General features: G+C 72.7%; 374 protein-coding genes, 20 pseudogenes and 1 riboswitch (1 of these 395 only partly in view). Of the genes and pseudogenes, 175 read left to right on the top strand and 219 right to left on the bottom strand.

All coding sequences use genetic code 11. The features are described from left to right. The 3 genes in view from K7G59_RS01980 to K7G59_RS01970 are tightly spaced (at most 47 nt apart) and all read left to right on the top strand, a layout consistent with a single transcriptional unit that may run on beyond the window. Positions 1-444, top strand: the end of a protein-coding gene (locus K7G59_RS01980) for a DUF6777 domain-containing protein (RefSeq protein ID WP_225830016.1). 978 nt of this gene lie to the left of the window's left edge; only the last 444 of its 1,422 coding nucleotides appear in the window; its start codon lies beyond the left edge, outside the window; the stop codon is at positions 442-444. Between the two features lie 19 nt (positions 445-463). Further along, complete coding sequence (locus K7G59_RS01975; RefSeq protein WP_225830015.1) at positions 464-2,542, top strand: SpoIIE family protein phosphatase; 2,079 nt, start codon at positions 464-466, stop codon at positions 2,540-2,542. A 47-nt stretch (positions 2,543-2,589) separates the two neighbouring features. Then, positions 2,590-3,453, top strand: coding sequence for an Fpg/Nei family DNA glycosylase (locus tag K7G59_RS01970; RefSeq protein ID WP_225830014.1), 864 nt, complete (start codon positions 2,590-2,592; stop codon positions 3,451-3,453). 27 nt (positions 3,454-3,480) lie between these two features. Here the strand turns inward: K7G59_RS01970 and K7G59_RS01965 are convergent, their stop codons facing one another. The 4 genes from K7G59_RS01965 to K7G59_RS01950 form a co-directional block, all read right to left on the bottom strand. Further along, positions 3,481-4,059 (bottom strand): hypothetical protein, encoded by a 579-nt coding sequence (locus tag K7G59_RS01965; RefSeq protein ID WP_225830013.1) that lies wholly within the window; start codon positions 4,057-4,059, stop codon positions 3,481-3,483. 84 nt (positions 4,060-4,143) lie between these two features. Further along, positions 4,144-4,812 (bottom strand): zf-HC2 domain-containing protein, encoded by a 669-nt coding sequence (locus K7G59_RS01960; RefSeq protein WP_225830012.1) that lies wholly within the window; start codon positions 4,810-4,812, stop codon positions 4,144-4,146. A gap of 391 nt (positions 4,813-5,203) precedes the next feature. Continuing rightward, positions 5,204-5,719: a hypothetical protein gene (locus K7G59_RS01955; RefSeq protein WP_225830011.1), complete on the bottom strand. Its 516-nt coding sequence runs from the start codon at positions 5,717-5,719 to the stop codon at positions 5,204-5,206. A gap of 142 nt (positions 5,720-5,861) precedes the next feature. Next, positions 5,862-6,410, bottom strand: coding sequence for a sigma-70 family RNA polymerase sigma factor (locus K7G59_RS01950; RefSeq protein WP_225830010.1), 549 nt, complete (start codon positions 6,408-6,410; stop codon positions 5,862-5,864). A 216-nt stretch (positions 6,411-6,626) separates the two neighbouring features. Here K7G59_RS01950 and K7G59_RS01945 point away from each other — a divergent pair, with 216 nt between their 5' ends. Then, positions 6,627-7,778: a CapA family protein gene (locus K7G59_RS01945; RefSeq protein WP_225830009.1), complete on the top strand. Its 1,152-nt coding sequence runs from the start codon at positions 6,627-6,629 to the stop codon at positions 7,776-7,778. Between the two features lie 24 nt (positions 7,779-7,802). Here K7G59_RS01945 and K7G59_RS01940 read toward each other — a convergent pair whose 3' ends face one another. Beyond that, the gene (locus tag K7G59_RS01940; protein WP_225830008.1) at positions 7,803-9,227 is read right to left on the bottom strand and encodes an amino acid permease; all 1,425 of its coding nucleotides are present in this window, start codon (positions 9,225-9,227) and stop codon (positions 7,803-7,805) included. 564 nt (positions 9,228-9,791) lie between these two features. Between K7G59_RS01940 and K7G59_RS34585 the strand changes: the two genes are divergently transcribed. Then, positions 9,792-9,914 (top strand): hypothetical protein, encoded by a 123-nt coding sequence (locus K7G59_RS34585; protein WP_263975752.1) that lies wholly within the window; start codon positions 9,792-9,794, stop codon positions 9,912-9,914. 37 nt (positions 9,915-9,951) lie between these two features. Here K7G59_RS34585 and K7G59_RS01935 read toward each other — a convergent pair whose 3' ends face one another. Further along, positions 9,952-10,422 carry a universal stress protein gene (locus K7G59_RS01935; protein WP_225830007.1) on the bottom strand — a complete coding sequence of 157 codons (471 nt, stop codon included), beginning with the start codon at positions 10,420-10,422 and terminating at the stop codon, positions 9,952-9,954. A gap of 485 nt (positions 10,423-10,907) precedes the next feature. Between K7G59_RS01935 and lysX the strand changes: the two genes are divergently transcribed. Together lysX and K7G59_RS01925 are read left to right on the top strand one after the other, a co-directional pair. Continuing rightward, a complete protein-coding gene (lysX, locus tag K7G59_RS01930; RefSeq protein ID WP_225830006.1) occupies positions 10,908-14,186 on the top strand; it encodes a bifunctional lysylphosphatidylglycerol synthetase/lysine--tRNA ligase LysX in 3,279 nt (1,092 codons plus the stop codon). A gap of 102 nt (positions 14,187-14,288) precedes the next feature. Continuing rightward, a complete protein-coding gene (locus K7G59_RS01925; RefSeq protein ID WP_225830005.1) occupies positions 14,289-15,125 on the top strand; it encodes a polysaccharide deacetylase family protein in 837 nt (278 codons plus the stop codon). Positions 15,126-15,163: 38 nt separating this feature from the next. Here K7G59_RS01925 and K7G59_RS01920 read toward each other — a convergent pair whose 3' ends face one another. After that, positions 15,164-15,835 carry a class F sortase gene (locus K7G59_RS01920; protein ID WP_225830004.1) on the bottom strand — a complete coding sequence of 224 codons (672 nt, stop codon included), beginning with the start codon at positions 15,833-15,835 and terminating at the stop codon, positions 15,164-15,166. Positions 15,836-16,643: 808 nt separating this feature from the next. Between K7G59_RS01920 and K7G59_RS01915 the strand changes: the two are divergent. Further along, positions 16,644-17,030 (top strand): annotated as a pseudogene (locus K7G59_RS01915) (hypothetical protein); the annotation flags it as partial. 100 nt (positions 17,031-17,130) lie between these two features. Here the strand turns inward: K7G59_RS01915 and K7G59_RS01910 are convergent. Both K7G59_RS01910 and K7G59_RS34580 read right to left on the bottom strand, forming a co-directional pair. Next, positions 17,131-17,895, bottom strand: coding sequence for a DUF4239 domain-containing protein (locus tag K7G59_RS01910; RefSeq protein WP_225830003.1), 765 nt, complete (start codon positions 17,893-17,895; stop codon positions 17,131-17,133). Between the two features lie 25 nt (positions 17,896-17,920). Continuing rightward, positions 17,921-18,049, bottom strand: a complete 129-nt coding sequence (locus K7G59_RS34580; RefSeq protein ID WP_263975751.1) for a hypothetical protein — start codon at positions 18,047-18,049, stop codon at positions 17,921-17,923. A gap of 672 nt (positions 18,050-18,721) precedes the next feature. On the opposite strand from K7G59_RS34580, the gene K7G59_RS01905 reads away from it, so the two are divergent. From K7G59_RS01905 to K7G59_RS01895, 3 genes are all read left to right on the top strand, one after another. After that, a complete protein-coding gene (locus tag K7G59_RS01905; RefSeq protein WP_225830002.1) occupies positions 18,722-19,666 on the top strand; it encodes an SCO0930 family lipoprotein in 945 nt (314 codons plus the stop codon). A 264-nt stretch (positions 19,667-19,930) separates the two neighbouring features. Next, the gene (locus tag K7G59_RS01900; RefSeq protein ID WP_225830001.1) at positions 19,931-20,743 is read left to right on the top strand and encodes an SAM-dependent methyltransferase; all 813 of its coding nucleotides are present in this window, start codon (positions 19,931-19,933) and stop codon (positions 20,741-20,743) included. Further along, entirely contained in the window at positions 20,740-22,884 is a 2,145-nt protein-coding gene (locus K7G59_RS01895) for an EAL domain-containing protein (RefSeq protein ID WP_225830000.1), read from the top strand. The genes K7G59_RS01900 and K7G59_RS01895 overlap by 4 nt, the downstream gene beginning before the upstream one ends. Before the next feature lie 182 nt (positions 22,885-23,066). On the opposite strand, the gene K7G59_RS01890 is transcribed toward K7G59_RS01895, so the two are convergent. Beyond that, on the bottom strand, positions 23,067-23,951 hold the full coding sequence (locus K7G59_RS01890) for a LysR family transcriptional regulator (protein ID WP_225829999.1): 885 nt from the start codon (positions 23,949-23,951) through the stop codon (positions 23,067-23,069). Positions 23,952-24,070: 119 nt separating this feature from the next. Between K7G59_RS01890 and K7G59_RS01885 the strand changes: the two genes are divergently transcribed. The 7 genes from K7G59_RS01885 (at position 24,071) to K7G59_RS01855 (ending at position 30,907) form a co-directional block, all read left to right on the top strand. Then, on the top strand, positions 24,071-24,739 hold the full coding sequence (locus K7G59_RS01885; protein ID WP_225830248.1) for a succinate dehydrogenase: 669 nt from the start codon (positions 24,071-24,073) through the stop codon (positions 24,737-24,739). A 2-nt stretch (positions 24,740-24,741) separates the two neighbouring features. Next, a complete protein-coding gene (locus K7G59_RS01880; RefSeq protein ID WP_225829998.1) occupies positions 24,742-26,691 on the top strand; it encodes a fumarate reductase/succinate dehydrogenase flavoprotein subunit in 1,950 nt (649 codons plus the stop codon). Then, entirely contained in the window at positions 26,688-27,437 is a 750-nt protein-coding gene (locus K7G59_RS01875) for a succinate dehydrogenase/fumarate reductase iron-sulfur subunit (RefSeq protein ID WP_225829997.1), read from the top strand. Before K7G59_RS01880 ends, K7G59_RS01875 begins: the two co-directional genes overlap by 4 nt. Before the next feature lie 694 nt (positions 27,438-28,131). After that, positions 28,132-28,902 carry a GNAT family N-acetyltransferase gene (locus K7G59_RS01870; protein WP_225829996.1) on the top strand — a complete coding sequence of 257 codons (771 nt, stop codon included), beginning with the start codon at positions 28,132-28,134 and terminating at the stop codon, positions 28,900-28,902. Next, positions 28,902-29,762, top strand: coding sequence for a 1-acyl-sn-glycerol-3-phosphate acyltransferase (locus K7G59_RS01865; protein WP_225829995.1), 861 nt, complete (start codon positions 28,902-28,904; stop codon positions 29,760-29,762). Before K7G59_RS01870 ends, K7G59_RS01865 begins: the two co-directional genes overlap by 1 nt. A gap of 37 nt (positions 29,763-29,799) precedes the next feature. Next, the gene (locus K7G59_RS01860) at positions 29,800-30,360 is read left to right on the top strand and encodes a hypothetical protein (protein WP_225829994.1); all 561 of its coding nucleotides are present in this window, start codon (positions 29,800-29,802) and stop codon (positions 30,358-30,360) included. A gap of 31 nt (positions 30,361-30,391) precedes the next feature. Beyond that, a complete protein-coding gene (locus K7G59_RS01855; protein WP_225829993.1) occupies positions 30,392-30,907 on the top strand; it encodes a hypothetical protein in 516 nt (171 codons plus the stop codon). Positions 30,908-30,980: 73 nt separating this feature from the next. On the opposite strand, the gene K7G59_RS01850 is transcribed toward K7G59_RS01855, so the two are convergent. The 3 genes from K7G59_RS01850 to K7G59_RS01840 all read right to left on the bottom strand — a co-directional run bounded on the left by K7G59_RS01850 (position 30,981) and on the right by K7G59_RS01840 (position 34,635). Beyond that, the gene (locus tag K7G59_RS01850; protein ID WP_225829992.1) at positions 30,981-33,329 is read right to left on the bottom strand and encodes an excinuclease ABC subunit UvrA; all 2,349 of its coding nucleotides are present in this window, start codon (positions 33,327-33,329) and stop codon (positions 30,981-30,983) included. A gap of 28 nt (positions 33,330-33,357) precedes the next feature. Beyond that, positions 33,358-33,552 (bottom strand): antitoxin, encoded by a 195-nt coding sequence (locus K7G59_RS01845; RefSeq protein ID WP_225829991.1) that lies wholly within the window; start codon positions 33,550-33,552, stop codon positions 33,358-33,360. Between the two features lie 78 nt (positions 33,553-33,630). After that, positions 33,631-34,635 (bottom strand): LLM class flavin-dependent oxidoreductase, encoded by a 1,005-nt coding sequence (locus K7G59_RS01840; RefSeq protein ID WP_225829990.1) that lies wholly within the window; start codon positions 34,633-34,635, stop codon positions 33,631-33,633. Positions 34,636-34,719: 84 nt separating this feature from the next. Here K7G59_RS01840 and K7G59_RS01835 point away from each other — a divergent pair, with 84 nt between their 5' ends. Further along, the gene (locus K7G59_RS01835; protein ID WP_225829989.1) at positions 34,720-35,211 is read left to right on the top strand and encodes a hypothetical protein; all 492 of its coding nucleotides are present in this window, start codon (positions 34,720-34,722) and stop codon (positions 35,209-35,211) included. Between the two features lie 125 nt (positions 35,212-35,336). On the opposite strand, the gene K7G59_RS01830 is transcribed toward K7G59_RS01835, so the two are convergent. Beyond that, positions 35,337-35,552: a dodecin gene (locus tag K7G59_RS01830; protein WP_225829988.1), complete on the bottom strand. Its 216-nt coding sequence runs from the start codon at positions 35,550-35,552 to the stop codon at positions 35,337-35,339. Positions 35,553-35,800: 248 nt separating this feature from the next. Between K7G59_RS01830 and K7G59_RS01825 the strand changes: the two genes are divergently transcribed. Beyond that, positions 35,801-37,060: an extracellular solute-binding protein gene (locus K7G59_RS01825; RefSeq protein WP_225829987.1), complete on the top strand. Its 1,260-nt coding sequence runs from the start codon at positions 35,801-35,803 to the stop codon at positions 37,058-37,060. Positions 37,061-37,109: 49 nt separating this feature from the next. On the opposite strand, the gene egtD is transcribed toward K7G59_RS01825, so the two are convergent. From egtD to K7G59_RS01785, 8 genes are all read right to left on the bottom strand, one after another. Further along, complete coding sequence (egtD, locus tag K7G59_RS01820) at positions 37,110-38,072, bottom strand: L-histidine N(alpha)-methyltransferase (protein WP_225829986.1); 963 nt, start codon at positions 38,070-38,072, stop codon at positions 37,110-37,112. After that, the gene (egtC, locus tag K7G59_RS01815; protein ID WP_225829985.1) at positions 38,069-38,884 is read right to left on the bottom strand and encodes an ergothioneine biosynthesis protein EgtC; all 816 of its coding nucleotides are present in this window, start codon (positions 38,882-38,884) and stop codon (positions 38,069-38,071) included. The genes egtD and egtC overlap by 4 nt, the downstream gene beginning before the upstream one ends. Continuing rightward, the gene (egtB, locus tag K7G59_RS01810; RefSeq protein ID WP_225829984.1) at positions 38,884-40,236 is read right to left on the bottom strand and encodes an ergothioneine biosynthesis protein EgtB; all 1,353 of its coding nucleotides are present in this window, start codon (positions 40,234-40,236) and stop codon (positions 38,884-38,886) included. Before egtB ends, egtC begins: the two co-directional genes overlap by 1 nt. Beyond that, positions 40,233-41,546: an ergothioneine biosynthesis glutamate--cysteine ligase EgtA gene (gene egtA / locus K7G59_RS01805; RefSeq protein WP_225829983.1), complete on the bottom strand. Its 1,314-nt coding sequence runs from the start codon at positions 41,544-41,546 to the stop codon at positions 40,233-40,235. Before egtA ends, egtB begins: the two co-directional genes overlap by 4 nt. A gap of 497 nt (positions 41,547-42,043) precedes the next feature. Continuing rightward, complete coding sequence (locus tag K7G59_RS01800; RefSeq protein ID WP_225829982.1) at positions 42,044-42,490, bottom strand: type II toxin-antitoxin system PemK/MazF family toxin; 447 nt, start codon at positions 42,488-42,490, stop codon at positions 42,044-42,046. Between the two features lie 100 nt (positions 42,491-42,590). Continuing rightward, entirely contained in the window at positions 42,591-44,072 is a 1,482-nt protein-coding gene (locus K7G59_RS01795; protein WP_225829981.1) for a flotillin family protein, read from the bottom strand. 131 nt (positions 44,073-44,203) lie between these two features. Further along, positions 44,204-44,422: a hypothetical protein gene (locus K7G59_RS01790; protein WP_225829980.1), complete on the bottom strand. Its 219-nt coding sequence runs from the start codon at positions 44,420-44,422 to the stop codon at positions 44,204-44,206. A 55-nt stretch (positions 44,423-44,477) separates the two neighbouring features. Continuing rightward, positions 44,478-46,028 carry a chloride channel protein gene (locus tag K7G59_RS01785; protein ID WP_225829979.1) on the bottom strand — a complete coding sequence of 517 codons (1,551 nt, stop codon included), beginning with the start codon at positions 46,026-46,028 and terminating at the stop codon, positions 44,478-44,480. A gap of 271 nt (positions 46,029-46,299) precedes the next feature. Here K7G59_RS01785 and fxsA point away from each other — a divergent pair, with 271 nt between their 5' ends. From fxsA to K7G59_RS01770, 3 genes are read left to right on the top strand one after another with little or no spacing between them, the layout of a single operon-like run. Further along, complete coding sequence (gene fxsA, locus K7G59_RS01780) at positions 46,300-46,512, top strand: FxSxx-COOH cyclophane-containing RiPP peptide (protein ID WP_225829978.1); 213 nt, start codon at positions 46,300-46,302, stop codon at positions 46,510-46,512. Between the two features lie 23 nt (positions 46,513-46,535). Further along, on the top strand, positions 46,536-47,738 hold the full coding sequence (locus tag K7G59_RS01775; RefSeq protein ID WP_225829977.1) for an FxsB family cyclophane-forming radical SAM/SPASM peptide maturase: 1,203 nt from the start codon (positions 46,536-46,538) through the stop codon (positions 47,736-47,738). After that, a complete protein-coding gene (locus K7G59_RS01770) occupies positions 47,735-48,949 on the top strand; it encodes an HEXXH motif-containing putative peptide modification protein (protein ID WP_225829976.1) in 1,215 nt (404 codons plus the stop codon). Before K7G59_RS01775 ends, K7G59_RS01770 begins: the two co-directional genes overlap by 4 nt. Here the strand turns inward: K7G59_RS01770 and fxsT are convergent, their stop codons facing one another. From fxsT to K7G59_RS01745, 5 genes are all read right to left on the bottom strand, one after another. Then, positions 48,950-53,395 carry an FxSxx-COOH system tetratricopeptide repeat protein gene (fxsT, locus tag K7G59_RS01765; RefSeq protein WP_225829975.1) on the bottom strand — a complete coding sequence of 1,482 codons (4,446 nt, stop codon included), beginning with the start codon at positions 53,393-53,395 and terminating at the stop codon, positions 48,950-48,952. Further along, the gene (locus K7G59_RS01760; RefSeq protein ID WP_225829974.1) at positions 53,392-54,468 is read right to left on the bottom strand and encodes a MoxR family ATPase; all 1,077 of its coding nucleotides are present in this window, start codon (positions 54,466-54,468) and stop codon (positions 53,392-53,394) included. The genes fxsT and K7G59_RS01760 overlap by 4 nt, the downstream gene beginning before the upstream one ends. Then, positions 54,465-55,970 carry a hypothetical protein gene (locus K7G59_RS01755; protein ID WP_225829973.1) on the bottom strand — a complete coding sequence of 502 codons (1,506 nt, stop codon included), beginning with the start codon at positions 55,968-55,970 and terminating at the stop codon, positions 54,465-54,467. The genes K7G59_RS01760 and K7G59_RS01755 overlap by 4 nt, the downstream gene beginning before the upstream one ends. After that, on the bottom strand, positions 55,967-56,863 hold the full coding sequence (locus K7G59_RS01750; RefSeq protein ID WP_225829972.1) for a trypsin-like peptidase domain-containing protein: 897 nt from the start codon (positions 56,861-56,863) through the stop codon (positions 55,967-55,969). Before K7G59_RS01750 ends, K7G59_RS01755 begins: the two co-directional genes overlap by 4 nt. A gap of 333 nt (positions 56,864-57,196) precedes the next feature. Then, positions 57,197-57,763, bottom strand: a complete 567-nt coding sequence (locus tag K7G59_RS01745) for an NAD(P)H-dependent oxidoreductase (RefSeq protein WP_225829971.1) — start codon at positions 57,761-57,763, stop codon at positions 57,197-57,199. Positions 57,764-57,860: 97 nt separating this feature from the next. On the opposite strand from K7G59_RS01745, the gene K7G59_RS01740 reads away from it, so the two are divergent. Then, positions 57,861-58,541 carry a TetR/AcrR family transcriptional regulator gene (locus tag K7G59_RS01740; protein WP_225830247.1) on the top strand — a complete coding sequence of 227 codons (681 nt, stop codon included), beginning with the start codon at positions 57,861-57,863 and terminating at the stop codon, positions 58,539-58,541. A gap of 149 nt (positions 58,542-58,690) precedes the next feature. Then, positions 58,691-59,692, top strand: coding sequence for a LacI family DNA-binding transcriptional regulator (locus tag K7G59_RS01735; RefSeq protein ID WP_225829970.1), 1,002 nt, complete (start codon positions 58,691-58,693; stop codon positions 59,690-59,692). A 47-nt stretch (positions 59,693-59,739) separates the two neighbouring features. Here K7G59_RS01735 and trxA read toward each other — a convergent pair whose 3' ends face one another. Beyond that, positions 59,740-60,108, bottom strand: coding sequence for a thioredoxin (trxA, locus tag K7G59_RS01730; protein WP_225829969.1), 369 nt, complete (start codon positions 60,106-60,108; stop codon positions 59,740-59,742). A 117-nt stretch (positions 60,109-60,225) separates the two neighbouring features. Here trxA and K7G59_RS01725 point away from each other — a divergent pair, with 117 nt between their 5' ends. Beyond that, entirely contained in the window at positions 60,226-61,719 is a 1,494-nt protein-coding gene (locus K7G59_RS01725; RefSeq protein ID WP_225829968.1) for an NAD(P)/FAD-dependent oxidoreductase, read from the top strand. A 21-nt stretch (positions 61,720-61,740) separates the two neighbouring features. Here the strand turns inward: K7G59_RS01725 and K7G59_RS01720 are convergent, their stop codons facing one another. From K7G59_RS01720 to K7G59_RS01710, 3 genes are all read right to left on the bottom strand, one after another. Next, complete coding sequence (locus K7G59_RS01720) at positions 61,741-62,385, bottom strand: peptide deformylase (RefSeq protein WP_225829967.1); 645 nt, start codon at positions 62,383-62,385, stop codon at positions 61,741-61,743. A 79-nt stretch (positions 62,386-62,464) separates the two neighbouring features. Further along, entirely contained in the window at positions 62,465-62,824 is a 360-nt protein-coding gene (locus tag K7G59_RS01715; protein WP_225829966.1) for a tetratricopeptide repeat protein, read from the bottom strand. A 105-nt stretch (positions 62,825-62,929) separates the two neighbouring features. Next, a complete protein-coding gene (locus K7G59_RS01710; RefSeq protein WP_225829965.1) occupies positions 62,930-63,625 on the bottom strand; it encodes a type 1 glutamine amidotransferase domain-containing protein in 696 nt (231 codons plus the stop codon). A 201-nt stretch (positions 63,626-63,826) separates the two neighbouring features. Here K7G59_RS01710 and K7G59_RS01705 point away from each other — a divergent pair, with 201 nt between their 5' ends. Next, a complete protein-coding gene (locus tag K7G59_RS01705) occupies positions 63,827-64,765 on the top strand; it encodes a LysR family transcriptional regulator (protein ID WP_225829964.1) in 939 nt (312 codons plus the stop codon). A gap of 7 nt (positions 64,766-64,772) precedes the next feature. On the opposite strand, the gene K7G59_RS01700 is transcribed toward K7G59_RS01705, so the two are convergent. The 4 genes from K7G59_RS01700 to K7G59_RS01685 all read right to left on the bottom strand — a co-directional run bounded on the left by K7G59_RS01700 (position 64,773) and on the right by K7G59_RS01685 (position 71,966). Beyond that, positions 64,773-65,066, bottom strand: coding sequence for a hypothetical protein (locus K7G59_RS01700; protein WP_225829963.1), 294 nt, complete (start codon positions 65,064-65,066; stop codon positions 64,773-64,775). 88 nt (positions 65,067-65,154) lie between these two features. Beyond that, positions 65,155-66,552 carry a hypothetical protein gene (locus K7G59_RS01695; protein WP_225829962.1) on the bottom strand — a complete coding sequence of 466 codons (1,398 nt, stop codon included), beginning with the start codon at positions 66,550-66,552 and terminating at the stop codon, positions 65,155-65,157. Further along, positions 66,549-67,340: an alpha/beta fold hydrolase gene (locus K7G59_RS01690; RefSeq protein WP_225829961.1), complete on the bottom strand. Its 792-nt coding sequence runs from the start codon at positions 67,338-67,340 to the stop codon at positions 66,549-66,551. Before K7G59_RS01690 ends, K7G59_RS01695 begins: the two co-directional genes overlap by 4 nt. 210 nt (positions 67,341-67,550) lie before the next feature. Further along, the gene (locus K7G59_RS01685; protein WP_225829960.1) at positions 67,551-71,966 is read right to left on the bottom strand and encodes a cation-translocating P-type ATPase; all 4,416 of its coding nucleotides are present in this window, start codon (positions 71,964-71,966) and stop codon (positions 67,551-67,553) included. Between the two features lie 158 nt (positions 71,967-72,124). Here K7G59_RS01685 and K7G59_RS01680 point away from each other — a divergent pair, with 158 nt between their 5' ends. Further along, on the top strand, positions 72,125-72,451 hold the full coding sequence (locus tag K7G59_RS01680; protein ID WP_225829959.1) for a hypothetical protein: 327 nt from the start codon (positions 72,125-72,127) through the stop codon (positions 72,449-72,451). Positions 72,452-72,516: 65 nt separating this feature from the next. Here K7G59_RS01680 and K7G59_RS01675 read toward each other — a convergent pair whose 3' ends face one another. The 6 genes from K7G59_RS01675 to K7G59_RS01650 form a co-directional block, all read right to left on the bottom strand. After that, positions 72,517-72,654: a hypothetical protein gene (locus K7G59_RS01675; RefSeq protein WP_225829958.1), complete on the bottom strand. Its 138-nt coding sequence runs from the start codon at positions 72,652-72,654 to the stop codon at positions 72,517-72,519. A gap of 137 nt (positions 72,655-72,791) precedes the next feature. Continuing rightward, on the bottom strand, positions 72,792-73,019 hold the full coding sequence (locus tag K7G59_RS01670; protein ID WP_225829957.1) for a hypothetical protein: 228 nt from the start codon (positions 73,017-73,019) through the stop codon (positions 72,792-72,794). 61 nt (positions 73,020-73,080) lie between these two features. After that, the gene (locus tag K7G59_RS01665; RefSeq protein ID WP_225829956.1) at positions 73,081-73,755 is read right to left on the bottom strand and encodes an endonuclease; all 675 of its coding nucleotides are present in this window, start codon (positions 73,753-73,755) and stop codon (positions 73,081-73,083) included. Between the two features lie 195 nt (positions 73,756-73,950). Continuing rightward, complete coding sequence (locus tag K7G59_RS01660; protein ID WP_225829955.1) at positions 73,951-74,730, bottom strand: Fpg/Nei family DNA glycosylase; 780 nt, start codon at positions 74,728-74,730, stop codon at positions 73,951-73,953. 69 nt (positions 74,731-74,799) lie between these two features. Continuing rightward, a complete protein-coding gene (locus K7G59_RS01655) occupies positions 74,800-75,612 on the bottom strand; it encodes a hypothetical protein (RefSeq protein WP_225829954.1) in 813 nt (270 codons plus the stop codon). Between the two features lie 156 nt (positions 75,613-75,768). Beyond that, the gene (locus K7G59_RS01650; RefSeq protein ID WP_225829953.1) at positions 75,769-76,347 is read right to left on the bottom strand and encodes a rhodanese-like domain-containing protein; all 579 of its coding nucleotides are present in this window, start codon (positions 76,345-76,347) and stop codon (positions 75,769-75,771) included. An 80-nt stretch (positions 76,348-76,427) separates the two neighbouring features. Here K7G59_RS01650 and K7G59_RS01645 point away from each other — a divergent pair, with 80 nt between their 5' ends. Together K7G59_RS01645 and K7G59_RS01640 are read left to right on the top strand one after the other, a co-directional pair. Next, entirely contained in the window at positions 76,428-76,715 is a 288-nt protein-coding gene (locus tag K7G59_RS01645) for a metal-sensitive transcriptional regulator (protein ID WP_225829952.1), read from the top strand. Positions 76,716-77,144: 429 nt separating this feature from the next. Continuing rightward, entirely contained in the window at positions 77,145-77,549 is a 405-nt protein-coding gene (locus tag K7G59_RS01640; RefSeq protein ID WP_225830246.1) for a DUF302 domain-containing protein, read from the top strand. A 9-nt stretch (positions 77,550-77,558) separates the two neighbouring features. On the opposite strand, the gene K7G59_RS01635 is transcribed toward K7G59_RS01640, so the two are convergent. Then, positions 77,559-79,961, bottom strand: coding sequence for a glycoside hydrolase family 65 protein (locus K7G59_RS01635; protein WP_225829951.1), 2,403 nt, complete (start codon positions 79,959-79,961; stop codon positions 77,559-77,561). 198 nt (positions 79,962-80,159) lie between these two features. Then, positions 80,160-80,390 (bottom strand): hypothetical protein, encoded by a 231-nt coding sequence (locus K7G59_RS01630; RefSeq protein WP_225829950.1) that lies wholly within the window; start codon positions 80,388-80,390, stop codon positions 80,160-80,162. A gap of 341 nt (positions 80,391-80,731) precedes the next feature. Between K7G59_RS01630 and K7G59_RS01625 the strand changes: the two genes are divergently transcribed. Continuing rightward, positions 80,732-81,358: a CBS domain-containing protein gene (locus K7G59_RS01625; RefSeq protein WP_225830245.1), complete on the top strand. Its 627-nt coding sequence runs from the start codon at positions 80,732-80,734 to the stop codon at positions 81,356-81,358. Here K7G59_RS01625 and K7G59_RS01620 read toward each other — a convergent pair. From K7G59_RS01620 to acsA, 7 genes are all read right to left on the bottom strand, one after another. Next, positions 81,339-82,259, bottom strand: coding sequence for a pyridoxamine 5'-phosphate oxidase family protein (locus K7G59_RS01620; protein WP_225829949.1), 921 nt, complete (start codon positions 82,257-82,259; stop codon positions 81,339-81,341). The genes K7G59_RS01625 and K7G59_RS01620 overlap by 20 nt on opposite strands. 352 nt (positions 82,260-82,611) lie before the next feature. After that, on the bottom strand, positions 82,612-83,430 hold the full coding sequence (locus K7G59_RS01615; RefSeq protein ID WP_225829948.1) for a universal stress protein: 819 nt from the start codon (positions 83,428-83,430) through the stop codon (positions 82,612-82,614). 128 nt (positions 83,431-83,558) lie between these two features. Beyond that, positions 83,559-83,834 carry an acyl carrier protein gene (locus tag K7G59_RS01610; protein ID WP_225829947.1) on the bottom strand — a complete coding sequence of 92 codons (276 nt, stop codon included), beginning with the start codon at positions 83,832-83,834 and terminating at the stop codon, positions 83,559-83,561. A 5-nt stretch (positions 83,835-83,839) separates the two neighbouring features. Then, entirely contained in the window at positions 83,840-85,315 is a 1,476-nt protein-coding gene (locus K7G59_RS01605) for a 2-oxo acid dehydrogenase subunit E2 (protein ID WP_225829946.1), read from the bottom strand. A gap of 1 nt (position 85,316) precedes the next feature. Further along, positions 85,317-86,360 carry an alpha-ketoacid dehydrogenase subunit beta gene (locus tag K7G59_RS01600; RefSeq protein WP_225829945.1) on the bottom strand — a complete coding sequence of 348 codons (1,044 nt, stop codon included), beginning with the start codon at positions 86,358-86,360 and terminating at the stop codon, positions 85,317-85,319. Beyond that, positions 86,357-87,391 (bottom strand): pyruvate dehydrogenase (acetyl-transferring) E1 component subunit alpha, encoded by a 1,035-nt coding sequence (pdhA, locus tag K7G59_RS01595; protein ID WP_225829944.1) that lies wholly within the window; start codon positions 87,389-87,391, stop codon positions 86,357-86,359. Before pdhA ends, K7G59_RS01600 begins: the two co-directional genes overlap by 4 nt. Further along, entirely contained in the window at positions 87,388-89,220 is a 1,833-nt protein-coding gene (gene acsA / locus K7G59_RS01590) for an acetate--CoA ligase (protein WP_225829943.1), read from the bottom strand. Before acsA ends, pdhA begins: the two co-directional genes overlap by 4 nt. Positions 89,221-89,859: 639 nt before the next feature. Between acsA and K7G59_RS01585 the strand changes: the two genes are divergently transcribed. Beyond that, positions 89,860-90,735, top strand: a complete 876-nt coding sequence (locus K7G59_RS01585; protein WP_225829942.1) for a universal stress protein — start codon at positions 89,860-89,862, stop codon at positions 90,733-90,735. 21 nt (positions 90,736-90,756) lie between these two features. On the opposite strand, the gene K7G59_RS01580 is transcribed toward K7G59_RS01585, so the two are convergent. Next, positions 90,757-90,972: a hypothetical protein gene (locus tag K7G59_RS01580; protein WP_225829941.1), complete on the bottom strand. Its 216-nt coding sequence runs from the start codon at positions 90,970-90,972 to the stop codon at positions 90,757-90,759. A 613-nt stretch (positions 90,973-91,585) separates the two neighbouring features. On the opposite strand from K7G59_RS01580, the gene K7G59_RS01575 reads away from it, so the two are divergent. After that, on the top strand, positions 91,586-92,029 hold the full coding sequence (locus K7G59_RS01575; RefSeq protein ID WP_225829940.1) for a universal stress protein: 444 nt from the start codon (positions 91,586-91,588) through the stop codon (positions 92,027-92,029). Here the strand turns inward: K7G59_RS01575 and K7G59_RS34900 are convergent, their stop codons facing one another. The 16 genes from K7G59_RS34900 to K7G59_RS01495 all read right to left on the bottom strand — a co-directional run bounded on the left by K7G59_RS34900 (position 92,030) and on the right by K7G59_RS01495 (position 108,517). Then, complete coding sequence (locus K7G59_RS34900; protein WP_225829939.1) at positions 92,030-92,686, bottom strand: NAD-binding protein; 657 nt, start codon at positions 92,684-92,686, stop codon at positions 92,030-92,032. It lies immediately after the preceding gene. Then, on the bottom strand, positions 92,683-93,342 hold the full coding sequence (locus K7G59_RS01565) for a TrkA family potassium uptake protein (RefSeq protein ID WP_225829938.1): 660 nt from the start codon (positions 93,340-93,342) through the stop codon (positions 92,683-92,685). The genes K7G59_RS34900 and K7G59_RS01565 overlap by 4 nt, the downstream gene beginning before the upstream one ends. Beyond that, positions 93,339-96,287, bottom strand: coding sequence for a cation-transporting P-type ATPase (locus K7G59_RS01560; RefSeq protein ID WP_225829937.1), 2,949 nt, complete (start codon positions 96,285-96,287; stop codon positions 93,339-93,341). The genes K7G59_RS01565 and K7G59_RS01560 overlap by 4 nt, the downstream gene beginning before the upstream one ends. Then, on the bottom strand, positions 96,277-96,735 hold the full coding sequence (locus tag K7G59_RS01555) for a CBS domain-containing protein (RefSeq protein WP_225829936.1): 459 nt from the start codon (positions 96,733-96,735) through the stop codon (positions 96,277-96,279). Before K7G59_RS01555 ends, K7G59_RS01560 begins: the two co-directional genes overlap by 11 nt. A 20-nt stretch (positions 96,736-96,755) precedes the next feature. After that, positions 96,756-97,745, bottom strand: coding sequence for a nitroreductase (locus K7G59_RS01550; RefSeq protein ID WP_225829935.1), 990 nt, complete (start codon positions 97,743-97,745; stop codon positions 96,756-96,758). 48 nt (positions 97,746-97,793) lie between these two features. Next, entirely contained in the window at positions 97,794-98,675 is an 882-nt protein-coding gene (locus K7G59_RS01545; protein WP_225829934.1) for a universal stress protein, read from the bottom strand. 246 nt (positions 98,676-98,921) lie between these two features. Next, positions 98,922-100,307 (bottom strand): nicotinate phosphoribosyltransferase, encoded by a 1,386-nt coding sequence (locus K7G59_RS01540; protein WP_225829933.1) that lies wholly within the window; start codon positions 100,305-100,307, stop codon positions 98,922-98,924. A gap of 188 nt (positions 100,308-100,495) precedes the next feature. After that, positions 100,496-101,116 carry a V-type ATP synthase subunit D gene (locus K7G59_RS01535; RefSeq protein ID WP_225829932.1) on the bottom strand — a complete coding sequence of 207 codons (621 nt, stop codon included), beginning with the start codon at positions 101,114-101,116 and terminating at the stop codon, positions 100,496-100,498. Further along, positions 101,113-102,507, bottom strand: a complete 1,395-nt coding sequence (locus K7G59_RS01530; RefSeq protein WP_225829931.1) for a V-type ATP synthase subunit B — start codon at positions 102,505-102,507, stop codon at positions 101,113-101,115. Before K7G59_RS01530 ends, K7G59_RS01535 begins: the two co-directional genes overlap by 4 nt. Beyond that, the gene (locus K7G59_RS01525) at positions 102,504-104,201 is read right to left on the bottom strand and encodes a V-type ATP synthase subunit A (protein ID WP_225829930.1); all 1,698 of its coding nucleotides are present in this window, start codon (positions 104,199-104,201) and stop codon (positions 102,504-102,506) included. The genes K7G59_RS01530 and K7G59_RS01525 overlap by 4 nt, the downstream gene beginning before the upstream one ends. 386 nt (positions 104,202-104,587) lie before the next feature. Beyond that, entirely contained in the window at positions 104,588-105,097 is a 510-nt protein-coding gene (locus tag K7G59_RS01520) for a hypothetical protein (protein ID WP_225829929.1), read from the bottom strand. Continuing rightward, entirely contained in the window at positions 105,097-105,321 is a 225-nt protein-coding gene (locus tag K7G59_RS01515) for a V-type ATP synthase subunit F (RefSeq protein WP_225830244.1), read from the bottom strand. The genes K7G59_RS01520 and K7G59_RS01515 overlap by 1 nt, the downstream gene beginning before the upstream one ends. A 2-nt stretch (positions 105,322-105,323) precedes the next feature. Beyond that, positions 105,324-105,737: an ATP synthase subunit C gene (locus tag K7G59_RS01510; protein WP_225829928.1), complete on the bottom strand. Its 414-nt coding sequence runs from the start codon at positions 105,735-105,737 to the stop codon at positions 105,324-105,326. Then, complete coding sequence (locus K7G59_RS01505; RefSeq protein WP_225829927.1) at positions 105,722-107,164, bottom strand: V-type ATPase 116kDa subunit family protein; 1,443 nt, start codon at positions 107,162-107,164, stop codon at positions 105,722-105,724. The genes K7G59_RS01510 and K7G59_RS01505 overlap by 16 nt, the downstream gene beginning before the upstream one ends. Continuing rightward, positions 107,151-108,080 (bottom strand): hypothetical protein, encoded by a 930-nt coding sequence (locus tag K7G59_RS01500; protein WP_225829926.1) that lies wholly within the window; start codon positions 108,078-108,080, stop codon positions 107,151-107,153. The genes K7G59_RS01505 and K7G59_RS01500 overlap by 14 nt, the downstream gene beginning before the upstream one ends. Next, positions 108,077-108,517, bottom strand: a complete 441-nt coding sequence (locus tag K7G59_RS01495) for a hypothetical protein (protein WP_225829925.1) — start codon at positions 108,515-108,517, stop codon at positions 108,077-108,079. Before K7G59_RS01495 ends, K7G59_RS01500 begins: the two co-directional genes overlap by 4 nt. A 168-nt stretch (positions 108,518-108,685) precedes the next feature. Here K7G59_RS01495 and K7G59_RS01490 point away from each other — a divergent pair, with 168 nt between their 5' ends. Further along, positions 108,686-109,561: a CBS domain-containing protein gene (locus K7G59_RS01490; protein WP_225829924.1), complete on the top strand. Its 876-nt coding sequence runs from the start codon at positions 108,686-108,688 to the stop codon at positions 109,559-109,561. 85 nt (positions 109,562-109,646) lie between these two features. Here K7G59_RS01490 and K7G59_RS01485 read toward each other — a convergent pair whose 3' ends face one another. Both K7G59_RS01485 and K7G59_RS01480 read right to left on the bottom strand, forming a co-directional pair. Then, positions 109,647-110,327 carry a response regulator transcription factor gene (locus tag K7G59_RS01485; RefSeq protein WP_225829923.1) on the bottom strand — a complete coding sequence of 227 codons (681 nt, stop codon included), beginning with the start codon at positions 110,325-110,327 and terminating at the stop codon, positions 109,647-109,649. Positions 110,328-110,437: 110 nt separating this feature from the next. Further along, positions 110,438-111,106 (bottom strand): CBS domain-containing protein, encoded by a 669-nt coding sequence (locus K7G59_RS01480; RefSeq protein WP_225829922.1) that lies wholly within the window; start codon positions 111,104-111,106, stop codon positions 110,438-110,440. 228 nt (positions 111,107-111,334) lie between these two features. Between K7G59_RS01480 and K7G59_RS01475 the strand changes: the two genes are divergently transcribed. After that, positions 111,335-112,237: a universal stress protein gene (locus K7G59_RS01475; RefSeq protein ID WP_225829921.1), complete on the top strand. Its 903-nt coding sequence runs from the start codon at positions 111,335-111,337 to the stop codon at positions 112,235-112,237. Between the two features lie 48 nt (positions 112,238-112,285). After that, complete coding sequence (locus K7G59_RS01470) at positions 112,286-113,158, top strand: universal stress protein (RefSeq protein ID WP_225829920.1); 873 nt, start codon at positions 112,286-112,288, stop codon at positions 113,156-113,158. Positions 113,159-113,339: 181 nt separating this feature from the next. Here K7G59_RS01470 and K7G59_RS01465 read toward each other — a convergent pair whose 3' ends face one another. Beyond that, positions 113,340-113,789, bottom strand: a complete 450-nt coding sequence (locus K7G59_RS01465) for an OsmC family protein (protein WP_225829919.1) — start codon at positions 113,787-113,789, stop codon at positions 113,340-113,342. Further along, positions 113,789-114,940, bottom strand: coding sequence for a site-2 protease family protein (locus K7G59_RS01460; RefSeq protein ID WP_225829918.1), 1,152 nt, complete (start codon positions 114,938-114,940; stop codon positions 113,789-113,791). The genes K7G59_RS01465 and K7G59_RS01460 overlap by 1 nt, the downstream gene beginning before the upstream one ends. A gap of 282 nt (positions 114,941-115,222) precedes the next feature. On the opposite strand from K7G59_RS01460, the gene K7G59_RS01455 reads away from it, so the two are divergent. Both K7G59_RS01455 and K7G59_RS01450 read left to right on the top strand, forming a co-directional pair. After that, a complete protein-coding gene (locus K7G59_RS01455) occupies positions 115,223-116,290 on the top strand; it encodes a zinc-dependent alcohol dehydrogenase family protein (RefSeq protein WP_225829917.1) in 1,068 nt (355 codons plus the stop codon). A 19-nt stretch (positions 116,291-116,309) separates the two neighbouring features. Further along, positions 116,310-116,984 (top strand): pyridoxamine 5'-phosphate oxidase family protein, encoded by a 675-nt coding sequence (locus K7G59_RS01450; RefSeq protein ID WP_225830243.1) that lies wholly within the window; start codon positions 116,310-116,312, stop codon positions 116,982-116,984. Between the two features lie 103 nt (positions 116,985-117,087). Here K7G59_RS01450 and K7G59_RS01445 read toward each other — a convergent pair whose 3' ends face one another. Together K7G59_RS01445 and ppdK are read right to left on the bottom strand one after the other, a co-directional pair. Then, positions 117,088-117,576, bottom strand: a complete 489-nt coding sequence (locus K7G59_RS01445) for a pyridoxamine 5'-phosphate oxidase family protein (protein WP_225829916.1) — start codon at positions 117,574-117,576, stop codon at positions 117,088-117,090. 160 nt (positions 117,577-117,736) lie between these two features. Next, positions 117,737-120,424 carry a pyruvate, phosphate dikinase gene (gene ppdK, locus K7G59_RS01440; protein ID WP_225829915.1) on the bottom strand — a complete coding sequence of 896 codons (2,688 nt, stop codon included), beginning with the start codon at positions 120,422-120,424 and terminating at the stop codon, positions 117,737-117,739. A 272-nt stretch (positions 120,425-120,696) separates the two neighbouring features. Between ppdK and K7G59_RS01435 the strand changes: the two genes are divergently transcribed. The 3 genes from K7G59_RS01435 (at position 120,697) to K7G59_RS01425 (ending at position 123,998) form a co-directional block, all read left to right on the top strand. Further along, positions 120,697-122,442: a GAF domain-containing sensor histidine kinase gene (locus tag K7G59_RS01435; RefSeq protein WP_225830242.1), complete on the top strand. Its 1,746-nt coding sequence runs from the start codon at positions 120,697-120,699 to the stop codon at positions 122,440-122,442. A 136-nt stretch (positions 122,443-122,578) separates the two neighbouring features. Beyond that, a complete protein-coding gene (locus K7G59_RS01430; protein WP_225829914.1) occupies positions 122,579-123,289 on the top strand; it encodes a CBS domain-containing protein in 711 nt (236 codons plus the stop codon). A gap of 112 nt (positions 123,290-123,401) precedes the next feature. Continuing rightward, positions 123,402-123,998 carry a hypothetical protein gene (locus K7G59_RS01425; RefSeq protein ID WP_225829913.1) on the top strand — a complete coding sequence of 199 codons (597 nt, stop codon included), beginning with the start codon at positions 123,402-123,404 and terminating at the stop codon, positions 123,996-123,998. A gap of 41 nt (positions 123,999-124,039) precedes the next feature. Here the strand turns inward: K7G59_RS01425 and K7G59_RS01420 are convergent, their stop codons facing one another. Both K7G59_RS01420 and K7G59_RS01415 read right to left on the bottom strand, forming a co-directional pair. Then, entirely contained in the window at positions 124,040-124,705 is a 666-nt protein-coding gene (locus K7G59_RS01420) for a CBS domain-containing protein (protein ID WP_225829912.1), read from the bottom strand. 41 nt (positions 124,706-124,746) lie between these two features. Then, positions 124,747-125,205 carry a Crp/Fnr family transcriptional regulator gene (locus tag K7G59_RS01415; RefSeq protein WP_225829911.1) on the bottom strand — a complete coding sequence of 153 codons (459 nt, stop codon included), beginning with the start codon at positions 125,203-125,205 and terminating at the stop codon, positions 124,747-124,749. Positions 125,206-125,362: 157 nt separating this feature from the next. On the opposite strand from K7G59_RS01415, the gene K7G59_RS01410 reads away from it, so the two are divergent. Further along, on the top strand, positions 125,363-125,878 hold the full coding sequence (locus K7G59_RS01410; RefSeq protein WP_225829910.1) for a hydrogenase maturation protease: 516 nt from the start codon (positions 125,363-125,365) through the stop codon (positions 125,876-125,878). A gap of 258 nt (positions 125,879-126,136) precedes the next feature. Here K7G59_RS01410 and K7G59_RS01405 read toward each other — a convergent pair whose 3' ends face one another. The 5 genes from K7G59_RS01405 to K7G59_RS01385 all read right to left on the bottom strand — a co-directional run bounded on the left by K7G59_RS01405 (position 126,137) and on the right by K7G59_RS01385 (position 132,953). Next, positions 126,137-126,655, bottom strand: a complete 519-nt coding sequence (locus K7G59_RS01405) for a DUF2231 domain-containing protein (RefSeq protein ID WP_225829909.1) — start codon at positions 126,653-126,655, stop codon at positions 126,137-126,139. Between the two features lie 91 nt (positions 126,656-126,746). After that, positions 126,747-127,475, bottom strand: coding sequence for a CBS domain-containing protein (locus K7G59_RS01400; protein WP_225829908.1), 729 nt, complete (start codon positions 127,473-127,475; stop codon positions 126,747-126,749). Between the two features lie 28 nt (positions 127,476-127,503). Next, on the bottom strand, positions 127,504-130,191 hold the full coding sequence (locus K7G59_RS01395; protein WP_225829907.1) for a GNAT family N-acetyltransferase: 2,688 nt from the start codon (positions 130,189-130,191) through the stop codon (positions 127,504-127,506). Positions 130,192-130,333: 142 nt separating this feature from the next. Continuing rightward, complete coding sequence (locus K7G59_RS01390) at positions 130,334-132,634, bottom strand: heavy metal translocating P-type ATPase (RefSeq protein WP_225829906.1); 2,301 nt, start codon at positions 132,632-132,634, stop codon at positions 130,334-130,336. A 61-nt stretch (positions 132,635-132,695) separates the two neighbouring features. Further along, entirely contained in the window at positions 132,696-132,953 is a 258-nt protein-coding gene (locus tag K7G59_RS01385; protein WP_225830241.1) for an SHOCT domain-containing protein, read from the bottom strand. A gap of 246 nt (positions 132,954-133,199) precedes the next feature. Here K7G59_RS01385 and K7G59_RS01380 point away from each other — a divergent pair, with 246 nt between their 5' ends. The 3 genes from K7G59_RS01380 to K7G59_RS01370 all read left to right on the top strand — a co-directional run bounded on the left by K7G59_RS01380 (position 133,200) and on the right by K7G59_RS01370 (position 136,333). Next, on the top strand, positions 133,200-134,627 hold the full coding sequence (locus K7G59_RS01380; RefSeq protein WP_225829905.1) for a rhodanese-like domain-containing protein: 1,428 nt from the start codon (positions 133,200-133,202) through the stop codon (positions 134,625-134,627). After that, complete coding sequence (locus K7G59_RS01375; protein WP_225829904.1) at positions 134,624-135,889, top strand: MFS transporter; 1,266 nt, start codon at positions 134,624-134,626, stop codon at positions 135,887-135,889. Before K7G59_RS01380 ends, K7G59_RS01375 begins: the two co-directional genes overlap by 4 nt. A gap of 153 nt (positions 135,890-136,042) precedes the next feature. Next, complete coding sequence (locus tag K7G59_RS01370) at positions 136,043-136,333, top strand: SHOCT domain-containing protein (RefSeq protein WP_225829903.1); 291 nt, start codon at positions 136,043-136,045, stop codon at positions 136,331-136,333. 80 nt (positions 136,334-136,413) lie between these two features. Here the strand turns inward: K7G59_RS01370 and K7G59_RS01365 are convergent, their stop codons facing one another. From K7G59_RS01365 to K7G59_RS01335, 7 genes are all read right to left on the bottom strand, one after another. After that, positions 136,414-136,815 carry a hypothetical protein gene (locus K7G59_RS01365; RefSeq protein ID WP_225829902.1) on the bottom strand — a complete coding sequence of 134 codons (402 nt, stop codon included), beginning with the start codon at positions 136,813-136,815 and terminating at the stop codon, positions 136,414-136,416. A 96-nt stretch (positions 136,816-136,911) separates the two neighbouring features. Beyond that, positions 136,912-137,679, bottom strand: coding sequence for an STAS/SEC14 domain-containing protein (locus K7G59_RS01360; protein ID WP_225829901.1), 768 nt, complete (start codon positions 137,677-137,679; stop codon positions 136,912-136,914). A gap of 117 nt (positions 137,680-137,796) precedes the next feature. Then, on the bottom strand, positions 137,797-139,287 hold the full coding sequence (locus tag K7G59_RS01355; protein WP_225829900.1) for an ATP-binding protein: 1,491 nt from the start codon (positions 139,285-139,287) through the stop codon (positions 137,797-137,799). Between the two features lie 78 nt (positions 139,288-139,365). Beyond that, a complete protein-coding gene (locus K7G59_RS01350; RefSeq protein ID WP_225829899.1) occupies positions 139,366-140,208 on the bottom strand; it encodes a universal stress protein in 843 nt (280 codons plus the stop codon). Between the two features lie 66 nt (positions 140,209-140,274). Beyond that, positions 140,275-140,694: a CBS domain-containing protein gene (locus K7G59_RS01345; RefSeq protein ID WP_225829898.1), complete on the bottom strand. Its 420-nt coding sequence runs from the start codon at positions 140,692-140,694 to the stop codon at positions 140,275-140,277. A 179-nt stretch (positions 140,695-140,873) separates the two neighbouring features. After that, positions 140,874-141,149 (bottom strand): DUF1876 domain-containing protein, encoded by a 276-nt coding sequence (locus K7G59_RS01340; protein WP_225829897.1) that lies wholly within the window; start codon positions 141,147-141,149, stop codon positions 140,874-140,876. A 268-nt stretch (positions 141,150-141,417) separates the two neighbouring features. Next, entirely contained in the window at positions 141,418-141,840 is a 423-nt protein-coding gene (locus tag K7G59_RS01335; RefSeq protein WP_225829896.1) for an avidin/streptavidin family protein, read from the bottom strand. Between the two features lie 149 nt (positions 141,841-141,989). Here K7G59_RS01335 and K7G59_RS01330 point away from each other — a divergent pair, with 149 nt between their 5' ends. Beyond that, positions 141,990-142,634 carry a protein-L-isoaspartate(D-aspartate) O-methyltransferase gene (locus K7G59_RS01330; protein ID WP_225829895.1) on the top strand — a complete coding sequence of 215 codons (645 nt, stop codon included), beginning with the start codon at positions 141,990-141,992 and terminating at the stop codon, positions 142,632-142,634. On the opposite strand, the gene K7G59_RS01325 is transcribed toward K7G59_RS01330, so the two are convergent. After that, the gene (locus K7G59_RS01325) at positions 142,582-142,983 is read right to left on the bottom strand and encodes an STAS domain-containing protein (protein ID WP_225829894.1); all 402 of its coding nucleotides are present in this window, start codon (positions 142,981-142,983) and stop codon (positions 142,582-142,584) included. The genes K7G59_RS01330 and K7G59_RS01325 overlap by 53 nt on opposite strands. 420 nt (positions 142,984-143,403) lie before the next feature. Between K7G59_RS01325 and K7G59_RS01320 the strand changes: the two genes are divergently transcribed. Next, the gene (locus K7G59_RS01320) at positions 143,404-144,609 is read left to right on the top strand and encodes a globin domain-containing protein (RefSeq protein WP_225829893.1); all 1,206 of its coding nucleotides are present in this window, start codon (positions 143,404-143,406) and stop codon (positions 144,607-144,609) included. Between the two features lie 119 nt (positions 144,610-144,728). Here the strand turns inward: K7G59_RS01320 and narI (K7G59_RS01315) are convergent, their stop codons facing one another. From narI (K7G59_RS01315) to K7G59_RS01280, 10 genes and pseudogenes are all read right to left on the bottom strand, one after another. After that, positions 144,729-145,505 (bottom strand): respiratory nitrate reductase subunit gamma, encoded by a 777-nt coding sequence (gene narI, locus K7G59_RS01315; RefSeq protein ID WP_225829892.1) that lies wholly within the window; start codon positions 145,503-145,505, stop codon positions 144,729-144,731. Further along, entirely contained in the window at positions 145,502-146,272 is a 771-nt protein-coding gene (gene narJ, locus K7G59_RS01310) for a nitrate reductase molybdenum cofactor assembly chaperone (RefSeq protein ID WP_225829891.1), read from the bottom strand. Before narJ (K7G59_RS01310) ends, narI (K7G59_RS01315) begins: the two co-directional genes overlap by 4 nt. Positions 146,273-146,460: 188 nt before the next feature. Further along, positions 146,461-146,700, bottom strand: a pseudogene (locus K7G59_RS35215) (hypothetical protein); the annotation flags it as partial. Between the two features lie 168 nt (positions 146,701-146,868). After that, positions 146,869-147,291: a pyridoxamine 5'-phosphate oxidase family protein gene (locus tag K7G59_RS01305; RefSeq protein WP_225829890.1), complete on the bottom strand. Its 423-nt coding sequence runs from the start codon at positions 147,289-147,291 to the stop codon at positions 146,869-146,871. Positions 147,292-147,677: 386 nt separating this feature from the next. Continuing rightward, entirely contained in the window at positions 147,678-149,387 is a 1,710-nt protein-coding gene (locus K7G59_RS01300) for a GAF domain-containing sensor histidine kinase (RefSeq protein WP_225830240.1), read from the bottom strand. Between the two features lie 197 nt (positions 149,388-149,584). Next, positions 149,585-150,760, bottom strand: a pseudogene (locus K7G59_RS01295) (SpoIIE family protein phosphatase); the annotation flags it as partial. 45 nt (positions 150,761-150,805) lie between these two features. Then, positions 150,806-151,096: pseudogene (locus K7G59_RS35210) on the bottom strand (PAS domain-containing protein); the annotation flags it as partial. 114 nt (positions 151,097-151,210) lie between these two features. Beyond that, positions 151,211-151,633 (bottom strand): CBS domain-containing protein, encoded by a 423-nt coding sequence (locus K7G59_RS01290; RefSeq protein ID WP_225829889.1) that lies wholly within the window; start codon positions 151,631-151,633, stop codon positions 151,211-151,213. A gap of 177 nt (positions 151,634-151,810) precedes the next feature. Beyond that, positions 151,811-152,611 (bottom strand): VOC family protein, encoded by an 801-nt coding sequence (locus tag K7G59_RS01285; RefSeq protein ID WP_225830238.1) that lies wholly within the window; start codon positions 152,609-152,611, stop codon positions 151,811-151,813. Positions 152,612-152,682: 71 nt separating this feature from the next. After that, positions 152,683-153,063, bottom strand: a complete 381-nt coding sequence (locus tag K7G59_RS01280) for a DUF2267 domain-containing protein (protein ID WP_225829888.1) — start codon at positions 153,061-153,063, stop codon at positions 152,683-152,685. 333 nt (positions 153,064-153,396) lie between these two features. Between K7G59_RS01280 and K7G59_RS01275 the strand changes: the two genes are divergently transcribed. Beyond that, positions 153,397-154,809, top strand: a complete 1,413-nt coding sequence (locus K7G59_RS01275) for an RtcB family protein (protein ID WP_225829887.1) — start codon at positions 153,397-153,399, stop codon at positions 154,807-154,809. A 51-nt stretch (positions 154,810-154,860) separates the two neighbouring features. On the opposite strand, the gene K7G59_RS01270 is transcribed toward K7G59_RS01275, so the two are convergent. The 6 genes from K7G59_RS01270 to polX form a co-directional block, all read right to left on the bottom strand. Next, a complete protein-coding gene (locus tag K7G59_RS01270) occupies positions 154,861-155,319 on the bottom strand; it encodes an archease (protein WP_225829886.1) in 459 nt (152 codons plus the stop codon). 77 nt (positions 155,320-155,396) lie between these two features. Next, positions 155,397-156,728: an erythromycin esterase family protein gene (locus K7G59_RS01265; RefSeq protein WP_225829885.1), complete on the bottom strand. Its 1,332-nt coding sequence runs from the start codon at positions 156,726-156,728 to the stop codon at positions 155,397-155,399. A 209-nt stretch (positions 156,729-156,937) separates the two neighbouring features. Beyond that, positions 156,938-158,923 carry an ATP-dependent zinc metalloprotease FtsH gene (gene ftsH / locus K7G59_RS01260; RefSeq protein WP_263975798.1) on the bottom strand — a complete coding sequence of 662 codons (1,986 nt, stop codon included), beginning with the start codon at positions 158,921-158,923 and terminating at the stop codon, positions 156,938-156,940. A 147-nt stretch (positions 158,924-159,070) separates the two neighbouring features. After that, positions 159,071-159,733 carry a CBS domain-containing protein gene (locus tag K7G59_RS01255; protein WP_225829883.1) on the bottom strand — a complete coding sequence of 221 codons (663 nt, stop codon included), beginning with the start codon at positions 159,731-159,733 and terminating at the stop codon, positions 159,071-159,073. Positions 159,734-159,901: 168 nt separating this feature from the next. Beyond that, positions 159,902-160,333, bottom strand: coding sequence for a DUF2267 domain-containing protein (locus K7G59_RS01250; RefSeq protein WP_225829882.1), 432 nt, complete (start codon positions 160,331-160,333; stop codon positions 159,902-159,904). Positions 160,334-161,121: 788 nt separating this feature from the next. Then, positions 161,122-162,849 (bottom strand): DNA polymerase/3'-5' exonuclease PolX, encoded by a 1,728-nt coding sequence (gene polX, locus K7G59_RS01245; protein ID WP_225829881.1) that lies wholly within the window; start codon positions 162,847-162,849, stop codon positions 161,122-161,124. Positions 162,850-163,081: 232 nt separating this feature from the next. On the opposite strand from polX, the gene K7G59_RS01240 reads away from it, so the two are divergent. The 12 genes from K7G59_RS01240 to K7G59_RS01185 all read left to right on the top strand — a co-directional run bounded on the left by K7G59_RS01240 (position 163,082) and on the right by K7G59_RS01185 (position 175,582). After that, positions 163,082-163,696, top strand: a complete 615-nt coding sequence (locus tag K7G59_RS01240) for a CBS domain-containing protein (RefSeq protein ID WP_225829880.1) — start codon at positions 163,082-163,084, stop codon at positions 163,694-163,696. 160 nt (positions 163,697-163,856) lie between these two features. Beyond that, the gene (locus K7G59_RS01235) at positions 163,857-165,032 is read left to right on the top strand and encodes a 4Fe-4S dicluster domain-containing protein (RefSeq protein WP_225829879.1); all 1,176 of its coding nucleotides are present in this window, start codon (positions 163,857-163,859) and stop codon (positions 165,030-165,032) included. After that, complete coding sequence (locus K7G59_RS01230; protein ID WP_225829878.1) at positions 165,029-165,487, top strand: Crp/Fnr family transcriptional regulator; 459 nt, start codon at positions 165,029-165,031, stop codon at positions 165,485-165,487. Before K7G59_RS01235 ends, K7G59_RS01230 begins: the two co-directional genes overlap by 4 nt. Then, the gene (locus K7G59_RS01225; RefSeq protein ID WP_225829877.1) at positions 165,484-166,302 is read left to right on the top strand and encodes an FAD/NAD(P)-binding protein; all 819 of its coding nucleotides are present in this window, start codon (positions 165,484-165,486) and stop codon (positions 166,300-166,302) included. The genes K7G59_RS01230 and K7G59_RS01225 overlap by 4 nt, the downstream gene beginning before the upstream one ends. After that, a complete protein-coding gene (locus K7G59_RS01220) occupies positions 166,303-167,154 on the top strand; it encodes an oxidoreductase (protein ID WP_225829876.1) in 852 nt (283 codons plus the stop codon). Positions 167,155-167,179: 25 nt separating this feature from the next. Then, positions 167,180-168,538 carry a Ni/Fe hydrogenase subunit alpha gene (locus tag K7G59_RS01215; RefSeq protein WP_225829875.1) on the top strand — a complete coding sequence of 453 codons (1,359 nt, stop codon included), beginning with the start codon at positions 167,180-167,182 and terminating at the stop codon, positions 168,536-168,538. After that, positions 168,535-169,008, top strand: a complete 474-nt coding sequence (locus K7G59_RS01210; RefSeq protein ID WP_225829874.1) for a hydrogenase maturation protease — start codon at positions 168,535-168,537, stop codon at positions 169,006-169,008. Before K7G59_RS01215 ends, K7G59_RS01210 begins: the two co-directional genes overlap by 4 nt. A 267-nt stretch (positions 169,009-169,275) precedes the next feature. Continuing rightward, on the top strand, positions 169,276-169,950 hold the full coding sequence (locus K7G59_RS01205; RefSeq protein WP_225829873.1) for a CBS domain-containing protein: 675 nt from the start codon (positions 169,276-169,278) through the stop codon (positions 169,948-169,950). 188 nt (positions 169,951-170,138) lie between these two features. Continuing rightward, positions 170,139-170,315 (top strand): hypothetical protein, encoded by a 177-nt coding sequence (locus K7G59_RS01200; protein ID WP_225829872.1) that lies wholly within the window; start codon positions 170,139-170,141, stop codon positions 170,313-170,315. A 127-nt stretch (positions 170,316-170,442) separates the two neighbouring features. Next, positions 170,443-172,047 (top strand): SDR family oxidoreductase, encoded by a 1,605-nt coding sequence (locus K7G59_RS01195; protein WP_225829871.1) that lies wholly within the window; start codon positions 170,443-170,445, stop codon positions 172,045-172,047. Between the two features lie 435 nt (positions 172,048-172,482). Continuing rightward, positions 172,483-173,994: a lysyl oxidase family protein gene (locus tag K7G59_RS01190; protein ID WP_225829870.1), complete on the top strand. Its 1,512-nt coding sequence runs from the start codon at positions 172,483-172,485 to the stop codon at positions 173,992-173,994. Between the two features lie 346 nt (positions 173,995-174,340). Then, a complete protein-coding gene (locus tag K7G59_RS01185) occupies positions 174,341-175,582 on the top strand; it encodes a cytochrome P450 (protein ID WP_225829869.1) in 1,242 nt (413 codons plus the stop codon). Positions 175,583-176,034: 452 nt separating this feature from the next. On the opposite strand, the gene K7G59_RS01180 is transcribed toward K7G59_RS01185, so the two are convergent. Together K7G59_RS01180 and K7G59_RS01175 are read right to left on the bottom strand one after the other, a co-directional pair. After that, on the bottom strand, positions 176,035-176,448 hold the full coding sequence (locus tag K7G59_RS01180; RefSeq protein WP_225829868.1) for a carboxypeptidase-like regulatory domain-containing protein: 414 nt from the start codon (positions 176,446-176,448) through the stop codon (positions 176,035-176,037). 112 nt (positions 176,449-176,560) lie between these two features. Beyond that, entirely contained in the window at positions 176,561-178,162 is a 1,602-nt protein-coding gene (locus tag K7G59_RS01175; protein WP_225829867.1) for a hypothetical protein, read from the bottom strand. 607 nt (positions 178,163-178,769) lie between these two features. Between K7G59_RS01175 and K7G59_RS01170 the strand changes: the two genes are divergently transcribed. Beyond that, on the top strand, positions 178,770-178,991 hold the full coding sequence (locus K7G59_RS01170) for a hypothetical protein (RefSeq protein WP_225829866.1): 222 nt from the start codon (positions 178,770-178,772) through the stop codon (positions 178,989-178,991). 15 nt (positions 178,992-179,006) lie between these two features. Here K7G59_RS01170 and K7G59_RS01165 read toward each other — a convergent pair whose 3' ends face one another. Beyond that, the gene (locus K7G59_RS01165) at positions 179,007-179,780 is read right to left on the bottom strand and encodes a thioesterase II family protein (protein ID WP_225829865.1); all 774 of its coding nucleotides are present in this window, start codon (positions 179,778-179,780) and stop codon (positions 179,007-179,009) included. Between the two features lie 372 nt (positions 179,781-180,152). On the opposite strand from K7G59_RS01165, the pseudogene K7G59_RS34895 reads away from it, so the two are divergent. Then, positions 180,153-181,598, top strand: a pseudogene (locus tag K7G59_RS34895) (class I adenylate-forming enzyme family protein); the annotation flags it as partial. A 116-nt stretch (positions 181,599-181,714) separates the two neighbouring features. Here the strand turns inward: K7G59_RS34895 and K7G59_RS34890 are convergent. Next, the gene (locus K7G59_RS34890) at positions 181,715-182,002 is read right to left on the bottom strand and encodes a hypothetical protein (protein WP_225829864.1); all 288 of its coding nucleotides are present in this window, start codon (positions 182,000-182,002) and stop codon (positions 181,715-181,717) included. Here K7G59_RS34890 and K7G59_RS35205 point away from each other — a divergent pair. The 3 genes and pseudogenes from K7G59_RS35205 to K7G59_RS01135 form a co-directional block, all read left to right on the top strand. After that, a pseudogene (locus K7G59_RS35205) lies at positions 181,887-183,755 on the top strand (beta-ketoacyl synthase N-terminal-like domain-containing protein); the annotation flags it as partial. The gene K7G59_RS34890 and the pseudogene K7G59_RS35205 overlap by 116 nt on opposite strands. A 70-nt stretch (positions 183,756-183,825) precedes the next feature. Further along, positions 183,826-196,344: a type I polyketide synthase gene (locus tag K7G59_RS01145; protein ID WP_308294975.1), complete on the top strand. Its 12,519-nt coding sequence runs from the start codon at positions 183,826-183,828 to the stop codon at positions 196,342-196,344. A 76-nt stretch (positions 196,345-196,420) separates the two neighbouring features. Beyond that, positions 196,421-197,470, top strand: a complete 1,050-nt coding sequence (locus tag K7G59_RS01135) for a 3-dehydroquinate synthase (protein ID WP_225829862.1) — start codon at positions 196,421-196,423, stop codon at positions 197,468-197,470. A gap of 102 nt (positions 197,471-197,572) precedes the next feature. On the opposite strand, the gene K7G59_RS01130 is transcribed toward K7G59_RS01135, so the two are convergent. Continuing rightward, a complete protein-coding gene (locus tag K7G59_RS01130) occupies positions 197,573-198,196 on the bottom strand; it encodes an NAD(P)H-dependent oxidoreductase (RefSeq protein ID WP_225829861.1) in 624 nt (207 codons plus the stop codon). A gap of 358 nt (positions 198,197-198,554) precedes the next feature. Between K7G59_RS01130 and K7G59_RS01125 the strand changes: the two genes are divergently transcribed. Beyond that, on the top strand, positions 198,555-199,406 hold the full coding sequence (locus K7G59_RS01125; protein WP_225829860.1) for an acetamidase/formamidase family protein: 852 nt from the start codon (positions 198,555-198,557) through the stop codon (positions 199,404-199,406). 51 nt (positions 199,407-199,457) lie between these two features. On the opposite strand, the gene K7G59_RS01120 is transcribed toward K7G59_RS01125, so the two are convergent. Further along, positions 199,458-200,480 carry an NADPH:quinone reductase gene (locus tag K7G59_RS01120; protein ID WP_225829859.1) on the bottom strand — a complete coding sequence of 341 codons (1,023 nt, stop codon included), beginning with the start codon at positions 200,478-200,480 and terminating at the stop codon, positions 199,458-199,460. A gap of 188 nt (positions 200,481-200,668) precedes the next feature. Between K7G59_RS01120 and K7G59_RS01115 the strand changes: the two genes are divergently transcribed. Continuing rightward, complete coding sequence (locus tag K7G59_RS01115) at positions 200,669-201,862, top strand: cytochrome P450 (protein ID WP_225829858.1); 1,194 nt, start codon at positions 200,669-200,671, stop codon at positions 201,860-201,862. 231 nt (positions 201,863-202,093) lie between these two features. Here the strand turns inward: K7G59_RS01115 and K7G59_RS01110 are convergent, their stop codons facing one another. After that, positions 202,094-203,701, bottom strand: a complete 1,608-nt coding sequence (locus K7G59_RS01110) for a bifunctional 3-(3-hydroxy-phenyl)propionate/3-hydroxycinnamic acid hydroxylase (RefSeq protein ID WP_225829857.1) — start codon at positions 203,699-203,701, stop codon at positions 202,094-202,096. Positions 203,702-204,218: 517 nt separating this feature from the next. Between K7G59_RS01110 and K7G59_RS01105 the strand changes: the two genes are divergently transcribed. Continuing rightward, on the top strand, positions 204,219-205,553 hold the full coding sequence (locus tag K7G59_RS01105; RefSeq protein ID WP_225829856.1) for a helix-turn-helix transcriptional regulator: 1,335 nt from the start codon (positions 204,219-204,221) through the stop codon (positions 205,551-205,553). Between the two features lie 29 nt (positions 205,554-205,582). Here the strand turns inward: K7G59_RS01105 and K7G59_RS01100 are convergent, their stop codons facing one another. The 4 genes from K7G59_RS01100 to K7G59_RS01085 are packed head-to-tail and all read right to left on the bottom strand — an operon-like array spanning position 205,583 to position 209,467. Beyond that, positions 205,583-206,539, bottom strand: a complete 957-nt coding sequence (locus tag K7G59_RS01100) for an ROK family protein (RefSeq protein ID WP_225829855.1) — start codon at positions 206,537-206,539, stop codon at positions 205,583-205,585. An 11-nt stretch (positions 206,540-206,550) separates the two neighbouring features. Then, the gene (locus tag K7G59_RS01095) at positions 206,551-207,216 is read right to left on the bottom strand and encodes an HAD-IA family hydrolase (RefSeq protein ID WP_225829854.1); all 666 of its coding nucleotides are present in this window, start codon (positions 207,214-207,216) and stop codon (positions 206,551-206,553) included. After that, on the bottom strand, positions 207,213-208,310 hold the full coding sequence (locus K7G59_RS01090; RefSeq protein WP_225829853.1) for a Gfo/Idh/MocA family protein: 1,098 nt from the start codon (positions 208,308-208,310) through the stop codon (positions 207,213-207,215). Before K7G59_RS01090 ends, K7G59_RS01095 begins: the two co-directional genes overlap by 4 nt. Then, positions 208,307-209,467: a DegT/DnrJ/EryC1/StrS family aminotransferase gene (locus K7G59_RS01085; RefSeq protein ID WP_225829852.1), complete on the bottom strand. Its 1,161-nt coding sequence runs from the start codon at positions 209,465-209,467 to the stop codon at positions 208,307-208,309. The genes K7G59_RS01090 and K7G59_RS01085 overlap by 4 nt, the downstream gene beginning before the upstream one ends. A 420-nt stretch (positions 209,468-209,887) precedes the next feature. Between K7G59_RS01085 and K7G59_RS01080 the strand changes: the two genes are divergently transcribed. Together K7G59_RS01080 and K7G59_RS01075 are read left to right on the top strand one after the other, a co-directional pair. Next, the gene (locus tag K7G59_RS01080) at positions 209,888-211,117 is read left to right on the top strand and encodes a cytochrome P450 (RefSeq protein ID WP_225829851.1); all 1,230 of its coding nucleotides are present in this window, start codon (positions 209,888-209,890) and stop codon (positions 211,115-211,117) included. A gap of 6 nt (positions 211,118-211,123) precedes the next feature. Further along, positions 211,124-212,359 (top strand): CaiB/BaiF CoA-transferase family protein, encoded by a 1,236-nt coding sequence (locus tag K7G59_RS01075; RefSeq protein WP_225829850.1) that lies wholly within the window; start codon positions 211,124-211,126, stop codon positions 212,357-212,359. Positions 212,360-212,503: 144 nt separating this feature from the next. Here K7G59_RS01075 and K7G59_RS01070 read toward each other — a convergent pair whose 3' ends face one another. Both K7G59_RS01070 and K7G59_RS01065 read right to left on the bottom strand, forming a co-directional pair. Continuing rightward, positions 212,504-213,328: a shikimate dehydrogenase gene (locus K7G59_RS01070; protein WP_225829849.1), complete on the bottom strand. Its 825-nt coding sequence runs from the start codon at positions 213,326-213,328 to the stop codon at positions 212,504-212,506. 62 nt (positions 213,329-213,390) lie between these two features. Continuing rightward, positions 213,391-214,638: a helix-turn-helix transcriptional regulator gene (locus K7G59_RS01065; RefSeq protein WP_225829848.1), complete on the bottom strand. Its 1,248-nt coding sequence runs from the start codon at positions 214,636-214,638 to the stop codon at positions 213,391-213,393. Between the two features lie 499 nt (positions 214,639-215,137). Here K7G59_RS01065 and K7G59_RS01060 point away from each other — a divergent pair, with 499 nt between their 5' ends. The 13 genes from K7G59_RS01060 to K7G59_RS00990 all read left to right on the top strand — a co-directional run bounded on the left by K7G59_RS01060 (position 215,138) and on the right by K7G59_RS00990 (position 245,041). Then, a complete protein-coding gene (locus K7G59_RS01060) occupies positions 215,138-215,590 on the top strand; it encodes a type II 3-dehydroquinate dehydratase (RefSeq protein WP_225830236.1) in 453 nt (150 codons plus the stop codon). Positions 215,591-215,758: 168 nt separating this feature from the next. Then, positions 215,759-216,997, top strand: coding sequence for a 3-deoxy-7-phosphoheptulonate synthase class II (locus K7G59_RS01055; protein ID WP_225829847.1), 1,239 nt, complete (start codon positions 215,759-215,761; stop codon positions 216,995-216,997). A gap of 12 nt (positions 216,998-217,009) precedes the next feature. Further along, entirely contained in the window at positions 217,010-218,032 is a 1,023-nt protein-coding gene (locus K7G59_RS01050) for an LLM class flavin-dependent oxidoreductase (RefSeq protein ID WP_225829846.1), read from the top strand. A 103-nt stretch (positions 218,033-218,135) separates the two neighbouring features. Continuing rightward, entirely contained in the window at positions 218,136-218,810 is a 675-nt protein-coding gene (locus tag K7G59_RS01045; RefSeq protein WP_225829845.1) for an SDR family NAD(P)-dependent oxidoreductase, read from the top strand. A gap of 210 nt (positions 218,811-219,020) precedes the next feature. Further along, positions 219,021-220,580 (top strand): class I adenylate-forming enzyme family protein, encoded by a 1,560-nt coding sequence (locus K7G59_RS01040; RefSeq protein ID WP_225829844.1) that lies wholly within the window; start codon positions 219,021-219,023, stop codon positions 220,578-220,580. 1 nt (position 220,581) lies between these two features. Further along, positions 220,582-223,506, top strand: a complete 2,925-nt coding sequence (locus K7G59_RS01035) for a non-ribosomal peptide synthetase (RefSeq protein ID WP_225829843.1) — start codon at positions 220,582-220,584, stop codon at positions 223,504-223,506. Then, positions 223,503-224,744: a cytochrome P450 gene (locus K7G59_RS01030; RefSeq protein ID WP_225829842.1), complete on the top strand. Its 1,242-nt coding sequence runs from the start codon at positions 223,503-223,505 to the stop codon at positions 224,742-224,744. The genes K7G59_RS01035 and K7G59_RS01030 overlap by 4 nt, the downstream gene beginning before the upstream one ends. Then, entirely contained in the window at positions 224,741-224,992 is a 252-nt protein-coding gene (locus K7G59_RS01025) for an MbtH family protein (RefSeq protein ID WP_225829841.1), read from the top strand. The genes K7G59_RS01030 and K7G59_RS01025 overlap by 4 nt, the downstream gene beginning before the upstream one ends. Next, complete coding sequence (locus tag K7G59_RS01020; RefSeq protein WP_225829840.1) at positions 224,989-225,699, top strand: O-methyltransferase; 711 nt, start codon at positions 224,989-224,991, stop codon at positions 225,697-225,699. The genes K7G59_RS01025 and K7G59_RS01020 overlap by 4 nt, the downstream gene beginning before the upstream one ends. 50 nt (positions 225,700-225,749) lie before the next feature. Continuing rightward, positions 225,750-227,015: a cytochrome P450 gene (locus tag K7G59_RS01015; protein ID WP_225829839.1), complete on the top strand. Its 1,266-nt coding sequence runs from the start codon at positions 225,750-225,752 to the stop codon at positions 227,013-227,015. 124 nt (positions 227,016-227,139) lie between these two features. After that, complete coding sequence (locus K7G59_RS34560; protein WP_263975748.1) at positions 227,140-242,805, top strand: type I polyketide synthase; 15,666 nt, start codon at positions 227,140-227,142, stop codon at positions 242,803-242,805. A gap of 60 nt (positions 242,806-242,865) precedes the next feature. After that, positions 242,866-243,684 (top strand): arylamine N-acetyltransferase, encoded by an 819-nt coding sequence (locus K7G59_RS00995; protein WP_225829838.1) that lies wholly within the window; start codon positions 242,866-242,868, stop codon positions 243,682-243,684. A gap of 70 nt (positions 243,685-243,754) precedes the next feature. Next, positions 243,755-245,041, top strand: a complete 1,287-nt coding sequence (locus K7G59_RS00990) for a condensation domain-containing protein (RefSeq protein WP_225829837.1) — start codon at positions 243,755-243,757, stop codon at positions 245,039-245,041. A 207-nt stretch (positions 245,042-245,248) separates the two neighbouring features. Here the strand turns inward: K7G59_RS00990 and K7G59_RS00985 are convergent, their stop codons facing one another. After that, the gene (locus tag K7G59_RS00985; RefSeq protein ID WP_225829836.1) at positions 245,249-246,040 is read right to left on the bottom strand and encodes a putative protein N(5)-glutamine methyltransferase; all 792 of its coding nucleotides are present in this window, start codon (positions 246,038-246,040) and stop codon (positions 245,249-245,251) included. 294 nt (positions 246,041-246,334) lie between these two features. Here K7G59_RS00985 and K7G59_RS00980 point away from each other — a divergent pair, with 294 nt between their 5' ends. The 4 genes from K7G59_RS00980 (at position 246,335) to K7G59_RS00965 (ending at position 251,009) form a co-directional block, all read left to right on the top strand. Next, a complete protein-coding gene (locus K7G59_RS00980) occupies positions 246,335-247,981 on the top strand; it encodes an acyl-CoA carboxylase subunit beta (RefSeq protein ID WP_225829835.1) in 1,647 nt (548 codons plus the stop codon). A 66-nt stretch (positions 247,982-248,047) separates the two neighbouring features. Then, complete coding sequence (locus tag K7G59_RS00975) at positions 248,048-249,214, top strand: acyl-CoA dehydrogenase family protein (protein WP_225829834.1); 1,167 nt, start codon at positions 248,048-248,050, stop codon at positions 249,212-249,214. Between the two features lie 154 nt (positions 249,215-249,368). After that, complete coding sequence (locus K7G59_RS00970) at positions 249,369-250,337, top strand: zinc-binding dehydrogenase (protein WP_225829833.1); 969 nt, start codon at positions 249,369-249,371, stop codon at positions 250,335-250,337. Between the two features lie 147 nt (positions 250,338-250,484). Next, on the top strand, positions 250,485-251,009 hold the full coding sequence (locus K7G59_RS00965; protein ID WP_225829832.1) for a DUF4232 domain-containing protein: 525 nt from the start codon (positions 250,485-250,487) through the stop codon (positions 251,007-251,009). Between the two features lie 265 nt (positions 251,010-251,274). Here K7G59_RS00965 and K7G59_RS00955 read toward each other — a convergent pair whose 3' ends face one another. After that, positions 251,275-252,495 (bottom strand): metallophosphoesterase, encoded by a 1,221-nt coding sequence (locus tag K7G59_RS00955; protein ID WP_225829831.1) that lies wholly within the window; start codon positions 252,493-252,495, stop codon positions 251,275-251,277. A 634-nt stretch (positions 252,496-253,129) separates the two neighbouring features. On the opposite strand from K7G59_RS00955, the gene K7G59_RS00950 reads away from it, so the two are divergent. Then, positions 253,130-254,524: a hypothetical protein gene (locus K7G59_RS00950; protein WP_225829830.1), complete on the top strand. Its 1,395-nt coding sequence runs from the start codon at positions 253,130-253,132 to the stop codon at positions 254,522-254,524. 329 nt (positions 254,525-254,853) lie between these two features. Here K7G59_RS00950 and K7G59_RS00945 read toward each other — a convergent pair whose 3' ends face one another. Together K7G59_RS00945 and K7G59_RS00940 are read right to left on the bottom strand one after the other, a co-directional pair. Further along, positions 254,854-255,348, bottom strand: coding sequence for a hypothetical protein (locus K7G59_RS00945; protein WP_374114184.1), 495 nt, complete (start codon positions 255,346-255,348; stop codon positions 254,854-254,856). Positions 255,349-255,515: 167 nt separating this feature from the next. Beyond that, on the bottom strand, positions 255,516-255,920 hold the full coding sequence (locus K7G59_RS00940) for a MerR family transcriptional regulator (RefSeq protein ID WP_225829828.1): 405 nt from the start codon (positions 255,918-255,920) through the stop codon (positions 255,516-255,518). Between the two features lie 91 nt (positions 255,921-256,011). Between K7G59_RS00940 and K7G59_RS00935 the strand changes: the two genes are divergently transcribed. Both K7G59_RS00935 and K7G59_RS00930 read left to right on the top strand, forming a co-directional pair. Continuing rightward, positions 256,012-256,491: a hypothetical protein gene (locus K7G59_RS00935; RefSeq protein WP_225829827.1), complete on the top strand. Its 480-nt coding sequence runs from the start codon at positions 256,012-256,014 to the stop codon at positions 256,489-256,491. Positions 256,492-256,682: 191 nt separating this feature from the next. Then, a complete protein-coding gene (locus K7G59_RS00930) occupies positions 256,683-257,144 on the top strand; it encodes a hypothetical protein (protein WP_225829826.1) in 462 nt (153 codons plus the stop codon). A 65-nt stretch (positions 257,145-257,209) separates the two neighbouring features. On the opposite strand, the gene K7G59_RS00925 is transcribed toward K7G59_RS00930, so the two are convergent. Next, the gene (locus K7G59_RS00925) at positions 257,210-257,575 is read right to left on the bottom strand and encodes a hypothetical protein (protein ID WP_225829825.1); all 366 of its coding nucleotides are present in this window, start codon (positions 257,573-257,575) and stop codon (positions 257,210-257,212) included. Positions 257,576-257,825: 250 nt separating this feature from the next. Next, a complete protein-coding gene (locus K7G59_RS00920; RefSeq protein ID WP_225829824.1) occupies positions 257,826-258,425 on the bottom strand; it encodes a hypothetical protein in 600 nt (199 codons plus the stop codon). A gap of 362 nt (positions 258,426-258,787) precedes the next feature. Between K7G59_RS00920 and K7G59_RS00915 the strand changes: the two genes are divergently transcribed. Continuing rightward, a complete protein-coding gene (locus K7G59_RS00915) occupies positions 258,788-259,228 on the top strand; it encodes a pyridoxamine 5'-phosphate oxidase family protein (protein WP_225829823.1) in 441 nt (146 codons plus the stop codon). A 113-nt stretch (positions 259,229-259,341) separates the two neighbouring features. Here K7G59_RS00915 and K7G59_RS00910 read toward each other — a convergent pair whose 3' ends face one another. From K7G59_RS00910 to K7G59_RS00900, 3 genes are all read right to left on the bottom strand, one after another. Then, on the bottom strand, positions 259,342-259,806 hold the full coding sequence (locus K7G59_RS00910) for a pyridoxamine 5'-phosphate oxidase family protein (RefSeq protein WP_225829822.1): 465 nt from the start codon (positions 259,804-259,806) through the stop codon (positions 259,342-259,344). 323 nt (positions 259,807-260,129) lie between these two features. Continuing rightward, positions 260,130-260,822, bottom strand: coding sequence for a CBS domain-containing protein (locus K7G59_RS00905; protein ID WP_225829821.1), 693 nt, complete (start codon positions 260,820-260,822; stop codon positions 260,130-260,132). A gap of 202 nt (positions 260,823-261,024) precedes the next feature. Beyond that, on the bottom strand, positions 261,025-261,423 hold the full coding sequence (locus tag K7G59_RS00900) for a hypothetical protein (protein WP_225829820.1): 399 nt from the start codon (positions 261,421-261,423) through the stop codon (positions 261,025-261,027). Positions 261,424-261,715: 292 nt separating this feature from the next. On the opposite strand from K7G59_RS00900, the gene K7G59_RS00895 reads away from it, so the two are divergent. Continuing rightward, entirely contained in the window at positions 261,716-262,387 is a 672-nt protein-coding gene (locus K7G59_RS00895) for a response regulator transcription factor (protein WP_225829819.1), read from the top strand. 200 nt (positions 262,388-262,587) lie between these two features. Here the strand turns inward: K7G59_RS00895 and K7G59_RS00890 are convergent, their stop codons facing one another. Together K7G59_RS00890 and K7G59_RS00885 are read right to left on the bottom strand one after the other, a co-directional pair. Beyond that, on the bottom strand, positions 262,588-263,298 hold the full coding sequence (locus K7G59_RS00890; RefSeq protein WP_225829818.1) for a CBS domain-containing protein: 711 nt from the start codon (positions 263,296-263,298) through the stop codon (positions 262,588-262,590). Between the two features lie 27 nt (positions 263,299-263,325). Further along, positions 263,326-263,790 carry a Crp/Fnr family transcriptional regulator gene (locus K7G59_RS00885; protein WP_225829817.1) on the bottom strand — a complete coding sequence of 155 codons (465 nt, stop codon included), beginning with the start codon at positions 263,788-263,790 and terminating at the stop codon, positions 263,326-263,328. Positions 263,791-264,318: 528 nt separating this feature from the next. Here K7G59_RS00885 and K7G59_RS00880 point away from each other — a divergent pair. The 9 genes from K7G59_RS00880 (at position 264,319) to K7G59_RS00840 (ending at position 272,354) form a co-directional block, all read left to right on the top strand. Then, a complete protein-coding gene (locus K7G59_RS00880; protein ID WP_225829816.1) occupies positions 264,319-265,809 on the top strand; it encodes an APC family permease in 1,491 nt (496 codons plus the stop codon). A gap of 34 nt (positions 265,810-265,843) precedes the next feature. After that, positions 265,844-267,049, top strand: a complete 1,206-nt coding sequence (locus K7G59_RS00875; RefSeq protein ID WP_225829815.1) for an arginine deiminase — start codon at positions 265,844-265,846, stop codon at positions 267,047-267,049. A gap of 34 nt (positions 267,050-267,083) precedes the next feature. Beyond that, complete coding sequence (gene argF, locus K7G59_RS00870) at positions 267,084-268,085, top strand: ornithine carbamoyltransferase (RefSeq protein ID WP_225829814.1); 1,002 nt, start codon at positions 267,084-267,086, stop codon at positions 268,083-268,085. Between the two features lie 4 nt (positions 268,086-268,089). Next, entirely contained in the window at positions 268,090-269,013 is a 924-nt protein-coding gene (locus K7G59_RS00865; RefSeq protein ID WP_225829813.1) for a carbamate kinase, read from the top strand. A gap of 360 nt (positions 269,014-269,373) precedes the next feature. Beyond that, positions 269,374-270,006: a hypothetical protein gene (locus K7G59_RS00860; RefSeq protein WP_225829812.1), complete on the top strand. Its 633-nt coding sequence runs from the start codon at positions 269,374-269,376 to the stop codon at positions 270,004-270,006. Positions 270,007-270,076: 70 nt separating this feature from the next. After that, positions 270,077-270,214 carry a hypothetical protein gene (locus K7G59_RS00855; protein ID WP_225830270.1) on the top strand — a complete coding sequence of 46 codons (138 nt, stop codon included), beginning with the start codon at positions 270,077-270,079 and terminating at the stop codon, positions 270,212-270,214. Next, on the top strand, positions 270,211-270,414 hold the full coding sequence (locus tag K7G59_RS00850; protein WP_374114183.1) for a universal stress protein: 204 nt from the start codon (positions 270,211-270,213) through the stop codon (positions 270,412-270,414). Before K7G59_RS00855 ends, K7G59_RS00850 begins: the two co-directional genes overlap by 4 nt. A 39-nt stretch (positions 270,415-270,453) precedes the next feature. Next, positions 270,454-271,476, top strand: coding sequence for a zinc-dependent alcohol dehydrogenase (locus K7G59_RS00845; RefSeq protein WP_225829811.1), 1,023 nt, complete (start codon positions 270,454-270,456; stop codon positions 271,474-271,476). A gap of 5 nt (positions 271,477-271,481) precedes the next feature. Then, the gene (locus tag K7G59_RS00840) at positions 271,482-272,354 is read left to right on the top strand and encodes a universal stress protein (protein ID WP_225829810.1); all 873 of its coding nucleotides are present in this window, start codon (positions 271,482-271,484) and stop codon (positions 272,352-272,354) included. 14 nt (positions 272,355-272,368) lie between these two features. Here K7G59_RS00840 and K7G59_RS00835 read toward each other — a convergent pair. Then, a pseudogene (locus K7G59_RS00835) lies at positions 272,369-272,809 on the bottom strand (polyphosphate kinase 2 family protein); the annotation flags it as partial. An 87-nt stretch (positions 272,810-272,896) separates the two neighbouring features. On the opposite strand from K7G59_RS00835, the gene K7G59_RS00830 reads away from it, so the two are divergent. Beyond that, positions 272,897-273,799: a universal stress protein gene (locus tag K7G59_RS00830; protein WP_225829809.1), complete on the top strand. Its 903-nt coding sequence runs from the start codon at positions 272,897-272,899 to the stop codon at positions 273,797-273,799. Between the two features lie 285 nt (positions 273,800-274,084). Then, entirely contained in the window at positions 274,085-275,122 is a 1,038-nt protein-coding gene (locus K7G59_RS00825; protein ID WP_225829808.1) for a 2-hydroxyacid dehydrogenase, read from the top strand. Positions 275,123-275,229: 107 nt separating this feature from the next. Here K7G59_RS00825 and K7G59_RS00820 read toward each other — a convergent pair whose 3' ends face one another. Both K7G59_RS00820 and K7G59_RS00815 read right to left on the bottom strand, forming a co-directional pair. After that, complete coding sequence (locus K7G59_RS00820; RefSeq protein ID WP_225829807.1) at positions 275,230-275,580, bottom strand: cupin domain-containing protein; 351 nt, start codon at positions 275,578-275,580, stop codon at positions 275,230-275,232. An 11-nt stretch (positions 275,581-275,591) separates the two neighbouring features. After that, positions 275,592-276,440, bottom strand: a complete 849-nt coding sequence (locus tag K7G59_RS00815) for a class I SAM-dependent methyltransferase (protein ID WP_225829806.1) — start codon at positions 276,438-276,440, stop codon at positions 275,592-275,594. A 233-nt stretch (positions 276,441-276,673) separates the two neighbouring features. Between K7G59_RS00815 and K7G59_RS00810 the strand changes: the two genes are divergently transcribed. Further along, positions 276,674-277,588, top strand: coding sequence for a universal stress protein (locus tag K7G59_RS00810; protein ID WP_225829805.1), 915 nt, complete (start codon positions 276,674-276,676; stop codon positions 277,586-277,588). Between the two features lie 50 nt (positions 277,589-277,638). Here K7G59_RS00810 and K7G59_RS00805 read toward each other — a convergent pair. From K7G59_RS00805 to K7G59_RS00780, 6 genes and pseudogenes are all read right to left on the bottom strand, one after another. Then, positions 277,639-277,821 (bottom strand): annotated as a pseudogene (locus tag K7G59_RS00805) (vitamin K epoxide reductase family protein); the annotation flags it as partial. A gap of 21 nt (positions 277,822-277,842) precedes the next feature. After that, positions 277,843-277,989 (bottom strand): hypothetical protein, encoded by a 147-nt coding sequence (locus tag K7G59_RS00800; protein ID WP_225829804.1) that lies wholly within the window; start codon positions 277,987-277,989, stop codon positions 277,843-277,845. Then, positions 277,986-278,753 carry a respiratory nitrate reductase subunit gamma gene (gene narI / locus K7G59_RS00795; protein ID WP_225829803.1) on the bottom strand — a complete coding sequence of 256 codons (768 nt, stop codon included), beginning with the start codon at positions 278,751-278,753 and terminating at the stop codon, positions 277,986-277,988. Before narI (K7G59_RS00795) ends, K7G59_RS00800 begins: the two co-directional genes overlap by 4 nt. Then, complete coding sequence (gene narJ, locus K7G59_RS00790) at positions 278,750-279,523, bottom strand: nitrate reductase molybdenum cofactor assembly chaperone (protein WP_225829802.1); 774 nt, start codon at positions 279,521-279,523, stop codon at positions 278,750-278,752. The genes narI (K7G59_RS00795) and narJ (K7G59_RS00790) overlap by 4 nt, the downstream gene beginning before the upstream one ends. Beyond that, complete coding sequence (gene narH, locus K7G59_RS00785; protein WP_225829801.1) at positions 279,520-281,043, bottom strand: nitrate reductase subunit beta; 1,524 nt, start codon at positions 281,041-281,043, stop codon at positions 279,520-279,522. The genes narJ (K7G59_RS00790) and narH overlap by 4 nt, the downstream gene beginning before the upstream one ends. 1 nt (position 281,044) lies before the next feature. Beyond that, positions 281,045-284,743, bottom strand: coding sequence for a nitrate reductase subunit alpha (locus K7G59_RS00780; protein ID WP_225829800.1), 3,699 nt, complete (start codon positions 284,741-284,743; stop codon positions 281,045-281,047). Between the two features lie 764 nt (positions 284,744-285,507). Between K7G59_RS00780 and K7G59_RS00775 the strand changes: the two genes are divergently transcribed. The 4 genes from K7G59_RS00775 (at position 285,508) to K7G59_RS00760 (ending at position 290,996) form a co-directional block, all read left to right on the top strand. After that, positions 285,508-286,785, top strand: coding sequence for a TIGR04053 family radical SAM/SPASM domain-containing protein (locus tag K7G59_RS00775; RefSeq protein WP_225829799.1), 1,278 nt, complete (start codon positions 285,508-285,510; stop codon positions 286,783-286,785). Beyond that, the gene (locus K7G59_RS34875) at positions 286,782-289,385 is read left to right on the top strand and encodes a multicopper oxidase domain-containing protein (RefSeq protein WP_225829798.1); all 2,604 of its coding nucleotides are present in this window, start codon (positions 286,782-286,784) and stop codon (positions 289,383-289,385) included. The genes K7G59_RS00775 and K7G59_RS34875 overlap by 4 nt, the downstream gene beginning before the upstream one ends. Further along, positions 289,385-289,831, top strand: coding sequence for a hypothetical protein (locus K7G59_RS00765; RefSeq protein WP_225829797.1), 447 nt, complete (start codon positions 289,385-289,387; stop codon positions 289,829-289,831). The genes K7G59_RS34875 and K7G59_RS00765 overlap by 1 nt, the downstream gene beginning before the upstream one ends. A 130-nt stretch (positions 289,832-289,961) precedes the next feature. After that, positions 289,962-290,996, top strand: a complete 1,035-nt coding sequence (locus tag K7G59_RS00760) for a hypothetical protein (protein WP_225829796.1) — start codon at positions 289,962-289,964, stop codon at positions 290,994-290,996. Between the two features lie 42 nt (positions 290,997-291,038). Here K7G59_RS00760 and K7G59_RS00755 read toward each other — a convergent pair. Next, positions 291,039-291,486, bottom strand: a pseudogene (locus K7G59_RS00755) (pyridoxamine 5'-phosphate oxidase family protein). Positions 291,487-291,788: 302 nt separating this feature from the next. On the opposite strand from K7G59_RS00755, the gene K7G59_RS00750 reads away from it, so the two are divergent. The 8 genes and pseudogenes from K7G59_RS00750 (at position 291,789) to K7G59_RS35200 (ending at position 299,631) form a co-directional block, all read left to right on the top strand. Then, positions 291,789-293,036 (top strand): NarK/NasA family nitrate transporter, encoded by a 1,248-nt coding sequence (locus K7G59_RS00750; protein WP_225829795.1) that lies wholly within the window; start codon positions 291,789-291,791, stop codon positions 293,034-293,036. A gap of 22 nt (positions 293,037-293,058) precedes the next feature. Further along, positions 293,059-293,532: a hemerythrin domain-containing protein gene (locus tag K7G59_RS00745; RefSeq protein WP_225829794.1), complete on the top strand. Its 474-nt coding sequence runs from the start codon at positions 293,059-293,061 to the stop codon at positions 293,530-293,532. A 207-nt stretch (positions 293,533-293,739) separates the two neighbouring features. Continuing rightward, positions 293,740-294,909 (top strand): annotated as a pseudogene (locus tag K7G59_RS00740) (molybdopterin-dependent oxidoreductase); the annotation flags it as partial. Between the two features lie 38 nt (positions 294,910-294,947). Beyond that, a complete protein-coding gene (locus K7G59_RS00735; RefSeq protein WP_225830233.1) occupies positions 294,948-295,307 on the top strand; it encodes a molecular chaperone TorD family protein in 360 nt (119 codons plus the stop codon). Next, a complete protein-coding gene (gene narI, locus K7G59_RS00730; RefSeq protein ID WP_225829793.1) occupies positions 295,304-296,071 on the top strand; it encodes a respiratory nitrate reductase subunit gamma in 768 nt (255 codons plus the stop codon). The genes K7G59_RS00735 and narI (K7G59_RS00730) overlap by 4 nt, the downstream gene beginning before the upstream one ends. A 163-nt stretch (positions 296,072-296,234) precedes the next feature. Beyond that, positions 296,235-298,619, top strand: a complete 2,385-nt coding sequence (locus tag K7G59_RS00725; RefSeq protein WP_225829792.1) for a phosphoketolase — start codon at positions 296,235-296,237, stop codon at positions 298,617-298,619. Between the two features lie 77 nt (positions 298,620-298,696). After that, a complete protein-coding gene (locus tag K7G59_RS00720) occupies positions 298,697-299,107 on the top strand; it encodes a DUF1003 domain-containing protein (RefSeq protein WP_225829791.1) in 411 nt (136 codons plus the stop codon). 242 nt (positions 299,108-299,349) lie between these two features. Next, positions 299,350-299,631, top strand: coding sequence for an STAS domain-containing protein (locus tag K7G59_RS35200; RefSeq protein ID WP_374114182.1), 282 nt, complete (start codon positions 299,350-299,352; stop codon positions 299,629-299,631). A 103-nt stretch (positions 299,632-299,734) separates the two neighbouring features. Here K7G59_RS35200 and K7G59_RS00715 read toward each other — a convergent pair whose 3' ends face one another. Continuing rightward, positions 299,735-301,474, bottom strand: coding sequence for a GAF domain-containing sensor histidine kinase (locus tag K7G59_RS00715; protein WP_225829790.1), 1,740 nt, complete (start codon positions 301,472-301,474; stop codon positions 299,735-299,737). Between the two features lie 300 nt (positions 301,475-301,774). Then, a complete protein-coding gene (locus K7G59_RS00710) occupies positions 301,775-302,740 on the bottom strand; it encodes a pirin family protein (protein WP_225829789.1) in 966 nt (321 codons plus the stop codon). A 253-nt stretch (positions 302,741-302,993) separates the two neighbouring features. Between K7G59_RS00710 and K7G59_RS00705 the strand changes: the two genes are divergently transcribed. Then, on the top strand, positions 302,994-303,353 hold the full coding sequence (locus K7G59_RS00705; protein ID WP_225829788.1) for a cupin domain-containing protein: 360 nt from the start codon (positions 302,994-302,996) through the stop codon (positions 303,351-303,353). 22 nt (positions 303,354-303,375) lie between these two features. Here the strand turns inward: K7G59_RS00705 and K7G59_RS00700 are convergent, their stop codons facing one another. The 3 genes and pseudogenes from K7G59_RS00700 to K7G59_RS00685 form a co-directional block, all read right to left on the bottom strand. Further along, complete coding sequence (locus K7G59_RS00700) at positions 303,376-304,728, bottom strand: VWA domain-containing protein (protein ID WP_225829787.1); 1,353 nt, start codon at positions 304,726-304,728, stop codon at positions 303,376-303,378. After that, positions 304,725-305,600 (bottom strand): MoxR family ATPase, encoded by an 876-nt coding sequence (locus tag K7G59_RS00695; RefSeq protein ID WP_225829786.1) that lies wholly within the window; start codon positions 305,598-305,600, stop codon positions 304,725-304,727. The genes K7G59_RS00700 and K7G59_RS00695 overlap by 4 nt, the downstream gene beginning before the upstream one ends. A 983-nt stretch (positions 305,601-306,583) precedes the next feature. Further along, positions 306,584-306,736 (bottom strand): annotated as a pseudogene (locus K7G59_RS00685) ((4Fe-4S)-binding protein); the annotation flags it as partial. 141 nt (positions 306,737-306,877) lie between these two features. Between K7G59_RS00685 and K7G59_RS00680 the strand changes: the two are divergent. Together K7G59_RS00680 and K7G59_RS00675 are read left to right on the top strand one after the other, a co-directional pair. Continuing rightward, on the top strand, positions 306,878-308,179 hold the full coding sequence (locus K7G59_RS00680) for an alpha/beta fold hydrolase (RefSeq protein ID WP_225829785.1): 1,302 nt from the start codon (positions 306,878-306,880) through the stop codon (positions 308,177-308,179). Positions 308,180-308,274: 95 nt separating this feature from the next. Continuing rightward, positions 308,275-309,018, top strand: a complete 744-nt coding sequence (locus K7G59_RS00675) for a PIG-L deacetylase family protein (RefSeq protein ID WP_225829784.1) — start codon at positions 308,275-308,277, stop codon at positions 309,016-309,018. On the opposite strand, the gene K7G59_RS00670 is transcribed toward K7G59_RS00675, so the two are convergent. After that, entirely contained in the window at positions 309,008-310,501 is a 1,494-nt protein-coding gene (locus K7G59_RS00670) for a cytochrome P450 (RefSeq protein WP_225829783.1), read from the bottom strand. The genes K7G59_RS00675 and K7G59_RS00670 overlap by 11 nt on opposite strands. 119 nt (positions 310,502-310,620) lie before the next feature. Here K7G59_RS00670 and K7G59_RS00665 point away from each other — a divergent pair, with 119 nt between their 5' ends. Together K7G59_RS00665 and K7G59_RS00660 are read left to right on the top strand one after the other, a co-directional pair. Continuing rightward, a complete protein-coding gene (locus K7G59_RS00665) occupies positions 310,621-311,226 on the top strand; it encodes a TetR/AcrR family transcriptional regulator (protein WP_225829782.1) in 606 nt (201 codons plus the stop codon). Between the two features lie 103 nt (positions 311,227-311,329). After that, positions 311,330-312,055 carry a DUF2470 domain-containing protein gene (locus K7G59_RS00660; RefSeq protein ID WP_225830232.1) on the top strand — a complete coding sequence of 242 codons (726 nt, stop codon included), beginning with the start codon at positions 311,330-311,332 and terminating at the stop codon, positions 312,053-312,055. On the opposite strand, the gene K7G59_RS00655 is transcribed toward K7G59_RS00660, so the two are convergent. The 3 genes from K7G59_RS00655 to K7G59_RS00645 form a co-directional block, all read right to left on the bottom strand. Next, positions 312,023-313,237: a lactonase family protein gene (locus K7G59_RS00655; protein ID WP_225829781.1), complete on the bottom strand. Its 1,215-nt coding sequence runs from the start codon at positions 313,235-313,237 to the stop codon at positions 312,023-312,025. The genes K7G59_RS00660 and K7G59_RS00655 overlap by 33 nt on opposite strands. A gap of 52 nt (positions 313,238-313,289) precedes the next feature. Further along, a complete protein-coding gene (locus K7G59_RS00650) occupies positions 313,290-314,543 on the bottom strand; it encodes an aromatic acid exporter family protein (RefSeq protein WP_225829780.1) in 1,254 nt (417 codons plus the stop codon). Positions 314,544-314,604: 61 nt separating this feature from the next. Next, positions 314,605-315,099 carry an FBP domain-containing protein gene (locus K7G59_RS00645; protein WP_225829779.1) on the bottom strand — a complete coding sequence of 165 codons (495 nt, stop codon included), beginning with the start codon at positions 315,097-315,099 and terminating at the stop codon, positions 314,605-314,607. Positions 315,100-315,405: 306 nt separating this feature from the next. Between K7G59_RS00645 and K7G59_RS00640 the strand changes: the two genes are divergently transcribed. Further along, positions 315,406-316,299 (top strand): alpha/beta fold hydrolase, encoded by an 894-nt coding sequence (locus tag K7G59_RS00640; protein ID WP_225829778.1) that lies wholly within the window; start codon positions 315,406-315,408, stop codon positions 316,297-316,299. A 60-nt stretch (positions 316,300-316,359) separates the two neighbouring features. Here K7G59_RS00640 and K7G59_RS00635 read toward each other — a convergent pair whose 3' ends face one another. After that, a complete protein-coding gene (locus tag K7G59_RS00635; RefSeq protein ID WP_225830231.1) occupies positions 316,360-318,741 on the bottom strand; it encodes an excinuclease ABC subunit UvrA in 2,382 nt (793 codons plus the stop codon). A gap of 581 nt (positions 318,742-319,322) precedes the next feature. Continuing rightward, the gene (locus tag K7G59_RS00630; protein ID WP_225829777.1) at positions 319,323-320,363 is read right to left on the bottom strand and encodes a PHP domain-containing protein; all 1,041 of its coding nucleotides are present in this window, start codon (positions 320,361-320,363) and stop codon (positions 319,323-319,325) included. Positions 320,364-320,486: 123 nt separating this feature from the next. Between K7G59_RS00630 and K7G59_RS00625 the strand changes: the two genes are divergently transcribed. The 3 genes and pseudogenes from K7G59_RS00625 to K7G59_RS00615 form a co-directional block, all read left to right on the top strand. Continuing rightward, the gene (locus K7G59_RS00625; RefSeq protein WP_225829776.1) at positions 320,487-320,732 is read left to right on the top strand and encodes a hypothetical protein; all 246 of its coding nucleotides are present in this window, start codon (positions 320,487-320,489) and stop codon (positions 320,730-320,732) included. Between the two features lie 141 nt (positions 320,733-320,873). Then, the gene (locus tag K7G59_RS00620) at positions 320,874-321,827 is read left to right on the top strand and encodes a ribose-phosphate pyrophosphokinase (RefSeq protein ID WP_225829775.1); all 954 of its coding nucleotides are present in this window, start codon (positions 320,874-320,876) and stop codon (positions 321,825-321,827) included. A gap of 9 nt (positions 321,828-321,836) precedes the next feature. Next, positions 321,837-322,064 (top strand): annotated as a pseudogene (locus K7G59_RS00615) (transposase); the annotation flags it as partial. Between the two features lie 114 nt (positions 322,065-322,178). Here the strand turns inward: K7G59_RS00615 and K7G59_RS00610 are convergent. The 4 genes from K7G59_RS00610 to K7G59_RS00595 all read right to left on the bottom strand — a co-directional run bounded on the left by K7G59_RS00610 (position 322,179) and on the right by K7G59_RS00595 (position 326,022). Beyond that, positions 322,179-323,951, bottom strand: a complete 1,773-nt coding sequence (locus K7G59_RS00610; protein ID WP_225829774.1) for a hypothetical protein — start codon at positions 323,949-323,951, stop codon at positions 322,179-322,181. Between the two features lie 458 nt (positions 323,952-324,409). Continuing rightward, on the bottom strand, positions 324,410-324,790 hold the full coding sequence (locus K7G59_RS00605) for an anti-sigma factor antagonist (protein WP_225829773.1): 381 nt from the start codon (positions 324,788-324,790) through the stop codon (positions 324,410-324,412). 239 nt (positions 324,791-325,029) lie between these two features. Beyond that, on the bottom strand, positions 325,030-325,329 hold the full coding sequence (locus K7G59_RS00600; protein ID WP_225829772.1) for a DUF4235 domain-containing protein: 300 nt from the start codon (positions 325,327-325,329) through the stop codon (positions 325,030-325,032). 243 nt (positions 325,330-325,572) lie between these two features. Next, positions 325,573-326,022 (bottom strand): nitroreductase family deazaflavin-dependent oxidoreductase, encoded by a 450-nt coding sequence (locus K7G59_RS00595; protein WP_225829771.1) that lies wholly within the window; start codon positions 326,020-326,022, stop codon positions 325,573-325,575. Positions 326,023-326,267: 245 nt separating this feature from the next. Here K7G59_RS00595 and K7G59_RS00590 point away from each other — a divergent pair. Beyond that, positions 326,268-326,699 (top strand): annotated as a pseudogene (locus K7G59_RS00590) (nuclear transport factor 2 family protein). 132 nt (positions 326,700-326,831) lie between these two features. On the opposite strand, the gene K7G59_RS00585 reads toward K7G59_RS00590, so the two are convergent. Then, a complete protein-coding gene (locus tag K7G59_RS00585; RefSeq protein WP_225829770.1) occupies positions 326,832-327,713 on the bottom strand; it encodes an endo alpha-1,4 polygalactosaminidase in 882 nt (293 codons plus the stop codon). A 311-nt stretch (positions 327,714-328,024) separates the two neighbouring features. On the opposite strand from K7G59_RS00585, the pseudogene K7G59_RS00580 reads away from it, so the two are divergent. Continuing rightward, a pseudogene (locus K7G59_RS00580) lies at positions 328,025-328,373 on the top strand (aldo/keto reductase); the annotation flags it as partial. A gap of 43 nt (positions 328,374-328,416) precedes the next feature. Here the strand turns inward: K7G59_RS00580 and K7G59_RS00575 are convergent. Beyond that, the gene (locus K7G59_RS00575) at positions 328,417-329,118 is read right to left on the bottom strand and encodes a DUF4232 domain-containing protein (RefSeq protein WP_225829769.1); all 702 of its coding nucleotides are present in this window, start codon (positions 329,116-329,118) and stop codon (positions 328,417-328,419) included. Positions 329,119-329,274: 156 nt separating this feature from the next. After that, a complete protein-coding gene (locus K7G59_RS00570) occupies positions 329,275-330,666 on the bottom strand; it encodes a serine/threonine-protein kinase (RefSeq protein WP_225829768.1) in 1,392 nt (463 codons plus the stop codon). Positions 330,667-330,712: 46 nt separating this feature from the next. Between K7G59_RS00570 and K7G59_RS00565 the strand changes: the two genes are divergently transcribed. Next, positions 330,713-331,261: an RNA polymerase sigma factor gene (locus K7G59_RS00565; RefSeq protein WP_225829767.1), complete on the top strand. Its 549-nt coding sequence runs from the start codon at positions 330,713-330,715 to the stop codon at positions 331,259-331,261. A 143-nt stretch (positions 331,262-331,404) separates the two neighbouring features. Here the strand turns inward: K7G59_RS00565 and K7G59_RS00560 are convergent, their stop codons facing one another. The 3 genes from K7G59_RS00560 to K7G59_RS00550 all read right to left on the bottom strand — a co-directional run bounded on the left by K7G59_RS00560 (position 331,405) and on the right by K7G59_RS00550 (position 335,339). Further along, positions 331,405-333,819, bottom strand: coding sequence for a SpoIIE family protein phosphatase (locus tag K7G59_RS00560; RefSeq protein WP_225830230.1), 2,415 nt, complete (start codon positions 333,817-333,819; stop codon positions 331,405-331,407). Positions 333,820-334,080: 261 nt separating this feature from the next. Beyond that, on the bottom strand, positions 334,081-334,803 hold the full coding sequence (locus tag K7G59_RS00555) for a 2OG-Fe(II) oxygenase (RefSeq protein ID WP_225829766.1): 723 nt from the start codon (positions 334,801-334,803) through the stop codon (positions 334,081-334,083). A gap of 14 nt (positions 334,804-334,817) precedes the next feature. After that, positions 334,818-335,339, bottom strand: a complete 522-nt coding sequence (locus K7G59_RS00550) for a methylated-DNA--[protein]-cysteine S-methyltransferase (protein ID WP_225829765.1) — start codon at positions 335,337-335,339, stop codon at positions 334,818-334,820. Between the two features lie 149 nt (positions 335,340-335,488). On the opposite strand from K7G59_RS00550, the gene K7G59_RS00545 reads away from it, so the two are divergent. The 3 genes from K7G59_RS00545 (at position 335,489) to K7G59_RS00535 (ending at position 338,294) form a co-directional block, all read left to right on the top strand. Then, on the top strand, positions 335,489-335,728 hold the full coding sequence (locus K7G59_RS00545; protein ID WP_225829764.1) for a hypothetical protein: 240 nt from the start codon (positions 335,489-335,491) through the stop codon (positions 335,726-335,728). 3 nt (positions 335,729-335,731) lie between these two features. Continuing rightward, complete coding sequence (locus K7G59_RS00540; protein WP_225829763.1) at positions 335,732-336,109, top strand: toxin Doc; 378 nt, start codon at positions 335,732-335,734, stop codon at positions 336,107-336,109. Positions 336,110-336,530: 421 nt separating this feature from the next. Further along, positions 336,531-338,294 (top strand): RICIN domain-containing protein, encoded by a 1,764-nt coding sequence (locus K7G59_RS00535; RefSeq protein ID WP_225829762.1) that lies wholly within the window; start codon positions 336,531-336,533, stop codon positions 338,292-338,294. A gap of 98 nt (positions 338,295-338,392) precedes the next feature. On the opposite strand, the gene K7G59_RS00530 is transcribed toward K7G59_RS00535, so the two are convergent. Further along, on the bottom strand, positions 338,393-339,562 hold the full coding sequence (locus K7G59_RS00530; RefSeq protein WP_225829761.1) for an alpha-hydroxy-acid oxidizing protein: 1,170 nt from the start codon (positions 339,560-339,562) through the stop codon (positions 338,393-338,395). A gap of 462 nt (positions 339,563-340,024) precedes the next feature. Between K7G59_RS00530 and K7G59_RS00525 the strand changes: the two genes are divergently transcribed. Next, positions 340,025-340,459 (top strand): subtilase-type protease inhibitor, encoded by a 435-nt coding sequence (locus tag K7G59_RS00525; RefSeq protein ID WP_225829760.1) that lies wholly within the window; start codon positions 340,025-340,027, stop codon positions 340,457-340,459. A gap of 477 nt (positions 340,460-340,936) precedes the next feature. Here the strand turns inward: K7G59_RS00525 and K7G59_RS00520 are convergent, their stop codons facing one another. Beyond that, complete coding sequence (locus K7G59_RS00520) at positions 340,937-342,439, bottom strand: MFS transporter (protein WP_225830229.1); 1,503 nt, start codon at positions 342,437-342,439, stop codon at positions 340,937-340,939. 218 nt (positions 342,440-342,657) lie between these two features. On the opposite strand from K7G59_RS00520, the gene K7G59_RS00515 reads away from it, so the two are divergent. Continuing rightward, positions 342,658-345,528, top strand: coding sequence for a substrate-binding domain-containing protein (locus tag K7G59_RS00515; RefSeq protein ID WP_225829759.1), 2,871 nt, complete (start codon positions 342,658-342,660; stop codon positions 345,526-345,528). Positions 345,529-345,913: 385 nt separating this feature from the next. Then, positions 345,914-346,138 (top strand): hypothetical protein, encoded by a 225-nt coding sequence (locus K7G59_RS00510; protein ID WP_225829758.1) that lies wholly within the window; start codon positions 345,914-345,916, stop codon positions 346,136-346,138. A 298-nt stretch (positions 346,139-346,436) separates the two neighbouring features. Here K7G59_RS00510 and K7G59_RS00505 read toward each other — a convergent pair whose 3' ends face one another. Continuing rightward, positions 346,437-347,312 (bottom strand): Crp/Fnr family transcriptional regulator, encoded by an 876-nt coding sequence (locus tag K7G59_RS00505; protein WP_225829757.1) that lies wholly within the window; start codon positions 347,310-347,312, stop codon positions 346,437-346,439. Continuing rightward, positions 347,312-347,596: a hypothetical protein gene (locus tag K7G59_RS00500; protein WP_225829756.1), complete on the bottom strand. Its 285-nt coding sequence runs from the start codon at positions 347,594-347,596 to the stop codon at positions 347,312-347,314. Before K7G59_RS00500 ends, K7G59_RS00505 begins: the two co-directional genes overlap by 1 nt. Positions 347,597-348,744: 1,148 nt before the next feature. Here K7G59_RS00500 and K7G59_RS00495 point away from each other — a divergent pair. The 3 genes from K7G59_RS00495 (at position 348,745) to K7G59_RS00485 (ending at position 353,067) form a co-directional block, all read left to right on the top strand. After that, the gene (locus K7G59_RS00495) at positions 348,745-351,201 is read left to right on the top strand and encodes a SpoIIE family protein phosphatase (RefSeq protein ID WP_225829755.1); all 2,457 of its coding nucleotides are present in this window, start codon (positions 348,745-348,747) and stop codon (positions 351,199-351,201) included. A 100-nt stretch (positions 351,202-351,301) separates the two neighbouring features. Next, complete coding sequence (locus K7G59_RS00490; RefSeq protein ID WP_225829754.1) at positions 351,302-351,577, top strand: hypothetical protein; 276 nt, start codon at positions 351,302-351,304, stop codon at positions 351,575-351,577. After that, the gene (locus tag K7G59_RS00485) at positions 351,574-353,067 is read left to right on the top strand and encodes a ubiquinol-cytochrome c reductase cytochrome b subunit (protein ID WP_225829753.1); all 1,494 of its coding nucleotides are present in this window, start codon (positions 351,574-351,576) and stop codon (positions 353,065-353,067) included. Before K7G59_RS00490 ends, K7G59_RS00485 begins: the two co-directional genes overlap by 4 nt. Here K7G59_RS00485 and K7G59_RS00480 read toward each other — a convergent pair. Beyond that, positions 353,003-353,386 (bottom strand): cytochrome c oxidase subunit 4, encoded by a 384-nt coding sequence (locus tag K7G59_RS00480; protein WP_225829752.1) that lies wholly within the window; start codon positions 353,384-353,386, stop codon positions 353,003-353,005. The two genes, K7G59_RS00485 and K7G59_RS00480, sit on opposite strands and share 65 nt — an antisense overlap. Next, positions 353,383-355,047, bottom strand: a complete 1,665-nt coding sequence (gene ctaD / locus K7G59_RS00475) for a cytochrome c oxidase subunit I (RefSeq protein ID WP_225830228.1) — start codon at positions 355,045-355,047, stop codon at positions 353,383-353,385. The genes K7G59_RS00480 and ctaD overlap by 4 nt, the downstream gene beginning before the upstream one ends. 170 nt (positions 355,048-355,217) lie before the next feature. Between ctaD and rfbB the strand changes: the two genes are divergently transcribed. Further along, the gene (gene rfbB, locus K7G59_RS00470) at positions 355,218-356,189 is read left to right on the top strand and encodes a dTDP-glucose 4,6-dehydratase (protein WP_225829751.1); all 972 of its coding nucleotides are present in this window, start codon (positions 355,218-355,220) and stop codon (positions 356,187-356,189) included. Positions 356,190-356,347: 158 nt separating this feature from the next. On the opposite strand, the gene K7G59_RS34870 is transcribed toward rfbB, so the two are convergent. Next, on the bottom strand, positions 356,348-356,632 hold the full coding sequence (locus K7G59_RS34870; protein ID WP_308294974.1) for a hypothetical protein: 285 nt from the start codon (positions 356,630-356,632) through the stop codon (positions 356,348-356,350). A 326-nt stretch (positions 356,633-356,958) separates the two neighbouring features. Here K7G59_RS34870 and K7G59_RS00460 point away from each other — a divergent pair, with 326 nt between their 5' ends. Together K7G59_RS00460 and K7G59_RS00455 are read left to right on the top strand one after the other, a co-directional pair. Beyond that, positions 356,959-357,471 (top strand): metallophosphoesterase, encoded by a 513-nt coding sequence (locus K7G59_RS00460; protein ID WP_225829750.1) that lies wholly within the window; start codon positions 356,959-356,961, stop codon positions 357,469-357,471. A gap of 42 nt (positions 357,472-357,513) precedes the next feature. Next, positions 357,514-358,110, top strand: coding sequence for a GNAT family N-acetyltransferase (locus K7G59_RS00455; RefSeq protein WP_225829749.1), 597 nt, complete (start codon positions 357,514-357,516; stop codon positions 358,108-358,110). A 94-nt stretch (positions 358,111-358,204) separates the two neighbouring features. On the opposite strand, the gene K7G59_RS00450 is transcribed toward K7G59_RS00455, so the two are convergent. Together K7G59_RS00450 and K7G59_RS00445 are read right to left on the bottom strand one after the other, a co-directional pair. Further along, positions 358,205-359,311, bottom strand: coding sequence for an XdhC family protein (locus tag K7G59_RS00450; protein ID WP_225829748.1), 1,107 nt, complete (start codon positions 359,309-359,311; stop codon positions 358,205-358,207). A 178-nt stretch (positions 359,312-359,489) separates the two neighbouring features. After that, the gene (locus K7G59_RS00445) at positions 359,490-360,749 is read right to left on the bottom strand and encodes a YncE family protein (protein WP_225829747.1); all 1,260 of its coding nucleotides are present in this window, start codon (positions 360,747-360,749) and stop codon (positions 359,490-359,492) included. A 140-nt stretch (positions 360,750-360,889) separates the two neighbouring features. Here K7G59_RS00445 and K7G59_RS00440 point away from each other — a divergent pair, with 140 nt between their 5' ends. Then, complete coding sequence (locus K7G59_RS00440) at positions 360,890-361,552, top strand: TetR/AcrR family transcriptional regulator (RefSeq protein ID WP_225829746.1); 663 nt, start codon at positions 360,890-360,892, stop codon at positions 361,550-361,552. A gap of 453 nt (positions 361,553-362,005) precedes the next feature. Here K7G59_RS00440 and K7G59_RS00435 read toward each other — a convergent pair whose 3' ends face one another. The 4 genes from K7G59_RS00435 to K7G59_RS00420 all read right to left on the bottom strand — a co-directional run bounded on the left by K7G59_RS00435 (position 362,006) and on the right by K7G59_RS00420 (position 367,015). Further along, a complete protein-coding gene (locus tag K7G59_RS00435; RefSeq protein ID WP_225829745.1) occupies positions 362,006-362,782 on the bottom strand; it encodes an NAD(P)-dependent oxidoreductase in 777 nt (258 codons plus the stop codon). 115 nt (positions 362,783-362,897) lie between these two features. After that, a complete protein-coding gene (locus K7G59_RS00430; protein ID WP_225829744.1) occupies positions 362,898-364,100 on the bottom strand; it encodes a TetR/AcrR family transcriptional regulator in 1,203 nt (400 codons plus the stop codon). A gap of 374 nt (positions 364,101-364,474) precedes the next feature. Continuing rightward, complete coding sequence (locus tag K7G59_RS00425; RefSeq protein WP_225829743.1) at positions 364,475-365,623, bottom strand: acyl-CoA dehydrogenase family protein; 1,149 nt, start codon at positions 365,621-365,623, stop codon at positions 364,475-364,477. A 207-nt stretch (positions 365,624-365,830) separates the two neighbouring features. Continuing rightward, entirely contained in the window at positions 365,831-367,015 is a 1,185-nt protein-coding gene (locus tag K7G59_RS00420) for a lipid-transfer protein (RefSeq protein ID WP_225829742.1), read from the bottom strand. A gap of 512 nt (positions 367,016-367,527) precedes the next feature. Here K7G59_RS00420 and K7G59_RS00415 point away from each other — a divergent pair. Both K7G59_RS00415 and K7G59_RS00410 read left to right on the top strand, forming a co-directional pair. Continuing rightward, the gene (locus K7G59_RS00415; RefSeq protein ID WP_225829741.1) at positions 367,528-369,162 is read left to right on the top strand and encodes a serine/threonine-protein kinase; all 1,635 of its coding nucleotides are present in this window, start codon (positions 367,528-367,530) and stop codon (positions 369,160-369,162) included. A 71-nt stretch (positions 369,163-369,233) separates the two neighbouring features. Then, a pseudogene (locus K7G59_RS00410) lies at positions 369,234-369,676 on the top strand (zinc-binding dehydrogenase); the annotation flags it as partial. Between the two features lie 38 nt (positions 369,677-369,714). Here the strand turns inward: K7G59_RS00410 and K7G59_RS00405 are convergent. Both K7G59_RS00405 and K7G59_RS00400 read right to left on the bottom strand, forming a co-directional pair. Beyond that, positions 369,715-370,563, bottom strand: a complete 849-nt coding sequence (locus tag K7G59_RS00405; RefSeq protein WP_225829740.1) for a bifunctional 5,10-methylenetetrahydrofolate dehydrogenase/5,10-methenyltetrahydrofolate cyclohydrolase — start codon at positions 370,561-370,563, stop codon at positions 369,715-369,717. 25 nt (positions 370,564-370,588) lie between these two features. Next, a riboswitch (ZMP/ZTP riboswitch) is annotated at positions 370,589-370,669 on the bottom strand. A 126-nt stretch (positions 370,670-370,795) separates the two neighbouring features. After that, positions 370,796-371,158 (bottom strand): nuclear transport factor 2 family protein, encoded by a 363-nt coding sequence (locus tag K7G59_RS00400; RefSeq protein ID WP_225829739.1) that lies wholly within the window; start codon positions 371,156-371,158, stop codon positions 370,796-370,798. Between the two features lie 300 nt (positions 371,159-371,458). Between K7G59_RS00400 and K7G59_RS00395 the strand changes: the two genes are divergently transcribed. The 4 genes from K7G59_RS00395 to K7G59_RS00380 all read left to right on the top strand — a co-directional run bounded on the left by K7G59_RS00395 (position 371,459) and on the right by K7G59_RS00380 (position 374,723). After that, positions 371,459-372,544, top strand: coding sequence for an S-(hydroxymethyl)mycothiol dehydrogenase (locus tag K7G59_RS00395; protein ID WP_225829738.1), 1,086 nt, complete (start codon positions 371,459-371,461; stop codon positions 372,542-372,544). Beyond that, a complete protein-coding gene (locus tag K7G59_RS00390; RefSeq protein WP_225829737.1) occupies positions 372,544-373,173 on the top strand; it encodes an MBL fold metallo-hydrolase in 630 nt (209 codons plus the stop codon). The genes K7G59_RS00395 and K7G59_RS00390 overlap by 1 nt, the downstream gene beginning before the upstream one ends. A 553-nt stretch (positions 373,174-373,726) precedes the next feature. After that, positions 373,727-374,422, top strand: coding sequence for a L,D-transpeptidase (locus K7G59_RS00385; RefSeq protein ID WP_225829736.1), 696 nt, complete (start codon positions 373,727-373,729; stop codon positions 374,420-374,422). 115 nt (positions 374,423-374,537) lie between these two features. Then, the gene (locus K7G59_RS00380) at positions 374,538-374,723 is read left to right on the top strand and encodes a hypothetical protein (RefSeq protein ID WP_225829735.1); all 186 of its coding nucleotides are present in this window, start codon (positions 374,538-374,540) and stop codon (positions 374,721-374,723) included. A gap of 80 nt (positions 374,724-374,803) precedes the next feature. On the opposite strand, the gene K7G59_RS00375 is transcribed toward K7G59_RS00380, so the two are convergent. Together K7G59_RS00375 and K7G59_RS00370 are read right to left on the bottom strand one after the other, a co-directional pair. Then, positions 374,804-376,159, bottom strand: a complete 1,356-nt coding sequence (locus tag K7G59_RS00375; protein WP_225829734.1) for a S1 family peptidase — start codon at positions 376,157-376,159, stop codon at positions 374,804-374,806. 143 nt (positions 376,160-376,302) lie between these two features. Next, entirely contained in the window at positions 376,303-377,133 is an 831-nt protein-coding gene (locus K7G59_RS00370; RefSeq protein WP_225829733.1) for an SAM-dependent methyltransferase, read from the bottom strand. Positions 377,134-377,314: 181 nt separating this feature from the next. Between K7G59_RS00370 and K7G59_RS00365 the strand changes: the two genes are divergently transcribed. Continuing rightward, positions 377,315-377,701 carry a PPOX class F420-dependent oxidoreductase gene (locus tag K7G59_RS00365; RefSeq protein WP_225829732.1) on the top strand — a complete coding sequence of 129 codons (387 nt, stop codon included), beginning with the start codon at positions 377,315-377,317 and terminating at the stop codon, positions 377,699-377,701. A gap of 281 nt (positions 377,702-377,982) precedes the next feature. Here the strand turns inward: K7G59_RS00365 and K7G59_RS00360 are convergent, their stop codons facing one another. After that, entirely contained in the window at positions 377,983-378,402 is a 420-nt protein-coding gene (locus K7G59_RS00360) for a Zn-ribbon domain-containing OB-fold protein (protein WP_225830227.1), read from the bottom strand. A gap of 213 nt (positions 378,403-378,615) precedes the next feature. Continuing rightward, entirely contained in the window at positions 378,616-379,401 is a 786-nt protein-coding gene (locus K7G59_RS00355) for a TetR family transcriptional regulator (protein WP_225829731.1), read from the bottom strand. Between the two features lie 176 nt (positions 379,402-379,577). On the opposite strand from K7G59_RS00355, the gene K7G59_RS00350 reads away from it, so the two are divergent. Next, entirely contained in the window at positions 379,578-380,423 is an 846-nt protein-coding gene (locus K7G59_RS00350; RefSeq protein ID WP_225829730.1) for a hypothetical protein, read from the top strand. Between the two features lie 13 nt (positions 380,424-380,436). On the opposite strand, the gene K7G59_RS00345 is transcribed toward K7G59_RS00350, so the two are convergent. The 4 genes from K7G59_RS00345 to K7G59_RS00330 all read right to left on the bottom strand — a co-directional run bounded on the left by K7G59_RS00345 (position 380,437) and on the right by K7G59_RS00330 (position 384,840). Then, positions 380,437-380,829, bottom strand: coding sequence for a hypothetical protein (locus tag K7G59_RS00345; protein WP_225829729.1), 393 nt, complete (start codon positions 380,827-380,829; stop codon positions 380,437-380,439). Between the two features lie 416 nt (positions 380,830-381,245). Beyond that, positions 381,246-382,163: a MurR/RpiR family transcriptional regulator gene (locus tag K7G59_RS00340; RefSeq protein ID WP_225829728.1), complete on the bottom strand. Its 918-nt coding sequence runs from the start codon at positions 382,161-382,163 to the stop codon at positions 381,246-381,248. Between the two features lie 81 nt (positions 382,164-382,244). Beyond that, positions 382,245-383,963: a phospholipid carrier-dependent glycosyltransferase gene (locus K7G59_RS00335; protein WP_225829727.1), complete on the bottom strand. Its 1,719-nt coding sequence runs from the start codon at positions 383,961-383,963 to the stop codon at positions 382,245-382,247. Between the two features lie 214 nt (positions 383,964-384,177). Beyond that, complete coding sequence (locus tag K7G59_RS00330; RefSeq protein WP_225829726.1) at positions 384,178-384,840, bottom strand: nucleoside/nucleotide kinase family protein; 663 nt, start codon at positions 384,838-384,840, stop codon at positions 384,178-384,180. A 105-nt stretch (positions 384,841-384,945) separates the two neighbouring features. Here K7G59_RS00330 and K7G59_RS00325 point away from each other — a divergent pair, with 105 nt between their 5' ends. After that, the gene (locus tag K7G59_RS00325) at positions 384,946-385,680 is read left to right on the top strand and encodes an HAD family phosphatase (protein ID WP_225829725.1); all 735 of its coding nucleotides are present in this window, start codon (positions 384,946-384,948) and stop codon (positions 385,678-385,680) included. Between the two features lie 61 nt (positions 385,681-385,741). On the opposite strand, the gene K7G59_RS00320 is transcribed toward K7G59_RS00325, so the two are convergent. After that, on the bottom strand, positions 385,742-386,635 hold the full coding sequence (locus K7G59_RS00320) for a M56 family metallopeptidase (RefSeq protein WP_225829724.1): 894 nt from the start codon (positions 386,633-386,635) through the stop codon (positions 385,742-385,744). After that, complete coding sequence (locus K7G59_RS00315; RefSeq protein ID WP_225829723.1) at positions 386,632-387,015, bottom strand: BlaI/MecI/CopY family transcriptional regulator; 384 nt, start codon at positions 387,013-387,015, stop codon at positions 386,632-386,634. Before K7G59_RS00315 ends, K7G59_RS00320 begins: the two co-directional genes overlap by 4 nt. Positions 387,016-387,192: 177 nt before the next feature. Between K7G59_RS00315 and K7G59_RS00310 the strand changes: the two genes are divergently transcribed. The 3 genes from K7G59_RS00310 (at position 387,193) to prcB (ending at position 390,657) form a co-directional block, all read left to right on the top strand. Continuing rightward, a complete protein-coding gene (locus K7G59_RS00310) occupies positions 387,193-388,680 on the top strand; it encodes a hypothetical protein (protein WP_225829722.1) in 1,488 nt (495 codons plus the stop codon). Positions 388,681-388,765: 85 nt separating this feature from the next. Further along, a complete protein-coding gene (locus K7G59_RS00305; protein WP_225829721.1) occupies positions 388,766-389,713 on the top strand; it encodes a lysylphosphatidylglycerol synthase domain-containing protein in 948 nt (315 codons plus the stop codon). Positions 389,714-389,802: 89 nt separating this feature from the next. Next, positions 389,803-390,657 carry a proteasome subunit beta gene (gene prcB, locus K7G59_RS00300; protein ID WP_225829720.1) on the top strand — a complete coding sequence of 285 codons (855 nt, stop codon included), beginning with the start codon at positions 389,803-389,805 and terminating at the stop codon, positions 390,655-390,657. Positions 390,658-390,739: 82 nt separating this feature from the next. Here prcB and K7G59_RS00295 read toward each other — a convergent pair whose 3' ends face one another. The 4 genes from K7G59_RS00295 to K7G59_RS00280 form a co-directional block, all read right to left on the bottom strand. Beyond that, a complete protein-coding gene (locus tag K7G59_RS00295) occupies positions 390,740-391,528 on the bottom strand; it encodes a phosphatase PAP2 family protein (protein ID WP_225829719.1) in 789 nt (262 codons plus the stop codon). Next, positions 391,525-391,914 carry a hypothetical protein gene (locus K7G59_RS00290; RefSeq protein WP_225829718.1) on the bottom strand — a complete coding sequence of 130 codons (390 nt, stop codon included), beginning with the start codon at positions 391,912-391,914 and terminating at the stop codon, positions 391,525-391,527. Before K7G59_RS00290 ends, K7G59_RS00295 begins: the two co-directional genes overlap by 4 nt. Further along, positions 391,914-392,573 (bottom strand): DedA family protein, encoded by a 660-nt coding sequence (locus tag K7G59_RS00285; protein WP_225829717.1) that lies wholly within the window; start codon positions 392,571-392,573, stop codon positions 391,914-391,916. The genes K7G59_RS00290 and K7G59_RS00285 overlap by 1 nt, the downstream gene beginning before the upstream one ends. Positions 392,574-392,868: 295 nt before the next feature. Further along, positions 392,869-393,075 (bottom strand): hypothetical protein, encoded by a 207-nt coding sequence (locus K7G59_RS00280; protein WP_225829716.1) that lies wholly within the window; start codon positions 393,073-393,075, stop codon positions 392,869-392,871. A gap of 199 nt (positions 393,076-393,274) precedes the next feature. Between K7G59_RS00280 and K7G59_RS00275 the strand changes: the two genes are divergently transcribed. Next, positions 393,275-395,116 (top strand): glycoside hydrolase family 15 protein, encoded by a 1,842-nt coding sequence (locus tag K7G59_RS00275; protein ID WP_225829715.1) that lies wholly within the window; start codon positions 393,275-393,277, stop codon positions 395,114-395,116. 84 nt (positions 395,117-395,200) lie between these two features. Next, complete coding sequence (locus K7G59_RS00270) at positions 395,201-395,431, top strand: hypothetical protein (protein ID WP_225829714.1); 231 nt, start codon at positions 395,201-395,203, stop codon at positions 395,429-395,431. Between the two features lie 354 nt (positions 395,432-395,785). Here the strand turns inward: K7G59_RS00270 and K7G59_RS00265 are convergent, their stop codons facing one another. Further along, positions 395,786-398,536, bottom strand: coding sequence for a SpoIIE family protein phosphatase (locus tag K7G59_RS00265; RefSeq protein ID WP_225829713.1), 2,751 nt, complete (start codon positions 398,534-398,536; stop codon positions 395,786-395,788). Between the two features lie 27 nt (positions 398,537-398,563). Continuing rightward, positions 398,564-401,104, bottom strand: a complete 2,541-nt coding sequence (locus K7G59_RS00260) for a SpoIIE family protein phosphatase (RefSeq protein ID WP_225829712.1) — start codon at positions 401,102-401,104, stop codon at positions 398,564-398,566. Positions 401,105-401,893: 789 nt separating this feature from the next. Between K7G59_RS00260 and K7G59_RS00255 the strand changes: the two genes are divergently transcribed. Next, positions 401,894-402,088, top strand: coding sequence for a hypothetical protein (locus K7G59_RS00255; RefSeq protein WP_225829711.1), 195 nt, complete (start codon positions 401,894-401,896; stop codon positions 402,086-402,088). A 305-nt stretch (positions 402,089-402,393) separates the two neighbouring features. On the opposite strand, the gene K7G59_RS00250 is transcribed toward K7G59_RS00255, so the two are convergent. The 5 genes from K7G59_RS00250 to K7G59_RS00230 form a co-directional block, all read right to left on the bottom strand. Then, positions 402,394-402,687, bottom strand: coding sequence for a DUF1232 domain-containing protein (locus tag K7G59_RS00250; RefSeq protein ID WP_225829710.1), 294 nt, complete (start codon positions 402,685-402,687; stop codon positions 402,394-402,396). 24 nt (positions 402,688-402,711) lie between these two features. After that, positions 402,712-403,902, bottom strand: a complete 1,191-nt coding sequence (locus K7G59_RS00245) for a hypothetical protein (RefSeq protein ID WP_225829709.1) — start codon at positions 403,900-403,902, stop codon at positions 402,712-402,714. 372 nt (positions 403,903-404,274) lie between these two features. Next, positions 404,275-405,639 carry an FAD-dependent oxidoreductase gene (locus tag K7G59_RS00240; RefSeq protein ID WP_225829708.1) on the bottom strand — a complete coding sequence of 455 codons (1,365 nt, stop codon included), beginning with the start codon at positions 405,637-405,639 and terminating at the stop codon, positions 404,275-404,277. 678 nt (positions 405,640-406,317) lie between these two features. Then, complete coding sequence (locus K7G59_RS00235) at positions 406,318-406,995, bottom strand: lipoprotein (RefSeq protein WP_225829707.1); 678 nt, start codon at positions 406,993-406,995, stop codon at positions 406,318-406,320. Positions 406,996-407,093: 98 nt separating this feature from the next. Then, entirely contained in the window at positions 407,094-407,735 is a 642-nt protein-coding gene (locus K7G59_RS00230) for a class I SAM-dependent methyltransferase (protein WP_225829706.1), read from the bottom strand. Between the two features lie 175 nt (positions 407,736-407,910). Here K7G59_RS00230 and K7G59_RS00225 point away from each other — a divergent pair, with 175 nt between their 5' ends. From K7G59_RS00225 to K7G59_RS00215, 3 genes are all read left to right on the top strand, one after another. Then, entirely contained in the window at positions 407,911-408,369 is a 459-nt protein-coding gene (locus K7G59_RS00225) for an NAD(P)H-dependent oxidoreductase (protein WP_225829705.1), read from the top strand. 383 nt (positions 408,370-408,752) lie between these two features. Then, positions 408,753-410,918: an acetoacetate decarboxylase family protein gene (locus K7G59_RS00220; RefSeq protein ID WP_225829704.1), complete on the top strand. Its 2,166-nt coding sequence runs from the start codon at positions 408,753-408,755 to the stop codon at positions 410,916-410,918. Between the two features lie 36 nt (positions 410,919-410,954). Further along, the gene (locus K7G59_RS00215) at positions 410,955-411,215 is read left to right on the top strand and encodes a hypothetical protein (protein WP_225829703.1); all 261 of its coding nucleotides are present in this window, start codon (positions 410,955-410,957) and stop codon (positions 411,213-411,215) included. Between the two features lie 48 nt (positions 411,216-411,263). Here the strand turns inward: K7G59_RS00215 and K7G59_RS00210 are convergent, their stop codons facing one another. The 4 genes from K7G59_RS00210 to K7G59_RS00195 all read right to left on the bottom strand — a co-directional run bounded on the left by K7G59_RS00210 (position 411,264) and on the right by K7G59_RS00195 (position 417,377). Continuing rightward, positions 411,264-413,660, bottom strand: a complete 2,397-nt coding sequence (locus K7G59_RS00210; protein ID WP_225829702.1) for a DEAD/DEAH box helicase — start codon at positions 413,658-413,660, stop codon at positions 411,264-411,266. A 295-nt stretch (positions 413,661-413,955) separates the two neighbouring features. Beyond that, the gene (locus K7G59_RS00205; protein ID WP_374114173.1) at positions 413,956-415,026 is read right to left on the bottom strand and encodes a glycerophosphodiester phosphodiesterase family protein; all 1,071 of its coding nucleotides are present in this window, start codon (positions 415,024-415,026) and stop codon (positions 413,956-413,958) included. A gap of 118 nt (positions 415,027-415,144) precedes the next feature. After that, positions 415,145-416,308, bottom strand: coding sequence for a PP2C family protein-serine/threonine phosphatase (locus K7G59_RS00200; protein WP_225829701.1), 1,164 nt, complete (start codon positions 416,306-416,308; stop codon positions 415,145-415,147). Positions 416,309-416,387: 79 nt separating this feature from the next. Next, positions 416,388-417,377, bottom strand: coding sequence for an aldo/keto reductase (locus K7G59_RS00195; RefSeq protein WP_225829700.1), 990 nt, complete (start codon positions 417,375-417,377; stop codon positions 416,388-416,390). A 688-nt stretch (positions 417,378-418,065) separates the two neighbouring features. Here K7G59_RS00195 and K7G59_RS00190 point away from each other — a divergent pair. Together K7G59_RS00190 and K7G59_RS00185 are read left to right on the top strand one after the other, a co-directional pair. Continuing rightward, a complete protein-coding gene (locus K7G59_RS00190) occupies positions 418,066-418,893 on the top strand; it encodes a hypothetical protein (RefSeq protein ID WP_225829699.1) in 828 nt (275 codons plus the stop codon). A 233-nt stretch (positions 418,894-419,126) separates the two neighbouring features. Continuing rightward, positions 419,127-422,501 (top strand): pyruvate carboxylase, encoded by a 3,375-nt coding sequence (locus tag K7G59_RS00185; protein ID WP_225830225.1) that lies wholly within the window; start codon positions 419,127-419,129, stop codon positions 422,499-422,501. 46 nt (positions 422,502-422,547) lie between these two features. Here the strand turns inward: K7G59_RS00185 and K7G59_RS00180 are convergent, their stop codons facing one another. The 5 genes from K7G59_RS00180 to K7G59_RS00155 form a co-directional block, all read right to left on the bottom strand. Continuing rightward, complete coding sequence (locus K7G59_RS00180; RefSeq protein WP_225829698.1) at positions 422,548-423,525, bottom strand: hypothetical protein; 978 nt, start codon at positions 423,523-423,525, stop codon at positions 422,548-422,550. 164 nt (positions 423,526-423,689) lie between these two features. Further along, positions 423,690-424,145 (bottom strand): hypothetical protein, encoded by a 456-nt coding sequence (locus K7G59_RS00175; RefSeq protein ID WP_225829697.1) that lies wholly within the window; start codon positions 424,143-424,145, stop codon positions 423,690-423,692. A 505-nt stretch (positions 424,146-424,650) separates the two neighbouring features. Further along, on the bottom strand, positions 424,651-426,834 hold the full coding sequence (locus tag K7G59_RS00165; protein ID WP_374114181.1) for a TIM-barrel domain-containing protein: 2,184 nt from the start codon (positions 426,832-426,834) through the stop codon (positions 424,651-424,653). A gap of 597 nt (positions 426,835-427,431) precedes the next feature. After that, entirely contained in the window at positions 427,432-427,599 is a 168-nt protein-coding gene (locus K7G59_RS00160) for a hypothetical protein (protein WP_225829696.1), read from the bottom strand. A gap of 71 nt (positions 427,600-427,670) precedes the next feature. Further along, on the bottom strand, positions 427,671-428,219 hold the full coding sequence (locus tag K7G59_RS00155; protein WP_225829695.1) for a hypothetical protein: 549 nt from the start codon (positions 428,217-428,219) through the stop codon (positions 427,671-427,673). A 172-nt stretch (positions 428,220-428,391) separates the two neighbouring features. Here K7G59_RS00155 and K7G59_RS00150 point away from each other — a divergent pair, with 172 nt between their 5' ends. Together K7G59_RS00150 and K7G59_RS00145 are read left to right on the top strand one after the other, a co-directional pair. Continuing rightward, complete coding sequence (locus K7G59_RS00150; protein WP_308294973.1) at positions 428,392-430,317, top strand: RICIN domain-containing protein; 1,926 nt, start codon at positions 428,392-428,394, stop codon at positions 430,315-430,317. An 88-nt stretch (positions 430,318-430,405) separates the two neighbouring features. Further along, positions 430,406-431,221 (top strand): inositol monophosphatase family protein, encoded by an 816-nt coding sequence (locus K7G59_RS00145; protein ID WP_225829694.1) that lies wholly within the window; start codon positions 430,406-430,408, stop codon positions 431,219-431,221. A 237-nt stretch (positions 431,222-431,458) separates the two neighbouring features. Here K7G59_RS00145 and K7G59_RS00140 read toward each other — a convergent pair whose 3' ends face one another. Continuing rightward, a complete protein-coding gene (locus tag K7G59_RS00140; RefSeq protein WP_225829693.1) occupies positions 431,459-432,601 on the bottom strand; it encodes an acyltransferase in 1,143 nt (380 codons plus the stop codon). A gap of 489 nt (positions 432,602-433,090) precedes the next feature. Here K7G59_RS00140 and K7G59_RS00135 point away from each other — a divergent pair, with 489 nt between their 5' ends. Both K7G59_RS00135 and katG read left to right on the top strand, forming a co-directional pair. Next, the gene (locus K7G59_RS00135; RefSeq protein WP_225829692.1) at positions 433,091-433,528 is read left to right on the top strand and encodes a Fur family transcriptional regulator; all 438 of its coding nucleotides are present in this window, start codon (positions 433,091-433,093) and stop codon (positions 433,526-433,528) included. 33 nt (positions 433,529-433,561) lie between these two features. Next, positions 433,562-435,793: a catalase/peroxidase HPI gene (katG, locus tag K7G59_RS00130; RefSeq protein ID WP_225829691.1), complete on the top strand. Its 2,232-nt coding sequence runs from the start codon at positions 433,562-433,564 to the stop codon at positions 435,791-435,793. A 450-nt stretch (positions 435,794-436,243) separates the two neighbouring features. On the opposite strand, the pseudogene K7G59_RS00125 reads toward katG, so the two are convergent. Then, a pseudogene (locus K7G59_RS00125) lies at positions 436,244-436,426 on the bottom strand (hypothetical protein); the annotation flags it as partial. Here K7G59_RS00125 and K7G59_RS35195 point away from each other — a divergent pair. Next, a pseudogene (locus K7G59_RS35195) lies at positions 436,427-436,549 on the top strand (heme-binding protein); the annotation flags it as partial. Between the two features lie 267 nt (positions 436,550-436,816). Next, positions 436,817-436,999, top strand: a complete 183-nt coding sequence (locus K7G59_RS00115; protein ID WP_225829690.1) for a hypothetical protein — start codon at positions 436,817-436,819, stop codon at positions 436,997-436,999. Positions 437,000-437,015: 16 nt separating this feature from the next. On the opposite strand, the pseudogene K7G59_RS00110 reads toward K7G59_RS00115, so the two are convergent. Continuing rightward, positions 437,016-438,584 (bottom strand): annotated as a pseudogene (locus tag K7G59_RS00110) (N,N-dimethylformamidase beta subunit family domain-containing protein). Between the two features lie 569 nt (positions 438,585-439,153). Here K7G59_RS00110 and K7G59_RS00100 point away from each other — a divergent pair. Next, positions 439,154-439,384 (top strand): annotated as a pseudogene (locus K7G59_RS00100) (FG-GAP repeat domain-containing protein); the annotation flags it as partial. Between the two features lie 237 nt (positions 439,385-439,621). Here the strand turns inward: K7G59_RS00100 and K7G59_RS00095 are convergent. The 4 genes from K7G59_RS00095 to K7G59_RS00080 form a co-directional block, all read right to left on the bottom strand. Further along, a complete protein-coding gene (locus K7G59_RS00095; protein WP_225829689.1) occupies positions 439,622-441,427 on the bottom strand; it encodes a phospholipase C in 1,806 nt (601 codons plus the stop codon). 213 nt (positions 441,428-441,640) lie between these two features. Next, on the bottom strand, positions 441,641-442,870 hold the full coding sequence (efeB, locus tag K7G59_RS00090) for an iron uptake transporter deferrochelatase/peroxidase subunit (protein WP_225829688.1): 1,230 nt from the start codon (positions 442,868-442,870) through the stop codon (positions 441,641-441,643). Continuing rightward, a complete protein-coding gene (locus K7G59_RS00085) occupies positions 442,867-444,060 on the bottom strand; it encodes an EfeM/EfeO family lipoprotein (RefSeq protein WP_225829687.1) in 1,194 nt (397 codons plus the stop codon). The genes efeB and K7G59_RS00085 overlap by 4 nt, the downstream gene beginning before the upstream one ends. 177 nt (positions 444,061-444,237) lie before the next feature. Continuing rightward, positions 444,238-445,125, bottom strand: coding sequence for an SDR family oxidoreductase (locus K7G59_RS00080; protein WP_225829686.1), 888 nt, complete (start codon positions 445,123-445,125; stop codon positions 444,238-444,240). Positions 445,126-445,196: 71 nt separating this feature from the next. Between K7G59_RS00080 and K7G59_RS00075 the strand changes: the two genes are divergently transcribed. Next, entirely contained in the window at positions 445,197-446,153 is a 957-nt protein-coding gene (locus K7G59_RS00075; RefSeq protein WP_225829685.1) for a LysR family transcriptional regulator, read from the top strand. A gap of 65 nt (positions 446,154-446,218) precedes the next feature. Next, positions 446,219-447,082: an alpha/beta hydrolase gene (locus K7G59_RS00070; RefSeq protein ID WP_225829684.1), complete on the top strand. Its 864-nt coding sequence runs from the start codon at positions 446,219-446,221 to the stop codon at positions 447,080-447,082. Here the strand turns inward: K7G59_RS00070 and K7G59_RS00065 are convergent. The 5 genes from K7G59_RS00065 to K7G59_RS00045 form a co-directional block, all read right to left on the bottom strand. Next, a complete protein-coding gene (locus K7G59_RS00065; RefSeq protein WP_225829683.1) occupies positions 447,055-447,819 on the bottom strand; it encodes a polysaccharide deacetylase family protein in 765 nt (254 codons plus the stop codon). The two genes, K7G59_RS00070 and K7G59_RS00065, sit on opposite strands and share 28 nt — an antisense overlap. Before the next feature lie 487 nt (positions 447,820-448,306). Further along, entirely contained in the window at positions 448,307-450,091 is a 1,785-nt protein-coding gene (locus tag K7G59_RS00060; RefSeq protein WP_225829682.1) for a thiamine pyrophosphate-requiring protein, read from the bottom strand. Between the two features lie 19 nt (positions 450,092-450,110). Then, positions 450,111-453,128, bottom strand: a complete 3,018-nt coding sequence (locus K7G59_RS00055; RefSeq protein ID WP_225829681.1) for an FAD-binding and (Fe-S)-binding domain-containing protein — start codon at positions 453,126-453,128, stop codon at positions 450,111-450,113. Between the two features lie 94 nt (positions 453,129-453,222). Then, positions 453,223-454,248 (bottom strand): cation diffusion facilitator family transporter, encoded by a 1,026-nt coding sequence (locus tag K7G59_RS00050; protein ID WP_225829680.1) that lies wholly within the window; start codon positions 454,246-454,248, stop codon positions 453,223-453,225. A 26-nt stretch (positions 454,249-454,274) separates the two neighbouring features. Next, positions 454,275-455,243: an LLM class F420-dependent oxidoreductase gene (locus tag K7G59_RS00045; RefSeq protein WP_225829679.1), complete on the bottom strand. Its 969-nt coding sequence runs from the start codon at positions 455,241-455,243 to the stop codon at positions 454,275-454,277. Between the two features lie 172 nt (positions 455,244-455,415). Here K7G59_RS00045 and K7G59_RS00040 point away from each other — a divergent pair, with 172 nt between their 5' ends. The 4 genes from K7G59_RS00040 to K7G59_RS00025 all read left to right on the top strand — a co-directional run bounded on the left by K7G59_RS00040 (position 455,416) and on the right by K7G59_RS00025 (position 457,996). Further along, complete coding sequence (locus tag K7G59_RS00040; protein ID WP_225829678.1) at positions 455,416-455,847, top strand: CBS domain-containing protein; 432 nt, start codon at positions 455,416-455,418, stop codon at positions 455,845-455,847. Between the two features lie 48 nt (positions 455,848-455,895). Next, positions 455,896-456,444: a type 1 glutamine amidotransferase domain-containing protein gene (locus tag K7G59_RS00035; protein WP_225829677.1), complete on the top strand. Its 549-nt coding sequence runs from the start codon at positions 455,896-455,898 to the stop codon at positions 456,442-456,444. Between the two features lie 25 nt (positions 456,445-456,469). Then, positions 456,470-456,889 (top strand): CBS domain-containing protein, encoded by a 420-nt coding sequence (locus K7G59_RS00030; protein WP_225829676.1) that lies wholly within the window; start codon positions 456,470-456,472, stop codon positions 456,887-456,889. A gap of 75 nt (positions 456,890-456,964) precedes the next feature. Then, complete coding sequence (locus K7G59_RS00025; protein ID WP_374114172.1) at positions 456,965-457,996, top strand: NAD-dependent epimerase/dehydratase family protein; 1,032 nt, start codon at positions 456,965-456,967, stop codon at positions 457,994-457,996. A 15-nt stretch (positions 457,997-458,011) separates the two neighbouring features. Here K7G59_RS00025 and K7G59_RS00020 read toward each other — a convergent pair whose 3' ends face one another. After that, positions 458,012-458,167, bottom strand: a complete 156-nt coding sequence (locus K7G59_RS00020) for a DUF6131 family protein (RefSeq protein ID WP_225829674.1) — start codon at positions 458,165-458,167, stop codon at positions 458,012-458,014. A 113-nt stretch (positions 458,168-458,280) separates the two neighbouring features. On the opposite strand from K7G59_RS00020, the gene K7G59_RS00015 reads away from it, so the two are divergent. Then, complete coding sequence (locus K7G59_RS00015) at positions 458,281-458,670, top strand: RidA family protein (RefSeq protein ID WP_225829673.1); 390 nt, start codon at positions 458,281-458,283, stop codon at positions 458,668-458,670. Positions 458,671-458,710: 40 nt separating this feature from the next. On the opposite strand, the gene K7G59_RS00010 is transcribed toward K7G59_RS00015, so the two are convergent. Both K7G59_RS00010 and K7G59_RS00005 read right to left on the bottom strand, forming a co-directional pair. Continuing rightward, the gene (locus K7G59_RS00010; RefSeq protein WP_225829672.1) at positions 458,711-459,970 is read right to left on the bottom strand and encodes an MFS transporter; all 1,260 of its coding nucleotides are present in this window, start codon (positions 459,968-459,970) and stop codon (positions 458,711-458,713) included. After that, positions 459,967-461,073: pseudogene (locus K7G59_RS00005) on the bottom strand (PLP-dependent cysteine synthase family protein); the annotation flags it as partial. The pseudogene K7G59_RS00005 and the gene K7G59_RS00010, both read right to left, overlap by 4 nt. Positions 461,074-461,373: the final 300 nt, after the last annotated feature.

Below are 461,373 nucleotides of genomic sequence, written 5' to 3'. Positions count from 1 at the left end.
CTCCCGAGCGCCGACGCGTCGCCCGCCGTCGCCACGGCCACGCCCGCCACCGCCACGCCCGCCACCGCCACGCCCGGCGACCGTACCGGCCCTGACGGCAGCCCCACCGGCCCGAGCGGTGCCGCCACGGGCCCGGCGGACCCGGGCGCCTCGCCCCCCGGTACGACCGCTCCGCGCGATCCGCCGTCGTACGTCGCCCCCTCCACGGACGGCTCCGTCCCGGACACCCCGGGCGAGATCGGCCCGCCGAGCGTCCCCGGCACCCCCGGCCTGCCGGACGACGACGGCGTGCTGGCCGACGACACGCCCGCCGTCCGTACGCCGGCCGTCCGTACGTCCGCCGGAGCCGGCTCGTCCGGAAACGTCACCGGCAGCATCTTCGACAGCCCGACCGACGTCCTCGGCGCGGCTGAGCGCGGCCCGACAAGTCGAACAATCATGTAAACCCTGGCATGGTGGCCCCATGGCTGATCGGGGAGCGAGCGCCCTGTCACTCCCGGAGGACTGGCCAGCCCACCCGGAGCCGATCCTGGCGCTCAACCGCATGGGCAGCTTCGACTGGGACCTGGACGCCGGTCTGTTCCACATGGACGCCCAGGCCTTCGAGGTGTTCGACCTGCTTCCCGAGGAGTACGACGGGCGCCCCGAGTCCCTGTCCGTCCGGGTGCCGCAGCCGGAGGGGGCCCGGCTCGACGCGGTCGTCTCCCGGGCCATCAAGGACGGCAGCGAGACCTACGGCGCCTACTTCCGCATCCGCTGCCGCGACGGCACCTCCCGCTGGACCCACACCCAGGGCTGCATACGGCGCGACGAGACCGGCCGGCCGCGCCGGGTGATCGGCATCGTCCGGGACGCCACGCAGGAACTCGCGGACAGCGCGGCGCGCAGCCTGCGGGCCGCCCAGGACGAGGCGTTCCGCCAGCAGACCAACGTCGTCCAGGTCGTCTCGGCCGCGCTCGCGCACGCCCGCAGCGTCCGCGACGTCATCGACGTCCTCAAGAACACCCACGGCATCCGGCACCTCGGCGCTGCCAGCCTGGTCATGGGGCTGGTGGAGGCCGGCCGCATCCGGCTCGTCGCCGAGGGGCCCGCCGGCAGCTTCGTGCCCGGCACCCGGATCACCCGGGTCGACGAGCCGTACCCGATGAGCGAGGTCGTGAGCACGCTCAGCCCGCGCTTCATCGAGTCGCCCGAGGAGTTCGCCGAGAACTACCCGATCCTCTGGCCGCACCTCACCGACCTGCAGATCACCTCGGCCGCCTATCTGCCGCTGATCGCCCAGGGCCGCCCGATCGGCGCCATGGGCCTGCTCTACAGCGACCGGCGCGGCTTCTCCGACGAGGAGCGGGCCGTCCTGGTCGCGCTCGGCAGCAGCATCGCGCAGAGCCTGCAACGGGCCATGCTCTACGAGCAGGACAAAGACCTCGCCCAGGGCCTGCAGCAGGCGATGCTGCCCCGCACCATCCCCAGCGTGCGCGGCGCCGACGTCGCCGTGCGCTACCGTTCCGCGTCCCTCGGCCGGGACATCGGCGGTGACTGGTACGACGTCATCCCGCTGCCCGGCGGCAGGTTGGGCGCGGTCGTCGGAGACGTCCAGGGACACGACACGCACGCGGCGGCCGTGATGGGCCAGCTGCGGATCGTGCTGCGGGCCTACGCCGCCGAGGGACACACCCCGGCCACCGTCATGGCCCGCGCCTCCGTCTTCCTGCGCGAACTCGACACCGACCGTTTCGCCACCTGCCTGTATGCGCAGGCCGACCTGTCCACCGGTGTCGTCCAGTTTGTCCGCGCCGGGCACATCGACCCACTGGTACGGCGCGCCGACGGCACGTGCAGCCGTGTCGCCGTGGAGGGCGGGCTGCCGCTCGGCCTGTCCGCCGAGTTCGGTCGGCTGGAGTACCCCGTCACCACCCTCGAACTCGACCCCGGTCACACGCTGCTGCTGTGCACCGACGGCCTCGTGGAGCAGCCCGGCGCCGACCTGGACGACGGCATGCGGGCCCTCGCCCGCCGCGTCGCCGACGGGCCCGCCGAGGCGCGGCCCCTCGCCGACCGGCTGATCGAACTGGCCGAGGAGCGGGGCGGCGACGACGACGTGGCCGTGCTCGTGCTGCGCCGCCGTGCCTCCGAGGCCCCGCGGGCCCGTGGCCGGCTCCGGCAGTACGTGGCACCCGGCGACGCGGATGCCCTGGTCCACGCACGGCACGCGATCCGCACGACGGTGCGCGCCTGGGGCGCCAAGGACCGGGCCGACGAGATCGAGCTGGTCGCCGACGAGCTGATGACCAACGCCCTCCTGCACACCGAGGGCGCGGCGATCGTCACCCTGCGGGCCCTGGACGGCCCCGGCCGCCGGCTGAGGATCGAGGTCGAGGACTCCTCCAGCGCCCTGCCGCGCCGCCGCGAGGCCGGGGAGAGCGGGGTCTCCGGGCGCGGACTGCTCCTCGTGGACCGGCTCACCGACGTGTGGGGTGTCGAGGCGCGCGGCGGCGGAAAGGCCGTGTGGTGCGAGTTCGTGGTGCCCGGGGGCGGCGGCTGACCCGCGGTCCGCAGGGTGTTGTCGGTGCCGGATGGCACGCTGGAGGTATGCCGGAACTTCCCGAGGTGGAAGCGCTGAAGGACTTCCTCGCCGAGCACCTGGCTGGCCGCCGGGTGGTGCGCGTGCTGCCGGTCGCCGTCAGCGTGCTGAAGACGTACGACCCACCGGTCACGGCCTTCGAGGGCGGCGAGGTCACCGCCGTGCGGCGGCACGGCAAGTTACTGGACATCGCCGCGGACAGCGGGCTGCACCTGGTGGTCCATCTGGCCCGCGCGGGGTGGCTCCAGTGGCGGGACCGGTTGCCGGACGGCCCGCCCCGGCCCGGCAAGGGTCCCCTGGCCCTGCGTGCGGCGCTGGAGACCGGCGAGGGCTTCGACCTGACCGAGGCGGGCACCCAGAAACGCCTCGCCGTGTACATCGTCCACGACCCGCGGGACGTCCCGGGCGTCGCCCGCCTCGGCCCCGACCCGCTCGCCGCGGACTTCGACGAGGACCGCCTGACCGCTCTGCTCAAGGACGAGCGGCGGCAGTTGAAGGGCGCCCTGCGCGACCAGAGTCTGATCGCGGGCGTCGGCAACGCCTACAGCGACGAGATCCTGCATGCGGCGAGGATGTCCCCCTTCAGGCTCGCCGCGTCGTTGACCCCGCAGGAGGCCCACCGGCTCTACGAGGCGCTGCGCGGCACGCTCGACGAGGCGGTCGAGCGCTCCCGGGGGCTGGCCGCCGGACGGCTGAAGGCGGAGAAGAAGAGCGGGCTGAGAGTCCACGGCCGCACCGGTGAACCCTGCCCGGTGTGCGGCGACACGATCCGTGAGGTCTCCTTCAGCGACTCCTCGCTCCAGTACTGCCCCACCTGCCAGACCGGCGGCAGGCCCCTTGCGGACCGCCGGCTGTCCCGGCTGCTGAAGTGAGGGCGCCGGCTGACGCGAGAGGGCGCGTCAGCGCTGGCTGTTGCGGAACCCGATGACCACCGCGCCCCACCAGCACACCTGGGACACCACAGCGGTGGCGGCGCCCCACAGGAGCACCCGTGGGGCGACCGGTGCGCCGCGCCGGGCCGCCATGCGCCGGGTGAGGAGCCCGGCCTGCAGGCCGTTGAGAGTCAGCGCGAGCACCAGGGCGAGCTTGGTCCGGGTGAGCGGGGAGCCGAGGTCCGGGTGGAGCAGCGCCCCGCTGGCCACGAGCCCCGCCAGCCCTGCCCAGATCGGGATGTGCAGCCGGTTGGTGCTGGTCAGTGCGTCCGGCAGGGTGCACCGGCCGGTGAGCCAGAGCAGGGCGTGGTAGTCGACGGCGAGGACGGCCCCGAAGCCGAGGGCCAGCGAGGCGAGGTGGACGAAGAGCGCGGCGGTGTGCAGCGCGGCGTCCGCCCGCAGGTGCAGGGAGATCCAGGCACAGGCCGACAGGCTCAGGCAAGCGGCCAGGGCGGCGCCTCCGACGGTCCACCAGGTGTCGTACAGGCCCAGCCGGGGCAGGGGGTCGGCCTGCGGGGACACGGGTGGCTCGGGACGTGCGGACACGGGACGACTCCTAGACGGTCTCACAGGTGAAAGCGAGGTAAGCCTTACCTAATAAGATCACCTGGTCAAATCTCCCTGCCCTTGTCATGTCATCAGCGTCACGAGCCGCTGTCCTTCCGTGGTGCGCACCTCGTAGCGAGCGATCTGGTCCGGGTGCAGCGCGGCGGAGGCGAGCGTGACGAGGGGGTGGGCGCCGGCGCCGGTGTTGGTCCAGCTGGTGACGACCTGCTGCGAGCCGTCACGGCCCACAGCGACGAGCCGGCAGACGTGGGAGCCGGAGGCGTCCCTGATCTCCAGCCGCAGCAGGCTGCCCGACTCCTCGTCCGAGGAGGTGACCCGTGCCCACACCCCCGTACCCGGGTCCGTCGCCGCGGTGACGCGTGCCCTGCCGTACCCGTCGCCGCCCCGGTCGTCGTGGCCGGCGATCTCCACCAGCCCCGGAGCGCCCGTCGCCAGCACCATCGAGGCGGCCAGTCCGTACAGGGCGCGGCGGCGCCGTATCCGCCGCCGGTGCGCCAGCTCGCCGAGCAGTCGGTCCAGCAGCCGGGGTCCGGGCTGCGCCATCGGATGCACAAAGCGCGGCGTGGCTCGGCGGTAGAGCCGCAACTGCCGGGTGGTGGGGCCGAATGCGGTCACGTGTGCCGCACACCGGGGGCACTCCACGAGATGGTTCTCGAAGCGGAAGGCCTCCGCCTCGTCCAGCACGCCGAGCGCGTAAGCGCCGACGTCGCGATGCCTTTCAAGGGACCACATGACGAATCCTCGTGCCGATGGTGCGGGTGGGGTCACTCCGTGCTCCCACCCGTACGCAGCCGACAGCCGGATCACTCAAGCCGTGCACAGAACCGCGGCCGAGGCACAGCCAGAGGACCAGAGCGGCCGGCCCCGCGGATCGGTCCGCATGCCAGGCACCGAGAAAACCCGAGACCGCTCGGTCAGCACCGGGACGGCCCGGACACTGTCGAGACCGCTCGGACAGCACCGAGACCGCTCGGACAGCACCGGGACGGCCCGGACACCATCGAGACCGCTCGGGACAGCACCGGGGCGGGAGACCGCTCGGACAGCACCGAGACCGCTCGGACAGCACCGAGACCGCTCGGACACCGTCCCCGAGGGACGGCCCGGACAGCACCGAGACGGCTCAGAAAAGGTGGATGGCCAGGTGCCCGAGCGGCAGTCCGAGCCGCCAGGCCGGCGTCCACACCTTCGGGCCGTCGTCCTCGCCGATCAGCGCGCCGCCGCCCGGCACCGCGTCCAGGTCCGGCGCGAGCAGCTCGGTCTCCTGCAGCCAGCGCCACGCCTCGGACGCCAGCGCCAGATCGGGCGAGGAGACACCGCACTCGGCTGCCTCGGCCGTCAGCTCGGCCATGCGGGCGTGCACCCAGTCCTGCCACGGCTGGTCGTACGCCGTCAGCGACGCCCAGTTCTCCAGCTGGGAGATCACCCGGATGCCCGACAGTTCGCCGTCGGTGTCGGACAAGAAGACGGTGAGCGCCAGCGCGTCCCGGCCGGCCCGGAACTCGAAGGACGCCGGCGGCATCAGGTCGCCGGTGCGCAGCAGCTCGTCGGCGATGTACTCGGCGTACAACCAGGCCATGGGGACGGTCAGTTCACCGTCGTCGGTGCCGTCCGTGCTCTCGTATCCTCTGTGCGGCATCCCTTCCTGCCTTCCTCCGGTGCGTGCGCGTCGTCCGAGCCCCCGGATCCCGCCCCCTGTCCGGAACACGGATGAGGACAGCCCATTGCCGAACGGGGTTCACAGCAAGGCGGTTTACCGAGGTTTGACCCGGCCGTCGGTTTCACCGCAGGTCGGTCGCGTAACCCGGAAGGACCCGGCGCAGCGCGCGCAGCCCGTAGTACGCGCGGGACTTCACGGTACCGGGTGGAATGCCGAGGGCTCTGGCCGCTTCCGCCACACTGGCCCCGCGGAAATACACGAGTACGAGGACGTCACGGTGCTCCGGCGTGAGTGTCTTCACAGCCTCCCGGACGTCGAGCGTCAGGGCCGCCCGCTCGGCGTGGTCGGCGGTCACCCGCGCGTTCTCGGGCACCCCGTCGCCGATCTCGTGGGGCCGCGCCTGCCGGGCCCGCCGGGCGTCGATCGCGAGGCGCCGGCCGACGGTCAGCAGCCAGGGCCGTACGGAGTCGAAGTCGGCGGCGCGCAGCGCCTCGGGATGCTGCCAGGCGCGCACGAGGGTCTCCTGCACGAGATCCTCGGCGCGCTGCCGGTCCCCGTCGCTGAGCCTGAGCAGCAGTGCGAAGAGGGGGCCGCCGTGCTCGCGCTGGAGCGCGGCCAGTTCGTGCTCGGCGGTCGTCGCCGCGCGGGTGAGTGAGGTTCCGGCCGTCATGGCCGTATGGCAGCGCGGCGCGCGAACGGCGGACAGGGGGTGCGCACGGCTCTGCGACGGACGGTCGATCCCGTCGGTGAACGGTCGGACGAGCGGTCCGCCACGGCGCCGGACGGGTTAATGAGAGCACTCGGCCCGTTTGCGCCGGCAGCCGGATTCGTACCCATATCCCTGTCATGGCTCTGTCTGTAAATACGACATTCCCGGGGTGAGCTGATGATCGGACGCAGACACCAGGTGGCGCTGGCCCTGACCGCCGTGCTCGCCGCCGCGGCCGCCTGCCAGAACCACCAGCGGCAGGAGTCGGACCGGCCCGGCCGCCCGGCGCCCGCCGCCGCCCGCGGCTTCACCCTCGTCGCCTCCGGTGACGTACTGCCGCACACTTCCGTCATCGACCGGGCGGCGTTCGACGCCGGCGGCCACGGACACGACTTCCGGCCGATGCTCTCCGGCATCCGCCCCCTCGTCACACGCGCCGATCTGGCGCTGTGTCACATGGGCACCGTCTCCGGCGCCGCCGGTGACTACGCCGGCTCGCCCGTCTTCAAGTCCCCGCCGCAGATCGCCGAGGGCCTCGCCGCCACCGGCTACGACAGCTGCTCCACCGCCTCCAGTCACGCCCTGGACGACGGCGCCGCCGGCATCCGGCGCACCCTGGAGGCCATGGACCGGGCGGGTCTCCGGCACGCCGGAACCGCCCGCACCGAGGGCGAGGCGCGCTCGGTGACGATGCTGCGGGCGGGCCCCGCGAAGGTCGCGCACCTCTCGTACACCGTCGGCACCAACGGCAACCCGCTGCCGCCCGGCCGGCCCTGGGCCGTGAACCCGGTCGACGGGCGGCGCGTGATCGCCGATGCCCGCGCGGCCCGGCGGGCCGGCGCCGACGTGGTCGTCGTCTGCGTGCACTGGGGCACCGTATGGCAGGACGCCCCGGACGAACGGCAGCTCTCCCTGGCCCGCGGGCTCACCGCCGCCACGACCGCAGGCCGCCCCGACATCGACCTGATCCTCGGCACGCACGCCCACGTGCCGCAGGCGTACGAGAAGGTCAACGGCACCTGGGTGATCTACGGCATGGGCGACCAGATCGCCGGTGAGATGCACAACGGTCACGGCACCCGGGACCCGCGCGGCAACGAGTCCACGATCGGCCGCTTCACCTTCACCCCGCCCGCCCGGCCCGGCGAGCGCTGGCGCGTCACCAGGGCCGAGTTCGTCCCGCAGCTGTACGACGTCGACGCGGGCCGGGTCGTCAACCTCAACGAGGCGATCGACCGGGGCGCCGAGCTGACCGCGGCGCGCGACCGGATCAGGGACGTCGTGCTCAGCCGCGGGGCCGCCCAGGACGGGCTGGTCATGGGCCGGTGAAGCCCCTGACGAACCCCCCGGCGATCACTCGGCGGGCTGTCGGCCGGCCAGGACCGACCGCTTGCAGGAGTACCCGAAGTAGATCGCACACCCGACCCCGAACCACACGGCGAACCGCACCCAGGTCTCCCACTGCAGGAACGTGATCAGCCAGAGCGAGAAGACGGCACCCAGCGCGGGCACGACCGGCATCCACGGCGTGCGGAAGGTGCGCGGCAGCTCCGGCCGCCGGTAGCGCAGCACGATCACCGCCGTGCACACCACCACGAACGCCAGCAGAATGCCGATGTTGGTGAGTTCGGCCGCCGAGCCGATCGGCACGAACCCGGCGATGAGGGCGGAGGCCACGCCGACGATCCAGGTCACCCGGCTCGGCACCTGCCGCGTCGGGTGCGTCTTCGCGAACCACTCCGGCAACAGCCCGTCACGCGACATGGAGAACCAGACCCGGGTCACGCCCAGCATGAACGTGAACATCACGGTGAGGATGCCGATGATCGCGCCCACCGCGATCACGTCCGCCAGCCCGGTCAGACCCACCGACTTGAACGCCGTGGAGAAGCCGCTCTCCTTGTCGATGTGCCGGTAGTCCTGCATGCCCGTCAGCACCAGACAGGCTGCCACGTACAGCACCATCGAGATCACCAGCGAGTAGACGATCGCCCTCGGCATGTGCCGCTGCGCGTCCCGCGACTCCTCGGCCGCCGTCGACATGGCGTCGTAGCCGAACACCGCGAAGAACACCGTCGCCGCGCCCGTGAACGCGCCGCCGATCCCGTACGGGAAGAACGGGTGGTAGTTCTTGGTGTCGATGTGGAACAGGCCCGCCCCGATCACCAGCAGCACCACCAGCACCTTCAGCGCCACCACGAACGTCTCGAAGCGGGCCGCGCTGCGGATGCCCAGGTTCAGCAGGTACGCGATCAGCAGGCACAGCACCGCCGCGAACAGGTCGATCCGGTGCCCGTTCCCGGTGCCGGGCGCGCCCAGCATCCAGTGCGGCAGGTTCGCGCCCATCTCCTCGACCAGGAAGCTGAAGTATCCGGAGATGCCGATCGCGACCACCGCCACGATCGCCGTGTACTCCAGCAGCAGGTCCCAGCCGATGAACCAGCCCACGAACTCGCCGAGCACCGCATAGCCGTAGGTGTACGCCGACCCCGCCTTCGGGATGAGCCCGGCGAACTCGGCGTACGACAGCGCTGCGCAGGCGCTCGCCACACCGGCGACGAGGAACGACACGAGCACCGCGGGTCCGGCCGTGCCGTTGGCGACCGTGCCGGCGAGTGTGAAGATGCCCGCGCCGATGATGCCGCCCACGCCGATCGCGGTGAGCTGCAACAGCCCGAGCGACCGGTCCAGGCGAGGGCCCTCGCTGACCTCGGTCTCCTCGATGTACTCAATGGGTTTGCGACGGAGAATTCCTTCACCCATACGGAGCCTGGCCATATGCCTCACCTTTTCGCCGAAAGCAAACGGCTGACGGCGGATCATGATGGCTCAGGGCCGTCCGCCAGGGAAGACGCCACGCACGGCCCCGGACGCTCGGCCCGGGCAGACGTCCACGTCGTGCCTCGGGCCGGTCGGGCAGGTGGGGCGGGGAGGGGGCGCGCAGGGCGGCGAGGCGGCGTCGGCCCCCGTGCTGGGCAGCGCCTCCATGCCGGAACCGGGGCCCACGGAAGACGACGGCCGGGCCGAACTCGGCAGCCAGGGCGTGGCAGGCCGCCCGCTCGGGGCCGTCGACGAGCCCGGCACCCGGATCCGGGCCCCGGCGAGCCGAGTGGGTGTCACCGAGCGGAACGGCGGTGAGCGTGTGCCGCGGGACCGGCCGGCAGTGCAGGGGCTCGGCCGGGAGGCGGCCGGCCCGGCCGATCGCCACCCGGTACGGTCGCCGCCGGATCCCGTCACCACCGGAGTACCGCACACGAATCGGCCTGATCACTTGCGCGGGCTTGTTCGACCCGGCCCTCGCCGTGCCGAGCGCCTCGATCCGACCCCGGCCGACGCGACCCGGTGGCCCGGACCGTCGTCGGCTGGTCGCTCGCCGCACAAGGCCGTCACCGCCTCGCCGTGGCCGTCCTGGGGTTCCTGCCCGCCGCGTTCACGCAGCCGCGCACGGCGACCGCCGCGGCGTGAGCCCTGCTCCTTCGGACCCCGCTGCCGCTGCGGTGCCCTACGGGACGACCGTCACCGGCCACCGTCCCGCCTTCACCAGCCGGACCGCCACCGAGCCGATGATTCGGTGACCCGCCTTCTCCGAGGCGCCCACGACCACCGCGTCCGCCTTGAGGTCGTCGGCGGCCTTCACCAGGCCGTTGTAGGGGTCGCCGCGGAAGGTGTGGAACTCCCAGCGCACCTCGAACATCCCCTTGAGCCGCTCGGCCGACTCCCGGATGTACGAGATGAGGTCCTCGGCGATCTCGTCGGTGGTGTCCGCCACCGGCGCCCCGAGAGCCGCCCCGGCCACAAGCACCGGCTGCACGTACACCACGGCCAGCAGCGCACCCTGCCGCCGGGCCAGCCCGGCCGCGTACGCAGCTGCCCGCAGCGAGGAGTCGGACCCGTCCATACCGACCAGGATGACCTTCGGTCCGTCCGTACCCAGCTCGAACTGATGCGAGCGCTGCTCGTGCTGCTCCGTCACGTCGACGAGGCTATCGGAACCCACCCCTCCGCCGGACGGCCGGACCTGCCGGGGAGGGTGCCACGGGCGGCCTGCGCCCGGCCGGGGCCGGCGGCTCCCGCGTGACGCGGGCCGTTCGGCGGGACCGGGGTCCCTGTCCGGCCGCGACCGGGACCGGTGGCCTCGGTGGCCCTTCCTCTGGCACGGGGCGCCCGGGAGCCGGGGTGGGCTGGGGTGTCCGGGCTGGACCGGTGCTCCCGTGTGTGGTGCGGGTTTCGCGTCGGCGGGTGCGGGGGCCTGGGCCCGTGTCCGGTCGGGCCCGGTGCCCCCGCGTGGCGTGCGGGTGCTCGGTGGTCGGTGGTCGGTGTGCCGGTGGTCGGTGGTCGGTGTGCCGGTGGCCGGTGGTCGGTGGTCGGTGTGCCGGTGGCGGGTGGGCCGGTGGCGGGTGGGCCGGTGACGGGCCGCTCGACGGGCGAGGCGTGCGGGCCCTTCCTACAGTCGGAACCATGACTGCCACCGCGGAGCCCGCCGCACGGAGGGGCGCCACGGCCCCGGTACGGCCGCCCGGCGGCGGGTGGCTCGGCCGGGTGCCGGGGGCCTTCGCGGGCTTCTTCGCCGCGCTCGGTCTGCTGTGCGCCCTGCTCGCGTTCATCGCGCCGCTGCGCCGCCTGCTGCGGCCAGCGGTCCGCGTCCTCGACCAACTGCTCATCCCCATCAGCGCCAATCTGGCCTACGCCGTCTTCCTGTTCCTGCTGGCCGCTGCCATCGCCGCCCGCAAGAAGGTCGCCTGGTGGCTGGTCGTCGTCTATCTCGGCCTGCTGGTCCTCAGCGACGCCCTCGGCGTGGCGCTCGGCCTGTACGCCGAGTCGCTGCCCTCGCTGGTGCTCTGCGCACTGCTGCTGGTCCTGCTGGTGGTGGCCCGCCGCGAGTTCTACGCCGCCTCCCGCCGCGGGGCCCTGTGGCGCGCGCTGGCCGTCCTGCTCGGCGGTCTCGTCGTCGCGATCCTGCTGGGCTGGGGCCTGGTCATCCTGTTCCCGGGCACACTGCCCGAGAGCCAGCACCTGGCCTGGGCGGCCGACCGGGTCTGCGGCGGCCTCGTCTCCAACAGCTCCTTCGACGGCCGCCCGCCGCGCCGCGTCACCTTCGTGCTCGGCCTGCTCGGCGCCCTCGCCCTGCTCAACGCCGCCGCCGCGCTGTTCCGTTCCCAGCGGCTGGAGGCCGCCCTGCACGGCGACGAGGAGGCCCGCATCCGCGCCCTGCTGGCGGCGTACGGCGAGCGGGACTCGCTCGGCTACTTCGCCACCCGGCGCGACAAGGCCGTCGTCTTCTCGCCCAGCGGCAAGGCCGCCGTCACCTACCGCGTCGAGGCCGGCGTGTGCCTGGCCAGCGGCGACCCCGTGGGCGACCCGGAGGCCTGGCCGCACGCCATCGCCGCCTGGCTGGACCTGGCCCGCCGCTACGCCTGGGCGCCCGCGGTGATGGGCGCCTCCGAGGACGGCGCCCGCGCCTTTGCCCGCGCCGGACTCGGCGCCCTGCAACTCGGCGACGAAGCGATCCTGCACGTCCCCGGGTTCGATCTCGGCGGCCGGGACATGCGCGTCACCCGGCAGGCCGTGCACCGCGTCCGACGCACCGGCGTCACCTGCCGCATCCGCCGCCACGCGAACCTCACCGACCGCGAGATGGAGGAGATCGTCGACAAGGCCGACGCCTGGCGCGACACCGAGACCGAGCGCGGGTTCTCCATGGCCCTGGACCGGCTCGGCGACCCCGCCGACAGCGACTGTCTGCTCGTGGAGGCGCTCAACGAGGACGGCAGGCTCCTCGCGCTGCTCTCCTTCGTGCCCTGGGGCACCGACGGCGTCTCCCTGGACCTGATGCGCCGAGACCGCACCGCTCCGAACGGCGTGATGGAGTTCATGGTCACCGAACTGTGCGCCGCCGCGCCGAAACTGGGCATCCACCGGATCTCGCTGAACTTCGCCGTCTTCCGGTCCGTCTTCGAGGAGGGCGCCCGCATCGGCGCCGGACCGGTCCTCAGACTCTGGCGCCGTCTGCTGCTGTTCTTCTCCCGCTGGTGGCAACTCGAGGCCCTGTACCGGTCCAACGCCAAGTACCACCCCGAGTGGTATCCGCGCTTCATCTGCTACGGCGAGACCGCCTCCCTCGCCCGTATCGGCCTCGCCTCCGGCATCGCCGAGGGCTTCGTGTCCGTACCGTCGCTGCGCAAACTCTGGGGAAAGGGACACGCGACGACGGGGCAGCGGCCCTTCACCGCGCAGGGCCTGCCGGCTCCGAGGGCGCTCGGCCTCGGCGGAGCGGAGGAGGCCGGGCCCGCCGCCCCGGGCGCGGAACTGTCCGACCAGGTCCGTGTCCGGCACCGCAGACTCGACCGGCTGCGCGCCGCCGGCACCGACCCCTACCCCGTCGGGGTGCCCGCCCCCAGCCACGTCCTCGCCGAGGTCCCGCAGGGCCGTACTGTCACCGTCGCCGGGCGCGTCATGCTGGTCCGCGACTTCGGCGGCATCGTCTTCGCCGTGCTGCGCGACTGGTCCGGCGACCACCAGATCGCCCTCACCCGGGACGGCGCCGGGCCCGCGCTCGACCGGTTCACCGCCGACACCGACATCGGCGACCACATCACCGTCACCGGCCACGCGGGCCTGAGCGACCAGGGCGAACCCACCGTCTTCGTCACCTCCTGGCAGCTCACCGGCAAGTGCCTGCGCCCACTGCCGGACAAGCGCCGTGGGCTGACCGACCCCGAGGCCAAGGTCCGCCGCCGCTACCTCGACCTGGTCACCAGCCCCGACGCCCGCGCCGTCGTCCGCATCCGCTCCACCGCTGTACAGGCCCTGCGCCAGGGCCTGCTGGACCGCGGCTACCTGGAGGTCGAGACCCCGATGCTCCAGCAGATCCACGGCGGCGCCAACGCCCGGCCCTTCACCACCCACATCAACGCCTACGACCTCGACCTGTACCTGCGCATCGCCCCCGAGCTGTACCTGAAGCGGCTGTGCGTCGGCGGTCTGGAGAAGGTCTTCGAAATGGGCCGCACCTTCCGCAACGAAGGCGTCTCCTACAAACACAACCCCGAGTTCACGATGCTGGAGGCCTACCAGGCGCACGCCGACTACACCGTGATGCTCGACCTGACCCGGGAACTGATCCAGGGCGCGGCGACCGCCGCGTTCGGCACCCCGGTCGCCCGCAAGGACGGCAAGGAGTACGACATCTCCGGCGACTGGCCGGTGCGGACGGTCCACGGCGCGATCTCCGAGGCCCTGGGGGAGGAGATCGGCCCCGGTACCGAACTGTTGCGGCTGCACCGGCTGTGCGACCGGGCCGGCGTGCCGTACACCCCCGACGACACGCCCGGCGACGTGGTCCTCGAGATGTACGAACGCCTGGTCGAGGAGCGGACCGGACGGCCCACCTTCTACAAGGACTTCCCCACCGAGGTGTCCCCGCTGACCCGGCAGCACCGCACCGACCCGCGGCTCGCCGAACGCTGGGACCTCGTCGCCTTCGGCACCGAACTCGGCACCGCCTACTCCGAACTGACCGACCCCGTCGAACAGCGCCGCCGCCTCACCGAACAGTCCCTGCTGGCCGCCGGCGGCGACCCCGAGGCCATGGAACTGGACGAGGACTTCCTCGACGCCCTCGAATACGCGATGCCCCCGACCGGTGGGCTCGGTATCGGCGTGGACCGCACGGTCATGTTCCTCACCGGCCTGACGATCCGCGAGACGCTGCCCTTCCCGCTGGTGCGCCGCCGCTGACCGCCGCGGAGGCCTTCACGCACTGGTCCGACCGGGTAGTTCCGCCGCCGCACCGGTGCCATTGTGGGTGTGCCGGGCGCCGGGCGCGGCGACTGATGGGTCATGCAGAAGGATCACTTGTTCACGCGCCGGCGCATGCTGCTGGCCGGTGCCGCCACGCTGGGGGCCGCCGGGACCGCCTCGGTCGTCATGGCCGGCGGCGGCGAGGAGACCGCCCGCAGAGCCGCCCCCGTCGCCGGACCACAGGCCCGCCAGGCGCTCAAGCCCTCCGCCTTCCGACTCCAGCCCCTGACCGGATACGGCCCGCCGCGCACCGTGCCGCACCGGCTGAAGGTCCGCAGGGCACCCATCCTGGGGATCTCCGGACGCGGCCGGCACATGATGCTGACCTTCGACGACGGTCCCCACCCGGACTACACCCCGCACATCCTGGACACCCTCGCCACGTACGGGGTGCGGGCGATGTTCTTCGTGTGCGGCGAGTGCGTCGTCGCAAACAAGAAACTGGTGGCCCGGATGGCCGACGAGGGACACGTCGTCGGCAACCACACCTGGACACATCCACTGCTGACCACCCTCAAGCGCAAGGAGATCCGCTCCGAGATGGAACGGACCAGCGATGCGATCGAGGACACCTACGGCGAGCGGCCCCAGTGGTTCCGCGCCCCCTACGGCGCCTGGAACCGCGCCGCCTTCCAACTGGGCGCCGAGATGGGCATGGAGCCGATGGCGTGGACCGTCGACACCACCGACTGGACGGTCCCCGGCACGAGCACCATCGTCGACCGGGTGGAGAGCGGCGCCGCCCCCGGTGTCGTGGTGCTCTCCCACGACGCCGGGGGCGACCGTTCGCAGAGCGTCGAAGCGATCCGCGAGTACCTGCCCTATCTCCTCGACTCCGGCTATCACCTCACCGTGCCGCGCAGACGCCTGGCCTGAGCGGTCCGCACGGGCCGACGCCCGTCCGGCCACGGCACTCAGCCGACCCCGACCAGACGGGCGAAGGCGACGACATTGCCGTCGTAGCCGTTCTGCTTCGAAAAACCGCCGCCGCAGGTGATGACCCGCAACTCCGGTGCGCCTTTGGAGCCGTACACACGGTCGCCGGGGAAACTGCTCTTCGAGAAGACCTCGACTCCGTAGACCTCGAACACCGCGGTCTTCCCGTCCTTGCGCAGGATGTCGATCCGGTTCCCCTTCTGCAGGGCCCCGAGGCCGTAGAACACGGCGGGGCCCTGTCTGTTGTCGACGTGGCCGACGACGACGGCGGTGCCCTTTTCGCCGGGGGAGACCGCGCCGGTGAACCAGCCCGCGAGATTCGGGTTGTCCGGCGGCGGCGCGCTCACCCAGCCGTCCGTGTCCAGGCCGACGGGCATGACCGGGGCGTCGACCCGGATCGAGGGGATCCGGACCCGGTCGACCGCGGAGAACGGCAGCGAGGCGGGGGCCGTGGAGAAGACGGCCGGGGCCCTGCGGCTGTCCGGGGCCGCCGCCGACGCGGGCTGCGGCGGGCCGATGTCGAACTCCCCCGAACCGTTCCGAATGAGCGCCAGGCCGGTCAGCAGGACAAGCGCTATAACGCCCCATGGGGCGCGCTTCCTGCGCCGTTCCTCCTCTTCGGCAAGCTCGAAAAGTTCGGACGCCAGCATTCGTCACCCCTCTCGACGTGGCCGTCGCCACGTGGGTCGCGCATGGGAAAACGCTAAGTCCCGGGCGCGCGGCGGGCGACGGGCCGACGCGCGAACGGGTGGCCCGGCGCCTTCCGGGTGCGCCATCCGAGTTGCCGTTCCGAGTTTTTTTCTGACGGTCCGTGACCTGCAGCAATATCCGATTGTGTGGTTTTCTGAGGGTGTGTCGGATCACCAGGACGGACCATTCTCGACATGCGGGCGTGTTCCGGGAGTCCGAGGGTCTTTCCGGGAGGTGTTTTCTCGCCGATCGACCGGGAACAGGACCCGGGCGCCTCCCGCGGAGGAACACATGCGAAACCAACGCGCTCTGGCAGCAGCGTGCGCCGCGGTCGCCGTGCTCGGGTTCGCCGCCCCTGTGGCCGTCGCGGACGGCATGGGCAACGGGGGCGGCCCGGGCCGCAACACGGGGGTCAGCCCGGAGAGCGGCACCATCACCGGCACCTTCACCGGTCGCATCAGCGGCACCGGCGCCTTCGGCCGGGGACGGGGCGACAACTCCGGTCGTGGCGACGAGTCCGGTAACCGGGGCAGAGAAGACGATTTCGGCGACGGAGGCATGGACGAGGACTTCGGGGACCGGGGCAGGGGTGATGACTTCGGGCGTGAAGACGGGTCCTGGAACCGCGGCCGGGGAGACGAGGCCGGCGGGCGTGGTGACGAGTCGGGCGGGCGCGGTGGCGAGTCAGGTGGGCGTGGTGGCGAGTCGGGCGGGAGTGGTGGCGACTTCGGCGGCGGTGACGACGGTGGCGGCAGGGGCGAGGGCCTGCGCAACATCGTCCCCGAACCCCGCGTGATCGCCGGCGGCGGCCGGCTCTCGGTCACCGTGAACGGCTGCCGCGGCGGCGTCATGACCTCACGCGCCTTCCACACCACCCAGCTGGCCCCGTTCCGCGGCGACCTCTCACGAGGCGTCGCCACCGTCGACCGGGACGCCCGTCCCGGCCCGTACGACATCACGGTCCACTGCGACGACCGGAGCCTGACCAGGCCGGCGGCCTTCACCGTCCTCGGCGGCGTCAACGGCGGGGTCGGCGGCGGCACCGCCACCGGTGCCACCCCGACCGACATGGCGATCGGCGGCGGGCTCGTGAGCTCGGCCGTGATCGCGGGCGGCGTGTTCTGGCTGCGCCGCCGGTACGAGAGGCGGATCTGACAGCCTGCCAGGGGCCGCCGGCGAGCGTCGTGCGCACGAACGGACAGGCCCTCACCCCGGTCCCTTGCGGGAGCCGGGGCGAAGGTCTGCCCCGGCGCGGTCAGCCCTTGATGTTCGGGAAGAGGTTCAAGAACGGCTGCGCGGTCGCCGTGATGCCCCGGCTGTAGGGGGAGTCGAAGTCCCAGATGAGGAAGAGCATGAAGGCGATGGTCGTGGAGAACAGCCCGGCCAGGACCAGCTCGCGCCCGGTGCGCCGGATCTGGAGTGCGAAGACCATGCCGACGGTGATGACGGCCCCGGTCAGCAGCCCCCACCACACCACGGGCGGCATGGTCGCCCCCGTCGCGTCGGCGCGCGCGTTGCGCGCCTGGTCGGCGGCTGCCAACTGGTCCAGCAGTGGCTGGTAGGCCTGCGCCTCGAAGTCGTTCTTCGGCTGGTAGTCGGTGACCTCGTGGCGCAGCCGCGTCAACAGCTCACCGCCGCGCGCGGTGAGCCGTCCATGGTCGGCCATCGACTTCCACTCGGCGGTCACCACGTGTCCGACATAGGCGTTGACGTCGTGCCGGATGCGGTCCCGGACGTCCGGCGGATAGACCCGCACCCGCTCGGAGACCTCGTGCAGCGCCTGGGCCTCGGCCTGCACATGGTCCTGGGCGGCGCTGCGGGCCTCCCACACGCCCGCGATGGCCAGCCCCAGGACGATGGCGTACACGACCCCGATCCACATCGTCATGTACTCGATGACGTCCGGGGTCTCACTGGGATCCTCGCCCTCGGCCGCGGTCTTCTGCCGCACGAGGACGATGACGACGACCACGGCACACGCCCCCAGCATCGCGAGGACGAGAACAAGCCAATCCGACAACGGGTGCCTCCAGAGGGGGAGCGCGTCAGCGCGGGCGCAGCGCCGCGACGGCGACGATCGCGGGAACGGTGATGAGCAGGACGTAGGTGACCGGCGAGGTGTGCCCGGGCGCCGGGTGGCGGGTCGGCCGGGCGTGGTACGCCGGGTAGCTCACCGGGGTCACGGAGGGCCGCGGGGCGGGCCTGGGCGTCGGCTTCGGTCTCGGCTCGGGCGTCGGGGCGGGCGTGGGGGTCGGCAGGGGTGCGGGCGGGGCTGGTGCGGGCCGGGCGGGCGGCTTCGGCCGGGGTTTCGGCGGAGGTTCGGGCGGCGGCGTCGGCCGGGGCGCCGGTTTGGGAGGCGGCGGCGGAGGAGGCGGCGACGGGGGCGGCGGGGGTGGCACGGGGGTGGGCGTGGGCGGGCACGGAGGCAGGGGCGGGCAGGGCGGATCGGGCCAGTGCCGGTGGCCCTCTCCACCCGCGACGGCCACCGCCACCGTGCCGTCCGGGCCCGTCGAGGCGGACGCGCAGGCATCAGCCGAGGCGGTACCGACCGGGCAGCCCGCCAACGTCCAGGTCAGCGCCACCAATGCCACCGCTCTCGCGGCGCAGGCGCGTCGGGTCACTTCGGGTCCATGCACGACGAGAGCATGGGGCGCCGGGCGCGGTCCCATTCCCCACCGCCCAGGTATTGATCCGAACGAGGGATGTGGCACCGTGACGGGTTTCACGGCCGGCAGGCAGGAATTTCACGTCCCCGTTGAACGCCCGGGACCTCGCGGCACGTACCCATGGCCGTGCGGCGGCACCGGAAGACGCTGCAACATCCAGGTGATAATGGGGAGTTGACGATGAATACCTCCTGGCGGACCGCCTCACTGACGGCCATGGCCGCCGCGATACTGGCGTTGACGGCGGCGTGCGGTCAGGACCACACCGCCACCCCGGCGGCCCGGAACGTCGGGGCCACGGCGGCCGTGGGCGACTACGGCAACCCGGGCACCGGATCCGGCGCGGCCAACGGCTACGGCACCGACGGCAGCCAGAGTTCCGCATCCCCCGCCCCCGCGGGCAAGCTGACCGTGGCCGCCAACCCCGACCTGGGCAGCGTGCTGACCGACGGCTCCGGCCACACCCTGTACCGCTTCGACAAGGACACCGCGAACCCGCCCAGGTCGAACTGCTCCGGCGACTGCGCCGCCACCTGGCCGCCGGTGCCCGCCGGCGACGCCACCGCCGGCCCGGGCGTCGACAGGGCGATGCTCGGCGAGGTCACCCGTGCCGACGGGACCGAACAGCTCACCATCGGCGGCTGGCCCGCCTACCGGTACGCGAAGGACGCCGGCCCCGGGGACGTCAACGGCCAGGGAGTGGGCGGCACGTGGTTCGCGCTCGCCCCCGACGGCAAGAAGGCCTCCCTGTCCGCCCTGCCCGGCCTGTCCGTCCGCAAGGACCCCGAGCTGGGCGACATCATCGTCGACAGGCACGGCAGGACGGTCTACCGCTTCCTGAAGGACAAGGCCTGGCCCGAGCCTGTCTCGAACTGCACCGGAGCCTGCCTGGAGAAGTGGCCTGCCGTCGCTGCGGTCGAGCCGGGTGACACCGAAGGCGTGAAGAAGAAGGGACTGATGGGTTTCACCCGGCCCGACGGCGTCAAGCAGATGACCGTCAACTGCTGGCCGATCTACACCTTCTCCGGTGACAAGGCACCCGGGGACACCAACGGCCAAGGCGTCGGCGGCACTTGGTACGCCGTCGCGCCCGACGGAAAGCCGGTCGGCGCGCCGGTGAAGTAGATCGCCTCCCCAGGTCGATCGACCCCCCGGCCGGCGCGCCGCCGAAGGTCCGCCCCCTCCGCACCGCACGGAGGGGGCGGACCGCTGCATGTCCGGCAGGTGTTACGCAGCGGGGCCATACGGACACTTGCCGCAGGTGGTGACCGGGAACGGACGGTCAATTTCCGGTTCAGCTCGCTCCTTTGGCGGGCGATCAGTAGCCTCAGCTCGAACACCGGATCGCCTGCACCTGCCGTATCTGCCGTCCGCACCTTGGAGAAGTACATGGAGCGTCCCGCCTGGGCCCCACGCAGCATCGACATCACGGTGCCGAGCGTGGCGCGTATCTACGACTACTACCTGGGCGGTTCGCACAACTTCGAGGTCGACCGGGAGGCGGCCCGCAAGGCGCTGGACTTCATGCCGGGGCTGCCGAAGATCATGCAGGCGAACCGGGCGTTCCTGCGCCGGGCCGTGCGCTTCGCGGCGGCCCAGGGCATCACCCAGTTCCTCGACATCGGCTCCGGCATCCCGACCTTCGGCAACGTCCACGACATCGCCCAGGGCGCCGTACCCGGAGCCCGGGTGGTGTACGTCGACCACGACCCGGTCGCCGTCGCGCACAGTCAGGCGGTGCTGGACGGCAACCCCGACGCCGACGTGATCGCCGCGGACCTGTGCAAGCCGCAGCACATCCTCTCCAGCCCCCAACTGGAGCGCCTGATCGACCTGAATCGGCCAGTGGCCCTCCTGCTCGTTGCCATACTGCACTTCGTGGAAGACGCGGACGACCCGTACGGTGCGGTGGCCGAGCTGCGTGCGGCGCTCGCGCCCGGCAGCCTGCTGGTCATCACCCATGCCTCGTACGAGGGAATCCCGCTGCCTCCCGAGCGGACCGAGGGCGCGGTGGACGTATACAAGGACATTCGCAACCCGCTGATCATGCGCTCGCGCGACGAGATCGCGCGGTTCTTCGAGGGGTACGACATGGTGGAACCCGGACTGGTGCCGATGCCGCTCTGGCGCCCGGAATCGGCACCGCAGGACGAGGATCCGTATGCCTTCTCCGGGTTCGCGGGCGTGGGGCGTCCGGCGTGAGCGCGGAGCCGGACGGGCCGGAGGACAGACTGCGGCGGCTGACGACGATCTGGAGCCGGGCGGTCTACCCGGTCGCCTCGACGTCACTCACCCGGGCGGAGTTCGAGGGGCAACTCCTGCCCCTCGCCCGCCGGCTGAGCCAGCTCCTGCGGGCCCGCAGCTTCGCCGCCGCGGAGGCCAAGGCGGTCGGTGCCGCCCTGGTCGGCGTGCACTGCACCGACCCCGAGGCGCTCGCCCGCACCCTGGACTGCGTCGACGCCTACCTGGTGCTCTACTGCGGCGAGGACGGGCCCCAGGACGAACTGCGCATGCGCTCCTCGCGGCTGCAGCACGCGATGGCCGCCGGCTACGCGCAGGCGCTGCGCGAGCGCACCCTGGCCGAGCAAGAGGCCATCGCCCAGGCCGCGTTGCAGGCCCAGGGCGTGGTGGCGCAGGCGCTGCACGCGAGCGAGGCCCGCTTCCGCGCCGTCTTCGAGGGCGCCGCCATAGGGATCGGCATCGCCGACCTCGACGGCAACGTACTGCAGGTCAACGAGGCGCTGCTGCGCATGTTCGGGCTCTCCGAGCAGGCCCTGCGGGGCCGCCGGGTACTGGACTGGACCCACCCCGAGGACGCACCGCAGACCTGGCGGCTCTACGACGAGCTGGTCCGCGGCGAGCGCGAGCACTACCACGTGGAGAAGGCCTTCAACCGGCCCGACGGCACGGTCCTGTGGACCAACCTGACCGTCTCCCTGCTGCGCGACGCCGACGGCAAGCCGCAGTACCAGCTCGCCCTCATGGAGGACACCACCGAGCGCCGGCTGCTCAACCTGCGGCTGCGCTACGAGGCCACGCACGACGCGCTCACCGGCCTGCCCAACCGCACGCTGTTCTTCGAACGGCTGGAGAAGGCACTGAACGCGGGCCAGGGCCAGCGTTTCGGCCTGTGCTACCTGGACCTGGACGGGTTCAAGACCATCAACGACAGCCTCGGCCACGCGGCCGGCGACCGGCTGCTGGTGGAGGTCGCCGACCGGCTGCAGTCCTGCGCCACCGCCCCCGGCGAGATGGTCGCCCGGCTCGGCGGCGACGAGTTCGTGGCGCTGACCACCGGTCCCGACACCGAGCGCGAGGTCGACGAACTCGCCGAGCGCATCATGAACGCCCTCGTCACGCCGATCGGCATCGACGGCCGTGACCTGCTGGTGCGGGGCAGCCTCGGCATCGTCGAGGGCCCGGCCGGCGAGCGCACCGCAGCCGAGGTGCTGCGCAGCGCCGACATCACCATGTACCGGGCGAAGTCGGCGGGCGGCAACCGCTCGGAACTCGCCGACCCCGAGGCCGACGCCCGCGCCATCACCCGCCACGGGCTGACCACGGCGCTGCCGACGGCCCTGGAACGCGGCGAGTTCTTCATCGAGTACCAGCCCCTGGTCCACCTCGGCGACGGCAGAGTGCGCGGCGCCGAGGCCCTGGTGCGCTGGCTGCACCCGCAGCACGGTGTCCTCGGCCCCGACCGGTTCATCCCGCTCGCCGAGCACACGGGCCTGATCGTCCCGCTGGGCCGCTGGGTGCTGGAGGAGTCCGTCCGCCAGGCCCGCGAGTGGCGCGAGCGCCTCGCCGACCCGATGTCCGCCGGCCCGCTGCGCATCAACGTCAACCTGTCGCCCTGCCAGCTCTCCCACCCCGGGCTGGTCCAGGACACGGTGGACATCCTGGAACGCACCGGCGTCACCCCGGAGGCGCTGTGCCTGGAGGTCACCGAGTCCGCGCTGATCGGCGCCGACGACGACCTCCTCAAACCGCTGCGCCGACTGGCCGAGATGGGCGTCGACATCGCCCTGGACGACTTCGGCACCGGCTACTCCAACCTCGCCAACCTGCGCCGTCTCCCGGTGAGCGTCCTCAAACTGGACCGTTCCTTCACGCGGGGCATGCAGCAGTTCCCGGCCGACCCGGTGGACCTGAAGATCGTCGAGGGGATCGTCTCCCTGGCGCACAGCCTGGACCTCGCGGTCACCGTGGAGGGCGTGGAGACCGGCGCCCAGGCCGAGCAGCTGCGGATACTGGGCTGCGACACGGCCCAGGGGTGGTACTACGCCCGCCCGGGCCCGCCGGAGCGGCTGCACCAGCTGGCGCTGGTGGACGCGACGCGCTGAGCCGGGACCGAAGAGCCTGGGGGAGGCACGGCTGCCACTGCACCAGTGCCGTCAGGGCGCACACCCCTCCCAGCGGGCGGGCGCTGGCCGCGCTGCCGGCCGTCGTGACCGTTCCGGCATCGGCGCCCCCCGACTCTGCCCGCCGCGTCACTGTGCCCAATCGGCCCCGGGCGAAGGCGAGTTCACCGTTCCAGCAGCATCCGCTGCAGCTCGCGGGCCGCCCGCGGTGGCGCCACGTCGCTGCGGTGCGCCAGCGCGATCGTCCGGTTCAGTCCTGGCGGGGCGAGCGGTGTCACCCTGAGCCCCTGCCCCGACCGCGTGGCGACCATCCGCGGTACGACGGCCACGCCCAGCCCGGCCCGCACGAACCCCAGCACCGCGTCCATCTCGCCGCCCTCCACCGCGAACTCCGGCTCGAACCCGGCGGACCGGCACGCGGCGACGGTCAGTTCGCGCAGGTCGTACCCGTGCCGGAACATCACCAGCCGCGCGCCCTCCAGGTCCGCGATGGAGACCGCCCGTCCGCCCCGGCCCGGTGCTGCCGCCTCCGGTGAGGACACCACCACGAGGTCCTCGCACAGCAGCTCCACCGTGGTCAGCGCGGGCGCGGGCGTGGGCAGCGGGAGCACGATCAGGGCGAGGTCCAGGGCACCACGGGCCAGTTGACGGACGAGGTCGTGGGAGCCGCCCTCCTCGATCAGCAGCTGGATGCCCGGATAGCGGTCGTGGAAGGCGCGCAGGACGTCCGGCAGCAGGCCGGTGCACAGGCTCGGCGTCGCCCCCAGCCGTACCCGCCCCCGCCGCAGCTGCACCAGCTCCTGCACCTGGTGCCGGGCGGTGTCCGCATCCGCGAGGATCCGCCGGGCCAGCGGCAGCAGCGCCTCGCCCGCGTCGGTGAGCGTGATGTTCCCCCGCGCCCGCAGGAACAGGTCCGCGCCCAGCTCCCGCTCCAGCGCCCTGATCTGCTGGGACAGCGACGGCTGGGCGACGTGGACCAGCTCGGCGGCACGGGTGAAGTGCCGGGTCTCGGCGACCGCCACGAAGTACTGGAGCTGCTGGAACTGCACCCAGGCACAATAGCCTGAGCCTATGGAAACGAGCCAGACCATGTCTTGGACCGATCGGGTTCCCGGGCCCTACGTTCTGAGACATGGCTCTGGCAACGCGGACGGAACGACGGCCGTCCATGGCGCGCACGCTGTGGGACAGCTCCGTCGGCAAGAAGACGGTGATGGCCGTCAGCGGACTGGTCATGCTGACCTACCTGGTCCTGCACATGATCGGCAACCTGAAGATCTTCTTCGGGCCGGGCGAGTTCGACCACTACAGCCACTGGCTGCGCACCCTCCTCGAACCCTTCATGCACCACGGCTGGACGCTCTGGCTCATCCGGATCGTCATGATCGTCGCCGTGGTCGCGCACGCCCTCTCCGCCTATCAGCTGAGCCGCCGCGACATCAAGGCCCGGCCCAGCAAGTACGTGCACGCCCGGCCCCGGGCGAGCTACGCGACCCGGACCATGCGCTGGGGCGGGATCATCCTCGGTCTCTTCGTCGTCTGGCACATCCTCGACATCACGACCGGCACCGTCCACCCCGGCTTCCAGCCCGGCCACCCCTACAACAACGTCGTCGACACCTTCTCCACCTGGTACGGCAACGTCATCTACATCGTCGCGATGCTCGCGCTCGGCCTGCACGTCCGGCACGGCTTCTGGAGCGCCGCCCAGACCCTCGGCGTCGGCAGCCGCACCCTCGACCGTGCCCTGAAGAGCACCGCCAATGTCCTCGCGCTGCTGCTCACGGTCGGCTTCATCGCCGTACCCGTGGGCGTCATGACCGGAGTGGTGAGCTGAACATGACCTCCTACACCGACTACACGACCGGCGCGCCGGTCGCCGACACCAAGGCCCCCTCCGGACCCGTCAACGAGCGCTGGGACAAGCGCCGTTTCGAGGCCAAGCTGGTCAACCCCGCCAACCGGCGCAAGCACACGGTGATCGTCGTCGGCACCGGCCTCGCGGGCGGCTCGGCCGGCGCCACCCTCGCCGAACAGGGCTACCGAGTCGTCCAGTTCTGCTACCAGGACTCCCCGCGCCGCGCCCACTCGATCGCCGCCCAGGGCGGCATCAACGCGGCCAAGAACTACCGCAACGACGGCGACTCCATCCACCGGCTGTTCTACGACACCGTCAAGGGCGGCGACTTCCGCGCCCGCGAGTCCAACGTCCACCGCCTCGCGCAGATCTCCGTCGAGATCATCGACCAGTGCGTGGCCCAGGGCGTGCCCTTCGCCCGCGAGTACGGCGGTCTGCTCGACACCCGATCCTTCGGCGGCGTCCAGGTCTCCCGCACCTTCTACGCCCGTGGGCAGACGGGCCAGCAGCTCCTCCTCGGCGCCTACCAGGCGCTGTCCCGGCAGATCGCGGCCGGGAACGTGGAGATGCATCCGCGCACCGAGATGCTGGACCTGATCGTCGTGGACGGGCGGGCCCGCGGCATCGTCGCCCGCGACCTGATCACCGGCAGGATCGACACGTACTTCGCGGACGCCGTCGTCCTCGCGAGCGGCGGCTACGGCAACGTCTTCTACCTGTCGACGAACGCCATGAACTCCAACGCCACCGCCATCTGGCGGGCCCACCGGCGCGGCGCCTGGTTCGCCAACCCCTGCTTCACCCAGATCCACCCCACCTGCATCCCGCGCACCGGCGACCACCAGTCCAAGCTCACCCTGATGAGCGAGTCGCTGCGCAACGACGGCCGGATCTGGGTGCCCAAGGCCAAGGGCGACGACCGCCCGCCGCACCGGATCCCCGAGGACGAGCGCGACTACTACCTGGAGCGCATCTACCCCTCCTTCGGCAACCTGGTCCCGCGCGACATCGCCTCCCGCGCCGCGAAGAACGTCTGCGACGAGGGCAGAGGGGTCGGCCCCGGCGGGCAGGGCGTCTACCTGGACTTCGCCGACGCCATCGAGCGGATGGGCCGGGCAGCCGTCGAGGCCAAGTACGGCAACCTCTTCGACATGTACCAGCGGATCACCGACGAGGATCCGTACGAGGTGCCGATGCGGATCTACCCGGCCGTGCACTACACGATGGGCGGCCTGTGGGTCGACTACGACCTGCAGACCACCATCCCCGGCCTGTTCGCGATCGGCGAGGCCAACTTCTCCGACCACGGCGCCAACCGGCTCGGCGCCTCCGCGCTGATGCAGGGCCTGGCCGACGGCTACTTCGTGCTGCCGGCCACCATCAACGACTACCTGGCGCGCAACCCCCACCAGGGCCGGGTCACCGCCGAACACCCGGTCGTGAAGGAGGTGCTGGCCGAGACCGAGGACCGGCTCAACCTGCTCCTGTCGGTCGACGGCGACCGCACCCCCGACTCCTTCCACCGCGAACTCGGCGAACTGATGTGGGAGTTCTGCGGCATGGCCCGCAACGACTCGGGTCTGCGCAAGGCCCTGGAGCGCATCCCGCAGATCCGTGAGGAGTTCTGGCGGCGCATCAAGGTGCCCGGCACCGGCGAGGAGTTCAACCAGTCGCTGGAGAAGGCCAACCGCATCGTCGACTACCTGGAACTGGCCGAGCTGATGTGCCTGGACGCGCTGCACCGCACCGAGTCCTGCGGCGGCCACTTCCGCGAGGAGTCCCAGACCCGGGACGGCGAAGCCGCCCGCAAGGACGACGAGTTCGCCTACGCGGCGGCCTGGGAGTTCACGGGTACGGGCCAGGCCCCGGCCCTGCACAGGGAAGACCTGGTCTTCGAGTACGTCCACCCCACTCAGCGGAGCTACGCATGAAGCTCACCCTGCGCGTCTGGCGGCAGAAGAACGCCGACGCCGACGGTGCCATGTCCACGTACGAGGTGGACGGCATCTCGCCCGACATGTCCTTCCTGGAGATGCTGGACGTCCTCAACGAACAGCTCATCCTGTCCGGGGACGACCCCGTGGCCTTCGACCACGACTGCCGCGAGGGCATCTGCGGCGCGTGCAGCCTCGTCATCAACGGCGACGCGCACGGGCCGGAGCGCACCACCACCTGCCAGCTGCACATGCGGTCCTTCCAGGACGGCGACACGATCGACATCGAGCCGTGGCGGGCCCGCGCGTTCCCGGTGGTCAAGGACCTGGTCGTGGACCGCTCCGCCTTCGACCGGATCATCCAGGCCGGCGGCTACATCACCGCACCGACCGGCTCCGCGCCGGAGGCCCACGCCACACCGGTGCCCAAGGCGGACGCCGACTTCGCCTTCGAGCACGCCGAGTGCATCGGATGCGGGGCGTGCGTGGCCGCGTGCCCGAACGGCGCCGCGATGCTGTTCACCTCCGCCAAGGTCAACCATCTGGGCGTCCTGCCGCAGGGCGCACCCGAGCGGGAGACCCGGGTGCTGGACATGGTGGCCCAGATGGACGCGGAGGGCTTCGGCGGCTGCACGCTGACCGGCGAGTGCGCGACCGCCTGCCCGAAGGGGATCCCGCTGGTGTCCATCACCAGCATGAACCGTGAGTGGCTGCGGGCCACCCGGAAGGCGGGCAAGCGGTAGCCGCCCCACGAACGTTCGCCGGCGGAAGGCGGACGGGCGGGGCCGGGAGCGGTGCTCACTCCCGGCCCCGTCTGGTTTCCGTCCCGGCGAAGCCCGGGGCCGCCTGGCTCCGCCCGGGGTCGTCTGCTCCCTCCCTCACCCCGACTGGACCTCCCCGGCACGGCCCGGGTCCTTCGGGTTCTCTCCCGGCTTTGTCCGCGGCCGCCGGGGGCCGCCCGACTCCATCCAGCTCCCCTGCTTTCGCCTGGTTCCATCCAGGGGCACCTGGTTCCATCCGGTTCCGTACGGCTCCGCCCGGTTCTGTCTGGAGGCCGCTCGGCTCCACCCGAGGCCGCTCGGCTCCACCCGAGGCCGCTCGGCTCCACCCGAGGCCGCTCGGCTCCACCCGAGGCCGCTCGGCTCCGGCCGAGGCCGTCCGGCTCCGCCTGGTTCTGTCCCGGGTCGCCCGGCTCCGCCCGAGGCCGTCCGGCTCCGCGCGGCCCCGCCGAGGCTCTCCCAGCCTTGCCGGTCATCTGCCGCTACGCGTCCGGATCTCCCCCCGGTCCCGGCCGGTTTTCGCCGTTCAACAAGCGCACACCCACGCTCCTGACACCGGTCACGCGCAGGCCAACCGGCATCGGAAGAACAGGAGGGGCAGGCCGGACCGACGGACTGCCCCTGCTGCCGATCCCGGCCCGTGACCATGGAGAGAGCCATGAGCGGCACCACCACACTCGACCGCGCCCCGCAGCCCGCGGCACCCACCCGCTACACCGTCGCCCTCGCCCGCGACGAGGCCGACGTACGTGCCGCGCAGCGGTTGCGGCACGACGTCTTCGCCGGGGAGATGGGCGCCCTGCTGAGCACCGCGCAGCCGGGCCACGACGTCGACGCCTTCGACGCGTACTGCGACCACCTGCTCGTCCGCGACACCACGACCGGCGAGGTCGTCGGCACCTACCGGCTGCTGCCTCCGCAGCGGGCCGCGGTCGCCGGCCGGCTCTACTCCGAGGGCGAGTTCGAGCTGGGCGCGCTGGACGCGATCCGGCCCGGCCTGGTCGAGGTCGGCCGCTCCTGTGTCCACCCCGACCACCGCGACGGCGCCGTCATCGGTCTGATCTGGGCCGGGATAGCCCGCTACATGATCGACCGGGGTCACGAGTGGCTGGCGGGCTGCTGCTCCGTCCCGCTCGCCGACGGCGGCGCCCTCGCCGACGCAACCTGGGAGCGCGTACGCGAAAAGCACCTCGCCCCCGCCGAGTTCCGGGTGCGGCCCCTGCTGCCGTGGATCCCGCGGACCGAGGCCCCCGCCGCCCAGCTGGAACTGCCCGCCCTGCTGCGCGGCTACCTCCGGCTCGGCGCCTGGGTCTGCGGCGAGCCCGCACACGACCCGGACTTCGGAGTCGTGGACCTGTACGTGCTGCTGTCGATGCGCCGGGTCAACGCGCGCTATCTGCGGCACTTCCTCGCCCTCGTGCCCGCCTGATGAGCGCCTGGCTGCCCGTCGCGCCCTGCACCCCGGGCGCCTGTGTGGAGCCGGTCCCGGCCACCGTGGCCCTGCCCCGGGCCGTGCTCCGGCTGCTCACGGTCGCCGTCCTGGTACTGACCGGGATCGCGCTGTCCCCCCTCGGCCGGCGCATCCCCGCCGACTGGGTCAGACGGTGGTGCCGGACGATTCCGCGAGCCGCGGGCGTCCGCCTGCGCATCACCGGCGCCGCCGCACCGGCCGGCGGGCTGCTGCTGGTCGCCAACCACATCTCCTGGCTCGACATTCCGCTGCTGGCCGCCGTACGCCCCGCCCGCATGCTCGCCAAGACCGAGATCAGGCAGTGGCCGGTGGCGGGGGCGCTCGCCGCGCGCTGCGGGGCCCTGTTCATCGACCGTGACCGGCTGCGTGCCCTGCCCGGCACGGTCGCCCGGATCGCGCGGGCACTGGGGGCGGGGGCGGCCGTGGTCGCCTTCCCCGAGGGCAGCACCTGGTGCGGGCGCGCCCGGGGCACCTTCCACCGTGCCGTGTTCCAGGCCGCTCTGGACGCGGGCGTGCCGGTGCAGCCGGTGCTGCTGAGCTACCGGCAGCCCGGCGGCACGGCGAGCACCGCCGCCGCATTCGTCGGCGAGGACACCCTGCTCGCCTCCGTGTGGCGGGTCGTCCGCGCCCGGGGCCTGACGGCCGAGGTCGAGGTACGGCCGTTGATCCCGCCCGGCACCCATCCCGACCGCCGCGCCCTCGCCCATGCCGCCGAGCCGGTCGTCCCCGTGCCCGCCTGGGCACACGCGGCGCTGGCCGGCCAGCGGTCGGCCCCGGGGGCCGCGAAGCGTGAAGGTGCGGCCCGGGGGTACCCGTAGAGCCGCATGTCACCTACGTACTGAGGAGCGTGTGCCCATGTCGACGGGAACGCTTCTGGCCATCATCATTCCGATCGTCGTCGTGGTCGCCCTGGCCGCTGTGGCGGTCTCGCTGCTGATGCGGCGCCGCCGCCTCCGTGAGCGCTTCGGCCCGGAGTACGAACGCACGGTCGAGCGAGCCGACAGCCGGAGGGCCGCCGAGCAGGAGCTGAGGGCCCGCGAGAAACGGCACGACGCACTGGAGATCAAACCGCTGCCCTCCGCCGCACGGGACCGCTACACGCGCGAGTGGAGCAGCGTCCAGCAGGAGTTCGTCGACCGGCCGGAGGACGCCGTCCACGACGCGGACCGGCTGGTGACTTCGCTGATGCGTGACCGCGGCTACCCGACCGAGGGGTTCGAGCAGCAGATGAAGGACCTCTCGGTGGAACACGGCCGCACGCTCGAGCACTACCGTGCCGCGCACGAGGTGGAGTCACTGACCACCCGCAGCCGGGCCACGACCGAGCAGCTGCGGGGCGCCATGGTGCACTACCGCGCCCTCTTCGACGAACTGCTCGCCGACGGCGGCGGCAGGGCGCAAGCCGCCTCTTCCTGATCCCCATCACGACCGCGCACAGAGGGACACCATGCACAGCAACGAGCACGCGGACCGCAGGACCGGCAGTCTGTCCACCGAAGACCTCGCCCAGCCGCCCGACACCGGCGCCGGCAGGGAAACGGAGGCAGCCTCCCAGGGAGCCCCCGTCTACCCGGGCGAGGGCATCGCGACGGGGCGCCCGGGCGGCGAGTCCGCCACCGGACGAACCGAAGCCGAAGCCGGCGCCCAGGAGACCTCGGCCACCGCGGCAGCACCGGGCGTCTCGGACGACGAGATGCCGCAACTGCTCAGCGACGAGGAGGAACGGGACTACCGCGACCGCTGGCAGGAGATCCAGGGCCGGTTCGTGGACGACCCGCGCGAGGCCGTGCACGACGCCGACATGCTGGTCGCGGACGTCATGCGGACCCTGGCCGCCACCTTCGCCGAGCGCAAGAAGGACCTTGAGGGCCAGTGGAGCGTGGGCGAGGAAGTGGACACGGAGCAACTCCGCGGAGCGCTGCGCCGCTACCGTTCCTTCTTCAACCGGCTGCTGGGCACCTGAGCCGAACCGCTGCTCAGCACCTGATGCTCAGCACCTCGGCGTCAGCCTGCCGCTCAGCACGTGAGCGCTCCGGTCAGGGCATGACCCGGGCCAGGTACGGTGCTGTCGCGCTGCCCTCGGCGCGGCTCACCCGCTGCGGGGGCCCGGCCGCCACGACCCGGCCGCCCCGGTCGCCGCCGCCCGGCCCCAGGTCGATCACCCAGTCGGCGTCCGCCACCACCGTCATGTCGTGTTCGACCACCACGACCGTGTGCCCGGCGTCGACCAGCCCGTGCAGCCGGTCCATCAGCACCTCGACATCGGCCGGGTGCAGCCCGGTGGTCGGCTCGTCCAGCAGATAGAGGGTGTGACCGCGGCGACCGCGCTGCAACTCGCTCGCCAGCTTGATCCGCTGTGCCTCCCCGCCGGACAGCTCGGTGGCGGGCTGGCCGAGCCGCAGGTAGCCCAGGCCGACGTCGAGGAGCGTGCCCAGGCTGCGGGCCGCGGCCGGGGTGTCCGCGAAGAACTCCGCCGCGGCCTCCACCGTCAGATCGAGCACCTCGGCGATGTTCCGCCCCCGGTACGTCACCTGGAGCGTCTGCGGGTTGTACCGGGCGCCGCCGCAGCCCGGGCAGGGCGCGTACGTGGTCGGCAGGAAGAGCAGCTCCACGCTGACGAAACCCTCGCCCTGGCAGGTCTCGCAGCGTCCCCCTGCCACGTTGAAGGAGAACCGCCCGACGCCGTAGCCGCGCACGCGGGCCTCCTCGGTGCCGGCGAACTCCCTGCGGACGACGTCGAACAGGCCCGTGTACGTGGCCAGGTTGGAGCGCGGGGTCCGCCCGATCGGCCGCTGGTCCACCCGCACCAGCCGGTCGACCCCCGCCACCTCCGCCGTCAGCTCACCGATCAGCGTGGACTTCCCGGAGCCGGACACGCCGGTCACGGCGGTGAACGCGCCGACCGGGAAGCGGACCGTCACCTCGCGCAGGTTGTGCCGGGTCACCGGCCCCACCGTCAACCAGCCGCGCGGCTCGCGGACCTCGCGGGCCGGACCGGGGGACTCGTCGAAGAGGAAGGCAGCCGTCGCGGAGTCCTCGACCGACGCCAGCTCGGCCACCGGCCCGCTGTAGAGCACCCGCCCGCCGTGCTCGCCCGCGCCCGGCCCCACGTCCACCAGCCAGTCGGCGCCGCGCACCACCTCCAGGTGGTGCTCCACCACGAACACCGTGTTCCCCGCCGTCTTCAGCCGCCCCAGCACGGTCAGCAGCGCCTCGGTGTCCGCCGGATGCAGTCCGGCCGACGGCTCGTCCAGCACGTACACCACGCCGAACAGGCCCGAGCGCAACTGCGTGGCCAGCCGCAGCCGTTGCAGCTCGCCCGCGGACAGGGTGGGCGTGGCGCGGTCGAGGCTGAGATAGCCGAGGCCCAGCTCCATCACGGGCGCGATCCGGGACTTCAGGTCCGCGGTGAGGACCCGGGCGGTCTCCGTGACCTCGGCGGCCCCCTCCAGCAGACCGGCCAGGGCGGTGAGCGGCATCGCCGCCAGCTCCGCGATGGTGCGGCCCTCGAAGGTCACCGCCAGCGCCTCGGGCCGCAGCCGGCTGCCGCCGCAGGCCGGACAGGGGGCACTGGTCAGAAACCGCTCCGCCCTGGCCCGCAGCGCCTGCGACTTGGTGTCGGAGAACGTCTTCATCACGTACCGGCGGGCACTCATGTATGTGCCCTGGTACGGCCGTTGGATCCGGTCGGCGTCCCGCACCGGGTGCACGGTGACGACCGGCTGCTCGTCCGTGAACAGGATCCACTCCCGCTCCGCGGCGGGCAGTTCGCGCCAGGGGCGGTCCACGTCGTGGCCCAGCGCGTCCAGGATGTCGCGCAGGTTCTTGCCCTGCCAGGCGCCCGGCCAGGCGGCGATCGCGCCCTCGCGGATCGACAGCGAGGGGTCCGGTACCAGCAACTCCTCGGTGGTGCGGTGCACCTGGCCGAGCCCGTGGCATTCCGGGCAGGCGCCCGCGGGCGTGTTCGGTGAGAACGCGTCCGACTCGAGCCGCTCGGCACCGGGCGGATGGTCACCGGCGCGCGAGAACAGCATGCGCAGGGTGTTGGAGAGGTTGGTGACCGTGCCCACCGAGGAGCGCGAGGTGGGGGCCGCGCGGCGCTGCTGCAGGGAGACGGCGGGCGGCAGCCCGGTGATCTCACCGACCTTGGGTGCCCCGACCTGGTGGATCAGCCGGCGCGCGTACGGCGCGACCGACTCGAAGTAGCGCCTCTGGGCCTCGGCGTAGATCGTGCCGAACGCCAGGGACGACTTCCCCGAGCCGGACACACCGGTGAAGACGGCCAGCACATCCCTCGGGACGTCCACGTCGACGCCCTTGAGATTGTGCTCACGGGCACCGCGGACGCGGACGTAAGGGTCGTACGGGTCAGGTGGGCTGTGCATCGGGGGAGACTCTATCCGCCCCCCTGCGCTACGTCCGCGGAGGGTTGCCCCGGTCCTGCCGGGTGCCGAACTCGTTCCTGAGCTTGTCCTGCGCGGTGTCGACCTGCGACTGGTACGTGTTCCCGGTTCGCTGGTCGACGTAGTCGCCGCCCTTGTCGATGCCCTTGCCGGCCGTGCCTTCGTGGCCCTTGAGCATGCCCTTGAGTTTGTCCATGAAGGACATGGCAGCCCTCCTCGTCGCTTGAGGCGTGCCCTCTCAGCGTCACCGCGCCACAGCGGGTTCGCATCTCGAAGCCCGTCGTCAGCGACGCGCGAACAGTGCGGCGAGCCGCCGGTAGGAGTCCAGCAGCACGGCACGGTCGTAGGTGCTGGTGGTGACGAGCACCTCCTCGGCACCCGTCTCCTGCAGAACGGTCTGCAGTTCGTGGGCGACCTGGTCCTCGGTGCCGGCGATGTGCCCCGCGAGCCCGGACTCGTACAACTCCCGCTCCTTCGTGGTCATCGTGCGGGCCTCGACGGCCTCGGCCGGGGCGAGCGGCGGGAAGGTGCCGTGCGTGCGCGCGTACGCCATGGACCAGGCCTCCGGCACCAGCAGCCGCCGGGCCTCCTCCTGTGTGCCGGCCACCGCGACCCTGCCGGAGATCGCGACGTACGGCTCCGGCGCCCAGGGGGAGGGGCGGAACAGGGAGCGGTACTGGTCGATGCCGCGCCGCATCTTCTCGCGGTCGCGCAGGTCGCCGATGACCATCGGCAGGCCGGCGCGGGCCGCGATCCGCGCGCCCTCACCCATGGCCAGCACGAACGGCGGCACCCTGAGCCCCTCGGCCGGGCGGGCGTGCACCCCGGTCGGCGACGTCCCCGCGAACCAGCCCAGCAGCTCGCCGAGCCGGTCCGCGAAGTCCTCGACGTCGCCCTTGTCCCGGCCCAGCGCCCTGCGCACCCCGTCCGTGAAGCCGACGGAACGGCCGAGCCCCATGTCGATCCGGCCCGGGAAGAGCGACTCCAGCACCCCGAACTGCTCGGCCACCACCAGCGGCTGATGGTTGGGCAGCATGACGCCACCCGTGCCGACCCGGATGCTGCGGGTCGCAGCGGCCACGGCGGCGGCGAGCACGGTCGGCGCCGACCCGGCGGCCCCGGGCACGCCGTGGTGTTCGGACACCCAGAAGCGGTGGTAGCCCAGCGCCTCCGCTTGCCTGGCCAGCTCGACGGTGTCCCGCAGCGCTTCGCCGGGCGGATGCCCCTCGCGGGTGCGGGAACGGTCGAGGACGGAGAACCTGGTCCGGGCGATCACTGCGCTGCTCACGCAGGGTTCAACGCCGTGGCGCCCACGGGATTCCCGCCGTCACCCGTGGTTCCCGCACTCTCCCGGGCTGGCTAGGGTGGCCGTGTGACCGACAGCAGCAGGCGTCCGCTCGCCGTGTTCGACCTCGACAACACCCTCGCCGACACCGCCCACCGGCAGCACTTCCTCGAGGGCAGGCGGCGCGACTGGGCCGGTTTCTTCGCCGCCGCCCCCGATGATCCGCCCTTGCCTGCGGGCGTGTCGCTGGCCCTGGACAGTGCCCGGGAGTGCGAGGTCGTCTACCTCACGGGCCGCCCCGAGCGGTACCGGCGCGACACGCTGGACTGGCTCGCGGCGCACGGGCTGCCCGAAGGTGACGTCCACATGCGGAGCAACGCCGATCGCAGGCCCGCCCGGTTCACCAAGCTGGAGATCCTGCGCCGGCTCGCCAGGGACCGCGAGATCCGGGTCCTGGTCGACGACGACGAGCTGGTGTGCGACGACGCCGAGCGCGCCGGGTTCGCAGTCGTACGGGCCCGTTGGTGCGCGAAGTCGGCCGCTCTGGAGGAGGCCCAGGAGCGGGAGGGCCGCACCTGAGACCCTGGATCCGAGGTCTGGTCCGAGAGCGAGCCTGAAGGCGGCTCCACTCCGTCCTGCTCCACTCCGTCCTGCTTCACTCGCCGTTCTGCTTCACTCCGTCCTGCTTCACTCGCCGTTCTGCTTCACTCGCCGTCCTCGATGCGGAAGCCCACCTTGAGGCAGACCTGCCAGTGTTCGATCTGGCCGTTCTGCAACTGGCCGCGGATCTGTGTCACCTCGAACCAGTCCAGGTTGCGCAGGGTCTGGCCGGCTCGGCCGATGCCGTTGCGGATGGCCTGGTCGATGCCCTCGTGGGAACTGCCGACGATCTCCGTGAGCCGGTAGGTGTGGTGCGACATGAGGTGCTCCTCTCCGCGCTGACCGGGGTGTGTCACGCCGTACTCCACCGTGCCCCATCACCGCTCCGGCCGCACGGCGTCGGAGCCGTACCGCCGGTAGCCCTTGACCCTGTGCATTGGTCCATACCAAAATCCAGCACACCCGACGGGCCAGACCCTGCCCGTCCCCACGTCGGGCCCCCTTCCCTGTCCGCAGCGCCCGTGCCGGCGCCCGTGCCAGAGCCTTGCCAGGCAGAACAGGACCCCGCGTGAGACGTCGTCTGCTCGCCCTCAGCTGTGTCACCGCCTCCCTCGTCAGCGCCTGTTCGGTCCTCCCGGGCGGGCACGGGCGGCACACCGTGACCGTGTGGCTGATGAAGGACAGCGCCTCACCGGACTTCCTCAGGCGTTTCACGAAGGACTTCGAGCGCACCCACAAGGACCTGCGCCTCGACATCCGCATCCAGGACTGGAGCGGCATCGTGCCGAAGGTCCGCAAGGCGCTCCAGGACGACTCCGGGGACGGCCCCGACGTCATCGAGGTGGGCAACACCCAGGTGCCGCTGTACGCCGAGGGCGGCAGGCTCGCCGACCTGACACTGGAGGCGGTGCGCTACTGGGACAAGGACAAGTGGCTGCCCGGCCTCGCCGCGCCCGGTAAGGACGGCAACAGCCAGTACGGGATTCCCTGGTATGCCGCCAACCGTGTCGTCATCTACCGCAAGGACCTGTTCGCACAAGCCGGCATCACCCGTCCGCCGAGGACCCGCGAGGAGTGGCTCACCGACACCGAGCGTCTCAACTCCGGCGGGAACCAGGGCATCTACCTCGCCGGACAGGACTGGTACACCCTCGCAGGCTTCATCTGGGACGAGGGCGGGGACCTGGCCCGGGCGAAGGGCTACGACTGGCGCGGCACCCTGGACACCCCGGCCGCCCTGCGCGGCATGGACTTCTACCGGCGGCTCCAGGCGCTGGGCCGGGGACCCGTGGCCGCCGACGAGCAACACCCGCCCCAGGCCGGAGTGTTCGCGGGCGGTGAGGTCGCGCAGATCATCGCCGTGCCGGGGCTCGCCACGTCGATCGTGCGGCAGAACCCCGGGCTCAAGGGACAGCTCGGTTTCTTCCCCGTGCCCGGCAGATCCGCCGCCCGACCCGGCACCGTCCTCACCGGCGGCTCCGACCTCGTCGTCCCGCGCAACACCGAGGACCAGTTCGCCGCGACCGCCGTCGTCGGCGCGCTCACCGGCGCCAAGTGGGACACCGAACTCGCCCGCACCATGAACTACGTCCCGAACAAGACCACGCTGGCGGGCGCGGTCGCCGGGGAGGAGGGGGCCGCCGCCATGGTGGCGGGAGCCGCCCACGGCCGGGCGACCCCCATCACCCCTCAGTGGGCCGACGTCGAGGCCGACAACCCGATCAAGGACTACATGACCCGGGTGCTGATGACCGGGGCGGACCCGGCGACGGAGGCCCGCCGCGCCTCCCGCAGGATCACCGAGGCGCTCAGTCCGCCCCTCGGCTGACCCGCCCTGGAGGCTGACCCGCCCCAGAGCCGGCCTGTCTCGCGCCGGCTCACCGTGCCAGGCTGAGGGAGAGCGCGAACCTGCCTTCCGTGTCGGTCCACCAGTGGGTCAGCTCAAGCCCCGCGGCGGCCAGTTCCGCGCTCACCCCGTCCTTGCGGAACTTCGCCGACACCTCGGTGCGCAGTTCCTCGCCCGCCGCGAAGTCCACGGCGAGGTTCAGCGCGGGTACCTTCACGGTCTGCGCGGTGCGCGAACGCAGCCGCATCTCGATCCACTCCCGCTCCACGTCCCACAGCGCCACGTGGTCGAAGGCGGCGGGGTCGAAGTCGGCGTCCAGTTCACGGTTGACGACCGTCAGCACGTTCTTGTTGAACGCGGCCGTCACCCCGGCCGCGTCGTCGTACGCCCGGACCAGCACGCGCTCGTCCTTGACCAGATCCGTGCCGAGCAGCAGCCCGTCGCCCGGGGCGAGCAGCCCCCGCACCGAGGCCAGGAACGCGGCCCGCTCGGCCGGCAGCAGGTTGCCGATCGTGCCGCCGAGGAACGCCACCAGCCGTGGTCCGGGCGTCTTCGGCAGCGCGAGCGGCGCGGTGAAGTCGGCGATCAGCGCGTGCACGTCCAGGCCCGGCCGCTTCGTCATGAGCGCCCGCCCGGCCTGGGTGAGCGCGCTCTCGCTGACGTCGACCGGGACGTACACGGCCAGCGCGGGCAGCGCGTCGATCAGATAGCGGGTCTTCTCCGAGGAACCGGAGCCCAGTTCGACCAGGGTGCGGGCGCCGCTCGCGGCGGCGATCTCGCCCGCCCGGTCGGCCAGGATCTCCCGCTCGGCGCGCGTCGGATAGTACTCGGGCAGGGCCGTGATCCGCTCGAACAGCTCGCTGCCACGGGCGTCGTAGAACCACTTGGGCGGCAGCCACTTCGGACGGACGGTGAGACCGCGCCGGACGTCGGCGCGCAGCGCGGCGTCCGTCGCGTCCTCGGGCAGGGCGCGGGTGACATGCAGGGGACTCACGTACAGGGCTCCTTCGATGATGGGGGTGCCCCCGCTCGAGCGGAGTCGAGAGTGGGGGAGGGCGCCGGGTCCTCCAGCGGCGAGAGCAGCACACCGGCGCGGCTCGCGGTGAGGACGGTGCGGTCGGGGACCTCCTGCCAGAGCGGGTCGTCGTCGTACGGCTCCGAGGCGACGACCGTGCGAAGACCTGGCTCCGTGCGGTACCAGAGGCTGTCGCCCCAGGCGGTGGCGGTGATGGTGGCGCCGTCGGTGAGCAGCAGGTTCAGGCGGGAGGCAGGCGCCGCCTCCGCCAGCTGCTGAACCGTTTCCCCGAGGGCGCGGGCGGGTTCGTCGCCGCAGCGCAGCCGGTGCAGCGCCAGTGCCCAGACGAACGCCGAGTCGGTACGGGCCTCCAGCGTCAGCAGGTCGACCGGGGGCAGGGCGGACGCCAGGGGCGCCGCCGCCTGCGGCCAGCCCGCGATCGCCCCGTTGTGGCTGAACAGCCACCGCCCGGCCGCGAACGGCGCCGCTGCGGCCTCGCCGTCCGCACCGGCCGCGGTCGCGTCGCGTACGGCGGCGAGCACGGCACCGGCGCGCACCACGCGCGCCAGATCGGCGAAGGACACGTCGGCCCAGATCGGCCCCGCCCGCCGGTAGCGGGCCGGCACCGGGTCGCCGGAGGCGTACCAGCCGACCCCGAAACCGTCGGCGTTGACCGTCCCGTACCGCTGCCGCCGCGGTGCCCACGACTGGCGGTACAGGCCGTGCGGGGGATCCACCAGGAGCCGGCCGAGCGGCTCCTCGGGCCCCAGGAAGGCCAAATGACGGCACATCAGTCAGTCTCCGAGCGGGCCGTGCGGAAACCGGAGAAGATCTGCCGCCGGATCGGGTAGTCCCAGTTGCGGAAGGTTCCCCGGCAGGCGACCGGGTCCACGGCGAACGAACCGCCGCGCAGCACCTTGTACTCGGGGCCGAAGAACACCTCCGAGTACTCCTTGTACGGGAACGCGGTGAAGCCCGGGTACGGCAGGAAGTCGCTCGCCGTCCACTCCCACACGTCCCCGATCAACTGCCGTACGCCCAGCGGGGACTCACCGGCCGGGTAACTGCCGGCCGGGGCGGGCCGCAGATGCCGCTGGCCGAGGTTGGCGTGCTCCGGTGCCGGATCGGCGTCGCCCCACGGGTAGCGCCGGGAGCGGCCGGTGGCGGGGTCGTGGCGGGCGGCCTTCTCCCACTCCGTCTCGGTGGGCAGCCGGCGCCCGGCCCAGCGGGCGTACGCGTCGGCCTCGTACCAGCACACGTGCAGCACCGGCTCGTCCGGCGGGACCGTCTCCGTGACCCCGAAGCGCCGGCGCAGCCACTGGCCGCCGTCCCGGTGCCAGAACAGCGGCGCCGTGATCGCGTGCCGCCGGATGTGCGCCCAGCCCTCCGGAGACCACCAGCGCTCGGTGCCGTAACCGCCGTCCTCGATGAACGCCTGGTACGACGCGTTCGTCACCGGTGTGGTGTCGATCCAGAACGGCGCCACCTGGCGCGGGTGCGCGGGGCGTTCGTTGTCCAGCGCCCAGGGCTCGGTGGAGGTACCCATGGTGAACGGGCCACCGGGGACGAGGACTTCGGCCGGTCCCCGGAACGGCGAAGCGGGTTCCGGGTCGGGCGCGGTCAGGGCCTGCGGACCCTTGCGCAGCTGGTGGGTGATCAGCATGGTCTCGTCGTGCTGCTGTTCGTGCTGCGCGATCATCCCGAAGGCGAAACCGGCGTCGGTGAGCCCGGTGCCGTGGAAGTCCGCGGCCTGCAGCAGGTCCAGAGCCCGGCCGCGTACCTCGGCCGCGTACTGACGGGCCTCGGCGGGTGGCAGCAGCGGCAGCGAGGGACGTTCGGCGCGCGGGTGCTCGAAGGCGTCGTACAGGCCGTCGATCTCCGGCCGCATCGCCTCCCGACCGCCGACCGCCCGCAGCAGCCACAGCTCCTCCTGGTTGCCGATGTGTGCGAGGTCCCACACCAGTGGGGACATCAACGGCGAGTGCTGCGCGATGAGTTCGGGATCCTCGACACAGGTGGTGAGCAGGGTGGTGCGGGCGCGGGCGGTGGTGAGCGAGGCCGATGCGCGTTCGCGAAGGGCCTCCATGTCGGTCGCGGCGTCTGTTCCGGTGTCGATGTCCATGCCGTTCTCGGCGGCGTTCATGTACGGACGTCCTTCCCGTGGGCGGTGCCGCTCAGTCGGTCCAGCAGGTCGTCGGCGGGGCAGCGGGCCCGGGCGACATAGCGGTCGAGGAACGCCGCGACGGCGCCCGTGACCTCGGGCGTGGCGCCGAGGCGGGGCAGGGCCTCCAGGGCGGCGGTGAAACAGGCGACGGCGGCCTCGTGCAACTCGCGGTCGGCGAGGCCGTCGCGGGCCGCGCAGGTCCACAGGGGATTGTGCGGGGCGGGCCGGCCGAAAGTCCGCTCGGCCAGCGGTTTCACCGTCCGGTAGGCCGTCTCGGACGCCTCCGGGTCGTCGAACAGCGCCGCCGTCACCGCGAGCGGCACGATCCACCCGTCGTCGCCGGGCTGTGCGTCGATCATGCGCAGTTCCAGGTGGCCGCGCGGTCTGACCGGTGGGAACAGGGTCGTGAGGTGGTAGCCGAGGTCCTCCCGCGTCGGCGGCCGGGGAGCCCTGGACCGGATCCACTCGCGGAAGGTGAGGTCCTCGGGCACGTCCCACGGGCCGCCGTCGTCGCGCCGTACGCACATCACCGGGGCGTCCAGCGCGCGCCGGGCCCAGGCAGCCCGGGGCTCCCCGTCGAGCGTGGGCGCCCCCGCCCGGCCGGCGCCGATCCGCGCCCACCACAGCTGCCGGGTGGACAGCCAGCCCGTGGGCCGTCCCGCGGACAGCGGGGAGTTGGCGAACGCGGCCACCAGCAGGGGGCCCAGCAGGTGTGCCAGCCACCAGCGCCGCACGTGCCCGAGCGGGCCGGGCTCGGTGTGGCCGGCGTCCACGCAGACCTGGACGGAGGCCGAGGTGCACATCATGCGGCGGCCGGCCGTGCCGGTGCGGTCGAGGCAGGTCTCCATGGCGTCGTAGCGTGGCGCGCGCAGGAACCGGCGGGGCCCGTGCCAGGGGTCGTGGCCGAGGCCCACGAGCGCGAGGCCGTCCCTCGCGAGGACCGCGCGGACGGCGTCCAGGTCGGCGCGGACGGTACCGATGCACTCCGTCAGGGAGGCCGCGGGCGGCGAACTCAGCTCCAGCTGGCCGCCGGGTTCGACGGTGAGCGTCGAACTCAGGGGCACGGTACGCAGTGCGGCGTAGGCCGCTTCGAGTCGTTCGGGTGTCACCGGGAGCCGCGGCTGCCGCAGCTCATGAACGAGCCATTCCACTTCGACCCCGAGCAGTCGGGGTGGTCCGGTCTTGAAGCAGATTCCCCTGACCAGGGCCTCCACCTCGGCCTCCGTGACGGCGCTGCCATGCCCCGTACCGCCGTCGTATGTGTTCGATGAGCCTGATGGGTCGGACATGTCGGGATCCTCCTGAGATTCCACCATGCCGTCGGCCCGGCTTCGGGTGAGCCGGGCAGACACTCGTTCCACCCAAGACCCTCGCGCTGATTCGCACAAGGGTGCCCCGCGGGACGCCGGGGCGGGGAAACTCCGTTGCACCGCCAGTCCAGCATCGCCCACGATGCGTACATGAGCACGGCGGGATGGCCCGCGCGTGCCGCGCTCGCGGCGCCCACGGGGGTGGCGCCGTGAGCGCGGCACGCGCGGTGCCGCTGCTCAGAAACGCTCCGTCCACCGTCGGCAGGCGCGGCGGGAGGCGTAACAGGGTCGCCGCGACCAGGCCCTACGGCGAAGATGACGGCGTCATGCGGATGATCGTCACCGAGCACGCGTTCACGGTCCTCCTCGTCGGGCGGCCGCGCTCAAGACGGTCACCGTGCTGCAGGTCACCCACCTCGGATGAGCAACGGGGCCCACTGCGCCGTAGGGCCACCGGCTCAGCACGTCGACGGCCGTCAGGTCCAGCCGTAGCGTTCGTGCAGCCGCTGCCGGACCAGGTTGAACCGCATCCGGTCCAGGGCGCACGCCTCCCGGCGCATGCCCTCCTCGTGCAGTCGCAGGACGCGGTCCACGTCCACCCAGGAGTCACGGCCCGACCGGTCCCAGGGCCCGCTGCCGATCGCCACCCACTCGCGGTCGCCGTCGTGCCGCTTGCTGGAGAGCTGGACGGCGAGCACGGTGCCCGCCGCCTCGCGGGCCACGACCAGCACCGGGCGGTCCTTGCCCCTGCCGTCGTTCTCCTCGAACGGCACCCAGGTCCAGACGATCTCCCCGGGGTCCGGGTCGCCGTCGTGGGCGGGGGAATACTCGGTGCGCACCCGTCCGACCGCGCGCGGGTCGGCCTCGGCAGTGGCGTGCGGGCCGAAGCGGCCGGGGACGTTCTCATCGGTAAACGTGGTCACGGGGGGCACCCTAGTACCCGGACCGCAGGGGCTGACACGACGAACGGCCGGGACCCCGGCAAGGGCCCCGGCCACGCGGCGGTGTGCGCCGGCCGTCTTGCTAGTCCTCCAGTTCCACCGTGACCTTCTGCTGCGGGTGCGTGGCCGCCACCTCGGGTGAAGTACCGTTCGCCGCTTGCCCGTTGGGGTTCATCGAGGCCAGCAGCTGGCGGGCCAGGCCGAGGCCCGTGCCGCCCATGGTGAGCGCCTTCGCGAACAACTCCGCCATGCCGTCGCCGCCGTTGAGCAGCACCATGTTGTCCACGTTGCCGAACGCGGACGCGCCCGCCTGGACGATCTCCGGCCACTTCTCGGCGAGTTGCTGGGCGACGACCGCCTCCTGGTTCTCGGCGAGCGCGGCGGCACGGGCCTTGATGGCCTCCGCCTCCGCGAGACCCTGCGCCCTGGTCGCCTCGGCCTCCGCCAGACCCCTGGCCTGCGCGGCGGCTGCCTCGGCCTCACCGGTGGCCCGGGTCGCCGCGGCGGTCGCCGTACCCCGGGCCTCGGTCGCCTCGGCCTCGGCGCCCGCGGCCGTCTTGACCCGGGTCGCCTCGGCCGCCGCCGCCAGCTCCGTCTCCTTCGCCTTGGCCTGCGCCGCGGAGATCCGCGCGTCACGCTCGGCCTCGGCCAGCGTCCGCTTCTCGTACGCCTTGGCGTCCGCCGGCTTGCGGACGTCCGCCTGGAGCTGCTGCTCGCGCCGGTGCGCCTCGAGCTCGGCGACCCGCGTCTCCTGGACGACGACCTCCTGCCGGGCGGCGGCCTCGGCGAGCGGACCGGCCTGACGGGCCTTGGCTGCCGCCTTGTCCCGCTCGGCCTGGTAGCCGGCCTGCAGGATCTCGCTGTCCCGTGTCGCCTCCGCCATCCGCGCGAACGACTGCTGCTCCGCCTCGGTGGCCAGACGGTTCGCCTCCGCCTGCGCGATGCGCGCGTCCCGCTGTACGGCCGCGGCGTGCGGCATCGCCAGGTTCTGGATGTACCCGGTCGGGTCCTCGATCTCGTGGATCTGCAACGAGTCCACGATCAGACCGAGCTTCTCCATCTCCGTCCCGCACGCCGCCCGGGTCTGGCCCGTCAGCTTCTCCCGGTCGCGGATCATGTCCTCGACCGTCAACCCGCCGACGATGGAACGCAGATGACCGGCGAAGACGTTGTGCACCCGCTCCGACATCAGCCGCTGCTGGTCCAGGAAACGGCGAGCGGCGTTGGCGATCGACACGAAGTCGTCGCCGACCTTGAAGATGACCACGCCCCGCACCTTCAGCGGAATGCCCTGGTGCGTCACGCAGTCCACGTGCAACTCGGTCTCGTTCAGGTCGAGGGACATCTTGCGCACCGCCTGCACACCGGGCAGCACCAGCGTGCCGCGCCCGGTGACGATGCGGAAGCCCATGCCCTCCTCGAGGCCCTCGGTGCGGTGCTTGGACCCGGAGATGACGAGCGCCTCGTTCGGCTCGGCCACCCGCCACATCATCTTGAACAGACCGATCAGAACGAGGACGGCAACGACGACCGCCCCCGCAACGACGCCGACAACCATCGGCATACGCCCCCTTTGGATGGTGCCCGTTCGGCACCGAACGAAGGGAGTGTGCGCCCGCGCAGGCCCCGGGTGAAGACGCTGACGAATCCTTGTTGCAATCTTGATGCGTTGGCCTCACCTGCGAGGCGGGCCGCTCAACTGCCGTACGCCGCCGTCACGTACACCGTGCGCGGCGGCAGGTACTCCATCACCATCACCACCGTGCCCGGCGCGATGGGGCCCGAGCCGTCGGCCGGGTAGGCGAGGAAGTGCTCAGCGCCCCCGCGCACTCGGACGATCACTTCGCCGACGAGCCCTGGCCCGACCGTCCCCGACACCCGCCCCAAGAGCCCGACCATCGATGCGTCGTCCATGGTCACAGGGTAGAGCCTGCGTGGTCCTGGCCGTCAGGGTCCGCGCGCTGCCGCGCTACTCGACGCGTCCGGTGACGCCGTCGAGCGGGTTCTGCGGCACGACCAGCGTGGGCGGCAGCGGCACCGCCACCGGGCCGTCCGGGGCCGGCCCGGCCTGGTGCGGCGGGAGCGGCGGCGTGCCGGGCGGAACGGCGGCCGGGGTGCCGGGCTCGTCCTCGATACGGTCGACCTGGCTGCGGTACAGCGTCGTCCCGCCGGTGACCGCGCTCGCGGCGCCCACCGCGAGCAGGGCCGGGCCGAGCAGCGAGGCGTCGCCCAGCATCTCGGCCACCATCACCGTGACGCCGAGCGGCGCGTGCGCCACCGGGCCGAGGCAGGCCGCCATGCCCACCGCCACCGGTACCAGCGGGCTGTGCGGGGCGATGCCGAGCGGCTCCGCCAGCCGCCACACCGCCGCGCCGACACCGGCGCCGACCACCATGCCCGGCCCGAAGATGCCGCCGGAGCCGCCCGAGCCGACCGACAGGGCCGTGCCGGCGATCTTCGCCAGCGGCAGCGCGAGCACCACGGCGAGCGGCAGATCCAGCAGCACGTTCCGCCGCGTCAGCGCCTCCAGCAGGCCGTACCCGGTGCCGAGCACGCCCGGCACCAGCAGCCCCAGCCCACCCACCAGCAGCGCGGCGACGGTCGGCGCCGCGATCCGGCCGGGCAGCCGGCGGACCCGTTCCCCGACCCTGGTGTGGACGAGATAGAAGCACGCTGTGTACAGGCGCCCCGCGCCCCCCGCCGCGAAGCCCACCAGCACGACCAGCAGGAGTCCGCCCGCACCGCCGAGACCTCCCGTGGGATGACCCAGCACCGGGTCGAAGCCGTGGCACGCACCGAAGACCAGCCAGCCCGCGACCGCTGCGATCACCGCCTTGGGCAGCACCCGGGCGTCCATGCTTCTGCGGTACAGCAGTTCAGCCCCGAGCAGCGCCCCGCCGAACGGCGCGTCGAAGATCGCGCCCACGCCCGCCGCGAGTCCGATCACCACCGCCGTCCGCGCCTGCTGCCGGGACATGCCCGTGCGCCGGGCGATCACCGAGCCGAACGCCGCGGAGATCTGCGCGGCGGGCCCCTCGGTGCCGCCCGAGCCGCCCGAGCCGATTGTCAGCGCGGACGCGACCAGCTTCACCACCGTCACCCGGCCGCGCATCCCGGTCGGATCGTGGTGGGCGGCGGCGATCGCGGCGTCCGTGCCGTGCCCGCGGGCCTCCGGCGCCAGCCACAGTGCGAACACGGTGGCGACCAGCGCGCCGCCGGCGGCCACCAGCGGTACCGCCCACGGCCGGCCCGACTCCGTCAGCGTGCGGAAACCCCCGTCCGCCGACGTCCGGTAAGGCCGGTAACCGGCCACCGACTCCAGCAGCCAGCCGGTGCACAGATGGAGCAGCCCGAACAGGGCCGCCGCGCCCGCCCCGGCCACCACACCGATGAGCACGGCCGGCACCAACCAGCGGGCCAGCGACTCGTCCGCGCCGTCCACCGGCATCACACGCGCGGCGAGTACGCGTAACGACGAGCGCCGTGCACCCTCCCGTGGCCCCCGTGACTGCTTTTCCACCGGCCGGCTCCCGACGCTTGACACCCGTACCCCCCAAGAGGTTGGCCGTTCGCCCGGTCTGGGGTCAACTCTGCCAGCTCGAACGGGTGTTGTGGTGAGCCAGGTGGGTGAAACGGGCGCACGCCGGTGACTTCGCGGACCGCACGTTCCCCGCCGGAACAGGCCCGGTGCGCCCGAATCACGGCCTGACCTGCGCGCGTTCCTATGGTTATCCTCAAAGCCGATTCAACAATGTGTCAGCGGGCAGGCGTACACAGGGGGGTTGAGGCCCATGTCCAGCAGCGGCGGAGAGTGCACGGCGGATATGCCGGACCTCACGGGGCTTCCCCTCGAACAGATCCTGGAGAGCGGCGACCACGCGCTCTCCCAGGCGGTACGCCGGGTCCTGCGCCATCTGGCGGGGGAGGAGGCGCCGGTCGCGGCCTACGACTCCGGGGGCGACACCTGCGAGGGCCCGCGGCGGATCACCGCCGCCGCCCCGTGACCCGCCCGGCCGACGCCCCCCACGTGCTCTGGCCCGACGACCTCCTCGACGTCGCCGCGCTGCGCGCCGCGGGCAGCCTTCCGCTCCCCTTCCGGGAGTTCGTCGTCAAGATCCACAGTCGCTGCAACCTGGCCTGTACGTACTGCTACGTGTACGAAGGCGCCGACCAGCTCTGGCGCGAGCAGCCGCGCACCATGCCCTGGCACACCGCCGAACAGGTCTGCCGGCGCGTGGCCGAACACGCGACCGCACACCGGCCGGCCTCCGTACGGGTCATCCTGCACGGCGGTGAACCGCTCCTCGCCGGCCCGGCGTTCCTGCGCGCCTTCACCCGCACCCTGCGCGGCCTGCTCCCCGCCGCCACCGCCGCGGAGATCCTCATCCAGACCAACGGCCTCCTTCTCGACGAGGCCCTGCTGCGCCTGTGCCACGAGGAGGACGTCCGGGTCGCGGTCAGCCTCGACGGCCCCCCGGAGATCCACGACCGCGCCCGCCGCGACCACGCCGGCCGCGGCAGCCATACCCGGGTCGCCGCCGCCCTGCACCGCCTCGGCACCGCCGAGCACCGCCCCGTCTGGGCCGGCGTGCTGTGCACCGTCGATGTCACCGCCGACCCGCTCGCCACCTACGACCACCTGCTGTCCTACCATCCGCCCGCGATCCGCCTCATCCTGCCGCTGGGCAACTGGACCCGCCCGCCGGCCGGCCGCACGGACGACCCCTCCCATGTCCCGTACGCCGTATGGCTCGCCGCCGTCTTCGACCGCTGGTACCACGCCCCGGGGCCGTCGGTGCGCATCGCCTTCTTCGAGTCGATCCTGGACCTGCTGCTCGGCGGCGTCACCCGCACCGAGACCATCGGCGGCGCCCCCACGCAGCTCGCGGTCGTCGACACCGACGGCGCGCTCACCCTCTCCGACCAGCTGAAGTCCGCGTACGAAGGTGCCGACCGCAGTGGCTTCGACGTCCACCGCCACTCCTTCGACGCGCTGCTCGACCACCCCGGCGTCGCGGCCCGCCAGCTGACGGCGACCGGGCTCGCCGAGCAGTGCCGCTCCTGCCCCGTGGGGGCGGTGTGCGGCGGCGGGCACTACCCGCACCGCTACCGCGCCGGAAGCGGCTATCTGAACCCTTCCGTCTACTGCCCCGACCTGATGGCGCTGATCCGGCACGTGGCCGGGGTGCTCCGCGCCGACCTGGGCCGGCTCACCGAGGCGCGCCGTTGACGGCCGACCGGCGGACCGTGCCGTCCGCGCCGCCGCTCGTCCTGTCCGCGGACCTGTGGCAGCGCATCGCCCGCGGCACCCCCGACCCCGGCACGCTCGGCCTGCTGCGCACCGCACGGACGGGCCGCAACCTCCTGCTGCTGCGCGCCCTGCACGAGAAGCTGCACGGCGAGCCGGGCTGGCGCGCCGCCGTCACCCTGCTCGCCGAAGTACGGCGGCACTCGCCCGCGCTCTTCGGCAGACACCTCGCGGATCCGGCCGCCGGGGCGGTCCTCGCCGAAGCCGTACGCACCGCCCTGCCCGGCTCGGTACCCGCACTGGCCGCCGTCGCCGGACACCGCGCGGACCTGCCGTTCCGGCTGGACGCGCATGCGCACGGCGGTGGACTCGTCCTGCCGGGCCTCGGGCGGGCGAGGGTGGGGGCCGGCCCGGCCACGGTGCGCAGGGAGCGCGGAGCGGACGCCACGGTCGTCCTCGCGCCGGGAGCACGCATCGAGGTGCCCGACCCGCCCGGTCGCCCCGCGCCCGGCTGGGAGCCGGTGCCCCGCATCCACCTCTCCACGGGCGGCGCCACGCTCGCGGTGCGCCTCGACCCGCATGCGCTGCCGCACCCCGGCACGGGGCGTCACGGGCCCGGGGAGCCGGACCGCTGGCGCGGACGGCTCGCCGCGGCCTGGGAGTTGCTCGTCACCCGCCATCCCGAACGGGCCACCGCCGTCGGTGCCACCGTGCGGGCCGTCGCACCCCTGGGAGCGCAGGCGTACGCGCCCGGCGCGCGCCGCCCCTGGCGCAGCGCCTCCTTCAGCGACGCGTTCGGACTCGTGGCCCTGGCTCCGCAGGACGACCCGGCCGAGCTGGCCGCCGCGCTCGTCCACGAGACCCAGCACTCCCTCCTGTACGCCCTGCAGGACCTCACCCGGCTCCTCGACGCCCCGCCCGGCGCACGGGGCCGCGCGCCCTGGAGCGACCGGCCCCGTCCGCCCTCGGCGCTGCTCCAGGGCGTGTGCGCCTTCCTCGTCACGGCCGGGTTCTGGCGCACCGAGGCCGCCCGCGGCAACCGCGCCGCGACCACCCCGTACGAGCGATCGCTGCACATCGCCCGCACCGCGGCCGGTGAACTCGCCCGCGGTGACTGGCTCACCGCGCACGGGCGGCTGCTGCTCGACGCCGTGCACGACGTGCTCGCCGAATGGGACGGAACTGACACATGATCAGATGGGCGGCGGCTCGACGTCGCACTCGATCCGAACACCGGCCGCCGCCCACCGGCTCTCCGGGTGCTCCGGCCCCAGCGTGGCCAGATAACGCCGCTGCACGGAGGCCAGCAGCTCCTCCCCGGTCTCGGTGTCGCCCGTCGCGCACCTGTCCAGGGCGACGTTGGTGAGGGCGGCCAGCGTCGCCGGGTGGCGGTCGCCGTAGCGGGCCTCCAGCGCGTGGGCGCACTCCTCGCCCAGGGCCAGCGCCGCCTCCGCCTCCCCGGCCAGCGACAGATCGGTGGCGAGGTTGACGCGGGCGAGCAGCAGCCACGGGTGGTCGTCCGGGAGCCCGGCGGCGAGCGCGGTCACCGTCTGCTGGTCGACCCGGCGTGCCTCGGCGTGCCGGCCCAGGGCGCGCAGGGCCGCCCCGTGGTTCACGGCGGCGGCGCACGACAGGGGGTGCTGCGGGCCGAGCACCGCGTGATAGCGGTGCAGCGCATCGGCACTGTGTTCGCACGCCGACCGCGGATCCCCGGTCAGCCGCAGGTCGTTGGAGAGGTTCGTCGCCGCGGCGATCGTCTCGATGTGCTCCGGGCCGAAGTGCGTGCAGTGCCGCTCGAACGACTCCCGGGCCAGGGCGAGACCCTGCTCGAACTCGCCCGCCTTGCGGCATGTCACCGCCATGTTCTTGATCGCGCGCAGGGTGGCCGGGTGGTGGTCGCCGTACTGCTCCCGGTAGCGCTCCAGGGTGCTGGTCTGCAGCTCCAGCGCCTCTGCGTAGCGCCCGCACTCGCGCAGGTCACGGGCCACGTTGTTGACGGAGAAGAGCGTCGAGCGGGCCGTCGGGCCGAGCACCGCCAGGCGGCCCTCGTGACACTGCTCGTCGATCGCGAGGGCGTCGTCGTAGTGGCCGTTGACGCGCAGGCTCACACCGTAGTTGTGGGCGACGGTCAGGGCGTACGGGTCCGTCGCGCCGAACAGCCGTACGCTGCGGTCGTACGCGTCCCTGTCGAGGGCCAGCGCGTCGGTGAACCGTCCGGCGGCGCGCAGGTCGGCCGCGGTGGCACCGGCCACCGTCAGCGTGTACTCGTGATCGTCGCCCACCGTGGCGCGCAGCCGGCCCAGCACGTCCTCGTTGATCCGGTGGGACTCCGAGAACTGCGACAACTGCCAGTGCGCGCTCGCCTGCTGGCGCCGCGCCCAGAGCGTCTGGAGATCGTCGGGGCCCAGCTCCGCCGTCCACACCTCGACCACGCGCCGGGCCAGCTGGATGGCGCCGACGAAGTCGCCGCGGGCGATGACGTAGCTGAGGATGCCCAGAGCGGTGTCGCGGGCCTCGTGGTCGCCGCAGTGCAGCAGGCCGGAGGGTTCGATGTGGGGGAGGATGTCGGCGTAGTTGCGCCAGTTCTCCGGTCGCTGGGAGTCGCCGGGGTCGTGCGCGGCGATGATCCGGTGCACGAGGTGGCGCGTCGTGGTGCGCTCCTCGTCGGACATCTCGTCCTGGAGGACACCGCTGAGCAGACGGTGCACCTGGAGGGTGGCCGTCGCCGGGTTCACGGTCAGCAGCGAGAACTGGTTGATGGCGCGGATGGCCCGGCCGCGGGCCAGCTCGTCGCGGGCGACCGAGGCCAGCGCCTCCGGCAGGGGCAGCAGACGCGCGTCGTGCAGGAAGGACTGGGCGATCGGCTCGGTCCCGAAGCAGGCCAGCAGACGCAGCAGTTCCAGCGCCTGGGGGTTCTGCGCGCGCAGCAGCTCCACCGAGGTGCGCCAGGTGGCCGCGACGGTCTGGGCACCGGAGAAGGCGGGCTCCGCGAGGACTTCCCGGCGGCGGGTCTCGAGCAGGTCGAGGTAGGTGTCGGTGCGGATGCCGGACTGGGTCTGGGCCGCGGCCGAGTGCTCCAGGGCGAGCGGCAGGTCACCGAGCGACTCGGCGAGCCGCTGGGCCTCCTCGCCGGTGGCCCAGGGCGTTCGGTGGCGCAGGAAGCTGACGCTCTCCTCGCGGCTGAACACGTCGACCCGCAGCGCATGGACGCGTTCGGCCCAGCCGGAGTGCCGGGAGGTCACCAGTACGTGGCCCGCACCGCCCCGCACGCCGAGCAGCGACGGCAGGTACGGGAGGACGTCGTCGGGCGCCCCTGCGTTGTCCATGACCAGCAGCCAGCGCGTGAACGGGTCCCCGGTGGACATCGCCGCCAGGACGCGGTCCACCGGGTCGCCGGGGCCCTCGGCGGCCGGTCCGAAGTCCGGGGCGAGCGCGGCGAGTTGTTCGCGGATCACCGCGGGCTGCTCGGCGTCGACCCACCAGATCCGCTGGTACTCGGTGTGGTGGCGGCGCACGTACTCCACGGCGAGCCGGGTCTTGCCGACCCCGCCCATGCCGTACAGGGCGTAGGGCAGGACCGCCACCTGGTCCCCGGCGTTGAGGATCCCTCGCATCTCGTCGAGTTGCGCCTCCCGGCCGGTGAAGTGGCCGGCCTGCGGCAGCGGCATGGCGCGCGGCAGCCGCGTCGGCCGCCCCGGCGCGGTGCGCGCGGCGCGGCCGGGCGGGGCGGGTGGCCGGTCGCCGGTGGCCGGGGGCGTCGTACGGGAAGAGGCGGAATCCATCGAGACGTCCTCCGTGGGCGGAGCCGGTTCCAAGGGCCGGCGATCAGGGGTGGGCGCCGCGTCCTCGGTGGACGCACCCGGCCGACCTTCGCTGTCCTCCCCAGGAGGCGGCGCGTCCAAAGACGTACGCTCCCGTGCGCTGGCCAGCGCACCACCGTAGGCCGGTCCGAGCGCCGCGAGCGCGGGCGCGGCGGCGGCGAGCAGCTCCCGGTCCGCCGCGGACAGGGCGCTCCCGTCGAGGGCGGTGGGGGAGACGACCAGGGTGCCGAGCAGCCCCGCGCGTGCGCCCAGCACGGCTCCGGCGGCGTCCGACACCTCCTGGAGCGTGCGCAGGGTCTCCCTGCGGCCGAGGCCACGCAGCAGCCGTTCGCGCACACCGTCCAGGAACTCGTACAGCGGGCCGTCCGAGCCCGGCCGTACGGACAGCAGGCCGCCGAGGAGGATCTCCGCGAACGGCAGCGGGCCGCCCTCGTGCCCCAGCAGCCGCTGCACCGCCCGCACCGCCTCCGGCCGCAGCGGCACCATGGCCAGCCGTGCCGCGAGCCGGCGGGCCTGCGGCGAGGCGTGTTCCAGGAAGCGGCGCACCGTCTGTTCGGGGGAGAGCGGGCCGGTCCGCTGTTCGGGGGCGAGCGGTGGCAGGCAGTCCGGTGTGAGTCCGTGCTCGTCCACCAGGAGCGCGGCGATGTCGTGGTGCGTACCGGCCTCGCCCGTGACCAGACGGGCCCAGCCGGCGAACCAGGCGGACTCCAGTTCGAGCATCGGGACGGGGTGCGGCCCGTGGCGCACCCATCTGCGGTTGCGGCGCTGCAGGAGCAGCGCGTTCGGCACCCCGGGTGCGGCCGCCCGCACCCGCACGTCCCGGGGCACCGCCTCGCACAGGTCCCACAGCCGGCTGGGCAGCGGCTGGAGCACGGCGACGGGGGCCCGGCGTGCCCACCCGTGCAGCATCCGCGGCACGTTGCCGGACGCCCAGGCGTCGCCCACGCAGTCGCTCAGCACCAGGATCAGCCGTCGCCCCTGCGGATGGAAGAGCTCGCTCGGCGCGCGCGGCGGACCTCCCCGCTCCGGCCGCAGGGCCGCCGTCTTCCCGTTGTGGGTGTCCAGGCGCCACATCCGTACGTCACCGAACGCCCCCTGCCTGCGCAGCAGTTCGGCCAGTTCGGCGGCGACGCCCTGCCACACCGCCATGGACACGCTGTGCTCGACGACGAGGGCGACCTCGAACCACCGGTCCGGCACGCTCACCTCGACCGGGCTCCACCGGCCCAGCTCCGCCGACCTGACCGCCGTGGCCTCCTCGTCCAGGGTGCGCCGGTGCGGCGAGCGGACACGGCGGTTGAAGGGGCGCAGTGTGCGGGCGAAGCGGAGCGGGTCACGGAGGACGCCGGGGCGGGTGTCCGCGTCGAACAGGGGCGTGGTGAGCGCCGGCACGGGCGCGCTCGTGCCCGGCGCGGGGCGCACGTCGAAGAGCGGGGGCATGCCGTACGCCGGCGCAGAGGCAAGCGGTGGGGCGGGCGGCCCGGTCAGAGAGGCGGGAGGGGCCGGGGCGGACGCGCCGCCCCCACTGTTTCCACCGCCGGTGCTGTCCCTGCTGTCCCCGCCGTTCCTGCTGTCCCCGGCGTTCCCGCTGTCCGCGGCGTTCCTGCCGTCCCCGGCGTGCTTGCCGTCCCCGGCGCGCGGGTCAGCGGGTGCAGGGTGTGGGGTGACCGACCGGTTTGTCGTGAGGGCGCGGACCACGTCTCCGGCCGGGTCACGGTCGGGTAACCCGCCGCCGGCCGAGCCGATGCGCTCCATGAGCCACATCGCCTCGGCCCACTCGCGTGCGGTGGGCGGCGAGGCCGCCTGGCTCGCTGTCATGGCGTGGCGTCCGTCGCCAGGCTGCGCCACAGCGCGGTCCGCAACTGCGTCCAGGACGCCTCGTCGACGTCGGCGGCGCGGTTCGTGAGCAGATGCACGGTGTTCAGGAGCTGGTCGGCGGCGATCGCACCGGTGCCTCGCTGCTCCAGGAAGGAGTGGACCAACTCCCTGGTGGACGCGTCGAGTTCCGGGCCGAAGTGCGACTCGATCATCGCGGCGAGGCGGTGCTCGTCCGGCGGGGCCAGCTCCACCTCGAGGCACCTTCTGCGGAAGGCCGGCGAGAACGCCCGCTCCCCGTTGCTGGTGATCACGACCACCGGGAACTCGGCGCACCGCACGAGGCCGTCGCGGATCACGACCGGGGCGCCGTGGTCGGCGGTGCCGATGCTCGCCTCGCGCCGCGACCGCCCGAGCCGCTCCAGCTCCCTGATCCGGAACTCGCCCTCCTCGAAGATGTGCAGCAGATCGTTCGGCAGGTCGATGTCGCTCTTGTCCAGCTCGTCGATCAGCAGCACCCGGGGCCGTTTCCACGGCAGCAGCGCCGTGCCGAGCGGGCCCAGCGTGAGGTAGCGGCCGATGTCGGGCAGCGGGCCCCGTGATCCGCCGGGACCGGGTCCGGCGGGGGCGTCCTGCACCCGGCCGATGGCGTCGTAGTCGTACAGGCCGTCGCGCAGCGTGGTGCGGCTGACGACCGGCCACCACAGCACCCTGCCGAGCCCCAGCTCGGCGGCGATCTGGTGGGCGAGGCTGGACTTCCCGGTGCCGGGCTGCCCCGTGACCAGCAGCGGGCGGCGCAGCTGGATGGCGGCGTTGATCAGGTCGACGACCGTGCGGTCCAGCGTGCCGGGTCGGCACGCGCCCAGTTTGCGCTCCACGTCCAGGGCGTCGGCCGGTACCGGGATGTCGAGCGGAGGGCTGTCGGTGGCCTGACGGAAGCGCCGCCACGGGGGAGCCGGCGGCAGCGGCGGCAGCGGGTCGGCGGGCGAATGGCGTGCTCCGCTGTCCCGGAAGACCCACCAGTCGGGGGGAGGGGGAAGGGGTGCCCCGCTCAGGTCGGTCGTTTCCCCGCTCATGCTCTGCCACCCCCGGTCCGCGGATGCCCCAGCGTGGCGTCCGCCCCCTCCAGTCCGTCCTGGCTGTCCCACACTAGGGTGAGGTGACGATGCAGGTCCAGCGTCACCGGTGACGCCACGCCGCCGTCCGGACACCCACCGCCCCTCAGATGGCGTACCCGGTCCGGTAACTGGTCCAACCTGCCCGCCAGGTGATTCCACAACTCGGTGCGGGCATGCGCATGATGACCGTTCTCGCGCAGCGCCACGATGGCCGGAATACCTACTTCGAGTAGTACGTACACGGGATCGGCGGCCAGGTCGCCTTCGTAGGGCGGGGCGTCGAGCAGGACGAAGCAGAACGGGGTCTGCCCGCCCCTCAGTTGCCGTAGGAGGTCCTCCGGCGCCGGCACCGTGCCCGGCGCGACACACCGCACGGCCGGCGCGTCGAAGAGCTCGTCGGCGTTCAGCTCCAGCCAGCCCAGGCGGCGGTACAGCGCGGGCCACCAGCGGCGGATGCGGAACCGGTCGCGGCTGCGCACCAGCACGGTGTGGTCGGCGCCGATCGGCCGCGGCACCGATCCGTTCGGGCTGATCATGAACTGGTCGACGTCCAGCCACAGCAGGGGCCGGGGCAGCACGAACTCCACCGTCAGCTCGCCGCTCAGCTCGCCGAGCAGGTCCCCGACCGCCTGGTGCAGTGCCGCGACGGTGTGCTCCAGCTCGCTCCGCGACGTCACCCGGCGGTCGGCGAGCAGGGAGCCCGGACCTTCGCCGGGGCCGAGCAGCCAGCCCCGTAACCAGTAGTCCTCGGGGGCGGCGGGATGCGCGGTGATGTCGACCAGGATCCGCGACGGTTCGACCGGGCGCCCGGCGCGGAACGCCTCGCGGTTGCGCACCCTGTGCAGGAGATCCGGCGCACACGCGAGCCGGGGGGCCACCCGCTCGTTCCACAGCCGCAGCCGCTTTTCCAGACCGGGCGGCTGCCGTACCGCGACGGCTTCCACGAAGGAGATCAGGGGATGGGCCTCGTCCGGCATCAGGAGGGCGTCCTCGAACGCATCGAGCAGTTCCGCCACCGTGTACGGCCCCGTGGCGCCCTCGGCGCGCTCCGGCAGCAGCGGCAGGAACCGCAGCGCGATCCGCTCGATCGGCGCGCCGGGGGCAGGGAATGCGAGCAGGTCGCACAGCTCCTCGTACTCGGAGGAGTCGAGCAGCCGCCTCGGGTGCAGGCGCAGGTACATCTGCTCGACGGCGGTCCACGCCACCATCCCGGTACGGCCGATGCCCAGCGCGTCGAGGTAGAACCGCAGCCCGCCCTGATAGGCGTCGCACTTGACCAGCGCCCGGTACAGGTCCTCTCTGAGGGTCCCGGACTCCGGGAGGTCGAGCGGCTCGAACCGCTCGCCGAACGCGTCGGCGGCGCGGCGCAGGGGCTGCCGGTCGTTCAGCGTCGGGACGCGCAGGATGAGGCCCGCCAGCTCGAAGAACAGGTTCGTGCGGGGCGTACCGAAGTCCGTCATGACGCCGGCTCCGGCTCGCCGCGCAGCCGGCGCAGCACCCGCTCGAACTCCCGCATCGGCAATGACCCCCGTTCGTACCAGCGCAGCGCGGCGGCGAGCCGGTCGATGCCGTCCGCGTACTGAAGACACACCTCGACGATCCCGCGCACGTCCTCCAGGAGCACCGACGACCGCTCGACGAGGTCGAAGAAGTCCTCGCCGGTGTCGCGCAGCACCCGCTCCCGGCGTTGCGGGTCCCGCATGCTGGGAATACGTACGAGAGCCGTCGTCAGTTCCCGCGAGGACCCGGCAGGCCATGCGGGCGCGGGCGGCAGTTCGGCGGTGACGGCGTCGGTCAGCAGCGGGCAGTACCGTACGAGGGCCTCGACCGGGATCATCCACGCGATGCGGGCCGTCTCGTCGCGCAGCGCGGCGACGACGATGCCGATCACGTCCCCGTGCCCGTCCACGACGCCCGCTCCGCTGAACCCGCCCAGCACCCAGGCGCCGCCCAGGCCGCTGCCGTCGAGCTGGACCCAGTCCGGGCTCAGCCCGCCCGCCCCGACCAGTCGGCTCGTGACCCACAGGCCCGGGGGTTCGGCCGTGCTCTGACCGAAGAGGCGTACGTCACGGCCCCGTGCGGGGCCGCACGGACGCAGCCGGGCCGGCGCGCAGTCCGCGGGTGCGGGCGCCTCCAGACCGAGCACGGCGACGTCCGCGCGCCCCTCGTCGGGCGGTGCCCAACCCCCGGGAAGCACCGAGGCGTACGACACCTCGCCGGACAGTGAGCCGGGATGGTCGAGGGCGATCCGCGCCTCGCCGGGACCGCTGCCGGCGGTCGGCCCCACTACCTGCTGTATGACATGAGCACACGTCACCACCCGTCCACCGGTGACCAGAACACCCGATGCCACCGGCGTGTTGTCCCTGCCGAAAATCCGTACCCGCCAAGAGTCCTCGATCGACTGCGACACCCCGCGCCCCGTTCGCTTCGCCTCAGCACGATGCTGACAGAGAACGACTGTGGGTGACAGCGGTCTGGGTGAACACTGCGACTGTTCTGTTGCACAAGGAGGGTTGGCGCCCGGTGCGGCTGCGGATGTTCCCCTGTTGCGACCGGCCGCGGCGGCCACCGCGGCGGCCGGGCCAGGCCGGGCTCGGCTGAGCGGCAGGGCAACGCGTGAGGGCCGGAACCGATACGGACGCTGCGTCCGACACGGCTCCGGCCCTCGTGCGGTGACTACCGGTCAGGCGGCAGCCTTGTGTTCGGCCACGACAGCCTGCACGCGCTCCAGGACGTCGGTCAGCTGGGCGACGACCTCGGCGTCGTCGGCCGGGTGGGTCTGGGCGAAGCGGGCCATGGAACCCGGGATGGACAGCTTGATGTCCTCGATCGGCTTGCCGCCGCCGATACCCACGGACTTGCGGGTCTCGTCCTGCGCCCACACGCCGCCGTACTGGCCCATGGAGGTGCCGATCACGACGACCGGCTTCCCGCCGAAGGACGGGGCGCCGTACGGGCGGGACAGCCAGTCGATGGCGCTCTTCAGGGCGGCCGGGATGGTGCCGTTGTGCTCAGGGGTGAAGATCAGGAACCCGTCGGCGGCCTGCGCGGCGTCGCGCAGCTTCTGCGCGGCCTCGGGGACGGCGCCCTCCACGTCGAGGTCCGGGTTGAAGAGGGGGACGTCGGCCAGCCCCTCGAAGAGCACGAGTTCGGTGCCCTCCGGAGCGAGCTTGAGGGCCGCCTCGGCGAGCTGGCGGTTGTGCGAGCCGGCGCGGATGGCGCCGACGATACCGAGGATGCGAACAGACATGGGAACTCCAAAGGGCTGATACATCGCTGTGCACGACCGGACCAAGGTCCGGTTATTTGTACCAACAAAAACGGACCACGGTCCAGTTACGCCGGTGATGCTTTACGCTGGCTTCATGTCCGGTCCACTGCCGCCTGCCCCGTCCGACCACAGGCCCCTGGACGCGCCGCAACTGCTCTCGATAGGCACCGGCGCGGACGAGCCGTGCCTGCGCGCGGACGCCGCCCGCAACCGGGCCCGGCTGCTGGAGGCCGCCTCCCGGCTGATCGCGGAACACGGGGTGGCCGGGGTCACGATGGAGGCGGTGGCCGCCGCCGCCCACGTGGGCAAGGGCACCGTTTTCCGCCGCTTCGGCGACCGCACCGGGCTGCTGACGGCGCTGCTGGACCATTCGGCGCGCAGGCTCCAGGCGGACTTCCTCGAGGGGCCGCCGCCCCTGGGCCCCGGGGCACCGCCCCTGGACCGGCTGCGCGCCTTCGGCGTGGCGGTGCTCTACCGCTCGGTCGAGCAGCTCGACCTGCAGCTGGCGGCCCAGGCGGAACCGGCCCGCAGGCTCTCGCACTCCGCGGTGCAGGCGCTGCGCACGCACGTCATGGTGCTGCTGCGGCAGATCCTGCCGGACGCCGACTGCGAACTCCTCGCCTACACCCTGCTCGCTTATCTCGACCCCGCTCTGATCCACCACCTGACCAGACAACGCGGGGTACCGATGGAACGGCTCGAGGAAGGCTGGATCGACCTCGTCGCCCGCGTGACGCGCACCGAGCCGCCCTGCTGACGCCCGCTCGGCCGACAGGGTGGCGGGGCGCGCGACGGCCTGTGCGAGGCGCGCTTCGGTGGAGCGCGAAGGCGCGCTTTGGTTGAGTGTGGAACGACGTTCCCCCGCCAGAGCCCGGCCCCCGCCCCTCTGCCAGACTGCCGTCCGTCATGGTGCAGATGCCGAACACGCCCACGAGCGCGGACGTTGCCCGCCTGGCCGGGGTATCCCGCGCGACCGTCTCCTACGTCCTCAACAACACGTCAGCCGTTCGGATCAGCGAACCGACCCGCCGCCGCGTCCACGAGGCAGCCCGGGAACTGGGGTACGTGCCGCACGCGGGCGCCCGCAGTCTGCGTGCCGGGCACAGCCGGCTGGTCCTGATGCCCGCGCCGGCCTTCCCGGTCGGTCCGCTCTACAGCCGGTTCCTGGGCGAACTCCAGTGGGCCCTCGGCCGGCTCGACTACACGGTCGTGCAGTACGGCACCGTCGGCCTGCAGGGCGACGATGCGGCCCGCGCCTGGGCCGAGTTGCGGCCGGTCGCGGTCCTCGTGCCGGGCGCCGGGCTCGGCCCACGGGGCGTGGCGGTGCTCAAACGGGCCGGGGCGCGGGCCGTGGTCACCCTCGGCCCCGAGCGCGTGGAGGGTGCGCACGCCCTGCTCATGGATCACGACGCGGTCGGCCACTGTGCCGGCGCCCACCTGTACGCCCGGGGCCGGCGCAGTATCGGTGTCCTGGTGCCCGCGGAGTCCGGTCTGGAGTCCTTCTCCGGGCCCCGGCTGGCGGGTGTGCGCCACGCGCTGCGCGGCACCGACGCGACCGTGACCGCGCTGCCGCTCGCCTGCACCGAGCGGGCGGCAGCCGCGCTCGCCGCCCGCTGGGCCGGGTCGGGGCTGGACGCGGTGTTCGCGTACAACGACGAGTACGCGATGCTGCTCATGCGGGCCCTGCAGGACGAAGGGCTGCGCATACCCGACGATGTCGCCGTGATCGGCGCCGACGACCTGATGCTCGGCCGGCTGCTGCGGCCCCGGCTGAGCACGGTCCGCATCGAGTTGCCCTCGGGGCGCGACCTCGCGGAACTGGTCGACCGGGCCGTACGCGACCCCGGCGGCGAGCCGGAGGTGCGCAAGGTGCTCGGGGCGTCGCTGGTCCAGCGCGAATCCAGCTGACCGGCGACACCGGAAGCTCTCCGCCCGGCGGCTTCCGGCCCGGCGCCCTACTCGGCCTGCTGGGCGGCGATGCTCGCGCGCACCTTGTCCATGTCCAGCTGCCGGGCCTGCCCGATCACATCCGCCAGTGCGGCCTCCGGCAGCGCGCCGGGCTGGGCGAACACGGCGACCTGGTCCCGGACGATCATCAGGGTGGGGATCGACTGGATGCCGAAGGCCGCGGCCAGCTCCGGCTGCGCCTCCGTGTCGACCTTGCCGAACACCAGGTCGGGGTTGTCCTGGGCGGCCTTCTCGTACACCGGGGCGAAGTGACGGCAGGGCCCGCACCAGGCCGCCCAGAAGTCGATGAGAACGAAGTCGTTCTCCGTGACCGTCTGGTCGAAGTTCTCCTTGGTCAGCTCCATGGTGCTGCTCATGGCGTATTCCCTCATTCCTGGTCTGCGGCGAGCCGTCGCGTCAACACGGCCACCGTGGCACGTATTCCGCGCCATACCCGTGTGGCCCCCGCACACACCACCCACCAGACTGACCCCATGACGGAAACGACGGGAACCACGGGAACCACGGGAACCACGGAAACGACGGGAACGGCGGGAACGACGGGATCCGACTCCATCGCGTACGACGTCGTGGTGATCGGGGCCGGACCGGTGGGGGAGAACGTCGCCGACCGCACCCGCGCGGCGGGCCTGACCACCGCCGTGGTGGAGAGCGAACTGGTCGGCGGCGAGTGTTCGTACTGGGCGTGCATGCCCAGCAAGGCGCTGCTGCGGCCGGTCATCGCCCAGGCGGACGCCCGCCGCCTGCCCGGTCTCGCCCACGCGGTCCGGGGTGCCCTCGACACGCAGGCCGTGCTCGCCCGCCGGGACACGTACGCCGCGCACTGGGAGGACGGCGGCCAGGTCGGCTGGCTGGACGGCATCGGCGCCGACCTGTACCGGGGGCACGGCCGCCTCGCCGGTCCCCGCACGGTCACCGTGACCGGCCCCGACGGCGCTGTCGTGACCCTCACCGCCCGGCATGCGGTCGCCGTGTGCACCGGCACCCGCGCCCAGCTGCCCGACCTGCCCGGCCTCGCCGAGGTACGGCCGTGGACCAGCCGCGAGGCCACCAGCGCCAAGTCCGCCCCGGCCCGGCTGATCATCGTCGGCGGCGGTGTCGTCGCCACCGAGATGGCCACCGCCTGGCAGGCCCTCGGCTCGCGGGTCACCGTCCTGGTGCGGGGCAAGGGACTGCTGGGCCGCATGGAGCCGTTCGCGGGGGAACTGGTCGCCGAGGCGCTCACCGAGGCGGGCGCCGACCTGCGCACCGGCACCTCCGTGGCCTCCGTCAGCCGGGAGAACGGCACCGTCGTCGCCGTCACGGACACCGGCGAGCGCTTCGAGGCCGACGAGATCCTCTTCGCCACCGGCCGGGCACCGCGCACCGACGACATCGGCCTCGACACCGTCGGCCTGGAACCCGGCTCCTGGCTCGACGTGGACGACAGCCTGCGCGTCACCGGCACCGACTGGCTGTACGCGGTCGGGGATGTCAACCACCGGGCCCTGCTCACCCACGAGGGCAAGTACCAGGCCCGGATCGCGGGCGCCGCGATCGGCGCACGCGCCGCCGGTGGGCCCCTCCTGGACGAGCCGTGGGGGGCGCATGCGGCCACCGCCGACCACGACGCCGTACCTCAGGTCGTCTTCACCGACCCCGAGGCCGCCGCCGTCGGCCTCTCCCTCGCCGAGGCGGAACGGGCCGGGCACCGGGTCCGCCCCGTCGACGTCGCGTTCTCCTCGGTCGCGGGCGCCGGCCTGTACGCCGAGGGCTACAAGGGCCGCGCCCGCATGGTCGTGGACCTGGAGGAGGAGATCCTGCGCGGCGTCACGTTCGTCGGCCCCGGTGTCGGCGAGCTGATCCACTCCGCGACCGTCGCCGTGGTCGGGCGGGTCCCGGTCAGCCGTCTGTGGCACGCGGTCCCGTCGTATCCGACCGTCAGCGAGGTGTGGCTTCGGCTGCTGGAGGCGTACCGGGACAGCTGAGCGGGTCTTGCGCGGTCCGGGTCACGGCAGCTCGAAACCCAGCTCCTGGGCGGCCTGCTCGGGCGTCGGCTGCGCCCACAGGGCCGCCACCGCCTCGCTCGTGGACAGGGAGCGCGGCTCGGCGCGGTCGAGGTAGAGGGTGCCGTCGAGATGGTCCGTCTCGTGCTGGACGATGCGTGCGGGCCAGCCGGTGACCACCTCGTCCAGCGCGCGCCCGTGCTCGTCCTCGCAGCGCAGCCGCACCTGGGCGGGCCGGGCGACCACCGCCTGCCAGCCCGGCACGCTCAGGCAGCCCTCGAAGAACGCGGCCCGCGCGGTGCCCACCGGTTCGTAGGACGGGTTGACCAGCACACGGAACGGCTGAGGCACCCGGCCCCGGGCCACCGCGATCTCGGGCGGCACCGGCGCCGGGTCCTCGACGACCGCGATCCGCAGCTCCACGCCGACCTGGGGTGCGGCCAGGCCCACGCCGGGTGCCGCGTGCATCGTGAGGCGCAGCGCCTCGATGAAACGGGCCAGCAGGGCGGGGCCGAGCTGTCCGTCGTACGGCTCGGCCCCGCGCCGCAGGACAGGCTTCCCGGCCGCCACGATGGGCAGGGGGCCGCCGGCGGCGAGGAGTTCCTCGACCCGCACGGCAAGGCGGGCGCGATCGCTGGGGGTCGACATCAGGCCAGGATGCCATGGGCAACGCCGGGGACGGCCATGACCACGGCGGTCCGTGCCCCACTCCCACGGGCCGCTCCTCTCACTCCCCGGGCCGTTGTGGCGGGAACTCACCCGTGAGCGCGGCGGCGATGCGCAGATGCGCCTCCGCCTCCTCGTGCCGCGCCTGCCGCTGGAGGGTGCGGCCCAGCATCAGCCGGGCGTAGTGCTCCACCGGGTCGCGCTCCACGATGAGCCGCAGCTCGGCCTCGGCGCGGCGCAGCTGGGCCGAGTGGTAGTAGGCGCGGGCCAGCAGCAGCCGGGGCCCGGTCTGCTCCGGCACCTCCGCCACCAGAGCCGCCAGCACGCGCGCCGCGCCCGCGTAGTCCTTGGCGTCGAAGAACCGCTGGGCACGTTCCCAGCGCTCGGCGGGAGTCCCGTGGTCGTAGTACGTCGTGTCCACTCCTGACCTCCTTCGCCGGGCTCAACCCGAGGAGGTCGTTGAATATTCCACCACCTGGGTGCTGTCGGTGCCGGCCGGCCTCGACAGCACCGCCGGTGGCCTCGGTCAGGCGATCTTCTTGAGCAGTTCCGCGGCAACGGGTGCGGAGGACGCCGGGTTCTGTCCGGTGACCAGGTTCCGGTCGACGACGACGTTCGGCGCCCACGGCTCGCCCGCCCGGACGTTCACCCCGGCCTCGGTGAGACGGTCCTGGAGCAGCCACTTCGCCTTGTCGGCGAACCCCGCCTGGGACTCCTCGGCGTTCGTGAACGCGGCCACGTCGTAGCCCTCGAACGCGTTGGTGCCGTCGGTCCGGGTGGCGGCGAGCAGGGCGGCCGATGCGTGGCAGACCACGCCGAGGGGCGTGCCCGAGTCCAGGGCGAGGGTGAGCAGCCTGCCGGAGTGGGCGTCGACGGCGAGGTCCTCCATCGGGCCGTGGCCGCCGGGGTAGAAGACGGCGGCGTAGTCATCGAGGCTGACGTCCTCCAGCTTCACCGGCGAGCGCAGCTCGGCCATCGAGGCGAGCACGCCGGCGATCCGGTCGGCGTTCTCCTGGCCGCCGTTCACCTCGGGGGCGAGGCTGCTGCTGTCGACGGTGGGGACGACGCCGGCGGGGGTGGCGACGACGATCTCGTACCCGGCCGCCCTGAAGGCCTCGTACGGAGCGACGGCCTCCTCGGCCCAGAAGCCGGTGGGGTGCTGGGTGCCGTCGGCCAGCGTCCACTGGTCGACGCCGGTCATCACGAAAAGGATCTTCGACATGGGGTGTTCATCTCCGGGGGACGGATCGGCGTACTGCGTCCGAGGTGTCGGATCGGGTGATGTGCTCGAAGGTAGGCCGTGCGATCAGCGGTGACCAATGACGGAACCAATGCCTGTCATAGGAAGTTCCATCGGTCCCGGGCCATGGCCGCCCCTGAGCGAGCCCCCGGGCAGGTATCAGGATGTTCTAGGCTCGAGGGCGTGAGCCATAGCGATACGGATGGCCCGGGGAGGGACTCCACCCCGCCCGACCTCAACCTCCTGCGCACCTTCCTCGCCGTGTACCGCTTCGGTTCCTTCACGGCGGCAGCTCACGCCCTCGGTCTGTCACAGCCCACGGTCACCACACAGATCCGCAACCTTGAGCGCCAGACGCGGCGCGAGCTGTTCGAGAGGCTGCCCCGCGGTGTCGCCCCCACCCCGGTCGCCGACGAACTGGCCGCACGTGTCGCGGCGCCGCTGGACGCGCTCGCCGGCGCGGTGGGGCGTGGTCCGGCCGAGGGGGCGCGCCGCGAACCCGTGCACCTGGCCGGACCCGCGGAGATGCTGGCGACCTTCGTACTGCCCGTGCTGGGTCCGCTCGTCGCCGAGGGGCTGCGGCTGCGGGTGACCCCGGGCCTGACCGATCCGCTGCTGGACGAGCTGCGGGCGGGGCGCTACGACCTGGTCATCTCCACCACCCGCCCCCGGGGCCGCTCCCTGGCCTGGGTGCCCTTCGCGGACGAGGAGTTCGTCCTGGTCGCCGCGCCGGTGTGGGCGGACCGCATCAGGGAGCCGCTGGCCGCCGAGGGGCCCGGGGTGCTGCACACCGTGCCCCTCGTCTCGTACGCGCAGGACCTGCCGATCGTGCGGCGCTACTGGCGCCACGTCTTCGGCAAACGGCTGACCTGCCACGCCGCGGTCACCGTGCCGGACCTGCGGGCGGTCGTGTCGACACTCGTCGGAGGCGGCGGCTTCAGCGTCCTGCCCCGCTACCTGTGCGCCGGCGAACTGGCCCGCGGCGCACTGGTCCTGCTGCACGACCCCGAGGACCCGCCGATCAACACCGGTTACCTCGTGCAGCGCCCGGGCGTCTGTACGAACCCGGACGTCGACCGCGTACGCGACCGTCTGGTGGAGGCCGCCAAGGACCTCCACTGACGACGGGTCAGGCCCGGGCGCCAGGTCCCGTGGCGGGCCCGGTCCTGGGGGTGCCACGGGTCCTGCGCGCATGCGGTCCGTGGTGGCCGTAGCGGGTCGTGCCGGCCATCAGGGCCAGGCCCAGGCAGAAGAGCAGTGCCAGGGCGAGGCCGGAGCAGAACACCCCGAGCGGGCTGAGGGTGGCGATGTGGTGGCCGAGCACCGACACCGCGTAGTCCGGTCCGCCGGACAGGTTGTCGGCGATCACCAGGCCGGTGAAGGCGCCGGTCAGCATGAGCAGGAGCAGTCCCAGGAACAGCATCCGATTCATCTCCTCGTCAGGACGTCGTCGGCAGACCGTCCTTCCGGCCCGAGTACCTGAGTACGGGGCGGCCTACACGGCGCCCGGGTCACCGCACCTTCTCCCAGCAGATCGCCTCGTCAGCGGCGCGCAGTACCGGCATGACCTGGTCGGCGCCGAGGGACAGCGGCAGGGGGTAGCGCGGGCGGACCCTGCCGACCGCCCGGTGTGCGCGGACCAGGCTGGCGAAGTCACGGGGGTGGGCGGCGGCATCCGCGCCGGCCAGGACCCCGATCTTGCGGGCGCGGGCCGCCGTGCGCTGCCATGCCCAGGCGTCGGCCAGACCGATGGACTGCGTGCCGTGGTTGAACAGGACGATGCGGATCTCGTCGTACGGATCCGTGGCGTCGAGGTAGGCCTCGAGGCCCGCGCGGAAGGTCTCGGTGCCGAAGACGGTCCAGTACGGCACCGAGCCCGTGCGCAGCGCCTGCCAGGGTTCGAGGAGGAGGAACGACTCCACCAGGAGGCGGTCCGTGGGCAGGCCGAGGTCGGCGTACCACGCGCGGTGCAGGCCGGCGACGGCGGGGCTGAGGCGTTGCGGCGTGTCGAAACGCAGGACGTCCAGGCGGAGTTTCTCCTGCTCGGCGAAGGCGGCCATGTCGTCGAGCAGGGCGGGTTGCATCCCCCACTCCGCCTCGGGGCTCTCCCCGTCGGGGACGGGCGGGTCCCAGCGGCGCAGCGGGGAACCGTAGCGGGCGAGCAGGCCGGCCACGCGCGGTCCGCCCCGGTGGTACTCCTCGGGCGTGGCGTCGCCGAGGGCGCCGAACTGGAAGAGGTACCGGTCGTCGACGGTGGTGGTCGGCCACGTCAGTGTGCAGTCGACGGCGACGAGCAGGCCGCCCGGAGCAAGACGCTCGCGGACGAAACGGCGGTACGCCGGCGGCAGGCGGCGCCACTTGACCCGGAAGCAGGTCATGCCGGCGATCATGAGACGGTCCTGGTTGGGGTCGTGCATGTGGTGCAGGACGAGGTCCGGGTTGGCCGCGAGCAGCGCTCGGCCGGCCCCGCCGACGGCGGCCAGGTCGCCGCGCGGGTCGTCCGGAACGACGCCGCGGCGGCGCACGGGCAGCAGCAGCGTCTGCGGCAGCCACGCCGCGTCGAGGGCCGCCGCCAGATGGACGAGGGCACCGTTGGCGGACCCGATGAAGATGACCGGATAACGGCGCTCGGGGTAGTGGCCGGTGATCCACTCGGCGAGCGCCTGCGAGCGCACGTTGCCGACCCGGCCCGCCGGGACGGCCTCGGCCCAGCCGCCCATGCTGTACGCCCGCTCCTGGACGGTGGCCGGCAGCCTGTTCAGGAGGCCGAGCAGACCGGACACCGGCGCCTGCGCCGCAGCCGGAAGCATGCCGAGGGACGGGGCGTCCCGCCCCGCGAGGAATCGGGACAGCGCGCGCAGCATCCCGGTGGCCGAGTCGAACGAGGCGACCGCCCTGGACGCCCTCATGCCGCCGGCCCCCGCGTCCGAGGCGGGTCGCCGTCCGGCGCGACGGCACCCGCAATCTCCTGGTCGAGGAAATCGCCGACGAGAACCGCCAGCTCATAGGGCCGCCGATACGGCACCATGTGGCCGGCCCCCGGCACGACGACCAGCCTGCCCGAGGGCAGCAGTCGTGTGACCTCCTCCGCCCACTCCTGGGAGACCAGCCGGTCCCGGGCGCCACGGACCACCAGGACGGGTGTGCGGACGTGCGGCAGCTTGTCCTCGATGCGGTCGCGCAGCGACTCGGCGAACGCGCTCACGACGCGCCGCGGCCCCGCGTCGCGGTAGTCGGCGAGATTCAGCGGCGCCATCGAGAGCCGTTCCTGGGGCGCGTTGCGGATCCAGCGCAGCAGCTGCCGGAAGAAGCCACGGGCGGCGGGATCGACGGTCGGCCCCACCAGCACCAGTCCGGCGATGCGGTCCGGATGCCGTACCGCCGCGTCGACGGCCACCTGACAGCCGAAGGAGCCACCGAGCAGCACCACGTGGTCCAGGCCGACGGCCGTCAGCCAGCCGGTCAGCGCCTCGGCGAGCGCCCGCAGTCCCAGCGGGCGCACCGGGCCGGCACTGGCACCGAACCCCGGCAGATCGACGGACCACGCGTCGTGGTGACGGCCCAGCGCGTCCAGGAACGGCTGGAACTCCCGGCTGGAGAACCCGGCCCCGTGGACGCAGACCACCGACGGTGCGCGGCCGGCATGGTGCCAGGCCGCCACCGGCCGGCCGTTCACCGCCTGAGTGATCCGCGACATGGCCACCTCACGAGCCTGCTTCAGCTCGCGGTCGGCGGGTCGGTCCGCCCCGGCGGGTGATCGATCCCCGGGTACGGGTCCCGGATCCCGTCCGCCCCGTTCTCCAGGACCGCGTACATCTCGGCTCCGCTCGGAAGGTGTACCGGGCCTTTTCAGTAGGGTCTCAATTCCCCGGAACCGTCTCAACCGCGGTGGCGGCCGGGCACCCTCTCAGGACGTCCGCTCACGCAGCCCGGCGGTGAACGAGGAGAAATCCGGGATCCGCGTGCGGACGCGCGCGACCAGCGGCGGCAGGAACGGTGACAGCGCCGTCGCCCCGGCCGCGGCGGACAGCGCGATCGTCCAGGCGACCGGGCCGAGGGGCGTACAGCCGAAGAACTGGCTCAGCAGCGGCGTCTGGACGACGGCCGCCAACGCGGCCAGGGAGCCGAGCGAGGAGCCGGCGATCGCCTTGCTGCGGCCCCCGACCAGGAGGGTCTGGCCGAGCTGAGCGCCGACGAGCGCGACCAGGGCGACGGTACGGGCGCGGGCGGCCCGGCCGGTGAACCGCGCGGCGAGCCAGCCCGCCGTGGCGCCCAGGGCCGTGGTCGCCGCACGGCACACCATCTCCTCGGTCAGCGCCGTGCCGAGCGAGACCTCGGGTCCCTCGCGGAGCATGCGCTCGGCGGCCTCCGGCCGCGGCGGGCGCAGGGCGACGGCCATGGCCGGGGCCAGGTCGGTGAAGAGATTCACCAGCAGCAGCTGGCGGGCCGTCAGGGGCGAGGACCCGGTGGCAGCCGCACCGAGGAGGGTGAAGGCGATCTCACCGAGATTGCCGCCGACCAGGATCGCCAGGGCCTGCCGTACCGAGGCCCACATCGCGCGGCCCTCCACGAGGGTGGCGAGCACCGTCTCCAGCCGGTCGTCCGTGACGACGAGGTCCGCCGCCGCACGAGCGGCGGGAGTGGCCCGGCTGCCGAACGCGATCCCGATGTCCGCGAGCCGGATGGCGGGCGCGTCGTTGGCGCCGTCCCCGGTCATCGCCACCGTACGGCCGAGGCGCTGGAACGCCCGCACCACGCGGACCTTGTGCACGGGGGTGCCGCGGGCGACGACACCGACGTCGGGCAGCAGCCGGTCCAGGGCGCGGTCGTCCAGGTCGTCGAGCTCCGCTCCGGTCACCACCCGCCGGCCGTCCAGGACGCCCAGTTCGCGGGCCATCGACTCGGCGGTCCCCGGATGGTCCCCGGTGATCATCACGATGTGCACGCCGGCGTCAGCGAGCCGCCGCACCGCGTCGCGGGCGGTGCCGCGCACCCGGTCGGCGAACGCCAGGAAACCGAGGAAGTCCAGGCCGCCCACCGTCTCGTCGGTGAGGGTGCCGCCGGGCGCGTCCCGCAGTTCGGCGACCGCGAGGATCCGGTGGCCCTTCGCGGCGAGCTCCTCGCCCGCCGCGAGGACGGCCCTCCTGCCCTCGCGGTCCAGGTGCCGGCCCCCGCGGGTGGCGCAGCGCCCCACCACCTCCTCCGGTGCCCCCTTCACCGACAGGATCCGCTGCTCGCCGCAGCGGCCCAGCGTCGCGTGGAAGCCACGGCTGGGTTCGAACGGCAGGCCGGAGGTGCGCAGCCAGCCCTCCGCGGCCGTGGTGCGGTCCACCTGCGCTTCCTTCGCGCCGTCGGTGACCGCGCCATCGGTGGCGTGTTCCAGTTCCCCGCCGTTGTGCGGGCGGGGTGTCGCGCGCAGCGCCGCGGCGAGGACGGCCCGCTGCTCGTCCCCGAGCTGTTCCAGGGGCCTGCTGTGACCGTCGGCGGCGACGGCGACGAGGGAGATCCGCCCGTGCGTGAGCGTTCCCGTCTTGTCGAAGCACAGGACGTCGGTACGGCCGGCCGCCTCGATGGTACGGGGATGCCTGAGCAGGGCCCCACGCGCCGAAAGCCGTCTGGCGGAGGCGAGCTGGGCGGCCGAGACCAGGAACGGCAGTCCCTCGGGCACGCTGGCCACGGCCAGCCCGACACCCGCTCCGACCGTGTCCCGGGTGGGGCGTCCGCGCAGCATGCCCGCCGCGACCACGGCGGCGGCCGAACCGAGCGCCACCGGCAGCGTCGTACGGCTGATCCGGGCCAGCCGGCGTTCGACGCCGGCGGAGGGCGCGGTGTCCTGTCCGTCCGCCGCGGCACGGCCCGCCTCGGTGGCCGTGCCGGTCGCGACGACGACCGCCCGGCCGCGCCCGGCCGCCACGGTGGTGCCCTCGTAGACCATGGACGTGCGGTCCCCGAGGTCCGAGGCCAGCACGGGTGCCACGCTCTTGGCCACCGGCAGCGACTCGCCGGTCAGCGCGGACTCGTCGACCTCCAGGTGGTGCGCCTCCAGCAGACGGCCGTCGGCCGGCACCACGGCCCCCGGGTTCAGGTGCACCACGTCGCCCACGGCCAGTTCCCCGGCGGGGGCCGTGGTCTCCTGCCCGTCCCGCACCACGTTGGCCATCACGGCCGACTCGCGCCGCAGCTGGGCGACCGCGCGGTCGGTCCGGTAGCGCTGGAAGCCGCCGAAGAACCCCGACAGCGCGGTGACCGCCACGATGACGACGGCGTCGAGCACGGCGCCCACCGACGCCGACATCGCCGCCCCGGCGCCGAGGACAGGCGTCAGCGGGTTGGCCATCTCGGACAGGTAGGCCCGGCCGAGCGAGGTCCCCGGCGCCGGTTCGCCGTCGGTCGTGGCCCGCGCCCGCGCCTCCTCGGCCGTGAGGCCCGCCTCGCTGCCACCGGCCCTGGCGAGCACGGTCGCCGGGTCCATGGCATGCCACGGGTGCTGCGGGGTGGGCAGCGGCGGCGGCTTCCGCAGCAGCCGTACCGCCGCCCAGACACCGGCCGCGGTGCCCAGTGCCGCCGCCGCGTTGAACGCCGTCACGCCCCGGGCGGCCGGGCGTCGTACCCGGCCCGCCAGCTCCGCCGTCGCGCCGACCGCGGCGGCGGCCTGGGCGAGCCGCACGCCCGCACGCGCGGTCTCCCGGGCGGTGCGGCAGGCGCTCACGATCACCACGGCCGACGCGGGATCGCCGTCGAGGTACAGATCCGCGCCCCAGGGCGGTGTGCCCCGCGGGCCGGCGAGACCCACGCCGACATCGGCCGCCCGGAGCGCGCGCCGGTCGTGCGAGAGCAGCAGCACGCCGTCGCCGTCGCGCTGCAGGGCCCGTACCGAATCCAGCAGCCGCTCACCGCCCGCACGGACCGCGTCGGCCCCCCGTACGGACACGTCGGCGGTGTGGCTTCCGGCGGCCACGACCTTGAGCCCGGCCGCGTGTGCGGCAGGGACGAAGGCGCCGGCCGCCTCGTGCATCTCGGGCAGCACGGAGATCACGGCGAGCAGCTGCTGTCCGTGCGCCAGGCCCAGCACCAGCCCCGCACCCTCCCGCCGCAGCCGCTCCCGGGCCCGCTCGCCCGTGGGCCCCTGCAGGCTCAGGCGTTCGACCGGCCCCAGCACCCACTCCCCGTCCCGCTGCACGCGTTCCGGCGCGGAGCCGTCGAAGAGCCGGTGGGCGGTCGCGGCGAGCTCGCCGGCGGGCACGTCGTCGTCGAGGGCGACCAGATCGGCCGGCCGATGCGACCCGGTGCCCAGCACGTCCGTGTCCACCAGCACGGTGCCGATCCGGTCCAGCCTGCGCAGCGCCCCGGGGTCGGCCACGACGACCCCCCGGCGGGCCAGGCCCCGGCCGAAGACGCAGGCAAAGCCCTCACGAGCCAGCAGCGGCGCCTTCGGGATGGCCGCCAGCGCCGCGCCGACGGCCCGCCCGGGGCGCCGGGTCAGCAGCAGCGACCCGGCGAACGACGCCGCCGCCACGGCGGGGGCCCGGTCGGCGTAGCGCTCGATCGGGCCCTGCTTCAGCGGCACCTCGCGGGCAGGCGGCTCGGGCGCCGCGCGGTGGGCCCCGGCCTCGGCGCTGCCCGTCAGGCGTGGCTCGGCCGCCGTCCAGGCGTCGGCCTCCGCGTCGGCCTCCATCATGCGCAGGCCGTGCCGCAGCGTGTCCACGCCGACGCCGACGAGCCCGCCGGAGCCCGCCTGGCTCAGCGCGCCGAGCGAGGCCAGGAGCATTCCGGCGTTGTCGGCGCCGCCGACCGCCTGATCCAGCCGCTGCCGCAAGCGTGGGTGGGCGTCGACGAGCGGGATGAGCGCGGCGATGCCCGCGGGGATGGGGGCGCGGCGCGTCAGACCGGTCAGCGCCGCCAGGGGAGCGGCTGCCAGGTGCAGGGCCATGGCGAAGCCGGAACGGCGGACCGTCCCGTCCGCCACGGGATGTTCGGGCAGCGGATGGGTGACGCCGTGGGCCTCCTCGACCGCCTCGACCGCCTCGACGAGGGTGTCCGCGATCGTCTCGGACTCGAAGGCGCCCGCGGCGCCGACGACGGCATGGCCGAGCACGGTGTTCACCACCGCCCACTCAACCGCGGGCAGCTCGGACAGGCGCCGCTCGACCTCCTCGGCCAGCTTGTCCGCCGCGGACTCCGGAAGGTCGCCCGGGCGCAGACCCCGCACGGCGACATGCGCGCGCCGGCCGAAGAAGCGGACGCGTGAACGGGCCTCGTCCTCCAGCGCACCGGCCGCACGGCCCACCGCGGCCCGCAGCAGTCCGCGTCCCGGCAGTGCCACAGCGCATCACCAGCTTCCTTCGGTCCGGCCCGGGCTCCCTGCGCACGGTCGGCCGGCATCCGGGTTTCCACGGCAACGCTTTCCACGCGCACACGCCACCGGAAACGCGCGAGAATTGAGGAGCACACCACACCGACTCCGAGGAGAGGAGGAGGGGGATGGCCAAGACAGTGCAGAAGGCTCAGCAGGAAACCCATGCGGGCGACGGCGCGGGTCTGCACCTGCACATGCGCACGCTGCATCCTCCGGTTCCGGTCCCGTACGTCACGAGGGAAGAGATGGCGACCACGGCCCGGGCGGCGACGTCCCGGCTTCCCGGTAACCCTCCCGTCAAGGACCTCGCGTTCTACGGAGGTCTCGGAGCGCTGGCCGTGGCGGGGGCGCTGGAGTGGCCGGTCGCCCTGGCCGTCGGCGGCGCCACATGGCTGGTGCGCAGCGGACGGAAGCAGAAACAGGAGCAGCAGACCATGGGCGTCGGGACGTAGGCGCCCGGGGCGTGGTGGGGATGACCGGTTGCCCGGCGGCGTGAGCGCCGCCGGGCGCCGCGCGGTTACGCGGCGGCCGGTGCCCAGGCCGTGCGCGCGGAGCCCGCGTAGGCGGACCAGAGCTGCCACAGGAGGCGCATGACGATCGCCTCGACCACCGCGACGGCGATCTTCGTTGCCACGGCTGCCAGTATCTCGGCCATGTCGGCTGTCTTTCTGTACTCGGATACGGGTGTCTGAAATCAGACAATGCAGCCTTTTCACGCACCGCGGGCGCCTTCTGTGCATACCTCCGGCGTCACCCAGGTGAACATCAGGTGACGCCGGAGAGGGATCTGGCTCAGTCCGGAGGTTCGCCGGGGCTCTCTTCTTCCGGGCCCTCGTCGGCGCCCTCATCAGGGGCCGGGGAGGGTTCTTTCACCTCTTCCGGCATGTCCGGCGTGGGCGGCGGGTCCCGGGGGACGGGAGCGTGCCCATGTCCTTCGGACGCACTCGCCAGGGCAAGGACGGGGTGCCCGAGGAGGAACCGGATCCGGGGGTGGTCGAGGATCAGCAGTCGCAGAGCCATTGCGGTCGTTTCCGTGGGTCGGGGTGGCGGGTGTCTGCGTGGGCCGCGGGCGGCGGGTGTCTCACGCCGATCCGGCGGCGGCGAGCACCTCGTCGGCCAGCGGCTTGTCGAGGGCCGCGTGGACGAGGCCGTCCGCGAGGCGGGGCATCTCGCGGTCGGCGACGAGGCCGCCCAGCTTCTCGGGCGAGGCCGGCAGGCCGAGCCGCCGGGCGCCGTCCAGGGCCTTGCGGTCGATGTACGGCGCGAACTCCGGCCACACCCCCTGGACGTCACGCAGGAAGATGTCGGCCCCGGTGGGTCCGATCCCGGGTATGTCCTGCAGGGCCTTCTTCGGGTCGGGTTCCTCGCGCAGGCGGCGCAGATCGCCGCCGTACCGTTCGAGCAGCAGCTCGGCTCCCTTGCCGAGCATGGTCGAGGTGCGCTCGTCGTAGCGGCGGTAGCCGCCCCTGCCGAGCGCGTCGACGCGTTCCTGCCAGGACGCGTCCGCCATCGACCGGGGGTCGCGCAGCCCGGCGTCGAACAGCGCCCGGGCCGCCGCCACCGCGACGTCGGCCCTGATACGTGCACTCAGGAGCACCGCGAGCACGAGCGTCTGGTACAGCGGCGCGGGGGTGTTGCGCAGCCGGATGCCGGCCTGGGCCGGATAGGTGCGCCGCTGCCGGTGCAGCAGTGCGCGCACCACCGCGTCGTCCTTCGTGTCGTTCCTGCTGGATTTCCTGTCGCTCTTCGTGGTCATCGCACAGTCACCGATTCAACGTTCCTCCGGCTCGCCGGAGGGCCGAAGCGCCGAAACATGCCATGCCCCGACTACCCGTCCAGACCTGGACGAAGCGGCCGTCGGCCGGGCCGAACCCCGGCGTCCGGGCCGGCGCTGAACCAGTGCGCCTGTGCGCCTGCGTGCTGTGGCCTGCGTGCCTGGCGTGCCGGTGCGTCAGTGCTGGCAGTGCGGGCACCAGACGGTGCGGCGGCCGGCGACACGGCGCGAGCGCAGGTCTGCGCCGCAGCGCGGACATGCCGGTTCGTCGTCGCGGTGGCCGGTGAGCCAGGTGCGGCGCGGCGGCACACATGCGGCGCGCACGGAGGCGGCGAGCACCCGTCGCATCGCCGTGAACACGCGACGTGCCTCGCCCTCGCCGAGGTCCCGCGCCGGCCTCTCGGGGGCCACCCGCGCCCGCCAGAGGATCTCGTCGCTGAGCAGGTTCCCGAGACCGGCGATGGCGGACTGATCCATCAGGACGCTCTTGACGGTGCCCCGCCGCCGGGCGAGCAGCGCCACGAACTCCTGGCGCTCGATGCCGAGGGCGTCGGGGCCGAGGCCGGCGAGGATCTGTTCCACCGCCCCGGGCGTCGCGGCCAGCCGTACGCCCTGGAGCTTGCGCTGGTCGCGGTAGCGCAGCTGCTGTTCGCCGTCGAGTGCGAACACGATCCGGTCATGGGCGTGCAGCGGGTCGTCCGTCCGAGTGCACAGCAAGGCGCCGGTCATACCGAAGTGCCAGACGAGGGCCGGGCCGTCGTCCACCGGGGCGACCAGCAGTTTGCCGTGGCGGCGCGGACGGCCCAGGCGCCGCCCCTCGACCTCCCGCTGCAGGCGCGTGGCGCTGACGCCCCGCAGTACGCCCGTGTCCCGCACCTCGACCCGCAGGACACGTCGCCCCCGGGCACAGGAGTTCAGGACCTCGCGAAAGCCTTCGACGTCCGGCAGCTCCGGCATGTGCTCCTCCCCGCACTCGTCGGGTGACCAGGTCCGGTCACGCCGATCGCCGTGGCGAGCAGGAACCGGCTACGCCGCCGGGCCGGGGCGGGAGTCGTAGAGCACGCTGTGGAAACGGCCGGCCTCCTCCCGTCCGGACGGGTCGCCGCCGAGGCCCCTCACCGCCTCGACCGCGTACCGCTGTTCCCCCTCGTCCGTGAAACGCCGCTGCGGGTAGGTGCGGGACGGATCCACCGTGGTGCGCAGGCCGTGGGCGGCCAGGGCCCGCACGACCGGCTCGTACGACACGGTCCGCAGGACGAAGGCGCTCACCCACACGGGGCGCCGGGCGCCGTCCAGCAGCGCGGTGAAGGTCCGCTCGGTGACATAGCTGCCGCCGCCCGTCAGGGTGATCAGCCCGACGTCGGGCAGCGCGGCGGCCAGCCGGGGGCCGGGCGGTGCCTGCTCCAGGTCGTCGGTGAAGGCGCCGTCCAGCAGGCCGGCCTGCTGGGCGTAGTGCACGGCCGGGGCCGCGATGTCCAGGCCGTACACCGGCAGCGCCTCCGGCCGCCGCCGCCCGGCGTAGAACTCCTTGTCCCACGCGGCCAGTTCCGCCGTCGACATGCCGTGCGCCGCATCGGACGTGTACCGCTCGTACAGCTCGGCGAGCGTCACCTCGTGATTGAGCAGGGCGGCGTTGATGCCGTACGAACAGCACACGTCGAGCACCGCCGGCCGGCCGGGCCGGCCGTCGTCCATCGCCGCCCGTTCGGCGGCCACCTGCCGGAAGACCGGCTGGGCATGGTGCGGGATCTCGTACTCCAGCGGGGCCATCCGCGTGAAGTAGGCGCGCGGGTCCGGCTGGGCGTAGATGTCGTCGAAGCGCGACTTGCCGCCCGTCATGCGGCACTCCGAACCCTGCTCGCGCACATGTCTCCACGTCCCCTCATGCTTCCGTTTCCGCCCGGGCGCCAGGCGCGGCTCACCTTACGTTCCGTAGCCGGACGGATACCGGAAACACTCGCCGGGGCGCTCCGAAAGAGCCCGTGTGCCGGACGGTCAGCGGGTGCGCAGAGCGGCGAGTGTGGCGTCCAGGTCGGCCGCGCGCGGCCGGTTGTGCGGCAGCTTGCTCAGCATCACCGCCATACCGCAGGTGTCGGTGAGCGCGGAGAAGACGAGACCGCCCGCGATACCGGCCGACAGGAGCTGGAACGCCGGGTGCACGAGGAGACCGAGCAGCAGACCCAGGAGCACCACCGTGCCCGCGGTGAAGCGCACCTGCCGCTCCATGCTCCATCCTGCCCGGGTGTCGCAGGCGAGCGGCTGCTGCAGTTCATGTCCTTCGGCGGCCCAGGCTCCGGTGCCGCCCGCGAGGGTGGCCGCCGCGATGCCCTGTTCGGCCAGGATGCCGCAGGCGCTCTGCGAGCGGGCGCCGGAGGCGCAGACCATCAGGACGTCGCCGCGTTCGGCCGCGTGCCGGAGTTCGGGCAGTGCGCGGCGGACCTGGTCCAACGGGATGTTGAGGGCACCCGGCAGATGGCCGGCGGCGTATTCGCCGGGGGTGCGGACATCGATGACGGCGAACTCGTGCAGTCGGGCGCGGGCCTGGTCGGTGCCGAGGGTGACGGGGGTGGTCATGACAGATGTGATCCTTGCTTGTCGCCGTCGTCCTGAAACCGGACGTACAGTACCCCTAGGGGTATTACGGAGGAGTGGTTGTGGAACTGGAGCTTGAGGGTGAGTCGCTGAAGGCCGTGCTGAACCGGCTGCGGCGGGCGCAGGGTCAGATCTCCGGTGTGATCCGGATGATCGAGGAGGGCCGGGACTGCGAGGAGGTCGTCACGCAACTGGCCGCCGCCTCGAGGGCGCTCGACCGCGCGGGTTTCGCGATCATCGCCACGGGCCTGCAGCAGTGCGTCGCCGACATCGAGTCCGGCCGTAAGACCGGTGAGGACACCGAGGCGATGCGTGCACGGCTGGAGAAGCTCTTCCTGTCGCTCGCGTGAGGAGTCGCGGGAGCGGGCGCATCGCGGGCGGGGAGGAGTCGCGGGCGCGGCGATCGCGGTCGGGTCGCCATCACGCCACCATCGCATCGGCCGGCGGGAAGCCGGCCGCCGCGAGCGGAACGGACGCGAACGGCCGCTGAAGCGCCGGCCCGGACCGCACGGTGGCCGGGGGGTGCCCGGGAAGTGCGTCGCCCGTCGTCGCAGGACCGGCCCCCGTCGCCGCGGAGCGGTCGCGTGCGCCGGCGGGCATGGCCGGTGCGGCCGTGTCGGCGAAGAGCACGAGGCACTCCCTTCCGGTGAAGAATTACTCCGAGGGGTATGTCGTCGACGGTAACACAATTACCCCGGGGGGTATGTTCGGGCGGGGGGGCGGAAGAGGCGGGGAACCCGGTGGGGGACGTGAACAAGAAGACGAGAAAGGCCACCACCATGCGGTACGACCGCACCGTGCACCTCGACGACGACTTCGCCACCGCCGTGGCCCGGGTCCGCGACGCACTCGCCGAGCAGGGCTTCGGCATCCTCACCGAGATCGATGTCACCGCGACCCTCAAGGCCAAGCTGGATCAGGACATGGAGGACTACGTCATCCTCGGTGCCTGCAACCCGCCGCTCGCCCACCGCGCCCTGGAGGCCGACCGCACCGTCGGCCTGCTGCTGCCCTGCAACGTGGTCGTGCGCAGGGACGGCGACCGCACCGCCGTCCAGGCCCTCGACCCGCAGACGATGACCAGCGTGACCGGACTCGACGCGCTTCGGCCGGTCGCCGAGGAGGCGACCCGCCGCCTCGATGCCGCCCTGTCCGCCCTCACCGGGGCGCACACGGACCGCTGAGCCGCCGGGTCAGGCGTCCGGCAGTACGAGCGTGCACGTCTCCCCGGGCGTGATGGTGACCGCGCGGTCGGCCAGCACCACGCGGATCGGGGTCTCCTCCGAGTCGGGCACACAGAGCTCCAGCTGCCCGCTGCGCCGCCGCACGCCGATGCCCCAGTGGCTGCGGTAGCGCAGCGAGAACCCGTACTCGGACAGCGCCGGAAGCGGCACCGGGTCCAGCCACAGGGCGTCCTCGCGCGGCACCAGCCCCGTCAGGCCCTGCTGGACCAGGCCGAGGGTTCCGGCCATGGCCCCGAGATGGATGCCCTCCCCGGTCGTGCCGCCCTGGATGTCGGCGATGTCCGCCTCCAGGGCCTCACGGACGTAACTCCAGGCATCGGCCCTCCTGGCCCTGGCGAGGATCAGGCCGTGGACGAGTTCGCTGAGCGTCGAGCCGTGGCTGGTGCGCTGAAGGTAGTAGTCCACGGTCCTGCACCAGACGTCGTCGTCCAGGCGGTAGCCGAGACGCCGGAACAGATCCCGCAGCTCGGCGGGCGAGAACAGATAACCCAGCATGAGGACGTCGGCCTGCTTGGACGCCTTGTAGCGGTTGACCGTGTCACCCTCGGCCTCAAGGATCCGGTCCAGCCGCCGGATGGTGCCGTAGCGCGCACGGTAGGCCTCCCAGTCGAGCTCGGCGAGAGAGTCGTAGCCCTCGAACTGGCTGATGACGCCCCGGTGGAACGGCACGCGCAACCGCCGGGAGACCTCCTCCCAGCGCGGCAGCTCGCCGGGGTCCAGCCCGACCCGCTGGAACAGCTGCTCCCGGCGCCACGCGGGAAGCCGCCGCAGGAGGTCCAGGGCGCGGGCGAGGACCCAGGCGGCGGTGACGTTGGTGTACGCGTTGTCGTCCAGCCCCGGCCGCCCGGCGTCCGGGTAGGCGTCGTGGTACTCGTCGGGGCCCATGACGCCGCGGATGCGGTAGCGGTCCGTGACGGGGTCGAAGGCCGCGAGGCTCGCCCAGAAGCGGGCGATCTGCAGCAGCATCTCCGCGCCCTTGGTGTGCAGGTACTCGGTGTCGCCACTGGCCTCGCAGTACTGCCACACGTTGTAGGCGATCGCGGAGCCGACATGATGCTGGAGCCGGGAGTGGTCGGGCAGCCAGCGGCCCGAGTGCGGGTTGAGATGCCACTCCTGGGCCTCCTCCCGGCCGTCGCTGCCGCTCTGCCACGGGTACATCGCCCCCGCCCGGCCGCTCGCGGCAGCCGCCCTGCAGGCACGCGGCAGGCGCCGGTAGCGGTAGTCCAGCAGCGCCCGCGAGACCTCCGGTACGTGCAGGTTGAGATACGGCACGACGAACAGCTCGTCCCAGAAGACGTGACCCCGGTACGCCTCACCGTGCAGGCCCCGGGCGGGCACGCCCACATCCAGGTCCGAGGTGTGCGGTGACAGCGTCTGCAGCACGTGGAAGAGATGGAAACGCAGGATCCGGCCGGCCTCACCCGGGACCTGGATGTCCGCGTTCCGCCACAACCGCTCCCACGCCGCGGCATGGGAGCCCAGCAGGGCGGTGAAGCCCGGCGCCGTGGACACCCGGTCGACCGCTTCGCCGATCGGGTCGCTGATCGCCCTGTCCCGTGAGGTGTGCAGCGCCACGGTCTTCTCCACGGTGACGGGCCGACCGGGAACCAGCGGGACCACCAGGCGGTGCACCGCACGGTGGCGGGCCGGACCCAGCACCGACGAGGCCGCGGCACCGTCGACGGCGACCGTCGTCCGGGCGGCCAGGGCGACGGCGATGTCCGACGTGCTGGTCCGGCAGCTCAGCCACACCGTGTCGGGTTCCTTCTCCCCGGTCCGCACATGTGTCACATGACGGCGGTTCAGGGCACGGTAACGGTGCACGTTGCCGTTGATCACCTCGCCGTCCAGACAGCTCTCGATCTCGATCTCACCCGGCCGGTCCTCGGCCGTGAACACCGTGCGCAACGCGGCCAGATGGGGGTCCCCCATGTGCACCAGCCGGGTCTGCTCGACACCGAGCACGCCCGTGTCGTCGCTGCGGTGCCGGAAGGTCCGGGTGAGCGTGGCGCGGCGCAGATCCAGGGTGTGCCGGTGGTCCACGAGGACATGCGTGTCAGGCGAGAACCAAGGGCCCCACTCCCCTTCGGCGCGGCGCACACGGAACCGCAGCAGCAGCCAGTTCGGCAGGTTGACCAGGTCCTCGTTGACCACCTGCCGCCCGGCGACGGCCGACTCCAGGCGGTTGTAGCACCCGGCCGCATAGGTTCCCGGGTAGTGCACCAGGCCCGCCCGGCACTCGGGCACCGCACCGCGCGTGGCGAAGTAGCCGTTGCCGAGCGTGCACAGCGATTCACGCAACCGCTCGGCCGCGGGGTCGTAGCCGGTCCACTCCCATGTCCAGTGCGACATCCGCCGCCCTTCCCTCTCCTGCACAGGCCGTGACGGCCCGAGGCCGCCCGGCAGGCCTCCGACCGGCCGGGGGACGACGGCGGCAGGGCACCGCGCACGGTGCAGCAGGGCGCGGGGCGGCCCTGCGCAGCTGCAGACCCGAAGTGCGCGCGCCGACGCTGCGCGCCGACCACCATCACACACGCTCGGCCGATGCGGTCAGCGCCGCCCGGTGGCGGGGCCTCCGGCCGGCCGACGACGGACGGTGCCCCGGGGCTGTTCCAGCGCGGCCTCGCCCGGCGTGCTGGCCTCGCGGACGAGGACCGGGCAGCCGGCACGAGCCGCGAGCGCGAGGCCGGCCGGCCCGCGCAGCAGTCCCGCCGCCTCCCCGCATCCACGGGTCCCCGCGGGCACGAACGCCTGGGAGCCCGCCCGCAGCGAGGCGGACACGGCACCGTGGGGCGGCGCCCGGCCCGGCACCCTGAAAGGCGGCTGGCTCCCTCGTGCCGCTTTGACCGCGTCGGCGGGCAGGCGCGGACCAGGCGCGGCGCACGCCCGTGATGCACGCCCGTGGTGCACGCCTCCTCCACCGCCCGGTCGACCGTCGGGCAGGCCGGAGTCCGGTCCGTCGACGCCCCCCACCAGCGGGAGTCCCATCGCCGCCACACCGCCTTTCCACCCGGCTGCCGGAGATCCCGGTGCACCGGGGGTCTCCTCTGTGAATACCGTCGCACCGTCCGGGTGCCGCCGCGACACACCGGCCGGGTCGCGGTGATGCTGGAGGCATGCCCATGCCTGACGCCGCCGCGCACATCGTGAGCGACGTGATGACCCGGCCCGTGGTCACCGTCGGGCGCGACGTGCCGCTCAAGGCGATCGTGCGGGCCATGAGGGAACGACGGGTCAGTGCCGTTCCGGTCGTGGACGGTCGGGGGCGGGTCCTCGGGGTGGTCTCCGAGGCCGACCTGCTGGCCGGGGCGGAGGCACTGACCGCAGGGGAACTCATGACCGCGCCCGCTGTCACGGTCCGCCCCGACGTCACCCTGGCCCAGGCGGCCCGGCTCATGGCCCTACGGCACGTGAAACGGCTGCCCGTGGTCGACGACGCGGAACGGCTGCGGGGCATCGTCAGCCGGCGCGACCTGCTGAAGGTCTTCCTGCGGCCGGACGAGGACATCGAGGAGGAAGTCCGCCGCACCGTGGTGTCCTACCTGTTCCCCACGCTCGCCCACGCCATCCACGTCTACGTGCGGGACGGGATCGTCACGCTGCGCGGACAGGTCCACGACCCCTCGCTGATCTGGGTCGCCGAGCGCCTCGTCCGCGCCGTGGAGGGCGTGGTGGGCGTCGAGTCCCGGCTCAGCGGCGAGGAGGCCGCCCAGGGCGGCCACGGCAGGCCTACTGGTCCACCGGAGTGATGCGCCGGCCCGTCAGGCTCGTGGGCCGGATCGACACCCACATGTCGCGTTCACCGCCCGCCCACGGCATCGTGTGGACGTGCTGGACGAGCCTGCGCACGGCGTCGGGATTCGTCACGACGCTCGCACGGCCGACGGCGAGCACGCTCCAGCCCCGGCTCAGCGCGTCGTCCACGTGGTCGACCTCGAAGGCGACCTCGGTCTCCGCAGCCGCCGCGGCCACGGAGTCGGGCGAGGTCCGGAAGACGATGGCGTCGTCGACGATCTCGTAGTTGACAGGGACGACCGCCGGGCGGCCGTCGGACGCCGACACCGCGATGCGCCCGACGCCGTGAGTCGAGAGCAGGGTGCGGCACTCCTGCGGGCTGAGATCCTCCAGCCGGGGGTGCAGCAGCGCCTGGCCCTGACCGGGCGGCAGATCCACGCCCGAGCCGCGCAGGGCGGTGACCGTGGTGCCCAGCGCGTCGGCCAGCCTGACGAGCGTCGCCAGAGTCGGGTCGGCGGGCCGTTCCTCCAGGTACGCCAGGTAGTCGGGCGACATCCGGGCCCGGCGGGCGGTCTCCTCCCGGCTGAGTCCCTGTCTCCGGCGTGCGACGCCCACGCGCCGGCCGACGTCCCCGGGCCCGGTCGTCCCGGCCGCCGGGGCCGCAGCGGGCCGGGCCCCCGCCGCACCGGCCCGCGGCGTCGGCCCGGGTGAGGTCGCGGGCCGGCCGTGCTCGAGATGATGGATGTGCGCGTCCGGACCGGGGAACACGAGCGTCACTTCGTCCGTGTCCGACCAGCGCACGTCGTAGGGAGGCGTGCCGTCCGCGTGGTGGAGCCCGACGATCTCGCCGTCGCGCCGGCCGGCGCCGGTCGCCGGACTCTCGATGACGAGTCGGTCGCCGAGGTGAGCTCGCATGATCGCCGCCCTCTCCGCAGACTGGTGCTGTATCCAACCTGCCACGCGGGACGGACCGCCGCACGGTGCGAGCGACCCGTGTCCGCGGGGCCGGCCACCCCCGGCAGGGGACCGCGTGCCGCGCCTGGAATCCCGGAGCGGGCCGGCGCCGAAGGCTGTGCCTGCCGCGGGGAACCCGTGCGGCTCGACCCGTCGCGAGACGACGGTCGGGGTGTGCGGTCCGGTCCAGCCCGGGCGGCAGCGTGGCCCTGCGGAGCCGCGTCCCTGTGCCGGAGCACCTGTGCCGCGGTGTCGACGGCCGTGTCCCACTCGCCCGCACCTCGCGCGGGCGGCGGTCACCCCAGGTCCGCGGTCACACCTGGGGCACGACCGCGATGGGGCACGGCGCGTGATGCAGCAGCGCGTGACTGATCAGGCCGAGCTGCAGCCCCTGACGCACCAGACGGGGTGGGGCGCCGACCACCAGAAGATCCGCCTCCGACGCGGCCTCGAGCAGTGCCCGGCGTGCCGGCGCCTCGATCAGGCTCCGCTGCACCGTGGTGTCGCGGTACCGCTCCGGCAGGCCGCGCAGGGCGTCGTCGAGGACCTGCGCCGGCGGGCGCTTGTGGGCCTCCAGGGGCCATGACGGGGCCTGCGGGGTCGTGCAGGCACCGAACGGTGCGATCCAGGCGTGCACCGCCACCAGACGGCACCGCCGCGCCTGGGCCTCGCGGAACGCGAACCGCAGGGCCGTGCCGCTGCTCTTCTCGTCCTCGACACCGACGATGACCGTCCCGTACCGGGCAGCCCGGTGCTCGGGCGCGCCGCGGACCACGACGACCGGGCAGTCGGCCCGTGCCGCCACCGCGAGGCTGACCGAGCCCAGGAGCATCTCGGTGAGGTCTCCGAGCCCTCGGGACCCGAGGACCAGCGCGAAGGCGTTGCGCCCCTTGTCGACGAGGGCGGAGGCCGCGTCCTCGTGGACCACCTCGCTCGACAGCCGCACCGAGGGAGCGCCCCTGGCGGCGCGTGCGGAGGCGGCGCTGATCACGGCGGAGCTCTCGCGGTCGCCGCCCGCCGCGTGCAGGAGGTGCAGCGCCACCCCGTGCCGGACCGCCTCGTCGGCGGCCCAGTCGACCGCCTCCAGGCTCGCTTCCGATCCGTCGACGCCGACCACCAGGGGAATCGTCACCGCCCCTGTCTCCTCTCGTACCGGCAATCCCCACCCGATCCGACTCGCCCGCCGTCAGGTCCAGCTTCTTACGGGGCGTCGGCCGCCGCCACGCGACGTGGGTGTCCGCCCCACCTGCTCCGGGGGAGTCACTTCGCCGGGTCCGAGCGGTCCCGCGACCTCTCCACCAGGAACCGCGTGGCACCGGACAGCGTCGTCAGCTCCGGGTAGTCCTCCTCGTCGATACGGATCCCCGTGCGTTCGGACAGCAGCTCCACCAGGGTGAGGAAATCCAGCGAGTCCAGTTCCAGCACGTCACGGATCCTGTCGTCCGGTCCGACCGAAGCGAGGTCCGCGTCGGGGATGATCCGGGTGATCGACTCCTTGACCACGTCCATGGCCTCCGCGTCGTCCAGGGGCTTCATCCGGCTCACAACTCCTCGGGTTTCTGCAGCAGCCGGTCGACGGCCGTGAGGTAGCGCGCCCCTACGGCACCGTCCGTGGCGCGGTGGTCGGCGGACAGCGTCGCCGTCACCACCGGACGTACGCCCAGCATGCCGTCCGCGGCCCACGGCCGCTCGACGACGGCGCCGAAGCCGACCAGGGCCACCTGGGGCGGATGGATGACCCCGAACACGCTTTCCACACCCTGGTCGCCCAGGTTGGTGACGGTCAGGGTGGCGCCGGTCGTCTCGCTGCCGCGCAGCCGTCCCCGGCGGGCGCGCTGGACCACATCCCTGAGGGTGGTCATGAGGGCGTCCGGTGGCAGGGTGTCGGCGCGGCGGATGACCGGCGCCAGCAGCCCGCCCTGCCGCAGCGACACCGCGACACCCAGGTTGACCTCGGCACCGGGGACGAATCCGCCGTCCTGCCAGTAGCCGTTGAGGCCGGCCACCTCGCGTGCCGCCGTCGCAGCGGCCTTCAGCAGCAGCGCCGCGGGGACGAGGCGGTCGGCGGGCTGCCGGGCGTGGTTGATCCGGCGCAGCCAGTCCTCGGCCGCCGAGAGGTCGATCGTGGTGGACAGGTAATAGTGCGGGATCTCCCGCTTGGAGCGGCTCATGAGGTCGGCGATGGTACGGCGCATGGTGTCCGTCCGCTGCTCGCGGCCCCGCAGGTCCTGAGCCGGCGGCTCGGCTTCCCGTTCCCCCGCGCGTGCGCGCACGGCCAGGTGCACGTCCGCCGCCCGTACGGCTCCGCGGTCACCGGTGCCCCGTACGGCCGTCAGGTCGATGCCCAGGTCATGGGCGAGCCGCCGTGCGTACGGGGTGGCCCGCACCCTGGCCCCGTGCGGCGGCGGAGCATGCTCCACATCGGCACGGGTGATCCGCCCTCCGGGACCGGTGCCGTGCAGGGCCGTCAGGTCGACGCCCCGATCCGCCGCCAGGCGCCGCACGAGCGGTCCGGCCCCGACGGGTTCCGGGTGCACCGGCTCCTCGAGGGGCTCGGGTTCCTCGAGGGGCTCGGGTTCCTGGAGGGGCTCGGGCGCCTGGACCGGCTCGGCTTCCCGGACGGGCTCGGGCTCGAGGACCGGCTTCCGCCGGGGTTCCCGGCGTTCTGTCGTCGGTGGGGGAGCGCTCTGACTCCCGGCCTTTCCTTCGGGCTCGCCCTCATCCTTGCCCTCGCTTGCCTCGCCTTCCTCGCCTTCCTCGCCTCCCAGGCCCTCTCCTTCGCTCTTCTCCTCGATCGTCGCGAGCGGTGTCCCCACCGGCACCCGGGTGCCCGGCGGGACGAGCAACTGCCCCACCGTCCCGGACTGGAAGCACTCGACCTCGACGGCCGCCTTGCCGGTCTCCACGACCGCCACGACGTCGCCCCTGCGCACCCGGTCACCGGGGCTCACGAGCCACTCCTGAAGCACCCCCGCGTCCATGTCCGCGCCGAGGGAGGGCATGGTGAACGCGGCCATCTCAGCCCGGCCCTCCGCCGACCGCACGGCGCGCGGCTGCGACGATCCCGTCGACCTGGGGCAGCGCGGACTCCTCCAGCCTGCGCGCGTACGGCATGGGCACCTCGGCGCTGCACACCCGCTCGACGGGCGCGTCGAGGTCGTAGAAGTGCTGTTCGGTGAGACGGGCGGAGACCTCCGCGGCAAGGCTGCCGGTGCGCCAGCCCTCGTCGACGACGACGGCACGGTGGGTGCGCGCGACCGAGCCGCCGATGACGGCGTCGTCCAGCGGGCGCAGGGTGCGCAGGTCGACGACCTCGGCGCTGATGCCCCCGTTCGCGAGGTCGTCGGCGGCGGCCAGCGCCTTGGGCAGCGAGCCGCCGTAGGTGATCAGGGAGACGTCCGTGCCGGGACGCCGGACACTGGCGTGGTCGATGTCGACCGGCCCCGCGTCGGCGGGCAGGTCCCCCGAGACGTTGTACAGGCTGCCGTGCTCGAAGATCAGTACGGGGTCGGGGTCGGCGAGCGCGGGGGCCAGCATGTACCGGGCGTCGGTGAGGGTCGCCGGGGCCAGCACCCGCAGGCCGGGGATGTGCGCGTACCAGCACTCCAGGCTGTGCGAGTGCTGGGCCGCCAGCTGCCGGCCCGCACCCGTGGTCATCCGGATCACGACCGGCACCGGCAGCTGACCGCCCGACATGTGCAGCAGGGTCGCCGCGTTGTTGAGGATCTGGTCCATGGCCAGCAGGCTGAAGTTGACGGTCATGATCTCGACGATCGGCCGCATGCCCGCCAGCGCGGCGCCGATCCCGGCACCGACGAACGCGGACTCCGACAGCGGGGCGTCGCGGACCCGCTCCGGCCCGAACTCCTCCAGCAGGCCCAGGCTGACACCGAAGCAGCCGCCGTACCGGCCCACGTCCTCGCCCATCAGAAACACCCGCTCGTCGGTGCGCAGTGCCTCGCGCATCGCCTCGCGCATCGCCTCACGGTAGGTCGTCTTGCGGTCGGACGCGGTGGCGGGCCCTGCTGCGGGTCCGGCGTCACGGGCGTGGATCGTGTTCATGGCCGGCTCGCCTCCGCCGGGCTGGTGACGTACTTCAGCAGATCCTCGACCGGCTCCTCGGGAGCCTGATCGGCGGCTTCGACGGCGGCGTCCAGCTCGGCGGCCAGACGGTCCTCCAGGGCGGTGCGGGCCCTGTCGTTCAGCTCCTTCTCCTCCCGCAGCCGCCGGGCGAGGCCTTCGACCGGGTCGCGCTCCTTCCAGTGCTCGATCTCGGCCTTGTCGCGGTAACGGTCGGAGTCGTACATGGAGTGGGCACGGAAGCGGTACGTGCGCATCTCCAGGAAGTGCGGTCCGGTCCCGCCACGCACCCCTTCGACCGCCCGCCGGGCGGCGCCCTCGACAGCGACGACGTCCATGCCGTCGACGGCCCAGGAGACCATGCCGTACCCGGCCGCCCGCAGCGCGAGGTCGGTCTGGGCCTGGTGCCGGGCCAGGGCCGTGCCCATCGCGTACAGGTTGTTCTCGCAGATCAGCAGCAGGGGCAGTTGCCAGAGCGCGGCGAGGTTGGCGGTCTCGTGGAACTCGCCCTCGGCGAACGCGCCGTCACCGAAGAAACAACAGGTGACACGGTTGCGGCCGGTCATGCGGTCGGCGAGGGCGAGGCCGGCCGCGAGGGGCAGCCCGCCGCCGACGATCGCGTTGCCGCCGTAGAAACGGCGACCGGTGTCGAACAGGTGCATCGAGCCGCCCCGGCCCCGGCTGCAGCCGGTGACCTTGCCGAACATCTCCGCCATGATCGCGTCGGCCGGGACGCCCCGGGCGAGGGCGTGCCCGTGTTCGCGGTACGTCGACACGACCGCGTCGTCGTCCGTGAGCGCCTCGTTGACGCCGACGGCCACGGCCTCCTCGCCGATGTACAGGTGCATGAAACCCCGGATGCGTGCCGCGCTGTACAGCTCCACACAGCGTTCCTCGAACCGGCGCACGCGCAGCATCGACTCCAGCAGGGCCAGACGGTGCGCGGCCTCACGGGTCGGCCGGGTGGCGGAGCGCGGGGTGTGCGGGGTGCGCGGAGTGCGGGTGGTGCTCATACGGACCGCTCCGTCCTCACCAGGGAGGAGGTCTCCGGGGTGGTGTCCTCCAGGGTGGATGTGTCGCCCTCGGGCAGGCCGAGTTCCCGGGCCCGCAGCAGGCGACGCATGACCTTGCCGCTGCGGGTGTGCGGCAGGTGCTGGTCGAAGGCGATCTCGCGGGGCGCGACGGCCGGGCCCAGCCGGTGCCTGGCGAAGGCCAGCAGGTCCTGCCGGGTCGTGGAGGTCGCGTCGAATCCCGGCCGCAGCGCGACGAACGCCTTGACGATGTTCCCGGCGACGGGGTCCGGCCGGCCGATGACCCCCGCCTCGGCGACCGCCGGATGCTCCATCAGGGCGCTCTCCACCTCGAACGGCCCGATGAGGTGTCCCGCCGACTTGATGACGTCGTCGGCGCGCCCGACGAACCAGTACCAGCCGTCCGCGTCGCGCCGCACCAGGTCACCGGTGAGGTACCAGCCGTCCGCGAAGGCCGCCGCGGTGCGTGGCTCGTCGTGCAGATAGCCGCGGAACATCGACGGCCAGCCCGGCCGCAGCGCCAGCTCGCCCTCGACATCCGGCTCCCGCTCCACGGTGACCTGCCCGTCGGCGACCTCGGCGCGTCCGTCCTCGCCGCGCCGCAGCACCGCCGCCTCCACGCCGGGCAGCGGACGCCCCATCGAGCCGGGGCGGATGTCGCAGGCGGCGAAGTTGGCGATCATGATGGCGCCGGTCTCCGTCTGCCACCAGTTGTCGTGCACCGGCAGGCCGAGCACGTCCCGCCCCCACACCACGGCCTCCGGGTTCAGGGGTTCGCCGACCGACGCGACGAACCGCAGCGCGCCCAGGTCGAACGAGCGGGGCAGGTCGTACGGCCCGGTCCTCGGCGTCGTCCGCATCAGCATGCGCAGGGCGGTCGGCGCGGTGTACCAGACGTTCACCCGCTGCTCGGCGAGGATCCGGTACCAGCGGCGGGCGTCGTAGTCGCCCTCGTCCACGACGACCGACACGCCGTGCATGAGCGGTGCCACGATCCCGTAGGACATGCCGGTGACCCAACCCGGGTCGGCGGTGCACCAGAACACGTCCTCCGGGTGCAGGTCGAGGGCGTACAGCGCGGTCATGTAGTGCGCGACGGCTGCCTCGTGCACATGTACCGCGCCCTTGGGGGTGCCCGTGGTACCGCTCGTGAAGTGCAGCAGGGCCATGTCGTGGGGCGAGGTCGGCGGAATGGTGAAGCCGTCGGCCGCGTCGGCCATCAGCGCGGCGAGGGACACGGTGCCGGGCAGTTCCTCCGCACCCTCACCGACGATCAGCACATGGCGCACCGAGGCGAGCCTGCTGCGCAGCCCGGCGACCTTCCGGCGGTACAGATCCGCCGTGGTGACCAGGACCTGCGCGTCGCTCAGTGTCACGCGTTGGGCGACCGGATCCGGGCCGAAGGCGGAGAACAGCGGGCACAGGACGCTGGCGTTCTTCAGTGTGCCGAGGACCACGGTGTACAGCTCGGGGCACCGTCCCAGCAGCGTCACCACCCGGTCGCCGTGACCGATGCCGAGGCCGCGGAGCACGTTGGCGAACCGTGCCGTCGAACGGGCCAGCTCCTCGTAGGTCACACAGGTGACGGAGTCGTCCCGCCCGACACAGCGCAGCGCGACCCTCGTCGCACGGTCCGACGCCGCGTGCCGGTCCACCGCCTCGTGCGCGATGTTCAGGCCCCGCCCCCCGGGCAGCCCCTGCAGCCTGCCCCGGGCCCGTGTCCACGCGAAGCCCGCACACTCCTGGTCGTAGTCGCGCAGATTCGGGGCGACTCGAAGCGGGGTGTCCTTCCGGATGGTCTCCCACCGCATGCGGACCCTCCTTCCTCCGGGCCTTCTTCGACCATCCGCCGCGCCCCGCCCGCCCGCACTGGGTCGAACGGCCCCCGTATACGGCCGGACGGCTCGGGTCCGTGCTCACCGCTCGCCCGGGACGACGACCGCGGCACGGCCCCTGGAGGCGACAGGCATGCCGACTCGGCTCCGGCTTACGCTGCCGGGTGCGGGCGCCGTGGCGTCCGCGCGGTTCGCACCGGCCGGTCCGCCGGTCGCGCACGGCCGTCACCGTGTCGCGTTCGACAGCCGGCCCCGGGGCGGAGCCACTTGAGGGCCCACGGGACGCCTGGCTCGTCACCGACGGACACGCCGGACTCCGCTCCGATCTGGCGCATCCGCCCGCGGTGACCGCATCGAGGCAGCGGCGGGGCGGCTGTGCGGACCGGCGGCCGATGCGCGCGTGGACCAGGCGTCCGCTCCCGTTCCGGGCCGCCTCCGCGCCGACTTCTCCAGGCCGCCGTGAGGGCCACACGTACCTCCTGCCCCGGCGCCCGGCCGGACCTCCCGCGGCCCGGGGTCACGCGCCCTCGCGACCGCGGCTGCCGCGTGCGACGGTGAAGTTCAGTCCCCGTGCGCCGCGCGAGGTGGCGGCCCCCATGAAAGGCGGTGGGGAAGATGACGCTTCCTGTGGTGGTGGGCGTCGACGGATCGGACCCGGCCCTGCTCGCGGTCGACTGGGCCGTGGACGAAGCCGTCCGCCACGGTTGTCCGCTGAGGCTGGTCCACTCCTCCCTCTGGGAGCGCTACGAGGAGGGACTCCCGTCGCTGGGCCGCGAGCGCCCGCGCGAACACGTACTGGCGGAACACATCGTGGCCTCCGCCGCCGAACGCGCCGAACGGCGCAATCCCGACGTGAAGATCAGTACGGACATCGTCCCGCAGGACGCGGTCGACGCCCTGGTGCGCGCGGGCGACGACGCCTTCGCGCTGGTGACAGGGTCCCGTGGCCGGAGCCGGCTCAAGGGCCTGCTGCTCGGTTCGGTCGGTCTGGCCGTGGCGGGCCGGGCGCACTGCCCGGTCGTGGTGGTCCGGGGCGACCGGGCGGGCCTGGCCGGCACGCACGAGCGGATCCTGCTCGGCCTGGGGGAGGCCGACACGTGCGCCGAGGCGGTCCGGTTCGCCTTCCGCGAGGCCGAGGCGCGCGGATGCACCCTGGACGTGGTCCGCGCCTGGCGCAGGCCCGCGCTCGACAGGAGCGGCGAGGGGACACCGGCCGAGGAACCGGCGGACGCGCACGAGGAGCGGGCCTCCGCCCTTCTCGACGCGCTGCTCAAGGCCGCGACCGCCGAGCATCCGCACGTCCGCGTGCGCCCCGCGGCCCTTGAAGGTCCTGCGGGCAGGGCCCTCACGGACCGGTCGGCCGCCGCCGACCTCGTGATCCTCGGGGCGCGCCGCAGGGCGGGCCACCTCGGGCTGCAGCTCGGCCGCGTGAGCCACACGGTGCTGCACCATGCCGCGTGCCCGGTCGCGGTCGTGCCGCAGAGGGCGTGAGCGCTCCACCCAGCGCTCCACTCAGCCGAACAGACTTGGCACCCGGATCGTTTCGACGCGCCGCCAGGTGCGGTCGGGCAGCAGCAGCCAGTCGCCGCCCGCGCCTCGCCCGTTACGGCGCACGGAGCCGGGCGTCGTCGGCCGTGCGCCCTGGACGCGCGCGGTGCCGCGCGACGGCAGCCGGGCGCCGCAACGGCCGCGGCCGGCTCGTGGGTCGCGACGGGTGCGTCTGCTCATCGTCCCTCCTCGTCCCTCCTCGGCGTCCCCCGCCCCCTTCATCGTCCCCCGCCCTCCTCATCGCGTCGCGCGCAAGGCCCCGACGTCTGTCGGCGCGTCCCGGCATCGCTCCGGTGCAGCCCCGCCCGGTGGGGCCGAACGGCACGCGCGGGGACCGTGGGACCCCTGCCCGGCCGGTCCGTCACGGGCGACTGTGGTACGGCACACCGCACCGACGATGCGACAGCGGAGGGCCGTGCCATGAGGACATCGTGTCTGCCCGGCCGGCAGGGGGTGCCGGACACGCCGCGTACGGGGCTACGGGCACGCCCGGCAACTTCGCCAAGGGGCCACCGCCACGGTGTCGTGCATCCCCGCGGGGACATCGCCGGGCCGCCGCCGGGTGCGGCGGTGCGGCCGTCGTCCTGGGCGCCCGGCGGGCCGTCGGCAGGCCCCCCGACCGCCGCTGCCTCGACCGCCGGACCCGCGGAGGGAACGCGTCGGGCCGGACCGGGTGAGGGGCTACCGGTGCTGACGGAGTGCCGGCGAGAGCACCGTCCGTCATGCCCCCGGATGCTCTTCTCTGGCGCGGTGGCGATGCGTCACGCAGCGTGGAGGAGTGGAGGTGGAAGGCATGGACAGTGATGTCTCCGAGCCGCGGGTCGTGGTCGGCCTCGACGGGTCGCCGTCCTCGTACGACGCCCTGCGCTGGGCGGTGCGGTACGCCGGCCTCGTCGGCGGCGTCGTGGAGGCGATCGCCGTGTGGGAGCTGCCGGGTATGTACGCCTGGTCGGCGCCCGCCGTGGACATGGACATGGACCTGGACGAGACCCGGCAGCAGCTGCAGCGGGAACTGACCGACGTGCTCGGCGCCGACGCGGCCGGCTCGGTCCGGACCCACGTGGTGCACGGCAACCCCGCCGACGTCCTGCTGCGGGCCGCGCAGGGAGCCGAGGCCCTGGTCGTCGGCTGCCGGGGGAGGGGCGGGTTCGCCCGCGCCCTGCTCGGCTCCGTGAGCCAGCACGTGTCGCAGCACGCCGACTGCCCGGTCGTGATCGTGCGCCCGGAAGACCGGTGACTACTGGAAGGCCGCGTGGATCTCCTGCTCGGTGGCCTCGTGCGACACGAGCAGGAGTTCGTCGCCCGGCAGCAGCCTTACCCCGGGAGCGGGGACCGTCGGACGTCCGTCACGTACGACGGTGGCCACGACGGTACCGGCGGGCAGCGTGATCTCGCCCAGGGTGCGCCCCGCCGCCCGGGACCGCTCGGTGATCGCGGTCTCCATGACCTCGACGCCGGCCTTGCTCAGCCGCAGCAGCGCCACCGTGTCCGTGGCGCCGGTGGCCTCCTCGATCAGGGAGATCAGCGGGGTGGCCGACGGTACCGCGACGTCCACCCCCCAGCGCTGGTCGAAGAGCCAGGCGTTCTCCGCGTCGTTGACGCGCGCGGCCACTCGGCCCACACCGAACCGGCGTTTGGCCAGCAGGCTGATGACGAGGTTGTCCTCGTCCCGGCCGGTGGCGGAGATGACCAGGTCGCAGGTGAGGGCTCCCGCACGCTCCAGCAGCCCCGCATCGCAGGCGTCCCCGGCCAGCAGGCGCACATGGGGCAGGCCCTGGAGTTCGGCCACGCGGTTGTCGTCGTACTCGACGAGGGTGACGACGTTGCGGGCGGCGGCGAGCACCTGGGCGATCTGGGTGCCGAGGCGGCCCGCGCCCGCGATGAGGACCTTCACGTTCCCAGCTCCTTGTCGAGGAAGCCGCGCAACCGGCCCAGCGCGGTCGCGGCGACGGCGAAGGTGACCAGGTCCCCGGGCTCTGCCGGAAGACCGTGGGCGGGCAGCAGCGAGCGCCCGGCCCGGGTGATCTCCACGACGCGGATCTCCCCGTCGACGTCGAACTCGGCCAGCTGCCGTCCGGAGAGGTAGGCGGGCAGGCGGGAGCGGACCAGGAGGGTCTCGCCGTTGCCGAAGACGAGTTCCGGGGTGAGGTGGCGGTGCAGAAGCATCTGGTGGATGCGGTTGACGGCCCAGCGCACGCTGGAGACCGCAGGGATGCCGAGTTCCTGGTAGATGTCGGTGCGCCGCGGATCGTGGATGCGGGCGAGGACGATCGGGACCCGGTACGTCTCCTTGGCGGTCCGGGCGCTGACGATGTTGCTGTTGTCCCCGGAGGTGACCGCGACGAACGCATCCGCGTGGACGATTCCGGCCGCCTCCAGCACGGAACGGCTGAAGCCGTTGCCCACCAGGAAGTCGCCCGGAAAGCCCGGCGGCAGCAGCCTGCGTGCCACCGGCCGGCGGTCGACGAGCCGTACGTCGTGGCCCTCGGTGACGAGCTGGGCGGCGAGGGTCGCACCGACGCGCCCACAGCCCACGATGATCACTCTCATCGGGTTCCTTCCTCCGACGCCGGCCCGCGGTGCCGCAGCACCCACTTGCGCGTTTCCTCGGCGGCCAGCAGCAGCGCCCCGAACGCGGCCAGCACCGCCCAGTCGGACGCGGTCAGCGGCGCGGTGCGAAAGAGCGCCTGCAGCGGCGGCGCGTAACTGATGGCGGCCATGAGCGCGATGCCGAAGCAGCCCGCGGCCAGCAGCCAGGGGTTGGTCAGCAGGCCGGCCCGCAGGACGCTCTGCCGGTCGGTGCGCACCGCGAGCGCGTTGAAGAACTGGCTGACGACGATGCCGGCCTGGACCATGGTGATCGCCTCCCGGTAGGCGGGAGTGTCCTTGGTGAAGTCCGCGTAGGGGATGCCGGAGGCGTGGATGTGCCAGAAGAAGACGGTGCACACGCCGACGGCCTGGATGCCGCCCAGGAAGAGGATCCTGCCCATGACCCCGGCGGAGAACAGCCGTTCCCGGCGCGGTCGTGGCGGGCTGTCCATGACGTCGGGCTCCATCGGCTCGGCGCCGAGCGCCAGCGCGGGCAGCACGTCCGAGCCGAGGTCGATGGCGAGGACCTGCACGGCGGTGATCGGCACCAGCGGGAACCCGGCGAACGTGGCGGCCAGGATCGGCGCGAGTTCGGCGATGTTGTGGCTGAACAGGTAGATCAGGAACTTGCGGATGTTGCGGTAGACCGAACGGCCCAGGCCCACCGCCGTGGTGATGGAGGCGAAGGAGTCGTCGAGCAGCACCATCACCGCCGCCTCCCGGGCGACATCGGTGCCGGTGGCGCCCATGGCGACGCCGATGTCCGCGTGTTTGAGGGCGGGCGCGTCGTTGGCGCCGTCCCCGGTGACGGCGACGACCTCGCCCCGCTGCTGCAGCGCCGTCACCACCCGCATCTTGTGCTCGGGACTGACCCGGCACAGCAGCAGCTCGGCGGAGTCCGTCAGCAGCGCGTCCAGCCCGGCGTCGTCCAGCGCGTCCAGCTGCGCGCCCGTCACCACGGCCGGGTCCGGACCGCGGACGATGCCGACGCGGCGGGCGACGGCCTCCGCGGTCAGCGGGTGGTCGCCGGTGACCATGACGATACGGATACCGGCCCGTCGGCACGCCTGCACCGCGTCCCGCACCTCCGGGCGCGGCGGGTCGTACATCGCGGCGAGCCCGAGCAGGGTCAGCCCCGACTCGACGTCCTGGAGCGGCGGCCGAGGCCCGGCGACCCGCCGCCGGGCCACCGCCAGCACCCGCAGGCCCTGCCCGGCCATGCCGTCCGACGCCGCGGCCACCTGGGCGCGGGCGGCGTCCGTCAACGGTTCCCGGGTGCCGCCCCGGTCGACGGCGGCGCACCGGGACAGCAGCTCCAGCGGCGCGCCCTTGACGTACGCGAGATAGGTGCCGTCCTCGTCCAGGTGCACGGTGCTCATCAGCTTGCGGACGGAGTCGAAGGGGTGTTCCGACACCCGCGGCGTGCGGGCCTCCTCCGTCGCCGGATCCACGCCGGCCTTCTCGGCGGCCACCAACAGGGCCCCCTCGGTGGTGTCGCCGAGCACCCGCCACCCCTCGCGCCCGGCCGGCGGCACCAGCCGGGCGTTGCTGCACAGGGCCGCCGCCCGCAGCAGTTCCCGCACCGGCCGCGCGTCGGCGACCTCGCCGGCCGGCGCGTAGCCCACCCCCGTCACGGTGTGCGACACACCGTCCGCCCACAGCTGTACGACGGTCATCTCGGCCTGCGTGAGCGTGCCCGTCTTGTCCGTGCACACCACGCTGGTCGACCCCAGGGCCTCCACCGCGAGCAGCTGCTTGACGAGCGCGTGCCGGCGGGCCATGCGGCGCACGCCGATCGCCAGCGACACCGAGAGTGTCGCGGGCAGGCCCTCCGGCACGAGCGCCACCATCACCCCGAGCGCGAACACGAACGTGGCGACGAACGGCTGACCGCCGGGCACCCGCACCGCGAACACCACGGCACCCGTCGCCAGTGCGACGCCCGCCACCCGGCGGGCCATGACGGCGACCTCGCGCTGCAACGGGGTCTGCTGCCGCGGTGCCGCGGCGGTGAGCCGGAAGATACGCCCGAACTCGGTGGCCGTCCCCGTGGCGAACACGACGGCCTTGCCGGTGCCCGCGACCAGATCGGTGCCCATGAACACACAGTTGCGCGCCTCCAGCAACGGCCCGGGCGGTGCGGGTCCGGCAATGCGCCCGACGGCATCGCTCTCACCGGTGAGCGGCGCGTTGTTGACGGCGATGTCCTGCGCCCCGACCAGCCGGCAGTCGGCGGGCACCGCGTCCCCGGCCTCCAGGACCACCACATCGCCCGGTACCAGTTCCCGGGCGGGCAGTTCCTGGGGCCGGCCGTCCCGCAGTACGCGGCAGGTGTGCGGCACCATCGCCTGCAGGGACTGGGCCGTGCGCTCGGCGGAGTACTCCTGCGCGAAACCGATGCCCGCGTTCAGCAGCACCACGCCGAGGATCGCGACGGCCAGCTGAAGCGTGGCCGGGTCCCGCGGGCGTCCCAGTACGTAGGCGAGGAAGGTGGTCGCGGAGGCGACGAGCAGCGTCACCGCGAAGAGGTCGGTGAACTGCGCGAGCAGCCGCCGCCCCGCCTGCCCGCGGCCCGCGCCGGGCAGCTCGTTGGGGCCGTGGCGGGCCAGCCGGGCGGACGCCTCGGCCGGTGTCAGACCGCGCGGACGGCTGCCCAGGGCGGCGAACACGTCCCCCGCCGGCAGGGAGGGGACGGCCGGCCGGTCCCCGGGCGCACCGTTCGCCGTCCTTGCGACGGCCGTCGGCGGGCCGTCCCCGCGTAGTGCGGCAGCCGGCGAGCCGTTCTCCCAGGGTGGGGTCGTACCGGACGCGCCGGACGCGCCGGATGTACCGGAGGCATCGGAGGCATCGGACGTACCGGATGTGTCGGACAGGCTCGCCGGTCGCCGGGCCCGCTCAGGGCTCATACGGGGCCCCGTGCGCGGAAGGAGGACCGGGCGGCTCCTGCAGCACGCTCCAGGCCACGGGTCCCAGCAGGTCGGCCAGCCGCCGGAAGACGTCGAGGAGCAGGTCGTCGATCGTGAGCACACCGGCCACCCGCCGGCCCTCCAGGACGGGAAGGCGGCGCACCCCGGTGCGGCGGAACGTCCGGTAGGCCGCCTGGAGGTCGTCGTCGGCGTCGACCGTGATCACGCCCGTCGACATGACCGCCTCCACCCGTGCCTCCCGGTCCAGGCCACCGCCCAGCCCGCGTACGGCGATGTCGCGGTCGGTGACGATGCCCCGCAGCAGCCCGTCCTCGACGACGAGGACCGACCCCACCGCGGACTCGGCCATGCGCCGGGTCACCTCCGCGAGGCAGGTCCATGGAGCGACCGTCACCGCCGGAGCGGACATCACCTCGGACACCTTCACGTGACTGCTCCCGCTCCGCCTCAGACGATCTCGAGCAGCTCGGCCACCGGCCGTCGGGGGGTCGGGTGCCCCTCCGGGCCGTAGCCCAGCCGCAGCACCATCTGCACATGGGCGATCTCCGAGAGCGGGTCGCGGGCCACCCACCGCAGCTCCGACCATTCCAGGGGCTGTGACGTCACCGAGGCGACCAGCCCGTGCGTGGTGGCCAGCAGCAGGACCCGCTCCAGCGCCTGACCCGCGCGCAGCCAGTCCGCCGGCCTGTCGTGGGCGGTGCCCAGCAGGGCGATGTGCGGGTGCTTCTCGAAGGACGCCGAGACGCGCCCGGGTACCGTGCGCCCGGCGGCGAAGTCCCGGACGAAACCCCCGCCGTAGCGCGGGCGAGGACCGAACGCCTCGGCGGGGATCCCCTCCGGCGCGTCCGCCTCGCCCGACGGCTCCGCCCGGGCCCAGTGGGCGACCTCACCGCGCGCGCCGGGGTCAAGCGCCTCCTCGGTCTCGGCGTCCTGCACCAGCTCCAGGAGCGACCGCAGGTGCCAGGCCCCGGGGAAGAGCAGCTCGGCGCCCTCGGCACGGGCCGCGTCGCGCAGCCGGCCCTGCAACGCGGTCGGGATGTCCTCCTCACGGAAGGGGTTGCGGCTGCAGTGACGGCGGCGGATCGCCGGGTGCAGCAGGGCGAGGGTCTCATCGAGCGGACCGGTACCGCGCAGGTCCACCTCGGCGAGCAACTGCGCATCCGCCGGGTCCGGCAGCAGCCGGACGGCCGGCGCCAGTCCCGCCGCCGCGGCGGACACGCGCAGGTTGAACAGCGCGGCTCCGCAGCCCATGTGCAGGTTGCGGGTGTCCGGGTCGGTCCGTGGCGCGACGCGCGTCATATCGGCGTACAGGCGCAGGACACCGTCCGCGGACAGGAAGCGGAAGGCCCACGGCTGGGCGTTGTGGTGCGACGGTGCTGCTGCGGCGTCCCCGACGAGTGCGGTGACGGTGTTCGTGTCGAATGCGTGTGCGGCCACGGTGACGTCCCTTCCTTACCCTCAGCCTCACCCGTGACGACCCGCGGTTCACCCGGACGTCGCCGGAACCACGAGAACGGGGCAGCGGGCGTGCTGCAGCACGCCCTGGCTGACCGAGCCCAGCAGCATGCCGGTGAAGCCTCCATGGCCGCGGGTCCCCACCACCAGGCCCAGCGCGTGGGCCGAGGCCTCGGTGAGCGCCTGCACCGGATGCCCGACGACCAGTTCGTGCCGCAGGTCCACTTCCGGCCAGCGCTCGTGGCGGCCGGCCACGATCTCGGACAGCAACCGGCGGCACTCCTGCTGCGACTGGTGCTCGTCGCCGATCCGCAGATGCCCGGGCTCCCAGACGTACAGGGCGCGCAGCCCGGCACCGCGCAGCGCCGCCTCCTCGAAGGCCAGGTCGACCGCGGCGGCGGAACGCTCGCTGCCGTCGACGCCCACGACGTAGTACGCGTGCTCCTGCGTGATGTGCTCCGGCTCCGGTACGACCACCACCGGGCAGTGTGCGCGGGCCATGACGGGCAGGGCGACCGACACGGAGCCGAACGCCTCCTGAGCCCGGCTCAGGTGCCGCGAGCCCACGACGACGGCCGTGGCGTCGCGGCTCTGCTCGCGCAGCACCCACACCGGGTCGCCCTCCGCGAGCAGGGCGTCCACCGTGACCCCGGGCTGCCGGGCCGCGACGAAGTCCACGGCCTCGTCGAGCACCTGCTCGCCGGCCTTGTGCAGCGCCTCGTTCCATTCCTCCCAGGACGGCGGCACCTCCCGCCTCCGGTAGCCGCGCGTCGGCACGCCCTCGGCGTGGACCACGCGCAGCGGCAGCCGGCGGCGGGCCGCCTCGTCGGCCGCCCAGGCGAGCGCCATGCGCAGGCTGGGATCCGGGTCGACGCCCGCCACGACCGGCCTTCGGTCACCGGGCCGGGACATGACCACCTCCGCCGCGACCGGCCGAGGTGACGCGGACACATCCCCATGGGGAGGTGCCTGTCGCCTCGGGCCACCTACCCGGTTCCGCCTTCCTGGCCGGTGCGGGAGCGGTCATCGTCTTCGCCTCCTCGCCGCGGCGCGCAGGGACGTGCACAGGTGCGCCGCCGATCCCATCGAAGCCCGTGGTGCGCCGGGACTCCAGGGGCCATTGGTCCCGGCACCGGACCCGTCGGCCCACCGGGCCGGTCATCGCGGGCCCAGCGCGGAGCCAGAGGCCGTGGTGCCGTTCGGGCCGACGGCGGATTCCCGGCGGAACCGGCTCTCGAGGTCCTCGCGCACCGTGGCGGCCAGTTCCCGAACCGCCCGGGACGTGACCGGTCCGACCGGTTCCGGGTCCTCGATCCGCAGCGCCGGGCCGGGCAGGCCGGCCAGATCCGCACGCAGCCTCTCGCGGGCGTCCTGCCAGCGGTCCGGCGGGCCCGTGCGCCGCCCGCCGCGCATCACCGTGCGCAGGAGCGGCCACGCCGCCTCCGGCGGCTCCTCCCGCCACAGAGCGATCACGTCGGGCCGCCCCGCGCGGCGGAAGACCTGCTTGCGGCCCGGGGCCGTGACCTTGGCCGCGGACAGCTTCATCACAGGCCGTCCGGCGTACTCGACGAGCTTGTACGCGGCGTCCAGGTACGGCGCGTCCGCGGCCACCCCGACCCGCGTACCCACGGCGTACACGTCGATCGGGGCACCGGAGCGCACCAGCCGGTCGACCTGGTACTCGTCGAGGCCGCCGCTGGCGATGATCCGTACGTCGGCCGCCCCCGCGGCGTCCAGCACGGCGCGCGCCCGCCGCGACAGCGCGTCCAGGTCCCCGCTGTCCAGGCGGATGGCGCAGCCCGGTCCGCGCCCCAGGTCCCTCAGCACCCGGGCCGCGACCCGTACGCCCGCCACCGTGTCGTAGGTGTCCACGAGGAAGGTGACAGGGCCGGGATGACAGCGGGCGAACGCACGGAACGCCTCCTCCTCGCCGGGGAACGCCTCGATGTAGGAATGGGCCATGGTGCCGGAGGCCGGGATGCCCAGGGCGGTGGCCGCGGCGATGTTGCTGGTGCCCGCGAAACCCGTCAGGGCGCCCAGCCGGGCAGCCTGGAAGCCCGCCCAGGGGCCGTGGGTGCGGCGCAGCGAGAAGTCCACCACGTCACGTCCGGCCGCGGCCAGGACACAGCGCGCCGCCTTGGACGCCACCACCGTCTGGTGGCAGACCTGGTTCAGCAGGTACGTCTCCACCAGCTGGGCCTGCGGCAGCGGGGCGGTCACCTCCAGCAGCGGCTCACCGGCGAACACCGCACGGCCCTCCGGCACCGCGCGTACCTCGCCCTCGAAGGCGAGGCCGAGGAGCGGTTCGAGGTCCCGCACGGGACGGCGCAGGACGTCCGCGAACTCCTCCACGTCCTCGCGTTCGACGCGGCAGTCCGCCAGGAAGTCCAGGGCGGGCTCGAGACCCGCGGCGACCAGGAAGCCCCGGCCGGGCGGGAGGTCGCGGACGAAGAGGCTGAAAGTGGCCGGGTCCCGCATGCCCTCCCGGAGGTAGGACAGGGCCATGGTCACTTCGTACAGGTCGGTGGTGGTGACGTCGGACATGTGATCGCCGCCGGATGTGGTCGTCCCCCGGTCATCAGTCTGGCCCTGAACGCGGGGGAGGAAAGGGGCCTGCGGACCCGGACGTGGGCTGTTCGGCCCAGGTGCGGCACGGGCCGTCCTGCCCTGCGTTCGGGTTCGCGCGGGTCCGAGCTGCGCCGGGCTCGTCGTCGTGCCCCCTCGCCGCACCGTCACCGGGCGCCACGTGCGGCGGCCCAGCGGCGCCGGACCCCCTCCTCGTGTTCGGCCTCCTCCAACGTCAGTTCCACGGCGGCGAGTTCGCGCCTCAGACGGGGGATCCAGTGCCGGCGCAGGGCACGTACCCGCTGCCGGGTCCGTCCGGCCTCGGCGCCGAGCAGTTCGGCCGCCGCCCGGTGGGCGGCGTGTTCCGCGGCGGCCCGGACCGCGGCACGGTAGGCCGTGTCGGCATGCACCAAGGCGGTGTTGGACGGTGTCGTCTCGTCCGGGGAGCGGACGGGGGCCGTCAAGGTCACGTCGGCCGGATGGCGCACGCCCATCAGCGAGGCCCACCGGACATCGACGCCCGCCCGGTCCGTGGGCACCGCCTCCGCCAGCGCCCGTTCGCCGCCGAGCAGTACCCCGCGCAGCAGCCAGAGATCCGCCTCGGCCAGCCGGTCCTGCCACACCCGGCCCGCCTCCTGCGCCGCGCGTCGCTCGGCGCGCTCATGGTCCAGCAGGAGCCGGAGCTTGCGTTCCAGCAGGTCCGCTCCGCGCAGCGCGGTGGCGAGGCCGCGGCGAAGCCGCAGCCGCCCGGCCCGGCCCGGCGGTACCCGGCGCCCGTGCCCGTTCACGACGGCGTCTGCTGATGCGAGGGGCGGTGGGCGTCGAGCAGGTCGGCCGGGAGCATGCCGAGCTGGCTGCGCGGCAGGGTCAGCAGCACCTCCCAGGCCCGCTCCAGGGACGCGTCCAGCGGCCGGTTCTCCCGTGTGCCCTGGGCGAGGAACCGGCTGCGGAACGCGCCCTCCAGGTCCAGGTGGCACAGGTCGGTCGGGCTGAGCGCCTGCCGCCCGATCAGGTCGGCCAGCTCCCGCACCTGCCGGGACCGGGCCAGTGCGGCGATCAGCTGCGCGGCGACCGCCGGATGGTCCGTGCGCGTGCGTCCCGCTCCGGTTCCCTTGCGCATCAGACGCGACAGCGAGGCCAGCGGATCGACGGGCGGGTACGTGCCGGCGGCGTGCACCTCGGCGGACAGCACGATCTGCCCCTCCGTGATGTAGCCGGTGAGGTCCGGCACGGGGTGCGTGATGTCACCCGCCGGCATCGTCAGCACCGGCAGCACGGTCACCGACCCGGGCCGGCCCCTGATCCTGCCGCAGCGTTCGTAGAGGGAGGCGAGGTCGCTGTAGAGGTAGCCGGGGTAGGCCCGGCGGGCCGGGATCTCGCCGCGCGCGGCGGACACCTCGCGCAGCGCCTCCGAATAGGCCGTCATGTCGGTCATCACCACCAGGACGTGACGGCCCTCGGTGAACGCCAGGTGCTCGGCCACCGTAAGGCCCAGGCGCGGGGTGAGCAGCCGTTCGATCACCGGATCGTCGGCGGTGTTGAGGAAGAGGACCAGTTCCCGCGCGGCCGAGCGCTCCGCCAGCCCGTCACGGACGAACGCCGCGTCGGCGTGCGTGAGCCCCATGCCGGCGAAGACCACGGCGAACGGCTCGCCGCCGCACGTCGCCTGAGCGGCGACCTGCACCGCCAGCTCCAGGTGCGGCAGCCCCGCAACCGAGAACACCGGCAGCTTCTGGCCCCGCACCAGCGTGGTGAGCACGTCCACGGCGCCCACACCGGTGAGCACCGGCTCGTTCGGCGGCTCCCGGCGCACGGGGTTGATCGGTGCGCCGCCGACCGCCGCACGGCTGCCGCCCAGCACCGGAGGCCCGCCGTCGGCCGGTTCGCCCCGCCCGTCGCACACCCGCCCCAGCCATCCGGTGCCGACCGGGACACGCAGCGGTGAGCCGGAGAAGGCGACGCGGGTGCCGGTCCGGCCCATGCCGGCGGTGTCCTGCAGGACCTGCACCACCGCCAGATCCCGGTCCACCTCCAGGACCAGCCCGTGCCGACGCTCACCGGAGTCCAGGACGATCGTGGCGAACTCGTCCCAGCCGACCCCGCTCACCCCTTCGACGACGACGAGCGGTCCGCGCAGTTCCCGTACGCCCGTGTACTCGACATCCGCGGGCCCGCTCATGCCACCTCCTGCAGGCGCCCCAGCACGGCGTCGCGGGCCGCCTTCACCGGCCCGGTCCGATCCGGCCCCGCCGTCTCGCGTGCCCGTAGCAGCGGGGTGAAGTCGACCGCCTCGACGGCGTCCGCCGGAACACCGCCGTCCACCAGTTCCACGCAGCGGTCGATCACCGTCAGCACGGCCGCCACGAGAGCCGCGGTCTTCTCGGGGGCGCTGTAGGCGTCCGCCGGTGACAGCGCGCTCTGCTGGATCAGCGCCTCGCGCAGCAGACGTCCCGCGAGCACACTCATCCGCTCCCGCGGCGGCAGGGCCGTGATGCCGACCAGTTCCACCAGGTCGGCCAACCGGTCGGCCTCGGCCAGCAACCGTGCCACCCGGCCGCGCCGCTCGGCCCACCCGGCGTCACCGGCCAGCGCGTGCGCGGCGGACAGCGCGGAGACGTCGCGGGAGAAGGAGTCCGCCCAGGACACGGCGGGGTAGTGCCGTGCGTAGGCGAGGTCCCGGTCCAGGCTCCACAGGCACCGTACGAACCGTTCGGTGTGTGCCGTGACCGGCTCGGTGCGGTCGCCGCCCGGCGGCGACACGGCGCCGATCACGGTGACGGAACCGGTCGCGCCGCCGAGGGTGCGCACGGCGCCGGCCCGTTCGTAGAACGCGGCCAGCTGCGAGGCGAGCCCGGCCGGATAGCCCTCCTCGGCGGGGAGTTCGCCCATGCGCGAGGCGAACTCGCGCAGTGCCTCCGCCCAGCGCGAGGTCGAGTCGGCGATCAGGACGACGTCGAGCCCCATGTCGCGGAAGTACTCGGCGACCGTCGCCCCCGTGTGCACGCTCGCCTCGCGGGCCATCATCGGCATGTTGGAGGTGTTCGCGATCGTCACGGTCCGCTCCGCCAGCCGGCCCCCGGTTCTCGGATCGGTCAGCTCGGCCAGCTCCTCGATGACGTCCGCCATCTCGTTGCCGCGCTCGCCGCAGCCGACGTAGACGATCACGTCCGCGTCGCACCACTTGGCGATCTGCTGGAGCAGTACGGTCTTGCCGGTGCCGAAGCCGCCGGGGACGGCGACCGTGCTGCCGCGGGCCACCGGGAAGAGCAGGTCGAGGGCCCGCTGTCCGGTGTTCAGCGGCGCGTCGGCCGGCAGCCGCCGGGAGACCGGCCGCGGCCTGCGCACCGGCCAGGACTGCGCCATCCGCACCTCGTGCCCGCCGACCACGGCGAGCACGGCGTCCGCCGTGTGCCCGCCCGCCTCCGCGACCCGGGTCACCTCGCCCGAGAGGTCCGCGGGCACCAGGAGCCGCAGCGGCACGCCCGCCCCGATCTCACCGAGGACGTCCCCGGCCGTGACCCGCGTGCCCTCGGACACGCCCGGTGTGAACCGCCAGGTCCGCTGATCGCAGGCGGCACCCGGCCCGGTCCTCAGCAGGAGGTCGCCCGCGCCGTCCAGAGGGCGCAGCAGGCCGTCGAACACCCCGCCGAGCAGATCCGGGGCTAGGCGCACCGACAGGGGGTGGCCCTGCGGCTGAGCGGGGTGTCCGGGAGCCAGCCCGCCGGTGTACTCGTACGCCTGGACGGTGGCCGTGTCGCCGCGGATGGCGACCACCTCGCCCGGCAGCCGTTCATCGCCCAGTACGACCAGGTCGTGCATGGCCACGGAGGGAGGGCAGAAGATCTCCACGAGGGGACCCGCGACCCGCAGCACACGAGCCGCGCCCTCCCCTGGGCCGGTCGCCGGGCCCCTGTCCGTGCGCTGCGGGCGGGTCCCGGGGCCGGGACGGGCTGCGGCCGGGGTGTCGCAGCCGTCCGCACGGTGCTGGGCCGGCGTCGGGCCGGCGGAGGCGTTGTCGCTGGGCGGGGCCGGGATCCGGGTACGGCAGGCACCCTTGCCGGAGCGGCCCGGGGGCGGTGGGCCGCGGAAGACGCCCTTCCCGGGGTGGCTCGGGGGTGGTGGGTCGTGGGGGATGTCTTTGCTGGGGTGGCTCGGGGGTGGTGGGTCGTGGGGGATGTCTTTGCTGGGGTGGCCCGAGGGTGGTGGGTCGCCGGAGACCTCCCTGCCGGGCCGGGCTGCCGCCGGGCCGCCGGAGCCGGTCACAGCGGCCCCCACAACGTCTCTGCCCGCGCACCGAGCCGGTCCAGGGCCCGGTCGGCGAGCGCGTCCGCCGACAGGTCGACCCGGCGGCCGGGCGCCTCGGCCGTCACCCCGCCTCCGGCGGCGGGCCGCACCCTCGCATCCGGTCCCAGCAGGGACCGTGCGGTCGCCGCGAGCCGCGCCCGCGGGACGGCGCCCTCCGTCAGCGCCCGGCGCACGGCCGCCCGGACCGCAGCCCTGAGCTGCGCGTACGCCTCGCCACGAGCGGCGAGTTCCACCGCCCAGGCGTCCTGCACCGCCCGCACCCGCTCCCGGTCGGCCGCGGCGGCACCGTCGGCCGCGCCGAGGTCCCGGGCCTGCGCGAGCAACGCCTCGGCACTGCCGCGCGCCGCGCGCAGGGTCTCCTCCGCGTCGGCCCGCGCCCGGTCCAGCACCTCGTCGGCGCAGGCCCGTGCCGCACGCAGCAGCTCGGCGCGCACCGGATCCAGCGCGTCCACGGCCGCCGCCATCAGGGCATCACCACCGTCAGCGGCCGGGACGGGTCCGGCGCCGTCGCCAGGCTGCCCAGCGTCTCGGCGGCCTCGGCCGTGAGGATCACCAGGCCGACCGTCCGCGGGAGCGCGGCCCAGGCCCGGCGGACGGCGTCCGGATCCTGCGCGACGAAGACGTCGACCCCGGCCAGCGCCAGACCGCACACGCCGGTCCGGGCGCCGATGGCGGCCACCGTGCCCATGGTCACGCCTTTCCGATGAGCAGGATGGCGACCACCAGCCCGTACACGGCGATGCCCTCCGCCAGACCGACGATGACGATCGCCCGGCCGAACAGCTCCGGACGTTCGCTCAGCGCGGCCAGCGCCGCCGCACCCGTGTAGGCGACCGCGATCGCCGCCCCGATCGACGCCCCGGCCACCGCGATGGCCGCCGCGATCAGCGCGGTCCCGTTGGCCCCCTGGGAGGCGGCGGCCTGCGCCGACGCCTGGGCGGGACCGGCGAGCGCCGTGGCCAGGACGGCACAGGCGCCGCCCAGCAGGGTGAGGTTCGTGGCCAGCAGCCAGCGGAAGGCGCGCCGGGTCCTGCGCCGACGCAGCAGCCGCACGGCACCGAGCGCCGCGGCCAGGACCGGCAGCACGATCAGCCAGGTGAGCATGGGATCACCTTCACAGCGGGGTCGGCAGGTTCCGCCGGGGGAACGTGCCAGGGACGAAACGGGCGGCCCTGCGTCTCGAAGAGCCGGGAGAACAGTTCGTAGAACTCCAGCCGGAGGGCCTGCACACCGGCCACCAGTGCCTCCAGGCCGAACGAGACGGCCGTGCCCACGGCGAAGACCAGTACGGCGCCCACGACTCCCAGGACACCGCGCGCGGCCAGGCCCGCGGTGCCGCGCCACACCAGGCCGGCGAGCGCCGCGTGGGTGAGGCCGAAGGCCGCGAGCCGGGCGAAGGACAGGGTGTTGGTGCCGGTGCGCACGACGACGTCGAACAGCCGCACCGCGGTCTCGGCGAGCCCCGCGCCGCCGCCCGCCGTGGCCCGGAACAGGCCGTACGCCATCAGCGCCAGCCCGGCCCCGGCGAGCGCGCCGCCGGTGACGGCCGCGGCCGTCCGGTGCAGGAGCAGGCCAGCCGCCGCCGACGCGAGCCCCAGATAGAACAGCAGCCCGGCGCAGCCGGACGCCGCGTACAGCCCCGTGCCCCAGCCGCCCTCGCGTACCCGGTTGACGGTGCCGGCGGCGTGCGCGAGGGCGAGCAGGCCCGCCCCGAAGAGCACCGCGGCGGCCAGCAGACGGACGGGGCTGTCCAGGGGGCTCAGCCACAGCACCGGCAGCAGCCCGGTCGGCCCGAAGAACTCGCCGTAGGCGGCGCCCGCGAGCATGGCGGCGGCTCCGGCACCCGCCAGGAACGGCCACAGCCGGCGCAGCCGGGCGAGCCGACGGGGCCGCCCGTGGCGCAGCGCGAGCGCGGCGAGCAGAAGCAGCGCGCCGTGTCCCACGTCGCCGAACATGATCCCGAACATGGCGACGTAGGCGAGGGCCGCCGGCCACGAGGGGTCGAGGTCGGCGTAGGCCGGAGTGCCGTACGTCGTCACCAGCGGTGTGACGGAGACCGGACCGCCCTGCCGCAGCAGCGTCGGCGGATCGGTGCCGGGAGGGGACGGCAGGGGCAGCAGCGCGCCACCGGCCGCCGCGAGTCTGCTCGCGACGCGCGACACCTCACCGGCCGGGCACCACCCGGCCAGTGCGGCCACCTCCCCGCGCCGTACCGCGCCGCCCGCGCGCTCCTCCAGCTGGGCCTCGCCCGCCAGCAGTCCGACACGGCGCTGCCGTTCGAGGAGGTCCAGGTCGGGTGCGGCAGCGGCCAGCACGGCGCTCGTGGCAGTGAGCGGCTGTGCCGCTTCGCCGACCCCGCGCAGCCGCTGCAGCCGCACCGCCGCCGGGCCGGGCGCGGCCTCCTCGGCGCGGTCCAGCTCCACGCAGCCCTCCTGTGCGATCCGCACCAGCGCCTCCCGCAGCGCCGCCTGCGGCACGACCACCGCCACACGGCGCATCCGGACGGGCGCCATCGCCTCAGACCAGGGCATCGAACACCTCCACGGGCCGTCCGCCGCGTGCCGCCGACTCGAGCGCGGCCCGCATCCGCCAGGCGTCCACCGAGAGCACCGCGACCGCGCCCACGACCATGCCAGGCCCGTGACGGCCGTCGCGCAGCAGCGCCGCGCCGTCCGTCTGCACCGTCCGCCACCAGCGGCCCTCGGCCCGCCACAACCCGCCCGGCTCCTCGATGTCCGCGAGGACCCAGCGGGCCGCCGCGGGCAGGCGGTCGCGGAACTCCTCGTACGTGGCCGCGGCCGGCGCCCGCGTCCCGATCAGACGTGCCGCGTCGCGCCGTACGGGCTCCGGCAGCGAGCGCCGGTGCACGAACAGCTCACGGGCCGTCAGCAGCACGGCGCGCCCCTGGGCCCAGCGGTGGGCGGCCGGTACGGCGAGGGCGGTGCGCCGTGCGGCGGCCATGCGCATGCCGGTGACCACGGCCCACGGCGTGTCACCACCGGGATCACCCCAGGGCGAGGCGGCGAGGGCCGCCCGCACCTGCGCGGGTGTACCCGCGCGCGCCAGGCGCCGCCAGGCGGTCTCCAGCGCCCCGAGCCGGTACGGTTCGGGCACCTCCGTACGGCGGCCCTGCGGAGCGGGCAGCCGGGAGACGACGTTGGCGATCTCGAAGCCCGCGGCGAGCGGAACGAGCAGGCGGACGCCGCCCGGCGGCAGCCAGCCGCCCAGCACCCGAAGGTGCCACAGCAAGGTGGCGGCCACCGCCCGCTGTGCCGCGGGCAGGCCGGTCGCGGTCCGCGCGTACCTTCCGTACGGCGTTGTGGCGAGCCGGCGCAGGCCGTCGTCGAGGCTCGGGCTCGCGGCGATCTCACGTGCCCCGTCGGCACCCGGGTACCGGCCGGCCATGACCTTGGCCCGCACCGCACCGCCGACCCAGCCGGCGCTCACGGCGCGTCGCCCGGCCCGCGTGCCGGCCGCAGGGCGTCGGCGACCGCGCGCTCCACCAGGTCCGGCATACGCTCCCCGGCCCGCTCCCGGACCGTCGAGGCGGCGCGGTCCCCGGCGGCACGCAGGGCGTCCGCCTCGCGCCGCGCCCGGCGCAGGAGGGGTTCCGCGGCCTGCCGGCGGACCTCCGGGGCACGCTCACGGGCGCCCGCCACCAGGCGTTCCGCCTCTTGGGCGGCGTCCCGGCGGACGGCCCGGGCCGCCTCTTCCGCGGCGGCCCGGATACGGTCCGCCTCCTGCTGCGTCTGCGTCAGTCGCGCGAGGGCGGGCTCCAGTTCGGCGGCCCGCTCCGCCGTACGGTCGGCGGGCACGCCTGTGGCGGACGCACCCGGCGTGCCCGCCGGGCGGCGGAACCGCTCCAGAAAGTCCCGCAGGCTCATCGGCCAGCCTCCTGCCGGTCGGCTGCTCCTTCAGTTTCACCGTTCCCGTCACGCCACGCACCGGATAGGGCCGTCGAGCCGTCGCACCAGGGCCGTTCGGCTCTTGGCGTGGGCGGGCGCGGCGGAAGACTGGGACGGTAGGCAACTCGACGGAGTCCGGAGGCCATCGTGAACGCGCACGAGAACTTCGCCTCGCGGGCCGAGGCCCGGCGATCCACACCACGCCGCCCCTGGACCCCCGGTGAGACGGCACGGGAGGACAGACTCGTGCGCTACCTGGGAGCCGTCGCCTCGGCGGCGGCCACGCACACCGGAACCCAGCACCCGCAGGTCACCGAGAGCCCGCAGATGACCGGGAGCCCGCAGGTCACCGCCCCCGCTCAAGGCGCCGCACCGCCCGGGGCGACGCTCCCGCTGGTGCGCGACGTGATGGACGTGCCCGCCGCGTCCCTCCAGGAGGACCTGCCGTACCGGGACATCGCCCGCCTCCTGGCGCGTGAGCAGCTGGGCGCGGTCCCGGTCGTCGACGCCGACGACCATGTGGTCGGCGTCGTCTCGGAGTCCGATCTGCTGGCGAAGGTCGCCTTCGAGGCGTCGGGTCACCGGCCCGGACGGATCGGCAGACTCCGCGAGCGCCGGCTGTACGGAAAGGCCCGCGGCGAGACCGCCGCCGACCTGATGACGAGCCCCGCGATCACCGTGCTGCCGGGTGCCACGGTGGCCGAGGCCGCCTGGCTCGCCGCGCTGTCCCGGCTGAAGCGGCTCCCCGTCACCGACCACGACGGCCGCCTGGTCGGCGTCGTGCGCCGCGATGCGCTGCTGCAGGCCCTCATCCGGGACGACGCGGCCATCCGGGCGGAGGTCGAGACAAGGGTCCAGGCCGTGTGCCCGCCGGGCGAACGCGAGGCCGTGGAGGTGGCCGTGCACGGCGGCGTCGTGGAGCTGACCGGACGAGTGCCGACCGCCACGACGGACCGGCTGGTGGCCGAGGTCGAGGGGATCCCGGACGTCGTCGGGGTGAAGAACCTCCTCACCGCCGAGTGACGACGATCACCGCCGAGTGACGACGACTGTCGCGCGGACGACTGTCGCGCGGACGACTGTCGCGCGGAGGGGGGAGGGAGCGGAGTCAGTCGTGCTGGTCCAGGTGGGAGGCGAGAACCGCCGCCTGGACCCGGCGCTGCACACCCAGCTTGGCCAGCAGCCGCGAGATGTGGTTCTTGACGGTCTTCTCCGACAGGTACAGCTTCTTGCCGATCTCGCGGTTGGTGAGGCCGTCGCCGATCAGGGCGAGGATGTCCCGTTCCCGCGGTGACAGGCTCGCCAGCTCGGGCGGCAGCGACGGCGTCTCGGCCGGGTCCGCGCGCAGGGACCGCATGAGACGGGCCGTGGTCGCCGGATCCAGCATCGACTGCCCGGTGGCGACGGTACGCACCGCCGAGACAAGGTCGGAGCCCCTGATCTGCTTCAGGACGTACCCGGACGCCCCGGCCATGATCGCGTCGAGCAGCGCTTCCTCGTCGTCGAAGGAGGTCAGCATCAGGCACGCGAGATCCGGCATCCGGCTGCGCAGTTCCCGGCACACCGAGATGCCGTCACCGTCGGGGAGACGGACGTCGAGCACGGCGACGTGCGGACGCAGGGCGGGACCGCGTACGAGCGCATGCTCGGCGGTGTCCGCGTCGCCGACCACGCAGATGTCCGGTTCGGCGTCGAGGAGATCGGTCAGACCACGGCGTACGACCTCGTGGTCGTCCAGCAGGAACACACGGATCGGGTTCTGTTCCGTGAAAGTGCGTGTGTCTGCCATGACGACCTCTCGTTCCCGGGCACGGACATGCCGCAGCTGCCGTTCCGGCCGAGCATGACCTGTCGGCGTCGGACGGTCTAGGGCCGATCGGCCCTACTCACCGCGCCACGCTACCCCTCCGCGGCTCGCGCCCCCACATCGCGCGCGAGGTCGAACTGTACGTCCACGACGCCCTCGACACCGCGCACCAGACGCGCCACCACCGGGACCAGGGAGGTGTCGTGGACCCGGCCGACCAGCGTCGCGACCCCGTCGTGCACCTCCGCCCGGAGCGCCGGGACCGGCGGCGGGAAGAGGCGGGCCACGATCTCGCGCCGGATCTCCTCGGCGATGTCCTCGTCGTCGCGCAGAAAGACCTTGAGCAGGTCGGCGCGGCTGACGATGCCCTGCAGCAGGCCGAGCTCGTCCACCACGGGCAGCCGCTTGACGCCCGCTCGTGCCATGATCCGTGCCGCCTCGGCGAGGGTGGCGTCCGCCCGCACGGTGACCGCGGGCGAGGACATCAGGTCCTGCGCGGTGAGCGCTCCGGCCTTCGCCAGGTCGGCAGGGGCGCGCCGGTGGACGTACCCCTCCTGCGGGGCGTCCCGGAGCTCCTCCGTCGGCAGCAGGTCGGCCTCGGAGACCACGCCCACCACCCGCCCCTCGCCCTCCAGCACGGGGAGGGCGCTGACCTGCCAGTCCTGCATGAGCTGCACGATCTCCTTGAACGCTGCCCGCCGGCCGACGGCGGTGACCGTCTGGGTCATGACGTCGCTGACGATGTGCGGTGTGCCGAACATGGTGACTCCGTGAGGTCCAGGTGGTCTTCATGGTCTTGCGCCGCGGTTGTACCCCCTCCAGCGTGGGCCGGTGCGCACGGCGCGGGGAAGGGCCGCCCGGCCCCCGGACGGGCCGTTCGGACGGTTCTTGGGTCGGTCGGTCCGGACCCGGGACGTGTGGCCCCTCACCGCCCCGCCGCCACACCATCACCCTGAGAGGGATCCTGTTCCCCCTGGGAGGTGAAGACCGTGTCCCCAACCATTGCCGTCGGCCTCGACAGCTCCCCCGAGAGCCGGGCCGCGGCCGAATGGGCGGCCCGTGAAGCGGTGCTGCGCGGCCTGCCGCTGAAGGTCGTCCATGTCCAGGAACCGGTGCCCCCGCCGACGGTCCTGGCGCTGCTCGGCACGGAGAGCGATCAGCACTGGACCGAGGAGATCGCGGCGGAGTCGGCCGAGGGCCTGCGGCTGCGCCACCCCGGCCTCGAGGTGATCACCGAGGAGCGCTCCGGCAACGCGGCCGAGGTGTTGTGCGAGGCGGCGGACGCGGCGGGACTGCTGGCGCTGGGCTCACGCGGGTTCGGCGCGATCGGCGGCTTCACGGTCGGCTCCGTCAGCCTGGCCGTGGTCGCGCACGCCCAACGGCCGGTGGTGCTGGTACGGGCGGGGGAACAGGCCGCGGACGAGCACAGGCCCGACCCCGCGGGCGTACCGTCCGCCGCGACACCCTTCCAGCCAGTCGTCCTCGGCCTCGACATCCGCACCCCGGACGAGACGCTGCTGGCCTTCGCCTTCGACGCCGCCGCGCGCCGGGAGACGACCCTGCGGGTGGTGCACGTCTGGGACGAGCCACCCACTTCCTTCTACCGTTTCTACGGGGACGCCGAGCTGTACAGCACCCTCGTGAGCAAGCAGGCCGGCGCGCTCACCGAGGCGCTGCACCCGTGGCGGCGGAAATTCCCGGACGTCGACGTGGTGGAGGCGAGCCGGTGCGGCAGTGCCGCCCAGGTCCTCGTGGAGGCCTCCCGCGACGCCTCGCTGGTCGTCGTGGGGCGGCACATCCGCACCGGCCGCCTCGGCGCCCGCATCGGCCATGTGGCCCACGCCGTCGTGCACCACGCCGCCGCCCCTGTCGCGGTCGTCGCCCACGGCTGATCCCATGACGAGGAGAACCCGTCGAGGCAGGGGAGAAAGGTGAGCGCGATGGACCTCCCGATCGTGGTCGGCGTGGACGGCTCCGAGCCGAGTCTGAGAGCCGTGGACTGGGCCGCCGACGAGGCCGCGCTGCGCGGCGCGCCGCTCCGGCTGGTGTACGCCTCCCTCTGGGAGCGCTACGAGGGCTACTCCGCCGCGCACGACCTCGGAAAGCCGGACGAGCAGGTGATGGCCGAGCACGTCGTCGAGGCCGCCGAGCAGTGCGCCCGACGTCGGCAGCCGGGGGTGCGGGTCACGTCCGAGGTGCTGCCCGAGGAGCCGGAGTACGGGCTGGTCCGGGAGAGCCGCACGGCCCGGCTGATGCTCCTGGGCTGCCGTGGCCGCGGCGCCCTGGCCGACGCACTCCTCGGTTCCGTGAGTGTCATGGTCGCCGGGCACGCCCACTGCCCCGTGATCGTGCTGCGCGGCAGCCACGACAACCAGGCCCGCTCAGGGAAGCACGGCCGCATCGTCCTCGGAGTGGGCGACAAGCAGACGGGCCCGGCCGCGGTGCGGTTCGCGGCCGAGGAGGCCCTGCTGCGCGGAGTCGCGCTGGAGGCCGTACGGGCCTGGCAGCACCCCGCGCACACGGTCACCGTCCACCCGCTGATCACCGGCGAGCCCGCCCACCTGCGGGAGAGGCAGGCGGTGGAGGATCTGGACGAGGCACTGCGCGACGTCCCGGCAGAGGTGCAGGTGATGCGGCGTGCGGTCGAGGGCCGCGCCCGCGACGTCCTCCTGGCCGCGTGCCACGAGGCCGACCTGCTGGTCGTCGGCGCCCGGCACCGCTCGGGCCGCTTCGGTCTCCAGCTCGGCCGTGTCGCCCACGGCGTGCTGCACCACGCCGCCTGCCCGGTGGCCGTCGTACCGGAACCCGACTGACCACCTGCGGATCTCTCACCGAAGCCGCCCGACGACGGTGGGGCGTCGTGGCGCTGAGCGAGTAGTCCAGCCGTCAGGTGCCGCGCTTCTCTGCCCTCGTCGAAGAGTTCTCATCGGCCTCTCCAACGACACCCTTCGGGCCCGGTGAGCCGGACCGCGAAGCGGACAACGGGCGGCGCCCTCACGCGGGCACCCCTGTCTCCAGCCGGATGTCGGGCGGTCGCAGCAACGTGTTGTGCACCGTGCAGTGCTCGACCACGGCACGCAGTCCCTCGAGCCTGGCCCTGCTCAGTTCGTACGGCAGTACGACCCGCAGGTGTACGCACGCGACGCGGGCCGGACGGTCGTCCGCCATCGTGAAGTCCGCCAGCACACGGAGCTGCTCACGGTCGAGGTGGTGGCGTTCCAGGAAACGTCCGGCGTAGTGGGCGACGCACGCGGCGAGGGACACGACGAGCACTTCGACGGGTGTGGGGCCGCGGTCGTCACCGCCCGCCTCGACGGGCTGGTCGGTGACGAGCGTGTGACCGCGCACCTCGGCCACGAACGCCTCGCCCGTCAGATGACCGACCCGGACGACCCCCTCGGGCACCGGGACGCTCCGGCCGGTCGGTGAGACGATGTCCGTCATCACGCCTCCTCTCGGCGCCCGGCCGGGCCGGACGCGGCCGGCCAGGCCAGGGCGCGGGTGATGTCCGCGACGGTGAGGATGCCGACCAGGCGGCCGGCGTCCAGGACCAGCGCACGCCGGGCCGGACTTGCCTGCAGGCGGGGCAGCACGTCCAGCACGGGCTCCTCGGGAGCGGCCGTGACCACGTCGGCGAGGGGCAGCATCACCTCGCCGACGGTCGTACGCTCCCGCGACTGCGGCGGCGTCGCCTCGACGTGCCGCACGGTGAGCAGCCCGGCCACCGAGCCGTCCGCCGCCAGCACCGGGAACGCGGAGTGGCGGTAGTGGCCGAAGGGCCCCGCAGAGACGAAGTCCGCGAGCGTCGCCGCGGCCGGCACGGTGACCGGGTCCGCCGTCATGACACGGCCGACCGGGACCCCGCCGAGTACGCCCCGCATGTCGGCCTGACGGGCCTCCGCGGTGGCCGCGCTGATCAGGAACCAGCCGATCAGTGCGGCCCACAGACCGGACAGGTCGCCCCTGAACAGGACGACCGCGAAGCCGGTCAGCACCATGAACCAGCCCAGCGCCCGGCCCGCCGCCGTTGCACCCCGAGTGGCCCGCAGCCGGTCCCCGGTACGGTGCCACAGGTAGGCGCGCAGCAGCCGCCCGCCGTCCAGCGGGGCAGCGGGCAGCGCGTTGAAGACGGCCAGCAGGACGTTGATGGCCGCCAGCCAGGAGACGGCCTCGACCACCAGCGCGGACACGTGGAGCGCCTCCAGCCCCACCGCCACACCGGCCAGCAGGCCGCCGGCGACCAGACTGGTCAGCGGACCCACGCCCGCGATGCGCAGCTCGGCGGCCGGGGTCGGGGCCTCCCCGCGCAGGCGGGCCGCGCCGCCCAGCATCCACAGGGTGATGCCGTCCACCTCGACGCCGTTGCGGCGGGCGACCGCGGCATGCGCCAGTTCGTGCGCGAGCAGCGAGGCGAGGAAGACGACCGCCGTCAGCAGGGCGAGCGCCCAGTACAGCAGCGGCGCATGGCCGGGATGCGCGTCGGGGAAACGACCGCGCCCCAACGCGACCGTCACCAGGGCGACGATGACCAGGACACTCCAGTGCAGGCCGACCCGCACGCCGGCGATCCGGCCGAGGGGCAGCGTCTCTTCCATCACCCTCGCCTCACCTCCGAGTACCGCTCCGTCGCCGTGCCCGGCAGCACAGGCCGCGGCACCTTCATGGTCCGGCGGCGGCCGTCCGCCGGGGAGGGGCCGATGGGCACCGTCCGGCCGCGGGTGGGGGCCGTACGGCCCAAGCGGCGCTCCCCGCGCACCGCACAAGCTGAAACGTGCGGGGCACCTCACCTCCGGCGCTGTGCCGGAGCCCGGCCTGCGCCCCCTCGTACACGCGCCGGGACGTGTGCCCGTGACCGACCCACGAGGGTGAGGAGTGTCATGAAGGGCTTTGTCTTCCACGGTCCCGGGCAGGCCTCCTGGCAGGACGTCCCGGACCCGGCCGTCAAGGAGCCGACCGACGCGATCGTGAAGGTCGGCGCGGTGAGCATCTGCGGCACGGACCTGCACATCCTCAAGGGCGACGTGCCCGAGGTGCGCCCGGGAACGGTGCTCGGTCACGAGGCGGTCGGTGAGGTCGTCGAGGCCGGCAGCGACGTGCGCACCGTCAGGCCCGGTGACCGGGTGCTGCTCTCCTGCATCAGCTCCTGCGGGCGGTGCCGCTTCTGCCGGGACGGCAGCTACGGCCAGTGCCGGGGCGGCGGAGGCTGGATCCTCGGTCACCTCGTCGACGGCACCCAGGCCGAGTACGTCCGCGTGCCCTTCGCCGACCTGTCCGCGTACCCGCTGCCCGGCGCCGTCCGCAGCGAGGACGCCGTGCTGCTCGCGGACATCTTCCCGACCTCCTACGAGGTGGGCGTCCTCAACGGGCACGTGCGTCCCGGCGACACCGTCGCCGTCGTGGGTGCCGGGCCCATCGGACTCGCGGCCATCGCCACGGCAGGGCTCTTCTCACCCGAGCGGATCATCGCGGTGGACCTCACGCCGGCCCGGCTGGAGGCGGCCCGGCACCTGGGCGCCGATGCGGTGGCGGCAGCCGACGAGGCTTGCGACCTGGTCGCCGACCTGACCGACGGGCTGGGCGCGGACGTGGTCATGGAGGCGGTCGGCGTCCCGGAGAGCTTCGAGCTGTGCACCCGCATGGTCCGCCCGGGCGGGCACGTGGCCAACATCGGCGTGCACGGCAGGCCCGCCACGCTGCATCTCGAAGAGCTGTGGATCAAGGACGTGACCATCACGACCGGGCTGGTGGACACCTATTCCACCCCGACCCTGCTGCGGATGACGGTGGCCGGACGGCTGCCCACCGGACAGCTGGTCACCCACACCTTCCCGCTGGAGCACATGGAGGAGGCGTACGAGGTCTTCTCCAAGGCCGGCGAGACCGGCGCGCTCAAGGTGGTCCTCGGCGGGGAGCAGCACGCGGAGGTGGCCGTTCCCACGGCCTGACGAAAGGGACGTGACGATGATGACCGGACAGTCCGCGTCCGACACGGAGACCGGCGCTCCCCTGGGCGATCTCGGCCGTCGCCTGGCCGCCCGGCGTGGGCAGTTGGGGCTGACCCGTGGGGAGGCCGCCGCCCGGGCCGGCGTGGCGGTGGCCTATCTCAGGTATCTGGAGGAGCATCCCGGTGCCGCGCCCGGCCCGGGTGTACTGGGCAGCCTCGCCGCGGCGCTGGAGACCAGCGTGGCCGAGCTGACCGGCGGTGCCGTCGAGCAGGCGCCCGGGTCCTCGGCGGCCGCGCGTACGGCGAAGCTCACGGAGCTGAGCCTCGGCGAGTGCCAGGCCCTGCTGGGCACGCACGGCGTGGGGCGGCTCGCCGTCACGACGTCCTCGGGGCCGGTGATCGTCCCCGTCAACTACAGCGTCGTGGACGGCGCGATCGTCTACCGGACGGCGCCCGGTGCCACGCCGTCCCTGGCCGCGGGCAGTCAGGTCGCCTTCGAGGTCGACCGCATCGACGACACGTTCAGCCGGGGCTGGAGCGTCCTGGTCAGAGGACCCGCGCACACGGTGACGGATCCGCAGGAGAAGGCCAAGTTCACGGAACTGGCGCACACCACGCCCTGGACGGGCGGCGTGCGTGACGTATGGGTGCGCATCGAACCCCAGATCGTGACGGGACGCCGGATCACCGTGTGAGCGCGGGCGGTACGACATCACGGGAGCGGTACGAGTCAGGCGGCGCCGGCGGCACTGCAGTGACAGTGCCGCCGGCGCCTGAGTTCTCTCTGCGGCGGGCCGGTCAGCCGTCTGAGTCTTCTGAGCCTCGGCCGTCTGAGCCGTCCTCGGGTGCGTCACCCGTCCGGGTGAGCAGGACGCCGGTGACCAGGTCGGGATGGATGCGTACCGCGTGGTCCGTGCCCGGCTGGGCCGCCCAGGGGTGCAACATCGTCCGGATCCGGGCGACCTCGTCGTCGTCGGTCACCAGGCGGGCGTAGCCCGTGACCACCACGCTCCAGCCGAGGTGCGTGTCCGGGTCGATGGCGTCCGCCTCGTAGGCGACGACGACACCGGTGTCCTCGGACTGCCGGGCCTGGCTGGTCAGCGCGGCGCCCTCGTGGGTGCGGATGACGATGTCGCCGCCGTCCAGCACGTGGTTGACCGGGCGGACCGTGGGCAGGGCCTGCCGGGTGAAGACGATCCTGCCCAGGGGCACGCTGCCCAGCAGCCGCAGGGCCTCGGCAGGGTCGAGGTCGATGCGCCGGTGCGCCGGGACGTCGTCAGTGGACATGGCGGAGCTTCTTCGCAGGTGGGTTGCCAGGTGGTTGCTTGAGGCGGGCGGAGCGACGCCGCGGGGGACCGGCGCCGCTCCTGAGTTCACTTTCGGCCATGGCATGCCGGTGCTCCCAGTGCCGACCGGTCCCGGCCACAGGGCCGGAAGTCCCCGCGCGTCATCTGCTGTCGCCGCCCTCGACCCCCACCAGGGTGGCCCGGCCGGCCTCCAGACGGGCCACCGGCACCCGGAACGGCGAGCAGGAGACGTAGTCCAGTCCGACGTCGTGGAAGAAGTGGATCGACTCCGGATCGCCGCCGTGCTCGCCGCAGACGCCGGTCTCCAGATCCGGGCGGGCGGCCCGGCCCTCCTCGACGGCGACACGGACCAGCCGGCCCACCCCCTCCCGGTCGAGCGTCTCGAACGGCGAGGCGGCGAACACGCCCTTGTCGAGGTAGGCGGAGAAGAACGCGGCCTCGACGTCGTCGCGGGAGAAACCCCAGGTCGTCTGGGTGAGGTCGTTGGTCCCGAAGGAGAAGAACTCGGCCTGCTCGGCGATCCGGCCCGCCGTCAGCGCCGCCCGCGGCAGCTCGATCATCGTGCCGACGGGGCAGCCGACGGCGACACCGGTCTCCTCACCGACCTCGGCCAGGACCCGTGCCACCTCCTCGCGGGCGAGCCGCAGTTCCTCGACGGCTCCGACGAGCGGCACCATGATCTCCGCGCGCGGCGTGCCGCCCGCCCGCGTGCGCTCGACGACCGCCTCGGCGATCGCCCGCACCTGCATGGCGACCAGGCCCGGCACCACGAGCCCGAGCCGTACGCCGCGCAGGCCGAGCATCGGGTTCTCCTCGTGCATCCGGTTCACGGCGTCGAGCACCTCCACGTCGTGCCCGTCCGGCGTGCCGCCGGCGGCCTCGGCCGCCGCGATGCGCACGGCCAGTCCGGTACGGTCCGGCAGGAACTCGTGCAGCGGCGGATCCAGGAGCCGGATGGTGACCGGCAGCCCGTCCATCGCCTGGAGGATGCCCGCGAAGTCCCGCCGCTGGAGCGGCAGAAGCGCCGCCAGCGCCCGGTCACGCCCGGCGTCCGTGCGGGCCAGGATCATCTCCTCGACCAGCCTGCGCCGCTCGCCGAGGAACATGTGCTCGGTGCGGCACAGCCCGATGCCCTGCGCTCCGAACCGCCGGGCCCGCGCGGCGTCCTCGGGGGTGTCGGCATTCGCCCGCACCTCCAGCCGCCGGACATGGTCGGCGTGCTCCAGGGCGCGGGCGATCGCGGCGACCGCGCTGTCCGCCTGTTCTCCGGTCTCCAGATAGCGAACGGCCGCCGACGGGACCAACGGCACCGCGCCCGCGTACACGTCACCGCTGGAGCCGTCCACCGAGATGACCGTGCCCTCGTCGACGACCGTGCCGTCCCGGGTGGTGAAGCGCCGGGCCTGCGTGCTGACGGTGATGTCCTGCGCACCGCAGACGCAGACCTTGCCCATGCCGCGGGCGACCACGGCCGCGTGGCTGGTCTTGCCGCCCCGGCCGGTCAGCACCGCCTGCGCGGCGACCATGCCGGGCAGGTCGTCGGGGGTGGTCTCCTCCCGCACGAGCACCACCCGCTCGCCGTCCGCGGCCCTGCGTACGGCCTCCGCGGAGTCGAAGACGGCCGCGCCCACCGCGGCGCCCGGCGAGGCCGGCACGCCGTGCGCGAGCGGCTCGCCGGTGGCGCCGGCGTCGAAGCGGGGGAACATCAGCCGCGCCAGCCCGTCACCGCTGACCCGCGCCAGCGCCTCGTCGGCCGTGATCAGTCCCTCCTCGGCCAGCTCGGCGGCGATCGCGAACGCGGCCTGAGCAGTGCGCTTGCCCACCCGGGTCTGCAGCATCCACAGGGTGCCGCGCTCGATGGTGAACTCGATGTCGCACAGGTCCCGGTAGTGGCGCTCCAGCGTCTGCGCGTGATCACGCAGACGCTGGTACGAGTGGGAGTCCAGCCGGGCCAGCTCGGCGAGCGGCACCGCGTCCCGCACGCCCGAGACGACGTCCTCGCCCTGCGCGTTCGGCAGGTAGTCGCCGTACAGGCCCGGTCGCCCGGTGGCCGGGTCGCGGGTGAAGGCGACACCGCTGCCCGAGTCCGCGCCCAGGTTGCCGAACACCATGCGCTGCACCGTGACCGCGGTGCCCAGGTCGTCCGGGATGTGCTCGCGCCGCCGGTACAGGCGGGCCCGCTCGGCGTTCCAGGACCGGAACACGGCGAGGACCGCCTGCTGCAGCTGCTGGGCGGGGGACTGCGGGAAGTCGTCCCCGGTCTCGTCGCGGATCAGGCGCTTGTACGTCTCCACCAGCCAGGCGAGGTCGCTCGCGTCCAGACGCAGGTCGTCCGGGGCCTCGCGGGCCTCCTTGAACAGGGTCATCGCCTCGTCGAACAGGGCAGGGTCGACGCCCATGACCGTGCTGCCGTACATCTGCACCAGCCGGCGGTAGGAGTCCCAGGCGAAGCGCTCGCTGCCGGACGCCTTCGCCAGGCCGAGCACGGAGGCGTCGTTCAGGCCGATGTCGAGGACGGTCTCCATCATGCCGGGCATGGAGAAGCGTGCCCCGGAGCGGACGGACACCAGCAGCGGGTCGTCGGCCTGACCGAGCCGCCGGCCGGCGGTCCTCTCCAGCGCCGACAGGTGCCGGGAGACCTCTGCCGACATGCCCTCCGGTTCCTCGCCGGTGGCCAGGAAGGCACGACAGGCCTCGGTGGTGACGATGAACCCCGGCGGCACCGGCAGGCCCAGCCGGGTCATCTCGGCCAGGTTCGCACCCTTGCCGCCGAGCAGGCCGGCCAGTTCACGGCCCCCGTCCTGGAAGTCGTACACGTAACGGCTCATGACGCCTCTCCTCGGCTCCGTGGTCCGCTCCCGGTCATCCCTCCAGCGTCCGCCGGGACAGGACCGCCCGGGCAGGTGCTCTCGGTCCCCCGGGGGTGGGCCGACCGGCCCCGAACGCGCGGCTGTGCCACCATGGCGGTGCGCGGGCCCCATGGCCGCCGGCCACCGCGGTGGAGTACCGCGTTGCGCCGGGGGCCGATACCGTAGAGGCGAAACGATCCGATGGGTCCGCGCCCGCGCGCCGACGGGACCAGGAGGAGCGTGGTGGCGTGGTGACCAGCCCCGAGGACCCTCACGTACGACTGCCGCAGCTCAAGCTCGACGAACTGCTGGAGGAGCTGCAGGCCCGGATCGACGCGGCACGCGGCACCCGGGACCGGGTGCGCAGCCTGCTGGAGGCGGTGCTCGTCGTCGGCCGGGAGCTGGACCTGGAGCACGCCCTGGGCGCCATCGTGCACACGGCGGCGGTGCTCGTGGACGCGGAGTATGCCGCGCTCGGCGTCATCGGGCCGGACGGCCAGACCCTTTCCGCCTTCCACACCGTCGGCGTGAGCGACGAGGACGTCGCCGTGATCGGCCCCTACCCCGAGGGGCACGGCATCCTCGGTGAACTGATCCGCCACCCGCAGCCGCTTCGCCTCGCGAAGCTGTCGCACCATCCGGCCTCGTACGGCTTCCCGCCCCACCACCCGCCCATGAACAGCTTCCTCGGGGTCCCGATCCGGGTCCGCGACCAGGTGTTCGGCAACCTGTACCTGACCGAGAAACGCGATGGCGCGGAGTTCGACGAGGAGGACGAGTCGGTCCTGTCCACGCTGGCCGTGGCCGCCGGCGTGGCCATCGACAACGCCCGCCTGTACGAGGACTCCCGGCTGCGCGAACGCTGGCTGCGGGCGAACGCCGACATCACGCACAGCCTGATGTCCGGCAGCGCCCGCGCCGAGGCGCTGGACCTGATCGCCGAACGGGCCCGGGAGATCACCGGCTCGGCGCTGGTGGCGGTCGCAATGCCTGTGACGGACACCAAGTCGCTCACCGTGGAGATCGCCGTCGGCCTGCACGCCGAGGCACACCGCGGGCTGGTGCTGCCCCTGCACGAGAGCCTGATGGGACTGGCGTACGCGGCAGCGGCCCCGGTCGCCAGCGACGACGTCATCCACGACCCGCGCATCTCCTCGCAATCCCCGCGGTTCGCCGGGCTCGGCCCCGCCGTCGCCGTCCCCATCGGCACGGCGCAGGGCGGCACCCGGGGCGTGGTCCTGCTGGCGCGGGAGACCGGCCGGCCGGTGTTCTCGGAGAGGGAGACCGAGATGCTGCAGGGCTTCGCCGCGCAGGCCGCGATCGCGATGGAACTGGCCGACCGCCGGCAGGACGCCGAGCGGATCGCGGTGCTCCAGGACCGTGACCGGATCGCCCGGGACCTGCACGACCTGGCGATCCAGCGGCTGTTCGCCACCGGGATGACGCTGCAGAGCGCGAGCCGCTTCATCGACCACCCGGAAGCCTCCGAGCGGGTCCTGCGGGCCGTGGACGACCTGGACGAGACCATCAAGATCATCAGGTCGGCCATCTTCGGCCTGCGGGCGCGCGAGGGCGTCGCCGGCGGCGGACTGCGGGCGCGTGTCGTCGGCGTCGTCGACGAGGCCGCCCCCGTGCTGGGGTTCGCCCCTAGCCTGCGCATGGAGGGCCTGGTCGACACCGACGTGCCGCGCGAGATCGCCGACCACGTCGTCGCCGTGCTCTCCGAGGCCCTCACCAACATCGCCCGGCACGCCCGCGCGGACCGCGCACACATCGCCCTGACCACGGACGGGCGGGAAGCGGCCCTCACCGTGTCGGACAACGGCGTGGGCATGCCGCCCGGGGGCCGCCGCAGCGGGCTGCGGAACATGGCCGAGCGGGCGGAACAACTCGGCGGCCGGCTGACCGTGTCCAGCCCGGACGGCGGCGGCGCCACACTGCAGTGGCGGGTCCCGTTGCCCGCGACGCGGCCGTCGGGTCCGGCGCCGGGACAGTGAACCGGACGTGCCGGAACTCCCGGCCGGACCCGTCCTCGGGGGGCCCGGGGACGGGCCACTCGGCCCATGCCCCGCACCCGTCGCCGGCCGCAGGCTGAAGGTGTCGCAGCACGGATCCGAGTCTCTGGAGGACGCCATGGACGGTACTCCGACCGTGAACGACGTGATGACCCGTACGGTCGTCGCAGTCCGCCCGGACGTGGTCTTCAAGGACATCGTGAAGACCATGAAGGAGTGGCGCGTCAGCGCCCTCCCGGTGCTGGACGGCGGCGGGCACGTCGTCGGTGTCGTCTCCGAGGCGGACCTGCTGCCCAAGGAGGAGTACCGCGAGGGCGACCTGGGCCGCCACGGCCAGGCGCACCTCGCGGACGTCCGCAAGGCCGACGCGGTGACCGTCGAGGACCTGATGACCGCCCCGGCCGTCACGGTGCAGCCCGGGGCCACCCTCGCCCACGCCGCACGCCTCATGGCCCGCAACCGGGTCAAGCGGCTGCCGGTCGTCGGCGACGACGGCACGCTGAAGGGCATCGTCAGCCGCTCCGACCTGCTGAAGGTCTTCCTGCGCGACGACGAGGACATCGCCGAGGAGGTACGGCGTGAGGTCGTCGTACGCCTCTTCGGCACGGGCCTGGTGCCCGTGGGCGTCGAGGTGTGCGACGGGGTCGTCACGCTCGCCGGCCGTGTCGACGACACCAGGCTCGTACCGCTCGCCCTTCTCCTGACGCGGACCGTACCGGGCGTCGTGGACGTCCGCAGCGCCCTGACCGGACCCCGCCGGCACCCCGATCTCGACCCGGACCTGCCGGAGGAGGACCAGCCGGGTCCGGAGCGCACGGCCTCCGCCTGACCGCGGCCGACGGCAGCGAGACGACGGCCCGAGACGACGGCCCGAGACGACGGCCCGAGACGACAGGAGTGCGCGAGGACGGCAGCGAGAGGACGGGAAGAGGCGGCGACCGATGACACGGACACCTCCCGCGACTCCGGCGCGGGTGCGGCTGTGGCGCTGGCGGCGCAACCCGCTGCGGCGGCACAGCGACCTCGTGGAGGCATGGATCGTGCTCGCGGCATGGCTTCTCGCCGCCCTCGGCGGCGTCCTCGCGGGTGCGGCGGCGGCACAGGCCACGGAATCGGGCCTCGCCGCCCGGCGGGCCCAGGCGCACGCCGTGTCCGCCGTCCTCACCGACGACGCGGCGAGGACCCCGGCCGCCGCGTCCGGCTACGACGACGGCCGGGTCTGGGTCGCCGTGCGCTGGACGGATCCGGACGGCTCGCCGCACACGGACCTCGCCAAGACGCTCCCCGGCACCCGCGAAGGAACCCGGCTCACCGTGTGGACGGACCACGCCGGCCATATGGTGTCCGCCCCCGTCACGGGGACCGACGCCACCGTCCAGGCGGCCCTGACCGGCGCCCTCGCCGCCCCGGCCGCCGGCGCGACGGTGTGGGGCGCGGGACGGACGGTCCGCACCTGGCTCATGCGGCGGCGCCTGGCCGAATGGGACGAGGAGTGGCGGCGGGCCGAATGGGGGAACCTCAGCGGCGGCAAGGGCTGAACGCGTCGGCAAGGGCTGAACGCGTCCGTCCTACGTCTCGTTCAGTCTTCCGCGTTCGTGTCGTCGTCCGCGGTGAGCCGGCAGTCCACGGCCACCACGCCCTCGACGCCCCGCGCCATGCGCACGGCGAGCGGAATCCGGTCGGCCTCCCGGACCCGGCCGGTCAGGGTCGCGACTCCCTCCGTGACCATGACGTGCACGGGCTCGACCGGCGCCGGGAAGAGGACGTCGACGACATCGCGGCGGATCTCGTCGGCGAGGTCGTTGTCCGGGCGCAGGAACACCTTGAGCAGGTCCCCGCGGCTCACCACGCCTTCGAGCAGCCCCTCGGAGTTGACGACGGGCAGCCGCTTGACGTGCCGCAGGGCCATGATGCGGGCCGCCTCGGTGAGGGTGGCGTCGGCATGGACGGTGACGGCCGGGGTGCTCATCAGCTCGTCCGCGGTCACCGCCCCCGCCTTGGCCAGGGCGGACAGCCTGCGCAACTGGGTGAACCGGTCCGGATCGTCGTCCCGGAACTCCTCCTTGGGCAGCAGGTCGGCCTCGGAGACGACACCGATGACCCGGCCGTCGCCCTCGAGTACGGGAAGGGCGCTGACCTGCCACTGCTCCATGCGTTCGACGATGTCCTTGAACAGGGCCTTGCGGCCCACCGCCACCGCGGCGCGCGTCATCACGTCGTTCACTCGGTGCGGACTGCCGGCCATGCTCTCCTCCTCCGGACGCCGGTGAGATCCGGACACGGCGGTCATGTCAGGCCCCCGCTGCCGTACGGCGCGTACAGGTCGAGCAGCCGGACCCTGGAGGCGTGCAGCCGATGGGCGACCACCCGTCCGACCCAGACCGCGATCGCCCGGCCGAACTCGGCGTCCGCGGCGCACATCGCCCGGACCGTCTCGGCGTGGAACTCCCAGGCCCGCACGGGGCTCATCGCCTCGGCACCCAGCTGCCACAGGTACGGCGGGAAGTGCCAGGAGAAACCGACCAGTTCGCCGTGCCCGAGCGATTCGATGACGGCGGGACGGCGGCCGGGCACGCGCAGGTCCAGGGCGACGGTCCCGGTGCGCACGATCCAGAAGCGGTCGGCGCGCCGGCCCTCCTCGAACAGGCGGGTCCCGGCCTCGAAGGAGACCTCGCGGGCGGCCCGCATCAGCCGTTCACGGTGCTCGGCGGGAAGCGCCGCGGTCATGGTGGTGGCGGAGGTCATCGCACCGGCTCCCTTCGTGGTTACTGACCCCAGCGTGCGCGCGGCACCGGTTCTTCACCACGGGCCACCCGGGCCCGCGCCGGGGCTCTTCGGCCCATGGGGGCCGTACCCGCCGCGCCGCAGGCTGGGAGACAACCGCACTGGAGGGAGACGCACCATGCGCCCCGCTACGCGATTCGCGGTCGTCGCGGTCGGCGATCCGTCCCGGCGCGACGCCGGCGTCGGCCACGCGGTCCTGTGCCGTCTGCGCGAACGGGCGGTACAGCGGCCCTTCCCGCCCGGCACCGTCCTGGCGGAGTGCGACCTCGATCCTGGGCGGCTGATCCGGCTGTGGGACCACACGGACCTGACCGTCGTCATCGAGGCGGCACACACCCTCCCGAGCCACCCGGGCCGCATCCACCGCCTGGAACCGGACGTCCGCCGGCCGGCCCGGCCGCAGGCGCTCGGTCCGCGTGGGCTCGACCAGGCCGTCGAGGTGGCCTGGGAGCTGGACCGGCTGCCCGGCCGCCTGGTGGCGTACGCCGTCGAGGCCGCCGACACCTCACTCGGACCGGGACTGTCCCCACGGGTCGCCGCAGCGGTCGACACCCTCGTCGCACGTGTGGAGGACGAGATCGTCCGGCACCGGGTCGCCGCGGCACGCGGCACCACCGCCCCGGCCACGGCATGACAGGACGGGAAGGGCCATCCACTTCTCGCGGATCCGGATTGCGCGGTGCGCGGCTGCCGGCCGCTTCTCCGCGCCGGGCAACGGTCCTTCCCGCCACTACCAGCACACCACGCGGACCGCGCACTCCACCAGTGCCGACCGGCCCGCGGCCGGCACGAGCATCGGATTTTGCGGGGAGCGGGCCTCAGCCCGCGGACACACCGAGGGCCCCGGCGCGCGGTCGCGCGGCCGGGGCCCTCGACAGGAACTCAAGCCGGATCAGGAGCCGTCCTCATCGTGGTCCCCGGTCTCCGTCTTCGAGTAGGCGTCGTGCCAGGCGGCCTTCGCACCGGAGTCGCCGATCCGGTAGACGTCCACCACCGCGCCGACCGCGACGGCCAGCGAGAGCACCCCGATGACGATCCGCACCGGCAGGGCCGACCAGCGGGGGCGGCTGCCCTCTGCACGCTCCGCCGAAGCGAGCCGGCCCACCCACCACACGACTGCCGCCGCGACGAACAGAGCCACGGCCCACGGCAGCAGTCCGTCACCCAGCTCGGTGTGCCGCCGTACCAGGGCGTCGTCGTCCACATGCCGCTCGAGCCACTCACCGGCATGCGTGGTCAGCGGCACGCTGCCCAGGGCGGCGAGCGCCAGAAGCGGCAGCAGCGGGCCCAGCTGCCGTGCGGCGCGCGGCCACAGCGCGGCCGTGACCAGGGCCAGCGCCGTCAGGGGTATCAGTACGACGACCACATGGACCAGCAGGACATGGGTGGGCAGACCGTGGAACAGATTCATCGAGGCGCTCCAAGAGGGGGGTAGGGCGCGCGCCAGCCTGGCACAGCAATCTCTCAGTTGCCTCTGAGCTCACGTGGCGGCTCACGGGGGCTCACGGGCGGCGCAGCCAGTCGTCCGCCACGCCGTGCACGGCCGGTTCCGCCGCCTGTACGTGCCTGTCGTCGAAGCGGTAGGTGAGCTGGTCGACGACGTCCACGACACCGTCCACCCGTCGCGTCAGACCGACCGCGGCGCTGACGTCGCCGCGGCGCTCCAACTGCCCGGTGAGGGTGACCACGCCGTCGTCGACCCCGACGTCCACGATGTCCGGGCTGAGCCACAGGGCATCGGCGAACACCTCGCCCTGTACGGCCCGCCGGATCTCGTCGTCGGGACGCAGGAAGACCTGGAGCAGGTCGCGGCGCGTGACGATGCCGACCAGCCGGTCCTCCTCATCGACCACCGGAAGCCGTTCGACGCCGTGCCGCGTCATCAGCCGGGCGGCCTCCGACAGCACCGCCTGCGCGGGGACCGTCACGGCGGGCGCCGACATCAGCTCGCCCGCCGTACGCGTCCGGCCGCGGGCTGCGCTCCCACCCGTCCCCAGGTGCAGACCGCGCACCCAGGCGGCGAAACCACCGCCGGACTCCGGTGCCCGTGCCTGGCGCCGCATCAGGTCGGTCTCGGAGATCACCCCGATGACCTTGTCGTCCTCGTCGATGACCGGCAGCCCGCTGATGCCGTGTCCGCGCAGCAGGCGCACCACCTCCTTGAACGGGGTGTCGTGGCGGACCGTGACGACGTCGTCGGTCATGACGGCGCCGACCTTGGTGGGTTTCATGGTTACCTCCTTCAGCGGTGGCGCCCCGTCAGCGCAGCCTGCGCAGGTATGGATCGTGGGGGTGGCGCGGCACGAGCCGGACCCGGGCGTCGAGCGCGGTGATACCGCGCGGCCCGGCCAGGACCGGGTTGAGATCGGTCTCCGCCAGTTCGGGCAGGTCGGAGGCGAGCCGGGACAGCCGGTGCAGCAGCTGCTCCAGAGCGCCGAGGTCGGCGGCGGGGCTGCCGGCGTAGCCGAACAGCAGCGGGGAGCAGCGCGGCGAGGTCAGCAGGTCGTGCACGTCAAGGTCGGTGAGCGGGGCGAGGCGGGCGGCGTGGTCGGCGAGCAGTTCGGTGGCGGTGCCGCCGAGGCCGAACACGACGAGCGGCCCGAAGACCTCGTCCTGGACGACCCCGGCGAACAGTTCCGTGCCGCGCTCGGCGAGCGGCTGGACGACCACCCCGGTCATCCGGTCGCCGAACCGGGCGACCAGATCGCGGTGGGCGGCCCTGACCTCGGAGGCGTTCTGCAGGCCGAGGTGCAGGGCGTGCTGCTCGCTCTTGTGCAGCAGACCGGGCCAGTACGCCTTCAGGACGACCCGCCCGTCCGGTCCGGCGAGCCGCTCGGCAGCGGCGACCGCCTCACCCTCGTCCCGCGCCCAGGCCCAGGGGATCTGCGGGATGCCGTAGCAGTCCAGGAGCGTGGCCGTCGCCCGCGGATCGAGCCAGCCCCCTTCCGGATTCCCGTGCAGGAAGGCGACGGTCAGGCTCTTCGCCCGCCCCGTGTCCACGCCCGCCGGCTCCGGTACGGTGCCGGCCGGCCGGGCGAGCCAGTCGGCGCGGGCCGCGGCATGGGCCACGGCGCGGGCGGCGTCCTCGGCGTCCGAATAGGCGGGCACGGTGCCGCCGCCGACGGCCGGCAGCAGCTCGACGCGGGCCGCCTGCGCGGGCAGTACGACGACCACCGGGCGGGCGAGCGGGCGGGGCACCGAGGTCAGCGCGCGCACCAGGTCCTCGCCGGTGGCCGCGGCGACCGCCGTGGGGACCAGGCTCACCAGGACGGTGTCGACCGCACCGTGCCGGGCCAGCAGACCGACGCAGGCCCGCAGCCGGTCCTCGTCGACGGCCGCCGTGACGTCCACGGGGTTGGTCGCGCTCGCCCCGTCGGGCAGCAGGGCGAGGAGTTCGTCCACCAGGCCGGCGGCGAGCGGTGGCACGACCAGCCCGGCGTCCGCGCACGCGTCGGCGGCCAGGACCCCGGCACCGCCCGCGTTGCTGACGACGGCGACCCTTCTGCCGTCGGGGAGCGGCTGGGCGTGCAGGAGGGCGGCGGTGTCGAGGAGTTCACCGATGGTGCGGGTGGCGGTGATGCCTGCCTGGGTGAACAGGGCCCGCCGGGTCATGGTCGGGGTGGCCGCCGCCGCGGTGTGCGAGGCGGCGGCCCGCCGCCCGGCCGCGGACCGGCCCGCGTCCACGGTCAGCACCGGTATCGACCGGGCCACCCGTCGGGCCGTGCGGGAGAACGCGCGGGGATTGCCGAAGGACTCCAGGTGCAGCAGCGCCAGGTCGGTGTGCCCGTCGCTCTCCCACCACTGGAGCATGTCGTTGCCGCTGACGTCGTACTTGTCGCCGAGCGAGACGAACGTCGACAACCCGATGCCGAGCCGGGCCAGGCCGTCCAGCAGTGCGATACCGACGCCGCCGGACTGCACGGCGACTCCCGCGGTGCCGGGCCCGGGGTGCCGGGCGGCGAAGGTGGCGTCCAGGCGGACACCGTCGTCGGTGTTGGCCAGGCCCAGGCAGTTCGGGCCGACCAGCCGCATCCCGTGAGCGCGGCACGCGCCCAGCAGCGCGCCGCTCTGGTGCGTGTCCAGGCCCGCGGACACCACGAGCAGGGCGCGCACACCGGCCCGCCCGCACTCCTGTGCCACCTCGGCGACGGCCGCGGCCGGTACGGCGATCACGGCGAGGTCCGGCACCTGCGGCAGCGCGGCGACGGACGGGCAGGCGTGCACCCCGGCGATCGCCTCGGCCTCGGGGTGCACGGCGTACAACCGTCCGGCGTAGGAACCGTTGTGGATGTTCCGCAGGATCGCGCGCCCGACCGACCCCGGTCTACGGCCGGCGCCGATCACGGCGACCGCCCGGGGCCGCAGCAGCGGCTCCAGGCTGACCACGTCGGCGACCCGGCCCCGGGCCTCGACGGCGCTCAAGTAGGCCTCGTCCTCGGTGAGTTCGACCCTGCAGTGCACCTCGGGTCCCTCGAAGCGGCGGGTGATACGCAGCCCCAGGTCGTGGAAGACCTTCAGCACGTCGTGGTTCTCGGCCAGGGTGTCGGCGCTGAACGCGGTGACGCCCGCCGAACGCGCGGCGTCCGCGAGGTGCTCCAGCAGGAGGGTGCCCACACCGCGGTGGTGCCAGCCGTCGGCGACGGCCACCGAGACCTCCGCCGTGCCGCCGTCCGGCAGGACTTCGTACTCGGCAAGCCCCACGAGCCGCCCACCGCACTCGGCGGCCAGCGCGCGGTAGCCGGGGCGTTCGCCTCCGGCCACCCGGTCGGCGGCCCGCCCGGCGGAGGCCGGGCTGACGGAGAAGAACCGCATACGCAGGTTCTGCGGCGACATCTCCTCGTACAGCCGCCGTACGTCCTCGTGGTCCGCCGGGCCCGCCCGTCGTATGCGTACGGTGGTTCCGTCGGCCAGCAGGGCGTGCACCGGGGCCTCCTGGATGCCGGTCATCGCGGACTCTCCCTCCGACAGGCTCCCGCCTTCAGCGTCCGGCGGTGGGTACGGGCCGCACAGGGGCTGACCGGGCACCGTGCGGGCCGAGTGGCCCACCCGGCTGCGGGCGAAGGGCTCCGGCAGCCGGCGCCGCGGGCTCTCACTGGGCCAGCGAGAAGTAGTTCTCCTCCTCCTGCGTGAAGTGCAGGCGGAGTACGGTGTGCAGCCCGTACAGGCAGGAGCGCAGGTCGTCGAGCTGGCCGGGGGCCAGTCCGCCCTCGGCGTGCGCCAGCCGCAGGTGGGTGGCGATACGACGGGAGAGGCGTTCGATCTCGGTGTGGGCGCGGCTCATGGTGGCCGTCGCCTCCGGCCCGCCCAGAACGGGGGCGAGCGCCGGGTAGAGGTGGTGCTCCTCGGCGTACTCGTGGGGCAGCAGCCGTTCGGTGAGCAGCCGGTGCGCCTCCTCGACGGCCGCCAGGGACTGCGGGCCGGGGCCGTCGGAGAGGCGGTCGGCCGCACCGTGCACCGCCTCGATCACGTCCTGGAGGTCGTCGTGTTCGGCCGCGAAGCGGTGGATGAGCGCCTCGGCGGCGGGTGTCAGCGCCGGCCGTGCGCTCTGGTCGACGCGCAGCGCGCGCAGGGCGTTCAGGATGACCGCGACGTCGATGGCCTCCTGGAGCAGTGCGCCGGCGGCGGGCGGCAGCAGGCCGAAGGCCGCCGCGGCCATCGCGGCCAGGGACAGCACCATCCCGCCCAGGGCGCTCTGCACGGCGATCCGCCGGGCCCGTACGGCGATGACGACGGCGTCGGCGAGCCGGTCCACGCGGTCGGTGGTCAGCACGATGTCGGCGGCCTCCGAGGAGGCGGTGGAGCCGCGCGCGCCCATGGCCACACCGACGTCCGCGGCGGCCAGCGCGGGGGCGTCGTTCACGCCGTCGCCGACCATGACGGTGACCGCGTGTTCGCGTTCGGCCCGTACGACGGCGACCTTGCCGGCCGGGTCGAGACCGGCGCGGACGTCGTCCAGACCGAGGACGGCGCCGACCTCGTGGGCCGGCTCCGCGCGGTCGCCCGTCAGCATCAGCAGCCGCTCGATGCCCGCGGCCCGCAGCTCGCGCAGGGTGCGCGGGGCGTCGCGGCGCAGGGGGTCCCGAAGGAGCACGGCACCCACCGGACAGCCGTCGACGGTCAGCCAGGCCACGGCGGCGCCGTCCAGGAGCGCCCGGTTGTCCACCGCCCTCGCCCAGGACGGGCGGTCCCCGGGCGCGGTGAGGCGGCCGACGCACACCCGGCGCCCGTCCACGCTGCCCGTGGCACCCTGGCCGGGCTCCTCGGTGACGTGGGACGGCATCGGCAGGACCAGCTTCCGGTCGTGCGCGGTGTCGACGATCGCCCCGGCCAGGACATGGGGCGAGTACTGGTCCAGTGACGCGGCGAGCCGCAGCACGTCCGCGGGCTGCCACCCCGGTGCGCCGACCACGTCCAGGACCTGGGGCCTGCCCCGGGTCAGGGTGCCGGTCTTGTCGAGCAGCAGGGTGCGGGCCCGGCCCAGGTTCTCCAGGGCGCCGCCGTCGCGCATGACGACGCCCAGCCGGGAGGCGCGGGAGATCCCCGAGACGATGGCGACCGGCGCGGCCAGCAGCAGCGGACAGGGGGTGGCGACCACCAGCACCGCCACCGCGCGCACCGCCGAGCCGCTGAGCAGCCAGGCCAGTGCCGCAACCGCCAGGGTGAGCGGCAGGAACCAGACCGCGTAACGGTCGGCCAGCCGCACCACGGGCGCGGACTCGGCCCCGGCCTGCCCGGCCAGGCGCACGATCGAGGCGTAGGTGCTGTCCTGCTCGGCCGCCGTGGCCCGCAGCTCGAAGGCGCCGCCGGCGTTGACCACGCCGCTGCGGACGGTCTCGCCCGCGGCCCGTTCGACGCTCAGGGACTCGCCGCTGAGCACGGACTCGTCGAGGGTGGCCGTGGCCCCCTCCACCCGCCCGTCCACCGGCACGGTCTCACCCGGGCCCACGACCAGCAGGTCACCTACGGCGACCTCGCCCAGCGGGACCGTGGCGACACCGGCCGCCGTGCGGCGGCGTGCCGAGCGGGGTGCGTGCTCCAGCAGGGCGCGCAGGTCGTGCGAGGCCCGCCGCTGGGCCGCGCCCTCCAGGGTGCGACCGGTGGCCAGCATCAGCGCGATGAGCACACCGGCCAGGTACTCATGGACGGCGAGGGTGCCGCCGAGGGCGAGCACCGCGATCAGATCGACGCCGGTACGGCCGTGGTGGAGGGAGAGGAGCACCCAGCCCACCGCCGGCGGGACCGCGCACAGGGTGCCCAGACCCCACAGCAGATGGGCGAGAGCCGCGTCACCGGCGAGCCAGGCGCCACCTCCCGCGGCCAGGGCCGCGGCGGTGACCGCCAGGAGGGCGGGCTCCAGCCGTGGCCAGGCGCCGACATGTGTCTGCCGCATCATGGTCGCCCTTCGGGGAGCGGGCCCGCGGGGCGCCGCTCAGCGCCTGGCGAGCGGGGGGTCACCGGCGCCTGCGTAGGACGCCGAGGCGATGGGAGTACGCGTCCTCGTCGATGTCGCCGCGGGCGAAGCGTTCCGCGAGCAGTTGTCCGTCGGCGGACGCGGACCCGGTGGGCGGGGCGCCGGCGGACGTGGCGGAGCCGCCCGGCCGGGACAGGACCCGCAGGAGCAGGACGCCGAAGGCGGTGATCTCCGCCCGGAGGAAGGTCGTGCCCGCCGACATGGCGAACCAGCCGGGACTGTGGTCGTACCGGAACATCGCTGTCACCGTCCGTCCTCGCGGCCGGCCCGCGAAGGTCCGGCGCAACACGGTTTCCTCCCCGAGGCCTCGTCGTCACCGTCCCACCGCCGCACACCTCCCGCATGGGCCGGTGGGACCAACGCGTCCGGGCCGTTGGACCCTCACCCGGCGGGCTGTTCCGCGGGAGGCCGGGTGAGGGCGCCCGGCGCCGTCCCTCTCCAGCCGGGAGGCGACCGGTCCACGCATGGCATCCTCCATAAATCTGTGGAATATTGTACGAGGGAGGAGGGGCTGCGCCGCCCCGGCCCGGCACGACTGGAGGACATCGTGGGATTCACCGACGAACACCTGATCCCCCTCGTCGACGAGGGGCTGGGCAACAGCGCCTACCTCGTCGACCTCGGCGACGGCCGAGCCCTGGCCGTCGACGCCTCCCGGGACGTCCGCGCGCTCCGCCAGGCCGCGACCGAGCGCGGCCTCACGGTCGCGTACGCGGCCGACACGCACCTGCACGCCGACTTCCTCACCGGCGCCCTGCAGCTCGCCCACGACGACGGCGCCACCGTGCTGGCCTCCGCCGCCTCGGAACGCGCCTTCCCGCACACCCCGCTCGCCGACGGCGACGAGACCGACCTGGGCGGCCTCACCCTGCGGGCGCTGGCCACCCCGGGCCACACCGACGAGCACCTGTCCTACCTGTTGCTCGACGGCCCCCGGGCGCTGGGCGTCTTCACCGGTGGCTCCCTGATCGTCGGCTCGGCCGCGCGCACCGACCTCCTCGGCCCCGGCCGCGCGGAGGAGCTGGCCCGCGCCCAGTACCGCTCCCTGCACCGCCTCGCCGCCCTGCCGGACGCCACCGCCGTGTGGCCCACGCACGGTGCCGGGTCGTTCTGCTCCGCCCCGCCCGGCGCCGAGCGCACCACGACCGTCGGCGCCCAGAAGCGGGCCAACCCGCTGCTCGCGGCGCCGGACGAGGACGCCTTCGTCCGGGAACTGCTGGACAGCCTGGGCACCTACCCCGCGTACTTCGACCGGCTGGGCGAGGCGAACCGGCACGGTCCCGCCCTCCTGCCCGCCGCCCCGGGCCTGGCGCCGCTGGACACCGCGGCGGTGCGGGAACTGCTCGGCCAGGGCGCGCAACTGGTCGACGTCCGCCCGGTGCGGCAGTTCGCCGCCGGGCACGTCCCCGGTGCCGTCTCCATCCCCCTGCGCGCGGCATTCGCCACCTGGCTGGGCTGGCTGCTGCCGCCCGAGGCTCCGCTGGTGTTCGTCCTCGGCCCCGGCCAGGACGCGGCGGAGGTGGCCTGGCAGGCGGCGAAGATCGGCTACGACCGTCTCGCCGGCCACCTGGCAGGCGGCCCGGACGCCTGGCGCGCGGACGGCGGATCCCTGCGGACGCTGGAACTCGTCACGGCCGACCGCATCGGCGACCGGCCCGTCCTCGACGTACGCCAGCGGGCCGAGTACACGGCCGGGCACATCCCCGGAGCCCGGCACACCGAACTCGGCACCCTGACCCGGCCGACCGGGGCACCACCGCACGGGACGGTCGTGATGTGCGGGCACGGCGAGCGCGCCACGACCGCCGCCAGCCTCCTGGCCCGCGGCGGCGCCGACGACCTGGCCGTGCTGGTCGGCGGGGCCGCCGACTGGGCGAAGACCACCGGCCGCCCTCTCCAGGAGGGCGCATGAGCACCGACACCACCACCCCGGGCGGCGCGGTCCGGCTCGGACTGCGCGCCAACCTGGCCCAGTTCTCCCTCCTGGTCGCGGTCAACGCCCTGGTCGGCGGCATGCTCGGTCAGGAACGCACCGTGCTGCCGCTGCTCGCGCGTGACGTCTTCCACCTGTCCGCCTACACCGCCGCACTGACCTACATCGTGGCCTTCGGCGCCACCAAGGCGATCACGAACTTCTTCGCCGGCACCCTCTCCGACCGCTACGGCCGCAAGCCCGTGCTGGTCGCGGGATGGATGGTGGCGCTGCCGGTGCCGGCGCTGCTGATCTGGGCACCGGCCTGGGGCTGGATCGTCTTCGCCAACGTGCTGCTCGGCATGAACCAGGGCCTGACCTGGTCCACCACGGTCATCATGAAGATCGACCTGGTCGGGCCCGCCCGCCGAGGGCTGGCCATGGGCTTCAACGAGGCCTCCGGGTACGTCGCGCTCGCGGCCACCGCCATGGCAACCGGCGCCGTCGCCGCCCACTGGGGGCTGCGCCCCGCCCCCTTCCTCCTCGGTGCCGCCTACGCCGCCCTGGCCCTGGGCCTGTCCACCCTCGCGGTCCATGAGACCCGGGGCCACGCCCGCGCCGAGGCCGCGCGTCATCCCGTACCGCGCAACCCCGACCACCACGGTGAGCTGACCACCGGCCAGATCGCCTGGATCACCAGCTTCCGCGACAAGGCCCTGTCGGCCGCGAGCCAGGCCGGGATGGTGAACAACCTCAACGACGCCCTCGCCTGGGGCGTCTTCCCCCTGCTGTTCGCCGCCCACGGCCTGACCGTGGCACGGATCGGCGTCCTCGCCGCCCTCTACCCCGCGGTGTGGGGCTTCGGGCAACTGGTCACCGGCTGGTGGTCCGACCGGGTCGGCCGCAAGCACCTCATCACCACCGGCATGCTCGTCCAGGCGGCGGCCATCGCCCTGGTGGCGACCGGCACCACCTTCCCCGTCTGGGCGACCGCCCAGATCCTCCTCGGTGCCGGGACCGCCCTGGTCTACCCCACCCTGCTGGCCGCCATCGGCGACGTCGCCCACCCCGCCTGGCGCGCCCGCGCCGTCGGCGTCTACCGCCTGTGGCGCGACGGCGGCTTCGCCGTCGGCGCCCTCCTGGCCGGAGCCCTGGCCGACGCCTACGGACTGACCACCGCCATCCGGGCGGTGGCCGCCCTCACCGCCGCCTCCGGCCTCGTCGTGGCGTTCCGCATGTACGAGACCCACCCACGGAGCTGAACGCCCACCGTGCGGGGCCGAACGGCCCTGGCACCCGCCCCCTTCCCTGCGGACAGTGGAATCCGCAAGGACAGCCGTGCGCACCGCGGCGGCAGAGGAAGGGCGGTCAGCAGGGGGAGCGGACAGCAGGGGGAGAGAGAACCTCCTCGGGAGGTGGGCACAGTGATGTACTGGAACGGTGGTGGCTGGGCCTGGATGGCCTTCATGCCGCTGTTGTGGATCGCGTTGATCGTCCTCGTGGTGTGGGCGGTGGTCCGTCTGGCGCAGGGCGCGTCCCACGGCCACTCGGACGCCGGCCGCGGCTGGCAGGGCCGCGAGGGTCCCGCGGCCCGGGAGACCCCGGAGGAGATCCTCGACCGCCGCTACGCAACCGGTGAGATCGACGCGGACACCTACACCGAGGCCCGCAAACGCCTCGCCGCGCACAGACCGGGGCCCCGGTGACCATGGCCGTGTGCCGCTGCTCGGGCTGGTGAACTCCTCGCCCCCGGCGGCAGCCGGGCCGCCGAGGTCGCCGTGTGTCCTCAGCCCGAGAGCAGCACGCCGAGGAAGAGAGCGGCCAGCGCGCTCAGCAGGGTCAGGGCGCCGTACACCGCCAGGGGGACGGTGCGGCGTGCGCGGGCATGCAGGTATGCGGTGAGCCCGGAGACCGCGACGACGGCGACCTTGACGGTCAGCGTGGTCCGGTAGGCACCGGTGCCCGGGCCGTGCTGGGCGGCGATGTTCCACACCCCGGTGGCCACCAGTACGGCGAACGCGGGCCAGGCGACCTGGTTGAAGCGGCGCGCCGCAGCCTGTGTCACCGCGGACCCGAGGCCGCGCAGGGACGGGACGAGGGCGATCAGGGTGAGCTGGCCGCCGACCCAGACGGTGGCGGCGAGCACGTGCAGAAACAGACGGACGGTGTCCCAGCTGACGGCCAGCATGAGGATGATTGTGCCCCGGCCGGCCGCGTGACCCTCGTCAGGGTGTCAGGCGCGGCGCCGGCCGGCTGAAGAGGCTGAACCGGGCCGGCCGTCGCGTCAGCCCGCGTCGGCGGGATCGCGGTCCGACGGACCGGCGGCCCAGGCGAGGGCTTCGTCGAGTGCGCCGTATCCGAACTGGCGTACCTCGGCTTGGACGAAGTGGTTCGCGAGGTGCGGCACGAGTGCGGCGAGCCTGCTGTCGGCCGCCAGCGCGATTCTTGCGACCCTGCGATGGTGGTCGCGGACGAAACGTACGTGGCGGAGCAGGCTCGCGATGTTCTCCCACCCCGGGAAGGCACGAGCGTGCACCACGATCCCGGCCAGTGCGTCATGGGTTTCGAGCCAGCTGTCGGCGGTCTGCGCCAGCGCGTCGAAGTCCTGTGTCCGCAAGGGCTCTTCGACCTCGACCACGAGGACCTTGGAGTCGGGCAGGAGCTGGTGGGAGACCCCGGGGCCTTCGGGCAGCGAGACCAGCCAGCGCAGGGCCTCCTCGCGGTCCTTGCTGCCGAAGACGCGGACGGGGCAGGGCATCAGGAAGCTCGCGAGCCTGGTCGACTCCCGGATCCAGCCGGTGTCGCTGACGACCGCGCATCCCTCGAACAGCCGCATGGCGCCGACCCCGACCTTGAAATCCTCCCACCCGGCCGCCGGGGTGTAGGACCTGAATTCCGGGTCGAACTCCCACAGGAGCCGGATGCGGCGGCCTTCCCTGCGGGCGTCGTCGATGAGCGGCTCCATCACCGCTTTGTAGTCGTCCTTCGACAGGGTGCCGATCGCCTTCACCGCATCGATCTGCGGGGGCACGTCCTTTGCTCTTTCCAGCATGCCGATCCTCTCGCGGGGCCGGTGTGACGCAAGATCAAACCATATCAATTCCATCTTTTCCGTGCGATTCTCATGACGGTGGAGGGTCGAGATCTCCGTGACCGCGTCCCGCGGCGGTCATGTCCGTCCGTAGAGCCGGTCGAGGCCGACGAGCACCACCTGCCCCTGGGCCTCGGCGGCACGCAGGGCAGGGCTGAAGCCGGCGCCGCTGTAGCAGGCGGGCCGGGTGCGGCCGACGTCCTCGCCGCGGTCGGCGAGGGAGCCGAGGAGGCCGCGGACACGCTCCAGATGGTCCAGGTCCATGACCTCGTCCCACCGCGCCAGGCCCACCGACAGCAGGGCCCCGTCACGCACGCCGCCGTGGCCGCGGACGACCACGTCCGCCGCCATGTCCGCACCGCCCGGGTGCGACGGGGCGGTCAGTGACCCGTGGGCCGCCGACCCGGGGCCGGTGCCGAAGACGTCCGGGCCGGCGAAGCGCAGGACCCAGTCGCGGCACACCTGGGCGAAGTGGGACCGCACCACCATCGAGTCGAAGACCGGCCGGGCGCGCTTCCAGACCGTGACGGGGTCCTGCTGTTCCAGGGCCGACCGGTGGGGGCGTACCGCCGCGTGCTCGAAGGCCAGCAGCGGTTCGGCGACGCGCAGCCTGATGAGGTGGGGCCGGAAGGCGTCGGCCTCGCTGTGCAGCAGGCCGTGTTCCCGCAACAGCCCCAGACAGTGCGCGGTGTCGGTCAGCGGGGCGCCGAGGCAGTCCGCGACCTGGCCCTGGGTCGAGCACCCCGTGGCGACAGCGGCGAGGGCGGAGTGGCACAGGGCGAGGTCCCTGTGGTCGATCTCGTCGTGCAGGAGGTGGTACGCCTCACGGAAGAGGGGCTTGCCGGGATTGAGCACGCTCCTGCACACCCAGGCGTCGAAGTCCTTCCCGTCCGCGGGCGCGTCGTTCTGGACGTAGTCGCGCCGGTACGCGGGGGATCCGCCGACGACGGCGTGGACGAGCAGGGCGAGGGCAGGGTCGTCGATGTTCCAGAACCGTGCCGCCTGCCGGTAGTCGAGCGGGCGCACGGTGAGATGCAGATCGCTCAGTTCGTGCAGGGGTGAGGCGGTGCTGAACAGCCGGCGCATCAGGGGCAGGGAGCTGCCGCTCAGCAGGAGGCGGGCCTGGCCGGGGCGTCCGCCGTCGTGGCGCCGGTAGGCGCTGTGCAGGACGGAGGGAAGCGAGGGGCTCTGCCGCACCAGGTCGGGGAACTCATCGATGACGATGGGTGTCGGACGGTGGTCCCCGAGTGCCAGGAGGTCGTTGACGGCATCCTCCCAGCCGTGCCAGCGAGGCGGGGCAGAGGCGTTCGTGTACCGGGCGAACTCGGCGGCGAGGTGGTTCAGCGACTCGGGCTCCGTCCCCCGCTGAGCCCCGAAGCGGAAGCCCGCCAGGGTGCCGGTGAGCGCCTCCAGCAGGTAGGTCTTGCCTTGCCGGAGCCGTCCGCTGACCACTCCGAGGCGGGCCTCGGGCCGGCTGTCACAGGCGAACGCGACGAGTTCCCGCCACTCGGCGTCCCGGTCGAAGACCCTGTCCGGCTTGTCGGGGAGAGGGATGTGGGACGACGCCACGGCCATTCCCCTCGTTCGGCGGTGCTTTCGTTTCCAGTACAACGCCGGATGCCTGGCCCCGCGACACGCACCCGGTGCTCAGGCTCGTGGGCGAATGACCGCCAGGGGACATTGGGAGAACTGCAGGAGGTGGTGGCTGACGGAGCCGAGGGCCAGTCCGTGGAAGCCGCCGAGCCCACGGGAGCCGACGACCAGGAGGTCGGCCCGGTCCGACGCCCGCGCCAGCGCGGTGACCGGCGATTCGTCGGGCACCTGCTCCACCACCTCGACGTCGGGATGCTCCTCGCGCAGCGGTGCCAGCCACTCCTCCAGGGCCTGCCGGTGCTCCTTGACCATGGCGTCCTGGGCCGTGCTGACCTCGGCACGGGGCCCCGGACGGCTCCAGGCGTGCACGGCCTGCAACTGGGCGCCGCGCAGCGACGCCTGCTCGAAGGCGTACGCGAGGGCGGCCTGGGCGTGTGCGGAGCCGTCGGTGCCGACGACGATGCGGCCGTGGCCGATGGTGACGTGGTTGACGATCACCACCGGGCAGGGCGCGTGGCCGACCACCTGCGAGGCGACCGAACCGAGGAGCAGACTGCCGAAGCCGCCCATGCCCTTGGCGCCGAGCACCACCGTGTGCGCGTCCTCCGCCTCGGCCAGCAGTACCGCCGCCGGGGCGCCGGAGGGCAGTACGGAGGTCACTTCCAGGTCCGGATGGGCTGCTTGCACGATGGCGATGGCCTCGGCCGCGACGCCCCGGTCCCGGTTGCTCGCCTCCCACGCGCGCCCCTGTTCGGTGGTCGCGTACGAGCGGGCGGGCGGCAGCACGTGGATGATGCGCAGGGGCAAGCGGCGCAGCGCCGCCTCGTGGGCGGCCCAGACCAGGGCTCGCAGACTCCGCCCGGAGCCGTCGACCCCGACCACGATCGGATCGGTCATGTCCTTCTCCCGGGTATTGCGGGTGCCGGTGGCCGCCGTAGCCCACGTGAGCGCAGACCCGGCCGGTCAGGGTGCGGCGCAGATGACTTCGACGAAATGGCCCACCTGGTCCTCGGGCAGGTGACGTGCGAGGTCCGCCTCGCTGATCATGCCGACGAGCCGGTGGTTGTCGATCACGGGAAGCCGGCGGATCTTGTGCTCTTCCATGGCCCGAAGGACCCGGTCGGCCTCGGCCTCGGCGTCGATCGTGACGGGCTTGCCCTGCTCCAGCTGCCCAGCCGTCATCGTCTTGGGGTCCTTGCCCTTGGCGACGCACTTCAGCACGATGTCGCGGTCGGTGATGATCCCGTGGAGGCGGTCGTCGGGACCGCAGATGGGGAGGGCGCCGACGTCCAGTTCCTTCATCCTGCGCGCAGCGGCCTCGAGTGTCTCGTTCTCCTGGACGCAGATGGCGCCGGAGTGCATGATCTCTCGGGCGGTGGTCATGACCGTCTCCTTCAAGCGTCGCTGTCTGCGCGGGGAGAGCCGTGGAGCCTGGCCCGCCCCGGCCAATACTCCTCAGGACCAGTGTGTGTTCCCCCTCCTCGGTGCGCATGCCGGTTCACGGCCTGGCAGTGCGGGCCAGGGCCGGGCATCTCCTGGGTGTGCCTGGCCCACCCGGGTCGTCAGGCCGTCTGACGGGGGCTCAGCCGGGGCTCGACCGTGCCTTGTATGTCGCGTTCCGCGGTCTCCAGCAGTTGGTGGGCGAGGTCGATCATGGCCCTGCCCGCGGCCAGTTCGTCGCCGATCTCCGGCACGTTGGTGTCCGACGGATGGCAGCGTGCGAAGCCGCGGGCGGTGATGGCGTTGGTTCCGGTGTCCAGTACCAGGTGCGCCTTCGTCGTTCCCTCGTCGTCCTCGTAAAGATGGAGACGTACTTTCCACTCGGCCGTGTGTGACATCGCATTCATCTCCTCTCCGGCGAACCGGGCCGGTGCCTGGGGCACTCCGGGTTCGCACGGGGCCCGCCTCCTCGAAGGCTCCGGCTTTCATGGTGACCCGGCCGGCCTGCGACAGGACCCGGGCCACCCGTCCCGTCACCGGGGGCCGACCGGCCCGAGGGTCCGAGCCCCTCGCCGCGCCGGGCCGTCGGGCGGCGGCGCGGCGGGTTCCGCCCGCCGTACGGGCGGTGGGGGAGGTGACGGCCGGCCGGTCCTCCGGCATCGGCCTTCAGGACGGCATCGGGTGCGAGACCGGTCGGCCGCTGCGAAGAGCGCGCTCGACGTCGTCGCCGGTGGGCTTGTGCCGCGTGAACACGTCCTGCCCGACCACAGTGGACTCCCATGACTCCGCCGTGGCCGCGGAGCGGGTCAACAGCCACGTGGTGAGGATGCGTTCGGGGTCTGTCAGCAGCTGGCCGCTCCAACTCGTGACGGAGCCCAGGTTGCCGTGCTCATTGCGCCAGGCGACCGTCCATCCGAGGGCGATGCCCGGCCCGGGGCCGGCCGGTCCGTCGTGCCGTCCGGTGAGGAGGTACGTCCCCGGCGCGTGCCCCACGGCGGTGACGTACTTTCCGCCGACGGTCCCCTCCGGGTCCGACTCGAGGTGCAGTTGTGAACCGAACTCGTTGTACCACTCGCCGTCGATGGGCATGGTCCTTCTCTCTGCTCGCTCGCGCGCCGGCAGCTCGACCCGGGGCTGCCGTTTCCTACTTGCGGTGATTTCTACCGTAATGTCACATGCGCGTCACAAGCCTGTCCGGCGGCGCACCCCCTCCGGCCATCGCACGGAAGACAGCGGACATGAGCGAAGCCGTCCATCGACCCGAGGATCTCGTGCAAGCCGTCCGAGCGGTCGGCGTCAGCGACGAGCGCCTGCTCCAGGCCGTACGAGCGACGCCTCGAGAGGCGTTCGTCCCCGCCGGCCACCGAGCGAGCGCCTACCGGGACGTTCCCCTTCCGATCGGCCACGGACAGGTGACCACCCAGCCCTCGCTGTCGGCCATGATGATCGAGAGCCTTGAGCTGAGCGGGGACGAGCACGTCCTGGAGATCGGTACCGGTTTCGGCTTCCAGACCGCACTCCTGGCCCGGCTGGCGGCCGACGTCGTGACCATCGAGCTGTGGCCGGACCTCTTGGAACAGGCGCGACGCAACCTCGCGCAGCAGGGCGTGCGGAATGTGGAACTGCTCGTCGGCGACGGCAGCGGTGGTGTGCCGGACCGTGCTCCCTACGATGCGGTCATCGTGTCCGCTGCGTTCCCCGAGGTTCCTGCGCCGCTGGTCGGGCAACTGCGCTCCGGCGGCCGTCTCGTGCAGCCCATCGGACCGGGCGGCCGGGAGCAGGTCGTGTCCTTCCTGCGTACCGCGACGGGGCTGGAGCGCCGACGGACCGTCACACCGGCACACTTCGTCCGCCTGCGAGGGCAGTACGGCTTCCCGTCGTGAGGCCGGCTTCGGGCAGGTGGTCGTACACGTCGAAGACGCCCTCCAACCCGGCGCCGTGGACGACTCGCAGGAATCGGTCGCTGTCCGTGACGAGGCGCAGCCGGCCCCGCCGTTCCGTGATCCGGTCACGCGCCCGGCACAGAAGCCGCAGTCCGGCGCAGTCGATGAAGGACACGGCGCGGAGGTCCACCACGAGGTCCGGGCAGACGCGGGCCGTCAGGGCGTCGAGGCGCTCCGTCAGGGACAGTGCGGCGAGTATGTCGATCTCGCCGTACAGTTTCACGACGGTCGTCCCGCCGACGGCACGTTCCGTGTGCTGGGCTCCGGATCCGATGACGGTCTCTGCCATGGTCAGAGCAAACCCGGGCCGAGGGGTGCGCCGGAAGGGCCGTCAGGTCCCTTGTCGCCGTGTCTTCCAGGGCCTCTTTCGCGGCCGGTGGTTGCCGCGGACCCGGCCGTGCCGGGTGTCTGCGTGTCTGCGCGCCGTCGTCACCGGCCGGGCGGCCGACAGGGCCGTCATGGCTGGTGCCGGGCCCGGTCGCCGATCGTGTGCGACCACGGCCGGCTGCGCCGGCCCGCAGCCGGGCGGGACGGACCACGCACCGGGCCCGTCCTGCCGGTCCCGGACCGAGCGGCCCTGCCGGCAGGGACATTCGGCCCTATCCCGGACGACGGTCCCCGAGGCATGATCGACTCGACTGTCGGATCCGCGCGGCGGAGCCCGGCGGACGGTGAACGCCGTCCCTCCCATGCCTCTCGAAGGAGTCCCATGCTGTCGCCCGAGTCGGCCGCTGTCGTTCGTGCCACCCTGCCCGCCGTCGGCGGAGCCCTGGACGAGATCACCGAGCGCTTCTACGCCACCATGTTCGCCGAGCAGCCCGAGCTGCTGGACGGACTGTTCAACCGCGGCAACCAGGCCAGCGGTGAGCAGCGCCGGGCACTGGCCGGATCCATCGCCGGCTTCGCCCAGGCCCTGCTGGCCGACCCCGACGCCCGCCCGGACGCGATGCTGTCCCGCATCGCCCACAAGCACGCCGCGCTCGGCGTCACCGAGGACCAGTACACGATCGTCCACAAGTACCTGTTCGGCGCGATCGTCGAGGTGCTGGGCGAGGCGGTCACGTCGGAGGTGGCCGCGGCCTGGGACGAGGTGTACTGGCTGATGGCCGGCGCGCTCATAGCCCAGGAGGCCCGCCTCTACCAGGAGGCCCAGATCGACCCGCGCAAGCCGTGGCGGCAGTGGACCGTGGTGGAGCGGCGCGAGGAGACCGCGGACGTGGCCTCCTTCCTGCTGCGCCCGGCCGACGACGGCCCCCTGCCCGATGCTTGCGCCGGCCAGTACGTCAGCGTCTGTGCGCTCATGTCCGACGGCGTCCACCAGACCCGCCAGTACAGCCTGTCCAACGCTCCCGGCGACCGGGTGCGGCGCATCACCGTCAAGCGGGTGGCGAGCGTCGCCGACGCCCCGGAGGGCGAGGTCTCCAACCACCTGCACCGCACCGTACGCGTCGGCGACGAGCTGACCCTGTCCGCCCCGTTCGGCGACGTGGTCCTCGACGACGCCGACACCCCGCTCGTCCTGGTCTCCGCCGGTATCGGCTGCACCCCGATGGCCGGCATGCTCGAACACCTCGCCGCGACCGGCTCGACCCGGCCGGTATGGGTCCTGCACGCCGACCGCAGCCCGGCCGACCACGCCCTGCGCGCCGACACCCGCCGCCTGGTGGAGCAGCTGCCGGACGCGCGGGCGGACTTCTGGTACGAAGAGGACGCGGCGCAGGAGTCGGGCTCCCGCACGGGCCTGATGAACCTCGACGGCCTGGGCCTGCCCGCCGACGCCGACGTCTACCTGTGCGGCTCGGTCCCCTTCATGCGGGCCGTCCGTTCCCAGCTGCTCGAGGCCGGCGTTCCCGCGCGCAGCATCCGCTACGAGGTCTTCGGCCCCGACCTGTGGCTGGCCCACGCCGAGGCCTGACACCTCGGGCGGCCGAACCCCGCGGCACGGTGGCGGCGTAGCACGCCACGCAGGTGCAGACCGCGCCCTGCCGGACCGACAGGTCCCGGAGGGCGCGGTCTGCGTTGCGCCGCGTGGTCTCACGCGGCGCGTCGGGTGCGCCGCGGGGCGCGCGGGCCGGGGAGCGGCCCTTCGTGCACCGCCGGTGCCGGGACGGCCGCGCGGCGACGGTAGACCAGGTAAGGGCGGGCGAGGTAGCCGATGGGTGCGCTCCAGACGTGGACCAGGCGGGTGAACGGCCAGGCGGCGAAGAGCAGACAGGCGCTCAGCGCGTGCAGTCGGAAGAGGAGCGGTGCTCCGGCGATCGCCTCGGGCTGCGGCTGGAGGAGGAAGATGCCGCGGAACCAGACCGAGACGGTCGAGCGGTAGTCGTAGCCGCCGCCGAACACGTTGTGCGCGGCGGTGGTGGTGATGCCGAGCAGGACGGTGGCGCACAGCAGCGGGAACAGCAGCTTGTCGCTGCGGTCGGTGGTGCGGCGGATCCGGCGTGCGAGAAGCCGGCGGGCGCAGAGCATGCCCAGGCCGGTGACCATGGTGATCCCGGCGACGGAGCCCAGCGCGACGGCCCCCGTGTGGTAGACGTGCTCGCTGATCCCGGCTGCCTCGGTCCAGGAGGCGGGGACGGCCAGGCCGAGCACATGCCCGGCGATCACGGCGAAGGCACCCAGGTGGAACAGCGGGCTGCCCCAGCGCAGCCAGCGGTGTTCGAGGAGCTGGGTGGTGCGGGAGGTCCAGCCGAACTGGTCCTGGCGGTAGCGCCAGACGTGCCCGACGACGAACACGGCGAGGCAGATGTAGGGCAGGGCGACCCACAGCAGCAGGTCGGCGCCGCCGGGGGCGGACGCGATCGGGTTCATCGAAGACCTTCCGTACGGCAGGTGGGCGGGGCGGGCGGGGGCGGTACGAAGGCGTCGGGCGGCGCGAACGCTCCGGCGCCGTGGGCTCCGTAGGGGTCCAGGCCGACCTCCTCGTTCGGCGGGCCCTCGGCGGCCGGCTTCGTCACCGCCTCCTGGTCGGCGTCCGTCGGCGGCGGCAGGAGGGTGAGCAGCGCGGCCAGGACGTGGTGGTAGGGCGAGCCGGCGTCCTTCAGGGACCGGTGGATCAGGTCCAGTCCCCGGCGGTGCGGGCGCAGTGGTGCCTCGCCCGCGCCGGTGCCGGCCAGGGCCGCGAACTCCAGGACGACCGGCAGGTGGTCGGGGAGCTCGCCGCCGTCGACGTCCCGGCCCGCGGCCTTGTACCGGTTGGCCAGGGCGAGCAGGGCCATGCCCCGGCGGCGGGTGTCGCCGTGCAGGTAGTAGGTGAGGTAAAGGCTGCTCTTGCGGCGCAGGTCGAAGACCTCCACGTAGTGGGGCTCCAGCGACTCGGGCTCCTCGGTCGCGAACCAGGCGGTGAAGGCCGTCAGACGCCCGGCGGCGGGCGTGGGCCGCAGGCCGCGGACCGTGTCCGTCAACTCGCCCCGAGCCGCGGCCAGTTCAGCATCCGGGTACTGCGGGAGCAGCGAGATCAGGCGGAGCAGCAGGGCCCGTTCCTCGGTCTCCTGGGGGGAGAGGCGGGGCGGACGGCGGACCGCGGCGCGCAGGCGGGAGCGCACCAGGGCGGGAACGGTGGCGGGCAGCGGGCTCACGCGCGGCCTCCGTCGTGCCGCGGCGCAGCGCGGGGATGCCGAGCGTCACCCGTCGGCCGCCACCGGCCGGTTCGCCGGCGGACTCGACCGGGCAGCGGTTCTCGACGGCACTCAACGCCGCCGCGTCCTCCCTGTGGGCGGCCGGTACGACGTACCGGTCCTGGTACTTGGCCACGGCGAGCAGCCGGTTCCTTGACGTACACCATCCCTGAGCAGGAACCGGTGCAGTTGACCCCGTGCGTGGAGCGCACCACCTTGTCGTGCGCCCAGCGGTCCCGGTAGAAACCCTCCCACTTCGGGTCGCCTGCGCCGAAGACGGCGCGACCGTCGGCCGAGACCTCACGGCGGGTCAGCAGCCTGCGGGCGGCCGGCGGCCAGTCCTCGCCCGCGCGCCGCCGCGCCGGGCGGGCGATCTTGTCGTTCACCATGGCCACGAACGTAGGCGCAGGCCCCCTGGTGGGCCTGGGGCCGAACGGCCCTGTCCCGCAGACCTTCCGGCCCGGCATCACCCGCCCCGCGGGGACTTGGGTCCCCAACGGCACACGGATACTGGAGAGTTCGCCGTACACGGTGGCGGCCGGGTACCCGGCCGCCGGTCACTTCGCGCCGAACGTGCCCGTCAGTTCCCGGCCGGTGACCATCTCGGCCTCGATGCGTACGAAGACCCAGTCGTGCGTGACCAGCCAGGAGGGCGGGCCGGTGCGCGTCAGCCGTTGGCGGTCGGCGGGGTCCTGGAGCACGGTCGCCCGGCCGGTGACGACCACGCTCCAGCCGGAGCGGGCCTCGGCGTCGAAGTCGTCGGCCTCGAAGGCCACCACGGCACCGTCGATCGCACGGACCAGGTCCGACTCTGCCGAGGTCCGCAGGACCACGGAGGAATCCGTGTCGAGGGAGAAGTTGACCGGGAGAACGGCGGGCAGCGCCTGGCGGGTGTACACGACACGACCGACCGGCACCTTCGCCAACAGGCGCAGGCACTCCTGCCGGTCGAGCGCGCGGAAGCCGTCTTTGCGGAACATCGGTCCATGCTCTCCTCCAGGACCGGCGAACGGTTAGGGCCGGACGGCCCTTGCCTATGAGCGACGTCGCGCAGATGACCGCTTTTCCCGCCCCGGTCGGCCGGGAACCGGGGACCGCCGGGCCATCTGTGCGGCCGTACGGCCCACTCGCTGGAGGAGCCCGCGTTCCGATAGTGGATCAGGCCCCCGCCGGCATCGCCGGGGCGCATCTTTCGCGGACACGGAAGGACGGGTGGCATGCTTCAGTCGTCGGGGAGACAGGAAGGGACACCGGTACCGGGACCCGCATCGGTGCCGCGACCGGCATCCACGGGCGTGCGCCAGGCGCTCACCCGGCGCGTACCCGCCGCACAGGCGCGCTGATCAGGCGGGCGCGTTCACCGCGGTCACGAGGACGAGGAGAGCGGGACGACCCACTCGACGACCGTTCCGCTCGGTCGGTTCGCGGACAGGGTGAACGTGCCGCCCATCTCCTCCGCACGCCGGCGAAGGTTGGCCAGGCCGCTGCGACGGGTGACCGCCGGGTCGATTCCCCGGCCGTTGTCGGCCACCCGCAGCTTCAGGGTGGTGTCGGTGACCTCGGCGCCGACATCGACAGCGGTGGCGTCCGCGTGCCGGGCGGTGTTGGACAGGGCCTCGCCGAGTACGGCCAGCAGCTGCTCGGCCTGCCCGTCGGAGACGGCCGTGTCCAGCAGCCCGGTCATGCGCAGCGCCGGGGCGAAGCCGAGCGACTCGGTGGCCCGTTCCGTCGCCGCCACCAACTTGGCCCGCAGCCCGCTGCCGCGGCGGTCCCGATCACGCTCGCGAAGGGCGTAGATCGTGGAACGGATGATCTTGATGGTGTCGTCGAGGTCGTCCACGACCCGGTGGATGCGTTCGCTGACCTGCGGTCGGTCGGCGACCCGGCCCAGCGTGGACTGCAGTGACAGCGCTCCGGCGAACAGCCGCTGGATGACCAGGTCGTGCAGGTCCCGGGCGATCCTGTCGCGGTCGTTGAGCACGACCATGCGCTCCGCGTCCCGCCGGTGCTCGGCGACGTCCAGGGCCAGCGCGGCCTGGTTGCCGAACCCGGTGACCATGTCGACCACGGCGCCCGTGAAGAGGGCACCGCCCGGTACGTTCGCGACCTGCAGCACGCCGCGGACGTGCTCCCGGGTGCCAAGAGGCAGGAGGAACGCCGGCCCGAGTTCCAGCACCGACGCACTGCCGCCCCCGGCGCGCGGGTCGGCGCTCACGGCCTCGCTGATGATCGTCTCGCCGGACGTGTAGACCTTGGCGCCCAGCGCCGTGGCGGGCAGCACCAGCCCGCGGACCTCCTCGGCCCGCGACCCCGAGGCGGCCTCGATGACCAGTTCGCCGCGGTCACCGACGGGAACGGCCAGCGTGACCAGATCGGCCCCGGCCATCTCCCGCACGGTGGCGGTGAAGGACTCCAGCACCGCGCGGGGCTCCGCGCCCGACAGCAGGCTGCGGGTCAGCTCGTTGCTGGCCGCCAGCCACCGCTGCCGGCGGTGCGCGTCGTCGTACAGCCGGGCGTTGTCGATCGCCACACCGGCCGCCGCGGACAGGGTGCGCAGCACCGCCTCGTCGTCGGTGCCGAACTCCACACCGCTCTTCTTGTTGGTCAGGTACAGGTTCCCGAAGACCTGGTCGCGCACCCGGATGGGGGCGCCGATGAAGCTGGTCATCGGCGGGTGCCCGGCCGGGAAGCCGACGGAGGAGGGATGCTCCGCCAGGTTCCCCAGACGCAGCGGCTGTGGGTGCCGGACGAGCAGGCCGAGGATGCCCTCGCCGCGCGGATAGTGCCCGATACGGGCGATCGTCTCCTCGTCCATGCCGACGGAGATGAACTGCTTGATCGTGCCTTCCTCGCCCAGCACGCCGAGGGCCCCGTACTGGGCGTCGACCAGGGTGACCGCGGATTCCACGAGGCGGCGCAGCACCACCTCCAGATCGAGGTCGGAGCCGACCGCCAGGACCGCGTCGAGCAGCGTGTGGACCCGGTCGCGGGCCGCCCGGACCTGCGACACCTGCTGCTGCAGGTCGTCCAGCAGCGCGTCCATCCGCAGCTGCGGAGACACCCCGGACATCTCCATCTCACGCGTGTCCCGCGCGTGCTCGTCCACCGCAGCTCTCCTCATCGTGTCGCCGGCCCACCCCCCAAGCATGCCCGACGGGCAGATCCCGCTCGACGCCGCCCGGGTGCAGGCGGCGCAGGGACGGGCCGGAGGGGAGCCGTTCCCGGCGGGACAACCGGTGACGGCGGCCCGGACACTCCTGTCGATGTGGCCGTCTACGGGGCGGACAGGGCTCCCCTGTCCGCCCCGGCGGTGTCGTCTCCTGGCTGCCCTTGCGCAGGGTGGCCCGGCTGGAGCCGGTGGTGCAGGGGCGGGGGCTGCTCGGCCCAGATGGTCTTGCCGGTGGGCGTGTGGCGGGTGCCCCAGCGTTCGGCGAGTTGGCCCACCAGGAAGAGGCCGCGACCGCCCTCGTCCGTGTCGCGGGCGCGGCGCAGGTGCGGGGTCGTGCTGCTGGAGTCGGAGACCTCGCAGATCAGGGCGGCGTCATGGATGAGCCGCAGCTGGATCGGAGGATGGGCATGACGGATGGCGTTGGTGACCAGTTCGCTGACGATCAGCTCGGTGGTGTCGCTGGCGTCCTGCAGTCCCCACGCCGAGAGCTGGCCCGCGGCCCGGCGGCGTGCGTCGGCGACGACGGCTGGATCGGCGGGCAGTTCCCACGAGGCCACGTGGGAGGCGCCCATGATGTGGGTCCGGGCGACGAGCAGCGCGACGTCGTCGTCCGGCCGGCCGGGCAGGAGTGCTTCGACAATGCGGTCGCAGGTCGCCTCCGGTGAGGCGCCGGGCCGGGCCAGACTGTCCAGCAGGGCCCGCTGCCCGGAGCCGATGTCGCGGTGCCGGCTCTCCACCAGTCCGTCGGTGTAGAGGACGAGCAGGCTGTTCTCGGGCACCCAGGTGTCGGTGGCCTCGAACGGCAGGCCGCCCACGCCCAGCGGCGGCCCGGGCGCCACGGTGAGATGGCGTACGGCGCCGTCGGGGGTGACCAGGGCGGGGGCGAGATGGCCGGCGCTGGCCATGGTGCAGTGGCCGGAGACCGGGTCGTAGACGGCGTACAGGCAGGTGGCGCCGACTTCACCGACCGACTCGATGCCCTCTTCGATCTCTTCGAGGATGAGATCGTCGAGCTGGGTCAGCAGTTCGTCGGGTGCCAGGTCGACATCGGCGAGGGTACGCACCGCGGTCCGCAGCCGGCCCATGGTGGCGGAGGCGTGGATGCCGTGGCCCACGACATCGCCGACGACCAGGGCGACCCGGGCTCCCGAGAGCGGGATGACGTCGAACCAGTCGCCGCCCACACCGGCCTGGGGATCGGCCGGCAGATAACGTGTCCCCGTCTCCACGGCCAGCTGGGTCGGCCGGTGGTGCGGCAGCAGGCTGCGCTGCAGGACCAGGTCGGGGCCGTCGTCCTCATGCGGGGGGTCCGCCTGGAGGAACCACTGGACATGCTGTTCGGCGTCCATCAGCGGGCAGGCCCGGAGTTCGGCCTCCACCTGATGGCCGGCCTGGTCGCGCAGGGCGACCGGTCCCGTCCACGCCTGCCGCCGGACGGCGCTCCGCCGGGCTGCTTCGGGCAGGTCGGCGGCCAGGAGCTGCACCGCCGGATGCCCTACGATCTCGCCAGGCGCGTAGCCGAGCAGCAGCCGTGCACCGCGGCTCCACGCGGTCACGACGCCCCGGGCGTCGACGGCCACCACGGCCGCCTCCTGCGGAGTGGCATACGTACGCATCGCCATCAACCAGTCACCCATGACCGAAAAACGTGGACCGGATGCCGGGCATTCCCCTGGCCCGGAGTCGCTGCGCTGCCGCGACTCCGGGCAGCGGGCCCCGACGCCCGGGGATCAGCTCGCGTACACCCGGTGGACGAACTCGGCGAGCTTGTCGTCGGTGAGGTTACGGGCGATGTCCGCCTCGCTGATCATGCCGATCATCCGCTTGTCCTCGATCACCGGGAGGCGCTTGATCCGGTGGGACTCCATCTCCTGCAGGACTTCGGAGACGTCGGAGCCGGCGGCGATCCAGCGCGGCGTGCCCTCGCACAGGTCACCGCACGTCACGCGCGCGGGGTCGTGGCCCGCGGCGATGCACTTCACCACGATGTCACGGTCCGTGATGATGCCGCACATGCGGTCGTTCCGGCCGGGGTCGCTGACCGGCAGCGCACCGACCTCGTGGTCCCGCATCATCTGCGCTGCGCGGTCGAGTGTCTCGGTGGCGGGAATCCACTGGGCTCCAGGGGTCATGATGTCCTTGGCTGTCGTCATCGCGAGCCTCTCCATGGTGTACGGGTGTCCTGGGCCGGCACCTGCCGGCGCCTGCCCATGCCATCTCCAGCTTCCCGTCCGTGCCCGCCGTCCGGCGCCTTCACCTACGCCGTACGGGCACGAGCCCGGCCGTGACGGCGGTTCGCAGGCGCGCGGGCCGTGGTGTCCCGGCGGACGTCAGCCCCGGCGCAAGGTCACCGTGAACTGGGCACCGTCGGGATCGCGCAGCACCGCCTCCCGCTCGTCCTCCGCCAGAACGCTGCCGCCGTGCTTCTCCGCGGCCCGGACGCACGGTTCCACGTCGCCCACGAAGAAGTGGACCTGCCAGTGGGGCCTGACCGAGGGATCGGGCGGCGTCTCCACCGAGCCCGACTCGATACGCGCCACGATGCCACCCCGGCTGCGCAGCAGTACCTGCCCAGCCGCGTACTCGACCTCGCAGCAGCCCGGCCGGCCGGAGGCCCAGTCGAGGACCTCGCCGTAGAAGATGGCGGCGTCGAAGGCATCACGGGTGTGAAGGGTGATGAAACTCGATGCCGCCCGCCGCCACGCCTCCCACTCGGTGACGAGTTTGCCCTGCCATATCCCGAAGGTGGCCCCGTCACGGTCCGCGAGCAGCGCCGCCCTCCCGGGAAGGAACGAGATCGGCCCCACCGCCACGGTCCCACCGCGTTCCCGGACACGCGCCACCGCCTCGTCCGCGTCCGTCACGGCGAAGTACGGCGTCCAGGACACCGCCATCTGCCACATGGAGGCCACCGCCGCGATCCCCGCGACGGGCACCCCGTCCGCCAGCGCGGTCCGGAAGTGGTCACCCAGTCTGGCGATGCGCCACCGCCAGCCCAGAACGGTCGTGTAGAACTCCTGCGTGGCGTCGAGGTCGCGACTGGTCAGACTCACCCAGCACGGCGCGCCGAACACCGAGGGCGTGAAGACGTCCCCCGTCGCCGTGCGGGGTTGTCCCGTGACGTGATTCATGGCCATCGCGCAGGGTCTCGCATTCACCGGCAGCCACTGATCCCCCTCCAGTGTAGGCACGGAGGGCCGGCTCAGCCCGGTCTGCCGAACAGCTCCGCGTAGTCGGCAGGCAGCTGCGACAGCAGGTCGTCGACCTGCCCGTCGGACACCGCGTCGGCGACGGTGGACAGCACCGCGCCGGCGTCCCACTCCGCCGTGCGCGGCCGGGCGCCCGTCCGATCGGCCACACGCCGCAGGAACTCCTCCCGGCCGAGGGACTCGGGCCCTTCCCGTTCCCGGTGCAGTACGTCGTCCAGCGGAGGGGGCAGCTGAGCCGCCAGGCCGTCGGCCTCCTCGGGGGTGATCCCCGTGGCGAGCACCCGCAGCACCGCCGTACTGATGTGCTCCGCTTCCTCCTGGCTGTGGTACTCCCCGCGATCGCGGACCTGGGCCAGAAATTCCGCCAGCTTCACGGTGCCTCCTGCCTCGGCCGGTTCCGGCTCCGGGTGCCCGTCGCAGGCAGAGCGGAAACCTCCGTGCGGCGCTGCCGACGCGTTCGCCGACGCCCGGCGAACGCCGCGTCGAGCGGCGGAGGAGACCGCGGTGCCGCGGTCGATCCGGAGCGTGTGTGGTGAGGCACCCTGTCGGGTACCCGACGACGGCGGAGGATCGTCGGCCTCGTCGGCCTCCTGCGAACGGTGACGACGTCGGGGGGACGAGACTCCGGCCATTGACAGAAGCAGACGTGCTCGCCGCGCTGCACCCGCAGTGACCCCCGGGCGCGCCGGACCGGCGCGGAGGCCGCGATGGAGTTGGTCGAGGAACGTTCCTTCCGCTATCGCATCGAACCGCACGACGGCATGCGGGTACCGGGGATCGTTTTCGCCTCCCGGGAGCTGCTCGCGGACGCCGAGCAGTCCCTGGGACAGGTCGAGCACGTTGCCGAGCTGCCCGGCATCGTCACCGCCTCGTACGCCATGCCGGACATCCACTGGGGGTACGGCTTCCCCATCGGCGGCGTCGCCGCCACCGACGTGAACGCGGGCGGGGTGGTCTCGCCGGGCGGTGTCGGCTTCGACATCTCCTGCGGGGTGCGGCTGCTGGCCGCCGACTGCGACGGCGACACGCTCCGGCCCGCGCTCGACGCGGTCATGGAGGGCCTGGACCGGGGGATTCCGCGCGGGGCCGGGCCCGGGGGTGTGTGGCGACCGGAAGGCCCGGGGGAGCTGGAACGCCTGCTGGCCGGCGGCTCCCGCTTCGCCGTGGAGCGGGGCCACGGGGAGGAACGCGACCTGCTGCGCTGCGAGGACGGTGGCGCGGTCGCCGACGCCGATGTCACGCACGTCGGGCAGCGGGCCCGGGAGCGGGGCCTCGGCCAGGTGGGCAGCCTGGGCTCCGCGAACCACTTCCTGGAGGTGCAGCAGGTCTTCGAGGTGTACGACGAGTCGGCCGCGGCGGCCTTCGGGATCCGGCCCGGGCAGGTCTGTGTGATGATCCACTGCGGGTCGCGCGGTCTCGGGCACCAGATCTGCACCGACCATGTGCGGCTCATGGACCGCGCCATGGCCCGGTACGGCATCACGGTGCCCGACCGGCAGCTGGCCTGCACTCCGGTGCACTCGCCTGAGGGGCGGGCGTACCTCGGGGCGATGGCTGCAGCCGCCAACTACGGCCGGGCGAACCGGCAGTTGCTGACCGACGCGGCGCGAGACGTCTTCCGGCGGGCCGCGGGTGTCCGGCTGTCGCTGGTGTACGACGTCTCCCACAACCTCGCCAAGATCGAGACCCATCCGGTGGACGGTGAGCGGCGACGGCTGTGCGTCCACCGCAAGGGAGCCACCCGCGCCTTCCCGCCCGGGCACCCCGAAATCCCCGACGACATCAGGGAGTTCGGTCAGCCGGTGCTGATCCCCGGCACGCTCGGCACGGCGTCGTACGTACTGGCCGGTGTGTCCGGGGGCGACGCCTTCCACTCCACCTGCCACGGAGCGGGCCGCACCATGAGCCGCCACCGGGCCGCACGCGCCGTCACCAGCAGTGAGCTACGGGCTCGGTTGAGCCAGGCCGGCATCGCCGCGCGTCCCAGGTCCTGGCGCGGCCTGACCGAGGAGACGCCGGAGGCCTACAAGGACGTCGATGCCGTCGTGGCCGCGAGCGAGGGGGCCGGGCTGTGCCGGAAGGTCGCCCGGCTGGTGCCGCTGGGAGTGGTGAAGGGGTGACGGGGGAAGGGGCGACGGGGAGAGGTGGTGCCGCCTGCGCCGGCTGCCCGCTCACACGTCCACGATCACCGTGCAGGACCATCCGTACGGGTCCGGACCGATGTGCAGTTCCTGCCAGGAGATCCCCTTGGGCGCGGCGCCGATGACGTCGACGTCCGCGAGAGCGGCGAGGCAGAGCCGTGCCTCGACTCCGCCGTCGTCGGTGGCCTCCACCTCCACGTCGACCGGGATCAGACCCGCCACCTCGAGCCGGAAGACGACCTCGTCCAGGAGTGCGACCAGCAGGTCCTCGTCGCCAGCGGGGTCGAGACGGACCCGTTCGACGCTGGTGGGGTGCACGTCGGACACCTCGGCGAAGGCATCCACCAGGGCGCGTACGGCCTCGGCGAGGCAGTGCTCACGGCTGGTGCCCCAGGCGTGCAGACGCGTGTCGGCGGTGTGGGGCAGCACGCGGTGGCCGTTCTCGCCATGGCGTCTGGCCAGTAGGTCGTCGCCGATGTCACCGACCATGGCCCCGTGCTCCCTTCTTAGCCCCCTCGTCCGTCCGGGCGGCGTCCGACGCGGACCGAGTACCCGGCACGGCAGTGTCAGACGCCCGCGGGCCAGGTCTGCCTCTCGGCGCCCGGCACAGGCAGGGGGTGCAGCGGGGTGAGGGCACGCGTGTGGTCGAGGTGGCAGAAGGCGTCGTAACGCTGTGCGAGGACGGTCGGCACGTAGTTGGTCACGTGCTCGTACGACGGCCGGTACACCACGCCGATCGCCCGGTGCCCGTGCTCCTGGTGGAACCACTCCTGGCGGCCGGTGGTGGCCGGCCTCTGGAGTTGCACGTGCGGGAAGACGAACAGCGCTTGCGCGCCGGGCAGCGCACGATGCAGCAGCTCCTCGAGGCTGCCCGCGCGGGCGGGCGGCACATCCATGACCTGCGGTACGTCGCCCCATGCGTCGGCGGCGACCACCGTGCCCCGGTACGAGCCGAAGCCGACCAGCACCACGCCCTGCCCCATGTGGCGCTCCCGGACGAGCTGACCGATGTTGAGCAGACCGGTGTCGGCCATGTCGGTGGCACGCGCGTCCCCGACATGGGTGTTGTGCGCCCACACCACGGCCCTGGCGTCGGGGCCGTGGTGCTCCATCAGCCGGTCCAGGGTGTCGGCCATGTGGCGGTCGCGGATGTTCCAGGACTCGGGGCCGCTGTCGAGCATGGCCCGGTAGTACGCCTCGGCACCGGCCAGGATCTCGGCGTTCTGCCGGGCGGCGAACCCGGCGAGGGTGCCGACGGCGCTGTCCGCTTCGGCCGCCCGGCGCCGCAGCACGGTGAGCAGGGACAGCACCTGTGGCTCGCAGCCTTCGGGGACGAGCCGCGTGGCGAGGGCGTAGGAGTGCGGGTCCCCGGCGTACGGCTCGAGGCAGCGGTATGCCTCCAGGGCCTGCTCGACACGGTCGGGGTCGTGCTCACGGAGGTGGCCGAGGACGGCGTGCAGCGATTGCCAGAGGCTGTAGACGTCCAGGCCGAAGAAACCGACGCGTCGCTCGGCCGGCCGGTGTTCGTTGTGCTGCCGCAGCCAGCGGGCGAACGCGGCGACCTCGTTGTTCGCCCACATCCACGCGGGCCAGCGCCGGAGTCCCGCCAGGACCTGGGCCGGGTCCTCGGGTGCGCCCGGCTCCGCGACCAGCGAGCAGTGCACGGCCTGGCAGTCGGGCCAGTCGCCCTCCACGGCCACGAACGAGAAGCCCTTCTCCTCGATCAGGCGGCGGGTGAGCACGTCCCGGACCTGGTGGTAGTCGGCGGTGCCGTGGGAGGCCTCGCCGAGCAGCACATAGCGGGCGTCGCCGATGCGGTCGAGGAGCGGGTCCAGGGATTCCGGGCCGTTCAGGGGCAGGGCTTCGTCCCGGATGCGGGGCTGGTCGGTGTCGGTCACGGCTCCTCCCTTGCAAGGTGCGGCGCCTTCGCGGGCTTGGCCGGTCCCTCGGGGCACGGAGCCCGTCTTCCGGGCGTCCCGGACGGGTTCCCGTGCCGGTCGGATGTGAAACCGGGAGAGGCCGACACGGGAGAGCCTGACCGCCGAAGGATCAGGCGCAGCGCGCGAGGCGGGGCAACGCCGGGGTCCCGCATCCAGGTGGCTGACGATCAGCGAGGCGGAGTGTGCACCTCCGGTTCCGGACGCCCGGGGGGCGATGACGCGTTGACGGCGGGAGTACCGCTTTTCCCGTCCGCCTGGCTGCGCTCCTGGCGCAGGACGTCGAGGACGACAGAGCCGTCGACGGTCTCGTGCGCGACCAGTTGCTCGGCCAGGTGTTCCAGGGCGGGCCGGTGGTGGCGGAGCAGCGTGATCGCGTGCTGTTCCGCCTGGCGCAGCAGGCGGGCGACCTCCTCGTCGACGACGCGCTGCGTCTGCTCCGAGTACGGTGGCCGGACTGCCTCCTCCGTGGTCTCACCGAGGAAGCGCGGATGGGCGGAGGCGTAACCGATCGGTCCGAGTTCCGCGGAGAGGCCGAACTCGCGGACCATGCGGGTGGCGATCTGGGTTGCTCCCGCCAGGTCGTTGGCGGCCCCCGTCGATCCCTCGCCGAAGACCACGAGCTCGGCCGCCCGCCCGCCCAGGCGCACCGCCAGCAGGTCCGTCAGGTAATTCTCGCTGTACAAGTGGCGTTCGGCTTCGGGGAGTTGTTCGGTGACACCGAGAGTGACACCGGCCGGCAGGATGGTGACCTTCGCCACCGGGTCCGCATGCTCGCACAAGGCCGCGACCAGGGCGTGGCCCGATTCATGGACGGCCACCGAGCGCCGTTCCTCGGGCAGCAGCGCGTTGGAGGACTCCCGGCGTCCCAGCAGCACACGATCGCGGGCGGCGTCCAGGTCGTGCGGCTCGATCCGGGTGCGGTTGTCCCGCACGGCGTTGATGGCGCCCTCGTTGACCAGGTTGGCGAGATCCGCGCCGGAGAACCCGGGCGTGGCACGCGCCACGGCGTCCAGGTCGACGTCCGGAGCCAGGCTCTTGTCACGGGAGTGCACGGTGATGATCGCGGCCCGCTCGGCCTGGTTGGGCAAGGGGACGGTGACCTGGCGGTCGAACCGTCCGGGGCGCAGCAGGGCCGGGTCGAGGGCCTCGGGCCGGTTGGTGGCGGCGAGGACGACGATGCCGCTGGACTGGTCGAACCCGTCCATCTCGGACAGCAGCTGGTTGAGGGTCTGCTCGCGCTCGTCGTTGCCGCCCAGCCGGGCCCCGCCGGCGCGACGTGATCCGAGCGCGTCGATCTCGTCGATGAAGATGATCGACGGGGCGCGTTTGCGTGCCTCCCCGAACAGATCGCGCACCCGGGAGGCTCCGACGCCGACGAACATCTCCACGAACGCCGAGCCGGTCACCGACAGGAACGGCACGTCCGCCTCGCCGGCGACCGCACGCGCGAAGAGCGTCTTGCCGGTGCCGGGCGGGCCCACCATGATCACGCCGCGTGGTCCCTTGGCGCCCGCGGCGGTGTACCGGGCGGGATTGCGCAGGAAGTCGACGACCTCGCTGATCTCCTGCTTGACACCGTCGTACCCGGCGATGTCGTCGAAGCCGGTGGTGGGCCGCTCCGCCTCGATGATCTTTGCGCGCGAGCGTCCGATGGCGCTCAGCCCGCCGGTCACCGAGCCCGCGGCCCGGCGTCCCATCCATACGAAGAAGCCGATCAGCAGCAGGAACGGCAAGAAGGTGAGGAACACGGACAGCCATGCCGAGCCGCCACTGCTGCTGCTCCGGCTGGCGGTGATCTCCACGTGGTGCGAGGTCAGCTGCTGCTGGAGCTGGGCTCCGGTGCCCAGCGCGGTGGGGATCTGGGTGGTGAACCTGGTGCCGTCCTTCAGTGTGCCGCTGACCGCCCCCTTGTCGTTGATGTCGACAACCTTCACCTGGCTGGCGCCCACCTTGCCGACGAAGTCGCTGTAGGACAGTGACGTCGCGTGCGGCCCGGACCGTGTACGCGAGATCAGCAGGACAAGGGCGAGCGTCATCAGGACCCACCAGAGCATCCACCGTCCGCCGGCCGGCTGCGGTTGCCGGGGCGCGGGGCCGGGCGGTTCGCGCGGTGGTCCGGGCTTGGCGGGCGGCGTCAAATGCCGGTGCGGCATCCGCACTCGTGTGATCACCAATCCCACGCCCTTCGATCGGCATCGCCCCCGAGTACAGCCTCGACCCGGATGTCCCCGTGTCTCAGGGGTCAAACGGCCCTAATCGCGTCCATCCGGTCACAGGCTGCCCAGCCTCTGCCTCTCGAATCATGCGGCTGTGTCGTCGACGGTGTAGTCGATCATGGGTCTGACGGTGACGACGCCGTCCACGCCCTTGGCGAGCCGCTCGGCGATCTGGGCAGTGCTGCGGTTCTCCACCGCGCCGCGCAGGGTGACGACACCTTCGTGAACCTGGACGTCCACCTCCCTCTCGTCCAGCTGCAGCATTCCTTCCAGTACGTCGTCGCGGATCTCCTCCTGGATCTCCTCGTCGGGGCGCAGGAAGACACGCAGGAGGTCCGAGCGGCTGACGATGCCGATGATGCAGTCCGTCTGGTCCACGACGAGCAGCCGTCTGACGTGGTGGCGGTCCATCGTTCGGGCCGCCTGGGCGACTGGCCAGTCCTCGTGAGCGGTGACCACGGGGGTGGTCATCAGTCCGGCGGCGTTCTCCGCGCGTGCCTTGGCCTTCTCGTGCGGCCAGCCGGGTGCTGCCTGGTCGCCGTACTCGCCGGGCTGCGCGGCCTGCTTGCGGAGCAGGTCGGTCTCGGACACCAGTCCCATCGGGGCACCACGTTCGTCGGCCACGGGAACGGCGCTGATGCCGTGGGTGGACAGTACGGAGGTGATCTCCTTGAAGGGGGTGTCAGGGCGGATGGTGACGACATCGCGTGTCATGACATCGCCGACGGTGCTGTGCTGGGCGGTCATCTTCGCAGTTCCCTCCTGCAGGGTCCCGGATACCGGGCGACAACTCCCAGAGACGGTTTGGGACGTCGATGACGCCGTCGACGCTTTCGCACAGCCGTACGGCGATGGGGATGAGCTGCTGTACGGCACGACGCCGGTGAGCGTCGATGCGCTGTCTCGTGCCGGCGGTCAGGCAGCCGGCTGGAGGAGCAAGGCCCGGATGTCGTGGGGGAGTTGTTCCAGTGCCGCTTCCAGGTGCCCGGGTGAGACGCGCTCGCGTACGACCTGGGTGACCGCGGCGGCGACCCGGGGGACGTCTTCGGCGGTGACCTTGGCTTCCTGGACGAAGCGGTTGGTGTAGCCCTCGCGGTCGTACTTGACCGGGACGATACTGGGGTCCCAGCCGTCGTAGTAGCCGCCCCTCAGCAACTCCGGCAGTTGTGCGGCGAAGTGGGCGGCCACGTCGACGGTGAGCCTGTCACGGAACGTGTGCAGCCAGGTGCGGAGGATCCGGTGGGCGAGGTGGCGGTCCTCCGTCTCCAGGGCTTCCGACACCGCTTTGAGCCAGATGTTGGCGCTGTGGATGGCGTGTTCGAAGTCGGGCGGGTGTGTGGGGGGCATGGATCTTCCCTTCCGGCCGTCGGCGGAGCGTCTGTTGCGCCGGATGCGCCAAAGCTTCATCCGGGAGACGCGGAGACTGACTTGTTGAGAAGAGGCGGGGTGCAGCACGACCCGGTGGCGACCCATGGGTTTTCGACGGTGCCCCGGTGGCTTGTCTTTTCTCCCTGCCCAGGGCTCCATGCTAGGGCGGTCGGAGCCGGTTGGCAGCCGCACCGCCGCCCCGCGCCAGGGCACCGTCGCCGCTGCACAGGGCCGTTCCGTCATGTCCGGTTCAGGAACGCAGGGTGGGTGCCGAGCGGCCGGGCGAGCGATTCCTCCAGGCAGGCGACGACCCCGTCGTCTGTCCGGGAGAAGCCGGCGTGGCACCGTCCGATCGCACGGAAGTCTCGCCGCGTGGGCAGACACACCGATTCGTCGGTGTCCGCGCCGAGCCGCCGGGCCCCGTCATGCGGCGCCGCCGGAACCACCGGCACACGCGTGCGGCCTCGCGAAGGCGAGCGATCTGACAGGCCGCCCGGGCCGTCGACGCCCTGGCCACCCCGTCATCGACCGCCCAGGACCATGCGGCCGCCGAGCCGGAGCGGTTCTCGCCTGTCCCCGGTGGCGTCGGGCGCGGCTCTCCGCAACATCCCGCTCGCGTGCCGCGACCTCGGCCGGCTCGCCCGGCGTGCACGTGTGCTGCGCACCACCTCGTCGTCGATCACCGGACGCCGCCCTCGCCGATGGCCCCTGTACCCAGCTCCGGCTGACACGGCACGCCCGGTTCGTCACCGCCTTCGCGTGCGGCCTCAGTCCGGCCGGTCCTTGCGCAGGAATCGGCGCAGTCGCCGCAGCGGCCATGCGTTGATCACATCGTCCGGCGTGAGCCACCCGCGCTGTGCCGTGCCGATGCCGTAACGGAGGTACGCGAGCTGGGGGATCGAGTGGGCGTCGGTGTCGATGGCGAACTTCGCCCCGTGACTCCTGGCGCGCAGGACGTCTTCGTCACCCAGATCGAGGCGGTCGGGCTGCGCGTTGATCTCAAGGGCCGTGCCGGTGCGGGCGCAGGCGGCGAACACCTCGTCGAGGTCGGCGTCGATGCCCGGCCGTTTGCCGATCAGGCGGGTGGTGGGGTGTCCGATGACGTTGATGCGGGGGTTCTCGCAGGCGCGTACGAGCCGTCGGGTCATCGCCTTCCGGCCGAGGTTGAAGTGGGAGTGCACCGAGGCCACGCAGATGTCGAAGCTCCGGAGGAACTCGTCGGGCCAGTCCACCTCCCCGTCCGGGCCGATGTTGAGCTCGGTGCCGTGCAGCAGCCGCATCCTGTGGCGCGTCCCGTCCAGTGACCGCATCTGCTCGCGCTGGGCAAGGGTCTTCTCGTCGGTCATGCGCTGCATGTACAGGTTCGGTGCGTGGTCGGTGACCGCGTAGTACGCGTAACCCCGCTCGGCCGCCGCTGCCACCATCTCCTCCAGCGGGGCGAGGCCGTCGGTGAGGTCGGTGTGGCTGTGCAGGTCACCTTTGATGTCGGCCTCCGTCAGGACCTCGGGCAGCTCGCCCCGCAGCCCGGCTTCGATCTCACCTCGGTCCTCGCGCAACGTGGGCGGGATCCAGGGCAGGCCGAGTCTGGCGTACACCTCGTCCTCGGACCGGGAGGCGACCCGCTTTCCGCTCTCCGTTTCGAACAGGCCGTACTCGGAGAGTTTCAGCCCGAGGTGGACGGCGATGGTGCGGGTACGGATGTTGTGTGCCTTGGAGCCGGTGAAGTACTGCAGCCCGGCGCCCCACGCGTCCGGCCGCACCACGCGCAGGTCGACCTGGACGCCCTTGACGGTGCGGACCGAGGTCTTCTTCGCGCCGTGTGCGATGACTTCGGCAGTGGAGGGCAGGTCGGTGAGTGCGTCCATGAAGGGGGCCGACCGGTCGGCCGCGACCAGGATGTCGATGTCACCGACGGTTTCCTTCATACGGCGCAGCGAACCGGCGTACGCGCAGTGTTCGCAGCCGGTGATCCGGGACAGCTCCGTGACGATGTCCTCGGCGGACTCCATGGCGGTGCCCAGCAGGATCCGCCCCCCTGCCTGCTGCATGAGGGCGATGCCGTGCAGGATGTTCTCCTCGGTCTTCTTCCCGAACCCTTTCAGGTCCTGCAGCTTCTCGGCCTTGATGGCGTCGGCCAGTTCGCCCACCGAGGAGATGTGCAGATCCTCGTAGAGCGTCATGGCCTTCTTGGGGCCGAGCGTGGGGATGGTGATGAGCTGCCGCACCCCTGCGGGAATCCTGGCCCGCGTCTCCTCGACCACGGTGACCTTGCCGTGGCGGAAGTACTCGACGACCTTCTCGGCGATCGACTTGCCCACGCCCGGGATTTCCTTCAGACCCGCGACATCGAGGTGGGAGACGTCGGCGGGGTAGCCACCGATCGCGCGGGCGGCCTTCTCGTAGGCGCGCGCCTTGAACGCGTCGCCTCCGGTGATGGCGATGAGGTCCGCGTACTCCTGCAGGAGCGCCTCGACCTCCTCGTTGGGCCGGACCACGTCTCACAGTCTAGGAACGGACCTGTCCCCCGTGCCACGGCTTGTGCCCGGCTACGGCACGACCGGACCGTTGGTCCCCACGGACCGGGACCCTGGGCCTGGGCCGTTCGGCCCGTGCGATCAGGGAGCGCAGGCGGTGGACTGGAGGAGTCGGCATTCAGCAGGAAGCCGAGCCCGTACCCGCGGGGAAGCCTCGCAGGCCGGACGGTGATGTCGCAGGAGGGGCCGAGCGATGAGACACCGCAGCGTGGGCGATCTCATGACGCCCACCGTCGTGAGCGTGCAGCCGGGCACGCCGCTGGACGAGATCGCGCGTCTTCTCGACGAGTACGGCGTCACGGCCGTCCCGGTGGTCGACGACGAGAGCAGGCCGGTGGGGGTCGTGTCCCAGGCCGACCTGCTCCGCAAGCAGACGTCCGCGGACGTCGGGCACACCGCCCGGGACGTCATGACGAGTCCCGCCGTGGTCGCGGAGCCGGGGTGGAACGCGGTGCGTGCCGCGCGGACGATGGACAGACGCAAGGTGAAACGGCTGCCCGTGGTGGACGACGACGGCCGGCTCATCGGGGTGATCAGCCGAAGCGACCTGATACAGCTCTTCCTCCGCCGGGACCGTGCGATCCAGGAGGAGATAATCGAGGACGTCGTCATGCGGACGCTCGGACTGGCTCCCTCCGCGCTGACGGTCGAGGTCACCGACGGCAGGGTCACGCTGAGCGGTAGCGTGGCACGCAGGAGCCTGGTCCCGGTCACGGTACGGCTGTGCGAAGGCGTCGACGGTGTGGTGGACGTCGTCAACCGGCTCGGCTTCGACCGGGACGACACGGTGCACGGGACTGCTCCGTAGGCGACCGCGCCCCTGCGCCGGCCGCCCCGTGGGTACGAGAGCCGTTCCTGTGCCCGTACGGCCCTGTCCGTGTGGCGCCATGCCGTGAATGCTGCGCTTGTGGACTCTGGGCACGGTGATCCCTTAACCGCCTTCCTTTGTACCGAGGGAGAGAGAGGCCATGAACCCGGACACCGACGTGAACACCTCGTCGCCTCCCGCGGCAGACGGGATGGTGATGGGCAAGGACGGGATCGCCGCGCTGGTGGACGTCCTGGCCGGGCGCGGTTTCACCGTGGTCGGCCCCACCGTGCGCGAGGGCGCCATCGTGCTGGCGGAGCTGGAGTCGGCCGACCAGTTGCCCTACGGGCAGGGTGTGGAGCTGGAGGCCGGGCAGTACCGCCTGCGGGAGCGGCCGGACGGTGCGGCCTTCGCGAACGCGGCGGGCCCCCAGTCGTGGAAGACCTTCCTGCACCCGGCGCGGGTACGGCAGTGGAGTGCCGACCGGGTGGGGGACGAGACGGTGTTCTCGGCCGACGAGACCCCGCCTCCCCGGTACGCGTTCCTCGGGGTGCGCTCCTGTGATCTGCGCGCCGTCGCCATCCAGGACCGGGTCCTCAACGGCGGCCCGCACCTCGATCCCGTCTACCAGGGGCGGCGCTCGGGAGCCTTCCTGGTGGCCGTGGAGTGCACGGAGCCCGGCGGCACGTGCTTCTGCGTCTCGATGGGCACAGGACCTGCGGCCGGCCCCGGTTACGACCTGGTGATGACCGAGGTGGTCGATGACGACGGCCACCGCTTCTGGATCCGCAGCGGCAGCCCGGAAGGCGCGGAGATCCTCGCCGAACTGCCCGTCCGCCCCGCCGACCCCGCCACCCGCGAGGCCGCTCGCGCCGGCGTCACCGCCGCCGCGGACCGCATGGGACGCACCATGCCTGAAGCCGACCTGCGGGAACTGATGGCCGGAACGCTCGACGCACCCCGCTGGGACGACGTCGCCGGGCGCTGCCTGACCTGCGGCAACTGCACCATGGTCTGCCCCACCTGCTTCTGCACCACCACCGAGGACGTCACCGACCTCACCGGTGACCACGCGGAACGGTGGAGGCTGTGGGACTCCTGCTTCGACCTGGACTTCTCCCACCTGCACGGCGGACCGGTCCGCACCACCACACGCAGCCGTTACCGGCAGTGGATGACCCACAAACTGGGCACCTGGCACGACCAGTTCGGCTCCTCCGGCTGCGTGGGCTGCGGACGCTGCATCGTCTGGTGCCCGGTCGCCATCGACATCACCGAGGAGGCCGCCGCCCTGCACGACTGGGCGCAGTCCCGGGCCTCGCAGGAGACCCCGTGACCGGCCCGCTGTCGCCTCTGGACTTCCTGACGGCCGCCCATCGCGAGCGGCTGCTGGCCATCGGGTCGAAGGTCACGTACCCGGCCGGGACGCGGCTGTTCGACGAGGGCGGGAAGGCCGACCGTTTCTGGCTGCTGCGCTCCGGCGAGGTCGACCTCGACGTGTACGTGCCCGGCCGGCTTCCGGCGCCCGTGGTGGAGACGATCGGCCCCGGGCAACTGCTGGGCTGGTCCTGGATCGCCCCACCGCACCGCTGGCACCTGGGGGCGCGGACGGTCGGCGCGGTCGAGGCCACGGAGTTCCCCGCCGCCGACGTTCTCAGGCTGTGCGCGGCCGATCCCGAACTCGGGTACGCCCTGATGCGCCGCTTCACGGAGGTCGTCGCCGAACGCCTGCAAGCCACCCGCATCAGGCTGCTGGACCTGTACGCGCCGCACGGAAGTGGCCCGGCATGAGCGTCGTGACGCCTCCGCTGCCGTACCGGGTCGCCGCCGCCCGGCAGGAAACCGCCGACACCCGCACGGTGGAACTGGTGCCGGCCGGGCGGGAGCTTGCGCCGTTCTCGCCGGGCCAGTTCGCCATGATCTACGCGTTCGGCGTCGGCGAGGTGCCCATCTCGGTCAGCGCCCTGCGCGGACCCCACGGCGGGCTGGTGCACACCGTACGCGCGGTGGGCGCGGCCTCGACCGCGCTGTACCGGCTGCGCCCGGGGGACACCGTCGGGCTGCGTGGACCCTACGGCACCCCGTGGGACCTGCACGCGGCGGCCGGCCACGACGTGCTCGTGATCGCGGGCGGCATCGGGCTGGCGCCGCTGCGGCCGGTGGTGCACGCGGTCCTGGACGGCCCCGCGCTCTACGGCCGGCTCGGGGTCCTGGTGGGCGCTCGTACCCCGGACGACCTGGTGTACCGGGAGGAGATCCACAGCTGGCGCGGCCCGGCCCGGGTGGGTGTGACCGTCGACCGCCCCGGCCCCGGCTGGCACGGCCCGGTGGGCGTGGTCACCGCACTCCTGGACCGGTTCGGCATCCGGCCCGACCGCACGTGCGCCCTGGTGTGCGGACCCGAGGTGATGATCCGGCACACCGCACGCGCCCTGACGGACCGTGGCGTGCCCGCGCACCGGATCCAGGTGTCCCTGGAACGCAACATGCGCTGCGCCACCGGACACTGCGGCCACTGCCAGCTCGGCCCGCTCCTGCTGTGCCGCGACGGTCCGGTCGTCCGCTACGACCACGCCGAACCTCTGCTAGCCGTACGGGAGCTGTAGATGGACCCCACCACCCGACCGGATGCCGACCCCCGGCCGACGCTCGCCGTGTGGAAGTTCGCTTCCTGCGACGGCTGCCAGCTGACGCTCCTCGACTGCGAGGACGAACTGCTCGGCCTCGCCGAGCACGTGCGCATCGAACACTTTCTGGAGATGTCCGCCGCCGAAGGTCCCGACGGGGAGCGCGCGGAGCTGAACGGCCGGGGTCCGTACGACCTCTCCCTGGTCGAGGGCTCGATCACCACGGCCGAGGACGCCGAGCGAATCCAGCACATCAGACGCATCTCCCGGCGCCTGGTGACCATCGGAGCCTGCGCCACCGCGGGCGGCATCCAGGCTCTGCGCAACTTCGGGGACGTCGAGGAGTTCCGCGCCGCGGTCTACGCCCGCCCGGACTACATCGCCACCTTGGAGACCTCGACACCGATCTCGGCGCACGTGCCGGTCGATTTCGAACTCCGGGGCTGCCCCATCGACCGGCGCCAGCTCCTCGAAGTGATCACCGCCCACCTGGCCGGTCGCACACCACGGACTCCCGGCCACAGTGTCTGCTTCGAGTGCAAGAGGCGGGGCACCACCTGCATCACGGTGGCCCACGGCATCCCCTGCCTGGGCCCGGTCACGCACGCCGGCTGCGGCGCCATCTGCCCGGCCTACGGACGCGGGTGCTACGGCTGCTTCGGGCCGGCGAGCCGCCCCAACCTGCGCTCGATGATCGCCCAGCTGCGCCACGACGGGATGAGCGAGCGCGACATCCTGCGTGTCTTCCGCACCTTCAATGCCGCGTCACCGGAGTATGCCCCCGTACCCGATCTCGCGGCCGAGGAGCAGCAGCAGCGCCCTCGGGCCTGACAGACACCACCCCGGAAAGGCCCGTATGAGCCATCGCGGATCCCGCGTCCTGCGCTTGGACGCACTGGCCCGCGTGGAGGGCGAAGGCGCCCTCCACCTGCGCGTGCACGACGGAACCCTCGCCGAGGCGCGGCTGCGCATCTACGAACCGCCACGGTTCTTCGAGGCCTTCCTGGTCGGCCGGGGACACACCGAACCACCGGACATCACCTCCCGCATCTGCGGCATCTGCCCGGTCGCCTACCAGATGAGCGCCTGCCAGGCGATCGAGAACGCCTGCGGTGTCACCGTGGACGGCCCCCTCGCGCAGCTGCGCCGCCTGCTGTACTGCGGTGAATGGATCGAGAGCCAGACCCTGCACATCCACCTGCTGCACGCCCCCGACTTCCTCGGCTGCCCCAGTGCCGTCGAACTCGCCCGGCAGGACCGCGCCGCCGTCGAGCGCGGCCTGCGGACCAAGCAGACCGGCAACGCGATCCTGGAGCAGTTGGGAGGTCGCACCATCCACCCGGTCAACGTCCGCGTCGGCGGCTTCTACCGCACGCCGGCGCCGGAGGAGCTGCGCCCGCTGGCGCAACGGCTGCGGCAGGCCCGCGAGGACGCGCTGGAGACGGTGCGCTGGGTGTCCGCCTTCGACTTCCCCGACGCGGTGTGCGACCACGACCTGCTCGCACTGCGCGATGCGGGCCGCTACGCCATCGACTCCGGGACGCCTGCGGTCATGGCCGTCGACGGCGGCGGCACCGAGCGGGGTACGGCGCCGCGCGAGTTCCCGGTCGCCGACTTCGAACAGCGCGTACAGGAAGCGCAGGTACCGCACTCCACCGCCCGGACCGCCACCCTCGACGGTCGTCGCTACCTGACCGGCTCACTGGCCCGCTTCGCCATCAACGGCCGATGGCTGTACCCCGTTGCCGCGGAGGCCGCGCGGGACGCCGGGCTCGGCGACCCGGCCGCGGGCGCGGTCTGCCGCAACCCCTTCCGCAGCATCATCGTGCGCGCCGTCGAGGTGGTGCAGGCCGTCGAGGAAGCCCTGCGGATCATCGACGCCTATGAACCACCTCCCCGGCCGGCCGTCGACGTCCCGCCGCGCAAGGCCGTCGGCACCGGCGCCACCGAGGCACCCCGCGGACTGCTCTACCACCGCTACGCCCTCGCGGAGGACGGCACGCTCACCGCGGCCCGCATCGTCGCGCCCACCGCCCAGAACCAGTCGGCCATCGAGGAAGACCTGCGCCGGGCCGTCCAGACGCGTCTGGACCGGCCGGGCCCGGCCGCCGATGACGAGGAACTCACCGCCCTGTGCGAGCGGGCCATCCGTAACCACGACCCGTGCATCTCCTGCTCCGCCCACTTCCTCGACCTGACGGTGGAGCGCACATGACAGGCCGGGTCGTGGTGATCGGTGTGGGCAATCCCTTCCGCCGTGACGACGGCGTGGGCCCGGCAGTGGTGGAGGCACTGAGGGGCCGGGTCCCGGACGGCACCGTGCTGGCGGTCAGTGACGGGGAACCCGGCCGGATGCTCGACCTGTGGCACGGTGCGGACACCGTGGTCGTGGTGGAGGCGGTCCGCACGCGGCCGTCCCGCCCCGGACGGCTGCACACCCTGTCGGCGGCGGAAGCGGCTGCGCACCCCAGGGGTTCGGCGAGCACGCACGCCCTCGGCCCGGGCGAGTGCCTGGCCCTGGCGGAAGCTCTCGACCGGCTGCCACGCGCGTTCGTGATGCACGCCGTAGAGGTGTCCGACCTGGGACTGGGCACCGGCCTGAGCGAACCGGTGCGGGCGTCCCTGCCCGCGTTGGTCGACCGTGCGGCAGCCTCCGTACGAGAGGCGTCCGCGCCCCACCCCTAGGAGGCGCCCGATCTGCTCGGGGGCAACGGCACGCTCACCCGTCGGCGCGGTCCTTGTCGCCGCCGCGGTCCTTGTCGTCGCCGCTCCGGCCCCGGGGCGCTCACAGCGGTGCTGCACTCCGGCCGCCACAGCCCGACGAGGCGACCGTCACTCTCGTGCCCGGCGGCATTCGCATGATCGCCGCCCTCTCCTCAGAATGGTGCTGTATCCAACCTGCCGCGAGCGCTCCGTGCCGCGGGGGTGGGCGGCCCGTGCACGGGAGGCACCATGCACCACCGAACGGTCGAGGAGCTCATGACCCGGGACGTCGTCGTCGCGCAGCCGCACACGCCGTTCAAGGAACTGGTCAGGCTGCTGGCGGAGAACGACGTCACCGCCGTGCCCGTGGTGGACGGCCTGGGCCGCCCCATGGGGCTGGTGTCCGAGGGCGACCTGCTGCGCAAGAGCGCCGACCAGGCAGACCCTTCGGGCCGGGTTCCGGTCCCGAACCTGGAGGCCTGGGAGCGGGCCAAGGCCGAGGGCTCCCGGGCCGAGGAACTGATGTCGGCTCCCGCGGTGTGCGCGCGCCCGGAATGGAATGTGGTGGAGGCCGCGCGCCTCATGGAGACCCAGGGTGTCAAGCGGCTGCCCGTGGTGGACGAGACGGACCGGCTCGTGGGCATCGTCAGCCGTGGCGACCTGCTGCGGATCTTCCTGCGCCGGGACGACGCCATCCGTGACGAGATCACCGAGGACGTGCTGCGGCGCACCATGGGCGTCTCTCCCTCCGAGGTGACGGTCGAGGTTCGTGAGGGGCGGGTCGACCTCGGCGGCTCCGTCGAGTTCCGGAGCCTGATTCCCGTCATCGAGCAGCTGTGCCGCCGCGTCGACGGTGTGGTCTCGGTCAGCGAGCACATGGCCTACCGGACCGACGACGCCCACCGGTTCACCACCGGGACGTGACCGCACCGACCGACGCGGACGTCCAGTGGCTGCTCGCCGCAGCACGGGGCGCTCGCGGCAGCACAGGGCGAGCGGGCCCGAGCGAGGGGCCGCCCCGGGACATGCCCAGGCAAGTGTCTCCAGCACCGTGTCGGGACTCGTGCCGACGGGTACTCGGCCGCGAACCGAGGAAGGACGGAGGACGGGACATGGCAGGCGGCGACGACTTCTACTCCAGGGACCGTCCCGACCATCCGCAGTTGCCCGAGGACCGGCCACGGGGCGGTGGCCCGGAGCATGTGCCCCGAGGCGGCCATCGGAAAGTGTTGCTTCTCTGGCTGCTGGCGGCGGCGGTGATTCTGATTCTCTTCTTCATCTTCATCTGAATGAGGGCAGGCCGCGGGAGCAACCGTGGCCGGCCCGCGTGCCAGGAGGACGCACCGCCCTCACCTCGGACGTCCGAGGGGCGCCGCGGCGGTGGCCGGACGGCGGCAGGCGGGCGGCGGAGGGGCCATGAGCGACCACGACATCACACGGACCGGGCAGCCGGCGGACCGCCCTCTGATGTGCCTGGTGACCGGCGCGACCGGATACATCGGCGGCCGGCTGGTTCCGGAGCTGCTCGATGCGGGCCATCGGGTGCGCTGCCTGGTCCGCAGCCCCCACAAGCTGCGCGATCACCCGTGGGCTGGCCGGGTGGAGATCGTCCAGGGTGACGTGACCGACGCGGAGTCGGTGGCGCGGGGGATGGACGGTGCGGACGTGGCCTACTACCTCGTGCACGCCCTCGGCACCGGGCGCGGATTCGAGGACACCGACCGTGAGGCGGCCCGCGTCTTCGGCGAGGAGGCACGCCGGGCCGGCGTCGGCCGGCTCGTCTACCTGGGCGGTCTGACCCCCGCTTCGGTACCCGAGCGGGAACTGTCGCCGCACCTGCGCTCCCGCGCAGAGGTCGGCCGTATCCTGCTCGCCTCGGGCGTGCCGACGGCCGTGCTGCGCGCCGCCGTGATCATCGGCTCCGGCTCCGCCAGCTTCGAGATGCTGCGCTACCTCACCGAGCGCCTGCCGGTGATGGTCACCCCCCGCTGGGTGCGCACCCGGATCCAGCCGATCGCCGTACGGGACGTGCTGCGCATCCTGACCGGCTGCGCACGGCTGCCCCGGGAGGTGAACCGCACCTTCGACATCGGCGGCCCGGAGGTGCTGACGTACCTCGACATGATGCGCCGCTACGCCGCCGTGGCCGGCCTGCCCCGGCGGCTCATCCTGCCCGTCCCCGTCCTCACCCCCCGTCTGTCCAGTCTCTGGGTGGGCCTGGTGACTCCGGTCCCGGCCTCGATCGCCCGCCCGCTGACGGAGTCCTTGCGGCACGAGGTGGTGTGCCGCGAGAACGACATCGAACGGTACGTACCCAGCCCGCCCGGCCACCCCGTCGGCTTCGACCGCGCCGTCACCCTCGCCCTGAAGCGCGTCCGGGATGCCCAGGTCACCACCCGATGGTCGTCGGCCTCCGTGCCCGGTGCGCCCAGCGACCCGCTGCCCACCGACCCCGACTGGGCGGGCGGCAGCCTGTACACCGACCTGCGCGAACGCCACGCCGACGTCGCGCCCGAGGTGCTGTGGGACGTCATCGAGGGCATCGGCGGGGAGAACGGCTGGTACTCCTTCCCGCTGGCCTGGGCGGTGCGCGGCTGGCTCGACCGCCTCGTCGGCGGCGTGGGCCTGCGCCGGGGCCGCCGTGACGCCCGGCGTCTGCGGGTGGGCGACTCCCTGGACTTCTGGCGGGTCGAGGAGATCGAACGCGGGCACCTGCTGCGCCTGCGCGCCGAGATGCGGCTGCCCGGCCTGGCCTGGCTGGAAATGCGCGTGGACGTCGACGGCGCGGGCACCGTCCGGTACAGGCAGCGGGCCCTGTTCCACCCGCACGGACTGCTCGGACACCTCTACTGGCGGAGCGTCTCCCCCTTCCACGCCGTCGTGTTCGGCGGCATGGCCCGCAACATCGTCCGGACCGCCGAGCGCTCGGTGCCTCCCCGGCCCGGGCACGGCGCGGGCGCATCCACCGCGCCGGACGCGACCGAAGGCGTCCGTACCGGTTCTCCGCCGGGTCGGGGCTGAGCAGCGCAGCGCCGGTACGGCTTTTCTTGGCGTGTGCAGGTGACGGCGCCTCATCTTGACGTGCTCATGATTAGCAACGCTGCCCGGCGCTCCGCGCCGTGGCGCGTACGCGTACTGGATCGGCCGTTCAAGGTCGCGTCGAGGTACGGCGACGCGCAGCGCGGCGGCGGCCCGCCGGGTGGACAGTGCCGGCAGGTCCCAGGACGTCAGCCCGACGTCGACGCCGGCGTCACTCCTGCACAGTGGGGCTGCGCCGACCGTACCGCTCCTGCGCTGCGGCGAGAACCGGTCAACTGTGCGGGCCGAGCGACGACTTGTCGAGTGCGAGGCAACCAACGCGCCCTTCTCACCCTTTTCACAGGTGACACACATGTCACGTCCGACGGCTGCCAGGGGGATCGGCAGCCATCGGACGACGCACGCGAGAAGGAACTGATGACCAGACACCACCGCCATACCCTGGGACGCGCGGCGTTCATCGCCACCGCGGCCCTCACCGTCGGTGCTGCCGGAACACTGGCGGCGCCCGCCGCTGGAGCGGCAACGCCGACGGGCACCCCGAAGCTGAGGCTCATCGCCGCGTCGGACACGGTGACCGTGGACCGCTGGGAAGGTGAGCCGGGGGTCTACCTCGACCTCGGCACGTACGTCACCGTCGACGGCGCACCGCTCGAACTGCGGGTGACGCGCAAGTCCTACAGCGACCCCGTCGTCGCTTCACAGATCATCCACTCAGGCGGCAGGACCGTGACCAAGTCCCTGCCCAAGGGCCTGGTGAAGGACTTCTCGGGGCTGCCCGGCTTCCTCAAGATCAGCATCAGCGACCCGTCGGGCCGAAAGGTGGCCGACACCTCGCAGACCTTCTGCCCGAACAACCAGGCGGGGCGGATACGGCCGGACGCTCCGGCCACCTCGAAGTACCCCAGCAGCTGCTCCGACAACCCGTTCGCGATCGGCTCCGTGTGGGGCGTCGACAAGGGCTGGGCGGCGGCCACGATACCGGGCTACGGATCGGACGACTCGGTCGACCTGAAGCCCGGCGCCTACACCGCGAAGGTCTCCGTGGCGAAGAAGTACCGGGACTTGTTCGGCATGCCGGACCAGACCCGGACCATCAAGGTCAAGGTCCGCGAGCAGGATCCCGGCGGCGCTGAGGGCCTGCGCGCAGGCGGGCCCGGCAAGGCCGAGGGGAAGAGCCTGGAGCCGGCCGCGAAGCCTCCGGCGGGCCGGGCGGGCGTTCCCGCTGACGCGCCCAAGCCGGACCTGCGTGCCCTGCCCGCGTACGGCATCACCGTCAACCATGGGGACGGGGAAGGCGCCGCCCCGGCCAAGGACTACCTCGCCTTCAGCGCGACCGTCTGGAACGGCGGCTCCTCACCGCTGGTCGTGGACGGGTTCCGCCGTCCCGGCGCCAAGACGATGGACGCCTACCAGTACTTCTTCGACGCCAAGGGCAAGCAGGTCGGATACACGCCCACCGGCACCATGGAGTGGGACCCGCGGGTGGGCCACCAGCACTGGCACTTCAGCGACTTCGCCAGCTACCGGTTGCTCGGCGCGGACAAGAAGGAGATCGTCCGCAGCGGCAAGGAAGCCTTCTGCCTCGCCAACACCGACGCCATCGACTACACGGTGAAGAACGCCAACTGGCACCCGTACAACACCGACCTCGCCACCGCCTGCGGTGAGGAGTCCTCCGTCTCCGTCCGCGAGGCTCTGGACATCGGCAACGGCGACACGTACTCCCAGGAGCGGCCCGGACAGTCCTTCGACATCTCCGGCCTGCCGAACGGCACCTACTACATCCAGGTCCTCGCCAACCCCGACCAGCGACTCATGGAAGAGAGCACGGCCAACAACGTCACCTACCGCAAGGTGATCCTCGGCGGTGAGCCGGGCGCCCGCACGGTGACCGTCCCGAAGTACGGCCGCGTCGACGCACCGTGATCCTCCGCGGGCGGGGGCTGCCCATGTCCCCGCCCGCTCGAGCGCCCTGCTCGTGCTGACGAACGCAGAAGTCAGCGGCTGAAGGGTGATCACATGCACCGACGATCACGCCCCTGACCGGCACGAGCACCCCCTCCACGACCCACGCCGGCTCCGCGGACCTGCAACGTCAGGTCGGAAACCTCACTGCCCCGCAGCGCTGTCGATGCGGCTCATTGACAGCGTTCCCGTGCCGTCGAGTTGGCGGTGGCGTGGATCATGTGGCCGAAAGGCGCGTAGACGGTGGCGCCGTCGCGGCATGTAGTGGAGATCACCACGACGCAACCCGTACCCAGGCGAGGCTTTGATGACTGACGCAGGAACAGGCGCGAGCATCGGGACACCCGCTGCCCCGGCGCCAGGTGGTGTCCCGATCCCCTTCCCGCAGGACCGCAGCTGCCCCTACCAGCCGCCCGCCGGCTACCGCCCAGCCGTTGAGGACGGCCCGCTCGCGCGGGCAGTCCTCTACAACGGCCGTACCGTGTGGATGGTCACCGGACACGCCGAAGCGCGGACCCTGCTGGCCGATGCCCGTCTGTCCTCCGACCGGACCCAGCCCGCCTTCCCGGTGTCCACGGCCCGCTTCGCCGCGCTCAATGCCCGCCGGATCACGCTCGTGGGATACGACGACCCCGAGCACGCTGCCCAGCGCCGGATGCTGATCCCCAGCTTCACCCACAAGCGCACCGCCCAGCTGCGCCCGAAGATCCAGCAGACTGTGGACCGGCTCCTGGACGCCATGGCCGACAAGGGCGGGCCGGCCGATCTGGTCAGCGCGTTCGCCCTGCCGCTGCCCTCCATGGTGATCTGCGAGCTGCTCGGCGTGCCCTACGAGGACCATGCCTTCTTCGAGGAGCAGGCCCGCAAGATACTGCGTGGTGCCACGCCTGCCGATGCCGCCGACGGCCGCGAGCAGCTTGAGCGATACTTCGGCCGGCTCATCGACCGCAAGGAGCATGACCGCGGCGACGGACTCCTCGATGAACTCATCGAGCAGCAGCTCGCCCAGGGCAGCATGGACCGGGCAGAGCTGGCCGGTTTCGCCTGGGCTCTGCTGATGGCCGGCCACGAGACCACGGCCAACATGATCTCGCTGGGGACGTACACCTTGCTCCAGCACCCGCAGCAGCTGGCCGAGCTGCGTGCCGATCTCTCTCTCGTCCCGGCTGCTGTCGAGGAGCTCTTGCGCTATCTCTCCGTCCACGACGGTGCTCTGCGCCTGGCTGTGGAGGACATCGAGATCGCGGGCCGGACCATCCGTGCCGGCGACGGCGTCATCCTCGCCACTTCCCTCATCAACCGCGACCCCACCGTCTATCCCGACCCCGACCGCCTCGACTGGCATCGGCCCACCCGCCACCATCTCTCCTTCGGCCACGGCATCCATCAGTGCCTCGGCAGCAACCTTGCCCGCGCCGAACTCGAGATCGCCTTCGAAAGCCTTCTCACCCGTTTTCCCGGCCTCCAACTCGCCGAGGATGCCGACCGCATCCCCTTCAAAGCCGGCGACACCGTCCAGGGCATGCTCAGCCTGCCTGTCACCTGGTAGGAGTTTCGTCGGCGCTCGCGAGGCGCCGTGCACCTGGTCCGGTCGGGGCTGTCGGCAGCGGTCTGTGCACGTCGCCCGGCGCTGCCACGGCAGCCTCGCCGGACGGGCGAGGATCTCCTGTGCCCCGGGATCGATGTACGGGTGGAGCACGTCAGCGCCTCCGTCGACGCCCTCATGGCGGAGGCGCTGCCCACCGGTCGGCCGGGCGGACGTCCGGACTGCCGGAAGCCGGCAAGCCGCGTGCACAGCTCGTACCACCGCCCCGTGGACGAGGCGCCGGCCAGGGCGGATCAGGAAGGCGACCAGGACGGCCGCGAGCCATGGCCGGGATCCTCGACCGCTTTCTGCTGTCCTCCGCCATCACGACTCGCTCCCTTGCGCCACCGGACGTCACCGCGACGGCCATGGTCGCCGTTCGGTTCCCGTCGCCCGCGAGGAGCTGGGGGAGAGCCTCAGCGGACGCCCGAGTCGAAGGGGATGACGACCGTGGCGTACCGCCCGCTGGTGACGGTGACGGTCACCGGTTGGGCGATCGGGGTGACGGCGCCGGTCAGGTTGACGGGGCGGATCGTATAGGTGCCTGGCGGCAGCGGGACACGGAAGTGGCCGTCGGCATTGCTGGTGGTCTCGGCGACCTTCCGCTGAGGATCACCGCTGGTGATGGTCAGCCGGGCGCTCAGGGGCCGGTCGGGGCAGGGGCTGTGCTCGCGGATCACCGGGCAGCCGCCGTCGACCATGGTGCGGCCCTCGATCCCGGAATCGGACGCGGGCGGCGCTCCAGCCCCGTGAGAGTCTCCGCAACCGGCGGCCGACAGCACGGCGGCGAGCGTCAGGAGGGCGAGGGCAGTACGAAGGGCGCTCTTCACAGGGGTTGGACGTCCTACGGCGTCGGCCGGTTCCTCCGCGGGTATGGCCCGGGGCCGGGCGGAGAGGGTTTCCCGCCCAGCCCCGGGTTGCTTGCTGCGGCTGTGGCTGATGCTAGGAGAACAGAACGTTGTGCGGCTCGGGGTAGGCACCGGTGGCGCCGCAGTTGCCGCCCTTCATCGCGTAGCCGGCGGCGACCCAGCGGGTCGGGTCGGCCTGGTAGGTGCGGACGGTGAGGTAGTCGCCCCAGCGGGGCAGGCCGGCGTAGGTGCAGGTGTTGCCGGCACCCCACAGGTAGTAGTTGGGGTTGGTGTCGATGGCGTTGGCGGGCTGCGAGTTGATGCCGCTGCCGGGGTAGTAGTGCGTGGTGCCGGTGCCGCCGCCCCAGGCGAACTCCAGGCCCACCCGGCCGAGCGAGTTGGGCGCGAGCGAGGCGAACTGGATGGCGCCCCAGCTGCCCCACAGGTCACCGGAGCCGTTGAGGTTCTTGTCGGACTCGTTGAACCACACGAACCGGGTGTAGGGGAACGGGTGGCTGCCGTCCTGTTTCGCGTTGAAGGAGAAGCCGATGAGGCCGGCGGTCCGGTAGGCGCCGAGGACGCGGGAGTCGGCGTACTGGCACCAGTTGGTCACCACACCGTCGGCGCTGGCGCAGTTCTGGCCGCTGTTGCGGGTGTAGAAGCCGTACGACGGGACCGTGCGGTCCCACCACGAGTAGCTGCCGGAGTTCTCCGCCCAGGCGAACACCCGGAAGGAACTTCCGTTGGTCTGACCCCAGTTGCTGCCCCAGTACAGAGTGTCGGTGGAGCCGGGCACCAGCTTGAAGGTGAGGTTGTCGGTGCGCGTGAGGTAGTTGTAGCTGAAGCCGCTGCACGTGCTCATCGGAGACTTCGGCAGCCGCAGCAGCCCGGAACCGCTTCCTCCGGTGCTGGGGAAGAAGTTGGTCGAGATGTTGACGTTGCTGTTGGTGATGGACATGTCGTTGAAGTCCAGCGCCGTGGTGCTCGCCAGCCCCATCCAGCTCGGGGTGATGCTCCAGTAGCACCAGCCGGTGTACGCGCCGGAGCCGGAGGCCGAGGCGTTGGCGATCACCAGGTGGTCACTGAACTGCAGCAGCCAGAACTGCCTGCCGGTCGCCGGGTCGTACTGGGTCACCTGGTCGCAGCAGAAGCCCGACCCGAAGAGGGAGTACGGGTCGAGGTAGGACCAGGTCGCGCCGTTGTCGGTGGAGCGGGTGGCGTACCAGTTGCCGGTCTGGAAGATGTTGGAGCCGTTGGCGTCGGTGCTCGGCTCCTGGGTCGACGACAGGGAGGAGGCCCCTCCCGATATCGCGGAGGTCGGGATGGCGCTGTCGCGGACCATGGTGGCGAAGGACCGCACGGAGGACGGTTCGGCGACGGCGGCACCGAGCGGGGCGTGCTTGGGTGTTTGCCCCGCCCTGCCCTTGTCCATGGTGTCTTCGTCGTACAGCCGGGCGTTGAGCTGGGCCAGCTCCTCGGCCGTGTACTGGCGCGGCTTGTCGAGGACGGCCGCCGTCACCCGAGCACCGTCGCTTGCCGCGGCCTGGGCGGCACTGCCCTGACCGTGTGTGGCAGCGGAGGCGGACGTGGACTGGATACCCGCCAGCCCGAACGACAGGACCATGAGCACAACCGCCCAGACGGACAGTCTTCGCCATCTGACCCCGGCCAGGGGCATGCGAATGGAACCGGACATGCTGTAACCCCCCTTGATGATGGGCAGATCGGACGCGCGACGGCCTCGATCGCCGCTCCCCCACACGTGCTGGGGCAGAGTGCTGCCGCCGCACGTCCGCGAACCTAGCGATCCGTGACAAGCCCACCAAGACCCTGGGTGACGGAATCAAAAGAGGTCCGAATTGCCTTCCTGTGCAGGGGAACAGGCGCATCGCCAGCCCCGCGGGCAGGCGGCTGTCACGGCCCTTGGTGCCGCGACAGCGCATAACAGCCAAACTCTCACCACAGCGTGTGGCCGAGGTGCGCCCCCGGCGGACACCGGAACGCACTCGGAGCGGGCAGTGGCGAGATCAGCGCCGAACCGGCAAGGGCCTCGTTCCAGCGGACCTGTGCGGTGCGGCGACGGTCGCCGCACCATGGGGTGTGGAGCGTGCGCTGCCGCCGCTGACGGCGAGCGGACCGGCGGTGTGGAGGGCCTCGTCGAAGGCTTGCCCCGTTCGTCGGGGCCTTGCCTACGGCGAATACGCAGACCGCCTTACCGCCGACGGCGGAGGCGGACAGGTAGTCGCCGACCATACGGCCCTACGTGGAGTCGGCGAGCTGGGACAAGGACGGGCCCGGCGACGGTGGCCGGTGCGCTCCAGGTGCTGTCGCCGTCGGCCGTCGGGTGGAAGCAGGAGCAGAGGCCGGTTTTCGCCGTCGTGCCGGAGGCGGCGGGGATCGGTGCCGATGCCGGGGATGAAGCGGTCGGCGCCGGTGGTGGTGGCGTCGAGGCGCCGCAGTACGGCCCTGCGCGTGCCGTGAACCGGCTCCCCGCGGCCCAGGCCGTGCTCCGTACCCCGTCCTGACAGCCCGATGTCGTGTCAGGGCCTGAGTGGCTCCGTGAGGCGGGACAGGTGGCCGGTGAGCGTGGCGGTCACCTCCTCGTGCCTGGCCGCCAGATAGAAGTGGCCGCCCGGGAAGGTGAGGGAGTCGAACGAGGCGGTGGTGTGGTCGCGCCATGCCGCGATGTCCGGGGGTGAGACCTTGGGATCGGTACGGCCGTTCAGCGCGGTCACCGGGCAGCTGAGGGGCGGGCCCGGCACGTAGCGGTAGTTCTCCACCATGTGGTAGTCCGCGCGCAGTACGGGCAGGGCGAGCCGCATCAGGTCCTCGTCGGCGAAGACACGCGGGTCCGTTCCGCCCAGCCTCCGCATCTGCTGGAGCAGGGTGGTGTCGTCCAGCTCTGTGCCGAATTCCCGCCGGTGACGGGACGGCGCACCGCGCCCCGACACGAACAGGCAGACCGGGGTACGGCCCATGGCTTCGAATCGTCGGGCCGTCTCGAAGGCCACCATCGAGCCCAGACTGTGTCCGAAGAGCGCGAACGCGCGGTCGGTCCACGGTGCCAGCTCGGTGACGAGCGCTTCGGCGAGCGCGGTCAGGTCCTTCATCGGGGGTTCCGCCCGGCGCTCGAGGCGTCCGGGGTACTGCACGGCGAGGACGTCGATGTCCGGGGCCAGCGTCCTGGCCAGGCCGCTGTAGAAGGTCGCCGAGCCTCCCGCGTGCGGCAGGCACACCAGCCGGACGGGCGCGTCGGGCGCGGGGGCGTAGCGCCGTATCCACGGAGAACCGGGGGGAGTTGCGGGCCTGGACATGCCGCTCCTTGGGGTGCTCGTCGTACTGTGCCCCGAGTCGGGGTCCTCGTTCGTTCGACGCGGTGCCGGCTCATGGCGGGAATCGTGCTCGGGGGCGGCCTCGTCCCGGGACCGACCGTCGTGCCGGTGCAGTACGCCGCCCACCGTAGGGACGGCGGATCCGCCGCGCATCCCCCGGCCTGGTAGCGGGGCGGGACGGGCCCGGCGATCTCCTACCAGGCTGAGGGATGTTCGCTGGCAGGGGCCGTCCTAGCCTCCAGGAGGATGGAGCCGAAGGGCCGCGCCTGCGCAACTCCTTCGTGCGCCGCGACAACTCGTGAAGGCCGGCGGCGCGGGCCGCGCACCGGCGGACGAGCCGCTCCGTGAAAGGACGTGCGACCCGTGCGTGCTGACCTGATCGAAGTCCTGCCCGTCACCCTCCGCCGGAACGCCGCCCGCTTCCCGGACAAGGTCGCCTTCTCGGACGGCCAACGGGCGGTCACCTACGATCAGTTGGAGAAGCGGACGCGTCGGCTGGCCGGGCATCTGACCGGACTCGGAGTGCGGCGCGGCGACCGAGTGGCGATCTGCCTGCGCAACTGCGTGTCCATGGTGGAGAGTTACCTCGCGATCGTCCGGGCCGGCGGCGTGGGCGTACCGGTCAACCCGGCGTCCACCACCGCCGAGCTGCACTGGCTGCTGGCGGACAGCGGCGCGGCCGTCGTCGTCACCGACGCCGTGCACACGCCGGATCTTCTCGGCCTGTCCGGGCCGGCATCCCAAGCCACGCTGCTGGTGACGGGCGCGAGCCCGGCGCCGGAGGGCACCCGCTCCTTCGACGAACTGGCGGTCACCGAGCCCGCGACGCCCGCGCCGGACGATCTCGGACTGGACGACCCCGCCTGGATGTTCTACACCTCGGGGACGACCGGAAAGCCGAAGGGGGTGCTGTCCACCCAGCGCAACTGCCTCTGGTCCGTCGCCTCTTGCTACGTCCCGATTCCCGGACTCTCGCCGGAAGACCGGGTGCTCTGGCCGCTTCCGCTGTTCCACAGCCTGTCCCACATCGCGTGCGTGCTGTCGGTGACCGTGGTCGGGGCGAGCGCCCACATCATGGACGGCGCCTCCGCGGAGGATGTCCTGACGGCTCTGCGCGCCGACCGGTCGACCTTCCTGGCCGGGGTTCCCACCACCTACCACTACCTGGTCGAGGCGATCCGCCGGCAGCCGTTCTCGCTGCCCGACCTGCGGATCGGCCTCGTCGGCGGCGCGGTCGCCGACCCCGAGCTGTGCCGTGCGTTCCGCGAGAGCTTCGGTACGCCCCTGGTGGACGCCTACGGCAGCACGGAGACGTGCGGGGCGATCACCATGAACCCGCCCGACGGCATGAGGGTCGACGGTTCCTGCGGGCTGCCGGTGCCCGGGGTCGGGGTCCGCATCGTCGATCCCGACACCGGCGCGGACGTCCCCACCGGGTGCGAGGGCGAGGTGTGGGTCAGCGGACCGAACGTCATGCTCGGCTACCACGGCCGGCCGGAGGAGACCGCGGCGGCGCTGCGGGACGGCTGGTACCGCACCGGCGACCTGGCCCGGCGCGACGAGCACGGCTACTTCACCGTCTGCGGCCGGATCTCGGACCTCGTGATCAGAGGCGGCGAGAACCTCCACCCGGAGGAGGTCGAGACGGTACTGCGCACGGCCCCGGGCGTCGCCGACGCCGCTGTGACCGGAAGACCGCACGACACGCTGGGGGAAGTACCGGTCGCCTACGTCGTCCCGGCCTCCGCCGAGCTGGACGCCCCGGAGCTGGTCGAACTGTGCCGCGCGCGGCTGTCGGCCTTCAAGGTGCCCGAGGAGATCTACGAGGTCGCCGCGATCCCGCGGACAGCCTCCGGCAAGATCACGCGTCGCAGGCTCGCCGAGCAGCCAGCCGTGCTGCGGTACGCCGCAAGCGGTCACCACGACGACCTGTTCGAGGTCGGCTGGGTGCGGGCGTCCGACCCCGCGCCCGACGCCGGCCCCACGTCCTGGGCGCTGGTCGGCCCCGGGGCCGCCACACTCGCCGCCGCCTGGCCGGGCGGGGCCGGCCACCATGGCGAACTGGCCTGCGACGACGGTGCCGCGGAGGTGACCGTGGTCCTGCCGTCGTCCGCTGACAGCTGCTCGATCACGTCCGCCCCGGCCACCGCGCAGGACGTGGCGTACGACGCCTGGCCGGACTCGGTGGCGGCGGCCCGAGCCACCGCCCGGAAGCTCGCCGAGCAGCTGGCCGGCCGGCTCGCTCGGCCGGAGCGGGGCCCGGGCCGCCGGCTGGTCGTCCTCACCCGCGGCGCGGTGACGGCACGCCCCGAGGACGGTGCGCCGGATCCGGTCCAGGCCGCACTCTGGGCCGCGGCCTGCTCACTTCAGACGCGGTACCCCGACCGGCTGGTCGTCGCCGATCTGGAGGCGGGGAGCGAGCCGGTGCCGCACGAGCTGGCGGCGGCGCTCGCGGCGGACGAGCCGCGGCTCGCGTTGCGGTCCGGTGTGCCGTACACGCCGAGGCTGGTGCGGATGCCGGTGGCCGATCGACCGCGGCGGCCCTGGCCCGGCGCGAAGGGCACGGCCGTGGTGACCGGCGCGGGCAGCGTCCGGGGGGCGGCGGTGGTCCGGCAGCTGGCCTCGGTCCACAGGGTCGAGCACCTGTTGCTGGTGGGGGACGAGAGCACGCTCGATCCGGACATCGCCGGGGCGGACGTACGGTGGTCGCCCGGCGACGAGCGGTCTCTGCGGGCCGCGCTCGCCGACATGGCCGCTCCGGTGACCGCCGTGATCCACGCGGACGGCGACCTGGCTCCGGCGGCCTTCCTGGCCCACGCCACGGCCGGACATCACCAGCCGCGGACGTTCCTGGTGATCTCCGATCCCGCCGATCCCGTCGCGGCGAAGGGCGACACCGGGGGACCGGGCGGGACCGGGGCGACGGACGATCCGGACGCGGTCGTCTCCGCCGCCCTCGCCGAAGCCCTGGCCCGCCGCCACGGCGGGTCCTTCCTCGCCTGGCCGCGGGAAGAGGCCGCCGATGCGCGCAGGGTGCGCGGCGGACTGTCCGCCCTGGACACCCTCCTCGCCGAAGACCCGGCGTCCTTGCTCTGCCTCCGTGTGCCTCGACCGGCCGCCGGCGTCGCGGTCCCGCCGCTGCTGCGCGAACTGTTCCCCGAGGTCTCCCCGCAGAGCCGTCCCGACGACGCCGTCACGACCGCGCTCCACGACGAGCTGGCCCCGCTGGACGAGGGCGCCCGGCGCGCCCGGCTCGAACGGCTGGTCACCGAGGAGGCGGCGGTCGTGCTCCGCCCGTCCGCTCCGGGGGGCCTCCGGGCCGACCGTGCCTTCCGCGACCTCGGCTTCACCTCCGTCGCTGTGGTGGAACTCCGCAACCGGCTCACCGCACGCACCGGCCTGCGGCTGCCCACCACCGTCACCTTCGACCACCCCACCCCGCGTGCCTTGGCCGGGCACCTGCACACCGAGATGTTCGGTGGCCCCCAGCCGGCCCCGGAGGCCGTCCCGACCGCCGAACCCGACGACCCCGTGGCGATCATCGGCATGGCCTGCCGCCTGCCCGGCGGCGTCGACGGCCCCGACGAGCTGTGGCGGCTGGTCTGCGAGTGGCGCGACGCTCTCTCCCCGTTCCCCACCGACCGCGGCTGGAACACCGAAGGCCTGTTCGACGCGGATCCCGGCCGCTTCGGCACCTCCTACGTCGACCAGGGCGGCTTCCTGCCCGACGCGGGGGAGTTCGACGCGGGCTTCTTCGGGATCTCGCCAAGGGAGGCACTGGCCATGGATCCCCAGCAGCGCCTGCTGCTGGAGACCTCGTGGGAGGCGCTGGAGCACGCCGGCATCGATGCGTCGACCCTGAAGGGGGCCGACGTGGGCGTCTTTTCCGGCGTGATGGAGCAGGAGTACGCGAGTCACGGCTCGGTGCCGGAGGAGATCGAGGCGTTCGCCACCGCGGGTCGGGCGGCCGGCGTGGCGTCCGGGCGCGTCGCCTACGTGTTCGGGTTCGCCGGGCCCGGCGCTGACCGTGGACACCGCGTGCTCGTCGTCCCTGGTCGCCCTCCACCTGGCCGTCCAGTCCCTACGCAACGGCGAGTCCACGCTGGCCCTCGTCGGCGGTGTCGCCGTAATGCCGACGCCGTGGGTCTTCGTCGACTTCAGCCGGCAGCGAGGCCTCGCACCGGACGGGCGCTGCAAGGCGTTCGCCGCAGGGGCGGACGGCACCGCGTGGTCCGAGGGCGTCGGCATGCTGCTCGTCGAGCGGCTCTCCGACGCCCGCCGCAACGGCCACCGCGTGCTCGCCGTCGTCCGCGGCTCCGCCCTCAACCAGGACGGCGCGTCCAACGGGCTTACGGCACCGAACGGCCCCTCGCAGCAGCGCGTCATCCGCGCCGCCCTCGCCAACGCCGGCCTCACCGGCGACGACGTGGACGCCGTCGAGGCGCACGGCACCGGCACGACCCTCGGCGACCCGATCGAAGCGCAGGCGCTGCTCGCCACCTACGGCAAGGGCCGCACCACCGACAGCCCGCTGTGGCTCGGATCGGTCAAGTCCAACCTCGGCCACACCCAGGCCGCGGCCGGGGTGGCCGGTGTGATCAAGATGGTGCAGGCGCTGCGGCACGGGGTGCTGCCGGCCACCCGCCACGTCGACGAACCGACGACGAAGGTCGACTGGTCGAGCGGCGCGGTGTCCCTGCTGACGGAGAACCGGCCCTGGCCGGACACCGGTCGGCCGCGCCGAGCCGGAGTCTCCGCCTTCGGGCTCAGCGGCACCAACGCACACGTGATCCTGGAACAAGCGCCGGCGGCAGGCGAGGAGTTGCCGCCGGCCCCTGTCGCGGCGTCGGCGGCACACGAGGCCGCACCCGCGCCGCCGGCGGTGCCACCCGTCACGCCCGTCGTGGTGCCGCTGGTGCTCTCCGCCCGCAGCGAGGGCGCGCTGCGGGGCCAGGCACTGCGGCTGGCGTCCCTCCTCGAAGGCTCCGGCGGATCCTCCTGGACGGAGGTCGCCTCGGCGCTCCTCTCCCACAGGGCCGTCCTGGAGGAGCGGGCCGTCGTCCTGGCCGGCTCCCGGGAGGAGGCCCTGGCCGGACTCGCGGCGCTGGCCGCGGGGGAGACCAGCCGCGCCGTGGTGCGCGGGAGTGCCGCCGCGTCCGACGCGCGGCGCCGGGTGGTCATGGTGTTCCCCGGCCAGGGCTCGCAGTGGGCCGGGATGGGGCGGGAACTGCTCGCCCACTCACCGGTGTTCGCCGAGCGGGTCGGCGAGTGCGCGCGACTGCTCGCCCGGTGGGCCGACTGGTCGTTGCTCGACGTCCTGCGCGGCGACGCCGAACCCGACCTGCTCCACCGCGTGGACGTCGTGCAGCCCGCCAGTTTCGCCGTCATGATCGGGCTGGCCGCGGTGTGGGAGTCGGTGGGCGTACGCCCGGCCGCGGTCGTCGGGCACTCGCAGGGCGAGATAGCCGCGGCCTGCGTGGCCGGCGCCCTGTCGCTGGACGACGCCATGCGGGTGGTTGCCCTCCGCAGCCAGGCCATCGCGGGCACGCTGTCCGGCCGGGGCGGAATGGCCTGGGCCGCGCTGGGCGCCGACGCCGCCGCGGAACGCATCCGGCCCTGGGGCGGCCGTCTCGCGGTCGCGGCGGTGAACGGACCCTCCTCCGTCGTCGTGTCCGGTGAAGCCGCAGCGCTGGACGAGGTGCTGGAGGAACTGGCCGCCGACGGCGTCCGGGTGCGCCGGGTCGCGGTCGACTACGCCTCGCACAGCGAGCAGGTGGAGGACATTCGCCACGCGCTGGACGAGGCGCTGACCGGGCTGGAACCCAAGGCCCCGGCCGTGCCCTTCCACTCGACCGTCACCGGTGAGCCGGTCGTCGGCGCCGGCGTTCTGGACGGCGCGTACTGGTGGCGGAACCTGCGTCGGCAGGTCCGGTTCGGGCCCGTCGTCAGCGGGCTGCTGGGCCAGGGCCATGATGTCTTCGTGGAGGTCAGCGCCCACCCGGTGCTGGTGCAGGCGGTCACGGAGATCCTCGACGAGGCCGCCGTCCCCGCGGTGGTGGCCGGGTCGCTGCGCCGGGACGACGGCGGCCCGCTCAGGCTGGCGGCCTCGATGGCCGAGCTGTTCGTCCGCGGAGTGGAGGTGGACTGGTCCGGCCTCCTGCCCGCCCCGGGCACGGACTGGGTGGAACTGCCGACGTACGCCTTCGACCGTCAGCACTACTGGCTGCAGCCAGCGCCGGCCACCGACCCGGCGTCGCTGGGGCTCGCCGACGCCGGGCATCCGCTGCTCGGTGCCGTGGTCCGCCTGCCGCACTCCGGCGGGGCGGTCGCCACCGCCCGGTGGCCGGCGGCGGCGCACCCCTGGCTGTCCGCGGCCGGTGCCCCGACCGCCGTACCCGACGCCGCCCTTGTGGAACTCGCCGTACGCCTCGGCGACGAGACCGGCACACCCGTCGTCGACGAGCTGACCGTCGAGCGTCCGGTGACGCTGCCGCGCCAGGGCAGCCGCGTCATCCAGGTCGTCGTCGGCGAGGCCGGTCCGGACGGGCGCAGGCCCGTCGACGTGCACTCCCGGGCCGGGACAGCCGCGCCGGACGGGCCGTGGACGCGGCACGCACACGGCGTCCTGGCCCCCGCCTCCGAGGCCGCGGACCTTGCCGGACTGGGTGACCCCGCGCAGGCCGCGCTGCCCGAATCCGCGCTGGGCGACGCGCCCCGCTACGGAATCCACCCCGTGTTGCTGGACGCCGCCGTCCGCACCGCCATACCCGAACACACCCGGCCCACGCGGTGGACCGGGGTACGGCTGCTGGCCGCCGGGGCGTCCGCGCTGCGCGTGCGGTCGGGCGCCACGGCGCAGGCCGGGAGCGGACACCGGGTGGCGGGCCTGGAGCTTGTCACGCCCCAGGGGCAGCCGGTCATGACCGTGGAGAGCCTCGAAGCGGAGCCGGAGCCGGTCTCCGCGGACCACGGCGGATCGGCGGACCACCTCTTCACCGTCGAGTGGGCGGAGTGGACCCCCGGGGAGCCGGCTGCCGCCGACGTCCGGCGCGTCGCGACGGCCACCGACGTCACCGCCGCGGCCGGCACGGACCTGCTGGTGTACGAGGCGGGCCCGGGTGAGCCGCGGGCGGTGGTCACCTCGGCGCTGGCCGTGCTCCAGGCTTTCGTCGCCGCTTCGGCTGCCGGTACGGCCCGGCTCGCCGTTGTGGTCCCCGACGGCACCGACCCCGGCGCGGCGGCTGTCGGGGGGCTCGTGCGCTCGGCCCAGTCCGAACATCCGGGCCGCATCGTGCTGGTCGAGGCCGACGCGGCGGGCCGGGCGCAGGTGCCTGTCGTCGCGACGGGCGGCGAACCGTGGCTGCGGGTCAGGGACGGGCGCACCGAGGTGCCCCGGCTGACCAGGACGGCACCCGCGAAGGCCGCCCGCCCGCTGGACCCGGCGGGGACGGTGCTGATCACCGGGGGCACCGGCACGCTCGGCGCCCTGACCGCGCGGCACCTGGTCACCCGCCACGGCGTGCGGCACCTCGTACTCGCCGGGCGGCGGGGTCCCGCGGCCGAGGGCGCCGGCGAACTGGCGGCCGAGCTCACCGCGCTCGGCGCGAGCGTCACGGTCGCCGCCGTCGACGTCGCCGACCGGGCACAACTGGCGGCGCTCATCGACGGGGTCCCGGCGGAGCATCCGCTCACGGCCGTCGTACACACCGCCGGTGTCCTGGACGACGGCGTGCTCACCGCGCTGACACCGGACCGCCTCGAAACGGTGTTCCGGCCGAAGCCGGACGCGGCGCTGCACCTCGACGAGCTGACGCGGGATCTGGACCTCGCCGCCTTCGTGCTCTTCTCGTCGGCCGCCGGGGTGCTCGGCAACCCCGGGCAGGGGAACTACGCGGCGGCCAACGCCGCGCTGGACGCGCTGGCCGGGCGGCGGCACGACCTCGGGCTGCCCGCGGTGTCCATCGCCTGGGGCTACTGGAGCCGGTCCAGTGCCCTGACCCGGCACTTGGGCCGCGCCGACCTGCGGCGCAACGAGGCCGTCGGCATGGCCGGCCTCTCCGACGCCGAGGGCATGGCCCTGTTCGACGCCGCGCTGCAGGGGGGCCCGCGGGTCGTCGCGGCGAAGTTCGACCCGGCCGCCCTCGCGTCCGCCGACGCCCACGTCCCCGCCCTGCTGCGGGGCCTGGTCCCGCGGCGCCGCCCGGTCGCCCGCGCCGCGGTCGTGGCCGTACCGCCGGCCCGGACCGAGCGGCTCGCCGGCCTGTCGCCCGGCGAGCAGGCCTCCGCACTCCTGGACCTGGTACGCCGGCACGCCGCAGCGGTGCTCGGCCACGCCGGGCCCGAATCCGTCGCAGCCGACCGGACGTTCAAGGACGCCGGGTTCGACTCGCTGACCGCGCTGGAACTGCGCAATCGGCTGGCCGCGGAGACCGGCCTGACCCTGTCCCCGGCGATGATCTTCGACTACCCGAGGCCGGCCGCGCTCGCCGAGCACCTGCGGGCCAGGCTCCTCGGCGAGCCGACGAGCCGTCCGGCCCCGGCGGAACCGGCGAGGCCGGTGACCGCGGACGAACCGATCGCCGTCGTGTCGATGGCGTGCCGTTTCCCGGGCGGGGTGGACAGCCCGGAGGACCTGTGGCGGGTGGTGGCCGAAGGAATCGACGCCATCGCCGACTTCCCGGCCGACCGCGGCTGGGACACCGAGGCGCTCTACGATGCGGATCCCGACGCCCCCGGCAAGACCTACCTGCTCAAGGGCGGATTCCTGGACGACGCCGGTGACTTCGACGCCGAACTGTTCGGCGTCTCGCCGCGCGAGGCCCTGGGCATGGACCCGCAGCAGCGGCTGCTGCTGGAAACGGCGTGGGAGACCTTCGAGCGCGCGGGCATCGACCCCACCGGACTGGCGGGCGAGGACGTCGGGGTGTTCGCGGGCGTCAACAGCCACGACTGGTCGGTACGGCTGCACCGGGCCGCCGAGGTCGAGGGATTTCGCCTGACCGGCAGCTCCGGCGGTGTCCTCTCCGGCCGGATCGCCTACCACCTCGGCCTCGCCGGCCCCGCCGTCACCGTGGACACCGCGTGTTCCTCCTCGCTGGTGGCGCTGCATCTGGCGACGCAGGCGATGCGGCTCGGCGAGTGCTCCATGGCACTCGTCGGCGGTGTGATGGTGATGGGCACCGTCGAGACCTTCGTGGAGTTCTCCCGGCAACGCGGCCTGGCACCCGACGGGCGCTGCAAGGCGTTCGCCGACGCCGCCGACGGCACCGGCTGGTCCGAGGGAGCCGGGCTTCTGCTCCTCGAACCCCTGTCCCAGGCCCGGCGGCGCGGGCATCCCGTGCTCGCCGTCGTCCGCGGCTCCGCGGTCAACCAGGACGGCGCGTCCAACGGGCTGACCGCGCCCAACGGGCCGTCGCAGGAACGGGTGATCCGGGCCGCGCTGGCCAGCGCCGGTCTGACGGCCGCCGACGTCGACGCGGTCGAGGCACACGGCACCGGCACGACGCTGGGCGACCCGATCGAGGCGCAGGCACTGCTTGCGACCTACGGTCAGGAGCGGGCCGGTGAACAGCCGTTGTGGCTGGGGTCGGTGAAGTCGAACATCGGCCACACGCAGGCCGCCGCCGGTGTCGCGGGCGTGATCAAGACGGTGCTGGCCCTGCGCCACGGAGTGCTGCCCCGGACCCTGCACGTCGACCGTCCCTCGGCACACGTCGACTGGACGGCGGGCGACGTCCGGCTGCTGACCAAGGCCCGGGACTGGCCCGAGACCGGGCGCCCGCGCCGGGCCGGCGTGTCGTCCTTCGGCATCGGCGGCACCAACGCCCACGTCATCCTCGAACAGGCCCCCGAAGTCCTTGGACAGGCCCCCGAACCGGCTGCGTCCGTGCCCGAGCCGGGCTCCGCCTCCGTCACGTCCGACACCGGGCCGGGCAGCGGATCAGTCCGCTCCGCCCCCGCCCCCGAACCGCCGGACCTGCCCTGGGTCCCCGTGCCGGTGTCGGCGCGCACCCCCGCCGCGCTGCGCGGGCAGGCGGCCCGGCTCGCCGACTTCCTGGCCGGCCGCCCGGACGTGTCCCTCACGGATGCCGCCCTCGCCCTCGCCACCGGCCGCGCCCAACTCGACCGGCGCGCCGTGCTGCCGGCCCGCGACCGTGACCAGCTCCTCGCCGGCCTGCGCGCCCTGGCGGGCGGCTCGGCCGCCGGGGTCATGGGCAGCCCAGCCGACGGGAAACTGGCTTTCCTCTTCACCGGCCAGGGCAGTCAGTGGGCCGGCATGGGCCGGGGCCTGGCCGAGACCTTCCCGGTGTTCGCCGAGGCGTTCGCCGACGCCTGCGCGGCCGTGGAGCGCCATCTGGGCGAGCATGCCGCACGGCCCCTGGCCGAGGTGGCGTTCTGCGCGCCCGGCTCCCGCGAGAGCGAACTGCTCGATCAGACCATGTACACCCAGGCGTGCGTCTTCGCGCTGGAGACCGCGCTGTTCCGCCTGTTCGCCTCCTGGGGCGTGCGCCCCGACCTCGTCGCGGGGCACTCCGTCGGGGAGATCACCGCCGCCCATGTGAGCGGCGTGCTCGGCCTGGCCGAGGCCGGCGAACTGGTGGCGGCACGCGGCCGGCTCATGCAGGGACTGCCGCACGGCGGCGCCATGGCCGCAGTCCAGGCCACCGAGGCCGAGATCGCCCCCCTGCTGGCCGGCGCGGCGGGCACGGTGGCCGTCGCGGCCGTCAACAGTCCCGGCTCGCTGGTGCTGTCCGGCGACGAGGACGCCGTGCTCGCCGTCGTCCACGAGCTGGCCGGACGCGGGCGCAAGACCCGCCGGCTCCCCGTCAGCCACGCCTTCCACTCGCCGCTGATGGCACCGATACGGGAGGAGTTCCGCGCCGTCGCCGAACGGCTGACGTACCGGGAGGCCGAGCTGCCGGTCGTGTCCGCCGTGACCGGCGCCCTCGTCACCGACGGCCGGCTGGCCACCCCCGAGTACTGGGTCGAACAGGTCGAGGCCGCGGTACGGTTCGGTGACGCCGTCACCGCTCTGTGCCGACAGGGCGCGGTGACGTTCGCCGAACTCGGTCCGGGCGGAGCCCTGGTCGCGATGGCCCTCGAATCGCCCGACGTCCCGGCGGACGGCTGCTTCCCCACACTGCGCGACACCGGCGCGACGGCGGACGCACTGACCGCACTGGCCGGGCTGCACACGCGCGGCGTACCCATCGACTGGCCGGCGGTCCTCGGCCGTCCGGCCGACGGCACGGTCGCCGCCGAGTTGCCCACCTACGCCTTCCAGCACCGACGTTACTGGCTCGACGAGGCCGCGCCGGACGCGAACCGTGCGGTACCGGTCCGTCCGGGGGCCGAGCCCGCCGGTGACGCGGTGGCTCCCGTCGGCCGTTCCGGAGCCGGGCGCCCCGCCGCCGAGGCGGTGGATCCGGGCGGCCGTTCCGGCGAGGACGGGCAGCGCGTGCTCCTGGAGCTGATCCGGGAGAGCGCCGCCGTCGTCCTCGGGTATCGCGGCGATGAGGCGTTCGACTCCGACCAGCCGTTCAAGAGCCTCGGTTTCGACTCCCTCACCGGGGTCCGGCTCAGCCGCCGGCTCAGTGACCTCACCGGCCTGCAGGTACCCGGGACCGCGGTGTTCGACCACCCGACCCCGGCGGCGCTGGCCGCGTATCTCCAGGGGGAGCGGCCCTCGTCCGCCGTCGCCGTACCGTCGTACGCGAATGAGCCGATCGCGATCATCGGCATGAGCACCCGGCTGCCCGGCGAGGTGAACAGCCCGGAGGAGCTGTGGCGACTGGTCGCCGAGGGACGTGACGCCATCTCCGGATTCCCGGTCGACCGCGGCTGGGATCTCGACGGCCTCTATCACCCGGACCCGGCCCACCCCGGGACGAGCTACACCCGCGCGGGCGGATTCCTGCACGACGCCGCGCAGTTCGACGCCGGACTGTTCGGGATCTCACCGCGCGAGGCCCTGGCCATGGACCCGCAGCAGCGCCTGCTGCTGGAGACCTCCTGGGAGGCGCTGGAACACGCCGGCATCGACCCGCTCTCGGCCCGTGGCCAGGACGTCGGGGTCTTCACCGGAATCGTCCACCACGACTACGTCACCCGCCTGCGCAGCGTGCCCGAGGAAGTCCAGGGCTACGTGATGACCGGCACCTCCTCCAGCGTGGCCTCGGGCCGGGTCTCCTATGTGTTCGGCTTCGAGGGCCCCGCCGTCACCGTCGACACCGCCTGCTCCTCGTCGCTCGTGGCGATCCACCTGGCCGCGCAGGCCCTGCGGCAGGGCGAATGCTCCCTGGCGCTCGCCGGTGGCGCGACCGTGATGGCGAGCCCGGACGCCTTCCTGGAGTTCTCCCGTCAGCGCGGGCTGTCCGCGGACGGCAGGTGCAAGGCATTCTCGGCCTCGGCCGACGGCACCGGCTGGTCCGAGGGCGTGGGCGTGCTGCCCCTGGAGCGGCTCTCCGTCGCCCGCCGCAACGGCCACCGCGTGCTCGCCGTCGTCCGCGGCTCCGCCCTCAACCAGGACGGCGCGTCCAACGGGCTTACGGCACCGAACGGCCCCTCGCAGCAGCGCGTCATCCGGCAGGCGCTGGCCGCTTCGGGGCTGCGGCCGGCCGATGTGGACGCGGTCGAGGCGCACGGGACGGGCACGACGCTCGGCGACCCGATCGAGGCGCAGGCGCTGCTGGCGACCTACGGGCAGGAGCGGGCCGGTGACCAGCCGTTGTGGCTGGGGTCGGTGAAGTCGAACATCGGCCACACGCAGGCCGCCGCCGGTGTCGCGGGCGTGATCAAGATGGTCCAGGCCCTGCGCCACGGCGTACTGCCGGCCACGCTGCACGTCGACGAGCCCACCCGGCAGGTGGACTGGTCGTCCGGAGCGGTGCAACTGCTCACCGAGGCCAGACGGTGGCCGCGCGGCGACCGGCCGCGCCGCGCCGCCGTCTCCGCGTTCGGGGCGAGCGGTACGAACGCGCATCTGATCCTCGAGGAGCCTGAACAGGTCGCCGAGGAGGCCGCTCCCGCCGAAGCCGACGTGGACACACCGCCCCCCGTGCTGCCGCTGGTGCTGTCGGCCAGGACCCCCCGCTCGCTGACCGCGCAGGCCGGCCGGATGGCGGCGTTCATCAAGGACACGGCCGGTCCCTCGATCCCCGCGGTCGCCTCGGCGCTCGTGACCGGCCGGGCGACGCTCGCCGAACGGGCCGTCGTCCTGGCCGGAACGCGCGCGGAGGCCCTGGCCGGTCTGGGCGCCCTGGCCCGCGGCGAGAGCGCGCCCCACGTGATCACCGGCGGCGTCGCCGCCGCACCGGGCAAGGTCGTCCTGGTCTTCCCGGGCCAGGGGGCGCAGTGGGCCGGCATGGGCCGGGCCCTGCTGGATTCCTCGCCGGTGTTCGCGCAGCGGATCGCCGAGTGCGCCCGCGCGCTCGAGCCCTGGACCGACTGGTCGTTGCCCGACGTCCTGCGCGGCGACGTCGACACCGGGATGCTGGAGCGCGTCGACGTCGTCCAGCCGGCGAGCTTCGCGATGATGGTCGGCCTGGCCGCGGTGTGGGCTTCGGCCGGCGTGCTGCCCGACGCGGTGGTGGGACACTCGCAGGGCGAGATCGCGGCGGCGTGCGTGGCCGGGGCCCTGTCGCTGGAGGACGCCGCCCGGATCGTCGCGGTGCGCAGCAAGGCGATCGCGGCCACTTTGTCCGGGCGCGGCGGAATGGCGTCGGTGGCGCTGGACGCGGACGAGGCGCGCCGCCGCCTGCTGCGCTGGGACGGCCGCGTCGAGGTCGCCGCCGTGAACGGCCCCACGTCGGCGGTGATCGCCGGGGACACGGAGGCACTGGACGAGGCCCTCGACGCGCTCGCCGCGCAGGGGGTGCGCGTGCGCCGGGTGCCGGTGGACTACGCCTCGCACACCCGGCACGTCGAGGACCTGGAGGAGGTGCTGGCTCAGGCGCTCGCGGGAATCGAGGCACGCGCGCCGCACGTGCCGTTCTACTCCACGGTGATCGGCGACTGGGTCACCGACGACCTGGCCCTGGACGGCGCGTACTGGTACCGGAACCTGCGTCGGCCGGTCGGCTTCGGGCCGGCCGTCGAGGAGCTGCTGCGGCTGCGCCACGGCGTCTTCGTCGAGGTCAGCGCCCACCCTGTGCTGGTCCAGCCGATCACCGACCTGGGGGACGACAGCGTGGCCGCGGCGTCCCGTCCGGTCGTGACCGGCACCCTCAGGCGCGACGACGGCGGGCTCGCGCGCCTGCTCGCCTCCGCTGCGCGGCTCTTCACCGGCGGCGTGGCGGTCGACTGGGCCGCGGTCCTGCCCGACGACGTCACCCGCGCACTCGACCTGCCGACGTACGCCTTCGAGCGTCAGCACTACTGGCTGGGCGAAGGCACGACGCCCGACCGCGGCACCGAGGCGGCATCGGGCGCGGACGGCGACTTCTGGACAGCGGTCGAGCACACGGACACCGGCTCGCTGTCCGAGCTGCTCTCCCTCTCCACCGACCAGCGCGAGGCGCTGGGCACACTCGTGCCCGTCCTCGCCGACTGGCGCAAGGGCAGCCGTGAGCGCTCGGCCGCGCAGAAGCTGCGCTACACCGTCACCTGGAAGCCGCTGGAGCGCGAGGCCGTCGGTGTGCCCGTCGGCCGGTGGCTCGTCGTGATACCGGACGGTGCGGAGCCGGACGAACTGCTGACTGCGCTGGCCGGGCTGGGATTCGACCACATTCCGCTGACGGTCGGTGAGACGGGCCGCTCCGTGCTCGCCGAACGGCTCACCGCCGCCCTCGCCGAGTGCGAGGTGTCCGGCGTGCTGTCCCTGCTCGCCCTCGGTCCGCGGTCCGGCACCGGTCCCCAGGACCCGACCGCGCTCACCGCGTCGACCCTCGCGCTCGTCCAGGCGCTCGGCGACGTGGGCGTCACCGCACCCCTGTGGTGTGCGACCCGGGGCGCGGTGAACATCGGCATCCGCGACACCCTCGACGCGCCCGCCCAGGCGGCGCTGTGGGGGCTGGGCCGAGCCGTCGCGCTCGAACGCCCCGACCGGTGGGGCGGTCTGATCGACCTTCCGGCGAGCATGGGGCCCCGGACCGCGCAGCACCTGCTGGGCGTGCTCAGCGGAGCCTCGGGCGAGGACCAGCTGGCGGTCCGGCGCTCGGGCGTCTACGTCCGCCGGCTGGGCCGCAAGCCCGCGCCCAGGTCCGCCGGCGCCGGCTGGAAGCCGCGCGGCACGGTCCTGGTCACGGGCGGCGCGGAGGGGCTCGGCCGGCACGCCTCGCTGTGGCTGGCTCGGGCCGGGGCGGCCAGGCTGGTCGTCACCACGACCACCGGCGCGCCCGAGGACTGTGCGGCCCGGCTGCGCGCGGAGCTCGGCGGGCTGGGCACGGCGCTGGAGTTCTGTGCCGAGCGGGACCTGGAGACGCTCACCGAGCTGCTGTCCGCCGATCCGCGGCAGCCGCTCACCGCCGTGGTGCACGCCGCCGACATCACGCAGACCAGTCTCCTCGACGACACCGGCGAAGCGGACCTCGCGGCGGTCTTCCGCACCAAGGTGGCACCGGCGGTGTGGCTGGCCGAGCGGTTCGCCGGCACCCCGCTCGACGCGTTCGTGGTCTTCTCCTCGATCGCCGGTGTCTGGGGCGGTGGCGGCCAGAGCCCGTCCGGTGCGGCGAGCGCCGTCCTCGACGCCCTCGTCGAGTGGCGCCAGGGGCAGGGCCTCGCGGCGACCTCCATCGCCTGGGGCGCGCTGGACGAGGTCGGGGTGGGCATGGACGAGGCGGCCCTGGCGCAGTTGCGGCGCCGCGGCGTCCTGCCGATCCCCCCGGCGCTGGCGGTCACCGCGCTGGCGCAGGCGGTGGAAGGGGACGACAAGGCCGTCACCGTCGCCGACATGGACTGGACCGCCTTCGTCCCCGCGTTCACCTCGGTGCGGCCCAGCCCGCTCTTCGCCGATCTGCCGGAGGCGGCGGACGTGCTGCGGGCGACGGCGTCCGACGGCGGTGGCCAGACCACCGCCTCCCTCGTGGACTCCCTGCGCGCGGTCGCGGAGGCCGAACAGGACCGCATCCTGATGCGGCTCGTGCGCGGCCAGGCGGCGGCGGTCCTCGGGCACAGCGGCGCCGAGGCCATCGGCCCGGCCCAGGCCTTCCAGGAGGTCGGCTTCGACTCGCTGGCCGCCGTCAACTTCCGTAACAGCCTGCACACCGCGACCGGGCTCAAGCTGCCGTCCACGCTGGTCTTCGACTATCCGACCCCGGAGGCGCTCGTCGGCTACCTGCGCGAGGAACTGCTGCGCGACCCCGCCGAGGACCTCGGCATCCGGGACGAGGACCTCAGGCGCGTGCTGGCCACCGTTCCGCTGGAGCGGTTCAAGGAGGCCGGGGTGCTGGAGACGCTGCTCGGCCTCGCCGACAGCGGCAGCGGCCCGGCCGGCGAGGAAGCCGGTGCGGCCGGTGCGGCCGAGGACACCGCCGCCGACGACGAAGGAATCATCGACGAGATGGACGTCAGCAGCCTGGTGCAGCGGGCGCTGGGGGCCGTGGACTGACGCAGCGTCAGCCCGACGGCGGACGAGTCGTGTTGCGCGGCTCGATGAGCAGGACGTCATGAACAGGAGGTGGGAAATGGTCCGGCGAGTTCCGGTGCGCTTCGGGGCGCGTTCCTACGAGGTGCTGATCGGTCCCGGCGTGCGGACCGAGCTGGCGTCCGTGCTGCACGGGCTGGGCGTGGCCCGGACCGTCGTGGTCTCGGCCCGGCCGCGAGAGTGGGTCCCCGAAACGGGGGTCGAGACATTGGTGCTGGCGGCCCGGGACGGCGAGCCGGACAAGACGCTCGCCACCGTGGAGGCGCTCTGCCGGGAGTTCACCGCGTTCGGGCTGACCCGGCACGACGCGGTCGTCTCCTGCGGCGGCGGTACCACCACGGACGTGGTGGGGCTCGCCGCGGCGCTCTACCACCGTGGCGTGCCGGTGGTGCACCTGCCGACGTCACTGCTGGCCCAGGTCGACGCGAGCGTCGGCGGGAAGACCGCGGTGAACCTGCCCGAGGGCAAGAACCTCGTGGGCGCCTACTGGCAGCCGAGCGCCGTACTGTGCGACACCGACTACCTCACCACGCTGCCCCGGCGGGAACTGCGCAGCGGGCTCGGTGAGATCGCCCGATGCCACTTCATCGGAGCCGGTGACCTGCGTGGTCTGCCGCTCGCCGAGCAGATCGCCGCGAGCGTGACCCTGAAGGCGGGGATCGTCGAGCAGGACGAGCGCGACACCGGCCTGCGGCATCTCCTCAATTACGGCCACACCCTGGGGCACGCGCTGGAAGTGACCACCGGCTTCGCCCTGCGGCACGGCGAAGCCGTGGCCATCGGCACGGTGTTCGCGGGCCGGCTCGCCGGAGAACTGGGCCGGATCAGCCCGGACCGGGTGGCCGAGCATCACACCGTGGTGGAGCACTACGGTCTGCCCACGGCCCTGCCGGCCGGGCCTGCGACGGAGGAACTGATCCGGGTGATGCGCCGGGACAAGAAGGCGGTCGACGGGCTGGCCTTCGTCCTGGACGGACCGGCGGGAGCGGAGCCGGTCGCCGACGTCGCCGAGGACGTCGTCGCGCGCGTCCTGGAGCGGATGCCGCGCCGGCCGCAGGCGGAGCTGCTGCGCGAGACCGCGCGGGCCTGACACGCCGAAGGGGGCTCCCGGCGTACCGGGAGCCCCTGGGCGGATACGGCGGTCACCGGGGCGGACACGGCCATCAGCTCCTGATCGGCCCCTGCGGACCGCTCAGCGCCGAGGCGTGATGAACGACATCAGCGGGACGACCGCATGCCGACCGGCGTCGTTCTTGACGGCGTCCTGGAGGGAGCTGAGCTGGATGTCCACAAGACGCCGGGTCATCGGATCCGTGAGCACGGTCGCGGCCTCGCCGTCGCCCTCGGCCTGCGCGGCCTCCATCCTCGTCGGGGCCTCGCTGAGGTGCACCCACGGACCGCTGATCACGAACGCGTGGCAGTCGTGCAGCACCCGGCCCAGATCGCTGAGGGCGTTGCGGCCGAGGCCGCGGCCGGGTGTGGCCACCATGGTGACGACACATTTGCCCAGCAGAGCGGACCTGCTCGTGGGACGTGACGCCCAGTCGATGGCGTTCTTGAGCACGCCCGGAATGGAGCCGTTGTACTCCGGGCTCGCGATGATCAGGCCGTCCGCCTCGGCGATCGCCGTGCGCAGCCGTTGCACCGGCTTCGGGCAGTCCTCCACGTCGAGATCCTGGTTGTAGAGCGGTACATCACCCAGGCCGTCGAAGAACTCGATCTCCATTCCCTCGGGTGCCAGCGGCGGCAGTGCGCGCAGTAGCTGCGTGTTGAACGAGTCCTGACGCAGCGACCCGGAAATGGCGAGAATACGCAACGAAGAAGCTCCCTGTTGTGTTGTGTCGAGGATCGCCTCACGCTAACAACGTCGGCCCGGTCATTGATGATTTTTCGCCTTATCGGCGGGCCGGTACCAGCTTCCGTCCGGCGCCCCTCGCCGGACCATCCGTCAGGTTGGTAGTTCTCGGCTCCATGGTCCGCGAGGCCTTGCTGCGACGGGCGTTCGCTGCCTACCTTCGGTCGCCATGACGACGTATACGGTGGAATCCACGCACAAAACGGTCCGGTCCGGAATCCTCGACCCGAAGGCGCCGGCCGCCGCTACGATCGAATCGGGTGATGAGGTCGATTACCCGAATACGTGGACCAATTGGCAGAACGAGATGAAATTCGGCATGTCGTTCGCCGAGCGCGCCCGTCTGCGCGAGCAGTATCCGGGCTGCCCGTTCCAGCTGATCGGGCCGGTGGAAATGGCCGGATCCCGGCCAGGAGACGTGATCGAATGCCGGCTGATGCGGCTGCGGCTCGCGGACTGGGGGTGCAACGTCTTCCCGCGCGGCGCGGGGGCGCTGCCGCACGACTTCGACGAGCCGTACACCCACTACTTCCGCTTCGACGACACCCGCACCCGGGCCGACTACGTGCACGGGATCTCGTTCACCCTGGCGCCGTTCCTCGGCATCGTCGCGGTCGAGCCGGCAGGCGACGACCCGGTCAGCGCCCTTCCGGCCGGGGCCTACGGCGGCAACCTGGCCCTGCGCGAACTCACCGTGGGTTCCTCGCTCTTCCTGCCGGTGGCCAAGCCCGGCGGCCGGCTCTGGGTGGGCGACGTGCACGCCCTGCAGGGCGACGGCATCGTGGACCAGACCGCGATCAAGTCGACCGCCGAGGACCTGCGGATGCGCTACGACCTGCGCCGCGGCGTCGCGCTGACCCGGCCGCTGGCGGAGACGGACACCCACTGGATCGGCTTCGGCTTCGCCGACAATCTCGACGACGCGCTGATCGACTGCGTCCGCGGACTGATCAGCTGGTTCAGCGCCGCGGCCGGGATCAGCGCCGCCGAGGCATACGCGCTGTGCAGCATCTCGGCGAGCTTCCGCGTCACCCAGTACGCCGACCAGCGAGGCGCCCCGTACGTCGGCCTCGACGGACCGCCCAAAGGCGTGCACGGTCTGCTGCCGAAGGACATCTTCCCGGCCGAGCTGCGGGCCCGCGTCGACCGGTGGCTGCGCCCGGACAGCTGACCGGCGGCGGGGCTGCCGGCCGTCGTCCGTCCGGGCGCGGCGGTTCATCTGTCAGCCGATGTCGATCAGCACCTTGCCGGTCGTGCCGCCCTCGACCGCGTCGTGGGCGTCGCCCGTGCGGTGGAGCGGGTAGCGGTGCAGCGGCAGGCCCGCGCCCTCGCCCACGCCGAGGGCGCCGTCCGCGACCGCCGCGGCGACATCGGCCACGGCGGCGTCCTTCTCCTCGGGCGACAGCGTCAGAGCCAGTACGAACTGGTAGCGCAGGTTACGGCCCATCAGCAGCCGGGTGGGCAGCCGGACCTCGCCGTCGCCCTCCGTCCCGTAGGCGGCGACCGTGCCGCCCGGGGCGAGCACCTCCAGATCGAGACCGAGGTTCGCGGAGGGCGCCACCTCGACGACCAGATCCACCCCGGCGGGCGCGATCGCGCGGATCTCCGCTGCGGTGCCGCCCGACCGGTGGTTCACCACGTGCCCGGCGCCCGCGGCGCGCGCCAGCTTCTCCTTCTCCGGCGCGCCGACCGTCGCGATCACCGACGCGCCGCACCACGTCGCGAGCTGGACCGCCGCGTGGCCGACGGCCCCGGCGCCACCCGCCACCAGTACGGTGCGCCCGGCCAGCGTGCCCGGTCCGAGCCGGGCGGGCGCGTGCTGTGCCGAGGTCAGACACCGGTGCGCCGCCAGCGCGGGCAGCCCGATGCTCGCACCCAGTTCCAGCGAGGCCCCCGGCGGCAGTTCCACCGCCTGGCGGGACGGCAGCACCACGAACTCGGCGGCGGTGCCGTGCGCGCGCCGCCACGCCGACTCCCACAGCCACACCCGCTGCCCCACGCGCCCCGCCGGGACGCCGGGGCCGACGGCGTCGATCACGCCGCTGCCGTCGTGATGCGGGATCACCTCGGGAAACATCAGGCGTCCGTCCGCATGGCCGAACCGCCGGCACTTCCAGTCGGTGGCGTTCACCCCCGAGATCGCCACCCGGACCCGGACCTCGCCCGGGCCCGGCTGTGGCACCGGCCGGTCCACCATGCGGAGGACGTCCCGGTTTCCCACCGTCGTATACACGATCGCCTTCACTCGCACTCCTCACGACAGGGAGCCGCTGTGGAACCGGAAGCCGTTCCACGGCCGTGAGGCTAACCACCGCCGCTCCGGCGTCACAGCGGTTCCCGCGACGCCTGTCAAGGTGAGGGATGGCGGGACACGCCGGGATCACTAACGTCGCTTCAGTCCGCCGATTCTGCCCGGTCTGAGGAGGATCCCGTATGGCAGCGCCCATCACCCACCAGCAACTCGTGGACCGGACCGACCACTTCGCCCCGCCGGCGATCCTGACCGCGGCGACGCCGCTGTCCCGCATGGTCTACCCGGACGGGCATGTGGGCTGGCTGGCCACCGGGCTCGAGGTGGCCAAGGAGGTGCTGAGCAGCCCCGCGTTCAGCCACAACTTCCATTCGGCGCACTTCCCGATGCTCAAGAAGGGGGAGCCGTTCTCCCCCATGCCGATCATCCCGGGCATGTTCATCCACATGGACCCACCCGAGCACACCCGCTACCGCGGCATGCTCACCGCCGAGTTCGGCACCCGCCGCATGGCTGAACTCGCCCCGCGCATCGGGGAGATCGCGGCCGGGCAACTGGACGCCCTGCGGGCCGGGGGCTCGCCTGCCGACCTGCTGCCCGCCTACATACGGCCGCTGGTGCTGCGCGTGCTGTCCGAGGTCGTCGGCGTCCCGTACGAGGACGCCCCCACCCTGGCCGCGCTGGCGGACACCGCCAATGACGACAACGTCCCCCTGGAGGACGAGTTCGCCGCCGAGAAGCGGGCGTTCTTCCTCACCCGCGACCTGGTCGAGCGGGCCCGGACCTCGCCCGGGGACGACATCCTGGGCCGGCTGACGGCCATCGAGGGCCTCTCCGACCGCGAGATCACCAACATGCTGCTGGTGGTGTTCGTCGCCGGTTTCGCCACCTGCGAGGGAGCCGTGGCCGCCGCGGTGCTCGCGCTGCTGCACCACCGCGACCAGCTCGCGGCCTTCCGCGCCGCGGCCGCATCGGGGTCCGGCACGGAGGCGGCGGTCGAAGAGCTGCTGCGCTACACCACCGTGAACCAGTATCAGATCTTCCGTACCGCGCTTCAGGACGTGCGCCTGCACGGCGAGCTCGTCAGGGAGGGCGACACGGTCACCGTCTCCCTGCCGGCCGCGAACCGGGACGCGGGCCAGTTCGGATGCCCCGAGCGGCTGGACCTCGACCAGGACGCCTCCGGCCACATCGCGTTCGGCTACGGCGCGCACGCCTGTGTCGGCCAGCGCCTCGGGCGCGCCGTGCTGGGCACCGCCCTGGAGACCCTCGTACGAGGGCTGCCGGAGTTGGCGCTGGACGCGCCGCTGGCGGACATCCCGCTGCGGGCCCGCACGCCGGTGCTGAGCGTGCAGCGCCTTCCCGCGCGCTGGTAGCCCGACACCGACCGCACCGACCGCACCGACCGCACCGACCGCACCGACCGCACCGACCGCACCGACCGCGCCGACGGCACCGACGGCACCGACCGCATGCGACGCCCGGCCGGCAGACCCGAGCCGGGCGTCGGCATGTATGCGCACGACCGGCCCGGCCACGTGGCGTAACCGGGCCGTGCCCGCTGCCGTCGCGGGCGGCCTGCCGGCGGCCCGGTCCGGCCCGGTCCCTCAGCGAGGCTGCGGGACCGGGGCGCCGTGCAGCTGTGTACGCAGTTCGTCGACCAGAGCCGTGGCGCCGCCGGGGCCGGCGGTGCCGAACACGTGGTGGTCGGGGCGAACCAGGACGCTCGACGCGCCGAGCCGGCCGAGACAGGCGTGGTAGACACCGTCGACGTCCCGCACCTCGCCCGGTCCGGGCGGCGAGCCGGGCGGCGACAGGCGCACCACCCGTGTCCCGAGGCCGGCCAGGAACTCCCCGTGGGCCTCGCTCAGCGCGGCCGGGCCCTCGGTGGTGATCAGGACGAAACCGGTACCGATGAGCTCGTCGAACCGGCCGCTGACGCCGTCGGCCTCCACCGTGCCGGCCATCATGACCTCACCCGCGCCACCGCAGCCGTCCCCGGCCGGCCGCAGCAGCCCCTTGGTCAGCGGCTCGGCGGCGGGCGGCTCCTGTGGCGTTCGGCCGCCGCCGTTGGCCAGGATCGCCGCGTCGCGGTCGGCCGCCGCGGCCGGGTCGGTCACACAGATCACCCGGCCCAGCTTGACCGAGGCGGTGATCGACGTCTTGGCCTGGAGGCGGCGTTCGAGCGGGTAGGTGTCGAGCAGCCGGTCCGGCGCCCGGTCGGACAGCACCAGGTCGAGCTTCCAGGCGAGGTTGACGACGTCCCGGATGCCGGCGCACATGCCCTGTCCGGCGAACGGCGGCATGAGGTGAGCGGCGTCCCCGGCGAGGAAGACCCGGCCCGACCGCCACTGGTCGGCCCACATGGCGCGGAACTGGTAGGTGGCGCTGCGCAGCAGCGTGGCCGTCCGCGGGGTGACCCCGTGCGGGGCCAGCAGGCGCCAGGCGGCGTCGGTGGTGCCGAGCTCCTCGGCGCTTTCGCCGGGCAGGCGCATGAACTCCCAGCGGCGGCGCCCCGGGCCGCTGCCGACCATCGTCGTGGGGCGTGCGGGGTCGCACAGCTGCACGTTGGTCGGGACGAACTCGCGGGGCGTGTGCAGCCGGACGTCGCAGAGCAGCCACTCGTAGGAGAACCCGAGGTCGGTGACGGACACGCCGATGTGCTCGCGCACGAAGCTGTTGGCACCGTCGCAGCCCACCAGCCACCGGCCGGTGAACGCGCGGGTCGTGCCGTCCTCGGTGACCGCGGTCGCCGTGACGCCCGAGGGAGTCTGGGTGATGTCCACGACGCGGTGGCCGAGGTGCGTCTCGACGTCCGGGAGCGTCGCCAGCCGTTTCGCGAGCAGCTCTTCGAGCGCGGGCTGGTGCATCGTGTTGGCGTCCGGCCATCCGTACCGGCCGGTGCGGCTGAACGCGATGTCGAGCAGGGGCCGGCCGGCCGCGGTACGCCACTGGTAGCCGGTCGCCGGCTCGGAGATGCCGGCCAGGCCGTCGCCGATGCCGGTGGCCGCGAGCAGCCGCGCGGTCTCCCCGTCGAAACTCGTGGCGCGCGGCAGCGGGTACGGCTCGGGCCGGCGTTCCAGCACGCACACCCGGTGGCCGTGGTCGGCCAGCAGAATGGCGAGTACGGCGCCCACCGGGCCCCGGCCGACGACGATGACGTCCGTCTCGGGAGTCTGGGGGCCGGGTGCGGGCGACTGCGCTGTGTCGGACATGTCCAGGGCCTCCGTACCGCGAACGGGAATCCGGCGGGCAACGGCTCCGGACGCTACCGGCGGTGTCCCTGGCATTGTCAAGGCTGGTCAGGGCACGGGCATATGACTGTCAGAGTGGGGGATGCTGGGGCCGGGGCGGCGCGCATAGCCTTGCGGCGTCGCAGGAGGTGGGTGTTGGCACGAACAACGAGGGACGACGTGTCGAGATGCCATCGAAGCCGCTCCCGCCCGATGTGTGGTGCGAAGGGGCGCGCTTACGGCCTGCGGCTGTGACCGGCGGCGGAGGCCGCGCGGGAAAGGGTCGACCAGCCCGCTCTCCCGCTTCGGCGGCCACGGTGCGAGACGCGGATTCGCCAGGTTGCCTCGCACCACGGATGCGCAGGCGGCCGAGTGGCGCGTACAGCACCACACCGGTGGCTCCGCAGGGTCTTCCCACAAGGGACCGACCGCGAGCCGGTGGGTTTCGACGCGGCGTCAGGGAGGACGTCGTACAACCGCACAGTCGATTGGGGGGAACATGGACGGGCATGGGCGCGAGCAGGATGCCTCCGAAGAATCGTCACTGCTGACCTGTGTCGTGGAGGACTGCGTCACCGCCGGAATCCTGACCCGCGCCCACGCGCGCTGGCAGAGCGGCAGCCTCATGGCCGGCATAGCCCTCGCCGAAGAGGCGATCCGGGCGGAGTGCGGCCGGTGCGGCAGGCCGTGTTCGGCCTACGCGAGTCTGCTGCTGACCCTGTTCCTGGCGTCCATCCGCCGCGTGGAAGCGGCGGCCGACGTGCAGCGTCGGCTCCTCGCCTCGGCGGAGGTGCAGGGCGACCCCGAACTCGTCGCCAGCACCAGGCTCGTGGGGGCGAAGGTGGCGCTCGCCGCCGGTGACTACGCGGACGCGGCGGCGCTCGCGGAACAGGGCTTGCGGCTCGCGGCCGAGTCCGGCCAGACCGCCTGGACCCCGGTCGGGAACCTCGTGCTGGCCACGACAACCCTGCGCCGGGGGGACATCTCCGCCGCGCTGCACTACAGCGCCAAGCTGGAGGAGGACGCGGTCTTCGCCCGGGAGATGTTCCCGACCGGACAGTCCGCGTGGGCCATCGTGCAGCTCAGCGAGGCGGGCAAGGGACGCGACAAGGCCGCGGCCCTCGCCCGGGAACTGCTCGAGTCCGAGACGCTCACCCGCCGCCTGCTGCTGTCGGAACCCGCGGCGGTGCCCTGGCTGGTCCGGCTGATGCTGCGGGTCGGCGAGCGCGGCCCGGCCGGTGAGGGAGTCCGCTTCGCCGAGCGGCTCGCGGCCGAGAACCCGGACGTCGACTCGGTCGGCGCCGCCGCCCTGCACGCCGCCGCGCTGCTGGAGGGCGACCTCGACAAGCTGCGGCGTGCCGCTGAGTCCCACACCGATCCCTGGGCACGCGCTTCGGTGCTGGAGGACATCGGCGTCCGGCTCTGCGAAGGGCGGGTGGAGTCCCCGGAAGCGGCCACGTACTTCGAACGCGCGATGCGCGCCTACACGCGGATGGGATCGCTGCGCGACTCGTCGCGGGTCATGAGCCGGCTGCGGGGTATCAACGCCAGCCCGCTGTCCCGTGAACGGTGCCGGCCGCGCAGCGGCATCCAGGGTCTGACCGACACGGAGTACGCCGTGGCGAAGCTGGTCTCCCGGGGGCTGACCAACGGCGAGACGGCGGAGCAGATGTTCCTGTCCCGGCACACCGTCGCCTTCCACCTGCGCAAGGTGTTCCAGAAGGTCGGGGTCAAGTCCCGTCTGGAACTGGCCGTCATCTGGAACGAGCTCGACACCGGCCCCGCCGGTCCGGCCGCCGGGGCCGCGCCCGCACTGCACGGGACCCGGACCTGACGGCCGCCGGTGCGCGCTCGCGCACCCGCTCAGCCTGGCGGAACACGGCTCGCGAGGGCGGCGGTGCGTGCCTGGTCCCGCCCCAGGAGCCGGGCGAGCGCCACGGCCCCGTACAGCGAGGCGAGCCCGCCCCGGCACGAGGCCTGGACCGGCGGTGCGGGCACTCCCGGCCGGGCCAGTGCGTCGAGATGGTGCGCCACGGTGTCGACGAAGCCGGGCAGCCCGGCGGCGAATCCGCCGCCCACGACCACCAGCCCGGGGTGCAGGAGCTCCCTGACACCGGTGATCGCGAGCGCGATCCGGTGACAGGTGCGGTCCACCGCCTGTACGGCCCACGGCTCCTGGTCCGCAAGGCCTGCCCGTAGACGCCCGTACGTCGTCCCGGCGCCGCGCAGCCGGCTCGCCCGGGCCAACGTGGCCGGGCCGGAAGCGGTGGACTGCAGACAGCCCCGCCGGCCGCACCGGCAGCGCGGCCCGTCCGGGTCGGTCACCACATGACCGAGCTCGAAGGAGCCGCGGCCCAGGCCCGGGAGCGGCCCGGCGCCGGAGGTGAGGCCACCCCCGACGCCGGTGCCGACACCGACGTACAGCACGTCCGCGCACCCGGTCGCCTCAGCCTCCGCCAGCGCGCCCAGGTCGCCGTCGTCGGCCCAGCCGAAGGGCGTGCCCGGGAACAGCTCGCCCATGGCGCGCCGGACGTCGAGGCCGGTCCACTCCGGGCGGCTCGGCCAGACCGCGACGCGGTCGTCCGGGCCGACGGTGGCGGGCAGCGCGACGCCCACCGCGGCGAACACGCCCGGCACCTCCCGGCGCAACAGGCCGACCTCACAAGCGAGTTGTGCCAGGTCGGAGGCGACACCGCGGCCGTGCCAGCGCAGGACGCGCTCGCGCGCCTCCCCGCTGTCGGTCTCCGCGCGCAGGGCCACCTTGGTGCCGCCGAGGTCCAGGCCGAGCCAGGTCGCCGGCTCCCGGGGGCCGGCGACCACGGAAGGCAGGTTCACCCCAGGCCGCCGACGGGAGCCGGAGGACACCAGGCCAGCAGGTCCGCGGGGCGTTTCAGGACCAGATCTGGTCCGGCTCCCAGCAGCTCGTCCTCGTCGACCGTCGCCCACGTCGCGGCGGCGGAGGTCACCCCCGCGCCCCGGGCACTGCGGACGTCCGCGGGGGCGTCGCCCACCATGATCGCCGCCTCGGCCCGGGCGCCGAGCCGGTGCAGGGCCTGGAGCACGATGTCCGGCGCCGGCTTCGGGTCGGCGACCTCGTCGGAGCCGATCACATGGTCGAAGTACGTGATGAGGCCCAGCGTCTCCAGCAGCGAGCGGGCGCGCACCCCGGCCTTGCCGGTGGCCACGGCGAGCCGCAGCCCGCGTGCCCGCAGGGTGTCCAGCAGGTCCACGATCCCGTCGACCACCGGGACCTGACCGGCCAGCCGGTAGCTCTCGCGGACGAACGGCTCCTCCATCTGCAGCGGGAGGCCCATCGTGCGCATGATCTGCGGAAAGTACAGGCCCTGGTAGCGCTGGTACTCCGCGAACGGAGCGGGGCCGTCGCCGACCACCTCGGCGTAGGCGGCGGCGAAGGCCCTGCCCATCACCTCGTGGCTGTCGACGAGGACGCCGTCGAGGTCGAAGATCACCGCGCTGCGTGCTGCCACGGCCGTCATCTCTCACCTGCCTTGATCTCGGCCGGCCCGGCCGGCACCAGGGACGTGTTCGCAGCCGCGTAGATCGCTTCGACGGCCGCGACGATACGGTGGGCGCCCGCGATCGCCCGGCCCCGTGACGAGGGCGCGGCCAGCAGCGTGCGCAGCGCGGACAGCTGACGGTCGTACTCGGCGCCGACCGGTTCCGCGGGCACCTGGATGTCGCTGACCCTTCCCGCTCGGACATGGGTGATCCGGGACCGCGGCTCGCGATGGGGACTGAACCCGAACGTGCAGCGCAGGGTGGCCGTCCCGGCGGTTCCCTCGACCCGGACCGTGGTGACGTCGTGCGTCGCGGTGTGCGTGGCCCAGCTGGCCCGCAGCCCGACGGAGAGGCCGCCCCCGGCGACCATGAAGGCACGCACGGTGTCCTCCACGTCCGCGGTGCCCTCCGGGGCGGGCCGGTCGTGGCGCCAGGCCGCCGCCCGGTCCGCCTCGTTGACATGGTCGTCCGTGGTGACCGCCGCGATCTGCTCGAACGTCACCGGGCCGACGAGCGCGTCGAGCACGTCGAGGAGGTGCCAGCCCAGGTCGAACAGGACACCGCCGCCCGCCAGTGCCCGGTGGGTGAACCAGCCCTTGGCCTGCGGCACCCCGCGGGCCCGGATCCAGGACAGGCCGACATTGCGGACCCGGCCGAGCGCCGGGACAAGACGGGCCAGTTCGGTGACGTCGGACCGGTACCGGAAGGCGCTGCCGGCCAACAGCGGTACGCCGCCCATCTGTTCCGCGTCGGCGAGGAGCCCGGCCTCGTCGGTGGTGAGGCACACGGGCTTCTCCACGAACGTGGCCAGGCCGCGCAGGAGGAGGGTCCGGGCCACCGGGGCATGGGCGTGGTTGGGGACGGCGACGACGGCGAGGTCGGCCTGCCCGGTGTCGAGGGCGCCGGGGTCCGCGAAGGCCGGGCGCCCGGTCGCGGCGGTGAAGGCCGCCCGACACGCCGGATCGGGGTCGACGCCGGCCACGACGTCGTAGTCGTCGCGGCCCAGCAGCCGGGGAAGCCAGATCTCCCGGCCGGACCAGCCGAGTCCGACCAGTACCGTGCGTGTCGTCATCCGGCGCGCACCAGCTCGGCCACGATGGCGGCGGCGTCCGTCAGCGCCGGTACGGAGCCGAGCAGCATCCGGTGGTGCAGCCAGACGCAGTCCGCGCTGATGGCTTCGGCGTTCGGGCACCGCGCGGCCACCTCGTCCACCGTCTCGTCCGGGGCGTTGACCTGCCAGAAGGCGTCGGTCCGGTAGACCGCGCGGAAACCCGCGAACGCCGGGAGCCCCGCTGCGACCAGCCGGTCCACCAGGGCGTTGCGCCGCTCCTCGGACCAGCCCGGCAACCGGAACATGGCCATGTAGTGCGGGTTGCGGTCGGCCCGGTCGTCGTCGGCCTGCGGCTGGACGCCGGGGATGCCGGCCAGCAGCGTGGACAGCACCGGCCACCGCTCCTCGCGGACCGTGATCTGACCGTCGAGCCGCGCGAGCTGGGCGCGCAGCACCGCGGCCGAGAACTCGTTGAGCCGCATGTTGGTGCCGGCCGTCCGGTGCAGGTAGCGCCGGTCGTCGCGGGGGCGGCCACAGGAGTGCCGCAAGAACGCCTGTTCGTACATCTCCTCGTCGGGGAAGAGGACGGCGCCGCCTTCCCCCGCGGTCATCAGCTTGCCGTTCTGGAAGCTGAACGTGGCGACCGAGCCCAGTTCGCCGACCCGGCGTCCCCGCCACCGCGCCCCGTGCGCGTGCGCGGCGTCCTGGAGCAGGGACACGCCGGCGTCGGCGGCGAGCTTGTCCAGCCCGTCCATGTCCGCCATCAGCCCGGCCATGTGCACCGGCATGATCGCCTTGGTGCGCGGGGTGATGGCCGCGGCAGCCGCGGCGACGTCGAGGCAGTAGGTGCCGGGGTCCACGTCCACGGGCACGCTGACCGCGCCGATGCGCTGGACCGCCTGGGACGACGAGATGAAGGTGAACGCCGGCACGATCACCTCGTCGCCGGGGCCTACCCCCATGGTCTCCAGGGCGAGTTCCAGCGCGTGGGTTCCGTTGGTGACGGCAAGCGCGTGCCGGGCTCCGGTGTATGCGGCGAACTCCTCCTCGAAGGCGGCCACTTCGCCGCCTCCCAGGCGCCACCACTGGCCCTGTGCCAGCGCACGTTCGAGTGCTTGGCGTTCGGTGTCGTCGAACTGGGGCCAGGCCGGAAAGGCCGGTGCGGGCCGGGAATTCATGTCGGCTGCTCTCCTTGTCTCCCGCCCGCAACGGTGGGTTCCCTCCGAGCAGCCTCGGCCGTCCACCGTGGAGAGGGTCCATGTCCTGCGCCGTCTCGCGGACCGCCTGGGAAGAGTTCCAGCAGGGCATCTCGAGGCGCGGTGTCGGATGTGGCCTCACCGTAGGCAGCCGGTCGCGGCCGTCGCATCCCACGACCTGGTAGTGCCAGGCCGGGCGGGCCCACGAGGCGGGGCACGGACCCTGCGTGGGCACAGCGGTGGGCGAGGGCGTACTACCCGTGTGAAGGATGCCGAGGCGTCCGCCGCGGGAACTAGGGTGACAGGCGGGCAGCCGGGTACGGCGCCGGGACGGGGCCAGCGGCCCGACGGCGCGCCGGCACTGCCGATCTCTCACCCCCCGTCGCGGAAGGGCACCGGATCATGACCCGCCCCGTCGTCAGCCCTGATGAGCTCGACTGTCTGGACTTCGCCGATCCCCGGCTGCACGCCGAGCGGGACCTCACCGAGGTCTGGCGTCACCTGCGCGCGCGGCAGCCCTTCCACTGGCAGCCTCCACGCGAGGACCGTCCCGGCTTCTGGGTGGTCAGCCGCTACGCCGACGCGATGGCTGTCTACCGCGACAAGGAGCACTTCACCACCGAGCGCGGGAACGCGCTGGAGAACCTCATGATCGGCGGTGATCCGGCGGCCGGCTCCATGCTCGCGGTCACCGACGGCCCCAAGCACACCCGGCTGCGGAACGTGCTCAACGCCGCGTTCGCGCCGAAGACCCTCGCGCGAATCCGCCGCAGCCTGCGCCGCAGCATCGACGACGCCCTCGCCGCCGCCCTGGACAAGGGCGAGTGCGACTTCGTCCGCGATGTGGCGGCGAGCATCCCGCTGGGCGCCATCTGCGACCTCCTGGGGGTGCCGGACGCCGACCGCCAGTACCTGCTGGACCGCACGTCGCACGCCTGGAGCTCCGATCACGCCGACGCGTCGGCGGAGGCGACCTGGCAGGCGAAGAGCGAACTCCTGCTGTACTTCTCCGACGTGGCCGCGACACGGCGCGGCACGGACGCCGACGACGTCATCAGCCTGCTGGCCAACTGCCGCCTCGACGGTGAACCGATCAGCGACCGCGACCTGATGGCCAACTGCTACGGGTTGATCATCGGCGGCGACGAGACGGGACGCCACGCGATCTCCAGTGGTCTGAAGGCGCTCATCGAGCATCCGGCACAGTGGCGGGCGCTCAAGGACGGCACGGCCGATCTCGCGACCGCCGCCGACGAGGTCCTGCGCTGGACCGTACCGTCGCTGCACAGCGGCCGGACGGCGACCGCCGATGTCGAGGTGAACGGCCGGCCGGTCAAGGCGGGGGACATCGTCACCGTGTGGACCTCCTCGGCCAACCGCGACGCCGAGGTCTTCGCCGACCCGGACCGCTTCACGCTGGACCGCCGCCCGAACAAGCACCTGACGTTCGCCTTCGGCTCGCACATCTGCCTGGGCCACAACCTGGCCCGGATCGAGGTGGAGGAGGTGCTCGGCGCCCTGCGCGCCCTGGTGTCCTCGGCCGAGCAGACCGGCCCCGAGCAGTGGATCTACTCCAGCATCCTGCACGGCATGAGCTCCCTGCCGGTGGCGCTCACGCCCGAGGGGCGGTGACGCGGGATGCCGCACACGCAACCGCCGACGGGCACCGGCCTGCCGCTCGCGGGCGTCACCGTGGTCGCCGTGGAGCAGGCGGTGGCGGCGCCCCTGGCCACCCGCCACCTGGCCGACCTCGGTGCCCGGGTGATCAAGGTGGAGCGCCCGGACGGCGGGGACTTCGCGCGCGACTACGACACCAGCGTGGGAGGGCTGGCCAGTCATTTCGTCTGGCTCAACCGTGGCAAGGAGTCGGTCACGCTCGACCTGAAGTCGCCCGGAGGGCGGCAGGTCCTCGCCGAACTCGTCGCCACCGCCGACGTCTTCCTGCAGAACCTCGCCCCGGGCGCCGCCGCACGGCTCGGCTTCGGGGCCGCCGAACTACGGGCCCGGCATCCGCGGCTGGTGACCGTCGACATGTCGGGGTACGGGAGTACCGGACCCTACCGGGACAAACGCGCCTACGACATGCTCATCCAGTGCGAGGCGGCTCTGGTCTCGGCCACCGGCGCGGCCGACAGCCCGGCGAAGGCGGGCATCCCCGCTTCCGACATCGCGGCGGGCATGTACGCCCTCTCCGCGACCCTCGCCGCTCTGGTGGGGCGGGCGACGGGCGGTCAGGGCGCCGCGCTGGAGATCTCGATGCTGGAGGCGACCAGCGAATGGATGGGCTACCACATCCACCACGCCCAGGGGACCGGGCGTGCGCCCGGTCGTATGGGTCTGTCCCATCCCAGCGTGGCGCCCTACGGCGCGTTTCCCACCGCTGACGGCGCGGACGTGGTGATCGGGGTGCAGAACGACCGGGAGTGGGCGAGGTTCGCCGAGGAGTTCCTGGGCCGTCCCGACCTGGCGACCGATCCGGCCTGGGCGACGAACGTCGCCCGGGTGCGGCACCGGGAGGAGGTGGACGCGCTGGTCGCGCAGCACACCTCGGCGACGGCCGCGGACCGGCTCGTGGCCTGCCTGGACGCCATCGGCATCGCGTCCGGCCGCGTCAACGAGGTCGGTGACCTGTTGGAGCATCCGCAGCTGGCCGCACGCCGCCGCTGGCGTCCGGTGGAGACACCCGTCGGCACCGTGCGCGGACTGCTGCCGCCGTTCACCGTGGCAGGCGTGGAGTTGCCGATGGGGCCGGTCCCGGCACTCGGCGAGCACACCGTGGCCGTACTGCGCGAGCTGGGCTACGACGCCGGGGCCATCGCCGGCCTGCGGCGCTGCGGTGCCGTCTCCTGTCCGCTGCAGACCGCCCCGGCCTGAGCGGCGGCCGGCCGGGGCGTGCACGGCCGCCCCCCCACAGGCCCGGCGGCGGCGCGGCCTCCCGCCGGGCGGACCGGTGGGCGGTGCGGCCGGGTCACCGGGAACGGCGCCTTGCGGCGTGGTGCCGCACAGCACGCCCCGGGATCACGGGGCCTGCCGGAAGCCGAAGTAGGCGCAGTAGAGATCGAGTTGATGGTCGAGCATGGGCGCGCCGAAGTGGACCGGCAGGCCCCGGCCGGCCGCCTTGCGCAGGAGCCGGGTCTCCCTCGGTTTCATGATGATGTCGGCCACCAGCGTGCCCGGCCGCGCCGTGGCGGGATCGAACGGCAGCGGATCCTCCGGACGCAGGCCCAGCGGCGTGGCGTTGACCATGATGTCCGCCTCGCCGACGCGGGCGACGGCGGTGGCGGTGACCCGGCCGGGCCAGTACCCGTCCAGCCGCTCCGCCGCCTGCCGCGCCCGTGTCCCATCGGTGTCGTGCAGCGTGAGATGGGCTACGCCCGCGCCGAGCAGGGCAGCGGCGACCGCCGTCCCGGCGCCGCCGGAGCCCACCACCGTCACCTGCTTCCCCTCGGGCCGGTGGCCGGCGGCGGTCAGCCCCGCGAGGAAGCCGGCGCCGTCGAAGTTGTCGGCGTGCCAGGAGCCGTCCGGCTCGCGGCGCAGCGCGTTGGCGCTGCCCGCGATCTCGGCCGCGCGGCTGCGGACGTCGGCGTACCGCAGCACGTTCGTCTTGTGCGGGACGGTGACCAGGAGTCCGTCCAGGTTCGCGGTCCTGCGCAGTCCGCGCATGACGTCACCGAGGTCCTCGGGACGGACGTGCACCGGAACCAGCACGGCGTCGACTCCGAGGGCGCGCAGCACGGGGTTGAGCATGGTCGGCGCCCGCACCTGCTCGACGGGGTCGCCGAGCACCGCGAGCAACCGGGTTCGGCCGGTGATGTCCGGTGTGTGCTCCGCCGCTTCACGCATGGGGCCTCCTCGGCCGTGGGGTGGGGCGACGCCCCTCGGGTGTCGGGCGGGGGATGCCCGGCTTACGAGGACAGGCTGGGCCGGCCCGTCGTGAGGGCACCCGTCGTGTGCTCGCGCATCCCCGTGTGCGGAGCGGCCAGGTCGTTCCAGGCGCTCGCCAGCTGCACGCGGGACTCCACGCCCAGCTTGCGGAAGATCTTGCGCAGGTGGAACGCGATGGTGTGCGGCGACAGGAAGAGCTGACCCGCGGTCTGCCCGTTGGTGAAGCCCTGGGCGACCAGGTGCGCGACGGCGTATTCGGTGTCGGTCAGTTCGGGGATGTCCCGCGTCCGCTGATGCCGGCTCACCTGGCCGGCGCTCGGGGCGCTGTGGTGCAGCCGGGACTCGATGCGCGAGGCGTCCCGCCGGGCTCCGGTCTGTGTGTAGGTGTCCAGTGCCTGCTGGAGAACGCGTGCCGGGACGGTCCGGTCGTCGCCGCGGGCGAGTATGACGGCGATGTCCTCGTTGGCCGACGCCCTCGCCCAGGGATCGACGTGCGACTCGGCGGCGAGCCGGAGTTTGCCGAGGTCCTCGTCGTGCAGTCCGGCGGCGTGGGCCGCGGCTGCCTGCACCGAGCTGAAGTGGGGGTTCCTGGACGCCAGTTGCCGGCAGACGTGGACGCCGTGTGCCGCCAGCTGCTTGCGCCCGCAGTTCATCATGAGCCGGACGAGCCAGGGCAGCGCGGCGGGTTCGGCGATCGAGAGCTGGCGTACGGCCGCGTCCGCGGCGAGCAGCTCGGCGCCCAGCGGCACGGCGTGCTGCCGGCCCTTCTCCGCCTCGGCGATCTGGATCACGGCCCAGGCGGCCTGGCCGGCATGGAGCATCTCCCGCTGGAAGATGGTGTCTTCCTTCAGTTTCTGCGCGTAGCGGACCGCCGTGGACAGATGGCCCTGGCGCAGTGCGGACTGCACCAGCACGAAGTGTCCGAGCGGCGTCCAGGCTTTCAGGCCGGACCGCTCCGCCTCCCCGAGTCCGGCGGTGGCGAGCTTGGCCGCCTTCCCGAAGTCACCGGTGGCGAGGGTGACCCCGGACCGGGCGAGCGTCGCGGTCGCGGTCAGCTGGTCGTCGGCGCGCGCCCGGACGAGTCCGTCGACGGTCTCCAGTACGGCCTGCGCGTGGTCGGTCCGTCGCACCTGCGCAAGCAGGAGGCTCAGGACGAGCGCGGCCTCTGTGTGGCAGGGGCTGTCCGCTGCGCATCCGTCGTGCAGCGCCCGTTCGGCGAAGTCGATCCCGTCGTCCAGCAGACCGTCGCGCCAGGAGCGCCGGGACAAGGCGAGGAGAGGGGCGGTATGACATGACGGTGCCGCGCATTTCAGCGGAGATGCCGCCGCGCGGGGGATGTCGTACTCGGTTAAGTGGTGCTCGACCAACATGCTATTTTGCAAAGCAAACCCCTGACTATGCAATGCAAACTCCGACATGCTCTGGAGGAGTCTATGGTCGGCTGTCTCGCGTTGTCAAAGGTGACTATTGGGGAAGGAATTCAGACTCGAAAGGGCGATTTCATGCCACACTGAACATCTACGAGAATTTTACCATCCCATGCTTGACTTTCGGCCTGTCGAACGCTGTGCGACGTGTGCACCCGCCGGGTGTTTGCGTGAGATGTCGCAGCGGCACGCCGTTGGCCTCCGGAAACTCGGTGTCCGGGCCAACACTGTCCAGGACTGTCAGGTCATGCGGTTGCCGTTGCCGGTGCCGGTCGGTGAGTCTGGCGATCCGGGTTGTGAAGGCGCCCGACGGTCGGATTTGCCGCACGGGGAGGTGGGTATGAATTCCATTCTTCTGTTGAACGGGCCGAATCTTGGAATTCTTGGCGAACGTGAGCCGGAGTTCTATGGCCGGGAGACCCTCGGTGATATCGAGAAAATGGTCGCGGCCGAAGTGGCGGATGCGGGCTGGGACGTTATTTCGGTCCAGCGGGAGGGCGAGGGGGAGCTGGTGCGCGCCGTCCATGAGCACCGTTTTACGACCGTCGGCGCCATCGTGAACCCCGGTGCCCTGATGATCGCCGGCTGGAGCCTGCGGGACGCGCTGGCGGCCTATGAGCCCCCGTGGATCGAGGTGCACCTGTCGAACATATGGGCCCGGGAACGATTCCGGCACGAATCCGTCCTCGCGCCGCTGGCCGCGGGCGTCGTCGTCGGACTCGGCGCCTTCGGCTACCGGCTTGCCGCACGGGCGCTCGTGGGGCTGTGCGAGCCCGGCGCCGGGCGGTCGTGACGTTCCGGGGCACCGAGTCGACGTCGTGATCCTGCCACCACACCGGGAGCGGACAGTGATGACTGCCGAACGGGCCGCGGCCGGCTTCCCGCCGCCGGGCGCCCGGACCCCCCACCACGGACGACCGGCAACCGTGACACCTCACGACGCCGTGTCCCCGCAGCCGCGATGATGCACCTGGGAGTGCCGGATGCCGGCCCGGCCCCGCTGTCGCTGGCAGCCGCGGTCACCCGGCCCACGGCGCAACAGCCCGACTGGCCGGACCTGCCCCGCGTGCGGGCCGTCCGTGAACTTCTGCGCACCGCGCCGCCGTTGGTCCTGCCTGCCGAGGCCGACCGTCTCACGGCCCGGCTCGCGGCGGTCGCGCGCGGTGAGGCGTTCCTGCTCCAGGGCGGGGACTGCGCCGAGACGTTCGCCGGCAACACCGAGTCGCATCTGTGCGCGAACCTGGATCTGCTGGCGCGGATGGCCGTCGTGCTCGCCCGCGCGGGCGGCCTGCCCGTGGTCCGGCTGGCCCGTATGGCGGGGCAGTACGCCAAGCCCCGCTCCGCCACGACGGACGGCCATGGCCTGCCCGTCTACCGCGGCGACATGGTCAACGGCCTCGGCGCGACCCCGGCGGAGCGGACGCCCGACCCGGATCGGATGCTCCGTGCCTATGCCGCCTCGGCGCTCGCCATGAAGGTCGTGCGGGCCCGGACCGGCGGTGAGGTCTTCACCGGACATGAGGCGCTCGTGCTCGACTACGAGCGCGCGCTGCTGAGGCCGGGGCCCTGCGTGAACCACCGGCCCTACAGCGGTTCGGGGCACTTCCTGTGGATCGGAGAGCGGACGCGCCGCCTCGGCGGGGCCCACATCGGGTTCGCCGAGCTGCTGGCCAACCCCGTCGGAGTGAAACTGGGTCCCGAGACCACCCCGGAGGAGGCCGTCGAGTACGTACGGCGGTTGGACCCGGACATGGTGCCGGGCCGGCTGACGCTGGTGAGCCGGATGGGACACCGGCGGGTGCGCGAGGTGCTGCCGCCGATCGTCGAGAAGGTCACCGCGTCGGGACACCAGGTGGTCTGGCAGTGCGATCCCATGCACGGCAACACCTTCGTCGCACCGACCGGCCACAAGACCAGGCGTGTCGAGCACATGCTCGACGAACTCGCCGGGTTCTTCGAGGTGCACCGGCGGCTGGGCACCCGCCCCGGCGGCGTCCATCTGGAGCTGACCGGGGACGACGTCACCGAGTGCCTCGGCGCGGGCATCAGCGAGAAGGACCTGCCGCACCGTTACCGGACCGCCTGCGACCCCCGGCTGAACGCCCGCCAGGCGACTGCCGTGACCACGGCCTTGGCGGACCTGCTCCGCCTCCCCGTCACCCGCTGCCCTAACAACCGGCCACGACCACGGGCGTCCTGACAGGATGTCCGCATGGAACTTGGACTGATCAGCCTCGCCGACCTCACGCCGGATCCCGCGACCGGTGACGTCGCGCCCGCCGGCAGGCGGATCTTGGACATCGTGCGCGCCGCCGAGCTCGCCGACGAGGCCGGCCTGGACGTCTTCGCGGTCGGCGAGCACCACCATCCGAACTACGCGGTGTCCTCGCCCGCCGTCGTGCTCGCGGCGATCGCCCAGGCCACCACGCGCATCCGGCTGACGAGCGCGACGACGCTGATCGGGGTCCTCGACCCGGTACGGGTCTACGAGGACTTCGCCACCGTGGACCTGCTCTCCGGAGGCCGCACCGAGATCACCGTCGGAAGGGGCGCCTTCCCCGAGCCGTTCGAGCTGTTCGGGTACGAACTCGACGACTACGACAGCCTGTTCACCGACCACTTCGAGCTGTTACGAGGGCTCGTCACCCAGCCCTGGGTCAGCTGGTCGGGCCGCCACCGCGCGCCGCTCACCAGCGCCGGGATCATGCCCCGGGCCAACCAGTACCCGCTGCCCGTCTGGGTCGGCGTCGGCGGGAACCGGGGCAGTGCGACGCGAGCCGGGTCGCTCGGTGTGCCGATCCTCGCCGGCGCCACCGGCGGTGCCCTCTCCCGCTTCGTCGACACCTTCACCGCATACCGGGCGGCGGCCGAGAAGGCGGGACACGACCCGGCGGAACTGCCGGTGGCCACCACGAGCTACCTCCATGTCGCGAACACCTCCGCCGAGGTGGACGGCTTCTACGCCCACTGGGCCGCATACGCCGCCCACCACTCCCGTGGCCGGCTCCAGGGGCAGCGCGAGGTCTTCGACCGGCAGCGGGGCGAGGACGGGACGCTGCTGCTGGGCAGCCCGCAGCAGATCGTGGACCGCATCGGGCGCCAGCACGAACTGTTCGGCCACGACCGGCTGCTCGCCCAGATCGACCTCGGCGCGATGCCCTTCGCACGGGTCGCCGCAATCATCGAGATCCTCGGTGCCGAAGTGCTTCCCGAGGTCCGCAAGTTCACCCGCTGACCGCCTCGCGACTACCAACCCGACCGATCCCGGCCGGGCTCGATGCGCCCTAGCCTCTGGCACGTGCGGGTGAATCGGCCCGCGCCAGGCGAAAGGTGGGGAAATGCCGCAGGTGGCGATCATCGCCGGAACCGGCACCGACACCGCGGCCTCCGCGGCGCTCGTGCTGGCCCAGGACGGATTCGACGTGGCACTGCTCGACGCCGACGAATCCGCCCGCACGGCCACGGCGGACCAGGTCAAGAGCCTGGGCCGCCGGGTGATGGCGGTGCGAACGGACTGGACCGACGGCGGCTCGGCGGGCGCGGCGATCGAGCAGGTGTGCGCCGACCTCGGCGACCCCTCGGTCCTGCTCACCGTCGTGAGCGTGGCCGACGCCGGGCAGCTGAGCGCGCTCTCCCAGCCGCAGTGGACCGACGCGACCGCCGCGCCCCTGCGCGCGGTCTTCCTGGCCTGCCAGGCCGTACTCGACCCCATGACCATGAACGGCGGCGGCCGGATCATCACGATCGCCGACCCCGGGGGCGCCGAGGGCGAGAACGCCACCGTCCGAACGGCGCTGGAGGGCCTCACCCGGACCCTGGCGCTCGAACTGGCGCCGCTGGGCATCACGGCCAACCTCCTCACCCCGCTGCTCCCCGTCGACCAGCTCGGCACCCGGGCGGCCCGTACCCCCACCGCCGCGGAGTTCGCAGCGCAGGCGGCCCGGACCGTGTCGATGCTCGCGGGGACCGCCGCGGCCTCCCTCACCGGCCAAGTGCTGCGCGTCGGGCCCTGACAGGCAGCCGTCGACCGTGACCGGCCGGCCGGCCCTGTCGGGCTACCAGCCCGAGGGATGTGAGCCCACCCGGCCGGAACCTACGTTGGTCGGGATCCGGGCGCAGTTCTCTGCACCCCGCCGGAAAAAGCCCCGCACACCCGGCCGGACCTGCTGACACGCCCTGCCCGAACGTGCCTGTTGACCACCGAGTCGCATTGGAGAACGTACGTGCAAGGCCATGACCACTACGTACGCCAGATCCTCGCGAGGCTGCGCGCCGAACCCGGTGGCGCCCCGCTCGTCCACCGGGACACGCCGACCACCGCCCGTGAGCTCGCCGAGTCCGTCACGACAGCCGCGGCCCGGATGCGTGAGCACGGCGTCGGCCGCGGCAGCGCGGTCGCTGTGCTGACGAACCCGAACACGCCCGCGACCCTGATCCTGCGCTACGCGTCCAACCTGGTGGGCGCCACCGCGGTGCACATCCGCGGCGTCAACGCGGTCGACCCCACCGACCAGCTCTCCGCCGAGGCGCAACTCGCCATCCTCACGGACGTCGAACCGGCCATGCTCGCCGTCGACCCGGACAACATCGGGCGGGCACTCGAACTGTGCGGGTCGCTGCCCGAGCGTCCGCGGCTCGCGTCGCTCGGCGGCGCCCACCCCGGCGCGATCGACCTGTCCGCCCCCGGATCCTTCGACCTCGGCACCGCCGAACAGACCACGATCGCCGTCGTGACCTACACCAGCGGCTCCACGGGCAAGCCCAAGGGCGTCAGCTGCACCTTCGCGGTCAAGAACGAGATGGTCGCCACCTCGGCGGCCCGCGGCGACCGCGCCCGCTGCCTGGTCACCGCCCCCCTCACCCACTCCAGCGGCGCCACCGCGGACGACACGATCGTCGCCGGCGGCGCCGTCGTCCTGCACCCCGGCTTCGAGGCCGGTGAGGTGCTGCGCGCGGTCGCCCGCCACGGGATCACCCGCCTCGTGCTCGGCTCGCCCCAGGTGTACGCGCTGGCCGAACACCCCGATGCCGCGAAGACCGACCTGTCGAGCCTGCGCGAGCTGTTCTACACCGGCAGCCCGGCCGCGCCCGAGCGGCTCGCCCATGCCCTGAAGGCTCTCGGCCCCGTCCTCTTCCAGGTCTACGGGACCAGCGAGACCGGCCTGATCAGCCTGCTGCCGCCGCAGGACCACCTGGACCCGGAGCTGCGCGCCACCGTCGGCCGCCCACCGGAGCCCGTGCGGGTGAGCATCCGCTCCGTCGACGACGACCGGGAACTGCCCGTCGGTGAGGCCGGCGAGGTGTGCGTGATCGGCCGCTGGTCGATGGCCGGCTACTGGAACGAACCCGAACTGACGGCGCGCACGGTGCGGGACGGCTGGGTGCACACCGGAGACATCGGGCACCTGGACGAAGCGGGCTATCTGCATCTGCACGGCCGCATCGCGGACGTGATCAAGGTCAAGGGCATCAAGGTCCACCCGAGCGCGGTCGAGCGCGCGCTCCTGGAGCACCCGGGTGTGGAGGCCGCCGCGGTGTTCGGCGTCGAGGACGAACGGCGCGTCGAGCGGATCTGCGCGACCGTGGTCCCGCGCGACGGCGTGACCCTGGACCGCGCGGCCCTCGGACGCCACGTCACCGCCGCCCTGTCGGTCAACCACGTGCCCGCGGAGATCGAGCTCCGCGAGGCGCTGCCGATGGTGGGTCCCGGCAAGCCCGACCGGGTACGGCTGCGCGCGCAGGCCGTGGCGCGGGCCTCGCGGGCCGAGGGGACGGCGAACTGACATGGTGCGGAAGACACTTCCCGCGCACGTGGTCACGCTGGTCGACGTCGACGGCCCCCTGGACGCCGCCGCGCTGCGGCAGGCCGTCGCCGTACTGGCCCGGCGCCACCCGCACCTGCGGCCCGCGCCCGACGCGGAACTGCCCTGGCACGACGTCGACCTCACCGCCGTGGACACCTCCCGGCGCACCGCCGAACTGGACCGGTACGACGCCGAGGAGGACCAGGGCCCTGCGGTCCCGCTGCGGCTGCTGCTCGCCCGCCTCGGCCCCGAACGGCACCGGCTCCGGCTGAGCAGCGACCCGGCGGCGCTCGACGCGCAGTCGCACCGGGTGCTCATCGACGAACTGCTCGCCGCGTACGCGGGCAGGGACGGCGACCTGCCGCGGGTGCCGGCCCACGACGACTACGCCGGCTGGCTGGCCGCGCAGGACCGCGAAGCGGCCGACCTGGTCTGGTCGGCCCACCTCGCCGAGGCCGAGCCGACACTCGTCGGAGGCCGGGCGGACCACACGAGCTCCGGCCCGATGGAGCGGGTCTCCGGTGAGCTGCCCGCGGACGTCGGCAGCGGCCTCCTGCGGATGGCCCACGACCACGGGCTGGCGTTCGAGACCGTGGCGCAGGGCGCGTTCGGGATCCTGCTGGGCTGGCTGACCGGCCGGGACGAGGTCGTCCTCGGGGTCACGGCCCGGCCGCGCTTCCTCGGGATCGACATCATGGCCGGCCGACTGGCCGAGCCGAGGCCGGTGGTGGTGCGGGCCCCCGCACGGCACTCGCTGCTCGACGTGTTCTTCCGGCTGGCCGACGACCAGGACCGGCTGACCGGTGTCCTCGCGCCCCGCGCGGTGGACGGCATCTTCGACACGGTGGTCTCGGTGGACTGCAGCGAGCCGGCGCCGGTCGCCGGCCTCCGGGTGGTGGCCGTGGAGCAACGGCCGCAGGGGCCCGGTGCGCTCGCCTTCCGGGTGAGCGGGACGGGCGAACGGCTGCGGCTGGACCTGGACTACCGGCCGGACCTGGTGGAGCGCGCCGACGTCGAACGGATGCTGAACGTGCTCACCCGGCTGTTCACCGCCGTGGAGAAGGACCCGACGCAGCACGTGGGCGGGGTCGACCTGCTTCCCGTGGCGGAGCGGCGCCTCACGCTCGTGGAGTGGAACGACACCGGCACCGCGGCAGCGCCCTGCACGCTCTCCGAACTGCTGCGTCGCCCGGCCGGCCGGACCCCGGACGCGACCGCGCTGGTCTCGGCGACCGAGACTCTGTCGTTCGCCGAACTCGACCGGCGCGCGGACCGGCTGGCCCGGCTGCTCGCCGCTCGCGGACTGGGGCCCGGACGGCTGGCGGCGCTGGCGCTGCCCCGTTCCGTCGACCTCGTCGTCGCCGTACTGGCCGTGGCCCGCACCGGAGCCGCGTTCGTACCCGTCGACCCGGACTACCCCGCCGAGCGGGTCGCGTTCATGCTCCAGGACGCCGCGCCGTCGCTGGTGTGCACACTCTCCACCACCGCCCTGGCCGAGCTGCCGGAATGCCTGGTCCTGGACCGGCCGGAGGTACGGGCCGCGGTGTCCGGCCCCGCTGCGACGGACGGGGAGGAGTACCCGTTCCCGGTTCCCGCACTGGCCGAAGTCGCCTACGTCATCTACACCTCCGGCACCACGGGACGGCCCAAGGGCGTCGCCGTGACGCACGCCGGACTCGTCAACCTGGCCACCGCCATGGCCGAGGGCATGGGCCTGGACGGCGGCAGCCGGCTCCTGCAGTTCGCCTCGCCGAGCTTCGACGCCTTCGTCGCGGAACTGCTCGGCGCGTACCACGCGGGCGCCGCGCTGGTCGTACCGCCGGACATCACGCTCGCCGGTGACGCCCTCGCCGAGGTGATCGCCGAGCACGACGTGACGCGGCTGCTGCTGCCACCCGTTGCCGCCGCGAGCGTGGAGCCGCGGGAACTGACCGGCGTCGAGGGCCTGATGACCGCGGGGGAGGCCTGCTCGGCCGACCTGGTCGCACGCTGGTCGCCGGGGCGCCGGATGGTCAACGCGTACGGTCCGACCGAGGTCACCGTCTGCGCCACCCGCAGCGAACCGCTGAACGGCTCCGGCACGCCCCCCATCGGACGGCCGATCACCGGCGCCTCGGTCTACGTGCTCGGCAAGGGACTGCAGCCGCTGCCGCCGGGCGTGCCCGGCGAGCTGTACGTGGCGGGCGACGGGCTCGCGCGGGGATACCTCGGGCGGCCCGCGCTGACCGCGGAGCGTTTCGTGGCCGACCCGTTCGGGCCGGACGGCTCGCGCATGTACCGCACCGGCGACCTGGTCTCCTGGCGGCCGGACGGCACCCTGGCCTTCCACGGCCGCGTGGACGATCAGGTGAAGCTGCGCGGCTTCCGGATCGAGCTCGGCGAGGTCGAGGCGGTGCTGGGCGACTGCCCGGGCGTCGCACACGCGGCGGCCGTGGTCCGCGGCGAGGACGGCGGGCGCGACGTGCTCGTGGGGTACGTCATGCCCCACGAGGGAGCGACGCCCGACCCCGCCGCGGTGCGCGAGCACGCGGCCCGGTTCCTGCCCGACCACATGGTGCCCGCCGCCGTCGTCGTGCTGGACGCGTTCCCGGTCACCCCGGGCGGCAAGCTCGACCGGTCGGCACTCCCGGCCCCCCGGGCCGCAGAGCCGACGGGCGGCGGCCGTGCACCGCGCACTCCGGCGGAGGAGGCGTTCTGCACGATCTTCGGCGAACTGCTGGGTGTCTCCTCGGTGGACGTCGACAGCGACTTCTTCGCCCTCGGCGGTGACAGCATGCTCGCGATCAGCCTGATCCAGCGGGCCCGCGCCGCCGGGTTCGCCGTCTCGCCCAAGGAGATCATCAACAACCCGACGATCCGCGCGCTCGCCGCGGTGGCCGTCCCCACGCAAGGCGGTCGCTCGTGACGTCGCTGCCCCTGCTCCGCCCCGGCCGACTCGACGAACTGGACTTCGCCGACCCCCGGCTGCACGCCGAGCACGACCTGACGGAGGTGTGGCGCCGGCTGCGGGCCGAGCGCCCCTTCCACCGCCAGCCGCAGCGCGGCGCGCAGCCGGCGTTCTGGGTGATCACCCGGTACGCCGACGCGATGGAGGTCTACCGCGGCCGGGAGTTCACCACCGAGCACGGCAACGGCCTGCCGACCCTGCTCACCGGAGGGGACGCGGCGGCAGGCACGATGCTCGCGGTGACCGACGGAGTACGGCACCAGCAGATCCGCGCGATCCTGACGAAGGCGTTCTCCCCGCGCATACTCGCCGCCATCCAGGACGGCGTCCGCCGCACGGTGGACGAGCTCATGGCGGCGGCGATCGCCAAGGGCGAGTGCGACTTCGTCCGGGACGTCTCCGCCAACATCCCGCTCGGCGCGATCTGCGACCTGCTCGCCGTGCCGCGGGCCGACCGGCAGTACCTGCTCGGCCTCACCTCGCACGCGTGGAGTTCCGAGCATGCCGATGCCCGGCCGGAGGACTCCTGGACCGCCAAGAGCGAGATCCTGCTCTACTTCGCCGATCTGGCGCGCACCCGGCGCGACGGCGAGGGCAGCGACGTGGTGAGCCTGCTCGCCAACTGCCGCATCGACGGGGAGCCGCTCAGCGACGCCGAACTGATGGCCAACTGCTACGGCCTGATGATCGGTGGCGACGAGACCGGCCGGCACGCCATCTCCGGTGGCCTGCTGGCGCTGATCGAGCATCCGGACCAGTGGGACGCGCTCAGGAGCGGCGCCCTGAACCTGCAGACGGCCGCCGACGAGGTGCTGCGGTGGACCGTCCCCTCGCTGCACGCCGGCCGGACGGCGACCGCCGACGTCGAGGTGAACGGACAGCTGATCCGCGCGGGCGAGGTCGTCAGCGCCTGGATCTCCTCGGCCAACCGCGACGGCGACGCCTTCCCGCACCCCGACCGCTTCGACCTCACCCGCACGCCGAACAAGCACCTGACCTTCGCCTTCGGCGCGCACTACTGCCTCGGTCACTACCTGGCCCGCATCGAGATCGAGGCCGTGCTCGACAGTCTTCGCCGGATGGTGTCCGGCGTGCGCCAGACCGCGCCGGAGAGCTGGATCTACTCCAGCATCCTGCACGGCATGAACACCCTGCCCGTCGCGTTCGAAGCCGATCCGGCTGGCCTGTCCCCATGACCGAGGAGCACGGCGTGTCCCCTGTGTTCGAAGACGACGACACGGACTATCTGGTGTTGCGCAACGAAGAGCGGCAGTACTCCCTCTGGCCGGCGTATCTCGCCGTACCGGGCGGCTGGCAGGTCGTGTCAGGACCCGCCGCCCGCACCGACTGCCTCGCCCACGTCGAGCGGAACTGGCGTGACCTGCGGCCGGCTTCGCTCACCGCGACCGGCGACCGGACCCAGCAGAACGGAATGGATTCGTGATCAACACTGAGCTGCCCATCGTCCCGCAGGACAGCACCGACCTGCGGGAGATCTTCGCCACCGCTCTGGTCCGGCAGGCGCCGCTGCCCGAGCGACTGAACACCGTCATGCTGGAGATGGAGACGATCGCGAGGGACGAGGGCATCCCGGTCATCGGGCGCCTCGAAGGCGCGATCGTCCGTACGCTCACCGCTCTGCGCGGCGACGCGGTGACCCGCGTGCTCGACATCGGCACCGCGATCGGCTACTCGGCGCTGTGGCTGGCGTACGCGCTGCCCGAGGGCGGCAAGGTCACCAGCATCGAGCTCGACCCCGAACGGGCGGCACGCGCGGCGGACTTCATCGACCGCGCGGGGATGGCCGACCGCGTCGAGATCCTCGTCGGCGACGCCTTCGAACTGATCCCACAGCTCGGGACGTACGACCTGATCTTCCAGGACATCATGAAGCACGCCTACTTCGGCAGCGACCCGTCGTTCGCCACCGAGCTGCTGAAGCTGTCGAAGGCGCACCTGGAGCCGAACGGCGTCCTCATGATCGACAACGCGTTCTGCGGCGGCGGCGTCGTCGCCGGGGAACACGCCCATCCCTCCAACCAGCTCGCCGGCGTACAGGAGATGAACAAGGCGCTCGCCGAGGACCCCGACTTCACCGGCCTGATCCTGCCGGTGCGCGACGGCCTCTGGATCGCGCAGCGTACGGCCTGAAGGACAGCACGTCAGCACGCCAGCCCGCCGGCACCGACGAGGGGAGCGCCATGACGACCGGGCAGGACATCGAGGAGCTGGTGCGGTTCGTGCTGGCCCCCGGCACCAGCGACGACCCGTTCGCCCACTACCTCCGGCTCCGTGAACTCGCCGACGTCCACCGCAGCGAACGGACGGGCATGACGCTCCTGTCGCGGTACGCGGACTGCCGGCAGGTCCTGGGCGACCCGGAAACCTTCCGGGTCGTCGACACGGAGTGGATGGCGGCCAACATCCCCGGATGGCAGCCGTCGCAGAGCCAGGAGCAGTTCCTGTCGTCGCTGTTCTTCCGCAATCCGCCGGACCACACCAGGTTGCGGCGACAGCTGTCGCGGGGGTTCACCGCACGCCGCCTCCAGGTGCTGCGCCCGGTGGTGGAGAAGGAGGTGCTGCTCGCCCTCGCCCGGCTCGCGGCCGTCCCGCCCGGTGAGGCGGCCGACTTCCAGGAACTGGTCTCCGTGCCACTGGGCCTGGCCGTGCTCGGCGGCCTGTTGGGCATCCCCACGAGCGAGCACGCGCGCTGCTGGACGCTGCTGCACGAGGCGGTCCCGGCGCCCGACCCCGCCGCCGACGAGGCGACCCGCAAGGCCGTGAGCGAGCGGGCGGACGAAGCCGCGGCCGAACTCGCGCAATTCTTCACCGAGTTGATCGCCAAGAAGCGTACCGAGCCGGGTGACGACCTCATCAGCGCCTGCCTGGCCGAACAAGCCGATGACCCCGAGCAGTTGACCGACCGTGAGCTGGCGCTCGCGGTGCTCCCGGTCTTCGGGGCCGGAGCGACGACCCTCAGCGACACCCTCGGCAACATCGTCCACACCCTGCTGACCCACCCCGACCAGCTGGAGCGGCTGTCCGCCGACCCGGCGCGGGCCGAACGGGCGGCCGTCGAAGCACTGCGCTACTGCGGGGGATACCACGTCACCCGCCGCTACGCGACGCGCGACACCGAGATCCGGGGGGTGCCCGTCGCCGCGGGCTCGGTCGTGGTGCTCCTGCTCGCCGGGGCGAACCGCGACCCGGAGGCCTTCGGCCGGCCGGAGACGTTCGACATCGAGCGCCCCGAGACCACCTCGCTGGCCTTCGGCTCCGGAATCCACTACTGCCTCGGCGCGGCGCTCGCCAAGCTGCTCGTCGAAACCGTCTGCGCGGCGCTGCACCGGGGGCCGGCGCTGCGCTCCGCCGGGGCGCCGCGGTGGCGGCCGTCCCTGCTGTTCTTCGGCCCGGTGCACCTGCCCGTCACGGTCGTGGCGGGCACCGGCACGCCGCAGCCGGCGTAGCGGCCGGCCGTCGCCACGGCGTGGGCAGCGCCGCGCGCCGACGTACTCCAACGGGGCGCCGTCGACCGGCGCGAACCGCACCAACGCCTCGATGCGTTCGATTCGACAAGCCTGGAGGACGAACTTGAGCACGCCGGAACCGGATCTCGTCAAGGCTCTGCGCGCATCGGTCAAGGAGACCGCGCGCCTCCGGCAGAAGAACGCCCGACTGCTCGCCGCCGCCTCCGAGCCGATCGCCGTCGTATCGATCGGCTGCCGCTTCGCGGGCGGGATCGCCGGACCGGAGGACTTCTGGAAGGTCGTGTCCGAGGGCACGGACGTGTACACGCCGTTCCCCGACGACCGGGGCTGGGATCTCGAAGGGCTCTACGACCCCGACCCGGACACCCCCGGCACGACCTACGTGAACCAGGGCGCGTTCCTCCATGACGCGGCCCAGTTCGACGCGAGGTTCTTCGGGATCTCCCCGCAAGAGGCCACGGCGATGGACCCCCAGCAGCGACAACTGCTCGAAGTCTGCTGGGAGACACTGGAACGCTCGGGGATCGACCCGCAGAGCCTGCGCGGATCCGACACCGGCGTCTACGCCGGCATCGTGCACCAGGACTACGCACCCGACCTTCCCGGTGCGGAGGACTTCCTCAGCCTGGAGCGCGCGCTCGGCAGCGCCGGCGGCGTCGCCTCCGGCCGGGTGGCCTACTGCCTCGGACTGGAGGGCCCGGCCGTCACCGTCGACACCATGTGCTCCTCGTCGCTGGTCGCGATTCACCTGGCGACCCAGGCGCTGCGCCGCGGCGAGTGCTCCCTGGCCCTCGCCGGCGGGGCCACCGTGATGGCCACCCCGGGCGGCTTCGTCGGGTTCGCGCGCCAGCGCGGCCTCGCCTTCGACGGACGGTGCAAGTCCTTCGCCGCCGGCGCAGACGGCAGCAGCTGGGCCGAGGGGGTCGGCGTCGTCCTGCTGGAACGGCTGTCCGACGCACAGCGCAACGGACACCACGTCCTCGCCGTGATCCGCGGCTCGGCCGTCAACTCCGACGGCGCCTCCAACGGGCTGACCGCCCCGAACGGGCCCTCGCAACAGCGCGTCATCCGCAGCGCGCTGGCGGCAGCGGGCCTGACCCCCGACGACGTCGACGCCGTCGAGGCCCACGGCACCGGCACCACCCTGGGCGACCCGATCGAGGCGCAGGCGCTCCTCGCCACGTACGGGCAGGGCCGCGACCCGAAGCGGCCGCTGCTGCTCGGCTCGGTGAAGTCCGTCCTCGGCCACACCCAGGCCGCCTCCGGCGTGGCCGCCGTGATCAAGACCGTACTCGCGCTGCGCCACCGTCACCTGCCGGCGACGTTGCACGTGGACGCGCCGACCCCGCAGGTCGACTGGTCCTCCGGAACCGTCGAGCTGCTCACCGAGGGGCGCGAGTGGCCGGAGAGCGGGCGGCCCCGCCGGTGCGGCATCTCCTCGTTCGGCGCCAGCGGGACCAATGTCCACATGATCCTGGAGGAGGCTCCCGAGACCCCGGCGGCCCCGGCCCCGGCCCCGGCCCCGGCCCCCGTCCTCGCGCCGCCGCAGCCGGAACAGGCCCTTCCGTTCATTGTCTCGGCCCGCACCGCGACGGCGCTGGCCAACCAGGCACGACGCCTCACCGGCCCCCTCGACGACGGCGTCCCCCTCGGCGACCTCGCCTCCGCCCTGGTGACCGGGCGCGCGCTGATGAGCCGGCGCGCCGTACTCCTCGCACGCACCCCGGAAGAGCTGCGCTCCGGGCTCGCACTGCTGGCCGAGGGCCGCACCGGCACCGGGGTGGTCACCGGCGTCGCGGGGCAGAACGGGCCCGGCAGGACGGTCTTCGCGTTCCCGGGGCAGGGCACCCAGTGGGCGGGGATGGGCCGCGAACTGCTGGACACCTCACCGGTCTTCGCCGCCCGTATCGCCGAATGCCAGGAGGCGTTCGAGCCGTGGACCGACTGGTCGCTCGTCGACGTCCTGCGCGGTGACGGCACCGAACTGGACCGCGTCGACGTCGTCCAGCCCGTGTCCTTCGCGGTGATGCTCGCCCTCGCCGAGGTCTGGAAGTCCATGGGCGTGGTCCCGGACGCCGTGATCGGCCACTCCCAGGGCGAGATCGCGGCGGCCTGCGTGGCCGGCGCGCTGTCCCTCGCCGACGCCGCGCGGGTCGTGACCCTGCGCAGCCAGGCGATCGCCGAGGTGCTGCCGCGCGGCGGTGGGATGGCCTCCGTCGCGCTTCCGGTGGACGAGGTGCGCGCACTGATCGAACCGTGGGCCGAGCGGCTCCAGGTCGCCGCGGTCAACGGGCCGTCCGCCGTGGTCGTGGCCGGCGAGGGCACCGCCCTGGACGAGCTGGCCGCGCAGGCGGCCGAACGGGACGTCCGGTTCCGCCGGATTCCCGTCGACTACGCCTCGCACAGCCACTACGTCGAGAGCATCAGGCCCACTCTGGAAGCCGACCTCGGCGGGCTCCAGCCGTCTGCACCGGACATCCCGTTCTACTCCACGGTCGAGAGCCGCTGGATCGGTACGGACGACCGGCTCGACGCCGACTACTGGTACCGCAATCTGCGCCAGACGGTCCTGTTCGACCCGGCCGTCCGGGAGCTGATCGCGCAGGATCACCGGGTCTTCGTCGAACTCGGCGCCCACCCCGTCCTGGTGCCGGCCGTCACCGACATCGCCGAGGAACTGGACGCGGACGTCCTCGCGGTCGGCTCGACGCGCCGGGACGAGGGCGGCATGGACCGGATGCTCGCCTCGATGGCCGAGGCGTTCGTCCGCGGGGTACGGGTCGACTGGAACACGGTCGTCCCCGAACGCGGGCCCGCCCCGGTGGAGCTGCCCACCTACCCGTTCGATCACCAGCGGTACTGGATCACCATGCCGGGCACCGCGACCAGCGCGGAGTCGCTGGGCCAGACGACCAGCGACCACCCCCTGCTCGGAGCGGCGGTGGAGCTGCCGCAGACGGACGGCCTCGTCTTCACCTCGCGGCTGTCGCTCGCCACCCATCCCTGGCTGGCCGGTCACCGCATCCAGAACGTCGTGCTGGTGCCCGGAACCGCCTACGTCGACCTGGCCATCCGGGCCGGCGACGAGTTCGGCCACGGAGTGCTCGACGAACTCGTGATCGAGGCACCCCTCGTGCTGCCCGCCGAGGGTGCCGTCCGGGTCCAGGTCGCGGTCGGGGGCGCCGACGCGACGGGGCGCCGCCCGGTCGAGGTGTACAGCGCGCGGGACACGCAGGGCTGGACCCGTCACGCGGCGGGCATGCTGTCCGACTCCCACGCCGACACGAGCGGCAGCGGATTCGACTTCAGCCAGTGGCCGCCGCCCGGCGCGCGCCGGGAGGAGACCGACGACTTCTACGCCCGCCTCGCCGAGCGCGGATACGACTACGGGCCGGCCTTCGCCGGACTGACCGCCGTGTGGCGGCGCGGCGAGGAGATCTTCGCCGAAGCCGTGCTCCCCGCCGAGCACCGCCAGGACGTGGACAAGTTCGGCCTCCACCCCGCGCTCCTGGACGCCGCGTTGCACGCGAACGCCTTCCACCGGCGCGACGACGACCGCAATGTGCTGCCCTTCGCCTGGAACGGCGTCCGCTTGCACGCGGCGGGCGCCGGCGCGCTGCGCGTCAGGGTCGCGCCGTGCGGCGCGGACGCCCTGTCCTTCGACGCCGCGGACGAGACCGGTGCGCTGGTCCTGACGATGCAGTCCCTGGTCTCGCTGCCCATATCCGACCTGGGGGCCGAGTCCGCCGGTCAGGCCCCCGACACGCTGTGGCAGCTCGACTGGACGCGCCTGCCGTCGGGGACCGGGCATCCGGCCGGGAGCCGGACCGTCGTCCACACCTCCGGTGACGTGGCGCGGATCGCGCTCGCCGAGGATCTGGGTGAGCCGGTGCCCGACCTCGCGGTGCTCGACCTCACCGCACACACCGGGGCCGACGCCGGCACCGGGGAGGATCCGCTGCCGCTGCTGTGCCGGGTGCTCGGCGTGCTCCAGGCCTGGCTGGAGGAGACCGCGCTCGCCTCGGTGCCGCTGGTCGTGGCGACCCGGGGCGCCGTGCCGGCCTCCGGCCCGGTCACCGACCCGTCCGGTGCCGCGGTGTGGGGACTGCTGCGCGCGGCACAGGCCGAGAACCCCGGCCGGTTCGTCCTCGTCGACCTCGACTCCGGCGCCGACCGGGACCGGGCGATCGCCGCCGCCCTCGCGACCGGCGAGCCGCAGACCGCCGTGCGCGAAGACGCCGTCCTCGCTCCGCGACTCGGCCGCGCCGCCCTCACCGAACCCCCGGGCCCCGCCGGGTTCGCCGAGAACGGCACCGTGCTGGTCACCGGCGGTACCGGCGTGCTCGGCGCGCTGGTGGCCCGGCACCTGGTCAGCGAGCACGGGGTGCGCCGGCTGGTGCTGGCGAGCCGGCGCGGCCCGGCCGCCGAAGGCGTGACCGCGCTCGTCGACGAACTCACCGCGCAGGGCGCATCCGTCGTCGTCGCCTCCTGCGACGTGTCGGACCGTGACGCGCTCGCGGCGCTGCTCGCCGCCGTCCCGCCCGAGCACCCCCTGACCGGCGTCGTCCACGCCGCCGGCGTGCTGGACGACGGCGTCATCGCCGGCCTGGACCCGCACCGCATGGCCGGCGTCCTCGCGCCGAAGGCCGACGCGCTGCGCCTGCTCGACGAGCTGACCCGGGACAACCCGCCCCAGGTCTTCGCCGCGTTCTCCTCGGCCGCGAGCGTCTTCGGCTCGGCCGGCCAGGGCAACTACGCGGCGGCCAACGCGTACGTCGACGCGGTCGTCTCGGCCCGACGGGCGGCGGGGCTGCCCGCCGTGTCCCTGGCCTGGGGCCTGTGGAGCCCGGTCACCGGGATGACGGGACAGCTGGCCGAGGTCGACCGGACCCGGATGAGCCGCGGCGGCGTCCGTCCGATGTCGACGGCCGAGGCACTCACGCTCTTCGACCTCGGCATCCGGTCGGGCAACCCGCTGCTCGTACCGATCAGGCTCGATCTCGGCGCCGTACGCGCCGAGGCAGGCACGGACGGGACCGTCCCTCCGCTGTTCCGCGCGCTCGTGCGCCCGCCGCGGCGGGCGGCCCAGGCCGGTGCCGGCCCGGCGGGCGCGCTGGCCCGCCGGCTCGCCGGCCTCTCCCACGACGAACAGACCGAGCTGGTGCTCGACCTCGTCCGCGCCGAGATGTCGGTCGTCCTCGGCCTGGGCGACACCGGCCCCGCCATGGACTCCGAGCGGTTCGGCGACATCGGCTTCGACTCGCTGACCGCCGTCGAACTGCGCAACCGGCTGTCCGCGGCCACCGCGGTCAAGCTGCCGGCGACGCTCATCTTCGACTACCCCACGCCACGAGCCCTCGCCCAGCACCTGCTCGAACAGGTGGGCGGCACGGCCGACACCGCTGCCGCGCCCGTGCGCCCGGCCGCGCCGGCCGAGGCGGGTGCCGACGACCCGGTGGTCATCGTCGGCATGGCGTGCCGCCTGCCGGGCGGGGTCACCTCGCCCGGCGAGCTGTGGCAGCTGCTCGCCGACGGCCGGGACGGCATCTCGGGATTCCCGGACGACCGCGGATGGAACCTCGACAACCTCTTCGACACCGACCCCGACCGCGTCGGCACCGCCTACACCCAGCGGGGCGGCTTCCTGCGGGACGCCGGGTACTTCGACGCCGCGCTGTTCGGGATCTCCCCGCGCGAGGCACTGGCCATGGACCCGCAGCAGCGCCTGCTGCTGGAGACCACCTGGCAAGTGCTGGAGAGCGCCGGCATCGACCCGTCGTCGCTGCGCGGGGAGCGCGTCGGCGTCTACACCGGCATGTCGATCCACGATTACCTCGGCTCACTGGCCGACGTCCCCGCCGAACTCGAGGGCTTCACCACCACGGCCACCGCCGGCAGTGTCGCCTCCGGCCGGGTCTCGTACGTCTTCGGGCTGGAGGGCCCGGCCATGACGGTGGACACCGCCTGCTCCTCGTCCCTCGTGGCGATCCACCTGGCGGCACAGGCGCTGCGCCAGCACGAGTGCGAGCTGGCCCTCGCCGGAGGCGTCGCCGTCATGGGCTCCCCGGTCGGCGTGACCGGCTTCTCGCGTGCCCGGGGGCTGGCCGCCGACGGCCGGTGCAAGGCCTTCGCCGCGGCGGCCGACGGCACGGTGCTGTCCGAGGGCGTGGGCATCCTCCTCCTGGAGCGGCTGTCCGACGCGCGGCGCAACGGGCACCGCGTCCACGCGGTGATCCGCGGGTCCGCCGTGAACCAGGACGGTGCGTCGAACGGGCTGACCGCGCCCAACGGGCCGTCGCAGGAACGGGTGATCCGGGCCGCGCTGGCCAGCGCCGGTCTGACGGCCGCCGACGTCGACGCGGTCGAGGCACACGGCACCGGCACGACGCTGGGCGACCCGATCGAGGCGCAGGCACTGCTTGCGACCTACGGTCAGGAGCGGGCCGGTGAACAGCCGTTGTGGCTGGGGTCGGTGAAGTCGAACATCGGCCACACGCAGGCCGCCGCCGGTGTCGCGGGCGTGATCAAGATGGTCGAGGCCATGCGCCACGGGGTGCTGCCCAAGAGCCTCTACGCGGACGAGCCGACGCCGCACGTCGACTGGTCCAGCGGCGCGGTGTCCCTGCTGGCCGAATCCATGGACTGGGCCACGCTCGGCCGCCCCCGGCGAGCGGGCGTCTCTTCCTTCGGGATCAGCGGGACGAACGCGCACGTCATCCTCGAACAGGCTCCGGCCGAACCGGCCATGTCCGCTGCCACCACGCCCGACGCCGCCGCCGGTGCCTCCGACGCGGCTGCCACAGAGCCCGCCCCGGCGGACGGCGGGGCCGACGCCGTGCTGCCCTTCGTCGTCTCGGCGCACAACCCGGCTGCCCTGGCAGGCCAGGCGAAGCGGCTGCGCGCGGCGGTCGCCACCGGGCTGTCCCTGCCGGGGACGGCGCGGACCCTGCTCACCGGCCGTGCCCTGCTCGCGCACCGGGCCGTCGTCGCCGCCGCCGACCGAGAAGCCCTCCTCGACCGGCTCGACGCCATCGCCGCCGGCGAGTCCGCACCCGGCGTGACCGTCGGGGCGGCTGCCGCCCAGGGCGCCGGACCGGTGGTGTTCGTGTTCCCGGGGCAGGGCTCGCAGCGGCCCGGCATGGGACGCGAGCTGTACGCCCGCTTCCCGGTGTACGCCGAGGCCTTCGACGACGCCTGCGCACGCCTCGACGACCGGCTCCTCGGCGCGGTCGGCGCATCCGTGCGTGACGTCGTGTTCGCCGAACCGGACAGCCCGCAGGCGGCACTGCTCGACCAGACCGTCTACACCCAGGCGGCGCTGTTCGCCGTCGAGACCGCGCTGTTCCGCCTGGCCGAGTCATGGGGCGTGCGCCCGCGCCTGCTGCTCGGCCACTCCATCGGCGAGATCACGGCGGCGCACGCCGCCGGAATGCTCTCCCTGGACGACGCGGCGACCGTGGTCGCCGCCCGGGGCCGGCTCATGCAGGCGCTGCCCGCCGGCGGTGCGATGGCCGCCGTGGCCGCCACCGAGGACGAGGTCCGCCCGTTCCTCGGTGCCGGCGTCGACATCGCCGCCGTGAACCAGCCCTCGTCGGTGGTGCTGTCCGGCGACGAGGACGCCGTCCTCGCCGCCGCCGACGCGCTGCGGGCACAAGGCCGCAAGGTCAAGCGGTTGCAGGTCTCGCACGCCTTCCACTCCGCCCGGATGGACCCGATGCTCGCCGAGTTCCGCGCGGCGATCGCCGGAGTGACCTGGCAGTCGGCGCGGATCCGCGTCGTCGCTCACCAGGACGGCGACCTGACCAGCACCGACTACTGGGTCGAACACGTACGCCGTACGGTGCGCTTCGCCGACGGCATGGCCGCCGCGCTCGACCAGGGCGGGGAGCTGTTCGTGGAGGTGGGGCCGGGCGCCGCCCTGTCCGCGCCGATGCTGGAGGCGGCGGCGGCCGCCGGCGCCACGCCGGTGTGCGTGCCCATGCTGCGCGACGGACACGACGAGACGCACACCGCGATCGGCGCCCTCGCCGAGCTCTTCGTACGGGGCGTTCCGGCCGGCTGGCAGGCGCTGCTGCCGGCCGCCGCGCCCCCCGTCGAGCTGCCGACCTACGCCTTCGACCGTACGCACTACTGGGTGAAGCCGGCCGGCGGACGGACCGACGCGGCCGGCCTCGGTCAGGTGGCCGCCGACCATCCGCTGCTGTCCGCCGTCGTTCCCGTGCCCGACACCGGCGGGCTCGTCGGCACCGTCCGGCTGTCCTCGGCCACCCACCCGTGGCTCGACCGGCACCGGGTGCACGGGGCCGTCGTGGTGAGCGGCGCGGCGCTCGTGGATCTGGCCGTCCGGGCCGGCGACGAGGTCGGCTGCACGGTGGTGGAGCGACTCGCCGTCGAGACCCCGCTCGTCGTTCCGCCGAACACCGGGGTACGGGTGGAGATCGCCGTGGGCGCGGCCGACGAGCAGGGCTGCCGCCCGGTCACGATCCACGGCGCCCAGGACGGATCCGGCGTATGGGTCCGGCACGCCACCGGTGCCCTGTCGGCGCGCACACCGGCCGCCCCCGACCCGGCGCCGGAGGCATGGCCGCCGGCCGGGGCCGAGCGGGTCGAGGCGTACGAGGAGCACCCGGGCGTGCTGGGCGTGTGGCGCCGGGGCGAGGAGACGTACACCGAAGTCGCGTTCACCGACGACGGCACCGACGACGGCACCGACTCGGACGACGCCGCGCGGTTCGGCCTCGATCCGGCCCTGCTGGACGCGGTCACGCGGGCGGTGACCGCCGACGCCACAGCCGCCACGGTGTGGGAGGAGGCCGTGCTGCACGCGAGCGGCGCGCGCCGCCTGCGCGCCCGGCTCACCCCGCTCGGCGACGACCGGTGGACCCTGGAGGCGACCGACGAGGCCGGGACCCCGGTCCTGTCCGCCCGGTCCTGGACAGCGGCGCCGATCCGGCCCGAGGACGTGGGCAGCAGCGCCGCCGCGGACGCGATGTACCGAGTCGTCTGGAGCGCCACGGAACCGCCCGTGACCGTGCCCGAGCGGGCGGCGACGGCCCCGGTGGCGAGCCCCGCGGACGTGGCGGCGCTCGCCGGACGGGCCGCCGCACAGGCCGGTGAGCAGGGCACTGCACAGTCCGCTCCGCAGGACGCCGGGACGGAGACCGGGCACGACGACCGGCAGCGGAGCCTGCCGACCGTCGCCGTGTTCGAGGCCGCCCCCGGCCGCGACGCGCAGCCGCTGCTCGCCGACGTCCTCGCCGTGCTCCAGACCTGGCAGCACGAGGCTCCGGCCGCCGCCCGGCTCGTCGTCGTGACCCGGGGCGCCGTGCCCGCCGGGACGACCACCGTCACCGACGTGTCCTCGGCCGCCGTCTGGGGCCTGGTCCGCGCCGCCCAGGCCGAGCTGCCGGGGCGCGTGCTGCTGCTGGACCTCGAACCCGGGGCGGACACCGAGGCGGCGGTCGCCATGGCTCTGGCTGCCGACGAGCCCCAGGTGGCCCTGCGGGGCACCACCCTGCTGGTGCCTCGCCTGGCACCGGCCGGCCAGCTCGCCGAGCGGACCGCCGGGCAGCCCGCCGCCGTCGCCCCTGAGGGCACCGTCCTGGTCACCGGCGGCACCGGCTCCCTCGGCGCCCTCGTGGCACGCCACCTGGTCCGCGCCCGGGGCGTGAGGCACCTGCTGCTGGCCGGACGGCGCGGGCCGGCGGCCGAAGGCGCCGAGGAACTCGTGGCCGAACTGTCCGGCCTGGGCGCCACGGTGACCGTGGCGGCCTGCGACGTTTCGGACCGCGACGCCGTGGCCGCGCTCCTCGCCGGCATCCCGGCCGCCCATCCGCTCAGCGCCGTCGTCCACACCGCCGGCGTCCTCGACGACGGGCTGCTCGGCGCGATGGATCCGGACCGCCTCGCCACGGTCCTCGGCCCCAAGGCCGACGGCGCACGGCATCTGGACGAGCTGACCCGGGAGTGCGAACTCGCCGCGTTCGTGGCGTTCTCCTCGGCCGCCGGCCTGCTCGGCTCGGCCGGACAGGCCAACTACTCCGCCGCCAACGCCTACCTGGACGGGCTCATGGCGGCGCGCCGCGCGGCCGGCCGGCCCGGTGTCGCCCTCTCCTGGGGCCTGTGGGACCAGGCCGGCGGCATGACCGGGCACCTGGACGCCACGGACCGGGCCCGGATGAGCCGCGGCGGCGTGCTGCCGCTGCGCCCCGAGGAAGGACTCGCGCTGCTCGACGCCGCCCTCGACAGCGGCGAGACGCATCTGGTGCCGATCAGGCTGGACCTCGCCGCCGCCCGCGCCGACGCCGCCGCCGGCGGTCCGGTCCAGCCACTGCTGCGGCAGCTCGTGCGGGCACGCCGGCGCGTCGGTGGCACGGCTGCGGCGGGCGAGCTGCTCGCCACGCTCGCCGGCCGTTCCCCCGCCGAACGGGAGGCACGGCTGCTGGCCCTGGTCCGTTCCCGCGTCGCCCTGGTCCTCGGGCACAAGTCCGCCGACGACATCGAGCCGGACACCGCCTTCCAGAGCGTCGGGATGGATTCGCTCGGCGGCGTCGAGCTGCGCAACCGGCTGGCCGCCGCGGCCGGGCTGACCCTGCCCGCCACGCTGGTCTACGACTACCCGACTCCCCGGCAGCTGGCGCGGTTCCTGCGCGACGAGCTCGCCGGCACCGCCGCCCCCGCCGAGGCGACGACGGTGGTGGCCGCCGCTTCGCACGACGACATCGCCGTCGTCGGACTCGGCTGCCGGATGGCGGGCGGGGTGCGGGGACCGGGCGACTTCTGGGAGCTGCTGGCCCGCCGGGGGGAGGGACGGTCGGCGTTCCCGACCGACCGCGGCTGGGACCTGTCCACCGTCCCGGTGGAGGCCGGCAGTTTCCTGACGGACGCGGCGAACTTCGACGCCGGGTTCTTCGGCATCTCCCCGCGCGAGGCGGTGGCGATGGACCCGCAGCAGCGCCTGCTGCTGGAGGTGGTGTGGGAAGCACTGGAGGACGCGGGCCTCGACCCGGCCGACCTGCGCGGCACCGACGTGGGCGTGTTCGTCGGCGTCATGGGCCAGGGCTACGGCATGTTCGGCGGTGACGCCCAGTCCGACGGCCTGCGCGGCACCGGCGGCGCCGTCTCCGTGGTCTCCGGCCGGGTGTCCTACGTCTACGGGTTCACCGGCCCGGCCGTTTCGGTGGACACCGCCTGCTCCTCCTCGCTGGTCGCGATGCACCTGGCCGTCCAGGCGCTGCGCAACGGGGAGTGCTCGATGGCGGTGGTCGGCGGCGTCACCGTGATGGCCACACCGGGCGCGTACGTCGAGTTCGCGAAGAACGGCGGCCTCGCGGCCGACGGCCGCTGCAAGGCGTTCGCCGCCTCGGCCGACGGCACCGGCAACGGCGAGGGCGTCGGCGTGGTGCTGCTGGAACGCCTGGCCGATGCCCACACCAACGGACACACCGTCAGCGCCGTGGTGCGCGGCTCCGCGATCAGCCAGGACGGCGCGTCCAACGGGCTCACCGCGCCCAACGGCCCGGCGCAGCAGCGGGTGATCCGGCGCGCGCTCGCGGTCGCCGGGGTGGCGCCCGCCGACGTGGACGTCGTCGAGGCGCACGGAACGGGAACCCGGCTGGGCGACCCGATCGAGGCCCAAGCGCTGCTGGCGACCTACGGCCGGCGTGACCCCGGCCGACCGCTGTGGCTCGGCTCGGTGAAGTCCAACATCGGGCACACCCAGGCCGCCGCGGGCGTGGCGAGCGTGATCAAGATGGTGCTCGCCCTGCGCCACCAGGAGCTGCCGGCGACCCTCCACGTGGATGCGCCCACTCCCGAGGTGGACTGGTCCAGCGGCACGATCCGGCTGCTGACCGACGCCCAGCCGTGGCCCGCGCGCCCCGGCCACGTCCGCCGCGCAGGCGTCTCCGCGTTCGGGCTCAGCGGAACCAACGCCCACCTCGTCCTGGAGGAGCCGCCCCGACGGCCGGGCGAGCCGGCGGAAAGCCCCGCCGACAACTCCCCGCTGCCGTTCGTCCTGACGGCCGGAAACCGGGCCCGGCTGGCCGCGCTCGCGGACCGCCTGGCCGACTTCGCCGAGCGCGGCACCGCGCCCCTGCCGAAGCTGGCCGCCGCCCTGGCCCACGGGCGGACGCGGCACGAGACGCGAGCCACCGTGATCGCCGCCGACCGCGCCGAACTCGTCGACCGGCTGCGGGCACTGGCCGCGGGCGGCTTCGACCGGGCCGTGGTGGGCGGGCCGCCCGGACCGGGCTCGGGCGTCGTGTTCGTCTTCCCCGGCCAGGGCGGCCACTGGGTCGGCATGGGCCGCGAACTGATGGACCGCTCGGACGAGTTCCGGGCCTGGGTGCGGCGGTGCGACGCGCTGCTCGCCGAGTACGACTGCGACTGGACCCTGGAGCAGGCGCTCGGCGGCGAGAACGACCTGTCCCGGGTGGATGTGATCCAGCCCGCCTCGTTCGTGATGATGACGGGTCTCGCCCAGCTCTGGGCATCCGCCGGCGTGCGGCCGGACGTGGTGCTCGGCTCCTCGCAGGGCGAGATCGCCGCAGCGTGCGTCGCGGGCCTGCTGTCGGTCGAGGACGCGCTGCGCGCGATCGTGCTGCGCTCCCGGATGGCCGCGAATCTGCCGTCCACCGGCGGGATGCTCGTGGTCGGCGTGAGCCGTGCCCGGATGACGGAGATGCTCGCCGGCTATCAGGGCCGGGTGGAGATCGCCGCGGTGAACGGCCCGGCGAGCGTGGCCGTCTCCGGCGAGCGCGCGGCCATCGAGGAGCTGGCCGCCACCGCGGCCCAGCAGCAGCTCTGGTTCCGCAGGATCCGGGCGGACTACGCCTCCCACTCGTTCCTCGTCGACGAACTCCAGCAGCCGATGCTGGCCGCCCTGGACGGGATCGGGGAACGGCCGGCGCACGGACTGGTCCCGGGCTGCCGGTTCTACTCCACCGTCGACGGCCGCTGGATCGGCCCCGACGAACTCCTCGACGCCGCCTACTGGTTCCGCAACCTGCGCCGGCCGGTCGAGCTGGACGCCGCGATCCGCGCCGTGAGCGCCGACGCCCGGGCCGTCGTCGAGGTCTCCAGCCACCCTGGACTGGTCCCGTCCCTCCTCGACATCATCCAGGACACCGGCCGGACCACCCCGGTGCTCGCCACCCTGCGGCGCGGCGAGGGCGGCCGGGAGCGGCTGACGACGGCCTTCGCGGAGGCGTTCGCCGCCGGTCTGCCGGTCTCCTGGTCGAGCGCCGTCCCGGCCCAGCCGGGGGACTGGCGAGAACTCTGCCGCGAACTGCCGACCTATCCGTTCGACCACCGGCGCTACTGGTTGCGCGGAGCGCCGACCACCGGCACCGCCGCCCTCGGCCTGGCGGGCACCGATCATCCGCTGCTCGCCACGATGGTCGAACTGCCGGACTCGGACGGGCTGATGGCCGTCGCACGGCTCTCGCCCCACGACCAGCCGTGGCTCACCGCCGGTACCGCCGGTACCGCCGGTGGCCCGGTCGAGGTGCCCGGCTCGGTCTGGGTCGAGCTGGCCATCCGGGTCGGCGACGAGGTCGACTGCGGCACCCTGGACGAGCTCGATCTGAAGGCGCCCCTCATCCTCGGCCCCGCCGACGCGGTGCGGCTGCAGATCAGCGTCCAGGCCGCCGACGCCGCCGGCCGCCGGCCGGTGACCGTACGGTCGGCACCCGCGACGACCGACCGGCACGCACCGGTGTGGACCTGCCACGCCCAGGGCGTGCTGTCGCCCACGACCCTGTCCGCCGCGCCCGAGCCGGACCCGGCCCCCTGGCCGCCGCCGGGCGCCGAACCGGTCGGCCTCGACGAACTGACCGCCACGACCGGCGCCCTCGTGCCGCCGGGCCTGCACGCGGTGTGGCGGCGCGGCGAGGACACCTACGCCGAAGTGGCCGTACCCGCCGACCAGGCCGACACGGCCGCCCGCTTCGGCATCCACCCGCTCCTGCTGGAGTCCGCGGCGTACGCGGCGGGCTTCCCGCCCGGTGACACCCCGTCGACCTGGCAGCACGTCCTGCTGCACGCGTCCGGCGCCTCGGCGCTGCGCGTCCGGCTGCGGCCGGCCGGCGGCGGCACAGCGCTGGAAGCGGCCGACCACGTGGGTCTGCCGGTTCTCACCGCGGCGCGCGTCACGGCCCGTCCGGCCGCCGCACCTGCCGCCCGGCGGGGCCGTGCGCTGCGCACCGAATGGGTCCCGCTCGACGCCGGGCAGGCGGACGAGCCCGTCGAGCTCGTCACCGTCGACAGCGACACCGCCGTACTCGAACTCGCCGCGGCGCCATCGGCATTGGCCGCCGCGACCGTCGTGCTCGACATCGGCGCCGGCACGGAGCCCGAGGACGCCTGCCGGCGCGCGCTCGCCGTCGCACAGGCGTGGCTGGACGAACCGAACCTGGTGGAGCGCCGCCTGGTGGTGCGCACCCGTGCGGCGGTGCCGGCCGGTCCCGGGGACGCCGGTGCGACCGCGCTCGACCCGGCCGCCGCGGCGGTGTGGGAGATGCTCGCCGCGATCCAGGCCGAGTACCCGGGACGGTTCGTCCTGTTCGACGTCCCGCCGGAGGACCGTGACGAGGCGAGCCTCGGACGTGTCCTCGCCGCGGACGTACCCCAGGCCGCCGTGCGCGCCGGCCGGGTCCGTGTTCCGCGGCTGGTACCGGCCGACGCCCCGGACGCCGAGGCCCCGGCCCTCGACCCGGACGGCACCGTCCTGATCGTCGGCGGCACCGGCACGGCCGGCGCCCGGGTGGCGCGGAACCTGGTCGCCGACCACGGGGTACGTCATCTGGTACTCGCCGCCCGCGGCGGACCCGACGCCCAGGGCGCCGCGACGCTGGTCGCCGATCTCACCGCGCTCGGCGCGTCGGTCACCGTCCGGGCCTGCGACGCCGCCGACCGGGACGCCCTGCGACGGCTGCTGGGCGACATCCCGGACGACCATCCGCTCACCGGCGTGGTGCACGCAGCGGGCCTGCCGGACGACACCCGGCTCGCGGAACTGGACGCGGACCGGCTGACCGAGGTGATCGCCGCGCGCACCGAGTCGCTGCGGCACCTCTGGGAGCTCACCGCCGACGACCGCCTGGCCCTGTTCATGGTGATCACGTCGCCGACGGCCCTGCTGGGCCCGGTGCACCATCCGGCGACCGCCGCGGCCGACGGCTGCGCACGCGCGATCGTGGCCCGCCGCCGGGCGGCCGGGCTCGCCGGCTGTGCCCCGGTGCTGCTTCCCGCCGGGGCCGTGCCCGGGACAGGCGGCGCGCCGGACCAGGACGGGACGCTGTCCGCGGTGTCCGAGGCGCTGCGCTCCGGCGAGCCGTTCCCCGTGCCCGGCCGGCCCGAACAGTGGGCCGCCCCGGCGGCGGGCCGTCCCGTGCCGCCACTGCTGCGCGGGCTGGTCCGGTCGCGCCGGCGCTCGGCCCGCACGGCGGAGCTCGGCGCGGGCGCCGAGAGCGGGTGGACGGACCTGCTGAACGGGCAGAGCCGTGACGAGCAGGAGCGGACCGTACTGGACCTCGTGCGCGCGCAGTTGGCCGAGGTGCTCGAACTGGATCCGGGCGAGCCGGTCGACGCGCAGCGCGGGTTCTTCGAGCTCGGCCTCGACTCCCTGCTGGCGATCGAGCTGTCCCGGCGCCTCTCAGGCCGCACCGGCACCGCGCTGACTCCCGCGGCCGTCTTCGGTCACCCGACCCCGGCGGCACTCACCGACTATCTCCTGGCTCGCCTGGACGACACCGAAGCCGACGCCTGACAGATGCCCGGCCGCGGCAGCGGCCGGCCGCGGAGCGCGACTTCCTGGAACAGAGAGGCAGTGACCGTGTACGACACCGACACCTACCTGCGGCGGCTGGGCCACGACAGCGGTCGCGCCGGGTGGCCCGCGCCCGACCTGACCACCCTGGTGCGGCTGCACAAGCGGCACATGGAGACCGTCCCGTTCAGCAGTACCGGCTCCCTGGCCGTGCCGACCGCGAGCGGCGAACCGGTCGAGCTGGTCGACTTCGACGAGGACGCCACGTTCGACGCCGTCGTCGCGGCGGGCCACGGCGGCGGCTGCGTCCAGATGACCCGCCTGTTCCTGCGCCTGCTGCGCGACCTCGGCTACGAGGCCGACCTGATCGCCGGCACCACGGCCGAGGGGACGGCGGAGTACGGCGTCGACGTCGAGCACATGCTGATCCTGGCCCGCGTCGACGGCGTGCGCTGGCTCGTCGACGTGGGATACGCCGGACCGTCGTTCCTCGAACCGCTTCGGCTCGACGGCGCCACCGACGGGCGGGAGCAGGTGCAGTACGGCTGCCGGTACCGCCTCGTCGAGGACGGCGACGGCGTGCTCCTTGAGCGCAGGCCGCGGCTCGGCCGCTGGAGTCTGGTCTTCCGATTCACCTCGAAGGTGCGCGAGCCCAGGGAGTGGCACGCGTTCCAGGACCTGGCGAACGTGAAGCTGGCCGCGCTGTCCGAGGAGAGCGCCCCACAGCTCTACAGCCGGGCCGTCGCCGACGGCCAGGTGGTGCTCAAGGGCCGGCGCCACCTGACGGTGCGGGCCGGGGTCGACAAGGCCCGGACCATCGTCGGCGACGACGAACTGCACGCGCTGAGGGACGCGATCCTCGGCGGCACGCTCGCCTGAAGACGGCTCGCCGCCCGCACCGCTCAACACTGCCCACGCCGCTCACCACCGACGACAGAACAGGATGAACATGCGTCGCAACCTGTCCCGCTCGGAGAACCTGTACGCCGGGGAGATCAGAACGCAGGCCGTGCGCTTCTGCGTGGTGCGCGGCGGAGTCGACCCCGAACTGCTCGACACGGCATACACCGCGCTGCTGGCCGAACACCCCTCGCTGCGCTGTCGCGTCGCGCAGGACGCCGACGGCAGTTTCCTCAGTCCGCTGGCGCCCGACGAGCTACCACGCCTGGTCGTGCGTCCCGGCGACCCGGACGCGCTGACCAAGGAGTGGAACACACCGCTGCCGCTCGGCGGCCCGCTGGTCCGCCTGGTGCTGTTGACCGGCGCGGACGAGGACACCCTGCTCATCGGGGCCGACCATGTGATCTGCGACGGCCGCAGCGCGATGGCCCTGTTCTTCCGGCTGTGGCAGCTCTACGCCGGCATCCGGGCGGGCACCCACCCGGCCGCCGACACCCCGCGGCAGGACTGGCCGGTGGCGATCGACGACCGCCTCGCGCCCCGCGCCGAGGCCGATCTCGACGCCTACGTCCAGGCGCGGCTCGACCGGGCCGAAGGCGCCCCGGTCGCCGCCCTTCCGTACCTCGCGGCCCGGTCCGGCGGGGCGGCGCCCGAGGAAGGCCTGACGCACTCTCGCCGGGTGCGGCTGACCGCCTCCGAGACGACGGGTCTGCTGGCGTTCGCCAGGAGCGCCGGCGCGTCGGTGCATGGCTTGGTGGCCGCGACGTTTCTCGCGGCCGTACGTTCCGGCCTGCCCGCACAGTACGACGACCACCGGCTGGCCTGCGTCTCCACGGTGGACCTGCGCGAGCGCGTGGAGCCCGCGCTGAGCCGCGAGGTGATGATCCCCGCGGCCTCGTGGTACCAGGACCTGGTCGACGTACCGGCCGGGGCCGACCTCGTCGGACTGGGCCGTCGTCTCGGCGCGGGCCTGAGCGCCGGCATCGACCGTGGCGACCCGGCCCTGGAACTGCAGTCGCTGGACCGGCTGTTGGCCCACCCGCAGCTGCTCGCGGCGAGCCTGGTGGTGACCAACGCCGGACGCGTGGCCCTCCCGCCGCCCCCGCCCGGACTGGAGTTCGTCGACCTGAGAGGGTTCGCGGTCTCCAGCAAGGCGCCGTCGTTCCTCCAGCAGGGCCCGGTGCTCGCCTCGCTGATGACGGTCCACGACCGCTTCCGCATCGAAATGCCCTACAGCACCCAGTGCTTCACGGAAAGCCAGATGGACGCGGTCCACGACCAGGTCAGCACGACACTTCGGGAGTTCGCCGGCCGTGCGCCGGTTCAGCCTGGGTGAAGACCCGGCGCAACCGGCGTCCGGCAGACGGTTCGGGCCGCTCAGCCCTGGGACGTGAGCTCCTCCAGGCCGGCTGCCACCGGCAGCGGCGTGAACGCCACCACCTGGTGCTCCGCCACGGCGTCGACCGGGTACGGGTCGGTGGCCGGCAGCCGTGATCGAGTCCTCGGCTTCCATCCCAGGGCCGCTGTGATCGGGGGGCGGCGCCTAGTCGTGAGCCACGACTCCGACGACCACCGTGCAGTACAACTCCTCGCTCGTCGACACGCTCGGGACGAGCCCCTGGTCGGCCATCGCCCGCGCCGTGACCGGGGCCTGCTCCTCGCTGGTCTCGATCAGCAGGCTGCCTCCCGGCGCCAACCACGTTCGTGCGCCGGCGGCGACCCGCCGGTGGATCTCGACGCCGTCCGCGCCGCCGTCGAGTGCGTGCCTCGGTTCGTGATCGCGTGCCTCGGGAGGCATCAGGGCGATCTCGTCGGTCGGCACGTACGGGGCGTTGACGACCAGGACGTCCACGCGCCCGCGCAGCGAGTCCGGGAGTGCGTCGTAGAGGTCGCCCTCGTACACGTGAGCGCCGGGGCCGACGTTCAGTCGAGCACAGCGGACCGCGTTCGGGTCGACGTCGGCGCACGACAACTCGATCCCGTCGACCCGCGCGGCGATGGCGGCGCCGATCGCTCCGGTTCCGCAGCACAGATCGACGACGACCGCGCCCGGCCGGGCCAGCCCCGCCGCGAGGTCGACCAGGAACCGGGTGCGCTGACGCGGGACGAACACGCCGGCGTCCACCCTGACGCGCAGGCCGCAGAACTCAGCCCAGCCGAGGATGACTTCGAGCGGTTCACCGATGACGCGGCGGCGCACCAGCACATCGAGCTCGGCGGGCGTCGCGGCGGCCTCGAGGAGCAACCGGGCCTCCTCCTCGGCGAACACGCATCCGGCTCCTCGCAGCGTTGCCACGGTGCGCTGCAGCGTCTCATCGGCAGGGGTGATCGACATCGAAGCCTTTCGAGGGAGGAACCCCGACCGACACAGCCGACCCGCCGGCCGCGGATGCGTCAGGTGCCGTCAGACCGGGGGATGTGGCGTGCGGAATGTCAACTTACGGTGACCAACGGACGGTTCAGCAGCTTAGCAGGAGAGACCAATGGAGTTTACGACCAAGGAAGTTGGGGCCCACGGCGAGGGCGCCGGCGTGACGTCCGCAGCGCGGCTCGCCGGACGGGGCCGCGGTACGCGCCGTGACCCGGAGCCGCGGTGCGCTCGCGCACGGCGACGGGCGGCTGCGCGGTCATGAGCACAGCCACCGGCCCCGCGAGGGTCTCCGCGGTCTCAGCGGTCGCCGCCACCGAACCCCTTGCCCCGCGCACGACGGCGGGCAAGGTGAGCGACCTCCACCGACGCATCGACGCCGCCCTGCACGCCGGCAGTGCGGACGGGGTGGAACGCCAGCGGGCGAAGGGGCGCGGAACGGCCCGTGAGCGCATCGACGCCTTGCTCGATCCCGGCTCCTTCGTCGAACTCGACGCGCTGGCCCGGCACTCGACGGCTCCCGGCGCGCCGGCACCTCACCCCATGGGCGACGGCGTCGTCACCGGCACCGGCACGATCGACGGCCGCCCGGTGGCCGTCTTCAGCCAGGACGCCACCGTGTTCGGCGGAACGCTCGGTGAGGTGCACGGCGACAAGATCGTCAAGCTGATGGACCTGGCGGCCAAGGTCGGCTGCCCGGTCGTGGGCATCAACGACGGCGGCGGTGCGCGCATCCAGGAGGGTGTCGGCACGCTCGGCCGCTACGGGGAGATCTTCTGCCGCAACGTACGCTGCTCCGGAGTCGTCCCGCAGATCTCGTTGATCATGGGTGCGTGCGCCGGCGGCGCGGTGTACTCGCCGGCGCTCACCGACTTCACCGTCATGGTGGACCGGACCAGTCACATGTTCATCACCGGGCCCGAGGTCATCAGGACCGTCACCGGCGAGGAGGTCGACTTCGAGACCCTCGGCGGAGGCCGCCCGCACAACACCCGGTCAGGGGTGGCGCACTATCTGGCCTCCGACGAGGACGACGCGCTGTCCTACGTCAAGGACCTCCTCAGCTACCTGCCGAGCAACAACCTCTCCCTGCCTCCGGTCTTCTCCGCGGCACAGCCGGCGTCGGGTTCGATCGACGACGGACTCACCGCCACCGATCTCGAACTCGACGCGATCGTCCCGGACTCGTCCAACCAGGCCTACGACATGTGCGAGGTCATCACGCGCGTGCTCGACGACGGCGAGTTCCTCGAGGTGCAGCGGCTGTTCGCGCCCAACATCGTCGTCGGCTTCGGCCGGGTGGGCGGGCACAGTGTCGGGGTCGTCGCCAACCAGCCCACGCACCTGGCGGGCTGCCTGGACATCAACGCCTCCGAGAAGGCAGCGCGGTTCGTGCGTACCTGCGACGCGTTCAACGTGCCCATACTGACGTTCGTCGACGTGCCGGGTTTCCTGCCCGGCGTCGACCAGGAGTGGGACGGGATCATCCGCCGGGGCGCGAAGCTGATCTACGCGTACGCGGAGGCGATCGTCCCCAAGATCACGGTGATCACGCGCAAGGCGTACGGCGGTGCCTACGGAGCCATGGGCTCCAAGCACCTGGGCGCCGATGTCAACCTGGCCTGGCCGACCGCGCAGATCGCCGTGACCGGCGCGCCCGGAGCGGTCGGCATCCTCTACCGCAAGGAACTGTCGGGGCTGAAGGGCGATGAACTGGAGGCGCGGCGCGCCCAGTTGGTGCGGGAGTACGAGGACCGGGCCACCCCCTACGCCGCTGCCGACCGCGGCTACGTCGACGCGGTCATCCCCCCGTCGCACACCCGTGCACAGGTCGGACGGGCTCTTCGGCTGCTGGCGACCAAGCGGGCGGAGGACCCGCTCCGCAGGCACGGCAACATCCCGCTCTGAGCGGGCTCCGATTGCCAGAACTCACCTGCCAGATGCGCAGTTGACGGATCGAAAAGGACTCAAGCGGTGAAGACAGTCGATCCCCATGACTTCCTGGACCTTGACGACGAACTGAACGCCACTGAGCGGGACCTGCGGGACACCGTGCGCGCCTATGCGACAACCGAGGTGCTGCCGCAGGTCGCGGACTGGTACGAGCGCGGAGAGCTGCCCCGCTCGATCGCCAAGGAACTCGGCGCGCTCGGGCTGTTCGGAATGCAGCTCGACGGCTACGGCTGCGCGGGCCTGTCGGCCACCGCCTACGGCGTCGCCTGCCGTGAACTGGAAGCGGTGGACTCCGGATTGCGCAGTTTCGTGTCCGTGCAGGGCTGCCTCGCCATGTGCGCCATCCACCGCTGGGGCAGTGAGGAGCAGCGGCAGGAATGGCTGCCCCGCATGGTCACGGGAGAGGCGCTCGGGTGCTTCGGCCTGACCGAACCGGACTCGGGCTCCGATCCGGGTTCGATGCGTACGTTCGCCCGCCGTGACGGGGACGACTGGGTGCTCAACGGCACCAAGACCTGGATCAACAACGGCGCGATCGCGGATGTCGCCGTGATCTGGGCAGACACGGCGGACGGTGTGCGCGGCTTCCTCGTGCCCACCGGCACGCGCGGATTCGCCGCCCAGGAGATCACCCGCAAGCTGGCCCTGCGTGCCTCGAACACCGCCCGGATCACCCTCGACGAGGTACGGCTCCCCGCCACGGCCGCCCTTCCCGGGGCCCAGGGCCTGAAGACGGCACTCTCGTGCCTGAACGAGGCGCGTTTCGGCATCATCTGGGGTGTGGTCGGCGCGGCCCGTACCTGCTACGCAAGCGCGCTCCAGTACGCCGCCCGGCGCGAGCAGTTCGGCCGTACGCTCGCCTCCTTCCAGCTCTCCCAGCGCAAGCTCGCGGACATGGTCGTGGACATCACGCACGCCGGGATGACCGCGCTGCGGCTGGCCCGGCTCAAGGAGGCCGGCCGGCTGGTGCCCACGCAGCTCAGCCTCGGCAAGCTGGCCAATGCGCGCTGCGCGGCAGAGGTCGCCCGCAGTGCCCGCAGCATCCTCGGCGCCAACGGCATCACCCTCGAATACCCGGTGATGCGGCACATGTCCAACCTGGAGGCGGTACTCACCGTCGAGGGGACCGAGGAAGTCCACGCCCTCAGCATCGGCCGGGCGATCACCGGCGTTCAGGCATTCCGCTGACGGCCCCGCGCGTGACGGTGCCTTGCGGCAGCGCGCGACAGCGGAACCACCCCGCACAACGAGGAGTTGCCATGCAGCGTCACGACATTCCCCCTCCTGGCCGGGAGACGGGTCAGCACCCGCGGGGCATGAGCCGGCACGGGAGGGTGGGAACGTGAGGGCCGTCTACGCAGCACGACCCGACGCCGAGGATCCGCTGGCCGCCCTGGTCGTGGGCGAGCGCCCCGATCCCGCGGTGCCCGAGGGGTGGGTGCGCGTGCGGGTCAGGGCGGTCTCCCTCAACCACAAGGACCTGTGGACCCTGAAGGGCGTCGGCCTGAACCACGACAAGTACCCGCGGATCCTGGGCTGCGAGGCGGCGGGGGAGACCCCTGACGGCCGCCGCGTGACGCTCTATCCCGTACTGGAGTCCCCGCCGGGCACCACGGACGAGACCCTGGTCCTGCCGGCCGCGCAACTCGTCGGCGCGCGGCCGGGCACGCTGGCCGAGTACATCGCCGTGCCCGCGGTCAGCCTGCTGCCGGTCCCCGACGAGCTGACCTGGGAAGAGGTGGCCTGCCTGATCTGCACCTGGCTGCCGGCGTACCGCATGCTGTTCACCAAGGCCCGGCTGCTGCCCGGTGACTCGGTGCTCGTGCAGGGCGCCGCGGGCGGTCTGTCCACCGCGCTGATCACGCTGGGGGTGGCCGGTGGGCTCAGGGTCTATGCCACCAGCCGTACCGCCGACAAGCGAGAGCTGGCCAGGCGTCTGGGGGCCCACGAGGCGTTCGCACCCAACGCGGAACTGCCCGAACAGGTGGACGCCGTCATCGACAGCGTCGGCAGGGCCACCTGGACCCACTCCCTGCACAGCGTGCGCAACGGCGGCACGGTCGTCGTGGCCGGCGCCACCTCCGGCGACGTCTCGCCGGCCCGGCTGCACCGGGTCTACTTCCATCAGATCAACATCGTCGGCTCGTTCAGCGGCACGCGGGAGGAATACGCGCGGATGCTGGCGCTGATGCGCGCCACGGGAATCAGGCCCCTCGTGGACGAGGTGATGCCGCCCCAGGACGCACGGGCGGCGTTCAAGCGCCTGCTGGACGGCGACGTCCGGGGCAACCTCGTACTGAGCTGGCCGTAGAACGCGCGGCGCCCGGTCCGTACGCACCGGGCGCCCGGCTACGAGGGCGTCAGGGCCGATGCCGACCCGTCTGCCGGAACCTCCCGGGGAGAGGCTGCATCTGTCTGTCCGCGGAGGCAGGGGGCCTCTCCACGAGGGAAGGACCTGATGGCACAGCGCAAGGCAACGGTCCTGATACTCACCCTGGCGGTACTGCTGGGGTTGAGCTCCTGCGGTGGGGGCCACACCCGCGCCGCCGCCTGCGGTTCCCACCAGCTGCGCTGGAAATGGACCCTCCTGGCCGACAAGCCGGCAGGCGCACCGACGGCCATGCTCAGCGCGACGAACAGACGTGCACGGCCCTGTGCCTTCGACGGCTACCCGCAGCTCGACGTCTGGGTCGGCAAGGCGCAGGACGTGCAGTCGGAGCCCGTGAAGAAGGCCGTGCCGGTCCGGCTGGAGCTGAAGCCGGGCCGGACGGTCGACTTCCCGCTCTTCTACCAGCCGCACGAAGTCCCGCGCGAGAGCTGCTGGATCTCGGGCGAGTACAACGCGTCCAGTGACGTGGTGCCGCCCCACCCCGCCCAGCACGACTACGGCTCCTTCGTGCACCCGACCGATGCGCAGGGACACCGGCTGCCCACCCAGGTGTGCAGCGACACCGTCCAGTTGGGTCCGCCTCACCTGCGCTGAGGCGACCCTGATGCCGACGGCTGGGCCGAGAGGGCGGCTGCGTAGCGGCCTACGTCCCACAGGCACACCGTCCGTCCTTTCCGGCGGTGCCCAGGGTCCTGCCGCCGGAGGTGAAGCCGAGGGTCTTCCTACTCCGACGGCACGATCGTCCGCTCGATCGAGGAGGCACAGGGCGGCCAGGAGCCGGAAAACCCGGCGCCCGTGCTCAAGCTCACCGCCAAGGGCACGGAGGGTTGTCTGCGCGGATGTGTCGGTCCGTCGAGTGCTACGGCGCGGTGGGCAGGTGCGGGCTGCGGAGGACGAGCAGGGTGATCTCGCTGGGGGCGAAGACGCGGAAGGGCGGGCCCCAGAAGCCGGTGCCGCGGCTGGTGTAGAGGAGGGTGCGGGTGCCGTGGTGGCTGAGGCCGGCGAGGGCGGGCTGGTCGATGCGGACGAGGTGGTGGAAGGGCCAGATCTGGCCGCCGTGGGTGTGGCCGGAGAGTTGGAGGTCGATGCCGGCGGCTGCTGCCCGGTCGATGAACTTGGGCTGGTGTGCCAGGAGTAGGACGGGTAGGTCGGGGTCGGCGCCGTTCAGGGCTCCGGCGAGGTGGGCGCGGTGGCCTGCCAGGCCGGACGACTCGGCGGTGACGTCGTCCACGCCGGCGACCACGAGGGTGTCGCCACCGCGTTCGAGCAGCAGGTGGCGGTTGCGCAGCGGCTCCCAGCCCAGCTCGTCCATCAGGTCGACCCAGCCCTGGGCCTCGCTGTAGTACTCGTGGTTGCCGGTGACGTATACGCGGGCCCGGGTGGCCCGCACGGTTCCGAGTGGGGCGGCCTGGGCGCGGCGGCGTTCGGCCGTGCCGTCCGCGATGTCGCCCGTGTGGCAGACCAGGTCGGCTTCCAGGGTGTTCACCGTCTCGCAAACCCGTACCGACCAGCGAGCGCGATCGAGTGGGCCGTAGTGGGTGTCGGTGATGAGGACGACACGGATGCCGTCCAGCCCGGCACCCAGCCGCGGGAGTTGCACGTCGAGTCGGCGCACGCGTGGCACACGGCGGGCCTCGGCGTACCCCCAGGCGAGCAGCACGGCGGTTACGCCGAGGACGGCCCACGTGACGATGCGGGCCCGGCCCTGACTCTCGCCGACGCCGGCCACGGTCAGGGCGAGCCGCAACAGGACGCCGAACAGAACTGACCAGGTGAACAGAACCCAGCTCGTGCCCAGCAGGGTGTCACCGACTATCGCCGCCCGGTCCTGCTGACGCCGGCCGTGGCCGCGCACCATCGCGAGCGGCATACATATGAGGCCGAGGACGAACAGGACGGTGCCGACCAGCGTGACGGGCAGCGGCCAGTGCTGGCCGGTGTACAGGAGCACCCAGCAGGGCACGGCCCACAGCAGGAAGGGGGCGATCAGGGGGAGGTAGCGCATCAGGCGGTGCAGTCGGCTCTGCCGCGGAGCTTGTGCTTCGCCCTCGGCGGGCCGGGTGCTGCTCGTGTCGGTCACGCTTCCCCTCCTTGACCAGGCTGCCGTCTCGCGCACTGTATCCGGTCGCCCTCGGGCCGGCCGACCGGCGTTCATGGACGCGGCCCCTTGGGACGAAGGGCTCTCTGCGGGATGGAAGGCCCCGCCGCAGACATCTCCCTTGGCATGAGCCGCGATCAGGGCGCTACTGCCCCGGCTTGGTACTGCCGCCGGCGGAGCGCGCGCCGGCGGGACGATGACCTGAGCCGATGATGGCGAGTGCCGGCCTCACTGTCAGCATTGGGTCAGCATGAGTCCGACCAATGCTGACTACGGCTGGCGCAACACGCACGTCAAGGGGGAGTGGAACGGGTGGTGTGAGGGGAGTTTGCTCGCGCGGCCTGAGCGAACCGGGCGTGGCCACCTGTCTCCTCCTGGACCTGACCCTGCTGCTGACCGCGTCCTGGTTCTCCCGGGGCCGGTTGACCCAGGTCAAGCCGTGCTCACAGCCCTTTCCCGCGGATGGTGCGCCTCCCTGCTGAGCATCACTCGTGGAAGGGCACCTACCTGTGGCTGTTGCGGTAGAGCGTGATCGCCGACGTTGACCTTGGACACGCGGCATGCCCACAATCTGCGGGCCCACGACGGCCGCTGGCGAACACGGGGGAGGGCCACCATGCGTGGAGAATGCGGTCACCGCGAGACCATTGCTGCGATCGCGCGAAATTCTGCGGCACCGGCCGAGGTCTTGATCAGGCTGCTGTGCGAGGAAGCCAAAGCGGCCTGGGACATGATCGCCTGGCGCGCTCTGCCGGACAAGGCGGTCGACGCCATCGTCATGCATCCCGACCGCAGGCTGCGGACAGCGTTCGCTGAGAACGCCGCGGTGACGGAGGATCAACGCGCCCGGCTCGTGGACGATCCCGATCCACGTGTCCGCCATGCTCTGGCCATCGGACCAGACTGGTTCCGCATCCCGGTGCAGCCGCTGCCCCTGTCCGCTCAGCAGCGCCTGCTTGCCGATCCGGAACCACGGGTCCGCCGAAGCGCAGCCTTCTCCCGCCACACGGCTCCAAGCCTGGTTGCCGGGCTCGCCGACCACCAGGAAGCGGACCTTCGGCAGGCAGCCTGCAGCCAATGGGCCTTGCTTTCCGAGGACACCCGAAGCCGTCTGCTCCGCGACGTTGATGACAAAGTGCGTCAGGCAGCCATGATGGAGGCCTGCCACGATGACGCGGGCTACACGGACCTTCTCCTCGACGCAGGAATTGGCCGCTTCGGCAGGCAGGATGTGATCAGGTACGGCGCCATGAGCACGGCGACTGCCGAACGGCTCGCAGCAAGCACCGAGGAGGAGGACCGGCGGGAGCTGGCGGCCAACCTCAACGTTCCCGTCGAGATCGTCCGGACGTTGGCGAACGACGACGCGCACAGCGTGCGGCTGGCGGTATCGGTACGACCCGAGCTGACGGAGACTGAACGTACCGCCATCGACGTCACCATCAGCCCGTCCGACCGGCACTATCCCGTCGAATGGGTTCGCCACTGCGCCGATCCCGACGTCTTGCGCCAATGCGCCAAGTCGGCCAACACCCTGCTACGGCGCAGTGCCGCCTACAGCCGGCACCTGCCTGCCGATGCCATCGACCTGCTCTCCGTGGACCACGACTACGCCGTGCGACTTCTGCTCTGTGAAAACCAACCGACCGTCGACGGCGAAGTGGTGCTGCAGGTGTATCTGGACTGCCAGGTCATCACCAAGGGTGCCCTGCTGCGGCACCCGAACTTCCCGAGCACAGGCGCCGGACAACGCTTCGCCGACGACCCGGATCCAGAGAAACGATGGCTCGTGGGGCTCGACGCCGAAGCGCCCGTCGACGCTGTGGTCCGGTTGCTTGCCGACCCCGACGATCGTGTACGTGCCATGGCAGCCGCGCACCCCGCGCTGCCAGTCGATCTCATCCTCCAGAGCTGCGGGAATCCGGAGACCTCCTCCCACGCCCTCAGCAACCCGAGCCTCCCCACGGAAGCCATGCACCAATACCTGGACGATGCAGGGATCCCTCGTTGACGCGGACAGATAAGAAGCGCAGAGCACGTGTCCTCTTCGGGCGCAACGGGGTCCCCCCGCGAGTCGCCCGCAGCCCGGCAAGCCTTCCGTGGCACGCCACCAGGAACAGGTGCCGTACCTGGAACGTCGTGGCCTGCGCCCTATGGCCGTCGAGAATCAGCAGACTGCCGACCTCAACTCCCAGGTTCTAGCTGATCACCGCTACTACTGCGGCTGCGGCCGTCGCCGCGAGTCCACAGGGACAGATCGCTGCTCGTCGCTACGGCAAGGGTCCGCCCGGAGGGCGAGAAGCCTGCGGCACGGAGCTCCGAGAGACTGCATCCCGAACCCTATAGGCGGCCGTCCGGCCCCACGCAGGGCTCGCACGCATCACAGAGGGTCAGCTCGATCGGCCGGGATTCGCGCAGGGTTCCAGCGTTGCCGCAGCGCTCGCAGATGTGCTCGCTGGCGGCCGTGAACTCGGCCAACAGCGCGCCGAGCCTGACCGCCTCGTCGGACGTCCAGTTTCCACCCCGCTTCCACGGCCGAGGAAATGCCTGGAAGGACAGGGCCGCCCACTTCTGCTTCACCGCCAGAAGCTCGTACTCGGGAAACGCCGCGACAACCGCCTCATGGCACAGCAGCACAAGAGCACGCCACCCGGGCCCCACAACGAATTCGAACGAGGGATCACGGAGGTGGCGCCTGAGCGGCTCCAGCTCAGCAGCATGTGCGGGCACCACGGGAGCGGCAAGAAGCCGATCCCGCATGGCCTGTTGGTACGCGGAAGGCGCCCGGTCACGCCTTTGTCGCTCCACCGGAGCCGCCTCCTTGGTCCACTTCATCGCCACGCCGGGATCCACACGTCAAACTGCGACCTGCCAGTCGGCCGTGAGATCCGCCACAGTTCCGCGTTCAGCCGTGCGCCCTCAAGCCTTGGGCGGAACCGAACGACGCTGACGCATGTCCATGGTGATCGGCAAACCCGTTCAATCGGCATTCCCGTCGGTGGTCACTTACCGGTCGGAGCCGCGACGCTCTCGTCCCCCGCTCTGACGGGCGGGCTGGCCGCCCGTAGTGGGCAGCCGGTGCCGACGCGCGCGGCCAGGTCGGCCCGGAGAGCGGCAAGGTCGGCGATACGCGTGTCGATGACCTGAATCTTCTCCTCGAAGAGCGCTGACAACGCTACCGCGGTGTCCGGTGCCTCGCGCAGTCTCTCGCCGTTCCGCGCGATCTCCGCCAGGGAGAATCCAAGCGCCTGCGCAGTGCGGATGTACTTCAGCCAGACCACCGTTTCGGGCGGGAAGTCGCGATACCCGTTGGGTAGACGCCGACCTTCGACAAGGCCGGCCTTCTCATAGAACCGGATGGTATCCCTGGTCATGCCTGCCTGCGCGGCAAGCTCACCGATGCGCATGCCCCTCCATCAGATATCAGGCTTGACCTTGGACCGTACTCCAATGTTTAGCGTGAGGCATTGCTTCCACGAAACCGGTTGGAGCCTCACCGTGAACCTTCTGCACACCCCTGAGCAGCCAGCCTATCTCCGCGTCGTACACGCGAGTGCGTGGTACGACCTGGTCGTCACAGCGGGATTCGCCACGCCGTGGACCTATGCGCTCGTACACGACGCACTGTCATCGTGCGGCAATGCGCTTGGACTTGGCGCTCTGCCGGAACTCGACCCGTGGCAGGTCCTGTTCGCCAACCTGATGGGCTCCGTGGTGGTCGTCTGGGCCGTTCTGCGCATCGTCAGGCCGCTGCCGGAGCACGGTCTGCTCGATGGCATCGCGCGTACCCTGTTCGCCACGTGGCAGGCATACGCGCTGGCCCACGGTGTGTCGCGGCTCCTGTGGGCTTTCTTCGCCCTCGAGGTGGCATTCGGCGTCCTCCAGCTTGTCCCGTGGATGAGGGGCCGAAACGCCGACCTCGTAGGCGACGACGCCGGCCCGGCCGACGGAGGCCCCCTGAGCACAGCGAGTCGGTGATGCGGGAACACGCCCACCCATGCCACTCACCGATGGGCGTGTACGCTTTCCCGTTCCCACCGACGTGTGCAAAGAGGCCACCAACGCGGCTTGATGCCCCACGTCAAGCCGCGTTCACAGTCCTTTGCCAGAGGCAGCGGCGGCGCTCTGATCTCTCCGCGGACTCCCGAGTGGTTGGCCTGGCCGGCAGGATGGTCGACATGGAGATCATTCCAGGACAAGGCGTGGCCCTCGTCAGGATCGGCGATCCGCGCTCGCAGGTTGAGGAGCGCGTCGGGTCTCCGTATCACGGCCCAGGCGGACAGCGGGCCGTCTACACCACCTCACCCACACTGGTGATCACCTACGCGGCTGACGAGACGGTCGAACTTGTCGAGATCGGCTACAGCGGCGAAGACGGCGATGCCGAAGCGCACTACGACGGGGTTCAGCTGACCCATCGCTTTCTGGATGACGTCGTCGCGGACCTCCACGCCCTGGGGCACTCGAGCACACCCTCGGACATCGGCCACGACTTCCACGCCGGCTTCTCCGTGTGGTCCATGCATTCGTTGTGGGCGGGCGACCTCGACCCGGAGGCCGGCGAGGACGACGAACGCGCGGTCTGCGAAGGAGTCTCGGTGGCGCCGTATACGTACTTCGCCGAAGGATAGGGAGAGGCCGGGAAGTGGCGGGCCTGCCCGGAGGGCGAACGCACTCCGGTGCCCCCCTCAGCAGCTCAGCCGGTGTGCCGGTCCGTGGAGAGCAGCCACTGCCAGCGTCGACGTTCCGTAACGAGGGTGGCGGCCACGAGGAGAGAGACGAGGACTGCCGCATAGATGGGCCAAGCCGACCATGCGGCGATCGCGGCGGCGGCGAGTTGGAGCACCACGAGCAGGATCGTGACCGTACCCGGGACAGGGATGATCACCTGCGCCTTGTCTCCCGGAGTGGAGAAGACGGTCGGGAGGCCGATCAGTACCACCACCGCCAAGACGGCAAGCAGCCATGAGTACTTGGACAAGGCCCAGGGAGTTGCCACCCAGGCGACGAGTTCCGCAGCGAAGCGCAGGACGGATGCGATGCGGTCGTCCGGTCTCTCCAAGTTCGCCTCCCACAAGCTGTGTCGACCACCAGCGGATGATCTTACGACCACGGATGGAGCTGTGAACATGCCGTTGGAGCCGCCAAGCGCTGTCGGCGCATCCGTGTTTCCGACGAGGCAGCGGCACCGACGCGGGGTTCGACCGTCCAACCGACCAGGGTTTGTTCCGTACGAGCCAGTCGTCGATGCGCTGGAGACGTCCCGGGCGCGTACAAGATCGGCAACAGTGACATGGTGCTCGGGGCGGAGGTCAGCTCGTCATGTGCCTCCACCGTGGGCCGACCAGGTCCCACTCGGTGCCCCATTGCTCCATGCGCCGCCGGTCCAGCCACCACCGTCCGGCGCTCCCGACGCCGAAGACCAACCCGCTCAGTGCGAGGGCGGCCGACGCTCCCAGAAAGCTTGCCTCGACAGTCGCCTTGCTGGGAGTCGGCGGCTGGGCGCTCAGCTTTCCGTGATGATCCGCCCAGATCGTGACCGTGGAGCCGGCCTTCCGCCCGGTGCTCACCAGTGTCTTGCCGCTGCGGGTGGAGCCGTCGGAGGCCGTCCAGCCAACCTTCGCCGAGACCAGGTCGTTGCCCGCCTCCGACACCGCCGAGTACGGGACGTTCGTCAGGAGCACGGCACGGACAGGGGTCCGCTCGGCCCGCTGCCGGGCGAACGAACGGTCGGCGGCGTGGGCGGTCACCGCGCCGGCCACCGTTCCGCCCACCACGATGAGTAGCCACATGGCGAGAAGGAGCCACGCCTCCAGGACGTCGTCGCGTCGCCGGATCGGACTGCTCCGCCACCGCCACAGCGGCAGCCTCATACGCATGGGCTTCCTGCCGGCCTGCTTGTCGTCGCGCATCTCTCCGCCCCTCCTCGTCCTCACTCCACGACAGTGACGGCACGAGCCGTACCGTCGCATGGGCCGACCAGCCGCAGGTCGAGGGCCGACCGGGTCAACCGGGAGACGGATGCGTCGTTCCGTGCCGCGAGTGCCAAGCGCCGTGGCGCTTCCCGGCGGTGGTCGACCGAGGCCGGGACACCGTACGGGTGGAGGACGTCCAGGCCATGGACGACGAGAGAGGGACGGTTGGCCCCCATTCGCGGCACTCTTCCTCGGGCCGCTCTCCGGCGAGGGCGGGACTGGTGGCCCCTCATCTGCGGCCGTTGCCTGGCACACCATGGAGCGTAAATCCCCCCACCAGGCGAGAGGCGGGCAGGCTCATGGACCCGAACGATGGATTCCGCGTACTCGGTCGTGAGGAGTGCCTGCGCATGCTGGCGACGGTCCCCGTCGGCCGGATCGTCTACACGCGAAAGGCACTGCCCGCGGTCCTGCCGGTCAACTTCCGCCTGGACTGTGACGGCGCTGTGGTGCTGCGCACCTCGGCGGCTTCGGAGTTGGCTCGTGCTGTCGATGACGCGGTCGTGGCCTTCGAGGCGGACGCGGTCAACGCGGTCGCGCAGGCCGGCTGGAGCGTCGTCGTCACAGGTCGCGCCGCGGTCGTGACCGATGAGGCCGAGCTGAAACGCCTGGACCGGCTCGGCCTCTGTTCCTGGGTGCCCTCACCCGAGGAGGTGCTCGTGCGCATCGAGCCCGAAGTGGTCACGGGGCGGGAACTCCTCGCCGGCCGCACCATCTACGGCTTGCACCTCTCCGCGTGACCGCAGGGCGCTGTTGCTCGCAGATGGGCCGGGCGGCCCTGTGGCCAAAGCGGCCGGACGACGGAGCGACGGCGGTTCCTGAGACCGCCACCGATGACGGCAGGCGACCGTGGTCAGGCTGCTCCGGGCTCCTCGGCCGCGGTGAGCCGGACGCCGGTGATCAGGTCAGGCCGGATCCGAACCGCGTAGTCCATGGTCTGGTTCACCCACGGGCGGAGCAGTGCCTGGTAGCGGGCCAGTTCCGCAGAATCGGTCACGAGGTGCGCATAGCCGGTGACCACTACGCTCCAACCCAGGTGGGTGTCCGGGTCGATGGTGTCTGCTTCGTAGGCGACGACGACGCCCGGGGCGCCCGCCTGCCGGGCACGCGACGTCAGAGCAGCGCCTTCATGGGTGCGGATGATGATGTCGCCGTCGTCCAGGACGTGGTTGACCGGGCGGACGGTGGGCAGCGCCTGGCGGGTGAAGACGATCCTGCCGAAGGAAACGCTGCCCAGCAGCCGCAGGGCTTCGTCGCTGTCGAGCTCGACGCTGCGGCGCGGCCCGGCGGGAACGGACTGGACGTTGTCGATGGTCATGGCGGGCTTCCGTAGGGACTCGCTGCTCACTGTGGTGTGTCTCCAGCCGGCGCGGCGTGGGTTTCGCGCGCCCCGCCACCGCCGGGACGACTGGTGCGCATGTGGGCTGTCCTCCTGGGCGCGGGCGGTTCCCTGTCCGTGGCGTCTGGCGAGCGGGAGCTACGGACAGATCGATCAGGTCATTGGAACGGCACCGAGGCTTCCCACACCAGGGCCGTTCGGCCCTGTTTTCGCGGCCGGGCCACCCTGCGCGTCCTCGTGGTGGGGACGGCCGAGCAGGCATCCGCGGCAGGACCCGCTGATCCGCCGGTGCGGTGTTCAGCTCAGGGCGCTTCGCCACGCAGCTCCTCAGCAGGCGGCCGGCAGTTGTGGTCCGCGAACCGCAGACGGTTCATCACACCGACGACCCCGTCCACACGCCAGATCGACCGGATCACCGACGGGATGTCACTGCTCTGCAGGAGGCACCCGTCCAGTACGACCATGCCGTCCCGGACGGAGACGGTGACCGCGCCAGGGGGAAGGCCCAGCACGCCGGGCAGAACCTCCTCGCTCAGCTGCCGACGAATCTCCTCGTCCGTAAGCAGGAAGGCCCGAAGCAGGTCACGACGGGTGGCGATGCCGATGATGCGGTCCTCCTCGTCCACCACGGGCAGCCGGTCGACCTGGTGGCGCTCCATCACCCGTGCGGCATCCGATACACGTTGCTCCGGATGAACCGTGACCGCAGGGCTCGTCATGAGCTCCCCCGCAGCCCCGGCCGCCGAGCCATGCGCCGAGCGCCCCCGACCCGGCAACCGGAACCAGCGGTCCCGACCGGTTCGTGCTCGGGCCATCCGCCCCTGCGCGAGATCGCTGCCGGAGACCACGCCGATCACCTTGTCGTCGTGGTCCACGACCGGGAGCGCACGGATGCGGTGCCGGTTCAGCAGCCGCAGCACATCCTCGGACGACGTCTCCCGGCTCGCGCACACGACGTCGCTGGTCATGATCTCGCCGACAGTGCGTGATTTCATAGGGCTTCCCTCCTTGACCGAGCCCGAGCGAGGGGCCATGGAGCCGCGCGTTCCACACGGCGTCACAGCGGCCCTGCCCGAGCCCCGCCGCACTCCTTGCCCTGGTGCCTCTTCAGCCTCACAGTCGGCTGCACCAGGGGGGCAGGGCCAGACGTAACCGGAAGGAGGGCCGACCCGCCTCGTGCCACAGGGGCGGAGGGCTCTAATGCCGCTTGCCGTCGGTACGGCCGCCGCGCCACGGAGGCGGAGTGGCCGTCCGGCGGGCGGCGTCCTTGCGGTGAAGGGCGGTCTCGATCTGGCCGCGCAGCCGGTCCTGCAACCGGTCCGCGAGTTCGCCGGCGCTGGCTTCCTCCGCGTGCACGACCACGAGCATGCTGCCCACGTGGATCTCGGCCCGGGCGGACCAGGGCCGCTCGACGTGGTGCGCGGCGGCCCTGGCGATGCGTACCACGCCGGTGACCTCCGGAAGTCCCGGCCGGCTGAGCGCCGCGTCGACCTTGTTACGGACGTACGAGAGCGCGTCCTCGTCCACGTCGCCTTCCGCCCGCACCTGTACCGCGATGCTGGTGATGTCGTGGGTGCCGGTGTCCTTGGCAGTCATGTTCTCCGCTCCTTCTGATCGTCGGGCAGCGGCTCCAGACTGCTGCGAGCACCGGTTGAGCCCCAGGGCTTTCCGGCCCCGGCGACAGGGCCATGGGGCCTGTTCGCGTGGCGAGGCGGCCCGACGCGGATGCCCAGGCGGTGCCGGCAAGCCCCTGGGGTCCGTCTGGCAAGGTGGAATGGGGCCGACCGGCCCTGGCCCTTCGGTCCGCATACGGGAAAGATCTCGGTGGGCATGCCGGTCCTGTCCACCGGCGGGCATCGGCGCGGAACGCAGAGCAAGGAGTTTTTCGATGGTGGACGGCGAGCAGGGCAGCGCGATCCGGGTCTTCCTGATGGACGACCACGAGGTGGTGCGGCGCGGCGTGCGCGACCTGCTGAACGACGAGCCGGACATCAAGGTGGTCGGCGAGGCCGGCACGGTGGAGCAGGCCCTGGTGCGCGTCCCCGCGCTGCGCCCGCAGGTGGCGGTGCTCGACGTACGCCTGCCCGACGGCGACGGTGTGACCGTGTGCCGGGAACTGCGCTCCCGGATGCCCGAGCTGGCCTGCCTGATGCTGACCTCATTCGACGATGAGGAGGCTCTGCTCGACTCGATCATGGCGGGCGCGTCCGGCTACGTACTGAAGCAGATCCAGGGTTCGGATCTCGTGTCCGCCGTACGCACCGTGGCCAGCGGCCAGTCCCTGCTCGACCCGAGCGCCACCACCAAGCTGATGGCCCGGCTGCGCGGCGGCCAGCAGCAGGAGCCGGAGCCGGACGAGCTGCAGGGCCTGACCGAACGTGAACGGGAGGTCCTGGCCCTGATCGGGGAGGGGCTGACCAACCGCCAGATCGGTCAGCGGCTGTACCTCGCCGAGAAGACGGTGAAGAACCACATCTCCCGCCTGCTCGCCAAGCTCGGCGTCGAGCGGCGCATCCAGGCCGCCGTCATCGCCACTCAGGTACAGGACCGGCAGCGGTAGGAAGGGAGCACCGGTCCTGGGCTTCGCGCCCAGCCACCGTCCTCTCGGAGGCCCTGACCAACACCGCCCGGCACGCGCATGCCGACCGCGCCGAGGTCGCACTGACGACCGACGGCCGCGAGCTCTGCCTCACCGTCTCGCTCGTCTGGCGGGTACTGGTGACGGACGGCTAGCCAGGCACCCCGTCGCGCTCCTATGGGTCATGCGGGAGACAGCTTTCCGTCGTCCTGCGCCGAGGCGGTGGTCGTTTCAGGCGGGGTCGGACGGTCGGGTCGTATGAGTGCGAACTCCACGTCGACCACGCCCTCGACAGCTCGGGCCAGGCGTGCGGCGACCGGGACGAGCGAGGTGTCCCGGGCCTGGCCGGTGAGCTTCACGACGCCGTTCCGCACGTCCACGCGCACGGCCGACGTCGGCGCGGGGAAGACGTCCGACACGACCTCTCGGCGTACTTCCTCCGCGATCTCCTCGTCGTCCCGCAGGAAGACCTTGAGCACGTCGGCGCGGCTGACGATGCCCTCCAGCATCCCCACCTCGTCGACGACCGGCAGCCGTTTGACCTTGGCCTGTGCCATCGTTCGCGCGGCCTGGGCGAGGGTCGCGTTCGCCCGGACGGTGAGGGCGGGGGAGGTCATGAGGTCCTCCGCGGTGAGCCCGCCGGCCTTCGCCAGGTCGTCCAGGCGGCGCAGCTGGGTGGCCCGGTCGGGGTCGCTGTCGCGGAATTCCTCTTTAGGCAGCAGGTCTGCCTCGGAGACGACACCGACCACGCGGCCCTCGCCCTCCAGCACGGGCAGGGCGCTGACCTTCGAGTCCTGCATCAGCTGCACGATCTCCTTGAAGGCGGCCCGGCGGCCGACTGCGGCGACCGTGTGCGTCATGACGTCGCTGACGATGTGCGGGGTGCCGTGCATGGTGACTCCTTCGTCGCTGCGGTCCGCTCAGACCATGGCTCCGGCGCCGTACGGCGCGTACAGGTCCAGTAGCCGGGTCCGGGCGGAGCGGAGGCGGTGGGCGAGCACGTCGCCGACCCACTGCGTCATGGTCTGGCCGAGGGCCGGGTCGTCCCGGCACAGGGCACGGACGGACGCGGCATCGAACTCGTAGGCTCGCACCGGGGTCATCGCCTCGGCACCCAGATGCCATACGTGGGGTGCGAACAGCCAGGACGAGCCGACGAGTGCGTTGTGCCCGAGCGTCTCGATGACGGCGGGGCGGCAGCCGGGGACACGCATGTCGAGTTCGACGGTGCCGGTGCGGATGATCCAGAACCGGTCGGCGCGGGCGCCCTCGTTGAAGAGGCGGGTCCCCTGCGGGATGGTCACCTCCCGGGCGAGCCGCATGAGCCGCTGCCGGTGCTCGACGGGCAGAGCGCGCGGCATGCTGGGGGTGAGGTGACCGTTCATGGCGTGCCTCCTGGGGATGTACGGACTGCCACGGCCAGCATCTGGCGGTGGCCTGAAGCGAGCGAGGGGCCATTCGGCCCGGAGCGCGGGCCACCCGGTCCGAGGCCGAGGACGGCCGTCGCGCGGGCGTCGTGCCTCCCCCGACATGAGACCTGTACGGACGAACCTCGCTGCTCGTGGGGGACCGGGGGAGAGAAGCGCCCCACCTCGTCAGAGCAGCAAGAACGTGGCATCGCAGCCTGGTTGACGTCGTGTCCTGAGAGAACGGCTGCGGTTGCTGCCTTCGAGAGTCGAGCAGGGGGCTGCTGCCCGGAAGAGGGCCGGTCGGCCCTCAGGTACCGGCTGAAAGGCCCCCGCCGTGACACCGGCCGGACTGCGGGCCCGTCGGCGTGGACCAAGAGGGCTCGGGCACGGGGACCATCGGGGCCACGCCGGGGCCGTGTGGCCGCTGACCCGGATCGGCGGGGCGCAGAAGGATCGTTGGCGGCTCGACCGACCCGCAAGCGACCTGCACAAGGAGTTACCGGCATGCCCAGAACCACAGGAGGCGGAAAGGGGACGGCGCCCCAGGCGGCGCTCGGCCTCCCCGCCGCCTCCGCGCTCGTCATCGGCAGCATCATCGGCACAGGCGTCTTCGCGCTGCCGTCCGCGCTCGCGCCCTACGGGCCGATCTCCCTCGTCGCTTTCGTCGCCGTCACCCTCGGCGCGCTCGCGCTGGCGCTGACCTTCGGCGCCCTGTCGAAGCGTGTGCCCGCCAGCGGCGGACCGTACGTCTACGCCCGTGAGGCCTTCGGCGAGTTCGCAGGGTTCCTGAACGCCTGGTCGTACTGGATCACCGCGTGGGCGGGCAACGCGGCGATCGTCGTCGCCTGGGTCGGCTACGTCGAAGTCTTCGTCAACACCGGTCACAGTAAGTGGATTTCGGCGCTTCTTGCCCTGGTCGGGCTGTGGATACCGGCCGCGATCAACCTCACGGGCGTCCGGAACACGGGCGCGTTCCAGGTGATCACGACCGTGCTGAAGTTCGTGCCGCTGGTCTTCATGGCCACCGTGGGGCTGCTGTTCATCGACGCCCACAACTTCGGCCCGTTCAACGCCAGCGGCCAGTCGGCGCTGGGCGCGATCTCGGCCGCCGGCGCCATCGCCCTGTTCAGCTACCTGGGGCTGGAGGCCGCCTCGGTGGTCGCCGGCCGGGTCCGTGAGCCGGGCCGGAACGTGCCGCGCGCCACTGTCTACGGCACCCTCGTCTGCGCCGTCATCTACATCCTGGGCACACTCGCCGTCTTCGGCACCGTCGCGCATGGCAAGCTGGGCGGCTCGACCGCGCCGTTCACCGATGCCGCGAACACCATCTTCGGCGGCACCTGGGCCGGTGACATTGTCGCGGTGGCAGCGATCGTCTCCGGCATCGGCGCCCTCAACGGCTGGACGATGCTGTGCGCCGAGATGCCGTACGCCGCCGCCCGCGACGGACTCTTCCCCACCGCCTTCGCCCGGCTGCGCGGAAAGAACGACGTCCCCGCCTTCGGCATCGTCGCCTCGGCCGTACTGGCCTCGCTGATCACGGTGTTCAGCTACACGCGCTTCGAGGACGTCTTCACCAAGATCGTGCTGCTGAGCGTGCTCACCGCAGTCATCCCGTACCTGTTCTCCGCCGCCGCCCAGCTCTACTGGCTGCTGGTCCGAGGCCGTGACAGCCTCACACCTCGCCGACTGGCCCGTGACGTCACGGTCGCCGCGCTCGCGCTCGCCTTCTCGTACTGGTCGATCCAGGGCAGCGGCTACCAGACCGTCTACTACGGCCTGTTCGTGCTGCTGCTCGGCGTGCCGGTCTACGTCTGGCTCAAGCGGGGGCAAGGCACGTACGGCGAGACGACGGCGCCCAGGGATGCGGTGATCCCGGCCCAGCAGGAGCGGGCACCCGAAACGCCCCCGCCGGCCACCCGGCTCTCCCGTGGGCTGCGTACGAACCGCACAGGCGGCCCCCGGAAGCGGAACGACCTCCGCCACCACGACTGACACCCACCCCTCGCAACACGGAGGAACTCCCGCGATGAACACCTTCCACGTCGACTCCGAGGTCGGCCGCCTGCGCCAGGTGATCCTGCACCGCCCCGGCCTTGAACTCTCCCGCCTGACCCCGCGCAACGTCGACGCCCTGCTCTTCGACGACATCCTGTGGGCCAAGCGGGCCCGCGAAGAGCACGACGCCTTCGCCCAGGTGCTGCGCGACCACGGCGCCCGCGTCCACTACTTCGCCGACCTGCTCGCCCAGACCCTCGACGTGCCCGAGGCCCGCGACTGGCTGCTGGACCGCGTCGTCACCCCGGCTGCGGTCGGCCCGGCCCTCATCGACCCGGTGCGCGCACTGTGCACCGAGCTGGACGGAGAGACGCTCGCCGGCTACCTCATCGGCGGCCTCCTCAAGAGCGACCTGCCGCTCGCCGCCCCGCACAGCCTGGTGTGGAACGCGCTCGGCGCCGACGACTTCGCCCTCGCCCCGCTGCCCAACCACCTCTTCCCGCGCGACAACTCCTGCTGGATGTACGACCGGCTGTCGGTCAACCCGATGGCCAAACCCGCTCGCAGGCGCGAGAGCCTGCACGCCGAGGCCATCTACCGCTTCCACCCCATGTTCGCCCCGGCCGCCCCCGAACCGCTCCTCGACGGCGCCGTGGGCACCCTCGAAGGCGGCGACGTACACGTCCTCGGCAACGGTGCCGTCATGGTCGGGACGGGCGAGCGGACCACCCCACAGGCGGTGGAAAACCTCGCCGCCAGACTCTTCGCGCACGGCACCGCGAACCGCCTCATCGCCGTCCAACTGCCCGCGGCCCGCGCCTACATGCACCTCGACACCGTGCTGACCATGGTCGACCGCGACGCCTTCGCCATCTACCCGGGCCTCGCCGACTCCCTCCGCTCGTGGACGCTGACGCCCAGCGACACCCGCGGCTGCGGCTTCGAAGTCGCCCCCAATTCCGACCTGGCCACCGCGCTCGCCGAAGCCCTCGACCTCGACAAGGTCCGCATGCTCTCCGCGCCCCAGGACATCCGGAGCGCCGAGCGCGAGCAGTGGGACGACGGCAGCAACTTCCTCGCCGTCTCTCCTGGCGTGGTCGTCGGCTACGAGCGCAACGTCACGACCAACACCTACCTGCGCAGGCAGGGCATCGAGGTCGTCACCATCGCCGGCGCCGAACTCGGCCGCGGACGCGGCGGCCCACGCTGCATGAGCTGCCCCATCGAACGCGACTGAAGCCGCCTGAACCCGAAAAAGGGAAGCCACCACCATGACCACGAATCTGCGAGGCCGCTCCTACCTGAGCGAACTCGACTTCACCGCCGCCGAGATCCACCACCTTCTCGACCTCGCCGCCGGCCTCAAGAAGGCCCGCCGTGCCGGCACCGAACAGCCCCGGCTCACCGGCAAGCACCTCGCCCTGATCTTTGAGAAGACCTCCACCCGCACCCGCTGCGCATTCGAGGTCGCCGCCGCCGACCAGGGTGCCGCCACGACCTACCTCGGCCCTGGCGACACCCACGTCGGTGAGAAGGAATCCATCGCCGACACTGCCCGCGTCCTCGGCCGCATGTTCGACGGCATCGAGTACCGGGGCTCCGCTCAATCCCTCGTCACCGACCTCGCCGCCCACGCCGGCGTCCCCGTCTACAACGGGCTGACCGACACCGCACACCCCACCCAGAGCCTCTGCGACATGCTCACGATGCGGGAGCACAGTCCCAAGCCGCTCACGGAGATCAGCTACTGCTACCTCGGTGACGCCCGCAACAACATGGGCAACTCCCTGCTCTCGATGGGCGCCCTGCTCGGCATGGACGTACGGATCGCCGCGCCCAAGGCGCTGTGGCCGGAATCCTCGCTGGTCGCCGCATGCCGTGAGGTGGCCGGCCGAAGCGGGGCGCGCATCACCCTCACCGAGGACGTGGAGACCGCTGTACGCGGCGCCGACTTCATGCACACGGACGTCTGGGTCTCCATGGGGGAACCGGCCGACACCTGGCGGGAGCGGATCGAGTTGCTGCTGCCGTACCAGGTCAACGACAAGGCCCTCGCCCTCACCGGCAACCCGGACGTGAAGTTCATGCACTGCCTGCCGGCGCTCCACGACCACCGCACCCGGCTCGGCCAGGAGCTGTTCGAGGCGTACGGCCTGAACGGGCTGGAAGTCACCGACGAGGTCTTCTCCTCGCCCGCCTCGATCGTCTTCGACCAGGCGGAGAACCGGCTGCACACCATCAAGGCCGTGCTCGTCGCCACCCTGGAGGACTGAAGCCATGCGCATCGTCGTAGCCCTCGGCGGCAACGCCCTGCTGCACCGCGGCGAACGCCCCGACGCCGCCGTCCAGCAGGCCAACATCGACCGGGTCGCCGAGGCCCTGGCCGCCCTCGCCCACGAACACGAGCTGGTCATCACCCACGGCAACGGCCCCCAGATCGGCCTGCTCGCCGTGGAGAGCGAGTCCGATCCCGCGCTCAGCGCCCCCTACCCGCTCCACCTGCTCGGCGCCCAGACCCAGGGCATGATCGGCTCCCTGCTCGCCTGCGCCCTGCACGACGCGATGCCCGGCCACCGGATCGCCGCCCTGGTGACCCACACGCTCGTCCGGGCCGACGACCCGGCCTTCGCACGGCCCACCAAGTTCGTCGGCCAGGTCTACCCGAAGGAGGTTGCCCAGACGCTCGCCCGCAAGCGTCGCTGGCACATCGCCCGGGACACCACCGGCTGGCGCCGGGTGGTCCCCTCACCCGCGCCGGAGCGGGTCGTGGAGACCGACACCATCCATGACCTGCTGAACGGCGGCACGCTGGTGATCTGCGGCGGCGGGGGAGGAGTGCCCGTCACCGCCGACCGGGACACCGGGGCACTGACCGGCGTCGACGCCGTCATCGACAAGGACCTCACCGCGGCCCTCCTCGCCGAGGACCTCAAGGCCGACTTCCTGCTGATCCTCACCGACGTGCCCAACGTGTACGAGGGCTACGGCACACCGCACCAGCGACCGCTGTTCGACGCCACCCCCGAGGAACTGCGACGCGGCGGCTACCCGGACGGTTCGATGGGCCCCAAGGCCGAGGCCGCCGCCCGGTTCGTCGAACGCGTCGGCGGCCTGGCCGCGATCGGCGCCCTCGATGCGGCGTTCGAGATCGTGCACGGCCGGGCGGGCACACTGATCCGCCCGGACCTCATGGCCGGCTGAACAGGGTGCAGTAGCTGAATCCGTATCCTCTGGAGCGTTGCCATGGTTGCCATAGCCGCAGTGCTTCAACTGATGCTCCTGGCGGGCGCACTGCACGACACCGCCCGGCTTCTGGCATCGACCGACAGCCGCCGCCCGCCGGGGCACAGGCGGCGCCGGGCGGCACTCGAGGCGGTCGAGCGGCGGCTCTCGACTCGGCGTCTCATCAGCGGACTTGTCGACTGCCACCCAACCGGTCCCGCAGACAGGGACGTTCAGCCCCGCGGATGGAGACCTTCGGCATCCGGCGCAACGTCGCGCACCTGACGAGAGTGAGGGTCAAGAAGCTGACGCCCATACATCCCTGAAGGGATCACCGTCATGGCCGTGCACGAGCACTCTCACCGGAGCCCGGGCTTCCATCTGTCGACGGCCTTCCGTTGGCACCGGACCGCCTCCGCCTCCGAGTCCGCCGCGTTGGCACGTTTCGGCACGCACACCGCGCAGGCTTACGCCCTGGCGTCGCTGCGCATCCTGACCGGGTTCGTCTTTCTGTGGGCGTTCCTGGACAAGACCTTCGGCCTCGGTTATGCCACGGCGTCCGGCAAGGGCTGGATCGACGGTGGATCGCCGACGAAGGGCTTCCTCAGTTCCGTTGCCGCCGGGCCGATGGAGTCGACGTTCCACTCGTGGGCCGGTGACACGTGGGCGGACTGGCTGTTCATGCTGGGCCTGCTCGGCATCGGCGTGGCCGTCACGACCGGTGTGGCGCTGCGTCCGGCCGCGGTGGCGGGCACGGCGATGATGGCGCTGATGTGGATCGCCGAGTGGCCGCCGGCCAAGCACCTGTCGAACGGGTCGCCGAGCACGTCGACGAATCCGTTCGCCGACTACCACGTGATCTACGCGGTGGCGCTGATCGCCGTGGCGGCCGCGGCCGCGGGCGCCACCTGGGGCCTGGGCCGGCTGTGGGCGCGGCTGCCGGTCGTCCGCGACCACGCCTGGCTGCGCTGACCGCACTCGGCGGGACGGACCTCGCCCCGGGCCCGTCCCGCCGACCCGTGCACGGGTCCCTTGGTCCGCGTTGAAGGACCAGCGGACCCTGCCCCGGACAACCCCCGAACACGACGCCTACGGCATGGCCGTGGAGCCCGCGGTCGAGCGGGAGATGGCGAAGGGCGACGCCGCCGCCCTGACCGAGGTGCTGCGCCCTGGCGGCTGAAGTACGCCGACGTCGAGGTCGTCGAGCAGTCCCACTACGGCAGCCCCCCGCTCCTCCTGGTCGACGCCTCCCACGAAGCCACCCTGATGGTCGTCGGCCGCCGCATTCGCCGCTCCGCCATGGGCGCCCACATCGGCACCGTCACCCACGCCGTCCTGCACCACGCCACCACCCCCGTCACCGTCGTCGTCCACGACTGACCCACCACCGACGCACCACCGCAGAGGAGAGAGAAGACCATGAAGGCAGCAGTCGTACGAGCCTTCGGCGAGCCCCTGGTCATCGAGGAGCGCCCCGACCCCGAGCCCGGCCCCGGCCAGGTCCGCATCCGCGTCGAGGCGTCCGGGCTGTGCCACACCGACATCCATGCCGCCCACGGGGACTGGCCCGTCAAGCCCAGTCCGCCCTTCGTCCCCGGCCACGAGGGCGTCGGCCTGGTCGAGGCGCTCGGCGACGGCGTCACCCACCTGGCCATCGGCCAGCGGGTCGCCGTGCCCTGGCTCGGCACAACGTGCGGGCGGTGTGAGCACTGCCTGTCCGGCTGGGAGACGCTGTGCGAGCAGCAGATCAACACCGGGTACGGCTGCGACGGCGGCTACGCCGAGAAGATGCTGGCCTGGGCCGACTTCGCCCAGCCGGTACCCGAGGGCATCACCCCGTTCGACGCCGCCCCGCTGACCTGCGCCGGCGTGACCACCTACAAGGCCCTCAAGGTCGCGGACATCCGACCCAGCCAGCTTGTCGCGATTTCCGGGATCGGCGGCCTCGGCCACCTCGCCCTGCAGTACGCGAAGATCGCCGGTGCCACCGTCGCCGCGATCGACGTCAGCGACGACAAGCTCGCACTCGCCAAGGAGTTGGGCGCCGATCTCGTCATCGACGCCCGCAAGCAGGATGTCGGCCAGGTGCTCAAGCAGCACGGCGGCGCCCACGCCGCGATCGCGCTCGCGGTGAACGACGCCGCGTTCGAGGCGGTCAATTCCGGGCTGCGACGCGGCGGCAAGCTGGTCATGGTGGCCCTGCCCGCCCATGGCACCGTCCGTGTCCCGATCTTCGACACCGTGCTGAACGGCACCTCGCTGATCGGCTCCATCGTGGGCACCCGGCAGGACCTCGCCGAGGTCTTCCAGCTCCACGCGGCCGGTCGGACCAGGGTCATCTATGAGACCCGGCCCCTCACATCCGTCAACGAGTCCATCGACGACGTCCTGCGCGGGCAGGTCAAGGCCCGCATCGTCTTCGACCTCGCAGTGGGGAGCTGACCGCGATGGACCTTCCGATCGTCGTCGGAGTGGACGGCTCCGAGCCGAGCCTGCGGGCCGTCGACTGGGCGGCCGACGAGGCCGCCGTGCGCGGGGTGCCGCTCCGGCTGGTGTACGCCTCCCTGTGGGAACGGTACGAAGGTGTCTCTCTCGCCGACGGCCTGGGCAAGCCCTCCGAGCAGGTGATGGCCGAGGACGTTGTCGCGACCGCCGAGCGGCGGGCGCGACGCCGGCAGGCCGACGTGAAGATCTCCACCGACGTACTGCCCGAGGAGCCGGAGTACGCGCTCGTACGGGAGAGCCGCACCGCCTCGGCGGTCGTCCTCGGCTCCCGCGGCCACAGCGGTATGGCCGAGGCGCTCCTCGGCTCCGTCAGTGTGACGGTGGCCGGTCATGCGCACTGCCCCGTCATCGTGCTGCGCGGCGGTCACGACAACCGGGCCCGGTCCGGGGTACGCGGCCGTATCGCCGTCGGCATCGGCGAGAACTCGGAGAGCGCGGCGGCGGTGCACTTCGCCCTCGAGGAGGCGCGGCTGCGCGGGGTGCCTCTGGACGCCGTACGAGCCTGGCGCTGCCCCGCGCACGAGAGCATCGGTCACGGCCAGCTGTCAGGTGAAGCAGCTCGGCTGCACGAGGAACGGGCGGTTGGGGCGCTGGAAGCGGCCTTGCGGGACGCCCCGGCCGATGTCGAGGTGCACCGGCGCATCGTCGAGGGCCCTGCCCGCCAGGTGCTGTCGGCCGCCTCGGCCGAAGCGGACCTGCTGGTCGTCGGAGCCCGGCGGCGCGAGGGCCACTTCGGCCTCCAGCTCGGCCGCGCCGCCCACGCGATGCTGCACCGCTCCGCCTGCCCGGTCGCCGTCGTACCGCAGCGGGCATGACCACGGTGACCGGCTCAGAAGCCCCCCGCGTGATCAGGGACGTAGGGCTGCAGGTCGCGCGGCGGGCGCTCGTAGCCGGTCGACGCGGGCCGCGGCGGAAGCTCCAGCACCGGCGGCGGCACGTCGTGGTAGGGCACGGTGCTCAGCAAGTGGGCGATCATGTTCGGGCGGGCCCGGCGCTTGTCGTCGCTCTCCACGACGTACCACGGTGCCTCCGAGATGTCCGCGTGGATCATCATCTCGTCCTTGGCCCGGGTGTATGCCTCCCACCGGGAGATCGACTCCAGGTCCATCGGTGACGGCTTCCAGCGCCGCAGCGGGTCCTCCAGCCGGCGCCGGAACCGTTCCTGCTGCTCGGTGTCGCTCACCGAGAACCAGTACTTCCGCAGCAGGATCCCGTCCTCCACCAGCATCCGCTCGAAGATCGGGCACTGACGAAGGGCCCAACGGACCTGGGGGAGACCTTGCGGCCCCTACCCGCACGAGGGCCGTGGCACGACGCTGGCAGCATCGAGCAGACCGCAGCGCAGGAGGTGCGCATCATGTTTTCGCCGGTCATCGCTGGAGTTGACGGATCGCCGGAGAGTCTCGCCGCCGCCGAGTGGGCCGCCCGCGAGGCGGTGCGCCGGGACGTACCGCTACGACTGGTGCACGCCTGGAACTGGCACCCCCGCCAGACGGACGGCGAGCCCGCGAACGCCGCGCAGCGCCGCCTCGCGCGCCGTGCCCTCCGCCGGGCGGAGGAACAGGTCCGCGGCGCCGCACCCGGCGTGCGCCTCACCGACGAGCAGGTCGAGGGCCCGGCGACCGCTGCCTTGCTGAAGGCTGCCGAACAGGCAGAACTACTGGTGCTGGGCTCACGCGGTCTGACCGGCTTCACCGGACTTCTGGTCGGCTCGGTCGCCCTGGGGGTGGTCGCGAAGGCGACGCGTCCCGTCGTCCTCGTACGGGCGGGCGAGGAGGCCGAGGACGAGCACTTTCCGGCGGACGACGGCAGCTGGTCCACCCGGACGGGCTACCGCGACGTCGTGCTCGGCATCGACCTCGCCGACGCTTGCGACGAGGTGATCGAGTTCGCCTTCGAGGCGGCCCGGCTGCGGCACGCCCGGCTGCGTGTGGTGTACGCCTGGCAGCCGCCGTCCGCGATCAGCCTCGGCCCCGGCGACATCGGCCTGGTCAACGATCCCCGGCAGGCTGAGGAATGGCAGGGGTTCCTGTCGGCCGTGCTGCAGATGTGGCGCGAGAAGTACCCCGAGACCGAGGTACTGGAGTCCGTCGTGGAGGGCAAAGCTTCCACCGCGCTGGTACGGGCCGCCTCCGCGGCGAGCCTCCTGGTCGTCGGGCGTCGCCTGACCGCAGGGCCAACGCTTCCGCGCATCGGCCGCGTCACCCATACCGCAGTCCATCACGTCATCTGCCCGCTGGCCGTCGTCCCTCACAAGTGACAGGCCCGACAAGGATGAGCGCACCCAAGTACGAGTACGCATTCGCGAGGGCAGCCGGGAGACGACCGACCTGCTCGGCAGCGAGGGGAGCCGGCCTGGCCGGAATGACCCGGCTCGGGGCTGCCCGTGGCGCCCGGCTTCCTCAAGGCCAGAAGTGCCGACGCTGAGGTGGCCCGGCGCCCGGGACGATGGGGCCCGCTTCCTGAACCCATCGGCCCTCGTCACTTCGGCGGGCTCGGCCTACGGTGGAGAGGTGATCGTTTGAATTCAGCGGGAGGAGAGCAGGTGGAGATCGTCGCGTACGGCGTTCTCGCGGACGAGGAGCCGTTGCTGAGGGAAGCGTTCGACGGCGTGTTCGCCACCCGGCATGAGTTGCGGTGTCTTGGAATGTTCCTGGACCGGGACACCGTCCCGACCGCCGCGGGCCACGAGGTCGTACTCAGCAGCGTCAACGACACTCTGGACGCCGATGTGCTGCGCTCGCTGGCCAAGGGCGGAACCCGGATGGTTGCCCAGCGGTCCACCGGTTACAACAACATCGACCTTGACACTGCCCGGGAACTCGGTCTCACGGTGGCCCGGGTCTCGTACTACTCGCCGTACTCGGTCGCCGAGTTCGCCTGGACCCTGGCCCTGGCGGTCAACCGTCGCATCGTCAGGGCAGTGCACCGTACCCGGGAGTTCGACTTCCGGCTCGACGGGCTGATGGGCCGCGACCTGCGAGGTCGTACGGCCGGCGTGGTGGGCACCGGAAAGATCGGGGCCGCGTTCGCCAGGATCGCTCACGGGTTCGGCATGCGGCTGCTGGGCTGGGACGTCGCCGAGAATCCCGAGTGCCTCGCCCTCGGCATGGAGTACGTCCCGCGCGAGCGGCTGTTCGCCGAGGCTGACCTGGTCAGCCTGCACGTGCCCCTGCTGCCGGACACCCACCACCTCGTCGACGCCGAGGCCCTGGCACTGATGAAGGACGACGCGATCCTGGTCAACTCCAGCCGCGGCGGCCTGGTCGACACCGACGCCCTGCTCGAGACACTGCGCGCGGGACGGCTGAGCGGTGTCGGCCTCGACGTGTACGAGGAGGAGGCCGGCGTGTTCTTCCTGGACAAGTCGCTGGAGGTGATGACCGACGAGCGCCTCGCGAGGCTGATGACCTTCAGCAACGTCCTGGTCACCTCCCACCAGGCGTACTTCACCAGGGACGCCGTCGGCCAGATCGCCCAGACCACCGTGGCCAACGTCGAGGACTACTTCGCCGGCCGTTCCGGCGACAACACACTTGTCCGCCCGGAGACAGCCTGCGGGCCCTCCCGGGGCCGGCCCTGAGCCCGAAACCGGTCACTCCGCCGGCATGGCGGACCGCGTTGCTGATCAGCTGGATGTAGCCGTGCCGTTCCAGGCCCTCACGGGCCCCTGAGAGTCAGGCGGTCCGCTCAGTTGTCGGCGCCGGAGCCGGATCCGGACGGTTCGGGGGCAGGCAGCATGGTCAGCAGCATGATGGTGGGTTCGGTCGCGCGCACGGTGTGCGGCAGCCGGGCGGGCAGGTGGATCCAGCTCCCGGGCGTCGCCTCGGTCTTCTCCTCGCCGAGTACGAGGTCGAGGCGGCCCTTGATGACCTGGATGACCACGGGCAGGGCCGAGGTGTGTTCGGTGAGTTCCTGGCCGGCGGCGAACGCGAAGCCGACCACGCGAATCCGGTCGTCGCGGTACAGGACACGGCTGAGTGTGCCGCCCTCGGCCAGCGGCAGTTCAGCGGCCAGGTCGGTGATCACGGTTGCGGTCATGGGGTACCTCCTCAGTGTGCGGGCGGGGTGGGTACGGCGATCAGGCTGATGGCTCCCAGGTGGTGCTGGTGACGGCGGAAGACGCTGCGCATGCGCAGGAGGCGGCGTCGGGCCGACGGGTCCCACAGGGCGTGCCCGGCGATCCCCAGGGCTCGGATCAGACCCTCGTCGGCGACCGTCCGGCGTGGTTCGAGGAGTGCCATGGGCGTCATCCTCTTCGCGGTGATGGTGAAGCCCTCTGCCGCGAGCAGGTCGCGCCAGCCGGAAGCGGTGAGCGGGCGGGCGCCGACGCGGATGGAGTCACGCAGTTCGGCGGTGATCTGGTCGGCGAGTGTGCGGTCGATGTCGTCGGGCAGCAGGCACAGTTCGTGGATGCCGTACCGGCCCGAGGCGTTGGTGAGCAGTCGGCGCGCCTCCCTGACGACGCGGCGCTTGGCCGGTTCGGGCTGCATGGTCAGCATCGCCTCGCCGTACACGACGGTGGCGCTGCCGGGTGGCAGGCCGGTGTCGGTGGCGTCAGCGCGTACGGCGCGTATCTCGGTCGACCCGGCGGACGTGAGCCTGCCCAGCCGCGTCACTGCTGCCGGATCCCGGTCGACGGCGGTGTAGGCGGCCGGGTGACGGGCGAGGGCCAGTCGTGCGGTTGCTCCCAGCCCGGCGGCCAGTTCCACCACCCGGTCGTCGGGGCCGATGTCCAGCGTTTCCAGCATCCAGCGGGTCAGCTCAAGACCTCCGGGGCGCAGGACCCGCTTGCCCAGGCGGGCGAGGAGCCAGTGACCCGGCATGCGGGAGGCGTCGAGTCCGTCGCCGGGCACGGGTGTGTCGTTGGACAGTGGCTGGCCATGGTCTGTAGTCACCATGCTCGTGCCTCGCTCTCTACCGGCACATTCAGTGCTTGCTCAGGCCACCCTAAATTTGCTGGTCGGCACCGGATGGGGCCAAACGTCCCGGCATGAGGGCCCACCGGCCTCGCAGATGCTTCACGGACACCTGCATGTGGGCTGTTCGGTCCCCGAGGGGGACCCCAGAGACCCCTGCTGTGCCATGTACATGGCCCGGAGACTGGCACGGCATCCCTGAAGGAGGTCCGTACATGCCCACCATCACCGTCGGCCTCGACGGCTCACCCCACAGCCTGGCCGCCGCCTACTGGGCCGCCCGTGCCGCAGAACAGCGCGATGCGTCGCTGCATCTCGTGCATGCTTGGGAACAGCATCCCTACGTGCGCGCGCCGTTCATCGGTCTGTCGGCACCGGCCGCGATCGACGCACAGCGTGAGTGGGCCGCTTACACGCTGCGCGACGCGCAGTCCCGGATCGCGAAGGACCACCCCGACCTGCCCATCAGCACACACCAGGCCGGCGAACAGGCCGTCCCCGCCCTGCTGTCCGCAGCCGGGGACGCCGACATGCTGGTCCTCGGATCCCGTGGGATCGGCGGAGTCGCCGGATTCCTCGCCGGTTCCGTCGCCCTTGCCGTCGTGGCGCGCTCACCAGGACCCGTCGTCCTCGTACGAGCCGTTCAGCGCGCCGAGGACGAACATCTTCCGGACGCCTCGGGAAGCCCATCCACCGTCACCCCGTACCGCGACGTCGTGCTGGGCCTGGATCCGGAGAGCACCGGCGACGCAGTCATCGGGTTCGCGTTCGACGCAGCCCAGCGCCAGGCCGCCGGCCTGCGGGTGGTTCACGGCTGGACTCTGCCCACCGCCTACGGCTACGGCGCCGCCATGGACTTCGTGCTCAACGACGAACTGTCCGAGCAGGTATGGCACCGGATGACCGAGGTACTGCGGCCGTGGAAGGCCAAGTACCCCGGCGTCGAGGTGCGTGAGCACGCCGTGGTCGGCGGCTCGGGGCGACACCTCGTGCACGCCTCGCGGGACGCGGCCCTGGTCGTCGTCGGCCGGAAGAACCGCCGCGCGCCGGTCGGCGCCCACATCGGAGCGGTGACGCATGCGGTGCTGCAGCACGCCTCTGCACCGGTTGCGGTGGTCCCGCACGACTGAGCGCCGGGCAGTTGCGTGACGACCGGCTCGGGACCTTCGTGGGCGTGAGGTTAGCCCCGCCTCATCAAGGCGTTCGTGATGTTCCCTTGCCGGGCGGCGATACCCAGGGCGGTCACGGCGGCGAAGGCACCCAGTCCGAGCAGCATGTTGGGAACGTCGAACAGTCCGCCCTGCGTGCTCGACATGACGCCGCCGCAGCTGACGACGGGGCTGATGTTGCACGGCGGCTGGTAGGCGAGGTCGCGGAGTAGCCGTCAGTCGTCCACGGCGAGTTGGAAGGAGGCGAGCCGGCCGACGATCCCGGTCAGCAGCATGACCAGACCTGTTCGGCGGCTCGCGGCGATGGCCTGTGCGGGCCGGGTGGTCGTGGCGTCGGGTGCGAGCGCGGGCTGGCGGCTCATGCGGCGCGTCGGGAGCCGGAGACCGGCCGGGGCTGGTGCACGGCTGTCGGGGGCGTGGCCGGTGTGGCTCGCCGTCGGTAGACCAGGTACGGGCGGGCCAGGTAGCCGATCGGGGCGCTCCAGACGTGGACGAGGCGGGTGAACGGCCAGGCCGCGAAGAGCAGGCAGGCGGACAGGGCGTGCAGCTGGAACAGCAGCGGTGCTCCGGCGATCGCCTCGGGCTGCGGGTGAAGGGTGAAGACGCCGCGGAACCAGACGGAGACGGTGGTGCGGTAGTCGTAGCCGGGGCCGAAGACGTTGTGGGTGGCCGTGGCGCTGAAGCCCAGCAGTACGGTGGCCGACAGCAGGGGGAACAGGACCTTGTCGCTGCGGTCGGTGGTGAGGCGGATCCGCCGTGTCAGCACCCGCCGCGCGCAGAGCATGCCCAGGCCGGTGACCATGGTGATCCCGGCGACGGAGCCCAGCGCGACGGCCCCCGTGTGGTAGACGTGCTCGCTGATCCCGGCTGCCTCGGTCCAGGAGGCGGGGACGGCCAGGCCGAGCACATGCCCGGCGATCACGGCGAAGGCACCCAGGTGGAACAGCGGGCTGCCCCAGCGCAGCCAGCGGTGTTCGAGGAGCTGGGTGGTGCGGGAGGTCCAGCCGAACTGGTCCTGGCGGTAGCGCCAGACGTGCCCGACGACGAACACGGCGAGGCAGATGTAGGGGAAGGCGACCCACAGCAGCAGGTCGGCGCCGCCGGGGGCGGCCGCGATCGGGTTCATCGGAGACCTTCCTCCGTGCGGTAGGTGGGCGGGGCGGGCACAGGGGGTACGAAGGCGTCGGGCGGCGCGAACTCTCCGTGTCCGTAGGCGCCGTAGGGGTCGAGCCCGACCTCCTCGTTCGGCGGGCCCTCGGCGGCCAGCTTCGCGACGGCCCGCTCGTCCGCTTTCGTGGGCGGTGGCAGGAGGGTGAGGAGGGCGGCCAGGAGGTGTCGGTAGGGCGAGTCGGCGGCCTTCAGGGCCTGGTGGATGAGGTCCAGTCCGCGGCGGTGCTGGCGCAGGGGTGCCTCGCCCGCGCCGGTGCCGGTGAGTGCGGCGAACTCGAGGACGACCGGCAGGTGGTCGGGTAGTTCGCCGCCGTCGATGTCCCAGCCCGCGGCCTGGTAGCGGCGGGCCAGGGTGAGCAGGGCCATGCCGCGGCGGCGGGTGTCGCCGTGCAGGTAGTAGGTGAGGTAGAGGCTGCTCTTGCGGCGCAGGTCGAAGACCTCCACGTAGTGGCGTTCCAGAGCCTCGGGGTCCTGGGTCGTGAACCAGGCGACGAAGCGGGTCAGGTGCTCGGCAGCGGGCGAGGGGTTCAGGGCGCGGACCGTGCCCTCCAACTCAGCGCGAGCCGATGCCAGTTCGGAGTCCGGATACTGCAGGAGCAGTGACAGCAGGCGCAGGAGCAGGGCGCGGTCCTCGGTCTCCTGCGGCGACAGGCGCGACGGACGGCGGACCGTCGCTCGGATGCGGGTGCGCACGATTGTGGGAACGGTGGCGGGCAGCGGGCTCACGCTCGGCCTCCCGTCGCCTTGCGGCGCAGGGTGGGGATGCCGAGCATGACCCGGCGTTCGGAAGGCTCACCGCCGGCCTCCACGGGGCACCGGTTCTCCATGGCGCTCAGCGCGGCCGCGTCCTCCTTGTGCGCGGCGGGAACGACGTACCGGTCCTTGTACTTGGCGACGGCGAGCAGTCGGTGCATGTCCTCCGCCTCGCGGGCGGTGAGCCCGACGGCCTTGAGCACCGTCTCGTCCCCGGCCTCGCCGAGCGTGCGTTCGCGCATGTACGAGCGCAGGGCGGTGAGCTTCATCAGTACGCCGGCCACCACGTCGGTGTCCCCGGCGGTGAACAGCTCCGCAAGGTACTCCAACGGGATGCGCAGCCGGGTGACGGCGGCGAAGACGTGGTCGGGATCGTCCTGGTTGCCGCCCGCCGCGTCGACGGCGTCGAGGACGGGGGAGAGGGGCGGCACGTACCAGACCATCGGCATCGTCCGGTACTCCGGGTGCAGCGGGAGTGCCACCTTGTAGCGCATCACCAGGTCGTACACCGGGGAGCGGCGGGCCGCCGCCAGCCAGTCCTCGGGGATCCCGGACTCCCGTGCCGCGGCGATCACTTCGGGGTCGGCCGGGTCGAGGAAGACGCCGCGCTGGGCGTCCAGCAGGTCCTTCTCGTCCGGGGTGGCGGCGGCCTCGCCGACGCGGTCGGCGTCGTAGAGCAGCAGGCCGAGGTAGCGCAGCCGGCCGACGCAGGTCTCGGAGCAGACGGTGGGCTGTCCGGCCTCGATGCGCGGGAAGCAGAAGGTGCACTTCTCGGCCTTGCCGGTGGCGTGGTTCACGTACACCTTCTTGTACGGGCAGGCCGTCACGCACATCCGCCAGCCGCGGCAGCGGTTCTGGTCGACCAGGACGATGCCGTCCTCGGTGCGCTTGTACATCGCGCCCGACGGGCAGGCGGAGACGCAGGCCGGGTTGAGGCAGTGCTCGCACAGCCGGGGCAGGTGGAAGAGAAACGTCTGCTCGAACTCGAACTTGACCTTCTCCGCCCAGGCCCCGGTCAGGTTGGGATCGCCGCCCGCGTGCTCGGGCGCGCCGCCGAGGCCGTCCTCCCAGTTGGCGCCCCAGGTGATCGCGGTGGGCTTGCCGGTGAGGACGGAGCGGGGGCGGGCGACGGGGATGTCCTTGCCGGCGGGGGCGCTGACGAGGTTGTCGTAGTCGTACGTCACCGGCTCGTAGTAGTCCTCTATGCCCGGTAGGTCGGGATTGGAGAACAGGGACAGCAGTCGCTTGACGCGACCGCCGGAGCGCAGGACGAGACGCCCGCGCTTGTCGAGCATCCAGCCGCCCTTCCACTGCTCCTGGTCCTCGTAACGGCGGGGGTAGCCGACACCCGGCTTGGTCTCGACGTTGTTGAACCAGGCGTACTCGACGCCCGTTCGGTTGGTCCACGTCTGCTTGCAGGTGACCGAGCAGGTGTGGCAGCCGATGCACTTGTCGAGGTTCATCACCATCGCCACTTGGGCCATCACTCGCATGTCAGTACTCCACTTGCTGGCTGCGGCGGCGGATGACGGTGACCTCGTCGCGCTGGTTGCCGGTCGGGCCGTAGTAGTTGAAGGCGTACGTGAACTGCGCGTAGCCGCCCGCGAGATGGGTGGGCTTGAGCAGCAGCCTCGTCAGGGAGTTGTGGATGCCGCCCCGCTTGCCGCTGACCTCGGTCTTCGGGACGTTCACATTGCGGTCCTGGGCGTGGTACATGTACACGGTGCCCTCGGGCATGCGGTGGGTGACCACGGCGCGGGCCGCCACGACGCCGTTGCGGTTGTACGCCTCGATCCACTCGTTGTCCTTCACGCCGATCTTCTCGGCGTCGGCGGTGGACATCCAGATCACCGGGCCGCCGCGGGACAGGTCGAGCATGTACTTGTTGTCCTGGTAGTTCGAGTGGATCGACCACTTCGAGTGCGGGGTCAGATAGCGGACCGTGACCTCCGCCCGGCCCTCCTCGTGCAGATGCTCGTCACCGTAGTGCCGGGGGGTGTTCAACGGCGGCCGGTAGACGGGTAGTTGCTCGCCGAGTTCGGCCATCCAGTCGTGCTGGACGAAGAAGTGCTGGCGACCGGTGAGGGTGTGCCAGGGCTTGCGGTGCTCGACGTTGATGACGAAGGGGGAGTAGCGGCGCCCGCCGGTCTCCGAGCCCGACCACTCGTAGGAGGTCATGACCGCGCGAGGCTGGGTGCGGGTGTCGGCGAAGGTGATCCGCTCGGCCTCGCGCTCGGCGGCGAGTTCCACCAGGCCCCCGCTGCCGGTCTGCCGCTCCATCTCGCGGAAGCCCTCGGTGGCCAGGCGGCCGTTGGTGGTGCCGGACAGGGCGAGGATCGCCTCGCACATGTCGGAGGCAGTGGCCAGGGAGGCCCGCCCGGCGGCGATTCCGTCCCGGACGGTCCCGCACCGGTGCCGCAGTTCGTTCAGCTCCTGGTCCGGGTGGACGGTGATGCCCTTGGTGGTGGTGCCCAGGGTGTCGAGCAGGGGGCCGACGGCGCGCATCTTCTGCGCGGTCGCGGCGTAGTCCCGTTCGACGACGACGAGCTTCGGCATGGTGCGGCCGGGCACCGGGTCGCACTCGCCCGTCTTCCAGTCCCGTACCACCCCGCCCGGCTGGGCGAGCTCGTCGGGAGTGTCGTGCGTGAGCGGCACGGCGAGGACGTCGGTGCGGGTGCCGAGGTGCTCGGCGGCCAGCTCGCTGAAGCGGTCGGCGATGGTCAGGAAGGTGTCGTAGTCGGTACGGGCCTGCCAGGGCGGGGCGATGGCCGGGGTGAAGGCGTGCACGAAGGGGTGCATGTCAGTCGAGGACAGGTCGTCCTTCTCGTACCAGGTTGCGGCCGGCAGGACGACATCGGCCAGCAGCCCGGTGGAGGTCATCCGGAAGTCCATGCAGACCAGCAGGTCGAGCTTGCCCTCGGGAGCCTCCTCCCGCCACACCACCTCCTTCGGCCGTCCCTCGGGCGGGGTCTCGGCGGATCGGACCGCCGCGTCCGTGCCGAGCAGGTGGCGAAGGAAGTACTCGTTGCCCTTGCCGGAGGAGCCCAGCAGGTTCGCCCGCCACACGGTCAGCACGCGGGGGAAGTTGGCCGGGTCGTCGGGATCCTCGGCGGCGAACCGCAGCCTGCCGGACTTCAGCTCGTCGACAATGTGCTCGGCGATGGGGCGCCCCTCGGCGGCGGCCTCGTCGGTCAGGTCCAGCGGGTTGCGGTTGAAACCGGGATGGCCGGGCGTCCAGCCGAGCCGTACCGCCTGTGCGAGCGTGTCCGCGAACGCCTTCCCCTTGAAGCGGCCTTCACCGAGCGGGGATGCCAGCTCCTCGGGCCCGAACGCCTCGTACCGCCACTGGTCGGAGTTCAGGTACCAGTACGACGTCCCCGCCATGTGCCGGGTGGGCCGCTGCCAGTCGAAGGCGAACGCCAGGTGCTGGAAGCCGGTCAGTGGACGGACCTTCTCCTGGCCGACGTAGTGCGCCCAGCCGCCGCCGTTGACGCCCTGGCAGCCGGTCATGGTGGTCAGCGCCAGGAAGGCCCGGTAGATGGTGTCGGAGTGGAACCAGTGGTTGGTGCCCGCGCCCATCGCGATCATCGAACGGCCCTGGGTGCGCTCGGCGTTACGGGCGAACTCCCGGGCGATCCGGGCCGCCTGCTCGGCCGGCACCGAGGTGATCGTCTCCTGCCAGGCGGGGGTGTACGGCTGGGACGCGTCGTCGTACGCGAGCGGCCAGACGCCGGGCAGGCCGGGCCGGGCCACCCCGTACTGGGCCAGCATCAGGTCGAAGACCGTGGTGACGACCCGGCCGCCGATCCGCCGCACCGGCACCCCGCGCACCATCACCGAGCCACCCTCGCCGGCCCCCTCGTCGAACCGGGGGAGTGCCACCCGCACCCGGTCCTCGGCCGAGTCCAGCAGGCTCAACTCGGGCTCCGCCCCACCCAGTTCGAGGTTCCAGCGGCCCTGCTCGGTCTTCGCCCAGCGGAAGCCGAGCGAGCCGTTCGGCACAACAGGCTCGCCCGTGGCCGCGTCCAGGAGGACGGTCTTGGACTCGGCGTGCTCCGTGTCGTGCCCGAGGTCGGCAGCGGTCAGGAACCCGTCCGGGACGAGACCGTGTTCGTGCTCGCGCAGGGTCACCAGGAACGGCGCGTCGGTGAACGTGCGCAGGTAGTCCCGGAAGTAGGGCACCTCGCGGTCTACGAGGAACTCCCGCAGGATCACATGGCCCATGGCCATCGCCAGCGCGCCGTCCGTACCCGGGTGCGGGGCGAGCCACTCGTCGGCGTGCTTGACGTTGTCGGCGTAGTCGGGGCTGACCGCGACGACCTTGGTGCCGTTGTAGCGGGTCTCGGTCAGGAAGTGTGCGTCGGGGGTGCGGGTGACGGGGATGTTCGAGCCCCACATGATCAGATAGCCCGCGTTCCACCAGTCCGCGGCCTCGGGCACGTCGGTCTGGTCGCCGAAGACCTGCGGGGAGGCGATCGGCAGGTCGGCGTACCAGTCGTAGAACGACAGCAGAGTGCCGCCGATCAGCGACATGAACCGGGCGCCGGCCGCGAAGGACGCCATCGACATGGCCGGGATGGGGGAGAAGCCGGCGACGCGGTCGGGGCCGTACTCCTTGATGGTGTGCACATGAGCGGCGGCGACCAGCTCGGCGACCTCGTCCCAGTCGGCACGCACCAGGCCGCCCTTGCCGCGAGCCCGCTTGTACGCCCGCGCCTTCGCCGGATCGCCCGTGATCTCGGCCCAGGCCGCCACCGGGTCACCGAGCCGCCCGCGGGCCTCGCGCCACAGCTTCAGCAGGGCGCCGCGCACGTACGGGTAGCGGACCCGGCTCGGGGAGTAGGTGTACCAGGAGAAGGAGGCACCGCGGGGGCAGCCGCGCGGCTCGTACTCGGGGCAGTCGGTGCCGATCGACGGATAGTCGGTGGCCTGGTGCTCCCAGGTGATGATGCCGTCCTTGACGTACACCATCCACGAACACGACCCCGTGCAGTTCACGCCGTGGGTGGAGCGCACCACCTTGTCGTGCGCCCAGCGGTCCCGGTAGAAGCTCTCCCAGGCGGGGTCGCCGGTGCCGAAGACAGCGCGTCCGTCGGCCGAGACCTCGCGGCGGGTCAGCAGCCTGCGGGCTGCCAGCGGCCAGCTGTCACCTTCGCGCCGCTGCGCAGGGCGCGCGATCTTGTCGTTCTCCATGAGCACAAACGCTAGGCGTCCGATTCTGGCCAGGCCTGGGGCCGAACGGCCCTGCTTGGGCGACTGTACGGCCCGCTCTTCACCTGGGGCGAGGGGGACCCCAAGGCCCTTCGGGCAGTGGGGGCCAGATGCGCGTGCATGAGATCCGTCCTCTGACCGGTTCGATCCGGATCCCGCACCCCCCGGCCGCCGCGAGGACGATCCGCGCCAGGATCCCGTGCAGGCGGGACACGAGATCTCCGCGCCGCCATGGTCGCCGCCGTCGCCGACCATGGCGGCGACCGCCTTCCCGATCTCCCCTGTCCAGGCAACACCTGTCCCGTTCCGAACAGCCAATTCACAACATCTGCTCGCGCTCCTGGGGCGGTTGTCGACGCAAAGATGACGTGCGTCTCCGCCGTGGCTGGGGGAGGCACTCGGCGTCGCATGCCATCGGCACCCGCCTGTGCGGCATTTGCCCCATTAGTTCTATTCGGCCCCTTCGGCCCTGTCCTGCGAACCGAACGAGGGACCGTCGGCCCCATGCTCATGGGCGGATCGGCCGCCGCGCCCAGGTCGCCCGTTGCCCGAGGCTGACAGCGACCGAACCGGAGGTATCCCGTGTACGACCGAATCGAGCGCCCGTGCGGCTGTCTCCACCGTCGTCCCCCGTGGCGGGCGCCGTGCACGGGCCGGACAGGTCATCGTCCGGCCGCCCGCCACGTCTGCCCTGACTCCAGGGTGGCCGGACGCACGATACGCACCGATTCCGAGCGGGGAGACCGATGAGCGGCCTGCGAGTGATTCGCCGGCAGCGTCAGAACGCCGACGACCGGCCGTTCATCGTGATATGGGAGTCGACCCGGGCCTGCCCGCTCGCCTGCCTGCACTGCCGGGCCGAGGCGGCGCCCGACCGTGACCCGCGGGAGCTCGACACTGCTGCCGCCAAGGAACTGCTGCACCAAGTGGCCGCCTTCGGGTCCCCGGCACCACTGTTCGTGATTACCGGCGGTGATCCCTTCCAGCGCCCCGACCTGCTGGAGCTGATCGCCTACGGTGAGACGGCGGGTGTGCGCGTCGCTGTCTCACCGTCCGGCACGCCTACGCTCACCCCGGACAGGCTCCGCGCCGTGCACGACGCGGGTGCGGTCGGGCTGTCGCTGAGCCTCGACGGCTCCACCGCCGAGCTGCACGACGGATTCCGTGGCGTGCCCGGGGTGTACCGCTGGACCCTGGACGCCTGGGACACCGCCCGCGGGCTCGGCATGAAGGTGCAGATCAACACCACGGTCGCCCGGCACGACCTCCAGGACCTGCCGGACATCGTCCGTCTGGTCGTCGAGCACGGCGCGATGCTGTGGAGTGCCTTCTTCCTGGTGCCGACCGGCCGTGGCCGGCAGCTCGGCGTGCTCACCCCGGCCGAGACGGAAGACGTCCTCAACTTCGTGTACGACGTGGGCCTGACGGTGCCCGCCAAGACGACCGAAGCCCATCACTTCCGCCGCGTCGCACTCCAACGGAAGGTGCTGGCGGACGCCGGCGAGGACCATGTCAGGGTGCTCGGGCTCGGCCCGCTTTACCAGCAACTTCGCGATCGAGCAGATGAGTTGGGCCTGAACGACGGAGGCCGCCGGGCGAGGCGTCCGCCGCTGGACGTCAACGCGGGCCGCGGCTTCGTCTTCGTCTCACACACAGGCACCGTGCACCCGAGCGGCTTCCTGCCCCTGGGCGCGGGCACCGTGCGCGAGACACCGCTGCCCGAGATCTACCGCACCTCGGAGCTGTTCACCGGCCTGCGCGACCCGGACCGGCTCGGCGGGCGCTGCGGAGCCTGCGAGTTCCGCCGGGTCTGCGGCGGCTCCCGCTCCCGCGCCTACGGCGTCATGGGCGATCCGTACGCCGAGGAGCCGTGGTGCGGATACCGGCCCGGGTCCTTCCCCCACCAGCGCGAACTGGCGGCGCTGCTGGCGGACTCGCCCGGTACGGCGGGCCCCGGTGCCCCACCGGAGCCGGTTCGTCATCCGTCGCCCGAACGCCGTACGCAGCAACCGGAAGTCACGTGACCACCGAGCTCGAACGCCCCGAATCCACCGGGGGCTGGCATCCCAGCAGGTTCAAGCAGTCGGGGCTGAAGGGCCGTCACCTGCGCGCCCATGTCGTCGTCGTGGCCTGGGCGGCCCTGGCACTGCTGGCGGCCACCGGCCAGCGGTCGCTGCCCATCGCCCGCTGGTTGGCGATCCACCTGTTCCTGCTCGGCGCCGCCACCACCGCCATCGTGGTCTGGAGCGAGCACTTCGCCGTCGCCCTGCTGCACGCCCGGCGCCCCGACGAGCGGTGGAGTGACGCTCGGCTGGTCGGGGTCAACCTCGCCGTGGCGGGTGTCCTCGTCGGCGTGTGGATGGACCGGCCGCTTCTGATCGGGACCGCGGCCGCCCTGCTGCTGGTCGCGGTCGCCGCGCACCTGGTGGTGCTGGTGCGCGTGGGCCGGGGCGCGCTGGGCGGGCGGCTCGCCCCCGTCGTCGGCTTCTACCGGGTGGCCGCGGGGGCACTGGTCGTCGGTGCGGTGCTGGGCGGCCTGCTCGCCACGGGCCGAGCGGGTGCTCAGCACTACGCCGAACTGAGGCTCGCCCACGTCCACGTCACCCTGCTCGGCTGGATCGGACTTCCTGTGCTGGGCACCCTGTTCATGCTCTGGCCCACCGTGCTGGGCGTCCGGATGGCCGAGCGCACCACTCGTGTGGCGCGCTGGGCGCTGGGGCTGACCGGCGGCGGACTGCTGACCGCTGTCGTCGGGCTGGCGGCCGGGTGGCGGCCGCCGGCCGCGATCGGTGTCGTGGCGTACGCCGTCGGCGTGGCCTTGGCGGTGGAACTGTTCGCTCGCACGGTACGCGGGCGACGCCCGGTCTCGGCGGCGGCCGCATGGACGTTCGGAGCAGCTGTCGTGTGGCTGTGCGTCGGCGTGACCGCGGATGCGGTGATCCTGACCACCCGGCGCCTCGTCCAGGCAGGGGAGGATGTCGAAGCCCTGGTCCCGGTGCTGCTCATCGGTGTCGTCGCACAGGTCCTCATCGGTGCCCTGACCTACCTGTTGCCGATCGTGCTCGGCAGCGGACCGAAGGAGCGGGCCGCGGTGCGGGCGGTACTGGAACGGGGCTGGCCGGCCCGGGCGCTGACCCTCAATGGGGGCGTCGCACTGATGGCGCTGCCGCTGCCCGGTCCCTCCGGCGTGGCGGGCATGCTGCTGGCCGCGACGGCCGGCGCTGCGTTCATCGCCCTCACCGTCTCCGCTCTCGTCCGAGCGGGGCGCCGTACCGGAGGGAGCCGTTCGGCGCGCAGGCCGGTCCTGGTGGGCAGTGCGGCCGGTGCTGTCCTGATCCTGCTGGCCGTGCTGGTCGCCAACAGCGCCGGCGGCACCCACAGCCCGGCCGTCGCCGCCGGGGTGGGCAGCGGTGCCGCAACCGGCACGCGCACCGTCGACGTCACCCTGGCCGACATGCGTATCCGGCCCAGCCGTATCGAGGTCACCGCAGGCACGGCGCTGAAGCTGAAGGTCACCAACAAGGACGCCCAGCGGCACGACCTCAAGGTGGACGCAGGCCCCTCCACCCCCCTCCTCTCCCAGGGGCAGAGCCGCACCCTCGATCTCGGGCCGCTCACCAAGGACCGCGCCGCGTGGTGCACGCTGCCCGGCCACCGCGCCGCCGGAATGATGATGGCCATCGTCGTGAAGAACGCCACGGACACGGCCACCAGCGCGCATGACGGGCATACGACCATCCTCGACAGCACGGGGCTTGACCTCTCCGCCGACTTCTCCCGTGGTTGGCAGCCCCGTGATCCCGATCTGGCTCCCGTGCCCTCCGGCAGAGTGCACCGGATCGAACTGCACGCCGCCCCCAGGACCATCGAGGTCGCCCCGGGTGTCAAGCAGCAGATGTGGACCTTCGGCGGCACCGTCCCCGGCCCCACCCTCCACGGGAAGGTCGGCGACGTCTTCGAGATCACCCTCGTCAACGACGACACGACCATGGGCCACGGCATCGACTTCCACGCCGGTTCGCTGTCCCCCGACACGTCGATGCGTACCATCCGGCCCGGGCAGCGCCTCGTCTACCGGTTCCGTGCCCACAAGGCCGGTGCGTGGCTGTACCACTGCAGCAGCGCGCCGATGCTTCAGCACATGGGCAACGGCATGTACGGGGCGGTCATCATCGACCCGCCCGGCCTGAAGAAGGTGGACCACGAGTACCTGCTGGTCTCCTCCGAGTTGTACCTCGGCACGCCAGGCAGCGCGGCCCAGGTGGTGAAGATGCGCCAGGACACTCCGGACGCCTGGGCGTTCAACGGCGTCGCCGCGCAGTACGCCAAGGCCCCGCTGAAGACGCAGGCCGGCGAGCGGACCCGCTTCTGGGTGGTGGCCGCCGGACCGAGCGACGGCATCGCCTTCCACGTCGTCGGCACCGTCTTCGACACCGTGTACAAGGAGGGCGCCTACCTGCTCGAGCCAGGTGAACCAGGAGGCTCCCAGGCGCTCGATCTCGCCCCCGCCCAGGGAGGGTTCGTGGAGACCACGTTCCCCGCGGCCGGCCACTACTCCTTCGTCGACCACGACATGCGCCACGCCGAAGCCGGGGCCATGGGAATGGTGGAGGTGAGCAAGTAGTGGGCACGGTGGGGCTGTGGTCCCTGGTGCGGTTCCTCCACGTCACCGGTGCCGTGCTGTGGGTCGGCGGGCAGCTGGCCCTGACCCTCGTGGTGCTTCCGCTGGCCCGCCGCCTGCTCGCGCCGGAGGCCAGGGACCGCTTCGCCGCCGAGGCGGGCCGCCGCTTCGGACTGCTGACCGGGGCGGTCTTCCTGCCCGTGCAGCTGGGCACCGGGTGGGCCATGGCCTGGCACAGGGGCGTCACCTGGGCGTCGCTCGCCGAGCCCGGCTACGGCCGCACCCTGGCGGCCAAACTCGGCCTGTTCGTCCTGGTGATGCTCGCCGCGGCAGGACACGGCATCGCGCACGCCCGGAACCGGCCTGACCTCGCCCGGAGCCTGGCGGTCGTCTCCCTCGTCGGCTCCCTGGGCGTCGTACTGCTCGCCACCGCCCTGCCCGCGACATGAGCGGCGATCACTCCGTCCACGACGGGCTGCCTGGTCCGTCGAACGCAGGGGACACGGCGAAGACATCCACCACTGCACCTCTCGGGCGGGCGGAGGGTGGCCGGTGGCCCCGGACGAGAAAGGAAGCACGGTGCCCATTCCCGACCTGGACGCTGCTGCCCTGGAGACGCTGCTCGCGGCGGCAGTGGCAGCTCCGTCCATCCACAACACGCAACCCTGGCGCTTCCGCCTGAACCCCGCCAACCAACTGCTGGAGGTCCGGGCGGCGCCGGAGCGGTCACTGCCGCTGGCCGACCCCGATGGCCGCGCACAGCATCTGTCCGTGGGGGCGGCGGTGTTCAACATCAGGCTCGCCGCCGTACGTCTGGGCTGGCACCCGGGCGTGCGACTGCTGCCCGATCCGGGGGAGCCGGAACTGCTGGCCGCCATTCAGCTGTCCCGTCCTCCGCGCCCGGAGGACAGCCGGCCGGCGGAACCGGACCTGTACGCCGCCATCGCGCGACGCCACACCAGCCGGATGCCGTTCACGGGCCGCCCCGTGCCCGATCCGGTCGTCGCGGAGCTGGCGGTGGCCGCGCATGTCGAGGGCGCGCGGCTGCACATGCCTGACTTCGTCGGAATCCGGCGGCTGCTGCGCCTGACCGCCATCGGCGAGGCGCGCAACCACGCCAGCCCGGCACGCACCGCCGAGACCCGCAGTTGGATCACCCGGCCGGGAACGGACACCCCCTACGGCATCCCGGTCACCGCTCTCGGCCCGGCGGACGCGGCCGGGCGGATGCCGATGCGGGACTTCACCGGGCCGCTGCCCGCGCTGCACCTGCCCGCCCTGCGCTTCGAACGCCACGCCCAGGTGGCCCTGTTGTGGACCTCCCACGACCGGCCGGAGGACCGGCTGCGCGCGGGCCAGGCACTCCAGCACGTGCTGCTCACGGCAACCGTGCACGGCGTGCGCACCTCGCTGCTGCACCAGGCCATGGAATGGCCGGACCTGCGCGCGGCCGGGAGCCTTCCGCAACAGCAGTGCCATCCGCAGGTGCTGATCCGGTTCGGCTACGGCCCGGACGGCGGCCGGACCCCACGCGCTTCCGCGCAGACCACGCCTCGTTCCGCGGAGGCGACCGATTCGACTCGCTTGCCCAGGGACACCGGGCCGGCGACCTGAGTGCCCTGGTCTGTGAAGGGCCTGTCCGGGCCCTGTCAACCGTTACCGGAGCTGCGTCGGCCCGGTCAGCTGCTGCTGTCGTTGCGCACCGGTGAGTTCCCAGCCGCTGACCATCGGACTCGATGCGTACGAAGACCCCGTCGCTCGTGACGACCCACGAGCGCGGCCCGGTCCGTGACAGCCGTTCGTGTTCGGCGGGATCCGTCACCACCCGTGGCACGGCCGGTGACGACCACGCTCCAGCCGGACCGGGAGGCGGCGTCGAACTCGTCGGCCTCGAAGGCGACCACGACCCCGTCGATCGCGCGGACGAGGTCCGAACTCACCGAGGTACGCAGCACCACCGAGGAGTCTGTGTCCAGAGAGAAGTTCAGCGGGAGCACCGCAGGCAGCGCCTGCCGGGTGTACACGACACGACCGACCGGCACCTTGGCCACAGGCGCAGGCACTCCTGACGGTCGAGTGCGCGAAAGCCGTCGTTGTGGGACATCGGTCCTCGGTGCCTCCCCAGACCGGTGCGGCGTCAGGGCCGGACAGCCCTCGGCCCTGACCTCCAGAGTTTCGGCCAAGGTCTGCCGGCAGCCTCGTACGAGGGGTCGTGGCCCGGCCCCATCGGACGGGAAACCGGGGACGGCCGGGCCGGGTGATGAGGCCGGATGGCCCACCTCTTCGGGGAGTCCGCACGCGGATATTGGCAGCAGGTCACCGGCCCGCGTCGCGCGGTCGGCGGGCCGGCGGTCCCGGACCGATCACCGGGGCCGCCCCACTGCGAGGACGAAGGGACGGGCGGCAATGCTGCAGCCGTCGAGAAAGCAGGACGAGGGACCGGCAACGGCAGCGGCCATATCCGGTCGGGCGTGGCTGATGCTGGCGCTGGCCACGGTGGGCTTCGCCGTCAACTTCTGGGCGTGGGCGCTGCTGAGCCCGCTCGGCCCGCGTTTCAAGGACGACCTGGGACTGTCCTCGTTCCAGCAGTCGCTGCTGGTGGCGGTGCCGGTGGTGGTCGGCTCGCTGGGGCGGGTCCCGGTGGGCGCGCTCACCGACCGGTATGGCGGGCGCGTGATGTTCCCGCTGGTCTCGGCGGCCACCATCGTGCCGGTGCTCTACCTCGGCCTGGCCGGGCACTCGTCGCTCGCCGAACTGCTGGTGGGTGGATTCTTCCTCGGTATCGGCGGTACCGCGTTCGCCGTCGGCGTGCCCTTCGTCAGCGCCTGGTTCCCGCCTCAGCGGCGCGGCCTGGCCATCGGGATCTTCGGCGCCGGCATGGGCGGCACCGCGATCAGCGCGCTGACCACGGTGAAGCTGGTGAAGGCACACGGTATGGCCAACCCCTTCCTGATCACTGCCGCCGTCCTGGCGGTCTACGCGGTGATCGCCGCCCTGCTGCTGCGCGACGCACCCGGCCGCACGATGCCCACCGAACCCATGGCCCGTCGCCTGGCCGCCACCCTGAAGCTCGGCATCACCTGGCAGGCGTCCGCCCTGTACGCGGTGGCCTTCGGCGGCTACGTCGCCTTCTCCGTCTACCTGCCCACCTACCTGAAGACCGGCTACGGCCTCGCACAGGCCGACGCGGCGAACCGCATGGCCGGCTTCGTCCTGCTGGCGGTGGCCATGCGGCCGGTCGGCGGCTGGCTGTCGGACCGCATCGGCCCGGTGCGGGTCCTGGCCGGCGTCCTGACGGTCGTCCTCGCCGGAGCCTTCGTGCAGGCGTTCACACCGTCCCTGGCGCCGGTGGGCACGATCGCCTTCCTGGCCATGGCCGCCGCGCTCGGCGCGGGCAGCGGCGCCGTCTTCGCCCTGGTGGCGCTGCTGGCCCCGGCGAACAAGGTCGGCTCGATCACCGGCGTCGTCGGCGCCGCAGGCGGTCTCGGCGGCTTCCTCCCGCCGCTGGTGATGGGCGCGCTGTACGGCACCTACGGCTCCTACGCGGCCGGCCTGGCCCTGCTCGGTGTCGTGGCCGCGGCGGCACTGGCCTTCACCGAGACGGGTGTGCGCCATGCGGTCATACGGCGCCTGCCCGCGGCCCAGGCGCACTGATCGGGAGAGGAGGGACAGGACGATGTGTGAATACTGCGGCTGCCAGGCGCTGGAATCCATCGACCAGCTGACCCGGGAGCACGAGACGGTGGTGAACCTCATCAGCCAGGTACGCGACGCCCACCGCGACGGCAAGATCGCGTACATGGCGGAGCTGGCCCGGGAGATCGTCGCCGTACTGGACCCGCACACCCAGGTGGAGGAGCACGGACTGTTCCCGGCCATGGCCGCCGACTTCCCCGAGAAGATCGCCGCGCTGGAGGACGAACACCGCCGCATCGAGGCAGTGCTGGCCGAGGCGAACGGACCGTACCTGGCAGACCCCACCTGGCCGGGACGGCTGATCGAGACCCTCGACCTGCTGCGCGACCACATCCTCAAGGAACAGGACGGCGTCTTCCCCGCCGCACTGGCGTTCCTGAGCACCGAGCAGTGGGAGACCGTCGAAGCGGTACGTGCCCGGGTCGGCACCCGCATGCCGGAGCCGTCCACCTGACCCGAAGCCCCCCGCTCAGCCCCTGCCCGCCCGGCGCAGCCCCTGCCGCCGGGCGGACTGCTGCGCGTCCAGGCACGGCAGACCGCGGAAACGCCGGGGCTGGAGGCGTCGGTGTCGGTCGTTGTGGCAAGGCGAGGGATGGCGTTCCCTGAAGGGACCCAAGCGAGCATCCGGAAGAGGCCGTAAGGCCCGGGAAGAGGCGGCGCGATGGCCACGGAGACCGAGCCGACACCGGACAGGAAGCGCAGGTATTCAGCAAAGGCAGGGCTGGACGGCGAGGTGGCGGAGGCACTGGTCCGCTCCCGCCGCTTCTTCACGCGGGCCGAGGTCTCGGCCGACCTGCGCACCCTTCACAAGACGGGCGGCCGTCAGGCCGACGAGTTCTACCGGGACCGCTGGTCGCACGACAAGGCGGTCCGCTCCACCCACGGCGTGAACTGCACCGGCTCGTGCTCCTGGAAGGTGTACGTCAAGGACGGCATCATCACCTGGGAGGCGCAGCAGACCGACTACCCCTCCGTCGGCCCCGACCGCCCTGAGTACGAGCCTCGCGGCTGCCCCCGCGGGGCTGCCTTCTCCTGGTACACCTACTCGCCGACCCGCGTGCGGTACCCGTACGTGCGCGGGGTGCTGCTGCAGATGTACCGCGAGGCCAGGTCGCGGCTGGGCGACCCGGTGGCCGCCTGGGCGGACATCGTCTCCGATCCCGAGCGCGCCCGCCGCTACAAGTCCGTGCGCGGCAAAGGCGGCCTGGTGCGCGCGAGCTGGGACGAGGCGATCGAGATGGTCGCCGCCGCCCACGTGCACACCATCAAGACCTACGGCCCCGACCGGCTGGCCGGCTTCTCCCCGATCCCGGCGATGTCGATGGTGTCGCACGCCGCCGGCGCCCGCTTCTACTCGCTGCTGGGCGGGGTGATGCTCTCCTTCTACGACTGGTACGCGGACCTGCCGGTCGCCTCCCCACAGGTCTTCGGTGACCAGACCGACGTGCCGGAGTCGGGGGACTGGTGGGATGCCGGGTACCTGATCATGTGGGGCTCCAATCTCCCGGTCACCCGCACCCCGGACGCCCACTGGATGGCCGAGGCCCGCTACCGCGGCCAGAAGGTGGTGGCGGTCTCCCCGGACTACGCGGACAACGTGAAGTTCGCGGACGAGTGGCTCGCGGCGCAGCCGGGCACCGACGGGGCTCTGGCCATGGCGATGGGCCAGGTGATCCTCAAGGAGTTCTTTGTCGACCGGCGCACGCCGTATTTCGAGGACTACGTCAAGCGTTTCACCGACCTGCCCTTCCTGGTCGCCCTGGAGGAGCGGGAGCCGGGGACGTACGCCCCGGGGAAGTTCCTGACCGCTGCCGATATCGGTGGCGAGCAGGAACCTACTACGCCCACGGCGACACCCGGAAACGCGGCATCGCCCTCCTGCGGCTGAAGCAGACCTACGCCGCCGCGGGCCTATGCCTGAGCGACGACGAACTGCCCGACCACCTCGCCGTCGTCCTGGAGTTCGCTGCCACCGACCCGGCAGCAGGCCACCGCCTGCTCACCGAGCACCGCGCCGGCCTCGAACTGCTGCGTCTGGCCCTGCACGACGAGCAGTCACCCTGGGCTCCCCTGCTGGACTCCGTCTCCGCCACCCTGCCCGACCTCGAGGGCGACGACCGTGCGGCCGTCGCCCGGCTCGCCGCGGAAGGGCCGCCCGAGGAACAGGTCGGCCTCGCCCCGTACACACCCCCGCAGTACATGCCCGACCCCGCAGGAGGCCCGCGATGACCGCACCCGCGCACCCCCTCACCACGGCGGCCGAGGCCGGCACCGGCGGCATCCTGCTGTGGGTCGCCCTCCCGTACGTCGCCCTCGCCGTCTTCGTCCTCGGCCACATCTGGCGCTACCGCTACGACAAGTTCGGCTGGACCACCCGCTCCTCCCAGCTCTACGAGCGGCGCCTGCTGAGGATCGGCAGTCCCCTGTTCCACTTCGGCATCCTGGTCGTACTCCTGGGCCACATCGGCGGCCTGGTCATCCCCAAGAGCTGGACCGAAGCCGTCGGCATCAGCGAGAACGCCTACCACGTCTCCGCTGTCGTCCTCGGCACCGTCGCCGGGGTCTGCACGCTGGGCGGCCTGGCGATCCTCGTCTACCGGCGGCGCACCGTCGGACCGGTGTTCTCCGCCACCACGAAGAACGACAAGGCGATGTACGTCTCGCTCACCGCGACCATCGTCCTCGGCCTGTCCGCGACCGTCGTCGCCAACCTGGTCGGCGGCGGCTACGACTACCGCGAGACCGTCTCCCCCTGGTTCCGCTCCATCTTCTACCTCCAGCCCGACCCGAACCGGATGACCGGCGCACCGGTGCTCTTCCAACTGCACGCCATCAGCGCCATGCTGCTCTTCGCGTTCTGGCCCTTCACCCGTCTCGTGCACATGCTGACCGCGCCGCTGGGCTACCTCACCCGTCCCTATGTCGTCTATCGCAGCCGTGATGTGCAACTCGGCGCCCGCGCACCGCGCCGGGGTTGGGAACGCACTGGCTGATCGACACGGACTGCCGTGTCTTGGCGCGGCACCGGGCCCGGTTCGGCCCGCGCGGTGTGACCCGAACGGCCCTGTCGGGTACCCGGCGAACCACCCGAGGGTGGTGTGGTGCACCGCAAAGTATCGCACTTCGGCCGCTGATCCGACGAGGAAAGGAATCTCGATGTCCGTCGACCAGCAGCAGGTGTCCGCTCGGCTCACGGAGGACGAGCTGAGGTCGCTGGACGCCCACTGGCGCGCCGCGAACTATCTCTCCGTCGGCCAGATCTACCTCATGGCCAACCCCCTGCTGACCGAGCCGCTGCGCCCGGAACACGTCAAGCCCCGGCTGCTTGGCCACTGGGGCACGTCTCCGGGCCTGAACCTGGTGCACACGCACCTCAACCGCGTCATCAAGGACCGCGATCTGGACGCCCTGTGCGTCTGGGGGCCCGGCCACGGTGGCCCGGCTGTTCTGGCGAACTCCTGGCTGGAGGGGTCGTACACCGATACCTATCCGGACGTCACCCGGGACGCGGCCGGCATGGCCCGGCTGTTCAAGCAGTTCTCCTTCCCCGGCGGCGTGCCGAGCCATGTCGCACCGGAGACGCCGGGCTCGATCCACGAGGGCGGTGAGCTGGGTTACTCCCTGTCGCATGCCTATGGCGCGGCCCTGGACAACCCCGGCCTGCTGGTCGCCTGTGTGATCGGCGACGGCGAGGCGGAGACCGGGCCGCTGGCCGCCTCCTGGCACTCCAACAAGTTCCTCGACCCGGTCCACGACGGTGCCGTCCTGCCGATTCTGCACCTGAACGGCTACAAGATCGCCAACCCGACGGTGCTGTCCCGGTTGCCGGAGTCCGAGCTCGACGAGCTCCTGCGCGGCTGCGGCCACGACCCGATCCACGTGACCGGCGACGATCCGGCCGCCGTACACCGGGCCATGGCGCAGGCCATGGACACCGCCCTGGACCGTATCGCCGCGATCCAGCGGGCCGCCCGTGTGGACGGCGTCACCGACCGGCCCCGCTGGCCGGTGATCGTGCTGCGCACCCCGAAGGGCTGGACCGGCCCGGCCGAGGTCGACGGCCTGCCCGTGGAGGGGACCTGGCGCGCCCACCAGGTTCCGCTCGCCGCCGTCCGCGACAACCCCGAGCATCTGCGGCAGCTGGAGCAGTGGCTGCGCTCGTACCGGCCCGAGGAACTGTTCGACGAGCAGGGCGCCCCGCGCCCGGACGTACTCGCCTGCATCCCGCACGGCGCCCGCCGGCTCGGCGCCACCCCGCATGCCAACGGCGGACTGCTGCTGCGCGAGCTGCCCTTGCCGCCGCTGGAGCGGTACGCCGTCGAGGTCGACAAGCCGGGCGCCACTCTGCACGAGCCGACCCGGGTCCTCGGTGACATGCTCCAGGACGTCATGGCGGCTACCGCCGACCGGCGCGACTTCCGCCTCGTCGGCCCCGACGAGACCGCCTCCAACCGACTCCAGGCCGTCTACGCGGCCAGCGGCAAGGCCTGGCAGGCCGAGGTCCTGGAGGTGGATGAAGACCTCGACCCGCACGGTCGCGTGATGGAGATCCTCTCCGAACACACCTGCCAGGGCTGGCTGGAGGGCTACCTCCTCACCGGTCGGCACGGCCTGTTCTCCTGCTACGAGGCCTTCGTCCACATCGTCGACTCGATGGTGAACCAGCACATCAAGTGGCTGCGCACCACCCGTCGCCTGCCGTGGCGCGCCCCCGTCGCGTCCCTGAACTACCTGCTGACGTCCCACGTGTGGCGCCAGGACCACAACGGCTTCTCCCACCAGGATCCCGGCTTCGTCGACCACATCCTCAACAAGAGCCCCGAGGCGGTGCGCGTCTACTTCCCGCCGGACGCCAACACCCTGCTGTCGGTCGCCGACCACGTGCTGCGCACCCGCGACTACGTCAACGTCGTCGTCGCCGGCAAGCAGCCCTGCTTCGACTGGTTGTCGATGGAGGAGGCGACGGTGCACTGCGCACGCGGCGCCGGTATCTGGGAGTGGGCCGGCACCGAGGACGGCACCCGCGAACCGGGCGTGGTGCTGGCCTGCGCAGGCGACGTGCCCACCCAGGAGGTGCTGGCCGCGGCCCAGTTGCTGCGCCGGCATCTGCCCGAGCTGGCGGTGCGCGTCGTGAACGTCGTGGACATCGCCCGGCTGCTGCCGCGCGAGGAACACCCGCACGGAATGACGGACTTCGAGTACGACGGGCTGTTCACCCCGGACAAGCCGGTGATCTTCGCCTATCACGGCTACCCATGGCTGATCCACCGGCTCGCCTACCGCCGTACCGGCCACCGCAACCTGCACGTGCGCGGCTACAAGGAGATCGGCACCACGACCACACCGTTCGACATGGTCGTGCGCAACGACCTCGACCGCTACCGCCTGGTCATGGACGTCATCGACCGCGTCCCCGGCCTGGCCGTGCGCGCGGCGGCCGTACGTCAGAGCATGGAGGACGCACGCCAGCGCCACCATGTCTGGATCCGGGAGCACGGCACGGACCTGCCCGAGGTGGCCGACTGGACCTGGGACGGCTGAGCAACCACGTCCCGCACTACCTGCGCCCCGGCGACGCCTGACAGGTCCGCCGGGGCGTGTCACGGAGGTACGTCGAAATGAGCCAGTCCGGCGGGGAGCCCCGGCATCACCCGGTGGTGGTCGCGCACCACAGCGGCCGTGCCGAAGACGTCCAGTTGCGTGTCGCCGACGCCATCACCAAGTTCGCCGGGTCCATGCCGTTCGTCTACATTCACGCGGTGGTCTTCGCCGTCTGGATGGTGTTCTGCGAGTCCAGTCCCTGGCCCACGCTGACCCTTGTGGTGTCACTGGAAGCGATCTTCCTGTCGACGTTCGTCATGATCGGCCAGAACCGGCAGGCGGCCTTCCAGCAGATGAAGGCCGATCACGACTTCATCGAGCAGGAGTTGGAACTCAAGACGAACACCGAACTCACCCGGGCCATCCACGCCATGACCATGGAGCTCCACCGGCGTTTGGTCGATGACGAAGTCGAGCCATCGCCGTAAAGGCGGTCGGTCTCCCGGAAACCGCCGACGCCGGGACGCGGGTTGTTCGTTGTCAAGGGGACGTGGTGAAACCCCGTCGACTGAGGGGAAGTCGACTCTGAGGGACTGGTCACCCAGTTCCCTCGCGTGAACCCGCTGCCTACGCTCTCCGCACGCCTCGCCCCGCTCCGGCGGTGGCAGGCGCCCCTGTCGTCCGTTCCTCGGAACGGCACCTTCACTTCAGGTGACACGGACACACCGTCATCAAGCTGTCAGGAGAGATAGACCTCGCCGCGGCGGTCGAGATCCGTCCGGTGCTGGGCGCCGTTATCGAGCTGGCCACCCCCTCGGTCGTCGTCGATCTGCTGGACGTGGACTTCTTCGACTGCTCCGGCCTGCGGCTCCTGTGCCGCCCGCCGCCGGACCGAGGAGCGCGGTGGCCGACTGACACTCGTGTGCACGCATCCTCTGATCCTGCACATCCTCCGGGTGGTCCGGCTTGCGGCGGTATTCGGCGGTCTTCGCCACCCCGAGGAAGGTCTTGAACAGCCGGCCATCGTGCGGACGGACACGCTGCGGCCAAGAACTGCCCAGCGAACGCAAGAGCCGTAACGTCGTCTGACGCCGTCGGTCCTTGGCCCGGAAGAGTCACTCCGCCGACGAGAGCGGCACGACCCACTCGACGACGGTGCCGTTCGGCTGGTTCGAAGACAGGCTGAACGCGCCGCCCAGCTCCTCCGCTCGCTTACGCAGGTTGACCAGGCCGCTGCGACGGGAGACCGCCGGGTCCATCCCGCGCCCGTTGTCGGCCACGCGCAGCCGGAGGGTGGTGTCGGCCACCTCGACGCTGACGTCGACCGCGCTGGCGTGCGCGTGCCGGGCGGCGTTGGACAGCGCCTCGCCGAGCACGGCCAGCAGGTGTTCGGCCTGCCCGGCGGACACGGCCGTGTCGAGCAGTCCGGTCATGCGCAGGGCCGGGGCGAAGCCGAGGGACTCGGTGGCCCGGTCGGTGGCAGCCACCAACTGTGCACGCAGTCCACTGCCGTGGCGGGGCTGATCGCGCTCGCGCAGTCCGTAGATGGTGGAGCGGATGATCTTGATCGTGTCGTCCAGGTCGTTCATGACCCGCTGGATCCGTTCGCCGACCTGCGGCCGGTCGGTGACCCGGCCGAGCGTGGACTGCAACGACAGAGCCCCGGCGAACAAACGCTGGATCACCAGGTCGTGCAGGTCACGGGCGATTCGGTCGCGGTCGTTGAGGACGAGCATGCGTTCCGTGTCCCGCCGGTGCTCGGCGACGTCCAGGGCCAGCGCGGCCTGGTTGCCGAACCCCGTGACCATGTCGATGACGGCGTCGGTGAAGGCAGTGTCGCCTGGTACGTTCGCCACCTGCAGCACGCCGCGCACATGCTCCCGGGTGCCGAGCGGGACGAAGAACGCCGGCCCCAGCTCCACGACCGAGGCGCTGCCGCCCTCGGCGCGCGGGTCGGCGCTGACGGCATCGCTGGTGATCGTCTCCCCGGACGCGAAGACCTTCGCGGCCAGGGTCGAGGAGGTCAGCACGAGCCCGCGGACCTCCTCGGTCCGGTCTCCTGAAGCGGCCTCGATGACCAGCTCGCCGCTGCCGGCGACCGGCACCGCCAAGGTGACCAGATCCGCCCCGGCCATCTCCCGCACCGTTTCGGTGAAGGACTCCAGCACCGCCGCGGGTTCCGCGCCGGACAGCAGGCTACGGGTCAGCTCGTTGCTGGCCGCCAGCCACCGCTGCCGACGGTGGGCGTCCTCGTACAGCCGGGCGTTGTCGATCGCCACACCGGCTGCCGCGGCCAGCGTGCGCAGCACCGCTTCGTCATCGGAGCCGAACTCCGCGGCGCTCTGCTTGTTGGTGAGGTAGAGGTTGCCGAACACCTGCTCGCGCACCCGGACCGGGGCGCCGAGGAAACTGGTCATCGGCGGGTGCCCGGACGGGAAGCCCACGGACGCCGGGTGATCGGCAAGGTTCCCCAGGCGCAGCGGCTCCGGGTTACGGACGAGCAGGCCGAGGATGCCCTCGCCGCGCGGGTAGTGTCCGATCCGGGCGATCGCCTCCGCGTCGATGCCGGCCGTGACGAACTGCTTGATCGTGCCTTCCTCACCCAGCACGCCGAGCGCCCCGTACTGGGCGTCCACCAGGGTGACCGCCGATTCCACGATGCGGTGCAGCACCACTTCGAGATCCAGGTCGGAGCCTACGGCCAGCACCGCGTCCAACAAGGTGTGAACCCGATCCCGGGCGGCCCTCACCTGCGCCACCTGCTGCTGTAGATCATCCAGCAGCGTATCCAGCCGCAACTGCGGAGACGCTCCGGCAGTCTCGGTCTCTTGCGAGCCCTGCGCGCGCTCGTTCACCACAGCTCCTCCACCGTCTGACGGGACTGTCTCTACAGGATGCCCGACGCGCCGAACGCGTTCGGACGGCGGCGAGGCGTCGCGCCGGAGTGCGCCACACGCTCTTGACTACATGTCAGTGCAGTCAGCATTGGGTCAGCATCAGTCCGATCCAAACTGACTACGGCTGGCGAAACTCGCACGTCAAGGTGGAGTGGAACGGGTGGTGTGAAGCAGGTTTGCGCAAGCGTTCTGAGCGAACCGGGCGGGGTGCGCTCCACCCCGCCCAGCCATGTGCGTGCTGGGCTAGAGAACCACAGTTCAGCGCACTCGACCCCGCGGCTTCAGCGGCACCGGCGGCAGCTCCGGAGCAGGGAGCGGTGCCCCGTCGTAGCCCTTCACCTCGCCGAACCTCGTCCCGCTCATCCAGTCCTCTCGGGCCTGGGCGATGTCCTCCTGGGTGCGGCCGACGAAGTTCCACCACATGATCAGCTCCTCGCCGAAGGGTTCACCCCCCAGCAGCATGATCCCGGCGTCGGACTCGGCGCGCAGCGGCAGTTCGGTGCGTCCGCAGCCGAGATAGAGCATCGAGCCGGGCAGCACCGGGACCCCGTCCACGTGCACCTCCCCGGACATCGCCAGGACGCCGTACTCGAAGTCCGGCTCTACGGGCAGCCGGACGTCCGCGCCGCGGGTGAGGGCGAGGTCCGCGCCGATGATCGGGGTGTACGTCGTACCGGGCGACGTGGTGCCGTCGAGGGTGCCGAGGAGCACCGTGGCCGTCAGGCCGGGCGCGCTGACCGTGGGCAGCTCGGGGTGGTACTCGAACCGGGGGTCGGTGTGGCGGTGCGCGTCCGGCAGTGCCACCCACAGCTGTGCGCCGTGCAGGAAGCGGGCGTGCGGCCTCGGGCTCTCCTCCGAGTGGCTGATCGCGCGGCCCGAGGTCATCAGCCCGAGCTGTCTGGGGCGGATGGTCTGCAGGCTGCCCGTCGAGTCGCGGTGCAGCACCTCGCCCTCGTGCAGCCAGCTGACCGTCTGCAGCCCCATGTGGGGGTGCGGCGGGACCTGCATGCCGGGCTCGTCGGCGATGTCGTCCGGGCCGTAGTGGTCCACGAAGGCCCAGGCGCCGATCATGCGGCGGCCCAGGTTCGGCAGCAGCCGGCGTACCTCGGTCGACTCGCCGAGCTTCACCTGGCGAGGGCTCAGCAGTTCGCGGACGGGCTCACCGGCGACGAATCCGCGTCCGCCGCACGGACTGGGCACGGGTGCGCGGTCAAGGTTGCTCATGGTGCCCAACTTAGCGGTCGGCCGGAGGGACTGCCGAGCGGACGCCCGGCCAGGCTCGGAGGCGAAGCCCTCGAGGTCGGCCGAGGGCGGCTCCGTGCAGGCGGCGCACGCGGTGTGCATGCTCGGGCAAGGCCGTGGACAACGTTGTCCCATGGGCTTCGAATGGCGGTGCCGAGATGCCGGGTCGACGATGGACGCGTAGGGTACGACCCGCCCCGGGCCGCAGTGAGCGGCTCGAAGGGAGGAAACCGTCATGCTGGAAGTGAAGACGGTCGAAAAGCCGGACGAACGGCGTGACTTTCCCCGCGGCCACCTCGAGGCCCTCCATCTGACCGGCCTCGACTTCGCGGTGGCCACCTTCGAACCGGGCTGGCGCTGGTCGGAGTCGGTGGCCCCGATCGCGGGCACCGAGAGCTGCATGGTCCACCACAACGGCTACCTGGTCCAGGGACGGTTGCGCATCCGCATGGACGACGGCGCCGAGTCCGAGGTGGGCCCCGGTGACGTCTTCGTGTGCCCGCCCGGTCACGACGCCTGGGTGGTGGGGGACGAACCGGTCGTCATGCACGACTTCGCGGGCCAGACGGCGCAGGAGTACGCGAAGGGGTCGTAGGGCAGAGGGGCCACCGCCCCTTTCATGTGACCGGCAGCAGCCGTCCCACCAGTGCGCCGAGCTGCCGGGCCGTGCGGCACTCGTGCATCTGCACCAGCTCGGCGTACACGGGCGCCGCCGAGTCGCCGGTGCCCCACCGGGAGCGTGGCTCGGGGTTGAGCCAGTGGACGTGGCGGGCCCGCCGCGCCAGTTCGCGGACGGCGGGGAGGTTCGGGTCGCTCATGTTGGTGCGCGCGTCCCCGAGGACGAACACCGTCGTACGGGGACCGACCGCATCGCCGTAGCGTTCCGTGAACTCGCCCAGCGCGACGCCGTAGTCGCTGCTGCCGTGCCAGCCGGTGAGCGTGGCCTCGGCGCGGATGCGGGCGCTGAGGCCGTCCGGGTCGGCCCTGCCGTGGTCGAGGAGGCCGGTCACCTCGTCCAGGCGGTTGACGAAGGCGAACACGCGGATCTTGCTGAACTGGTCGTGCAGTGCCTGTACCAGCAGCATCGTGAAGTCCGAGAAGCCCGACACCGAGCCGGAGACATCGCAGAGCAGCACCAGTTCGGGCCGGGCCGGGCGGCGCCGGCGCAGCACCGGCCGCATCGGGACCCCGCCGGTGGACAGCGAGGAGCGCAGCGTGCGGCGCAGGTCGATCGTGCCGCGCGCGGCCTTGCGACGGCGCGCTGCCAGCCGGGTCGCCAGCTTGCGCGCCAGCGGCTGAACGGCCCTGCGCAGCTCTGCCAGCTGGTCCCGGCCGGCGAAGAGGAAGTCCACCCGGTCGGCGGTCGGCCGCACGCCCCGCCGGGCGATCTCGTCCCGCCCACGCCGTTCGGCGACCCGGCGCCGCGCCTCCGCCGCGACCATCCGCCGGAAGTCCTCGATCCGGCGCCGGATCTCGTCGTCCAGCAGCCGGTCCGCGAACCCCGTGCCCCCGTCCCGCCCGCGCACGTCGGTCCGTACCCGGGCGAGCAGGGTCTGCGGGCGCAGCCGGTCCAGGGTCTGGTACGCCGACCAGCCGTCGGATTCCGGTGAACTCCCGTACCCGCCGAGGCCGTCCACGGCCTGGGCCGCCAACTGGGCCATCAGCGCCCGGTCGTCGGCGGCCAGCGCGGCGGCGAGCCGGTCGCGCAGCTCCTCACGGTCCGCCGCCGGAGTGTCCGGTCCGCCCGTCCCTCGCGGGAAGTACAGATCGAAGACAGGGTCGAACACCGCGCGCTGACCGGCTCCGTGCAGCAGGGTCGCGGCCAGCCCCTCGCGCAGCAGCTCCCGGTCCGACAGCCCCAGCGCCTCCACCGCGAGGGCCGCGTCGACGCTCTCCCCGGTGCCGATCCGCACGCCGTGCGCGCGCAGGGCCCCGACCAGGCCGGTGATCCGCTCGGCGACGTCGCTCACCGCGCATCCAGCGCGCCCAGCGCGTCCAGGTCGAGCTTGGCGGCGGCCTTCTGGATGTCGTCCTGATGCTTGAGGATCACCCCGAGACTGTCCCGTACGACCGTCTCGTCCAGCGTGTCGGCCCCGAGGGCGAGCAGGGTGCGCGCCCAGTCGACGGTCTCGGCGACGGACGGTGCCTTGCGCAGGTCCATCGCGCGCAGCGCCCCCACCACCCGGACCACCGACGCGGTCAGCGCCTCGCCGAGCCCCGGCACCTTCAGCCGTACGATCCGCCGCTCCAACTCCTCTTCGGGGAACCCGATGTGCAGGAACAGGCAGCGGCGGCGCAGTGCCTCGGACAGCTCCCGGCCGGCGTTGGAGGTCAGCACGACGAACGGGCGGCGTGTCGCGGTGACCGTGCCCAGCTCCGGGACGGTGACCTGGAAGTCGCTGAGCACCTCCAGCAGCAGCCCCTCCATCTCGACGTCGGCCTTGTCGGTCTCGTCGATGAGCAGCACCGTCGGCTCGTCGCCGCGGATGGCGGAGAGCAGCGGGCGCGGCAGCAGGAACTCCTCGCTGAAGATGTCGGTGCGGGTCTCGTCCCAGGTCTCGTCCCGCCCGGCGCTGATGCGCAGCAGCTGCTTGGCGTGGTTCCACTCGTACAGCGCCCGGGACTCGTCCACACCCTCGTAGCACTGGAGCCGTACCAGCCGGGCGCCCGCCACCTGGGCGACGGCCTTGGCCAGCTCGGTCTTGCCCACGCCAGCGGGGCCCTCCACGAGCAGCGGCTTGCCGAGCCGGTCCGCGAGGAAGACGGTCGTGGCGACGGCGGGCGAGGCGAGGTAGCCGGTCTCGGCGAGGCGGGCGGAGACGTCGTCGACGGACGTGAACAACGGGGGCCTCCGGCAGGGGGTCGAATGCGGGCGGGTCGGTCACCGGACAGCGGTGCGCCGACCCTCAGTACTCCTCTATCTAAGCGCTTGTTCAGGGCTTGTGTCACGTGATCCGGCACCCGCGAGGCGGGCCGGTGCCTCCTGATGGCGATCTCGACAGGTCGTCACCTGCGCCGAGGTGTCGTGCTCGGCGACCCGCACCGGTCAAGTCCTCGGCACCGCCGGCGGCACCCCGGCCGCCGGCACGCTCCGCCCGGCCCGCGGCTGCACCTGCCGGCTGGGAGGCCCCGGGTGCGACCGCCCCCGCCACGAGCCGGCCGCCCTCGTGAGCGTCCTCACGGTTGAGGCAACGGCGCGACCGTCCGGCGCGCCGCTTCGGCCCGCGCCTTCCGCATCCGGCCTCGACGGCGGCCCCGTGACGGGGCGGCACGGCTCCGTGGCCGCAACACGGCCGGTGACCGAAGGACTGCACCCCGCCCGGCCGCCGCCCGGGCGGCACCGGCTGATCCGACGGCTCACCGGCCCAGGGCGCCGGTTTCGGCGATGGCGACCGCACAGCCGGTGACCACGCTCTCCACCTCGTCCAGCTCCGGCGGAGTGCTCGCGGCACGGTCGTGGACCCGGACGGCGTCGGCGGCGGCCGTCCATCCCGGCGACAGACCGGGGCACCAGGTGGCGGTTCCCGCGCCCGGTGAGCAGGCGCACCACGAGGAGCGGCAACTCCTCGGCTGCCGCGCGGTGCACGATCGTCCGGAGTCCGCCAGGTTCCGTGTCAGCAGCTGGGGGCACGGTCTCCTCGACCGGACGGTCCCCGTGTTCGCGCAGATAGTCCCGCGGGACCACCTCCTCGTACGACCGCCCGCGGGGGCCGCTCGTGGGGCCGCTCGTGGGGCCGCTCGTGGGGCCGTTCGCCCGGTCGTACGTCCGGTCGGTACGTCCGAGCCGTCCGCCGGATCCGCCCCCCAGGAGCCGCCCCCTGCCCCTCACTTCGCCCCGTCCCTTCCACCGCGCGTGCGCTGCCACCAGTCGCGGAACGGCTCCGCCGGCACCGCCGGCAGGTCCCGCGCCCCGCTCCACGCCCGGCCGGGACCCGACAGGGTACGCGGATGCAGCCGGCGCGTGCGGGAGGTCAGCCGGCACAGCAGCGCGTCACCGGCGCCTCCGGAGCCTGTTGCTGACTCAGGGTTCAGTAACAATCCACGTCCCCTGGGGGGCGGAGGGCGGGCGGGCATGTGCTGAACTGGGTCGTGTCCGTCCCATCCGTCCCGGGAGACCCGTTGAGCCTCAGTTGTCGCCAGCCCGGCGTCGTCCTCACCGACCGCCACTTCACCGTGCCCCTCGACCATGCCGATCCGGGGGGCGAGACCATCGAGCTGTATGCCCGCGAGGTGGTCGCGAGCGACAAGGCGGGTAAGGAGCTGCCCTGGCTGCTGTACCTCCAGGGCGGACCGGGCTTCGGGGCGAATCGGTTCGTCGGTCGGCAGGCCTGGCTCGACCGTGCGCTCAAGGACTACCGCGTGCTGCTCCTCGACCAGCGCGGTACCGGCCGTTCCACGCCCGCCACCCGGCAGACGCTCCCGTTGCGCGGCGGTCCGGCCGAACAGGCCGACTACCTCGCCCGGTTCCGCGCCGACTCGATCGTCCGCGACTGCGAGGCCATCCGCCCGGAGGTCACCGGCGGCGCCCCCTGGACCGTGCTCGGCCAGAGCTTCGGCGGCTTCTGCACGGTGACGTACCTCTCCCACGCCCCCGAGGGCATCGACACCGCGATCGTCACCGGCGGGCTGCCCTCCCTCGACGCCCACGCCGACGACGTCTACCGGGCCGCCTACCCGCGCGTCGAACGCAAGGTCGCCGCGCACTACGCCCGCTACCCGCAGGACGTCGAGCGGGCCCGCCGCATCGCCGACCACCTCCTCACCCACGACGTCGTCCTGCCCAACGGCCACCGTCTCACCGTCGAGGCCTTCCAGTCGCTCGGCCTGATGCTCGGCGCGGGCGACGGCAGCCACCGGCTGCACTACCTCCTGGAGGACGCCTTCGTCCGTACGCCGGGCGGCCTGCAGCTGTCCGACGCCTTCCAGGAGCAGGTGCAGGCCCTGCTGTCGTACGCGGGCCACCCCCTGTACGCCCTCGTCCACGAGGCCATCTACGGCCAGGACGCCCGTCCCACCGCCTGGGCCGCCGAGCGCGTGCGCGCCGAGTTCCCGCAGTTCGACGCCGCCAAGGCGCTGGCGGGCGACGCCCCGGTGCTCTTCACCGGCGAGACCATCCACCCCTGGATGTTCGACACCGACCCGGCCCTGCGCCCGCTGCGCGAGACGGCCGAGATGCTGGCCGCCCGCACCGACTGGGCGCCCCTGTACGACGCCGAGCGGCTCGGCGCGAACGAGGTCCCGGTCGCCGCGGCCGTCTACCACGACGACATGTACGTCGACACCGCCCACGCCCTTCAGACCGCCCGCGCCATCCGGGGCCTGCGCACCTGGGTCACCGACGAGTTCGAGCACGACGGGCTGCGCGCGGGCGCGCCCCGGGTGCTGGACCGGCTGCTGGCGCTCGCCCGTGACGAGGCGTGACCTACGGCGGCCGTGACGAAGGAGCCGCCGCGGCGCCAGACGTCGCTGTGACAAAAGGCGTTGGGAGGAGGGGCGCGGCGGCTTAGTCTGCGCCCATGACCGACTCTACGATCACTCAGCTCCAGCCCCTGCCCGACGACTGGCGGCGCGCCCTCGCCGTGGTCGCGCACCCCGACGACCTGGAGTACGGGTGCGCGGCGGCCGTCGCCGCCTGGACCGACGCCGGCCGCGAGGTCGCCTATGTGCTGGCGACCCGCGGGGAGGCCGGGATCGACACCCTCGATCCCGCCACCTGCGGCCCGCTGCGCGAGCGCGAGCAGCGGGCGAGTGCGGCCGTCGTCGGCGTGGACAGCGTGGAGTTCCTGGACCACCGGGACGGAATGATCGAGTACGGTCCCGCGCTGCGCCGCGACATCGCCGCGGCGATCCGCCGTCACCGCCCGGAACTCGTCATCACCCTCAACCACCGTGACACCTGGGGCGGGGTCGCCTGGAACACGCCCGACCATGTCGCCGTCGGCCGGGCCACCCTGGACGCGGCGGCCGACGCCGGCAACCGATGGATCTTCCCCGAACTCATCGAGCAGGGGCTGGAGCCCTGGAACGGCGTCCGCTGGGTCGCCATCGCTGGTTCCGCGCAGCCGACCCACGCGGTGGACGCCACACCCGGGCTGGAGCGGGCGGTGCGCTCCCTGCTCGAACACCGCTCCTACATAGAGGCGTTGACCACCGAGGACCCGGAGACCTACGTCCGCGGCTTCCTGACCGCCAACGCGACCGCCACCGCGGACCGCTTCGGCGGTACACCGGCCGTGGCCTTCGAGGTGTTCAGCCGATAGTCAGTGAACCGTCCCCGGCCGGAGTGGCGGCGGTGGTTGCGGGGGCGGTGCGCCGCTCCAGGCCGAGCCGCAGCCCCTCCGGCATCACCGTCAGGCGTTCGGTGACCCGCAGCCGGTAGTCCGGATCGGGCCGCAGCTCGTAGCGGCGCAGCAGCAGACCGAGCACCAGCGTCGCCTCGTGCAGCGCGAACTGGCGGCCGATGCAGGCCCGCGCGCCGGTCCCGAACGGCTTGAAGGTGTGCGCGGGGCGGGACCGTACGGCCTTGGCGTCGAACCGGTCCGGGTCGAACCGCTCGGCGTCCGCGCCCCACACCTGCGGGTCGCGGTGCAGCAGCGGCAGCAGCACCAGCGTCCAGGCGCCGCGCCGCATCGGATGCTCCCCGGCCAGCACCGTGTCGTGCCGGGCCTCCCGGGCGTAGGCGGGCGCGGTCGGCCACAGCCGTAGCGACTCGTCCAGCACCCGGCGGACGTAGCGCAGTTTGGCGACCTGGTCGTAGCCGGGCCGGGGGGTGTCGCCCCAGATCCGGTCCACCTCGGCGCGGGCCCGCGCGGCGACGTCCGGGTGCCGGGCGAGATAGTACAGGGCGAAGGAGAGCGCGCCCGAGGTGGTCTCGTGGCCCGCCACCAGGAACGTGATCACCTGCTTGCGGACGTTCTCGGCCGACAGCCGCTCCCCGGTCCTGGGGTGGGCCGTCTCCAGCATGCGGTCCAGCAGGTCCCCGTCCCCGCCGCCGGAGCGGCGCCGGGCCGCCACCACGTCGTCGACCGTGCGGTTCAGACGGGCGATGTCGGCCTCGTTGCGCCGGGCGGCGCCGCGCAGCAGCAGCGGCGCCAGCGGCGTGGGCACGCTGTTCAGGCGCTGCGCGTAGGTGAGCGTCCCCACCATCGCTGTGACGAAGGGGTGCGGCCGGTCCCGCTCGAAGGACCCGAAGCCGTGCCCGAACCCGGTGCGCGCGATCGTCTCCAGGGTCAGCCTGGTCATGTCGCCGGGCACGTCCACCGTGCGTCCGGCCGCCAGCTCGCGGTCCCAGTGGCCGGTCAGCCGCTCGGCGACCTCCAGCATCATCCCGTGGTAGCCCTCCATGGCCTCCCGGCTGAAACCGGGCGCCAGAACATCGTGCGCCAGCTGCCAGTTCGGCTCGTGGTTGTACGCCGTGAACAGGCCGTCCCCGGCGACCGGACGCAGATTGGCGACCCCGAGGCCCACGTGCTTGGCGAACCGGGCCTCGTCGGCGAGATCGGCGACCAGGCGGGAGCCCCACACGAACACGAACTCGTTGCCGAAGGCGCGGCGCCGGAAGATCGGGCCCAGCTCGCGCCCGAAGCGCATGGAGTCCTGCAGGGGGCGGTGCCGGTCGACGCCGATGACATCGCCGAGCAGCGGCAGCCGGCGCGGCGGATGCGGGATGCGGTCCAGCTCGGGCCAGCCCTGCTCGGCACCCCGGAACCCCTTCGGCAGCCCGGTCTCCCTCGTCTGCGCCATGACGCGATCTCCCTTGATGCAACGCAGCGTTGTCCCTGCGAACACGCGTGTTGTACGTGGGTTCAATAAGGCTCCCAGTGTCGTCCGCTTGTTGAACCGGCGTCAAGTAAAGTGGCGCCATGTCCGCGAACCAGGGGGAGCGTGCCCGGCGCAGACTCAGCACCGAGGAGCGCCGTGAACAGCTGCTGTCCGTCGGGGCGAGGCTGTTCTCGGAAAGTCCCTACGACGACGTGTGGATCGAGCAGGTGGCCGAGATCGCCGGAGTCTCGCGCGGGCTGCTGTACCACTACTTCCCCACCAAGCGGGACTTCTTCGCGGCCGTGGTGGAGCGCGAGAGCGAGCGCATGCTGCGTATGACGGCGGCGGTGCCCGGGGTGCCGGCGCGCGAACAGCTCACCGCCAATCTCGACGCATACCTCGCCTACGTCCAGGCGCACGCTCATGGCTTCCGTGCCTTCCACCGCGCCGATGCGGCCGGGGACCAGGCCGTGCGGCGCGTCTACCAGCATGCGCTGGCCGCGCAGGAACGGCAGATCCTGGCCGCGCTGGCGGCCGACCCGGAGTTCGGGTCCGTGTTCGACCGCGGCCCGGAGGTGCGCCTGGCCGTGCGCGGCTGGCTCGCGTTCACCACGGCCGTCTGCCTCGAGTGGCTGCGCGACGGCTCGCCGGCCCGGGAACAGGTCCGGGACCTGTGTGCCCGTGCCCTGCTGGGTGTCCTCGGATAACTCCCCGGCCTCACAGGGGCCCGCGCGCGGTTGGCGCTTGCTCCGATCTCCGATAAGTTAGGCAAGGCTTACCTAATGAGGAGGTCTCAGGATGGCGGACGGTATGGACGGCACGCGCGGCTGGGCGGCTGGACCCGGGGTGGCTGAACGGGCGCGGTCGGTGCTGGCCGCCGCGTGGTCCTGCGCGGTGACCGCCGGCGGCGCCCGTGAGGAGTACGCCGGCGTGCACTCCGTGACCGACGGCGGAGAGGTGGTGCTCGCCGCACCCGTGGACAGTGCCCTGCGCACGGCGGCGCTGTGCGCCCCACGCGGGGAGCCGTCCGCCGTGCTGGAGTTCGCCGACGTGGCTCCCGTACCGGTGCGCAACCGCATCCGCGCCCGGCTGTGGCTCGCCGGGTGGTGCACCCCCGTCGGCGACGACCTGCTGCTCCGGCCCACCCGGGTGGTGCTGCGGCAGCCCTCGGGTCCGGTCCTCGTGGACGTCGACGAGTTCGCCGCCGCCCGGCCCGACCCGCTGACCGGCGACGAGGCCCGGCTGCTCACCCACCTCGCCGAGGCCCACCCGGACGCCGTCGAGCGGCTCACCCGGCTCGTGCGGCCGGAGAGCCTGCACGCCGCGACCCGGGTACGGCCCCTCGCCGTCGACCGGCACGGACTGACCCTGCGCATCGAACGCACCCGCGCCCACGGCGACGTACGGCTGCCTTTCCACGCGCCCGCCGACGACCTTCCGCAGCTCGCCGAGCGCGTGCACGTCCTGCTGGCGCAGGCCGGCGCCGCCGCCTGCCCCCGGGCCCTACAGCGGCAGCGCGCAGACGGCGACGGGTGAGGCGAACGGCTCGCCCGCCAGGCGCAGTCCGCCCTGGTCCGCGTCCACGTGGAAGACGCTGACGGTGCTCGACCGCTGGTTCGCCGCGAACAGCAGCCGCCCGTCCGGCGAGAACGCGATCTGCCGCGGGAAGTCCCCGGCCACCGGTACCGTGCCGAGCAGCCGCAGCCGCGCGCCGTCCGCCTCGACGGCGTACCGGGCCAGGCAGTCGGCACCGCGGTTGGCCAGGAAGGCATAGCGGCCGTTCGCCGTCACCAGCAGCTGCGCCGGGTAGTTGGTCACGCCGCCCGAACCCGTCGGCTGCGGCTCCCCGACGGTCAGCCGTCCGGTGTCCGGGTCGTAGCCGCAGACCGTGACCGTGTCGTCCACCTCGTCGGCGAGGTACGCGTACCGGCCGCCCGGATGGAAGGTCAGATGGCGCGGCCCCGCGCCCGGCCGGGTGTGCGCCTGGGCCACCGGCGTCAGCGTGCCCTTCGTGTGGTCGAGGCGGTAGGTGTGGACGGTGTCGGTGCCGAGGTCGACGGCGAGGACGTGACGGCCGTCGGGGCCGGTGACGACCTGGTGGGCGTGCGGGCCCTGTCGGCCGGGACCGGGCGGCGGCGCGGTGTGGGTGACCCGGTCGCTGCGCTCGCCGAGGGCGCCCGAGGCGTCGATCGGGTGCACGGCGACGCTGCCCGACCGGTAGTCGGCGCTGAGCAGCCAGCGCCCGCTGGGATGCACCGACAGGTGGCAGGTCCCGGCGCCGCCCGTGCTCCGGGTGCCGAGGATCCGCCGGTCCGCGAGGCGGATCGCCGTGACCGCGCCGTCCTCGCACTCGTTCACGGCGTACAGCGTGCGGCCGTCCGGGTGACGGGCGAGATACGACGGGTCGGGCACACCCGTGAGCGTTCCCGAGCCGGTGATCCGGCCGGTCGCCGGGTCGTACGAGGCCGTCGCGATGCCGGTGCCGCCGCCGTCGACGGAGGTGTAGGTGCCCAGGTACAGCGGGCGGGGTGCGGATCCCTCCCGGGGTGATCCGGCGGACGTCTTCTCATCAGGCGCGGGCGCGGGCGCGGGCGCGGGCGCAGATTCGGGTGCGGGGGCGCCGCCCGCCGGTGGTGCCGCGGGCGACGGGACCGCCACGACGGCCGCCGCGCCCGCCACGGCCCCGACGAAGCGCCGCCTGCTCCAGCCTCGCCCCACCGCCCGTGCCTCCCTTTCCGCCCCGCACCGGGCCTCTTCGCGCTTCACCTCGTCACCAGGAACCTCCGCCGAACCCGGCGCGGTTGCGCCACAGCCGGTCCTGCACACCGAGCCTCTCACGCAGCCGGGACATGCCCAGCAGCTTGGTCCGCTGGGCCCGGGACACCCGGTCCAGTTCCTCCAGCAGGCGGCGGGTGCGGTGCTCGGTGTCGAGTTCGTCGATCATCCGGTTCACCTCAGTGAGCACGGCGCCCAGCAGCTGCCAGTTCTCCCCGTCCTTGCGGACCTCGGCCGCCAGCAGCTCGGCGAGCCGGTCGCGGGTGTTGGCCGCCGTGTGCAGCTCGGCCGTCAGCCGTGCCTCGGCCGACTCGGCGTTCTCGCTCAGATGCGTGGTGACGAGGACCGCGAAGCTCACCACGGCGTCGCCGATCTCCGACAGCAACTGCTCCACCGTCGCCCCGATCCGGGGCGGGAACAGCTCCCGGGCGCCACGGGCCTTCGCCAGGTCCGTGAAGGAGCGGGCCAGCACCCGCAGCACGACCGTGCAGATCTCCAGCGTGTCCAGGCCGGTGCGCATCACCACCCGGTGCAGCAGGCCCTCCCTGACGCGCGGATTGAGCCGCAGACTGTCCTCGGCCTGCCGCAGCGCCGCGTCCACCTGGACGATGTCGTGGTCCAGCCGGCGTGCCTCGTGCAGCCGCTCCGCCGCCCGCTGCCAGGGGATGCCGCCCGCTGCCTCCTCACCCATCCGCAGCATCAGCCGACGCACCCGGCGCGCCAGGTCCTCGATCGACCGGCCGGCCTCGTCCACCCACACCGGGGGCGGCAGCAGCAGGTTGCAGGCCATCCCGACGACCGCGCCGATCAACGTCTCCACGATCCGTGCCCAGGCGGTGAACCCGACGGTGGTCACCCCGAGCACCAGCATGGCGCTGATCGCCACCTCGGCCACGTACTCGTCGACGCGCACCAGGTGCCCCACGGCCAGCGAGGCCACGATCAGCAGCGCCAGGCTCCACCAGGTCAACCCCACCAGCAGGCTGAACGCGATGGCCACCAGGACGCCGGCCACCACCGAGTTCACCCGGCGGATGCCGTTGGTGAGCGTGGCGTAGAAGGTGACCTGGACGACCAGCAGGGCGGTCAGGGGCGCGGTCAGCGGGGCCGGCTCGGGACTCAGACGAAGCGCGACGACGTAGGCGATCGTCGCCGCCGCGGCGGACCGCAGCGTCTGGACGACCACCGGTTCCCGGCGGCGCCCCGTGAGGCGCCTGAGTTTCGCGGTCCACTTCCGTACGTCGTGCATCCCTTGGCCTGTTCCCGCTCCTCGCCCGCGTCGAACGTGGCCGTCCCCCGGTGGCGGGGTGTCACACGTACAGCTTGTCGAGGAACGCGGACAGATTGCCCGTCAGGCGGGCGATCTGCTCCTCGAGGGTGAGGCTCTCCTCGAAGCGGGTCCCGGACTCGGGCACCTTCTTGCCGCGCACGTACAGCGAACACGCCAGGTCGGTGCACATGTACAGGCCGACCGAGTTGCCCTCGCGGCCCGCCGGGCCGGCCTTGCGCGCGGTCATCAGCGACACCCCGCCGCCGGGATGGGTCGTCAGGCACACCGAGCACATGCTGCGGTGCAGGAACCCGCGCTGCGAGGCGGGGAAGCGCAGCGCGAGCCCCACCGGTTCACCCGCTCGCTCGGTGACCAGATAGCTGCGGTCGGGCGCGCCCGGATCGCGCCAGCCGAGGAAGTCGAGATCGTCCCAGGGGCGGTCGCCGAGATCGCGTGGCACCGTCAGCCGTTTGGCCTCCCCCTTGGAGCAGTTGACAAAGGAGGCGCGTAGGTCCTGCTCGGTGAGCGGTCGCATGGGGGAGTCCTTCTGATGAGTCCGGTTGCCGGGGCGGACTGCGCCCCGGAACCTAGAGAGCTTAGGTACTTGCCTAGAGTAGGTAGCCAGGCGGAGGGCGGGCCAATGGTTTTCCGGTGGCGGTGGCGGTGGCGGTGGCGGTGGCGGTGGCGGTGGCTGTGCTGTTCCGCTCCGTTTCACGGTACGGGCATGACCCGGCAGGTAATCGACCCGTGTGCGGGATCAGGGAAACATCGGGGTCGTCGAGAACGACGCCCGTACCGCCGGATCGGCCGGAGATCGGCCGGACACCCCGAGGAGGCCCTCATGCCGTACTTCACGAGCCCCGTCGACGGCGCCCGCCTGCACTACACCGACCAGGGTCCCGCGACCGGGCCCGTCGCCGTCTTCCTCGCCAGTGCCTACATGGGGCACGAGATGTGGGAGTACCAGATGCTGCCGCTGGCCGAGGCCGGTTACCGCTGCGTCGGCCTGGACCGGCGCGGCCACGGCAAATCCGAGGACACCTGGGACGGCTACGACCTCGACACCCTCGCCGACGACCTGCACGGCCTGCTGGACCACCTCGACCTCGGTGACGTCACCCTGATCGCCCACTCCGTGGGCACCGGTGAGGCAGTGCGCTGCCTGAGCCGGCACGGCACCGGCCGCGTGGCCCGGCTCGCCCTGGTCGCCGGTGTCGCCCCCGGCGTCGTCCGCTCGCCGGGCACCCCCGACGGGCTGGACCCGGCGCTCGTCGAGGCCGACAACGAAGTGTTCCGGCGCGACCGGGCGGCGTACTTCACGGCCCTGGCGGACGACTTCTTCGCCCTGTCCCGGCCCGGCAACGAGGTGTCCCCCGCCTACGTCCGTTACATGATCGACCGCTGCCTGGTCTCCACGCCCCGTGCCTCGAACGCCGTACGTGACGTGGTCGCCGCCCTGGACGTGGCCGCGGAGCTGGCGGCCCTGACCCTCCCGGTGCTCGTCGTGCACGGCACCCACGACGCCTCGGCACCCCTGGAGCTCACCGGCGCCCGCAGCGCACGGCTCGCGCCCCACAGCACCCTGAAGGTGTACGAGAACGGCGGCCACGGACTCTTCGCCACCCACGCGGAGCTGCTCACCGCGGATCTGCGGGAGTTCATCGAAGCGGGGCAGGCCGAACGCACCGGGCGCGCCGACGCCGAGGCACTCGCCGGAGCGGGAGCCGAGCTCTGACGCACCACGGTGTGCCCTGGAGCCGGGCCCACCAGGCCCCGGCCCGTGCCCCGGCCCCGGTCAGGCGCCGACGTACGCCGCGAGATGCTCACCCGTGAGGGTGGAGCGGGCGGCGACGAGGTCCACGGGGGTGCCCTCGAAGACGATCCGGCCGCCGTCGTGACCGGCGCCGGGGCCGAGGTCGATGATCCAGTCGGCGTGCGCCATGACCGCCTGATGGTGCTCGATGACGATCACCGACTTGCCGGAGTCCACGAGCCGGTCCAGCAGGCCGAGCAGCTGTTCGACGTCGGCGAGGTGCAGGCCAGTGGTCGGCTCGTCCAGGACGTAGACGCCGCCCTTCTCGGCCATGTGCGTGGCCAGCTTGAGCCGCTGCCGCTCACCGCCGGACAACGTGGTGAGCGGCTGGCCGAGGCTGAGGTAGCCGAGCCCGACGTCGGCGAGCCGCCCCAGGATGCGGTGCGCGGCCGGTGTGTGCGCTTCACCGGCGCCGAAGAACGCCTCGGCCTCGGTCACCGGCATCGCCAGCACCTCGCTGATGTTCCGGCCGCCGAGCCGGTACTCCAGCACCGCGGCCTGGAACCGCCTCCCCTCACAGTCCTCGCAGGTGGTGGCGACGCCGGCCATCATCGCCAGGTCGGTGTAGACGACGCCGGCGCCGTTGCAGGTGGGGCAGGCGCCCTCGGAGTTGGCGCTGAACAGCGCCGGCTTGACCCCGTTGGCCTTGGCGAACGCCTTGCGGATCGGGTCGAGCAGCCCGGTGTACGTCGCCGGGTTGCTCCGCCGCGAACCGCGGATCGCGCTCTGGTCGACCGACACCACCCCCGCGCCGGGCGGGATCGAGCCGTGCACGAGCGAACTCTTGCCGGAGCCCGCGACGCCGGTGACGACGGCCAGCACCCCGAGCGGGATGTCCACGTCGACGCCCTGGAGGTTGTTCGCCGTGGCGCCGCGGATCTCCAGCGTGCCGGTGGGCTTGCGCACCGTCTTCTTCAGTGAGGCCCGGTCGTCGACGTGCCGGCCGGTGACGGTGCCGGAGGCCCGCAGCCCCTCCACGGTGCCCTCGAAGCAGACCGTGCCGCCCGCCGTACCGGCACCGGGACCGAGGTCCACGACGTGGTCGGCGATCGCGATCACCTCCGGCTTGTGCTCCACGACGAGCACCGTGTTGCCCTTGTCCCGCAGCCGCAGCAGCAGGCCGTTCATCCGCTGGATGTCGTGGGGGTGCAGGCCCGCCGTGGGCTCGTCGAAGACGTAGGTGGTGTCGGTGAGCGGGGAGCCGAGATGGCGGATCATCTTGACGCGCTGCGCCTCGCCGCCCGACAGCGTGCCTGCCGACCGGTCCAGCGAGAGATAGCCGAGGCCGATCTCCACGAACGAGTCGAGGCTGTGCCCCAGCTTCTCCAGCAGCGGCGCCACGGACGGCTCGTCCAGACCCCGGACCCAGTCGGCCAGGTCACTGATCTGCATCGCGCAGGCGTCGGCGATGCTGATCCCCCCGATCTTCGAGGACCGGGCGCCCTCGGCGAGCCGGGTGCCCTCGCACTCGGGGCAGGTGGTGAACGTCGTGGCCCGTTCCACGAAGGCGCGCACGTGCGGCTGCAGCGCGTCGATGTCCTTGGCCAGCATCGACTTCTGGATCTTCGGGATGAGGCCCTCGTAGGTGAGGTTGACGCCGTCCACCTTGATCTTGGTGGGCTCCTTGTGGAGGAGGTCGTGCAGCTCCTTCTTCGTGTACCTGCGGATCGGCTTGTCCGGGTCGAAGAAGCCGCAGCCCTTGAAGATGCGGCCGTACCAGCCGTCCATGCTGTAGCCGGGGATCGTGAGGGCGCCCTCGTTCAGTGACTTGGAGTCGTCGTACAGCTGGGTGAGGTCGATGTCGGAGACCGTGCCCCGGCCCTCGCAGCGCGGGCACATGCCGCCGGTGCGGGTGAAGGTCGCCTTCTCGGTCTTGCGGGCGCCGCGCTCGACGGTGATGGCACCGCTCGCCCGGACCGAGGGCACGTTGAAGGCGTACGCGCTGGGCGGGCCGATGTGCGGCTGCCCGAGCCGGCTGAAGAGGATGCGCAGCAGCGCGTTGGCGTCGGTGGCGGTGCCGACGGTGGAGCGGGGGTCGGCGCCCATCCGCTGCTGGTCGACGATGATCGCGGTCGTCAGCCCTTCCAGGACGTCGACCTCGGGACGCGCCAGGGTCGGCATGAAGCCCTGCACGAACGCGCTGTAGGTCTCGTTGATCAGCCGCTGCGACTCCGCGGCGATCGTGTCGAACACCAGGGAACTCTTGCCCGAGCCGGAGACCCCCGTGAACACCGTCAGCCGGCGCTTCGGGATCTCTACGGTGACGTCCTTGAGGTTGTTCTCGCGCGCGCCGTGCACGCGGAGCACGTCGTGGCTGTCGGCGGCGTGCGGCGCGGGGGCCTGCGGGGCCGCGCTCCGGGCCATGCTCATCGTCTCTCCATCTGTCGGGCGGGGCCGCCTGCGCGGACTCCGGCCGACACGCTACGTGCCGCCCGGGTGCCGGCGCTTCTCGAATTCTGACCGGTTCGGTCACGAGTTTCCGGCCGTTCCGGTCGCTGGCTTGCGGCCGTCTCGGTCACCGGCTTGCGGGCGTGTTGTCCGCCGGTCTCCGGCCGTTCCGTCTGCTGGCTTGCGGCCGCCCTGGTCGCTGGCTTGCGGGCGTCTCGGTCACCGGCTTGCGGGCGTGCTGTCCGCCGGTCTCTGGCCGTCCTGTCCGCTGATTTGCGGGCGTGTTGTCCGCCGGTCTCCGGCCGTCCCGTCCACTGGCTCGCGGCCCGTCTCGGTCACCGGCTTCCGGCCGCCCCGTCCACCCGCCTCCGACGGGTCCGGTCACCGGCTTCCCGCCTGCCCGGTCACGGGTTTCCGACGGGTCCGGTCACCGGCTTCCCGCCTGCCCGGTCACGGGTTTCCGACCGGTCCGGTCACCGGCTTCCCGCCTGCCCGGTCACCGGTTTCCGGTCGGCCCGGTCACCGGCCGTGGACCCGGTTGTGTCACCGGAAGCGGCTCAACCGCCCGTCACGCGGACCGGCGTACGGCCCTCACGGGTCCAGGCCAGCAGCTCCTCGGCCGGCCACGTGGTGACCACCCGCTCTGCGGCCACCCCGCACTCCTCGGCGCGGGCACAGCCGAGGATCTGCCAGTCCAGCTGGCCGGGTGCGTGCGCGTCGGTGTCGATGGCGAACAGCACCCCCGCCGCCACGGCCTCGCGCAGCAGCCGCCGGGGCGGGTCGAGCCGTTCCGGACGACTGTTGATCTCCACGGCCGTACCGGACTCGGCACACGCGGCGAACACCTCGCCCGCGTCGAATTGCGACTCCGGCCGCCCCCGGCCCGTGACCAGGCGTCCGGTGCAGTGCCCGAGGACGTCGGCGTGCGGATCACGGACGGCGGCCACCATCCGCCGGGTCATCGCGCGGGCGTCCATCCGCAGCTTGGAGTGCACCGAGACGACGACCACGTCCAGGCGCTCGAGCAGGTCGGGCTCCTGGTCCAGCGAGCCGTCCTCCAGGATGTCGCACTCGATGCCGGTCAGCAGCCGGAACGGCGCCCAGCGCGTGTTCAGCTCCGCCACGACGTCCAGTTGCTCGCGCAGCCGCTCGGACGACAGGCCGCGGGCCACCGTCAGGCGCGGGGAGTGGTCGGTGAGGGCCGTCCACTCATGCCCGAGGCGGGCCGCCGCGCGCCCCATCTCCTCGATCGGACTGCCGCCGTCGGACCAGTCGGAGTGGGTGTGGCAGTCCCCGCGCAGCAGGGCCCGCAGTTCCCCGCCGCCGTCGGGGGCGAGCTGTCCTTCCGCCTCCTCCTCCAGGGCGCGCAGATAGCCGGGCACCTCCCCGGCCAGGGCCTCCCGCACGACCTGCGCGGTCTTGGGTCCGACCCCCCTGAGCGACTCCAGCGTCCCGGCTGCCGCTCGCTCGGCCGCCTCCTTCTCGGGCAGGGCGGCCAGCACCCGGGCCGCGGTGCGGAAGGCCCGTACCCGGTACGTGGGCGCGAGCGAGCGTTCCAGCAGGAAGGCGATCCGGTCCAGGGCCGCGACGGGATCCATGGTCACCTCCTGCTCGGCACGCACCTCCAGGGTTGCCCAGCTGCGGCGGGCCCGCACGACGGGGCCCCGCGGCGGCTGCGCCGGACGACCCGTCGCGGCCGGTTCCGTCCTACGCTCTATTGCATGACCGAACAATCAGCCCCTCACATCGCCCGGCCGCGGATCCTGGTGCTCGGGGTCTGTGCGGGCAAACCGGGCGACCGGCCCTTCCGGATCATGGAGATCGACGGTCAGGTGGTCGCCGAGGCCAGGACCGTCACCGACGTGCTGGAGACCGCCGCGGCCTACGGCATCGTCATCCACGACCTGGACGACCCGGACGTGGTCCGCTGGGTCGGCGGCGACAAGTACACCTGGACGCTCCACTGAGCCGGGCACGGCTCGCCCGTCCCTCCACCGCTGACCGGCGCCGCGACGGTACGAGGCAGGATCCTGTACGTCCCGGTGACGACAGGGGCCGGTTCGTAGCATGATCGGTGCAGCCCGTGCCGGCCATGCGAGGAGCGGATCGTGCGAGACATCGCCGTCTTCAGCGGCAGTGCCCATCCCGAACTGGCTCAGGAGGTCTGCGCCCACCTCGGAGTGCCGCTCAGCCCCATCCGGGTGAGCCGGTTCGCCAACGACTGCCTGGAGGTGCAGCTTCAGGCCAACTGCCGGGAACGGGACGTCTTCCTGGTCCAGCCGTTGGTCCGGCCGGTGCAGGAGCACCTGGTGGAACTGCTGCTGATGTGTGACGCCGCCCGGGGCGCCTCCGCCGCCCGGATCACGGTCGTCATGCCGCACTACTCCTACGCCCGCTCCGACAAGAAGGACGCGCCGCGCATCTCCCTGGGCGGACGGCTGGTCGCCGACCTGCTGGTGGCTGCGGGCGCGCGCCGGGTCCTCGCCATGACCCTGCACGCCCCGCAGGTGCACGGCTTCTTCTCGGTCCCGGTGGACCATCTGCATGCGCTGCGCGAACTCGCCCTGCACTTCCGGCAGTACGACCTCACGCGCACCACCGTCGTCTCCCCGGACCTCGGCAACGCCAAGGAGGCAGCCGCCTTCGCCCGGCTGATCGGCGCGCAGGTGGCGGCCGGAGCCAAGCAGCGGTACGCGGACGACCGGGTCAGCATCAGCTCCGTCATCGGCGAGGTCACCGGCCGTGACGTCATCGTGCTGGACGACGAGATCGCCAAGGGCAGTACCGTGCTCGAACTCCTGGACAAGCTGCGCGAGTCCGAGCCGCGCTCGATCCGGCTGGCATGCACGCACGGGCTGTTCGCGGCGGGGGCCCTGAAGCGGCTGAGCGAGCAGCCCGACGTCCTGGAGATCGTCTGCACCAACACCGTGCCCGTGCCCGCCGGTGAGCACACCGACAAGCTCCGCGTCCTGTCCATCGCCCCCGCCCTCGCCGAGGCCGTACGGCGCATCCACAACGGGGAGTCCGTGAGCGCCCTGTTCGACGAGCCGCGCACCGCCTAGTACGCCGCGCTGACCGTCGATGACACCGGCCTCCTCGAGGACGCGAATGCCTCGGCGTGCGTGGCCAGGCAGTACACCGGCACCGCGGGCAAGGCCACCGACTGCCAGGCCGGGGTGTCGCTGCACCTGGCCTCCGACGGCGCCCCGGCGGCTGTCGGCTGGCGGATGCTTGTGCCCGAGAGCTGGGATCCGGCCTCGCCGAAGGCCGTAGCCCTGCGGGTCCGGCCCGCCGGACGTGAGATCCGCAAGAACACCGACGGTCCGGAACTGCCGGTGCGTCGGCTGCCGGCCGAATGGCCCGCCACGGAGCCCGAACCCGTCCCGTTCTGGCTGTCCAGACCCGACCAAGCACTACTGGGTGCTGGGCGTGAGAGTGATGGCGAGCGTCGCGCTGTTGTTGACCGACCCGTTCGACCAGAATGCGGTGCTCGTGTACTGCTGGGTGGAATCGATGAGCGACTGCCAGGTCCCGAAGTAGAGGTTCCATTCGAGGAACGGCTGCCCGACCTCCCAGAACACTGCCCTGAACTGTGCGTTGGGGCTCGAGCCCTGCTGCTGGAACTGGTATCCCACGTACCAGCTTCTGCCTTTGGTCGGGCCGTCGGACGGGCCCGGAGCCGTCGTCGGGTAATCGATGATCAGCTGTTTCGTGTTGTCGTTCGGGTCGGGCAGGTAAAAGAAGTTGTTCGGGTCCGTCTTCGGGTCGGCGTTCGCGTTGTCGGCCGTCAGGTCGGCCGTGACGGTGCTCCCGCCGTAGTCCTCGATGGGGTTGACGTCGGGGTCGACGGTCAGCGTGTAGCTCCCGGTGGCCGAGAACACCTGGGCCGACAGCGTCATCGCGCAGTCGCCCGCCGAGATCGGCACGTTGACGGTCGCGAGGGTGTCGACGAGTCCCTTCAGCTCGTACGTCGTCTGGCCGGTCTGCGGCGGGGCGTCGCTGGAGCCGGCCGCGAGGTGAAAATTGATGTCCTGCTGCCAGGTCTGGTCGGCGGCGCCGGCCCACTGGTACTCGTAGGTCGGGTCAGTGGTGGTCGGCTGGTTCGTCAGCTGCCAGTTGGTGGTGCCGCCGCTGCCGTCGTCGTCGAAGGCGAGCGTGGGGGCGGCGGACATCCCGGTGCACATCCACTTAGGGAAGCTCAGTGTGAGGGTGGTCGTCGTTTCGCCGGTCTGGAACCGTTTCGACGGCACGTCGTCCCGCTGCGGATGGACGATGTTGCCGTAGACCAGGGGGTGATCGGTGTCGGACCCGTCGTACTGCACGCCGGTCTGCAGGTTGGTCGGGGAGATGTAGTACGTGGCGAGGTCGACGCCGCCGGCGGTGGTGATCTGGTGTCCCTTGCGGATGACGCCGATCGCCAGGTGCAGACCGACCTCGGCAACGATGCGGAACCCGGCGATGTACTTGAACGCGTCGCTGATGATGGCACTCGGCTCGGCGGGGGGCTCGGCCCCGGTCGGCGGGACATCCGGCACCCACCCGAACAGCTCGACCCGCCCGCCGCCGAAGACCAGCGGGATCCGCAGCGGGCCGAGCGGCGGCCCCTCGTACCCCAGATAGGCCCCCACCAGGTGCGAGGTGCTCTCCGGTGGCAGGAACCAGAAGCTCAGGTCGAGCGGGACCGGTGCCAGCGTCGCGCTGTAGCCGATGTCGACCCCGATGGTCTCCGCGTACCAGGCACGGCCCACAACCCGGTTGGGCGTCCGGAAGGTACCGACCTTGTAGGGCCACAGCCACACCAGTTCCGCCCCCGCCTGGCCGCCGATGACGACGGCCGCCTCGGCGCTCGCGGTCACCAACCCCATCCCCTTGCAGCCCTGACGCGCGGCCGATGCGCCGAGCGCCGCCACCGCCGGCAGCTGAGTCAGGCGCTCGGCCCGTTCCAGTGCTTCCGGGCCGAGCCGTCCGTCCGGGCCGACCCGAAGCGGTTCGAGCTCCCGCAGGTCCGGGTGCTGACGCAGCTGCTGCTGGACCGCCACCGCCTCCTTGATCAGCGGACCGTAGGTGTACTGGAAGCGCCGGATCTCCTCGGCCACCTCCTCGACCTGGCGTACCCATGCCGGGTCGCCCGTCGGCGCTGCCCCGGACACGACTTCACGAAGAGCTTCTTCCAGTGAGCTGAGCATGCTGCCTGCCTCCCTGCGTATGTGCTCGGCCGCGGTGCGGTCCGTGGGTCACCAGGAATCGGCGACAACCTAGAAATGACAATAGGGAGAAATTGGATGAAGGGTGCGATGTGGAACCGGGTCGTGGAGCCCGAACGGGGAATCTGCGAGCGCCGCGACCATCAGCGTCTGCTTCGTGCCGAAGCTCAGCCGGAGCCGCGGCCGGGATTCCCGCCGTCGGAACGTCGCCCGCTCGAACACGGCCGTGCGGGTGAAGGTTGCACCGTTGACGTCGGGTTGCCTTCAACGAACGTGTCACGAGCCTCGAACGGCGAGGTTCGTGCCGGTGAGAGCGATCCTCGTCGATCTTCCAGCGGCATCTGGCAACACGGACCAGACCGGCGGCCGGCCCCGGCGCCGCAGTACTGGCCCAGGACCAGCGGCGCGGACCTCGTCGTCGGCCGCCCTCGGACGGTCGTTCACCACGAGCCGGACGTGGCCCCCGACTCTTCCAGGGCAGCGTCCGGTGTCGGGTGTGCGGGCAGCAGCCGGGACAGGCCGGTGACCCGGAAGACCCGCAGGGTCAGCGGGTGGGTGCACACCAGGTGCAGTTGACCGCCGTGCTCCAGCACCCGGGCGCGGGCCCGGTAGAGCAGCCGCAGCCCGGAGCAGTCGAAGAACTCGACCGGCCGCAGATCGATGACCACGCGGGGGCCGGCGCGCTGGGTGACCCGGTCCAGGTGCGGCGTGATCTCCGCCGCCGCGGCGATGTCGATCTCGCCCCGGAACTCCAGGACCGTGTGCCCGCGGTACGTGTGCACACGCAGATGCCGGGTGAACGGTGCGGACTGGTGTCGCACGACCACCTCACCTCCCACCTGCGCCCGGAAATCGCTTCCCCGACCGTCAAGTTACCCTCGATGGAAGGAATTTGAGCATGTTCGATTGACATATGTCTTCGAGTTTTCGGCCGTGTCGCCCGACGGGTTTCGGTCGGCGGGTTCGGTCAGCTCCTGCAGGCGGCCCGCGCCGCCAACGGCCGAGCGAACCCGGCCGCACCTGGCGCGCCTACAGGTGGTGCACCCGGACGAGGCGCGGGTCAGTCCCGGGCGGCCTTGGCAGGCACCGGCCACGACCCCGTCGAACGGGCGATGGCCTTCGCGCCGGTGCGGTTCACGGCGCTGCGTACGACCGCGAAGACGGCGCCCTCCACCGCCGCCGCGAGCAGGATCTCGCCCCAGCCGCGGTCCCGGTCCAGCGCGTCGGGCACCTCCTCCTCGTGCCTCAGCGTCAGCCACGCCTTGCGGAAGGCGAACGTGGCGAGTGCCCCGCCGGTCCAGCTCAGCACGAACCCGATGGGCGCGTATGCGAGGGGGAGCTTCTTCTTCTTCTTGGCCACGCGTCTCTCCTTGCGGTCAGGGCCCACTCGTACTGTCGTACTGTGCCCCACGCGCGGCGGCCCGGCCCGGCAGGCGCCGCTGATCGGCTGTCACGGCGGGCACGGGAGAGCCCCGCCGTGACGGGGGAACGCGGCGGGGCTCGTCGCACGCGTTCCCACCCTCCAGCCGGTTCATGCGTCCCGGAGACGGATTTTTCCGAAAACGGCCGCTGCCCGGCCGGAACCGGCTCCCGCGCCGGCCCCTCAGCCGGCGTCGAACGGCTCCAGCACGAAGACCGGGATCTCCCGCGAGGTCTTCTTCTGGTAGTCGGCGTACGGCGGGAACGCGGCCACGGCCCGCTCCCACCACTCGGCCTTCTCCGCGCCGGTGACCTCACGGGCCCGCATATCCCGCTTGACCGGCCCGTCCTGCAGCTCGACGTGCGGATCCGACGTGACGTTGAAGTACCAGACGGGGTGCTTGGGAGCACCGCCCAGGGAGGCGACGGCCGCGTACCGGCCTTCGTGCTCCACCCGCATCAGCGGCGTCTTGCGGATCTTCCCGCTGCGGGCGCCGCGGGTCGTCAGCACGATCACCGGCAGCCCGGTGTCGCGCAGGGTCGTCCCCTGCGTCCCGCCGGAACGCTCGTACAGCTCGACCTGCTCGCGCACCCACTGCGTCGGGCTGGGCTCGTACTCGCCCTCAAGAGGCATGGCATCCGTACCCTTCGTCGGTTCCACGGCCGTCTCGCACCCGGTTGCCGGCACCGGTGGCCGTCCGGATCATCCGTACCACGGATGCCCTCGGCCGGTGGCCCATGACCTCGCGGGCCATCGTGCCGGGTCGGCGGCCGCGGCAAGGTGGTGGGCGCCCCGCAGACCGCCGGCGTCCCGCCGAGACAGGAACAGCCTCATCCACGTCCACGTCCACGCCCCGCACCGCCTCGACCCGTTCCGCCGTGGAGGAACTGCTGCACAGGACGGCCAGGGCGACCCGGAGCGCATCGCCGAGCTGTACGCACCGGACGCCGACTGGCGGCTTGACCGGCCCGAGGAGGAACGCGGCCGCGCCGACACCCCGTGGATCCGGCACCGTTCCACCCGCGCCGACGCCGCCGCGCACTTCCGGGAGCTGGCCGCGCACCACGTCCCGGAGAAGGCGGACACCCGCATCGAGCGCATCCTGGTCGATGCCGGCGACGCGGTCGTCCTCGGTGAGATCCGCCAGACGGCGGCACCTACCGGCCGCTCCTGCACCGCCCGGCTCGCCCTGCACCTACCGTCCGTGACGGCCTGTTGACGGCCTGGTCGTACGCCACCACGTGTACGAGGACAGTCTCGCGGTCGCCCGTGCGTTCGCGCGGTCCGACGGGGCCTCGCGTATGCCGTGAGCGTCGGCGGACAGCTCTCTCGTGCCGGTGCTTTCCGGTCAGAGAGCGCGCCTGTCTCCGTTCTTCGAGGCCTTCCGTGACGGGACTGCGGACCGGGCGCTGTCACCGCGCCGGACGGCTGAGGCGGAGGCATCAGCGGACCCGGCGGACGTAAGAAGCGCTGCCCGGAGTGGAGACCCCGACGTCCCGGCGGACGATGCTCAGCCGCTCGCCCCAGCGGGCCAGGGCCTTGCGCAGCCCGCTGTCGGTGTACTCGATGTCCACGACCCGGTCGTCGAAGGCCTTGGCGTACAACTCGCACTCGTCGTACTGCCCGCACTCCTCCGTGACCGCGAAGTCAAGCCCGGTCCGCTCGCGCTGCCCGGCCAGCTCCGCGGTGTTCTTCTGCGCGATGGCCAGGTGCCGGGCATGTGCGTGCCGGGACAGCAGGGTGACGAACGCGGTCGCGTCGGCCGCGGTCAGCAGGTGCCGGGAGCGGCTGTAGCTGTCGTAGTTGTCGGGTTCGACGGCGTCGAAGCCCTTGGCCGCGCAGCCGTCGATCCACCCGTTCACCCGCTCGGCCACCCGCCTGCGCTTGTCCGCGGTGCGGATGTCGAGCAGTGGCTCGTTCCAGTCCTCGTCGATCACGACCCCGCCGTGCGCGTCACGCAGCAGCAGATCGGCCGGCCAGGAGCCGCGTTCGGCGGGCTGCGCCTGGAAGGCGTTGACATAGCAGATGTTGTACAGGCCGGGCGCGGGGGAGTCGGACCGGTCGCGGCTGACGATGCGGACGCCGGGGGGCGGGGGATAGGACCCGCCGATCTGATAGTCGAACCCGGCGTGGCGCGGTGGCAGCCGCACCGCCCCGGACTTCGGCGAAGTCCGCGTCTCGGGCCGGGTGTTGCCGGAAGCCTGACCGGCGTCCCGGGCCGAGTCGCACCCGACAAGCGTCGACAGGGCGAGGCATACGGCGAGCACGGTGGCGCCGACGGCTGCTGCGGGGCCCGCGGCGCGGGTGACACCCTTGGGAGGCACGTCCGCTCCATCCTGCACACGCCGGGCGGCGCGGCACATGGAGGATCAAATCGCCGCCGCACGGTCGTGGTCAAGTCGGCACCGCGGTCGCGTCGTAGGCTGCGCGACGACCACCCGTCCTGAAGGCGAAGACAGCAACGATGCAGTAAGTGAAGCTCGGTTCGACGGCCTGGACGTGTCGCGGACGTCCGGGGCTGCACGGTCCACGGCCTGCCCGACCGAGGCGTGCACGAGTGGCCCCGGCCGAGGAGGCCTCCCGCCCGCTGATCCGACAGGCGGACAAGGTGCACCGCATCAGGGCCGGTTCGATGGATCAGGGTGTCGCCGTACTGCCGTGGAGGCCGCGGGCGGCTCATCCGGGACTGGGGCACGGTCACCGAGCGCAGCGCGGGCGACGACATCGGCAGCCGCCCGTACCTGGACGGCGACCGGACCATCGTCGAGGCCGTCACCCGGGTCGCGGGCGAGCGGGGTGTCCCGCGCGCCCAGGTCGCCCTGGCCCGGCTGCCGCACCGGAACACCGTGGTGGCACCGATCGTCGGCGCGGCCGGGCCGCGGCACATCGAGGACGCCGTAGCAGCCGTCGAACTGGAGCTGGGCGAGAGGGAGGCCGAGGAAGGGGAGCATGCCTGCACCCCGCGCCCGATCACCGGTCACTGAGCGCCCGTCGAGCGCTCAGTGAGGGCCGTGCGCGTGCGTGGGGTCAGGGGCCGGTGCCGGGGCTGAACACGCTCAGGAAGACGGTGGACGAGTTCCCGGAGACCGGCACCGCTCCGCCCGACCACACCACCTTCAGCTGATCCTTCTCGTCCGGCGGGGTGATCAGCAGGGTGGCCGGGGTGGCCGTCTTCGCACCGCTGATCCCGGGGTTGGAGAAGGTCAGCCCCGCCCAGGCGCTCTGGCCGGGGTCGAGGGTGACCGTCACCGGCGAGCCCGACTCCCGCTTGGGGTCGGCGCCGAGCTGGGTGCCGGAGGCGTCGACGAAGGCCGCGCCCGGATAGCCGCGCACGGTGCAGGACCGGGCGGAGGCGTTGGTGACCACGACGGGAAAGTTCTCCTGGCCGGCGCCCGGGTCGTTGCGGCCCACGGAGGCGCGCAGCTGCGAGGTGTGGCAACGGGTGTCCGTCGCCGCGGTCGTACCGCCTCCCGAGGGGGCTGACGTCCTCGGCCCGGAGGACAAGGCCGGGGCCGAGGGCCGGCCGGCCGGGGTGGAGGCGCCGGCGGCGGACGTGGCGGAGGCCGGGCTCTTGGTGGTGCCGGTGGCGGGTGCCGCCGTACCCGGTGCCGTGACCATGGGGTCGCTGTGCCGGTCGGAGGCGCCGCCGCAGGCGGTCAGGACGCCCAGCACGGCGACCGCGCCCACGAGCATGGCCCCGCGCCGCGCGGCCGAGGGTGTGTACACCATGTCGCTCAACACTCCTGGATCTTCACGGCACGCGCGCTGCGCGCGCCTACGGCGCCGAGTGCGCCGTCATGACACTCCGATGCGCGCGCCGACGGAAAAGTTCTCCCCACTCACCGTTCTTTCCCTCACCTTGACCGACGGACGCACTCCGGCGCGTCAGCTCACCCTCAGTGAGCGCAGCACCCGGTCTGTCGCGTCGCCCGGACCCCGCTGGCGCACCTGCACGTACACCTGCGGCCCGGCGGCACCCTTCGCCGGTCTCAGGGCGGACTCCGTCACCGAGCCGCCGTCCGGGCAGCCGGTCCAGGCGCGTACCGGGCCGTGCCAGCGGGCGTCGGCGAAGAGGCGGCTTCCCGAGTAACGACAGCCGGAGTGGGTGAGGGACTGGACGTGGGCGGTCAGGTCGCCGTAGTGGCTGACCCCGATGAACACGCCGTCGACCGCCGCAGCCAGGTCCGGCCACCGTGCGAGGTCGTCGGCGACCAGCAGGCCCGGCTCGTGCCCCGCCCGCAGCCCCAGCGCGCCCGGGTTCCAGCCGGAGTCGCGCAGTGCGCGGCCCCAGCCGGCGGGAACGCGGGCGACCACCCGGCCGGTGGAGTCCGACACCCGTGTCTCGTCCGCCGTGCCGTGCCGGCCGGTCAGCACGGTCCCCGTGACCGCGGCGGCCCCCGCGGCCAGCACCGCGGCGAGGGCCAGGGTCACGGTACCGAGCCTGCCGCGCACGGCGTCCAGGCGCCTGCGGCCACGCTGCGCGGGCGAGCCGGCCGCCAGCCGGTCCAGCTCGTCCGCGTACGCCTGCGCGCCGGGCCAGCGGCGCGCGCGGTCCGGCTCCAGCGCACGCAGCAGCGCCCGTTCCACGTCCTCGCCGAGGTCCGGCCGCAGCCGCCTGGGCGGTACGACCTTTCCGGGCGGCCCCGGCACGGTGCCGGTGACCAGCTCGTAGCCGACCGCGCCCAGGCTGTAGACGTCGGCCCGTTCGTCGATGCCCTCTCCGGGCTCCGCCTGCTCCGGCGGCCGGTACCCCGCCGAGCCCGCAGCCAGGGTGAGCATCGAGGCCTGGGCGAGGCTCTTGGCCAGCCCCAGATCGGCCAGCAGCACCCGCCGCTCGCCGTCCGGCGCGGTGTGCAACAGCACATTGGTCGGTTTGATGTCCCGGTGCACGATGCCCGCCTCGTGCAGCGCGGCGGCGCCGCGCGCGATCAGCGCCGTGAGCCGCAGTGCCTGCGCGACCGGAGGCCGACCGGCGGCCAGCAGATCGGCGAGGGTGCCCCCGTCGGCGTACTCCATGACGAAGTACGGCCTGCCGTCAGGGAGTTCACCGATGTCGTAGACCTGCACCACCCGGCTGGAGCCGGCCCTGCGCAGCAGCCGTGCCTCGGACAGGAAGCGGTCGCGGATGTCGAGCCGGTGCGCCCAGTTCTCCGCGAGGACCTTCACGGCCACCAGAGCCTGCAGATCGTCGTCGTGGGCGAGCCAGACCGTGGCGAAGGCGCCGCTGCCCAGGCGCCGTTCGAGGCGGTAACGGCCGATCCGCTCCGGGGGGTGCATACGAGTATCATGCCTGCCCTGAGATCGATGCGAGGGGGACCCTTCCGTGCAGGACCCGGCGCCGCTCGAAGACCTCGCCCGGCGTGCCGCCACGGGCGACAGCGCGGCACTGGACCGGCTGCTGACCGGCATCCGGCCCGAGGTCGTGCGCCGCTGCGGGCGCTTCCTGCCGTGCCGGGAGGACGCGGAGGAGGCCGCCCAGGACGTGCTGTTCCAGGTGGCCCGGCACATCACCGGCTTCGAGGGCCGCAGCCGCTTCGGTACCTGGCTGTACACGGTGGTCGCCAACTGCTGCCGGCAGAAGTACCGGGAGCTGAAACGGCGGGCCGCCGAGCAGCCGGCCGCCATCGAACCGGCCGAGCACGTCGACCCGCGCACCACCAGCGTCATCGCGGGCTCCCGCGTCGACCTGCTGGAGGCGCTGGACCGGCTCGAGCGCGAGCACCCGCAGTTGGTCGGGCCGCTGGTCTACCGGGACATCTGTCAGCTGGAGTACGCCGAGGTCGCCGAGCGCCTCGGTATCCCGCTCGGCACCCTCAAGTCCCGTCTGCACGAGGCCCGCAAGCAGGTCCGGCCCTGGCTCACCGCCGACTGACGCACCCCGCGCGCCCGGACCCGCCTCCGTGCCGACGTCTTTGCCGGCTGCCGGCCTTCCTCGGCCTGCGGGCCTGCGTCTGTGTCCGGGGCATCCTCCGGCTGTGGGCCCTGCTCGGCCTGCGGCCCGCCTCCGCAGGCGCCCTACGCCTCCAAGTCCTGCCATGCCTCCGAACCCTGCGACGCCTCATCGAACAGGGCCAGTTCCGCCCAGATCGTCTTGCCCTCCGCGATGTGCCGGGTGCCCCAGCGCTGGGTGAGCTGGGCGACCAGCAGCAGGCCCCGGCCGCCCTCGTCGAACGTCTTGGCCCGGCGCAGATGCGGTGCGGTGTGGCTGCTGTCGGAGACCTCGCAGGTCAGGGTGGCCGCGTCGTGGATCAGCCGGAGCCGGATCGGGTGGGAGCCGTACCGGATCGCGTTGGTGACCAGCTCGCTGACCACCAGCTCCGTCGTGAACGCGGCCTCGGTCAGCCCCCAGGCGTCCAGCTGCCCCACGACCTGCTTGCGGATCGGCGCGACCAGTGCCGGGTCGGCGGGGACGTCCCAGGTCGCCACCTGGGACGCGGGCAGGCCCTGGGTGCGGGCGAGCAGCAGCGCCACGTCGTCGGGGGCGCCGTCGGGCGGCAGCAGCGCGTGCAGGATGCGGTCGCAGGTCTCGTCCAGGGAGCCGGTGTACCTGCCGAGGGCCTGGTGCAGCAGTTCCCGGCTGGTGTCCGGGTCCTGCTCCCGGGAATGCACCAGGCCATCCGTGTACAGGGCGAGGACGGTGCCCTCGGGCAGTTCCACCTCGGCCGACTCGAAGGGGAGTCCGCCCAGTCCCAGCGGGGGACCGGCGGGCAGGTCGAGCCGGTCGGGCCGCCCGCCCGGCCGCAGCAGCACGGGCGGCGGATGCCCGGCCCGGGCCAGCGTGCAGCGCCGGGACACCGGGTCGTACACCGCGTACAGACAGGTTGCGCCGACCACGCCGGTGCTCTCGTCGCCGCCGGACTCCTCCGACAGCCGGAGCACCAGGTCGTCCAGATGCGTGAGCAGTTCGTCCGGGGCGAGGTCGATGTCGGCGAGGGTGCGTACGGCGGTGCGCAGCCGCCCCATGCTCGCCGAGGCCTGGATGCCGTGCCCGACGACGTCCCCGACGACCATGGCGACCCGCATCCCGGACAGCGGGATCACGTCGAACCAGTCGCCGCCCACTCCTGCGCTGGCCGCCGGCAGATAGCGGGAGGCGGCCTCCAGGGCCGCCGTGCGGGGAAGCGAGCGCGGCAGCAGGCTGCGCTGGAGCGCGAGGGCGGTCTCCCGCTCGCGCGAGTAGCGGCGGGCGTTGTCGATGCTGACGGCGGCCCGCGCGGTGATCTCCTCGGCGAGCAGTACGTCGTCCGCGGTGAACGGGTCCGGGCACCGGTGCCGGGTGAGCACCGCGACGCCGAGGGTCAGCCCGCGCGCCTGGATCGGCACCGACATCGAGGAGTGGATGCCGAACCCCCGCACCATCTGGGCGCGCGAGGTGTTCCAGGCCACCCACTGCCCCATGTCCTCCGCGGCCGACGAGGTCGTGATGGTGCGGCCCGCGGTGAGCGAGTCCGCCTGCGGGGAGAAGTCCGGGTAGGTCTCGAGCCGGCCCGGCTGGGTCACCGCCTCCGGTACGCCCGGCAGAACCGACTGGTGGGCGGCACGGCGCAACCGCACCGGCGCCGTCACACGGGCCGGGGGCTCGCTGCCGTCCTCCTGCGGGTCGAGCAGGTCGATGGTGACGAAGTCGGCGAGCACCGGCACGCACACGTCCGCCAGCTCCTGCGCCGTACGGGTGACGTCCAGGGTGGAGCCGATGCGGACGCTCGCCTCGTTCAGCAGTTGCAGGCGCTGCCGGGCCCGGTAGCTGTCGGTGATGTCGTGGGCGACCAGGGACACGCCCAGCACCCGGCCCTCGGCGTCCTTGACCGGTGCCATCCGGACGAGCCAGACGTCCGCCGGGTCCTCGCCGCAGCCGCGCGTGAACGTATGGTCCCCCAGCGCCCGGCCGGTGGCCAGCACCCGGAGCATGCTCCGCTCCAGCTCCTCGCTCTGCTGCCCGCCGCTGATCTCCGCGAACCGGAGACCGCGCACCCGCTCCTCGGGCAGCCCGACGACCTCGGCCATGGCGTTGTTCATCCGGCACAACCGCAGCTCGGCGTCGTACACGGCGACGGCGCACGGCAGCTGGGTCAGGCCCGCCGCGGCCAGCGGATCCTCCGCGCCGACGGGTTCGGCGCCGGTCAGCGGGGTGACGACCAGCCAGTTCCCCGGGTGGCCGTCATGCGCCGGGCGGTGGTGCGCGAGCAGCCACACCGAGACCGTACGGCCGTCCCGGTGGCGCAATCCGATGGTCCCCGCCCAGCGGGTGACGCCGGCTACGGGCGGGGTGCCGACAGCGGCGAGCAGGTCTGCGGCGGGGCGGCCCACCACGGCCTCGGCGGGGTGGCCGAGCAGGCGCTGGGCGCCCTCGTTCCACTCCACCAGGGTTCCGTCGTCGTCGATGACAGCCCGGGCCGTAGCCGCATCGTCAAACGGATAGACCCGGCTCATCGTCGCCGCTCCCAAGCGCACACTCACAGTGAACAGGCTGCACCACTCGTGTTCCAGCGTAGTGCGTCGGACGCCGACGCGAACGGCGATCCCGGTGACCCGGCCGGAGGGTGGAACACGGTCAAGGGGGAATTCCGGTCCCTCTTGCGCCGGGGCGGACGGAAGCGGCCCTTGCCGATCGCATCTGGCGGACCGTCAGATATGGTGCACCGACGATCGATTGTGAGTGCCGGCGCTTCCTGGCGAGGGCGAACGGCGCGGTCACATGGCGTCGTGGAAGACCAGCCCCAGGGTGCGCCGTCGCCCGGACCGTACGGTGCTCACCCCGTGCCGCAGCGCTGCGGCCGACCAGCCCCGGCGGGTGCGCACGGGACGGTCCCGCGTGGTGAACACCAGGCCGTGGCCCCGGCGCAGGACGCTCGCCGTGCCCCGGGACTGGGCGCGGGGGCGCTGCTCCACCAGCAGGAACTCGCCGCCGGTGTAGTCGGTGCCGTACGCGTCCAGGGCGATGACCACTTGGAGCGGGAAGACCAGCTCGCCGAACACGTCCCGGTGCAGGGCGTTCCAGTCGCCCGGCCCGTAGGAGAGCAGGATCTGCGCCGAGCGGTACTGCCCGGCGGCATGGCAGCGCTCCAGCCATTCCTCCAGCGTGTCCGGCCAGAGGGCCGGGCGGTCCAGGCGGGCCGCCCAGTCCCGGGCGACCGGCAGCAGGTGCGGGTAGAGCGCGGCGCGCAGGGCGGCGACCGGCGCGGGCAGATCGTGGGTGAAGTAGCGGTACTCGCCGCAGCCGAACCGGTGCCGGGCCAGATCCACCGTCGTGCGGAACAGCTCGGGCCTGTCGTAGAGGGCGGCCACACGGGCGCATTCGGCGGGCGTCAGCAGCGGACCCGTCGGCGCGCTGCCGTACTCGTCCAGCTCGGCGGCGAGCGCCCCCCAGTCGGTACGGGCGGCGCGGCGCCGGGCCTCGTCGGTGGTGAGGGTCATGGTGCCTCGCCGGGTCACACCAGTGTGGGCTGCAGCGCGCCCTCGTGCGTCAGCAGCCAGACCTTGCGCTCCACGTCACCGGCGTACCCGCGCATCGAACCGTCCGCGCCGATCACCCGGTGACAGGGCCGCACCAGCAGCAGCGGGTTCGCGCCGAGGGCCCGGCCCACCGCGCGGATCTCGGTCCGGGGCACGCCCAGCACGGCCGCCAGCTCGCCGTAGCTGGTCGTGGTGCCGTACGGGATGTCGTCCAGTGCCCGCCACACCCGCTGCTGGAACGGGCTGCCCGCGGCGGCGAGCGGCAGGTCGAAACGGGTCGGGCGGCCGGCGAAGTAGGCGTCCAGCCATCGGGCCACCGCGGCGAACACGTCGTCGTCGCGGTCCTGTGGGCGGACGGCCGGCACGCCGCGCTGCCCCGGCAGGGACAGCGAGGTCAGGGTGAGGCCCGCGAACGACCGCTCGCCGGTCAGCAGCAGGTCGCCGAGCGGGCTGGTGTACCGCGTGTGCACAGTGCGCTGGTCCGTGAACTCTTCCATGAGGGCGAGTCTGCTGTGCCGGGCCGCCCGGCACCGGCGGGAATCGGACATGATGTCCGGCCTCGCGGGCTCGGCTCGAAGGTACCGGAGAAGATGCCGCCTGACCTGGTGATATTTACGGGTAAGTACCCGCGCGGTACCGTGAGGGCATGCCAGCTCTCAATGTGGAGTTCAGCGAACGCGAGCTAGAGGACCTGAGGCAGATCGCCAAGGAGCGCGGTACGTCGATGAAGGCCCTGGTGCGTGAGGCCGCAGCCGCCGACATCGCCCGGCACCGGGCGCTGCAGGAGGGTGCGGAGGCGTTCCGCAGCTTCTTCACCGCGCACGCGGAGGAGTTCGCCGCCGCCTTCCCGGACGACGAGCCCCCCGCCAAGGGCGAGGCTGCCTGAGTGATGCCTTCCCTCATCCATATCGACGTCCCCTGGCTGCTCCAGCGTCACGAGGAGGTCCTGCCCGACCAGCCCACGGTCGACGACTTCTCCGCGCTGGTGGCAGCCGTCGCCCGGCACCGGGTCGACCCGCCCCGGCTCGGCGTCGACTCCGATCCCGCGTGGCGGGCCGCCGCCCTGCTGCACACCCTCGCCGTGCTCAAGCCGCTGCCCGCGGCCAACGCCCGCTTCGCCTGCGCCACCGCCGTGGCCTACATGTTCGTCAGCGGGGTCGGCATCGACCCGCCCTACGGCGCCCTGGTCGACCTCGCCCGCGACCTGATGTCCGGCAAGGCCGACGTCTACGGTGCGGCCGACCGGCTCCGCTCCTGGCAGATCTGACACCACCCGGGCCGGCGGGGGAAGCCGCCGTGGGCGGCCGGCCCGGCCCGGGGCGGTGCCGGTCGGCGATCGGTCCCCCACGGGGACGGCCGGCCGGGGAGCGTGCGCGGCCCGGCGATGCGTGTGCGGCCTTCGCACGGGCCGCGGGAGAAATGGAAAGCCCGGCGTTTCGGAAGCAGCAAGCCCTCTCTGCATTCCGACTTCTCTTCGAACCGGCCGATGTCCGTACGGGTCTCTTGTTGCCTGTGTGGAAGGTGTGCAAAGGTTGCCACGCCCGTGCGGAGGGTAAAGGCCAGGGCCCTTCCGGCAGTTGGCCGATCCGGCCGGCCGTGCGCCGGTGAATTTCCGCTCCCCGAATGCACTCCAGAGGTATGTGCCATCGCACTGACGCAACGTCACACGCGCCAAAGGAATCCGCTCAGTGTTCACCCCCCACCCCCCTCGTCCCCCCTATCCGCCGCCCGGATCGCAAGGCGGGGAATCCGATGAATCCCTCGCCGGCCCCCTGCGTGCCGGCTCCGACGCAGAGGCCTCCCGGTCCACCGCCCTGCTGATGGCCCGGCACTGGCGGCCCGCACAGGACTACGCGGTCATCTGCCTGGCCACGTCCGGCCCCCTGGCCCACATGGTCACCGCCGCCGCCTTCCACCAGGTCCTCGGCCGCCTCGCGCTCGGCGAAGGCGCCGAGGCGCTGCGGCCACGCCTGCTGGTGACCGTCCGGGACACGGTCGTGAACTGGTCCGGAACGGAACGCATAGCCGCCGAACTGCCGGGACTCCGGAAACCCGCAGGCGGACGCGGTATGCGTGCGGCGCAGTCCCTGATATCGGAAAACCGCGCCCTGTCCGCACACTCATTCCATGCCCTTCCCCGGCTGGAGCAGGCACTTCTGTGGCACACCGAGGTGGATGCCGAGCCGGTAGCCGTCCCCGCCGGGCTGCTCGGCATGGACACGGACACCGCGGCGGCCACTCTGGAACAGGCCCGGGGCGCATTCCGGGAAGGACTTGTCCGCGCACACCGGGAACTCGCGCCCAGCAAGGACTGCCGCTACTACAACCGCCTTCTCGACGTTCCGATCCGGCGCGGCGGCGGCCTGCTGCCCGATGTCCGCCGGCACCTCGCCGGCTGCCCGTACTGCCGGCACGCCGCCGAGCAGCTGGGCCAGGCCGAGGCCGGTTCCGGCGTGCTCCTCGCCGAAGCCGTCCTCGGCTGGGGAGCACGCCGCTACCTCGACTCGCGCCCCGGCCGCCGCGGCCCGGGACCCGGCCCCGCCCTCGGCGGCACCCGTCGCTCCGGCGGGCGCCGCGGCGGCGGACGTCCCGGACTGTTCGCCCGTGCGGCCCAGTCCGGGACAGGTCTGTCCGGGACAGATCCGTCCGGGACAGCCCTGTCCCGAACGGCTCTGTCCCGTACCGTCGCGCGCCGGGCCCGTCGGCACGGCGACCCGGGTCCTGGGCCGCTCGCGCGGGTCCCCGCGCTCGTGCGGGGCGTACCCGGTGCCGCCCGGTCCTCGAGGGCGCTGCTCACCGCGGTCGGCCTCGCCTCGGTCGCGCTGCTCGTGACGGCCGTGGCGATCCGCGTGTGGCCGGACGGCGGCCACAGGACCGGCCCGATTGCCTCCACGAGCGCCGTCCCCGGCGGCGCCACCCCGTCTCCGCCCGCCTCCGCGACCACGCCCGGCACCGCCCGACTGCCCGCCGCCGGGCGCCCGACCCGGCTGCGCAACGCCGACTCCGGACTGTGCCTGGACGTCAGGGGCAGGCCCGCGGCCGGCGCGGACGCGGTCCTCGCCGCCTGCTCCTCGGCCGCGACACAGCGGTGGACGTACGATGCCGACGGCCTGCTGCGCAGTGCGGCCCGCCCCCGGCTGTGCCTGGACTCGCACGCCGACGCCGGGGTGGTGATTCTCGGCGGTTGCGCGCAGGCAGGCAGCGAGCGGGCCGACGACGTGCGCTACGACCTCACCGTGTACGGCGAGTTGCTGCCCCACTGGGACAAGACGCTCGCTCTCGCCCCGGCCGGCCAGGACCCCGGCGCCGACCTGGTCGTCAAGGTCCGCGACCGCTCGGTGGCGCAACGCTGGCTGACCGACGCGCCGTCGGCGACCCCCGGACCGCTGTCGATCGCGGGCAGCGGCGGCCCCTCCGCCGAGTCCTCGCAACTGCCCGGGCGGGGCGCGTAGTCAGGCCTCGGGACCACCGCGTCGGCCGGACCCTCGGCGTGCGGCCCGGCGGAACAGCGTGCGCCCGGCCAGGCGGCGTGGCTCGGCGTGACACGGGGTCAGGCGGGCAGGACGAGGAGGTCGTCCGCGGTGATGCCGGCCGGGGTGGCGTGTCCGGACAGGGCGAGGGTCAGGTCGAACTCGGCCAGCACGCACCGGATGACGTGCTCGACGCCCGCCTGTCCGTCCAGGCCGAGCCCGTACACGTACGGCCGTCCCAGCAGCACCGCCCGCGCGCCGAGGGCGAGCGCCTTGAACATGTCGTCGCCGGTGCGCACGCCGCTGTCGAACAGCACGGTGAGCCGGTCGCCCACCGCCTCCGCGACCCGGGGCAGCGCGTCGGCCGCCGCGACGGCACCGGCCACCTGCCGTCCGCCGTGGTTGGAGACCACCACCCCGTCGACCCCGGCGTCCGCGGCGAGCCGGGCGTCGTCCGGGTGCAGGACGCCCTTGAGGACGATCGGGCCGTCCCAGTGCTCGCGCAGGACGGCCAGGTCCGGCCAGGTGTGGCCGGCGTCCCCGAACAGGCCGAGGAAGTGCCGTACCGCCGCGGTCGGATCCTCGTGCACGGGTTTGGCCAGGCCCGCTCGGAAGGCCGGATCGGTGAAGTAGTTCGCGGTGCCCACTCCGTGCAGGAACGGCAGATAGGCCTGGTCCAGGTCGCGGGGCCGCCAGGCCAGCATCGGGGTGTCCAGGGTGACGACCAGCACCGTGTAGCCGGCGTCCTTCGCCCGGGCGAGGAAACTCCGGGTCACCTCGGGGTCCTTGCCCCAGTACAGCTGGAACCACCGTTCGGCGTCCCCCATCGCCTCCGCCACCTGCTCCATGGGTGTGCTGGAGGCCGACGACAGGACGTACGGCACGCCGTGGGCGGCGGCGGCCCGGGCGACGGCGGACTCGGCGTCCGGATGCATGATCGACACCGTGCCCACCGGAGCCAGCGCCAGCGGCGCCGGCAGCGGGCGGCCCAGCACCTCGACCGACAGGTCCCGCTCGTGCACGTCCCGGAGCATGCGCGGCACGATGCGGTGCCGGGCCAGCGCCGCCCGGTTGGCGCGGGCCGTACTGCCGTCGCCCGCGCTGCCCGCCACGTACCCCGCCGGGCCGGGGCCCAGCCGGAGTTCGGCCAGCTCCTCAAGCCGGGTCAGGTCGGTGGGCAGCCGGGGCACGGCGCCCGTCATCCCGTTCAGATAGATCTCGTACTGGAAGTCCGCCCAGTGCTTCGCCATCCGTCCCTCCGGCCGTTCGTCGCCGCGGCGCGCTGCCGCCCGACGATACTGGCCGGTAGGTACAGGGGTGTCCACCCGTCCGGTCCGTCCTCTCTGCCGGTCTGTGGCCGTCCGCCGTTCCCCGGCCACGGTGCGTCGCTGCGCATCGGATGCGCGACGGCAGCCTGAACACAGGGGGTCATCAAGGGGCCCGCCGGGGGTGGGGCCTGAATGTTTCAAGACGATTAATAAAGAGGTGTTTTTCAGCCAATCGCCTGCATCCTTCGATCAAGAGCCGCTCAGATACGGGGACTTGGCGATCGGATTCCGTAACTTCACGCCACTGCTTCAATACAGAAGGTTACCGAAACCCGTGTGTTCGATGTGTGTTTCGGCGGCGGACTCGGCAGAGTGGCGCTCGCCGCTCCGGCGCAGACCGGGCTGGAGCCGGCGCCCCGTTGTTCGAGCGGAAGGATGCACACAATGCGGAACACCGCGCGCTGGGCAGCGAGCCTCGGCCTCACGGCCGCCGCCGTCTGCGGACCCCTGACCGGGGCCGCCGTTGCTGCACCGGGCGCCGCCCCGGCCTCGCTCTACGCCCCTTCGGCGCTGGTGCTCACCACCGGCCACGGCGTCAGCGCGGCCACGGCCACTCCTGAGCGCGCCGTCACCCTCAACTGCGCCCCCACAGCCTCCGGCACCCATCCGGCCGCTGCCCAGGCCTGCGCCGAACTGCGGAGCGTCGGCGGTGACTTCGGCGCCCTCAAGCAGGCCGGTGACGTGTGGTGCCCCCAGCTGTACGACCCGGTGGTCGTCACGGTCCAGGGTGTGTGGCAGGGCCAGCGCGTCGACTACGAGCGCGTCTTCGGCAACTCATGCATGCAGAGCGCGACGGGCGGCAGCGTCTTCGCGTTCTGACAGGGACCGGGATCGCACGGTCCCCCGCAGTGCCGGATCAGGCCTGCAACTGGGGAGTGCGGCCCCCTGGAGCGGGGGACCTGCGATCTCGCACCGGGATCGGCGGGCGGAGTGGGGCCGCCCGTCGTCTCCCGGGTACACAGCCGCTCCCCGGGCAGGCCCGTGGGGGGCCGTCCCGGGGAGCGGCGAAAAACAGTCTGTTTGCGCGTCGTGCGTCGGCGAGGCGTGTCGTACGTGAGCGACGGCGGCGGATGCACAGAGCGACGGCAGGGCCAAGGGGCAGCGGGTCAGGCGGACTTGCGGGCAGCCGACGAGGAATCCCTGCCCCGTACCCGGCCACCTGCCCGGCTCGCGGCCCCGCCGGCAGCGTGCTCCGGGGCCGTCGGGCCGGTGGGGCACCGGGCGGGCGGCGCGCTGGTGACACCAGGAGGGGCCGCCGCGGACGGCGGCCCCTCGGACCGGGTGGTACCGCGGCTGTCACATGTGGACGACCGGGGCGCCCGCGACCTGCTTCGGCACTCCACGGCGGTGGAGCAGGAAGGCGATCACCGTGCCCGCGGCGAAGAAGCCCGCCGACCACCAGAAGGCGGTGGTGTAGCTCTCGATCGTCGCCTGGACCCGCACCAGCTTGCTCGTGCCGTCGTGACTCGACAGGTAGTCGGTGGCGGCGCTCGCGGCGAGGGTGTTCAGCAGGGCCGTGCCGATCGAACCGCCCACCTGCTGCATGGCGTTGACGGTCGCGGAGGCGACCCCCGCGTCCTCGGCGGCGACCCCGCCGGTGGCCAGCTGCATCGCGGGCGGCATGACGAGGCCGAGGCCCACACCGATCACGATCAGCTGTGGCAGCACCGCGCCGGCGTAGTGCGAGCCGAGGTCGATGCCGGTCAGCCAGGCCATGCCGCCCATGGAGATGGCGAAGCCCAGCGGGATGATCGTCTTGGGGCCGATGCGCGGCAGCAGGACGGTGGTGCCCAGCTGCGCGGTCACCATCAGCGCGCCGATCATCGGCAGGAACGCCACACCCGTCTTCGTCGGGCTGAAGCCGAGGTTGAGCTGGAGGTAGTAGGTCAGGAAGAGGAAGACGCCGAACATGCCCGCGCCGCTGATCAGCACCGCGAGGAAGGAGGCCGCACGGTCCCGGTCGAGCAGGATGCGCAGCGGCAGCAGGGGATGCGCGGCCCGGGTCTGCCACCAGGCGAAGGCCGTCAGCAGCGCACCGCCCGCGATCAGGAAGCCCCAGGCCAGCGGCGAACCCCAGTCGTGGGTGTCGGCGTTGGAGAAGCCGTAGACGAGGGAGAACAGACCGGCGGCGACCAGGACCGTGCCCGGCACGTCCAGTTTGGCGTTCGCGGCGTCGCGGTGGTTGCCCAGCAGCACCCAGCCGCCCGCGAAGGCGACGACTGCGATGACCAGGTTGACGTACAGGGTCCAGCGCCAGTCGAACGTGTCGGTCAGTACACCGCCGAGCAGCATGCCCACCGCACCGCCGGCCCCGGCGATGGCGCCGTACACGCTGAACGCGCGCGCCCGGTCACGGGGGTTGGTGAACGTGGTGTTGAGCAGCGACAGTGCGGCGGGCGCGAGCAGCGCGCCGAACGCGCCCTGCAGGGCGCGCGCGGTGACCAGCATGGTGAAGCCGTTCGAGGCACCGCCCAGTGCGGAGGCCCCGGCGAAGCCGACGACGCCCACGAGGAAGGCGGGCTTGCGGCCGAACAGGTCGGCTATGCGCCCGCCGAGCAGCAGCAGCGAGGCGAAGGCCAGCGCGTAGGCGGTCACGACCCACTGCCGGTTGCCGTCGGAGAAGCCGAGGTCTGCCTGGGCGGAGGGCAGGGCGATGTTCACGATCGTGGCGTCGAGGACCACCATCAGCTGGGCGATGGCGATGACCCCCAGGATCCACCAGCGCTTGGCCGACGCCTCGGCAGAGGCCGTTGCCGCCGCGCCCGCGCGGGGGCCTTCGGCCAGGGTCTTCTGGGACATGTGGAACCGCTCCAGGTACTTGTTCGGGAACACGCGCGGAGCGCATGCGGCGAGAAGCGCGTAAACGAAACAGTTTCGTACACCTCAAGCCTAGGCGAGTTTCAGCGAAACGGCAACGTTTCGCTGGGTGAGGTCGTCCGACCATGCCCCTCCTCGAGACGGCGTCCGCTACGGTGGCGCCGTCGGCATGGGGGCTCTGAGTCGGGAATCGGTTACAGGTGGCAGACACTTCTTCTGGTCCCGTCGCGGTGATCCTCACCGCGCTGCACGTCGAGTACGAGGCGGTCCGCCTCCGGCTCACGGACCTGACCCGGACCAACGAGGGCGGCACGATCTTCGAACGGGGCCGGTTGCCCGGCACCCGCTGGAGCGTGGTCCTCGCCCAGACCGGGCCCGGCAACGACAACGCGGCCGTGGTCACCCGGCACGCCTACGACCTCTACCGGCCCAAGGTGCTGTTCTTCGTCGGCGTGGCGGGAGGGCTGAAGGACGACCTGCGGATCGGCGACGTCGTCATCGGCGACCGCATCTACGACCACCGCGAGAAGCAGGGCCCCGACGGCGGCCACTACCGGCCCCGTGACTGGGAGGCGCCCTGGTGGCTCGTCCAGCACGTGCAGCGGATGACCTACGGGCCGGAGGTCGCCGGCCGGGTGCGCGTCGCGCCGATCGCCTCGGGCAACGTGGTTCTCGACGAGGACACCTCGGAACTGGCCGGGCTCCTGCGCGGTAACTACGACGACGCCGCCGCGATCGAGATGGAGAGCGCCGGGGTGTGCCGGGCTGCCCATCTCGTCGGCGGGCTGGACACGCTGACGATCCGGGGGATCAGCGACAGGGCCGACGGTCACAAACGCCGGGCCGACGCGGGGGGTTCCCAGGAGTTCGCGGCCTGGCGCGCCGCCGCGGCGGCCGTGGCCGTCCTCACCTCCCTCGCCCCGGACGACGACACCGAGGGACGGGCGGGGGAGGAGACGGTCGCCTCCGCCGAGTTCGCCGCGCCCGGCACCGGCGGCGGCCCGGCCCGCGGGCATGACAGCCCGGCTGACACGTCGCCCGGGTCCCGGCCCCACCCCGCGCAGGAGCCACCGTCGGGCGGCGCCCGGCCCACGTCCCCGCGTCGCCCGGCCCCGCCCGCCCGGCGGCCCCGCCCGCATGCCTTCCTGCTGTCCGCCGCCCGCCGCCTGCGCTCCCGGAACACGAAAGCGGCCGGTCCCTCCCGGCGCGGCCGTGCGGTGCTCGTTGCGTGTGTCGCCGTGGGCCTGGCCAGCGCCCTGGTCGCGGCGCTGCTGACCTCGCGCTCCCACCCGGCCGGGGACGACAAGAACTCCCAACTGCACAGGTGTCCACTGTCCCAGGCACATGTCAAACTGCGTGTCGCCGCCTCCGTCGACCTCTCCGCGTCGCTGGCCGAGGCGGCCGGCGACTACGGTGCGCGGCGTGTCGGCGGCAGCTGTGTGGCCGTCGAGGTGTCCGGCCTGAACTCCGGCACGGGAATGCGCGCCCTTGCCCGCGGCTGGCGTGAGAGTGACGGCCACCAGCCCGACGTGTGGTCGCCCGCCGGCAGCGCATGGCTTGCCCTGGCCCGGGCCCGGGCAAGCGGCGACGCCAAGAAGCTGCTGCCCGAGACCGCCCAGCCCATCGTGACCAGCCCCCTGACGATCGCGATGCCCAAACCGATGGCCGAGGCCCTGGGCTGGCCAGAGTTCACCCTCGGCTGGAGCAAACTCGCCGAGTGGGCCGCCGACCCGGCCACCTTCTGGGCGAAGCTCGGCCGCAAGCAGTGGGGCGTGTTCAAGCTGGGCAAGACCAACCCCCTGTACTCCACCTCCGGCCTGAACGCCACGATCGGCGCCTACTACGCCAAGACCAACACCAGCGCCGAACTGACCACCCGGGACATCGACTCGGCGAAGAACCGGGACTTCGTCCGCGCCATCGAGAAGTCCGTGGTCCACTACGGCGACACCACCCTCACCTTCCTGGCCAACCTGCGCGCCGCCGACGACCGGGGCGGCGCCGACGAGGCGCTGAAGTACATCTCGGCCGTCACCGTCGAGGAGGACGCGGTCGTCGCCTACAACGAGGGCTATCCGTGCGGCGCCTTCAGCAAGGAGCGCGGCTGCAAGAAGCGCAGCCGGCCGCGCACCCCGCTGGTCTGCTTCTACCCGACCGACAGCAACCCCACCAGCGACCACCCGTATGTGCAGCTGGGCGGGATCGGCAAGGACAAGGAGGCGGTGTCGGAGGACTTCCTCGCCTACCTGCACAGCCCGAGCGTCTACCGGAAGTACTTTGCGCCGTACGGCTTCCGTACCCACGACGGGTCGGCCGGGTCCGCGCCGCTGATCGACCGGCGGGACGGCGCGCTGCCCGACCGGCGGATCGCGGGCTACACGGCACCGGACGGCAAGGTCCTGGCCAGGCTGCAGGAGGTCTGGCCGGGGCTGCGCCGCCGGGCCAACGTGTTGGTGCTGATCGACACCTCGAAGTCGATGGACGACCAGGTGCCCGGCATGGGCGCCACCAAAATGGAACTGCTGCGCGCCGCCGAACCGGCCCTGTTCAACGGCTTCGCCGACACCGACCGGGTGGGCCTGTGGAAGTTCTCGAACGCGGCCAGTCTCGACGGCAGACACCACTACGTCCCGCTGGTGGACATCGGCCCGATGGGGGAGAAGCTCGCCGACCACCACGGCGTCACCCGGCGCAGAGAACTTGCCGACGAGGTCGACGGGCTGGTACCCAACGGCGCCACCGGCCTCTACGGCACCGTCGAGGCGGCCGTGGACACCATGCGCAGGAAATACGACCCGGGCGCGATCAACGCGATCGTCCTGCTCACCGACGGACGCAACGAGGGCGTGCCGTCCCGCCCGTCCCTCCAGGACGTCCTGGCCAGGATCGGCACCCCGGACAAGCGGATCCGTGTCTTCACCGTGGCCTACGGCTCCGCGGCCGACCAGCAGGACGCGAACGGCAAGACCGTTCTGGAGGAGATCTCGGCCGCGACCGGGGCACGCGCCTACTCGGCCAAGCGGCCGGAGATCATCAGTGACGTGCTGACCAGCGTGATCTCGAACTTCTGACCCACAGGCCCGAGCATCGAGCGGGGCGGCGACGAACTCCGCCTCGCCCTGCGAAGGAGTTCCGTGACGATCATGTCGCGGCCGGGGCACCTCCGGGCGCCCTGCGCCCGGCCCGGACCGCCCGGCCGACCGGACCCGCAGGCTGTGCCGGCTGTCTGCGCACCAGCTCGCGCAGCCGGGCCGGTAGTGCTGGCGAGCAGGTCGGCTGGTGGGCCCTGCTGGACGACCCAGCCCTCGGCGACGGGCGCAACGCCGGCAACAGGGCGTCCCGCAGCGCACCCGGCCTTCGTCGGCATCGGCCGATGGGGCCGCATCACCGGCCACCCGCGAACTGCGACCAGAAGCGCGACTCGCCGCACCCTCCAGCCGGGGGCACGCTGGGAGTGTGACCAGCACGCCGGTCGTCGTACACCGGCCGTCCCGCACCGGCGGCCGGAGAGTCACCGTGCACAAGCACGGCCGGGACCGGATCCTCGGCATCGCCTACAGCGACCGCGATCTGGTGGTGTTCCTCGAGGGCGCCGGCCTCGACGATCCCGAGGGCGTGCTGGACGACCCAGGGTGGGTGGAATGGCGGGGCGGCGGCCCCCACGAGTGGAAGGCGGCCTGAGCTGCTTGTCATGGAGCCGAGTGACCACCGGCTCGAGAAGGGCAGACGCCTGGGGCGCACCAAGAAGCAGCGCAGTCCGGGTGATGAAGGTCATCGTCCCAAAACGCCATAAAAACAAGCAATGCCATAGAGAGGAAATGGCTCGAAAAACGCCTCGGTTAAATCTGGTTACGAGGCCGTTTATCTCGATGCCAAGCTAAATATCGATCGGGTCGATCAAAAACGAAAGAGGGGGTGGGCAGCAAAAAGCCCGCTCCCGGAAGAGGTTCTCCGGGAGCGGGTGAAAGGGGAACGCCTCCTACTGGACTTCGGCCGAGCCGGTGACCGTCTGTGAGAGGGTCCGGACCTTGCCGAACAGGGCGAGCTCCCGCTCGTCGGGGAACCGGTACCGGCGATATCCGGTGGAGACGAGGTCGCACTCGCGCAGCACCTTGAGGGCGTTCTCGATGGTCGCCCGGCTGACCGAGAGGGAGTCGGCGAGATCGGTCTGCGACGGCCCTTCGATCATGCGGCCGTATCTCGTGCAGGGCACGGCACACCGGTCGAGGAGGTGCACGAAGAGGCCGGCGAGCCGCTGCTCGGGCAGGAGGCTGCGGCGGTTGTAGACGCGCTCCGCCGTGACGAGCTGGTCTGCCAGTACCTTGCCGAGAGCGGCACCGATGACCCCGTTGTGGTCGACGATGGAGCGCATCCGGGCCAGCGGGATGGTGAGCGTGAGCGTGGAGTTGAGGCAGCGTGCGGTGGGCGCGTGCAGATCGGGATGGAAGATCTCCGCGATGCCGAGCACGGCGCCGCTGCCGTGAATGCGCACCGTGGTGTCCTCGCCGTACGACGACTCCTCGTATACGCAACCGGACAGCACTATGTGCACTGCCGAGCCCACGGAGCCTCTCAACTGGTCGTTGCGGCAGCTCTGCCGGGTCGACATCGCGCTGGTGAGCTCCCGGCGCGTGACGCGGGAGAGATCTGCCAGGAAGGGGTTGAGGTCGATGAGCGCCCGTATCGCGCGGGACCCGGACAGACCGTGGCCCACCCGGCCCGTCTCCTCGTCGAAGGCGTACACCGAGTTGCCCAGGACTATGGGCTGCAGTCCGTCCCTGGGGCGACGGCCTCCCTCGAACAGCGTCGGGCCGCCCCTGAAGACGCCGGCCATGCGGTCTTTGGCGAGGCCCATCAGAGGACACCCCCCGAAGCGGCGGCCTGGGGCCACACGGTCGTCGGAGCGGCGGGGGCGGGCGCCTGCCCGGTCGGCGCGACGATCACGCTGGCCGAGGGGAGCGGCGCCGTCGGTACCGGGGAGAGCGGCTCGACGATGCGCGGCACCACCGCGAACAGAACGGCGACGGCGCCCAGGACGGCCGCGATGCGCGCGGGGGTGGACGAGAGGGTCTTGACGACGAGTACGACGGTTGCCCCGGTGATCGCGACGATCATGACCGCGGCCGTAAGAAAATCCATTCCTGCTGTCCTTTGAAGTTATGCCTGTCTTGACAGGTTGGTGCGGCGGGTCCAGCTATGTAAGTTCTGCATAAGGGGGGTCCCAGGCCGACTGGTGAGGTCGGCTAAAAGAGGGATCCCCATTGATCGAGCAGGATATAACACGGTCCCCGCGTCACGGAAACGTCACCCTCGGGGCAGGGATTCGGTGGCTCGATCCGCGGCGCGGTCGCGAGATTCGAATCCCGTAAAGAACGGGAATTACCGCCGGGTAACATTCGACACTCCCGAAGTTTAGGGAATGGATCTCGGGGGAGGGCCGTTACATTCAACGGAGCTGAAGTTGTGCCTTGGCGGGTCCAGCGTCAGCTTGTCGGGGTCCCTCCGGGGGTGGTGCCCCGGAGGGCCCCGATCAGAAATCGGCCTCCTACCTGCGAGGACACAACAGAAGATGAACATCCTCAACGAATGAGTGGCGGCACCCGAGGGGCCGCCACCAGTCGTTTCGAGGGCTGTCCGAGCGCGGCGTGCGCCGCGTCGGGGCCACGGACCGATGCGTAGGGTATCGGCCGGGACAGACACCCCTGGTGCGGCGAGGCCGACATGCGGTAAGGCGGGATGTCAGCCGACGTCGAGCAGGACAGCGGTCACGAACGCCTCCGCCTGAGTCCGCGACCACGTCCCGAACGGTCGAGGGCGGTGCGGCGAGCGGTCCCGGTCGGAAGGGACGCCCGGATGCGCCGCAGCCGGCGCACCGGTCGGTGCGGACGGTGGCCTCGCGTCCGGCATGCCGGCGGTCTTCCCGCTGTGCTTCGGCGGCCCGGGCCACCTGCCCGGGGCTGGCCGCGAGCTCGCGCGACCGCTCGCCCTTTCGGACGCTCTCCCCGGTGCGGGACCGGCGGGTGAGCTCCTTGCCGTGCACCGCGGCCCGCTCGGCCGGCTGCCGGGCCGCCTCACACGCTGACCGGGCCGCGCCGTCCCGCGCCGTCCCGCGCCGTCCCGCGCGCATCCCTGACGGATGAAGGCGAGGGATCCTCCGGTGGGCGGAAAGCGGCCGGTCGCCCTGCGTGAGGAGGTGCCCGGCTCGTTTCTGGGGGGACCGCGGAGCGCGGAGCCTGCGGCGCGGCGCGTGGCCACAGAGGCTGCACGGGCGGCCCATAAGCGCTGTAATGGCGAACGTGGGCAGTGAGGGCGCTGCGGTCAGCCGCACGAGGACGGAGCGTGCCGAAGCCGCCCTCGACGCGCTCACCGAGTCCCCGGGCGAGCCCGACCGGGTGCGCCGCGTCCTCGAACAGGCACTGGTCTTCGCCGGGGCCGCGTTCGCCGGGGTGTACACGCCCGGCGACGACCCGTCCGTCCTGTGCCTGACCGAGTTCGCCGGTCTGCCGCGCAGCCTGTACGGCCTGCGCGACGGCTATCCGGTCAAGGGCGGCTCGCCGGCCGCCGAGGCCTACCGCACCGGCCGGCCCTGCTGGCTCGGCCCCGAGGAACTGGCCGACTGCCCCGAGGCGCGCCGCATCCCCTACCCGGACTTCGCCCTGGCCGCGTTGCCGCTCGGCCCGCCGAGCGGTGGCTGTCTGCTCGCCGTCAGCGAGCACCCCGGCGGCTTCGGCACCGACGACCGCGCCTGCCTGGAGCTGATCGCCCGCGCCGTCGCCGGGTCCGCCCCCCCGGCGGGCCGGGGCGCCGACACCGGCGAACTGCCCGCCGACGCCTTCAGCCTGGCCGTGGACACCGGGCGGGTCGAGGTCGGCGACGCGATCCTGCGGCTGTTCGGCATCGGCCGGGACGCCTTCGACGGCCGGGTGGAGACCCTGCTCGGGCTCACCGTGCCCGAGGACGTGCCCGCCCTGATGTCCGTGGTCGAGGCCGATCACATGTCCATCGGCGACCGCGAGCTGGAGTTCCGCGTGCTGCGGCCCTCCGGCCCGCCGACCTGGCTGCGGCTGCGCGGCCGGATGCTGCCCGCCGGCGAGGGCCGCCCGGCCCGGCTCGTCGGCACCGTCCAGGACGCCTCCACCCTGCGCTCCGACACCGATGTGGCCCGCGTACAGCGCCTGGCAGCCGCCCTCGCCACCGCCGGCACGGTCAAGGACGTCGGGCAGGCCGTCGTCGCCGCCCTGCGCAAGCCCCTGGGGGCCGACCGGATGGCCCTCGCCGAGCTGGAGAACGACCGCCTTGTCGTCACCGTCCTGGACCCGCCCGAACCCGATGCATGGCCAGAGGTGTGGCGCACCGAGTGGCGCACCGAGTGGCCCGACGCGCCGGTGCGGGCCATGCCCACCCTCGCCGCCGCCCTGCGCGAGGGCCGCTCCCGGATCTGGCCCGCCGGCAGCCCGCTGGAGCCCGCCCTCGCCGATGTGGGCCCCGGGGGGCTGGCCGTGCTGCCGCTGCCCGCGGGCGGTCGCATGGCAGGCGCCTGCCTCATCGGCTGGGACCGCCCGCGCGAGTTCGGCCCCGACGAACGCGCCCTGCTCACCGCCTGTGCCGGCCTTGCCGGGCAGGCCCTGCTGCGCGCCCACGCCTTCGACGCCGAGCACGAACTCGTCGGCATGCTCCAGCGCACCCTGCTGCCGCGCCGCCTGCCCCGGCTGCCCGGCGTGGTCGCCATCGCCCGCTATCTGCCCACCACCGCGGGCCTGGAGGTCGGCGGCGACTGGTACGACGTGATCCCGCTCGCCGAGAACCACGTGGCGCTCGTCATCGGTGACGTCCAGGGGCACAACGCGGGCGCCGCGACGCTGATGGGCCAGATGCGCACGGCGCTGCGCGCCTATGCCGCCGAGGGCCACCCGCCGGACGTGGTCGTCGCGCACGCCAACCGGCTGCTGCTGGAGATGGAGACCGACCTCTTCGCCACCTGCTGCTATGTCGACGTCGACATGGAGCAGGGCACCGCCTGGTGTGTGCGCGCCGGTCATGTGCCGCCGGTGCTGCGTCACCCGGACGGCGCAGTGGAGATCGTCCATGCCGAGGGCGGCCCGCCGCTCGGCGTGCTCGGCCAGGCGGAGTACCCCATGACCCTGCTGCGACTCCAGCCCGGCACGGTGATCGCGCTGACCACCGACGGTCTGGTGGAGTCGCCCGAGACCGACATCGACGAGGGCCTGGACCGGCTCACCCACGAGCTGGCCGCCGCCGACCCCGCCCACCTCGACCTGGTCGCCGACGCCCTGCTCTCCGGCGCGCACCGCGGCGACGACGTGGCCCTGCTGCTGGTGCGCTACGACGGCATGACCGTACACCCGCTGCGCGAGAGCTGGACGGTGTGGCGGCTCCCGCAGGCGGTCGGACACGCCCGCCGCTTCACCCGGCGCACCCTGCGCGTCTGGGGCGTGCCCCCGGCCACCCTGGACATGGCTCTGCTCGTCGTCTCGGAGCTGGTCACCAACGCGCTCGTGCACACCGAGGGCCCGGTCCGTCTCGACCTCAGCCTGGTCAACCACCGGCTGCGGCTCGCCGTCGCGGACGCCTCCCCGCGCAGCCCGGTCAAGCCCACCAACATCGGCTGGGAGGCCACCGGCGGCCGGGGCATCCTCCTGGTGGAGGCGGTGTCGGCGGCCTGGGGCACGGTCCCGGTCAGCGGCGGCAAGCTGGTATGGGCGGACCTCGTGCCCGAGGACTGAGCGGCACTCGGGTACGGGAGCGGCCACTCGGGTACGGGTGGATGCCGTGCCCGGCAGGTCGGTGGGGCCCGGCCGCCCGCGGTGCCTAGGGTCGGACACCGTGGCGCACACCTTCGATGAACTGGTCGAGAAGCAGCGCGCGGCCGCCGCGGCCCACGCGCAGGTCCTTCATCTGCGGGAGGCGTACGGTCCCCCGGCCGAGCGCGGGATGACGGGCGCTCAGGCCGGCACCTACGAGACCGCCGTGCGCGCCTGGCGCGATCTGGCCCGCGACGTACAGACCGCGTTGAGCGAGTACGCCCGGCAGACCGGACGGCCGCGGGCCGAGGTCGAGGCCGAGGTGGAACGGGCGGCCGGCGCACCGGAGGAAAGGTGAGCCGCGACGCCCGCCGCGCCGAGCGCCTCGCCGCCGCGCTCGACGCCCGCCTGCCCGCCGGTGAGGCCGGTCCCCTGCTGCGCAAGGCCTTCCCCGACCACTGGTCCTTCCTGCTGGGCGAACTCGCGCTGTACAGCTTCCTCCTGCTCGTCCTGACCGGCATCTGGCTGACCCTGTTCTTCAACCCGGAGATGCACGAGGTCGTCTACGACGGCCCCTACGCACCGCTGCGCGGGGTGCGCATGTCGGCCGCCTTCGACTCCACCCTGCACATCAGCTTCGAGGTGCGCGGCGGACTCCTGGCGCGGCAGGCCCACCACTGGGCGGCGCTCGTCTTCGCCGCCGCGATCGGTACGCACCTGCTGCGCATCTTCTTCACCGGCGCCTTCCGCCGGCCCCGCGAACTGAACTGGATCATCGGGCTGACCCTGTTCGTACTCGCGCTCGCCGAGGGCTTCGCCGGCTACTCGCTCCCCGACGACCTGCTCTCCGGCACCGGGCTGCGCATCGCGCAGGGCATCATGCTGTCCCTGCCCGTGGTGGGCACGTACGTCGCCTTCTTCGCCTTCGGCGGCCAGTACCCCGGCCACGACATCATCACCCGGCTCTACCCGGTGCACATCCTGCTGCTGCCCGGCGTCCTGATCGCGCTCGTCAGCGTGCACCTCGTGCTGGTCTTCCACCTCAAGCACACCCAGTGGCGCGGCCCCGGCCACACCAACCGCAACGCCGTCGGCAAGCCGTTCTTCCCGCAGTTCACCGCCTCCTCCGGCGGCCTGACCATCATCGTCTTCGGCGTGCTGACGCTCCTTTCCGGCCTCGCCCAGGTCAACCCCGTCTGGAAATACGGCCCCTACCGCCCCGACCAGGACTCCACCGGCTCCCAGCCCGACTGGTACGTCGGCTTCCTGGAAGGCGCGCTGCGGCTCGTTCCGCCGTGGGAGACGAACCTCGCCGGGCACACGATCATGTGGAACGTGCTGCTGCCGGCCGTCGTCCTGCCCGGCCTGCTGTTCGCCGCCCTGTATGTCTACCCGTTCGTGGAACAGCGCCTGACGGGGGAGTGGCAGCGGGAGCAGCACCTGTGCGACCGGCCGCGTGAACGTCCCGTCCGCACCGGGCTCGGTGTGGCCGGCGTCGTCTTCTACGGCGTGCTGCTGCTGGCCGGCGGCAACGACGTCATCGCCCAGACCTTCCGCATCTCCGTCAACGCCCTGACCTGGGTGCTGCGGGCCGCCCTCGTCGTCCTGCCCCTCCTCGCCTTCCTGCTGACCCGGTGGCTGTGCCGGGCGCTGACCGAGGCCGAACGCGAGCGCCTGGAAAAGGGAGTGCCCACCGGCGAGATCCGCCAGAGTGTGACCGGCGGCTACGGCTCAGGCCACGAGCCCGTCGGCAGCTTCCGGCCCGGCGCGCCACGCAAGCCGCTCACCGGCGCCCGTACTGGAAGACCAGCCCGAACACCCCGCGGACCAGCACGCCGAGACCGATGAGGAACAGCCACAGCCCGAAGACCACCCCGGTCGCCGTCACCGCGAAACCGAGCGCGGTGACGATCGGCCACGGACTCTCGTCCGGGAAGAACGCCACCGGCCCGGCCCCGTCGGCCACTTCCGCGTCCGTGCGGTCCTGCGCCCGTGCGCCCCGGCGCCGGTACTGGATCAGGCAGAAGAAGGCGACCAGCGCCGCCATCCCGAAGGCGACGACCAGCACGACCGTGCCCGCGTCCTCCTGCGCCCACATCCCGTACAGGGCGGCGCATCCACCGAAGAACAGGGCCACCCCGCCGAACAGCATCGCCTCGGCCTTCACCGCCGGCCCTCCTTCTCGGCCTTGCGCACGACCTCCGGGTGGTGCAGGTCGAAGGCCGGGGACTCCGATCGCACCCGGGGCAGTGCCTCGAAGTTGTGGCGGGGCGGGGGGCAGGACGTGGCCCACTCCAGGCCGCGCCCCCAGCCCCACGGATCGTCCTCGGTGACCCGCACGCCCCTGGTGGCGGTGCGCCAGACGTTGTACAGGAACGGCAGCGTGGACACGCCCAGCAGGAACGCACCCGCCGACGACAGGGTGTTGAGCAGCGTGAAGCCGTCGGCGGGCAGGTAGTCCGCGTACCGGCGCGGCATCCCGGCCTCGCCGAGCCAGTGCTGCACCAGGAACGTCAGCTGGAACGCCGGGAACAGCAGCCAGAAGTGCAGCTTGCCGAGCCGTTCGTCCAGCATCTTCCCGGTGAACTTCGGCCACCAGAAGTAGAAACCGGCGAACATGGCGAACACCACCGTGCCGAACAGCACGTAGTGCAGGTGCGCCACGATGAAGTAGGTGTCGGTCAGATGGAAGTCCAGCGGGGGCGAGGCGATCAGCACCCCGCTCAGCCCGCCCAGCAGGAACGACACGAGGAAGCCCATCGACCACAGCATCGGCGTCTCGAACGACAGCGATCCGTAGCGCATCGTGCCGATCCACGCGAAGAACTTGATGCCCGTGGGCACCGCGATCAGGAACGACATCACGGAGAAGAACGGCAGCAGCACCGCGCCCGTCGCGAACATGTGGTGCGCCCACACGACCGCCGACAGCATGGTGATCGCGATGGTCGCCCCGATCATCGGCAGATAGCCGAACAGCGGCTTCCTGGAGAAGACGGGGATGATCTCGGAGATGATCCCGAAGAACGGCAGCGCCACGATGTACACCTCCGGGTGCCCGAAGAACCAGAACAGGTGCTGCCACAGCAGCGCGCCGCCGTTCGTCGCGTCGAAGACGTGGGAGCCGAACTTCCGGTCCGACTCCAGTGCCAGCAGCGCGGCGGTGAGCACCGGGAAGGCGGGCAGGATCAGGATCGAGGTGAACAGCACGTTCCAGGTGAAGATCGGCATCCGGAACATGGTCATGCCCGGAGCACGCAGGGACACGATCGTGGCGATGAAGTTCACCGCGGTCAGCGTCGTCGACACACCCGAGACCACCAGTCCCATCGCCCACAGGTCACCACCCGCGCCGGGCGAGAAGTAGGCGCTGTTCAGCGGCGCGTAGGCGAACCAGCCGAACGGCGCCGCCCCGCCGGGCACCAGAAAGCCGGAGACCACGATCAGGCCGCCGAAGAGGTACATCCAGTACGACAGCGCGTTCAGGCGCGGGAAGGCCAGATCGGGGGCGCCCAGCTGCAGCGGCATCACGGCGTTGGCGAACCCGGCGAACATCGGCGTCGCGAACAGCAGCATCATGATCGTGCCGTGGACCGTGAAGAACTGGTCGTAGCCGTGCGCGCTCAGGAGCTGCAGTCCCGGCCGGGCGAGTTCCGCGCGCATCCCGAGCGCCAGCAGTCCGGCGAGGAGGAAGAAACAGAACGCCGTGACCATGTAGAGCCGGCCGATCACCTTGTGGTCGGTCGTGAAGGCCCAGCGCAGCAGGGCCCGGCCGGGCCGCGGCGCGGGGGCCGTGTACCGGGCGGTGATCTCCCCGATCTCTGGCATTTCCGGTGTTTCGGTCATCTCGGGGGACGCTACCGTACCGACGCGCACGCAGGCGGCGCAGACACCTTGCGGACAGCCAGGGTCGACCTGGGCGTCGTACAGTGGTCGTCGGCGCGGCCGAGTGCCCGCCGCCCGCCCCCGGGGAACCACAGCAAGGTGCAGATCCGTTCATGAACCTCCTCGTCACCGGTGCTGCCGGGTTCATCGGCTCCGCGTACGTGCGCTTGCTGCTCGCCGCAGGTTCCCCCGACGCGCCGCGCATCACCGTGCTGGACAAGCTGACCTACGCCGGCACGCTCACCAACCTTCCCACCGGTCATCCGCGGCTCGACTTCGTGCACGGCGACATAGGCGACGCCGACCTGGTGGACAAGCTGATGGCGGACGCCGACCAGGTGGTGCACTTCGCCGCCGAGTCGCACGTCGACCGGTCCATCGGGGCCGCGGGGGAGTTCGTCCGCACCAACGTCCTGGGCACCCAGACCCTGCTGGACGCCGCCCTGCGCCACGGCGTCGGCCCGTTCGTGCACGTCTCCACCGACGAGGTGTACGGCTCCATCGCGACCGGCTCCTGGCCGGAGACGCACCCGCTCGCCCCCACCTCCCCCTACTCCGCCTCCAAGGCGTCCGCCGACCTGCTCGCCCTGGCCTGCCACCGCACCCACGGTCTGGACGTCCGCGTCACCCGCTGCTCCAACAACTACGGCCCGCACCAGTTCCCCGAGAAGGTGATCCCGCTCTTCGTCACCAACCTCCTCGACGGCCTGGACGTCCCGCTCTACGGCGACGGGCGCAACGTCCGCGACTGGCTGCACGTCGAGGACCACTGCCGGGGCGTCGAACTCGTCCGCACGCTGGGCCGCCCCGGCGAGGTCTACAACCTCGGCGGCGGCACCGAGCTGAGCAACCGGGACCTCACCGGGCTCCTTCTCGACCTGTGCGGCGCGAGCTGGGACCGCGTCGAGCACGTCGCCGACCGCAAGGGCCACGACCTGCGCTACAGCGTCGACTGGAGCAAGGCCCGCGACGAACTCGGCTACCGCCCGCTGCGCGACTTCAGGGCCTCCCTCGCCGAGACGGTCGCCTGGTACCGCGACAACCGGGCCTGGTGGGAGCCGCTGAAGCAGCGGACCGTGCGGTGACCGGGCCCGGCCGCCGGACCGGTCAGGTGCGGGTCCTGGCCGGCAGCCGAAGGATCTCCTCGGTCGTGCCGGTCTCGCCCGCCCGGGGGAAGCCCCGTTCGACGCTGCCCGCGTGCGCCGTGGGGTCGCTGTCAGCCATGGCGTGACGCCGCGACGGCTCAGCCGGACGTCCGGACCGGTGCCGTACAGGGCGCTCGGGTCGTGCTCGTGACCCGGATGTCGCCCGGCTGTCCGGGGAGTTCGTCGACGACGTCCCGGCCCACCGGGAGGACGAGCCCCCGCGCCCGGTGCTCGGCCCGGCCGGGGACCGCGTCCGCCCCGTCGGGCGCGACGGACACACGGACCACGACCACGGGCAGGCCGCGGGCCTGGAAGACATCGGCGAGCCGGGCCGCGAGGCCCACCACGGCCACGGCGGCGTACGGATGCCCCGGGCACGCCACGATCCGTTCTGCAGGCCGATCAGGACGAGCGCCGTGCGCGGATCGACAGTGGCCGACGGCGATGGGGGTCGGGAACACGCCCGGTCGGGCGTGCCGGTCCGTCCAGGGCGGCCGGCGCGGCCACCGTCGACCGCGGCCGTACGCCCTCCGCGCCGACCAGGGCCCTGACCGTGGCCGCGCCGCCCTTGCCGACCAGGGAGAGCGCCGATCCACCGGGGGAACTTGCCGCGCCTCGCGGCCGGACCCTCCTGGCCGAGCATGCCCCGATCGGGCTTTTTCCGGTCCGGCTCTCGCCGGTCGGGCTTTCAGCCGCCTAGGCTGGCGGGGTGCGTCTGCTGCTGATGTCCGACACCCACCTGCCCAAGCGCGCCAAGCGGCTCCCCGAGCAGTTGCTCGCCGAACTCCCGTACGCGGACGTCGTCCTCCACGCCGGCGACTGGGTCGACACCGCCACCCTCGACCTGCTGGAGAGCCGCTGCCGCCGCGTCATCGGCGTGTACGGCAACAACGACGGCCCGGCACTGCGCGCCCGGCTTCCCGAGGTGGCGTACGCCGAACTCGACGGGCTGCGCTTCGGCGTCGTGCACGAGACCGGGCCCGCCCAGGGCCGCGAGGCCCGGTGCGCCGCTCGCTTTCCCGACCTCGACGTGCTCGTCTTCGGCCACAGCCACATCCCCTGGGACACCACGGCCCCCGGCGGACTGCGCCTGCTCAACCCCGGCTCCCCGACCGACCGCCGCAGCCAGCCCCACTGCACATACCTGACCGCGACCCTCGACCACGGCACGCTCGACGAGGTCGTACTGCACCGGCTGCCCAGCGGACCAGCCGCTGGGTAAATCCACTCGGCGGCGGTGGACCAGCCGTGACAGGATGCCTCGATGATCTCTGATGCAGGCGTCCCGGCAGCCGTCGTTCCCGCAGGTCGCATGGCCCGGACCGAGCAGCCCGTACTCGCGCTCCCCAGCGGTCTGCAACTGCGGCCCTGGCGGGTCGACGACGCAGACGCCCACGCCCTGATGACCGCCGGGCAGGACCCCTCGATCCGTCTGTGGAACCGGTTCACCGTCGGCGGTCCCGAGCAGGCGCGCGGCAGGATCGAGCGCATGCACCGGCGCTGGCGGGCCGAGACCGCTGCCGTGTGGGCCATAGCCAGGCCTGGCGGCGCTCCCGTCGGGCTCGGCGCATGGGGCGACATCGACCTCGCGGACGGCACCGCCGAGATCGTCTACTGGCTGCTGCCCGAGGCGCGCGGGGCCGGTATCGCGGCCGAGGCGACCAGGCGGCTGACCCGGTGGGCCCTGGACGACCTGGGCCTGCACCGTCTCCGCCTGTGCCACTCGGTCGCCAACCCCGCTTCCTGCAGGGTCGCCGAGAAGGCCGGCTACACCTTCGAGGGCACCCAGCGCAGTGCCCTGCTGCACGCGGACGGCTGGCATGACGAGCATCTGCACGCACTGGTCGCGGGCGACGTCTGACCGGTGCGAGGAGCCCCGGCCGGACGGCAGGCGCGCAGGCGGTGGGCGCGGGGACGGCGCAGGGCGGGGGCGGTAGGCGCTCGGGCGGTGGACCTCAGACCACCCCTCGCGGATGGATCGGGCCGCTCGCCGCGCTCAGGGGCAGCCCGCTGCCGCCCCGGCGCAGGGCGACGATCTCCGCCGCCACCGACACCGCGAACTCCTCCGGCGTACGGGCACCGAGGTCCAGGCCGACGGGGGAGCGCAGGCGGGCCAGTTCCCCGTCCGTGACGCCCGCCCGTGCCAGGCGGCGGCACCGGTCCTCGTGAGTGAGGCGAGTGCCCATCGCCCCGATGTAGGCCGCCGGGCGCAGCAGCGCCTCCCGCAGCAGCGGCACGTCGAACTTCGGATCGTGGGTGAGGACGCAGACCACCGTCGTCTCGTCGGTGTGCGTGTCGCGCAGATACCGGTGCGGCCAGTCCGCGACGACCTCGACACCCTCCGGGAACCGTCCGGGCGTGGCGAACACCGGGCGGGCGTCGCACACGGTCACCCGGTAGCCGAGGAAGTCCCCGATCCGGGCCACGGCCGCAGCGTGGTCGATGGCGCCGAACACCAGCATCCGCGGCGGCGGCGCGAAGGACTGCAGGAACACCGTGACGGTGTCCTCGCGGCGCTCCCCACGCGGCCCGTAGCGCCGCAGGCCCGTCGCACCGAGGGCCGGCTCGCCGCGCGCGTCGGCGGCCACCGCCGTGTCCAGGCCCCGCATGCCAAGACCGCCTGCGGCCGTGCCGGACCACACAGCGAGGGTCGCCCCGCGTGGCGCGGGCCCCTCGACCAGGGTGGCCACGGTGACCGGCTCACCGCCCGCGGCCGACGCCATGACCGCCCCGAAGGAGGGATCCCGGGCACGCGTGACCGGCCGTACCAGGACGGTGATCTCGCCGCCGCAGGTCAGCCCGACCGCGAACGCGTCCTCGTCGCTGTACCCGTACGTCTCCAGGCGCGCCTCGCCGCTCTCGACGACCTCCTGGGCCAGCTCGAACACCGCGCCCTCCACACAGCCCCCGGACACGCTGCCGACGACCTCCCCGTCCGGGCCGACCGCCATCATGGCGCCGGGCTCGCGTGGAGCGCTGCGGCTGACCGCGACGACCGTGGCGAGCGCGAACGGCACACGGGCGGCGTACCACCGCTCCAGCACCATGAGAATCTCGCGCATCGCCCGCTCCCCGGCCGACCTGCTCAACCCCCTGGTTGAACGTTAATCCGCCGCTGCGGCCCCCGCACCTCGCCCTCGCACCGTCCGCCGGTCCGCGCTGTCCGGCGGTGAGACGGCCTCCGAGGGGAGTGGGGGCACCCCGGAGGCCGCCGTCCCCGGGGGGCAGCTGCCGGGCAGGTCAACTGCTGGACGGACCCGTCCAGTCGGACTGCACATGGCCCAGCCGGACCCGCTGCGGATGGTCGCCGACGGGGATCGACGTCACCTTCCGGCCCGTGGCGAAGTCGATGGCGGTGACCTGGTCCGCGCCGCTCTCGGAGATGAGGCAGTCCTTGCCGTCCCCGCTGACCGTGGCCCAGTACGGCTTGGACGCGGTGATCAGCGGCCCCTCCTGGAGGGTGGTGCGGTCGACCACCGCGGCGTAGTCGTCCATGGTGCCCGCGACGCACAGTTTCGTGCCCTCGGGGTTCATCGAGATGCCGTGGTGGCGCGAGTCGTTGACCCAGGTGGTCCGGTCCGTGCTGGTCGCCGGGTTCTCCGGCAGCGTCTTCACCCGGGTGATGCGGTCGGCGGCGACGTCGTACTCCAGGAAGCCGTTGAAGAACGACACCTGGAAGTACAGCTTCGACTCGTCGGGGGAGAAGGCGGCGGGGCGCACGGCGTCGGAGAAGTCCTTCAGCCCGATGGCGTCCAGCCGCTGCCGCATGTCGATGACCTTGACCTGCCGGTACGTCGTCGCGTCCACGACGGTGATACGCCGGTCGCCCTTGGTCCAGTCCCAGGCGGGATCGTCGAGCGCGGTGTTGACCTCGCCGATGGACATGTTCCAGATGTACTTGCCGTCCTTGGTGAAGATGTTCTCGTGCGGCTTGTCGCCGGTCGCGAACGAGCCGAGCTGCTCACCGGTGTCGATGTCCAGCACGTGCACGGTGTTCGCGGTCGAGGCCGACACCGCGACCCTGGTGCCGTCGGGCGAGACCGCCATGTGGTCGGCTCGGTAACCGGCCACCGGGAAACGCCAGTTGATCCGTCCGGTGGTGAGGTCGATGGAGACGACGTCCGCGAAGCTCGGCCGGGAGACCACGACCGACCTGCCGTCCGGGGTCGAGTACATGTCGTCGGCGAACTGGTCGTGCCCCTCGCCGACACTGTTGCGGATCGACATGAAGTAGATCCACTTGACCGGGTCGGCGTTGATCTCCGCCATCCGCTGGTCCTTGTCCGGAATGACGTTGATCCTGCCGATCTTGGCGAAGTCGCCGGAGGACTTGATGACGTCGGCGGTGCCGTCCCAGTTGTTGCCGACGAACAGTACTTCGCGCAGGCCGTCGGCGGCGCCGCTCACACCGGCGGCGGTGGCGACGGCCGCCGGGCCCGCGACGGTCAGGGCGAGGGCGGCGGCTATGGAGCAAAGGTGCCTGGTCATGGAGGCAGGCATGACTGCTCTCTTTCCTCGGGGAAATCTGAACACGGGCGGATTCACAGTGGACTTACTGCAAAGTAAGGAAGGGTCGCCCTTCTCGACAAGACGTGCGCACGACAAGATTGGGTCACCGGGTCGGTGACGGAGGGAGAAACGTGTCGGGGAGGCTCAGGGCGCCTACGGGCCGCTACGGCGGCAGGTCCGCCGAGGAACGGAAGGCCGAGCGCCGTCGCCGGTTCCTGGACGCGGCACTACGGTTGTTCGGCGACAGCCCGGGCTACCGGGGGACGACGGTCGCCGCGCTGAGCCAGGCCGCGGGCCTGTCCACGCGCCAGTTCTACGAGGAGTTCCACAGCCTGGAGGACGTCCTCGCCGCGCTGCACCTTCAGGTCAACGCCTGGGCGGAGCAGGCGGTGCTGGACGCGCTCGCCGCGGCCGAGGGGCTGCCGCTGGCCGAGCGGGTCGCCGTGCTCTTCCACGCCTACGCCCGCGACGTCACCTCCGACCCACGCCGCATCCGCATCGCCTTCGTGGAGATCATCGGGGTCAGCCCCCGGCTGGAGGAACAGCGGCTCTCCCGCCGCGCACGGTGGGTCGACCTCATCCGCGCCGAGGCCGACGCGGCCGTGGCGCGCGGTGAGGCCGCACCCCGCGACTACCGCCTCGCGGCCACGGCCTTCATCGGCAGCGTCAACGGCCTGCTGCACGACTGGAGCGCGGGCTGGGTGGCGGCGAGCCTCGACGAGGTCGTCGACGAACTCGTCCGCCAACTGCTGGGCATCCTGCGGCCGCAGGGGTGGCGTCCCGCACCCGCCTGATCCTCCGGCCGGCCCGGGTCCCGTGCCGTGCGATGCCGCTGCCGGTCCAGGCCCTCCCGCGAAGCGGGTCGACCTCACCGCCTTCTACGGCACCCGTCCCTCTGCGCACCTCCGCCTCGACTCGGAGCGCCGCCTTCAGACCCTGCGGGCAGGAAGGAACGGATCCCCGATTCCAGCGAAGGACGGATCCCCGACCCCAGCGAAGCCCGGATCACCCGCCTCGAAGCAGAGAAGGCCGAGCCGAAGGAACGAATGGCCCAGTCGGAGCAGACGACCGACCGGCTGTCGGACTTCCGCACCCACGCCCTGGCCTGGCTCGCCGCCCAGTACGCGGAGATCCTCCGGCTCCGCGAGGCCGCTGCCGGAGCAACCCGTTCAGCCACCTGTCACCGACCCGGACCACCGTCACCGGGACTTGCAACTGAGATGCCCCACCGCAGTGTCCGGCCCCTTTCACATATGCCGGAGCGTGTACTCCGCGTCGGCATACGCGCCGCCCTGCAGACCGTTCTCCGTCAAGTCCCCTTCCGGCGGCATACGCGGAGCAAAGACTTCCGCGTCGTCCACGGGTGTGTATCCCAAAGCCGCCCCCGCCTCGATGTCCCAGAACCGGCGGGTATTGGCGGAAACGGCATAGATGGTCGTGAAGCGGATGCCGGGAGCGGTGAGCGCGGCCCGGATGAAACCGAGGCAGTCGCGAGGGCTCAGCCAGGTGGCCAGATGACGAGGCTCGGTCGGTGTGTCTTCAAAGCTCCCGATGCGCAGGCACACCACGGGCAGACCGAACTTGTCCGCATACAGACGCCCCAGTGCCTCGATCGCCACCTTGCTCACCCCATAGAGACCGTCCGGCCGCGGCGGCATCTCGGGCGTGACGGTCTCCGAGACCGGATAAAAGCCGGTGAGGCGATTACTGCTGGCGAGCAGTACCCGTCCAACCCCTTGCCGACGCGCTCCCTCCAGCACGTTGTGCGTCCCCCGGACATTGCCATCCAACAGGTCCGGCAACGGCGCCTCGTCCGGGACCCCGCCCAGATGCACCACGGCATCCGCACCCTCCAAGGCCGCCATGACCGCTTCGGCGTCCCGCAGGTCGAGCTGCCGCACCTCCTCGGTCGACGTCTGCGCGGCGAGACCGACACGGTCGACGAGCACCAAGCGCTCGGCTTCACCGCGCAAACCGATCCGCACCGCCGACCCAACTCGCCCGGCCGCGCCGGTGATCACCACAGTCCCAAGACTCGTTCCCATGGCGGTCACTCTGCCTCACGTCACCGACAATCCGCTCCCAGGAGATCTCGGCAAGAGGGAACGGGAACTCCGACAGCCAGTGATCCACAGGCGTCTATGGGGTGCTGTCCAGTCCCAGGAGGACGCAGCCGAGATGGTGGACGTTGTGGGCGATGCCCGACCGGGCGCGCAGCCGGGGGGTTCGGGCGATGTCGTTGGCGATGGTCAGTACGGCCTGCGTGCGGATGCGTGCTTCGGCCGGTGACATGCCGGGGTGAACGTGGCCCATGAGGTGCAGCCATTCGTCGATGTAGTCGCGCTGGGCCTGGCGGATCCGGTGCCGCTCATCGTCCGGGAGGTGCTCGGTCTCGGTGACGATGAGTGTCACCAGGTGCGGGTGGGCCAGCGCGAACTGCGTGTACTTCAGCACGAGGAGGCGCAGCGCGTCCACGTGGTCGCGGGCTGAGGCGAGTGCCTCGGCCAGGTCCAGCCAGAGCCGTTCGGCGCTGCGGTTCATGGCGGTGGCGAGGATCTCGTGCTTGCTGGTGAAGTGGTTGTAGATGCTCTGGCCGGCGATTCCGACGGCGGCGCCGGTGTCCTCCAGGCTGACCGAGGCGTAGCCGCGTTCGGCGAACAGCCTGGTGGCTGCGGCCAGCAGGCGCTCGCGGCGGGACCGGTGCGACAGCGCCTGGCCGCTGTCCGGGCGGTCGGTGGCGAGTTCACCGAGGTGCGGGAGGTCGGCGGCCGCGATGCGTCGCACGAGACCGGCAATGAGGTCCGTGTACTCGGGCGTGGGCATTTCGATGTGCTGGTAGGCGATGCTGGCCGCGATGTCGAGCGTGCTCCAGGCGAGGAGTTCCGCGTGGGCCGGCTCCAGGCCCGGCCGGAAGGCGGTCAGCTGATCGACGAACAGACGCCGGGCGGCGTGCAGCCGCTCGCCGAGTTCGGCCTGCTGTTCGGCCGGAAGGTGTCGGGCTTCGCGTTGCCACAGCACGCCCAGTTCGCGGTGGGACAGCGCGGCCTTCGCGAACTCGTCGGACAGTGCGCCGAGGTCGCCCGGTCGCGTGGTGTGCAGCCTGGCCAGGGATGTCTCCAGGGCTTCGGCGACGACCGCGTGGAGAAGTTCCTGCTTGCCGCGGAAGTGCCGGTACAGCGCTGAGGGGCCGATGCCGACGGCCGTGGCGATGTCACTCATCGCCACGTTGGTGTAGCCGTGCCGGGAGAACAGCTCACGTGCCGCGGCGATGAGTGACGCCCGGCGGTTGCGGGGCCGGGTGCCTCGGGCAGGAGGTGCTGAAGCATCCGTGTCGACCGTCACCGTCTCCTCCTGGTTCTGGGGCCAGTTGTGGGCGCGCAGGTCAGCGGACCTGGTATGCGCCGTCCGCCCAGTATTTCCGGCGCAGCTCCCGTTCGAGAATCTCGCCGCCCCCCGATCTGGGCAGGGCCTCGGCGAAGTCGACGCGGCATCGGCGACGGACCGCGCCCGAGGACGCCGGCCCGGTCGCCCGGTCGCACGCCGAGCGATCGGGCGACCGGGCCGGCGAAGCGAGCCACTCGCTCCGCCGATTCGGCGACCGTACGGACTCGGCCGCCGACGATCGTCATCGGCGCGCCGGGTGGTGCCGGAGCGCTGTTCGCAGGGGCCGGGTCACGTGCATCAGGCGCTCCCTTGCGCGGGATCCGGCGAGGTGGCTATCCGAGGTCGAGGGAGCGGCCGATGATCTCCTTCATGACCTCGGTCGTGCCCGCGTAGATGCGGCTGACCCGGCTGTCCTGCCAGGCCCGGGCGATGGGGTACTCGAGCATGTAACCGTATCCGCCGTGGAGTTGGACGCAGGCGTCCACGACCCTGCCCTGCAGTTCGGTGCACCACCACTTGGCCTTGGCGGCGTCGACGGCGGTCAGCTCCCCCGCGTTGAGCGCGAGGATGCAGCGGTCCAGGTACTGCTGGGCCACGTCGATCTCGGTGGCCAGCTCGGCGAGCCGGTGCCGGATCACCTGCATCGATCCGATGGGCTTGCCGAACGCCTTGCGCTCGCGGACGTAGTCGGTTGTCCAGTCGAACGCCGCGGCGGCCTGGGCCAGACCGGCCACCGACACCGAGAGCCGTTCCTGCGCGAGGTTCCGGGTCAGGGCGAAGAACCCCTCGCCCTCGTTGCCGAGCAGGTTGGCCACCGGTACCCGGGCGCCGGTGAAGGACAGCTCGGCGGTGTCCTGGGCGTGCAGCCCGACCTTCTCCAGCTTGCGGCCGCGTTCGAAGCCCGGGGTGTCGCGTTCGACGACGATCAGGCTCAGACCGCGGTGCGGATGCTCGCCGGTGCGGGCCGCGAGGATCACCAGGTCCGCGTTGATGCCGTTGGTGATGAAGGTCTTCGCTCCGTCGATGACGTAGTGGTCGCCGTCGCGGACCGCCTTGGTACGGATGCCGGACAGGTCGGATCCGGTGCCCGGTTCGGTCATCGCGATCGCGGTGATCAGTTCGCCGGAGGCGATGCCGGGGAGCCAGCGGGCCTTCTGCTCATCCGTGGTGCACTCGAGGAAGTACGGCATGCACACATCGGCGTGCAGCGCGGGGCCGAGCACCGCGGGGGAGACGGCCGCGCGGGCCGCTTCCTCCTGCAGGATCATGTTGTATCGGAAGTCGTTGATCCCCGCACCGCCGAACTCCTCGGGCACGGCGAAGCCGAGCGCGCCGAGGCGGCCCAGCCCGGTGAACAGTTCACGCGGCACGATGCCCGCACGGTCCCAGTCGGCGTAGCGGGGCGCGACCTCCTTCTCCAGGAACGCCCGCACGCTGTCCCGGTACGCCTCGTGCTCGGCATCGAACAGGATTCGTTTCACTTGTGTCTCCGGCTGTCTGAAAGGGTTCTCTGAAGCGGTCGGTGCGAGGGAGGAGTCTCAAGGTCCGTGCGGGGCACGGCCGTCTCCGTGTCCACGGGGCCCCTCTTGGCCGACGGCCTTGGCGAAGCACAGACGGCCGCGCTCCCCGTGGGCGGTGATCGGCTCGAGCATCGGCTTCCTGGCCGCCTCGGCGTTGATCGCCATCGCTCAGCCCACCGTCTCGTACAGCGTCACCACAGCGGCACCGCCGAGCCCGATGTTGTGCTGCAGTGCCACCCTCGCGCCCTCCACCTGCCGTGCCTCGGCGTGGCCGCGCAGCTGCCACACGAGTTCGGCGCACTGGGCCAGCCCGGTCGCGCCCAGCGGGTGCCCCTTGGACAGCAGGCCGCCCGAGGGATTGGTGACCACCCGGCCGCCGTAGGTGTTGTCGCCGTCGCAGATGAACTTCTCTGCCGTGCCCTCCGGCGTCAGGCCCAGCGCCTCGTAGGTCAGCAGCTCGTTCGTGGTGAAGCAGTCGTGCAACTCGACCACCCGCACGTCCTCCGGGCCGACGCCGGACTGCTCATAGACCTGCCTCGCCGCGGCCTTCGACATGTCGTAGCCGACGACCTTGCGCATGTCCGCGCCCGTGAAGGTCGACGGGAAGTCCGTGGTCATCGCCTGCGCGGTGATCGCCACGTCCGTGCGCAGCCCGTGCCGGCGGGCGAACTCCTCCGAGCAGAGCACCGCTGCCGCCGCGCCACAGGTCGGCGGGCAGCACTGCAGCCTGGTCAGCGGCCCGTAGATCCGCGGCGAGGCAAGCACCTCCTCCACCGTCACCGGGTCGCGAAACACCGCGTACGGGTTGTTCGCCGCGTGCCTGCGCGCCTTCACCGCGATCTTGGCGAAAGTGTCCTCGGCCAGGCCGTACTCCTCGGCGTAGGCAGCGCCGGCACCGCCGAAGTACTGCGGCGCGAACGGGGCGTCCGATTCGCCCTGGACGGCGACCGTCACCGCGTCGAAGCGGGCGAACGGGCTGGGCCGGTCCTGCCAGTGCGTCGCCAGCGCACCGCGCTGCATCTGTTCGAAGCCCAGCGCGAGCACGCAGTCCGCCATGCCGCTCCCGACCGCCTGCCGGGCCAGGAACAGCGCCGAGGAGCCGGTCGAGCAGTTGTTGTTCACGTTCACGATGGGGATGCCGCTCCGGCCCACGCCGTACAGCGCGGCTTGGCCGCAGGTCGAATCGCCGTACACGTAGCCCACGTACGCCTGCTGCACCAGGCCGTAGTCGATCCCCGCGTCGGCGAGCGCGGCCCGCGCTGCCTTCTCACCCATCAGGTCGTAGGGCTCGCTGTTCCTCGGCGTCGTGAACGGGATCATCCCCACGCCCGCGACGGTCACCCTCGATGCCATGGCAGCTCCAGCCTTCCGCGCTATCTCCAGAATGCGAAGACTACTGATCATTCACTTAACGTGGAAGAGGGTTCGGCCTTGCCTTACTCATGACGGTGAAGCGGTTCTCATGAGGCTGTTGGCGATTCACTATTGAGGTATCGAGCTGAGGGGTGCTGCTGCGGAAGGCGGCGGCTGGTCATCGTCTGACGCGGTCGGCCCTGATGCGCACTCAGACGCGGCCGATGTTCCAATGCCTTTATTGACGCACAGATGTATCAATAGATACTTTGTGATAGCAGTCTCCATGTACTGATGATCGGGTATCGCTAGCCGCCGGGTGCCGTGCACGCCCTGCTGGACCGGCAAGCGGATACGCATCACCGTGCATGACGCGTCCACCGGAGCCTTTGGCTTCTTCGCCCATGGGCAGACCGTCGAACGCAACGGAGCGCTCGTCGACTGCGGCTCCCCGCCCGCGTACTCGTCCGACCGCGCCACCATCTCGACCGTTCGACCCGCTGGGAGCCAGCATGACCGCAAAGCCCTTCGGTGCCCTGTCGCCCTCGCCCTTCGAGGCGCTGTCCCCGGACGATCCCCGCGGGATCGGCGGTTACCGTCTGTGCGCGCGGCTCGGTGCGGGCGGCATGGGCCGCGTCTACCTGGCCTACACCGCCGGCGGGCGCCCGGTCGCGCTCAAGGTGGTCCGGCCCGAACTGGCCGAGGATCCCGGGTTTCGGCACCGTTTCGCCCAGGAGGTCGCCAGCGCCCGGCGTATCCACGGTCTCTACACCGCCCAGGTGGTCGACGCGGGCATCGACGCCACCACCCCCTGGCTCGCCACCACCTTCGTACCCGGACCCTCCCTCCACCAGGTCGTCCACCGCCACGGCCCGCTGCCCGAAAGAACCGTTCTGCTGCTCGTCGCCGGCATCGCGGAGGCCCTGCAGGCGATCCACGCCGCGGGAGTCGTCCACCGGGACCTCAAGCCCGGCAACGTCCTCGTCGCCGCCGACGGACCTCGCGTCATCGACTTCGGCATCGCCCGCGCCGCCGACGCCACCCCGCTCACCGGCACCGGCCTGCGCATCGGCTCACCGGGCTTCATGGCCCCCGAACAGGCCCTCGGACTGCCCGCCACCCCGGCCACCGACGTCTTCGCCCTGGGCGCCCTGATCACCTACATCGGCTCGGGCACCGCCCCCTTCGGCGACGGACCCGAATCCGTCTCCCTCTACCGGGCGATACACGAGGAGCCCGACCTCTCTCACCTTCCGTATGGACTGCACGAGCTGGTCCGGCTCTGCCTTGCCAAGAGCCCCGAGAACCGGCCGGGCACAGCCTGGTTGATCGAGGCCGCCCGCAGCCACCCCGCCACCGGTGGCGAACTGCACTTCTCCGACGGCTGGCTACCTCAGCAGGTCAGCACCGAGATCCACCGCCATGCCGACCTTCCGGCCACACCTCCCCCTGCCGCGACCTTCCTCGACCCGGCCCGGTCCCCGGCCGGCGCCCAGGCCGCACCCGTCCTCCCCACCCCGGCGCCCGGCCAGCAGCAGCCGGCACCCGCCAACCGCAGAGCCGCGCCCACCCCAGGCCGGGGCGCCCGCACCGCGCTCCTGACGACCGCCGGCTTCCTCGCCGGCGCAGCAACGACCTTCGCCCTGCTCAATTCCGGTTACTTCGACGACCCCGGCGACCAGAACGTCGCCGCGACCGGCAGCCTCCCCCCGTCCGCCGGCGCCGCCCGCACCGCGTCCTCGCCCTCGGCGACCCCGCAACCGACCGCGGCCCCCGGTTACACCGCCGCCTACACAGACCGCGAACTCACCTCCCCGGACTCCGACTACGAGTTCGACCTCAGAGCCGGGAAGGTGACCCAGGACAACTCCACCTGGTACCTGGGCCGCGAGGACGGCGAGTACTACATCCCCGACGACAGCGCCGCCTACATCTCACCGGCCGGCTCGCTCAGCCTCTCCGACTGCCTCAAGGGCATCGACACCCAGCCCTCCTCCGCCCTGCCCTTCACCACTGTGCGCGCCGGCCGCAGCTTCTGCGTCCGCTACCCGGGCGGCCAGGACATCGCCATCATCCGTACGTCCACCAACGGCTCGAACGACGGTCCGGTCAAGGTCTCCATCACGTCCTACCGGCACTCCGCCTGAGTACGACCGACCTGCCTCCGTGTTCGGGCAGGTGAGGGGACTCCCGGGCCGCAGCCCGGATGTGACAGGGAAGACGCAGCTCCGCCCGGCCCGGGGACCGGGTGGCGGCGCTCGGGCTCGGTGGGCTCGGGCACCTCGGGGTGCAGTACGCAGTCGCCCGGGGCTCGAGACCGTGACGTTCGCCCGGGGCCCCCAGAAAGCCGACTTCGCCAAGCAGGTCGGCGCTCACCGCCACGTCGACAGCACCTCCGGCACTCCGGTCGCCGAGGTGCTGCAGTCCCTCGGCGGTGCCTGGGCCGTGCGGCCACGGCGGGTGACTCCGCGCCCATCCCGCCCACCATGGCCATCGTGGACGGCCTGGCGCCCCGCGGGGAGCCGGTGGTCATCGGCGCGGGCGTCGATCCGCTCGGTATCAGCAGCCCGGTCCAGCCGACCATGACCGCCCAGGTCGTCCGGGGGCCACCCGTCCGGCACACCCCGGGGATGTGGGGGACATCATGTTAGGCCTGCTACCGGATGGTCACCACGGGCTGAGGAACCGCCCCCGGCGCATCACGCCCCGAGCTGCCGGGCGGCGGCCTCGACGGTCTGCTCCAGCAGCGTCGCGATCGTCATGGGGCCGACTCCGCCCGGCACCGGCGTGATCAGCGAGGCCCGCTCCACCGCCGAGTCGAAGTCGACGTCGCCGACGTTGCCCGGGTTGTAGCCGGCGTCGATCACGACCGCGCCCGGCTTGATGTCCTGCCCGCGGATCAGCCGGGGCCGGCCGACGGCGGCGACGACGATGTCGGCCTCACGGACCGCCGCCGACAGGTCCCGGGTGCGCGAGTGGCAGTAGGTCACGGTCGCGTCCCGGGCCAGGAGCAACATGCCCACCGGCTTGCCGAGGATCGCGCTGCGGCCCACGACCACGGCCTGCTTCCCGGCCGGGTCGACGTCGTAGGCGTCGAGCAGCCGCAGGATGCCGCCGGGCGTGCAGGACACGAAGCCCGGCAGGCCGAAGCTCATCGTGGCGAACGATGCGAAGGTGACGCCGTCGACGTCCTTCTCGGGCGCGATCGCCTCGAACGCGGCCCGCTCGTCGACGTGGTCGCCGACCGGGTGCTGGAGCAGGATGCCGTGCACGGCCGGGTCGGCCGACAACTCCCGCAGGGTGCCGACCAGTTCGGCGGTCGTCGTGTTCGCGGGCAGCGCCACGTGCCGGGATTCGATACCGGCCGTGCGGCAGCGGTTCTGCTTCATGCGGACGTAGGTGACGGACGCCGGGTCCTCGCCGACCAGCACGGTGGCCAGACAGGGTGCGGTGCCCGTCCGCTCGGTGAGGCGGGCGGCGCGTTCCGCGGTGTCGTCGACGATGCGGCGGGCGAAGGCGGTTCCGTCCATGAGCCGGGCCTGGGTCATGCTGCACACTCCTGAGCTGGTTGAGACTCCTCGCCCAGGCGCGCGGCATCGACCACGGGCCGCTCCCCGGTGGTACTCCACCTCAGCGCCAGTCACGGCCCGCACACAGCGTAACCGAAAGGCTGTACGAGAGCTGCGCGGAAGCAGGGCCGCGTCCTCGTCGACGAGGACGGCCGGGCCGAGAAGGTCCAGGCCGCCCGGGAGGTGACCTGGACCCTCGCGGTCCTTGCGCCTACTCGTCCCATGCCTGGATGAGGAGCTGCTCGGCTATCTTGCCGTCACGCAGTATGACCATCGATTCGGCGAGGACGCGGGTGCCGTCCCCGTACTGGCAGGACTCGCTGTAGGCGGCCCGGTCGCCCTGTACGACGCACTGCTCCAGCTTGTGCGTCATGTCGCGGCCGTAGATGTCGTCGAGCAGCTCGGCGATCTCGCTCCGGCCGTGCACGACCTTGGGGTGGCTGGGCTGGGCGTTGTGGTCGACGATGCGGATCTCCGCGTCGTCGGTGTAGAGCGCCAGAAGGGAGTTGCCGGTGGTCCCTTCTATGGCCCGGCGCAGTGTCTCGGTGGTGAAGGTGCCTGACGCGGTGCCCATGGTGACCTCCTTCGGGCGCCCGCAGCCCGGCGCGCGGGGCCCCACCTTCGAGGCTCCCCCGCCCCGGCGGAGGCGGCAAGCGCAGGCGGTGTGCTCCGCGTGTCTCCGAGCAGCTGCGGGTGTTGAACCAGGCCGGCGGGGTGAACCGGCCGCACGAGCTGCACCGGGTGACCGGCCTCGCGGCGCCCGTGACCGGCCTGCTGCCCGCCGTCGAGGCCTGATCCCGCCCGCAGATGGCTCCGAGGAGGACCGCTCGCGCGTAGGGTCGGGGGGTAGACAGTCGATGGAAGGGGCCAGGCCATGGCGCAGGAAGTACGCGGCGTTGTCGCACCAGGGAAGGACGAGCCCGTACGGGTCGAGACGATCGTGGTCCCGGACCCCGGGCCCGGCGAAGCCGTCGTACGCGTCCAGGCCTGCGGCGTCTGCCACACCGACCTGCACTACAAACAGGGCGGCATCAACGACGAGTTCCCGTTCCTGCTCGGCCACGAGGCCGCCGGTGTCGTGGAGTCGGTCGGCGAGGGTGTCACCGACGTGGCGCCCGGTGACTTCGTCATCCTCAACTGGCGTGCGGTCTGCGGGAACTGCCGGGCCTGTCTGCGCGGCCGGCCCTGGTACTGCTTCAACACGCACAACGCGAAACAGCGGATGACCCTCACCGACGGCACCGAGCTGGCCCCGGCCCTCGGCATCGGCGCGTTCGCCGAGAAGACCCTCGTCGCCGCCGGGCAGTGCACCAAGGTCGACCCGGCCGTCTCCCCGGCCGTCGCCGGGCTGCTCGGCTGCGGGGTGATGGCCGGCATCGGCGCCGCGATCAACACCGGCGGCGTCGGCCGCGGCGACTCCGTGGCCGTCATCGGCTGCGGCGGTGTCGGTGGCGCGGCCGTCGCGGGGGCGAACCTCGCCGGCGCCGGGAGGATCATCGCCGTCGACGTCGACGACCGGAAGCTGGAGACCGCCCGTACCCTCGGCGCCACCCACACCGTCAACTCGAAGAACACCGACCCGGTCGAGGCCGTCCGTGAACTGACCGGCGGCTTCGGCGCCGACGTCGTCATCGAGGCCGTCGGGCGTCCGGAGACGTACCGGCAGGCCTTCTACGCCCGCGACCTCGCCGGCACGGTCGTCCTCGTCGGCGTCCCCACCCCCGAGATGCAGCTGGAACTGCCCCTGCTCGACGTGTTCGGACGCGGTGGTGCCCTGAAGTCCTCCTGGTACGGCGACTGCCTGCCCTCCCGTGACTTCCCGATGCTCATCGACCTGCACCTGCAAGGACGCCTGCCGCTGGACGTGTTCGTCACCGAGACCATCCGCCTGGACGAGGTGGAGAAGGCCTTCGAGCGGATGCACCACGGCGACGTGCTGCGTTCGGTGGTGGTGCTGTGATGGCCGCACGCATCGAACGCCTCGTCACCTCCGGTCGGTTCACCCTCGACGGAGGTACCTGGGACGTGGACAACAACGTCTGGATCGTCGGCGACGACCACGAGGCGATCGTGATCGACGCCGCCCACGACGCCGACGCCATCGTCCGCGCCGTGGGTGACCGCCGGCTCACCGCCATCGTGTGCACCCATGCCCACAACGACCACATCGACGCGGCCCCGGCTCTGGCCGACCGCACCGGCGCCACGATCTGGCTGCACCCCGACGACCTGCCGCTGTGGAAGATGACCCACCCCGACCGCGACCCCGACGCCCATCTCGTCGACGGCCAGGTCATCGAGGCGGCCGGTGCCGACCTCACCGTCCTGCACACGCCGGGTCACGCCCCCGGCGCCGTGTGCCTGTACGACCCCGGACTGGGCGCGGTCTTCACCGGCGACACGCTTTTCAAGGGCGGACCGGGCGCCACCGGACGTTCGTACTCACACTTCCCGACGATCATCGCCTCCCTCCGCGACCGGCTCCTCTCCCTCCCCCCGGACACCCGGGTCCTCACCGGCCACGGCGACTCCACCACCATCGGTGCCGAGGCACCCCACCTGGAGGAATGGATCGCACGCGGGCACTAGCCCAACGACTCGGCCGGTGAGCCGGTGAGCGACGCCTGAACGACGAAACTGAAGATGTCCGGCTTCGCCGGGACAGTGGACGGCGACAGCAGTCGTCGTCCACGGGAGGCCGGACACGTCAAGGTCATTGCACGGCAAGGCGCGATGCCCCGCCGGGGCGCCCCGGGGCGCCCCGGCGGGGCATCGCCGTGGCTGACCGGCGCGGTACGGCGTCGAGATCCCCGACTCGGCTGCCCCGTGCCCGACTTCCACCACCCAGCGGCGTCCCCACGGACGTGCAGGCCGGGCGTGCGATCGCAGATCGGCTCGGCGGGCAGGTCCGGTACTCACCGCCGCCCCTGCACAGCTCATCCCCACCGAACTCCTCACCACCCGCTCGCGTCCCTTCTCACCAACCTCCGTGCCGGGTTTGGGCGTTCACGGTTTCGTCACAGCATGACCGGAACCACAACCCTGACGCCCACTGGCAGGTCTAGCAGTCGGACACCGCGGGAATCGCGCAGGGGAACACCCGGGCGGGGACCTGGGGCGAGGGAAGAAAGGGGAGCCCGACATGGGGGACATGCACAGACGAGGCGTTGTCGCAGTGGGTGTCGCGGGACTGGTGGCGCCGCTCACGCTGGCCTTCACGGCGGCACCGGCCCAGGCCGCGACCTGCACCACGCAGGCGGGGCCCTACCAGAAGCAGGTGGAGAAGTTCCTGGGGCGGCCGGTCGACGGCAGGCAGTCCGCCGCCGACTGCCAGGCCATCCAGGCATTCCAGAACAAGCACGGCATCACGCCCGCCATCGGCTACGCCGGGCCCATCACCTGGGGCGTGATGGACCTGATGCTCAAGCAGCGGGCCGTCGGGGACAACCCCAACAAGGACGGCAAGTGCCCGGTGAACAAGGGCCGGATCGCCTGCGTGAACCTCTCGCTCCAGCTCAGCTGGGTCCAGGACGGCTCCAGGCTGGTGTACGGGCCGGTGCCGGTGCGTACGGGGCGCGACGGCTACGAGACCCGCACCGGTCCGTACAAGATCTACTGGCGGGACATCGACCACGTCTCGAGCCTCTACCACGTGCCGATGCCGTACAGCCAGTTCTTCAGCGGCGGCCAGGCCTTCCACTCGACCGACAAGAGCATGTGGAACCCGCCGGGTTCGCATGGCTGCGTGAACATGACGACGACCGCCGCGAAGAAGTACTGGTCGCTGCTGAGGACGGGTGACGACGTCTTCGTGTACGGCCGCAAGCCGGGCACCTGAACGGTCCGGCCGCGGAATCGGCGCCTGCTCTTGACAATGTGACGTGATGAGTAACACGGTCCGAAATGCCCGTATCACGGGCACTTGCTCACGGTGCCTTCACCTCGAGCGGCATATGCTTCACGGCATGTCCACCACTGTTGAAGCCGTCTCCGAGCGATCGGCCGCGGAGGTCAACGAGGAGATCCGGGCCCTGTGGCTCCGGTCGGGCGGGACACTGACCACCGAGCAGCGCGCCGAGTACCAGCGCCTCGTGATGGAGTGGGCCGCCGCGGCCCCGGAGCCGCGCCGGGCGGCCTGAAACCGCCCGGCGCGCACCACGCCGCGCGCGCCGTCCCGTCACCGTCCCACGCCATCCCGTCCCGCCGGGGCGCCCCCGCGTCAGCCCCACGTCGCCGAGTAGTACCGCCGGTAGGTCCTGCGGTCCTGCTCGGCCCGGATGTACCTGGTCGCGACCAGTGCGAGCAGGCTCCCCACGATGACCAGCAGCCCGGGACCGACGTTCCGGGTGTCCGTGAGCTCGGCCAGGAGCGTCCTGCCCCGGGAGGATCCCGGGACCGGCGCCGCGTTCAGTGCGCCGCCCCCCGCGGCCGGTGCCGGCACGATCAGCCTGACGCCCAGTGCCGTCATCGCCCTGTTCACCGGCTGGAAGAACGTCGTCCCGCCCGTGGTGCAGTCACCGTTGCCGCCCGAGGTGACGCCCAGTGCAAGACCGCCGGAGAACAGCGGGCCGCCGCTGTCGCCCGGCTCCGCGCACACGTTCGTCTCGATGAGCCCGCTGACGGTGCCCTCGGGATAGTTCACGGTCGCGTCCAGCGCGGTCACCTGGCCGTCGTGCAGGCCGCTCGTGCTGCCGCTGCGGAACACCCGCTGCCCGACCGCCGCGTCCCCCGCCCCGGTGATCCGCACCCCTTTGCCGTCGCCGATCGCGACCACGTCCGCCCCGTCCCCGGCCCGCCCCGCGTCGTAGCGGACGAGTGAGAAGTCGCCGCCGCCCGGGAAGCTGCTGCTCACCGTCGTGCCCAGCGGCCGGCCGCGCCGGTCGTCGGCGAACCAGACGGAACCGGCGGGCCCGCAGTGCCCCGCCGTGAGGATGAAGTCGCGCTGCCCGTCGGTGACGTTGAAGCCCGCCGAGCAGCGACCGCCGGTCGACAGGATCGGCTGCGCCCCGTCCAACCGCGTGGTGAACGTGCCCCGCGTGCGCTCCATGTGCACGAAACCACCGATGTCGGCGGCGACTTGGCGCAGCCGGGACCAGTCGGCGGCCGACACCGTGCTGTCCCCTCGCACCACGACCTGGTTGCCGCGGTAGTCCACCGCCCACGCGGTGCCCGCCACCCGCGGCGCCGCACGCAGCGTCGCGGTGGCCGACCTGAGTTGCCTCATGCTGTGCCCGACGACCTTCGCCGTCGCGCCCGCGCGCCGCACCTCCCGTGCGGCCCGCGCGTCGGTCACGGCCACGACCGGCCGCCCGTCGGCGCCGATCCAGCTGCCGGCCGTCCGCCCGGTGCCGAGCCGGGCCACCAGATCGGTGCCCGTGTCCGCGGCGCCGGTCTCCGCGGCCGTTCCGGCCGATGTGAACGGCCGGGCGGAGGCGGGGGGCGGGGCGGACGCCCGGGGAGGCTCGCTCGCCATGGCCGCCTGCGTGACCATCGCACCTCCCAGGAGGAGTCCGCCGGCCGCCGCCAGCCGTGTCACCCGCCGGACGACCCGTGCCCGTCCTCGTACGTGCCTCATGTGTGGCTCCCGAACCCCGAACGCGCGGTGCCCTGCGGGCGCCGCGGGGCACCGCGGTCGACGAGTACCCGGAGGTGAGTACGCGGCCCGGGAGCACGCCGTTCACCGACGGCGGCCGGCCTCTTCGGGCTCTTCGGCCGCCGTCAGTTCTTGCGCGCCACTCCGCCGAACATGGCGACCTCCTCCGGCTCGGGCCCGTCGGTCTCCTCGGGCCGCCAGCGCGAGCAGGACACCACGCCCGGCTCCAGCAGCTCGAGCCCGTCGAAGAACCGGACGATGTCCTCCGGGGTGCGCTGGGTCAGCTTCGGGGTGCCGTGCTCGTTCCAGAACCGCACCGCGTCGTCCACGTCCGGCATCGCCGGGCTGGTGATGGTGTGCGACAGCACGAGATGGCTCCCGGACGGCAGCCGGTTGGTCAACTGCCGCACCAGGCCGTACGGATCCTCGTCGTCGCCGACGAAGATGACCACGCCGAGCAGGATCAGCGCCACCGGCTCGCTGAAGTCCAGCGTCTTCGACGCGTGTTCGAGGATCGCGTCGACATTGCGCAGATCCTCGTCCAGATAGTCGGTGCGGCCCTCGGGCGTGCTCGTCAGCAGGGCCCGCGCGTGCGCGAGGACCAGCGGGTCGTTGTCGACGTACACGATCCGCGCTTCCGGCGCGATGCGCTGCGCGACCTCGTGCGTGTTGTCGGCGGTGGGCAGCCCGGTGCCGATGTCCAGGAACTGGCGGATGCCGAGGTCTCGCACCAGGTGTCGTACGGCCCGGCCCAGGAACAGCCGGTCGGCACGTGCGTACTCCCCGATACCCGGGTGCAGCTGGCGGATCTGGTCGCCGGCCGCCCGGTCGACCTCGTAGTTGTCCTTGCCGCCGAGCCAGTAGTTCCAGATCCGGGCCGTGTGCGGCTGGCTGGTGTTGATACGGGCGCGCAGCGACGCGGCCACGTCGTTGGTGGCTGCGGAGTCGTCGGTCACGGGTCAGCTCCTGGGTGCCTGATGAGAGGGTACAGCGTCAAGACGCAATCTAGACGCAAGAGTTGATCTCCGCTGCTCGACCCTGGTTTTCGCCAATTCCCGTGGCGGGCCGACAGCCTGCCGACCGGCGGTGGACGGCGGCCTGGCGGACTCGGCGGGCGGGGCTCCCTAGACTGCCGGCATGAACGACACGCGCCTGGACCGGCTCGGCGCCGGAAAGTACCTGCTGGTCACCAGCTACCGGAAGGACGGCACCCCGGTCGCCACCCCGGTCTGGGTGGTGCGCGACGCAGACACCCTCGGTGTGTGGACCGCCGCTGACAGCTGGAAGGTCAAGCGGATCCGGCGCCGCGCCGACATCCTCGCCGGGCCCTGCGACGTGCGCGGCAACCCCACCGGCGAGCAGCTTCCCGGCACCGCGGAGGTCGTGGACGCGGCCACCACCGCCCGCTACCGCGCACTCATCGCCCGCAAGTACGGCATCGTCGGCCGGCTCACCCTGCTCGGCAGCCGGCTGCGGCGCGGCCTGGACGGCACCGTCGGCATCCGGGTGACCCTCACACCGTGAGAGGCCCCCGGGGGAACGTCCTGACGCACACACGCGCCGGGCGTCCTGTGACGTGTCCGTGCCCGTGTGCGCGTCGATGTCCGCGTCGATGTCCGCGTCGATGTCCGCGTCGATGAGGTGCCGTCGCCGTCACGCGTGCTGCCCCGCACCGTGACGGGCACGTCGATGTCGTGGCCGCCCGGACGCCCATCGTGCGGCCGGTCCTTCGTCTGCCCGGTGGCCGGGCCGACGACGTTCACGGCGGCTGTGGGGAACGACGGCGGCCGGCGCGTCGCCTCGGCTCAGATCCAGGTGCGGTACGCGGGCTCGTCCAGCAGTTGGAAGACCGGCTCGCCGCGCACCGGGTCCTTCGCCGTGGACAGGCGGACGCGGTCCCCGCTGTGAATGCCGATCGGCGGTCCCATCACGCGGCCCCGGACGACGAACCCCTCGGCCATCTCGATCAGGGACACGTTGCGCGCCGCGGGAGTGTTGCGGTGCACGACGGTGGAGTGACGGACCGTGCCGATGCCTTCGCTGCGCTCCGTGCGCAGGTCGCTGCCCTGGCACACGGGGCACAGCAGCCGGTGGTACATCGCGGTGCCGCACCAGGTACAGCGCTGGAAGACGATGGCGTCTTTGGAGTCCGCGGAGCCGGGCTCGAGGACACCCGCCGCAGAGCCCCCCGCGGCGTGCGTGGCGCTTGCTGAGTGGTGGTACACGCTGGTCAACTCCCTGCGCTCGGCCGGAATCCCGCGTGCCCGGCGCGCGCCGCACACGCGTGTGCGCGGTTCAGCTGCTGTCACCGTGCACGCTCACAGGGTATGGCACTCAGTGTCAGTCGTAAAGGCACTGCGTACCCTCAATTTTGGCCTCGCGGCCGGCCGGTCCGCCCGGTGCGCGGTCGCCCGGGCGGCCTGCCGCTGCGGACGGGCTCAGGCGCGGCCGAGCGCGGTCTCCAGCTCCTGCACCACCCGCCACAGCGGGGCGTCGCGACGGGAGACGAGGACGACGACGTCGTCGGAGCCCTCGGCCGGGGCGCCGGCCAGGGCCGGTCCGGACCTGGCTGCGGCGGGCCCGGTGGTGCCGGGGGCGCCGGACGCGCCGGGGCCCGGCAGGGCCGGTGCGGGACGGCCGAATGCCGCCTGGACGTACGCCAGGGCATGGTCCACTGCCGCGCCCGGGTCGCCCTCGCCGTCCGAACGCAGCCAGGACCGCAGGGCGTTGTTGTGCGCGGCGACCACCGCCGCCGCGATGACGTCGGCCTGCAGCGTGCCGTCGGGCCGCCCGGCGAACCGCCCGCGCAGATACTCGGCGAGCGCACGCTCGTAACGCCACACCACCGACAACTCGTAGGCGCGCAGCCCTGGCACCTGCCGGGTCAGGCGGTAACGCTGCACGGAGAAGGTCGGGTTCTCCGCGTACATCCCCAGCACCATCCGGGCCGCGTCGCACACCCGCCGGACCGGTTCGTGGGTCTCGTCGCTCGCGGCGAGGAAGGCCGTCATGTCGGAGAGACAGCGCTCGTGGTCCGGGAAGACCACGTCCTCCTTCGAGGGGAAGTAACGGAAGAACGAGCGCCGGCCCACTCCGGCCAGCGTCACGATGTCGTCCACGGTGGTCTGCTCGTACCCGCGTTCCAGGAAGAGCTGGAAGGCCGCCGCGACCAGGGCGTCCCGCATCGGCGGCTTCGCGGTCGGCACCGCACTGATGGAGCTCATGGACGCGAACGTAGCACCTGGACCGGATCTATGGCACTCAGTGCAGCTTGAGTTGCGTCGCGAGGGAACTGAGTGCTTTGAGGAGACCGGCGACCCCCGTATCCTGCGGCGTAACCTTTCTGCGCCGCTGTCCCGTCGTGGCCGCCGGTACCGAACCCCCGTCCGAGGAGACCCGCATGCCCGCTGCCCGCCCCCGGCTGCTCTACGTCACCGACCTCGCGTACCAGGCCGGCGGTCGGCGCTACTGCGACGAGGACATCTTCCTCACCGCCCGGCTGCGCGCCCACTTCGACCTGGCCCTGTGCCACCCGCTGGACGCTGTGTCGCTGATGGACGGCTACGACGCCGTCGTGGTCCGCAACAGCGGGCCCGTGCTCGGCTACCAGAAGGAGTACGAGGCCTTCCGGACGCGTGCCCTGAGCAGCGGGACACGGGTGTACAACCCGCTCACCGGCAAGGCGGACATGGCCGGCAAGCAGTACCTGCTCGACCTCGGCGCCGCCGGGTTCCCGGTCATACCCACCGTCGACCGGGCCGCGGACCTGCACCGGCTGCCGCCGGCCGAACGTTACGTGGTCAAGCCCAAGGCAGGCGCGGACTCCCTCGGCCTGCGGATCGTCCCCGCTGCCCGGGTCGCCGAGTGCGCCGTGGGTGACGTGCTGATCCAGCCGTGCGTCGACTTCGCCTACGAGGTCTCCTTCTACTTCGTGGACGACGACTTCCAGTACGCCCTGTACGCCCCCGACCCGCGCCGGCGCTGGGAACTGCAGCCCTATGCGGCCACTGACGCCGACCTGGAGTTCGCCCGGCGCTTCATCGGCTGGAACGGCCTCGGCCACGGCATCCAGCGCGTCGACGCCTGCCGTGCCCCCGACGGAGGCCTGCTGCTGGTCGAACTGGAGGACCTCAACCCCTACCTGTCCCTGGACGCCCTCACGGATGACGCCCAAGACGCCTTCGTCACCGCGCTGACGGCGTCCTTGAGCAGGTACGTCCGCCGAGCGCTCGGCTCGCCGGCCTGACGGTGCCCCCCGGTCACCGTCGGGTCAGCGAAGGGGCGCCGCGGCTGGCCAGCGCCTCGCTGACGGCCCGTACGCTGCGCGCGATGTGCTGAAGCTGGAGCACCTCGGCCGCGTACAGCTTGATGGTGTGCTCGATGACCGACTCGGGCACACCCAGCATGGGCAGCTCGGCCCGCGCGGTCTGCAGCGCCGTGCGCGCCACCCGGATCTCCTGCTGCACCTGCAGGTGCGCGTGCCGGGCGAGCAGCACGGGGTGCCGGATCAGGGCCGGGTAGCTGGCGTAGCGTGCCGGGATCAGTTCGCGCAGCCACTTGGCCGCGGAGCGCTCCCAGTCGTAGCTGCCCGGCGTCTTGACCTGACAGGGCCAGTCGGGGCTGATACGCGTGCTGGTCAGGGGCATGATCATCGCTTCCGGTGTGCGGCGTCGCGGGGGGTGTCCGACGGTTTGGGGCGGCCCCGGTCTAGGGGATGACCGAGGCCGCCACGGGCACGGCGGGCAGGCACCGTGCCGGTGAACACCCCGGGCGCCGACGCGGGTAGGAGGCGGCGGCTCGGGATGTCCGTGCGGGGCCCCGGGCAGCGGGGACCTGCGCGGCTGGAGAGCGTGCGTGCGCATGGGTGGTCCGTCGGCTTTCTCGGGGCATGGCTGCGGGCGCCAAGGCCCGCGGGGGTGGTGCGCCTCCGGAGTGGGCCGGAAGCGATCCGTGTGCAGTATTTATATATGCCGACCACTTTGCAAGACGCATGAAAACATTCATATGCAAGGTGTGCCGATTGATACCTATTGGGTGATATCGGCGGGGAGGATCGGCCCCGGTGGGATCAGTCCTTGAGGAAGAACTGGTGCTGCTCGGACAACTGCTCGTACTTCTCCAGGCGGGCCTGGGTGCGCTCGGGGTCCGCGTCGGTCATGGCCTGCAACAGCGCGGCGGCCATCACACCGGGCGCCGCGTACGAGTCGAACACCAGCCGCGAGCCGGTGCCGGTGGCGAAGGTGACGTCGGCCTCGTCGGCCACTGGCCCGAGTGCCAGGTCCGTGACCAGGGCGACCTTCAGACCGGCACTGCGCGCCACCCGCACGGCCTGCAGCGTCTCCTGCGAGTGCCGGGGCATGGCGAACGCCAGTACCCAGGTGCCGCCCGCCTCGCGCGACTGGAGCAGCGCGTCGTACGCCACGCTGCCACCCCGGGTCACCAGCCGGACGTCGGGGTGGATACGGCGGGCGGCATAGCCGAAGTACTCGGCGAGGGACACCGAGATCCGCAGGCCCAGCACGGTCAGGGGGGTGGAGCGGGACAGCTCGCGGCCGACGTGGATCACCCGGTCCGGATCGGCGAAGTCGCGCCGCAGGTTCTCCAGGTTCTCGATCTCGCCGTCGACCGCCGCCTGCAGCTCGTTGGCACGGTCCTCCATGCCGGGGCCGCCGGCCAGCGTGCGCAACGCGATCGACTGGAGCCGCTCCCGCAGTGCCGGGTACCCGCTGAAGCCGACCGCCGAGGCGAAACGGGTGACGGACGGCTGGCTGACCCCCACCCGGTCCGCCAGTTCGGTGATCGAGAGGAACGCCGCCTCGGTGATGTGCTCGATCAGGTACTGGGCGATGCGGCGCTGCCCCGGAGAGAGCCGGGGGCCGTCGAACAGCTCGCGCAGTTGGGAGGTCGGTGCGACCTCGACCTCGGGCACGGCCCGGCCCGACGTGATCGCTGATGCCTGTGCGCGTGCCTGCTGCGGCGAGGGCACCGTTCCGCCTCCTTTGTCTCCCACGACCACTCAACATAGCTCACCGACCGTGGTGACCACCGGGTGGTGAGGTGCGCAGGCTCATCGCCGGTACAGAGTGATCGAATAACCCACCTGGCCGACCGGGCGACTGCTGTCGATCAATTCGGCGAGCTTCCCGCGGGCCTTGGCCGCCGAGGAGTCCGACACGGCCAGCAGACCGTGTACTTGGTCCAGCGGAACCTCGCGCGGATCAGCCGCGTGGATGCCGTAGAAGGACGGCACACCGCTGCCCTTGTACACCAGCCACACCCGCTGGCCCCGGTACCGGGTGCGCAGCCGGCCGGCGAGCCGCCCCAGGTCCTGGCCCCAGTCCACATTGGAGTCGTGCAGCAGCCGGTGGGTGTGCGCCGGGCCGCCGAACGCCTCGTTGGCATACGGCAGGTAGTACGGGAACGCCCGCAGCGAACTCACCACCACGAACAGCGCCAGCGCCGCCGTCACCCCCGTCGCCCACGGCCACCGCCACCGCAGCCGCGGCACGCAGGCCGCCGCCACCGCCAGGAACATCGGCACGAACAGCGCGTACCGGGTGCCGAAGTTCCGCGAGCCCGTCATCGCCGCCGCCAGCAGCACCGCGGGCGGCAGCAGCAGGTACGGCGCCGCGGGCCGCAGCCGCCGTACCCCGAGCACGGCGACGGCCCCGGCCGCGCCCAGCGCGAGCAGTCCGAGCGGCGTCTTCACCAGCAGGGCGGCCGGCAGGTAGTACCAGAGCGAGCCGGTGTACACCCGCCCGAACAGATAGCCCTGCCACGGTTGCCCCTCCAGGCCGAACTGCACCCGCATGCCCTCCCGGTAGGCCCGGGGCAGCGGCAGCAGACCGGTCAGCCGCCCGCGCAGCCCGTGCACGGCGGGCACCGGCCCGGCCGGGGCGAACCGCAGGTGGGGATCGACGGCCAGATACGCGGCCCACACCACCATGACCGCCGTCAGCGCCACGACCGCCGCGCCCGCCAGCCCGCCGAGGACCCGGCGCGGGCGGTCCGCGCCGCGCCGGGCCGTCCCCACGGACACCGCCGCGAGGACCATCAGCACCGGGACCGCGGGCAGGGTGCTCATCTTGGTCGCCACCGCCGCGCCGAGGGCCGCCCCGGCGAGCGGCAGATACCGCAGGGGCCGGTGCCGCGCCCGCCGCACCAGCCAGGCCGACGTCAGCACGAAACCGGCCGCCGGCACGTCCAGCGTCGCCAGCGCGCCGTGCGCGATCACATCGGGGTCGAAGGAGTACAGCGCGAGCGCCACCGGCCCGCCCGCCGTACCCGTCAGGTCCCGGGCGAACGCGAACACCACCAGCCCGAACAGCAGGGTCAGCCCGATCACCGGCAGTCGCGCCCACAGCATCAGCCGCCCGGGGTCGTTGCCCGACTCGTACAGCAGATGGCGGCCCACCTCGCCCTGAGTGCCGGAGTACGACGGGTCGTAGCGCGGGCCGGCCACCGCCACACCGGCCGCGATCAGCAGCTTGCCCAGCGGCGGATGCTCGAGGTTGTAGCGCAGCCGGTGCTCGCGCAGGTAGTCGGTGGCCGTCGCGACGTACACGGGCTCGTCGATGGTGGGTGTCTGCCGAACGGCCGTGGTGACCATGGCGCCGGCCATCTGGGCCAGCAGCAGCGTCACCAGCAGCGGGGCCGCCCACCGGCGCTTCCGGCGCAACCGGGCGGGCAGCCGGGCCGTCGCCTCGGGCACCGCGGCCGCGGCCCCGGCGTCTCCCGCCTGCCCCGCCCGCAGTGCGTGGACCGTGTGCTGTGCGCGCGCCATCATCCGCCCCGTGGTGGCACCGGCCGTGGAGCGGCGGCGGCAGCGGGCGGGAGCCGGATCATGGCCCTGACCATCCCCCTACTGTTGCACCGCTGCGCCACCGCAGGCGTCACCGCCGCACGGTCGTACCGGCGGACCTTCCGCCGTGCACCTGGGTACGGCCCGCGGTCGGCCGAAGTTCATCCCCGACGCGCCCGGGCCTCCGGGCGGCCGGGCATCAGCGCCGGCGGATCGCCGGGGCGGGCAGCGTGGTGGCCGGCACCACCAGGTCCGCGTGCGTCCGGGTCGTCGCGATCAGGTCGGCGTTGCGCTGGTCGGTGCCCCGCACCCAGGCCACCGCCGACTCGTGGTCCTTGCCGAACTCCTCGTGCCGGGCGACCAGTCGGCGGATCCGCTCCTCCTCGGCGGTCTCGCAGAACCACACCTCGTCCAGGCAGGGCCGCACCCGGGCCCACGAACCCTCCCGCAGCAGGAGGTAGTTGCCCTCCGTCACCACCAGCCGGGCGGTCGGCGGCACCGGGATCGCCCCCGCCAGCGGCTGTTCCAGCACCCGCTCGAACGCGGGCGCGTACACCACCTCGTCCGTGTCCTCGCGCAGCCGCCGCAGCAGGGCGGCGTACCCGGATGCGTCGAAGGTGTCGGGCGCGCCCTTGCGGTCCCGGCGGCCCAGCCGGTCCAGTTCCGCGTCCGCCAGATGGAAGCCGTCCATCGGCACCTGCGCCGCCCAGGGCGGGCCGTCGGCGTTCAGGGCGCGCACCAGGTGCTCGGCGAGCGTGGACTTGCCGGCGCCGGGGCTGCCCGCGATGCCGAGGAGGGCGCGCCGGCCGCCCCGGGCGAGGGCGCGGGCACGGATGAGGAGGTCGTCGAAGGTCAGCGGCACACAGCAGAGTCTGACACTCGGTCCGGGGCGCCGGAACACGGCGGAGCGCCGGGGACGCGCGCGTGCCGCCCCCAGTCGTGCGCCCGGTGCGCGACAGTGCTGGGTATGACTCAGCTCGGTCTGCCCGACGGCATCCAGGCCTGCCTCTTCGACCTCGACGGGGTCGTCACCAAGACGGCCGTCGTGCACGCGGCTGCCTGGAAGGAGACGTTCGACGCGTTCCTGTGTGCGTACGAGGGCGAGCAGGCGCGGCCGTTCGACGCCCGCGCCGACTACGACGAGTACGTCGACGGACGCCCCCGTGCAGACGGTGTCCGCACCTTCCTCGCCTCGCGTGGCATCCACCTGCCCGAGGGCACCCCCGACGACCCGCCCGACGCCCGGACCGTGCACGGCCTCGGCAACCGCAAGAACGGCCTGCTCCTCGCCAGGATCCGCGCCGGCGGCGTGGAGGCCTACGACGGCACCCTGCGGTATCTGCAGGCCGTCCGCGGACTGGGTCTGGGCACCGCGATCGTCTCCTCCAGCGCCAACTGCCGGGACGTGCTGCGCGCCGTCGGTGCCGAGCACCTCTTCGACGTGCGCGTCGACGGCGTGGTCGCCGCCGAACGGCACCTTCCGGGCAAGCCGCGCCCCGACACCTTCCTCGCCGCCGCCCATGACCTGGGCGTCGAGCCGCCGCGGGCGGCCGTCTTCGAGGACGCGCTCGCCGGGATGGACGCGGGCCGCGCGGGCGGTTTCGGGTACGTCGTCGGTGTCGACCGTGTCGGACAGGCCGAGGCACTGTACGCGCACGGCGCCGACACCGTCGTCAGGGACCTCGACGAGCTGGCGCGGTGACCACCGCCGTCCGCGCCGCCCCGCGCGTTTCCTGCGCCTGGCCCCGGGCGCCGGCCGAGGGTCAGCTCAGGACGCCGGAGAGCAGGCCGAGCAGGTCGTCCGTGGCGTCGGCGGCGAGCAGGGCCGGCAGGGCACCCAGCGCCAGCACGGCCGCCGCCGCGGACCACAGCCGCGGCGGCGGGCTCGTCTGGAGGGCCGCGATACGGCGGGTGACCGCGCGGTCGGTGAAGTTCAGGGCGCAGGCCGTACGGGCTCGGCCCGCGCACAGCGCCGCGCGCGCCAGCGCCCGCGCGGTGGCCCCGCGGTCCCCGACCTGGGCCGCGGCCTGCTCGTCGGCCCAGCGCTCCACCAGGAAGGAGACGGACGAACGCAGCGGGCCCAGCAGCGGGTTGGCCGCCGCCGCGAGCGTGGCCGCCGTCACCAGCGGCGCGTGCCGGTGGGCCAGGTGCGCCCGCTCGTGCGCGAGCAGCACCCGCCGCTCGCCCGGCCGCAGCGCGCTCAGCATCGCGGAGGTCACCAGGATCCGGCCCGGCCGCCCCGGGATCGCGAACGCCCTCGGCACCTCGGACGCGGCGACGATCAGCTCCGTGTCCGACGGGTGGCCCGCGCACAGCCGCCGCAACGCCCGGCGCGTGCGCCGCTCGGCGGACACCGCCCGCTGCACACGCCACGCGACGACCGCGAGCGCCGCGCACGCGGCGAACCCGATCACCCCGGGCACCGGATCCACGAGCGGACGCCCGTTCTCGCGGGCCTCGCGCACCACCGGCGGGGCGTCCCCGACCAGCGCCGCCGCGAGCAGCACCAGCGACCAGGTGGTGGCCGCGGCCGTCAGCACGGCCGCCGCGGTCAGCACCCGCGCGGCCAGCGCCGGGGCGACCCGCCGGGCGACCAGCGGACCGACCGCGGCCAGCAGCAGCGACAGCACCAGCGGGGTGTACACGTCGAACTTCATGCGCCGCCTCCGGCGAGCAGCTCGCGCAGTGCGCGCTCCTCCTCGGGGCTCAGACCGGTGACGAACTGCTGCAGTGCGGCGATCGGATCGGGACCCCGGTCCAGGGCCTCGTGCATGGCCTCGGCGGTCAGCTCGGCCGCGTTCTTCGCCGGCCGGTAGGAGCCGCGCCGCCCGTCGGCGTCCCGCAGCACCAGCCCTTTGTCGTACAGGCGTTTGAGAATGGTGTGGACGGTGTTGTAGGCGAGCCCGCCGCCTATCTCGGCCTGGATCTCCGCCGGGGTCAGCGGACGTTCGGTGGCCCAGAGGGCGGCCAGTACCTCGCTCTCCAGCGCCCCGGCGCTGCGCCGCTCCGCTCTGCCACGGGACCCTGTGCCAGCCATGGCCCAACCTTACAGCGCGTAGGGCCATCGGCCAGATGGCCCTGTCGGACCGACAGGCTCTCCGGAACGCGCTAGTTTGGCCGTGTTTTGCCCGACGTATTCCCGACTCTCGCCCCGGCCCTACGGGCTGTAGGGTGACCAGGCGACCCTACAAACTGTAGGGTCAGAGGGGTGATCATGTCCGGCAGCGTGCACACCACACTCGTCGCGGCCCGGCGCGAACGTTCGCGCCGTCCCTCCGCCGAGCGTCCGGAGGTCCGCGCCCGCGTCGCGCTCGCCGCGGTGGCGCTGGCCTTCACCCTGGCCCAACTCCTCCTCGTCCGGCCCGGCATGGGGCTGGGCTGGGACGAGTCCGTGTACGTCAGCCAGGTCAGCGGGCACGCGCCCGCGGCCTTCTTCAGCGCCCCGCGCGCGCGGGGCGTCCCCCTGCTCGTCGCGCCCATCGCCTCCTGGTCGTCCTCGACGGTCCTGCTCCGCATCTACCTGGCCGTCCTGTCCGGCCTCGCGCTGTACCTGGCGCTGCGTGCCTGGCGGGGGCTGTTCCCCGCCCGTGTGCTCACCCTCGCCGGCGCCCTGTTCGCCTCCCTGTGGGTGACCCTCTTCTACGGCCCGCAGGCCATGCCCAACTACTGGGTCGCCATCGGCGCCCTCACCGCCGTCGCCTGCTTCCTGCGCGCCCGCGCCGACCGGTCCGACCGGGCCGCGCTGTGGGGTCTTGCCGCGAGCGCGGCGCTGATGGCCTGGATGCGGCCCATGGACGCCGTCTGGGCGGTCCTGCCGCTCCTCGCCCTGGCGGTGGCGCGGCGCACCGGGCGGCTGCTGCTCGTCCTGCTCGCAGGGCTCACCGCCGGGGCCGTCGAGTGGGTCATCGAGGCGTACGTCAGCTTCGGCGGCCTCGCGCGGCGGCTGTCCGACGCCTCGGCGATCCAGGGCGGCCTCGGCTTCCACGGGGCCGTCGTGGACCAGTTGCGCAGCCTGGGCGGACGGACGCTGTGCCGGCCCTGCACCGGTCCGCTGCCCGGCCCGGCACTCACCGCCTGGTGGTACGTGCTGCCCGTGCTCGCCGCGCTCGGCCTGGCCGTCGCCGTCCGCGCCGGGCGCACGGCGCCGACCGGGCTGCCGCTCGCCTGCGCGGCCACGGCGGCCTTCCCCTACCTCTTCATGATCGGCTATGCGGCGCCCCGCTTCCTGCTGCCCGCCTACGCCCTGCTGGCGATCCCGGTCGCCGACGCCTTCCGGCACCTGGTCAGCGTCCCGAGCCGGACCTGGCGGCCGGTCGCGGCGACGCTGGTGGCCCTCGGGCTCGGCGCCCACCTCGCGGTGCAACTGGCCGTCCTGACACACACCGTGCACGTCACCGACGCCGCCCACCGCACCTGGTCCCGCACCGCCGCGACCCTGCACCGCATCGGTGTCCGCCCGCCCTGCCTGCTCACCGGGCACGACGCCATCCCCGTCGCCTTCTACGCCGGCTGTTCCTCGGCGGCGACGAGCGGGCACAACGCCAACGCCACGGCGGCCGGCATCGCCCGCACCGCCCGACGGAACCCGGCCGCCGCGATGGTGCCGGCGGGTTCCGGCCCGCCCGGGGCCGCCCGCCACTGGCCGTCCCTGCCGCTCGGCGGACTGCGGCTGTACTACGCCGTACCGGGGGCGGGTTCATGACCTGCCGCCCGGCGGGAGGCGCCGCCCAGGCGAGGCGTGCCGGGGCCCGGCCGCCCGCGCCGGCCGAGGGCTCCGGGTGCCGCCGATGACGGCCCCGGCGCAGCTGACCGCCGCGGTCGGCCGGAGGCGGGCGTACTGGCACACCGGAGTGTGCCTGGCCGTGCTGCTCGGTGCCCTCTGGCTGGCGCGGCGGCACTGGACGACGGTGCGGACCGGGGCCGGGCGGCTGGTCGTCGCCGACCAGGGCTGGCTGCTGCTGGGCGCGGTGGCGGCCACGGGCACCTGGGTGGCCTCGGCCCTCGCCCAACAGGGCGCCGTCGAGCGCCGCCTGCCCGGACGCCGGCTGGTCGCCGCCCAGTTCGCCGCCTGCGCCGCGAACCACCTGCTGCCCGCGGGACTCGGTGCCGGCGCGGTGAACCTGCGGTTCCTGATGCGCTGCGGACTGCCCGCGACCCGCTCGGCCAGCGCGCTCGCCGTCAAGGCGACCGCCGGTGCCGTCGTCCGCCTGGCCCTGATCGCCGTGCTCGCCCCGGCCTGGCCGGGACTGCTGCGCCTGCCCCACCTGTCCCTGTCCGCGCTCGTGTCGGCGCTGGGCCTCGCCGTCCTGCTCATGGCCGTGCTGGCCGGCCCGCTGCGGCCGCGCTGCCGGCGGGCGGGTGCCGCCGTGCTCGCCGACGTCCGCTCGGTGCACGCGTGCCCCACCCGCGCGGCGGCCCTGTGGGGTGGCTCGCTGGCCTTCGCCGCGCTGCACGCGCTGGTGCTCATCGCCGTCACCCACGCCGTCGCCCTGCCCCTGCCCCCGCTCCGGGTCGCCCTGCTGTACCTCGCCGCCAGCAGCGCCGCCGCTCTGCTGCCCACGCCGGGCGGGCTCGGCTCCCTGGACGCCGCGCTCGCCCTCGCCCTCACCGCGTCCGGCAGCCCCGGCGCGACCGCCGCCTCCGCCGTGCTCGGCTACCGGCTGCTGACGGTGTGGCTGCCCCTGGTCCCCGGCCTGCTCGTGCTCGCGGCGCTGGTGCGCCGCAAGTCCCTGTGAGCGCGGGGGAGTTTCCCGCACGGTCCCGCCAGGTAGGAGTGGGGTGTTGCCGTACCGCACAGGGCCGCGCCACGCAGGAGGGGGAAGACATGTCGGGGAAAGACACCACAGGCTGGCCGCACGAGGCGTTCTTCACACCCGGGACCTCGTCCTTCACCGAATTCCTGGCCGCCTGTCGCCCCCGGCTGCTGCCCACCGCGCCGCCCCTTGCCGAGGGCGTCCACGCGGCGCCCGGCCGCTTCCCGCACGGCACCACCGTGCTGGCTCTGACCTACCGCGACGGCGCCCTCATCGCCGGCGACCGCCGGGCCACCATGGGTAACCTCATCGCTCAGCGCGACCTGGAGAAGGTGCACCCCGCGGACGACCACACGGCCGTCGCCTTCGCCGGCACGGTCGGACTCGCCCTCGACATGGTGCGGCTCTACCAGGTCGAACTGACCCACTTCGAGAAGATCGAGGGCACACCCATGACCCTCAACGCCAAGGCCACCCGGCTGGCGACGATGATCCGGCAGAACCTCGCCCAGGCCATGCAGGGCCTCGCGGTCGTCCCGCTGCTCGCCGGCTACGACACCACCGCACCCGGCGGCGGGCAGGGCCGCATCTTCGGCTTCGACGCGGCAGGCGGCCTGTACGAGAAGCGGGACTTCCACGCCGAGGGCTCCGGCTCGCCGTACGCCCGCGGGGCGCTGAAGAAGCTGTTCCGGCCGGACCTGACCCGCCGGGAGGCCGCCCTGGCCGCGCTCCAGGCGCTGTACGACGCGGCGGACGACGACTCGGCCACCGGCGGCCCCGACCTGAGCCGCCGTATCTTCCCGGTCCTCTCGGTCATCACCGAGGACGGCTTCGAGCGGCTGTCGGAAGCGGAGACGGAGGAGTTGAGCCGCGAGATGGTCGAACGCCGCGCCGTCCGCCCGGACGGACCGCACGCCGCGCCCTGACCCACCTGGCACAGGCTCGCCGGCGACGTCTTCGCCACCGGGCCGGCGAGCCCCCGGATCCGGCCGGCCGCGCCGCACCACCTCACGCAGAGCGCGATCGCCCTGGACCGGAATCGTGGGGCGTGTCCCTCTCCGCCGGCCGGTCTGCCCCGTCGGGCCATTCGGCCGTGTCCGCCCCATCGGTCGTACCGGCTGTATCGCCCGTGGTGCTCTCCCGAGTGGCGGGGACGTATCGCGGGGGCAGCCACCAGGCCGCCGCGCACAGGCAGGTACCGAGCCAGCCGAGGGCGAACAGCCAGCCGCCGAGCACGTCGGTGAACCAGTGCACGCCGAGGAAGACGCGCGTGAGCCCGACCCCCGCTCCCCAGCAGGCGGCCACCGTGCAGAGCCCGGTCCGGCCCTGCGGGGCGCGTATGCACACGGCGAGGATCACCAGCCCGGCCGCCAGGGCCGAGGTGGTGGCGTGTCCGGAGGGGTAGGCCCAGCCCGAGGCGGGCGTCTGCCAGTCCTGGTGGGGCGGGCGGGCCCGGGCGACCAGCTCCATCACGCCGTGGCGCACGGCCTGGCCCGCGGCCAGACAGACCGCGCCGAGCAGCGCGGCCACCAGCCGCTGCTGCCGAGTACGGCCGGTGAGCAGCCCGGTGAGCACCACGAGAGCGTAGGGGATCACCCCTGTGCCGGTGGCGGTCAGCCCACGGGCCAGCGCCAACGCGATGGGCGGGCGGTGCCCGACGGACCAGGACAGCAGGCTCTGGTCCACGTGGAGCGGGGCACCGCGGCCACCGGCCACGGTCAGGGCCAGCACCCCGAACGCCACCCACGCCCCGAGGCCGACGCTGCCCGCCAGCTCGGCGGCCGACTTGCGGTTCATGAGGCCGGCCAGGGTCGCAGCCGGGTCGCCGACAGCCGCCTCGGCAGCTCCCGCGGCAGGCGCCGCAGGGCGGTCGTCGCGAGGAACGCCACCGCGGCGTCGGGTGCCGCCACGGCGGCGACATCGTGCGAGCGCGCCGCGACCCCGACCCGGGACACCGTCATGGCTGCCGAGCACATGGCCACCACCACGCCCAGCCGGCGGGGCACCGAGAGCGGCGGCGGCGCCGCACAGGCTGTCGCGGCGTGGCTGCCAGGGGACGGCCGGTGTCCGCGCCCGGGACACGCCTCCGGCGTGCGCGACGCCAGGCCACCCCGGCAGGGCCGGTCCACCACGTGCCGGTACGGCGGCCCGTCGGCGGACGAGCCGGTCAGCGCGCGGACCATCAGCGGGCCTCCCTGGCGGCCTTGCGGGAGCGCAGCACCTCGGCGGCGAGGGGGACGAGCGAGACGACCACGATCAGCGCGATCACCGGCAGCAGGTATCTGTCGATGTTCGGGACCGAGGAGCCCAGCGCGTAGCCGGCGACGGTGAGGCCGAGGCTCCACACCAGGCCGCCGGTCACCTGCCAGACGGTGAAGGTCCGCGCGGGCACGCCGAGCGCGCCCGCCATGGGGTTCAGCACCGTGCGCACCACCGGCACGAAGCGGGCCAGGACGATCGCCTTCGCGTGCCCGTACCGCTCCAGCAGCTCCTCGGCGCGCCGGGCGCCCTCCTGCAGCCGGGTCGATCTGCTGCGGGCGAGCAGGGCTCCGCCCGCCTTGCGGCCGAGCAGATACCCGCACTGAGAGCCGACCAGCGCGCCGGCGGCCGCCGCGACCAGCAGCGGGCCGAGCGACAGGTGCACCCCCCGGTCGGACGCGCCCGTGCACAGCAGGCCCGCCGTGAACAGCAGCGAGTCGCCCGGCAGGAAGAAGCCGATCAGCAGGCCCGTCTCCGCGAACAGGACGATGCCGACGCCGAGCACGCCGAACGCGGCGAGCAGCGAGTGGGCGTCGAGCACGTTGACCGCGAGCTGCGACGCCAGGTGTGGGGGAGGGGCCATCGCCGCACGCCCTTTCCTTGGACGAGATCCGCCTGCATCCGACTACACATTTGTAGACCGACTACTGGACTGTAGACGAATGCGGGGCGCGGCGCGTTCCCGTCCCCCGCCCCGGGCATGGCGATCCCTGGCCGCGTGCGCGTGGTGTGCCGTACGCCGAGGGCGCACGCCACGCACACCGGCCGGGCGCGGCCCCGCCCGGCCGGCGTTCCCCGTTCGGGTCTTCCCCCGTTCGTCTCGTCCGTGAGTGCGTGACCGGTGTCGTTCGTGCCGGGTCCCGGGTCCCCGGACCGCCCTACGGGAGCAGCTTCTCGACCGCTGCCTGGCCCTCCGTCTCCAGCTTGCGCCGTGCCCAGTCGAGGGTCTTCGGTGTGACGTCCCTGCCTGCCGCCATCACCAGGTCCTCCGGGGTGACGTTCCTGGACGGAGCCGAGTGCAGCAGGGCGTCCGGGGTGCAGTGGTCGTCGGACGGCCGGGATTCCTCAGGTGTGGATGTCGACATGATGCCTCCTCCTCGGTCCGGATGACCGCATCCGTGCCGGTGCCTGCCGAACGGGGCACACTCTCACCATTGCCCGGCTGGGCGCAGCCTGCATCCCGAGGGGCCGAGGCAACCGGTGCCGCCCAGCGGCTGCCCATACCGCCACCGGGCACGCGCTCCTAAGCTGGAGGACAGCCAGCACCCCGCACCGGGAGGCCCGATGGCCCAGACGCCGTTCCCGCAGGACGCACCACAGAGGCCTCGTTACCTGCCGATCGCCGAGCACGGGCTCATCGGCGACCTGCGCAGTGTGGCGCTGGTCGGCAGCAACGGCACCGTCGACTGGTACTGCTCCCCGTCCTTCGACGCCCCCAGTGTCTTCGCGGCCATTCTGGACGCCGACCGCGGCGGCTGCTTCGAGCTGGCCGCCGCCGTACCGGCACGCACCAAGCAGTTCTACTTCCCCGACACCAATGTGCTGATCACCCGGTTCTTCACCGAGGACGGCGTCGGCGAGGTCCAGGACTTCATGCCCGTCACCGGGGACGGGCGGGTCGGCGAGGCCGGCCGGCACCGGCTCATCCGCCGTGTGATGTGCGTGCGCGGCACCGTGCCGTTCAGGACGCTCGTCGCGCCGCGCTTCAACTACGGCGCCGACCCGCACAGCCTGCGCACGCTGGACGGCATCGTGCTCTTCGAGTCGCCGCGGCAGTCGCTCGCGCTCACCTCCACCGTGGTCCTGGAGTGCGACGACCGCGACGCCCGCGCCGACTTCAAGCTCTCCGAGGGCGAGAGCGCGGTGTTCGCCCTCGACCAGGTCGGCGGCACGGTGGCCCCCCGAGGCTGCGCCCACATCGAGGCCGAGGAGCAGTTCAACGCCACCGTCGCCTACTGGCGGCGCTGGCTGCAGCAGTCCCGTTACCGGGGTCGCTGGCGCGAGATGGTGCACCGCTCCGCCCTCACCCTGAAGCTGCTCACCTACGCCCCCACCGGCGCCATCGTCGCCGCGCCCACCACCAGCCTCCCCGAGCAGCTCGGCGGCGAACGCAACTGGGACTACCGCTACGTGTGGGTGCGCGACGCGGCCTTCGCCGTCTACGCCCTGCTGCGGCTCGGCTTCACCGGCGAGGCCGAGGCGTTCATGCAGTTCCTGACCACGCACATCAGCCCCGGCTGCGGCGACGGCTCCGGCCCGCTGCAGATCATGTACGGCATCGACGGCCGCACCGACCTGCCCGAGCGCGAGCTGGGGCACCTGGAGGGGTATCAGGGCTCCGCCCCCGTCCGGGTCGGCAACGCCGCCACCGAGCAGCTCCAGCTGGACATCTACGGTGCCCTGATCGACTCCATCTACCTCTACGACAAGTGGGCGCAGCCCATCTCCAGCGGTCAGTGGGACGACCTGTGCCATCTGGTCGACTGGGTGTGCCACAACTGGGACCAGCCCGACGAGGGCGTGTGGGAGACCCGCGGGGGCCGCAAGACCTTCCTGTACTCCCGGCTGATGTGCTGGGTGGCCATCGAACGCGCCATCCGTCTCGCGAACAGGCGCGGCCTGCCCGCCGACCTTCTTCGCTGGTGCCAGGCCCGCGACACCATCTACCGGCGGATCATGGACCGCGGCTGGTCCGAGCGACGGCATGCCTTCATGCAGTACGAGGGCGCGGACGTCCTGGACGCCTCCGTCCTGATGATGCCGCTGGCCAAGTTCATCGCGCCCACCGACCCCAAGTGGCTGTCCACCCTGGACGCCCTCACCGAGGACCTGGTCTCCGACTCCCTCGTCTACCGCTACGACCCTAAGGCCAGCCCCGACGGACTGCGCGGCGACGAGGGCACCTTCTCCATCTGCTCCTTCTGGTACGTCGAGGCCCTTGTGCGCGCCGGCCGGCTCGACGACGCCCGCCTCGCCTTCGAGAAGATGCTCACCTACGCCAACCACCTCGGCCTGTACGCAGAGGAGATCGGCCGTACCGGTGAGCAACAGGGCAACTTCCCGCAGGCGTTCACCCATCTGTCCCTGATCAGTGCCGCCTTCAACCTGGACCGGGCCCTCGGCTGAACCGGCTGTGTACCCGCAGGTCGCACGGGTACCCGGGGTGTGCGAAGGGCACATCCACACAGGTCCGCAGAAGGAGGACACCCGATGACCAGCACCGAGACCGGCGACACCACCGGTACCCGCGACAAGAACTACGACCTGATCTGGTATGTCGAGGCGTGCCTGGACAACGCCCTGCGTCTGGAGACGTACATCCAGGACGCCGAACGCGACCACGACAACGAACTCACCGACCTGTTCCGCAAGGCGCAGGCCGACAGCCGCAAGGGCGCCGAAATGGGCAAGCACCTGCTGCGCTCGCGGCTGAGCGACTGACCGTCGCGCCGCCCACGCGGACCGGCAACCACCGTTGTGGCGAACCGGGAACCGGGAACCGGGAAGGGGACCGGCGGATCCCGCGGTGAACGCCGCGTCAGGGTCCCCCGGCCCTCGCCGTGCCCGAAGCGGCGCCGGCCGTGATTCCTGTGGCGGCGATCCGCTCTGCGGGTGGTCGCCGCCCGAAGTCATAGGGAGACCCGGCCCGTTCGGGGGTGGCCCCGGTGTGGTCGCGAGGCGCCGGGCGGGCCGTCCCACCGCAGGGCTCACCTCGTCCAGCGGCTGCTCCTCGTCGGCCTCCGCAACTGTCCCAGGGCGACGGGGACATGGCCGGACCCCGATGACGACGGTCCTTCAGGACAGCGGCTGCTCCGCCCAGATGATCTTGCCGTCGGAGGTGTAACGGGTGCCCCAGCGCTCGGCGAGCTGCGCGACCAGGAACAGGCCCCGCCCGCCCTCGTCGGTGCTGGCCGCGTACCGCAGATGCGGCGCGGTCGTACTGCGGTCGGAGACCTCGCAGATCAGTGTGCGGTCGCGCAGCAGCCGCACGCCGATGGGGCCGCGCCCATAGCGGATGGCGTTGGTCACCAGCTCGCTCAGGAGCAGCTCCGTGGTGCCCGACAGCTCCTCCAGGCCCCAGTCGGCCAGCTGCCGGGTCACCGACGCCCGTACCTGCGAGACGGCCATCGGATCCGACCGCACCTCCCACTGGGCGACCCGGTCCGCACCGAGGACACGGGTGCGGGCGACGATCAGCGCCACATCGTCGCTGGGCCGGGCCGGGAGACGGTCGAGTACGGTACGGCAGGTCTCCTCCGGGGAGGCGCCGGCCGTGCGGCGCAGCGCGTCGCGCAGCAGATCCAGGCCGACGTCGATGTCCCGGTCGCGGTCCTCCACCAGCCCGTCCGTGTACAGCACCAGCCGGCTGCCCTCCGGCAGCTCCAGATCGGCCGTCTCGAACGGCAGCCCGCCCAGGCCCAGCGGCGGGCCGGCGGGCACATCGGGGAACTCCACGGTGCCGTCCGGGAGCACCAGCGCGGGCGGCGGATGCCCGGCGCGGGCGACGGTGCAGCGCCGCGACACCGGGTCGTAGACCGCGTACAGACAAGTCGCACCGGCGACCGTCCCGGCGCCGTCGGCCGCGGTCTCGTCCTGGTCGATGCGACCGACCAGCTCGTCCAGCAGACCGAGGAGCTCGTCCGGCGGCAGGTCCAGGCCGGAGAAGTTGTGCACGGCCGTGCGCAGCCGGCCCATGGTCGCCGCCGCGTGCAGCCCGTGCCCCACCACGTCACCGACGACCAGAGCCACCCGGGCCCCGGACAGCGGCAGCACGTCGAACCAGTCGCCGCCCACCCCCGCCTGCGCGGGCAGGTAGCGGTAGGCGAGCTCCAGGGCGTCCTGCTCGGGCAGCGTGCGCGGCAGCAGGCTGCGCTGCAGCGTGACCGCCATGCTGTGCTCGCGCGTGTACCGGCGGGCGTTGTCGATGGACACCGCGGCCCGCGCGGCCAGCTCCTCCGCGAGCGCCAGCTCCTCGGCGTCGAACGGCTGAGGCCTCTCCGAACGCCAGAAGTCCGCCACCCCCAGCACCAGGCTGCCCGCCCGCAAGGGCACCGTGATCAGCGAGTGGATGCCGTACGCCAGCACCTGCTCGGTCCGCTCCAGATCCTGCTCCAGCCACCCACGCGTCCCGCGCAGCCGGGGCTCCACGACCGACTCCCCGGTCGTCAGACTGCGCGCCTGCGGGGAGGTGGCGGCGAACCGGATGCGCTCGCCCACGGCGTGCAGCGGGGAGTCGTCACGGACACCGGCGCAGGCCGCCCGGCGCAGCGCGGTCCCGGGCCGCGGCTCCTCGCCCTTCAGCACGGTGTCGAACAGGTCCACCGTGGCGAAGTCCGCGAACCGGGGCACCGCCAGCTCGGCCAGTTCCCCGGCCGTGCGGATCACGTCCAGGCTGGTGCCGATGCCGACCCCGGCCTCGTACAGCATGTTCAGCCGCTCGCGCGCCACCTCGGCGCGGCCGGACAGCGCGCGCAGCTCGGTGGAGTCGCGCAGCGTGGTCACGCTGCCGGCCGGCCCGCCGTCCACGTGAGTGGGCCGCTGGTTGATCGCCAGCAGCCGGTCCTTGACCAGGTGCACCTCGTCCGTCGCCACCCGCCCCGAGGCCAGCAGGGCCGCCGTCTCGTCGTCCAGGCCGAGCTCCAGCACGCTGCGCCGCTCGGCGTCCTCGGGCAGCTCCAGCAGACGGTGCGCCTCGTCGTTGGCGAGCAGCAGCCGGCCGTCGCCGCCGACGATCAGCACACCCTCGCGCACCGCGTGCAGCACCGCGTCGTGGTGCTCGTACATCCGGGTCATCTCGTACGGGCCGAGCCCGCGGGTCTGCCGCAGCAGACGTCTGCTCACCAGGGCCGTGCCCGCCGTGGCCAGCCCGAGGGCCGCCGCTGCCGCCGCGAGCAGCAGCGGAAGCTGCTGGTCGGCTGCCCCGCCCACGTGCGCGGTGGTGATCCCGGCCGACACCAGGCCCACCACCTTGCCGTTGGTGTCCTTGACCGGCACCACGACCTGCACCAGCCGTCCGATGGTGCCGGTGATGTGCTCGGTGACCGTGCGTCCGGCCAGGGCGGGAGCGAGCGTTCCGACGAACTTCTTGCCGATACGGTCCCGCTCCGGGTGCGTGTAGCGGATGCCGTCGGTGTTCATCACCACGACGAAGTCCACCCCGGTCGCCGCGCGGGCGGCCTCTGCGCGCGGCTGCAGCACGGCCGTCGGATCGGGTGCGCGCAGCGCGGCGACCGTGCCCGGTGCGTTCGCGAACGTCTGGGCGACCGCCAGCGAGCGCTTACCGGCCTCCACGTCGCTGTCGTGCCGCACCTGGAGCACCTGTGCCACCACCGCCGCCACGACCAGCAGCAGCACGATCACCACCTGCAGGACGAACACCTGCCCGGCGACACTGCGCCCGGCCACTGCCGACCGCAGTACCCCCGGCGGACCGCCGTTCCCGGCGCCGTTCGCGCCGTCATCTGCCGGCCGGCCGCGCCGGGGCGGGCGCGGCTGCCCGAAAGGGCGGGGAGGCCGAGTCACGGGCCGGCCGGGCAGTCGGACCATGAGCCATGTGTACACTGCCCGGCCCCGTCAGGCGAGACCATCGACCGGGGTGACCGCCGCGGACGGGTCACCGGCGGTGCACGGGCGCCGGGCGGCGAGCAGCAGCGCCACGTCGTCGGGGCGGTCGACGGCGTGCCGGGCGGTCGCGGTCAGCCGGTCGGCGACCCCGCCCAGGAACCGTCCGCCTCGCCGCCCCACCGTCGCACCGGCCCTGGCCAGCGCCAGCCGCAGCGCCGTGATGCCCTCGTCGATGTCGGCGCCGGGCCGCTCCACCAGGCCGTCCGTGTACAGGGCGAGGATCGCGTCCGGCTCCAGCAGCAGCTCGGCCACCGGGTAACGGGCCTGTGGATCCACGCCGAGGACGACCCCGCCCGGGACGTCCAGCACCCGGGTACGCCCGTCGGGGGAACGCAGCACCGGCGGCGGATGCCCGGCCCGTGCGATACGGGCCAGGCCGGAGGCCGGATCCAGGCGCAGATAGCAGCAACTGGCGAACTGGCCGGGATCCAGGTCGATGAGCAGACGGTTCGTGCCACTGAGCACCTCGTCGGGCGGCCGGTCGCCGAGCGCGAACGCGCGGACGGCACTGCGCAGCTGGCCCATCGTGGCCGCCGCCTGCACACCGTGCCCCTGCACATCACCGATGACCAGCGCGAGCCCGTCCCCGGACGCCACCACGTCGTACCAGTCACCGCCCACGTCCATGCCCTGGGTGCCCGGCAGATAGCGGCCCGCGGTCTCCACCTGCGGATGTGCCGACAGCCGCCGCGGCAGCAGCGCCTGCTGCAGGCCACGGGCGAGCGCGGCCTCGCTGTCGTAGCGCTGCGCCCGCTCCAGCGCGTGCGCGATCAGCCCGGCCAGCGCGTTGAGGACCGTACGCTCCTCGGTGCTGAAGCTGCGCGCCCGGTCGAAGCCGAGGATGCACGAGCCGACCGGTCGGCCGGAGGCGATCAGCGGCAGGAACGCGCGGGCGCCTTGCGTGGCGTCGAGCGGGATGCCCGGATAGGCGGCGCCGATCTGCTCCATGGACTCGAAGAACAGCGGCCGGCCGGTCGTGAGGGTCTCCACGCCCGGCAGGTGCGCGTCCAGACCGACACCGTCGAAGGGGGCGAGGAAGCCCTGCGGGAAGCCGCTCTCCCAGGCCAGGTACAGATGCCGGTCCTGGAGCAGGTAGATGGCCAGCTGCCGGCCACCGAACGCGGGCAGCAGCTCCTGCATGACGACCGCTGACACCTGCCGGGCCGTCACCGCGTCCGTCAGCGCGATGGCCAGCGTGATCGGCCGGTACAGCGGCGCCATCGAGCGCCCGTCCGCCACCGTCCCCTCGGGGACGTGCGGCTGCGGCACCGCTTCCGATGACGCGTCCACCCGGCTCGCCGGGACGATCGTGCAGGTCAGCAGCTCCGCGTCGGAGTGCACCGACACCGCGAGCCAGTCGCCCTCGCCGTCCTGTTTGCGCGGCCCGGCCGGCCGCCGGACGTGGAAGTGCACCGGTTCCGGCGACAGCAGCGCCCCACGCAGATGGTCGTCGCACCCCGGGCCGGTCAGCCACGGCAGCGCCTCCCACAGCGGACGCCCGAGCAGCCCCTCCCGCTCCGCGCCCGCCAGCCGGGCCGCGGCCGGGTTGACGTAGACGACCAGCCCCAGCCGGTCCAGGCAGAACACGCCCTGCGGCAGCAGGTCGGCGGCCCCGTCCGCCGACGCGGCCGGACCCGGGTCGATGACCACGGCACCGATCGGCGCCGCGCCGCACGGGCACGGCTGAGGGCACAGGTCCACCAGCAGCGAGGTCCCGTCCGGCGAGCGCACTCCCAGTGGCGCGGGCGGCGGCCGCCCGGCGGCGGTGTCGCGCAGCGCGGCCAGGATCCGGTGGGCGTCGCCGGGGGCCAGGGCGTCCCCGAGCGCCGCCACCGTGCCTGCGAACTCGCCGGGCCCCAGCCCGAGGAGGGAGTGCAGCTGGTCGTTGGCACGCACCTCCGCGGTCACCGGATCCCACGTGAAACGGCCCACCCGGGCCTGCGCCGGCCGGCTGGCGGGCGGTCGTACGCACAGCGGCTCCCCGTCCCAGACGACCGCGCTCGCGTCCCCGCCGGTCAGGGCCAGCAGCTCGGCCCCCAGTTCCTCGGCCAGCCGCACGAGCGGCTCCCGGTCCAGCAGCTCGTCCACGGTGTCGGCCACCGACGCCCGCAGCACGGTGAGCGCCCCGAGCGGCTCGGCGCCGCCCGGCACGGGCACGTGCACCGACCCGAACTGGAAGGGCAGGGACGCCGCGAACTGCGGATACCGGCGCACCGTCTCGGCGGCGTTCGGCAGCACCACCTGCACCCCGAGCCGGTAGGCGTCGGCGACCGGGAAGGGACGGTCCACGTGCAGCCGCCACCAGGGCCTGAACAGCGGACCGGGCAGCCCTACCAGCACCGCCAGGCGCAGCGTGCCAGGGGTGCCGGAGCGCAGGTACACGCCCGCCACCCGGCCCCCGGCCGCGCCGAGCGCGCCGATGGAGGCGTCCACGAGCAGCGCGGCCAGCCGGGCCCGCGTCCGGACCGCCCGCTTCCCGCTGCCAGCCATCGCCCTACCTCGTCCCGTGCGCCGCCGGGTGGATGACACAGCAAGAATGCGCCACCCTGAGTGCGGAAGCACCTTTGCGGAGGGAAGAGAACGGGGGAGAAGAAGCCCCCGCGCGGCCCGGACGCCGCGCCGCACACGCTCCCCGGGGGAGCCGCACCGCGGTCAGGCCGCTGTGCAGGTGGCGGCCGTCAACCGGCCGGTCGGGAAACGCACCGAGCCGACGGCACCGGCACATCACACTCGCCGTGCTCGCCCTGGCCTTCCTCACCGCCCTCGCCGCCCTCGCCGCCGACGCAGCACCGCAGCGGCCCGCAGCTACGCACCGCCTCGCCCGCAGCCGCGATCCGATCACCCTGACCGTCCCGGAAATCCGCCGCCTGGCCAACCTCCAGGAGGGCCGGCACGCGCTCGCCCGGATGATCTTCCACGGCTGCATCCCCCCACCCCGGGGACGACGACGCCACACTGTTCCTCTACAAGACATACGCCGACCGGTACGGGTGGGACTGGATCAAGCGCCTGGCCGATCAGGACATCGTCTTCCACCGCGGCACCAACAGTCCGGGTGAGGCGGTCGACGCCGGCACCAAGCAGATCGGCCTGGCGGGCACCGAGACGGGCGGCGCGGACACCACCACCTGGGTCACACCGCAGGGCGACCACCCCTTCCTGGCCTGGGGCCAGCGCGCGGCCCTGTTCAAGAGCGCCCGGCACCCCGCGGCCGCCCGGCTCTACCTCAACTGGCTGCTCACACCCGCATGGCAGGCCGTCGGCCAGCACGGCTGGGGCGTGCGCACCGACGTCACCCCCACCGGGCAGGGGATCTGGGACGTCCCCAACGCCCACACCCGCGACTTCATCGACTTCATGGCCGACCGCGCCGCCGTCGAACGCCGGCGCCAGACCATGGTTCTGTACCTCGGCGAAGTCTCCGGGCCGCCGACCCCCGGCTGGCTCGGGCTGTTCCCCGCCCGCCACGCCTGAACGGCTCTGGCACCCCGCGATTCGACCACTGCGCGAATACGACGAGCGGGCCGCCACGGCGTCGAACGTCCTACAGGCGGACCGTCGCCCCGGCCTGCTCCGTCATCAGCGGCGGCTGGAGCCCGGGGCGAGCAGGCTGGCGCCGGTTTTCGTTCCGATGTTCCTCGACCCCCGTCCTGGGCACGTACGGTCGCCCGCCGCAACCGGCAGGGAGACCGGGTGGGCAGGAGGGCCGGGGAAGCCCTGCCGGGGTCACGAGCCCCCGTCACGGCGTCCCATCGTGGGTGCTGGTCATGGACTGCCGGTCATGCGCTGCCGGGCTCCGGCGGCCGCGGGTGGGTGGCCCTGCGCAGGCTGCGCAGGGCCAGGAGCAGGACGCCGATGTCGTCCAGGTACACCGGGTCGGGCAGCAGGTCGATGGGCAGCAGCAGGTACACGACCGCGCCCCAGAACACCCAGCGCGGGCCGGTCGGCAGCCCGGCCCGGCGCAGGGTGCGGCGGGCGCGGACCAGCCGGACCAGCAGGCCGACGGCGGCGGTCAGCAGCAGCACCGCGATGACGGAGGCCACCAACAGCAGGGTCGTCGTCGTGTCGTCCATGCGGCCTCCTTGACCGGGGAACGTCTACGCCGGCCGGTCGGTTCCGCCGGCCCCGCCGGTGCCGCCGACGTCACCCGGTCCGGAGTCCTGCGGTGCCGGGCGCGGCCCCTTGCCGGTGAACCTGAGCCGCTCCCACGTCCGCGTGAGCTGCTGCAGCGCGGACGGCGTCCACGAGCCGGGGCGCTGCTGCGGCAGGGCGGGCTCGGGCGCCGGTGTGTCACGGAAGGCGGCCAGCGCGGCGTGGGCCTGCTCGGCGGCCTCCCGGTACAGGTCCCGGGACTTCGTCATCGCCTCCAGCGCCTCGGCGTACATGGCGACGAGCTGCCTCTCGCGCTCCAGTTCCTCCTGAAGGGTCATCAGCGTCCAGTTCTCGCGCAGGTCCGCCAGCGCCTCCTGGGCGTCCTGCGGCAGAGGGCGGGGCAGGGCGGCGTGGTGCCGCAGCGCCGCAAGCAGTCCGGCCGGTTCGCTGCCGTCCAGGAAGACGCTGCGCACGCTGTGCTCCCGGCCGTCGTAGTCCTCCGGCGCCGGGTCCGGGGGCAGCAGGACGGCCCCGCCACGCGGCACTTCGACCCCGAGGTCCTTCAGTGCCCAGTTGACGGCCCGCAGTTGCTGCGGGGCGGCCCGGTGCTCCACCACGCGGTGTCTGAGGCCCGGCGGCAGCAGCCGGGTCAGCGGCAGCCGGCCACGCTCGTCCGGGGTCATCGCCTCGTGCACGACGACGTTGAGGCACCACGATCCGCGGGCCGCGTCCCGCAACCGGCGGCGCATCTCCTTGTCGTCCTCGGGCAGCGCGTTGACCTGCCGGAACCGTACGCCGAACAGCGTGGGGTGATGGTCCCAGGAGCCGTCGTCGCCGTCGGCGGGACCGGCCTCCGGCCAGAACAGTGTGGCGGGCGAGGGCCACGCCTCGTCCCACGCACGTTCCGCCTCGGCGACGAGCGTCCACGCGTGTCCTCCCGAACGGCCGGGCCGCGGTACGAGGGTGAGCCGGGCCCGTACGGTCACCGTGCCGCCCGCCCGCCAGCGCGCCTCGAAGATCCGCCGGGCGGAGTCCTCGGGCGCGGGTGGCTCCGCGAAGTCGTCGATGTCCCCGCTCTCCTTGTGCCGGACCAGGGTGCGGCGGACGACGTCCGCGGCGGTGGCTCCGGGGTGGCGGCCACGGGCCGCCCAGAGGGTCTGCGGAAGGGTGGCGCGGTCGGTTGCGGAGTTCGACATGAGCCAATCTGCTGATCGGGGCGGGTGCGCCTCCCAGTATCACCGTCCCGCCCCGCGACACGTCGACGGGGGCCCGGGACGGCGTGTGGTGTCGCACCGATCCGATGCATACCGGCAGCCGGGACGACTGCCAGAGAGCGGTCCTCATGGCCCCCTGTGTGCCGATGGACGCGCTCGGCCGGCTGTTGCCGCGCACCCGGCGCATGGACACGGGCCCGCCACCGCGCGGACGTGGGCTCGTCCGGCGGTGGCTTCGCCCGCACGGCCGGCCGCGCCCGCCCTGTCGGCGGCGGTGCTCGCGGTGGCCGGCCATCAGGGCCTCACGACACGCGCTGCCGACGTGGCGGGCACGGGCCTGGCGCTGTGGGGTACTTACGCCCCGCTCTCCCGCAGCATGTCCTCACGCTCGACGATCTTCACGCGCTCGCGTCCCTGCGGCTCGCCCAGGGCGCGCTCGGCGGCGTCCAGCTTGTACCAGCCCTCCCAGGTGGTGAAGCGGACGTTCCGCTCGGTGAGGAAGGCGTCCACGGCCTCCGGCGCGGGCGAGGCGGGGGTGTGCAGGCGGCCGTTCGCGTAGTCGTCCAGCAGGTTGGCCACCGTCTCGTTGGCGTCACCCTTGGTGTGGCCGATCAGGCCGACGGGACCGCGCCGGATCCAGCCGGTGACGTACGTCGACTGCAGGTGGGCGCCGCTGTCCTCGATGACCCGGCCGCCCGCGTCCGGGACCGTGCCCGACTCGATGTCCCAGGGCAGCTTGGGGAGTTCCTCGGAGAGGTAGCCGACCGCGCGGTACACGGCGGTGACGTCCCAGTCCTTGAACTCGCCGGTGCCCTTGACGTTGCCGGTGCCGTCCAGGGCGGTGCGCTCGGTGCGCAGGCCGACCACCCGGCCGTCCTCGCCGAGGATCTCGGCGGGCGACTCGAAGAAGTGCAGGAACAGCTTGTGCGGCCGGTTCCCGACGTCCCGGATCGCCCAGTTCTCCAGGGTCTTGGCGACCATGTCGGCCTGCTTGTTGCCGCGCCGGGTCTCGATCGAGCCCTTGTCGTAGTCGATGTCCTCGGGGTCGACGACGACCTCGATGCTGGGGGAGTGGTCCAGCTCGCGCAGCTCCATCGGGCTGAACTTCGCCTGCGCCGGGCCGCGGCGGCCGAAGACGTGGACCTCCAGGGCCTTGTTGGCCTTCAGACCGTCGTACACGTTCGGCGGGATCTCGGTCGGCAGCAGCTCGTCCGCGGTCTTGGCCAGGATCCGGGCCACGTCGAGCGCCACGTTGCCGACGCCGAGCACGGCGACCTTCTCGGCCTGGAGCGGCCAGGTGCGCGGCACGTCCGGGTGGCCGTCGTACCAGGAGACGAAGTCGGCCGCGCCGTAGGAACCGTCGAGGTCGATGCCGGGGATCGGCAGTTCCCGGTCGGCCATGGCGCCGGTGGAGAAGATCACCGCGTCGTAGAAGGCGCGCAGGTCGTCCAGGGTGATGTCGGTGGGGTAGTCCACGTTGCCGAACAGGCGGATCTGCGGCTTGTCGAGCACCTGGTGCAGGGCGGTGACGATGCCCTTGATGCGCGGGTGGTCGGGTGCCACGCCGTAGCGGATCAGGCCGAACGGGGCAGGCATCCGCTCGAAGAGATCGATGGACACGCCGGGTTCGGCGGCCACCTCGGACTTGAGCAGGGCGTCGGCGGCGTAGATCCCGGCGGGGCCGGCTCCGACGATGGCTACCCGCAGGGGGCGCGGCATGATCAGGTTCCCTTCGAGTGTGATCGGGTGACTCGACTGGGAGCCTAAGCTAAGGCAGACCTAAGTCAGTACGGGGGTCATGTCTATGACCTCATAAGGCGATCTTATGGGTTTTCCAGGTGGCTCTTATGTTTTCCGGTTGTCTCGCGTGGGCCGCACGATGCGGTGGCCGCAGGCCGCCCGGCGTCGTGGACCGGCTCCTCGCGGAGACGCAGGCTCTTCGAGCCCGCGGGGTAGGGGCGCCGGGGTGCGGCGGCGGAGGCGGGCGGCGCCCTGTCCTGCGCTCCGGTGCCGGGGAAAACGGCCGCCTCGGTGCGACCGCCCCCGTCAACCGTCGTGCCGCGCCCGGTGCCTGCGGGCGCAGAGTGTGCGGCGGCGCGGGGCGTTCGTACCGGGCGGTGGGCGGTGGGCGATGGGCGGTATGGGCGTGACGGTCGGCCCGGGCCCGGCGCGTGCCGCGTCGAACCACCGCCGGCCGCCTCGTCGGCGGCCGGGGCCGCGCGCCGGACGGTCCGTCCGCCAGGTGGCACGCCCCTCGGGCGCACCACCGCCACCGGCGCCGCGCGGGTCGCCGCGTGGTTCACGGTCACGTACGCGGCGTGGTCGTGAAGGAACTCGATCCGCTCCGGACCCGGTCGCGGCTCTCCGGCGGGGGAGGGTTCGCCGGCGCTGTCGCCGTCACGCCAACCGCAAGGTCCGCTTGGCGAGTTCGAGCGCGGGCAGCATCGCGTCGTGCTCCTCGCTGTCCAGGCCGCTGAGGTGCAGGACGACCGGGCCGTCAGGCGTGCTGACCGCGAAGGCGCTCTCCCGCTTCGTCTCGTCCAGGAGCTTGCTCGTGTGCAGGTACTCGACCTCCACGCCGAGGGCGCCGCCGCCCGTCTTGACGGCGTGGTAGCGCTCCTTGCTCGTGCCGTCCTCGGCGGCCACGAACCGCCGCAGCACGCTGCGCGCGTCGGAGTCGCCCGGCTTGCCGGTCCACACACGCAGGAAGCCGATGTTGCCGGCCGGCTTGGCGTCGATCTCACAGGCTGCCGTCACCGGCCCCTGACGCAGGAGCGCATCGGCCAGCGCCCCGCTCAGGTCGCCGTCGGAGCCGTTCGACCTCTTCGCCATCTCCGCCTCGGCGTGGATCGCCTTGGCCTTCCAGTGCAGGGCGACGTCGAAGCGGACGGGAAGTTCGCAGGCCGAACCGGCCGCGCCGATCGTGCCGCCGCTCGCGGCCGCCGGCCCCTTCGCCGCCGCCCCCTCCGTGCTCGGCGACGTGCTCGAGGCTGCCCCGTGGCCCTTGCCGTCTCCTTGGCCGCAGCCCGCCAGTACGGCGGCCAGAGCCACCGCCAGCGCCGCTCTCGCGCCCATGGACCCCACCCTGACCTGCACTTCGTCTCCCCTCGTGTCCAGGGCGGCCACTGTAACCGAGGGCGGCGGCATCGCCGTACGGAATATCCGTCCCGGTCTCAGTGCGCCTCTCGCCGGCAGCGCAGGAAGAGGTGCGGCTCGGGTGCGGCGTCGGGGTGGGCCGGGGTGAACAGGGCGTGCTCCTCGCCCAGCACCGTCAGGCCCGCGCCGGCCGCCAGCGCGGTGAAGTCCTCGGCGCCGAAGCTCGTCACGCGCACCGGCTGCCCCATGAAGACGGCCTCGACGTCCTGAACGTCCAACGGCACGGTGGCCAGCGCCACCAGCCCGCCGGGCCGTACCGCGCGCGCCATCCTCGCCACGACGGCGGCCTGCTCCGCGCGGGACATCTGGAGCAGTGCGAAGTAGCAGCAGACCGCATCGAACCAGCTGCCAGGGAGGGGGAGTTCACGGATGTCGGCCCGCCGGAAGGAAGCGCCCGGCACCTGCCGGGAGGCAAGCTCGACCATCACCGGGGAGACGTCCACACCGAGCACCTCGTGCCCCGCATCGGTGAGGGTCTGCGCGGTCGGCCGTCCCGTGCCGCTGCCCACGTCCAGCACCCGGCTGCCCGGTGCCAGCCCGTCCAGCAGCCATCGCAGCGACGCACCGTGCGGTGCGGACGCGGCGAACGCCTCCTCGTAGGCGAGCCCCAACGCGTCGAACACCACAGCGGCCGGCAACCGGTCGTCGTCCTCGGTCAAGACGGCTCCTCCCGTCGTCGTGTGCGGGTGTCCGGCATCGTCGCACCCCCGGAGGGCCGCCACAACGCCCCCGGGCCCGTGCCGCCGCCCGGCAGACCTCCGGTCACGCAGCCCGGACCGCCCCGGGTTCCGTGCCGTTTGCGACGGGCGGCGCACGCAGGGCAGGGTGCGGGATGTGCCCACCTTGCTGATCGTCCACCACACCCCGTCCCCGAACTGCCAGACCCTCTTCGAGGCCGTCGTCTCCGGAGCGACGACCCCCGAGATCGAGGGAGTGCGGGTCGTCCGGCGGGCGGCCCTGTCCGCGACCGTCTCCGACGTGCTCGAAGCCGACGGCTATCTGCTCGGCACACCGGCGAACCTCGGCTACATGTCCGGCGCCCTCAAACACTTCTTCGACCAGGTGTACTACCCCTGCCTGGACGAGACCCGGGGCCGCCCCTTCGGCTACTACGTGCACGGCGGCAACGACGTCACGGGCGCCGTCCGTGCCGTCGAGTCCGTCACCACCGGGCTGGGCTGGCGCCGTGCGGCGCAGGCGGTGACCGTCACCGGCGCGCCCGGCAAGGCCGATGTGCAGGCCTGCTGGGAACTGGGAGCCACGGTCGCCGCCGGGCTGACAGCCGACTTCTGAGCGCGCCCCCCGCTGCGCCGTCAGGGCCACGGGCACGGCCCGTCCCCGGCACGGCAGGAGTGCAGGGCGAGGGACATCCGCGGCGACGGTGCGGGAGCCATGTGCCCGAACGGCCCAGGCTCGGGGGCGGTGCGGGGGCGGCGGCGTCCTCTGCCTGGAGGGATGAAGGTGCGAGCCCGGTTGCCCTCATCGACCATGGGACCGGGGCCGCGTCCCGTCGGCGCGGCGTCACCCCGTCATGTGTCTTCGTGGCCCTACGCCTTCGTCGTCATATGTCGTTCCAGTCATGTGTCGTCGTACGTCCTCGGCCGTACGCCCTCCAGGCGTACGTCGTCGCGTCGTACGTCGTCGCGTCGTACGTCGTCTAGTCGAGGGAGCCTCGGATGCGAGCGGACGGCCACGCGCCCGGACGGCCCACGCCGGACGGGCGGGACGCCACGGAACTGCTGCGGCGCTGCGCGCGGGAGACGGTCGAGGTGGCCGAGGGCATCCGCGGGGTGTCCGCACGCACCAGCGCCGCGCTGTTCGCGCCGCCGCTGACCGCCTCCGCGCGCAGCCGTCCCCGCACCGGCCTCCCCGCCCGCTGGGCGCTGCTGCGGGCCCTGACGAACAAGCGGGGCCTCGGCTCCGCGCTCGTCGCGCCGAAGGGCATGGGGCACGTGCTCGGCACGGCCGGCGAGGTGCTGGGGCGGGAGAGCCTGGCCGCGCTGGTCGCCGTCACCTCGCTGCGGCTGAGGATCGCCGCGGTGCTGGCCGATCACCCCGAGTTCGCACGCGACCCGGGCATGCGCCGGCTGACGGAGGCGGTCACCGCCGACCGCGACGTGGAGTCCGTACGGGCGCTGCGCGCCCTGCTCCGGGACCAGGGGGCCCAGCGTGCCCTGTCCGGGCTGGCGCCCCTGATGGCCGAACTCATCGCCCTGCGCGCCCTGCTCGACGAGGACCCGAAGAACCACGAGACGGGCTGGGCGCTCGCCGCCGGCCGCACACTGACCGCCGGCCCGCTGCACGGCATCAGCGCCGCCCACCTCTCGGGCATGGACAAGGGCGAGGGCGCCGCCGAGGCCGTCGACCTGTCCGAGCAGGAGAAACAGGTCATCGCCACCGAGGGCTCGTTCCTCGGGTTCCTGCGCAACATCGAGGCGCTGTCCACCGGCGGGCGGATCCTCGTGCAGAACGTGCGCGGCCCCGACGGTGTCGTCCGCTACGTCGTTCAGGCACCCGGCACGGCACCCGGCCGCCCCCGCAACGACTCCCCGCAGGACTTCGCCGGAGCCTGGCGCAACCTGTTCATGACCGACTCGCCCTACACCCGCGCGATCCTGATGGCCCTGGCCGACCACGGCATCCCGCGCGGCGCCGAGCTCGCCCTGATCGGGCACAGCGAGGGCGGGATCGCGGTGCTGAACCTCGCCCAGGACGAGGAGTTCTGCCGCGCCCACAAGGTCACGCACGTCGTCGCCGTCGGCTCGCCCGTGGGCAACAGGAAACCCGCCGACCCGCGCACCTGGGTCGCCGGCATCACCAACCAGCACGACATGGTGCCCGCTCTCGACGGGAGCAGAGCCGGCTCGGCGTTCGACCCGCACCCCCACCGGTACGAGGTCGACTACCCGGGTCCCACCCACGAGTTCCCGCTGTGCCACATGCTCCGCGAGTACATCGAGCACCTGCGGACCGTCATCCCCGACGCCCGCGCGCACGTCGACGAGGCGCTCACCCCGTACCGCGGACCCGTCGTGCGCACCCAGGCCTACCAGCTCAAGGACCGTGCCCACCCGCCCGAGGGCTACCCCTTCCTCACCCTGCCCACCCACTGCGTCGCCACCGCCGCCGGTCCCGTCGACGTGCCGGTGCGCTACTACGACTCCTCCGCCGTCCACCTGTGCTTCCGCGTCGACGCCGACAAGGCGCGCGGCCTGCTGCCCGAGGTCACCTGGATGACGCCGAGCCGGCTCGGGCGGCGCGCGCTGGCGGTGCTCTCGCTGTACGAGCACCGCTGCAGCACGATCGGGCCGTACGCCGAGGCCGCCCTGTCGGTGCTGGTGGACGACCTGTGGCGGCCCCGCCCCTACGACATCGCCGCCGACCTGCTGCGCCGCGTCGACCTTCGCCGTACCGGCCGCTACGTCGTCTCCCTCGCCGTCACCACCGACGAGGCCCGCGCCGTCGCGCAGGAGATCTGGGGCCAGCCCGCGCTGCGCGTCCGCGCCCAAGCCGACCTGATGGACCGTCAGATCAGCTTCGGCTCGGCGGACCTCGGCCTCACCGTCGAGGGCCGGCTCGGGCCGGGCGTGCGCTGCCCCGAAGCCGACTGGATCCTCTACGGCCGCCGCGGCGAGAGCACCGTCCGCACCCTCGTACGGGCCCACGGGAAGCTGCGCCTGCACCCCGCCGCCGGCGTACGGCTGCGCCTGCACACCGCGGCAGCCGAGCCCCTCGCCGGTCAGCTGCGCCGGCTCGGCATGGTCACGGCCCGGCCCCTGTTCGTTCTCAACTGCCCGCAGTTCATGGTCCACCGCAGCGCCGGTGCCGTCCTGCCGCGCTGAAACTCCTCGTACCGACACAGCACAGTGGGAGCCGCCATGGTGACCGAATCCCCCCGCGCAGCCATAGCTGACGGCGAACTCATCGAGCACATCGGCGCGTTGAACGCGGACGCCGACCGCATGGACGGCTACGCCCGGCAGCTGCTGGCCACCGCGGCGACCCTGGCCGGCTGTCCCGCAGCGCCCGAGTGGAGCCGTACCACCCTGGCCCAGCAGGCCGCGGCCTGCACCACGGCGGCGGAGCAACTGCGCACCGCGGCCGGAGCATTGCTCGTCCACAGCCAGGCCGGGGACTGACCCCGAGCGCCCGCCTCATCCGCGGCCCGGCCCTGTGCCGGGCGGGGGTCAGCTCCAGCGCATGCCCAGCGCCGACAACTCGCCGAAACGTTCCGGGGTCAGGGCGGCGGCGCGGCTGCGCTGGTTGCTGATCCAGGCGCCGAGCCGGATCACCCGTTCCTGGTCGTCGGTCCTGACGGTCTCCACATGCCCGCGCGGCACACTCAAGTGCCCTTCCCGGGAACGGAACTGCTGGGCGGCGGCCAGGTTCAGCGCCCACTTGTCGGCATGCGAGACCCGCGGCCTCGGCCGCTCCTCCTCACCGGCCGGCCCGATGCCGAGCACGTGCTCGCACAGCCACCGCCGGCTCACACCCAGTCCGTCCCACCCGAGCCGCTGCGCCCGCACCCAGCGCCCCAGGTCCTCGCCCTGCCGTACGGCCTCGCCGGGAGCGGCCGGCAGCCGACCGCCCTCGGCCAGGTGCAGCCGGGTGAGCTGGAAGCAGCGCTGCCACTCCACCGGCCAGGCCGGGCACCAGGACGGGTCGATCTCCTCGAGCTGTTCCCGGCGCTCGTCGGGCAGATCGGCGCTGCGGGCCCGCTGGTTCTTCAGCCAGATCCCGACCCGGAACCCCTGGTGGGTCGCATCGTGCGGGGCGAGCAGATGGCCGTGCTCGGCAGCCCAGGCACGGGCGGCGGCCAGCCCCTCCTCCCAGGCGACGTCGAAGTGCGACCAGACCATGCCGAGCCGGTCCAGCTGCCGCACCCGTTCCTCGTCGAGCGCGCCGCGGGCGTGGAACCGCCGGGCGTCCGCGATCCACTGGCCGAGCGGGAACCCGGCGAGCGCACCCGGCCAGGCCGCCTCGTCGCCCTCCTCGGCCACCGGCACCCGGAACGTGAACGGCACCCGCAGGTCCCCGTACGCCCGCACATAGCAGGCTGCGGCCTCGACACCGCGCCGCCAGTGGGCGCGCTCGGGGTTGACGACGCGCAGCTCGATGAACGCGGCCAGCCGGGCCGGATCGCGGGGCGTGGAGAACTTCAGCAGCGCCCGCGCCGGACCGCTCACCCCGGGCGGCCCCTCCTGCCCCGCACCACCCAGCTCACGGCCCTTGGCGGAGCGGCTGCGCGCCTGCGGCACGGCCAGCCGCTCCACGATCCGGGTGTCGTGTGCGCGCAGCGCCTCCAGCAGTCGGGCCAGACCCGCGTACGCCCGGCTGGAGAGCATCGAGTCGGGGGTCTCGCCCGGCCCGAGCAGCACCGGCACGACCAGCGAGGCGGTCTTGCCCTCACCGGGCCGCAGCCGCAGCGCCCGGCCCACCGCCTGCACCAGGTCCGGCATGGAGCCACGCACGTCGGCGAAGTACACCGCGTCGCAGTGCTTGGTGTCGACGCCCTCGCCGAGCACCCGCACCGAGCTGAGGAACGCGCGGCGCCGGGTGCGCGCGAACTCCTCCAGGACACGGCGGCGGTGCGGCGCCGGATGATCGCCGCACAGCCACTCGGCCCACACCCGCCCGGGATACCGCCGGGGGCTCTCGGCGTGCAGCCGCTCGGCCACCCCGGGCAGCCCCGCCGCGAAGGCCTCCGCCTCCCGCACCAGATGGTGGAAGACCAGCGTGCGCCGCAGGCCCTCGCTGCCCGCCGCCTTGACCAGCGCGGTCTGCAGGGCGGCCAGCCGCGCCCCGCGGATCTCGTCCGTGCGGCCCTCCATCCCCAGCAGCTGCGCGGCCTGCAGGCGGGTGTCGGTGACGTCGACGCAGACCACCTGGTACGGCGCGCAGATCCCGCGGTCTATGGCCTCGGACAGCGTCAGCGTGTAGCAGCGGGCGCCGAACGGCCCGTCCGGATCGTCGTCCATGGAGGCGACCAGCTCACCCGGAACGGCCTCCTCCTGATCACCCTCTGGCTGCCACAGCCGTGGGGTGGCCGTCATGTAGAGCCGCCGCAGCGCGGGGATCCGGGTGTTGTCGTGGACGACCGCCCAGGGTTTGCCGATCCGGCCGGAGGTGCGGTGGGCCTCGTCCACGACGATCAGGTCCCAGCCCGGCAACCCCGCCGCGTGCGCGCGTTCCAGGGTGCCCAGGCCCAGGGAGGCGTACGTCGCGAAGACGGTCACCTTGTCGAAGGGGCCGACCCAGGCGAGCAGCTCGCCGGCATCGGTGGTGTTCGGGAACGCGGCCTGGTCACGGCGCAGCGAGGAGACGCCGATCACCGGCCCGCTCCGGCCGCCCGTCCGCCAGGCCTCCTCGGTCTGCGCGAGCAGGTCCAGCGAGGGCACCAGCACCAGCACCCGGCCCGCCCGCAGTTCCTCCGTGGCCCGCACGGCGACCAGGGTCTTGCCGGACCCGGTCGCCATGACCACCTGCGTACGCAGACCGCGCGGCGGCACGGCACCACCGGCCGGCAGCCCGAGCGCTCGGACCACCCGGTCCACGGCTTCTCGTTGGTGGGGACGGAGTCTCACACCTGCGACGATAGCCGCCTCTGCCGTCGCCCCCGTGCGCGGTCGGTCCCGGCCCACGGATGCGGTACGTGGGTCGCGGGAAAGCCCGGCGAGGCGGGAGGGGCCCGAACGACGCGGGGCCGGCCGGCTCGTCGACCTTGCAGATCACCGGCCCGAGGTGGTGCGCTCACCGGCGACACGGCGACACGGCGACACGGCGACACGGCGACACGGCGACACGGCGACACGGCGCCCGGGCCCGCCGCGCCCGCTCGGGGCGCAGCTCGCGGCTGTCTGTCCGGCCTGCCCGCAGTACTCAGGCCGTGTCGCGCGGGTCGTACGGGCGCGGCAGCCGCATACCCCGGTCGGCCATGATCTGCCGCACGCGGTCGGGGTAGTCGGTGATGATCCCGTCGACGCCCATGTCCATCAGCGTCTCCACGGTGGCCGGATCGTCACAGGTCCACGGCACCACCGTCAGACCGCGCTCGTGTGCCTCGGTGACCATCGCCGCGTCGGAATAGAAGCGGAAGTCCGCATCGCCGACCTTCCCGGACTGCGGGAAGCCGTAGTTGGGGGAGAGGGTCGTGACCCCCGGAATCGTGGCGGCGGCCTTCACGAAGTCACCGCCGTAGTCGTCGGCGTCGATCCCGCCCAGCCAGGGGGACGCGCCGGGCCGGCCGACCTGGAGGAAGTCGTAGTTGGTCAGCGCCACCAGCGGCCATCTGGGAGCCAGCCGGTGCATCGCCTTCAGCGCGCCCCAGTCGAAGGACTCGATGGTGACCTGGCGCTCGATGCCCGAGCGGTGGATCTCCTCGTACACCCGGCGGACGAACACCTCGCGGGGCGCGGTCTGTTCGGGCGCACCCGCCTCGACCTTGGTCTCGACGTTCAGCCGGACCTGCCCTGCGTGGTAGCTCCTGACCAGGTTCAGGACGTCCTTCAGCTCCACCATCCGGAAGCCCTTGACGACCTCCTGCTCCGGAAAACCGGGCAGTTGCCGGTAGCCGCAGTCCAGCGTCCTGATCTGGGCCAGCGTCAGGTCCTTGATGTACTTCCCGACGTACGGGTACTGAGGGTCGTCGGGCGTCACCGGTCCGGTGTCCCGGCACTTGACGCCGCTGATCTGCCGGTCGTGGTTGACGACGACCTTCAGGTCCTTGGTGATCTGCGTGTCCAGCTCCAGGGTGGACACCCCGAGCCGCATCGCCTTGCCGAAGCCCTCCAGCGACTCCTCGGTCGTCAGACCGATGCCGCCGCGGTGGGCCTGGAGGTCGAACCGGGTCCGCGGGCCACCGGGGGCGGCGTGCGCGGCGGCCGGGAACGCGAGCGCCGGCACCAGGGCGAGGGCGGCGAGCAGCTGTCGTACGGGCAGTCGTAAGGACATCGGGGACCTCACTGGGGTAGGGCAGGCAGGAGCGGGCGCAGATTCTCGCACCGGCCCCCCGGGTGGGCCACCTCCTGCTGAACACTGTCGCAAGGACGGGTGAACGGGCAGCGCAGTCTCACCCCGCCCGGTGCCGGAAGGCGTCCGTGCCGCCCGCCAGGCCGTGGTGGCGGCGCCGGTCCAGCGGGGTGCGGTGCAGCGCGATCAGCGCGGCGTCGTCGTCCAGCCGGCCCCCGGCATGGGCGAGCAGGTCGTGCCGCAGATGGTGCACCAACGCCTCCGGACTCTCGTCGGTCCACCGCGCGGCCCGCTCCGCGAGCGGATAGAACCGGCCGTGCGCGTCCCGGGCCTCCACCACCCCGTCCGTGTACAGCAGCAGCGTGTCGCCGGCTTCGAAGGAGAACACGTCCAGCGTGTGCTCGGCACTGTCGTGCTCCACCCCGAGGGGCGGTGAGGGGTGCAGGCTCGGGAAGGTCACCACGTGCCCGGGGCTCAGCAGCATGGGCGGTGGATGGCCGCAGCTGGTCATGTGGGTGACCGGGTCCTGATCCGGAATGTCCACCAGCAGAGCGGTGGCGAACCGCTCACCCGCCTGCTCCTGCGGCTCCAGGTCGGCCGCGTAGCGGCTGACGCTCCGGTCCAGCGTGGCCGCCAGTTCCGGGAGCGGGATGTGCCGGTGCGCGCTCTCCCGGAAGGCGCCCAGCAGCAGGGCGGCCTCGCCGATGGCCGGCAGGCCCTTGCCGCGCACATCGCCGATCAGCATGCGCACGCCGCCGTCGGACCGGGTCACCGCGTACAGGTCACCGCCGATCTGGGCCTCGTCCTCCGCCGCCAGATACAGCGAGGCGATGCGCAACGGGCCGATCTGTTCGGGCAGCGGCCACATCAGGACGTGCTGCGCGGCCTCGGCGACCGTGCGGACCTGGGCCAGCTGGGCCTGCCGCCGCTCCCGCAGCGCGCTGTAGACCACCAGGAGCACCGAGAGCACCGCGAGGGTGATGATCTGCACGATGTGGTTCGTGGTGCCCAGGCCGCCGTGGACGTTGCCGATGAGGATCTGGGCGGCCACCGCCAGGCTCCCGATGAACGCGGTGGCCCGGGGACCTGCGAACGACGGCGTCAGCGCCGGTGCGATGACCAGAGCCGGGCCGAGGTGGACATCGGTCGGGAGGCGCATGTCCACCACGGTGATCACGACGATGAGCACGAAGGGCAGCAGCAACAGCGCATGCGTCGGATGCCACCGCTGCCGCAGACCCGCCACCGCCAGCCGGGGACTCATGCCTACCAGCCTGCTCCCCGGGCGGTGGAGCGGCCACACGGAAGGGGCCGGCACACGGCGGCAGCGGGTCCGGGGCAGGTCAGCGGTTCACGGCCCGCATCCCCGCCTCGTCGTAGCGCTCGCCTGCTGCCTCGGGCAGCTCGGCATCGATGCGGGCGAGGTCGTCCTTCGTCAGCTCGATGTCGACCGCGGCGGCGTTCTGCTCCAGGTAGGTGCGGCGCTTGGTGCCGGGGATCGGCACCAGGTCCTCGCCCTGGGCCAGCACCCAGGCGATCGCCAGCTGGGCCGGGGTCACGTCCTTCTCCGCGGCGATCTCCTTCACCTTCGCAGCGAGCCGCTGGTTCGCCTCGATGTTGGCCTCGGCGAAACGCGGGGTGCCGCGGCGGTAGTCGCCCTCGTCCAGCTCGTTCGGCGAGGTGAAGCGGCCCGCGAGGAATCCGCGCCCCAGCGGGGAGTACGGGACGAAACCGATGCCCAGCTCCCGGCAGGCCGGCAGCACCTCGGCCTCCACGTCCCGCGTCCACAGCGAGTACTCGCTCTGCACCGCGGTGATCGGGTGAACGGCGTGGGCGCGCCGGATGGTCTCCGCGCTCGCCTCGCTCAGTCCGATGTGCCGCACCTTGCCCTCGGCGACCAGCTCCGCCAGCGCGCCGACCGTCTCCTCGATGGGTACGTTCGGGTCGACGCGGTGCTGGTAGTACAGGTCGATGTAGTCGGTGCCGAGCCGCTGCAGCGAACCGTGGACCGAGCTGCGGACATGCTCGGCCGAGCCGTCCTGCGGGCCCACCGTGCTCATGTCGCCGGGCACGGCGTTGTCCATGCGGTAGTTGAACTTCGTCGCGATCACGTACTCCTCGCGGTGGCCGCGGACCGCCTCGCCGACCAGCAACTCGTTGGTGAGCGGGCCGTAGAGCTGTGCGGTGTCGAGGAAACCGATGCCGAGGTCGAGGGCGCGCCGGATGGTCGCGATGCCCTCGTCCTTGTCGGTGGAGCCGTAGAAGGCGGACATCCCCATGCAGCCGAGGCCGATGGCCGATACCCGAAGATTCCGCAGACTGCGCTGTCGCATGTGGTGTTCCAGCCTTTCCCTGCACACTCGATCGTCGTCCGTCCCGTAGGGGACATTCGCGACGCTATGGCTTGAAGTGCGCTCGAAGTCAAGCCGGGTCGTCCAGGCTCTTCCCGTATCCCTGGAGGACGTCTCCCGGGCGGTGGAAGTTGCCTCTCACCCCGCGTTCACGGCCCCGCGCGCCTGTGGGTCTTCCCACACCGGCCGGGACCCGGAGCGGATCTTGACGCCCGCCTGCCCGCTCGCTGAACTGAGACGGACCGGCCCGCGCGACCGCGTGGGGCCCTACAGAGGGGGAGGGGTGCGCCCCATGCCGGAACGGCGGCAGCGCAACCTGCGGGTGACCGACGAGTTCCGGCGGCTGTGGGCCCGACCGCTGGAGCACACGCCGCACTGCGCCGGGTTCCCTGAGCGCGTCGCGAGCCCGTCACCGTCGTCGCACTGACCAGGACGGGTGGCCGACCCGGGCGACCGGTCCGTACGGAGGGGGCGGATCGGCCAAGGTGGTTCCGCCCCCTCCGTGCGGACCGGGGCGGATCGGCCAAGTCAGATCCGTGCATTTCTGTACGATGACGCCGGAAACCGGCGCATGAGGAGACAACGCCACGCACGGCCAAAAGCCGGGCGTGCGGTACAAGGGGGCGATGCGGGTGACGGGGGAGCCGGAAGCGATGGGCTGTCGTGACGCATGACCACTCAAGGGCGCACAGTGTTACTCCGCCCGGCGCTCGCACGCCTCGCCCGGTTCACCGGGCACACGCTGCGGGCCGAGTGGCATGCCATCGTTGTCGAGCCGGTGCGGCACCTCGCCCGGCGCGGTCTTTCCGGGCTGCTGCTGGCCTTCGTCGCCGCGTTCGGTGTCATCTTCTTCCACGACCTCGCCCAGCACCCGGCCGGCGCCCTGTGGGTACGGCGGTTCGGTGGCGTCACCGCCGACCTGCCGCTGTGGCTGTCGCTGCTGCGCACCCCGGTGTCGCTGTACGTACCGGCACTGGATCTGCCGGTGTGGGCGGGCATCACCCAGCTGTTCCTGGCCTTCGCGCTGGCCGAACTGACCCTCGGCCGGGCCCGGACCCTGGTGATCGCCTACGTCGCCACGCTGGCCGGCACCCTCACCGCCCGTGTGATGATCGCACTCGGGCCGGGGCGGTGGGGATTCGGGCTGCCGCCCGAGTGCGCGAAGGTGCTCGACACCGGGCCTTCCGCGGCTGTCGTGGGCCTGTTCACCTACCTCTCGGTGGTCCGCCGCGCGCCCGTGGTGTTCACGCTGACCGGCGGGTCGATGGTGTGGGAGTCGATCGCGGTGCCCAATCTGGCCGGCCGTGAGCATCTGATCGCGGTCGGCGCGGCCATCGTCCTCGCGGCCCTGCGCGGCCGCCGGAAGCGGCTGCCGTTCGCCGTACGGTCCCCGCGGCGGGCGCGGCGGGCCGTCGGGCCCGCCCCCGGGAAGCCGGTGCCGGGGCCGGCCCCGGCGGTCGCCGACCGCCCGGAGGCACCGTGCGCGAGGTTTCCCTGACGTCCGCCGCGTGCCGGGCGCAGGTCTCCGCGCCGGACCCTGGCCCACCCTGCGAAACCCCCGGATCCGCCGTTCCGTACCGCTCGGCCACGGGTACGCAACCCCCACGCCGATGTGACGGGTCTCGCACTTCGACGTGTGCAGGCACCCCCTAGGGTTGCCGCCATGTACGGCAGGGCGTGGCTGACACCAGGGTGGTCGTCGCCGGCAGGCTGAAGGGAATCGAATCCAGGATGTTCCGCAAGGTGCTGGTCGCCAACCGTGGAGAGATCGCGATTCGTGCGTTCCGGGCGGGGTACGAACTCGGCGCGCGTACCGTCGCCGTGTTCCCGCACGAGGACCGCAACTCGCTGCACAGGCTCAAGGCCGACGAGGCGTACGAGATCGGGGAACCGGGGCACCCGGTGCGGGCCTATCTCTCCGTCCAGGAGATCGTGGGCGCCGCCCGCCGGGCCGGGGCGGATGCGGTCTACCCGGGGTACGGGTTCCTGTCCGAGAACCCCGAACTCGCCCGCGCCTGTGAGGAGGCGGGCATCACCTTCGTCGGTCCGAGCGCGGCGACGCTGGAGCTGACCGGCAACAAGGCCCGCGCGGTCGCCGCGGCCCGGGCCGCCGGCGTGCCCGTGCTGGGCTCCTCCGCGCCCTCCACCGACGTCGACGAACTGGTGCGCGCCGCCGAGGAGATCGGCTTCCCCGTCTTCGTCAAGGCCGTCGCGGGCGGCGGCGGGCGCGGCATGCGCCGCGTCGAGAACCCCGCACAGCTGCGCGAGTCCATCGAGGCCGCCTCCCGCGAGGCCGCGTCCGCGTTCGGCGACCCGACCGTCTTCCTGGAGAAGGCCGTTGTCGACCCGCGCCACATCGAGGTGCAGATCCTCGCCGACGGCGACGGCAACGTCATCCACCTGTTCGAGCGGGACTGTTCCCTGCAGCGCCGCCACCAGAAGGTCATCGAACTGGCGCCGGCCCCGGGCCTCGACCCGGACCTGCGGGAGCGGATCTGCGGCGACGCCGTGCGGTTCGCCCGCGAGATCGGCTACCGCAACGCGGGCACCGTGGAGTTCCTCCTCGACCGGGACGGCAACCACGTCTTCATCGAGATGAACCCGCGCATCCAGGTCGAGCACACCGTGACCGAGGAGGTCACGGACGTCGACCTGGTCCAGGCCCAGCTGCGGATCGCCGCCGGTGAGACCCTCGCCGACCTCGGCCTCGCCCAGGACACGGTCACCCTGCGCGGTGCCGCCCTGCAGTGCCGGATCACCACCGAGGACCCGGCCAACGGGTTCCGCCCGGACACCGGCCGGATCAGCGCCTACCGCTCGCCGGGCGGCTCCGGCATCCGCCTGGACGGCGGCACCACCCACGCCGGTACGGAGATCAGCGCGCACTTCGACTCGATGCTGGTCAAGCTCACCTGCCGGGGGCGGGACCTCACCGCCGCCATCGGCCGGGCCCGGCGCGCGGTCGCCGAGTTCCGCATCCGTGGTGTGGCCACCAACATCCCGTTCCTCCAGGCCGTGCTGGACGATGCGGACTTCCAGGCCGGGCGGGTCACCACCTCCTTCATCGAGCAGCGCCCGTACCTGCTCACCGCCCGCTCCTCCGCCGACCGCGGCACCAAGCTGCTCACGTACCTCGCCGACGTCACCGTCAACAAGCCGCATGGCGAACGGCCCGGACTGCTCGACCCGGTCACCAAGCTGCCCCCGCTGCCGGCCGGCGAGCCGCCCGAGGGATCGCGCCAGCTGCTGGTGGAACTCGGCCCGGAGGGCTTCGCGCGCCGGCTGCGCGAGTCGCCGACGCTCGGCGTCACCGACACCACCTTCCGCGACGCCCACCAGTCCCTGCTCGCCACCCGCGTACGCACCAAGGACCTCCTCGCCGCCGCCCCGGTCGTCGCCCGCACCCTGCCGCAGCTGCTGTCCCTGGAGTGCTGGGGCGGCGCCACCTACGACGTCGCCCTGCGCTTCCTCGCCGAGGACCCCTGGGAGCGGCTGGCCGCACTGCGCGAGGCCGTACCGAACATCTGCCTGCAGATGCTGCTGCGCGGTCGCAACACCGTCGGCTACACGCCGTACCCGACCGAGGTGACCGACGCCTTCGTCCAGGAGGCCGCCGCCACCGGCATCGACATCTTCCGCATCTTCGACGCGCTCAACGACGTCGGCCAGATGAGGCCCGCCATCGACGCCGTGCGCGAGACGGGGACCGCGATCGCCGAAGTCGCCCTGTGCTACACCGGCGACCTGTCCAACCCCGCCGAACGGCTCTACACCCTCGACTACTACCTGCGGCTCGCCGAGCAGATCGTCGAGGCCGGCGCCCACGTCCTCGCCGTCAAGGACATGGCCGGACTGCTGCGCGCCCCGGCCGCCGCCACGCTCGTCTCGGCACTGCGCCGCGAGTTCGGCCTGCCCGTGCACCTGCACACCCACGACACGGCGGGCGGCCAGCTCGCCACGTATCTCGCCGCGATCCAGGCGGGCGTCGACGCCGTCGACGGGGCCGTCGCCTCCATGGCGGGCACGACCTCGCAGCCCTCGCTGTCGGCGCTCGTGGCCGCCACCGACCACTCCGAGCGGCCCACCGGCCTCGACCTGCGGGCCGTCGGCGACCTGGAGCCGTACTGGGAGGGCGTGCGGAAGATCTACGCGCCGTTCGAGGCGGGCCTGGCCTCCCCGACCGGCCGTGTCTACCACCACGAGATCCCCGGCGGCCAGCTGTCCAACCTGCGCACCCAGGCCGTCGCCCTCGGGCTCGGCGACCGGTTCGAGGACATCGAGGCGATGTACGCCGCCGCCGACCGCATCCTGGGCCGCCTGGTCAAGGTCACCCCGTCCTCGAAGGTGGTCGGCGACCTGGCCCTGCACCTGGTCGGCGCCGGGGTCTCGCCGGAGGACTTCGAGTCGACGCCCGACAGGTTCGACATCCCCGACTCGGTGATCGGCTTCCTGCGCGGTGAGCTGGGCACGCCGCCCGGCGGCTGGCCCGAGCCGTTCCGCACCAAGGCGCTGCAGGGCCGCGCCGCGCCCAAGCCCGCCCCCGAGCTGTCCGCCGAGGACCGCGACGGGCTGGCGAAGGACCGCCGGGCGACCCTCAACCGGCTGCTGTTCCCCGCCCCGACCCGCGAGTTCGAGGCGCACCGCCAGGCCCACGGCGACACCAGCGTGCTGGACAGCAAGGCGTTCTTCTACGGCCTGCGCCCGGGCAAGGAGTACGCCGTCGACCTGGAGCCGGGCGTCCGGCTGCTGATCGAGCTGCAGGCGATCGGCGAGGCCGACGAACGCGGTATGCGCACCGTGATGTCCACGCTCAACGGCCAGCTGCGGCCCATCCAGGTGCGCGACCGGGCGGCAGCCTCCGACGTGCCGGTGACCGAGAAGGCCGACCGCGCCAACCCGGGCCATGTGGCGGCGCCGTTCGCCGGTGTGGTCACCCTCGCGGTCGCCGAGGGCGACGAGGTGGCGGCCGGTGCCACCGTCGCCACCATCGAGGCGATGAAGATGGAGGCCACGATCACCGCGCCGAAGGCGGGCCGCGTCGCCCGGCTGGCCATCAACAGGATCCAGCAGGTGGAGGGCGGCGACCTGCTGGCCGAGATCGGCTGAGCACACCACTCGCCGCGGCCGGCGCACCCCGGCCGCGGCGGGCCGGCTACCGGCCGATGGGGTGCTGGAGCCGGGCGAGGAGCAGGTTCGGGTCCTGGCGCGTGAAGTATCCGGCGCTCGGCACGTAGACGGTCCGGCCGAGCACGGCCACGGAGGTCGGGTTGGACAGTCCGTCCTGCCGGTCGAGGACGACCGTGCTGCTGCCGTCGCTGTGCACCAGGACGACCTGGTTGTCCGGGTCCAGGGCGACGAGCACGCTGCTGCCGTGGCCGGGGAAGCCGAAGTCGTCGATGCCCGCGAGCCCGCTTGCCCGGGTCTCCACGGGCCCGGCGGAGCCGTCCTCGCCGACGGGGATGCGCAGCAGTGTTCCCCGGTCGGTGTTGGACACCCACACCGCGCCCCGGTGGACCTTGAGGCCGTTGGCGCCGAAGCCCGCGGCCGGCGGCGACGGCAGCGGGCCGAGGGCCGCCGCCCGGCACCATGGCGTGGCCGTACCGCCCGAGAGCGGGACGCGCCAGACGGTGCCGAGCGCCGAGTCGGCCGTGTAGAGCACACCCTGGCGCTCGTCCAGGGCCAGACCGTTGGGAAAGCCGTCGTGTGGCAGCCGGGCGATCTGCACCGGGGCTCCGCCGTCGGGGCCGAGACGCCAGATGCCGGTTCTGCTCGTACCGGTCACGTAGTTGACGTACAGCGTGCCGTCGTGGGCGCGGGCGATGCCGGTGACGGCGGCGCGCCGTACCAGCGGCGCGTTCGGGTTCGGCTCGGCGGGCAGCGTCGCCAGGATCCGGGTGTGCCCGTCGCGGGTGACGCGGGCGACCTGGCGGGCGAAAGCGAGGGTGAGGTCGGCCGAGCCGTCGCGTTCGAGTGCGATGTTCTCCGGCGTCTGCCCGGCGGCCAGGTCGAAGTGGGCGACGATGTGGGGGGCGGTGACCGGCTGGTCCTGCCCGGCGGCGGGGGCGGCCACGATCACGCCGAGGGCGAGGGCCGCCGCTGCGGCACCGGCCAGGCGGGGGAGTCTGGGCAAGGCAGTGGCCTCTCTTCGGACGGCGCGCGAGGCGGCGACGTACGGGATCACCACCATGATGCAGCGACAGCCCGAGGCACGCGGGGCCGTGGCCGGGGGGATCGCCCGCGCGGCCCACTGCCCGGTCGCGGCATGTCCTCGAGCGGTCCTCCGGCCGGGGCCGGTCAGTCCCAGAGCGGGTACGTCATGACCCTGTGGAAGCCCTCCGGGCGGGCGCCGTGGTAGGTCAGGCGCATCCGCGTGTAGTGCTGCACGGACGGGTGCTTCTTCCAGGGCTTGGGTTCGTCGAGCCGTACGGTCACCAGGTAGCCGTGGAAGGTCCCCGCGGCGCAGTACGGCTTGCAGTCGTTGACGAAGTTCACACCCATGGCCGTCGCCCCGTGCGCAGTCCACCGCGTCCAGTGGAGGTCGGTGAGGCGGCTGTTCCCGTCGCCGCAGGCCAGGAGGAAGTCGGCCGGGCGGACGTCGCGGTGCCACACGCAGTCCACCAGCACGGCCTGCCGGGGCGCGGCCGGGGCCGGGTCCTGCGCCGACGGGCTGGCCGAGGCCGTGGTCATGGCCGCCGTCAGCAACGCACCCGCCGCGAGGGTGAACACCGTTCCCACCACTGATCCGCGCATGGCCGCTCCCACCCGTCGTGCCGTGTCCGACCGCGTGCTCTCGACGCTACGACCGTACCGCCATTTGCACCAGTCGCGCAGGTCGCGCCGCGTGTCACCCCTGAACCTGCGTCGGACACGTCAAGAGGTCGGCAGGCGCCCTCGTGCTGCCAGGGACCCACGGAGGCGTCGAAGCCGCTGTCGGCATGGGTGTGGGCGTGGGTCCGGCGGGGGTGACCGCGGCGAACCTCACCGAGTACCCGGCGCGTCCCGGGAGTTCCGGGCCACGCCGGAGCATGTCCCCTGCGTGCGGCTGCCGTTGTCGACCGGGGTGCACGTGCGGTCGCGGAGCAGGGACCAGAACGTGAACCGGCCCACCGGACCGGTGTGAAGACGTCCCACGAGTGCCGGCGGAGGGGGGACGGGAAGGCCCCCACCCTCCGGTGGCTGGTGCGGTCATGCCGGCCATGCGGACAGAGCGATCGACTCGTCGGACTGGACCATGCCGTTCCCGTTGCCTTCTCTTCTACCTTCCGTCGGCCAAGTGGACGGTGAATCCGCTGTCGAGCGGCAGGCTCGGCGTCGTGATGGTCGTGACGTGGGTGTCCTGGTCGTAGGACCAGGCGCCGTCCGGCAGCCGGTGCCCGTCGAGGAGCACCCGCTCGGGTGCGTGATCGCCGTGCACGGTGAACCGGTACGTCCGTGCGTCCACCTTGCCCGCGTAGCCGCCCCTGCTCGCGCCGACCGTCACCGTCGTCTCCCCGGCGCCGGTGTCCACGGACACCCGCTGGGTGGCGAAGCCGCCCTTGGTGAAGTCGCGTGTCACGCCGTCGTCCTCGTACAGCGTGTAGTCGCTCGTGCCGTGGGCCGACGGGTAGAGGTCCCAGTCCAGTTCGTGCCGGTCGCGGTTCTGCCAACTCGTCGTGCCCTTGGGCCACATGGGCACGATGGCACCCTCGCGCACGAACAGCGGGAGCGTGTCGAGCGGGGCGTGGTAGCCGTTCAGGGTGGTGGGGCCCTGGTAGGTGCGGCCGGTCCAGTAGTCGGTCCAGGTGCCCTTCGGCAGATAGATGCCGTCACGGGTGTCGGAGTCCTGGTAGACCGGCGCCACGAGGAAGTCGGGGCCGGACAGGAACTCGTACTTCGCCTGCGCGCCCAGGGTGGCCGGGTCGTCCGGGTACTCCAGCCACAGCGGACGGACCGCGCCCACACCCGTCTTCGCCGCCTGGGCGGACAGTGTGTACATGTACGGCAGCAGCCGTTCCTTCAGCTGGAGGTACTTGCGGTTGATGGAGGTGTAGGGCTCCCCGTCGCGCCAGGGCTGCTGGTCGGCGGGCTTCCTGGTGGTGATGTCGGTGGCCCAGCCGTCCATGGTCATGATGGCCGGCAGGAACGCCTTCCACTGCAGGTCGCGGGCGTACATCTTGGCGTCGTGCCGGTAGATGCTGCCCACGTCACCGGTGTTGTAGGCGATGCCGGACATGGTCGCCCCGGCGTACGTCGGGATCTGCCAGCGGATGTAGTCCCAGGACAGTTTCTGGTCGCCGCTCCACAGCACCCCGCAGCGTTGCGCGCCCGCCCAGGAGACCGGCAGCCACACGAACCCGCGGGCGTCGCTGTTGTCCTCGATCCCCTTCTTCGCGGCGTCACAGGCGTCCAGTGCGAACTTGTAGCCGTTGCCGACCCAGGCCACGTCCAGCTTCGCCACCCGCTGGCCCGCCCTGACCTGGTCGGCCAGCTTGTCGATGCCGTCCTGTGTCCACAGGCCGAGCTGGGCGTGGTGGTCCTGGAGCCCCTTGGCGGTCTGCTCCAGGTTCTCGTACCCGCAGCCGTAGCCGTCGTTGACCAGCATCCAGCCGAGCGGCATCTGGTTCTCGGTGTACCCGTCGGCGATCTTCAGCGCGTCCAGGGTGTGCCGCTCGCCCCGGTTGGCGTTGTGCAGATAGCAGTCGGAGTCGCCCGGTTCGAGGCCGTACACCGGCGGCATGAACGGCCTCCCGACCAGCGCCGTGTACTCCCCGATCACTCGCTTGGCGTCCCCGAGGAAGTAGTAGGCGTCCAGGCGGCGTTCCTGCTGCCCCGTCGTCACCGGCGAGCCGAAGGTGTAGACGCCCGGGGCGAAGGTGTTGCGGAAGACGCCGTAGCCCGCGCTGGAGAGGTAGAACGGCTGGGAGTTGTTGTAGCCGCCCTCGTTCCAGTCGAAGCTGTTGGCCACGTACATGGTCTGCCCGCGGTGCGAGAAGCTGCCGTTCTGCTCGCCGCCGCCGAAGAACTGTTCGTCCGCGCCGCGTTCGAGGCTCTGCCGCATACCGCCGGTCGACCAGCGCAGCGGCTTGTCCTCCTGCCAGACCCTGGTGCGGTTGTCCGGCTTGTACAGGCCGAACCGCAACGGGCTCTTGTACACGCGCAGGACGGCCTGCGGTGAGCGGATGCCGTAGTAGTCGCCCGCGTCGAAGGACGAGGTGTGCCGCTGGAGGGCGGGCTGCTCGCGCACGATGGCCGTACCGGCCGGATCGCTCAGCGAGCCCGATGGATCGGCCTGCAGTCGCAGTTGACCTCCCGTCAGGAAATCGGCGCGGGCTGTGAGCTGCCCCGCCCTGACGGTGTAGCTGCCGTCGCCGCCGGAGAACGACGTGAGGTCGCCTGCGTCCGTGGTCGCGGGCAGGTACGCGGTGCCCGCGAAGGAGTTGTCGTGGACGTCGTACGGCACGACGACCACGTGGTACGTCCCCGACGCCCGCGGGATCACCGTGGCCTCGGGGTCGGCGGTGCCGGCACTGGACGCCACCTGCTTGCCGTGGTCGTCGAAGACGTACAGGTCGAAGTCGTCCGAGGGGTGCTCCCACTTGATCGACAGCGGGACACCGCCCTCGGGGTTGTCGTCCCAGTAGCCGTCCGGCACGGACACGGTCAGATCGAAGCGGTCGCAGACCTTGTCGTCGGGGTCGGAAGCGGCGTCGGGGCAGCTCTCGGGGCCGCCTCCGGTGCCCTTGGCGTAGACCGGGCTCTGCCAGCCGACGCTGCTGTGCGCGGCGTCCAGCACGCCGGCGGACGGCGTGGCGGCGGCTGCGGGGGGTGCCGGGGCGGCGAGCACGGTCCCCGCCAGGGCGGTCGCCAGCCCCAGCGGAATCCAGGCCGGCCACGGCACACGGTGTCGGAGTCTTCGCACGGCGGAACAGCTCCCATCGCACCATCGCGGACTGAGTGTGTTCTTGCTGCGGCACTGCAATGTTGCTCGTAATAGCTTGAAAGAAGCGGCAATCGAGCAACTTCAAGCACGAAGCCTCGTGGTCGGCACAGGTTCATGTCAATACCGCCGGGTCACCTGGAGTCCGGCCTCGACCGTGTGATCGTTCGTCCTCGAATCGGCGGCGTCGGCGTCGATGCCCTGTGCGGAGGTCCTGGTGGGCACGACATCCCGGCCCGCGACGAGTGCGCCGTCAGCAGCGCGGAGTTCGCCGGCACGTCGGTCCACGCCGTCAGGTGCGCGAGCTCCGCCGAACCCCGCGCGGGCCGCACGGAACGGGTGACCCGGCGCCTTCCGGGTCACCCGTTCTGCGGATACGGCACCACGGTCACGTCCAGCGTGAAGACCGGGCGGGCGGCACCGGCCACATCCGGCGCCTTCGCGGTGACCGTGACCTCGGCACTGCCGCCCCGGGTGCCCGCGCACCGCAGGGTGGCCCGGGCGCCGCCGGCCACCTGGACCTGCCACCCGGTCGGCAGGACCAGGGCGGGCGCGGAACTGTGCACGTCCACCCACCGCTTGTCGTCCACCCGCGGGTGCAGCACGAGCGTGAGCACGGCCCCCGGCCGCACGCACAGCGCCCGGCGCACCGGGTCGCCCGGAGACACGACGACCTCCACCGGTCCGCTCGCGCACCCCTGCGCGGGGGCGGATGCCGAGGTGGCCGCTGGTCCAGCGGAGGATGCTGCGGAGGGCGTCTGCGAGGACGGCCGTACGGGCCGCGCGCCGGACGGCCCGCCGCCCGCACCCTGCCCCGCCGGAGCGCCGCACCCCGCCAGCACGACGACCGTGACCATCGCGACGACCGCACAGCCACCGAACCGGCACCGCATGACGAACCTCCGCATCGCCCCCACCCTCCAGCATGCCCCCGCCCCCGCGACGCCGCTGCCCACGGCGAGGACGCGGCTCCCGTGCCGCGAAAGTGCAAGAGGCGGAGCACCACAGTCCATTGCCGCGGCAACCGCCGCGGCCGGATCGTTCCGGTTGCAACCGGCCCTTCGTCGACAAGGAGCATCCGTGCGACTTTTCAGCAGAGCGGGCGGCGCCGTGGCAGTGTGTTCGACGGCCGTCGCCCTGGTCCTGGGCAGCGGCACGGCGTCCCCGGCGCCCGTCGCGGCAGCGTCCCCCGTGGCCGCCTACAGCGTGACCGTGGGCACGCCGGTGCCGTTCACGCATCCCACCGACACCCCCGCCACGCCGTACACCGACAAGGACGGCACCTTCCACTACCAGCAGTCCGCCGCGCTCTACGGCGCGAACGACCCGCGCACCTGGGATTTCTACACCGGCACGGACTTCGACACGGCCGCGTTCGACAAGAGGATCAGCAAGGCGGTGAACCCCGCCGACTCCAAGGACCGCAACGACGACACCACCTGGCGTTGCAACAACAGCCCGACCGGCCGCGAGGCGACGTACGCGCCCAGCGGCTCCGGCTACGCGCAGAAGAACTACTGCGACCTGTCGGGGGTCTGGGCCGACCCGGACACCGGGGACTGGTACGGCCTCGTGCACAACGAGTTCACCCCGCAGCCCTTCGGTGACAGACTGCACTACGACGCCATCGACTACGCCGTCTCCACCGACCAGGGCCGCACCTGGACCATCAAGGACCACGTCATCACGTCCCCGTACAGCACCGGGCGCGGGGACACCACGGCCTTCCCGAACCAGACGTACTCCTACGGCGACGGCGACCAGCGCCTGTTCGTCGACGCCGCCTCCGGCTACTTCTACGTCTATTACGGCTCGCGGATCATCGACAAGAGCGGCGGCTGGAAGGCGTTCTACGAGCACGTGGCCCGCGCCCCGATCTCCGGGAAGATGGCGCCCGGCTCCTGGCGCAAGTGGTACGACGGTGCCTGGTCCCAGCCGGGCACCGGCGGCCGGGAGAGCAACATCGTCCCCGCCGACGCCGACCATCCCACCGGGTACACCCCGGTCGCCGACGAGTACGACCCGGTGAACACCGGCACCGCCGCCCAGCAGATCGCGGCCGGGACGATGCCCCCGACCTCGCCCCTGTTCGTCATGAACATCACCTACGACGCCTACCTCGGCCTCTACATCGGCGAACCGCAGGCCGTCGACCAGAGCGGCAACTCGCCGCAGTACCTGTACGCCACCGACGACCTGGCCACCCAGAAGTGGCAGCTGATCGGCGACACCGGCAGCTACACGAACGCGTCCTGGTACCGCTGGTTCCTGGACCGCGCCAACCGCACGAGCGGCACGATCGTCGGCAGGACCTTCCGCTCGTACTGCGCCTTCGGCTGCTCCCACGACGCCTCCGGCGAGTACGTCGACCTCACGATCGACTCCTCCGCCCCGGCGGCACCGCCCATGGACACCGGCCGCACCTACCGCATCGCGAGCGGGGCGGGCCGGGTCCTCGCCCAGGTACCCGGGGGCTCCGGCACGACCTCCGTGGCGAGTTCCACCGGAGCCGCCGAGGAGTCCTGGATCTTCACCCCGACCGGCGACGGCTCCTACACCGTCGCCAACGCCTCCAGTGGCCGGCTGCTGGGCGTCGACTCCGTCACCAGGGCCGGCCGTGCCTGGGGTGCGCAGCCCACGGTGACCACGCCGCCGCCGGGCGGCCCCACCGTCGGCCAGCAGTGGTTCCTGATCCGGAGCACCGCGGACGACGGCACCTACCGTCTCGTCAACCGTTACAGCGGCCTGGTGCTGGGCCTGTCCGCAGCCGCCGGCCGCCTCGCCGAGACCACCCCGGTGCGCAACTGGACGGACAGCAGCGGCAGTTTCGTCGGCGGCGGGCGCACGGCGGCCGAGCAGACCCTCTCGCTCACCCCGGCCGGAGCGGTCCCCGGCACCCCGGTCGTCACCGGCGCCCACCCGCTGCACGCCTCTGGCCGGGCCCTGGACGCCGCCTCCCGCTCCACGTCACCCGGCACCCGGGTCGTCTCCTGGGACGGGATCTGACCCACGTACGGCCGCCCGCCGGGGCGGCCGTGCAACCCACCGTGGGGCCAGCCGACTTGAGCCGGGACCCGGTGGTTATCCTGCATGCATGACGGTGATCGACTTCGAGTCGGACGCTCACGTGGCGATGACGGCGGCGACGGCGGGTGCCGCCGTGGTACGTGACATGTACGGCGGCCCCCTGGCCCGTTTCGAGAAGTCCGCGGGCGACTTCGCCACGGCGGCCGATCTCGCGGCCGAGAAGACCATCCTCGACATCCTGCGTGCCGCCCGGCCCGACGACGCCGTCACGGGCGAGGAGAGCGGACGCACCGGAGCCGAGGGAGCGCGGCGCCGCTGGCTGGTCGATCCGCTGTGCGGCACCCTCAACTACGCGGTGCGCAACATGCTCGTGGCCGTGAACGTGGCGTTGCGGGTCGGCACGGACGTCACGGCCGCCGCGACGGCGGACCCGTTCAGCGGTGAGGTGTTCTGGACCGACGGCACACGGACCCGCCTCCGTGCCGGCGGCAGGGACGAGGATGTGGCGCCCTCGCCGGATTCCCGGCTGGTGGACGTCAACCTCGACCCGCCGTTCCCCAACGCGCCCGGCTTCCAGGCGGTTCGCCTGCTGGCCGAACCGGGTTTCGCGCAGCGGTTCCGGCCCCGGGTGGTCTCCACGACCCTCGCGGTCGCCTGGGTCGCCGCCGGCCGCAGGGCCGCCTACGTCACCGACGGCGACCTGCGCGACAGCGTGCACTTCGCCGCCGGGATCGCCCTGTGCCGGGCCGCCGGCTGCACGGTCACCGGCATCCACGGCCAGCCACTGCACACCGGAGCGGGCGGACTCATCGTGGCGGCCGACGAGGAGACGCACGCCGCGCTGGTGGAACTGGCCGGCAGCCGCCCCGCTCACCGGGACTAGCGGGACAGGTGCCCTGTGGCCCGGCGGGGTCGATGGAGGAGTCCGCTTTCGCTCAGCCCAGAGGTGATCCAGGTCCCGGTCGAGGCCGGCGCCCACGCGTGCGGCAACAGGCCACCGACCCGGTCGGGCCGTCGAACCCCGCCGCCGGTGGCGTCTGCGCCGGCCAGGACTGACTGACGCCGTTCGTGCGCCGGCCCCTCACCCGGGGGCAGCCGCACGGTCGTGCGGTGGCACGGCTCACTCGCGTGCCTCGGCGGCGGGCCGGCCGGTCGGGCGGCGGCGCAGCAGCAGCCGCCTCCCGGGCCGCTCCACCGCCTCGTACAGCACCCAGGACAGTGCGAGCGACACGGCGAACGCGATGACGGTCACCGCCAGCCCCGCCGGCACCCCGAAGTGCGGCTTGGTGCCCAGCAGGTTCCTACCGGCGCGCAGCACCAGCAGATGGATCATGTAGAAGGCGAACGACAGTTCCCCCAGCCGCACCATCGGCCGGTGCCGCCACAGCGACGGCAGCCCCCGCAGATCCGCGACGGCCGCCGCCGGGATGAGCAGGACGAACCCGGCGAGCGTGCAGGCCGTGGCCGAGTAGCCCGGCGTGACCTGCGGAACGAGGAAGTAGCCGATGATCGTCAGGCCCAGCGACGCCTCCAGTCCCGGTCCGTGCCACCGGCCCAGCACCACCAGCCGGGCGGTGACCGCGCCGAGGACGAACTCGGGCAGCCGGGCGGCCGGGAACGAGTACATGGACAGGGTCGTCCAGTGGTGGGCGTCCGCCCGGGTCAGCACGAGGACCGCCGCCACCGCCGCCGCGCCCAGCGCGGCCGACCCGCGCGCGCCGAGCCTGCGCAGCAGCAGGATCAGCAGCGGGAAGGCGGCGTAGAAGAAGGCCTCGCAGGCCAGCGACCAGCTGACCGGGTTCAGCGTCTGCCACCAGGGATGCCACCAGGAGTGGAGCAGCAGGACGTTCGCCGCCGCCTGCGTCGGTGTCGGCTTCGGCTGATGCGCCAGTGTGTACGTCATCAGGAGCGCGAGGGCCAGCGTGACCAGGTGCACCGGGTAGATCCGGGCGATGCGCCGCCGCCAGAAGCCCAGCACGCGGTCACCGGGTCTCGCGGACCACGTCAGCACGAAACCGGACAGGACGAAGAAGAACGACACCCCCGTGGCACCGGCCCCGAAGGCCCAGAACACGATCCGGCCACCGGCACCGCCGAAGTAGCCGAAGTTGTTCACGTGCAGCCCGAACACCAGCAGCGCCGCTATCCACCGCAGCCCGGTGAGCGACGGCAAGGAGCGGCCGGCCGACGGCGAGGGCTTCCCGGCCGCCGCGCCGGTGCCGGTGGGCGGCGTCCGGGTCGTCCGGGGCGTCGCCGTGCTCATCGGATCACCTGCCGCAGGGGGTTCGCGTGGGGTATGAAGGAGAGCATTGCCCGTTCACCGCCGGTCCATCACGTGGCCTGGCGAACGTCACACTGCTGCCGAACGACGCAATCGCCGGGATGCCACGGACGGCCGGACGGGGTGCACCCGTACGAGCGACGGCCGGCTCTGTCTCCCGCCTCGGCCCCGGCTCTCACCCGTCCGGGGGATGTCCCGGCTTGCCGCGCTGCCGTCCGGGCTCCGGCGCCGGATGATGCGGGAATGCCTGCGGGCGCCCCCCGGCCACGCACTGTAGCCGAGTCGGGGCGGGCAGGGTGCCTCAAGCACCGCCGTGTCACACGCCGTCGTGTCATACACCGCCGTGCCGCACGCCGCCGTGCCAGGCGCGGCAGAGCCACGCAGCGTCAAAGACCTGGCGACGGCAAACGGCCAGAATTGCATTATTCATTTTCTTGAGTCATTCGTGTTTATGGGGGTAGGGTCGGCGTCATGACCGCCTCCCCGCCCCCGACCGCCGCCGAACAGCTCCGCGGCGCCGGCCTGCGTGTGACAGCGGCCCGCGTCGCTCTGTTGGAGACCGTCCGGGACGGAGACCACCTCGGCGTCGAGGCCATCGCCTCCGGGGTGCGTGCCCGCGTGGGCCACATTTCCTTGCAAGCCGTCTACGAGGCCCTGCACGCCCTCACCGGAGCAGGGCTCGTACGCCGCATCGAACCGGCCGGCCATCCGGCCCTGTTCGAAGGGCGGGTCGGCGACAACCACCACCACGTCGTGTGCCGGTCCTGCGGTGCCGTCGCCGACGTCGACTGCGCGGTCGGCGGCGCCCCCTGCCTGACCGCCTCCGACGACCACGGTTTCGCCATCGACGAGGCCGAGGTCGTCTACTGGGGCACCTGCCCCGATTGCTCCCCCGGCCGCAGTTCCTGAGCACCGAGTTCCGCACAGTTCGGAAGGATTGCCATGACTGACAACCACGATGCGATCGTCACTGACGCGAAGTCGGAGGAGGCCAGCGGCGGCTGCCCCGTCGTGCATGACCGTGCCCCGCACCCGACCCAGGGGGGTGGCAACCGGCAGTGGTGGCCGGACCGGCTCAACCTGAAGATCCTTGCCAAGAACCCCGCCGTCGCCAACCCGCTCGGCGAGGACTTCGACTACGCCGAGGCCTTCAAGAGCCTCGACCTCGCGGCAGTGAAGCAGGACATCGCGCAGGTGCTGACCACCAGCCAGGACTGGTGGCCCGCCGACTTCGGCCACTACGGCCCGTTCATGATCCGTATGGCCTGGCACAGCGCGGGCACCTACCGCATCAGCGACGGCCGTGGCGGCGCCGGCGCCGGCCAGCAGCGCTTCGCCCCGCTCAACAGCTGGCCGGACAACGCCAATCTGGACAAGGCCCGCCGTCTGCTGTGGCCGGTGAAGAAGAAGTACGGCAAGAGCCTGTCCTGGGCCGACCTGATGATCCTCGCCGGCAACGTGGCGCTGGAGTCGATGGGTTTCACGACCTTCGGCTTCGGTGGCGGCCGTGAGGACGTGTGGGAGCCGGAGGAGGACGTCTACTGGGGTCCGGAGACCACCTGGCTGGACGACAAGCGCTACAGCGGCGACCGCGAGCTGGAGAACCCGCTCGGCGCCGTCCAGATGGGCCTCATCTACGTCAACCCGGAGGGCCCGAACGGCAACGCGGACCCGCTGGCCGCGGCACGCGACATCCGCGAGACGTTCCGCCGCATGGCGATGAACGACGAGGAGACCGTCGCCCTGATCGCCGGTGGCCACACCTTCGGCAAGACCCACGGCGCCGGCCCGGCCGACCACGTCGGCCCCGACCCCGAGGCCGCCGGCCTGGAGGAGCAGGGCCTGGGCTGGAAGAGCACCTACGGCACCGGCAAGGGCGCGGACACCATCACCTCCGGCCTGGAGGTCACCTGGACCACCACGCCCACCCAGTGGAGCAACAACTTCTTCGAGATCCTCTTCGGCTACGAGTGGGAGCTGACCGAGTCCCCGGCCGGCGCCAAACAGTGGAAGCCGAAGGGCGGCGCGGGCGAGGGTACGGTCCCGCACGCCCACGACTCCTCCAAGAAGATCGCCCCGAGCATGCTCACGACCGACCTGTCGCTGCGCTTCGACCCGGTCTACGAGCAGATCTCCCGCCGCTTCCTGGAGAACCCCAACCAGTTCGCGGACGCCTTCGCCCGCGCCTGGTACAAGCTGACCCACCGCGACATGGGCCCGAAGCCGCTGTACCTCGGCCCGGAGGTCCCCGAGGAGACCCTGCTGTGGCAGGATCCGCTGCCGGAGCGCGAGGGTGAGCTGATCGACGCCGCGGACATCGCGGCCCTCAAGGCCAAGCTGCTCGACTCGGGCCTGAGCGTGTCCCAGCTGGTCACCACCGCCTGGGCGTCCGCCTCGACCTTCCGGGGCAGCGACAAGCGCGGTGGTGCCAACGGCGCCCGCATCCGCCTGCTGCCGCAGCGAGGCTGGGAGGTCAACCAGCCCGACGAGCTGGCCCAGGTGCTGCGCGCCCTGGAGGGCATCCAGCAGGAGTTCAACGCCTCCTCCGGCGCCAAGAAGGTCTCCCTGGCCGACCTCATCGTCCTCGGCGGCGTCGCAGCCGTGGAGAAGGCGGCGAAGGACGGCGGCTTCGACCTCGAGGTGCCCTTCACCCCGGGCCGGGTCGACGCGACCGACGAGCACACCGACGCCGAGTCCTTCGAGGCGCTGGAGCCGGTCGCGGACGGCTTCCGCAACTACCTCGGCAAGGGCAACCGGCTGCCGGCCGAGTACCTGCTGCTCGACAAGGCGAACCTGCTCAACCTGAGCGCCCCCGAGATGACGGTCCTCGTCGGCGGTCTGCGCGTGCTGGGTGCCAACCACCAGCAGTCGCAGCACGGCGTCTTCACCGAGACGCCCGGCGCCCTCACCAACGACTTCTTCGTCAACCTGCTCGACCTGGGCACGACGTGGAGGTCGACGTCCGGCGACCAGACCACGTTCGAGGGACGCGACGCGGCCACGGGCGAGCTGAAGTGGATCGGCACCCGTGCCGACCTGGTCTTCGGCTCGAACTCCGAGCTTCGCGCGCTCGCTGAGGTCTACGCCTGCGACGACGCCAAGGAGAAGTTCGTGAAGGACTTCGTCGCCGCGTGGGACAAGGTCATGAACCTCGACCGGTTCGACCTGATCTGATCGTCGGGCCGCACGCCACCACCGAGGGCGTCCGGCCGGTCCACCGGGACCGGTCCGGGCGCCCTCGTCGTGTGTCTGTCCGGCGTGTGTCTGTCCGGCGTCGGGCACCGCACACGGAAGAGGGAACCGGCTCCGGCTGCTGACGTGACCGCCGGAAGGAGAAGACCCCGAGGACACTGTGGCGCATGGCCATCGTCGGGCAGCCCCCTGTTCGGGCCGACGGCATGGCAGCCGGCGTCGAGGACCGGCCCGGCGAGGCCGTGTGCCGTGCGGCCCTCGCCACGCCGGAACGACTGAGCGGGTGCTGCACTGCCGGGGGCCGTGGTGGTGCTCGTCGCCCCGACGCCCCGCCGGACCGGGTTCCTTCCTCGTCCGGCCGGGACGGGCCGAGCCGGCGGGCCCCGCCTGATGCAGCGGACGCGCCCTGCCGGGCCTCATGCGGCTGCGGGATCACCGCCCCGCGACACCGAGCACGGACCCGACTACGTCCTGGTGGCCCGGCCTGTCTCGGCGGCCGGGCACCGCCGCGCCCGCCCGGGCGTCCTTCTCGTCCAGCGCGCCGGAGGGGGCGTCCGCGACGCCGATGCCCGCGACCTGGGCACCCCTGACGGTCACCGGGACGCCGCCCGCCAGGTCGTGGACCGGGGCGGCAACGCCCTGGTGACCCTGCGCGGCGACGGGGCGGGCCCGCAGTCGCAGGAGTCCGCCGAGCGGAAGGCGTTCACGGCCGCCTCCTGGAACGCGCCCACCTCCGAGCCGGCCGGACTCCCGGTGGTCCTCGTCTCCGGCGCCCCCTGGCGGGCGCACGACAGGGCGGGCGTTGAGTAGAAGTACTCATGACATGGGCTCCGCGGGCCGCGAGGATCCGGGCGTGACGACGTATCGCACGCCCGGACACCGCCGGTTTCCTAGTACCGGCAGTAACATGATGACCTTGATTCCGGGTGCCCACACCGTCCGCCCCAGCGCTGTCTCCAGGACGCGCCCTGCCCGGAGTTGCCCATGTCTTCCCTCGCCATTGCCTTGGAAAACGCCCGTATCACCTACGAGCAGCACGTCGCCGAGTGCCGCCAGTGCCGGGCCGATGCCGCGCCCTGTGCGGTGGCCAAACACTTCTGGCGCCTGTACAACAACGCGCGCAGACAGCAGCTCCGCGCGCCGGGACCGCAGGCCCGCCCGGCACCTGGAGAGCAATCTGAGGGGTGATCAACTGGCGCGGCATTCAGGTGGTTGTGCCGTACACCTCCGGCACGTTGCTCCGCGCCGCGGGGCCGTACCGCGCGGCCGGGCCCCTGGCGAACGCGCGCAGGACGTTCTCGGTGGTGCGCGTGACGAAGGCGCGGGTGCGGCCGTCCATGCCGTGGTCGCGCCCGAGTTCGCCGGTGCCGGCCAGCAGGGCCTCCACCCAGCGCATGGTTCCGGTCGCGAACACGCCCGCCCCGCCGGGGGCCGTGTAGTACGCCGAGTCGCTGTGGCTGGGCCGGCCGCCGCACACCAGCGGGGAGTGCGCGACGATCTGCAGCGGGCCCGGCGCGGGAACGCCGGGGGTGACGCGGTCGTACTCGACACCCACCAGGTGGGCGAAGCTGTCGCCGGGCTCGGCGCCCGTACCGTCGTACACCCAGTGACCGGCGGCGTGGACGACGTAGGGGGCGTCCACCGGATACCCCTCGTAGAGCACGCCGGTGAGGGAGGACTCGGGGTCGGCGGCGGGCGGGCGCCGCTAGTCGGTGGTGACCAGCGCGGGAGCCGAGCCGTAGCAGGGGTCGGCGCGGTAGGCCGACTTGTAGCAGACCACCGTGCGGTCGCCCGCCCCCTGACCGGCCTCCAGCCGGACGCGCCGGAAGCAGGTGTTCGCGCCGAGGAAGGCGATGTTGGTACCGGCGTCGCGCGCCTCGGTGACATGCGCCCGCTGCTGCGGCGTCCAGTACTCGTCGTGCCCCAGACAGACGACCGCGTGCGCGCCGCGCAGCACCGCCGGGTCCCGGTGGACGTCGACACCGGTGCTGTAGGCGAGCGGGATGCCCAGGCGTTCGGCCAGTACCACCAGCGCCCGCTCGTACACCAGGAACTTCTCGGCGCCGTTGCCGTCGTAGGGGCGGTCGAAGCTCACCGCGAGCGAACGCGTGGCGTACCCGCCCGACGGGCCGTCGTAGAGGCTGTAGCCGCCCCACCGGTTGTACGCCTGCCAGGTCGCCGGCGCGTGCAGCAGGACCGTGCGGCCCGCCGCCTCCGTGGAGCGGACGATCAGGGGGACGTACCGCTGGTGCCCGGCGTCCGTCTCCAGCCGCAGCAGATAGGCACCCTCCGGCCAGCCGGTGGTGTCCACGGACAGCGTCGCGGGCCAGTCGGCGCGCACCGTGCGGGTGGCGGGCAGCAGGTGCGGGGGCGGCTGGACACGGCCCGGGATCCGGGGCGAGGCCCATATCCTGCGGGCCTGTGCACCGCCGTACCAGCCGACCCGGAAGGCGCAGACACGGAACGACGCGGCGGTGGTCGACACGTGCAGGCCGCACTCCTCGCCCGGCGTCACGCTCACCCGGTCCGTGTAGCAGGCCACCGCGTCCGGCGGTCCCTCCGCGCGGAGGCGCCAGTCAGGGGTGCCCGGCGCGTCCCGCTCCACCTCCGGCCTGCACCGCGCCGCCGCGGGGCCGCGCGGGTCCCGGTGCCCGGACGCGCCGGTGCAGGCCGTCACGGTCCCCAGGCCCAGGCCGGCGCACAGGGTCAGGAAGCGCCGCCGGGCGAGGCCGGATCCGGCCGGCGGTGCACTGCCGTACTCCGGAGCCACCACACCTCCCGGCTCGTGTCTCCCCGTTCCTCCTCTTCCCTGCTTCTCAGACTTCCGAGTCCGACGCGTCCGGCGCAACCGCGCTGTGCCGTTCGGGTGGAAGCAGCGACGCCCGCGTGAACCGCCCGGTCAGGCCACACGGGGTCGACGGGGCGACGTCCGGGTGACCGCCGGTCCGCCCCACGCCGAAGTCCCGCCCCCCGGGGAATCGCTGCTGGGCCCGCCGGTGCCGGACACGTCCAGCGGATGCCCGAGCGGACGACGCCGACGCCGAGTGCGCGCCGGCCCAGCCCCTGCGCGACTCCGCTCCGGCCGTCGGACCAGGACGGACCACGGCCGCAGCCGCACCCGCCAGCCCCCGGTCGCCCGCAGGCCTTGCGCCGCGAGCGCGTCCGTCACCCAGCCGGCGACAGCGGCCTGCCAGGAATCCTGCTCCCACGGAGTCACCCCCTCGTACTGCCCGCGGTCCACCGTCACCGGTGCCTCGTCTCGCATCACGCCCTTCCAGCAGCCCGGCCCGATGCCCATCAGCGGTTTCCCTGTGCGATCAACTCGCCCCGCACAGCGTCGGTATGCTCACGAACACCTGTCCGGGGTGCCACAGCAGACGAGCCCGGACCACAGTCACACAGGGCGGCACGGACTGGTCCGGCTACAAGAAGGTCGTCGGCGTGGGCGACCTCAACGGCGACGGCCGCGGCGACCTGCTGGCCCAGGACAAGTCCAATGTGCTGTGGCGCTACACCGGCACCGGCACCGGCACGTTCGCGTCCCGGGTGAAGCTGCTCAGCAGCTGGGGAGCCTCCTACAACGCCGTCGTCGGCGCCGGCGACCTCCCCGGGGACGGCAAGGCCGACCTGGTCTGCCGCGACACCAATGGCGTCCTGTGGCGCAACAACGGCGACGGGGGGGCTCCTTCGGCTCCCGCACCCAGATCGCCACCGGCTGGGGCGGCTGCAAGAGCCTGTCCTGACCCGACCGCACGACGGACGCCCCCGGCAAGCAGCCGGGGGCGTCGTCGTGCGAGGCGACGGGAGGTGTCAGGCGGTCGTGTGCCGCCTGCGGCGCCGTGTCAGATACGTGCCCGTGACGCCCGCGGCCAGCAGGGCACCCACGCCGAGGCCGACCGGCAGCGCCGGGGACGACGAGGAGGCCGACGCGGCGTTCTGCATCGCCGGGCCGGGGGTGATGCTGGTGGCCACCGGGGCGACGTGCCGGATCGGGCCGACGTACCTCACCGAGCCGTCCGCGTTCAGCAGCACCTGCTTGTTGTTCGGGTGCGTGAAGTCGAACATGCCCGCGAGCGAGCCGGCGCCGGCGTCGAAGGAGTGGTCGCCGATGCGGCCGGTGTGCCAGTTGTCCTCGATGAACCGGGTGACGGACGCCTGGTCGGTCAGCGTGTGGTCGACCTTGTTGACCTTGCTGTACGGCGAGACGACGAGCAGCGGCTGACGGGTGCCGGGACCGCACCGGTCCGCGTAGCCGCCGGACGCCGCCGGGCCGTTCTGACAGGCGGGGCTGTCGGTGGCCTTGCCGTTGGAGCCGAGCGAGGTGTCCCGCGAGCCGTTGCGCGGGGCGACGTAGGCGTGGTCGTACCAGCCGTCGGAGTCGTCGTAGGCGATCACGACCGCGGTGGACCGCCACTGCGGGGAACTCTGGATCGCGTTGATCTGCTGCACCAGGAAGTGCTGCTCGTCGACCGGGTCCGAGTAGCCGGCGTGGCCGTCCTGGAACTGCGGGGCCTTCACGAAGCTGACGGCCGGCAGCTTGCCCGCCTTGAGGGCAGCGCCGAAGTCGGTCAGGTCGTAGTTGTGGTTGGCCTGACCGGCGTGGCCGATCTCGTCCACGCTCTTGGGCGCCAGGTGGTGCGGGTTGGACGTGGACTTGTAGTACTCGAACGGCGAGTGGTGCGGGCTGTAGTCGGGCACCGACGCGCCGCCGAGGTTGGTGTGCACGGCCTCGCACTTGGCGTAGTGGTCCTGTCGGCCGTCCCACGCGGTGGTCGGGCGGAAGCCGCCCTGGAACCAACCCCAGCTGACATGCTTGGCGTTGAGCAGGTCACCGATGTTCCTGCCCTGCATCACAGCGAGCGCGTTGGTGCTGGTGTGGTTCTTGTCCGAACAGTCGTCGAAGGCCGGGTCCGGGTCGTTGATGACCGTGCCGACGCCCTGCGCGTCGGGCGACTTGACCGTGTACGCGTCGGGCGTCGAGGTCTGCTCAGGGTTCTCGGTGCCGGACGCCGGGTCCACGGAGATCACGCCGTGCGTCTGGCCGGAGACCAGGTTGAGCGCGCCGGGCGTGGAGGGCCCGTAGGCCGAACTGAAGGAACGGTCGGACAGCGAGTAGTGCTGGGCGTAGTTCCACAGCGCGGTCACGGTGTTGCCGTCGTAGTAGTCCATCACGAGGCCGGGCTCGCCGAACAGGCCGCCGCTGCACTTGTCGATCTCGGTGTTCTGCACGTACTGGTCGGCCTTGCCGCCGTCGGCCGCGTACTGCTCGGCGCTGTAGTTGTGGTTCTGGTCGCAGGTCATCGCCTGCGACGGGGCGAGCCGCTTCGGCGTGTACTGGTTGGGGTTCTTCGTCAGCAGACCCGCGTGGGCCAGTGTGTCGATGTTCCTCGGGGTGGTCGGCGAGGCGTGGAACGCCGTGCCGTCGGTGTTCGCGGCCCTCGGGTAGGTCGCGAAATAGTGGTCGAAGGAGATGTTCTCGTCGAAGAGCACGACGATGTGCTTGATGGGTGTCGCGGTCGGCGTGTAGGCGCCGGAGGGCGTGGCCGCCCAGCCGGGAGCGCCACTGCCGAGCACGGTGAGCGCCGCCGCACCGGCGAGCACCCCCAGGCTCCTCATCGCTGCTCGTCTTCCTCTGCTGGCCATGGTGGTTCACCCTCCGAACAGGAACGTCTGCACGTCGTACGAGCACGGATGCTGCGCCGGGCGCACGGCGCGCCGGCGGAGCCATGGTGACCCATGGGTGAACACCGAGTCAGGGAAGCCGGGGCAAAACTTGACGGGGTGTTGACTCGAAAGGCGGCCGAAGCAGCCCAAGTTGTCCGGACAGGCTCACGTCAGCAGGGCCCGCCCGTACCAGTCCGACGCGTCCCGGACGCCGGGCAGCGCGAAGAAGTAGCCGCCGCCGAACGGGCTGATGTAGTCGGCCAGCGGCTCGCCCGCCAGCCTGCGCTGCACGGCCTCGAACTGCCGTGCCGCGTCCCGCTGGTAGCAGCAGAACAGCAGGCCCATGTCCAGGTTGCCGTTGGCGTCCGTGCCCCGGTCGTAGTTGTAGGCCCGGCGCAGGATGCGCTGGCCCTCGGTGGCTGCCGTACGGGGGTTGGCGAGCCGGATGTGGGCGTCCAGCGGGATGACGTCACCCTTGGGATCGTCGGCGTACTTCGGCGTGTCGTGCTCCCGGTCGCCGTCCAGCGGCGCGCCGGAGGACCGGGACCGGCCGAAGATGCGTTCCTGCTCGCTGAGCGAGACCCGGTCCCAGAACTCCACGAGCATCCGGATCAGCCGCACCACCTGGTAGCTGCCGCCGACCGCCCACTCCGGCTCGCCCTCGTCCGCGCCCACCCACACCAAGCGGTTCATCTCGCGGGCGTCCGCCGGGTCCGGGTTGGCGATGCCGTCCTTGAACCCCATCAGGTTGCGGGGGGTGCCCGAGGGCCGGGGCGGGCTGGTGAAGCCGTCCAGCCGCCAGCGGATCTGCATCCCGCCCCGGGTGTGCCGGGCCATGTCGCGCAGCGCGTGCAGGGCGGTGTCCAGGTCGTCGGCGTGCAACTGGAGGCTGAGGTCGCCGTGGCACCACTCGGCCTCGAGGTCGTCGTCCGGGAAGACGGGCATGGTGGTCAGCCGCCGGGGCCGCAGCGTGGCCAGGCCGAACCGGTCGTCGAAGAGCGAGGCACCGGCACCGACCGTCACGGCCAGCGCCCCGGCCGGCAGCAGGTCGCCGAGCAGGCCCGAGTCGGCGGGCGGGGCGGTGATGCCCACCGGTGCGGGCGTCCCGCCGGACGTCAGGAAACGCGCACGGTCGGTGAGCGTGCGCAGCAGGTCGGCGAGGTCCGCCCGGTCGCCCGCGGTCACGTCCAGGGCGGCGAACACACAGGCGCGGCGCGGCGCGGCGAGCACGGACGCCTGGTGGACGCCGTGGAAGGGAGCCACCGGCACGGCGGCCGAGGCACCCTGCGTGGCCGGAGCCGCCGCACCGCCCGTGGCGAGTCCCGCGCCGGCGAGGGCGGCACCGCGCAGGAAACCGCGCCGTGCCACCGCACCGGACGGCTGCGACGCGCTCACACCGTCCTCCTCGGGTCGCACAGGGTCGCCACCGAGGCCAGCCGCTCCACCAGGTCGCCCAGGACGGCGTCCGTCCTCTCCCGCTGGACACGGCTCAGCCGGTCCGGCGCGGGCCACCGGCCGCCGTGCCGCAAGCCGTCGAGCGTGTGCTGCGCGCGGTCCAGCTCCCGGTCGAGAAAGGACAGGTGCGGATAGCGGGTGGTGAGCAGCGGGCGCAGCCGCGACAGCACCTGGCGGGTGCCGTCGAGGTTGGCGCGGGCCGTGGCGAGATTGCTGCCGCTGCCGTAGTCGGTCCGCCCGGTCAGCTCGAACTGCACGGTGTTCTCCAGGATCTCGTGGGCCCGCACACCCAACTGGGCCGGGTCCATGCGGGTCTGCGACCAGCTGTCCCGCAGCTCTGACACGGCCCCGGCCAGGGCCGCCGCCGGGCCGCGCAGCTTTGCGGCCGGCTGTCCGTGCCACAGGCCGTACTCGACGCGGTGGAAGCCGGTGAAGCCCGTGTCGTGGACCCCGCCGGGCAGCCCCGCGTCCGTGCCGTTGATCCGCCGGTCCGCGTCGCCGAAGGCGTCGTACGCCGCCCCCAGCCGCTCGTACTCCAGATGTGCCGGCAGCCAGGCCGAGCGGGCGGCGGCGAGGTCGCCCCGGTCGATGGCCCGCCGCAGTGTCGCCGTGAGCCGCACGACCCGGTCGAGCCCGCTGCCGACCCACTTCTGGTAGGCGATCGCCGGCGGGATCAGATCGTGCTCGGTGACGGGGGCCGCGCCCGGGCCGCGCCGGCCCGAACCGATGCGCACACTGGGCCCGGTGACGGCGTCGGCGTCGTCGGGCACGCACAGGAACGCGTACGTCCCCTTGCCCAGACGAACGGTCAACTGCCGTGTGGTGCCGGGGCCGATGCCCTCGACCTCGCCGTACACGGCCCGGCTGTGCGGGTCTTCGAGGTAGACCTCGGCGGCGCCGGCGGAGGAGTTGTGCAGGTCGAAGGTCTGTACCCCGGGCGCGGGCCGTGTCCAGCCCTGCCCGCAACGGCTCGGTGACACCTCGACGGTGATGTGCCGGGGCCCGTCGCCCGTGTGCCGTCGGCCGAGGAGGACGGCCAGGATCCCCGCGCATCCCACCGCGAGCACGAGCAGCACCACCGCGACCGACCGCAGACGCACGGAGCGCGTGCCGGGGCGGGGCAACGGCATGGCGAGCCTTTCCGGGACGACGTGGGACGGTGCCCCGCGGGTCCGCGTGAACACCGAGGGGACGCCCTCATGTTAAGCAGCCACCGGAAACGGACCGCTGTCCGGACCGTTCGATGACCAAGATTTCCCCCCCGGCTTCACCGGCCGTATCCGCGAACGGCCGTGCCTCGCGCGTCGTCACGGCGTGAGCATGAGGTCCTGCTCGTTGAGCGGGGTGCCGCTGTGCCAGTCCAGGGCCTCGCCGAAGCGGACCAACTCGCCGTAGTGAGCGGGTTCGACGCGCTCGGCGAAGACCAGGTCGAGGACCGCCCGAGCGGCCTGGGCGGGGGACTGGGCGTCGCTGAAGTCGCTGAACCAGGGGCGGGAGGTGGCGGTGTCGACCATGCCGGGGCACACGGACGCGATCAGCGTGTCCGTGGCGAGATCCTGTGCGCGGCGCTCGGCCGCGACCGCGCGGACGGCGGCGACCTGGGCCACCTTGGACGGTATGTTCAGCCAGCCGGGCCAACCCGCCTGCTGTGCCGTCCTGTTGTGGACGGCGGTGCGCCAGGACTCGACGGCGTACTCGACCTGGTCCAGGCTCGCGCCGTCGAACAGGTGGTGCAGCCTCGGGTCGAGGTGGCCGAGGGTGCCCAGGCTGCTGGCGACGACGAGCAGCCGCCCGCCGGGCCGCAGGACGGGGCCGAAGGCGCGCAGGACCGCATGGGTGGCGGAGTTGGAGACGTCGATCAACTCGTCGGCGCGCGCGGACTGCGACTCCCCGGGCAGCACCCGGGCCACGGCGTTGGAGATCACCACGTCCGCTCCGCCGTACCGCTGCTGCAGTTCGTCGGCGAGGCCAGTGACGGCGCCGGTGTCGGTGACGTCCAGGACCCGGCCCTCGACCCGCGCCCGGGTGCCGGCCCGCTGGGCCACCTCGCGGGCCGCGTCGGCGACCCGCTGCGGGTTGCGGCCGGTGAGCAGGACCAGGTCGTCGGGGTTCATCCCGGCCGCCAGCCCCTCGACGAGAGCGCGGCCGAGGCCCTGGTTGGCGCCCGTGACGAGGGCGATTCGCGATGTGTTCATGCCCGTAACGCTAGGAGCCCCAGAACTATGCGTCCAACGAAAGTTTCGCACCGGTAGTATGCGTAAACGTCATGGACTTCACTGATGTGTCACTGACCGCACTGCGTGTCCTGCGCGCGGTCGCCGAACAGGGAACCTTCACCGCCGCCGCGGCGTCGCTGGGCTACACCCAGTCCGCGGTGTCGCGGCAGATCGCCGCGATCGAACGGGCGGCGGGCGCCGAGCTGCTGGAGCGTCGGCGCGACGGCGTACGGCTGACCGCGGCGGGCCGTGTGGTGATGCGCCGCGCGACGGTCGTTCTGGACGAGATCGACGCCACGGCGCGCGAACTGTCGGGCCTGCCCGGACAGGCCGGGACCGTCCGCCTGGGCTGGTTCCCGAGCGCCGGAGCCGTCCTGCTGCCCAAGGCCCTTGCCGCCCTGCGCCGAACGGATCCCGGCCTGCATGTCGTCACCCGCGAAGGCAGCACCCCGGCGCTGGTGCGCGCCCTGCGGGCCGGCAGTCTCGACCTGGCCCTCCTCGCCGCAGCGCCGCCCTTCCGGCCGCCGGACGCCGAGTCGCCCGCGCTCGCCCTGCAGACGCTGACCGAACGCGCGCTGTGTCTCGCGGTGCCCGCGGCCCATCCGCTGGCCCGCGGCGACTACGTCGACGTGGCCGACCTGCGCGGGCAGCGCTGGATCGCCGGCTCCACCGCGGGAGAGGACGGGCACATGGGAGTGTGGCCGGGCCTGGACGAGCGGCCCGAGATCGTCCACGTCGCCCGCGACTGGCTGGCCAAGCTGCACCTCGTCGCGGCCGGCTGCGGCCTGACCACGGTGCCCGCTCCGCTCGCCGCCGCGGCCCCGCCGGGCGTGCGCGTCCTGCCGGTCCGCGGCGGACCGCAGGAACAGCGGCGTCTGCTCCTGGCCCGCCTGCCCCACCCCCCGAGCGACGCGGTCGTGCGCGTGGCGGCGGCGGTCCGTGCCGCGGCGCTCGACCATGACCTGCTCGGCCACGACCTGCCGGACCGGCCGCCGCCCCCGGCGTGAGGCAGGGATGTGCCCCGCGCTAACCTGATACATCGAAACGAGGTGCAACGAATCGAGGTTTGAGTATGTCGCGAGTCCCGGCCGCACCGCTGACACTCCGCTACGGCCCGCACCCGGACCAGGTCGCCGACCTCTGTCTGCCGCCCCACGACAGAACCTTGGCGGAGCACGGGTCAGGGACTCCCGCGCCCCTGGTGCTGTTTTTCCACGGCGGGTTCTGGCGGGCCGAGCACGACCGGCGGCACGTCGCCGGATTCGTCCGTGCGCTGGCCGCCGACTCCGGCTGTGCCGTGGCCAGCGTCGAGTACCGGCGGGTCGGCGACGGCGGCGGCTGGCCGGTCACCCTGACCGACAGCGCGGAGGCCGTCGACCGCCTGCCCGGCCTCGCCGCGCATGCCGCGCCCGGCCGGGTCGACCCGACGCGCGTGGTGTACGCGGGGCACTCCGCCGGAGGCCACCTGGCGTTGTGGGCCGGCGTCCGGCACCGGCTGCCGCAGGACGCTCCCGGCCGTACGCCCGCCCCGCCCCCGCTCCTCGGCGTACTGGCCCTCGCACCCACCGCCGACCTGGCCCTGGCCGACGAACTGGGCAGCGGGCGCGGCGCGGTGGCCGCTCTGCTCGGCGGGGCACGCGACCAGGTCCCGGACCGGTACGCCGCCGCCGATCCCGCCGTCCTCGGCGCGCCCGCCGGCCGTACGGTCCTGATCCACGGCACGCTCGACGAGGCGCTGCCCGTGACCATGGCCCGCGACTACGCGGCCAGGGCCGGCGCGACGCTCCACGAACTGCCCGGCTGCGGGCACTTCGAGCCGATCGACCCGGCCTCGGCGGCCTGGCCCGTGGTGGTCGACGCGCTGCGCGCGATCGTCACGACGGACCCCGAGGCCGCCCGCCGGGAGGTTCAGCGCACCGGGAACCCGAACGCATAGCCCTGCTGCTTCAGCCAGGGCAGCAGGGTGCGCAGGGCGGCCACCGTCTGCGAGCGGTCGCCGCCCGCGTCATGGAACAGAATCGTGGGCCCGTTGGCCAGCTCGCCCTTGACGGTGGCGACGATGGTGTCGGTGCCCGGCCGCTCGAAGTCCTTGGAATCGACGTTCCAGCCCAGGGGCCGCATCCCGTGCGAGGCCGCCAGGTGCCGGCTGTACGGGGTGAACGCGCCGCCCGGGGCCCGGTAGTACAACGGCCGCACGCCCCCGGACGCCTTGGTTATCTGCTGTTCGGCGTCCAGGATCTGCTGCGACTGGTAGGCCTGGGACTTGGTGTCCATGGTGGTGTCGTGCGACACCGTGTGGTCACACAGCCGGTGCCCGGCCGCCACCACCTGCTTGACCAGGTCCGGGTGCGCCTGGGCCTGGGTGCCGACCATGCAGAACGTCGCCTTCACGCCGTACTCGCGCAGCACTTGGAGCACCTGCGGGGTCCAGACCGGGTCCGGGCCGTCGTCGATCGTGATGTTGACGGAGTGGTCGCCGTGGTCCGAGGCGTGCACGATGGCGGCGGACACGGCCGCCGGCCTGGACGCGGCGGGCCGGGGCGCGGAGCCCGCGCCGCCCTGTCCCTGGCCGGCCTCCGCCGTCCACACCGACGTCGCGGCAGCCACCGCCGTCACCCCGACCGCCGCCGCGACCACCCGGCCGTACCAACCCCGCCCGCCATGCCGCCCCATGTCCGCCCCGCTCCCAGCCTGTGCAGATGTCCTTCGTGCACCTGTCAGGACGAGCCGGGGCGATCAAGGGATCCCGCTGTTACCGATCACGGACAATTCCGCGGCGCTTCTGCGACAGGCGGGGCGCGCACCACCGCGGCAGCGGCCGGGCCGCACCGCCGAGTCGCCGCCGAGTCGCCGCCGGGTCACCGCCCGGCGGCGACTCGGCGCGAGCGCGCAGGACACCGCCGGGCGCCCGGTCGTCGTCGGGGAAGGACGGCGCGGGGGCCGTCACGGACGTGGCGTAGCGTCGCAGCGCACGCCCGGTACGGCGGGCACGGCCGCCGTTTTCCTGAACACGGGCCGCGCGTGCGGCAGGGACCGCCGCTCAGCAGTCCGGTCCGGGCGAGCCCGCACGGTTCCCGGGCGGCCTGGCGCCGCTCGGTGCGACGAGCCCGGGGCCGCCCACGTCGCGCACCGCGCGGCTCACCGCCCCGTCAACACTCGCTCAGGAGTGCCGCCGGGGCAGGAGCTCCTGCACCTTGGCCTTGAAGCCCTGCCTGACCATCCCGGCGCGGTCGGAGTCACCCTTCAGGACGGACAGCGCCGCCGCCTGGATCTCGTCCAGGGAAGCGTGCGGCGGGATGGGCGGAACCGCCGGGTCGGTCAGGAAGTCGATGACGAAGGGCCGGTCCGCGCCGAGCGCCGAACGCCAGGCCTCCGCCACGCCGCCCGGCGTCTCCACCCGGACGCCGCCCAGCCCGAGGGAGCGTGCGAAGTCCGCGTAGCGCACGTCGGGGATGGACTGGGAGGGGAGGAACTGCGGAGCACCCTGCATCGCGCGCATCTCCCAGGTGACCTGGTTCAGGTCCCGGTTGTTGAGCACGGCGACGACGAACCGGGGATCGCCCCACTCCTGCCAGTACTTGTGGAGGGTGATCAGTTCGGCCATGCCGTTCATCTGCATGGCACCGTCGCCCACGATGGCGACACAGGGCCGGTCCGGATGGGCGAACTTGGCGCCGATCAGATACGGCACACCCGGGCCCATGGTGGCGAGGGTGCCGGAGAGCGACCCGCGCATCGCACCGCGCATCCGCAGGTGCCGGGCGTACCAGTTCGCGGCGGAGCCGGAGTCGGAGGCCAGGATCACGTTCTCGGGAAGCAGCGCGTCCACCGCGTGGACGACGTACTCGGGATTGACCGGATCCGCCTCCACCTCGGCGCGGCGCTCCATGACTTCCCACCAGCGCGCGGTGTCCTTCTCGATCTTCGCACGCCACTCCCCGTGTTCTTTCGCCCGCACCTTCGGCAGCAGCCTCCTGAGCGTCTGCCCGGCATCGCCGACGAGGATGACGTCGAACGGGTAGCGAAGCCCCACCATGAACGGATCGATGTCTATCTGCACGGCACGCGCCTGGCCGAACTCCGGCAGGAACTGCGTGTAGGGGAAGCTGGATCCGACCACCAGCAGCGTGTCGCAGTCCCGCATCATCTCGTACGACGGCCGCGTGCCCAGCAGCCCGATGGCACCGGTCACGTACGGCAGGTCGTCGGGGAGGGCGTCCTTGCCCAGCAGGGCCTTGGCGACGCCCGCGCCGAGCAGGTCGGCGAACTCCCTGACCTCGTCCTGGGCGCCACGCGCTCCCTGCCCGATGAGGATGGCGATCCTTTCGCCCTCCTCCAGGATCCGGGCCGCCCGGTCGAGGTCCTCCTCGGCCGGCACCGGCGCCGAATGCGCGGCCCCCAGCGTGGAGGGCACCATCTTGAACGCGTGCTCCGGCGCGGAGTAGTCCAGCTCCTGCACGTCCGCCGGAACGATCACCGCGGTGACGGTCCGCACGGCCTGCGCGGTACGCAGGGCCCGGTCGAGGACGTTCGGGAGCTGCTGGGGGACGGTGACCATCTCGCAGTAGGCGCCCGCGACGTCTTTGTACAGGCTCATCAGGTCGACTTCCTGCTGGTAGGAGCCGCCCATGGCACTGCGGTTCGTCTGGCCGACGATCGCCACCACCGGCACGTGGTCCAGCTTGGCGTCGTAGAGGCCGTTGAGGAGATGGATGGCGCCGGGACCCGATGTCGCCGCGCACACACCCGGCCGACCCGAGAACTTGGCGTAGCCGACCGCCTCGAACGCGGACATCTCCTCGTGCCGGGACTGGATGAAGGCGGGCTTGTTGTCGGCACGGCCCCAGGCGGCCAGCAGACCGTTGATGCCGTCGCCCGGGTAGGCGAAGACGTGGGTCACGTCCCACTCACGCAGCCGCTGGAGGATGTAGTCGGACACCTTCATGGCGGAGGACTTCCCTTCGTCAGGCGGGCCGGCCGTCCGGTCGGTCGTCGGGCCGTCCTGGCCCGGCCGGTGACGAGCCGTTCATGGCGCGCGCCAGGACCTCCGCGAGATGCAGGGGGCGACGGCCGGTGCGGCCCTGTTCGATCTGAGTACGGCAGCTGAACCCGTCGGCGATCACCACAGCGTCCTGCGGAGTCCGGCGCACCGCGGGCAGCACGCCCAGCTCGCCGACGGCCATGGACAGCCCGTAGTGGCCGCGTTCGAAGCCGAAGTTCCCCGCCAGCCCGCAGCAGCCCTCGTCCAGAACCCGGGCGTCGATGCCCGCCCGGCGCATCAGTTCACGGTCCGCGTCGAAGCTCATCACCGCGTGCTGATGGCAGTGGGTCTGCACGGTCGCCGCCCCGCCCACATGGGGTGGGCGCCAGCCGTCCGGCGTGCGGTCGACGAGCATCTCGGCGAGCGTGCGGCACTGTCCGGCCAGACGCTGGGCGTCCTCGTCGTCCGGGAGCAGTTCGGCGGCGTCCGCGCGGAACACCGCGGTGCACGACGGCTCCAGGCCCACGATGGGGACACCGCCTGCGAGCCAGGGCCGCAGCCGCCTGAGCGTACGGCGCAGCACACGCTTGGCGACGGCCAGTTGACCGGTGGAGATCCATGTCAGACCGCAGCACAGGGGGGAGACCGGTACGGCGACCCGGAATCCCGCGTCCTCCAGCAGCCGTACCGCCGAACGGGCGGCCGAGGGACGGAAGTAGTTGGTGAACGTGTCGGGCCACAGCAGGACCGTGCGGTCGTCGCCGGGTTCCGGCCGGGGCCCGGAGCGCGCCTGCCACTGCTGTACGAAGGACCGCCGCGCGAACCTGGGCGCCTCCCGCTGCACCGCCACCCCGGCGACCCGCTTGCCGAGCGGTGCGAGTACGGGGGCGTGCAGGGCCGAGTTCACCAGGTCCGGAGCCAGGCGCGACATGCGTGCCCACAGCGGCAGCCAGCCCAGTGAGTAGTGCGCGGCGGGGCGGAGCCGGTGCGCGTAGTGGTGGGCCAGGAACTCGGCCTTGTACGTGGCCATGTCGACGCCGACGGGGCAGTCGGACTTGCAGCCCTTGCAGGCCAGACAGAGGTCCAGGGCGTCGCGCACCTCGGTGGAACGCCAGCCGTCGGTGACCGGGGAGTCCTCGTGGCCGCCGAGCATCTCGAACAGCAGCCTGGCCCGCCCACGGGTCGAGTGCTCCTCCTCGAAGGTGGCCCGGTACGAAGGGCACATCACGCCCCCCTCATGCGCACGGCAGTTGCCGATACCGACGCAGCGCATGACGGCCTGGTTGAAGGAGCCACCGTCGTCGGGGTAACCGAAGTGGGTGTCGCTGCCCCGGGGGCGCCAGGCCGGGCCCAGACGCAGGTCGTCGTCGACGCGGTGCGGCGCCACCACCTTGCCGGGATTCATCCTGTTGCCGGGATCGAACAGCGCCTTCACCTCACCGAAAGCGGCGACCACGCGTTCACCGAACATCCGCGGCAGCAGCTCACCACGAGCCTGGCCGTCTCCGTGCTCGCCCGACAGTGAACCTCCGTAGGAGGCCGCGAGATCGGCGGCGCGGAACAGGAAGTCACGGAAGCGGGCCACTCCTTCGGCGCTCTTCAGACCGAACGGGATACGGGTGTGCACACACCCGTGGCCGAAATGGCCGTACAACGAAGGCCGGTCGTAGCCGAACTCGGTGAACAGGTCCCTGAGATCACGCAGGTAGTCGCCCAGCCGCTCCGGTGGGACGGCGGAGTCCTCCCAGCCCTCCCAGGTCTCGCGTCCGTCCGGCGGCCGGGCCGTCACACCGAGCCCGGCCTCCCGCGCCTTCAGCATCTCCTGTTCGCGACCGGGGTCGTCGGAGAAGGCCACGGTCGGATCCTTCTCGCCGCGCCCCAACGCCCGCAGCAGGTCATGGGCCTGGGCATCGACGTCCTGCTCGCTGTCGCCGGTGAACTGGACCAGCAGCCAGCTCTCCCCCTCGGGGAACTGCTCCAGGGACTCGAGATAGGCGTGTTCCTCGCGCATCAGCTGCGCCATCCGCCCGTCGAGGGCTTCCAGTTGGGTCGGGTTGCTGTGCGCGAGCAGCCGGGGCACGTCGTCGGCCGCCGCGCAGATGTCGTCGTACCCGAGCACCACGATGGCCTCGGCCCCGGGCACCGGCACCAGGTCCAGTTCCGCGCGCAGCACGGTGACCAGGGTGCCCTCGCTGCCCACGAGCGCACGGGCGAGATCGAATCCCTTCTCCGGGAGCAGCGAATCCAGGTTGTAGCCGGAGACCCGGCGCGGGATGTCCGGGAAGCCCGTCCTGATGTCCGCGAGATACCGGTCGACGATCCCGCGCAGCCCCGCGTACAGCTCCGCGCGCCGGCCCCCGCCCCGGACGACCGCGTCGAAGGACGCCCGGTCGGTCGGACCGACCCAGCAGCGGGTCCCGTCGTAGGTCAGGATCTCCAGCCGCCGGACGTTGTCCACCGTCTTGCCGTAGGCCTGGGCCGTGCCTCCGCACGAGTTGTTGCCGATCATGCCTCCGAGCGTGCAGTGGCTGTGCGTGGCCGGCTTGGGGCCGAACATCAGGCCGTACGCACGCAGGCGACGGTTGAGTTCGTCCAGGACGATGCCGGGTTCGACGACGCACCGCGACCGCTTCGGTTCCACGGACACCAGGCCGTGGCAGTACTTGGTCCAGTCGATGACGACGGCCGTGTTGGTGCACTGCCCCCCGAGACTGGTGCCGCCGCCGCGGGACAGGACCGGGACACCGAACCGTGAGCAGACCTCGACCGCCGCCACGCCCGCGTCGATGTCGTAGGGCACGACGACGCCGATGGGGACCTGCCGGTAGTTCGACGCGTCCGTGGCGTACGCGCCACGGCTCCCGGCGTCGAAGCGCACCTCCCCCTCCACGTCGCGGCGCAGCTCGGAGGCGAGGGCCGCCGTGTCGACACCGGGAAAACCGGTCGGCACCGCGGCGGACGCCCGCCCGCCCTGTGCTGGTGTCCCGCGCCCGGTGACCATGCCACCTCCTGACGGTCGGGCAGTCGTGCCAAGGCGGACGCCGAGTACCCGGTCGCGGTCCGAGTACGCCTGCCGTGGCCGGTTCGCCGTCCCGCTACGAGCCCGGGACCCTGCCGCCGCGGCCGAGGAGGCGGGACGACCGGGTGCCCGTGTCCGGGGCGGTGAACACCGGCGAGGGCGGAATCTCCCCGGGGCCGGGCGCCTTGGTGATGTCCAGGAAGACGTGGTCGGCCTGCGGCCACTCGGCGGCGATCCGCCGCTTGAGCCGGACACAGACCAGCTCCACCTTCTCGCTGTCCAGCCCTGGAGCAAGGTCCAGGCGGGCGGTGACCAGCACCGAATCCAGCCCCAGCCGCATGGTCAGGAGCGCCGCGACCTTGTCGATCTCGGGCTGGGACGCGAGGAAGTCACCGATCCGGTCGCGCAGTTCGGTGTCGACCGCCTCGCCGATCAGCCGGTCCCGCGCCTCCCGGGCGAGCCGGTAGGCCACGCACAACAGCAGGACGCCGATCCCCATGGAGGCGCCGGCCTCCCAGGCCACCTGCCCGGTCGCCAGGTGCAGCCCGATACCGGCCGCCGCGAGGAGCACCCCCGCCACAGCCGTCGCGTCCTCCGCGATCACCGTGCGCAGAGCCGGGTCGGTCGCGCCCTCCCCGTGCCGGCGCGCCTGGTGCAGGGCACGCACCAGGGAGGCGCCGTCGGCCAGCAGCGCCACCCCGAGCACCGCCAGCCCGGCCACGTAGCCCCTCAGCGACTCCTGCTGGTCGGTGCGCAGGGCCTGGACGCCCTGGTACACCGAGAAGCAGCCACCCATGACGAAGATCCCCACGGCGGCCAGCAGCGCCCAGAAGTAGCGCTCCTTGCCGTATCCGAACGGATGACGGTCATCGGCGGGGCGCTTGCTGCGGCGCACCGCGATGAGCAGGAACACCTCGTTCAGGCTGTCCGCGACCGAATGCGCCGCCTCCGAGAGCAGCGCGGACGACCCGGCGAAGAGCCCGGCGGCCGTCTTGGCCGCGGCGATCACGAGGTTGGCTCCGAGGGCGACGAGGACGGTGATCCGAGTGCGGACGTCGCGGGCCTTGGAGCCCCGGTCGCCCTTCTCGTCAGTGCCCGTCACCGGGACGGCTTCGGTGCGAGAGCCGTTCACGCGGACTGTCGGTCGCGCAGGCGCGGCAGGACCTTGGTGCGGTAGAAGTCGAAGAAGCCCTGCTGGTCCTTGCCGATCTGGTTCACGTAGACGGCGTCGAATCCCGCGTCCACGAAGGCGGTCAGCGCCTCGACGTGCGTGTCGGGATCGTCTCCGCACGGTACGGATGACGACACCTGCTCCTCGGTGACGAGTTCGCAAGCCTGCTCGAAGTGGCGGGGGGTCGGCAGGATCTGCGCGAGTTCCCCCGGCAGCTGCTCGTTGGCCCACAGCCGGTGCGCGGTGCGCACGGCGTCCTCCCGGACGGTGTTCCAGCACACCTTCAGGCCTCCGGCGACCGGCTTGTCCGCGCCGCCCGAGCTCCGGAACCGCTCCACCATGTCGGCGGCGGGCCCCATCGTGATCAGCCCGTCACCGAAGCCCCCCGCGGCCTCGGCGGATTGCGGCCCGAAGGCGGAGACGTCGACGGGGACCGGTTCGCCGGGGACCGTGTACAGACGGGCGTTCTCCACGACGTAGTGCTTGCCGTAATGGCTGACCTGCTCCCCGGTGAGCAGCTTCCGGATGATCTCCACGGCCTCCTGCAGCATCTCCAGACGTACGGACGCCTCCGGCCACGCGCCACCGAGGATGTGCTCGTTGAGCGCCTCGCCCGTACCGACGCCGAACCGGAAACGGCCGTCCAGCTGCACCGCGCTGGTGGCGACGGCCTGGGCGATCACCGCGGGATGCGTCCGGACGATCGGGCAGGTCACGGCCGTCTCGACGGGCAGCGAGACCGCCTGGGACAGGGCACCGATCACCGACCAGACGAACGGGCTCTGGCCCTGCTGACCGTTCCACGGGTGGTAGTGGTCCGAGATCCACAGGCAGTCGAATCCGGCCCGCTCGGCCATCCGGGCCTGGTCGACCAGCTCTTTCGGTCCGTGCTCCTCGCTGGACAGGAAGTATCCGAAGTGGGCCATCTGTTCCTCCTCGGGGAGTGCGGCACCGGTAAGGAGAACCCCGGTGCCGCGTGACCGAGTACCCGGGGCGGACGAGGTTGTGCCCGGTGCCGCGGCGGTGAGCGGCGCGACGCGGGGTACCCGGCTGGCAGGCGCGGTGACAGCGCCGTACCGGGCGTCGAAGGGGGCCGAGATGGCCAGGAACGTGCGTGACGTCATGGCCCGTGTGCCGGCAGTGGTGGACGCGGGGGCATCGGTGACGTCGGTGGCTCGGACGATGCGCGACCAGCACACCGCCCTCGTCCTGGTGGTGGCGGACGGCGAGCCGATGGGTCTGGTCAGCGACCGGGACCTGGTGGTCGGTGCGGTCGCGGACGGGACCGATCCCCAGCGGTTGCCCGTGGCCAGGACGGTGCGCGGGGAGCTGATCACCGTCGACGCGGACGACGACGTCGTCCATGCCGCACGGACGATGCGTGAGCACGCGGTCCGGCGGGCCGCCGTCCTCGACGGCGGCACCCCCGTGGGGCTGGTCTGCCTCGGCGGACCGGTCGCCGAGGCGCCCTCGGCGCCCACGGTGGCGCCGACGCCGGATCCGCCCGGTGACGCCGGACCCGGTACGTGAGAGCGCCGAGGACGCCGGAGAACACCAGGAAAGGGGAGTCGAACGATCATGCGTATCGCGTTTCTGACCGCACCCGAAGGCGTGGAGCAGGTGGAACTCACCAAGCCCTGGGAGGCGGCCGAGGCGGCCGGGCACGAGCCGGTGCTGGTGTCCACCCGATCCGGTGAGGTCCAGGCCTTCCACCACCTCGACAAGGGGGACACGTTCCCGGTGGACGAGGTGGTCGACGAGGTGTCCGCGGACTCCTTCGGTGGCCTGGTGCTGCCGGGCGGGGTCGCCAACCCGGACTTCCTGCGGATGAACGACAAGGCTGTGGCGTTCGTGAGGGAGTTCTTCGAGCAGCAGCGCCCGGTCGCCGCGATCTGCCACGCACCGTGGACACTCGTCGAGGCGGACGTGGTGCGGGGCCGTGAGCTGACGTCGTGGCCGAGCCTGCGGACCGACATCCGCAACGCGGGCGGCACCTGGGTCGACGAGCAGGTCAAGATCTGCGACCACGGCCCGAACAAGCTGGTCACCAGCCGCAAGCCGGACGACCTGAAGGCGTTCTGCGAAGCGTTTGTGGACGTCTTCGCCGAGGAGACGGCGGGACGCTGAGTGCGCCCGCCACCAGGGAGGAGTCATGGCCCAGCGGGTTCGCGAGATCATGACGGCACGCCTCGTCACGGTGGCGCCGCTGACGTCGGTGGTCGACGTCGCCCAGCTGATGCGCCGGGAAGACGTCGGGGACGTGCTGGTGGTGGACGAGGGCCGGCTGCGCGGAGTGGTGACCGACCGCGATCTGGTCGTCCGCGTGATGGCGGAGGGCGGCAGGATCGGTGACCACACCGTGGCGGACGCGTGCAGCGAGGAACTGGTCACCGTCACCCCCGACGACGACGTCGACCAGGTCCTGCGTCTCATGAGCGAGCGGGCGGTACGCCGCCTGCCGGTGGTCGAGGACGACCGCCCCGTCGGCATCGTCACCTTGGGAGACCTGGCTGTCGCCCGCGAGCCCGGCTCGGCGCTCGCGGCCATCAGCGCAGCACGCCCCAACGAGTGAACGACATGCGGGGCGGTGCCACGGGTACCCGCCCCGCGGGACACCCCACAGCGAAGGGCAACGGCCATGAACGGTATGTCATCTCATGAGGCAGGAGGCGCCGACGGGCTCCGGGTCGTGGTGACCGGCGCGACCGGCAACGCCGGGACCAGTGTGGTGGAGGCGCTGCGCCGCCATCCCGCGGTGGCGTCGGTCCTCGGTGTCGCCCGCAGGGTTCCGGACTGGAGGCCCGAGGGGACGAACTGGCTGGCGGTGGACATCGGCCCGGACGGCAGCGACCTCGTCCCCCACTTCACCGGCGCGGACGCGGTCGTCCACCTCGCCTGGAAGTTCCAGCCCACCCACGCCCCCGTGACGACATGGCGCACCAATGTGCTGGGCGGCATGAGAGTGTGTGAGGCCGCCGCGGAGGCCGGGGTGCCGGCGCTGGTCCACGCGTCGTCCGTCGGAACCTACTCACCCGGCCCCAAGGACCGCCCGGTCGACGAGTCCTGGCCGACGCATGGCTGGCCCCAGGCGGCCTACTGCCGGGAGAAGGCCTACATGGAGAGGTACCTGGACGCCTACGAACTGCGCCACCGGGACATGCGGGTCGTCCGGATGCGCCCCGGCTTCCTGTTCAAACGCGAGTCCGCCTCGCAGCAGCGCCGGATCTTCGCCGGGTCGCTGGTCCCCGCGCAGCTGATGCGGCCGGGCCTTGTGCCGGCCGTCCCGGACCTGCCGGGTCTCGTTCTTCAGGCCCTGCACACCGACGACGCGGCCGCCGCCTATGTGCAGGCGGTCGTCCGGCCGGTGCGCGGTGCGTTCAATCTCGCCGCGGAGCCGCCCCTGGATGCGGCCGGACTCGCCCGGATCCTCGACGCGAGGCCACTGCGGGTCCCGCTGCCGCCGCTACGCGCCGCGCTCTCCGCGGCCTGGCGGCTGCGGCTGGTGCCCGCCTCGCCGGACCTGTTCGACGCGGTCCTGCGACTGCCGTTGATGGACTGCTCGCGTGCGCGGGAGGAACTGGACTGGCAACCGCGGTACTCGGCTGCCGAGGCGGTCCAGGAATTCCTCGACGGACTGCGCGAACACGCGGGCATGGACACCGCACCGCTTGCCGCCTGAACCGGCCGTCCCCTCTCACCAGTAGTGGCGGCGGCCACCGACCGCGTGACCGAGCATGCCCAGAACCCAGAGGATGAGCCCGATCACCACGAGGATGATCCCGATCGTCCACAAGAAGCTGAGTCCGGTCAGGAACCCGATGATCAGCAGAATGATCCCGAGGATAATCACTGTGACCTCCAAGGAGCGAACGCGCCCACTGCGCGTGCTGACAGCCGAGTACCCGGGTCTGCGCGACGCATACGGTCCTCGGATTGCCGACGCGGTCCGATAATGTTCGAGGCATGACAGAGCGACGGGCGATCCTCAGCGGTTCGATCTTCGAGGAGCAGATCGGTTATGCCCGGGCCGTGGTCGACGGCGACTGGGTGCACGTGTCCGGCACGACCGGCTTCGACTACACCACGATGACGATCTCGGACGACGTGGTGGAGCAGGCCGAGCAGTGCCTGCGCAACATCGAAGCCGCCCTGGCCGAGGCCAAGTGCACCTTCGCCGACGTGGTGCGCGTGCGCTACCTGCTGCCCGACCGCGCGGACTTCGAACCCTGCTGGCCCGTCCTGCGCCGTTGCTTCGGCGAAGTCCGCCCGGCGGCCACGATGATGGTGTGCGGCCTGTCCGACCCCCGTATGAAGATCGAGATCGAGGTGTACGCCCGCCGCGGCGTTGGCTGAACCGGCGCGGGGCTCCTACGGTGACGGGCCGGTGCGCATCTCATACGGTGACGGGCCGCGCCCCCGGCCGCACGGTCAGCCGTCCGGTGCGTGCGAGGCGACCGACACAGGCCGCGCAGCCCAGGCCGGTCACGGCCAGGGCGGACCAGGCGAGCCAGCGGGCGCCGTGCTGCCCGGCGAAACCCCACAGGGCCCCGGTGCCGAGGTTGCCGATGGTGATGCCGATGCCGGAGACGGTGTTGTAGAAGCCGTAGTGGGTGGCGACCAGGCGGTCGCCGGACAGCGTCACCACGGTGTCCATCTCGAAGGGATAGACGATCGCGCCGCCCACCGCGAGCAGTACGACGGACAGCAGCAGCGCTCCCAGTGCTGCCGGTGCGGACCCCGCCGGGACGAGGGCCGGAGGGAGGAAGGCGAGCCCCATCGCGGACAGCCCGCGCACCAGCGCCTGGTCCGGCCGCCAGCGCTGCCCGGCCCAGCCGGTGAGGCGGAGCTGCCCGGCCGCCGACACCGCCGCGGAGACGACGAACAACCCGCTCGTCACCGCCGTACCCCCGGACCCGAGAACCTCGGAGGCCGCCAGGGGCAGTGCCAGGTACACCTGGAAGGACAGTACATACGAGCCGGTCATCGCGGTGGCGAACAGCAGGAACGGCCGGTTGGCCACGACCGTGCGCCAGTCGGACAGGACGCCCGCCCGGCCCGTGGCACTGGCTGCCCGCTCGGCGCGGCGCGCCGGCAGGCACCGCCACTGCAGCGCCGTGAGCAGCGCGAAGACGGCCGCTGCCACCCCGCACACCAGACGGAAGTCGGCGACCAGCAGCGCGAGTCCGACCGGCGGGCCGAGCAGCATGCCCGCCTGGTAGAAGACGTTGAAGACGGCGAACGCCTCGACACGGCGCGGCCCCGCCTCGGCGGCCAGGTAGGCGCGCACCGCCGGATTGAACAGCGCGCCCGCGAAGCCGGTCGCGGCGGAGGCGGCGACCAGCGTCGGCAGGTCACCGACCCAGCCGAGCAGCCCGAAGCCGGCGGTCCGCAGGAGACATCCGGCCATGATGGGAATCTTGTAACCGACGCGGTCGGCGAGTGTGCCGCCGATGAGGAACATCCCCTGCTGGGAGAAGTTGCGCACCCCGAGGACGAGTCCCACGGCCCAGGCGGCGAGCCCGAGTTCGCCGGCCAGATGGGCGGCGAGGTACGGCATCAGCATGTAGAAGGCCAGGTTGATGAGGAACTGGTTGGCCATCAGCAGTCGTACGGCCGGCGGGAAGGAGAGCGTCCGCCGCCACAGGTGCCTCATCGGGTGACTCCCGTCAGATCGTGCGGTGGGCGGTGCGCGGCCAGCGGGTCGACCACACGGGTGCAGCGGGTCCAGCGGGTGACGGCCCGCTCGGCGGGGTGGCCGATGCGGTCCGGGTCGTCCGCGGGCGTGCGCCCGAGCAGGTCGTGCCGCGCACAGAAGGCGTCGTCGAAGACGGTGCCGACGTAGCGCTGCGGCCCGTCGGGGAAGACGGCGACGATCCGGTTCCCGGCGGGCAGGGTACGCGCCAGCCAGCGGGCGACCAGGGCGACGGCGCCCACGCTCCAGCCGCCGGTGGCGTAGTGGGCACGGGCCAGGCGCCGCGCGGCCCACACGGCCTCCGCGGCGGCGACCCAGTGGACCTCGTCGAACAGGGCGTGCATGACGTTGCGGGGATGGATGCCGGACCCCAGGCCCCGCATGAGGCGGTCCCCGGCGGGCTGCCCGAAGATCGTGGACCCGGTGGTGTCCACGCCGACGACCCGCAGCCGCGGGAAGTGGTCGCGCAGTACGGAGGCGATGCCGGCGGAGTGGCCGCCGGTGCCGACGGAGACGACGAGGGTGTCGATCCGGTCGAGTTGGGCGAGCAGTTCGCGGGCCAGGGGAGCGTACGCGGCGATGTTGTCGGGGTTGTCGTACTGGTTGGGACACCACGCGTCCGGATGGGCGGCGAGGAGTTCCGCCACCCGCTGCCGGCGGGCCTGCTGCCAGCCGCCCTGCGGGTGCGGAGCGCAGACCACGTCGATCTCGGCGCCGTGGGCGGTGAGCAGGCCGGTCATCAGCGGTTCCATGCCCGGGTCGGTGACCACGGTGAGCGGATGTCCGTGGATGATCCCGGCCAGGGCGAGACCGAGGCCGAGGGTGCCGGACGTGGACTCGACGATCCGGGCGCCCGGTGCCAGCCGGCCGCGTTCACGGGCCGCCCGGACCATGTACAGGGCGCTGCGGTCCTTGATGCCACCAGGGTTGCGGCCTTCGAGCTTCGCCCAGAAACCGCGTCCGGCGGTGGTGAAGGGCTCCCCGATCCACAGCACGGGCGTGTCGCCGACGAGCCCGGCCGGGGTGAGCGCCGGGCCGGCGGTGTGCGCCGGGGACCCGGCGGGGCGAGGAGGGGAGAGGGGCGCGGGGGTGGGGCCAGGGGCAGGGGTGGGTGTGGCGGTGGGGGGCGGGGCGGGGGGGGGGGGGGGGGGGGGGGGGGGGGGGGGGGTGGGGGGGTGGGGGGGGGGGGGGGGGGGGGGGGGGGGGGGGGGGGAGGGGGGTGGGGGTGGGGGGGGGGGGGCGGGGGGGGGGGGCGGGGGGGTGGGGGGGCGGGGGGGGGGGGGGGGGGGGGGGGAGGGGGGGGGGGGGGGGGGGGGGGGGGGGGGGGGGGGGGGGGGGGGGGGGGGGGGGGGGGGGGGGGGGGG

The organism is Streptomyces sp. NK08204, assembly GCF_020400585.1.
Classification (GTDB): domain Bacteria; phylum Actinomycetota; class Actinomycetes; order Streptomycetales; family Streptomycetaceae; genus Streptomyces.
Note: the sequence above shows the minus strand (reverse complement) of the source record. Positions and strands in the feature narration are given on the sequence as shown.

Bases quoted from the DNA above. Each gene is read 5' to 3' on its own strand.
- K7G59_RS01755 (WP_225829973.1), bottom strand. From the start codon at position 55,970: ATGACGGACTTCGGTACGCCCCGCACGAACCTGTTCTTCGAGCTGGCG.
- K7G59_RS01650 (WP_225829953.1), bottom strand. From the start codon at position 76,347: ATGACCACCCCCGTCACCCTCGGCACCGACCAGGCCCGCGCCCGACTG.
- K7G59_RS01300 (WP_225830240.1), bottom strand. From the start codon at position 149,387: ATGGAGATGTCCGGGGTGTCTCCGCAGCTGCGGATGGACGCGCTGCTG.
- K7G59_RS00025 (WP_374114172.1), top strand. From the start codon at position 456,965: ATGTCATCTCATGAGGCAGGAGGCGCCGACGGGCTCCGGGTCGTGGTG.
- prcB (WP_225829720.1), top strand. From the start codon at position 389,803: ATGTCGGGGAAAGACACCACAGGCTGGCCGCACGAGGCGTTCTTCACA.
- K7G59_RS00195 (WP_225829700.1), bottom strand. From the start codon at position 417,377: ATGCGACAGCGCAGTCTGCGGAATCTTCGGGTATCGGCCATCGGCCTC.
- K7G59_RS01335 (WP_225829896.1), bottom strand. From the start codon at position 141,840: ATGCCCATCGACGGCGAGTGGTACAACGAGTTCGGTTCACAACTGCAC.
- K7G59_RS01605 (WP_225829946.1), bottom strand. From the start codon at position 85,315: ATGGCCGCGTTCACCATGCCCTCCCTCGGCGCGGACATGGACGCGGGG.
- K7G59_RS00040 (WP_225829678.1), top strand. From the start codon at position 455,416: ATGGCCAGGAACGTGCGTGACGTCATGGCCCGTGTGCCGGCAGTGGTG.
- K7G59_RS00010 (WP_225829672.1), bottom strand. From the start codon at position 459,970: ATGAGGCACCTGTGGCGGCGGACGCTCTCCTTCCCGCCGGCCGTACGA.
- K7G59_RS00145 (WP_225829694.1), top strand. From the start codon at position 430,406: ATGACGGTGATCGACTTCGAGTCGGACGCTCACGTGGCGATGACGGCG.
- K7G59_RS00890 (WP_225829818.1), bottom strand. From the start codon at position 263,298: ATGCACGGCACCCCGCACATCGTCAGCGACGTCATGACGCACACGGTC.
- ppdK (WP_225829915.1), bottom strand. From the start codon at position 120,424: ATGAGCCGTTACGTGTACGACTTCCAGGACGGGGGCCGTGAACTGGCC.
- K7G59_RS00045 (WP_225829679.1), bottom strand. From the start codon at position 455,243: ATGGCCCACTTCGGATACTTCCTGTCCAGCGAGGAGCACGGACCGAAA.
- K7G59_RS00845 (WP_225829811.1), top strand. From the start codon at position 270,454: ATGAAGGCAGCAGTCGTACGAGCCTTCGGCGAGCCCCTGGTCATCGAG.
- K7G59_RS00520 (WP_225830229.1), bottom strand. From the start codon at position 342,439: ATGTCCCAGAAGACCCTGGCCGAAGGCCCCCGCGCGGGCGCGGCGGCA.
- K7G59_RS00055 (WP_225829681.1), bottom strand. From the start codon at position 453,128: ATGGTCACCGGGCGCGGGACACCAGCACAGGGCGGGCGGGCGTCCGCC.
- K7G59_RS00920 (WP_225829824.1), bottom strand. From the start codon at position 258,425: ATGCGCGACGACAAGCAGGCCGGCAGGAAGCCCATGCGTATGAGGCTG.
- K7G59_RS01520 (WP_225829929.1), bottom strand. From the start codon at position 105,097: ATGGCGGCGGCCGTGGACGCGCTGGATCCGGTGCGCGCCGAGCTGCTG.
- K7G59_RS00240 (WP_225829708.1), bottom strand. From the start codon at position 405,639: ATGCCGCGCCCCCTGCGGGTAGCCATCGTCGGAGCCGGCCCCGCCGGG.
- K7G59_RS01405 (WP_225829909.1), bottom strand. From the start codon at position 126,655: ATGAATCTGTTCCACGGTCTGCCCACCCATGTCCTGCTGGTCCATGTG.
- K7G59_RS00915 (WP_225829823.1), top strand. From the start codon at position 258,788: ATGGACCCGAACGATGGATTCCGCGTACTCGGTCGTGAGGAGTGCCTG.
- K7G59_RS01110 (WP_225829857.1), bottom strand. From the start codon at position 203,701: ATGTCCGACACAGCGCAGTCGCCCGCACCCGGCCCCCAGACTCCCGAG.
- K7G59_RS01975 (WP_225830015.1), top strand. From the start codon at position 464: ATGGCTGATCGGGGAGCGAGCGCCCTGTCACTCCCGGAGGACTGGCCA.
- K7G59_RS00780 (WP_225829800.1), bottom strand. From the start codon at position 284,743: ATGGAGAACGACAAGATCGCGCGCCCTGCGCAGCGGCGCGAAGGTGAC.
- K7G59_RS01215 (WP_225829875.1), top strand. From the start codon at position 167,180: ATGAGCCATCGCGGATCCCGCGTCCTGCGCTTGGACGCACTGGCCCGC.
- K7G59_RS00140 (WP_225829693.1), bottom strand. From the start codon at position 432,601: ATGAGCACGGCGACGCCCCGGACGACCCGGACGCCGCCCACCGGCACC.
- K7G59_RS01095 (WP_225829854.1), bottom strand. From the start codon at position 207,216: ATGACGGCCGTGGCAGCACGCAGCGCGGTGATCTTCGACCTCGACGGC.
- egtC (WP_225829985.1), bottom strand. From the start codon at position 38,884: ATGTGCCGTCATTTGGCCTTCCTGGGGCCCGAGGAGCCGCTCGGCCGG.
- K7G59_RS01465 (WP_225829919.1), bottom strand. From the start codon at position 113,789: ATGACGGACATCGTCTCACCGACCGGCCGGAGCGTCCCGGTGCCCGAG.
- K7G59_RS01845 (WP_225829991.1), bottom strand. From the start codon at position 33,552: ATGTCCTTCATGGACAAACTCAAGGGCATGCTCAAGGGCCACGAAGGC.
- K7G59_RS01620 (WP_225829949.1), bottom strand. From the start codon at position 82,259: ATGCGAGCTCACCTCGGCGACCGACTCGTCATCGAGAGTCCGGCGACC.
- K7G59_RS00990 (WP_225829837.1), top strand. From the start codon at position 243,755: ATGCGTCGCAACCTGTCCCGCTCGGAGAACCTGTACGCCGGGGAGATC.
- K7G59_RS00260 (WP_225829712.1), bottom strand. From the start codon at position 401,104: ATGGCTGGCAGCGGGAAGCGGGCGGTCCGGACGCGGGCCCGGCTGGCC.
- K7G59_RS01665 (WP_225829956.1), bottom strand. From the start codon at position 73,755: ATGACCACGAAGAGCGACAGGAAATCCAGCAGGAACGACACGAAGGAC.
- K7G59_RS01635 (WP_225829951.1), bottom strand. From the start codon at position 79,961: ATGTCGCACTGGACATGGGAGTGGACCGGCTACGACCCCGCGGCCGAG.
- K7G59_RS01945 (WP_225830009.1), top strand. From the start codon at position 6,627: ATGATCGGACGCAGACACCAGGTGGCGCTGGCCCTGACCGCCGTGCTC.
- K7G59_RS01760 (WP_225829974.1), bottom strand. From the start codon at position 54,468: ATGAGCGGGGAAACGACCGACCTGAGCGGGGCACCCCTTCCCCCTCCC.
- K7G59_RS00390 (WP_225829737.1), top strand. From the start codon at position 372,544: ATGGCCGCACGCATCGAACGCCTCGTCACCTCCGGTCGGTTCACCCTC.
- K7G59_RS01860 (WP_225829994.1), top strand. From the start codon at position 29,800: ATGTCGACGGGAACGCTTCTGGCCATCATCATTCCGATCGTCGTCGTG.
- K7G59_RS00200 (WP_225829701.1), bottom strand. From the start codon at position 416,308: ATGAGTCCCCGGCTGGCGGTGGCGGGTCTGCGGCAGCGGTGGCATCCG.
- K7G59_RS01220 (WP_225829876.1), top strand. From the start codon at position 166,303: ATGGACCCCACCACCCGACCGGATGCCGACCCCCGGCCGACGCTCGCC.
- K7G59_RS00445 (WP_225829747.1), bottom strand. From the start codon at position 360,749: ATGCCTGCCTCCATGACCAGGCACCTTTGCTCCATAGCCGCCGCCCTC.
- K7G59_RS01480 (WP_225829922.1), bottom strand. From the start codon at position 111,106: ATGTTCGGCACACCGCACATCGTCAGCGACGTCATGACCCAGACGGTC.
- K7G59_RS00910 (WP_225829822.1), bottom strand. From the start codon at position 259,806: ATGACCATCGACAACGTCCAGTCCGTTCCCGCCGGGCCGCGCCGCAGC.
- K7G59_RS00625 (WP_225829776.1), top strand. From the start codon at position 320,487: ATGACCGAACAATCAGCCCCTCACATCGCCCGGCCGCGGATCCTGGTG.
- K7G59_RS00540 (WP_225829763.1), top strand. From the start codon at position 335,732: ATGCCTTCCCTCATCCATATCGACGTCCCCTGGCTGCTCCAGCGTCAC.
- K7G59_RS01105 (WP_225829856.1), top strand. From the start codon at position 204,219: ATGGACGGGCATGGGCGCGAGCAGGATGCCTCCGAAGAATCGTCACTG.
- K7G59_RS01285 (WP_225830238.1), bottom strand. From the start codon at position 152,611: ATGAATCACGTCACGGGACAACCCCGCACGGCGACGGGGGACGTCTTC.
- K7G59_RS00495 (WP_225829755.1), top strand. From the start codon at position 348,745: ATGGCGAACGTGGGCAGTGAGGGCGCTGCGGTCAGCCGCACGAGGACG.
- K7G59_RS00185 (WP_225830225.1), top strand. From the start codon at position 419,127: ATGTTCCGCAAGGTGCTGGTCGCCAACCGTGGAGAGATCGCGATTCGT.
- K7G59_RS00250 (WP_225829710.1), bottom strand. From the start codon at position 402,687: ATGGACGACACGACGACGACCCTGCTGTTGGTGGCCTCCGTCATCGCG.
- acsA (WP_225829943.1), bottom strand. From the start codon at position 89,220: ATGCGGTGGGAGACCATCCGGAAGGACACCCCGCTTCGAGTCGCCCCG.
- K7G59_RS00905 (WP_225829821.1), bottom strand. From the start codon at position 260,822: ATGAAATCACGCACTGTCGGCGAGATCATGACCAGCGACGTCGTGTGC.
- K7G59_RS01505 (WP_225829927.1), bottom strand. From the start codon at position 107,164: ATGCCCTGGTCTGAGGCGATGGCGCCCGTCCGGATGCGCCGTGTGGCG.
- K7G59_RS00030 (WP_225829676.1), top strand. From the start codon at position 456,470: ATGGCCCAGCGGGTTCGCGAGATCATGACGGCACGCCTCGTCACGGTG.
- K7G59_RS00235 (WP_225829707.1), bottom strand. From the start codon at position 406,995: ATGGGCGCGAGAGCGGCGCTGGCGGTGGCTCTGGCCGCCGTACTGGCG.
- K7G59_RS01660 (WP_225829955.1), bottom strand. From the start codon at position 74,730: ATGCCGGAGCTGCCGGACGTCGAAGGCTTTCGCGAGGTCCTGAACTCC.
- K7G59_RS01135 (WP_225829862.1), top strand. From the start codon at position 196,421: ATGGTCCGGCGAGTTCCGGTGCGCTTCGGGGCGCGTTCCTACGAGGTG.
- K7G59_RS01960 (WP_225830012.1), bottom strand. From the start codon at position 4,812: ATGTGGTCCCTTGAAAGGCATCGCGACGTCGGCGCTTACGCGCTCGGC.
- K7G59_RS01075 (WP_225829850.1), top strand. From the start codon at position 211,124: ATGCCGCACACGCAACCGCCGACGGGCACCGGCCTGCCGCTCGCGGGC.
- K7G59_RS01530 (WP_225829931.1), bottom strand. From the start codon at position 102,507: ATGAGCGGGCCCGCGGATGTCGAGTACACGGGCGTACGGGAACTGCGC.
- K7G59_RS00395 (WP_225829738.1), top strand. From the start codon at position 371,459: ATGGCGCAGGAAGTACGCGGCGTTGTCGCACCAGGGAAGGACGAGCCC.
- K7G59_RS01710 (WP_225829965.1), bottom strand. From the start codon at position 63,625: ATGTCGAAGATCCTTTTCGTGATGACCGGCGTCGACCAGTGGACGCTG.
- K7G59_RS00305 (WP_225829721.1), top strand. From the start codon at position 388,766: ATGACGGCCCCGGCGCAGCTGACCGCCGCGGTCGGCCGGAGGCGGGCG.
- K7G59_RS01790 (WP_225829980.1), bottom strand. From the start codon at position 44,422: ATGGACGACGCATCGATGGTCGGGCTCTTGGGGCGGGTGTCGGGGACG.
- K7G59_RS01740 (WP_225830247.1), top strand. From the start codon at position 57,861: ATGCTTTACGCTGGCTTCATGTCCGGTCCACTGCCGCCTGCCCCGTCC.
- K7G59_RS00295 (WP_225829719.1), bottom strand. From the start codon at position 391,528: ATGAACCGCAAGTCGGCCGCCGAGCTGGCGGGCAGCGTCGGCCTCGGG.
- K7G59_RS01080 (WP_225829851.1), top strand. From the start codon at position 209,888: ATGACCCGCCCCGTCGTCAGCCCTGATGAGCTCGACTGTCTGGACTTC.
- K7G59_RS00670 (WP_225829783.1), bottom strand. From the start codon at position 310,501: ATGGCGCAGACGAGGGAGACCGGGCTGCCGAAGGGGTTCCGGGGTGCC.
- K7G59_RS00930 (WP_225829826.1), top strand. From the start codon at position 256,683: ATGGTCGACATGGAGATCATTCCAGGACAAGGCGTGGCCCTCGTCAGG.
- K7G59_RS00880 (WP_225829816.1), top strand. From the start codon at position 264,319: ATGCCCAGAACCACAGGAGGCGGAAAGGGGACGGCGCCCCAGGCGGCG.
- K7G59_RS01250 (WP_225829882.1), bottom strand. From the start codon at position 160,333: ATGCCCCCCACACACCCGCCCGACTTCGAACACGCCATCCACAGCGCC.
- K7G59_RS01720 (WP_225829967.1), bottom strand. From the start codon at position 62,385: ATGTCGACCCCCAGCGATCGCGCCCGCCTTGCCGTGCGGGTCGAGGAA.
- K7G59_RS00640 (WP_225829778.1), top strand. From the start codon at position 315,406: ATGCCGTACTTCACGAGCCCCGTCGACGGCGCCCGCCTGCACTACACC.
- K7G59_RS00275 (WP_225829715.1), top strand. From the start codon at position 393,275: ATGGCCCAGACGCCGTTCCCGCAGGACGCACCACAGAGGCCTCGTTAC.
- K7G59_RS00385 (WP_225829736.1), top strand. From the start codon at position 373,727: ATGGGGGACATGCACAGACGAGGCGTTGTCGCAGTGGGTGTCGCGGGA.
- narI (WP_225829803.1), bottom strand. From the start codon at position 278,753: ATGAACCCGATCGCGGCCGCCCCCGGCGGCGCCGACCTGCTGCTGTGG.
- K7G59_RS01925 (WP_225830005.1), top strand. From the start codon at position 14,289: ATGCAGAAGGATCACTTGTTCACGCGCCGGCGCATGCTGCTGGCCGGT.
- K7G59_RS01455 (WP_225829917.1), top strand. From the start codon at position 115,223: ATGAAGGGCTTTGTCTTCCACGGTCCCGGGCAGGCCTCCTGGCAGGAC.
- K7G59_RS00175 (WP_225829697.1), bottom strand. From the start codon at position 424,145: ATGCGCGGATCAGTGGTGGGAACGGTGTTCACCCTCGCGGCGGGTGCG.
- K7G59_RS00720 (WP_225829791.1), top strand. From the start codon at position 298,697: ATGAGCCAGTCCGGCGGGGAGCCCCGGCATCACCCGGTGGTGGTCGCG.
- narI (WP_225829793.1), top strand. From the start codon at position 295,304: ATGACCGCACCCGCGCACCCCCTCACCACGGCGGCCGAGGCCGGCACC.
- K7G59_RS01060 (WP_225830236.1), top strand. From the start codon at position 215,138: ATGAATTCCATTCTTCTGTTGAACGGGCCGAATCTTGGAATTCTTGGC.
- K7G59_RS01270 (WP_225829886.1), bottom strand. From the start codon at position 155,319: ATGGTCGGTGACATCGGCGACGACCTACTGGCCAGACGCCATGGCGAG.
- K7G59_RS01420 (WP_225829912.1), bottom strand. From the start codon at position 124,705: ATGGCCGGCAGTCCGCACCGAGTGAACGACGTGATGACGCGCGCCGCG.
- K7G59_RS01920 (WP_225830004.1), bottom strand. From the start codon at position 15,835: ATGCTGGCGTCCGAACTTTTCGAGCTTGCCGAAGAGGAGGAACGGCGC.
- K7G59_RS00505 (WP_225829757.1), bottom strand. From the start codon at position 347,312: ATGGGCCTCGCCAAAGACCGCATGGCCGGCGTCTTCAGGGGCGGCCCG.
- K7G59_RS01090 (WP_225829853.1), bottom strand. From the start codon at position 208,310: ATGACGACACGCACGGTACTGGTCGGACTCGGCTGGTCCGGCCGGGAG.
- K7G59_RS01240 (WP_225829880.1), top strand. From the start codon at position 163,082: ATGAGACACCGCAGCGTGGGCGATCTCATGACGCCCACCGTCGTGAGC.
- K7G59_RS01400 (WP_225829908.1), bottom strand. From the start codon at position 127,475: ATGAAACCCACCAAGGTCGGCGCCGTCATGACCGACGACGTCGTCACG.
- K7G59_RS00085 (WP_225829687.1), bottom strand. From the start codon at position 444,060: ATGCCGTTGCCCCGCCCCGGCACGCGCTCCGTGCGTCTGCGGTCGGTC.
- K7G59_RS01385 (WP_225830241.1), bottom strand. From the start codon at position 132,953: ATGTTCCGGTACGACCACAGTCCCGGCTGGTTCGCCATGTCGGCGGGC.
- K7G59_RS00675 (WP_225829784.1), top strand. From the start codon at position 308,275: ATGACCGACTCTACGATCACTCAGCTCCAGCCCCTGCCCGACGACTGG.
- K7G59_RS00095 (WP_225829689.1), bottom strand. From the start codon at position 441,427: ATGAGGAGCCTGGGGGTGCTCGCCGGTGCGGCGGCGCTCACCGTGCTC.
- K7G59_RS00285 (WP_225829717.1), bottom strand. From the start codon at position 392,573: ATGGCCCCTCCCCCACACCTGGCGTCGCAGCTCGCGGTCAACGTGCTC.
- K7G59_RS01695 (WP_225829962.1), bottom strand. From the start codon at position 66,552: ATGAGGGCGTCCAGGGCGGTCGCCTCGTTCGACTCGGCCACCGGGATG.
- K7G59_RS01330 (WP_225829895.1), top strand. From the start codon at position 141,990: ATGAGCGAAGCCGTCCATCGACCCGAGGATCTCGTGCAAGCCGTCCGA.
- K7G59_RS00345 (WP_225829729.1), bottom strand. From the start codon at position 380,829: ATGATCATGCCCCTGACCAGCACGCGTATCAGCCCCGACTGGCCCTGT.
- K7G59_RS00265 (WP_225829713.1), bottom strand. From the start codon at position 398,536: ATGGTCCGACTGCCCGGCCGGCCCGTGACTCGGCCTCCCCGCCCTTTC.
- fxsT (WP_225829975.1), bottom strand. From the start codon at position 53,395: ATGACAGCGAGCCAGGCGGCCTCGCCGCCCACCGCACGCGAGTGGGCC.
- katG (WP_225829691.1), top strand. From the start codon at position 433,562: ATGACTGACAACCACGATGCGATCGTCACTGACGCGAAGTCGGAGGAG.
- K7G59_RS00775 (WP_225829799.1), top strand. From the start codon at position 285,508: ATGAGCGGCCTGCGAGTGATTCGCCGGCAGCGTCAGAACGCCGACGAC.
- K7G59_RS00650 (WP_225829780.1), bottom strand. From the start codon at position 314,543: ATGCACGACGTACGGAAGTGGACCGCGAAACTCAGGCGCCTCACGGGG.
- K7G59_RS01325 (WP_225829894.1), bottom strand. From the start codon at position 142,983: ATGGCAGAGACCGTCATCGGATCCGGAGCCCAGCACACGGAACGTGCC.
- K7G59_RS00800 (WP_225829804.1), bottom strand. From the start codon at position 277,989: ATGAGCCGCCAGCCCGCGCTCGCACCCGACGCCACGACCACCCGGCCC.
- K7G59_RS00900 (WP_225829820.1), bottom strand. From the start codon at position 261,423: ATGACTGCCAAGGACACCGGCACCCACGACATCACCAGCATCGCGGTA.
- K7G59_RS01885 (WP_225830248.1), top strand. From the start codon at position 24,071: ATGGCGCGCACGCTGTGGGACAGCTCCGTCGGCAAGAAGACGGTGATG.
- K7G59_RS01575 (WP_225829940.1), top strand. From the start codon at position 91,586: ATGGACAGTGATGTCTCCGAGCCGCGGGTCGTGGTCGGCCTCGACGGG.
- K7G59_RS01165 (WP_225829865.1), bottom strand. From the start codon at position 179,780: ATGTCCAGGCCCGCAACTCCCCCCGGTTCTCCGTGGATACGGCGCTAC.
- K7G59_RS01410 (WP_225829910.1), top strand. From the start codon at position 125,363: ATGCGCCCCGCTACGCGATTCGCGGTCGTCGCGGTCGGCGATCCGTCC.
- K7G59_RS01700 (WP_225829963.1), bottom strand. From the start codon at position 65,066: ATGCTGTTCCTGGGACTGCTCCTGCTCATGCTGACCGGCGCCTTCACC.
- K7G59_RS00190 (WP_225829699.1), top strand. From the start codon at position 418,066: ATGACCACTCAAGGGCGCACAGTGTTACTCCGCCCGGCGCTCGCACGC.
- K7G59_RS00865 (WP_225829813.1), top strand. From the start codon at position 268,090: ATGCGCATCGTCGTAGCCCTCGGCGGCAACGCCCTGCTGCACCGCGGC.
- K7G59_RS01485 (WP_225829923.1), bottom strand. From the start codon at position 110,327: ATGGCAGACACACGCACTTTCACGGAACAGAACCCGATCCGTGTGTTC.
- K7G59_RS00645 (WP_225829779.1), bottom strand. From the start codon at position 315,099: ATGCGACCGCTCACCGAGCAGGACCTACGCGCCTCCTTTGTCAACTGC.
- K7G59_RS00270 (WP_225829714.1), top strand. From the start codon at position 395,201: ATGACCAGCACCGAGACCGGCGACACCACCGGTACCCGCGACAAGAAC.
- K7G59_RS00985 (WP_225829836.1), bottom strand. From the start codon at position 246,040: ATGTCGATCACCCCTGCCGATGAGACGCTGCAGCGCACCGTGGCAACG.
- K7G59_RS01950 (WP_225830010.1), bottom strand. From the start codon at position 6,410: ATGACGGCCGGAACCTCACTCACCCGCGCGGCGACGACCGCCGAGCAC.
- K7G59_RS00280 (WP_225829716.1), bottom strand. From the start codon at position 393,075: ATGTCGACATCCACACCTGAGGAATCCCGGCCGTCCGACGACCACTGC.
- K7G59_RS01050 (WP_225829846.1), top strand. From the start codon at position 217,010: ATGGAACTTGGACTGATCAGCCTCGCCGACCTCACGCCGGATCCCGCG.
- K7G59_RS01870 (WP_225829996.1), top strand. From the start codon at position 28,132: ATGAGCGGCACCACCACACTCGACCGCGCCCCGCAGCCCGCGGCACCC.
- K7G59_RS01200 (WP_225829872.1), top strand. From the start codon at position 170,139: ATGGCAGGCGGCGACGACTTCTACTCCAGGGACCGTCCCGACCATCCG.
- K7G59_RS00630 (WP_225829777.1), bottom strand. From the start codon at position 320,363: ATGGATCCCGTCGCGGCCCTGGACCGGATCGCCTTCCTGCTGGAACGC.
- K7G59_RS00595 (WP_225829771.1), bottom strand. From the start codon at position 326,022: ATGCCTCTTGAGGGCGAGTACGAGCCCAGCCCGACGCAGTGGGTGCGC.
- K7G59_RS00355 (WP_225829731.1), bottom strand. From the start codon at position 379,401: ATGAGCTCCATCAGTGCGGTGCCGACCGCGAAGCCGCCGATGCGGGAC.
- K7G59_RS01900 (WP_225830001.1), top strand. From the start codon at position 19,931: ATGGAGCGTCCCGCCTGGGCCCCACGCAGCATCGACATCACGGTGCCG.
- K7G59_RS00290 (WP_225829718.1), bottom strand. From the start codon at position 391,914: ATGGTCCGCGCGCTGACCGGCTCGTCCGCCGACGGGCCGCCGTACCGG.
- argF (WP_225829814.1), top strand. From the start codon at position 267,084: ATGACCACGAATCTGCGAGGCCGCTCCTACCTGAGCGAACTCGACTTC.
- rfbB (WP_225829751.1), top strand. From the start codon at position 355,218: ATGAACCTCCTCGTCACCGGTGCTGCCGGGTTCATCGGCTCCGCGTAC.
- K7G59_RS01655 (WP_225829954.1), bottom strand. From the start codon at position 75,612: ATGACGGGCGGCAAGTCGCGCTTCGACGACATCTACGCCCAGCCGGAC.
- K7G59_RS01580 (WP_225829941.1), bottom strand. From the start codon at position 90,972: ATGAGCAGACGCACCCGTCGCGACCCACGAGCCGGCCGCGGCCGTTGC.
- K7G59_RS01175 (WP_225829867.1), bottom strand. From the start codon at position 178,162: ATGTCCGGTTCCATTCGCATGCCCCTGGCCGGGGTCAGATGGCGAAGA.
- K7G59_RS00665 (WP_225829782.1), top strand. From the start codon at position 310,621: ATGTCCGCGAACCAGGGGGAGCGTGCCCGGCGCAGACTCAGCACCGAG.
- K7G59_RS01045 (WP_225829845.1), top strand. From the start codon at position 218,136: ATGCCGCAGGTGGCGATCATCGCCGGAACCGGCACCGACACCGCGGCC.
- K7G59_RS00550 (WP_225829765.1), bottom strand. From the start codon at position 335,339: ATGGAAGAGTTCACGGACCAGCGCACTGTGCACACGCGGTACACCAGC.
- K7G59_RS01905 (WP_225830002.1), top strand. From the start codon at position 18,722: ATGAATACCTCCTGGCGGACCGCCTCACTGACGGCCATGGCCGCCGCG.
- K7G59_RS01085 (WP_225829852.1), bottom strand. From the start codon at position 209,467: ATGAATTCCCGGCCCGCACCGGCCTTTCCGGCCTGGCCCCAGTTCGAC.
- K7G59_RS01275 (WP_225829887.1), top strand. From the start codon at position 153,397: ATGGAGTTGGTCGAGGAACGTTCCTTCCGCTATCGCATCGAACCGCAC.
- K7G59_RS01470 (WP_225829920.1), top strand. From the start codon at position 112,286: ATGGACCTCCCGATCGTGGTCGGCGTGGACGGCTCCGAGCCGAGTCTG.
- K7G59_RS00310 (WP_225829722.1), top strand. From the start codon at position 387,193: ATGTCCGGCAGCGTGCACACCACACTCGTCGCGGCCCGGCGCGAACGT.
- K7G59_RS00380 (WP_225829735.1), top strand. From the start codon at position 374,538: ATGCTTCACGGCATGTCCACCACTGTTGAAGCCGTCTCCGAGCGATCG.
- K7G59_RS00205 (WP_374114173.1), bottom strand. From the start codon at position 415,026: ATGTCCTTACGACTGCCCGTACGACAGCTGCTCGCCGCCCTCGCCCTG.
- K7G59_RS01510 (WP_225829928.1), bottom strand. From the start codon at position 105,737: ATGCTCACCTGGCTGATCGTGCTGCCGGTCCTGGCCGCGGCGCTCGGT.
- narI (WP_225829892.1), bottom strand. From the start codon at position 145,505: ATGAACCCGATCGCGTCCGCCCCCGGCGGCGCCGACCTGCTGCTGTGG.
- K7G59_RS00060 (WP_225829682.1), bottom strand. From the start codon at position 450,091: ATGAAGGTGTCCGACTACATCCTCCAGCGGCTGCGTGAGTGGGACGTG.
- K7G59_RS01610 (WP_225829947.1), bottom strand. From the start codon at position 83,834: ATGAAGCCCCTGGACGACGCGGAGGCCATGGACGTGGTCAAGGAGTCG.
- K7G59_RS00220 (WP_225829704.1), top strand. From the start codon at position 408,753: ATGCGAGCGGACGGCCACGCGCCCGGACGGCCCACGCCGGACGGGCGG.
- K7G59_RS01255 (WP_225829883.1), bottom strand. From the start codon at position 159,733: ATGACCGCCCAGCACAGCACCGTCGGCGATGTCATGACACGCGATGTC.
- K7G59_RS00710 (WP_225829789.1), bottom strand. From the start codon at position 302,740: ATGAGCAACCTTGACCGCGCACCCGTGCCCAGTCCGTGCGGCGGACGC.
- K7G59_RS00570 (WP_225829768.1), bottom strand. From the start codon at position 330,666: ATGCACCCCCCGGAGCGGATCGGCCGTTACCGCCTCGAACGGCGCCTG.
- lysX (WP_225830006.1), top strand. From the start codon at position 10,908: ATGACTGCCACCGCGGAGCCCGCCGCACGGAGGGGCGCCACGGCCCCG.
- K7G59_RS01855 (WP_225829993.1), top strand. From the start codon at position 30,392: ATGCACAGCAACGAGCACGCGGACCGCAGGACCGGCAGTCTGTCCACC.
- K7G59_RS00065 (WP_225829683.1), bottom strand. From the start codon at position 447,819: ATGGGGCGGCATGGCGGGCGGGGTTGGTACGGCCGGGTGGTCGCGGCG.
- ftsH (WP_263975798.1), bottom strand. From the start codon at position 158,923: ATGCCGCACCGGCATTTGACGCCGCCCGCCAAGCCCGGACCACCGCGC.
- K7G59_RS01390 (WP_225829906.1), bottom strand. From the start codon at position 132,634: ATGCGGCAGACACATGTCGGCGCCTGGCCACGGCTGGAGCCCGCCCTC.
- K7G59_RS01415 (WP_225829911.1), bottom strand. From the start codon at position 125,205: ATGACCTCCGCCACCACCATGACCGCGGCGCTTCCCGCCGAGCACCGT.
- K7G59_RS01375 (WP_225829904.1), top strand. From the start codon at position 134,624: ATGAGCACCGACACCACCACCCCGGGCGGCGCGGTCCGGCTCGGACTG.
- K7G59_RS01830 (WP_225829988.1), bottom strand. From the start codon at position 35,552: ATGTCGCACCACACCTACCGGCTCACGGAGATCGTCGGCAGTTCCCAC.
- K7G59_RS00315 (WP_225829723.1), bottom strand. From the start codon at position 387,015: ATGGCTGGCACAGGGTCCCGTGGCAGAGCGGAGCGGCGCAGCGCCGGG.
- K7G59_RS01690 (WP_225829961.1), bottom strand. From the start codon at position 67,340: ATGTCGCGGATCACTCAGGCGGTGAACGGCCGGCCGGTGGCGGCCTGG.
- K7G59_RS01225 (WP_225829877.1), top strand. From the start codon at position 165,484: ATGAGCGTCGTGACGCCTCCGCTGCCGTACCGGGTCGCCGCCGCCCGG.
- K7G59_RS00350 (WP_225829730.1), top strand. From the start codon at position 379,578: ATGCCCGCTGCCCGCCCCCGGCTGCTCTACGTCACCGACCTCGCGTAC.
- K7G59_RS00545 (WP_225829764.1), top strand. From the start codon at position 335,489: ATGCCAGCTCTCAATGTGGAGTTCAGCGAACGCGAGCTAGAGGACCTG.
- K7G59_RS01515 (WP_225830244.1), bottom strand. From the start codon at position 105,321: ATGGGCACGGTGGCCGCCATCGGCGCCCGGACCGGCGTGTGCGGTCTG.
- K7G59_RS01640 (WP_225830246.1), top strand. From the start codon at position 77,145: ATGCGGTACGACCGCACCGTGCACCTCGACGACGACTTCGCCACCGCC.
- K7G59_RS01735 (WP_225829970.1), top strand. From the start codon at position 58,691: ATGGTGCAGATGCCGAACACGCCCACGAGCGCGGACGTTGCCCGCCTG.
- K7G59_RS01055 (WP_225829847.1), top strand. From the start codon at position 215,759: ATGATGCACCTGGGAGTGCCGGATGCCGGCCCGGCCCCGCTGTCGCTG.
- K7G59_RS00455 (WP_225829749.1), top strand. From the start codon at position 357,514: ATGATCTCTGATGCAGGCGTCCCGGCAGCCGTCGTTCCCGCAGGTCGC.
- K7G59_RS00750 (WP_225829795.1), top strand. From the start codon at position 291,789: ATGCTGCAGCCGTCGAGAAAGCAGGACGAGGGACCGGCAACGGCAGCG.
- trxA (WP_225829969.1), bottom strand. From the start codon at position 60,108: ATGAGCAGCACCATGGAGCTGACCAAGGAGAACTTCGACCAGACGGTC.
- K7G59_RS01185 (WP_225829869.1), top strand. From the start codon at position 174,341: ATGACTGACGCAGGAACAGGCGCGAGCATCGGGACACCCGCTGCCCCG.
- K7G59_RS00950 (WP_225829830.1), top strand. From the start codon at position 253,130: ATGCGTGGAGAATGCGGTCACCGCGAGACCATTGCTGCGATCGCGCGA.
- K7G59_RS01600 (WP_225829945.1), bottom strand. From the start codon at position 86,360: ATGAACACGATCCACGCCCGTGACGCCGGACCCGCAGCAGGGCCCGCC.
- K7G59_RS00135 (WP_225829692.1), top strand. From the start codon at position 433,091: ATGACCGCCTCCCCGCCCCCGACCGCCGCCGAACAGCTCCGCGGCGCC.
- K7G59_RS01395 (WP_225829907.1), bottom strand. From the start codon at position 130,191: ATGACCGGCATCCAGGAGGCCCCGGTGCACGCCCTGCTGGCCGACGGA.
- K7G59_RS00070 (WP_225829684.1), top strand. From the start codon at position 446,219: ATGTCGCGAGTCCCGGCCGCACCGCTGACACTCCGCTACGGCCCGCAC.
- K7G59_RS01865 (WP_225829995.1), top strand. From the start codon at position 28,902: ATGAGCGCCTGGCTGCCCGTCGCGCCCTGCACCCCGGGCGCCTGTGTG.
- K7G59_RS00810 (WP_225829805.1), top strand. From the start codon at position 276,674: ATGCCCACCATCACCGTCGGCCTCGACGGCTCACCCCACAGCCTGGCC.
- K7G59_RS00940 (WP_225829828.1), bottom strand. From the start codon at position 255,920: ATGCGCATCGGTGAGCTTGCCGCGCAGGCAGGCATGACCAGGGATACC.
- K7G59_RS01725 (WP_225829968.1), top strand. From the start codon at position 60,226: ATGACGGAAACGACGGGAACCACGGGAACCACGGGAACCACGGAAACG.
- K7G59_RS01940 (WP_225830008.1), bottom strand. From the start codon at position 9,227: ATGGCCAGGCTCCGTATGGGTGAAGGAATTCTCCGTCGCAAACCCATT.
- K7G59_RS00660 (WP_225830232.1), top strand. From the start codon at position 311,330: ATGGACGGCACGCGCGGCTGGGCGGCTGGACCCGGGGTGGCTGAACGG.
- K7G59_RS00705 (WP_225829788.1), top strand. From the start codon at position 302,994: ATGCTGGAAGTGAAGACGGTCGAAAAGCCGGACGAACGGCGTGACTTT.
- K7G59_RS01495 (WP_225829925.1), bottom strand. From the start codon at position 108,517: ATGAGCCTGCGGGACTTTCTGGAGCGGTTCCGCCGCCCGGCGGGCACG.
- K7G59_RS01560 (WP_225829937.1), bottom strand. From the start codon at position 96,287: ATGAGCCCTGAGCGGGCCCGGCGACCGGCGAGCCTGTCCGACACATCC.
- K7G59_RS01290 (WP_225829889.1), bottom strand. From the start codon at position 151,633: ATGACGACAGCCAAGGACATCATGACCCCTGGAGCCCAGTGGATTCCC.
- pdhA (WP_225829944.1), bottom strand. From the start codon at position 87,391: ATGAGCACCACCCGCACTCCGCGCACCCCGCACACCCCGCGCTCCGCC.
- egtA (WP_225829983.1), bottom strand. From the start codon at position 41,546: ATGTCCGACCCATCAGGCTCATCGAACACATACGACGGCGGTACGGGG.
- narH (WP_225829801.1), bottom strand. From the start codon at position 281,043: ATGCGAGTGATGGCCCAAGTGGCGATGGTGATGAACCTCGACAAGTGC.
- K7G59_RS01360 (WP_225829901.1), bottom strand. From the start codon at position 137,679: ATGCTGGAAAGAGCAAAGGACGTGCCCCCGCAGATCGATGCGGTGAAG.
- K7G59_RS00035 (WP_225829677.1), top strand. From the start codon at position 455,896: ATGCGTATCGCGTTTCTGACCGCACCCGAAGGCGTGGAGCAGGTGGAA.
- K7G59_RS01210 (WP_225829874.1), top strand. From the start codon at position 168,535: ATGACAGGCCGGGTCGTGGTGATCGGTGTGGGCAATCCCTTCCGCCGT.
- K7G59_RS00875 (WP_225829815.1), top strand. From the start codon at position 265,844: ATGAACACCTTCCACGTCGACTCCGAGGTCGGCCGCCTGCGCCAGGTG.
- K7G59_RS01795 (WP_225829981.1), bottom strand. From the start codon at position 44,072: ATGCCGATGGTTGTCGGCGTCGTTGCGGGGGCGGTCGTCGTTGCCGTC.
- K7G59_RS01850 (WP_225829992.1), bottom strand. From the start codon at position 33,329: ATGCACAGCCCACCTGACCCGTACGACCCTTACGTCCGCGTCCGCGGT.
- K7G59_RS00335 (WP_225829727.1), bottom strand. From the start codon at position 383,963: ATGATGGCGCGCGCACAGCACACGGTCCACGCACTGCGGGCGGGGCAG.
- K7G59_RS00500 (WP_225829756.1), bottom strand. From the start codon at position 347,596: ATGGATTTTCTTACGGCCGCGGTCATGATCGTCGCGATCACCGGGGCA.
- K7G59_RS01070 (WP_225829849.1), bottom strand. From the start codon at position 213,328: ATGCGTGAAGCGGCGGAGCACACACCGGACATCACCGGCCGAACCCGG.
- K7G59_RS00725 (WP_225829792.1), top strand. From the start codon at position 296,235: ATGTCCGTCGACCAGCAGCAGGTGTCCGCTCGGCTCACGGAGGACGAG.
- K7G59_RS01745 (WP_225829971.1), bottom strand. From the start codon at position 57,763: ATGTCTGTTCGCATCCTCGGTATCGTCGGCGCCATCCGCGCCGGCTCG.
- K7G59_RS01445 (WP_225829916.1), bottom strand. From the start codon at position 117,576: ATGTCCACTGACGACGTCCCGGCGCACCGGCGCATCGACCTCGACCCT.
- K7G59_RS01340 (WP_225829897.1), bottom strand. From the start codon at position 141,149: ATGTCACACACGGCCGAGTGGAAAGTACGTCTCCATCTTTACGAGGAC.
- K7G59_RS00980 (WP_225829835.1), top strand. From the start codon at position 246,335: ATGAGCACAGCCACCGGCCCCGCGAGGGTCTCCGCGGTCTCAGCGGTC.
- K7G59_RS00555 (WP_225829766.1), bottom strand. From the start codon at position 334,803: ATGACCCTCACCACCGACGAGGCCCGGCGCCGCGCCGCCCGTACCGAC.
- K7G59_RS00885 (WP_225829817.1), bottom strand. From the start codon at position 263,790: ATGAACGGTCACCTCACCCCCAGCATGCCGCGCGCTCTGCCCGTCGAG.
- K7G59_RS01195 (WP_225829871.1), top strand. From the start codon at position 170,443: ATGAGCGACCACGACATCACACGGACCGGGCAGCCGGCGGACCGCCCT.
- K7G59_RS01025 (WP_225829841.1), top strand. From the start codon at position 224,741: ATGACCGAGGAGCACGGCGTGTCCCCTGTGTTCGAAGACGACGACACG.
- K7G59_RS01540 (WP_225829933.1), bottom strand. From the start codon at position 100,307: ATGTCCGACGTCACCACCACCGACCTGTACGAAGTGACCATGGCCCTG.
- K7G59_RS01585 (WP_225829942.1), top strand. From the start codon at position 89,860: ATGACGCTTCCTGTGGTGGTGGGCGTCGACGGATCGGACCCGGCCCTG.
- K7G59_RS01970 (WP_225830014.1), top strand. From the start codon at position 2,590: ATGCCGGAACTTCCCGAGGTGGAAGCGCTGAAGGACTTCCTCGCCGAG.
- K7G59_RS01565 (WP_225829938.1), bottom strand. From the start codon at position 93,342: ATGAGAGTGATCATCGTGGGCTGTGGGCGCGTCGGTGCGACCCTCGCC.
- K7G59_RS01545 (WP_225829934.1), bottom strand. From the start codon at position 98,675: ATGTCCCGGCCCGGTGACCGAAGGCCGGTCGTGGCGGGCGTCGACCCG.
- K7G59_RS01425 (WP_225829913.1), top strand. From the start codon at position 123,402: ATGACACGGACACCTCCCGCGACTCCGGCGCGGGTGCGGCTGTGGCGC.
- K7G59_RS00400 (WP_225829739.1), bottom strand. From the start codon at position 371,158: ATGGGCACCGCGTCAGGCACCTTCACCACCGAGACACTGCGCCGGGCC.
- K7G59_RS00860 (WP_225829812.1), top strand. From the start codon at position 269,374: ATGGCCGTGCACGAGCACTCTCACCGGAGCCCGGGCTTCCATCTGTCG.
- K7G59_RS01015 (WP_225829839.1), top strand. From the start codon at position 225,750: ATGACGACCGGGCAGGACATCGAGGAGCTGGTGCGGTTCGTGCTGGCC.
- K7G59_RS01625 (WP_225830245.1), top strand. From the start codon at position 80,732: ATGCCTGACGCCGCCGCGCACATCGTGAGCGACGTGATGACCCGGCCC.
- K7G59_RS00245 (WP_225829709.1), bottom strand. From the start codon at position 403,902: ATGTCGAACTCCGCAACCGACCGCGCCACCCTTCCGCAGACCCTCTGG.
- K7G59_RS00075 (WP_225829685.1), top strand. From the start codon at position 445,197: ATGGACTTCACTGATGTGTCACTGACCGCACTGCGTGTCCTGCGCGCG.
- K7G59_RS01955 (WP_225830011.1), bottom strand. From the start codon at position 5,719: ATGCCGCACAGAGGATACGAGAGCACGGACGGCACCGACGACGGTGAA.
- ctaD (WP_225830228.1), bottom strand. From the start codon at position 355,047: ATGCCAGAGATCGGGGAGATCACCGCCCGGTACACGGCCCCCGCGCCG.
- K7G59_RS00610 (WP_225829774.1), bottom strand. From the start codon at position 323,951: ATGCTCAGCTCACTGGAAGAAGCTCTTCGTGAAGTCGTGTCCGGGGCA.
- K7G59_RS00415 (WP_225829741.1), top strand. From the start codon at position 367,528: ATGACCGCAAAGCCCTTCGGTGCCCTGTCGCCCTCGCCCTTCGAGGCG.
- K7G59_RS01875 (WP_225829997.1), top strand. From the start codon at position 26,688: ATGAAGCTCACCCTGCGCGTCTGGCGGCAGAAGAACGCCGACGCCGAC.
- K7G59_RS00320 (WP_225829724.1), bottom strand. From the start codon at position 386,635: ATGAAGTTCGACGTGTACACCCCGCTGGTGCTGTCGCTGCTGCTGGCC.
- K7G59_RS01365 (WP_225829902.1), bottom strand. From the start codon at position 136,815: ATGCTGGCCGTCAGCTGGGACACCGTCCGTCTGTTTCTGCACGTGCTC.
- K7G59_RS00945 (WP_374114184.1), bottom strand. From the start codon at position 255,348: ATGAAGTGGACCAAGGAGGCGGCTCCGGTGGAGCGACAAAGGCGTGAC.
- K7G59_RS01670 (WP_225829957.1), bottom strand. From the start codon at position 73,019: ATGGCTCTGCGACTGCTGATCCTCGACCACCCCCGGATCCGGTTCCTC.
- K7G59_RS00965 (WP_225829832.1), top strand. From the start codon at position 250,485: ATGGCACAGCGCAAGGCAACGGTCCTGATACTCACCCTGGCGGTACTG.
- K7G59_RS00375 (WP_225829734.1), bottom strand. From the start codon at position 376,159: ATGAGGCACGTACGAGGACGGGCACGGGTCGTCCGGCGGGTGACACGG.
- K7G59_RS01345 (WP_225829898.1), bottom strand. From the start codon at position 140,694: ATGACCACCGCCCGAGAGATCATGCACTCCGGCGCCATCTGCGTCCAG.
- K7G59_RS00635 (WP_225830231.1), bottom strand. From the start codon at position 318,741: ATGGCCCGGAGCGCGGCCCCGCAGGCCCCCGCGCCGCACGCCGCCGAC.
- K7G59_RS00325 (WP_225829725.1), top strand. From the start codon at position 384,946: ATGACTCAGCTCGGTCTGCCCGACGGCATCCAGGCCTGCCTCTTCGAC.
- K7G59_RS00015 (WP_225829673.1), top strand. From the start codon at position 458,281: ATGACAGAGCGACGGGCGATCCTCAGCGGTTCGATCTTCGAGGAGCAG.
- K7G59_RS01450 (WP_225830243.1), top strand. From the start codon at position 116,310: ATGACCGGACAGTCCGCGTCCGACACGGAGACCGGCGCTCCCCTGGGC.
- K7G59_RS01320 (WP_225829893.1), top strand. From the start codon at position 143,404: ATGCTGTCGCCCGAGTCGGCCGCTGTCGTTCGTGCCACCCTGCCCGCC.
- K7G59_RS00450 (WP_225829748.1), bottom strand. From the start codon at position 359,311: ATGCGCGAGATTCTCATGGTGCTGGAGCGGTGGTACGCCGCCCGTGTG.
- K7G59_RS00815 (WP_225829806.1), bottom strand. From the start codon at position 276,440: ATGGTGACTACAGACCATGGCCAGCCACTGTCCAACGACACACCCGTG.
- K7G59_RS00560 (WP_225830230.1), bottom strand. From the start codon at position 333,819: ATGAGCCGGGTCTATCCGTTTGACGATGCGGCTACGGCCCGGGCTGTC.
- K7G59_RS01125 (WP_225829860.1), top strand. From the start codon at position 198,555: ATGTCGTTCGCCGAGCGCGCCCGTCTGCGCGAGCAGTATCCGGGCTGC.
- K7G59_RS01880 (WP_225829998.1), top strand. From the start codon at position 24,742: ATGACCTCCTACACCGACTACACGACCGGCGCGCCGGTCGCCGACACC.
- K7G59_RS00405 (WP_225829740.1), bottom strand. From the start codon at position 370,563: ATGACCCAGGCCCGGCTCATGGACGGAACCGCCTTCGCCCGCCGCATC.
- K7G59_RS00575 (WP_225829769.1), bottom strand. From the start codon at position 329,118: ATGGTGTACACACCCTCGGCCGCGCGGCGCGGGGCCATGCTCGTGGGC.
- K7G59_RS01675 (WP_225829958.1), bottom strand. From the start codon at position 72,654: ATGGCCGAGATACTGGCAGCCGTGGCAACGAAGATCGCCGTCGCGGTG.
- K7G59_RS00365 (WP_225829732.1), top strand. From the start codon at position 377,315: ATGAACGACACGCGCCTGGACCGGCTCGGCGCCGGAAAGTACCTGCTG.
- K7G59_RS00840 (WP_225829810.1), top strand. From the start codon at position 271,482: ATGGACCTTCCGATCGTCGTCGGAGTGGACGGCTCCGAGCCGAGCCTG.
- K7G59_RS01430 (WP_225829914.1), top strand. From the start codon at position 122,579: ATGGACGGTACTCCGACCGTGAACGACGTGATGACCCGTACGGTCGTC.
- K7G59_RS01460 (WP_225829918.1), bottom strand. From the start codon at position 114,940: ATGGAAGAGACGCTGCCCCTCGGCCGGATCGCCGGCGTGCGGGTCGGC.
- K7G59_RS00820 (WP_225829807.1), bottom strand. From the start codon at position 275,580: ATGACCGCAACCGTGATCACCGACCTGGCCGCTGAACTGCCGCTGGCC.
- K7G59_RS00420 (WP_225829742.1), bottom strand. From the start codon at position 367,015: ATGGCATCGAGGGTGACCGTCGCGGGCGTGGGGATGATCCCGTTCACG.
- K7G59_RS01680 (WP_225829959.1), top strand. From the start codon at position 72,125: ATGGCCAAGACAGTGCAGAAGGCTCAGCAGGAAACCCATGCGGGCGAC.
- K7G59_RS00895 (WP_225829819.1), top strand. From the start codon at position 261,716: ATGGTGGACGGCGAGCAGGGCAGCGCGATCCGGGTCTTCCTGATGGAC.
- fxsA (WP_225829978.1), top strand. From the start codon at position 46,300: ATGTCCAGCAGCGGCGGAGAGTGCACGGCGGATATGCCGGACCTCACG.
- K7G59_RS00080 (WP_225829686.1), bottom strand. From the start codon at position 445,125: ATGAACACATCGCGAATCGCCCTCGTCACGGGCGCCAACCAGGGCCTC.
- K7G59_RS01035 (WP_225829843.1), top strand. From the start codon at position 220,582: ATGGTGCGGAAGACACTTCCCGCGCACGTGGTCACGCTGGTCGACGTC.
- K7G59_RS00525 (WP_225829760.1), top strand. From the start codon at position 340,025: ATGCGGAACACCGCGCGCTGGGCAGCGAGCCTCGGCCTCACGGCCGCC.
- K7G59_RS01235 (WP_225829879.1), top strand. From the start codon at position 163,857: ATGAACCCGGACACCGACGTGAACACCTCGTCGCCTCCCGCGGCAGAC.
- K7G59_RS00745 (WP_225829794.1), top strand. From the start codon at position 293,059: ATGTGTGAATACTGCGGCTGCCAGGCGCTGGAATCCATCGACCAGCTG.
- egtB (WP_225829984.1), bottom strand. From the start codon at position 40,236: ATGAACGCCGCCGAGAACGGCATGGACATCGACACCGGAACAGACGCC.
- K7G59_RS01190 (WP_225829870.1), top strand. From the start codon at position 172,483: ATGACCAGACACCACCGCCATACCCTGGGACGCGCGGCGTTCATCGCC.
- K7G59_RS01350 (WP_225829899.1), bottom strand. From the start codon at position 140,208: ATGACCGATCCGATCGTGGTCGGGGTCGACGGCTCCGGGCGGAGTCTG.
- K7G59_RS01115 (WP_225829858.1), top strand. From the start codon at position 200,669: ATGGCAGCGCCCATCACCCACCAGCAACTCGTGGACCGGACCGACCAC.
- K7G59_RS00830 (WP_225829809.1), top strand. From the start codon at position 272,897: ATGTTTTCGCCGGTCATCGCTGGAGTTGACGGATCGCCGGAGAGTCTC.
- K7G59_RS01205 (WP_225829873.1), top strand. From the start codon at position 169,276: ATGCACCACCGAACGGTCGAGGAGCTCATGACCCGGGACGTCGTCGTC.
- K7G59_RS00155 (WP_225829695.1), bottom strand. From the start codon at position 428,219: ATGCGGAGGTTCGTCATGCGGTGCCGGTTCGGTGGCTGTGCGGTCGTC.
- K7G59_RS00215 (WP_225829703.1), top strand. From the start codon at position 410,955: ATGGTGACCGAATCCCCCCGCGCAGCCATAGCTGACGGCGAACTCATC.
- K7G59_RS01305 (WP_225829890.1), bottom strand. From the start codon at position 147,291: ATGTTCCGCAAAGACGGCTTCCGCGCGCTCGACCGGCAGGAGTGCCTG.
- K7G59_RS00530 (WP_225829761.1), bottom strand. From the start codon at position 339,562: ATGGCGAAGCACTGGGCGGACTTCCAGTACGAGATCTATCTGAACGGG.